The organism is Heyndrickxia sp. FSL W8-0423, assembly GCF_038009395.1.
Classification (GTDB): Bacteria; Bacillota; Bacilli; order Bacillales; family Bacillaceae_C; genus Heyndrickxia; species Heyndrickxia sporothermodurans.
This window is the reverse complement of sequence record NZ_JBBPBE010000001.1, coordinates 1668528-2129900: the sequence shown is the minus strand read 5'-3', so window position 1 is coordinate 2129900 and position 461373 is coordinate 1668528. Positions and strand designations below refer to the sequence as shown.

At 36.8% G+C, this 461373-nt stretch carries 448 protein-coding genes, 17 tRNA genes, 3 rRNA genes, 19 pseudogenes, 5 riboswitches and 7 other annotated features (2 of these 499 running past the window's edge); of the genes and pseudogenes, 153 read left to right on the top strand and 334 right to left on the bottom strand.

What is annotated here, in order from left to right; genetic code table 11:
• The 12 genes and pseudogenes from paaA to hpaI all read right to left on the bottom strand — a co-directional run.
• Positions 1 to 890, bottom strand: partial view of a 1,2-phenylacetyl-CoA epoxidase subunit PaaA gene (paaA, locus tag MKY81_RS10785; protein WP_108071980.1) — the 5' portion only. 58 nt of this gene lie to the left of the window's left edge; only the first 890 of its 948 coding nucleotides appear in the window; it begins with the start codon at positions 888 to 890; its stop codon lies off the left edge, out of view.
• A 247-nt stretch (positions 891 to 1137) separates the two neighbouring features.
• The gene (locus tag MKY81_RS10780) at positions 1138 to 2451 is read right to left on the bottom strand and encodes a phenylacetate--CoA ligase family protein (RefSeq protein WP_341117766.1); all 1314 of its coding nucleotides are present in this window, start codon (positions 2449 to 2451) and stop codon (positions 1138 to 1140) included.
• A gap of 483 nt (positions 2452 to 2934) precedes the next feature.
• Positions 2935 to 4311, bottom strand: a pseudogene (locus MKY81_RS10775) (peptide MFS transporter); the annotation flags it as partial.
• A 261-nt stretch (positions 4312 to 4572) separates the two neighbouring features.
• Complete coding sequence (locus MKY81_RS10770; RefSeq protein WP_341117764.1) at positions 4573 to 5139, bottom strand: hypothetical protein; 567 nt, start codon at positions 5137 to 5139, stop codon at positions 4573 to 4575.
• 112 nt (positions 5140 to 5251) lie between these two features.
• On the bottom strand, positions 5252 to 5713 hold the full coding sequence (locus tag MKY81_RS10765) for a flavin reductase family protein (protein ID WP_107920847.1): 462 nt from the start codon (positions 5711 to 5713) through the stop codon (positions 5252 to 5254).
• Between the two features lie 135 nt (positions 5714 to 5848).
• Entirely contained in the window at positions 5849 to 6253 is a 405-nt protein-coding gene (locus MKY81_RS10760) for a 5-carboxymethyl-2-hydroxymuconate Delta-isomerase (RefSeq protein WP_066235270.1), read from the bottom strand.
• A complete protein-coding gene (locus tag MKY81_RS10755; RefSeq protein WP_341117763.1) occupies positions 6253 to 7005 on the bottom strand; it encodes a fumarylacetoacetate hydrolase family protein in 753 nt (250 codons plus the stop codon). The genes MKY81_RS10760 and MKY81_RS10755 overlap by 1 nt, the downstream gene beginning before the upstream one ends.
• A complete protein-coding gene (locus tag MKY81_RS10750) occupies positions 7002 to 7796 on the bottom strand; it encodes a fumarylacetoacetate hydrolase family protein (protein ID WP_107921336.1) in 795 nt (264 codons plus the stop codon). The genes MKY81_RS10755 and MKY81_RS10750 overlap by 4 nt, the downstream gene beginning before the upstream one ends.
• A 34-nt stretch (positions 7797 to 7830) precedes the next feature.
• On the bottom strand, positions 7831 to 8814 hold the full coding sequence (gene hpaD, locus MKY81_RS10745) for a 3,4-dihydroxyphenylacetate 2,3-dioxygenase (RefSeq protein ID WP_108071951.1): 984 nt from the start codon (positions 8812 to 8814) through the stop codon (positions 7831 to 7833).
• A gap of 17 nt (positions 8815 to 8831) precedes the next feature.
• The gene (hpaB, locus tag MKY81_RS10740) at positions 8832 to 10307 is read right to left on the bottom strand and encodes a 4-hydroxyphenylacetate 3-monooxygenase, oxygenase component (protein WP_108071953.1); all 1476 of its coding nucleotides are present in this window, start codon (positions 10305 to 10307) and stop codon (positions 8832 to 8834) included.
• Between the two features lie 3 nt (positions 10308 to 10310).
• Positions 10311 to 11792 (bottom strand): 5-carboxymethyl-2-hydroxymuconate semialdehyde dehydrogenase, encoded by a 1482-nt coding sequence (hpaE, locus tag MKY81_RS10735; RefSeq protein WP_341117761.1) that lies wholly within the window; start codon positions 11790 to 11792, stop codon positions 10311 to 10313.
• A 10-nt stretch (positions 11793 to 11802) separates the two neighbouring features.
• The gene (hpaI, locus tag MKY81_RS10730) at positions 11803 to 12726 is read right to left on the bottom strand and encodes a 2,4-dihydroxyhept-2-ene-1,7-dioic acid aldolase (RefSeq protein WP_341118768.1); all 924 of its coding nucleotides are present in this window, start codon (positions 12724 to 12726) and stop codon (positions 11803 to 11805) included.
• A gap of 140 nt (positions 12727 to 12866) precedes the next feature.
• On the opposite strand from hpaI, the gene MKY81_RS10725 reads away from it, so the two are divergent.
• Complete coding sequence (locus MKY81_RS10725; RefSeq protein ID WP_341117760.1) at positions 12867 to 13766, top strand: LysR family transcriptional regulator; 900 nt, start codon at positions 12867 to 12869, stop codon at positions 13764 to 13766.
• A 57-nt stretch (positions 13767 to 13823) separates the two neighbouring features.
• On the opposite strand, the gene MKY81_RS10720 is transcribed toward MKY81_RS10725, so the two are convergent.
• From MKY81_RS10720 to MKY81_RS10695, 6 genes and pseudogenes are all read right to left on the bottom strand, one after another.
• Entirely contained in the window at positions 13824 to 14357 is a 534-nt protein-coding gene (locus tag MKY81_RS10720) for a transporter (RefSeq protein WP_341117759.1), read from the bottom strand.
• Positions 14358 to 14442: 85 nt separating this feature from the next.
• The gene (locus tag MKY81_RS10715) at positions 14443 to 14715 is read right to left on the bottom strand and encodes a winged helix-turn-helix domain-containing protein (protein WP_445663928.1); all 273 of its coding nucleotides are present in this window, start codon (positions 14713 to 14715) and stop codon (positions 14443 to 14445) included.
• Positions 14716 to 14878: 163 nt separating this feature from the next.
• Entirely contained in the window at positions 14879 to 16105 is a 1227-nt protein-coding gene (locus MKY81_RS10710) for an IS110 family transposase (protein ID WP_108073350.1), read from the bottom strand.
• 421 nt (positions 16106 to 16526) lie between these two features.
• Positions 16527 to 16937: pseudogene (locus tag MKY81_RS10705) on the bottom strand (response regulator transcription factor); the annotation flags it as partial.
• 90 nt (positions 16938 to 17027) lie between these two features.
• Complete coding sequence (locus MKY81_RS10700; protein ID WP_108071959.1) at positions 17028 to 17921, bottom strand: polysaccharide deacetylase family protein; 894 nt, start codon at positions 17919 to 17921, stop codon at positions 17028 to 17030.
• A 177-nt stretch (positions 17922 to 18098) separates the two neighbouring features.
• A complete protein-coding gene (locus MKY81_RS10695; protein WP_341117758.1) occupies positions 18099 to 18611 on the bottom strand; it encodes an ATP-binding protein in 513 nt (170 codons plus the stop codon).
• Between the two features lie 161 nt (positions 18612 to 18772).
• Here MKY81_RS10695 and MKY81_RS10690 point away from each other — a divergent pair, with 161 nt between their 5' ends.
• Positions 18773 to 20038 (top strand): IS110 family transposase, encoded by a 1266-nt coding sequence (locus MKY81_RS10690; RefSeq protein WP_341117757.1) that lies wholly within the window; start codon positions 18773 to 18775, stop codon positions 20036 to 20038.
• On the opposite strand, the gene MKY81_RS10685 is transcribed toward MKY81_RS10690, so the two are convergent.
• Positions 20002 to 20181, bottom strand: a complete 180-nt coding sequence (locus tag MKY81_RS10685) for a hypothetical protein (protein ID WP_341117756.1) — start codon at positions 20179 to 20181, stop codon at positions 20002 to 20004. The two genes, MKY81_RS10690 and MKY81_RS10685, sit on opposite strands and share 37 nt — an antisense overlap.
• A 275-nt stretch (positions 20182 to 20456) precedes the next feature.
• Here MKY81_RS10685 and MKY81_RS10680 point away from each other — a divergent pair.
• A pseudogene (locus MKY81_RS10680) lies at positions 20457 to 20702 on the top strand (RDD family protein); the annotation flags it as partial.
• A gap of 19 nt (positions 20703 to 20721) precedes the next feature.
• Here the strand turns inward: MKY81_RS10680 and MKY81_RS10675 are convergent.
• Entirely contained in the window at positions 20722 to 21174 is a 453-nt protein-coding gene (locus tag MKY81_RS10675) for a DinB family protein (protein ID WP_341117755.1), read from the bottom strand.
• A 151-nt stretch (positions 21175 to 21325) separates the two neighbouring features.
• On the opposite strand from MKY81_RS10675, the gene MKY81_RS10670 reads away from it, so the two are divergent.
• Positions 21326 to 22291, top strand: a complete 966-nt coding sequence (locus MKY81_RS10670) for an MBL fold metallo-hydrolase (RefSeq protein ID WP_341117754.1) — start codon at positions 21326 to 21328, stop codon at positions 22289 to 22291.
• A 108-nt stretch (positions 22292 to 22399) separates the two neighbouring features.
• Entirely contained in the window at positions 22400 to 22753 is a 354-nt protein-coding gene (locus MKY81_RS10665; protein WP_341117753.1) for a MarR family transcriptional regulator, read from the top strand.
• Between the two features lie 73 nt (positions 22754 to 22826).
• Here MKY81_RS10665 and MKY81_RS10660 read toward each other — a convergent pair whose 3' ends face one another.
• From MKY81_RS10660 to MKY81_RS10650, 3 genes are read right to left on the bottom strand one after another with little or no spacing between them, the layout of a single operon-like run.
• Entirely contained in the window at positions 22827 to 23060 is a 234-nt protein-coding gene (locus tag MKY81_RS10660) for an HPr family phosphocarrier protein (protein WP_341117752.1), read from the bottom strand.
• Positions 23061 to 23070: 10 nt separating this feature from the next.
• Complete coding sequence (locus MKY81_RS10655; RefSeq protein WP_341117750.1) at positions 23071 to 24126, bottom strand: 2-hydroxyacid dehydrogenase; 1056 nt, start codon at positions 24124 to 24126, stop codon at positions 23071 to 23073.
• 22 nt (positions 24127 to 24148) lie between these two features.
• Positions 24149 to 25687, bottom strand: a complete 1539-nt coding sequence (locus MKY81_RS10650) for an FGGY-family carbohydrate kinase (RefSeq protein ID WP_341117748.1) — start codon at positions 25685 to 25687, stop codon at positions 24149 to 24151.
• 345 nt (positions 25688 to 26032) lie between these two features.
• On the opposite strand from MKY81_RS10650, the gene MKY81_RS10645 reads away from it, so the two are divergent.
• The 6 genes from MKY81_RS10645 to MKY81_RS10620 all read left to right on the top strand — a co-directional run bounded on the left by MKY81_RS10645 (position 26033) and on the right by MKY81_RS10620 (position 31797).
• The gene (locus MKY81_RS10645) at positions 26033 to 26599 is read left to right on the top strand and encodes a glycerol-3-phosphate responsive antiterminator (RefSeq protein ID WP_341117747.1); all 567 of its coding nucleotides are present in this window, start codon (positions 26033 to 26035) and stop codon (positions 26597 to 26599) included.
• Between the two features lie 155 nt (positions 26600 to 26754).
• Positions 26755 to 28017 carry a PTS galactitol transporter subunit IIC gene (locus MKY81_RS10640; protein ID WP_341117746.1) on the top strand — a complete coding sequence of 421 codons (1263 nt, stop codon included), beginning with the start codon at positions 26755 to 26757 and terminating at the stop codon, positions 28015 to 28017.
• A gap of 23 nt (positions 28018 to 28040) precedes the next feature.
• Complete coding sequence (locus MKY81_RS10635; protein WP_341117744.1) at positions 28041 to 29108, top strand: 2-hydroxyacid dehydrogenase; 1068 nt, start codon at positions 28041 to 28043, stop codon at positions 29106 to 29108.
• Positions 29109 to 29144: 36 nt separating this feature from the next.
• Positions 29145 to 29912, top strand: a complete 768-nt coding sequence (locus MKY81_RS10630; protein WP_341117742.1) for an SDR family NAD(P)-dependent oxidoreductase — start codon at positions 29145 to 29147, stop codon at positions 29910 to 29912.
• A 21-nt stretch (positions 29913 to 29933) separates the two neighbouring features.
• Positions 29934 to 30815 (top strand): class II fructose-bisphosphate aldolase, encoded by an 882-nt coding sequence (locus MKY81_RS10625; protein ID WP_341117741.1) that lies wholly within the window; start codon positions 29934 to 29936, stop codon positions 30813 to 30815.
• A 121-nt stretch (positions 30816 to 30936) separates the two neighbouring features.
• Positions 30937 to 31797, top strand: a complete 861-nt coding sequence (locus tag MKY81_RS10620; protein WP_341117740.1) for a GNAT family N-acetyltransferase — start codon at positions 30937 to 30939, stop codon at positions 31795 to 31797.
• Between the two features lie 115 nt (positions 31798 to 31912).
• On the opposite strand, the gene MKY81_RS10615 is transcribed toward MKY81_RS10620, so the two are convergent.
• The 16 genes and pseudogenes from MKY81_RS10615 to MKY81_RS10540 all read right to left on the bottom strand — a co-directional run bounded on the left by MKY81_RS10615 (position 31913) and on the right by MKY81_RS10540 (position 49993).
• Entirely contained in the window at positions 31913 to 33139 is a 1227-nt protein-coding gene (locus MKY81_RS10615) for an IS110 family transposase (RefSeq protein ID WP_108073350.1), read from the bottom strand.
• Between the two features lie 421 nt (positions 33140 to 33560).
• A pseudogene (locus MKY81_RS10610) lies at positions 33561 to 33971 on the bottom strand (response regulator transcription factor); the annotation flags it as partial.
• A 90-nt stretch (positions 33972 to 34061) separates the two neighbouring features.
• On the bottom strand, positions 34062 to 34955 hold the full coding sequence (locus MKY81_RS10605) for a polysaccharide deacetylase family protein (RefSeq protein WP_108071959.1): 894 nt from the start codon (positions 34953 to 34955) through the stop codon (positions 34062 to 34064).
• Between the two features lie 144 nt (positions 34956 to 35099).
• A complete protein-coding gene (locus tag MKY81_RS10600; RefSeq protein ID WP_341117739.1) occupies positions 35100 to 36920 on the bottom strand; it encodes a PAS domain S-box protein in 1821 nt (606 codons plus the stop codon).
• Between the two features lie 584 nt (positions 36921 to 37504).
• The gene (locus tag MKY81_RS10595; protein WP_341117737.1) at positions 37505 to 37963 is read right to left on the bottom strand and encodes a hypothetical protein; all 459 of its coding nucleotides are present in this window, start codon (positions 37961 to 37963) and stop codon (positions 37505 to 37507) included.
• A 6-nt stretch (positions 37964 to 37969) separates the two neighbouring features.
• Positions 37970 to 38758 (bottom strand): hypothetical protein, encoded by a 789-nt coding sequence (locus MKY81_RS10590; protein WP_108071965.1) that lies wholly within the window; start codon positions 38756 to 38758, stop codon positions 37970 to 37972.
• Positions 38759 to 38926: 168 nt separating this feature from the next.
• Positions 38927 to 39394: a 6,7-dimethyl-8-ribityllumazine synthase gene (ribH, locus tag MKY81_RS10585; RefSeq protein ID WP_108071967.1), complete on the bottom strand. Its 468-nt coding sequence runs from the start codon at positions 39392 to 39394 to the stop codon at positions 38927 to 38929.
• 34 nt (positions 39395 to 39428) lie between these two features.
• Positions 39429 to 40037: pseudogene (gene ribB / locus MKY81_RS10580) on the bottom strand (3,4-dihydroxy-2-butanone-4-phosphate synthase); the annotation flags it as partial.
• Positions 40038 to 40049: 12 nt separating this feature from the next.
• Positions 40050 to 40709: a riboflavin synthase gene (ribE, locus tag MKY81_RS10575; protein WP_066235248.1), complete on the bottom strand. Its 660-nt coding sequence runs from the start codon at positions 40707 to 40709 to the stop codon at positions 40050 to 40052.
• Between the two features lie 15 nt (positions 40710 to 40724).
• Positions 40725 to 41807 carry a bifunctional diaminohydroxyphosphoribosylaminopyrimidine deaminase/5-amino-6-(5-phosphoribosylamino)uracil reductase RibD gene (ribD, locus tag MKY81_RS10570; RefSeq protein ID WP_066235243.1) on the bottom strand — a complete coding sequence of 361 codons (1083 nt, stop codon included), beginning with the start codon at positions 41805 to 41807 and terminating at the stop codon, positions 40725 to 40727.
• 217 nt (positions 41808 to 42024) lie between these two features.
• Positions 42025 to 42172: riboswitch (FMN riboswitch) on the bottom strand.
• Positions 42173 to 42228: 56 nt separating this feature from the next.
• A complete protein-coding gene (locus MKY81_RS10565; protein ID WP_341117732.1) occupies positions 42229 to 43365 on the bottom strand; it encodes a glycerate kinase in 1137 nt (378 codons plus the stop codon).
• 537 nt (positions 43366 to 43902) lie between these two features.
• A complete protein-coding gene (gene yhbH, locus MKY81_RS10560; RefSeq protein WP_341117731.1) occupies positions 43903 to 45069 on the bottom strand; it encodes a sporulation protein YhbH in 1167 nt (388 codons plus the stop codon).
• A 748-nt stretch (positions 45070 to 45817) separates the two neighbouring features.
• Positions 45818 to 46102, bottom strand: coding sequence for a DUF3221 domain-containing protein (locus tag MKY81_RS10555; RefSeq protein ID WP_181294664.1), 285 nt, complete (start codon positions 46100 to 46102; stop codon positions 45818 to 45820).
• Between the two features lie 230 nt (positions 46103 to 46332).
• Positions 46333 to 48228, bottom strand: coding sequence for a PrkA family serine protein kinase (locus tag MKY81_RS10550; RefSeq protein WP_108072251.1), 1896 nt, complete (start codon positions 48226 to 48228; stop codon positions 46333 to 46335).
• A gap of 358 nt (positions 48229 to 48586) precedes the next feature.
• Complete coding sequence (trmL, locus tag MKY81_RS10545) at positions 48587 to 49060, bottom strand: tRNA (uridine(34)/cytosine(34)/5-carboxymethylaminomethyluridine(34)-2'-O)-methyltransferase TrmL (protein ID WP_108072250.1); 474 nt, start codon at positions 49058 to 49060, stop codon at positions 48587 to 48589.
• A 57-nt stretch (positions 49061 to 49117) separates the two neighbouring features.
• Positions 49118 to 49993, bottom strand: coding sequence for an amidase domain-containing protein (locus tag MKY81_RS10540; protein ID WP_181294662.1), 876 nt, complete (start codon positions 49991 to 49993; stop codon positions 49118 to 49120).
• A gap of 80 nt (positions 49994 to 50073) precedes the next feature.
• On the opposite strand from MKY81_RS10540, the gene mntA reads away from it, so the two are divergent.
• The gene (mntA, locus tag MKY81_RS10535; RefSeq protein ID WP_376065604.1) at positions 50074 to 50577 is read left to right on the top strand and encodes a type VII toxin-antitoxin system MntA family adenylyltransferase antitoxin; all 504 of its coding nucleotides are present in this window, start codon (positions 50074 to 50076) and stop codon (positions 50575 to 50577) included.
• On the top strand, positions 50567 to 50971 hold the full coding sequence (hepT, locus tag MKY81_RS10530) for a type VII toxin-antitoxin system HepT family RNase toxin (protein ID WP_066232696.1): 405 nt from the start codon (positions 50567 to 50569) through the stop codon (positions 50969 to 50971). The genes mntA and hepT overlap by 11 nt, the downstream gene beginning before the upstream one ends.
• Before the next feature lie 249 nt (positions 50972 to 51220).
• Here the strand turns inward: hepT and MKY81_RS21120 are convergent, their stop codons facing one another.
• The 8 genes from MKY81_RS21120 to MKY81_RS10495 all read right to left on the bottom strand — a co-directional run bounded on the left by MKY81_RS21120 (position 51221) and on the right by MKY81_RS10495 (position 57953).
• Positions 51221 to 51301 (bottom strand): putative holin-like toxin, encoded by an 81-nt coding sequence (locus MKY81_RS21120; RefSeq protein ID WP_376065625.1) that lies wholly within the window; start codon positions 51299 to 51301, stop codon positions 51221 to 51223.
• A gap of 201 nt (positions 51302 to 51502) precedes the next feature.
• On the bottom strand, positions 51503 to 52645 hold the full coding sequence (gene queG / locus MKY81_RS10525) for a tRNA epoxyqueuosine(34) reductase QueG (protein ID WP_108072246.1): 1143 nt from the start codon (positions 52643 to 52645) through the stop codon (positions 51503 to 51505).
• Between the two features lie 92 nt (positions 52646 to 52737).
• Positions 52738 to 52811, bottom strand: a tRNA-Gly gene (locus MKY81_RS10520).
• 133 nt (positions 52812 to 52944) lie between these two features.
• A complete protein-coding gene (locus tag MKY81_RS10515) occupies positions 52945 to 53688 on the bottom strand; it encodes a GTP cyclohydrolase II (protein ID WP_108072244.1) in 744 nt (247 codons plus the stop codon).
• 355 nt (positions 53689 to 54043) lie between these two features.
• Complete coding sequence (locus MKY81_RS10510; RefSeq protein ID WP_341117727.1) at positions 54044 to 55237, bottom strand: class I SAM-dependent rRNA methyltransferase; 1194 nt, start codon at positions 55235 to 55237, stop codon at positions 54044 to 54046.
• Between the two features lie 34 nt (positions 55238 to 55271).
• Positions 55272 to 56252 carry an ABC transporter permease subunit gene (locus tag MKY81_RS10505; RefSeq protein WP_066232700.1) on the bottom strand — a complete coding sequence of 327 codons (981 nt, stop codon included), beginning with the start codon at positions 56250 to 56252 and terminating at the stop codon, positions 55272 to 55274.
• Complete coding sequence (locus MKY81_RS10500) at positions 56245 to 57159, bottom strand: ABC transporter ATP-binding protein (RefSeq protein WP_341117726.1); 915 nt, start codon at positions 57157 to 57159, stop codon at positions 56245 to 56247. Before MKY81_RS10500 ends, MKY81_RS10505 begins: the two co-directional genes overlap by 8 nt.
• A complete protein-coding gene (locus tag MKY81_RS10495) occupies positions 57156 to 57953 on the bottom strand; it encodes an SGNH/GDSL hydrolase family protein (RefSeq protein WP_341117725.1) in 798 nt (265 codons plus the stop codon). The genes MKY81_RS10500 and MKY81_RS10495 overlap by 4 nt, the downstream gene beginning before the upstream one ends.
• Before the next feature lie 197 nt (positions 57954 to 58150).
• Between MKY81_RS10495 and MKY81_RS10490 the strand changes: the two genes are divergently transcribed.
• The gene (locus MKY81_RS10490) at positions 58151 to 59062 is read left to right on the top strand and encodes a DUF4349 domain-containing protein (protein WP_084347716.1); all 912 of its coding nucleotides are present in this window, start codon (positions 58151 to 58153) and stop codon (positions 59060 to 59062) included.
• 416 nt (positions 59063 to 59478) lie between these two features.
• On the opposite strand, the gene MKY81_RS10485 is transcribed toward MKY81_RS10490, so the two are convergent.
• The 3 genes from MKY81_RS10485 to MKY81_RS10475 all read right to left on the bottom strand — a co-directional run bounded on the left by MKY81_RS10485 (position 59479) and on the right by MKY81_RS10475 (position 62680).
• Positions 59479 to 60684 (bottom strand): IS256 family transposase, encoded by a 1206-nt coding sequence (locus tag MKY81_RS10485; protein ID WP_341116671.1) that lies wholly within the window; start codon positions 60682 to 60684, stop codon positions 59479 to 59481.
• Between the two features lie 562 nt (positions 60685 to 61246).
• Complete coding sequence (locus tag MKY81_RS10480) at positions 61247 to 61543, bottom strand: hypothetical protein (protein WP_328018977.1); 297 nt, start codon at positions 61541 to 61543, stop codon at positions 61247 to 61249.
• Between the two features lie 159 nt (positions 61544 to 61702).
• A complete protein-coding gene (locus tag MKY81_RS10475) occupies positions 61703 to 62680 on the bottom strand; it encodes a ring-cleaving dioxygenase (RefSeq protein ID WP_107921300.1) in 978 nt (325 codons plus the stop codon).
• Positions 62681 to 62874: 194 nt separating this feature from the next.
• Between MKY81_RS10475 and MKY81_RS10470 the strand changes: the two genes are divergently transcribed.
• The 8 genes from MKY81_RS10470 (at position 62875) to MKY81_RS10435 (ending at position 66490) form a co-directional block, all read left to right on the top strand.
• Positions 62875 to 63360: a spore germination protein gene (locus tag MKY81_RS10470; protein WP_181294609.1), complete on the top strand. Its 486-nt coding sequence runs from the start codon at positions 62875 to 62877 to the stop codon at positions 63358 to 63360.
• A gap of 31 nt (positions 63361 to 63391) precedes the next feature.
• A complete protein-coding gene (locus tag MKY81_RS10465; RefSeq protein WP_107921298.1) occupies positions 63392 to 63637 on the top strand; it encodes a hypothetical protein in 246 nt (81 codons plus the stop codon).
• 142 nt (positions 63638 to 63779) lie between these two features.
• Positions 63780 to 64187, top strand: coding sequence for an Hsp20/alpha crystallin family protein (locus MKY81_RS10460; protein WP_108070780.1), 408 nt, complete (start codon positions 63780 to 63782; stop codon positions 64185 to 64187).
• Positions 64188 to 64201: 14 nt separating this feature from the next.
• The gene (locus MKY81_RS10455; protein WP_341117719.1) at positions 64202 to 64396 is read left to right on the top strand and encodes a hypothetical protein; all 195 of its coding nucleotides are present in this window, start codon (positions 64202 to 64204) and stop codon (positions 64394 to 64396) included.
• 29 nt (positions 64397 to 64425) lie between these two features.
• On the top strand, positions 64426 to 64782 hold the full coding sequence (locus tag MKY81_RS10450; RefSeq protein ID WP_341117718.1) for a hypothetical protein: 357 nt from the start codon (positions 64426 to 64428) through the stop codon (positions 64780 to 64782).
• On the top strand, positions 64775 to 65110 hold the full coding sequence (locus tag MKY81_RS10445; RefSeq protein ID WP_445663927.1) for a hypothetical protein: 336 nt from the start codon (positions 64775 to 64777) through the stop codon (positions 65108 to 65110). Before MKY81_RS10450 ends, MKY81_RS10445 begins: the two co-directional genes overlap by 8 nt.
• A 141-nt stretch (positions 65111 to 65251) precedes the next feature.
• Positions 65252 to 65656, top strand: coding sequence for a GNAT family N-acetyltransferase (locus MKY81_RS10440; RefSeq protein WP_341117716.1), 405 nt, complete (start codon positions 65252 to 65254; stop codon positions 65654 to 65656).
• Positions 65657 to 65944: 288 nt separating this feature from the next.
• Complete coding sequence (locus MKY81_RS10435; RefSeq protein WP_108070786.1) at positions 65945 to 66490, top strand: hypothetical protein; 546 nt, start codon at positions 65945 to 65947, stop codon at positions 66488 to 66490.
• A 282-nt stretch (positions 66491 to 66772) separates the two neighbouring features.
• Here the strand turns inward: MKY81_RS10435 and MKY81_RS10430 are convergent, their stop codons facing one another.
• The 9 genes from MKY81_RS10430 to MKY81_RS10390 all read right to left on the bottom strand — a co-directional run bounded on the left by MKY81_RS10430 (position 66773) and on the right by MKY81_RS10390 (position 73905).
• On the bottom strand, positions 66773 to 67057 hold the full coding sequence (locus MKY81_RS10430; RefSeq protein WP_108070788.1) for a hypothetical protein: 285 nt from the start codon (positions 67055 to 67057) through the stop codon (positions 66773 to 66775).
• A gap of 396 nt (positions 67058 to 67453) precedes the next feature.
• A complete protein-coding gene (locus MKY81_RS10425) occupies positions 67454 to 68470 on the bottom strand; it encodes an oxidoreductase (protein ID WP_341117715.1) in 1017 nt (338 codons plus the stop codon).
• A 158-nt stretch (positions 68471 to 68628) separates the two neighbouring features.
• Positions 68629 to 69540, bottom strand: coding sequence for a PTS system mannose/fructose/sorbose family transporter subunit IID (locus MKY81_RS10420; RefSeq protein ID WP_341117714.1), 912 nt, complete (start codon positions 69538 to 69540; stop codon positions 68629 to 68631).
• Positions 69541 to 69558: 18 nt separating this feature from the next.
• Positions 69559 to 70365 (bottom strand): PTS mannose/fructose/sorbose transporter subunit IIC, encoded by an 807-nt coding sequence (locus MKY81_RS10415; RefSeq protein WP_341117713.1) that lies wholly within the window; start codon positions 70363 to 70365, stop codon positions 69559 to 69561.
• 35 nt (positions 70366 to 70400) lie between these two features.
• Entirely contained in the window at positions 70401 to 71372 is a 972-nt protein-coding gene (locus tag MKY81_RS10410; protein WP_108070795.1) for a mannose/fructose/sorbose PTS transporter subunit IIA, read from the bottom strand.
• A gap of 441 nt (positions 71373 to 71813) precedes the next feature.
• Positions 71814 to 72185: a DUF956 family protein gene (locus MKY81_RS10405; RefSeq protein ID WP_108070797.1), complete on the bottom strand. Its 372-nt coding sequence runs from the start codon at positions 72183 to 72185 to the stop codon at positions 71814 to 71816.
• Between the two features lie 245 nt (positions 72186 to 72430).
• Positions 72431 to 72649 (bottom strand): hypothetical protein, encoded by a 219-nt coding sequence (locus MKY81_RS10400; protein ID WP_108070799.1) that lies wholly within the window; start codon positions 72647 to 72649, stop codon positions 72431 to 72433.
• A 279-nt stretch (positions 72650 to 72928) separates the two neighbouring features.
• Positions 72929 to 73474, bottom strand: a complete 546-nt coding sequence (locus MKY81_RS10395) for an NADPH-dependent FMN reductase (protein WP_066232717.1) — start codon at positions 73472 to 73474, stop codon at positions 72929 to 72931.
• Entirely contained in the window at positions 73471 to 73905 is a 435-nt protein-coding gene (locus MKY81_RS10390) for a MarR family winged helix-turn-helix transcriptional regulator (protein WP_066232724.1), read from the bottom strand. Before MKY81_RS10390 ends, MKY81_RS10395 begins: the two co-directional genes overlap by 4 nt.
• A gap of 341 nt (positions 73906 to 74246) precedes the next feature.
• Between MKY81_RS10390 and fic the strand changes: the two genes are divergently transcribed.
• Complete coding sequence (gene fic, locus MKY81_RS10385; protein WP_425319819.1) at positions 74247 to 74801, top strand: protein adenylyltransferase Fic; 555 nt, start codon at positions 74247 to 74249, stop codon at positions 74799 to 74801.
• Positions 74802 to 75847: 1046 nt separating this feature from the next.
• On the opposite strand, the gene MKY81_RS10380 is transcribed toward fic, so the two are convergent.
• The 3 genes from MKY81_RS10380 to MKY81_RS10370 form a co-directional block, all read right to left on the bottom strand.
• The gene (locus tag MKY81_RS10380; RefSeq protein WP_108070801.1) at positions 75848 to 77047 is read right to left on the bottom strand and encodes an MFS transporter; all 1200 of its coding nucleotides are present in this window, start codon (positions 77045 to 77047) and stop codon (positions 75848 to 75850) included.
• Between the two features lie 133 nt (positions 77048 to 77180).
• Positions 77181 to 77483 (bottom strand): ArsR/SmtB family transcription factor, encoded by a 303-nt coding sequence (locus MKY81_RS10375; protein WP_066232858.1) that lies wholly within the window; start codon positions 77481 to 77483, stop codon positions 77181 to 77183.
• A 337-nt stretch (positions 77484 to 77820) separates the two neighbouring features.
• Positions 77821 to 78195 carry a hypothetical protein gene (locus tag MKY81_RS10370; protein WP_341117707.1) on the bottom strand — a complete coding sequence of 125 codons (375 nt, stop codon included), beginning with the start codon at positions 78193 to 78195 and terminating at the stop codon, positions 77821 to 77823.
• 186 nt (positions 78196 to 78381) lie between these two features.
• Here MKY81_RS10370 and tnpA point away from each other — a divergent pair, with 186 nt between their 5' ends.
• Genes tnpA through tnpC form a run of 3 tightly spaced genes read left to right on the top strand, consistent with a single transcriptional unit; the run spans position 78382 to position 80725 of the window.
• The gene (gene tnpA / locus MKY81_RS10365; RefSeq protein ID WP_107920685.1) at positions 78382 to 78705 is read left to right on the top strand and encodes an IS66 family insertion sequence element accessory protein TnpA; all 324 of its coding nucleotides are present in this window, start codon (positions 78382 to 78384) and stop codon (positions 78703 to 78705) included.
• Positions 78699 to 79055 carry an IS66 family insertion sequence element accessory protein TnpB gene (gene tnpB, locus MKY81_RS10360; RefSeq protein WP_107920684.1) on the top strand — a complete coding sequence of 119 codons (357 nt, stop codon included), beginning with the start codon at positions 78699 to 78701 and terminating at the stop codon, positions 79053 to 79055. Before tnpA ends, tnpB begins: the two co-directional genes overlap by 7 nt.
• 47 nt (positions 79056 to 79102) lie before the next feature.
• Positions 79103 to 80725, top strand: coding sequence for an IS66 family transposase (tnpC, locus tag MKY81_RS10355; RefSeq protein WP_373454639.1), 1623 nt, complete (start codon positions 79103 to 79105; stop codon positions 80723 to 80725).
• Between the two features lie 824 nt (positions 80726 to 81549).
• On the opposite strand, the gene MKY81_RS10350 is transcribed toward tnpC, so the two are convergent.
• Positions 81550 to 81708: a DUF3934 domain-containing protein gene (locus MKY81_RS10350; protein WP_084347720.1), complete on the bottom strand. Its 159-nt coding sequence runs from the start codon at positions 81706 to 81708 to the stop codon at positions 81550 to 81552.
• A gap of 349 nt (positions 81709 to 82057) precedes the next feature.
• Between MKY81_RS10350 and MKY81_RS10345 the strand changes: the two genes are divergently transcribed.
• A complete protein-coding gene (locus MKY81_RS10345; RefSeq protein WP_066232735.1) occupies positions 82058 to 82426 on the top strand; it encodes a hypothetical protein in 369 nt (122 codons plus the stop codon).
• 254 nt (positions 82427 to 82680) lie between these two features.
• Here MKY81_RS10345 and MKY81_RS10340 read toward each other — a convergent pair whose 3' ends face one another.
• The 9 genes from MKY81_RS10340 to MKY81_RS10300 all read right to left on the bottom strand — a co-directional run bounded on the left by MKY81_RS10340 (position 82681) and on the right by MKY81_RS10300 (position 89382).
• On the bottom strand, positions 82681 to 83250 hold the full coding sequence (locus MKY81_RS10340) for a dihydrofolate reductase family protein (RefSeq protein ID WP_066232738.1): 570 nt from the start codon (positions 83248 to 83250) through the stop codon (positions 82681 to 82683).
• Between the two features lie 301 nt (positions 83251 to 83551).
• A complete protein-coding gene (locus MKY81_RS10335) occupies positions 83552 to 83863 on the bottom strand; it encodes a CPCC family cysteine-rich protein (protein ID WP_170112448.1) in 312 nt (103 codons plus the stop codon).
• 188 nt (positions 83864 to 84051) lie between these two features.
• On the bottom strand, positions 84052 to 84396 hold the full coding sequence (locus MKY81_RS10330; RefSeq protein WP_066232741.1) for a hypothetical protein: 345 nt from the start codon (positions 84394 to 84396) through the stop codon (positions 84052 to 84054).
• A gap of 470 nt (positions 84397 to 84866) precedes the next feature.
• Positions 84867 to 85628 carry a hypothetical protein gene (locus tag MKY81_RS10325; protein WP_341117705.1) on the bottom strand — a complete coding sequence of 254 codons (762 nt, stop codon included), beginning with the start codon at positions 85626 to 85628 and terminating at the stop codon, positions 84867 to 84869.
• A gap of 197 nt (positions 85629 to 85825) precedes the next feature.
• Positions 85826 to 86671 (bottom strand): AraC family transcriptional regulator, encoded by an 846-nt coding sequence (locus MKY81_RS10320; RefSeq protein ID WP_066232749.1) that lies wholly within the window; start codon positions 86669 to 86671, stop codon positions 85826 to 85828.
• Positions 86672 to 86729: 58 nt separating this feature from the next.
• A complete protein-coding gene (locus MKY81_RS10315; protein WP_066232752.1) occupies positions 86730 to 86921 on the bottom strand; it encodes a hypothetical protein in 192 nt (63 codons plus the stop codon).
• 180 nt (positions 86922 to 87101) lie between these two features.
• Positions 87102 to 87473, bottom strand: a complete 372-nt coding sequence (locus MKY81_RS10310; RefSeq protein ID WP_066232755.1) for a hypothetical protein — start codon at positions 87471 to 87473, stop codon at positions 87102 to 87104.
• A 173-nt stretch (positions 87474 to 87646) separates the two neighbouring features.
• Complete coding sequence (murI, locus tag MKY81_RS10305) at positions 87647 to 88441, bottom strand: glutamate racemase (protein WP_341117704.1); 795 nt, start codon at positions 88439 to 88441, stop codon at positions 87647 to 87649.
• Between the two features lie 224 nt (positions 88442 to 88665).
• On the bottom strand, positions 88666 to 89382 hold the full coding sequence (locus MKY81_RS10300) for a dihydropteridine reductase (protein WP_066232761.1): 717 nt from the start codon (positions 89380 to 89382) through the stop codon (positions 88666 to 88668).
• A gap of 557 nt (positions 89383 to 89939) precedes the next feature.
• On the opposite strand from MKY81_RS10300, the gene MKY81_RS10295 reads away from it, so the two are divergent.
• Positions 89940 to 90221 carry a hypothetical protein gene (locus MKY81_RS10295; protein WP_108070810.1) on the top strand — a complete coding sequence of 94 codons (282 nt, stop codon included), beginning with the start codon at positions 89940 to 89942 and terminating at the stop codon, positions 90219 to 90221.
• 83 nt (positions 90222 to 90304) lie between these two features.
• Here MKY81_RS10295 and MKY81_RS10290 read toward each other — a convergent pair whose 3' ends face one another.
• From MKY81_RS10290 to MKY81_RS10260, 7 genes are all read right to left on the bottom strand, one after another.
• Complete coding sequence (locus tag MKY81_RS10290; RefSeq protein WP_108070812.1) at positions 90305 to 90601, bottom strand: hypothetical protein; 297 nt, start codon at positions 90599 to 90601, stop codon at positions 90305 to 90307.
• Positions 90602 to 90731: 130 nt separating this feature from the next.
• The gene (locus MKY81_RS10285; RefSeq protein ID WP_107958736.1) at positions 90732 to 91112 is read right to left on the bottom strand and encodes a VOC family protein; all 381 of its coding nucleotides are present in this window, start codon (positions 91110 to 91112) and stop codon (positions 90732 to 90734) included.
• 345 nt (positions 91113 to 91457) lie between these two features.
• On the bottom strand, positions 91458 to 92918 hold the full coding sequence (locus MKY81_RS10280; RefSeq protein ID WP_325949261.1) for a GntP family permease: 1461 nt from the start codon (positions 92916 to 92918) through the stop codon (positions 91458 to 91460).
• A gap of 270 nt (positions 92919 to 93188) precedes the next feature.
• A complete protein-coding gene (locus MKY81_RS10275) occupies positions 93189 to 95177 on the bottom strand; it encodes a YjhG/YagF family D-xylonate dehydratase (RefSeq protein WP_327991932.1) in 1989 nt (662 codons plus the stop codon).
• A gap of 194 nt (positions 95178 to 95371) precedes the next feature.
• Positions 95372 to 96838, bottom strand: a complete 1467-nt coding sequence (gene gucD, locus MKY81_RS10270) for an alpha-ketoglutaric semialdehyde dehydrogenase GucD (protein ID WP_341117702.1) — start codon at positions 96836 to 96838, stop codon at positions 95372 to 95374.
• 96 nt (positions 96839 to 96934) lie between these two features.
• Entirely contained in the window at positions 96935 to 97831 is an 897-nt protein-coding gene (locus tag MKY81_RS10265; protein WP_341117701.1) for a fumarylacetoacetate hydrolase family protein, read from the bottom strand.
• A 75-nt stretch (positions 97832 to 97906) separates the two neighbouring features.
• Positions 97907 to 98671, bottom strand: a complete 765-nt coding sequence (locus tag MKY81_RS10260) for an IclR family transcriptional regulator (protein WP_341117699.1) — start codon at positions 98669 to 98671, stop codon at positions 97907 to 97909.
• 710 nt (positions 98672 to 99381) lie between these two features.
• Here MKY81_RS10260 and MKY81_RS10255 point away from each other — a divergent pair.
• Entirely contained in the window at positions 99382 to 102324 is a 2943-nt protein-coding gene (locus MKY81_RS10255; protein WP_341117698.1) for an endo-1,4-beta-xylanase, read from the top strand.
• A gap of 421 nt (positions 102325 to 102745) precedes the next feature.
• Positions 102746 to 102898, top strand: a complete 153-nt coding sequence (locus tag MKY81_RS10250) for a hypothetical protein (RefSeq protein WP_160331460.1) — start codon at positions 102746 to 102748, stop codon at positions 102896 to 102898.
• Between the two features lie 308 nt (positions 102899 to 103206).
• Here the strand turns inward: MKY81_RS10250 and MKY81_RS10245 are convergent.
• The 4 genes and pseudogenes from MKY81_RS10245 to MKY81_RS10230 form a co-directional block, all read right to left on the bottom strand.
• Positions 103207 to 103374, bottom strand: a pseudogene (locus MKY81_RS10245) (DinB family protein); the annotation flags it as partial.
• Between the two features lie 250 nt (positions 103375 to 103624).
• A complete protein-coding gene (locus MKY81_RS10240) occupies positions 103625 to 104443 on the bottom strand; it encodes an alpha/beta fold hydrolase (RefSeq protein WP_325949248.1) in 819 nt (272 codons plus the stop codon).
• A complete protein-coding gene (locus MKY81_RS10235) occupies positions 104440 to 104949 on the bottom strand; it encodes an SRPBCC family protein (protein WP_066232781.1) in 510 nt (169 codons plus the stop codon). Before MKY81_RS10235 ends, MKY81_RS10240 begins: the two co-directional genes overlap by 4 nt.
• Positions 104950 to 105022: 73 nt before the next feature.
• On the bottom strand, positions 105023 to 105358 hold the full coding sequence (locus tag MKY81_RS10230) for an ArsR/SmtB family transcription factor (protein WP_066232784.1): 336 nt from the start codon (positions 105356 to 105358) through the stop codon (positions 105023 to 105025).
• Between the two features lie 299 nt (positions 105359 to 105657).
• Between MKY81_RS10230 and MKY81_RS10225 the strand changes: the two genes are divergently transcribed.
• Positions 105658 to 105846, top strand: coding sequence for a hypothetical protein (locus MKY81_RS10225; RefSeq protein WP_341117697.1), 189 nt, complete (start codon positions 105658 to 105660; stop codon positions 105844 to 105846).
• Between the two features lie 117 nt (positions 105847 to 105963).
• Here MKY81_RS10225 and MKY81_RS10220 read toward each other — a convergent pair whose 3' ends face one another.
• The 3 genes from MKY81_RS10220 to MKY81_RS10210 all read right to left on the bottom strand — a co-directional run bounded on the left by MKY81_RS10220 (position 105964) and on the right by MKY81_RS10210 (position 110017).
• Entirely contained in the window at positions 105964 to 107325 is a 1362-nt protein-coding gene (locus MKY81_RS10220) for an MFS transporter (RefSeq protein ID WP_341117695.1), read from the bottom strand.
• Between the two features lie 78 nt (positions 107326 to 107403).
• Entirely contained in the window at positions 107404 to 109077 is a 1674-nt protein-coding gene (locus MKY81_RS10215; RefSeq protein ID WP_066232789.1) for a ribonuclease J, read from the bottom strand.
• A gap of 124 nt (positions 109078 to 109201) precedes the next feature.
• A complete protein-coding gene (locus MKY81_RS10210) occupies positions 109202 to 110017 on the bottom strand; it encodes a MurR/RpiR family transcriptional regulator (RefSeq protein ID WP_066232792.1) in 816 nt (271 codons plus the stop codon).
• A gap of 197 nt (positions 110018 to 110214) precedes the next feature.
• Here MKY81_RS10210 and MKY81_RS10205 point away from each other — a divergent pair, with 197 nt between their 5' ends.
• Genes MKY81_RS10205 through MKY81_RS10190 form a run of 4 tightly spaced genes read left to right on the top strand, consistent with a single transcriptional unit; the run spans position 110215 to position 114326 of the window.
• Complete coding sequence (locus tag MKY81_RS10205; RefSeq protein ID WP_066232861.1) at positions 110215 to 111036, top strand: cell division protein FtsQ; 822 nt, start codon at positions 110215 to 110217, stop codon at positions 111034 to 111036.
• Positions 111033 to 112739, top strand: a complete 1707-nt coding sequence (locus MKY81_RS10200; protein WP_341117694.1) for an ABC transporter ATP-binding protein — start codon at positions 111033 to 111035, stop codon at positions 112737 to 112739. Before MKY81_RS10205 ends, MKY81_RS10200 begins: the two co-directional genes overlap by 4 nt.
• Positions 112718 to 113542 (top strand): energy-coupling factor transporter transmembrane component T family protein, encoded by an 825-nt coding sequence (locus MKY81_RS10195; RefSeq protein ID WP_341117692.1) that lies wholly within the window; start codon positions 112718 to 112720, stop codon positions 113540 to 113542. Before MKY81_RS10200 ends, MKY81_RS10195 begins: the two co-directional genes overlap by 22 nt.
• Before the next feature lie 13 nt (positions 113543 to 113555).
• Positions 113556 to 114326: a PHP domain-containing protein gene (locus tag MKY81_RS10190; protein ID WP_341117691.1), complete on the top strand. Its 771-nt coding sequence runs from the start codon at positions 113556 to 113558 to the stop codon at positions 114324 to 114326.
• Between the two features lie 52 nt (positions 114327 to 114378).
• Here the strand turns inward: MKY81_RS10190 and MKY81_RS10185 are convergent, their stop codons facing one another.
• From MKY81_RS10185 to MKY81_RS10110, 16 genes and pseudogenes are all read right to left on the bottom strand, one after another.
• Positions 114379 to 115539: a DUF4317 domain-containing protein gene (locus tag MKY81_RS10185; protein ID WP_108073630.1), complete on the bottom strand. Its 1161-nt coding sequence runs from the start codon at positions 115537 to 115539 to the stop codon at positions 114379 to 114381.
• A 250-nt stretch (positions 115540 to 115789) separates the two neighbouring features.
• Positions 115790 to 116215, bottom strand: a complete 426-nt coding sequence (locus MKY81_RS10180) for a hypothetical protein (RefSeq protein WP_108073628.1) — start codon at positions 116213 to 116215, stop codon at positions 115790 to 115792.
• Positions 116216 to 116517: 302 nt separating this feature from the next.
• Entirely contained in the window at positions 116518 to 117369 is an 852-nt protein-coding gene (locus MKY81_RS10175; protein WP_108073626.1) for a MurR/RpiR family transcriptional regulator, read from the bottom strand.
• Positions 117370 to 117564: 195 nt separating this feature from the next.
• The gene (locus MKY81_RS10170) at positions 117565 to 117840 is read right to left on the bottom strand and encodes a hypothetical protein (protein ID WP_108073625.1); all 276 of its coding nucleotides are present in this window, start codon (positions 117838 to 117840) and stop codon (positions 117565 to 117567) included.
• 14 nt (positions 117841 to 117854) lie between these two features.
• Positions 117855 to 119207 (bottom strand): annotated as a pseudogene (locus MKY81_RS10165) (TRAP transporter large permease subunit).
• A 58-nt stretch (positions 119208 to 119265) separates the two neighbouring features.
• Positions 119266 to 120144, bottom strand: a complete 879-nt coding sequence (locus MKY81_RS10160) for a prephenate dehydrogenase/arogenate dehydrogenase family protein (protein WP_108073621.1) — start codon at positions 120142 to 120144, stop codon at positions 119266 to 119268.
• A 14-nt stretch (positions 120145 to 120158) separates the two neighbouring features.
• Complete coding sequence (locus MKY81_RS10155) at positions 120159 to 120848, bottom strand: RraA family protein (protein ID WP_181294722.1); 690 nt, start codon at positions 120846 to 120848, stop codon at positions 120159 to 120161.
• A 283-nt stretch (positions 120849 to 121131) separates the two neighbouring features.
• Positions 121132 to 122145: a DUF3231 family protein gene (locus MKY81_RS10150; RefSeq protein ID WP_108073620.1), complete on the bottom strand. Its 1014-nt coding sequence runs from the start codon at positions 122143 to 122145 to the stop codon at positions 121132 to 121134.
• 490 nt (positions 122146 to 122635) lie between these two features.
• Entirely contained in the window at positions 122636 to 123739 is a 1104-nt protein-coding gene (locus MKY81_RS10145) for a 5-methyltetrahydropteroyltriglutamate--homocysteine S-methyltransferase (protein WP_066232811.1), read from the bottom strand.
• Positions 123740 to 123775: 36 nt separating this feature from the next.
• The gene (locus tag MKY81_RS10140) at positions 123776 to 124528 is read right to left on the bottom strand and encodes a cyclase family protein (RefSeq protein WP_341117689.1); all 753 of its coding nucleotides are present in this window, start codon (positions 124526 to 124528) and stop codon (positions 123776 to 123778) included.
• A 91-nt stretch (positions 124529 to 124619) separates the two neighbouring features.
• A riboswitch (SAM riboswitch) is annotated at positions 124620 to 124721 on the bottom strand.
• Between the two features lie 554 nt (positions 124722 to 125275).
• Positions 125276 to 125713, bottom strand: a complete 438-nt coding sequence (locus MKY81_RS10135) for a dUTP diphosphatase (protein ID WP_341117688.1) — start codon at positions 125711 to 125713, stop codon at positions 125276 to 125278.
• Between the two features lie 65 nt (positions 125714 to 125778).
• Entirely contained in the window at positions 125779 to 126735 is a 957-nt protein-coding gene (gene nrdF, locus MKY81_RS10130; protein WP_108073612.1) for a class 1b ribonucleoside-diphosphate reductase subunit beta, read from the bottom strand.
• Between the two features lie 17 nt (positions 126736 to 126752).
• Positions 126753 to 128939: a class 1b ribonucleoside-diphosphate reductase subunit alpha gene (nrdE, locus tag MKY81_RS10125; RefSeq protein ID WP_108073610.1), complete on the bottom strand. Its 2187-nt coding sequence runs from the start codon at positions 128937 to 128939 to the stop codon at positions 126753 to 126755.
• Positions 128917 to 129297 carry a class Ib ribonucleoside-diphosphate reductase assembly flavoprotein NrdI gene (gene nrdI / locus MKY81_RS10120; RefSeq protein ID WP_066232821.1) on the bottom strand — a complete coding sequence of 127 codons (381 nt, stop codon included), beginning with the start codon at positions 129295 to 129297 and terminating at the stop codon, positions 128917 to 128919. Before nrdI ends, nrdE begins: the two co-directional genes overlap by 23 nt.
• Entirely contained in the window at positions 129291 to 129530 is a 240-nt protein-coding gene (locus tag MKY81_RS10115; protein ID WP_066232825.1) for a glutaredoxin domain-containing protein, read from the bottom strand. Before MKY81_RS10115 ends, nrdI begins: the two co-directional genes overlap by 7 nt.
• 357 nt (positions 129531 to 129887) lie before the next feature.
• Positions 129888 to 130907: a mechanosensitive ion channel family protein gene (locus tag MKY81_RS10110; RefSeq protein WP_341117687.1), complete on the bottom strand. Its 1020-nt coding sequence runs from the start codon at positions 130905 to 130907 to the stop codon at positions 129888 to 129890.
• 528 nt (positions 130908 to 131435) lie between these two features.
• Here MKY81_RS10110 and MKY81_RS10105 point away from each other — a divergent pair.
• Both MKY81_RS10105 and MKY81_RS10100 read left to right on the top strand, forming a co-directional pair.
• Positions 131436 to 132017: a hypothetical protein gene (locus tag MKY81_RS10105; RefSeq protein ID WP_341117686.1), complete on the top strand. Its 582-nt coding sequence runs from the start codon at positions 131436 to 131438 to the stop codon at positions 132015 to 132017.
• Between the two features lie 242 nt (positions 132018 to 132259).
• The gene (locus MKY81_RS10100; protein ID WP_341117685.1) at positions 132260 to 133672 is read left to right on the top strand and encodes a PQQ-dependent sugar dehydrogenase; all 1413 of its coding nucleotides are present in this window, start codon (positions 132260 to 132262) and stop codon (positions 133670 to 133672) included.
• Positions 133673 to 133806: 134 nt separating this feature from the next.
• On the opposite strand, the pseudogene MKY81_RS10095 reads toward MKY81_RS10100, so the two are convergent.
• A pseudogene (locus MKY81_RS10095) lies at positions 133807 to 133962 on the bottom strand (VOC family protein); the annotation flags it as partial.
• Between the two features lie 212 nt (positions 133963 to 134174).
• On the bottom strand, positions 134175 to 135749 hold the full coding sequence (locus MKY81_RS10090; RefSeq protein WP_328018627.1) for a hypothetical protein: 1575 nt from the start codon (positions 135747 to 135749) through the stop codon (positions 134175 to 134177).
• 367 nt (positions 135750 to 136116) lie between these two features.
• Between MKY81_RS10090 and MKY81_RS10085 the strand changes: the two genes are divergently transcribed.
• Entirely contained in the window at positions 136117 to 136962 is an 846-nt protein-coding gene (locus MKY81_RS10085; protein ID WP_108073371.1) for a PHP domain-containing protein, read from the top strand.
• A gap of 103 nt (positions 136963 to 137065) precedes the next feature.
• Here MKY81_RS10085 and MKY81_RS10080 read toward each other — a convergent pair whose 3' ends face one another.
• From MKY81_RS10080 to MKY81_RS10050, 7 genes are all read right to left on the bottom strand, one after another.
• Positions 137066 to 137227: a hypothetical protein gene (locus MKY81_RS10080; RefSeq protein WP_181294713.1), complete on the bottom strand. Its 162-nt coding sequence runs from the start codon at positions 137225 to 137227 to the stop codon at positions 137066 to 137068.
• Between the two features lie 252 nt (positions 137228 to 137479).
• Complete coding sequence (locus tag MKY81_RS10075) at positions 137480 to 138205, bottom strand: Fic family protein (RefSeq protein WP_341117684.1); 726 nt, start codon at positions 138203 to 138205, stop codon at positions 137480 to 137482.
• Between the two features lie 136 nt (positions 138206 to 138341).
• Positions 138342 to 139241: a hypothetical protein gene (locus MKY81_RS10070; RefSeq protein ID WP_108073375.1), complete on the bottom strand. Its 900-nt coding sequence runs from the start codon at positions 139239 to 139241 to the stop codon at positions 138342 to 138344.
• Positions 139242 to 139676: 435 nt separating this feature from the next.
• Positions 139677 to 140282: an ABC-2 transporter permease gene (locus MKY81_RS10065; protein WP_108073377.1), complete on the bottom strand. Its 606-nt coding sequence runs from the start codon at positions 140280 to 140282 to the stop codon at positions 139677 to 139679.
• Positions 140270 to 141145, bottom strand: a complete 876-nt coding sequence (locus MKY81_RS10060; protein WP_108073379.1) for an ABC transporter ATP-binding protein — start codon at positions 141143 to 141145, stop codon at positions 140270 to 140272. Before MKY81_RS10060 ends, MKY81_RS10065 begins: the two co-directional genes overlap by 13 nt.
• 5 nt (positions 141146 to 141150) lie before the next feature.
• Complete coding sequence (locus tag MKY81_RS10055) at positions 141151 to 141522, bottom strand: GntR family transcriptional regulator (RefSeq protein WP_325949673.1); 372 nt, start codon at positions 141520 to 141522, stop codon at positions 141151 to 141153.
• Positions 141523 to 142045: 523 nt separating this feature from the next.
• Complete coding sequence (locus tag MKY81_RS10050; protein WP_341117683.1) at positions 142046 to 142582, bottom strand: hypothetical protein; 537 nt, start codon at positions 142580 to 142582, stop codon at positions 142046 to 142048.
• Between the two features lie 147 nt (positions 142583 to 142729).
• On the opposite strand from MKY81_RS10050, the gene MKY81_RS10045 reads away from it, so the two are divergent.
• Positions 142730 to 142924 carry a hypothetical protein gene (locus tag MKY81_RS10045; protein ID WP_341117682.1) on the top strand — a complete coding sequence of 65 codons (195 nt, stop codon included), beginning with the start codon at positions 142730 to 142732 and terminating at the stop codon, positions 142922 to 142924.
• A gap of 296 nt (positions 142925 to 143220) precedes the next feature.
• On the opposite strand, the gene MKY81_RS10040 is transcribed toward MKY81_RS10045, so the two are convergent.
• Positions 143221 to 143733, bottom strand: coding sequence for a helix-turn-helix domain-containing protein (locus MKY81_RS10040; RefSeq protein WP_341117681.1), 513 nt, complete (start codon positions 143731 to 143733; stop codon positions 143221 to 143223).
• A gap of 97 nt (positions 143734 to 143830) precedes the next feature.
• Between MKY81_RS10040 and MKY81_RS10035 the strand changes: the two genes are divergently transcribed.
• From MKY81_RS10035 to MKY81_RS10015, 5 genes are read left to right on the top strand one after another with little or no spacing between them, the layout of a single operon-like run.
• Positions 143831 to 144073, top strand: coding sequence for a PLDc N-terminal domain-containing protein (locus tag MKY81_RS10035; RefSeq protein ID WP_341117680.1), 243 nt, complete (start codon positions 143831 to 143833; stop codon positions 144071 to 144073).
• Positions 144057 to 144947 (top strand): ABC transporter ATP-binding protein, encoded by an 891-nt coding sequence (locus tag MKY81_RS10030; protein WP_341117679.1) that lies wholly within the window; start codon positions 144057 to 144059, stop codon positions 144945 to 144947. The genes MKY81_RS10035 and MKY81_RS10030 overlap by 17 nt, the downstream gene beginning before the upstream one ends.
• Positions 144944 to 145711: a hypothetical protein gene (locus MKY81_RS10025; protein ID WP_341117678.1), complete on the top strand. Its 768-nt coding sequence runs from the start codon at positions 144944 to 144946 to the stop codon at positions 145709 to 145711. Before MKY81_RS10030 ends, MKY81_RS10025 begins: the two co-directional genes overlap by 4 nt.
• 12 nt (positions 145712 to 145723) lie before the next feature.
• Complete coding sequence (locus MKY81_RS10020; protein WP_341117677.1) at positions 145724 to 146437, top strand: ABC transporter ATP-binding protein; 714 nt, start codon at positions 145724 to 145726, stop codon at positions 146435 to 146437.
• Positions 146430 to 147974, top strand: a complete 1545-nt coding sequence (locus MKY81_RS10015; RefSeq protein ID WP_341117676.1) for a hypothetical protein — start codon at positions 146430 to 146432, stop codon at positions 147972 to 147974. Before MKY81_RS10020 ends, MKY81_RS10015 begins: the two co-directional genes overlap by 8 nt.
• Positions 147975 to 148183: 209 nt before the next feature.
• On the opposite strand, the gene MKY81_RS10010 is transcribed toward MKY81_RS10015, so the two are convergent.
• The 12 genes from MKY81_RS10010 to MKY81_RS09955 form a co-directional block, all read right to left on the bottom strand.
• Entirely contained in the window at positions 148184 to 150013 is a 1830-nt protein-coding gene (locus MKY81_RS10010; RefSeq protein WP_341117675.1) for an FtsX-like permease family protein, read from the bottom strand.
• Complete coding sequence (locus MKY81_RS10005; RefSeq protein ID WP_341117674.1) at positions 150010 to 150774, bottom strand: ABC transporter ATP-binding protein; 765 nt, start codon at positions 150772 to 150774, stop codon at positions 150010 to 150012. The genes MKY81_RS10010 and MKY81_RS10005 overlap by 4 nt, the downstream gene beginning before the upstream one ends.
• A 21-nt stretch (positions 150775 to 150795) precedes the next feature.
• Positions 150796 to 151161: a YxeA family protein gene (locus MKY81_RS10000; RefSeq protein ID WP_341117673.1), complete on the bottom strand. Its 366-nt coding sequence runs from the start codon at positions 151159 to 151161 to the stop codon at positions 150796 to 150798.
• Between the two features lie 218 nt (positions 151162 to 151379).
• Entirely contained in the window at positions 151380 to 152834 is a 1455-nt protein-coding gene (locus MKY81_RS09995) for a sensor histidine kinase (RefSeq protein ID WP_341118766.1), read from the bottom strand.
• 34 nt (positions 152835 to 152868) lie between these two features.
• Positions 152869 to 153570 (bottom strand): response regulator transcription factor, encoded by a 702-nt coding sequence (locus tag MKY81_RS09990; protein ID WP_341117672.1) that lies wholly within the window; start codon positions 153568 to 153570, stop codon positions 152869 to 152871.
• A gap of 117 nt (positions 153571 to 153687) precedes the next feature.
• Positions 153688 to 154113, bottom strand: coding sequence for a hypothetical protein (locus MKY81_RS09985; RefSeq protein ID WP_341117671.1), 426 nt, complete (start codon positions 154111 to 154113; stop codon positions 153688 to 153690).
• Positions 154114 to 154141: 28 nt separating this feature from the next.
• The gene (locus MKY81_RS09980; RefSeq protein ID WP_341117669.1) at positions 154142 to 155827 is read right to left on the bottom strand and encodes a replicative DNA helicase; all 1686 of its coding nucleotides are present in this window, start codon (positions 155825 to 155827) and stop codon (positions 154142 to 154144) included.
• A 432-nt stretch (positions 155828 to 156259) separates the two neighbouring features.
• Positions 156260 to 158233, bottom strand: coding sequence for a hypothetical protein (locus tag MKY81_RS09975; protein ID WP_108073383.1), 1974 nt, complete (start codon positions 158231 to 158233; stop codon positions 156260 to 156262).
• A gap of 332 nt (positions 158234 to 158565) precedes the next feature.
• On the bottom strand, positions 158566 to 158922 hold the full coding sequence (locus MKY81_RS09970; RefSeq protein ID WP_108073384.1) for a hypothetical protein: 357 nt from the start codon (positions 158920 to 158922) through the stop codon (positions 158566 to 158568).
• A complete protein-coding gene (locus MKY81_RS09965) occupies positions 158919 to 159614 on the bottom strand; it encodes an ABC transporter ATP-binding protein (RefSeq protein WP_108073385.1) in 696 nt (231 codons plus the stop codon). The genes MKY81_RS09970 and MKY81_RS09965 overlap by 4 nt, the downstream gene beginning before the upstream one ends.
• 775 nt (positions 159615 to 160389) lie before the next feature.
• Positions 160390 to 160767: a lactococcin 972 family bacteriocin gene (locus MKY81_RS09960; RefSeq protein WP_341117667.1), complete on the bottom strand. Its 378-nt coding sequence runs from the start codon at positions 160765 to 160767 to the stop codon at positions 160390 to 160392.
• A gap of 367 nt (positions 160768 to 161134) precedes the next feature.
• On the bottom strand, positions 161135 to 162136 hold the full coding sequence (locus MKY81_RS09955; RefSeq protein ID WP_341117666.1) for a tRNA dihydrouridine synthase: 1002 nt from the start codon (positions 162134 to 162136) through the stop codon (positions 161135 to 161137).
• A gap of 268 nt (positions 162137 to 162404) precedes the next feature.
• On the opposite strand from MKY81_RS09955, the gene MKY81_RS09950 reads away from it, so the two are divergent.
• A complete protein-coding gene (locus MKY81_RS09950) occupies positions 162405 to 163592 on the top strand; it encodes a DUF4062 domain-containing protein (RefSeq protein ID WP_107921145.1) in 1188 nt (395 codons plus the stop codon).
• Entirely contained in the window at positions 163579 to 163773 is a 195-nt protein-coding gene (locus MKY81_RS09945; protein WP_066235839.1) for a hypothetical protein, read from the top strand. The genes MKY81_RS09950 and MKY81_RS09945 overlap by 14 nt, the downstream gene beginning before the upstream one ends.
• Positions 163774 to 164280: 507 nt before the next feature.
• Here the strand turns inward: MKY81_RS09945 and MKY81_RS09940 are convergent.
• The 3 genes and pseudogenes from MKY81_RS09940 to MKY81_RS09930 form a co-directional block, all read right to left on the bottom strand.
• Complete coding sequence (locus tag MKY81_RS09940; RefSeq protein ID WP_341117665.1) at positions 164281 to 164841, bottom strand: dihydrofolate reductase family protein; 561 nt, start codon at positions 164839 to 164841, stop codon at positions 164281 to 164283.
• A 249-nt stretch (positions 164842 to 165090) separates the two neighbouring features.
• Entirely contained in the window at positions 165091 to 165471 is a 381-nt protein-coding gene (locus MKY81_RS09935) for a VOC family protein (RefSeq protein ID WP_066235837.1), read from the bottom strand.
• Positions 165472 to 165906: 435 nt separating this feature from the next.
• Positions 165907 to 166158: pseudogene (locus tag MKY81_RS09930) on the bottom strand (type I restriction-modification system subunit M N-terminal domain-containing protein); the annotation flags it as partial.
• Between the two features lie 615 nt (positions 166159 to 166773).
• Here MKY81_RS09930 and MKY81_RS09925 point away from each other — a divergent pair.
• Entirely contained in the window at positions 166774 to 167406 is a 633-nt protein-coding gene (locus MKY81_RS09925; RefSeq protein WP_108073346.1) for an MOSC domain-containing protein, read from the top strand.
• A 681-nt stretch (positions 167407 to 168087) separates the two neighbouring features.
• Here MKY81_RS09925 and MKY81_RS09920 read toward each other — a convergent pair.
• The 19 genes from MKY81_RS09920 to MKY81_RS09830 all read right to left on the bottom strand — a co-directional run bounded on the left by MKY81_RS09920 (position 168088) and on the right by MKY81_RS09830 (position 175476).
• Positions 168088 to 168169, bottom strand: a tRNA-Leu gene (locus tag MKY81_RS09920).
• Positions 168170 to 168175: 6 nt separating this feature from the next.
• Positions 168176 to 168249: transfer RNA gene (locus tag MKY81_RS09915), tRNA-Cys, on the bottom strand.
• A gap of 5 nt (positions 168250 to 168254) precedes the next feature.
• Positions 168255 to 168329, bottom strand: a tRNA-Gly gene (locus MKY81_RS09910).
• Positions 168330 to 168332: 3 nt separating this feature from the next.
• A tRNA-Gln gene (locus MKY81_RS09905) sits at positions 168333 to 168404 on the bottom strand.
• A 38-nt stretch (positions 168405 to 168442) separates the two neighbouring features.
• A tRNA-His gene (locus tag MKY81_RS09900) sits at positions 168443 to 168518 on the bottom strand.
• A gap of 2 nt (positions 168519 to 168520) precedes the next feature.
• Positions 168521 to 168594 (bottom strand) — tRNA-Trp (locus tag MKY81_RS09895).
• Between the two features lie 7 nt (positions 168595 to 168601).
• A tRNA-Tyr gene (locus tag MKY81_RS09890) sits at positions 168602 to 168685 on the bottom strand.
• A gap of 23 nt (positions 168686 to 168708) precedes the next feature.
• Positions 168709 to 168784: transfer RNA gene (locus MKY81_RS09885), tRNA-Thr, on the bottom strand.
• A 21-nt stretch (positions 168785 to 168805) separates the two neighbouring features.
• Positions 168806 to 168881, bottom strand: a tRNA-Phe gene (locus tag MKY81_RS09880).
• 21 nt (positions 168882 to 168902) lie between these two features.
• Positions 168903 to 168979 (bottom strand) — tRNA-Asp (locus MKY81_RS09875).
• 18 nt (positions 168980 to 168997) lie between these two features.
• A tRNA-Met gene (locus MKY81_RS09870) sits at positions 168998 to 169071 on the bottom strand.
• 9 nt (positions 169072 to 169080) lie between these two features.
• Positions 169081 to 169156, bottom strand: a tRNA-Val gene (locus MKY81_RS09865).
• 26 nt (positions 169157 to 169182) lie between these two features.
• Positions 169183 to 169257: transfer RNA gene (locus tag MKY81_RS09860), tRNA-Glu, on the bottom strand.
• Between the two features lie 10 nt (positions 169258 to 169267).
• Positions 169268 to 169359, bottom strand: a tRNA-Ser gene (locus tag MKY81_RS09855).
• A 3-nt stretch (positions 169360 to 169362) separates the two neighbouring features.
• Positions 169363 to 169437 (bottom strand) — tRNA-Asn (locus MKY81_RS09850).
• A 9-nt stretch (positions 169438 to 169446) separates the two neighbouring features.
• Positions 169447 to 169563, bottom strand: a 5S ribosomal RNA gene (gene rrf / locus MKY81_RS09845).
• Positions 169564 to 169674: 111 nt separating this feature from the next.
• Positions 169675 to 172628 (bottom strand): 23S ribosomal RNA (locus MKY81_RS09840).
• Between the two features lie 188 nt (positions 172629 to 172816).
• Positions 172817 to 174372: ribosomal RNA gene (locus MKY81_RS09835) — 16S ribosomal RNA — on the bottom strand.
• Together the 16S, 23S and 5S rRNA genes with 15 tRNA genes alongside form the textbook arrangement of a ribosomal RNA operon.
• Positions 174373 to 174603: 231 nt before the next feature.
• Positions 174604 to 175476: a nucleotidyltransferase-like protein gene (locus tag MKY81_RS09830; RefSeq protein WP_108071285.1), complete on the bottom strand. Its 873-nt coding sequence runs from the start codon at positions 175474 to 175476 to the stop codon at positions 174604 to 174606.
• Positions 175477 to 175645: 169 nt separating this feature from the next.
• Here MKY81_RS09830 and MKY81_RS09825 point away from each other — a divergent pair, with 169 nt between their 5' ends.
• Entirely contained in the window at positions 175646 to 175996 is a 351-nt protein-coding gene (locus MKY81_RS09825; RefSeq protein ID WP_108071283.1) for a YgzB family protein, read from the top strand.
• A gap of 27 nt (positions 175997 to 176023) precedes the next feature.
• Here the strand turns inward: MKY81_RS09825 and perR are convergent, their stop codons facing one another.
• The 5 genes from perR to MKY81_RS09800 all read right to left on the bottom strand — a co-directional run bounded on the left by perR (position 176024) and on the right by MKY81_RS09800 (position 179208).
• The gene (gene perR / locus MKY81_RS09820) at positions 176024 to 176464 is read right to left on the bottom strand and encodes a peroxide-responsive transcriptional repressor PerR (RefSeq protein ID WP_066226474.1); all 441 of its coding nucleotides are present in this window, start codon (positions 176462 to 176464) and stop codon (positions 176024 to 176026) included.
• A gap of 92 nt (positions 176465 to 176556) precedes the next feature.
• On the bottom strand, positions 176557 to 177108 hold the full coding sequence (locus tag MKY81_RS09815; RefSeq protein ID WP_341117664.1) for a cob(I)yrinic acid a,c-diamide adenosyltransferase: 552 nt from the start codon (positions 177106 to 177108) through the stop codon (positions 176557 to 176559).
• Position 177109: 1 nt separating this feature from the next.
• Positions 177110 to 178060 carry a D-2-hydroxyacid dehydrogenase gene (locus tag MKY81_RS09810; protein WP_341117663.1) on the bottom strand — a complete coding sequence of 317 codons (951 nt, stop codon included), beginning with the start codon at positions 178058 to 178060 and terminating at the stop codon, positions 177110 to 177112.
• Positions 178061 to 178251: 191 nt separating this feature from the next.
• On the bottom strand, positions 178252 to 178722 hold the full coding sequence (gene bcp, locus MKY81_RS09805; protein ID WP_341117662.1) for a thioredoxin-dependent thiol peroxidase: 471 nt from the start codon (positions 178720 to 178722) through the stop codon (positions 178252 to 178254).
• 66 nt (positions 178723 to 178788) lie between these two features.
• Complete coding sequence (locus MKY81_RS09800) at positions 178789 to 179208, bottom strand: potassium channel family protein (protein ID WP_341117661.1); 420 nt, start codon at positions 179206 to 179208, stop codon at positions 178789 to 178791.
• A 144-nt stretch (positions 179209 to 179352) separates the two neighbouring features.
• On the opposite strand from MKY81_RS09800, the gene MKY81_RS09795 reads away from it, so the two are divergent.
• On the top strand, positions 179353 to 180639 hold the full coding sequence (locus tag MKY81_RS09795) for a glutamate-1-semialdehyde 2,1-aminomutase (protein WP_341117660.1): 1287 nt from the start codon (positions 179353 to 179355) through the stop codon (positions 180637 to 180639).
• 439 nt (positions 180640 to 181078) lie between these two features.
• On the top strand, positions 181079 to 182158 hold the full coding sequence (locus tag MKY81_RS09790) for an FUSC family protein (RefSeq protein WP_341117659.1): 1080 nt from the start codon (positions 181079 to 181081) through the stop codon (positions 182156 to 182158).
• A gap of 518 nt (positions 182159 to 182676) precedes the next feature.
• Here the strand turns inward: MKY81_RS09790 and MKY81_RS09785 are convergent.
• From MKY81_RS09785 to fabL, 6 genes are all read right to left on the bottom strand, one after another.
• Positions 182677 to 184425 carry an ABC transporter ATP-binding protein gene (locus MKY81_RS09785; RefSeq protein ID WP_341117658.1) on the bottom strand — a complete coding sequence of 583 codons (1749 nt, stop codon included), beginning with the start codon at positions 184423 to 184425 and terminating at the stop codon, positions 182677 to 182679.
• Positions 184426 to 184520: 95 nt separating this feature from the next.
• Positions 184521 to 185051 carry a nucleoside tri-diphosphate phosphatase gene (ntdP, locus tag MKY81_RS09780; RefSeq protein ID WP_066226453.1) on the bottom strand — a complete coding sequence of 177 codons (531 nt, stop codon included), beginning with the start codon at positions 185049 to 185051 and terminating at the stop codon, positions 184521 to 184523.
• Positions 185052 to 185159: 108 nt separating this feature from the next.
• Positions 185160 to 185426 carry a YgaB family protein gene (locus MKY81_RS09775; RefSeq protein ID WP_108071265.1) on the bottom strand — a complete coding sequence of 89 codons (267 nt, stop codon included), beginning with the start codon at positions 185424 to 185426 and terminating at the stop codon, positions 185160 to 185162.
• Positions 185427 to 185970: 544 nt separating this feature from the next.
• Positions 185971 to 186177 (bottom strand): gamma-type small acid-soluble spore protein, encoded by a 207-nt coding sequence (locus tag MKY81_RS09770; RefSeq protein WP_108071263.1) that lies wholly within the window; start codon positions 186175 to 186177, stop codon positions 185971 to 185973.
• A gap of 60 nt (positions 186178 to 186237) precedes the next feature.
• Complete coding sequence (locus MKY81_RS09765; RefSeq protein WP_328018599.1) at positions 186238 to 186375, bottom strand: hypothetical protein; 138 nt, start codon at positions 186373 to 186375, stop codon at positions 186238 to 186240.
• Between the two features lie 4 nt (positions 186376 to 186379).
• Positions 186380 to 187129, bottom strand: coding sequence for an enoyl-[acyl-carrier-protein] reductase FabL (gene fabL / locus MKY81_RS09760; RefSeq protein WP_066226446.1), 750 nt, complete (start codon positions 187127 to 187129; stop codon positions 186380 to 186382).
• Between the two features lie 103 nt (positions 187130 to 187232).
• Between fabL and MKY81_RS09755 the strand changes: the two genes are divergently transcribed.
• Entirely contained in the window at positions 187233 to 187406 is a 174-nt protein-coding gene (locus MKY81_RS09755) for a hypothetical protein (protein WP_181294632.1), read from the top strand.
• Positions 187407 to 187759: 353 nt separating this feature from the next.
• Here MKY81_RS09755 and MKY81_RS09750 read toward each other — a convergent pair whose 3' ends face one another.
• Complete coding sequence (locus tag MKY81_RS09750) at positions 187760 to 188674, bottom strand: LysR family transcriptional regulator (RefSeq protein WP_066226445.1); 915 nt, start codon at positions 188672 to 188674, stop codon at positions 187760 to 187762.
• A 130-nt stretch (positions 188675 to 188804) separates the two neighbouring features.
• Here MKY81_RS09750 and gltB point away from each other — a divergent pair, with 130 nt between their 5' ends.
• Positions 188805 to 193361: a glutamate synthase large subunit gene (gene gltB, locus MKY81_RS09745; RefSeq protein WP_341117657.1), complete on the top strand. Its 4557-nt coding sequence runs from the start codon at positions 188805 to 188807 to the stop codon at positions 193359 to 193361.
• Between the two features lie 15 nt (positions 193362 to 193376).
• Complete coding sequence (locus MKY81_RS09740; protein ID WP_107920660.1) at positions 193377 to 194819, top strand: glutamate synthase subunit beta; 1443 nt, start codon at positions 193377 to 193379, stop codon at positions 194817 to 194819.
• Positions 194820 to 194829: 10 nt separating this feature from the next.
• Here the strand turns inward: MKY81_RS09740 and mutY are convergent, their stop codons facing one another.
• The gene (gene mutY, locus MKY81_RS09735; RefSeq protein WP_341117656.1) at positions 194830 to 195924 is read right to left on the bottom strand and encodes an A/G-specific adenine glycosylase; all 1095 of its coding nucleotides are present in this window, start codon (positions 195922 to 195924) and stop codon (positions 194830 to 194832) included.
• A 259-nt stretch (positions 195925 to 196183) separates the two neighbouring features.
• Between mutY and MKY81_RS09730 the strand changes: the two genes are divergently transcribed.
• Together MKY81_RS09730 and MKY81_RS09725 are read left to right on the top strand one after the other, a co-directional pair.
• Entirely contained in the window at positions 196184 to 197164 is a 981-nt protein-coding gene (locus tag MKY81_RS09730; RefSeq protein ID WP_066226438.1) for a metal-dependent hydrolase, read from the top strand.
• A gap of 294 nt (positions 197165 to 197458) precedes the next feature.
• The gene (locus MKY81_RS09725) at positions 197459 to 197620 is read left to right on the top strand and encodes a small, acid-soluble spore protein K (RefSeq protein ID WP_107920310.1); all 162 of its coding nucleotides are present in this window, start codon (positions 197459 to 197461) and stop codon (positions 197618 to 197620) included.
• Between the two features lie 40 nt (positions 197621 to 197660).
• Here the strand turns inward: MKY81_RS09725 and MKY81_RS09720 are convergent, their stop codons facing one another.
• Positions 197661 to 197984, bottom strand: a complete 324-nt coding sequence (locus MKY81_RS09720) for a YfhH family protein (protein ID WP_258223513.1) — start codon at positions 197982 to 197984, stop codon at positions 197661 to 197663.
• Between the two features lie 32 nt (positions 197985 to 198016).
• Positions 198017 to 198811, bottom strand: a complete 795-nt coding sequence (gene recX / locus MKY81_RS09715; protein WP_341117653.1) for a recombination regulator RecX — start codon at positions 198809 to 198811, stop codon at positions 198017 to 198019.
• A 112-nt stretch (positions 198812 to 198923) separates the two neighbouring features.
• Here recX and MKY81_RS09710 point away from each other — a divergent pair, with 112 nt between their 5' ends.
• Together MKY81_RS09710 and MKY81_RS09705 are read left to right on the top strand one after the other, a co-directional pair.
• Positions 198924 to 199046, top strand: a complete 123-nt coding sequence (locus MKY81_RS09710) for a YfhE family protein (RefSeq protein WP_084347375.1) — start codon at positions 198924 to 198926, stop codon at positions 199044 to 199046.
• Positions 199047 to 199166: 120 nt separating this feature from the next.
• Positions 199167 to 199352 carry a YfhD family protein gene (locus MKY81_RS09705; protein WP_066226432.1) on the top strand — a complete coding sequence of 62 codons (186 nt, stop codon included), beginning with the start codon at positions 199167 to 199169 and terminating at the stop codon, positions 199350 to 199352.
• 19 nt (positions 199353 to 199371) lie between these two features.
• Here the strand turns inward: MKY81_RS09705 and trpA are convergent, their stop codons facing one another.
• From trpA to trpE, 7 genes are read right to left on the bottom strand one after another with little or no spacing between them, the layout of a single operon-like run.
• Entirely contained in the window at positions 199372 to 200166 is a 795-nt protein-coding gene (trpA, locus tag MKY81_RS09700) for a tryptophan synthase subunit alpha (RefSeq protein WP_341117652.1), read from the bottom strand.
• Between the two features lie 2 nt (positions 200167 to 200168).
• Positions 200169 to 201365 (bottom strand): tryptophan synthase subunit beta, encoded by a 1197-nt coding sequence (gene trpB, locus MKY81_RS09695; RefSeq protein WP_108071251.1) that lies wholly within the window; start codon positions 201363 to 201365, stop codon positions 200169 to 200171.
• Entirely contained in the window at positions 201362 to 201988 is a 627-nt protein-coding gene (locus MKY81_RS09690) for a phosphoribosylanthranilate isomerase (protein WP_066226427.1), read from the bottom strand. Before MKY81_RS09690 ends, trpB begins: the two co-directional genes overlap by 4 nt.
• A 5-nt stretch (positions 201989 to 201993) precedes the next feature.
• Positions 201994 to 202785, bottom strand: a complete 792-nt coding sequence (gene trpC, locus MKY81_RS09685; RefSeq protein WP_341117651.1) for an indole-3-glycerol phosphate synthase TrpC — start codon at positions 202783 to 202785, stop codon at positions 201994 to 201996.
• Complete coding sequence (gene trpD, locus MKY81_RS09680) at positions 202786 to 203811, bottom strand: anthranilate phosphoribosyltransferase (protein WP_341117650.1); 1026 nt, start codon at positions 203809 to 203811, stop codon at positions 202786 to 202788.
• Entirely contained in the window at positions 203795 to 204394 is a 600-nt protein-coding gene (locus MKY81_RS09675; RefSeq protein ID WP_341117648.1) for an anthranilate synthase component II, read from the bottom strand. Before MKY81_RS09675 ends, trpD begins: the two co-directional genes overlap by 17 nt.
• Positions 204369 to 205784: an anthranilate synthase component I gene (gene trpE, locus MKY81_RS09670; protein ID WP_108071249.1), complete on the bottom strand. Its 1416-nt coding sequence runs from the start codon at positions 205782 to 205784 to the stop codon at positions 204369 to 204371. Before trpE ends, MKY81_RS09675 begins: the two co-directional genes overlap by 26 nt.
• Before the next feature lie 237 nt (positions 205785 to 206021).
• Positions 206022 to 206266: a binding site (T-box leader), on the bottom strand.
• A gap of 43 nt (positions 206267 to 206309) precedes the next feature.
• Positions 206310 to 206559: a binding site (T-box leader), on the bottom strand.
• Positions 206560 to 206581: 22 nt separating this feature from the next.
• On the opposite strand from trpE, the gene MKY81_RS09665 reads away from it, so the two are divergent.
• The 3 genes from MKY81_RS09665 to serA all read left to right on the top strand — a co-directional run bounded on the left by MKY81_RS09665 (position 206582) and on the right by serA (position 209804).
• Complete coding sequence (locus tag MKY81_RS09665; protein ID WP_341117647.1) at positions 206582 to 206710, top strand: hypothetical protein; 129 nt, start codon at positions 206582 to 206584, stop codon at positions 206708 to 206710.
• A gap of 60 nt (positions 206711 to 206770) precedes the next feature.
• Positions 206771 to 206980 (top strand) — a binding site (T-box leader).
• 60 nt (positions 206981 to 207040) lie between these two features.
• Complete coding sequence (locus tag MKY81_RS09660) at positions 207041 to 208198, top strand: pyridoxal-phosphate-dependent aminotransferase family protein (RefSeq protein WP_445663938.1); 1158 nt, start codon at positions 207041 to 207043, stop codon at positions 208196 to 208198.
• On the top strand, positions 208191 to 209804 hold the full coding sequence (serA, locus tag MKY81_RS09655) for a phosphoglycerate dehydrogenase (RefSeq protein WP_108071247.1): 1614 nt from the start codon (positions 208191 to 208193) through the stop codon (positions 209802 to 209804). The genes MKY81_RS09660 and serA overlap by 8 nt, the downstream gene beginning before the upstream one ends.
• Positions 209805 to 209880: 76 nt before the next feature.
• Here serA and MKY81_RS09650 read toward each other — a convergent pair whose 3' ends face one another.
• The 11 genes from MKY81_RS09650 to ilvE form a co-directional block, all read right to left on the bottom strand.
• Complete coding sequence (locus tag MKY81_RS09650; protein WP_066226411.1) at positions 209881 to 210441, bottom strand: sugar O-acetyltransferase; 561 nt, start codon at positions 210439 to 210441, stop codon at positions 209881 to 209883.
• 264 nt (positions 210442 to 210705) lie between these two features.
• Positions 210706 to 211830, bottom strand: coding sequence for an HAD family hydrolase (locus tag MKY81_RS09645; protein ID WP_066226408.1), 1125 nt, complete (start codon positions 211828 to 211830; stop codon positions 210706 to 210708).
• Positions 211831 to 211907: 77 nt separating this feature from the next.
• Positions 211908 to 212486 carry a 3-isopropylmalate dehydratase small subunit gene (gene leuD, locus MKY81_RS09640; protein ID WP_108071245.1) on the bottom strand — a complete coding sequence of 193 codons (579 nt, stop codon included), beginning with the start codon at positions 212484 to 212486 and terminating at the stop codon, positions 211908 to 211910.
• 13 nt (positions 212487 to 212499) lie between these two features.
• Positions 212500 to 213912, bottom strand: a complete 1413-nt coding sequence (leuC, locus tag MKY81_RS09635) for a 3-isopropylmalate dehydratase large subunit (RefSeq protein WP_066226404.1) — start codon at positions 213910 to 213912, stop codon at positions 212500 to 212502.
• Between the two features lie 10 nt (positions 213913 to 213922).
• On the bottom strand, positions 213923 to 215032 hold the full coding sequence (leuB, locus tag MKY81_RS09630) for a 3-isopropylmalate dehydrogenase (protein WP_107920303.1): 1110 nt from the start codon (positions 215030 to 215032) through the stop codon (positions 213923 to 213925).
• A 22-nt stretch (positions 215033 to 215054) separates the two neighbouring features.
• Entirely contained in the window at positions 215055 to 216596 is a 1542-nt protein-coding gene (locus MKY81_RS09625; RefSeq protein WP_108071241.1) for a 2-isopropylmalate synthase, read from the bottom strand.
• Complete coding sequence (ilvC, locus tag MKY81_RS09620; RefSeq protein WP_066226398.1) at positions 216583 to 217611, bottom strand: ketol-acid reductoisomerase; 1029 nt, start codon at positions 217609 to 217611, stop codon at positions 216583 to 216585. Before ilvC ends, MKY81_RS09625 begins: the two co-directional genes overlap by 14 nt.
• 157 nt (positions 217612 to 217768) lie before the next feature.
• Complete coding sequence (ilvN, locus tag MKY81_RS09615; protein WP_325947224.1) at positions 217769 to 218290, bottom strand: acetolactate synthase small subunit; 522 nt, start codon at positions 218288 to 218290, stop codon at positions 217769 to 217771.
• The gene (ilvB, locus tag MKY81_RS09610; RefSeq protein ID WP_108071303.1) at positions 218287 to 219987 is read right to left on the bottom strand and encodes an acetolactate synthase large subunit; all 1701 of its coding nucleotides are present in this window, start codon (positions 219985 to 219987) and stop codon (positions 218287 to 218289) included. The genes ilvN and ilvB overlap by 4 nt, the downstream gene beginning before the upstream one ends.
• Positions 219988 to 220091: 104 nt before the next feature.
• Positions 220092 to 220365 (bottom strand) — a binding site (T-box leader).
• Complete coding sequence (gene ilvD, locus MKY81_RS09605) at positions 220336 to 222039, bottom strand: dihydroxy-acid dehydratase (RefSeq protein ID WP_108071301.1); 1704 nt, start codon at positions 222037 to 222039, stop codon at positions 220336 to 220338. Its footprint overlaps the feature before it by 30 nt.
• A 24-nt stretch (positions 222040 to 222063) precedes the next feature.
• Entirely contained in the window at positions 222064 to 222966 is a 903-nt protein-coding gene (gene ilvE / locus MKY81_RS09600; RefSeq protein ID WP_341117641.1) for a branched-chain-amino-acid transaminase, read from the bottom strand.
• 352 nt (positions 222967 to 223318) lie between these two features.
• Here ilvE and MKY81_RS09595 point away from each other — a divergent pair, with 352 nt between their 5' ends.
• The 3 genes from MKY81_RS09595 to thrB are packed head-to-tail and all read left to right on the top strand — an operon-like array spanning position 223319 to position 226576.
• The gene (locus MKY81_RS09595; RefSeq protein WP_341117640.1) at positions 223319 to 224611 is read left to right on the top strand and encodes a homoserine dehydrogenase; all 1293 of its coding nucleotides are present in this window, start codon (positions 223319 to 223321) and stop codon (positions 224609 to 224611) included.
• Between the two features lies 1 nt (position 224612).
• Positions 224613 to 225671, top strand: a complete 1059-nt coding sequence (gene thrC, locus MKY81_RS09590; RefSeq protein ID WP_066226390.1) for a threonine synthase — start codon at positions 224613 to 224615, stop codon at positions 225669 to 225671.
• Entirely contained in the window at positions 225668 to 226576 is a 909-nt protein-coding gene (thrB, locus tag MKY81_RS09585) for a homoserine kinase (protein WP_341117638.1), read from the top strand. The genes thrC and thrB overlap by 4 nt, the downstream gene beginning before the upstream one ends.
• Before the next feature lie 245 nt (positions 226577 to 226821).
• Here thrB and MKY81_RS09580 read toward each other — a convergent pair whose 3' ends face one another.
• The 3 genes from MKY81_RS09580 to MKY81_RS09570 all read right to left on the bottom strand — a co-directional run bounded on the left by MKY81_RS09580 (position 226822) and on the right by MKY81_RS09570 (position 228851).
• Complete coding sequence (locus MKY81_RS09580; RefSeq protein ID WP_181294630.1) at positions 226822 to 226992, bottom strand: hypothetical protein; 171 nt, start codon at positions 226990 to 226992, stop codon at positions 226822 to 226824.
• 202 nt (positions 226993 to 227194) lie between these two features.
• A complete protein-coding gene (locus MKY81_RS09575) occupies positions 227195 to 228625 on the bottom strand; it encodes an aldehyde dehydrogenase family protein (protein ID WP_108071232.1) in 1431 nt (476 codons plus the stop codon).
• A 22-nt stretch (positions 228626 to 228647) separates the two neighbouring features.
• Entirely contained in the window at positions 228648 to 228851 is a 204-nt protein-coding gene (locus tag MKY81_RS09570) for a thiamine pyrophosphate-dependent enzyme (RefSeq protein ID WP_084347369.1), read from the bottom strand.
• A 225-nt stretch (positions 228852 to 229076) separates the two neighbouring features.
• Here MKY81_RS09570 and MKY81_RS09565 point away from each other — a divergent pair, with 225 nt between their 5' ends.
• Positions 229077 to 230681, top strand: a complete 1605-nt coding sequence (locus tag MKY81_RS09565) for an FMN-binding glutamate synthase family protein (RefSeq protein ID WP_066226372.1) — start codon at positions 229077 to 229079, stop codon at positions 230679 to 230681.
• Between the two features lie 24 nt (positions 230682 to 230705).
• On the opposite strand, the gene MKY81_RS09560 is transcribed toward MKY81_RS09565, so the two are convergent.
• The 3 genes from MKY81_RS09560 to MKY81_RS09550 all read right to left on the bottom strand — a co-directional run bounded on the left by MKY81_RS09560 (position 230706) and on the right by MKY81_RS09550 (position 232709).
• Positions 230706 to 230915, bottom strand: coding sequence for a hypothetical protein (locus MKY81_RS09560; RefSeq protein WP_328018595.1), 210 nt, complete (start codon positions 230913 to 230915; stop codon positions 230706 to 230708).
• Positions 230916 to 231063: 148 nt separating this feature from the next.
• The gene (locus MKY81_RS09555) at positions 231064 to 231483 is read right to left on the bottom strand and encodes a universal stress protein (protein ID WP_108071229.1); all 420 of its coding nucleotides are present in this window, start codon (positions 231481 to 231483) and stop codon (positions 231064 to 231066) included.
• A 35-nt stretch (positions 231484 to 231518) separates the two neighbouring features.
• Positions 231519 to 232709: an MFS transporter gene (locus MKY81_RS09550; protein WP_341117636.1), complete on the bottom strand. Its 1191-nt coding sequence runs from the start codon at positions 232707 to 232709 to the stop codon at positions 231519 to 231521.
• A 259-nt stretch (positions 232710 to 232968) separates the two neighbouring features.
• Here MKY81_RS09550 and MKY81_RS09545 point away from each other — a divergent pair, with 259 nt between their 5' ends.
• A complete protein-coding gene (locus MKY81_RS09545; RefSeq protein WP_108071227.1) occupies positions 232969 to 233403 on the top strand; it encodes a MerR family transcriptional regulator in 435 nt (144 codons plus the stop codon).
• A gap of 27 nt (positions 233404 to 233430) precedes the next feature.
• On the opposite strand, the gene MKY81_RS09540 is transcribed toward MKY81_RS09545, so the two are convergent.
• The 4 genes from MKY81_RS09540 to gdhA form a co-directional block, all read right to left on the bottom strand.
• Complete coding sequence (locus MKY81_RS09540) at positions 233431 to 233583, bottom strand: FeoB-associated Cys-rich membrane protein (protein ID WP_066226365.1); 153 nt, start codon at positions 233581 to 233583, stop codon at positions 233431 to 233433.
• Between the two features lie 26 nt (positions 233584 to 233609).
• A complete protein-coding gene (gene feoB, locus MKY81_RS09535; RefSeq protein ID WP_341117635.1) occupies positions 233610 to 235610 on the bottom strand; it encodes a ferrous iron transport protein B in 2001 nt (666 codons plus the stop codon).
• Positions 235607 to 235855: a FeoA family protein gene (locus MKY81_RS09530; RefSeq protein WP_235993000.1), complete on the bottom strand. Its 249-nt coding sequence runs from the start codon at positions 235853 to 235855 to the stop codon at positions 235607 to 235609. The genes feoB and MKY81_RS09530 overlap by 4 nt, the downstream gene beginning before the upstream one ends.
• Positions 235856 to 236015: 160 nt before the next feature.
• Positions 236016 to 237401, bottom strand: coding sequence for an NADP-specific glutamate dehydrogenase (gdhA, locus tag MKY81_RS09525; protein WP_181294628.1), 1386 nt, complete (start codon positions 237399 to 237401; stop codon positions 236016 to 236018).
• 458 nt (positions 237402 to 237859) lie between these two features.
• On the opposite strand from gdhA, the gene MKY81_RS09520 reads away from it, so the two are divergent.
• A complete protein-coding gene (locus MKY81_RS09520; protein WP_327991626.1) occupies positions 237860 to 239260 on the top strand; it encodes a protoporphyrinogen oxidase in 1401 nt (466 codons plus the stop codon).
• Between the two features lie 584 nt (positions 239261 to 239844).
• On the opposite strand, the gene MKY81_RS09515 is transcribed toward MKY81_RS09520, so the two are convergent.
• The 6 genes from MKY81_RS09515 to MKY81_RS09490 all read right to left on the bottom strand — a co-directional run bounded on the left by MKY81_RS09515 (position 239845) and on the right by MKY81_RS09490 (position 246657).
• The gene (locus MKY81_RS09515) at positions 239845 to 241188 is read right to left on the bottom strand and encodes a sodium-dependent transporter (RefSeq protein WP_066226358.1); all 1344 of its coding nucleotides are present in this window, start codon (positions 241186 to 241188) and stop codon (positions 239845 to 239847) included.
• Between the two features lie 91 nt (positions 241189 to 241279).
• Positions 241280 to 242356 carry a bifunctional 3-deoxy-7-phosphoheptulonate synthase/chorismate mutase gene (locus tag MKY81_RS09510; protein ID WP_066226357.1) on the bottom strand — a complete coding sequence of 359 codons (1077 nt, stop codon included), beginning with the start codon at positions 242354 to 242356 and terminating at the stop codon, positions 241280 to 241282.
• Positions 242357 to 242416: 60 nt separating this feature from the next.
• Positions 242417 to 242643: a binding site (T-box leader), on the bottom strand.
• Positions 242644 to 242679: 36 nt separating this feature from the next.
• Positions 242680 to 242903 (bottom strand) — a binding site (T-box leader).
• A gap of 257 nt (positions 242904 to 243160) precedes the next feature.
• Positions 243161 to 244111, bottom strand: a complete 951-nt coding sequence (gene lipA, locus MKY81_RS09505; protein WP_066226356.1) for a lipoyl synthase — start codon at positions 244109 to 244111, stop codon at positions 243161 to 243163.
• Positions 244112 to 244122: 11 nt separating this feature from the next.
• Complete coding sequence (locus MKY81_RS09500) at positions 244123 to 244941, bottom strand: lipoate--protein ligase family protein (protein WP_108071221.1); 819 nt, start codon at positions 244939 to 244941, stop codon at positions 244123 to 244125.
• A gap of 226 nt (positions 244942 to 245167) precedes the next feature.
• The gene (locus MKY81_RS09495) at positions 245168 to 245653 is read right to left on the bottom strand and encodes an NUDIX hydrolase (protein ID WP_108071219.1); all 486 of its coding nucleotides are present in this window, start codon (positions 245651 to 245653) and stop codon (positions 245168 to 245170) included.
• Positions 245654 to 245814: 161 nt separating this feature from the next.
• Positions 245815 to 246657: a DegV family protein gene (locus MKY81_RS09490; protein ID WP_341117633.1), complete on the bottom strand. Its 843-nt coding sequence runs from the start codon at positions 246655 to 246657 to the stop codon at positions 245815 to 245817.
• A 276-nt stretch (positions 246658 to 246933) separates the two neighbouring features.
• Here MKY81_RS09490 and cidR point away from each other — a divergent pair, with 276 nt between their 5' ends.
• The 3 genes from cidR to MKY81_RS09475 all read left to right on the top strand — a co-directional run bounded on the left by cidR (position 246934) and on the right by MKY81_RS09475 (position 248998).
• Entirely contained in the window at positions 246934 to 247830 is an 897-nt protein-coding gene (cidR, locus tag MKY81_RS09485) for a cidABC operon transcriptional activator CidR (RefSeq protein ID WP_108071215.1), read from the top strand.
• A gap of 263 nt (positions 247831 to 248093) precedes the next feature.
• Positions 248094 to 248612 carry an acyl-CoA thioesterase gene (locus MKY81_RS09480; protein WP_066230958.1) on the top strand — a complete coding sequence of 173 codons (519 nt, stop codon included), beginning with the start codon at positions 248094 to 248096 and terminating at the stop codon, positions 248610 to 248612.
• 14 nt (positions 248613 to 248626) lie between these two features.
• The gene (locus MKY81_RS09475) at positions 248627 to 248998 is read left to right on the top strand and encodes a hypothetical protein (protein WP_341117632.1); all 372 of its coding nucleotides are present in this window, start codon (positions 248627 to 248629) and stop codon (positions 248996 to 248998) included.
• Between the two features lie 110 nt (positions 248999 to 249108).
• Here MKY81_RS09475 and MKY81_RS09470 read toward each other — a convergent pair whose 3' ends face one another.
• The gene (locus MKY81_RS09470) at positions 249109 to 249360 is read right to left on the bottom strand and encodes a hypothetical protein (protein ID WP_066230952.1); all 252 of its coding nucleotides are present in this window, start codon (positions 249358 to 249360) and stop codon (positions 249109 to 249111) included.
• 192 nt (positions 249361 to 249552) lie between these two features.
• Between MKY81_RS09470 and MKY81_RS09465 the strand changes: the two genes are divergently transcribed.
• On the top strand, positions 249553 to 250029 hold the full coding sequence (locus MKY81_RS09465; protein ID WP_341117631.1) for an Hsp20/alpha crystallin family protein: 477 nt from the start codon (positions 249553 to 249555) through the stop codon (positions 250027 to 250029).
• A 105-nt stretch (positions 250030 to 250134) separates the two neighbouring features.
• Positions 250135 to 250938, top strand: coding sequence for a hypothetical protein (locus MKY81_RS09460; protein ID WP_341117630.1), 804 nt, complete (start codon positions 250135 to 250137; stop codon positions 250936 to 250938).
• Between the two features lie 85 nt (positions 250939 to 251023).
• Here the strand turns inward: MKY81_RS09460 and MKY81_RS09455 are convergent, their stop codons facing one another.
• Positions 251024 to 251752 carry a polysaccharide deacetylase family protein gene (locus MKY81_RS09455; RefSeq protein WP_108071205.1) on the bottom strand — a complete coding sequence of 243 codons (729 nt, stop codon included), beginning with the start codon at positions 251750 to 251752 and terminating at the stop codon, positions 251024 to 251026.
• Between the two features lie 175 nt (positions 251753 to 251927).
• On the opposite strand from MKY81_RS09455, the gene MKY81_RS09450 reads away from it, so the two are divergent.
• The 7 genes from MKY81_RS09450 (at position 251928) to MKY81_RS09420 (ending at position 257284) form a co-directional block, all read left to right on the top strand.
• Entirely contained in the window at positions 251928 to 253448 is a 1521-nt protein-coding gene (locus MKY81_RS09450; RefSeq protein WP_341117628.1) for an ATP-binding protein, read from the top strand.
• Positions 253449 to 253524: 76 nt separating this feature from the next.
• Entirely contained in the window at positions 253525 to 253713 is a 189-nt protein-coding gene (locus MKY81_RS09445; protein ID WP_066231428.1) for a hypothetical protein, read from the top strand.
• Positions 253713 to 253916, top strand: a complete 204-nt coding sequence (locus MKY81_RS09440; RefSeq protein WP_108071197.1) for a YwbE family protein — start codon at positions 253713 to 253715, stop codon at positions 253914 to 253916. Before MKY81_RS09445 ends, MKY81_RS09440 begins: the two co-directional genes overlap by 1 nt.
• A 249-nt stretch (positions 253917 to 254165) precedes the next feature.
• Positions 254166 to 254939 carry an SDR family oxidoreductase gene (locus MKY81_RS09435; RefSeq protein ID WP_107919821.1) on the top strand — a complete coding sequence of 258 codons (774 nt, stop codon included), beginning with the start codon at positions 254166 to 254168 and terminating at the stop codon, positions 254937 to 254939.
• 15 nt (positions 254940 to 254954) lie between these two features.
• Entirely contained in the window at positions 254955 to 255308 is a 354-nt protein-coding gene (locus MKY81_RS09430) for a hypothetical protein (RefSeq protein ID WP_107919822.1), read from the top strand.
• Positions 255301 to 256344: an alpha/beta fold hydrolase gene (locus MKY81_RS09425; protein ID WP_066231419.1), complete on the top strand. Its 1044-nt coding sequence runs from the start codon at positions 255301 to 255303 to the stop codon at positions 256342 to 256344. The genes MKY81_RS09430 and MKY81_RS09425 overlap by 8 nt, the downstream gene beginning before the upstream one ends.
• A 340-nt stretch (positions 256345 to 256684) precedes the next feature.
• Positions 256685 to 257284 (top strand): undecaprenyl-diphosphatase, encoded by a 600-nt coding sequence (locus MKY81_RS09420; protein WP_108071195.1) that lies wholly within the window; start codon positions 256685 to 256687, stop codon positions 257282 to 257284.
• A gap of 50 nt (positions 257285 to 257334) precedes the next feature.
• Here the strand turns inward: MKY81_RS09420 and MKY81_RS09415 are convergent, their stop codons facing one another.
• The 3 genes from MKY81_RS09415 to MKY81_RS09405 form a co-directional block, all read right to left on the bottom strand.
• Positions 257335 to 258855 (bottom strand): ABC transporter permease/substrate-binding protein, encoded by a 1521-nt coding sequence (locus MKY81_RS09415; RefSeq protein ID WP_341117627.1) that lies wholly within the window; start codon positions 258853 to 258855, stop codon positions 257335 to 257337.
• 3 nt (positions 258856 to 258858) lie between these two features.
• The gene (locus MKY81_RS09410; RefSeq protein WP_108071193.1) at positions 258859 to 259818 is read right to left on the bottom strand and encodes an ABC transporter ATP-binding protein; all 960 of its coding nucleotides are present in this window, start codon (positions 259816 to 259818) and stop codon (positions 258859 to 258861) included.
• 83 nt (positions 259819 to 259901) lie between these two features.
• On the bottom strand, positions 259902 to 260630 hold the full coding sequence (locus MKY81_RS09405; RefSeq protein WP_108071191.1) for a metallophosphoesterase family protein: 729 nt from the start codon (positions 260628 to 260630) through the stop codon (positions 259902 to 259904).
• 321 nt (positions 260631 to 260951) lie between these two features.
• Between MKY81_RS09405 and MKY81_RS09400 the strand changes: the two genes are divergently transcribed.
• Positions 260952 to 262487 carry an MDR family MFS transporter gene (locus MKY81_RS09400; protein WP_341117626.1) on the top strand — a complete coding sequence of 512 codons (1536 nt, stop codon included), beginning with the start codon at positions 260952 to 260954 and terminating at the stop codon, positions 262485 to 262487.
• A gap of 5 nt (positions 262488 to 262492) precedes the next feature.
• Here the strand turns inward: MKY81_RS09400 and MKY81_RS09395 are convergent, their stop codons facing one another.
• A complete protein-coding gene (locus MKY81_RS09395) occupies positions 262493 to 263611 on the bottom strand; it encodes a serine hydrolase domain-containing protein (RefSeq protein ID WP_341117625.1) in 1119 nt (372 codons plus the stop codon).
• Between the two features lie 189 nt (positions 263612 to 263800).
• Between MKY81_RS09395 and MKY81_RS09390 the strand changes: the two genes are divergently transcribed.
• A complete protein-coding gene (locus tag MKY81_RS09390; RefSeq protein ID WP_066231399.1) occupies positions 263801 to 264868 on the top strand; it encodes an undecaprenyldiphospho-muramoylpentapeptide beta-N-acetylglucosaminyltransferase in 1068 nt (355 codons plus the stop codon).
• 67 nt (positions 264869 to 264935) lie between these two features.
• Here MKY81_RS09390 and dltD read toward each other — a convergent pair whose 3' ends face one another.
• From dltD to MKY81_RS09355, 7 genes are all read right to left on the bottom strand, one after another.
• On the bottom strand, positions 264936 to 266111 hold the full coding sequence (dltD, locus tag MKY81_RS09385) for a D-alanyl-lipoteichoic acid biosynthesis protein DltD (protein WP_066231397.1): 1176 nt from the start codon (positions 266109 to 266111) through the stop codon (positions 264936 to 264938).
• Entirely contained in the window at positions 266108 to 266341 is a 234-nt protein-coding gene (gene dltC, locus MKY81_RS09380) for a D-alanine--poly(phosphoribitol) ligase subunit 2 (protein WP_066231394.1), read from the bottom strand. The genes dltD and dltC overlap by 4 nt, the downstream gene beginning before the upstream one ends.
• Positions 266342 to 266354: 13 nt before the next feature.
• Positions 266355 to 267527, bottom strand: a complete 1173-nt coding sequence (gene dltB, locus MKY81_RS09375; RefSeq protein ID WP_107919826.1) for a D-alanyl-lipoteichoic acid biosynthesis protein DltB — start codon at positions 267525 to 267527, stop codon at positions 266355 to 266357.
• A complete protein-coding gene (gene dltA / locus MKY81_RS09370; RefSeq protein ID WP_341117624.1) occupies positions 267524 to 269044 on the bottom strand; it encodes a D-alanine--poly(phosphoribitol) ligase subunit DltA in 1521 nt (506 codons plus the stop codon). Before dltA ends, dltB begins: the two co-directional genes overlap by 4 nt.
• An 18-nt stretch (positions 269045 to 269062) precedes the next feature.
• Complete coding sequence (gene dltX / locus MKY81_RS09365) at positions 269063 to 269209, bottom strand: teichoic acid D-Ala incorporation-associated protein DltX (RefSeq protein ID WP_084347628.1); 147 nt, start codon at positions 269207 to 269209, stop codon at positions 269063 to 269065.
• 366 nt (positions 269210 to 269575) lie between these two features.
• Positions 269576 to 270709, bottom strand: a complete 1134-nt coding sequence (gene ald, locus MKY81_RS09360; protein WP_341117623.1) for an alanine dehydrogenase — start codon at positions 270707 to 270709, stop codon at positions 269576 to 269578.
• Positions 270710 to 270825: 116 nt separating this feature from the next.
• Positions 270826 to 272064, bottom strand: a complete 1239-nt coding sequence (locus MKY81_RS09355; RefSeq protein ID WP_108071289.1) for a PucR family transcriptional regulator — start codon at positions 272062 to 272064, stop codon at positions 270826 to 270828.
• Positions 272065 to 272451: 387 nt separating this feature from the next.
• On the opposite strand from MKY81_RS09355, the gene MKY81_RS09350 reads away from it, so the two are divergent.
• Together MKY81_RS09350 and MKY81_RS09345 are read left to right on the top strand one after the other, a co-directional pair.
• Complete coding sequence (locus tag MKY81_RS09350; protein ID WP_107919829.1) at positions 272452 to 273819, top strand: amino acid permease; 1368 nt, start codon at positions 272452 to 272454, stop codon at positions 273817 to 273819.
• 219 nt (positions 273820 to 274038) lie between these two features.
• A complete protein-coding gene (locus tag MKY81_RS09345) occupies positions 274039 to 276477 on the top strand; it encodes an SH3 domain-containing protein (RefSeq protein WP_341117622.1) in 2439 nt (812 codons plus the stop codon).
• 90 nt (positions 276478 to 276567) lie between these two features.
• On the opposite strand, the gene MKY81_RS09340 is transcribed toward MKY81_RS09345, so the two are convergent.
• The gene (locus MKY81_RS09340) at positions 276568 to 276969 is read right to left on the bottom strand and encodes a hypothetical protein (protein WP_244913470.1); all 402 of its coding nucleotides are present in this window, start codon (positions 276967 to 276969) and stop codon (positions 276568 to 276570) included.
• 138 nt (positions 276970 to 277107) lie between these two features.
• Between MKY81_RS09340 and MKY81_RS09335 the strand changes: the two genes are divergently transcribed.
• A complete protein-coding gene (locus tag MKY81_RS09335) occupies positions 277108 to 277575 on the top strand; it encodes a CBS domain-containing protein (protein WP_108071185.1) in 468 nt (155 codons plus the stop codon).
• A gap of 155 nt (positions 277576 to 277730) precedes the next feature.
• On the opposite strand, the gene MKY81_RS09330 is transcribed toward MKY81_RS09335, so the two are convergent.
• Positions 277731 to 278183, bottom strand: a complete 453-nt coding sequence (locus MKY81_RS09330) for a DUF2269 family protein (RefSeq protein WP_407716582.1) — start codon at positions 278181 to 278183, stop codon at positions 277731 to 277733.
• Between the two features lie 299 nt (positions 278184 to 278482).
• Here MKY81_RS09330 and MKY81_RS09325 point away from each other — a divergent pair, with 299 nt between their 5' ends.
• The gene (locus MKY81_RS09325) at positions 278483 to 279886 is read left to right on the top strand and encodes a vWA domain-containing protein (RefSeq protein ID WP_181294624.1); all 1404 of its coding nucleotides are present in this window, start codon (positions 278483 to 278485) and stop codon (positions 279884 to 279886) included.
• A 24-nt stretch (positions 279887 to 279910) separates the two neighbouring features.
• Here the strand turns inward: MKY81_RS09325 and MKY81_RS09320 are convergent, their stop codons facing one another.
• Positions 279911 to 280936 carry a DUF3231 family protein gene (locus MKY81_RS09320; RefSeq protein WP_341117621.1) on the bottom strand — a complete coding sequence of 342 codons (1026 nt, stop codon included), beginning with the start codon at positions 280934 to 280936 and terminating at the stop codon, positions 279911 to 279913.
• 167 nt (positions 280937 to 281103) lie between these two features.
• Here MKY81_RS09320 and MKY81_RS09315 point away from each other — a divergent pair, with 167 nt between their 5' ends.
• Positions 281104 to 281532, top strand: a complete 429-nt coding sequence (locus MKY81_RS09315) for a VOC family protein (RefSeq protein ID WP_107958743.1) — start codon at positions 281104 to 281106, stop codon at positions 281530 to 281532.
• A gap of 63 nt (positions 281533 to 281595) precedes the next feature.
• Here MKY81_RS09315 and MKY81_RS09310 read toward each other — a convergent pair whose 3' ends face one another.
• Positions 281596 to 282909, bottom strand: a complete 1314-nt coding sequence (locus tag MKY81_RS09310; protein WP_341117619.1) for a WD40/YVTN/BNR-like repeat-containing protein — start codon at positions 282907 to 282909, stop codon at positions 281596 to 281598.
• A 189-nt stretch (positions 282910 to 283098) separates the two neighbouring features.
• On the opposite strand from MKY81_RS09310, the gene MKY81_RS09305 reads away from it, so the two are divergent.
• The 3 genes and pseudogenes from MKY81_RS09305 to MKY81_RS09295 form a co-directional block, all read left to right on the top strand.
• Entirely contained in the window at positions 283099 to 283422 is a 324-nt protein-coding gene (locus tag MKY81_RS09305) for a DMT family transporter (RefSeq protein ID WP_341117618.1), read from the top strand.
• A gap of 21 nt (positions 283423 to 283443) precedes the next feature.
• The gene (locus MKY81_RS09300; RefSeq protein WP_341117617.1) at positions 283444 to 283791 is read left to right on the top strand and encodes a DMT family transporter; all 348 of its coding nucleotides are present in this window, start codon (positions 283444 to 283446) and stop codon (positions 283789 to 283791) included.
• A 144-nt stretch (positions 283792 to 283935) separates the two neighbouring features.
• Positions 283936 to 284403, top strand: a pseudogene (locus tag MKY81_RS09295) (methyl-accepting chemotaxis protein); the annotation flags it as partial.
• A gap of 146 nt (positions 284404 to 284549) precedes the next feature.
• On the opposite strand, the gene MKY81_RS09290 reads toward MKY81_RS09295, so the two are convergent.
• Together MKY81_RS09290 and MKY81_RS09285 are read right to left on the bottom strand one after the other, a co-directional pair.
• Positions 284550 to 285137, bottom strand: coding sequence for a GNAT family N-acetyltransferase (locus MKY81_RS09290; RefSeq protein ID WP_066231434.1), 588 nt, complete (start codon positions 285135 to 285137; stop codon positions 284550 to 284552).
• A 203-nt stretch (positions 285138 to 285340) separates the two neighbouring features.
• Positions 285341 to 285859, bottom strand: coding sequence for a YfiT family bacillithiol transferase (locus tag MKY81_RS09285; protein ID WP_107958760.1), 519 nt, complete (start codon positions 285857 to 285859; stop codon positions 285341 to 285343).
• A 324-nt stretch (positions 285860 to 286183) separates the two neighbouring features.
• On the opposite strand from MKY81_RS09285, the gene MKY81_RS09280 reads away from it, so the two are divergent.
• The 3 genes from MKY81_RS09280 (at position 286184) to MKY81_RS09270 (ending at position 289957) form a co-directional block, all read left to right on the top strand.
• Positions 286184 to 287371 (top strand): IS256 family transposase, encoded by a 1188-nt coding sequence (locus MKY81_RS09280; RefSeq protein WP_341116480.1) that lies wholly within the window; start codon positions 286184 to 286186, stop codon positions 287369 to 287371.
• A 353-nt stretch (positions 287372 to 287724) separates the two neighbouring features.
• The gene (locus tag MKY81_RS09275) at positions 287725 to 288042 is read left to right on the top strand and encodes an MFS transporter (protein WP_341117615.1); all 318 of its coding nucleotides are present in this window, start codon (positions 287725 to 287727) and stop codon (positions 288040 to 288042) included.
• Between the two features lie 106 nt (positions 288043 to 288148).
• Positions 288149 to 289957, top strand: coding sequence for a dihydroorotate dehydrogenase (locus tag MKY81_RS09270; RefSeq protein ID WP_341117614.1), 1809 nt, complete (start codon positions 288149 to 288151; stop codon positions 289955 to 289957).
• Between the two features lie 62 nt (positions 289958 to 290019).
• Here MKY81_RS09270 and MKY81_RS09265 read toward each other — a convergent pair whose 3' ends face one another.
• Complete coding sequence (locus tag MKY81_RS09265) at positions 290020 to 290199, bottom strand: hypothetical protein (protein WP_341117613.1); 180 nt, start codon at positions 290197 to 290199, stop codon at positions 290020 to 290022.
• A gap of 579 nt (positions 290200 to 290778) precedes the next feature.
• Between MKY81_RS09265 and MKY81_RS09260 the strand changes: the two genes are divergently transcribed.
• A complete protein-coding gene (locus MKY81_RS09260) occupies positions 290779 to 291099 on the top strand; it encodes a YbjQ family protein (RefSeq protein ID WP_066231340.1) in 321 nt (106 codons plus the stop codon).
• Between the two features lies 1 nt (position 291100).
• Entirely contained in the window at positions 291101 to 291328 is a 228-nt protein-coding gene (locus MKY81_RS09255; protein WP_236001872.1) for a hypothetical protein, read from the top strand.
• 58 nt (positions 291329 to 291386) lie between these two features.
• Here MKY81_RS09255 and proP read toward each other — a convergent pair whose 3' ends face one another.
• The 10 genes from proP to MKY81_RS09205 all read right to left on the bottom strand — a co-directional run bounded on the left by proP (position 291387) and on the right by MKY81_RS09205 (position 301772).
• The gene (proP, locus tag MKY81_RS09250) at positions 291387 to 292856 is read right to left on the bottom strand and encodes a glycine betaine/L-proline transporter ProP (protein ID WP_341117609.1); all 1470 of its coding nucleotides are present in this window, start codon (positions 292854 to 292856) and stop codon (positions 291387 to 291389) included.
• A 490-nt stretch (positions 292857 to 293346) separates the two neighbouring features.
• A complete protein-coding gene (locus MKY81_RS09245; RefSeq protein ID WP_107958692.1) occupies positions 293347 to 294111 on the bottom strand; it encodes a LamB/YcsF family protein in 765 nt (254 codons plus the stop codon).
• A 19-nt stretch (positions 294112 to 294130) separates the two neighbouring features.
• Positions 294131 to 295066, bottom strand: a complete 936-nt coding sequence (locus MKY81_RS09240; protein ID WP_108071165.1) for a 5-oxoprolinase subunit C family protein — start codon at positions 295064 to 295066, stop codon at positions 294131 to 294133.
• 46 nt (positions 295067 to 295112) lie between these two features.
• Positions 295113 to 295829, bottom strand: coding sequence for a 5-oxoprolinase subunit PxpB (gene pxpB / locus MKY81_RS09235; protein WP_108071163.1), 717 nt, complete (start codon positions 295827 to 295829; stop codon positions 295113 to 295115).
• 36 nt (positions 295830 to 295865) lie between these two features.
• Entirely contained in the window at positions 295866 to 297185 is a 1320-nt protein-coding gene (locus tag MKY81_RS09230; RefSeq protein ID WP_066231327.1) for an MFS transporter, read from the bottom strand.
• 35 nt (positions 297186 to 297220) lie between these two features.
• Positions 297221 to 298018: a carbon-nitrogen family hydrolase gene (locus MKY81_RS09225; protein ID WP_341117608.1), complete on the bottom strand. Its 798-nt coding sequence runs from the start codon at positions 298016 to 298018 to the stop codon at positions 297221 to 297223.
• Between the two features lie 3 nt (positions 298019 to 298021).
• Complete coding sequence (locus MKY81_RS09220; protein WP_066226136.1) at positions 298022 to 298708, bottom strand: DUF2848 family protein; 687 nt, start codon at positions 298706 to 298708, stop codon at positions 298022 to 298024.
• A gap of 1 nt (position 298709) precedes the next feature.
• A complete protein-coding gene (locus tag MKY81_RS09215; RefSeq protein ID WP_066226132.1) occupies positions 298710 to 299393 on the bottom strand; it encodes a GntR family transcriptional regulator in 684 nt (227 codons plus the stop codon).
• A gap of 352 nt (positions 299394 to 299745) precedes the next feature.
• Positions 299746 to 300909 carry an MFS transporter gene (locus tag MKY81_RS09210; protein ID WP_066226129.1) on the bottom strand — a complete coding sequence of 388 codons (1164 nt, stop codon included), beginning with the start codon at positions 300907 to 300909 and terminating at the stop codon, positions 299746 to 299748.
• 584 nt (positions 300910 to 301493) lie between these two features.
• Positions 301494 to 301772, bottom strand: coding sequence for a hypothetical protein (locus MKY81_RS09205; RefSeq protein ID WP_066226124.1), 279 nt, complete (start codon positions 301770 to 301772; stop codon positions 301494 to 301496).
• Positions 301773 to 302179: 407 nt separating this feature from the next.
• Between MKY81_RS09205 and MKY81_RS09200 the strand changes: the two genes are divergently transcribed.
• Positions 302180 to 303157, top strand: coding sequence for a YdcF family protein (locus MKY81_RS09200; RefSeq protein ID WP_411815345.1), 978 nt, complete (start codon positions 302180 to 302182; stop codon positions 303155 to 303157).
• Positions 303158 to 303590: 433 nt separating this feature from the next.
• On the opposite strand, the gene MKY81_RS09195 is transcribed toward MKY81_RS09200, so the two are convergent.
• From MKY81_RS09195 to deoD, 7 genes and pseudogenes are all read right to left on the bottom strand, one after another.
• The gene (locus MKY81_RS09195; RefSeq protein ID WP_066226119.1) at positions 303591 to 304661 is read right to left on the bottom strand and encodes an isocitrate/isopropylmalate dehydrogenase family protein; all 1071 of its coding nucleotides are present in this window, start codon (positions 304659 to 304661) and stop codon (positions 303591 to 303593) included.
• A 228-nt stretch (positions 304662 to 304889) separates the two neighbouring features.
• Positions 304890 to 306101 carry a MalY/PatB family protein gene (locus MKY81_RS09190; protein WP_107921436.1) on the bottom strand — a complete coding sequence of 404 codons (1212 nt, stop codon included), beginning with the start codon at positions 306099 to 306101 and terminating at the stop codon, positions 304890 to 304892.
• A gap of 87 nt (positions 306102 to 306188) precedes the next feature.
• On the bottom strand, positions 306189 to 306635 hold the full coding sequence (locus tag MKY81_RS09185; RefSeq protein WP_108071154.1) for a hypothetical protein: 447 nt from the start codon (positions 306633 to 306635) through the stop codon (positions 306189 to 306191).
• A 161-nt stretch (positions 306636 to 306796) separates the two neighbouring features.
• Positions 306797 to 307384, bottom strand: a complete 588-nt coding sequence (locus MKY81_RS09180) for a hypothetical protein (RefSeq protein WP_108071151.1) — start codon at positions 307382 to 307384, stop codon at positions 306797 to 306799.
• Between the two features lie 223 nt (positions 307385 to 307607).
• Positions 307608 to 308729: an SH3 domain-containing protein gene (locus MKY81_RS09175; RefSeq protein WP_244913467.1), complete on the bottom strand. Its 1122-nt coding sequence runs from the start codon at positions 308727 to 308729 to the stop codon at positions 307608 to 307610.
• 485 nt (positions 308730 to 309214) lie between these two features.
• Positions 309215 to 310395 (bottom strand): annotated as a pseudogene (locus MKY81_RS09170) (NupC/NupG family nucleoside CNT transporter).
• Positions 310396 to 310466: 71 nt separating this feature from the next.
• Positions 310467 to 311174, bottom strand: a complete 708-nt coding sequence (deoD, locus tag MKY81_RS09165; RefSeq protein ID WP_108071148.1) for a purine-nucleoside phosphorylase — start codon at positions 311172 to 311174, stop codon at positions 310467 to 310469.
• Between the two features lie 434 nt (positions 311175 to 311608).
• On the opposite strand from deoD, the gene MKY81_RS09160 reads away from it, so the two are divergent.
• Positions 311609 to 312835, top strand: a complete 1227-nt coding sequence (locus MKY81_RS09160; protein ID WP_108073350.1) for an IS110 family transposase — start codon at positions 311609 to 311611, stop codon at positions 312833 to 312835.
• Between the two features lie 337 nt (positions 312836 to 313172).
• Here MKY81_RS09160 and MKY81_RS09155 read toward each other — a convergent pair whose 3' ends face one another.
• Positions 313173 to 314012: a hypothetical protein gene (locus tag MKY81_RS09155; protein ID WP_341117606.1), complete on the bottom strand. Its 840-nt coding sequence runs from the start codon at positions 314010 to 314012 to the stop codon at positions 313173 to 313175.
• Entirely contained in the window at positions 314000 to 314608 is a 609-nt protein-coding gene (locus MKY81_RS09150; protein WP_341117605.1) for a helix-turn-helix domain-containing protein, read from the bottom strand. Before MKY81_RS09150 ends, MKY81_RS09155 begins: the two co-directional genes overlap by 13 nt.
• Positions 314609 to 314875: 267 nt before the next feature.
• Here MKY81_RS09150 and MKY81_RS09145 point away from each other — a divergent pair, with 267 nt between their 5' ends.
• Positions 314876 to 316573, top strand: a complete 1698-nt coding sequence (locus tag MKY81_RS09145; RefSeq protein ID WP_341117604.1) for a M3 family oligoendopeptidase — start codon at positions 314876 to 314878, stop codon at positions 316571 to 316573.
• Between the two features lie 226 nt (positions 316574 to 316799).
• Here MKY81_RS09145 and MKY81_RS09140 read toward each other — a convergent pair whose 3' ends face one another.
• The gene (locus MKY81_RS09140) at positions 316800 to 317378 is read right to left on the bottom strand and encodes a class I SAM-dependent methyltransferase (protein WP_108071143.1); all 579 of its coding nucleotides are present in this window, start codon (positions 317376 to 317378) and stop codon (positions 316800 to 316802) included.
• Positions 317379 to 317454: 76 nt separating this feature from the next.
• Between MKY81_RS09140 and MKY81_RS09135 the strand changes: the two genes are divergently transcribed.
• Both MKY81_RS09135 and MKY81_RS09130 read left to right on the top strand, forming a co-directional pair.
• Positions 317455 to 317856 (top strand): hypothetical protein, encoded by a 402-nt coding sequence (locus MKY81_RS09135; protein WP_341117603.1) that lies wholly within the window; start codon positions 317455 to 317457, stop codon positions 317854 to 317856.
• A complete protein-coding gene (locus MKY81_RS09130; RefSeq protein ID WP_108073062.1) occupies positions 317849 to 318064 on the top strand; it encodes a hypothetical protein in 216 nt (71 codons plus the stop codon). Before MKY81_RS09135 ends, MKY81_RS09130 begins: the two co-directional genes overlap by 8 nt.
• 94 nt (positions 318065 to 318158) lie before the next feature.
• Here the strand turns inward: MKY81_RS09130 and MKY81_RS09125 are convergent, their stop codons facing one another.
• From MKY81_RS09125 to MKY81_RS09090, 8 genes are all read right to left on the bottom strand, one after another.
• Positions 318159 to 319154, bottom strand: coding sequence for an N-acetylmuramoyl-L-alanine amidase (locus tag MKY81_RS09125; protein WP_108073060.1), 996 nt, complete (start codon positions 319152 to 319154; stop codon positions 318159 to 318161).
• Between the two features lie 51 nt (positions 319155 to 319205).
• A complete protein-coding gene (locus MKY81_RS09120; RefSeq protein ID WP_108073058.1) occupies positions 319206 to 319505 on the bottom strand; it encodes a phage holin in 300 nt (99 codons plus the stop codon).
• Positions 319506 to 319508: 3 nt separating this feature from the next.
• The gene (locus tag MKY81_RS09115) at positions 319509 to 319841 is read right to left on the bottom strand and encodes a hypothetical protein (RefSeq protein ID WP_142406535.1); all 333 of its coding nucleotides are present in this window, start codon (positions 319839 to 319841) and stop codon (positions 319509 to 319511) included.
• A 480-nt stretch (positions 319842 to 320321) separates the two neighbouring features.
• Positions 320322 to 321395, bottom strand: a complete 1074-nt coding sequence (locus MKY81_RS09110) for a nitric oxide synthase oxygenase (RefSeq protein ID WP_108073054.1) — start codon at positions 321393 to 321395, stop codon at positions 320322 to 320324.
• 225 nt (positions 321396 to 321620) lie between these two features.
• Positions 321621 to 321782 (bottom strand): hypothetical protein, encoded by a 162-nt coding sequence (locus MKY81_RS09105; protein ID WP_181294699.1) that lies wholly within the window; start codon positions 321780 to 321782, stop codon positions 321621 to 321623.
• Positions 321782 to 323188, bottom strand: coding sequence for a tail fiber domain-containing protein (locus MKY81_RS09100; RefSeq protein ID WP_142406534.1), 1407 nt, complete (start codon positions 323186 to 323188; stop codon positions 321782 to 321784). Before MKY81_RS09100 ends, MKY81_RS09105 begins: the two co-directional genes overlap by 1 nt.
• A 50-nt stretch (positions 323189 to 323238) precedes the next feature.
• On the bottom strand, positions 323239 to 324084 hold the full coding sequence (locus MKY81_RS09095) for a hypothetical protein (protein ID WP_108073051.1): 846 nt from the start codon (positions 324082 to 324084) through the stop codon (positions 323239 to 323241).
• Complete coding sequence (locus MKY81_RS09090; RefSeq protein WP_108073049.1) at positions 324077 to 325348, bottom strand: phage tail spike protein; 1272 nt, start codon at positions 325346 to 325348, stop codon at positions 324077 to 324079. Before MKY81_RS09090 ends, MKY81_RS09095 begins: the two co-directional genes overlap by 8 nt.
• A gap of 334 nt (positions 325349 to 325682) precedes the next feature.
• On the opposite strand from MKY81_RS09090, the gene MKY81_RS09085 reads away from it, so the two are divergent.
• Genes MKY81_RS09085 through MKY81_RS09075 form a run of 3 tightly spaced genes read left to right on the top strand, consistent with a single transcriptional unit; the run spans position 325683 to position 327717 of the window.
• On the top strand, positions 325683 to 326105 hold the full coding sequence (locus MKY81_RS09085) for a helix-turn-helix transcriptional regulator (protein WP_341117602.1): 423 nt from the start codon (positions 325683 to 325685) through the stop codon (positions 326103 to 326105).
• Between the two features lie 23 nt (positions 326106 to 326128).
• Complete coding sequence (locus tag MKY81_RS09080) at positions 326129 to 326575, top strand: ImmA/IrrE family metallo-endopeptidase (RefSeq protein ID WP_341117601.1); 447 nt, start codon at positions 326129 to 326131, stop codon at positions 326573 to 326575.
• Between the two features lie 5 nt (positions 326576 to 326580).
• Positions 326581 to 327717: a site-specific integrase gene (locus MKY81_RS09075; RefSeq protein ID WP_341117600.1), complete on the top strand. Its 1137-nt coding sequence runs from the start codon at positions 326581 to 326583 to the stop codon at positions 327715 to 327717.
• 78 nt (positions 327718 to 327795) lie between these two features.
• Here the strand turns inward: MKY81_RS09075 and rlmD are convergent, their stop codons facing one another.
• Positions 327796 to 329178, bottom strand: a complete 1383-nt coding sequence (gene rlmD / locus MKY81_RS09070; RefSeq protein ID WP_108073046.1) for a 23S rRNA (uracil(1939)-C(5))-methyltransferase RlmD — start codon at positions 329176 to 329178, stop codon at positions 327796 to 327798.
• A gap of 3 nt (positions 329179 to 329181) precedes the next feature.
• A complete protein-coding gene (locus MKY81_RS09065; protein WP_107920532.1) occupies positions 329182 to 330054 on the bottom strand; it encodes a DNA-3-methyladenine glycosylase family protein in 873 nt (290 codons plus the stop codon).
• A gap of 190 nt (positions 330055 to 330244) precedes the next feature.
• Between MKY81_RS09065 and MKY81_RS09060 the strand changes: the two genes are divergently transcribed.
• Both MKY81_RS09060 and MKY81_RS09055 read left to right on the top strand, forming a co-directional pair.
• The gene (locus MKY81_RS09060; protein WP_107920504.1) at positions 330245 to 330826 is read left to right on the top strand and encodes a helix-turn-helix domain-containing protein; all 582 of its coding nucleotides are present in this window, start codon (positions 330245 to 330247) and stop codon (positions 330824 to 330826) included.
• A 22-nt stretch (positions 330827 to 330848) separates the two neighbouring features.
• Complete coding sequence (locus tag MKY81_RS09055) at positions 330849 to 331112, top strand: hypothetical protein (protein WP_066226095.1); 264 nt, start codon at positions 330849 to 330851, stop codon at positions 331110 to 331112.
• Positions 331113 to 331244: 132 nt separating this feature from the next.
• Here MKY81_RS09055 and pdaA read toward each other — a convergent pair whose 3' ends face one another.
• The 8 genes and pseudogenes from pdaA to MKY81_RS09015 all read right to left on the bottom strand — a co-directional run bounded on the left by pdaA (position 331245) and on the right by MKY81_RS09015 (position 336184).
• A complete protein-coding gene (pdaA, locus tag MKY81_RS09050; protein WP_108073045.1) occupies positions 331245 to 332006 on the bottom strand; it encodes a delta-lactam-biosynthetic de-N-acetylase in 762 nt (253 codons plus the stop codon).
• Positions 332007 to 332241: 235 nt separating this feature from the next.
• A pseudogene (locus MKY81_RS09045) lies at positions 332242 to 332708 on the bottom strand (GNAT family N-acetyltransferase).
• Entirely contained in the window at positions 332709 to 333332 is a 624-nt protein-coding gene (locus MKY81_RS09040) for a GNAT family N-acetyltransferase (protein WP_425319842.1), read from the bottom strand. It abuts the pseudogene before it with no gap.
• 18 nt (positions 333333 to 333350) lie between these two features.
• Positions 333351 to 333887 carry a DinB family protein gene (locus MKY81_RS09035; RefSeq protein WP_341117599.1) on the bottom strand — a complete coding sequence of 179 codons (537 nt, stop codon included), beginning with the start codon at positions 333885 to 333887 and terminating at the stop codon, positions 333351 to 333353.
• A 72-nt stretch (positions 333888 to 333959) separates the two neighbouring features.
• Positions 333960 to 334433: a methylated-DNA--[protein]-cysteine S-methyltransferase gene (locus MKY81_RS09030; RefSeq protein ID WP_066226086.1), complete on the bottom strand. Its 474-nt coding sequence runs from the start codon at positions 334431 to 334433 to the stop codon at positions 333960 to 333962.
• Positions 334426 to 335334, bottom strand: a complete 909-nt coding sequence (locus tag MKY81_RS09025) for a DNA-3-methyladenine glycosylase family protein (RefSeq protein ID WP_107920508.1) — start codon at positions 335332 to 335334, stop codon at positions 334426 to 334428. The genes MKY81_RS09030 and MKY81_RS09025 overlap by 8 nt, the downstream gene beginning before the upstream one ends.
• Positions 335318 to 335899, bottom strand: a complete 582-nt coding sequence (locus MKY81_RS09020; RefSeq protein ID WP_107920509.1) for a bifunctional transcriptional activator/DNA repair enzyme AdaA — start codon at positions 335897 to 335899, stop codon at positions 335318 to 335320. The genes MKY81_RS09025 and MKY81_RS09020 overlap by 17 nt, the downstream gene beginning before the upstream one ends.
• 69 nt (positions 335900 to 335968) lie before the next feature.
• On the bottom strand, positions 335969 to 336184 hold the full coding sequence (locus tag MKY81_RS09015; RefSeq protein ID WP_328018882.1) for a hypothetical protein: 216 nt from the start codon (positions 336182 to 336184) through the stop codon (positions 335969 to 335971).
• Between the two features lie 83 nt (positions 336185 to 336267).
• On the opposite strand from MKY81_RS09015, the gene MKY81_RS09010 reads away from it, so the two are divergent.
• Positions 336268 to 337197: a nuclease-related domain-containing protein gene (locus MKY81_RS09010; protein ID WP_341117598.1), complete on the top strand. Its 930-nt coding sequence runs from the start codon at positions 336268 to 336270 to the stop codon at positions 337195 to 337197.
• A 29-nt stretch (positions 337198 to 337226) separates the two neighbouring features.
• Here the strand turns inward: MKY81_RS09010 and MKY81_RS09005 are convergent, their stop codons facing one another.
• The 3 genes from MKY81_RS09005 to MKY81_RS08995 all read right to left on the bottom strand — a co-directional run bounded on the left by MKY81_RS09005 (position 337227) and on the right by MKY81_RS08995 (position 339641).
• Positions 337227 to 337640, bottom strand: a complete 414-nt coding sequence (locus MKY81_RS09005; RefSeq protein WP_341117597.1) for a DUF1259 domain-containing protein — start codon at positions 337638 to 337640, stop codon at positions 337227 to 337229.
• Between the two features lie 97 nt (positions 337641 to 337737).
• Positions 337738 to 339279, bottom strand: a complete 1542-nt coding sequence (locus MKY81_RS09000; RefSeq protein WP_108073037.1) for a fumarate hydratase — start codon at positions 339277 to 339279, stop codon at positions 337738 to 337740.
• Between the two features lie 185 nt (positions 339280 to 339464).
• Positions 339465 to 339641: an SE1561 family protein gene (locus MKY81_RS08995; protein WP_165797778.1), complete on the bottom strand. Its 177-nt coding sequence runs from the start codon at positions 339639 to 339641 to the stop codon at positions 339465 to 339467.
• Positions 339642 to 339807: 166 nt separating this feature from the next.
• Between MKY81_RS08995 and yfkAB the strand changes: the two genes are divergently transcribed.
• The 3 genes from yfkAB to MKY81_RS08980 all read left to right on the top strand — a co-directional run bounded on the left by yfkAB (position 339808) and on the right by MKY81_RS08980 (position 343302).
• Positions 339808 to 340935, top strand: a complete 1128-nt coding sequence (gene yfkAB, locus MKY81_RS08990; protein WP_107920970.1) for a radical SAM/CxCxxxxC motif protein YfkAB — start codon at positions 339808 to 339810, stop codon at positions 340933 to 340935.
• Between the two features lie 191 nt (positions 340936 to 341126).
• A riboswitch (SAM riboswitch) is annotated at positions 341127 to 341228 on the top strand.
• Positions 341229 to 341308: 80 nt separating this feature from the next.
• Positions 341309 to 342448, top strand: coding sequence for a 5-methyltetrahydropteroyltriglutamate--homocysteine S-methyltransferase (locus tag MKY81_RS08985; RefSeq protein ID WP_341117596.1), 1140 nt, complete (start codon positions 341309 to 341311; stop codon positions 342446 to 342448).
• A gap of 392 nt (positions 342449 to 342840) precedes the next feature.
• Positions 342841 to 343302 (top strand): hypothetical protein, encoded by a 462-nt coding sequence (locus MKY81_RS08980; protein WP_066226061.1) that lies wholly within the window; start codon positions 342841 to 342843, stop codon positions 343300 to 343302.
• Between the two features lie 54 nt (positions 343303 to 343356).
• Here the strand turns inward: MKY81_RS08980 and MKY81_RS08975 are convergent, their stop codons facing one another.
• Positions 343357 to 343914 carry a cysteine hydrolase family protein gene (locus MKY81_RS08975; protein WP_108073034.1) on the bottom strand — a complete coding sequence of 186 codons (558 nt, stop codon included), beginning with the start codon at positions 343912 to 343914 and terminating at the stop codon, positions 343357 to 343359.
• A gap of 232 nt (positions 343915 to 344146) precedes the next feature.
• Between MKY81_RS08975 and MKY81_RS08970 the strand changes: the two genes are divergently transcribed.
• A complete protein-coding gene (locus MKY81_RS08970; protein WP_321165958.1) occupies positions 344147 to 344740 on the top strand; it encodes a GNAT family N-acetyltransferase in 594 nt (197 codons plus the stop codon).
• Positions 344741 to 344834: 94 nt separating this feature from the next.
• Here the strand turns inward: MKY81_RS08970 and MKY81_RS08965 are convergent, their stop codons facing one another.
• Positions 344835 to 345347: a hypothetical protein gene (locus MKY81_RS08965; protein WP_066226055.1), complete on the bottom strand. Its 513-nt coding sequence runs from the start codon at positions 345345 to 345347 to the stop codon at positions 344835 to 344837.
• 42 nt (positions 345348 to 345389) lie between these two features.
• Positions 345390 to 346502, bottom strand: coding sequence for a site-2 protease family protein (locus MKY81_RS08960; protein WP_066226053.1), 1113 nt, complete (start codon positions 346500 to 346502; stop codon positions 345390 to 345392).
• Between the two features lie 499 nt (positions 346503 to 347001).
• On the opposite strand from MKY81_RS08960, the gene MKY81_RS08955 reads away from it, so the two are divergent.
• Positions 347002 to 348009, top strand: a complete 1008-nt coding sequence (locus tag MKY81_RS08955; RefSeq protein WP_108073169.1) for a ketoacyl-ACP synthase III — start codon at positions 347002 to 347004, stop codon at positions 348007 to 348009.
• A gap of 493 nt (positions 348010 to 348502) precedes the next feature.
• Here MKY81_RS08955 and MKY81_RS08950 read toward each other — a convergent pair whose 3' ends face one another.
• The 5 genes from MKY81_RS08950 to MKY81_RS08930 form a co-directional block, all read right to left on the bottom strand.
• A complete protein-coding gene (locus MKY81_RS08950) occupies positions 348503 to 349279 on the bottom strand; it encodes an alpha/beta fold hydrolase (RefSeq protein WP_341117594.1) in 777 nt (258 codons plus the stop codon).
• Entirely contained in the window at positions 349276 to 349785 is a 510-nt protein-coding gene (locus tag MKY81_RS08945; RefSeq protein WP_341117593.1) for an SRPBCC family protein, read from the bottom strand. The genes MKY81_RS08950 and MKY81_RS08945 overlap by 4 nt, the downstream gene beginning before the upstream one ends.
• Positions 349786 to 349848: 63 nt before the next feature.
• A complete protein-coding gene (locus tag MKY81_RS08940; protein WP_084347343.1) occupies positions 349849 to 350190 on the bottom strand; it encodes an ArsR/SmtB family transcription factor in 342 nt (113 codons plus the stop codon).
• Between the two features lie 176 nt (positions 350191 to 350366).
• Positions 350367 to 350618: a hypothetical protein gene (locus MKY81_RS08935; protein WP_328019104.1), complete on the bottom strand. Its 252-nt coding sequence runs from the start codon at positions 350616 to 350618 to the stop codon at positions 350367 to 350369.
• Between the two features lie 1278 nt (positions 350619 to 351896).
• Complete coding sequence (locus tag MKY81_RS08930; protein ID WP_327991737.1) at positions 351897 to 352286, bottom strand: DUF5661 family protein; 390 nt, start codon at positions 352284 to 352286, stop codon at positions 351897 to 351899.
• Between the two features lie 117 nt (positions 352287 to 352403).
• Between MKY81_RS08930 and MKY81_RS08925 the strand changes: the two are divergent.
• Positions 352404 to 352703 (top strand): annotated as a pseudogene (locus MKY81_RS08925) (CPBP family intramembrane glutamic endopeptidase); the annotation flags it as partial.
• A 361-nt stretch (positions 352704 to 353064) separates the two neighbouring features.
• Here MKY81_RS08925 and MKY81_RS08920 read toward each other — a convergent pair.
• Both MKY81_RS08920 and MKY81_RS08915 read right to left on the bottom strand, forming a co-directional pair.
• Positions 353065 to 354009: a DNA/RNA non-specific endonuclease gene (locus tag MKY81_RS08920; protein WP_108073165.1), complete on the bottom strand. Its 945-nt coding sequence runs from the start codon at positions 354007 to 354009 to the stop codon at positions 353065 to 353067.
• 526 nt (positions 354010 to 354535) lie between these two features.
• On the bottom strand, positions 354536 to 355375 hold the full coding sequence (locus tag MKY81_RS08915; protein ID WP_341117591.1) for a hypothetical protein: 840 nt from the start codon (positions 355373 to 355375) through the stop codon (positions 354536 to 354538).
• Positions 355376 to 355457: 82 nt separating this feature from the next.
• Here MKY81_RS08915 and MKY81_RS08910 point away from each other — a divergent pair, with 82 nt between their 5' ends.
• A complete protein-coding gene (locus tag MKY81_RS08910; RefSeq protein ID WP_327991739.1) occupies positions 355458 to 356045 on the top strand; it encodes a hypothetical protein in 588 nt (195 codons plus the stop codon).
• 175 nt (positions 356046 to 356220) lie between these two features.
• On the opposite strand, the pseudogene MKY81_RS08905 reads toward MKY81_RS08910, so the two are convergent.
• The 5 genes and pseudogenes from MKY81_RS08905 to MKY81_RS08885 all read right to left on the bottom strand — a co-directional run.
• Positions 356221 to 356443: pseudogene (locus MKY81_RS08905) on the bottom strand (transposase); the annotation flags it as partial.
• Between the two features lie 401 nt (positions 356444 to 356844).
• A pseudogene (locus MKY81_RS08900) lies at positions 356845 to 357281 on the bottom strand (VOC family protein).
• Positions 357268 to 357465 (bottom strand): hypothetical protein, encoded by a 198-nt coding sequence (locus tag MKY81_RS08895; protein WP_108073163.1) that lies wholly within the window; start codon positions 357463 to 357465, stop codon positions 357268 to 357270. Before MKY81_RS08895 ends, MKY81_RS08900 begins: the two are co-directional and overlap by 14 nt.
• 166 nt (positions 357466 to 357631) lie before the next feature.
• Positions 357632 to 358162, bottom strand: a complete 531-nt coding sequence (locus MKY81_RS08890; RefSeq protein WP_328007346.1) for a DinB family protein — start codon at positions 358160 to 358162, stop codon at positions 357632 to 357634.
• 303 nt (positions 358163 to 358465) lie between these two features.
• Positions 358466 to 358960 (bottom strand): S4 domain-containing protein, encoded by a 495-nt coding sequence (locus MKY81_RS08885; protein ID WP_341117590.1) that lies wholly within the window; start codon positions 358958 to 358960, stop codon positions 358466 to 358468.
• A 508-nt stretch (positions 358961 to 359468) separates the two neighbouring features.
• Between MKY81_RS08885 and MKY81_RS08880 the strand changes: the two genes are divergently transcribed.
• Complete coding sequence (locus MKY81_RS08880) at positions 359469 to 359939, top strand: low molecular weight protein-tyrosine-phosphatase (protein WP_341117589.1); 471 nt, start codon at positions 359469 to 359471, stop codon at positions 359937 to 359939.
• A 225-nt stretch (positions 359940 to 360164) separates the two neighbouring features.
• Here MKY81_RS08880 and MKY81_RS08875 read toward each other — a convergent pair whose 3' ends face one another.
• Positions 360165 to 360494, bottom strand: a complete 330-nt coding sequence (locus MKY81_RS08875; RefSeq protein WP_108073155.1) for a hypothetical protein — start codon at positions 360492 to 360494, stop codon at positions 360165 to 360167.
• A gap of 161 nt (positions 360495 to 360655) precedes the next feature.
• Here MKY81_RS08875 and MKY81_RS08870 point away from each other — a divergent pair, with 161 nt between their 5' ends.
• Complete coding sequence (locus tag MKY81_RS08870; protein WP_108073153.1) at positions 360656 to 361081, top strand: hypothetical protein; 426 nt, start codon at positions 360656 to 360658, stop codon at positions 361079 to 361081.
• 81 nt (positions 361082 to 361162) lie between these two features.
• Here the strand turns inward: MKY81_RS08870 and MKY81_RS08865 are convergent, their stop codons facing one another.
• The 8 genes and pseudogenes from MKY81_RS08865 to cax all read right to left on the bottom strand — a co-directional run bounded on the left by MKY81_RS08865 (position 361163) and on the right by cax (position 370009).
• Positions 361163 to 362053, bottom strand: coding sequence for a DMT family transporter (locus MKY81_RS08865; protein WP_327991745.1), 891 nt, complete (start codon positions 362051 to 362053; stop codon positions 361163 to 361165).
• Between the two features lie 209 nt (positions 362054 to 362262).
• Positions 362263 to 362931 carry an O-methyltransferase gene (locus MKY81_RS08860; protein ID WP_066232344.1) on the bottom strand — a complete coding sequence of 223 codons (669 nt, stop codon included), beginning with the start codon at positions 362929 to 362931 and terminating at the stop codon, positions 362263 to 362265.
• A gap of 47 nt (positions 362932 to 362978) precedes the next feature.
• Positions 362979 to 363326, bottom strand: a complete 348-nt coding sequence (locus MKY81_RS08855; RefSeq protein ID WP_108073149.1) for a hypothetical protein — start codon at positions 363324 to 363326, stop codon at positions 362979 to 362981.
• A 105-nt stretch (positions 363327 to 363431) separates the two neighbouring features.
• On the bottom strand, positions 363432 to 365066 hold the full coding sequence (gene metG / locus MKY81_RS08850) for a methionine--tRNA ligase (RefSeq protein ID WP_341117587.1): 1635 nt from the start codon (positions 365064 to 365066) through the stop codon (positions 363432 to 363434).
• A 58-nt stretch (positions 365067 to 365124) separates the two neighbouring features.
• Positions 365125 to 365395 (bottom strand) — a binding site (T-box leader).
• 47 nt (positions 365396 to 365442) lie between these two features.
• A pseudogene (locus MKY81_RS08845) lies at positions 365443 to 365991 on the bottom strand (GNAT family N-acetyltransferase).
• 53 nt (positions 365992 to 366044) lie between these two features.
• Complete coding sequence (locus MKY81_RS08840) at positions 366045 to 366803, bottom strand: GNAT family N-acetyltransferase (RefSeq protein WP_066232354.1); 759 nt, start codon at positions 366801 to 366803, stop codon at positions 366045 to 366047.
• A gap of 1009 nt (positions 366804 to 367812) precedes the next feature.
• Entirely contained in the window at positions 367813 to 368625 is an 813-nt protein-coding gene (locus MKY81_RS08835) for a YfkD famly protein (RefSeq protein ID WP_066232357.1), read from the bottom strand.
• A 328-nt stretch (positions 368626 to 368953) separates the two neighbouring features.
• Complete coding sequence (cax, locus tag MKY81_RS08830; RefSeq protein ID WP_066232360.1) at positions 368954 to 370009, bottom strand: calcium/proton exchanger; 1056 nt, start codon at positions 370007 to 370009, stop codon at positions 368954 to 368956.
• A 392-nt stretch (positions 370010 to 370401) separates the two neighbouring features.
• Between cax and MKY81_RS08825 the strand changes: the two genes are divergently transcribed.
• From MKY81_RS08825 to lepB, 3 genes are all read left to right on the top strand, one after another.
• Complete coding sequence (locus MKY81_RS08825; protein WP_341117585.1) at positions 370402 to 371586, top strand: MFS transporter; 1185 nt, start codon at positions 370402 to 370404, stop codon at positions 371584 to 371586.
• Between the two features lie 150 nt (positions 371587 to 371736).
• Complete coding sequence (locus tag MKY81_RS08820; protein ID WP_108073144.1) at positions 371737 to 373662, top strand: heavy metal translocating P-type ATPase; 1926 nt, start codon at positions 371737 to 371739, stop codon at positions 373660 to 373662.
• Positions 373663 to 373788: 126 nt separating this feature from the next.
• A complete protein-coding gene (lepB, locus tag MKY81_RS08815) occupies positions 373789 to 374328 on the top strand; it encodes a signal peptidase I (RefSeq protein WP_108073143.1) in 540 nt (179 codons plus the stop codon).
• A gap of 36 nt (positions 374329 to 374364) precedes the next feature.
• Here the strand turns inward: lepB and MKY81_RS08810 are convergent, their stop codons facing one another.
• Together MKY81_RS08810 and MKY81_RS08805 are read right to left on the bottom strand one after the other, a co-directional pair.
• Positions 374365 to 374544, bottom strand: coding sequence for a hypothetical protein (locus MKY81_RS08810; RefSeq protein ID WP_066232371.1), 180 nt, complete (start codon positions 374542 to 374544; stop codon positions 374365 to 374367).
• On the bottom strand, positions 374538 to 375374 hold the full coding sequence (locus tag MKY81_RS08805; RefSeq protein WP_341117584.1) for a YihY/virulence factor BrkB family protein: 837 nt from the start codon (positions 375372 to 375374) through the stop codon (positions 374538 to 374540). The genes MKY81_RS08810 and MKY81_RS08805 overlap by 7 nt, the downstream gene beginning before the upstream one ends.
• Positions 375375 to 375528: 154 nt before the next feature.
• On the opposite strand from MKY81_RS08805, the gene MKY81_RS08800 reads away from it, so the two are divergent.
• The gene (locus MKY81_RS08800; protein WP_341117583.1) at positions 375529 to 375750 is read left to right on the top strand and encodes a DUF1128 domain-containing protein; all 222 of its coding nucleotides are present in this window, start codon (positions 375529 to 375531) and stop codon (positions 375748 to 375750) included.
• Positions 375751 to 375960: 210 nt separating this feature from the next.
• Here MKY81_RS08800 and MKY81_RS08795 read toward each other — a convergent pair whose 3' ends face one another.
• The 5 genes from MKY81_RS08795 to MKY81_RS08775 all read right to left on the bottom strand — a co-directional run bounded on the left by MKY81_RS08795 (position 375961) and on the right by MKY81_RS08775 (position 380375).
• The gene (locus MKY81_RS08795) at positions 375961 to 377154 is read right to left on the bottom strand and encodes a PQQ-dependent sugar dehydrogenase (RefSeq protein WP_341117582.1); all 1194 of its coding nucleotides are present in this window, start codon (positions 377152 to 377154) and stop codon (positions 375961 to 375963) included.
• 68 nt (positions 377155 to 377222) lie between these two features.
• Positions 377223 to 377972 carry a type I methionyl aminopeptidase gene (gene map, locus MKY81_RS08790; RefSeq protein ID WP_066232380.1) on the bottom strand — a complete coding sequence of 250 codons (750 nt, stop codon included), beginning with the start codon at positions 377970 to 377972 and terminating at the stop codon, positions 377223 to 377225.
• A gap of 337 nt (positions 377973 to 378309) precedes the next feature.
• Positions 378310 to 379119, bottom strand: a complete 810-nt coding sequence (gene motB, locus MKY81_RS08785; protein WP_066232382.1) for a flagellar motor protein MotB — start codon at positions 379117 to 379119, stop codon at positions 378310 to 378312.
• Positions 379112 to 379903: a flagellar motor stator protein MotA gene (gene motA / locus MKY81_RS08780; protein WP_108073137.1), complete on the bottom strand. Its 792-nt coding sequence runs from the start codon at positions 379901 to 379903 to the stop codon at positions 379112 to 379114. Before motA ends, motB begins: the two co-directional genes overlap by 8 nt.
• Before the next feature lie 97 nt (positions 379904 to 380000).
• Complete coding sequence (locus MKY81_RS08775; protein WP_066232387.1) at positions 380001 to 380375, bottom strand: DnaJ family domain-containing protein; 375 nt, start codon at positions 380373 to 380375, stop codon at positions 380001 to 380003.
• A gap of 203 nt (positions 380376 to 380578) precedes the next feature.
• Here MKY81_RS08775 and MKY81_RS08770 point away from each other — a divergent pair, with 203 nt between their 5' ends.
• Complete coding sequence (locus MKY81_RS08770; RefSeq protein WP_165797714.1) at positions 380579 to 380743, top strand: hypothetical protein; 165 nt, start codon at positions 380579 to 380581, stop codon at positions 380741 to 380743.
• A gap of 608 nt (positions 380744 to 381351) precedes the next feature.
• Here the strand turns inward: MKY81_RS08770 and MKY81_RS08765 are convergent.
• Positions 381352 to 382008 (bottom strand): hypothetical protein, encoded by a 657-nt coding sequence (locus MKY81_RS08765; RefSeq protein ID WP_235598338.1) that lies wholly within the window; start codon positions 382006 to 382008, stop codon positions 381352 to 381354.
• A gap of 177 nt (positions 382009 to 382185) precedes the next feature.
• On the opposite strand from MKY81_RS08765, the gene MKY81_RS08760 reads away from it, so the two are divergent.
• Positions 382186 to 383259, top strand: a complete 1074-nt coding sequence (locus tag MKY81_RS08760) for a branched-chain amino acid aminotransferase (protein WP_341117580.1) — start codon at positions 382186 to 382188, stop codon at positions 383257 to 383259.
• 36 nt (positions 383260 to 383295) lie between these two features.
• On the opposite strand, the gene MKY81_RS08755 is transcribed toward MKY81_RS08760, so the two are convergent.
• Positions 383296 to 384066 (bottom strand): IucA/IucC family C-terminal-domain containing protein, encoded by a 771-nt coding sequence (locus MKY81_RS08755; RefSeq protein ID WP_341117579.1) that lies wholly within the window; start codon positions 384064 to 384066, stop codon positions 383296 to 383298.
• A gap of 223 nt (positions 384067 to 384289) precedes the next feature.
• On the opposite strand from MKY81_RS08755, the gene MKY81_RS08750 reads away from it, so the two are divergent.
• From MKY81_RS08750 to MKY81_RS08740, 3 genes and pseudogenes are all read left to right on the top strand, one after another.
• Positions 384290 to 384760: a hypothetical protein gene (locus MKY81_RS08750; protein WP_108073133.1), complete on the top strand. Its 471-nt coding sequence runs from the start codon at positions 384290 to 384292 to the stop codon at positions 384758 to 384760.
• 270 nt (positions 384761 to 385030) lie between these two features.
• The gene (locus MKY81_RS08745) at positions 385031 to 385420 is read left to right on the top strand and encodes a hypothetical protein (RefSeq protein WP_066232399.1); all 390 of its coding nucleotides are present in this window, start codon (positions 385031 to 385033) and stop codon (positions 385418 to 385420) included.
• 70 nt (positions 385421 to 385490) lie between these two features.
• Positions 385491 to 385616: pseudogene (locus MKY81_RS08740) on the top strand (HepT-like ribonuclease domain-containing protein); the annotation flags it as partial.
• A 649-nt stretch (positions 385617 to 386265) separates the two neighbouring features.
• On the opposite strand, the gene istB reads toward MKY81_RS08740, so the two are convergent.
• Positions 386266 to 386991, bottom strand: a complete 726-nt coding sequence (gene istB, locus MKY81_RS08735) for an IS21-like element helper ATPase IstB (protein WP_107958189.1) — start codon at positions 386989 to 386991, stop codon at positions 386266 to 386268.
• Positions 386988 to 388436, bottom strand: coding sequence for an IS21 family transposase (gene istA / locus MKY81_RS08730; RefSeq protein ID WP_108073412.1), 1449 nt, complete (start codon positions 388434 to 388436; stop codon positions 386988 to 386990). Before istA ends, istB begins: the two co-directional genes overlap by 4 nt.
• Positions 388437 to 388768: 332 nt before the next feature.
• On the opposite strand from istA, the gene MKY81_RS08725 reads away from it, so the two are divergent.
• From MKY81_RS08725 to MKY81_RS08710, 4 genes are all read left to right on the top strand, one after another.
• Positions 388769 to 389704 carry an ABC transporter substrate-binding protein gene (locus tag MKY81_RS08725; protein WP_341117577.1) on the top strand — a complete coding sequence of 312 codons (936 nt, stop codon included), beginning with the start codon at positions 388769 to 388771 and terminating at the stop codon, positions 389702 to 389704.
• A 288-nt stretch (positions 389705 to 389992) separates the two neighbouring features.
• Entirely contained in the window at positions 389993 to 391033 is a 1041-nt protein-coding gene (locus tag MKY81_RS08720) for a FecCD family ABC transporter permease (protein ID WP_341117576.1), read from the top strand.
• A complete protein-coding gene (locus MKY81_RS08715; protein ID WP_341117575.1) occupies positions 391033 to 392028 on the top strand; it encodes a FecCD family ABC transporter permease in 996 nt (331 codons plus the stop codon). The genes MKY81_RS08720 and MKY81_RS08715 overlap by 1 nt, the downstream gene beginning before the upstream one ends.
• 70 nt (positions 392029 to 392098) lie before the next feature.
• Positions 392099 to 392617, top strand: coding sequence for a type 1 glutamine amidotransferase domain-containing protein (locus MKY81_RS08710; protein ID WP_341117573.1), 519 nt, complete (start codon positions 392099 to 392101; stop codon positions 392615 to 392617).
• A gap of 443 nt (positions 392618 to 393060) precedes the next feature.
• Here the strand turns inward: MKY81_RS08710 and dnaB are convergent, their stop codons facing one another.
• From dnaB to MKY81_RS08680, 6 genes are all read right to left on the bottom strand, one after another.
• Entirely contained in the window at positions 393061 to 394398 is a 1338-nt protein-coding gene (gene dnaB, locus MKY81_RS08705; protein ID WP_341117572.1) for a replicative DNA helicase, read from the bottom strand.
• On the bottom strand, positions 394398 to 394739 hold the full coding sequence (locus MKY81_RS08700; RefSeq protein ID WP_108073125.1) for a replicative helicase loader/inhibitor: 342 nt from the start codon (positions 394737 to 394739) through the stop codon (positions 394398 to 394400). Before MKY81_RS08700 ends, dnaB begins: the two co-directional genes overlap by 1 nt.
• A complete protein-coding gene (locus MKY81_RS08695) occupies positions 394732 to 395466 on the bottom strand; it encodes a conserved phage C-terminal domain-containing protein (protein ID WP_341117571.1) in 735 nt (244 codons plus the stop codon). Before MKY81_RS08695 ends, MKY81_RS08700 begins: the two co-directional genes overlap by 8 nt.
• Before the next feature lie 493 nt (positions 395467 to 395959).
• On the bottom strand, positions 395960 to 396568 hold the full coding sequence (locus MKY81_RS08690; protein WP_108073122.1) for a hypothetical protein: 609 nt from the start codon (positions 396566 to 396568) through the stop codon (positions 395960 to 395962).
• A gap of 39 nt (positions 396569 to 396607) precedes the next feature.
• On the bottom strand, positions 396608 to 398119 hold the full coding sequence (locus MKY81_RS08685) for a plasmid pRiA4b ORF-3 family protein (protein ID WP_341117569.1): 1512 nt from the start codon (positions 398117 to 398119) through the stop codon (positions 396608 to 396610).
• A 574-nt stretch (positions 398120 to 398693) separates the two neighbouring features.
• Positions 398694 to 399128, bottom strand: coding sequence for a hypothetical protein (locus tag MKY81_RS08680; RefSeq protein WP_341117567.1), 435 nt, complete (start codon positions 399126 to 399128; stop codon positions 398694 to 398696).
• A gap of 624 nt (positions 399129 to 399752) precedes the next feature.
• On the opposite strand from MKY81_RS08680, the gene MKY81_RS08675 reads away from it, so the two are divergent.
• Positions 399753 to 400946, top strand: a complete 1194-nt coding sequence (locus tag MKY81_RS08675) for a nucleoside transporter C-terminal domain-containing protein (protein ID WP_341118758.1) — start codon at positions 399753 to 399755, stop codon at positions 400944 to 400946.
• Between the two features lie 34 nt (positions 400947 to 400980).
• Here the strand turns inward: MKY81_RS08675 and MKY81_RS08670 are convergent, their stop codons facing one another.
• The 7 genes from MKY81_RS08670 to MKY81_RS08640 all read right to left on the bottom strand — a co-directional run bounded on the left by MKY81_RS08670 (position 400981) and on the right by MKY81_RS08640 (position 406620).
• On the bottom strand, positions 400981 to 401994 hold the full coding sequence (locus tag MKY81_RS08670) for a C40 family peptidase (RefSeq protein ID WP_341117565.1): 1014 nt from the start codon (positions 401992 to 401994) through the stop codon (positions 400981 to 400983).
• A 159-nt stretch (positions 401995 to 402153) separates the two neighbouring features.
• Entirely contained in the window at positions 402154 to 403212 is a 1059-nt protein-coding gene (locus MKY81_RS08665; RefSeq protein WP_341117564.1) for a dipeptide epimerase, read from the bottom strand.
• A 61-nt stretch (positions 403213 to 403273) separates the two neighbouring features.
• On the bottom strand, positions 403274 to 404440 hold the full coding sequence (locus MKY81_RS08660; RefSeq protein ID WP_341117563.1) for a DUF819 family protein: 1167 nt from the start codon (positions 404438 to 404440) through the stop codon (positions 403274 to 403276).
• Between the two features lie 73 nt (positions 404441 to 404513).
• Entirely contained in the window at positions 404514 to 404834 is a 321-nt protein-coding gene (locus MKY81_RS08655) for a DUF3870 domain-containing protein (RefSeq protein ID WP_341117562.1), read from the bottom strand.
• A 183-nt stretch (positions 404835 to 405017) separates the two neighbouring features.
• A complete protein-coding gene (locus MKY81_RS08650) occupies positions 405018 to 405569 on the bottom strand; it encodes a YdhK family protein (RefSeq protein WP_341117561.1) in 552 nt (183 codons plus the stop codon).
• 116 nt (positions 405570 to 405685) lie between these two features.
• Positions 405686 to 406204, bottom strand: a complete 519-nt coding sequence (locus tag MKY81_RS08645) for a GrpB family protein (RefSeq protein ID WP_108073110.1) — start codon at positions 406202 to 406204, stop codon at positions 405686 to 405688.
• A gap of 65 nt (positions 406205 to 406269) precedes the next feature.
• On the bottom strand, positions 406270 to 406620 hold the full coding sequence (locus MKY81_RS08640) for a VOC family protein (RefSeq protein ID WP_341117559.1): 351 nt from the start codon (positions 406618 to 406620) through the stop codon (positions 406270 to 406272).
• A 279-nt stretch (positions 406621 to 406899) separates the two neighbouring features.
• On the opposite strand from MKY81_RS08640, the gene MKY81_RS08635 reads away from it, so the two are divergent.
• Complete coding sequence (locus MKY81_RS08635) at positions 406900 to 407058, top strand: hypothetical protein (protein ID WP_341117558.1); 159 nt, start codon at positions 406900 to 406902, stop codon at positions 407056 to 407058.
• Between the two features lie 96 nt (positions 407059 to 407154).
• Here the strand turns inward: MKY81_RS08635 and MKY81_RS08630 are convergent, their stop codons facing one another.
• The gene (locus MKY81_RS08630) at positions 407155 to 407616 is read right to left on the bottom strand and encodes a GNAT family N-acetyltransferase (RefSeq protein WP_341117557.1); all 462 of its coding nucleotides are present in this window, start codon (positions 407614 to 407616) and stop codon (positions 407155 to 407157) included.
• 261 nt (positions 407617 to 407877) lie between these two features.
• Here MKY81_RS08630 and MKY81_RS08625 point away from each other — a divergent pair, with 261 nt between their 5' ends.
• Entirely contained in the window at positions 407878 to 408417 is a 540-nt protein-coding gene (locus MKY81_RS08625) for a DUF3995 domain-containing protein (protein WP_341117556.1), read from the top strand.
• Positions 408418 to 408771: 354 nt separating this feature from the next.
• On the opposite strand, the gene MKY81_RS08620 is transcribed toward MKY81_RS08625, so the two are convergent.
• Positions 408772 to 409998, bottom strand: a complete 1227-nt coding sequence (locus MKY81_RS08620) for an IS110 family transposase (protein ID WP_108073350.1) — start codon at positions 409996 to 409998, stop codon at positions 408772 to 408774.
• 434 nt (positions 409999 to 410432) lie between these two features.
• Here MKY81_RS08620 and MKY81_RS08615 point away from each other — a divergent pair, with 434 nt between their 5' ends.
• Complete coding sequence (locus MKY81_RS08615; RefSeq protein ID WP_341117555.1) at positions 410433 to 410861, top strand: SRPBCC family protein; 429 nt, start codon at positions 410433 to 410435, stop codon at positions 410859 to 410861.
• A 144-nt stretch (positions 410862 to 411005) separates the two neighbouring features.
• Here the strand turns inward: MKY81_RS08615 and MKY81_RS08610 are convergent, their stop codons facing one another.
• Positions 411006 to 411596 carry a flavin prenyltransferase UbiX gene (locus tag MKY81_RS08610; RefSeq protein WP_341118757.1) on the bottom strand — a complete coding sequence of 197 codons (591 nt, stop codon included), beginning with the start codon at positions 411594 to 411596 and terminating at the stop codon, positions 411006 to 411008.
• A 57-nt stretch (positions 411597 to 411653) separates the two neighbouring features.
• Complete coding sequence (locus MKY81_RS08605; protein ID WP_341117554.1) at positions 411654 to 413123, bottom strand: UbiD family decarboxylase; 1470 nt, start codon at positions 413121 to 413123, stop codon at positions 411654 to 411656.
• Between the two features lie 136 nt (positions 413124 to 413259).
• Between MKY81_RS08605 and MKY81_RS08600 the strand changes: the two genes are divergently transcribed.
• Both MKY81_RS08600 and MKY81_RS08595 read left to right on the top strand, forming a co-directional pair.
• Positions 413260 to 414147: a LysR family transcriptional regulator gene (locus tag MKY81_RS08600; RefSeq protein WP_341117553.1), complete on the top strand. Its 888-nt coding sequence runs from the start codon at positions 413260 to 413262 to the stop codon at positions 414145 to 414147.
• Between the two features lie 71 nt (positions 414148 to 414218).
• Positions 414219 to 414864, top strand: a pseudogene (locus tag MKY81_RS08595) (DsbA family oxidoreductase).
• Between the two features lie 629 nt (positions 414865 to 415493).
• On the opposite strand, the pseudogene MKY81_RS21115 reads toward MKY81_RS08595, so the two are convergent.
• The 7 genes and pseudogenes from MKY81_RS21115 to hmpA form a co-directional block, all read right to left on the bottom strand.
• Positions 415494 to 415738, bottom strand: a pseudogene (locus MKY81_RS21115) (class I SAM-dependent methyltransferase); the annotation flags it as partial.
• Positions 415739 to 415812: 74 nt separating this feature from the next.
• Entirely contained in the window at positions 415813 to 416955 is a 1143-nt protein-coding gene (locus tag MKY81_RS08590) for a mannitol-1-phosphate 5-dehydrogenase (RefSeq protein ID WP_325947722.1), read from the bottom strand.
• Positions 416956 to 416961: 6 nt separating this feature from the next.
• Positions 416962 to 419049 carry a BglG family transcription antiterminator gene (locus tag MKY81_RS08585; RefSeq protein ID WP_341117552.1) on the bottom strand — a complete coding sequence of 696 codons (2088 nt, stop codon included), beginning with the start codon at positions 419047 to 419049 and terminating at the stop codon, positions 416962 to 416964.
• 85 nt (positions 419050 to 419134) lie between these two features.
• Positions 419135 to 421042, bottom strand: a complete 1908-nt coding sequence (locus tag MKY81_RS08580; RefSeq protein ID WP_066226551.1) for a PTS mannitol transporter subunit IICBA — start codon at positions 421040 to 421042, stop codon at positions 419135 to 419137.
• A gap of 176 nt (positions 421043 to 421218) precedes the next feature.
• Positions 421219 to 421446: a hypothetical protein gene (locus tag MKY81_RS08575; RefSeq protein ID WP_341117551.1), complete on the bottom strand. Its 228-nt coding sequence runs from the start codon at positions 421444 to 421446 to the stop codon at positions 421219 to 421221.
• A 179-nt stretch (positions 421447 to 421625) separates the two neighbouring features.
• Positions 421626 to 421802 (bottom strand): hypothetical protein, encoded by a 177-nt coding sequence (locus tag MKY81_RS08570; RefSeq protein WP_341117550.1) that lies wholly within the window; start codon positions 421800 to 421802, stop codon positions 421626 to 421628.
• A gap of 38 nt (positions 421803 to 421840) precedes the next feature.
• The gene (gene hmpA / locus MKY81_RS08565; RefSeq protein WP_341117549.1) at positions 421841 to 423067 is read right to left on the bottom strand and encodes an NO-inducible flavohemoprotein; all 1227 of its coding nucleotides are present in this window, start codon (positions 423065 to 423067) and stop codon (positions 421841 to 421843) included.
• 168 nt (positions 423068 to 423235) lie between these two features.
• Here hmpA and MKY81_RS08560 point away from each other — a divergent pair, with 168 nt between their 5' ends.
• Positions 423236 to 423685: an Rrf2 family transcriptional regulator gene (locus MKY81_RS08560; protein ID WP_066226506.1), complete on the top strand. Its 450-nt coding sequence runs from the start codon at positions 423236 to 423238 to the stop codon at positions 423683 to 423685.
• A gap of 148 nt (positions 423686 to 423833) precedes the next feature.
• On the opposite strand, the gene MKY81_RS08555 is transcribed toward MKY81_RS08560, so the two are convergent.
• On the bottom strand, positions 423834 to 424181 hold the full coding sequence (locus MKY81_RS08555; protein WP_341117547.1) for a DUF488 domain-containing protein: 348 nt from the start codon (positions 424179 to 424181) through the stop codon (positions 423834 to 423836).
• Between the two features lie 127 nt (positions 424182 to 424308).
• Here MKY81_RS08555 and MKY81_RS08550 point away from each other — a divergent pair, with 127 nt between their 5' ends.
• From MKY81_RS08550 to MKY81_RS08540, 3 genes are all read left to right on the top strand, one after another.
• The gene (locus tag MKY81_RS08550; RefSeq protein ID WP_328018826.1) at positions 424309 to 425541 is read left to right on the top strand and encodes an aminopeptidase; all 1233 of its coding nucleotides are present in this window, start codon (positions 424309 to 424311) and stop codon (positions 425539 to 425541) included.
• Between the two features lie 260 nt (positions 425542 to 425801).
• Positions 425802 to 427040 (top strand): MDR family MFS transporter, encoded by a 1239-nt coding sequence (locus MKY81_RS08545; protein ID WP_108072618.1) that lies wholly within the window; start codon positions 425802 to 425804, stop codon positions 427038 to 427040.
• A gap of 78 nt (positions 427041 to 427118) precedes the next feature.
• On the top strand, positions 427119 to 427880 hold the full coding sequence (locus MKY81_RS08540) for a TraR/DksA C4-type zinc finger protein (RefSeq protein WP_108072620.1): 762 nt from the start codon (positions 427119 to 427121) through the stop codon (positions 427878 to 427880).
• A gap of 32 nt (positions 427881 to 427912) precedes the next feature.
• On the opposite strand, the gene hutH is transcribed toward MKY81_RS08540, so the two are convergent.
• Positions 427913 to 429388: a histidine ammonia-lyase gene (hutH, locus tag MKY81_RS08535; protein WP_108072622.1), complete on the bottom strand. Its 1476-nt coding sequence runs from the start codon at positions 429386 to 429388 to the stop codon at positions 427913 to 427915.
• Positions 429389 to 429746: 358 nt separating this feature from the next.
• Between hutH and MKY81_RS08530 the strand changes: the two genes are divergently transcribed.
• Positions 429747 to 430253, top strand: coding sequence for an acyl-CoA thioesterase (locus MKY81_RS08530; RefSeq protein WP_066226497.1), 507 nt, complete (start codon positions 429747 to 429749; stop codon positions 430251 to 430253).
• Between the two features lie 48 nt (positions 430254 to 430301).
• Here MKY81_RS08530 and MKY81_RS08525 read toward each other — a convergent pair whose 3' ends face one another.
• Positions 430302 to 430715 carry a GNAT family N-acetyltransferase gene (locus tag MKY81_RS08525; protein ID WP_244913505.1) on the bottom strand — a complete coding sequence of 138 codons (414 nt, stop codon included), beginning with the start codon at positions 430713 to 430715 and terminating at the stop codon, positions 430302 to 430304.
• A gap of 206 nt (positions 430716 to 430921) precedes the next feature.
• Between MKY81_RS08525 and MKY81_RS08520 the strand changes: the two genes are divergently transcribed.
• From MKY81_RS08520 to MKY81_RS08505, 4 genes are all read left to right on the top strand, one after another.
• Positions 430922 to 431782, top strand: coding sequence for a permease (locus MKY81_RS08520; protein WP_341117545.1), 861 nt, complete (start codon positions 430922 to 430924; stop codon positions 431780 to 431782).
• Positions 431783 to 431798: 16 nt separating this feature from the next.
• On the top strand, positions 431799 to 432635 hold the full coding sequence (locus MKY81_RS08515; protein ID WP_066226492.1) for a TIGR03943 family putative permease subunit: 837 nt from the start codon (positions 431799 to 431801) through the stop codon (positions 432633 to 432635).
• Between the two features lie 535 nt (positions 432636 to 433170).
• Positions 433171 to 434178, top strand: a complete 1008-nt coding sequence (mreBH, locus tag MKY81_RS08510) for a rod-share determining protein MreBH (RefSeq protein ID WP_066226553.1) — start codon at positions 433171 to 433173, stop codon at positions 434176 to 434178.
• A 394-nt stretch (positions 434179 to 434572) separates the two neighbouring features.
• The gene (locus MKY81_RS08505) at positions 434573 to 434824 is read left to right on the top strand and encodes a hypothetical protein (RefSeq protein ID WP_084347380.1); all 252 of its coding nucleotides are present in this window, start codon (positions 434573 to 434575) and stop codon (positions 434822 to 434824) included.
• Positions 434825 to 434847: 23 nt separating this feature from the next.
• On the opposite strand, the gene MKY81_RS08500 is transcribed toward MKY81_RS08505, so the two are convergent.
• From MKY81_RS08500 to MKY81_RS08470, 7 genes are all read right to left on the bottom strand, one after another.
• Positions 434848 to 436392, bottom strand: a complete 1545-nt coding sequence (locus MKY81_RS08500) for a flotillin family protein (protein WP_066226555.1) — start codon at positions 436390 to 436392, stop codon at positions 434848 to 434850.
• A 21-nt stretch (positions 436393 to 436413) separates the two neighbouring features.
• Positions 436414 to 436977 carry a hypothetical protein gene (locus MKY81_RS08495; RefSeq protein ID WP_165797704.1) on the bottom strand — a complete coding sequence of 188 codons (564 nt, stop codon included), beginning with the start codon at positions 436975 to 436977 and terminating at the stop codon, positions 436414 to 436416.
• A 212-nt stretch (positions 436978 to 437189) separates the two neighbouring features.
• Complete coding sequence (locus MKY81_RS08490; protein ID WP_341117542.1) at positions 437190 to 437831, bottom strand: queuosine precursor transporter; 642 nt, start codon at positions 437829 to 437831, stop codon at positions 437190 to 437192.
• Between the two features lie 18 nt (positions 437832 to 437849).
• A complete protein-coding gene (gene queF, locus MKY81_RS08485; RefSeq protein WP_341117540.1) occupies positions 437850 to 438350 on the bottom strand; it encodes a preQ(1) synthase in 501 nt (166 codons plus the stop codon).
• A 120-nt stretch (positions 438351 to 438470) separates the two neighbouring features.
• A riboswitch (PreQ1 riboswitch) is annotated at positions 438471 to 438517 on the bottom strand.
• A 65-nt stretch (positions 438518 to 438582) separates the two neighbouring features.
• Positions 438583 to 439719, bottom strand: coding sequence for a bifunctional cystathionine gamma-lyase/homocysteine desulfhydrase (locus tag MKY81_RS08480; RefSeq protein WP_341117539.1), 1137 nt, complete (start codon positions 439717 to 439719; stop codon positions 438583 to 438585).
• Positions 439720 to 439727: 8 nt separating this feature from the next.
• Positions 439728 to 440654: a PLP-dependent cysteine synthase family protein gene (locus MKY81_RS08475; RefSeq protein WP_341117538.1), complete on the bottom strand. Its 927-nt coding sequence runs from the start codon at positions 440652 to 440654 to the stop codon at positions 439728 to 439730.
• A gap of 29 nt (positions 440655 to 440683) precedes the next feature.
• On the bottom strand, positions 440684 to 441328 hold the full coding sequence (locus MKY81_RS08470; protein ID WP_341117537.1) for a class I SAM-dependent DNA methyltransferase: 645 nt from the start codon (positions 441326 to 441328) through the stop codon (positions 440684 to 440686).
• A 239-nt stretch (positions 441329 to 441567) separates the two neighbouring features.
• Here MKY81_RS08470 and MKY81_RS08465 point away from each other — a divergent pair, with 239 nt between their 5' ends.
• Positions 441568 to 442131, top strand: coding sequence for a beta-class carbonic anhydrase (locus tag MKY81_RS08465; protein WP_066226570.1), 564 nt, complete (start codon positions 441568 to 441570; stop codon positions 442129 to 442131).
• Positions 442132 to 442163: 32 nt separating this feature from the next.
• Here MKY81_RS08465 and MKY81_RS08460 read toward each other — a convergent pair whose 3' ends face one another.
• Positions 442164 to 442475 carry a hypothetical protein gene (locus MKY81_RS08460; protein ID WP_341117536.1) on the bottom strand — a complete coding sequence of 104 codons (312 nt, stop codon included), beginning with the start codon at positions 442473 to 442475 and terminating at the stop codon, positions 442164 to 442166.
• Between the two features lie 100 nt (positions 442476 to 442575).
• A riboswitch (cyclic di-GMP riboswitch) is annotated at positions 442576 to 442662 on the bottom strand.
• 180 nt (positions 442663 to 442842) lie between these two features.
• On the opposite strand from MKY81_RS08460, the gene MKY81_RS08455 reads away from it, so the two are divergent.
• The gene (locus tag MKY81_RS08455; RefSeq protein WP_108072636.1) at positions 442843 to 444102 is read left to right on the top strand and encodes an ATP-binding protein; all 1260 of its coding nucleotides are present in this window, start codon (positions 442843 to 442845) and stop codon (positions 444100 to 444102) included.
• 232 nt (positions 444103 to 444334) lie between these two features.
• Complete coding sequence (locus MKY81_RS08450; RefSeq protein WP_066226574.1) at positions 444335 to 445234, top strand: TetR/AcrR family transcriptional regulator; 900 nt, start codon at positions 444335 to 444337, stop codon at positions 445232 to 445234.
• A 376-nt stretch (positions 445235 to 445610) separates the two neighbouring features.
• Here the strand turns inward: MKY81_RS08450 and dhaM are convergent, their stop codons facing one another.
• From dhaM to MKY81_RS08420, 6 genes are all read right to left on the bottom strand, one after another.
• Positions 445611 to 445985, bottom strand: a complete 375-nt coding sequence (dhaM, locus tag MKY81_RS08445; protein ID WP_341117534.1) for a dihydroxyacetone kinase phosphoryl donor subunit DhaM — start codon at positions 445983 to 445985, stop codon at positions 445611 to 445613.
• Complete coding sequence (gene dhaL, locus MKY81_RS08440; protein ID WP_108072640.1) at positions 445978 to 446607, bottom strand: dihydroxyacetone kinase subunit DhaL; 630 nt, start codon at positions 446605 to 446607, stop codon at positions 445978 to 445980. Before dhaL ends, dhaM begins: the two co-directional genes overlap by 8 nt.
• A gap of 17 nt (positions 446608 to 446624) precedes the next feature.
• Complete coding sequence (gene dhaK / locus MKY81_RS08435) at positions 446625 to 447620, bottom strand: dihydroxyacetone kinase subunit DhaK (RefSeq protein ID WP_108072642.1); 996 nt, start codon at positions 447618 to 447620, stop codon at positions 446625 to 446627.
• Between the two features lie 226 nt (positions 447621 to 447846).
• A complete protein-coding gene (gene glpK, locus MKY81_RS08430) occupies positions 447847 to 449337 on the bottom strand; it encodes a glycerol kinase GlpK (RefSeq protein ID WP_066226582.1) in 1491 nt (496 codons plus the stop codon).
• A gap of 11 nt (positions 449338 to 449348) precedes the next feature.
• Positions 449349 to 450164: an MIP/aquaporin family protein gene (locus MKY81_RS08425; protein ID WP_066226585.1), complete on the bottom strand. Its 816-nt coding sequence runs from the start codon at positions 450162 to 450164 to the stop codon at positions 449349 to 449351.
• Between the two features lie 211 nt (positions 450165 to 450375).
• Positions 450376 to 450921, bottom strand: coding sequence for a glycerol-3-phosphate responsive antiterminator (locus MKY81_RS08420; RefSeq protein WP_108072644.1), 546 nt, complete (start codon positions 450919 to 450921; stop codon positions 450376 to 450378).
• A 178-nt stretch (positions 450922 to 451099) separates the two neighbouring features.
• On the opposite strand from MKY81_RS08420, the gene fdhA reads away from it, so the two are divergent.
• The 9 genes from fdhA (at position 451100) to MKY81_RS08375 (ending at position 459416) form a co-directional block, all read left to right on the top strand.
• Positions 451100 to 452317 (top strand): formaldehyde dehydrogenase, glutathione-independent, encoded by a 1218-nt coding sequence (fdhA, locus tag MKY81_RS08415; protein ID WP_108072646.1) that lies wholly within the window; start codon positions 451100 to 451102, stop codon positions 452315 to 452317.
• A gap of 285 nt (positions 452318 to 452602) precedes the next feature.
• A complete protein-coding gene (locus MKY81_RS08410; RefSeq protein WP_066226588.1) occupies positions 452603 to 453025 on the top strand; it encodes a DUF1641 domain-containing protein in 423 nt (140 codons plus the stop codon).
• A gap of 30 nt (positions 453026 to 453055) precedes the next feature.
• Positions 453056 to 454234: an NAD(P)/FAD-dependent oxidoreductase gene (locus tag MKY81_RS08405; RefSeq protein ID WP_341117532.1), complete on the top strand. Its 1179-nt coding sequence runs from the start codon at positions 453056 to 453058 to the stop codon at positions 454232 to 454234.
• Positions 454235 to 455194: 960 nt separating this feature from the next.
• A tRNA-Arg gene (locus MKY81_RS08400) sits at positions 455195 to 455267 on the top strand.
• 329 nt (positions 455268 to 455596) lie between these two features.
• Positions 455597 to 456175: a restriction endonuclease gene (locus MKY81_RS08395; protein ID WP_108072648.1), complete on the top strand. Its 579-nt coding sequence runs from the start codon at positions 455597 to 455599 to the stop codon at positions 456173 to 456175.
• Positions 456172 to 456579: an endonuclease domain-containing protein gene (locus tag MKY81_RS08390; protein ID WP_108072650.1), complete on the top strand. Its 408-nt coding sequence runs from the start codon at positions 456172 to 456174 to the stop codon at positions 456577 to 456579. Before MKY81_RS08395 ends, MKY81_RS08390 begins: the two co-directional genes overlap by 4 nt.
• A 653-nt stretch (positions 456580 to 457232) precedes the next feature.
• Positions 457233 to 457787, top strand: coding sequence for a GNAT family N-acetyltransferase (locus MKY81_RS08385; RefSeq protein ID WP_341117530.1), 555 nt, complete (start codon positions 457233 to 457235; stop codon positions 457785 to 457787).
• 67 nt (positions 457788 to 457854) lie between these two features.
• Complete coding sequence (locus MKY81_RS08380; RefSeq protein WP_160331511.1) at positions 457855 to 458007, top strand: hypothetical protein; 153 nt, start codon at positions 457855 to 457857, stop codon at positions 458005 to 458007.
• A gap of 92 nt (positions 458008 to 458099) precedes the next feature.
• The gene (locus MKY81_RS08375) at positions 458100 to 459416 is read left to right on the top strand and encodes a bifunctional folylpolyglutamate synthase/dihydrofolate synthase (protein WP_341117529.1); all 1317 of its coding nucleotides are present in this window, start codon (positions 458100 to 458102) and stop codon (positions 459414 to 459416) included.
• Positions 459417 to 459879: 463 nt separating this feature from the next.
• Here the strand turns inward: MKY81_RS08375 and MKY81_RS08370 are convergent, their stop codons facing one another.
• Both MKY81_RS08370 and MKY81_RS08365 read right to left on the bottom strand, forming a co-directional pair.
• Positions 459880 to 460932: a diguanylate cyclase gene (locus tag MKY81_RS08370; protein WP_107958137.1), complete on the bottom strand. Its 1053-nt coding sequence runs from the start codon at positions 460930 to 460932 to the stop codon at positions 459880 to 459882.
• A gap of 76 nt (positions 460933 to 461008) precedes the next feature.
• Positions 461009 to 461373, bottom strand: partial view of an IclR family transcriptional regulator gene (locus MKY81_RS08365; RefSeq protein WP_107958135.1) — the 3' portion only. The gene runs 376 nt beyond the window's last position; the window shows 365 of its 741 coding nt (coding positions 377-741); its start codon lies off the right edge, out of view; its stop codon occupies positions 461009 to 461011.

Below are 461373 nucleotides of genomic sequence, written 5' to 3'. Positions count from 1 at the left end.
AGTCTTGACTTCGATTTAGGACCGTTATTTGAAATAATTTTTTTAAATTCATTCCAATCAGGCTGTCGGTATATCCATTCTCCCGCCTCTTGATCAAAATGCATCGTTTCGTCTGGAAGCTTCAAACCCAATGCAAGTACTCTTGGTACATATTTTGTAAAAAAGTCTTGGCGTAATTGTTCATTTGTTTTCGTTCTTATTTTGTATTTAATCGTTAAGTCTTGTTTTGATGAACCGGTTGTTTGTGCAGTTGCTGGTCCGAAGAACATTAAAAGAGAATCCCACCAGCGATTTAAGGAATCTTGCAGCATTTGTCGCTGCATATCGGTTCCTTCCGCTAGTGCCATAATAATTGATTCACCGTGTTGTGCATGGAAAACTTCTTCTGCACAAATTCTTTGGAGTGCGCGTGCATAAGGGCCGTAAGAAGCTTGTAACATATTCGTTTGTGTCATGATCGCAGCACCGTCGACAAGCCAGGCAATCATTCCAGCATCCGCCCATGTTGGGGCTTCCATATGGAAAACATTGTGAAACTTTAATTTTCCTGTAAATAAATCATCCATGATATCTTCCCGTGTTTTACCAAGTGGCTCAAGTAAGTCTTCAACGACGCGTAGGAGAAGTTGCCCGTGCCCCATTTCATCTTGTACTTTTGCCATAATGCCGAGTTTTTTGCGTAATGATGGTGCTTTAGGGACCCATTCTTTTTCGGGTAAAGCACCCATGATTTCGCTAATTCCATGCATGGAAATTAATTTAATTAGGACCATGCGGTAATCATCTGGCATCCAGTCATTGGCTTCGATTTTCTCGCCGTTATTGATTCTTTCCATAAATTGCTGATGTTTCTCTTCTTCTGTTAATTGATGGGTATCAACGAAGTTCATAATTATCTCCTTTCGTAAGGGTGTTCGTTGTGTTCCGGTATAACATAGACCGTTCCTTTCCGCTGCAGGAGTTTGCTTTCCGCGGGGAGGAAGTCGAGCCTCCTCGACGCTTCGCGTCTGTGGGGTCTCGACTTTTCCTCTATATCCCGCAGGAGTCAAACTCCTTCCGCTCCAATCCACTCTGCGTTCTGGAAAAAAGCTAAATTCTAAAAGATTATTTCCTTGGCTGTTTTGTGCTTAAATCTTGCTATTGTTTAGCTTTGTTGTATCTTTGATCAATAATTCTGACTGCCTTCCCCTCCGATCTTGGAAATGCTTTTGGTGGGTGTATTGTGATTTTCATTGAGATTAAACAGTTTGATTTCATTTTTTCGTAAATTTCTTTTTGCAGTGTTTTTATTTTTGGGTGTTGTAGATTCTGTGATGTTTGTTGAAAAAGTTCTTCGGTTATTTCTACGTGAAGTTCAATTTCGTCTAGTGAGGATTTTCTAAGAAGATGTACTTGATAATGTGGTGCGATATCTTTCATTTGAATGAGATGATGTTCGATATCCGAAGGAAACACATTGATTCCTCGTATTATGATCATGTCATCAATTCGTCCTTTGATGCGGGACATTCTCGCTGTTGTTCGACCACAAATGCATTTTTCAGTGGTGATCGATGCGATGTCTCCTGATCTGTATCGGATAATTGGAAACGCTTCCTTTTTTAAGCTTGTAAAAACCAATTCTCCTTCTTCCCCATTGGAAACAGGCTGCAATGTTTGTGGATCGATTACTTCAACTAAAAAATGATCTTCTGCGATATGTAGTCCGTTCTGTCCTTCATAACATTCTATCGCTACACCCGGTCCAATGACTTCGCTTAGTCCATATATGTCACATGCTTTAATATCAAATAAATCTTCTAGCTTGTTCCGCATTTCATCGGACCATGGTTCAGCTCCGAAAATGCCAATCCTTAATGATGTATCCCGAGGATTAAGGCCAAGCTCTATCATTTTTTCGCCAATATTTAATGCATAAGAAGGTGTAGAACAAAGAATGGTCGGCTTAAAATCTTGAATAATATTAATTTGTCTTTCCGTGTTGCCGCCGGATATCGGTATAACGGTTACACCTAATTTTTCTCCTCCATAATGAAGACCGAGGCCGCCTGTAAATAATCCATAGCCATATGCATTTTGCAAAATATCACCAGTATTTCCGCCTGCAATTGAGATTGCTCTTGCTACTATAGATGACCAATTTTCGATATCTTTTTTTGTGTAACCAACTACCGTCGGTTTGCCACTTGTTCCTGAAGAGGCGTGAATCCTAACTAATTCATTTTGCTTTGATGCAAAAAGACCAAATGGATAATGATCTCGAAGATCTTTTTTCGTTGTAAATGGGAGCTTTCGTATATCATCCAATTGCTGAATATCATGAGGAATAAGTTGTAATTTGAGAAATTGTTGTTGATAAAATGGAACGTTCTGATAGACTCGATGAATCGTATTTTTCAAATCATGAAGCTGCTGATGTTGAATCAATGATCGATCTGCAGATTCAATCATAATTGCCCCCCTTACGATTACATTTCTAATAATTATATGACGTTATTTTTTCGTAGATACATAATTACGTCATATTAATTTCAGAATAACGCGCCTCTATTACATTGTCAATATCTATTTCTGAAAATTCAGCTTTATTGGAGTTAAAAAATAAGGATGCCCTTTATATGATTTACAACTGAAATTCTGATGTTTGATAAGTTGTTTATGATCCACAAATGATTTTGTATGATCCACTAATCATCGTTCATGCGGCACAAATTTTGTTTCATGATGCACAAACTAAATAAGGAAAACCAAATATTTCAAAAACCTAATAGAGCAGAACAGTTACCTATCAATAACAAAATGAGTATGAAACCTTTGTGATTTCATACTCGTTTTGTTTCTTTATTCAACCAATGATTAATTTGTACTTAATACACTGTCATTGATTTCTTCATTTTTCTCATCTTCTACTTTTTCTTTTGTTGAATCATCGCCTAACATTTTCACAAGTTTTCTGGAAATTGATAGTAGGATAAGTCCTAGAACGATGACTACTACTCCGATAACAGAAAAGACTTCAAAATATCCTAATTTTCCAGTGAAGGAACCTAGTTGTCCGGCAATAATATTAGCTACGAAAGAGCTTGCCATCCAAACAGCCATTAATAAAGATGCATACTTAATTGGTGCATACTTACTTACAAATGACAATCCTACTGGTGATAAGAACAATTCACCGACTGTATGGAACAGATACGTAAATACAATGAATAAAATATTTGCTTTTGTCGTAATATGGTGTTCATTACTACCTGTTTGCATAATAGCAAAAAGTAATACGATATATCCAATTCCTAATAGCATCATCCCAAAGGCCATTTTCGTCGGAACAGGAATATCTCCGCGTTTACTATTTGAAAGTTTTACCCATAGCAATGAAACAAGTGGCGCTAATAATACAATAAATAATGGGTTAACTGATTGGAACCAAGAAGTTGGTATTTCCCAACCGAAAATCGTACGATCAACGAACTTATCGGTATAAATACTTAAAGCTCCACCAGCTTGTTCGAATCCCGCCCAGAAAAAGATAACAAGAACTGTTAAAATAAAGATGACTTTCATTCTATTTTTTTCAACTTTAGTTAACTTTTGTTTTTCAACGGCACCACTAGTAGAAACTTGTGGTTTCCCAACCGGTTTTTTACCGATATCACCTAAGAAACGATTACCTAATGTGTTAAATAGGATTTGTCCAATAATCATCCCAATCGCTGAAGCAAGGAAACCATACTTATAACCATATTCAATGGCACCATGTGCATGAACAGCAAACCATTTATCTGTAATTAACCCGATAATTAACGGAGAGAAAAATGCGCCGACGTTGATTCCCATATAGAAAATCGTAAATGCCGCATCACGACGCTTATCTTTCGGGTCATACAGTTCACCAACAATCGTAGAAATATTCGGTTTAAAAAATCCGTTACCGATGATTAATAAGATTAGTCCAGTATAAACAGCTGCATAACTTTGATGTGCAAAAAGAACGATATTACCAATCGCCATGATAATACCACCAATTGTAACAGCAAGTCTTTGTCCCAAAAATCTATCAGACAACCAGCCACCAATTAATGGCGTAAAGTAAACTGCTCCTGTGAAGAAACCATATAACATAAGTGCAGTACTTTCGTTCATTCCTAATCCGCCATTAACCAATGATTTAGTTAAATAGAGTACTAGGATCGCTCTCATACCATAATAACTAAAACGCTCCCACATTTCTGTCATAAATAACAAGTATAATCCAGGCGGGTGCTTTTTTGATTGTTTGGATTCCAGTTGCTTGTTCATTGTTGCATCCATTCTTGTTCCCCCTAGTAGGTTAAATATTATTTCAGTATAATTATCATAATTTAAGAATAATTAAATCGTCAATAAAATATTTAGAAAAAACAAAATTATAAACTTTCTAAATTGGGTTTTTATTTAGAACAATGTTTATAAAACCCTTGAAATTTATAACTTCATATATATTTTCTAGTAGGAACAAACGGAACTTTATCCAACAATTACTATATTAATTTATTTTTAACGTAAGGAAAAGATATCATCTTTTTTATTTGCTTATTCCCTAAATTTATCCAGCAGACTGTCGTCTCTGTATTCGAATCTCCCAATTTTCCCTTTTTCTTTTGTAGAAAAAATAATGACTCCTTTTACATTTGCAACTTTTTCTTCATCTCCATTTTTCCGGTAACCGACATTTGCTATGAAGCTATAGCTATTTTTCTCACTTCGCTCAATCGTGACCCCCTTAAGATTTAACTTATATCCATTTTCGTGAGCATATGTTGGGTATTGAGTACCGAATGCAGCAATAAAGGAGTCAAGCTCAGATTCTGTAAAGTATGGTCCGTATATCTCCGCTACATATTTATCAAATTCCTTGTTTTCCTCTTTGTTATTGACAACAGTTTTATATTTAGGATTCCACATTAGGTCGATAAACTTCTCATCTGGACCAGAAAATTGGTGCTCAAGTACTTTATTAATTACTTCTTTATTTGTATCGGTATCGGCTATTGTGTTTTCTGCTTCAGCCTTAGAGCAAGCAACTATAAAAAACGCTGACATCATAATCATTAGACTTAAAAATAATATGGATTTTATTTTTCTATTATTTTTTGACATTTCACCACTCCCCTTTTAAAGGTAATACGTTTATAAGACATTTAAGATTCAGATTAATACAATTTTTTCTCGTAAAAAAACCCTTGAGAAATCACTCTAAGGGTCTTAAAAATTACGAAGTTATACAATCATATTTTCCTCTATAGAAGGTTAACGGGTCGCCATCTTCAGTATGAATGTCCTTTACCTCACCGATAAATAGAGTATGATCCCCTGCTAAATGAGTTTCATAAACATCACAAACAATATTTGCAATGGAACGAGGAAGAATCGGTACCCCTGCTATCCATTGAAACTGTATTTCTCTTTTTTCATTCAGCTGACCTGCGAAATATTGGGATTCTTCTTGTTGTTCCTTTGACAAAATATTTACGGTGAACTTACCGGATTCTTCGATATATTTTTTCATATTTGCATGATTGCCAATAGAAATTAAAATTAATTTCGGGTTAAGTGAGACTGACATAAATGCATTAGCGGTCATTCCATGGACTTTATCATTCGTTAAAGTTGTAATGACCGTAACGCCTGTAGCAAATTTCCCCATTACCGTTCGAAATAATCGATCATCCATTTAATCCCTCCTAATTAGAAATGCGCGGGGCGCCTTGTTCATCGACTTAGAGGACTTACGGGACCTTGACTTGTTTCTGAAGTCCTCTAGTCGATAGGGCGCTGGAGCTGGACAGAAATGTAATGTTATTTTCTTTTATTTGTTATCGGAGGCATTTGCTTTCTTATATCTGGTATGAATATTATTTAATTTATAAGTTCCTGCCTCGCTAAATTCATTTAATTCAAGTGATAATGCAAGATAACGATGTTGATATAAATGGGCAAAGTGATCCTTCATAACATTGAATATCTCGTTACACGTTGCTTGCTTTACCTTTTCCGACCGTCCGGCACCGATTTTCAAGCTTGCATGGACAAACGCATCATCATGACTGTCATCTGCAATACAGTAGTTATGGAGTTCAATCGCCCTTGAACGAATCCCACCAACAGGGAATATATTTTTTGAAATGAGTACGTCATTTATTTTTTTTAATAATTCTTGTATTCTTGCCTCTTCTTTAATATTATCGGTATATTCTATGATAAAATGCGGCATTATTCTCCCCCCACATCACTTACAATCGTATTAACTAAACGGCCAATTCCTTCAATCTCTGTAATGACTTCGTCTCCTACTTTTGTATCAACCGCGCCTTTAGGGGTTCCCGTTAAAATAATATCTCCTGCGTTTAGCGTCATAAAACTACTTAAATATTCAATTAGAAATGGAATGTCAAAGACCATATCTTTCGTTGATCCCTCTTGTGTTAGTTGGCCGTTTACATAGGTTCGCAATGTGAGATTCATTGGATTGTCGATATCTGCTGCATCAACGACCCACGGTCCGATCGGTGTGCACGTATCACGATTTTTAACCCGTAAATTGGGGCGATAATAGTTTTCTAAATAATCGCGGATCGCATAATCATTAGCAATTGTATATCCTTCAATATATTCATAGGCTTCGTCTTTTTTTACATGTCGTGCCTTTTTCCCAATGACAACTACTAACTCACATTCATAATGCATAAAAGTGGCATCTGCAGGACGCTTCGTCTGGCCTCGATGACCAAGTAGCGTATTCATCCCCTTTAAAAATACTAACGGCTCACTCGGTGCCTTAAAATCTAGTTCTGTTGCATGGTCTGCATAATTTAAGCCGAGGGCAAAAATCGTTTTCGGTGTAACTGGCGGCAGCCATTCAACTTCATGTTCTGAAACGATCTGCCCATCTGGTAGCTTAATTTTCCCCTCGTGTTCAACAACGCAATGAACGGCTCCCTTATAGACAATGCGGGCTCTTTTCAAATTGATACCCCCAATGCTGCATTCTTCTCATGAACTACGGTATTCTCCAAATTTCCGATCTGTTCAATTTCTATTCTAATTCGATCTCCAGCTTTCACTTTAGGTGGATTTTCGGGAATTCCTACTAATACGGTGTCCCCGGGATTTAGCGTCATAAACTCCGTAATATCTTGTAAAAGTTTCGATACAGGGCGAATCAAATTGGCTGTTGTATTTTCTTGACGCAGCACTTCGTTAACAAAAACTTTTATTGTTAGATTGTCGGGATTAATATGTGCACTTTTTTCTACAATCCAAGGACCGATTGGACAAAACCCATCTCGAGCTTTTTCGCTAATTGCCGGTCGATACACACTTTTATGCGGGATACTAATGTCGTTTACAATTGTATAGCCAGCTATATAATTAAATGCTTGATTCTCTTTTACCTTTGTAGCAGGTCGACTTATCACTATTCCTAAGGCTGCCCCTACTTCCAATTCTTGTATGTCTGATGGAATTGGGATAGGAGTGTCACAGCTAATCATCGTATTTACTGGTTTAATATATAAAATCGGAGCTTTCGGTGGTGATTGATAGGGTGCCTGATTCAATTTATCCCCCATTGCCTCAAGTGCACCTTTGTAATTTAATAATGTTCCACAGATCGTTCCGGAAATAGGGACGTCCCATGGTAGTTGATTCATCTTATAATTAGCACCTTGAAAGAGGATTTGATTACCTTTTTTATCGATGCTCGCTTCTTCTAGTATTGATTTCCCTTGAAGTTTAAACTTAATTTTTGTTTCCAACTCCACTCCCTCCTTTCTATCAAAATTAGTCTATCTAAATAATAATCGTCGGCTTTTTCTTTTCTAATTTCGGGTCGCCTGTCTCGACGGCCTGCCCCGTATGGATATCTAAAACGGTTGATGCTTCGTTAAACCAGCAATCTGGTGCTGCATGGCCCCAAAAGGTTTGGCGCATTGGATCGTCTAGATCCCATTTTACCGGTTTAAAGTCTGGATCACTTGTTAAGTAATCTCCGTTATACAACTCGATTCTGTGTCCGTCTGGATCTCGTAAATAAAGGAAGAAGGCGTTTGATAAGCCATGTCGTCCAGGTCCTCGCTCGATGCTTGAGCCATAACCTAATGATGCCAACACATCACAAGTATGAATCACACTCATCGGATCACTTAGCCAGAAACCGACATGGTGAAGTCGCGGTCCTACCCCATTCATAAATGCTACATCATGTACTGTCGGTTTACGATGAAGCCAAGCGGCCCATATTTTTTCATCATCGGCAGTTGTGTACTCGGAACAAGCAAATCCGAGTTCATTAATGTAAAAATTGTATGCTTTCTCGACATCGGTTACAGCACAGTTAAAATGATCGATACGCTGAACTTTTGCCCCTTTATACAAATCATAGCGCTGCAACAAACGATCTACGGGATCCATCGTTGCAAAAAACTCAAGAGGGAGTCCGGAAACATCCTGCACCCTTAACGTCCGCCCCATCGCCTTTTGCGAACCAGATTCCATCCACTTAATCCGATACCCTTTTTCTGTAAAAAACGCGGATAATGTATCCAAATCTGCTTCTGCAAAAACTTTATAGCTTATTGCTTCTACACTAGGTCGGTCACTTTTTTTCAGCACTAGGCTATGGTGGGTATGTTCTTCAAGACCACGCAAGTAAATATGTTTGTCATCACTTTCCGTCTCAATAAATCCAAGTGCATGAACATAGAAACGTCTTGATTCTTCTAGATTTGTCACGTTCAATACCGCTCTAGCCGCTCGAATGATATTAAAATTCACCATACTTCCCCCCGCTATTACACATTTAAAAAGCTGGATTTATCTGATTTAACTTGACCGAGAAAATCGCGAATGATTTCCTTATATGGCTCCTTTTCATATCCTTCAAAATAGGTCATTCCCATTCTAATCGGATCCCCGAAAAAGTAATATTCGTAATGCATTTGTCTACTTCCAAACGCACTCATTGTCATATCCCATGCCAATCGAAATAATTGCACGCGTTCATATCCTTCAAGATTTTTCCCCTGTAAACCCCGATCAATTAATGCACCAATATCTTCATTTTGGAAATCTGCTTGCGTAGGAATGCCCATCAATCCAGATGCCCCTAAGATTCTTAAAATTTCTACTAATCTTGGATAAACTCTTGGATACCAATTACGCGCAGCATCAAGTGCAGCATAATCAGGTGTCATCGTTCCCCATTTATCAAGCTTCGCATTATGCTCCGCCCTATACAAATGACTTCTCATTGTCTCAAGTGCTAACATAATTTCTGTTCCTTTGTCTTGAACATGCTGGAATTGATCAATTCCAATTGCATCCATTACGGAAAGAGCTAATCCGAGAAGAAATTCCGTTTTTACAATATTTTTGGCAACTACCTGATGGGCCATATGAACGACCGCATTCGTTTCACGGAAGGTACGATTACATATCGATGAATTTCCGCATACAAATACTCGGTTCCAAGGGACAAAAACATTTTCAAAGGAGACAATCGCATCCCCTTCTTCAAAACGAGAAGAAAGTGGATGATCCCATTGATTTTTTCCATAATCAAATGATTCTCGGCTAATAAATTTCAATCCGGGAGTATTATTCGGTATTGCAAATGCAAGTGAGTATGGATCATCTAACTCGCCGGCCTTTTTAACTGTTGAAGGAAAAACGAGAATTTCGTCTGTGATTCCACCTTGTGTGGCAAGAAGTCTAATTCCATCAACGATAATTCCATCTTTATTTTTCTCGACGAGATGAAGGGCCACATTAGCATCTTTTTGCTCATGCTGTGCTTTCGCGCGATTCACTTGAGGATGGATTAATGTATGGGTTAAACTAATATCGTTTTCTCGCGCATATTCATAATAGTTTTTCGCATTTTCAGCTAGGGACGGGTCCCCTTCGGAAAAGAAATCATAAGCAACTCCCATCGCCATAACTTCCGCATTCAGATAGTCAGGAGAACGTCCCATCATCCCGCCTGAAACTTTCGCCCATTCTGTCATCGCCATTCGTCTTGCTATTAAGTCATCGATCGTTTTCGGCTGTAAAAATGTCATTCCAACCTTCTCACCTGTAGTTGGTGATTTGTATAATAATTTGTCTTCCTTTTCGTATTGAAGATCATATAATTTCGCCATTGATTGAATGACATTTTTAAACGCCGCATGTTCTGTTACGTCATTTACTCTTTCTCCGTGTATATAAATATTGTTATTTGCTTTTTTTAATCTCTCAATATACTCTTTTCCTGTTTTTGCCGGCATCTATCATTTCTCCTTTTTTCCAAATTGCGGAATATGATGGGCACTTAAGGCAACATGGACCACTTGTGTTTCTGTATAAAAGTCAAATGCGTAATGTCCTCCTTCACGGCCCATTCCGCTATATTTACTGCCACCGAATGGAATACGAAGATCCCTCACATTTTGTGAATTAATCCAAACCATGCCTGAATCAACACCTTGAGCTACCCGATGCCCGCGTTTTATATCATTTGTCCATACGTAACCTGCTAGACCGTATTTCGTGTCATTTGCCAGGCGAATCACTTCTTTTTCATCCGTAAATTTCATTACTGCCATAACAGGACCAAATATTTCTTCTTGTGCCACTCGCATTTCATTCGTCACATTTAACAGCAATGTTGGTGGAACAAAATTTCCTTTTCCGAATTCTTTTGGAACTTCTCCACTATAGATTTCAGCCCCTTCATCTTTCGCTAGTTGGATATATTTTTTCACATTGTTAAAATGTTCGATATGAATAAGCGGTCCGACCTCTGTTTCATTATTAAGCGGATCACCGACAATAATCTTTGGTATTCGTTCTTTTAATGCATCAACAAATTGTTCATAAATTGATTCTTGAACAAATAATCTTGAATTTGCTGTGCAACGTTCACCGTTAAAAGAAAAGATCCCCCATGTACATGCATCAAGAGCTCGATCAAAATCAGCATCGTCAAAAACAATGATTGGTGATTTTCCCCCTAGTTCAGCGGATACTCTTTTTAGTGTATCTGCGCCATTTTTGATAATTTCCGAACCCGTTGTCGTTTCACCTGTAAAAGAAATTAATTGCACATTTGGGTGGGCGACAAGTGAGGCACCTGCTGTTTCTCCAAAACCGTGTACCACATTAAATACACCTTTTGGAAGTTCGGCTTTGTCAATAATTTCCGCTAATCGATTGGCTGTCACCGGAGACCATTCACCAGGCTTTAATACGACTGTATTTCCTGTCGCTAGAGCGGGAGCAATCTTCCATGTTTCAAGCATAAAAGGAGCATTCCATGGGGTAATTAATCCCGCTACACCAATCGGCTTGTGAATCGTATAGTTAATAAACTCATCATCGACCTGATATGCTTCACCGACTAAACGATTGGAAACCATTTCGGCATAGAAGCGAAAATTTTGTGCAGATCGAGCCACCATATTTTTCGTTTGGCTGATAGGCAGCCCTGTATCCATTGATTCCAAAGGAGCAATCTCTTCAATATGTTCATCAATTAAATCAGCAATTTTATAAATATATTTTAATCGTTCACTTACTTTCAATTGCCCCCATTCACCGTGGAATGCACGATGTGCCGCTTCTACGGCCACATGAATATCTGCGGCATCACCTTCAGCAATATAGTTGATTACTTCATTTGTAAATGGATTTATATTTTCAAATGTTTTGCCTGAAGCAGCATCAACAAATTCACCATTGATATAAAGCTGAATATCTTTTAAATTACTCATTTCTTCCCTCCTATCCTTTCGCTGCGATTTCATCCGTTAATGCTACATGATGCTGTAATACGTCACGAATTTCGCTTTGCAATTCGGCAGTTGGCAGATCCATCGGTAAACGTAAGACCGGTTTAATTTTCCCCATCATTCCTAATGCAGCCTTTAACGGTGCAGGATTTGTATCTTTAAATAGGACATCATTTAACTCCATTAATTCAAAATGCAGATCTAACGCTTTTTGCGCATCACCGGCCACCCATGTATTATAGAGATCGGCTATTTTTCCAGGGACAACATTGGCTGTGGCACTAATATGTCCGGCTCCACCGATAGCAAGCATTGGATAACATAATAATTCAATTCCTGAGTAAAGCAGAAAATCTCTCCCACATTTAAGAAGGACACGATTCACATGTTCAAAATCTTTGTTGGATTCTTTCACTCCGATGATATTAGGGCAGTCCTCATGTAATCTTGCGAGCGTATCGACATGAAGATTGGTTGCTGTTCTTCCGGGGATGTTATAGACGATGATGGGGATATCAACTGAATCGGCGACAATTTTATAATGCTTATATAAAGCATGCTGTGAAGGCTTATTATAATAAGGGACAATGACAAGTGCAGCATCGGCACCCATTTCTTGTGCTTTTTTTGTCAAATAAAGTGTTTCCTGATGATTAGTTGATCCAGTTCCTGGTACGAAAGGAACTCTTCCATTGATTTTCTTAACGGCTGTTTCCATTACGCGAATCCGTTCCTCCACAGTAAGGGAACTTGGTTCACCGGTTGTACCTGTTACAGAAATGGCGTGTGTTCCACTACTAATATGCCAATCAATTAGATTTTCAAATGTTGCATAATCAATGGAATAATCTTCGTGGAATGGTGTGACGATTGGTGCAATTGACCCTCTCAGCTTTTGCTTTGCTTCCTCAAACATTTTCAAGTCTTTCACACTCCTTAAAAGTATGTATTTTTTGAAAACCCTTACATTTCGAATGTAGCATATGGTAAAGTATATTTAAAATATTTAAAATATTTGTTTTATATACTTTAAAAGTATGCATTAGGTGGGATGAAATGGATATACGGCAGTTGCAATATTTTTCAACGATCGTTGAGGAAGGCCAAATTACTCGTGCAGCAAAAAAACTCCATATGGCCCAGCCTCCATTAAGTCATCAATTAAAACTTTTAGAAGAGGAACTCGGGGTTAAATTAATCGAGAGAAGCGGGAAGAAATTAGAATTGACGAATGCTGGAAAGGTTTTATATAGAAAGGCGCAGAAATTAATTCATCAACTTGAAGAAACGATTATAGAAGTGAAAGAAACAGACGAGGGTTGTAGGGGAACTCTTTCATTAGGTGCATCCAAATCTTGCTTTTCATTCTTTTCAGAAAGACTTCCGGATTTTGTGAAAAAATATCCCCTTGTCTCCATCCAATTAAGGGAAGGCGATTCATTTGTCATAGGTGAACAGATAAAAAATAAGGAGATTGATATTGGTGTTACCCGTCTGCCAATGGATTTATCGGAGTTTTCCTATTTGCATTTATCAAAAGATCCCTACGTAGCCGTCCTTCATCATAAGTGGGTACGAGAGATGAACCTCTGTTCTTCAACAATAAGAATGGAGCAATTAAAGGGGATTCCGCTTTTGCTCCTTCATCGCATTAAAGGTTCCGGACAATATGAACTGGTAGTCGATGAATGCCGAAGACATGGATTTGAACCGAATACCATCTGTGAATGCCCGGATGTGACGATGATTTTATCCCTCGTTTCGAAAGGAATGGGAGCCACGATTATTCCAAAATACTCATTGCTTTCTTTCCAGACGTCGAATGTTCAAGTTCTTCAAATAGAAAATACAAATATCGTAGCGGAATCCGCACTTATATGGAGTAAAGACCGTTACTTGCCGAAAAGTGCGAAAAATTTCATTGAAATGTTTGAAGAAAGGGTTCAGTTAGATTAACAAAAAAAGACCATATTAGAATAGTAATATGATCTTAGTATAATTGTTTATAAACTTTTAGGAACAGTTAAACGAAACAATCCGATTGGTGTCCATCCCTTCATATCTCCATCGATTGTTAATCCATCTGTATCCGGCAACTGATGTTCTTCCGATAAAGGTTGGATAAAACCAAAATCTTTGGCCATTACGTAAACGCACTCTTGTGTATCGATGTAAACATCCTTTAAATGCACCCGGGTCTACCGCATAAACGGATGGACTAGACGAATGACTGCCGGATTGCGTCCCTTGTCCGGCTCCTGGTGGTGGGCCCGGTGGAAATCCTTGTCCTTGCCCCTGTCCCGGTGGTGGGCCCGGTGGAAATCCTTGTCCTTGTCCCTGCCCTGGCGGTGGACCCGAAGGAAATCCTTGCCCTTGTCCCGGCGGCGGACCAGTCGGATGCCATTGCCCTTGTCCCGTTGTGTTTCCAAACGGAAACCCTTGGTTATTGCCACTCCCTTGAAAAGGCTTTAACAATCCGCCTAAATGATTCATATTACCTAGATTTGGGAGAAGTTGTTGTCTATAATAGTCATTATCCCAATACATACCTAATTCTCCTTCCCATCTTTTTCCCTAGATAAAATATGTATCAAAGTAAAAATAGGTGCATGCCCTTATCTAAAATAGATAATCACCTTTTCCAAATATATCCGATTCCCCAATACGTCTTTAAAAATTGGGGATCTGATGGACAATCCTCAATTTTCTTTCTAATCCTGCGAATATTTACATCTACAATTTTCAAATCACCGACAAAAGATTGTCCCCAAACATGATCTAGTAATTGATCTCTGGAAATAGGCTGGTTCTCATTTTCCATTAAAAATTTTATTAATTCAAATTCGGTAGGGGTTAAATTAATGAGTTGATTATTTTTAGAAATCGTATTATTACTTTTGTCCAACGAAAAAGACTTGTGGTAATAAGTCAAGAGAAAATCCATAAAAAATAAAGTTGATTTTGGACTTTCAAAGGAAAAAAAGGCGCACTGAACTAAACCCGCACCATCACAAGAACGCTTGTTCGGGTTTGCTGAAAGGATTCAAAAGCAGCTATTTGCTTTTGAGTTACACGCTCCTTTTTGGCGTGTAGAGTTGGTGATTGCGTAGTAGCACATCCACCAAACGCACTAATTTTCTTGCAGTCATGACAAGGGCTCTTTTGTGTTGAAATTTCGGAACTTCTTTATACTTCTTTAAGTAAAATTCACGATAGGCGGGTTCATTTCGTTGGACCGAGTTGGCAGCTTCAACTAAGTAATAACGAAGATACTGATTTCCCGACATGACTCGTGGTGTTCGTTCCGATTCATAGTCGCCTGATTGCGATTTTTTCCAGAAGAGACCGGCATATTTAGCTATTTGCGCTTGTGTTTCAAATCGATCAATTTGACCGATTTCGGCGATAATCCCTGCCGCATAAACCGGACCAATACCCGGCACGCTTTTCAAGCACTGTCCTTCTGGAATAATGTGAAATAGGGACTCAATCCCTTTTTCTAACTCTTTGACCTGGTTTTTAAGTGTTTGAATGAGTTTGGCATAGGTGGCCAATACGACATCAACGGAGTCCTGTACGACCTTGCCTAAACGGTAGGAGTCACGAATCGCCTTTTGGATGGATTTCGCAACTTTTTCTGGCTGACGAAAGCGACCTTTTCCTCTCTCTTGAAGGAACTCAGCCAGCTCTTCCAGCTCCATCTGAGCGATCTCATCCAGCGAAAAGGATTCAGCGAACAACTCCATCATGGTCGAACCAAAAACAGAAGTATCTACTTCATTGGTCAATGTATTGCACTTGTAATAGAGATTTTCAAGGAAATGCTGCTTACACTCGGTCAATTGATGAATGACCTGATAACGAGAACGCGTTAAACGCTGAAGGGCAACATACTTTTCTTCCTTGATGATGGTTTTATTATAGCGCCCAAACCGAAGAAAGTCGGCAATCCGAAATGCATCAATTTTATCGGTTTTATCTTCTTCAAATAAGCCTTTAAACCGATGGATCGCCTTTGGATTTTGAACCACCACTTCCACCCCAATCCGTTTTAAGTCGGCATCGTTATCTAAAAGATGCGCAGGGTGAAAGCTATACACAGAGGTGGATTCCATGCCGACAATGATTTTTTCGTAATGGGATTGTCCATGATAAGCTAAGATATTTTCTTTAATCTGGTTCGCTCCATGAATATCGTTTGGAAAAGTCGTTTCTTTTAAACGTGTGTCTTCGCTGTCCAGAAAACACACATCAAGTTTTTTAGAGCTTACATCAATACCTACAAATAAATTCACGGAAAGGACCTCCTTTCATTTGATTATGGAATAAGCTTGGATACTGCGGGATATCCCTAGAAACAATGGTCTGGCAACAGCCTCGCGTATGAGTATTCAAAAGGTGCGTCTCTAAAAGCTGCCCCAATGTCCACTAACATTGGTATAGAAATACACCGATACAGCTTGTGTGTTTGCAGTACAACCATTGTCTGGGTCACAGTCTTTAATCGTAGTCGAACTACAGGAGGAAACAGCATATTCCCAGTTGGATCCATTCCAATGTCTATTATCCAGGGATATCCCCCAGTATCCAAGCAATTCGGGTTGTGCTATTTATGAATATAAAGAGAGAGCAGCATTGCCTCCATCATAGATAGCAATATCTTAATTATTTAGTTATCAAAGAACAATAAAAGCAATTTCTAAAACTTATTATACGAGGAGGAATGGAGATGACATTTTGTTTAGGTACAGTTTCTATTGCTTTTATTCTTCTAAGTAAAGAACTGATTCTCGCCTCTAATTCTTTCATACTGAATGGCTTCGTTATATAATCATCTGCACCGGTATCAAGACCTATTACTTTATCATCTTCCTGTGCTTTCGCTGTTAGCATAATGATTCCAATTCGTTGATTCTTTTTTCGAATTTCTTTGCACACCTCAAACCCATCGATCCCGGGAAGCATGACATCTAGAAGTGCGATATCGATATCGGGATGTGCATGAAATATTTCTAACGCTTCTTCTCCAGTTTCTGCTTCATATACGGTTAAATTTGCCTTTTTTAAATTTAAACTAATAAAACTTCTAATCGACATTTCATCTTCTAACAAAAGAATCGAGGACATCCAATAAACCTCCTTTTCAATTCATTCTATTGTTATTATAAAATAATAAGAAAACCCCCACAAACATGGAGGCATTGTACAATGATTGTTTTAAAACTGAATTGGTATAATGTTTTGCTTAATTTTTTTAAATGTATATCCATTCTTTTTAAAATAATTTAATAGTTTTGGAAGACTGTTAATCGTTTCTGCCCGATCATGGAGTAAAATGACTGGGGTTATGTTTTTGCTTTCTAAATTTTCGACTTGTTGAATAACCTCGTTTATATAACGACCATTCTTAAATTTCCAGTCCATACTATCCACATTCCAGTCCCACAATATAAATCCTGCGTTATCTACCGCCGCTTTATATTTTGGCGTCATATATGGATAGCTCCCATATGGAGTTCTTATTAGTCTAGTAGACTTACCAGTTATTTCTTTGAGTGTATGATTGGCTGTATCCATTTCATTTACAACTGAATGACTTGATGCATAAATTTTCTTCGCATCATGGGTGACTCCATGAAGTCCAATGGAAAATCCCCGTTTTACCGCATCCTTTGCCTCTTTTGAAAATCTTTTTATATTAGGCTCTAACCAAAAGAATGTAGCATCTGCCTTATATTTTTCCAATGTATTCATTAAATCTTCTATTCTATTAGAAGGACCGTCATCAAATGTTAAGTAAATTACTTTTTCCTCGGAAGGTTTTACAATTGGAATAGAAGGCTTTTTATATATTTTGGACGATGTTTTTTCTTTTTTTTCAGAAGTTTGATGTTTTTCTACGCTTTTTTTATCCTTTGATGTTCCAGTATTTTTTTCTTCATGGCTTTTTTTCGTTTTATTGACGTTTTCTTTCGCCATCGCTGCAACAACAGCCGTTTGTTCTGTAAGTTGTTTTTTATGAAATTGAAACCCTACCGTAATAGAGGCAATGATTACAATTAAACTAAATAATGTAATTTTTCCTCTTCTATTAAGCCTCCGCATTTTCATTTGTCCGCCCTACCACCTAAAATGATTAATATAATTTAAGTATAAGACATATTTCCTACAAAGGGTGACAAAGAAGTTACAATTTGATAATTTACTTTTTAACCGAGATATGATCTGTATTAATCAGGTTGAGAAATTTATACCATTATTATTCGAAATTAATAACAATTAAGGCTCTTATTGTTTATTATCTATAGGTAATATTACTTCAATCATTGTGCCCTTCTTATCACTCCAAAAATGAACGGTTCCATTATGGTTTTCAATGATTTGCTTTGAAATCATTATCCCCAATCCTGTTCCATTTTCTTTAGTTGTAAAAAATGGTTCACCTATTCGTTTTAAAATAGACTGTGGAATACCTATACCTGTATCTTTAAAGAAAATCTTCAACTTATTTGTACCTAGTTTTTTTATTTCAATTGTAACAATTCCGCCTTCTGGCATAGCTTCAATTGCGTTTTTCAAGAAATTAATGAACACTTGTTTTAACTGATTTCTATCACATTTCACTACTAGATCTTGATATTCATTAAGAATATAGATTTGGACATTATTCATTATTGCCTGTGTGTCAATTAACGTTTTGACCTCCTCAATTAAGGAACTCAAATTTTCTCGTTCAAATTTTAAATCTTGAGGTTTGGCAAGTATCAACAGTTCGCTAAGAATAAGTTCGATTCTGTCCATTTCTGACTGTATGATGCTGAAATAAGTCTTGTTATTTAATTGTGCTTCCATTAGCATTCCTGTAGATCGTTAAATATCAGGTTTGAAAAAAATAGAGCCCCTCAGTAAGATTATGAGTATAGACACTACTCTAACTCAGAACTTTAAGGAGGAAGCTCTAAATGAATTTTAAAATGCAAGACAAACAAAATCAACTCATAGAAAGAATTTCCGATACACATCTTATTGTAGGTGTGGATATCGCTCAACAAATACACATTGCAAGAGCAGTTAACTTCCGTGGAATTGTAGTTGGGGATCCTCTTACTTTTGAAAATAATGAAGAAGGATTTATTAAACTATTGAACTGGATCCAAGAGTTAAAAAGACTAAAGAACTTAGATGCAGTAATAGTAGGTATGGAGCCTACAGGACATTACTGGCTTAACCTATCAAAATGGTTATATAACCAAAACATTGAGGTAGTTACAGTCAATCCACACCTAGTAAAAAGAAATAAAGAGAATCGTGATAATACCCAATCCAAAAGTGATAAAAAAGATGCACTCGTTATCGCAGATATGGTTAAAAATGGATACTATTCCTTTATCCGACCAACGTCAGAGTCGTTTGAGAAACTTAGAGTTCTAATGTCTAATCGAGATGTGATTGTAAAACGTCTCGTAATGTCTATTAATCAAATAAATAGATGGGTTGATGTTGTCTTTCCAGAACTGCGACAAGTGTTTAAAGATGTTTCGTGCAAAGGGGCCATCGCAACCCTCCGTTTGTTTCCGACGCCAGATGAAATATCTTCAATGGAGTCACTAGATGTCATGACGGGATGGAAATCATTAATGAAAAGGCAACCAGGACTTAAAAAAGCTCAATTATTGATCAGTCTAGCAAAATCTTCAATTGGAACTGGACAAGCATTTGATGCTTATAAATTTCACTTAGAACAATTATTAGAAGAATATGACCTAGCAGTAAAACAACTCGAAAGGGTTGAACAACAAGTAAAAGAAGTCCTCAATCAAATATCATTCGCAAAGAAACTGCTTATGATAAAAGGTATAAGCGAAATCTCATTAGCAGGGATTTTAGGCGAAGCAGGTGATCTATCTGGATTTTCTCATGGAAATTCTCTGTTACGTCATGCAGGACTACACCTAGCTGAAGCAAGTTCAGGTAAATGGAAAGGGCAGATTGTCATTTCGAAACGTGGTAGGTCAAGACTTCGACGCTTCCTCTACTTAGCAACTATGAGCCTTGTGGTGAATAACCCTGAGTTTAAAGCTATCCATTCCCATAATGTGAGGGTTAAGAAGATAAAGAAAATGAAATCAATAATGAAACTGATAGGCAAACTAGCAAGGATTATTGTAGGAATAGCACGACGAAACGAATCTTACTGTCCAAATAAAGTCCAAGTATTAGCAGCATAAAAATAAACAATCGTTATATAAAATGTATCATTTAAAATACTTAACATAGATTTTGAATATTGTCTTATTCGTAGGATTTCAAATATGTACGGAGTACCAGGTTTCTCCAACAAAAGGGCAATGTGACCCATTCGATTTAGCATAACTGGCCTCCACCCCTTGGATAGGCATGACGAAGGAATGAGAGGGCGAATGACCCGTTGAGACATGGGAGGGAAAGCCTCCAGGGGCGGCGTGGAGATGTACATTATATGGTAAAATGTGGAGTAGTAGCTAACTCCTTTATTTAACTATGCCTTCACGGAGCCAAAATAAACTGAACTCATTTCATTTATCAACTAATTTAATTCAAGGGTTATGAAATCCTGCGAATAAGTGAGCATTTAAGAGATAAACGTATCAAACTGAGGGAGTTCCTGTTATATGGAAGGGATATATTATTGGCAAGCGTATCTGTCATATTCAAATTAAATCAATCAATCATAGTCAAGTAGATTTGTACCATATGTTTTTAAGAGAAGTGATTGGAAAGTTTCTATTATCTTATATTACATTTGGAGTTGCGACGATTGTTAGTATGGTTATTTTCCGCAAGGATAAGCGCGCGATTCATGATTTTATAGGTGGGACCTATGTGGCACATGTAGATTCTACAAACTTATAAAAAAATAGCCATATGGCTATTATCGGAAAAATGGTAGTTCTTTCACACCGACCATACGAGCATACATGAAAAGCTGTCCTTTATGATGGATTTCATGTTCATACATAATTGTAAGGTAATTCATCTTTGGTCCCTTTAGCTTCGGATGTGACGATTGATTTTCTGTTTGTAATTCATCGTCAGAAATGGATTCATAGGCTGTTTTCGTTTTTTCTGTGAACTGCTGTACTGCTTGGCGCACATCATCCATTGTTTGACATTCAGGTATGTCTGGTGCCGCAAAGGTTTCCGTTTTTACCATATTAACGAACACATCATTCCACCCAGCAATGTGTAAGGCGAGCTCACCTAGTCCCATCGCACCTTCCCACGGTTTAAAGTTAATATGCTCGTCATCAATTTGTGTGAGCATTTCCTCTAGCACATTTCGATGCTGTAACCATGCGTTCATCATTTGCTTGGCTTGTTTCATTTACATTCCCTCCTTTTATGTAAAAGATATTTCGGTATAAAGCAGATAAAATCCTTTAAATTTAATTCAATTAAATAATAGAAAAATGTATATAGTTCATTTTCATTTCCATGATACGATAAAGGTGGGATTTCAGGAGGGAGAACAACACATGGAAAATCGAAGCGCAACATTTAAAGGATCAAAGCATTTCCGACTAAATCAAGTTGCTGAGGGTGTATTTGCAGTAATCTCTGTTCCTGGTACCGGTTCTTTAGGGAATGCAGCAATCATAGATTTAGGTGATTCAACGCTTGTGGTGGATACTTTCACGACAATACAAGCTGCAGAAGATTTGCAGGCTGCTGCAATGTACCTCACGGGAAATCCAGTTTCCTATGTAGTCAACACGCATTGGCACAGTGATCATACGAGTGGGAATCAAGTGTTTATCACGAAAGCACAAATAATTTCTACCTCTATTACACGTGAAATTATGGCTACATTTGGAGAAAAACGGTTAGCCCAGCAACTATCAAACCCTCAACCAATCTATCAGGCTATTGACGAGGCTGAGAAGAAAGCACAGCAGGAGATGGATGAAAGGTTAAAAAAGGATATGGAATGGGAAAATGCTAGTGACAGAGAGTACATGAAAATGCTCCCCCATTTGGTGTATACATTACCGACGATGACCTTTGATCAACAGATGCGTATTTATGGTAGTGAGCGGACTGTACAGCTCATCACATATGGCGGCGGTCACACGCAAAGTGATGCATTCGTGTACCTACCTGAAGAAAAAATTGCTGTAATGGGGGATCTAGTGCTCTCTAAGCATCATCCAGTAATGAATCATGCAAATCCACAAGAATGGCTAAACATTTTGGGGCAAGTTGAATTACTTAGTATCGAAACAATAGTACCTGGGCATGGTGAAATTTGTTCAATGAAAGAGCTTCATGAGGTGAAAGGTTACATAAACGATATCGTAGCATTGGTGGAGGAACATGTTCAAAGTAAGAAAAGTATCGATGATATTTTAGTACCAAAAGCTTATCAAGATTGGTACTTTTCCACATATTTTAAGTCAAACTTGAAAAAAGTATATGATTTGATCACTAAATCAAACGACTAAAAAGGCGAATATAGCCACTCTTGAAGGGAAGTTGTTTAGTTAAATGAAACGCTATTTTACTAAATGCCTGTTTGGCTAAAATTTAAATGAAAAAGGAGCGATAAAAATATGGGAACTTGGGGTACAGGAATATTTGATGACGATACTACTTGTGAAGTGAAAGAAAATTTTATTGACTACTTGAATGAAGGAAAAACGGTTGAAGAAGCAGCTCAAATAATTTTAGAGGAATATTTTGATGAATTTAATATGGATGAAGACTTAGAGGTAATGTCCTTAGTATTCATTGGTCTTTCAGCGATACAAATGGAGAAAAACTGTCTTCAAGAACAAGTCCGTAGCAATACAATTAACTTAATTGAACGAGGTGCCGACCTTGAACTTTGGGAAGATGGCGATAATGGTTATGAAGAACGGAAAAAAGTGTTAAGTGAATTGAAGCAAAAACTAATGAACTTTTGACTTAAGTGACAGTACCGTCAGCTTCCTTCCGCAATCAAGTAAGAAGGGCCGTCCTAACAGCCCCTTGTTACGTTCATTCACTTATGATAAACGGAGAGATTTTTTCTAGTAAATCATCGCATGCATCTGAATGAATGCGAAGCAGTACGGGTTGAGTTAAATCGAGACTAAAGATTCCTAAAATTGATTTTGCATTCATTATGTAGCGTCCTTTGATAATATCAACCTCGAAATCATAGTCAGAAAGAATTTCTACTAATGTTTTTACATCATTGACCGCATCTAGTCTAATCGTTTTATTGATCATCATTGTCACCTCAATTGTTTATTTTTGGATTGACGATATTTTTCATTGGTAAGCCTTGCAGGTAATTTTTTAAATCCTCTAAACCAATTTCTACGGAGTTTCTCATTGTATCTGCGGAGGTTCCTGCGATATGTGATGTTAAGGTCACATTATTTAGCTTTAAAAACGGATGATCATTTGGTAAAGGCTCAATGTCATACACATCAATTGCCGCACCGCCGATATCTTTATTTTGTAGCGCATTTACTAATGCATTTGTATCTACTAATCCAGATCGTGCAGTGTTAATGAAGTAGGCTGTTTTCTTCATCTTTGAAAATTCCTTTTCGCTGAAGAAATGCTTTGTTTTTTCCGATAAACGTAAATGAACAGAAACAAAATCCGATTGCTTAAGTAGCTCTTCGAAAGTAACAGAAATGCATCCTGCTTCTTCAATTATTTTCGGATCAATATATGGATCATAAACAATGACTCTTGAACCGAAGCCTACTAATCTTTCATTTACCCGCTGGCCAATATGTCCAAATCCAACTAAGCCGACTGTACGAGTTCTCATGTCATGGATATACTCTTGGTTTATATAGTTTTTACACCATTGACCATCAAAAATCATTTTATGGCTTCTCGCAATATTTTTATTTTCTGCAATCATCATACCTACCGAAAAATCGGCGACCGCATGAGCGCTTCTCCAAGGTGCATTGATTAATGTAATTCCTTTTTCGGTAAGGGCAGTAAGATCAGCATTTTCTATTCCCCCACGGAGAACAGCTACCACTTTCAGTTTCTTTGCCGCATGAATAACCTCTTTATTAATTGAAGCAACATGGACAACAATAATATGCTTGTCTGCACAAGCCTCCAATAACGGTTGACAGGTAGGTGCGGCATCAATCCCGTTTAATTCAATTTGTAGCATCCGATCTGTAATGGGACCCATTGCATACATTTCTTTATCCTCAACTAATGTAATCTCCGCGCCATATTCTTCTAGTTCGTAAAATTGCTCCATTAATTCGTTAGTTATTCCACCATCGGATACTAGTAATATTTTTACTTTTTCCATTTCAGTCATCTCCAAAATTTGATTAATGCTGATGCTCTGCGACTCTTTGATTCTTCTGATTCCAATAGATATTCATTACTTCGATGAGCTGATGCCATTCTTGATATCTTTCATCATATAACTCAAAGGTGCTCGGATTTGGATGAATGGCTGGCAGGATTTTAACGGCTTTATTTACAGCATCATCATAATCTTTGTATAGACCTGTTGCGATTCCTGCTGCAATAGCAACACCTAAAGCACCAACCTCTTCACAATCGACTACTTCAATTGGAAGTTTGAGTACATCCGCAAAAATGCGTCCCCATACTCTGCTTCTTGCAATTCCTCCACTTAAACGGATTTTATTTGCTGGACAACCAGCGGATTTTAAGAAATCAATATGATGTCTATGCATAAAGGCAACACCTTCGGCAACCGCATAGGCAAACTCAGCATATGTCGTGTTTTGGTCAATGTTAAAAAAGTTTGCTTTTGCTTCCACATGGACACTTGGCTGAGCAACAAATGGATGGAAAAAGACCTTCGCTTTTTCGATCGGAACTAAATCGATTAGCTCATTTAACACCTCGTAATAGGAAACGCCTCTATTTTGTGCTTCCATTTTTGCACTGCCTCCTAAAACTCTAGTAAACCATTCATAGTTGGCACCTGAAGCACCTGTATAGGAGCAGTTTAAGTATTTTCCTTTTGTTAAATAGGGCATGTTCGCGGAAGCATTCGGAATAATCCTGTCTGAATGAGTTTCATTAATACACCAAGTACCGGCAATTGCTGTGATGACGCCTTCATTCGTTGCACCGCCACCAACTAAACAGGCCAAAATATCCATCATTCCTGCAACAACAGGTGTACCGCTTGATAATCCAGTAGAATTTTCAGCTTCAGGTGTAACCATTCCGATAATCTCTGTTGGTTCAATCGCTAATTTTGGTAGTTTATCAAACATCTCAGGAATTCCATATAAATCTAAGAGCTCTTTTGAGTACTCGAGAGTTTCGATATTTATCATATTGGATCCACCGAATACATTTGCATCGGTTGCAAAAACGCCTGTTAATTTGTACATAATATAATCTTTAAACATTAAGATTGAACCGATTTTGTTATAAATATGGGGCTCGTGTTCTTTATACCAGCGTAAAATAGGGCCAGGTTCTCCAGCAAATAGAGCTCCCTTTGTAATTTCATTAATTTTGTCCAAGGAGCCTTCTTTTTTGTATAGTTCTATGATGTCAGTCGCTCTGTAGTCATGTGAAAAAGCTCCAGGAGCAATAGAATTTCCATCCTTATCAAGAATGACAAGTCCATTTCCAAAGGAAGTAACTCCGATACCGACAATATCCTTTGAATGGATATTAGCCTTTTGTATCGTTTCTTTAATACATTTACTTGTTGATACCCATAGATCATCAACACCAAATTCTTCAAACCCTTTTCCTCTTACCTTAAATCTCATGCTTTCAGAACTTGCTGAGGCAATCACATTTCCGGCTTCATCGAATAAAACCGATTTAATGGAAGTAGAGCCAGCATCAATGCCCATTAAATACTTTGTCATCTTTCTCCCCCCAATTTCTTTTAAGAAAACCCTTACATTTTTAGAAAAAAAACAGCTAAAGACACCGTTCAATCAAACGGGGCTTTAGCTGAATTCTTATCACTATTCAACTTATCTATTTTGTTTTGATGGATAAGTGGTAAAATTCAATGTTATTAAAATTATTATACGATAAATGAAATTGAAGTCAATATTAAAAAAATAATCTATTAAATTGGAATAAATTGTATGAATCATCTATTTGAATGAAAAAATTTAATAACGAATAGGCGGTTGACAGGAAATATTTAACGAGATACCATAATGAATAAAGAAAGCGTTTTAATTTCTTAGGAAGTGAAATTGATGAATAATTGGCGTGACTCATTTCATATCATACCTTCTATTAGAAGAGTAAGAGATTTATCGTATGCGTTAACGTTAAATACAGATTATATTTTGTTGAGTGAGACACATATAGGTAATTTGAAAACGATGGTGGGAATGTGTCATAAAGCCAATAAAAAAGTCATTGTGAATATGGAATTAGTTGGTGGCTTAAACACGGATAAGGTCGGTATTAAGCTGCTCAATCAGCTTTTCAATGTTGATATTGTCATAGGATCAGGGTCTTCAAAGGTGAATATGGCGAAATCACTAGGTTTAACTACTATTCATAGAGTCACCTTGATGGATTCAAAATCATTGGATACGGCAATAAAATCGATCGGTGAATCGAAAACAGATCTTATTGAGCTAAGACCTGGTATATACGGTATTAAATATATAAATACAATAAAGCAAATACTTGATGTCCCCATGATATTAGGTGGGTTTGTAGACAATGAGGAAATATTAAACACCGCAAGAGAAGCAGGATTTAGTGGTGTTGCTACAAGCAGTAAGGATTTATGGAAATTAACAACAAAATAATAAGTTGAATGGTGAAATGAATTCGACTAGAGCCTAATGCAAGTTTGATTAGGCTTTAGTCGTTTTTTGTTTTTTTAAGGGGGTGAGCAGTCTATTCGTTACTTGTGATTTTCAGTATTATGTTCGAATTCATTATGTCAAATAGGGGGAAAAATATGTCGATATTTAATGAAATTATCAGTTTAGGTCCATCCGTTATGATGCCGATTATCTTTTTCATATTAGCTTTAGTTTTTCGCGTAAAAATTGGGAATGCATTTAAATCTGCCATGCTTGTTGGGGTGGGATTTGTTGGTATTGATTTAATTGTAACAACCTTGCTAAATAGTTTAGGACCTGCAACACAGGACATGGTTCAAAGATTTGGTTTGAAATTTACAGTAGTTGATGCTGGCTGGCCAACAGGTGCTTCGATTGGCTGGGCATCGCCATTAGTGCCGCTTGTTGTTGCAGGGGCCATTATTGTCAATATACTGATGCTTTTATTAAAACAAACGAAAACAGTTAATATCGATATCTTTAATTATTGGCTTTTATTATTACCTGGTGGAATGATCTATTATGTAACGAATAATATTGTGATTGCCTTTATTGCTTGCATGATTATGTATATCATCGCATTTATCATCGCTGATAAAACAGCTCCTAAAATACATGAAATGTATAAGATGAAGGGAGTATCCTTTGTACATGCGACATGCGGAGTTTTTGTCCCTGTAGGTATTCTAGTGAATGCCATCATTGAACGAATTCCAGGACTAAATAAAATTAATCTTAATCCAGATAGTATTACAAAAAAACTAGGTGTTCTTGGCGAACCTTTAGCATTGGCTACCTTTTTAGGTGCGGGGTTGGGAATCTTAGCGGGCTGGGATGCTGGCCATGTAATGAAGTTAGCCGTTACAGTCGCTGCGGTTATGCTTTTGCTTCCAAAAATGGTTGGTGTTGTAGTAGAAGGGGTAACGATTGTCCGAGAGGCAGCGGAAACGACCCTACAAAAGAAATTCCCAGGACGTGAATTTTATATAGGGATGGATACAGCATTATTAATTGCAGAACCTAGTATTCTAGCCACTGGATTTCTTTTAATTCCAGCAGCATTAATATTGGCTGTTATTTTACCAGGAAATAGAATGCTGCCTTTTGCGGATTTAGCATCTATCGTTTTCATTATTTCGATGGTAGCTCCTTTCTGTAAGAAAAATATGTTTAGAATCTTTTGTACAGGGCTTGTTATCCTGACCATTACCTTGTATGGAGGAACAGCCTTATCTGAGATTTACACAGCTGTAGCTGGAGAAGCGAATATTAGTCTTCCTGAAAATGTGAAATCACAGGAATTGGGAAATCTTGTTTCAAGCTATAATACTCCATTAGGTTGGGGATTAATTGAATTAGCCAAACTATTTGGAAAATAAGATACAATTATTAGGAGGTATTTATGATGAAAATTATTGGGATTGGAGATTTATTAATTCCAGAAAATTACATTTATGAAGGGTTTAAAATATTTGAAGAAGACAATTGTGAAGTGAAAACGATTCAGTGGAAAAATGAAAGCCATGAGGATCTTCAAAATATTAATCTACTAGTGGAAACGAAAGGAAGCGAAGCCTACGAAGTTCCTGACTATATTCTAGATTTTATTAAAGACGCGGACATTCTTATTACGCAATTTTGTCCAATAAACAAAAAAGTGATTGATTGCTGTGAGAATCTTAAAGCAATTGGAGTTTTAAGAGCTGGCTATGAAAATATTAATGTAGATTACGCGAAAGAAAAAGAAGTTGTTGCCTTTAACACACCTGGTAGAAATGCCAATGCGGTTGCCGATTTTGCTGTCGGTCTGTTATTAAGCGAGTGCAGAAACATTGCGAAAAGCCATCTAAATATGAAAAAAGGTCACTGGATTAGAGACTATGCCAATTATGAATCGGTCCCTGATCTATCAGGAAAAACAGTTGGGATAGTAGGATACGGGGAGATTGGTAGAAAAGTAGCCCAACGATTAAAAGGGTTTGAGATGAATATTATTGCGTATGATCCGTATTTTTCGGGTCAAGATGAAATTGCTCAGCTAGTGTCCTTAGAAGAATTGATGCAGCAATCCGATTTTGTGTCCCTGCATACACGTCTAACAAAAGAAACAGAAAAAATGATCAATCGTGATTTAATCAGCTTGATGAAACCAACAGCTTATTTAATTAATACGGCACGATCTGGATTAATTGATGAGGATGCACTATATCAAGCGTTAAAGGATAAGAAAATTATTGGTGCTGCCTTAGATGTTTTTGACAAGGAGCCAACTGGCGAGGATTATCCATTAGTAACTCTTGATAATGTAACAGTTACACCACATCTATCAGGTGGAACTATTGATGCATTTACGAATTCACCAAAGCTATTAGCAAAAGAAATGCGAAAGCTTTTCACTGGTGAACTTTCAAGAAATGTCGTAACCAAGGAATTGTTTCTCAAGAAATTTGCAAATAAGAATGAAGGATAGAGACCATATCTTATTGATGAAGAGGAGTTTGCAGCTATGGATTTTGGTTTAAAAGGAAAAACAGCGTTAGTAACTGGTGGAGGATCTGGTCTAGGGAAAGCGATTTGTGAAATTCTTGCTCAAGAAGGAACGAACGTCGTTGTACATTATCGTTCGAACGAAGAAAGCGTGCTCCGTTTCGTAGAGCATTTAAATGAAACATATGAAGGGAAATCAATGGCTGTTAAAGGGGATATGTCTGAAGAAAGTGATTTGGACAATCTTTTTGATACAGCTTGTAAACATTATCAAAAGATTGATATTTTAGTGAACAATGCCGGCATTTGGCCAAAAGCATATGTGAAAGATATGTCTGTAAGTGAATTTGAGAACACTATGAAAATTAATTTACAATCCCCTTTCATTTTGTGCAAAAAAATGATCAATCATTTAATTGATCAAGAACGAAAAGGAAAAATTATTAATATCGTGTCACAGGCAGCTTTTCATGGTTCAACCTCTGGTCATGCCCACTATGCTGCTTCAAAGGGAGGACTCGTTACATTTACGGTTTCTTTAGCTCGGGAGGTAGCTAAGCATGGCATCAATGTGAATGCTGTAGCACCGGGAATTATGGAAACACCGATGATTACTGCCAATATGAGTGAAGAAATGATTAAGAAATCGTATCACGAGCGAATACCATTGCAGCGTATTTCCACACCAGAGGAAGTTGCCTATACGGTAGCTTTCCTTGCCTCTAATAAAACAGATTATATTACTGGAGCTACGATAGATGTAACCGGTGGAATGTTAATGAGATAAAATGGAATGGAGATGGACTCAATGTTAGTAACACTTAAAGAATTATTAGCAGATGCAAAAGAAAAAAAATATGCGGTTGGTTCATTTAATACTCCTAATCTAGAAACGGCACGTGCCGTTATTGCAGCAGCAGAAGAATTAAATGTACCTGTCATTATTGCCCATGCAGAAGTACATAATGATTTAATTTCTCTAGACGTTATGGGACCGATTATGGTTCAATTAGCGAAACAGGCAAAGGTTCCTGTTTGTGTTCATTTGGATCATGGCTCTTCCTTCGATGCCTGTGTGAAAGCCATGCATCTCGGCTTTACTTCAGTCATGTATGATGCTTCTGCTAAAAGCTTCGAGGAAAATGTGAATGAAACGAAGGAAATTGTGAAAATTGCTCATTCATTAGGAGTTTCTGTTGAAGCTGAATTAGGTCATATTTTCACATCGTCCATTGGTGGTGGAGAAGGTCGGGGACCACTAGGTGCAGAAGACTTTAATAGTTTAGATGATGCATATACGAACCCGGATTTGGCTAAGGAGTTTGTCGAAAGAACACAAGTAGATGCTTTAGCGATCGCGTTTGGAACGACACATGGTGTCTATTTAACAAAGCCTGAGCTAGATTTAAATAGAATTACAGAAGTAAAAAATAAGATTGATATTCCTTTTGTCATGCATGGTGGATCAGGATTATCTGAGGCAGAATTTAAAGAGGCCATCAATAATGGAATAACCAAAATTAATTATTTCACATATATGACGATGGCTGGTGGAAAAAGTGTCGTAGACTTTGTGCAAGATATGAAAGAAAAAAATGAAACTGTCTTTTTCCATGATATCGCACTGGTAGCTGAAGCTGGAATTAAGGAAAATGTAAAAGAAGCGTTAAGAGTGTTTACGAATAGATAATAAAAAGGAAGACTCTGATTATCTCCATCAGGGTCTTTTTCATATCAAGAAGGATTTTTTACAAGAAAAAAGAATGATAAAGAGAGGATAACGCTTTTTCTAATGAAAAGGAGAGAGACAATTGACTTATCCAAATGTAAAAGTGACTTACCGCGTTCAAAGAATAATAGAAAACACGGAGAGAGAAGCTGCTGATAAGGTAGTATCTCCTGAACATATATGGATCGCTTGCTTACAAGAAAGGTCAGGTATACTTGGAGAAATTCGATTGAGATGTAACCTTCACATCTCGCATATTGAAGTGTCTCCATCTAAACCGAAAAAAAGTCCGTATTTTAACAAGCCTGTATCAGCGGAAGTTATGCAAGTGATGGAAATAGCAGAAGCGTATATGCGAAGATATAAGCAAATCTATTTAAATGTCGGCCATTTATTAAAAGCGTTGGTTGCAACGAAAGTATTGGATCACTATTTAACTAAGGAAGACAAACAAACCATTTTACAGCTTGGAACAACAGCAAGAGATATGATTACTCATCTTGGGACATACACATTTCCTACTTTACCAACTTATTCGATTCGAAAAGTAATTCAGAGTGATGAGCAATCATTAGTCGCTTTTGTTAAACAGCATTTTTCAGAGGAATGGTCTCATACGGTAAAAACGGGATTTGAAGCTGAAAATCCATCTATTTATCTAGCATTTAATAAGGAAAATGAAATAATTGGCTTTGCTTGCTTTGACACGTATCAGAAGAAAAAAGGATATTTTGGACCAATGGGAGTTTCTACTGCGAATCGAATCAGTGGTGTCGGACATGCACTTTTACATCATTGCTTAAGAGATATGAAGGACATTGGTTATGAGTATGCCATTATTGGTGGCGCGGGACCGATTGAGTTTTATGAAAAGGCATGTCAGGCGGTTATTATTCCATCAAGACTTGTGGTAATAAGTCAAGAGAAAATCCATAAAAAATAAAGTTGATTTTGGACTTTCAAAGGAAAAAAAGGCGCACTGAACTAAACCCGCACCATCACAAGAACGCTTGTTCGGGTTTGCTGAAAGGATTCAAAAGCAGCTATTTGCTTTTGAGTTACACGCTCCTTTTTGGCGTGTAGAGTTGGTGATTGCGTAGTAGCACATCCACCAAACGCACTAATTTTCTTGCAGTCATGACAAGGGCTCTTTTGTGTTGAAATTTCGGAACTTCTTTATACTTCTTTAAGTAAAATTCACGATAGGCGGGTTCATTTCGTTGGACCGAGTTGGCAGCTTCAACTAAGTAATAACGAAGATACTGATTTCCCGACATGACTCGTGGTGTTCGTTCCGATTCATAGTCGCCTGATTGCGATTTTTTCCAGAAGAGACCGGCATATTTAGCTATTTGCGCTTGTGTTTCAAATCGATCAATTTGACCGATTTCGGCGATAATCCCTGCCGCATAAACCGGACCAATACCCGGCACGCTTTTCAAGCACTGTCCTTCTGGAATAATGTGAAATAGGGACTCAATCCCTTTTTCTAACTCTTTGACCTGGTTTTTAAGTGTTTGAATGAGTTTGGCATAGGTGGCCAATACGACATCAACGGAGTCCTGTACGACCTTGCCTAAACGGTAGGAGTCACGAATCGCCTTTTGGATGGATTTCGCAACTTTTTCTGGCTGACGAAAGCGACCTTTTCCTCTCTCTTGAAGGAACTCAGCCAGCTCTTCCAGCTCCATCTGAGCGATCTCATCCAGCGAAAAGGATTCAGCGAACAACTCCATCATGGTCGAACCAAAAACAGAAGTATCTACTTCATTGGTCAATGTATTGCACTTGTAATAGAGATTTTCAAGGAAATGCTGCTTACACTCGGTCAATTGATGAATGACCTGATAACGAGAACGCGTTAAACGCTGAAGGGCAACATACTTTTCTTCCTTGATGATGGTTTTATTATAGCGCCCAAACCGAAGAAAGTCGGCAATCCGAAATGCATCAATTTTATCGGTTTTATCTTCTTCAAATAAGCCTTTAAACCGATGGATCGCCTTTGGATTTTGAACCACCACTTCCACCCCAATCCGTTTTAAGTCGGCATCGTTATCTAAAAGATGCGCAGGGTGAAAGCTATACACAGAGGTGGATTCCATGCCGACAATGATTTTTTCGTAATGGGATTGTCCATGATAAGCTAAGATATTTTCTTTAATCTGGTTCGCTCCATGAATATCGTTTGGAAAAGTCGTTTCTTTTAAACGTGTGTCTTCGCTGTCCAGAAAACACACATCAAGTTTTTTAGAGCTTACATCAATACCTACAAATAAATTCACGGAAAGGACCTCCTTTCATTTGATTATGGAATAAGCTTGGATACTGCGGGATATCCCTAGAAACAATGGTCTGGCAACAGCCTCGCGTATGAGTATTCAAAAGGTGCGTCTCTAAAAGCTGCCCCAATGTCCACTAACATTGGTATAGAAATACACCGATACAGCTTGTGTGTTTGCAGTACAACCATTGTCTGGGTCACAGTCTTTAATCGTAGTCGAACTACAGGAGGAAACAGCATATTCCCAGTTGGATCCATTCCAATGTCTATTATCCAGGGATATCCCCCAGTATCCAAGCAATTCGGGTTGTGCTATTTATGAATATAAAGAGAGAGCAGCATTGCCTCCATCATAGATAGCAATATCTTAATTATTTAGTTATCAAAGAACAATAAAAGCAATTTCTAAAACTTATTATACGAGGAGGAATGGAGATGACATTTTGTTTAGGTACAGTTTCTATTGCTTTTATTCTTCTAAGTAAAGAACTGATTCTCGCCTCTAATTCTTTCATACTGAATGGCTTCGTTATATAATCATCTGCACCGGTATCAAGACCTATTACTTTATCATCTTCCTGTGCTTTCGCTGTTAGCATAATGATTCCAATTCGTTGATTCTTTTTTCGAATTTCTTTGCACACCTCAAACCCATCGATCCCGGGAAGCATGACATCTAGAAGTGCGATATCGATATCGGGATGTGCATGAAATATTTCTAACGCTTCTTCTCCAGTTTCTGCTTCATATACGGTTAAATTTGCCTTTTTTAAATTTAAACTAATAAAACTTCTAATCGACATTTCATCTTCTAACAAAAGAATCGAGGACATCCAATAAACCTCCTTTTCAATTCATTCTATTGTTATTATAAAATAATAAGAAAACCCCCACAAACATGGAGGCATTGTACAATGATTGTTTTAAAACTGAATTGGTATAATGTTTTGCTTAATTTTTTTAAATGTATATCCATTCTTTTTAAAATAATTTAATAGTTTTGGAAGACTGTTAATCGTTTCTGCCCGATCATGGAGTAAAATGACTGGGGTTATGTTTTTGCTTTCTAAATTTTCGACTTGTTGAATAACCTCGTTTATATAACGACCATTCTTAAATTTCCAGTCCATACTATCCACATTCCAGTCCCACAATATAAATCCTGCGTTATCTACCGCCGCTTTATATTTTGGCGTCATATATGGATAGCTCCCATATGGAGTTCTTATTAGTCTAGTAGACTTACCAGTTATTTCTTTGAGTGTATGATTGGCTGTATCCATTTCATTTACAACTGAATGACTTGATGCATAAATTTTCTTCGCATCATGGGTGACTCCATGAAGTCCAATGGAAAATCCCCGTTTTACCGCATCCTTTGCCTCTTTTGAAAATCTTTTTATATTAGGCTCTAACCAAAAGAATGTAGCATCTGCCTTATATTTTTCCAATGTATTCATTAAATCTTCTATTCTATTAGAAGGACCGTCATCAAATGTTAAGTAAATTACTTTTTCCTCGGAAGGTTTTACAATTGGAATAGAAGGCTTTTTATATATTTTGGACGATGTTTTTTCTTTTTTTTCAGAAGTTTGATGTTTTTCTACGCTTTTTTTATCCTTTGATGTTCCAGTATTTTTTTCTTCATGGCTTTTTTTCGTTTTATTGACGTTTTCTTTCGCCATCGCTGCAACAACAGCCGTTTGTTCTGTAAGTTGTTTTTTATGAAATTGAAACCCTACCGTAATAGAGGCAATGATTACAATTAAACTAAATAATGTAATTTTTCCTCTTCTATTAAGCCTCCGCATTTTCATTTGTCCGCCCTACCACCTAAAATGATTAATATAATTTAAGTATAAGACATATTTCCTACAAAGGGTGACAAAGAAGTTACAATTTTATGCGGATAAAAAAACTTCCGTAGGTGAGCTCTCCGTTCTAACAAGGCTCTTATTCTCTTATTGTTTATTATCTATAGGTAATATCACTTCAATCATCGTTCCCTTCTTATCACTCCAAAAATGAACGGTACCATTATGGTTTTCAATGATTTGCTTTGAAATCATGATCCCCAATCCTGTTCCATTTTCTTTAGTTGTAAAGAATGGTTCACCTATTCGTTTAAAAATAGACTGTGGAATACCAATACCTGTATCTTTAAAGAATATCTTCAACTTATTCTCACCTAGTTTTTTCATTTCAATCGTAACAAGTCCGCCTTCTGGCATAGCTTCAATTGCGTTTTTCAAGAAATTAATGAACACTTGTTTTAGCTGATTTCTATCACATCTCACTACTAGATCTTGATATTCATTAACAATATAGATTTGGACATTATTAATTATTGCCTGTGTGTCAATTAACGTTTTGACCTCCTCAATTAAAGAATTTAAATTTTCTCGTTCAAATTTTAAATCTTGAGGTTTTGCAAGAATCAACAGTTCACTAAGAATAAGTTCGATTCTGTCCATTTCTGACTGTATGATGCTGAAATAAGTTTTGTTATTTATTTGTGCTTCCATTAGTTGGAGAAATCCTTTTATAGCCGTCAATGGGTTACGAACTTCGTGTGCAATCCCAGCAGCAAGCTGTCCGGCAATCGTTAGCTTTTCCGAGTTGTGTAAAAGTTCTTGAGTTTTTTTACGTTCGGTAATATCTCGAATGATCACATGGATTGCCGGTTCATTTTGAAAGAATGTCGGAATACTTTTTATTTCGGCTGTAAAAGTCGATCCATCCATTCGGATAATTTCGTACTCCGAAAAATTCGTTGTTTCCCCTTTAGAAATCAACATCATTCTTTCTTTTGCTTTCGTATGATAGCCTGTAGGAATAAAATCCAGTATTGATTTTTGAATTACATCCTTTGCATGGTTAGCTTTTAATAAATTTATTCCCATTTCGTTAATAAAAAGAATTTTATCATTTTTCGCCATTACTATTGCATCCGGGGATTTTTCGACTATATCCCGATATGCCTTTCTCCAAGTGCATAGCTCTTCTTCAGCCTTCACATGCTCAGTAATATCCCGAATGACACTCACTACTTCCGAAATGTTTTGTGTATCACGGTCCATGACTGGTTTACAAATTGACTCTACCCAGGCATAACTGCCATCCTTTCTTAGAAAACGATAAGTTCCCCTATTGCACTCAAGGTTTGTTATTAATTTTTCGCGATCGCAAAAAGCTTTTTCCTTATCATCCTTATGTATCAAAATCGAAAGATGTTTTCCCACTAATTCATCAGATTGATATCCGAGTATAGTTTGACAAGAAGGGGATATGTAAAAAATGTTTCCCATTATATTGGTCGTTAACATGATATCCATCACATTTTCTGACATTACTCTATGGAAATCTTCAATCTTTCTGATCTCTTCCTTTTTTTTATTTAAATGTGTGATGTCTTTTGCAATCATTTGTATTCCAACAATTTGTCCTTCAACGGCTATGGGGATATTCATAACATTTAAATCTGTAATCTCACCGAATTTATTTTTTATTTTACAATCAAAATGATGATATTGCCCAAGTACTGATTTATAGAAGTAATTCAAATAATTATCCAAATCTTCCATTTGAATAAGAGATTGAAAGGTTATTTTTTTTAACTCTTCATTTGTATAACCTGTTAATCGTTCGAAAGATGAATTCATTTCCACAGAAAGACCGCTTAAATCTAATATTAAAATAGCGTCAACGTTTGATGTAAATAATTTTTCCTTTCTGAAATCATTTACATATTTCTCTAATACATTCCTCTTTTTACTTTTCATTACTTCTACGGGACTGTTCATCTCTCTACCAGTTCCTTTCCTTTTTTATGTATAAATAAAAGCCAAGATAGGAACTGCCCCACCTTGGCTTACATGCTTTGAGGATTCTTATCTTAAATAATCTTTTTTAAAAGAAAAGTATAAATTTTCATGTCAACAGTCTTACAAAGTATCGTGCAATTTCCAGATCGAGGGGGGGCTGATCAAGGCGTTTCCGCTTTTCTTACTTGTAACCAATATTATCATAAAATAGTACCTGCTCTTTATTTCTTTTTGCATTGCTGAACTTTTCTCCTATATTGAAATAATATCATGAATTCCTAGATATCTCCTTGGTTTAACGTTTCATATATTATGGGTACTCTTCACAATACGACTTAGGTAAGGGGGGCATAAAGATGTGTTGAACAATTATCGGTATTTTACTTGCTAAAAAAACCAACTGTTCTATTCTAATTAGTACAGTTGGTTTCGTTGATCTTATTTAATAGCCTAATTATTTTTATTTGCTAATTTAGCATGATCTTTCGACTAATGGTACTTCACAATCTTTTGTTTTATATAAGTTCAACCAAATTGATTCATCATTTTATTTTTGCTACACCAATTGCAAAATGACTCCAAAGTACATCCTCAATAAATTCCGCTTGTGTTTCTTCACAATCAACAATTAAAATTATTTCAGAATGTTTGCCTTTTAAAACTCTTTTATTTTTCTTTACAACCAATTCGATAAAAAGCCGAATAGCAAAGCCGATTACAAACCCAACAAATGCACCTATCAGGCCCCAATATATTGGACCCCATGCTAATTTAAATCCTATACTTGCTCCAATAACTGATAAAGCTGTGGCAAGCCCCATCCCTATATCGATAAGTGATGTTCCATCTGAGCGATGCAACGTATCAAAAATTTTACGATCTTCTGCCCGATTATCCAGTGAAACAGCAAATATGTTTTCTTTTTGGATCCCTTTCTTTTCTAAGGTTGAAATGGCCATTTCTAAAAATCCAGTTGTTTCAAATGTGGAAAATACCTGCAAAATGATTCACTTCACTTTTTGTCCTTTTAGTATTTGGAAACCCTTCGATTGATAATTCTCGGTTAAATGATTTCTTAAGTCTTTATCAAAAAGTTTATTATTCTCAACTGTATTCATATAAGAATCATAAATAGCAAACCCATAGTGTGAAGGAATAAAAAGGAGCCATTCAGGATTTAACACCGCGGTTGCTTCTTTTACTTTACCTAAAAACAAAAACACAACAGCTTCTTGAATATGCGAACAATAATAAAAAATAACTAACCATATAATGACAAAGAAAGCAGTTAAAATTCTATGAATATAGAGCTGTCCTAAACCAGGGATAAACAAAGACCACATCACAGCAACAACTGGATTTCGCTTATCCAGATAGTTAATCTCTAATGCACCTATCGAATAAGAATTATAACGATGTTCCTCTCGCTCGGCTAACACATAAACTCTGTTCATATCTACTGTTATCCGATAACTGTCCCAAATAGCAAAAAGATAAACGGGAATATACATAAGAAGCCACCTTGTGTCTAATACCTCTTTTGCCATACTGATATTCCCCTGAAAGGAATAAATCATTGAAGCATTAACATGCGCGTTAATATTGACGATAACTTCCCAAATAAATAATGCATACCCTCTAAGATATTTAGATAAAAGCAAATGCCCGAATCCAGGGAATGCTGCTGACCACCAAGCAATAATATAAGGATTTCTTAAATGCAGTTGAGTTGTCCCTAAAATACTAACATGGGCTTTATATCTTCTGGCGGTGTTGTCATTCGTATAGTTGTTCACTAAATCCACCTTTATAAAAAATATTTATTTCATCATAGTTTTCCACATATTAGTTTGTTTATTACCTGTGTAAAATTTACCGCCACCCTAACTTTTTTAACTCTAGAACTATAGCAGATGAAAAAACTCCCCAAGTTATACTTAGGAAGTTTTCATCATTACAATCACCTATTCTACAATTTTAACTAAATTCGCCATTTCAATCGCGGATACTGCAGCATCCCAGCCTTTATTTCCTGCTTTTGTACCTGCTCTTTCAATTGCTTGCTCAATGGAATCAGTTGTTAATATCCCGAAAATGACTGGAATTCCTGTATTTAATGAAATAGCTGCTACTCCTTTTGCCGCTTCATTACATACATAATCAAAATGTGGTGTAGATCCCCTAATAACCGTTCCTAATGTGATTACCGCGTCATACTTGTCCGTTTTCGCTAATTTCTGTGCAACTAATGGGATTTCAAATGCACCCGGAACCCACGCAACATCCACATCGTCTTCATTTACACCATGTCGTTTAAGTGCGTCAATTGAACCGCTTAGCAGCTTATTCGTAATAAATTCATTAAATCTACCTACGACAATTCCAATTTTCAATCCTGATCCTACTAAATTTCCTTCAAAAATTGTTCCCATTTTAAAAGCCTCCCTATAATTAGATAATACTTCCTACTCTTTCGATTTCTTTCCGATAATTGATTAAGTCTTGAATCGTAATCATTTTCAGCTGAAATTGATCCGCTATCATACGCAAATCATTGACTCTTGCCATCGTTCCATCTTCTTTAATCACTTCACAGATGACTCCTGCAGGCGACGCCCCGGCTAGTTTCGCTAAGTCTACTGCGGCTTCAGTATGTCCTGCTCTTTTTAATACACCGCCGTCTTTTGCGATTAGTGGGAATACGTGACCTGGTCGTTTGAAATCAGATGGCATCGCTTTTCCATTCACTAACGACTGAATCGTCATTGAGCGTTCCATTGCTGATATACCTGTCGTGGTTGAAATATGGTCAATACTAATCGTAAAAGCTGTTCCAAATGGATCGGTATTTTCTTCAGTCATTGGATTTAATCGTAGACTTTTTGCAATTTTTTCTTCTAACGGAACACAGACGAGACCTTTTCCGTATGTAATCATGAAATTAATGACAGCAGGTGTGGCTTTGTCAGCTAAAGCGATAAAATCACCTTCGTTTTCTCGATTTTCATCATCACAAACGATGATTACATTTCCTGCCTTTAATTCATGTATTGCTTCTTCTATTGAATCAAACATATCCATCACTCCTTATGCAAAGCCATTTTTTTGTAACATGTCATAGGTTATTGCTGTTTTATTTTCTTCTTGCGTATCCGAAAATCGAGAATGAACGAAATGCTCAATATATTTTCCAAGCATATCGCATTCGATATTTACTAGGTCTCCTACTCCTTTCTCACTTAGAATCGTTTCAGATAGCGTATGAGGGATTAATGAAATTGTAAAAGTAGAATCGCTCACTTCAAAAACCGTCAAACTAGTTCCGTCAATTGCAACGGATCCTTTTAAAATCGTGTATTTGATGATCTCGGCATCTGCTTTGATTTCATAATATCGGGCATTGGAAACGTTTTTTATGTTCTTTATCGTTCCAACTCCTTCCACATGCCCTGAAACGAAATGGCCGCCAAATCTACCTTGCGAAGACATTGCTCGTTCAAGATTTACTTTTGATCCATTTTTTAGTTCTATTAAACTAGTAGATTTTATTGTTTCAGGCATGACATCTAAATGAAACTCATCGTTGGAAAATGAGGTAACCGTCAAACATACTCCATTAACGGAAATACTGTCTCCATTGTGCATATCCTTCATTATTTTGTTAGCATGAATTGTTAATTCGATTGATTGAGCCGATTGTTTGATATTTTTCACACGACCAATTTCTTCGATAATTCCGGTAAACATCTTCATTCACCACCTTTACATGGGAGTTGCTGTAATTCGAATATCTTTTCCAATCATTTTAACGTCGGTAATATCAACATTCATGGCATCCTCTATTTCTTTGATTCCTTCTCCACCAAACGAAGTAGGGGCAGTTTTTCCTCCAATTAGTTTTGGTGCAATATAAGTTATCATTTGTTGAAATGCCCTTTCCTTTAAAAAGCTGCCATGTACTTCTGCTCCACCCTCGACAAAAATAGAGCATATCCCTTTTTCTGCTAAAAGTTTTAGCATAGGCTTTATTTCTATCGTTGGTGTTTGCATGTTAATGATTTGAACACCTTTGTTTTGATAAGTAACTTTTCTTTTCTCGTCCACATGCATGCTTGTAACAATCCATGTTTCCTCATCCTGTTGCTCCATTACTTTTGCATCGATAGGGGTTCGAAGATGGGTATCAAGGATAATTCTTACAGGATTTTTCCCGCCACCGTTTAATCTTGTTGTTAAACTTGGATTATCTTTAATAATCGTATTGACCCCTACTAGAATCGCATCATGAATATGCCGGAAATAATGGACATCCTCTCTTGCCTCCTGACTTGTAATCCATTTACTCCTCCCAGTTTTTGTTGCTGTTTTCCCATCTAGACTTGTTGCCGATTTCAAAGTGACAAAAGGCAAACCCGTTCGGATGAAATGAAAGAATACTTGATTCAGTTGGGTGGCTTCTTTTTCGAGTAAACCGACCTCTACATTTATTCCAGCTGCTTTCATCGTCTCGATTCCTTCTCCGGCCACTTTCGGATTTGGATCTTTTGTTGCAATCACTACTCTTTTTATCCCCGATTCAATCAATAGCTTTGAACATGGAGGGGTTTTTCCAAAATGGCTGCAAGGTTCAAGGGTGACATACATCGTTGCGTCTTTCGTTCTCCCTTTGGCCATTTGAATGGCATGTACTTCAGCATGTGAATCCCCTGCTTTGACATGTGCACCGATCCCAACTACTTGGTTGTTTTTTACAATCACTGCCCCGACGGCTGGATTAGGAGTGGTTTGACCTTTCGTACTTTTTGCAATATCGATGGCTAGTTGCATGTAGTATTGGTCATTCATTTTATAAGCTCCTTACTTAAAATAGAAAATAAAAAACCCCTAAAGAATGAACTTCTTCAGGGGTTACGTGTTTTTGGGTATAGGAAATAAAGGTGAAGAATAGACTTTTCCTTTCCAAATTTATGTATAGTTAAAAAAGGTATGATATTTCATCAAACCATTTTTTTACACAATAAGAAAGAAAGGTAGAGATAGCCATCTTACCAATACTTTTTATTTTTTCCTTCTCCCATCCAGACTTTAACTGTCGGCTCCGGAGTTTCACCAGATCCACCGTTTAACAATTGTTAACCGGGTCACGGACTAAGAAGCATTGCAGCTTCATCACCGCCGGTAGGGAATTTCACCCTGCCCCGAAGGATAGTATTTATTTTAGTGACAATTATACAGAAAAAAAATAAATAAGCAAATAGAAGAATTTTTATTTTTTGAACATGTCGATGACTCTAGCGATATTTTCAGAACAATTTTTCAGATATTCATAAGCATTTGTCATGGCATCTTCGAGTGATGTAGCACCTGGGACAATTGAAAATAAGGCGTCGATTCCTTCTTCTCTTACTCTCCCATTTTTGTCTTCAATATATCCCGCGATTCCGATTACTGGAATTCCCTTCTTTTTTGCTAGTTTTGCAACCCCGATTGGTGTCTTGCCAAAGATGGTTTGTCCATCTATTTTCCCTTCGCCAGTAATGACGAGTTCCGCCCCTTCGAGATGGGTTTCTAGTTTCAATGTTTGAGTGATAATATCGATTCCCCGTTTTAATTCGGCATTGAAAAAGGCTAACATGCCAGCTCCCATTCCACCCGCCGCACCTGCACCCGGAACTCTATCAACGTTTTTATGGAGCTCTTTTTTTATGATATTTGCAAAATGCAGTAAGCTTTTGTCTAAACGATTGACCATCTCTTGTGTTGCACCTTTTTGTGGTCCAAAAATAGCAGATGCACCGTTTTCTCCTGTTAACGGGTTATCCACATCACACGCTACAATAAATTGGACATTTGATAATCTTGAATCCACTTGCGAAATATCAATTGTTTTTAAATCTGAGAGGGCGGCGCCGCCAAAGCTAATTTGTTCCTTTTGATTATTGAGAAGTTTTGCTCCAAGTGCTTGAGCCATCCCTGCGCCTCCATCATTTGTTGCACTCCCGCCAAGACCCATGATAATTTCTTTGGCACCGAAATTAAGTGCTTCTACAATAAGTTCACCCGTTCCATAGGTTGTTGTTAGTAGTGGATTGCGTTTGTCTAAAGGAACGTGGTGAATACCTGAAGCTGCTGACATTTCGATTACGGCGGTTTTTCCATTGCCTAGAAGACCGAAAAATCCTTGAACAGGTAACCCAAGCGGACCAGTAACAACCTTCTCTATGATTTTTCCATTTGTCGCATCAACGAGCGATTGAACCGTTCCTTCTCCCCCATCTGCCATTGGAAGTTTAATATATTCAGCATCCGGTATAACAGCAGAAAATCCTTCTTCAATCGCATTTGCCGCTTCTAAAGCGGATAAACTCTCTTTAAATGAATCAGGTGCAATGATAATTTTCAATTTGGTCACTCCGATTTTATTTTTTATTATATTCTTCCCTACAATGATTTGGTGTGAATAAATTTAGTTTACAGCAATTTGAATATAGGGGTGATTTTTTCTATGTAACAACATATAAATGGTTCCTCTTTTATCTATGAGGTACATCATTCCGTTTATTCTGTTAATTATGTTCTTCTTGAATGCTCCTTGAGGCACTTCTTCTTTTAATTTTGTTGATCATGTACCTCATAAATGCTTTATGAAGTACTTCTTCTTTTTATTTTGTTAATCATGTGCCTCATATTCGCTTCATGAGGTACTTCTTCTTTTAACTTTGTTATTCATGTGCCTCATATTCGCTTCATGAGGTACTTCTTCCTTTTATTTTGTTAATCATGTACCTCATATTCGCTTTATGAAGCACTTCTTCCTTTTATTTTGTTAATCATTTACCTTATGAACATTGCATGAGGTACATTTTTCATAAAATATTGTTAATGTTATGATTCCTACAATAAAAATAAGCCCTCTCACTGAGAAGGGCTTTACATTTTTTTAACTAAACACCTTTTCTTCTTCCTGTTTAAAAAAGCTCTTCATCGCATGAAAGACGTCTGCTTTTTGCTTTAAAATAAAATACCTGAATTTTTCGTTTTTGATATTTTTATAAGCAGACATAAGCGTAGAATGGCGATTGTATTGGTTGACTTCCCCGTATCCAAACATATTTGATACTTTCATTAGCTCTTCGACTAGTTTGACACAGCGCGGATTGTCGGAGGTAAGATTATCTCCGTCTGAGAAGTGGAATGGATAAATATTGTAGCGAGATGGTTCGTATTTTTCATCGATTAAACTGATTGCTTTTCGGTAAGCTGAGGAGCAGATCGTTCCACCACTTTCACCTTTGGAAAAGAAGTCTTCTTCTGAAACAACTTTTGCTTCCGTATGGTGGGCGATGAATTCGATATCGACTGTTTCATATTTTGTCCGTAAGAAGCGGGTCATCCAGAAAAAGAAGCTGCGGGTCATATATTTTTCCCAGACGCCCATGGAACCACTCGTGTCCATCATTGCGAGAACGACAGCCTTAGATTCGGGCTTTTGAATTTCATTCCACGTTCTAAATTTTAAATCTTCTTGGACGATTGGATGAAAACTTGGTTTTCCACTGATCGCATTTCGTTTGAATGCTGTCATCATCGTTCTTTTTTTATCAATATTGCCCATTAATCCGGTTTTGCGGATATCATTAAATTCGATATCTTCAACCGTATTTAAATCTTGCTCTTTTCGTTGTAAATTCGGTAATTCTAATTGTTTAAATAATGCCTCTTCAAGCTCCATTAACGATACTTCTGCTTCATAATAATCTTCTCCCGGCTGATCGCCCGCTCCATCACCTTTTCCTGGTCCTTTTTGTGGAGCGCCATCGCGTGCGACAACATCACCCACCTGACTTTCGCCGTCCCCCTGACCGACATGCTTATTCTTATCATAATTATAGCGTATTTTGTATTCATCCAATGATCGAATCGGAATTTTGACCACATCACGGCCATCTGACATGATGATGCTTTCTTCTGTTATAAGGTCAGGCAAATTATTACGAATCGCTTCCTGTACCTTTTCTTGATGTCGTTTTTGATCATCATGTCCTTTACGGTGGAGGGACCAATCTTCACTTGAGATAACAAACTGCTTGTGCTCTGAATCAGTCATAATATTCCCCTCCTACATTTTTTAGAAAACTTTCACCATATTTCCCTTATTTGCATACAATATTTTGGCTGTGTATTTAAGGAATGCATAAAAAAATTATGGATTACTTTATCCTATGCAAAAAGTTAAGATTATTTACAAAAAATTATTATAATAAGGTAATTGTCTATTTAGGTTGGACGAGCTATGATTAATTATTTTTACTAAAAAAAGAAGCTATTGAATCTAGCCCCTCATAAACGATGATTATATTATAGTAACTTTTCAGAAAATCAAATAACTTTCACCAAATTTCATGTTAAAATTATGTTATGTAACTAGCCGGGTGGGAGGTTGCCCTAACCCTTTCTCTTTTATCTTCAAGAGAAGGGAGGTGACCGATATGGATATTCTAATTGCCGTACTAGTGGAAGCAGTTAAGACACTTGTCACTCAGACAATTGTTATAATATTCAGCATAATATCCACTAATGAACGCAAAAAGAAAACCACCCGCACTTCGTCCAAAAGAATCGGGAGGTCTTCTAAAAAGAAATATTAAAATTTAGGAGCAACCGACCACTTTGGATTGGTTACTAGGCGAGATGTTCTCACAGCATCTCGTCTTTATTATATATTCCTCATTATAACATAATTATTCCAAGTTAATAACAACAAAAAATGAATTTGGGGAATTTCCTTTAATATTGCTGACAAAAAAATGAATCTTTATTTCCAAGTTCATTTCATGAGTAAGGAAAGCTTACATTTATTTGTTTATTAACTTATCATATTTTAAAACATTAGTTTTAGGAGGATAAGACTCACGTATATAGTCGTACCATACTTTTACTTTATCTCCTGAATTGATTTCATCCTTATTTATTATATTTAGCTTTATTACGTTTAAATATTCCTCTCTTAGTTGCTTAAGATTAAAACCATCTATGTTAATATTTGATTCCCCTTCAATTAACCATATTCCCTCCTCTCCTTTATAAATAATTCCTTTTAAAGTTCTTTGTTCACTAGGCTTTTGAAACTCTGATAACAATGGTGAGTCATCTACTGAATTTTGATTATCTCATCCAATTAGTGGAAAAATAACTAGTGCGATAATAAGAAAATATTTCAGTTTTTCTCCCCCCTGTTTCTATACATAATGTTTTAGATGGCAAAAAAGCTTATTTTTCTTCCATATAAAAATATTATATATAATAAAATAAGGAGGATTGTAGATATTTGATATATAAAAAAAGAACCAGCCCATAAGCTGATCCCTAATTATCGATTTAACAAGCTTCCTACATATCTTAACAGCTCATTTGCGGAAGTTGAGTTGTAGCCATGCTCATCAATTAAACGCGCGACTACTTCGTTAATCTTTTTCAGTTGCTGTTCATCCGGTGTTTTCGATGAGGTTGTGATTTTTACAACATCTTTTAAATCGGCGAAAAGTTTCTTTTGAATCGCTTCACGGAGGCGATCATGGGAATTATAATCAAATCGTTTTCCTTTTCTTGCATAGGCGGAAATACGGATAAGAATTTCTTCTCTGAATGCTTTTTTGGCATTTTCGGAAATACCTATTTGTTCTTCAATTGATCTCATTAGCTTTTCGTCCGGATTGATTTCTTCTCCGGTTAATGGATCATACAGCTTTGCCTTATTACAATACGCTTCGACATTATCAAGATAGTTATCCATTAATGTTTTTGCAGATTCTTCATAGGAATAGACGAATGCTTTTTGAACTTCTTTTTTGGCAATTTCGTCGTATTCTTTTCGTGCTAAAGAAATAAAGTTTAAATATTTTTCTTTTAATTCGGTCGTGATGGACGGATGCTGATCTAAGCCTTCCTTTAAAGAACGAAGTACATCTAGCGCATTAATTGAAGAAACTTCTTTACGGATAATGGTGGATGAAATTCGGTTAATGACATATCTCGGATCGATTCCACTCATTCCTTCTTCCTGATATTCCTTTTTTAATTCATCGATATCTGCAGAATTAAATCCTTCCACACTTTCACCATCATATAATCGCATTTTTTTAATGAGGTCGATATCTCCGCGCTTTGGTTCCTTTAGTCTTGTCAGAATCGAAAACATCGCCGCAATTTTTAATGTATGCGGGGCAATATGGACATTGGCCACATCACTTTCATTAATCATCTTTTCATAAATCTTTTCTTCTTGTGTAACTTTTAAATTGTATGGAACAGGCATGACGATGATTCGTGAATGAAGGGCTTCATTTTTCTTGTTTGAAATAAATGAACGATATTCCGTTTCATTTGTATGGGCAACAATAAGTTCATCAGCCGAAATTAAGGCAAACCTGCCCGCTTTAAAATTCCCTTCCTGTGTTAATGAAAGTAAATGCCAAAGAAACTTTTCATCACATTTTAGCATCTCTTGGAACTCCATTAACCCACGGTTCGCTTTATTTAATTCCCCATCAAAGCGATAAGCCCTTGGATCGGATTCGGATCCATATTCGGCAATGGTGGAAAAATCAATGCTTCCTGTTAAATCAGCGATGTCTTGGGACTTTGGATCAGATGGGCTAAATGTACCAATACCAACCCTTCGATCTTCAGAAAATAAAATTCGTTGAATCATGACATCTTCGATTCGACCGCCATATTCCTCTTCCAGGCGCAGCATGTTTAATGGCGAAAGATTTCCTTCGATTCGTATTCCATATTCCTCGTAGAATTCTTCCCGTAAATGATTAGGGATGAGGTGGAGAGGATCTTCATGCATTGGACACCCTTTAATTGCGTAAACTGCACCATTCTCTGTTCGTGTATATGCCTCCAGACCCCTTTTTAGCATCGTTACTAATGTGGATTTTCCCCCGCTTACAGGACCCATTAATAATAAAACACGCTTACGGACATCTAAGCGTTTTGCTGAAGGATGGAAATATTCCTCGACTAATTTTTCTAATGCTTCCTCTAAGCCAAATAATTGATTGCTGAAAAATCGATACTTCTTCCTACCATTTTCTTCTTCAACACCAGCATCTTTAATCATATTGTAAACACGAGAATGTGCAGACTGTGCTACCCATGGCTTTTCTTTCAGTAATTCTAAATATTCTCCAAATGTACCTTCCCACTGCAATTTTTCCTCTTCTTCTCGATAATGTTCTAGTCTTTTTAAAATATCCATAAGTACCTCCCCTTGTCACTTGTTGAGAGACGATTAATATACTTTATGCTCGTTATCAAAAGAACATGAGTAGAAAAGACAAGAAGTTAGCACCATATTATGGAATAATTTTTAAGTTATCATCGGATTGTCTAGAAAAACTTAGAGGAATCATTCACTTTATATTTGAAATAGGCTATAATAACAAAAGAATTGTATTAATTTTGAAGGAGGCTTACATAACTATGGGAACATGGGTGATTATAGCTGTTGCTATTGCATTTTTAGCCGCTATCTTTACAGCGGGATATGATGATAAGCCAGGTACAAGCAAATAATAAAAAAATCTTCCACTTGGAAGATTTTTTTATTTGCAAAACTATTTAAGATTCGGAAATCCCTGCTGTCTCAACGCTTCATATACTAAAATAGCTGCTGTATTTGAAAGGTTTAATGATCGCACATTATCATTCATTGGGATTCGTAAGAAGTGATCCTTATTATTAATTAATAAATCTTTCGGCAATCCCGTTGTTTCTTTTCCGAACATAAAGTAATAATCTTTATTTACATCACTATAATCAAACGCAGAATGAGGTTTTTCACCAAATGTTTCAATATAATAAAACTCTCCATTTTCATTTTTTGCAAAAAATTCATCAATGGAATCGTAATAGGTTATATTCACATGATGCCAGTAATCGAGTCCTGCTCTTTTTAACATTTTATCATCTGTAGAAAAACCAAGAGGTTTAATTAAATGTAATTTCGTGTCTGTTGCTGCACATGTTCGTGCAATATTTCCAGTGTTGGCCGGAATTTCTGGTTGATATAAAACAACATGTATTGCCACTTTTGTCACCTCATTATTAAACTTTAGCCTTACCATTATATCATAAGGTGAAAATGATTAAGCATTGTCAATAATCGTAAAAAATTTATATTTAATATTTGGTGTGTATGCAGAGGAATCTTCATACGCCCAATAACGCATCCGACTGTTATACGTATGGGCGTTAACGAGAGGCATTCCATAAGCATCTTTTCCGGTCACAATCGTGTTATGATCAAATCGTCCGTCCCCTTGGAAATCATAACAGATGACATCACCTAATTGTAGTTCATCTGGTGAACTTACTTCACGGGCCTGCAAGCCCGATTTTGATGTAGACAAATATAACCTCAACGAGTTGGCGATACTCCAACTATAGCTCCAGCTATTTCCCCTCATCCACCAGCCCTTACTTTTGTTTGGATAACCACGCATTGGTGCCCCGCCAGTGTGTAAGCATTGAGAAATAAAATTTGTGCAATCGACATCAAATTTTTTATAAGCTGGGTTATAACTATTCCACCAACGTTCCGCATATTGAACGGCCTTTAACCGATCATAGCTGTAGGAAATGCGTACGTCTTCCCGTACAGTTGAAAAATCAGCATCCGTTTTTTCCAGATTTAAAATAATATCCTCATACTCAATTTCTCTTGTATCGTATAGTTTATTTTTATAAAACGATGCAATATGGTGCTCGAGTTGTTCCTCGACATACATTTTTTCTTTTTGCTTAATTAAATATTGCATATGGACGTCATAATTAATATAAGTATGGTTGTCATCTTGCTGTTTATCTGTAATGTTAGTAATCGCCTTCACCTTAACAATTTCAGCATTTCTTTTCGCAGCCGAAGCGATTTTTTTGGTCACTTTTTCATTTCCGCGGACATCGTTCTCCTTTACATATGCTTCTACAAGTGATTCGATATAGGCTTTTATCTGATCTTTCACCGTCATCCCTCCTCGTATTCATACATATGTAGAAAGATATTTTTCAATACAAATCTGAGGGGGATTTTTAAACTACAGGATTGTTTATTCTAACAAAAAAATCATCAGGTTTTTACCATGTAAATAATCAATCAAATTTTTGTTATAATGAAACCAATAAACAATTGGAGGTTTTCATTTTGAATGTAAATATGGAAAAGACAATTGTAAGCTTTTTAAAGGAAAAACTTTCATCCTCTCTCATTTATTTATTTGGATCAACAGTCAAAGGAACAGTTCATAACGGAAGTGACATCGACATAGCCTTTTTAAGTGAAAAAAAATTGGATACATATGATTTGTTTATGATGGCGCAGGAACTAGCTGAAAAATTAGAACGTGAAGTAGATTTAATTGACTTAAGCCAGGCAAGTACCGTATTTCAAGCTCAAATTATTCAAACAGGAAAAGTCATTTATTGTAATAATGAGACTGAAAAAGCTCAATTTGAGATGAAAACGTTAAAAATGTATGCGAAGTTGAATGAAGAGCGTTCAGAAATATTACTTAATATCGAAGGGAGTGGATCCATTTATGAAAAATGATGTGATATTAAATAAAGTAAGTATTATTGAGCGTTGTTTGAAACGAATTCATGAAGAGTATCAAAACAACCCGGAAAATCTAGAGAATTTTACAAAACAAGATTCCATCATTTTAAACCTTCAGAGAGCGTGCGAAGCCAGCATCGATTTAGCCATGCATATCGTAGCCGAGAAAAAGCTTGGATTGCCACAAAACAGTCGAGATGCTTTTACTTTTTTAGAAACTGAAGGTGTCATCCCTTCCTCTTTATCCCAGAAAATGAAGGCAATGATTGGATTTAGAAATATCGCTGTCCATGACTATCAGGAGATCAGTTTAGTGATTCTTCAAAAAATTATAGACAATCACTTAGTTGATTTCATGCAATTCACTAAGACAATTCTTTTATACTAAATTTTAGTTTCAATATCATATACACGCACAAATAATATGCTTTAGTGCATTTTTAAACAATATAAATGACTGCTCCGTGTTTTCAATTTCTGAGAAAAAGGGTATAATGGAGTTGAAAATGTAGAAATTAAAAAGACCAAAGGTGCGCCAACACCTCTGGTCTTAGCAATAGCCCTTCAAGGGCAACTCACACTATTAGGTCAGAAAAAAGTAACCAACCCATGTGCTTGCTAGGCGTTCTATGGGCGGTTACTTTTTTTGTTGTGACAGTATGGCTACAATTAAAGTTGCAAAAGAAACCATCAAGACTAACGTCTCATAAACTGTCATGCTATCACCCCCTTTCAAAGAAGGGAGTGAGTTACCACCCATGAAAGCCCTATTGCTTATTCTATTATAACATTTTTGTGCCTATCATTTTCGAAAATGGGCTAAAAGAAAAGCGGAAGCTCTCTTAGCTGACAAGCAAATGTTTATTAGGAACATTAAACCTAAAAAACTTCTTACTTAAAAAAAATAGACAAAGTGTCTTCACTTTGCCTTCATACTACATAGGGATATTCCCTTTTCTATTTCCTTTAATACTTCTGGATCTCTCTCGGTCTTTTCGGCTTTGTGCAGTGATTCTTTCGCATCTGTTCCGCCAATTTTCCCAAGTGCCCAAGCTGCGGTACCACGTAAAACGGGTCTTGGATCATCTGTCAGCACTTTAATTAAATCCGGAACTGCTGATTCTTCTTTAAAATGTGCTAGAGCAATAATTGCATTTCGTTGAATTGGCTTCTTCCCTCTCCATGATCCTGATACTGGACCAAAATCTTCCTTAAATTCGCGGTTACTAATAGTCAATAATGGAGTGAGTTTCGGCTTTGCAATTTCGGGATTGGGCTCCATTTCCTCATGAAAATGAAAATTCATTCCTTTATTTTTCGGGCAACTTGTTTGGCAAGTATCACAGCCATAAAGACGATTTCCTAATTCCACGCGAAACTCATCTTCTAGGAACCCTTTCGTTTGCGTTAAAAAGGCAATGCAGCGTTGGGCATTTAATTGTCCTCCCTGTACTAAAGCTCCCGTCGGGCATGCATCAAGACATTTAGTACATGAACCACATTGATCCTCAATTGGTTCATCAGGTTCAAACGGAAGATTTGTGATCATTTCTCCTAAATACACATATGATCCGAATTCTGGTGTAATAATAGAACAATTTTTTCCGCTCCACCCAATACCAGCTCGTTCAGCCACAGCCCGATCGACTAATTCGCCTGTATCGACCATTGATTTGAATCTAGCTTCCGGGACTTTTTCTGCAATAAATTGTTCTAGTTGTCTTAATTTATCTCTCAAGATCGTATGATAATCGACACCCCAGGAAGCACGACAAAATATCCCCCGCCGTTCGCCTTTCTTCCCTTTAGGTGCATCGTTCATTCTTGAAGGATAAGCGAGTGCGATCGCAATAATTGATTTTGGTTGTTCGAAAATGAGGGAGGGATCTACACGTTTTTCAATATCTTTTTCCTCAAACCCTGATTGATACCCAAGTTCTTGCTGACGGATTAAGCGATTTTTCATTTCGGTAAATGGATCCGCCGTTGTAAAACCAATTTTGTCTATTCCAATTTCTTTACTGTAAGAAATAATTTCATCTTTTAATTGTTTTACATTCATCTTGATCCCTCCTTTCTTTATATGTACATAAAAAAACGCAATACCCCGTTCTTCATGGAAACGAAACACTGCGTTATTGATAAAGTTATGTATGGAGCGGGTGATGGGAATCGAACCCACGACAACAGCTTGGAAGGCTGTAGTTTTACCACTAAACTACACCCGCATATTTATTATTTCAAAATATCTTTTGTCCTTAACTCGACTTTTTTATTATACAAAGTTCTACAACATTTTGCAAGTATTATTTTTAACTTTTTTGATTGGATATTGGCGAATACCAATATCCAATCTTCTTGTTAGTTGTTTACTGATACAATTGATTCAGCAATATGGCCTGATTTATTCACTTTTGTTTCTAAATAAAATTGATTATAGTCAGATTTTCCTCCCCATAACGGGATATGATGATCCGCTAGTAAGCCCGATTTCTTTAATGCAGCCAGTTTTTTCGGATTGTTTGTAATGAGTGTGACAGGCTTTGAACGTAATGTTTGTAGCACTCGAATGGCTTCTTCATAGGATCGGCTGTCATCACTAAACCCTAGAGCAAGATTGGCTTCGACTGTATCAAATCCTTCTTGCTGTAGAAGATAGGCTAATGATTTTGAAAATAATCCAATTCCTCGTCCTTCATGATTGGCAAGGTAAAAAAGAGCCCCGCTTTTATTTTCAACGATCATTTTCATTGATTGTCTTAATTGATAGCCGCAATCGCAACGCTGACTGCCAAAAATGTCGCCGGTATGGCAAATGCTGTGCATTCTTACGAAAGGATTGTCCGCTTCTTTCATATTTCCATATACAAGTACAGATGATTGCTGTAAGGAAGCAAAATCATATGTTGTTAATGAATCTAGAATTTCTTCTTTCGTCTCATTATTATTCAATGTTATCCATGTATACCAATGAAAGTGAAAAATTTGATCATCTAGTTTCACTGGCAAATTAATAGGGCCTACTAGGCAAATATCTTTTTTGTCTGGTTCTGAGATCATCGTCATTTTATCTATAAGAAGATGCTTTACATCTGTTGAAATCATTGTGTTCTCCTCTTTTACATTAGAATCTTTATAATGTAAAGCAAGTTTATTATAAGATGATGGGCGGGTCAAGGAAAGAAGATTGCCAATGAATGTAGCGGACATCATTTCCACTATTTTGTAAAAATGCGTTAGAAATAAACAAATGGCCGTTCCTTTCCGCTTCAGGCACTTGCTTTCCGCGGGGCTGGCGATGAGCCTCCTCATCGCTCCGCTCTTGCGGGGTCTCATCTGTCCAGCATATCCCGCAGGAGTCAAGTGCCTTCCGCTCCAATCCACTCTGTGCGTCTAATAATTCTAATAGAAATGACATTTTAAAAAACAGACCTATTATAAATAAGGATCCACTGTCTACTTAACATTTTTTTATAAAAACAACTTTCAAATAATTCCCCTCTGGAAATTCTTTAATCGTGCGAAAATCGTCTGGTAGTGAGAATTCTTCTAAAATTTTATAGTTTTCTCCTGTTTCCTTAAAGGCGGATTCAATAAAGCCTTTGAATTTTCCCATTCCGAAGGAGCTGGAGTTCGTTGAAGCGACGATTACGCCATCGTCTTCGGTTATTGCGATTGCTTCTTTTAATAGATTTTTGTAATCTTTTTCCGCACTGAATACATATTTTTTCGAACGTGCAAAGCTTGGTGGGTCAAGGATGACCATGTCGAACTTCAGCTGTTTCCTCACGGCATATTTAAAGTAATTGAAAACATCCTCCACAATAATTTGTTGGGCTTCATCATCAATTTTATTAATACGAAATTGTTCAATTGTCTTACTCTTGCTACGATTTGCTAAGTCCACACTAGTCGTTTTGGTTGCTCCCCCAAGTGCGGCAGCTACGGAAAAGGCGCCCGTATAGGAGAATGTGTTTAATACGGTTTTACCTTTTGCATATTTATCTCTGATTGTTCTTCTTACGTCCCGTTGATCTAAAAAGACGCCTACCATCGCACTTTCATTTAAGTAAACGGCGAAGTTCATTCCATTTTCTTTGACGATGATCGGAAATTGTCCCCTTTCCCCTGAAACAAAATCATCTTCTTCAATATACATTCCTTTTGTATCAAATCGCTTTTTTTGATAAATCGCTTTAAACTTTGTGATATTTTTTAATGAGGAAATGATTTGTTCACGAAAATGGTAAATCCCTTTACTATACCAGTGTATTAAATAATAACCATCAAAATATTCAATCGTTATCCCGCCAATTCCATCCCCTTCGCCATTAAACACGCGAAAGGCTGTTGTTTCGGGATTATTATAGTAATGCTCTCTTTTAGCGAAGGCTTTTTTTAGTTTGTTTTCGAAAAAGAGCTGATTTATTTGCTCGTTTTCTTTTTGACTAAGGACCCAGCCTAGCCCTTTATTTTGCTTGCCATAATAGCCTTTAGCGATAAATCGGTTCTGTTCATCGACAAGGCGAATGAACATCCCTTCATCAGTTAGAACATTCGGATTCACAATCGTATCTTTAGATATAAGTGGATAGCCACTTTTGAATTTATTTACAAATTTTGCTTTTACTTTTACATGTACTTCGTTTTTCATTTTTTCATCCAATCTATTTTTAGACTTCTATCTATTAATATACATCCCTTTTTGTAAAAACAACAAATGAGATTACTAAAGAAACGAGTAACCATACGAATAAAACGAGTAAGGAAAAGGTTAGTGTCATTCCTTCAATTGGAGGACTTGATCCATTAATATAATTTGTCAGTTGTAAATTCACCATAAACAAGTATTTCGCGCTTTCCCATGAAGACACCATATTTACTAAAATCGCACCTGCAATCAATGCTGAAAGCATAATTCCCATCACGGCGGCCGTACTTCGTAACAGCACCGAAAGCATGAACGTCAAGCTGCCGACAACGACACACACAAACCAGGCAAGTCCAAATTCCATTAATATGTAAGTCCATTGAGGGATAAGGTGGACATTGGCAGTCAACAATTCCTCATTATTCGTTTGAAACCCCGTTAACATCGGCATATTCCAACCACTATAACCGAATACAACACCTGATATGAGATAAGCAAGAATTGCTACGCACAAAACAATAAAAGAAATTGAGTACAACAAAGCGATATATTTGCTTAATAAAATTTTCCACCTTTTCACAGGTCTTGTTAATAATAACTTAATCGTTCCGCCGCTTGCCTCAGAAGAAACGAGGTCGGCTGCGATAACCATCACTAACAGTGGCATGAGAAGGCCGATGGCATTTTCAATAAATACACGCATGAATGTCGGTGCCCCGGGTGCATTCGGATTTATATTGTGATCAAGATAGTATTGTTGTTGTCCTAATCTAATTTTAAAATATTTTTCATAATCCTCAGGAAGCCGACTTGATGATAACCGATTTTGAATATCAACAATCTCTTGTTGAAGCTGAATACGCCAATCCTTTGTTCCCATCTTTTCCTGGGTATTTTTCACTTCCTTGTATTGGGCATATGTAAAAATAGGGACGAGAAAAGCAACGATTAAAATAATGACAAAAAGGCGTTTCTTCCGAAAAAGTTTTAGTTGCTCATTATAAATTAAATTAATCAATGGCTTTTCCTCCCGTTATTTCTAAAAATAACTCTTCGAGCGTCGGGAAAACGGTTTTCATTTCCTTTACTTCTATATCCGCTTCAACTAATCTTTTATTCCAACCGGCAATTTTATCTGATAAGAAAGGAGTGATTAAGCTTGCATCTTCCCCTTCTTTAACAGTCGTTACTTCTTCCAAAAGTTGTTTTGCCTTTTTGACAGGAGTTACCTTCCAAATTACTCGTTCCTTGTCAGTAAATAGAGCGGAAACCGTATCTGTTCGGATTATTTCACCATTTGTAATGATGGCCACCCGGTCACATAATAATTGTATTTCACTAAGTAAATGGGAGGAAACGAGAACGCTTAATCCTTCTTCAGTTGCTAAGTATCGGATAAATTCCCTCATTTCCCTGATACCTGCTGGGTCAAGACCGTTTGTCGGTTCGTCTAGAATGAGGAGATGGGGATTACCGAGCAAAGCTTGGGCAATTCCAAGACGCTGCCGCATTCCGAGTGAATACGTTTTGACACGGTCATGGATCCGATTTGTTAATCCGACTAATTCAGTTACATGATACAGACGTTCATTCGAGATTGATGGATCCATTCTAGCAAAATACTCTAGGTTTTCCCACCCTGATAAATAGGGATACAACTCGGGATTCTCAACGATACAACCGAGATTTTTCATCGCTTCCTTAAACTCTGTTTCAACGTTTTTTCCGGCAATGTAGATTGCACCAGAGGTTGGTTTTATTAAGCCGACCAACATTCTGATCGTTGTTGTTTTCCCCGCGCCATTTGGACCAAGAAAACCGAATACTTCCCCCTGGAATACGTCAAAATTCAAGCCTTTTATAATCTCTTTCTTTCCAATTGTTTTTCTTAAATCTTTTACTTGTAAAGCAGGAACATGACTCATTTTGATTTCTCCTCGCTAAACGTAATCAGGGACGCAACCCTTTCGGCTATTAACTGATACCCGGCTGCATTTGGATGAAATTTGTCGTTAAATAAATAATCATTTGTATTTAGTTCAAACAGATCGAATGTTGGTACATAGACAATTTCTTTGTAATCGGCTGCAAGTTCTGCTGAATCGTAATTCCATTGTCTTACAATCTCTGAGGTGAGCTTGGATTGTTCCATTTTCATAAATGGATTATATAAACCAATATGGAAGATTGTTGCTTTTTTATTGATTGAGCGTAAAGTTGAGTAAATGTTTTTTAAGTTTTTTAAATATGATTGTTCCGCCCTTTTCTCCTTTTTCAAGTCAAGGTTCATTAATGCCTCCCCGCCTTGGAAAAGGTCGTTTCCGCCAATCGTCAAAAGGATAAAATCAGCCTGTTTAATTTGACGCTGGATTTCTGTTTGTTTTATTTGTGAAAGGAGCTGTTTGGATGTTTGTCCTTTTATTGCGCTATTGGTGAGCAGAAATTTCTTGTTTGCCTTCTTTTCCAGTCCGTCGATTAAATAACCTACATAGCCTTTTCCTTCTGGATCACCTGTTCCGCGCGTAAGTGAATCTCCTAGTGCTGCGATTTGTAATTGATGATTCGTTGTCATTTCGGGAGCTTCTGTAGCCTGTTTTGGTGGGCTGATTGTTTTTGCTTCTGTCCATTGATCCTTAAGTACCCACCCAAGACCAACAAGACACATAAGAGCCGAAATAACTGAAAAAAATGAAATGATCTTAATGAATGCTTTATTCATTTGAACAATCCTTTCTATATAAAATTTCCGATTTGTTGCTAGTAATTACAGAATAGCAAATGATGGGATTTATTCATAATCATTCATTTTACTTAATCTTAAAAATGGATATAAATGAATCATATGAATACATATTACGTAACTATTTTGCCATTTTTTCGTCCAATAGATTAAGAAGAACATAAGGATGTGATTATTTGAGTAGGTTGGTGAAATTAATTATTGTGCTTTGCATGACCATTACTTTTCTAATAGCGTGCAGCAGCGGGGATAGCAGCAGTAAATCTGCGGAGAACGGGAAGATAACGCAGGAGTCGAAAACGGATTATGCCAATGAGACTTCTACAGAAGAGAACCATGTTGAAGCGAATCAAGATAAAAAAGAGGAGCAAAGCAAACAATCTCAATCCCGCATGGTCATTTATAATGCGAGCCTCGACATGGAAGTAAAGAAAATTGCGCAAGTGCAAGATCAGATTAATAAAATGGTTGTTGAAATGGGAGGCTATACAATTCAACAAAATATGAATCAAAATAGTGAAGAACGCCAAGAAAGTTCATTAACGGTGAGAATTCCGCAAGATCACTTTCAAGCTTTCTTGGATAAGGTGAAAAAATTAGGGGTCCGCACGGAAAATCAACATATTTCCGGCCAAGATGTCACGGAAGAATATGTCGATTTAAAATCGAGATTAAAATCCAAGCAGGTGGTCGAAAAAAGACTAACTCAATTTATGAATGAAGCAAAGGATACAAAGACATTATTAGAAATTTCAAATGAACTCGCAAAGGTTCAAGAAGAAATCGAAACCATCCAAGGTCAAATGAAATATATAGAAAATCAAACAAGCTTGTCTACAGTTACAATAACACTTTTTGAAAATAAGGTGGTCGTTCCCGGATTAGAAAAAGATCAATTAAACACATGGGAAAAAACAAAAAAACAATTTATGAACAGCATTAATTTCATCGTTTCCTTCATTTCCGGGTTATTTGTATTTATTGTTGGTTATTTACCAGTGATTGTTATTCTTGGCTTAATTGGGGTCGTTATAACATTAATTTGGAGAAAGGCGAAAAAGAAATCGGGTAATACGGTTGATAAATAAAAACTTTATATTATTAATGTGGAATGGATGTTTATCGGTGGGATGATGCGGGAGGTGGGGGGAAAATTGCTATTATGTGCATGAATCTGTTTGATTTGATTCGAGTAGATAATGCTGGGTTTCTTTTGCTCTCCTGCATGTATCCTTTTTTCATGCATCTTGGCTTCATTCCTCTTCTTTGACGGTTATGTAAATTATTTTGTGTAAATGATTTTGTTACCATATTTTTGACTATACTAAAATATATGTTCTTACCTGCTAGGGGGATAGGGCAATGCTGGGGAGCAACCCGAGCACCTAGTAGGGTTCTGCACAAAAGGAGATGGGGTTTCCCCATCTTTTTCTCCTTTTGGGAGAACAATAGCGATAAACCCTTAGGGCAGAGCCCTAACACGTCCCAATACAAATTGAAACGATTATTTTCCAAGCCGACCATTAAACATAATATCGAACTGTTGTCTACATTCTAACCATCCTGGAACGGGAATAGTCCATTTTTCTGTTACTCCTACTGTAGCGAGATAGACAATCTTTCTTAAAGCATTATCGCTAGGATAAGCATTCTTTGTTTTAGTCACCTTTCTAAGCTGTCTATGAAAGGCCTCAATCGTATTTGTTGTATATATTAACTTTCTAATTTCTACTGGGTAAGAGAAATAAGCAGTTAGCTCAAGCCAATTGTTTTCCCATGATTTGATAATTGATGGATATTTCGTTTCCCACTTATTTTTAAACTCTTCGAAAGCCACTTCAGCCTGTTCGAGCGTATAAGCTTTGTATACTTTCTTTAAATCATCCATTACCACTTTACGATTTTTAGTTGGGACATACTTCATATTATTTCGTAATTGGTGGATAACACATGACTGAATAGTAGTATCTGGAAATGTTGCATTAATAGCTTCGGAGAAGCCAGAAAGCCCGTCTTTACAAGCGATTAGGATGTCTTCGACACCACGGCTTTTGAGCTCCTGACAAACATTTAGCCAAAAACTAGCACTCTCATTTTCACCTATCCAAATACCAAGGATGTCTTTGACTCCATCAGTATTAATACCTAAAACTGTATATGCAGCTTTACTAACAATTCTATTTTCATGTTTCACTTTAAAGTGAATCGCATCCAAAAACACAATTGGATAAACAGGGTCTAGTAGACGAGACTGCCATTCATAAACAAGAGGTAATATCTTATCCGTAACTTTACTTACCAAACTTGGAGAAACATTCACACCGTAAATATCCTTCATGTGACTTTCAATATCTCTAGTCGACATTCCTTTTGAATACAGGGTTATAATCTGGTCTTCCAGCCCATTGATGGATGTTTCGTATTTTTTAATGATTTGAGGTTCAAAATCTCCTTTACGATCTCTTGGTATGCTTAATTCGGTCTCACCAAACTTACTTTTAATCGTCTTTTTACTATACCCATTTCGGCTATTTCCCGAGTTATTGCCCCTTGAATCGTGTTTTGAGTAACCTAGATGATTCTCGATTTCTGCTTCAAATACCTGTTGAAGAGTCTCCTTAAAAAGATCCTTAATCATGGCATGTATATCGTCAACAGTTTCACATTGACCAGCCAATTCCCTGATTGTCATGTCCTTAAAATTTTGCATTAATGATCATCTCCTAGTTATAATTATTAGAAAATTATGGCCATTTACACAAAATTTTATACATTCTCTCTTTGACGACCAAGATTCACTTTCTTCGGGCATCTTGGGTTTCATTCCTTCGCTTTGGCGACCAAGATTTACTTTCTTCATACATCTTGGGCTTCATTCCTTCGTTTTGACGACCAAGATTCACTTTCTTTATGCATCTTGGGCTTCATTCCTCCTCTTTGACGACCAAGATTTACTTTCTTCATGCATCTTGGGCTTCATTCTTTCTCTTTGACGACCAAGATTCTCTTTTTTCATGCATCTTGGGCTTCATTCCTCCTCTTTGACGACCAAGATTTACTTTCTTCATGCATCTTGGGCTTCATTCCTCCTCTTTGACGACCAAGATTTACTTTCTTCATGCATCTTGGGCTTCATTCCTCCTTTTTGACGACCAAGATTCTCTTTTTCTTCTGCTTTCCTGCATGAATCCGATCTATTCGGGAAGATCTATAAAAAAACTCGTCATTCAATTTGACGAGTTTTTCCCCACTAATAACAATTTCAAAAAATACTAAGCTATTTCAAGTTTTTCTAAAATCCAATCTTGAACATCATTAATAATATCAATTCCAATTTGAATTTCCGCCAATACAATTCCTTTGCCAATAATCTTTAGTGCAGGGGATAATGTTGGTTTTGCCGGATTAATCGCCCATACTACTGTTTCTATCGCTTTAAGAGGTACGCGGACATTATTAATTAAACCACTGCTCATTAAATAGCCGTTTTCAATTGTAATTTTATTTTTCTTCCATAAATATTCCATATTTGATTCAGTTAATACGTTACTGCCATCAAGATATGCCATAATAAATTCCACCTTTATTTCATTGATTAATGAAATTCATTCAACATGCATACCATAACACCTTTGAAATCAACTTGTAAATACCTAATTTTTGGATTAAGAAAAACGGTTCTTTGTCAACACATTTTGTTCGACAAAAACCGCTTCCCTTTCCCACTATTATTCCTTTTTAAATTCCTTTGTACTTCTTACCGTATCAATTGGACGAACTAATTTTTCTATTTCTTCTCGTTTCGGTTCTAAGAATGGTGGCAGCGATAGTTTTTCACCAAGCGTTTCGTACGGCTCGTCCCCCATAAATCCAGGACCATCTGTCGCAAATTCAAACAATATTTGTGGAGCCACATTCGCGTATAATGATTCGAAAAAGTGGCGATTCACATAGCCCGAAATTGGGAATCTAAAGGATTCCATGCGCTTAATCCATTCATCCAGTACTGAACGGTCTTCAACACGGAAGGCAGCATGGTGAACCGTCCCATAGCCTTGTTGACCGCGAGGCAAAATCACATTATGCTCCACAATCACTTGGGCACCGTTTCCACCTTCTCCTACTTCAAAAAGATGGAACGAACCTTCTTTAGCAATTTCTTTGAACAGAAGAACTTTTTCCATCACTTCTTTAAAATAGTCAAATTCTGCAATCCGGACGAAAATTGGGCCTAAACCAGTAATTGCATATTCTAATGGGATTGGTCCTTTTTGCCAAGGTGTTCCGGATTTGACTCCTTTATTATTTTCATCAGAAATCAGTTGATAATGTTGATCATCAAAATCGACAAATGACAATGTCTTTTTGCCAAATTGTTCTTCAATACCGGTATGCTTCACTTCTAAACGATCAAAACGTTTAACCCAATAATCCAATGCTGCATCACTTGGAACACGAAAAGAGGTTTTTGCAATCTCATTTGTACCGTGAACACCTTTTGGAATGCCTGGAAAATCAAAGAATGTCATATCGGTCCCTGCACTGCCGATATCATCGGCAAAAAATAAATGATACGTTTGAATATCATCTTGATTGACTGTTTTCTTTACTAAACGCATCCCTAATACATAAGTGAAAAACTCATAATTCTTTTCAGCACTGCTTGTTATTGCCGTAACATGGTGTATACCTTTTAGCTGGTTCATTTTTCTTCCTCCATTAGTACATATTGTATTTGAAATGTTATTTTTTATTAATTATCTCGAATTCGAGATAAATATATCATAGATTGTTTTTATCTGTCAAAGAATGAAAATACAACTGATGATAACGTTTGGAACTCTTTTTCGATAATATTCATATCCTTTAGTGATGAACGTTTTCCTAAGGAATGATATATATGGTTCGTAAAAGAATGAAAATGCGGGTAATGGTCAATCAAATATGCGTCAATTCAGTCGATACGGCTTTCGGAATTTTTGTCGGGACAAATTATGCGAATAATTGGTCTTCCCATCGTAAAAATAACTATGGTTTTGGATCTTTAAGCCATTCTCAAGTTTCCAATAACTTTAGTCAAATCATTGATAATGATTTAGTGGATACCCCTATTAATAGCCAATCTTATCACTTAATGGATCAACAGATGGAAAGGAATAATAATCAGTTCGATATCGGAGAGATTAATATAAATGTGTTAGAATCCAATTCAGCATTAACGATTGGCGATAATTCCTTAAATGGCTGGAGTTCACATAGCAAACGAAATGTTGGGCAAGGGAAATTAATTGGCGCGATTAATAATACCAACAATAGAAACTCCATTGCTGACAGTGATATGATCGACTCCACAATCACGAATTCCAATATTGGCATTCCAACCTAGCCAGATTCAAATATTAAAGGAGGGGAGCTTTTTGGCAATACCCTTTGCGATAGGTTCAATCAATGTAAATTCACAAAACACGAATGCAACTATTTCTATTGGTCAAAATCAATTACCCGGCTGGGCTGCGCATAGAAAGACAAATAACGGACAAGGTATTCAAGCCGGACTCTTTTTGAATACGGCGAATGGCACGGTTATTATCGATACTGATCTACTGGATGGTCAAATGAATAACGCAAATATAACACCTAGTGCCCAAGGTCAAACGGTGTAAGAAAAGTTAAAAGCGCCTTGTTTAACCCCGACAAGCAAATGATAAGTATTGATTACAACGTAATCGATACTTTTTTTATTTGAGCATGACCGCCAATACCAATACATATATATAGAAAGATAACGAATTAAAGGAGTTCAAAATGGGGCGCAAAAAACGCTATCATTCCGATGTAAAGCAAAAGTTAGGATCGAATTTTTCTGAACTTTTATCAGAAATTGCTCCTTTTATCGGCCCGCGTCTAGACATATATGAAACGAATGATACCTTTTTTATAACTGCAGATGTTGCCGGCATCAAGAAAGAAGACCTCTCCGTAAAATTACAGGATAAAACGTTAATAATAGCTGGAGCCATTCCAGATCACTTTCATAGTGAAACAGTACGGGTTTTTTCGCAGGAACGGTACTATGGACCTTTCCAAAAAAAAATTTCTCTTCCAAAGGACTGTCTCCTGCATCAATTACAAGCAAACCTCGAGAATGGGATCTTATTTATCCAAATTCCATTAGTTGATCATTCAGGACCGGAAGAAGAAATTGTTTTTTAACGAGGAGGTATATTATGACCTTACTTAAATACAGTTCTTTAAAAATAAATAAAATAGCAGCTTCTTCAGGATTTTTTATCGGAACGAATATTCAAAAAGGCAGAGTGAATAGCACGATTCAAAATGAGGGTTTTGGTCACATAAACGGCAAGAATGCTAAGGTGAGAGGTAATGTTGGAATCGTTGAAAACAAATCAACCAACGATTAAAATGTTTTTTCTTAAAAGGATTTGAACGTATGGATAAAACTAATATTATTAAACAAATTGAGGAATTGTCCAAAAAAATAAATGCATTTGAAAAAATATTACAAGAAAAAAATACGGCATCCATTCATGTTCAAATAGATATTCAAGACTTACATTTAAAGGAAGTGAATCTTGAGGAGCTTGCCTTTCATCTTGATAAACTTGATATTCAAGACTTAAGTGGCATGTTAAATCTCGGAAACACGTTTTCACCTACTGTTCATGCGAAAATGAAAACAAAAAAATCCACTTCCAAGCAACAAAAAGAAAAAGACATTGAGATTAAAATAAATGGAAAACCTACTCCTTATTCGATTAAAAACGGAAAGGAAGATGATAGTGAATAGATTTTCTCCTTCTTTTTTCATCGGTACCATTTCCATAGGAACGGTCGAAGGTGCATCATGCGTCAACCTCGGAAATAATCTTCCGAGCGGATTTGTGAATTATAAGAAGCAAAACCAAGGGTTTGGATCGATTTCCGGGGATCATACAGACATTCATGATATTCTAGCTACTTTAGAGGAGAAAGACATTAAAGATGTCTTTCACTATGATCCGGAGGAAGATCAAGCTGTTCCACAACATATTGCTCAACTAGCTGAGGCAATGGTGGACAGTGATTTAGAGATTGAGGAAGAGATGGAGTCGGATGAGATTCAAGTGGATGTTTAATTTTTAAATAAGGTAATGAAGGAATTTTAGTTTTTATGTAGAAATTATTTTGTAGTACTTAAATACTTGGAGGTTATCCTTTGTTACTTTACTTTTGATCTGTATCAACTCTTAGAAAAATAAATTAGGAGCTGATATAGGATGATATACACAAACTCACTAGACAGTATAACTACTGATATGTTAAACGGTTTTTTCGTTGATTGGCCAGATCCACCAAATACACAAACTCACTTAAAGTTGTTAAAGAATAGCAGCAATGTAATTATTGCGCTTGATGATACGACTAATGATGTCGTCGGATTTATTACCGCTATAAGCGATGGGGTGCTCTCTGCCTACATTCCCTTTCTTGAGGTTTTACCAGAATACAAAAACCAAGGAATAGGCAAAGAATTGGTGAATCGGATGATGAAAGAACTATCTGACATCTACATGATTGATTTATGCTGTGATGATGACTTAGTCTCTTATTATGAAGGGTTTAGCATGATGAAAACGAATGGGATGATTGTCAGGAATTATCATAGGCAAGCTGGAAGATAAGTACCTTTTTATATATTGAAAAGCTAAAACAAGGGAACTCCAAATGGCTAAGGAGTTCCCTTGTTTATAATGTAGTTGGTTTACTCAGATCCGTGTAAAATCTTTTTTTAACTAAACATCATCAATTCTGGGTAGTTCTCGTCATTCGTTTTTTCCTAAACTTTAAAAAAGAGATCTCCGTACTGTATCTTTGTTAATTAGACGATCTTTAGTTCATAGTATTGAAAATATAAGGTTTTTATCTTAAAATTTTCCCATTGGCATAATTTTATAAAAAGGGGGAACATTATGAATTTAGTTGAGTTTAATGAGTTTGCAAAAGAAAGGATTTTACAGGCTGTAATAACAGTAGAAGGTAAAAAGTTCCCAATTGCTCCAATAAAATATCCGCCTCTATGCTACCTTTATTTAGATGATCTTTCAATAAAAATCAAAGAACAGTCATCATTTTTGTTGCTAACAAAGAAAAAGTTAGTAGGAGAAATAAAATATAAAGATATTCAAAGCGTAAAAGTTTCTGCAGTTCATAAATTAAGCAATTTTGTTAGCTTTGCTGTAGGTAAAGTACTTTTCCCAGAATTTGTGTTTATTTTAAAGGACGGTAATATATTTCACTTTGATTGTGAAAGTTTAAATGTAATCCCAGGTGTAATTAGACAATTAACAAAGAAGAAAGTCAAAATTTATGACCCACTAGAAATAGTTGACAAGTTCAAAAAAGGATCTACGGATGAAGAATTTCTTCAAGATCTAGGTGTATATATTGAAGAAGTAGTCAAAAAGAAGGGAATTGATTTACTTCGTAAAAGTAGTAAACCAAATATGCAAAAATGAAATTTCCCCTAAAAAAACAAAAAACACTCATAAACTATTTTTATTTTTTGCATATGCTGTTTTATAGTACAAAATATAAAATTGTTAGTGAAATCACGGTCATATCAGCAATTGAATTAACAAGCTAATTGGCATAATAATTGACAAATAAAATGCTCAGAGCGTATAAACTCAGAGCATTTTTCAATATATTTGGTTATTCAACTTAATGCCTTCGTTTGTTATACATAATGACTTACCCACAACCATTGCATATTATATAAATGATGTGACAATAAGTAATTATTTTTTATATTTTAGTTCTAAAAGTATAGGTGTTATATTTAGTAAGATAGAAATAATTGTCAAAAACCATAATGCCTTTTCCATAGTAGGCACAACATCCAATAAAGCTGACCAATCTTCGCCTTTTACCCAGTTAGATACAAGGCTATGTTCTGTACAGAGTGTCAATGCTGTAAATGATAATCCCATTGCCATCGCAAGTTTATAATTTTTCCCTGTATTATACATATAAATATTTATAAAAGTTGCTACTATGGCAATAAGTCCTAATATTAACCACATAATTATGCCTCCATTACCTAATATATTAAAAGGTCCAGCTATCCTATTTTGAAATCCTGTCTCGTTAGTTGAATAACATTTCTCTTTATTTTAACAGAACTATCTAAAAAATCTATTTTTATAAATAAGAAAATCGGTTAAAGGCTTTGCACAGTTTTAACTTATGAATTAGCAAAGGTACATAAACTTCTGTCACCTTGTTAAAAGAGGTGGATTTAGGGTCCTAAATTACTCATACTTACCTTAATTATCCCATTAAGACAATAAAAAGAAGCAGTCAAATTCATATGCGAATTCGACTGCTAATAATGTGTTATTTAACTTTTTGTACTCGAAAACAAAACCCGTTAATTTTATTTGAATAGTTTTTTTGGATAACAAGCTTTTTTTACACATTTACTTTAAGTTTTTAACGCCAGTTTCTAATATTTCCATTTGCAGCACTGTCTGTTCGTCTGTAATGGTTTTATCTTTTCCATTTATGATGGCTTCATATAAATCATCATAAACCCGTCCATAGTCGCCGTTAACGGATTTCACTTTTTCTTCGTGGATTGTACCTTCTTCATCAATATATGTTAGTACACCATAATGATTTATTGTATCTATTCCAAAATCTTTGTTGTCTGGCATGTAAAATACTTTTAGATGTTCTTCCTGACGATCTTTCGTTTCTTTTACAAAGCATCCCTTTTTGCCATAAACGACGAAGCTTGGTCTTTCTTTAAGTCTAAAATAGCTGGATTTTACAGAAACCTTTAACTTACCATAATATAAATCTAAATCAAAATAATCATTCATTCTTCCTTGTCCTAATAATTGCCTTACATCATAATGGATATCGTCCGGCTTGCCAAAATAGCTGATTACCTGATCCAGTGTATGACAGCCATGTCCATATAAAAATGACGATACAGGATCAAAAGAATGAACAGATTCTGGTACTTCGGGACGGTAATAGTCATAATGCATTTCCACTTCAAGCAAGTCCCCTAATTTCCCCTCTTCAATGACCTTTTGAACGGTTAAAAAATCACTATCAAAGCGTCTATTTTGATACGCCTGAACAATTAATCCTTTCTCTTTTGCCATTGCAAATATTTCTTTTGCCTGATCTGAGGTTTCCATAAAAGGCTTTTCAACCAAACAGTTTTTATTATGTTCTAATACTAATTTTGCGTATTCATAATGACTGTCCGTTTTTGTGCAAATCACAATGAGTTGAATGTCCTTATCATTTAATAATTCATCTAAATCAGAAGTATATTTTACTCCTGCAATCCTATCCCAGCTTTCATGCTTAGGATTTCTTTGATAAATTGTTTTCACCTTTATATTGTCCCTCTGAAGTACGAAGGGTAGATGATATCTGTTCGTGCTTTTCCCATTTCCAATATAACCGATAGTAAGCATAGCAACCCCCTAAAATATATATTATATTTCAATAATACATTCAACCCGTGTTTTTTGCGATTAATCGGACTTCAAAACAAGCTACAATTTTGTTATGTTGTATGAAAAGCACCTCCTTGCATCATCATACTAGGAGGTGCTGCTTTATTTATATTTTATTACATTAAGTGGATTAAGTGGAAGACAATACCTAACACGAACAAACCAAGAATCATTACGATTGGAGAAACTTTCTTTTTAAGCAACCACATACAAAGAAGTGTTATCGCAAGTCCTGCTAAACCAGGAATTAAGCTATCCAAGTTGTTTTGTAAAGTAGTTACTTTAACAGGGTCTAATGCAAGACCACCTGCTTGCTGTTCCAACGCAGTTTTAATCCCTTGCGCTCCAGAAGGTAATTTATCCCAGTCAATATAAGCACCTTCGCTAAGTTTAACTTTAGATACAACTGGTGTGAATTTTACAGTTACCCAACGGTTAACTAATGCACCAAGGATGAACATCCCCAGAATTGATGCACCTTTCGTAATATCTTGAAGTAATCCTCCAGATAAATCGTCCGTAATTTTTGAACCAGCTTTGTAACCAAATTCTTGCGTATACCAAGTGAATCCCATACGAATAAGATTCCATAAAACGAAGAAAATAATTGGCCCAAGTATGTTACCGGTTAAAGCAAGAGAAGCCCCTAACGCACCTAGGATTGGTCTAACCGTGAACCAGAAAACTGGATCCCCGATACCAGCTAAAGGTCCCATCATACCAACTTTAACCCCTTGAATGGCTGTGTCGTCAACCGGCGCACCGTTTGCACGTTCTTCTTCAAGCGCTAAGGTTACACCAATAATTGGTGAAGCTACATATGGGTGAGTATTAAAGAACTCTAAGTGACGCTTTAGTGCTGCAGCACGTTCTTCTTTTGATTTATATAATTTCTTGATTGCGGGAATCATTGAAAATGCCCAGCCACCGTTTTGCATACGTTCATAGTTCCAAGAACCTTGAAGGAAAGTGGAACGCCACCAAACAGAAATACGATCTTTTTTGGATAATCTTAATTCTTTTTCCATTTCTATTTCCCCTCCCTCTTAGTAATTATCAATAATATCGCCTAGTGGATCACCAGTGTTTTCGTTTCCGCCATTACCTGAACCGCCTCGTTTGGAAAGGCTTATATAGATAAGTGCAAGAGCCACACCGATAGCACCAAGTCCGATAAGTGTAATTTGTGAAACAGTCGCTAATACGAAACCGATTGCGAAGAATGGCCATACTTCTTTTGTAGCCATCATGTTAATAACCATTGCATAACCAACGGCTACGACCATTCCCCCACCGATTGCTAAACCGTCAGTCAACCAAGCTGGCATCGATGTGAGCAGGTCTCTAACTGGTGCTGCACCAATTGCTATGATTAATATTGCTGGGATGGCAATACGTAACCCTTGTAAACAGATAGCCACGATGTGCCAAAATTGAACTTTGCCGATGTTTCCTTCTTTCGCTGCAGCATCCATCAAATGGACTAATGCTGTTGCAATCGTACGAACGATGATTGTTAATAATAAACCCGCAACGGCAAGCGGAACAGCGATTGCAATTGCCGAAGAAACACCTTCTTTACCTTGTCCACTTAAAACTAAAATAATTGCAGATGCAACTGATGCTAGCGCAGCATCCGGTGCTACGGCAGCTCCGATGTTTGCCCAACCTAAAGCGATTAGTTGAAGCGTACCACCTAAGATAAGACATGGTACCAAGTTTCCTGTTACTAAGCCGATTAACGTACAAGCAATGAGTGGTTGGTGGAATTGGAACTCATCCAAGATTCCTTCCATACCAGCTAAAAATGCTACGATAACGACTAAGATTATTTGAATCATATTCAAATCCATGATTATTAATCCTCCGTCCTCTTTGATATTTAGGATTATTTTTGTCTATTTAACTCATCTTGAGCCTTTTTGATAATTTCGCCCATGTCGCCTTTTGTATCGTTCGGAACTTTACGTACATCGAAATTCACACCAAGTTCTTTTAACTTAGCAAAAGTATCAATATCATCTTGGTTAAAAGCCAACACTTTATTCGGTTGAACTTTACCAGGTGAGTGGGCCATAGAACCAACGTTGATTGTTTTCAATGGAACGCCACCTTCAACCGCTCTAAGTGCATCTTGCGGGTTTTCAAAAAGAAGTAACGCGCGCTGACCACCGAAGTGTTGATCATCTTTTGCAAGTTCGATCATTTTATTGATAGGAACGACGTGTGCCTTTACACCTGGAGGAGCAGCTTGTTGGATCAATTTCTTACGAAGATCATCCTTCGCAACTGCATCAGAAACAACGATGATACGTGTAGGCTGTGTCGTTTTTGTCCAAGCAGTCGCTACTTGTCCATGAAGAAGACGTGAATCGATACGTGCTAACACGTATTCAAATTTACCAGGTGCACCTGCATTTGATGGTTTAGCAGCAGTAGCAACAGGTGCCGTCGCTGGTTCTAATTGTTCAGGTCTTACTTTAACCCCTTCTTTAGCCGGAGCCAAAATATTTGCGGCAATTTCATGGGCTGTGTTCATTGAGAAGCGCGATGCAAAAGCTTCTATCAACATTGGTAAGTTCATACCGGCAACGATTGCCCATTTGTCTTTGTGTTCTTCAAACAAGCTGTTGGCTTGGTTGAAAGGAGTTCCACCCCAAAGATCGACTAAGAATAATACTTCGTCTTGGTTGTCGAAAGAGGCGATTGCTTCTTTCATTTTTGCCTTTACATCGTCAGGTCCTTCGCTCGGCATCAATGTAACTGCTTTTACATTTTCTTGTTTTCCAAAGATCATCTCTCCAGATTGCAAGATACCATTAGCGAATTCACCGTGACTAGCAATGATAATTCCTACCATCTTTTTACCTCCTCTATTATTATTGTTACAGCTATATAAATATGGTAAGCTTAGCTGTATTTTTTCAGCTCATCTAAAGCGGTTACAGTTTCAACAAGAAAATAATAAAAAAGGCATGAGCAAAAAGTCGATTAAATGAAGATATGGGTATAGAATGCCCCTGATTCTTCATTCCAATCAATACTTTTCACTCATGCCTGATCGAATCAGTAACACGTAAAAATAATGACGATGGCTATTAAATTTATTTTGTAAACGCTCTATTGTTGAATAAACAGCTTCTTCATCACTTTAATGAGCTTCCATAGAATATTATAGCATACGGAATATTCATCTTTCAAGAGGGAAGATCGGAAATTTTTTTATAATTAGTGACCGTTTATCCGTTGCCATATCCATCCATAAAAAGACAAGTTCTAATCTGTCTTGAATGTAAAACGATTACTTTTTTAATTTCCTCTTCAAGCCGCGTTTGACAACATCAAAGAAGCTTAAAGATTGAACCATATGATCCGGATCAATGTATTCACGAATTGCTCGCAAAACTTTTTTTGGATCTTTAGAAGAAAATGTATACATCCCATTTCGCTTCGTTTGAAAGGCATAACGTGGGATCCATTTCCCTTTGAACATGACTGAAGCGATTACGTAATCAACTTCTTCCCAAGGAATTTGAATAAACTTACGAGCATCACGATTATTGAAGAATTCAAATCCTTTGTCTCCGATCATAATTTTACCATAATCTGCAATTCCCATATGTGAGGTTGCATTAATAACTAAATCGACTTTTGTATTGATTGATTGGACCATTCGATTTCCTCACTTCTTTCTTTTAATAAAAATTATTATACCTTTTTTTTCACTTTAAGCAAAAAGCATTTGGGAAAAGTTCAAGTATTTTTTTAAATTATAATAGACCGATTAATTGCTAGAATTCTGTCTTCATCCTACATAGGCGTTTTTAATTTATTACTCTCTATTCACATTTCCTTTATTTGTGATACATGTTCAACCATAAAAAATCCTTTTTAATCGATGATCATTGATACTCATAATTATGCGCCCCGTCTATGATGTCTTATAGGAGCAATCGATAAAACGTTACTTATTTTAAACGTTCGAGACTGCCTACGAGTGAAGCAATATGCCTTAAACGATTCTTCACCTATTCTTTCCGCACGAATAATACGTTGTGTAATCTCACCTTTTGCAGATAAATAAATCATTTCTAAATGCTCCCCAGTTGTTGCAGACTTTAAAAGTAATCCCTTCATTGATTGACCCTCCTAAAACACAAACTTATGTTCTTATTATATCCGAACATTAGTTCTTTATTCAATCAAAAAAATTAGCCATTGAAGGCTAATTGTGGGACATTTTCTTTTCTTTAGTAATTGGCGAAACAACTAGTGATTTTCGTATGCTTTTCCTTTGGAATTACCATATAATTTTCTAATTTTAAATTTCCAACATATGATGGGTGTAACTCAATCATTGTTGTGTCATGCCTTAACTGTCTAACAAAAATATATCCCCTAAAAGTTTCTATATTCTTAATTAGAAGCTTTTATATGATCAACAAATTTATCCACAACACCATCCAAAAATCCAAGTGTCATGTCGTCAACTAGCTGACCTGATTGTTCATCGAATTTTTGAGAGGCAAAGTTAATTAGTACTTCGTTGCCGCTAGGTGGAAGTAATTTAGCTTGGAGACCTGTAAGGATTTCGCGCAAGTGTAGTTGTGCGCGAAGTGTTCCTGCCATTCCAATACTAACGCCAGCAGCCATCACTGGTTTACCGATGAATACTTTCTCGACTCTTGAAGCCCAATCGATTGCATTCTTTAATACACCTGGGATTGACCAATTGTATTCTGGAGTGATGATAATAACCCCATCCGCATTTGCAATTGACTCTTTGAATTCCTTTACAGACTTTGGTGGGTTATTTTCTTCATCTTGGTCATAATGAGGCAATGAACGGATATCAGCAATTTCAATGTTCATTTTTTCTTTGTAACGTTCTTGCATCGTTTTCGCAAGTTGCATGTTATAAGATTCTTTTCGGATACTTCCCACAATTGTAACGATATTCATGAATGATAATCTCCTTTAATATTATTAATAATTTTCGTGATGAGCTTTTGCAGTTCGTTGACCTCTTCTTCCGTCATCCCTTTAGTTAAAGTGTCGCGCATTTTTTGTTGAACGGGTTCAACTAAATGTGCAAGCCGTTTGCCTTCTTCCGTTAGATGAACTTTAAAGGTCCGTTTATCTGAAGGGTCATCGACTTTTTTGATAAAGCCCTTTCCTTCCAAGCTCGCGATCATGCGTGCAATGTTCGCTTTATCCTTGTTAAGATGGGACACAAGTTCAGTCGACGAAATTCCATCTTCGTTCCAAAGCATCCTCATGATTAGATTTTGCTCCGGAGCAAGATTGTAAGGCTCCAAATGTTTTCTAACATAACTTGTAATCGTCAAATCAGCATTACGAATTAAAACCCCAACGTTATCATCTAAGTTCAAAAGGTTAGGAACCTCCTTTATTTTGTTGACTAAACAACATTGACATATCAACTATATCTATTAGTAAAATCTTTGTCAAATCAATTGTTTCTTTTTGCTGGATGTGGACAATTTTTTCTATCAAATGTAAATTTTATGGTTAGACATTTACACTGTTTCCAAATCCTCATTCGCGCTTAAATTCCAATAACCATATGGTATACTATAGATACCTACAGATAATTTTTAGCGTGGAAAAAATTTATGTTTCAAAATATATTGGTTTTATAAAGAGAGGAAGGAGTGGTAACGTGGCCCTAGACAATAAACTTGGAATTAGCAATCAGGTTGAACTCAACCGAATGGAAGAAAAAATATCGAAGCAAAAAGCGAAACAACTCTTTGACTCAGGTGATATTCATTCTATTGAAGTAGGAACTTATAAAGGCTTAAGCGATATTCATACCTATCTCTTTGAAGATATCTATGATTTTGCCGGAAAATTGCGTGATATAAATATAGCTAAGGGAAATTTCCGATTTGCTCCAGTTATGTATCTAAAACATTCTATGGATTATATAGACAAGATGCCTCAAAACTCCTTCGACGAGATTATTGAAAAATACGTTGAAATGAATATCGCTCACCCATTTCGTGAGGGTAACGGCAGAAGCGCCAGAATTTGGCTTGATCTGATGCTAAAGTTTGAGATTCAAAAAGTTATTGACTGGAATTTAGTCGATAAAGAGGACTATCTAATGGCTATGGAACGCAGTCCGGTGAAAGATATTGAAATTAAACATATCTTAAAAAAAGCCTTGTCAGATAAAATTAATGATAGAGAAATATTCATGAAGGGAATAGACGTAAGTTACTATTACGAGGGATATTCCGAATACGATATAGAAGAATTATGAGCACTCCCCACTTAATTTCTGCGAAATTTGATATGGGGTTTCTGTGGTATCGAATTCAAGCGATGATAAACCAACAGTGGAGTTAACACATCGGTGTGCTAAAACACCCAGCCCTAAACGATTATGTGATATTACTACTTTAATAAGCAAGTAAAATCGCAACCTAAAAAACATTTTGACTATTGTTGTTGTCAACGTGCTAACTACTATGTTAATTCATATGCTAATTGGTATGTTGACTTTTTTACTTCAGTAGTTAATTAATGTCCTCTTTGAGCAACCATTAAAAATAAGCGAATATTTTCCGGTTATACAGCAGAATAGAGCTTGGTTCGAAGAACATAAGCGGAGGTTTTCCGATTAAGCAAAGAAAAATTACCCATTTTCACGTTTTTTGAGTTAATAGTCGGAATTCTTCCGTCTATTTTAGCAATTTTCAGCGTTATTTTCTAATTAAGAGAACTTTCTCCGCTTATTTATCAAACTCGATTTCGCGTCTAATGAGCTTGTACAACTTCTCCTTTAAAAACATATTAAGACAAAAGCTTGGAAAATCCCAAGATTTTTGTGTGCTAATTATATTGTTATTTAATCTAAGAAGCTCATATTATTTGTGCTGCTATTTTAGCTTTTTTCACGTTATCGGAACTACTTAAACGGCGACCTCATCTTCTTTGCCTCTTGCAACCGTTAATTGAATAAAGAAATCCCTTATTGTTTTAAAATTTCAATCTGTTGGAGTTCCCAAGAATTATGTTTTTCCTTACTATAATCTGCAACGGTAATAATCTCTTCCATACTTTTGGTAAAGGTACACCCATAATTTCTCGATATATATCAATAGGAGTTACTGCTCTCCTCATTCTAATTCTATAAAATTAACCGAAAACCCTTCTTCAATTGACTGCCCCGATAGTAAAAGGCTGCTACGTATAAGTAGCAACCTTTTAAAATACTTTTTATTTAGTTCTCCTCTTAATTGATCACTTAATAGGCATATGCCCTTGCTGGTTCATAAATAATATTTTACCTTTTCTATAACTTTATTATTTTAAATCTATTTTTCTACTAACTGAGGTTTTATACGCTACTGACATCTTGAATGACTGTGCCCGGGAAATTAGCAAAGTTGCTACAATAGCTATTGTAACTCCTAGTGCACCTATCCAGGTAACTGAAGATAGTGATACTTTCTCAACAAAAATACCTCCAATTCCTGCACCAGCTGCCATTCCCAGTTGCATTACTGACTGATTTAAACCTAATAATATACCTGTTGACTCTGGTTCGATGGTAGCCAAGTTATATTGCTGTGTTGGTCCCGATGACCAAGCAGCAAATGACCATAGTATTAATATAATTAGAACACTAATATAAGAATTTGTTACAAGAGATAATAATACTAACATAATGATATGTAACGACATTCCACCTAGAAGTGTTTTTTGAACTCCCCAGCGATCTGTACTATATCCACCAAATTTCGAACCGATCAAACTTGCGACACCAAAGATTAACAATACACCACTTAAAAGTTTTTCCTCTATTCCTGATACATTTAACAAGTAAGGTGAGAGGTAAGTATAGGCTATTGAATACCCGCCAAGCCAGAAAAAAGTGATTGCTAACCCAATTGTAACCTTTCTTTTTTTAAGGAGAGCTAACTGTTTAAATAGTGGTACCGACTTATCACCTTTAATAGGTGGAATAGATGCTCTAATTATTATTATTGCAAGAATTCCTAGCAATGCTATACCACCCAAAACAGCTTTCCAACCGAACGCACTAGAAATAATTCTTCCAAGAGGTACTCCTATGATTAATGAAGCCGTAAAGCCCATAACCACCGTAGCAATTGAGCTACCTTGTTTACCTTCTGGTGCTATCTTTGCGGCAATAGTTAATGCCGTAACAACAACCATCCCTGCTCCAAGTGCCATAATTACTCGAGCTACCACAAATAATCCGAAACCTGGTAGGATGAATGCTAAGATATTACCGATTACGAACAAACCTAGCGAAAAAACCATTAATTTTCGTCTATCAACACTAGACGTTATTCCCATAAAAATAGGTGTAAATATTGCATAAACAAGTGAAAATATTGTAATTAATTGACCTGCCGCAGCCAAAGTTATTCCAAGAGAATCCGCAATCGTATCTAAAATTCCCGAAATAATATATTCGGAAGTTCCTACTAAAAAACTAACGATAGCCAAAACATAAATCTTTAATGTATTAGACAAAATAATGTCACTCCTTATAATTTTATTTTCATATTGATATATCGAACATTTTCGATATGTTTGATTAAAAAAATATCGCCCAGTAATAGCGGAAATGAAACTGAATTCTCCTAAAGAATGCAGTTTCATTCAGTTATTTCTTTTGCTTCAAGAACTCAGCGATTCCATTGATGGCATCTTCATTTCTTTTGTAATAAGTAAATTTACCGATACGTTCGGCCTTTATAAGTCCAGCCTGTAAGAGCATCGAGAGATAATGTGATGCCGTCGATTGCGTCATTTTCAATTTTTCTGTAATTTGACTAACGCAAACCCCGGTTTTGTTCATATCAATCCCTTCGTGGGGAGTAAAATGGAGATCCGGTTCCTTAAGCCATTCTAAAATTTGGAGCCTTGCTTCATTAGATAATGCTTTAAAAATATCAACTTGTTTCATACAAATCATTATATCGAGAATTATCAATACGTCAAGTGCAAATTTTCTAAAAGGACAAAACTTCTTTCTATATAAAAACACAAAACGTGTATTTTAATTGAAAAAACAACCATTACTTTGACTGATTCAACTAAGAAGAATCGAAGAAGATATGAAAAAAGATTGATTAAAAAATTCCTTTTTTCCAATGTATTTAAAAACCGTTATTTTGAAAAATAGATTGATCAAAATGACGGTTTTCGGTTTGATTATACAATTTTTTATAATTAATTTTAAACATATTTTATTAAACTAAGGCCCACGTTACTTTAAGTACATTTCTTTACAAATTCAAAGCTTATTCATTGATGATTCTAACACCATTAGGATCCACAATTGGTGAAGAAATCAGATTATTAATTATAGCTTGTTTAATTGTTACTACATCTCCAATTTCCGAATACACTCTATTTTTAGATGTACCAAATAAAGTTAAAAGGTCGCTTTCTAATCCTGCTTTTTTGGTTTCCAACTTTAATTCTTGTAAATTTATCTTACTATTTAGGGAATCTACTACGTCCGTATTGGTCTGAAGCTCTATTCTAAAATGATATGGTGTTGATATGAAGGTTCTGCGTTCTCTTTTATCAACTTTCCAACTGAGTTTAACGGCATTTTCACATATTTTCTCTCGTTCTTTATCAGATACTAAAAAGCCAATATGGTCGAACATAATTCTTTTACCATATCCAAAGGTAATATTTATAGTTCCTTTTCTTGCCTCAATAATACGAAATAGGATATTTTTCTCCCGAAAATCCTCCCATTTTAAGGGTAAGAGTCAAATAGAATACACCTATTAACATATATAGTACCTGTGAGATAATCTCTTCAAATCAAAGTTTGAGGAGGTTTTTTTATGTCCCAAAGAAATAATCCAGAATTGCGTAAGGAATGGGAGCGTAGGATCGCTCTTTTCAGAGCGAGTGGCCTCACCCAATCCAAATGGTGTGAAATCAATGAAATAAGTATTCATCAGTTAAAGTATTGGCTTTATAAAGCCGATAATTTCTATTCAACCCAAGATTCTAACAGCAAGTGGATTCCGGTTACATTAGAAGAATCTGAGCAACAGAATGAAACATTACATATAAATGTTGGTTCAGCATCCATCGTGGTTAAACCTGGCTTTAATCCAACACTACTGGCGGAAGTAGTTAAGGCATTGAAATCAGTATGCTAAAAGAAGTTACGGTTGATCGTGTCTACCTCGCACAAGGTGTCACAGATTTACGGAAATCTATCGATGGATTGGCTGCTCTTGTAAAAGAAGAATTCGAGTTAGATCTTTTTTCTTCGAGTTTATTTGTTTTTTGTAACCGGCAGCGAGACAAGTTGAAAATTCTTCAATGGGATCATAACGGTTTTTGGCTTTATTATCGCCGGCTGGAGAGAGGAAATTTTCATTGGCCATCAGATAATAATTCGGGTCCTCTGAAAATAAGTCCACGCCAATTAAGGTGGTTATTAGATGGATTATCATTGGAACAAAAACAGGCACACCCTGTTGTAACAGCAAGAACAGTAATTTAAATAATGAAAAATCAGGGAATTTACCTATTTTATCGTATAATATATTTATGAAAAAGACAGCGAATTCAACTACCCCAACCCCTACAATTGAAGAACTCCTGCAACGCTTGGAAATGCTGGAGAAACAAAATGCGGAATTAGAGGCGAAGCTAAAAAAGCAGAGCGCGTTAGAGGCCAAATTAAAATGGACTGAAGAACAGCTTCGCCTTCTGCAGAAAAATAGATTCGGCTTTTCCAGTGAAAAAACCAACCCCGATCAATTGGAACTTTTTAATGAAGTAGAAAATGAAGCTAATCCAGATTTGCCGGAACCTACTTTGGAATCTATTACTTATCAACGGCGCCGCAAAGTTCGCGGCCAACGTGAACTGATGTTAGAAAACTTGCCTGTGGAGACGATTGAATATCGTTTATCCCCTGAAGAGCAGGTTTGTTCGTGTTGCGGTGGAAATCTGCATGAAATGAGTACGCAAGTACGCCAGGAACTAAAATACATTCCTGCGGAATTGAAAGTTGTTAAACATGTTCAGTCCATTTACTCTTGCCGCCATTGTGAACGTGAAGAAATTGAAACTCCGGTTGTAACAGCACCAATGCCTAAACCGGTTCATTCAGGTAGTTTAGCATCTCCTTCTTTAATGGCACATATTATGAATCAAAAATATGTGGATGGGCTGCCATTATACCGGCAAGAAAAGCAATTTTCCAGATTGGGGGTACCGTTATCACGCCAAACCCTTGCCAATTGGATGATTCACGGGGCCAACCGGTGGTTGAGCCCACTTTATGATCGCATGCATCAACTTCTTTTGGAAAAGGATATTTTACATGCGGACGAATCGACCCTGCAGGTACTTCACGAACCCGGTCGGCCAGCCACCTCAAAATCATATCTCTGGCTCTACCGTACTGGAAAAGAAGGACCTTCAATCATCCTTTACGATTATCAGGAAACTAGGTCAGGCAAAAATGCCGAGAAATTCCTGTCAGGGTTTAAAGGATATTTACAGGTTGATGGATACGCCGGGTACCATAAGGTACCTAATGTAAAACTGGTCGGTTGCATGGCTCATGCTCGACGTAAATTTGATGAGGCTTTAAAAGTATTGCCTTCTTCAAAGCGTCTGACATCAGGAGTAGCAGCAATGGAAGGTCTCCAATACTGTAACCAACTATATCGCATTGAGCGCGACCTAAAGGAGTTATCCTCTATGGAACGATACGAAAAACGATTAGAACGCAGCAAGCCAGTCTTGGATGCTTTTTTGTCATGGCTAAAAATACAGAAGCAAAAAGTGTTACCAAAAAGCGCTTTAGGTCAGGCGATTACCTACTGTCTCAATCAATGGAAGAAATTAGTGGCATTCCTAGAGGATGGACGATTAGAAATTGATAATAATAGAAGCGAGCGCTCAATAAAGCCCTTTGTTATTGGGAGAAAAAACTTCCTTTTTTCAAATACACCGAAAGGTGCAAGGGCTAGCGCAATCATTTATAGCATTGTGGAAACAGCAAAGGAAAATGGCCTAAACCCATATTATTACCTTCGCTATTTATTTGAGAAGTTACCTAACATTGATCTGACAGATAAAAATGCCCTGGATAAAGTACTGCCTTGGTCAACAACACTTCCAATCGTTTGCATAGATTTTAAAAACTTACCTAAATAATAACTCGATCCCCATCTGGTTGACAGGTGGGGATTATTTTACGCTTACTTTTAAGGGAGGGTTAAACTCTTGAAATTCTCCCTGGTATCTACCTATACGTTGAGATATACGAAAACCATTATCTTCATAAAATTTTTCCGTTTCTTCAACATATGGAGTCCAAAAATGATAATGAAATAACATAAAATCCCCCTCTTTATGTAATTTACCATTCACAAAACCCAGTTATTAACAGTATAAATATTTAGTAATCTTTGTTCAACTAACCTGCTCATTAGTAAAAAGGTTGCTATTTATATTTGCACAGCCTCTTAGAAATACTTTTTGATGGTCCCATCAACATGAAAGTTTTGTGGATTTGTCGCAAGCTTTGAACGATCCAACTTTCTTTGAGTTAGCGTAATTTCACGGGATATTTCTTTTACTTTTCTCGGCTAAATTTACAATGAAACTTTTGTTAAAACTGAAACAGCGACGGTGGAGATACCAATATCTAAACCTACTTTTCCTTTACCAAGTTTTCTGTTTTTTGATGGTGGATAACCTCATCCCACCCCTAAAGGAGTGGGCTTTCTCGTTCGGGAAATTCTGTAAACCAAAATAACCTCACTTTCATTCTAACTACCGAAAGTTAAATGAAAGTGGGGTCATATTTAAGTTCTGTTTAATTTTTTTGGAACTTGGTCAGTAATTAACATTGCAAAAGAAATTTACATCATATTGGTTTTAGAAAATGCTGAATTTAAAGCGGCCGGATAATTTACTCAAAGGTAGCTTATATGCTGTATTTGTACCATAATCATCTAAATATTGGATATGTTACTTTAACTATTGCTCGTGGGATCATTTTTAACAACTTTTTTTGTACCTTTACTTATATATGGTTTTGCACTCTTTTTTTTGTTTGTACTAGCTTGCCAACGATTCCACCCCTTCTTGTCTGTTCCTCTCCCTGTACCGCCTTTTCCTTTAGCTTTACTCATAAAATCACTCCATTATTATTCTAAGTTGATTTACCTATCGAGTTCGTTTTTAGTCATTTTACTCGGTTATTAATCAAAGCACTTGCAATAAACTTTATCCTTTCACACTTACCATACTAATATGAACAAGAATTAACCAAAAGTCTATTTGATTTATTGAAATGGTTAGTGGAATAAAGTTTTTCTAGTCGATAGTTGCTGGAGTTAGACGTGGACTTAACGCCGTAGAAAGGTTATTTACATAATTAAACTTTGATGCTTACCAGATAAAAAATCTAGGATTGTCGAATTGAGTCGTTTTATGTATTATGGTACCAGTAGTTATTTTTCACGCTTTGGGGGAGAAACAATGGGAAAGCTATATTGCTTTGAATTGGATGAAGAGAAAGGCATTTTCTTTGTAAAAGTAGGCGGCTTTTTCAAAGAAGAAGATGCAAAAATATATTTAAGCGAGTTTCAAACCATCGTAAATACTATTAATCCTTCAAGGTATAAATTAATTATAGATGGACGCGGACAAGAAGAAGTGGCTAGCCAGGTGGTGGATGATATCACATTCGTTTTAAAATTATATTCGATGGCTAATTTTAAAAAGATAATAATTATTAATCCTTCCTCTTCTACTTCAAGAATGCAAGTTGAAAATTGTGTAAGGAACATTATCTTTCCTGGAATATTTGTGGATTCCATTGAAGAAGCTTACAGCTCTGCCGGGTAACGGACATAAGGTTTGTAATTTAATAGGCAACTTTGTTTTCATTAACAAGTATTTCGGGGTCATTAAGACTCCTTTTTCCTGTCATTAAATTTTTAGATTGTTATTTTCTCCTCTCAGTTGATAACCAATATGGTGACAACGATTATAGAGCCTTTCGATTTTGGCATTAACAGTAATTTTTTATTCTTACAACCAGTAGGATCGACACAAATGGCTCTCTATCTTACGCTGTATCATCGGAATAAATGATACGATTAATGACCATTCCAATGATAAATTATTTGCACAACACCAGAAGAGAATGTTTTTGTACGAACCATTTTTAAATTTAGCCTCTGTTTAATATCAACAAACAGCGGTTTACCCTCACCCAAAACAACAGGGTGTATGGATAATCTAAATACATCCACCAGTCCTAAATTTATAAAAGTTGTAATGAGACTTGCTCCGCCATACAGCCAGATGTCTTTACCAGACCTTTCTTTCAATTTATTTACTTCTTCAACAATGTTATCGTTGATAAATATTGCTTGATTATCAGTCATTTTTTGTGTTCTAGAAAACACATATTTCTCTTTACTATGAACCAATTTCCAAATTTCCTTTTCAGTATCGGAGTCATTATTTTTTGGAGTAAATTGGCCCCATAAATCGTAGCTTTTTCTACCATAGAAAATAGTATCTATTTGATCCAAGAAATCAGTGAACCCCATATCAGAGTCCATAATGCACCAATCGACTTCCCCATTTTTTCCTTCAATAAAACCATCTAAAGTAACAGCCAAATCTAAAATGACTCTTCTCTTATTAACGTAATTTGACATAACTCTTCCTCCCTTTATCTTTCTGATTTTGCTACTTTTGCCCAATGCATAAGGATTACACAACGATTTTAGATAATTCTATGCTACTATAAATATCTTTCTTCTCAAATACAAAAGTCGTTAGCAGTATCTTTTATGAATATAAAAAGAGCCTAATATGCAAGTAGTAGTGCATATTTTAGGCACTTTAATTTTATTCCTTATTGTGTTAATTAGCTATAATATAAGTACATTTTCACAAAAATACCTTCAAAAATATCAATCCGAGTCTAGAAGAGACAATGTATGTTCTAACGATTCTTCATTTTGTTGGATATTCACCTTTTTTTGGTTGCCTACAGGATTCCTTAAACCTAGGTAATACTGCTCCTAACTGTTGATAATTATTTCTTGCTTCAGTCAATGTTAAGCCGTGATTTAGATCACTTGCCACGTCATTACTTTGAATAAACAAGTCTATCTCCCAAAAACATACCGGGCAAATATAGGCAATAACATTTCCATTATTCGGAATTGTAATAAATCCACAGCAAGGGCATGATGAATCTCCAACTACATCAGATTCAATTTCAAGTTGGGCGTTAGTTGTTCCTTCATAGTTTACTATTGGCACATATTTATTATATGTCCTATTTTTTTTATTTTTGATATACATATCCCCCTTTTTTATCTAACTAATTCATTAAAAGCAATAATAAATCCTTCTTTTCTTTTTTTCTAACCCGCCCCTTTAGCTGAAGAAAAAAAGATGGAATCTCAGTGGAATCCCATTTTAAAATAAAGAACTCATTAGTTGAAAAATCAAAAATCTAATCCAGCATACATTCTTGCTGATGAAGAAGGAGAAAAACTTACTTTGTATTTAGCACCAAGTTCCTTCTTAACTTGGTCAGTAAGGAGGTGACCGAGTTTATTATGTTCATTTTCCAATTCAATACCATTTGAACGTAACGTATCTTTGCTCCAATCAATCCATTTACCGTACTGCATTGCCCACTTCATCAGTTCATCTTTTAAGTCCTCTGAAATAGGAACTTCTTCAATATCAAAGTTACAGCCACATTGATTACACCAAATAGGGTCCGTATCAACATCACCTTCTACCTTTAAATCGAATGTTTCTTTATTCTCACAAAAACAACGCATAAGACACGCTCCCTGTTGATACTAATGATTATTTTTTACATTTTTCTTCAATTATCCCGCCCCATTAGCTTAGTAACTTCTTGAACTAATCACTAAAATCTTTAAATAAAGTATCTATTTCTAGAACAACATAAAATCCCCATCGCTGATGAATTTTTCAATTTCTACTGTACCAACCTTTATAAATTCAACTTCCCAATGTTGACCTGGTACAACAATTTCAATCATAATAGCTTCAATTAGCTATAACTGTTAGTTGAATATTCAGAAAATAATCAAATTCTTTTATTTTTGACTACTTGAATCCCAATTCTGAAATTCTTCTACAACAATTTTAAATAGATTTGGGCTTGTAATAAAATCCTCAAAATTAATTACCCTACATATGGCAAGTTTTATTACTTAGATACATTGTTGTCGTTAAATAATTGGTGGTTATACCGAGTTTAATAACTTATGATAACTTTGAACTATTTCCATGTTACTTTAAAGCTACCTTTTACATCGTCACCTGTTACGACTATTCTGTATACACCAGCAACTTGAACCTTTAATTTCATCACTCCCTCACTAACTTCTGTAATTCCGACTAACTTATTTTTCTCGTTTAGAACATGAAATCCATGTCCGCCCCCGTTAGTGTTATTAAATTCATGATACAATGTAATGGTTTGACCTGCCTTGGCTTGAACGGGAATTTCGTGTTTTCCATTGAAATAGTCAAAGGTCGCATTATATGTATGATCACTTTTAACCTCGACCCACTGTTCCTTTTCAGTAAAATCAACATTCATTAAAATGATCAGTGTTAATGGTATAACGAATGAAAACACATATTTAAAAGACTTGAAACGAGAAGATAAATAAGTACCAAAGTAAAAAATCAAAGAACATAACGCTCCGACCGTACCAGCAAACAACGTGTAAACATTTATTGCACTAATAATGAAAAAAGCATAACCCGCAACAATATATAATATAATTTTTATTATATAACCTGTTTTCGGAATCCTAAATACGTACAAATCAATAAATAAAGAACATAAAATACCATATCCGAAAACTATTCCCCAAAGAAACCAATTAGCAATTCCTTCAACAAATTCATACATATCTATTCCTGATACAAGTAACACATAATTAGAAATCACAAACATCAAAAAACCTGCACCTGCAAATTTTGTTAACAAATAAGGAATACCTTCTATTAGTCTTTTTCTAAGAACAACCACAAAAAATCCTCCTCAATAAATCAAGGGAAACTACACAATGTAGCTTAAACATGTTTGTTTAAGTACTTTGCTTCAAGGTTCACAATCTTACTTGCTTATTTAAATTTGTAAATATTAATGTAGAAATGGAACAAAAGGAACCTCCAAGTTTATTGGAAGTTTCCTTCTTTTGATTACCCTAGTTTATTAATATGTCTTTATTTCGGAATTATAGGAACCCAAAGTTCGTTTCTAGGTTTATGCTTTGGTGGATAATAACATTCGATACAAGGTATATCTGCAAGTTCATATCCAGAAGTTGGAACCCACTCTGTGTACAATCGCTTCCAAGCATTCACTATACCCGGAAAAACAACCCAGGTACTATGGGTAATAGAGAGCGTTTCCATATCACTTGGGACATCTCCATCATATCGGACACCCATAAAGTATGTAAATTCTTCATCCATTATGGCTGCCTCTTTTCCACAAACGCCTAAAAGACTTTCAAGTGTGCATTTTGGTTCTTCCCATGACATATCAATCAATTGTTGCATAAATCCATCCTTTTTTGCACTACTCCAAAGCGTGGGAATTGTTTTAAAGGCTCTACTTGTTTTGACTACCTTACCTTTTCCAATAACTTTTAAATCAAAATCGAGATTCTCAATCCGATACTCCATTTCAGTATCCCCTTTTATTGAAATTTGGAAGGAAATCCTTGGAAAGGCTTTTAATTGTATCCCTTGATTACGAGCTTCTGAAGGTTTAATTCCATGTGTTTTCTGAAAAGCACGGGAAAAAGAGTCAGCAGACTCGTAGCCATATTTAATGGCTACGTCTATAATTCGGATGTCACTTTTTTGAATATCAAATGCAGCAAGTGTTAAGCGTCTCCGTCTGATATATTCAGATAGAGATATTCCCGAGATAGATGAAAACATTCTTGGAAAGTGATATTCGGAACTATATGCTACCTGTGCAATTTTTTTGTAATCTATACCGTACTCTAGATTGTTTTCAATGTAATCCAATGCACTATTCATTCTATCTATCCAATCCATTTTTCCTCTCCTTCCACTTATCTAATCTATAGAAAATGGTATTTATCGGTCCGACATTTCACGCACAAATATGTCGGATTGCTTTCCACTGACTTAATTCTATTACCTTCGGAAATTTCCTTATTATGCTAACCTGCCCTTTAGTCGACTTTAACTCTTGCCCCCGTTGAATAACTATCGCTTGATCGAGTACATCAACTAATTTAGAGGAATTTTTGATTTTTGGAGGTGAATAGATGTACTTCTTCATTTAAAGATCCCTTCATTAATTTCTTTGTTAGTATTTTTAATTTAAGGTACGAAATTTTTAATAGAATAGTTTCATAAAAATTCAATTTGATTGATATCGTACTCCGCAATCTGGCATGATCATTAAAAAAACTAATGACGATTGTTCAACTACTGCTATTATTTGGAATGAATATGTTAATCACACAAAAAGAACCCAATTAGGTTCTATTAAATTGTTTAATTGCTCAATTTGCAAAATTTCCGATAGGCCGTTGTCATTCGTGTATTTAAATCCCTCAATTTTTCCTTCTTCCGTTTTAGAAAAAAGGACAATCCCTTCTACACTTGTAGTTTTTTCTTTATCTCCATCTTTCTGACAAGCTACCTTTGCTATAAAAGTATAAAGATAGGGATTTTTCTCGCTTTGTTTAATCGCGATATTTTTAAGACTTAACTTATAGCCATTATTGTAAGCAAAAGTTGGGTATTGAGTACCAAATGCAGCTATGAAGGAATCGAGCCCAGAATCTATAAAGTAAGATCCGTATACCTTTTCGTAATACTTATCCAACCCTTGGTTATCTTCTTTTTTATTGAGCGCTATAAACTCCTCACTAGGACCAGTGAACTGATGCTCATTAGCTTAACAACTTCAACGAGAAAAAATAGTATTTAAAAACCCCTTCGACTGAAGGGGTTTAAACTTATTTTCGATAAGATATAGAAACAGATTTTCATTAAAATTTATACTCCAATTTTTAAATTTATCCTGTCTAACATTTCCAACAGCTTTTTGTAATTAGATAATGTTTCTTTATCTTCTACCTTATATCCGGATTTATAAAATAATATATCTCCTGTCCCATCGTTCATTTGATTTCTTGCTTCGAGAATGCGTTTTAGGTTTTTTGCAGTACCAACGCTTCCAGAAATTATATCAACCTCTTTAGGATATATTCCCCTTATGATTTTTTCAAAGTATGGGAAATGGGTGCATCCAAGAACGACTGTCCCGTACTGCTTTAAATCAAACGTAGATAGATTTTCCATTAAATATGGTACGACTTTCTCATCTCTAAATTCGAAATCCTCAGCAAATTGGACAAGACCAGGAAGAGGCAGACTATTAACAATATCGTGATGGTCTATGCTTTTCACAAGGTTATGGAACTTTTCTTCCCTAAGAGTCAAATTAGTAGCAAATACTAATACCTTTTTTCTTTTTTTCTCACAGCTTTGAACGGCGGGTTTCACAGCGGGTTCAATACCCAATATAGGGAAGTCATACTTTTGGCGAAGGTCATCCACTGCGATGCTTGTTGCAGTATTACAAGCAATGACTAATGCTTTGATTCCTTGATTAGCCATAAAGTCAACTGCATCAAAAATATATTTCCTTACCTCTTCTTTCGTTTTTTCACCATATGGAACGTGTAAGGTATCTGCATAAAATATATAATCATCATTCGGTAAAAGTTGCAATGCCTGATGAAGAACAGTCATCCCACCAATTCCCGAATCAAAAAAACCAATTCTCACTACTTTCACTCTTTTCCTTATAAATCCTATTAAACACTTTATAAGAATATCATTTTTTATATGTTTTGTTTACTAGTTCTTATTGAACTGCCTCGTTAATTAAACAAGAAAAAGGAGCCACAACTCCCTATTTCACTTGAGCTGCTCTTTCCAATGAGCTCTAAGAATTTTATAGAGGTTATCGCTCCTTTATGGAACATCATTTAGTAAATCGTTTGTCTCGCTTACATTGACAAATCAAATGAGAAAAACTTAGGCAGTTCATTTTCGCGCTTATCGAGCATAATCTGTTCTGGCTGAATGCCCTGCTCACGCAGTACTTCAATGTTCTGTACTAGGAAGTCGTCGCTGCCAACAACATAGAAGAGTCCATCCTTGTCGGCAGCAAGATTTTTCACTGCTTCATAGTAGTCTTTACGATTATCGACGAACTGTGCAGTGAATTTCTTATCAGTTGCGGATTTAAAAATATTAGTGAATAAAAAATCGTTTGATGAATCGATGTTCAGGGAGTGAATTCGATTGACGTTGTCAGCACGTTCGAAATATTCAAGTACAAGCGGTCTGAAAGTTGCTAGGCCGACACCTGATGACAGCAGGTAAACATTTTTGTCTTCTCTTTTTAGCGGTACATTCGAATGAGTTTTAAATATTGCCACTTCATCTCCGACTTTAAGATTTTTTAAAATCGTTTTAAACTCAGAGCACTGCTCTCTAATGCGTGTTGTGATGCCGATTGCATTTTCATGCGGTAATGTAGAGATTGACATATGGCGAATCCTGCTGCGGTTCGGTTTATCTCCAGCATTGAAACCTTCCAGTGCGAAGTGGGTGTGGGATCCTTCTTCCCATGTAAAGCCTTCCGGACAATCGAGCAAGTACGTTTTAACCTCAGGCGTTTCCTCAATAATCTTATTTATTTTAGTCCAGTATATTTGCATTGTATATTCTCCTTAATCAATTATCTATATCGTTACTATCTAATATACAGTAAGTGATAACAATTCTCAATTAAAAAAGATTGATTATTTCAGATAATTTATAAAGTGTTATTCTAGATAATGGACCGTTGGTTGAATAACCGAACGAACATTAATCAAACTTATTTTTTAATTATCGAACTAAACCTCCTACACAAGCTGTATCGTTAAACAAACCTACAAGTAAATCGAGTTTGATAAATAAGCGGAGAAACTTCTGTTAATTAAGAAATAGCACCGAAAATTCCTTAAATAGCCGGAAAAATTCCGACTATTAACTCGAAAAACATGAAAATGAGTAATTTTGCTTTGCTTAACCGGAAATCCTCCGCTTAAATCCCCCGAATCGAGCTCTATTTTGCTGTTTAACCGGAAATATCCGCTTATTTTGATTATCTTTCGTTAGGTGCGCAATATATCCCCCTCATTTCTCCAAAATTCATCCAGCAAATTGAAAGGGTATGATATGATTATTTGTAACAAGTGAGATAAAATTTACATATTTGGGGTCTAAATGAATGTGTAAAAAAAAGAAGAGAAAATCAAAAAGTGGAGAAAAAGAGGATTTCGGAAGTGTAGTGTTTTATTGCAAAAAATGTGATTATGCATTTGAAGTCGATTGGGAGACAATTTGGGACATACAGGAGTGCGCGCACGGGTACGTGGGATTTCATTTAAATGATACATTTATCAGCTGTGATAAATGTGGAGAAATAATCGATAATGAAGAGAAAACGGAATCAGCAGTAAAGAGTCCGAAGAAGCCCATTGACATTGATGATTACGATCTTCCTTTTTAAGAAATCGAGCAAAATAGTGCCTACTTCTCCTACTTTGAATATAAACAATAAAAGGGACGGGATAGGATCCCGTCCCACTTGTCTTATTTGTTTGCAAGTTTTTTTATATTTTCATATCGTTGTATTACTAACTTTTGAATCATTTGTTTCCTTACAGGCCACAGATAGTCTGAATACTTTTCAATTATCTCAAAAAATTCATCTTCCGTTATATCTAAATTAATATTATTATAAACATCCTTATCAACCAGCCCAATTTCTATGGAATGTTCATTGGCAAAGGCTTTTGATGTAGTCTCGGCATACACGATTGTTTCTTCAAATAAGTCTTCGTTTTCCATTAAGTCGAGTAAATCCTCATCTTCTTCCCAATCTGACAATAAGGATGACCCATTATCATACAACGGGGATAGTGAAATAGTGATCTGCCTGGTCCTGGTAGGTTAAGTGTAATTATTTCACAACCTCTTTTTTGTGAAAATTTTATTATATGTATGATTATTGTTTTGTTTATACAGTCAACTCAATAAGATTTCCTTCCGGATCCTCAATAACACTTTCATAATATCCATCTCCAGTGACTCGCGGACCATTAATAAGTCGATACCCATCATTCTTTAATCTGTCTGTCATATGATTAACGGACTCCCTGCTTCCTAAAGAAATGGCAATATGAGCCCAGCCTATCATATCATCCTGTTTTTTCTTATCAATACCCAATTTACGCATAATCTCTAATCGTGTTCCAGAATTAAATGTGAGAAAATATGATTCGAATTTCTTTTCTGCATTATGATACTTATTGTTCGACTTACAATTAAAATACGTTTCATAAAACGTTCTCATGGCTTCCAAATCATTGACCCAAATAGCTACATGTTCAATTTTCATTTCTGTTTCACCCCATTAAGTACTAAAAAATCAAGACTAGCTTCTTTATTAGTAGTATATCACTTTCGAATTTACCTCTAGATTACTACAACTCTTATTCCTTTTGAAAATTCCTTATTCCCGGAAAATACTTTGATAAGTGGTTGATAGTATCTATAAAATTCTATATTATCAGCAGCTAGCTCAAAAGCCTTATTTCATTAAATGGCCCGATTGTTCAACTAACCCCGAAAGTACAATAAAAAGAAACTGCCATTCGTCGGGGTTCTGAAGGACAGTTTTCCGGCAGAGAGTGTGAGAAAAGTCCTGCAAACTCTCCCATTGTTTTTAAAAGAATTTATGCCTTTATATATCCAAAACGTTATTTTTATTCTTAGATCTATTAAAGCCACTGAAATATATTGCTACTATACTAATAAAAATTATTAATACCCCCGCTATAATTAAGGATGCATCTAATAATAAAATAAACCCTAGTCCTGCTACAGAAGTAATAGTGGAAAGTATTGTCCATGTTGAAAATGTTTCCTTCATGCTTAATCCAAAATATTCTTTAATCATCCAAAATCCTGCATCATTAACATGTGAGCAAATTGAACTACCTGCCCCAGTTGCAAGAGTTACTAAAGCTAAATTAACATCGTATTGGGCCAGCATCGGAATAATTAATCCTGCAGTGGATATAGCTGCAACTGTGGCTGATCCTAAAGATATACGTAATATTGCAGCAACTAACCAAGCAAGTATGATAGGTGACATTGAAGTTCCTGTAAATAATTTTGATACATAATCCCCTACACCACCATCAATTAGAACTTGCTTGAAAGCACCCCCACCTCCAATAATTAATAGCATCATACCAATTGCTGTAATTGATGATGTACAAGAGTTCATTACTTCTTTTATTGGAATATTTCTTTGTATTCCCATTGTAAAGAATGCAAGAACTAAAGATATTAACATTGCGGTAGAAGGGTTTCCTATTAGACGAACAATTTCAATTAATGTATTATCTTTAAATCCTACTGATTTTTGAATCATATCAATAATTGTAGATATAGACATTAATAAAACGGGAAACATTGCAGTTAATACACTTATACCGAAACCTGGCGTTTCTTTAAGTTGCAATGTTTTTTGCTCACCTAAAGAAGCTATATTACCCGTTTTATTAAATGCAACTGGTACAATTTTTTTAGCAATCTTAGTATATAAAGGGCCAGCTATAATGACGGTTGGTATTGCAACAATAATACCGTAAAGTAAAACTAATCCAATATCTGCACCATATTCACCAGCTATGACTGTTGGCCCTGGGTGTGGGGGGAGGAAACTATGAGTAGCTAATAAGGCTGCAGCCATAGGAATACCTAGGTGCAAAATAGATGCTCTTAATTCTTTCGCGATTGAAAATACAATTGGAATTAATAAAACTAATCCTACTTCAAAAAATAGTGCTATACCAACAATAAACGAAGCAACTACAACAGCCCACTGGATTCTTTTTTTTCCGAATTTGTTAATTAGGGTCATTGCAATACGCTGTGCTCCCCCTGCATCAGCAATTAATCTACCAAGCATTGCACCAAGTCCAAATATTAAAGCTATATGACCAAGTGTACCTCCTAATCCACCTTCAATTGATGTAACGATCTTTCCTAGAGGCATTCCTAGTGCTAAAGATACAATAAAAGATACAATAATTAATGAAACAAATGTATTTACTTTGAAACCAGTAATCAAAATTAACAACAGGATAATCCCAATCGCTACTATAAGTAATGGCATAATAAACCTCCTAAAAATAATTAAAATATTTTCACTTGTTCAACTTACTAAATTGCTGACCTTAAATTTTTAATTAGTAAGTAACTCTAGGATGCTATGCTATTTTGTATACTAGCCACAAGGAGTAGTTGTTTGAAAAATCAGATTTCGGTAAACGTTTTCACTCTATGCCTTAATAAAATTCCAACACACACAAATATAACCTATTCACCCAACTATTAAATTGGGCCAATACTATGGAGTTAAAAAACAAGCTCTTAAAAATGTTTTAAAGTATGAATTAATAGATTAATTTTGAACTAGTGTTTTTTCTTCGTCTAATGCTTTTACTCCAGCTTTTATAACTTCAATAATTCGATCTGTGTCATAGATATTTCCACGCCACGTTCCTCCACTTACTGATTGAAGCGCGGCCCATAAACGAGTATCATCTGGAAGATCAGGGTCCGGCTTGAGGTCTGGATGAAGGTCACGTTCTTTCAAGACTTTAGTTGCTTTTTCTAAAGAAAGCCTTTCATTCTCAGTTCCAACAAAATTAACGGAACCCACTAACTGGTTGCGGTCAACAATAATTTCAATTACATCTCCATCACGCAATTTTCCAATTGGTCCCTCGGCTAATGCCTCAGGTCCAATATGTCCAATACATGCGCCAGTAGAAACACCCGAAAAACGTGCATCTGTAATCAAGGAGACATGTTTTCCAAAAGACAAATGTTTTAATGCCGATGTTAGTTGATATGTTTCCTCCATCCCGGTTCCTGAAGGACCTCCGCCCATAACAACCATTATATCTCCTGCTTTAATGTCTCCTGTTTTTATAGCTTTTATGGCTGCCTTTTCTGAAGTAAAGACTTTAGCTTTTCCTATATGTCGATACACTCCGTCTTCCCCTACCACAGATGGATCAATGGAAGTTGATTTAATTACTGATCCTTCAGGAGCAATATTTCCTGTCGGGAATGTAACAGTTGAAGTTAGACCTTTTTCTTTTGCCTTGACTGGATCCATGATTATATCATCAGGATTAATTCCATCAGTTTCTAACAATTGTTTTTTCAACATTGCACGTCTTTCTGATTTTTCCCACCAGTCGAGGTTTGAACCAAGGGTTTCTCCTGTAACTGTTAGTACATCTTCATGCAAGACACCTAATTTTCTTAAATGAAGCATCACCTCCGGCACCCCACCTGCTAGGAATACCTTAACGGTTGTGTAACCAACAGGACCATTTGGTAGTACATCAACTAAGCGAGGAACTTTCTTATTGATTCTAGTCCAATCTTCAACAGTAGGTATCTTACAATTAGCTGCATGAGCAATTGCTGGGATATGAAGTAATAAATTTGTTGAACCCCCGAAAGCTGCATGAATCACCATAGCATTTTCTATCGCTTTATCTGTAATAATATCTTCGGTAAATATCTTTTTCTTCTCCAGTTCTAAAACTGCACGTGCTGATTGATTAGCCATCTCCATCCATATTGGCTGACCTGAAGGTGCTAACGCTGAGTGAGGTAATGCCATTCCCATGGCTTCTGCAACGACTTGGGCGGTGCCAGCTGTACCTAGAAATTGACATCCTCCTCCGGGTGTAGCGCAAGCACGACATCCGAGATCAGCAGCTTCTTGTAAAGTAATTTCGTTGTTTGCGTATCTTGCCCCAATTGTTTGAATCTTTCCGGCGTCTTCTCCATTTGTAGGTGGAAGAGTGACACCCCCAGGGATAATGATAGTTGGCAAATTATGCATTGATGCTAGCGCTACCATCATTGCAGGAAGACCTTTATCACATGTAGCAACCCCAATAACTGCATGACGTGTAGGCAACGATCGAATTAATCTTCGATAAACTATAGCCGCATCGTTTCGATAAGGAAGGGAATCAAACATACCGGTAGTTCCTTGAGAACGGCCGTCACATGGATCACTTACGAAGCCTGCGAACGGAACCCCTCCTTGTCTATTAATTTCTTGAGCTGACGCCTTCATTAATAAACCTATTTCCCAGTGACCAGTATGATAGCCTAATGCAATTGGAGTACCGTCATGATTCCTTATTCCACCTTGAGTACCGAGGATTAGAACTTGTTTTCCAAGGAGGTTTGAAGGTGCCCATCCCATTCCAACATTTTGAGATAATCCAAAAAGGTCACCACTTGGTGAATCTAGCAACATTTCTGATGTAAGTGGGAGTGAACCATCTGGACCTTTTGAATGGGTTTGAACTTTGTAAAGAGATACATCTTCTTCACCAAATATCGATTGCAATGACATAAGTATTCCTCCATTAATTATATTTTTTATTGCAAAAGAAATATTTTTGTTGGTTACATCATTTTTGGTCTTTGAAGTTGATTTTGAACGATAATTATAGAAGTTAAAGGGGTAACGTATTCTAGTTTCGTTTATAGAAACTAAAAGGTATACCCCACTACTATTCAATTTCTTAGAATGATTAAAAAGTGAAGTTACGGTTTCACAAAGACAGTTTTAATAGAAGTGAAAAATTCAATTGCAGCTTGTCCCTGCTCACGAGAATGAGAGCTAGATTGTTTCATTCCTCCGAATGGGGCTTGTAATTCTACTCCGGCAGATTCTGCATTAATGCGTACGAGACCGGCATCCATCTCATTTACGAATGACAGCATACGACCAATTGATTTCGTAAAAATGGAAGCACTCAGCCCAAACTTTACATCATTTGCAATATTCAATGCTTCTTCTAACGTTTCAACTTTTATAAGGGCAAGTACAGGACCGAAAATTTCCTCCTGAGCGATCGTCATTCCACTAGTCACGTTTTCAAATATAGTAGGTTCCATATAGAAACCATTAGCTAAGTTCCCTTCATCTATGCGTTTACCACCATAAACTAATGAAGCGCCTTCTTCTATACCTTTTTCCACGTAAGAAAGTACCTTGTTAAGCTGGTCTTCACTTGCACACGGCCCCATCCAGACATCCTTTTCGAGACCATTTCCAACTTTTATTTCTTTCACCTTTTCAATCAGCTTGTCTTTAAACTCTTCGTAAATTTCCCTTTGTATAATTACACGACTTGTAGCTGTACATTTTTGACCGGTGGAACGCAAACCACCACTAATAGTTGCCTCTACTGCTTGTTCAATATCAGCATCGTTAGCCACGATAACTGGGTTTTTCCCCCCCATCTCTAATTGATATTTTGCACCACGCTTTAGTGCTCCTAAGCCGACTTGTTTACCGACTGCATCAGACCCTGTAAATGTAATTCCATTAATATCCGGATGATCAATAATACCTTGTCCGATAACAGATCCAGATCCTGTTACCATATTAACAACACCATTTGGTATCCCTGCTTCTTCAAAACATTCTATAACTTTTGCAGCAGTTACCGCTGCTTCTCTCGCTGGCTTTAAGATAATAGCATTTCCATAGATAAGGGCGGGAGCAATCTTCCAAATTGGAATAGCTACTGGAAAATTCCACGGTGTAATAACACCAACCACCCCAAGGGGGGCACGGGTCGTGTACATAAAGGCTTCAGAGTCTGATGAAGGAATGACATCCCCAATTTTTCTTAGCCCTTCTCCTGCATAGTAGCGGAGAATTGCAACGCCTCTTGCTGTTTCCCCTTTTGCTTCCGGAAATGTTTTTCCCATCTCGCGGGTCATTGTCTCTGCAATTTCATCCAGGCGTCGCTCAAGCGCATTTGCTACTTTATATAAATATTCACCACGAGCAGCCCCGGATAGTTTATTCCAAGAAACTTGGGCTTTTTTAGCAGAGATAACAGCGCGATCTAAATCTTCTATTCCAGAATGCTGTACATAACCGACTACTTCATGTCGATTGGCAGGATTAATGCTGCTATCAACTTTCTCGATAGAACTAGATACCCAATCACCATCAATATAATTTAAATATTTTTTTTCTTCCGTTTTTGTACTCATCTTTTTTCCCTCCATAGTCTTCAAGGTAAAAGTTATTTAATTCATAAATTTCAGACATTTGAACCTAGAGAAGTAGTCTATTAATTGAGTATGGACTCATTTGACTGAAATTTTATTTGGTAACTTTACATTGTTTTTTAATACACCAATACTAGGAATTTCAATTTCAATCTGGTCGCCTTCTAATAAAGTAAACTTATTTGGTGGTACAATGCATGTACCGGTTAATAATATTGTGCCATCGAAAATTTCATTATCACGAATTAAGAATGAAACCAATTCTTCAAATTTTCTTTTTAATTGTCCAGTACTAGCTGTCCCCTCTACTACAAGGTTACCATGGCGATAAATACGGCATATGATAGTAAAATCATATGGATCTTTTACAGCTTCAGCGAGAAGAATTGCCGGTCCGATAGAACAAGAGTGCTTCCACATTTTTGCTTGTGGTAGATAAAGCGGGTTTTCTCCCTCTATATCACGGCAGCTCATGTCATTTCCAATTGTATAACCAAGGATTTCGCCTTCTCGACTTATAATCAAACCTAATTCTGGTTCAGGAATTTGCCACTTAGAGTCACTACGAATATACACTTCCTGATTTGGACCAACTGTACGAGCAGCCGTAGATTTAAAGAAAATTTCTGGACGTTCTGCGTCATATACCTTGTCATAAAATGTTGTGGTGTCTAATTTTCCATCTGTAGCTTCATAATTTCGGGCATCTCGGCTCTGTTCATACGTAACTCCAGAAGCCCATACTTCTTGAGCAACAATAGGTACCAGTAATGAAAGTTCTTCAATAGATTGTGAAATAGGCTTTGACTTAGAAATCATATTTTTAACAAAAGAAAGTGGAGAGATGTTTTGTTCGTTTGCTTGTTGGATTAGTTCCATAAACCCTTCCTGATCAAGGGGATAAACTTTTTCATCAGATGTAAGTGCTGCTAAAACAGGTCTTGAATCTTTACTTAAATATCGAATTATACGCATATAAAAAACCCCATTTCGTTTTATAATATAAAACCGAGTTTCATATTATAGATAACAAAGAAGGGAACCTCTCTATTAAATCGGTATCCCATATCCCATCTTCTCTGATAATTCAGAAGCTGCTTGTTTCAGTTGTTCAACAAAAATTCCCAACTGAGTGTCGTCTACTCTAGCTATAAGTGTAGAAAGACTTATAGCAGCAATAACTTTATTTTCGTGATTTCGAATAGGTGCTGCAATACAACGGACACCAGGTTCATTTTCCTGATTATCAACTGCATATCCTTGACTTCGAACTTTTTCAAGTTCCCGCAAAAATTCAGTTTCATTTCTAATAGTGAATTCAGTTCGCTTTGTATATGCATACCCATCTAGAATTTTTTCAATTTCCTCTTTTTCTTTAAAGGCTATCAAAGCTTTTCCCACTGCGGAGCAATGAAGTGGAATTCTTTTTCCGATTCGAGAATAAAGAATAACAGCCATAGGACCTTCAACTTTATCAATATATGTTCCTTCTTTACCATCTAAGATGACTAAATGTGTAGTTTGGCCAGTTGTTGCTGATAAATCCATTAGATATTTCTTGGCTAATTGTCTAACATCAAAAGACTGAATAAAATAGTTTCCTCTTTCAAAGAGTTTCATCCCTAACCCATACTTTCCATTCTCGAGATTTTGATTAATATAACCATGTTGTTGAAGCGTCTTCAATAATGAATGAACAGTACTTTTATGAAGACCCATCCGATTACTTATATCTGTTATTTTTAATTCTGTTGTATGTTCATCAAATAGGTCAAGAATACGAAGGGCGCGATCTACTGATTGAATAATAGGCATGGTGTTCATCCTTTTACTTTAAATAATAAAACTTGGTTTTGTTATTACAAACAATTTTATGATCTAACTATAATATTAACTATTAGGAAAAGTCAATCAATTTTTCTCCATTTTTATTTAGTCAAATTTCTAAAAATCAATAGATTGCTTCTAACCATTGTGTTTGATGCAACAGGATACAAAAACTCAATGAACCAAGCGTTTAACTGGGTAGCCCACGGTTGAAAATTAATTTATGTTGGCCTTGTAAAAGATTCGATTATATTCTTTGACCCGGAATTCCACGCAAGAGAACTTATTTTATTGATCAATTCCATCGTTTCGCAAACATATTTTCCCTGTAGGATTGACCACGGACTGTGCGATGATGCAGCTGATTGTAACTTAGGTCAGAAAACCCTTCTATCAAATAAGCCTAAACAGAATATATAATTATAGAATTAAAGTTAATAGAATAACTAAAAAATTCAGAAAATAACATTGACACAAGTTGGGCACCGAGCTATTATTGAAAACAGATAATTTATTAATAAAAAACACAGTTTTATATTATAAAACTTAAAAATTACCCGTAAATTGAGAGAACGCAATTTTATAATATAAAACAATGAGTTTCGGCCAAATGATAGCAGTTACAAAATTTAATAGGAGGATGCCGCTTTAAATTTTCACTTTAATTAAAACGTTATTTGTAAGAAGGGATTAAAGTTATGAAAGGAATGATTTTTTTGAAGAAAAAAGCTAGAAACCTACTGACATATTTTTTAGCGTTGGTTTTTACCCTGAGTTCTTTTCCCGCTACCACATTGCCTGTCACCAATGCTTCAGCGGCAGAGGTTGTCAATGGGAAGGCTCCTGGCACTACAACTCCGAGAACTTCAGCGAAAGAGGTTGTGTCGCTGAAAGAAGTCTACAAGGACTATTTTCTTATCGGCAATACTGTTAGCCCGGCCGACTTAACCAATAAAGATAAGTATGACTTTATGAAGTACCACTATAATGCGCTGACACCTGAAAACGTTACGAAGCCGGACTCCATATGGCCCGACCCAACTCGCGATCCTTCATTCACATCAGCCGACAACATGTTAACTCAAGTCAAAGGCGACGGTTTCTATACGATTGGACACACGCTGGCTTGGCATAATCAGTCAGCTGGCTGGCCGCCGAGTGGTCAAAAATATACCGAGGCAAGGGCCAGCTTGAAAAGGTATATTTCTACAATCGCCGGGCACTATAGTCAACGTCCTTATAAGCTCGACGCCTGGGACGTTGTTAACGAGGCAATGAGGGATAATCCGGATAATCCGACCGACTGGCGGAACGCGCTTCGCTCCGGAAATAATCCTACAGAACGGCCATCCAAATGGTTTGAAGCTTATGCTAACGGAGGAAACGGGTGGGATTATATCTATGATGCCTTCTTGTTTGCGCGTGAGGCTGCTCCGGACGCAACTCTGTATTACAATGACTTTAATGACGAGGAACTCCCCAACAAAGCAATCGCGATTTCCTCAATGATCAAGGAGCTCAACGAAAGATACGCGAATGAACACCCTAAAGCAAACGGCAGGAAACTGATTGAGGGCATCGGGATACAGGGGCATTATAACCTCCGACTCAAAGTAGATAATTTAGAGAAAGTTTTAAAGATATATAGTGAAACTGGGTGTGAGATTAGCATAACCGAACTCGACGTGCAATTCAACGGCACTTCAGCCGATCTTCCCCCTACCGAGGCGCAATTGAAAGAACAGGCGGAATTGTACGCCAAGCTGTTCATGCTATATAAGAAGTACTCCGATAATATTGAACGCGTTACATTCTGGGGCGTGGCTGATAACAACAGCTGGCGCGGGACGGGTTACCCGCTGCTATTCGACTCCAATCGTGCACCAAAAGAAGCATATTGGGCCATAATAAATCCAGAGGCCTATCTCGGGCTCAATGATTTGCCGCCAAAGCTCACGTCGTTTAACTTCGGCAGTGATGTTTTCAATGTCGCGGGCAAAGCCGAATTTGATGTTAACGTGCCAAAGGACGTATCAAACATTGACTTCTCTGCAGCGAACGTCACACACCAATACCCCGACGATGATGTTGACGTCAGCGTTAAGCTCAACCCGGCTAGCGGCACGGTGAGCGCAGGGAAGCGAGCCGTGGCGACGGTAAAAATCGCCTGGAAGGAGTCCCCGAATATATCGACGACGTATAAGATAAACTTCGGGCATATGACCGCCGAATGGGAGAAAGACCAAAACTATAAGGATACGGGCTACCGCTCATCCCTCAATATCCGTTTCAGCGACGGTAAAGCCCAATTCAAACTGTTTCAGGAGTTCTATAATAAGACTGACGGTAAACTGGAAATGCTCAACAGTAAGGAATTCAAGCCCTTACCTAAACATACAAGTGGCACGCTCACTATTAATACAGATAGTAGTATAGACGATGGTCATTTGAAAATTTTGAAGTTAAAGAAATCTGCGTGGAATCAGAACTGGACTCCGATTAATCCGGCGCGTGTTACAGACTTCACTGCTCAGGAAAATTTTTGGAGATTGGCCAAAAAAATTGAATCCGGTAAGACTTATATTGTTGTCTCTGCCAGCTCTGGCTTGGCTCTGACCAATAGGAACGTGGCATCCGTCCCGGAGACCGGCGGTGTAACAAACGCCAAACGAGGGCTTGCGGGTACGCCTGTAACCATAGCTGACAAAATTATTGTAGCCCCGCAGCTGATTCAGGACAATATGAGATTTATCTTTAATGAGAGCACCAGCCCCGATCCAGGACCATACACAAGCGCAAACGGTTACACTGGATACACAATGTTAAGTCTTGTTCACGGCGGCCTTGTTGCTCCCTCTATTATGTGGCGGGATTTGAGCAGCGACAAGACGGCCCCATTACGCACAGACAAAACTATTGGAGATAGTGCATTAGATCGAGCAGTATGGTTTAACACGAGTATAGACCCCGATACCGGCGAGACGACGCTATTTTCTCATACAGGTTCAAGCAATTACACTTATGCGCTGCACGGAAGCGAAAATGGTTTCGTCGGCCAAGGAGGCACGGGTCCCCTGAAGGAATATGCAGCCGCTAGCCGTGTTAAGCTGTTTGAGTACGTGTCCGACTATAAATACGAAGACATAACGAGTCTGGGTGCGGAAATAAGACTCGACCCGATGAAGCGTATCGTGAGTAAGCGTGACACCAGTATCCCCTTAACGGCGGATGTCCCTAACGGTTCCAAAGCGGTGTTGAAAAAGGACGGCGTTTCAGTGGCTTCAGCGACATTCACAAACGGCAAAACGATGATCAGCATTAAAGGCAGCGATGTTGACACCGGCGCGAATTATGCAGTCGTAGTGTATGACGGTTCCGATATACTTGGCGTGAGAATTCTCCCGGTAATCACTGTCGCCAGCGCGACGCCGACGGCAAAGGTAGAGAGACTCAATGGTAATCAAAACAGACTGATAATTACCGTTAAGGAAGTATACTCCGATGATTCGACGGAGGATTTCACTGAAGAGGTATTAATCAGGAACAACTCGGCAGACGTTTATCAGGTGGGACCATATAAGGTTTATGTGGACACTAAGGGCAACAACAAGATTCGTAAATGCTATATTGTGAACGAGTAGCAGCAAGAAGCTGAACAGAGAGAGGCAGCACTGAAAACTAATGCGCAGCAGCCAATTGAAAGTCCACATTAAAATTGACTTTCTTTTATTGGCGAACTTTCTTTCAAAGGATTTTAAAAAAACATTGGTGTTATTCAATCAACGCCAAAAGTTTATTGTTAGCAAAAAATAAAAGTAGTCTTATGGGCTACTTTTATTTTTCTTGCGTACATCCCGGTCTCGACAATCTTTGCAACGAGGCATACGCAACAACTGCTCATGTATTATTGCATAAACATTTTTCCGAATAACATATACCATCTTGAAGATGAAGATATCATCATTTTCTACAATATTAAAAACGATGACATCCATCTATATGATGTGTTCAGTAAAGAAAAAGTTCGCTTTGAAAAAATTATAGATTATCTCGCAACAAATAATGCACAAAAAGTTGTTTTTCATTACACTCGATTACAAAGGATTTGAATTTGAAATAGAACTTTTTCACGATGAGACTGTATTATATATTAAGAAAAAGAATGATGCGGTCATGCCTACTCAATTTAAACACCAAATTACTGCTCATGCATAAAAACAAAGATGTTTATAAGGATTGTGGTATTGTTCAACGAGTAGGCAAACAATGATTGGATTAATATGTTTAATTGATCATTCAAACACCCAAATTTTATTGTTTGAATCATTAATTTCTAAGCTTAACGAACTCGCCCACTACTTTTCACTTCAAAAAATTGGTTTATTTTCACAATGTAAATCTCCATTTTTCTCCCATTTGTGTTCAAATACCCTAAAACCTTCCTACTATTCAATTTATGCCTAATTCTTCTTCAATCTCTCGTTTCAATGCGTCTTTAGCACTTTCACCAAGTTTCACTCTATAAGGAGATGCAGCACTATCTCAGCAATGCTGTTACTATTTTCATTAGGTTTCCATAGTACTTCTTCTTCTGACAAATTTTCTACTGAATCTGAAAATGGGAGATACCAGCAAGGGGCATTAGCATTTGCAAACAACTGATCGGATAAAAGAAATTTAGCATGAATCATACTTTTCCCCCTTCGTATCATTCATTTGGATTTAATTGCAATAATTCAAAAGGCAATCAAAATCATTACTAGCCTCCTTATTAGGAGTATGTTCTATCGAATTTACCTCTAGATTATCACTACTCTAATTCTTTATGGATATTCCTTTTTCCCGGAAAATACTTTGAAAAGTGGTTGTAGCTCAAAATTAAGCTCCATTCATGAAAGAAAAGGCACATGTCTTTTTTAAGAAATGTGCCTAAATGGATACTTAATTTAGATTTTGATGAAGATTTAGATAGAAATTCGCCATTTCATTGGCTAACACATCTGGAGCCATCATAACGGCCGAATGATCTTGACCTGAAAGCAATTGGTATTTTGCTTGATGCAACAGACCGACCAGTGACTTTGCAGCTTCATGAAAATAAGGTTCACTATTTTCTCCAACCATAACGCATGTTGGGACAGTCACTTCCCATCGATCAACTGGTAATGACTTACCAGACTGAGTTTCACCCATAATCATTCCATCATAAACAAGAGTATGTGCCATCTCTTCCATTGACTTCCATGAAGGATCAGCTTTCATATACTCTAAATATTCAGCTGGAATGCCGAGCGCTTCTCTCATATAGTACTCAACAGCTTCATTTCGTTTTCCTTCACTAATCAAATTGTTCAATTGCTGAACATAATTTGCTGGTACTCGCGGACGGCTTTCATCAATAATAAAAGGAGGCTCATACATAAATAGCTTCGTGACTTTATCTTTAAGTAGATTTGCTGCTTCAAGTGCTAACACGGCACCAGAAGAACTTCCAAACAAAAAGCTGTTGCCACCAGCCTCATTTATAAGGGCCTCGATGTCTTCCACTTCACGTTCAACTGCATAATTTGAAGAATCGGTGCTTTGACCTCTCCCGCGACGATCATAATTATAAACAGTAAAATGATTTGCAAGCTGTTCTGCTAATTGCTCAGCATCTTTATGATCAGCTGCGGCAGATGCTACTAGAATTAGCGATGGTCCAGTTCCTTGTTTTTTGTAAGCAATTTTTGTTCCATCTTTCGAAATTAATGAGTTCATGATTTCCCTCCAATTTTTGAAATAAAATACTCTTCTAATCGATTAAAGGCATCTGTAAATCCTTGCACCATTCCCATTTCGTCAGCTTTATTTAGCTCTTCGATGCTATTGAAACGCGTAATTATCCTGAGTTTAGAACCATCCATTACCTCTTCAAAGGTTACGGTGGTGTACATTTCACTGTTTTCTACAAGGGTCCAATTCTTATCAGTAAAATTGTCTATGTAGACAAGTCTTAATGTTTCTACAACTTCTTGATAAACAGCTTTACAGTAGGCTTCTTGTACATCACCATTAACCGGACGTAAACTGTAGCGCCAAATGCCACCAGGTCTAACATCCATCTCGTATACAGTTGCGGTCCAATATTTTGGACCCCACCAACGGGTAATATGTTCTGGTTTCGTCCATCCCTCCCATGCATAGATAAGGGGGATGGCGACTGTGCGTTCAATTGTAAGCTCTCGACGCACATGATCTTTGAAAATTTCCACTTTTCTACTCATTTTAATTCATCCTTGTCAGTGTGTTAGCCTTAGCCCACATTTTTCTACTATTTCGGCAAGTTAGATGTTAATACTATTTATCCTCCTTTCGCATAATTTCAAGCATATAGTCCTCAAAGTTATCTAAGCGTTCCTCCCATAAAATACTAAAAGAATCGAACCATGCATCTAAATCCTGAAACGGTTGAGCTTCGAGGCTATATATTCGCATCTGTCCCTTAGAATGAGACCGTACCAATCCAGTCTCGCTTAAGATACGTAAATGCCGAGATACTTGTGGTTGACCAATGTTGAGGGCCCTAACTATTTCACTTACAGAAAGAGGGCCTTTTTTCAAAAGTTCCACAATATTAAAACGATTGGGCTCTGAGATTGTCTGTAATGTTAATTGCAAGGTAGCTGTATTCATACTTCAAATATACACCTAAACATATATACGTGTAAACGTATATATTGTATTTTTTATTTTCACTTAAATATTCGTTTTACATCCACTTGACCCTTTACTTTAGGTGCAACAATTCACGATCTCCGTTCTAACATACAAATCCAATTTCCTTTAAAGTTTTTATTCCATTAAATGGCCCGATTCAGTTTATTAGAATCTATTACTTATCATAAAAGGAGATTCCAGATAACTAACGAATATTAGAAAGGGGACCCTAGAAAAAGTAAAAACATCATAATAAGAAAGGAAAAACACCCTCAATGAGTTCATATAAGTTAATCAAGAATTATAAAGATAATTGTGAATTACGAAAGAGCTTTAATGAACTTGCCTATAACACATTTGGAATTAGCTTTGAAACGTGGTATTTAAACAATTTTTGGAAAGAAAGATATCAACCTTATTCATTCGTAGAGAGTAACAGTGTGATTGCCAATGTTTCAGTGTAGCTAAAGAGAAATATAAACGATAAAGGGGCAGTACTGTTTTCTAAGGGACTGTCCCTTTACTTGTCAAAATTTCATTCAATAAAAAACAAAAACACAAAACTAAACAAGCCGTTTTCCTTATTGAGACGGCTTGTTTAATCGCAGTTTTCCCGGAAGCCGAAGGGCCAAGACAAGGACTAAAGCACAGAAAATCAGGCAGACGATGGCAACCTTATGAAGATGTTGAACATCTAAATGGGCAGTGAATACAATTCCTAATAAACTGGAAGAAAGAATCGAGCCGATATAGCGACTTGTTTGAAAAAGTCCTGAAGCCGTGCCTGTTTCATTTGGTTTAATATGTTCAAACAGTGCCGTTTGCATGGATATATTGTTAAAGCCGTTGCTGATTCCAAGGACGCCCATGATAACAAGCAGCCATAATAATGATGAATTTTCATGCAAACTTAACGATAAGGCTGTCCCTACTAATAGAAATACTGCACCGATGACAAGTGGAAGTTTTGATTTATATTTGTCAATTAAACGTCCGGTAAGCGGTGCAATAATGACCCCGAATCCTGCTAAAGCAAGCATAATTAATCCAGATTGCTTCTCGCTATAATGATGGACTTGCTGTAAAAAGATTGGAAAACCAAAGAAGTAACAATAATAAACAAGATTGATGCTAATAAATTGTAAGTAAATAAGCGATACTGTCCTATTTCTTTTCAATGAATCAAAATCAATAAATGGCTCACTCCTGTTATTCTCGTACTTATAAAATAGGAATGACGCGATAATAAAGATGAGCAAAGCCCACCAATGAATCGATTTTTCCAGAGACAATAGGAATAAGATTAATCCAACCATCGTAATGATAAAAAGTATGATTCCCCCGAAATCAATACGTCCTAGTTCTACCTTCCCTTGACTCGTATTAGGCAAAATAAAAATTGCCATAATAAATGAAAGAACAATAAATGGAAAGTTCACAAAAAAGATCGATGGCCAATCCCACGCTTCAATTAAAAATCCACCAATAGAAGGTCCAAATGCTGCGGAAGTGGAGGAAAAAATGGACAATGTCGCCAATGCTTTTGCTTGTCCTTTCGTAATACTTGTACGAACGATACTCATTCCACTCGGAAATAAGGTTGAAGTACCAATCGCTTGAAGCGCACGACAGCCTAATAAAAAAGGATAGTTCGGTGAAAATGGTGCTAGAATTGAAACTATAGCTACAACAATTAAACCAGATAAAAATAACCTTTTCGGACCGAACATATCACTTAGTTTCCCCATAACTGGCTGTGCAGCAGCACTTGCTAAATAGAACACAGAAATAAGCCACGAGGCATCTGCAAACGTTAAACCAAATTCATGTTGCATTCGTGTTAATGCGATCGATATCATCGAAGAATTTAACGGATTTAATAATATTCCTAAACCTATCGTTAGAACGAGCAACCATGAATTTTTGCGTATTGTATGTGTCATGAATAATCACCTAAACTTAAGATATCCAATCGCTTCCCCCGTTTCAACTATATTTACAAACCAGCGCAGCTTCCTTTTTTAAATTTCAATAATGATAGGCACGACCATTGGCTTTTTCTTCATTTTGTTAAACACATGTTGCTGAATGGATTTTTTTATTTCTCTTTTCAATACTTTCCGTTCGCTTCGATTTTCTTCTTGCAACTCATTAACTATTCTAGTAGTTAGTTGCTTTACCTTTTTTCTGAGTTCTGAAAAATCACTGTCCGTAAATCCACGGGACATCGTTTCTGGTTCAGAAAGCATTTTTCCTTCTGTTTTACTTATCGTTAAAACAACGATGAGCATTCCATCTTCTGAAAACTGTTTACGGTCCCGTAACACAAAATCCCCTACGTTCCCAACATCACCACCGTCTACGTAAGTATTCCCAACAGGTATATGGCGGGTCTGGCGTGCAATTCCATGTTCAATATCAATAATATCACCATTATTGATAATAAACGTGTTTCCTTGTTCAACTCCAACAGACTCAGCTAATAAACGGTGATGGTGCAGCATTCTAAGTTCTCCGTGAATGGGGACAAAATATTTAGGTTTCATTAAGGTAAGCATTAGTTTTAAATCTTCCTGATACCCGTGACCGGAAACATGCATGCCGGATGAACTTCCTGATCCATAAATCACCTTAGCTCCAATAGCATAAAAATTGTCCACAATACTTGTTACACTTTTTTCATTTCCAGGTATTGGACCCGCTGCAAGAATAACCGTATCTTTTGGTAAAACTTCGACTCCGCGAAAGTTTCCAGTCGACAGCCGGGCAAGTGCAGCCAATGGTTCTCCTTGGCTCCCCGTACATAATATAGCGACCTTTTCAGGAGGCAGTTCATTGATGTCATTTTGATCGATTAGCATTCCATCTGGAACGGTTAAGTAACCTCGTTCGATCGCGACCTCAACCACATTCACCATACTTCTCCCAAGCAGCGCTAGTTTTCGATTTGTTTTGTATGCTGCATTTACAACCTGTTGAACACGACTAACATTTGAAGCAAACGTAGAGAGAATAATCTTTCGTTCTGCATTCATGAAGGCTACCTCCAAATGATCCGCGACCATTTGTTCAGATGGAGTCAAGCCAGGGCGTTCGGCATTTGTACTCTCAGACAATAAAAGAAGCACCCCTTCATTACCGATATCAGCCATTTTATGAATATCCGGGCGCTCCTCCCTTTGCTCAGGCGTTAAATCAAACTTAAAGTCCCCGGTATGTACAACATTCCCCTCTGGTGTACGAAAGACGATTCCCAAGCAATCAGGAATACTATGTGTCACTCTGAAAAATTCTACGCGTATTTTTCCGAATGCCAATTTTGAGCTTGCGTTGATTTCAACGAGTTCGCTTTCTCTTAAAAGTTTATGCTCTTTTAATTTGATTTCAATTAATCCTAATGTGAACCGTGTTGCATAAACGGGGACGTTTAATTTTTTCAAAAAGAACGGAATTCCTCCGATATGATCTTCATGACCATGGGTGACAAGTAAAGCCTTTACCCTGTCTTTATTCTCTATTAAGTAAGTGATATCAGGAATAATCAAATCAATTCCTAATAAACTTTCGTCTGGAAATTTGTTTCCACAATCGATAATAATGATATCGTCTGCATATTCAATTGCATACATATTTTTCCCGATTTCATTCAAGCCGCCTAATGCGAAGATAGATAAGATATTCTCGTTTGTACTCACCTTAATATCCTCCTACTATAAAGATAAGCTTAGTATGTCCTTTGTTTTTTCCTTTATCAGTGACTGAATGAAAGACTTTAAGCAAATTTAAAACTTTGTAAATATATAAAGCTTACAAGTTTACTTAACGTGGTAAATCCTCTTTATACGTTTTGCGAATATCATGAAGCTTTTCCATATAAGATAATGACTTTTGATCTTTTCCGATTTCAATAATTAAGTTTTCCATTAAAAATAATGGAGCGATCATTGAATGAAACTCTTCTTTCGCTCCTCGATCAGCATATAAAATGAGATCATATGGTAAAGGTATGTCCATTACAAGCTGATCACTAACGATAATCGTCTTGCATCTATTTGCTTTGGCATGTTTTAAGAGGACTTCTCCTTCCTTTAATACCCTTCCAAAACAAAATAGTAACACGAGGCACTCTTTATCCATTTGAATCAGTTCTTCGAGCATTTCACTTCCCATCCATCTAATCAAACGGACATTGATTCCAAAACGGCTTAGTCGATAGCTTAATAGCTCTCCCAGACTAAGTGAAGGTCCTGGAGCATAAATAAAAAGACATCGAGCTTGGCGAATTGCTGCTATTGCTTGTTCAAACTGCTCACGCTGAAAATGGTTTAAAGTTGTTTGCAGATGATGAATGCTGCGATTAAGATGATGACTTTGAACATCCGTATACTCTAACTCAACCAATGTATTTACCATTTTCTTGGCTGGTGTAATTTCTCGTTTTTCTTTTATGTATTGCTTATAAGCTTTTAAGCTCTTAAACCCTACCTTGCTCCAAAAGCGTGAAACAGAAGCAATACTTACTCCAACCGTTTCCGCAATTTCTTTTTCCGTAGCAATCATGACGGTTGATTCATTATGTAAGATCCATTGTGCAATTCTCATCTGACTTTGCGATAGATTTTGTACATCGAACATATAGGAGTCACCCTTTTTTTCATTATACTAACATACTCTGATAAAAAAATTTCAAAATGAAAGAAAATGATAAAAAATTTACCTAACATTAACATGAAACGTATGTCTAATTAATATTCACTGACTAGAATGAGGGAGAACTTACAAAAGGAGGGATTCACTTGAAAAAACAAGATGCACTTACTCAATCGCAAAAAATGATGGTCTTTATTTTAGCAATGTCTCTTTATGGTTTGTCGAACATGATTACTGAACTTGTCCCGTCTATTTACTTAGGACCCGTGGAATTTTCCATTGAGTATTTTGCCTTTATTCCGCTGACTATTTGTATTTTGTTTCATCCGTTCTATGCCGCTGTAGGAGCTTCCCTTGGAGAAGTGATCTTTGGAGAATTAATGCTTGGACAGTTTGGTGGTTTCGGGGAATTAGAAAAATTTATCTCGTTCTCATTAGCTATGTATATTGCAGGGGTTATGGTTACAAATCCTAAAAACAAACTCCAAGTTGGAATTGCAGCCATGTCCGGTGTTGTGATTCACCAGCTAATCAGCATGATGGTTGATATTGGTAAAGTGTGGATTGGTGTGGATGATTTTGAAGCAATTGCTGGTCTTCCAGAAAGTGTTGTAATCGTTGAAGGGTTTTCCTTCTTGAATGATGTCTTATTTTCCGGCATTCTATTCGCCTTGCTTCCTACTCTGTATCTGGTACCGCGTCTTTATGGGAAAATTGAGCCTCTGCTTGGGATGAAACCGCGCACGCAGCAAAATGCCCATTCTATTCGTGGAATCTTACATCCGAAGCTTGTCATCGCATCAGTCATATTAGCATTTTCCGCATTTGGATTTGAGTTTATTTCTGAAACCGATTTGAACATTTTTGAATGGGAAGCCCCCTTCGCTGAAGACTCTGAATCAATGTTAACTTGGATTAGTCTTGGTATCGCAGGCATCATTTCTGCCATCGTTATTTATACAATTGTTTCACGTTCTAAAAAAGAAAGGAAAAAGACAGCATGAACACAGTGATTGATATTCAAAATGTGACCTTTACTTACCCTAGTGAAACAAAACCAGTTCTGCAAAACATAGACGTAAAAGTTGAACAAGGTGAATTCCTTGCAATCATTGGTGGGAATGGAAGCGGAAAATCAACATTATGTAAATTAATGAATGGTCTCATTCCACATTATTATACAGGTGATTTTGCAGGATCTGCTGCAGTTCATGGATTGAATGTGGTGACAAGCTCTGTCGCAGAACTTTCAGGACATGTTGGCTATGTATATCAAGATTTCGAGAATCAGCTTGTCCAAGCTAGAGTATTGGAAGACGCCGCTTTTGCACCACTTCATTATGGTTTTGAAGACTATAAAGAACGCGCACGTGAAGCACTTCAGCTTGTTGAACTTGATCATTTGGAGAATGAATTTGTCTGGCAGCTTAGTGGCGGCCAAAAGCATTTGCTAGCACTAGCAGGCTGCTTAGCACTTAATCCAGATATTATCGTCTTAGACGAACCGATTGCCCAACTCGATCCATTTCATGCAAAGAAAATGTATACCATTCTCAAAAAACTACATGAACAGCATCAGAAAACCATTATTGTTATAGAACATCATACCGAGTTTATTGCCGATTATTGTACCTCTGTTTTGTTGCTGGACAAAGGACAATCGGTATGGAAAAAACCTGTTAAAGAGGCTCTTACATCTGTTGATGAATTAACAAAGCGTCATATCTATCCGCCCCAGGTGACTCAGGCAACTTATACACTTGGTGATACCGCTTCTCTTCCTATTACACTAGATGAAGCAGAACTTCATTTTGCAAGTAAAGTACAGCGTAAAAGGCCACAGTTTATTCAAAGAAAGATTGACAATCAAGGTGAGCCTGTAGCTTCGTTTCAAAATGTCGCATTTTCATACAAAACAGTTGATCGTTCATATAATCATATTTTACAAAATATCAACTTATCTTTCTATAAAGGTGAGAAAGTGGCCATTGTAGGCAATAACGGAGCAGGAAAATCGACATTAATGCGTCTTATGACAGGATTTCGTAAGCCCGCATCAGGAGTTGTGAAGGTGATGGGAAACGAAACGACCCGACAATCACCAGAACAACTAGCAGATCAAGTAACTTATATTTATCAAAATCCTGAACAAATGTTTATTGAAGACTCTGTTCGCAAAGATGTGGAATTCTTTTTAAAGGCACGTAAAAGAAAGGGATATAAGGAAAAAGTAGATCACATATTGGAACTCTTTAATCTTACGGATTTGCAACATAAAGACAGTCGTCTCATGAGTGGTGGTCAGCAACGCCGCGCTTCACTCGCAATTGGTGCAGCGATGGATCCATCAATTATTCTCTTAGATGAACCAACAGCGAATCTCGATATCGCAACACGGAAGCACCTGACCCAATTTATCAATCAGTTGGAGCACCATACTGAATTGGTCATGATTGCGACTCATGACATGCAATTAGTGAGTGAATGGTCGACACGCGTGATTGTAATGAATAATGGTGAAGTGATTTATGACGGCAATAAAGAAGGCTTATTTTCAAATTTACCTTTAATGAGAATAGCAGGTATCATTCCGCCCCAGATTGTTGAACTCAGCCATATGCTTCACCTTTCACCGGCTGCGTATTCAATCGACTCATTTGTTGAAATTTTTCAGGAGGAACGCACATGGACTTTGCAAAAAGCATGATTGATAAGTTAAATGTTGAACAAATCAAAATCGAACTAATGAATACAGCTTATGCAAATGATCAAACGTTTATTTCCAGAATCAATCCTCGTATTCTATTTATTTGGTATGCACTATTTGGAATCGCACCATGGTTTATCCATAATGAAGTGATATTATTTGGACTGCTGGCAGCAACGATACTAACGACAATCATGACAAAGGTAAGTCGGTTGATTTTACTAATCTTAATTCTTGGTTTGCTTGGTCAAGGTGGCTATTTATTAGTGGCTTCCCTTTTCTTCGGGGGCGATTGGAGCATTTTGCAACCATTGTTAATGCTGACAGTTAAGCTTTCAGTAGTCTCATTAGCAAGCATAACGGTTTTTTGTTCAATGACACCGGAGAAACTTAGTGTCGGATTACTAAGTATTGGTGTACCAGGACAAGTAGCGTTTTCAATTTCATATGGTTACCGAATGCTCCCATTGCTACTTGAAGAATATAATCATGTTTTCATGTCTTATCGATTACGAGGTAAAGCTCCTTCTAAAAAAGGGATATTATATTGGCGATCGATTAGTTATTTCATTAAATTAGCTGTTATATCGTTCTATCCGCTGCTTTTAAGCACGGCTAAACGAGCACGTACTACCGTAGAAGCACTTGAAACAAAAGGAAGTAAAAATGCATTTAAAAATCCGAAAGTAAAAAAACTGAAGCTTGCCTCTCTACAAATGGGTAGAAATGATTTTGCGTTTCTTTTTATGAGTATTTTATACTTCACTGTCCTGTTTGTAACAGGAAACCACTACTATCAGTAAAGGAGTTGTTCAAATGAATATTGATTTTCACACTCATATTAAAATTTCAAAGAAATCCAGCTTTTCGCCAAAATACTGTCAGGAAATGGTGACAGAAGCAAAAGCTGTTGGACTAGATGCCTTTGCCTTAACCGAGCATTTTAATACTTCAAATTTTTTAGAGGTCTACGATTATTTAGATTCACAATTTCCCTATCAAGAGGATTATTATTCAGTGGAGGGGCTAAAAATCTTCCCTGGTATGGAAGTAGATGTGAAAGAAATTGGACATATATTATTGATCAGCAAGCGTGAATCAATTATCGAGATGTTTCATCATTTAAAGCCGCATCTAGAGGAAAACAAATTCATCCCTTTTAGTGATTTGATGAACCTGACAGAATCCTTTGAAGTGATTAAAATTGGAGGTCATCCATTTCGTCCCGACACTCCTTTGACCCAGCATGAACCGGATCAGTTGAAGAGACTGGATGCATTAGATTTAAACGGGAAGGATCTTCATTCGTTAGGAATTGAGGTCAACCAGGAAAATGTGTTCCGATTCGCAGAGGAACTAGGTCTCCCTGTTGTGGGAGGAAGTGATACACATCAGTATTTGCAATACGGTTCAGTCGTAAATACATTTGACGTTCCCTGTTCAACCATTTCCGAACTAAAGAACGCAATCGAAAATAAACAATACGCTATCGCCATCTCACCTGATTTACACTTACGCGTAAAATCTGCCTCATTGACTAAAAAATTGATGAAGGAATTGCTAGCAACCCAGAACATTGTTTGTTAGAGGAAAAACAATTTCCCCCTTTTTTGATGGGGGAAATTGTTATTAAAATCTACTACAGCTCTCCTGTTTCCAATCGAAACCCTTCAACTACTACCTCTTCATCAACCTCTAATAATAGGCATCTCTTTCCATTATAAGTAATATACTTAACATTTTTGAGGTCTTTTGGGTTAATCGTTACATTGGCAATCTTCGTTTCGATTTTAATTGATTTCGGAATGACACTGCTAGCTTTCATTTCGTATTTTTCGTCGTATACAACACTTTTGAAGGCATGTTCGACTTTGTCTGAGTTTACATTTTCTACTCCACTTGCCTCTAAAATTCGTTCGATGTCCTTGGAGTCCAGTTTAGGAGGTTCACTTTCTTCATTTTCTTGATTCTCCTGTACCATTTTATCAACTTCCTCATAAACATTCGAAATAACCTTGGAATCCACTTCGTCTCCTACTACTATTTTTAAAATTTGATCGAATGTATCCTTTTCTTCTATTGCTGTAATGATCTCTTCACATTGCAGGACATCCACGATAAACATTTCATTTGGTTGATTCACTTTTCCACCATTATAAAGAATATGATTCACATCAGCTGCATTGTCATTAAAGGCAGGAAACAGAAAACCGGCTAACGGAGCCGCTAAATTTATAATCGGATCGACGGCATTATTCGATTTAAATTCTTTCTCGATATAATCAAAAAGCAATGCTTTTTTCGGCTGATCGGTTTTATTCAGACTGCAAAGGACAAACTCACTGGAGTATACCTCATCATCCCCTCCTTCTTCCGATTCCATATCGCGCTTCCTCGTTGCCTTTTGATATTCTCCTCTGATAAAAGTTACGACTGTATCAAACTCATACTTTGCATGTGCAAACATTTTCTCAACGATCCGGAGCATATTTTCATTCCAAGCTTCCGTAGAATCCGCATGTAATCCGTTGAAAAGAACCATTTGTGTGCTCTCTTCCACATCCCGTCGAAATTTAAGTTCAAACAGCTTGGAATCAAGCCCCCCTGTCAACACCTTTTTAAAGTTGGTTAAAAACAATTCTTGCGCTTCCTGCTCTAACATTTCGAACGGCTGGCTAACTTGATGATAAATCTCTCCTGACTCTTTCTTTACATATACGTTGAAAATTTCTCGAATTTTCATATATCTACTATTTAATTTAAATTGATTTCGAATACTTGCGATGTCTTTTTTATTCATTTATCTCATCTCCCATCCCCGATTATACTGTTAAGATAAAAAAATAGTAATACTTGATATTTTTTCAGTTTTTATACCACAAAAAATAGAGTTACAAATTCACTAAGAAAATGGAACTCTATTTTTATGCCATCCTTAATTTCATTTTTATATTATAGTTATCTATAATTTTAAAAGTTAAAAGTTCATGTTTCAATTAATAAAGGCTTTCGATTTCTATTACTGTCCTAATTAGGAAAGATATCATTCTTTAATTTAATAACTCTAAAACCACATCTGAAATCCTATGTCTTAATACTAATTGTACTTTTCTAGCTTTTATATTCAATTCTCTAATATCTTCTGTTTGCTCTTCCCAAGATAATTTTGTTTCATTTTCTAAGTTAACCACTTCATTTTCTATCCAGTTTTTATAATCTTCGTAAATTTTTTCGACTTTTAATTCACTTTTGAATGGTTCAGGTACTTGATAATGCAAATTGACAAGCCATTTTTTGAAACCTCTTTCTCCTTGGTCAACAATTATTTTGTTAAATTCCACAAGTATTTCTTCAACAAGTCCTTCGGGGAATTTTTCATATCTCATTTTTTGTTCTAAGTTATATAAAGTAATTTCATCTAAATTTTTATTCTCCATCCCTAAAAAATCATAATAAAATTTATTTAGTTTGCTCATAAAAACACCTCCACAAATAACTACTCTTTTAAGCTCGTCTAGGTTCTTATATCGATAACAAAATTATCGAAACCTGTATGATAAACAATGGTATTCCCCTTTGATTTAAACAACTCTTTTGTAGCTAATTTTGAATCTGTAATATTGATCCGGATATAATTTACGTACCTCTTCCCACTTCATTTGTTTATCACTCATTGTTATTGTATATGTTAATACTATAGGTATCATTGGATAATCAAAAACAAAACAGACTAGCAAAATATATAACTAGTCTGTCCTACCTTTTCTTCAAGATTAAGTTAACTTAATGAGTGGTAATTCATATCTGTTAAGATTGCATTAACCTTATCAAGACGTTTTTTTGTTTGTTCAGGATAATTAATTGCAAGAGCACTGATTATATAATCTGCAACAAACATTGCTGATACAGCTGAATTATGAAAAGCGATACTGCTTGAGTTACAAGGCAATACTAAGTCTGAATGCGAGGCAAGTGGCGATGAATAACTGTCAGTAATGGCAATGACTTTTACCCCGCTCACTTTCGCTGTCCGAGCAAGGTCAATAATTCTTCGTGCATAACGCGGGAAGCTGATAGCAATCACTAAATCATTTTCATCCATATTGACTACACTATCTACCCAATCACTTACATCAGCTACAACAAGGCTCGTATTACCAAAAAGTCGGTTTAGTCCATGAGTTAAGTATTGTGCAACTGGCAGCCCACTCCTGACACTCGTACAAATAATCCGGTTAGCCGACAAAATCATTTTTTGCGTATGTTCAAGCGTTTCATGTGAAATCATTTCAATCGTGTTTTGAATATTTCCAATCTGTTTTTCGGCGTATCGACCCCAAAGATCGTTCTCTTCAATTCCTTTTATATTTGCTTCAAGTCTTGTATGAGGAGCAGCCTGGTTCCGCAAATTTTCTTGGAGTCCTTTTTGAAATTCAGTATAACCTGAATAGCCAAGGTTAAATGTTAGTCGCATGATCGTTGTCGTGCTTGTTTTTACTATTCCTGCAAGTTGATCTACCGTCAAAAAGGCTACATCAAGTGGATGTTTAATAATGTAGTCCGCTACTCTTCGTTGCGTTTCTGTTAATTCGCCAATCTTTTGCTGTAATTTCACAATTGGATTTTCCATATCATCTCTCCAGACAGGTGGGTATTGTAGGAAATTTTCCACCTTGATTCATTCGAGAAAATATTATCACGATTTTGCTTTCTTGTAAAAAAACTATCTGGACTGAAAGAACCCATCGAATTAATAACACCGTCATCCCCAACTGCAAAAAAAAGAAAAGCAGACGGACCCGGTCGGATTCCAGCCTGCTTTATATTAGCGAGCTTGTTCTAATTCTTCACTGAATTCATCTGAAGAATATACATTTTCTTCGGCCACTTTTTCTTTAGGGAAATAACCGAGAATGTAACCAAAAATACCGGCAATAGCACTAATCATGAATGTCGGATTAGCAAACACGTCCCACGTTTTCACGATTAAATGACCTTTTTGGAACAGGACACCAGCCAGTTGACCAAAGACAAGACACGTCCCGCTGATTAAAAACAACAAAAGACACATTTTAAATAAAAAGGCGATAATCTTTCTCATTATTTCACTCTCCTTTAGGTTAGGACTGGTAAGATACCCATTGCAATCAAGTATCCAATCAATAAAATAGGAAGTACATAATATAAAACTAACGGAACGAATGTTTTTTCTGGACTTGCACCTGCTAGCGAGGCCGCAATAAAGATTGATCCGGAAGCCGGAGGCGATGCACCTTCTGTAGATGCAAAAACGAGAATTGCGACTACTGCAAGCAAGGGATCAACACCCGCTGATACCATTGCCGCAAAAGCGACTATTCCGATGGCGGTTAATGTAGCTGTTGATGACAATGGACCAGCAACGAGTGCAACAAGGATCGATATAAGCAGTACCATTAACCATTTAGAAATTGAGATAGACCCCATTACAGTTGTTAAATCTTCGGCAAGACCGAGATCTGTCAGTACCTGACTAGACGCATAAGCGAAGACAAGTAATGCGCCGATCGTTGAAAAGCGAGGAATTGCTTTATTTAAAAAATCAGACCAACCCGATGCTGTTTTCGGTAACTTAGTCCATCCGACCATCATGCTGATTAAAATAATTAAAATTGGGATCCACGTGATAAGAGAGATACTATTCATTGCATCTTCACCAATACTTGGATTCTTCATAAACTTTTCTGCAAGGGGGCCGATCGTGACGACAATCGGAATTAATGCCCCAAAGAAAATCAATGTTGACTTCCAGCCTGTCCTCAACGCTTCTTTCAACGGCTAAATAAACTCAGGTGAAATTGCTTTAATATTATCACGCTTAACAAAATATAAAATTAGGAACACACGATAAATAACTTGATAAATTCCTGAAATAAACAGTGCTACATACAAGTCCCCCTCTGATACAAGAGCTGCAATGGGAGCGAACCCAAGCATGATGAACATCGATGCACTAGGTGGTAATGCTGCACCGAGACCGCCATTTCCGGCTACAATCGTAGCTGCTCGTTCCCTCGTGAAATTGGACTGCACCATCCAGGGCGCTGTTATGGAACCTGTCGTAGCCGTATTTCCCGAGTTTGATCCTGCAAGCGTTCCCATTATTCCAGATGCAATTGTATCAACGTATGCAGCTCCACCAGGGAGACGACCAAGCACAGAGTTCAATATTTTTACCAGACTAGCGATGATTGCCGTATGATCAATGACATACGCCATAAACACAAATGCGATAGACGCGTACAAAACTTCATTAGTAGCAGCAAAGAGGAGACCACTCCATATTAAATCAAAGAATTTTGTACCCCCAAACATAGAAGTTGCAATAAAACCTGCAAGCATTGCTTCTGCAATATTACGTTTTAGCACCAGATTCCAAAAAATAATGATGCCAATGAATACCAGTAATGCCCATATTCCAATCCCCATTCCTGCACCTTCTTTCTAAATTTTCAAAATTATTTCTCCTCAATTAGTCACTGAATTTTTATGTTGTAACCTTAAATGCCTCAATTACCTGCCGCCAGTGATCAGGCTTTTCGCCATGATACTTCTCTTTTAAATTTAATAAAGCAAGTTTTTCAATTTTTGCTTTGGCTGCTACGGACATCGATGAATCAATCTTGGCTGATTCTAGCATATCAATTGTGCCGCCAAGCTCAATGGAACGTCGAGTTGCATGAAGTGCTGTTCCCGTCACGAGCCGATTCATTGTTTCTTCAAATGTTCTGCCGTTAATCGTTTCGCTCAGTGAATCAATGACAAGATTTTCGACATTAAAATGGTGAGCAGCTTCTAATAATTCAATATACAGCCCCACGACTCCTTTCATATAAATGCTTCGTATTAATTTTGCAGCAGTTGCTTCACCGGGTATTTCGCTAACCTTCTCGATATTCATACCATAAACAGACATCATTTCAATAAAAACATCCGTTCCATTACCACTGGCAAGAATAGGCACTTTATGTTTATAAACTGGCAAAGGTCCCATCATCGCAGCATCTACAAATTTTCCGCCGGAATTGCTTATATTTGACGATATTTGCTTTTTGACTTTCGGGTTTGCAGCCGTAACATCAATATAAATGCTTTTATTGTTAACATGTGACATTAGTTGTTCACTTACTTCAAGCGCCTTATGTGCAGGTACTGCAACAATGACAGCTTCTACTTCTTTCATTAACTCATATAATGATTCTACCATTGTCACATTTGACACTTTAGCCCTGTTTCGAATAAGTTCGCTATATTCCGGCACAATCCAAAGTGGATCATATGCCTTCATCTTTCCTATTCCTTGCTCGTACAGGCCAGACGCTAATTCAAAGGCTGCCTCCCCAAATCCAATGAACCCTAAATTCATTTCTTTTCTCTCCTTTAAAATCCAAACTCTCTCATTTTTTCTGCTAGCCATTCTGGGGCAATATTGATATTATCTGTATTTCCTTGTTTTCTTCTCTCCTCATAGCTAGCAATTATCTGCAGACGTTTTTCCTCATATTTAAGTTTTGCTTCCGCTTTTATGAGTACGTTTTCAATTTTATCTTTTGGGACAACAACGACTCCGTCATCATCTCCAACAATTAAATCACCTGGATTAACGGTAACTCCCGCACAGGAAATTGGTATATTAATAGCACCAGGTCCATCCTTAAATGGCCCATTAGGAATAAAACCTTTTGAAAAAATTGGCAGCCCAATTTCACTAAGCATTTCTTTATCACGGACAAGCCCATCAATGACAATTCCTTCAAGACCAAGTGCTTTTGCTGCTCCGGCCATTAACTCACCCAGATAAGCATTTTCTGTATGCCCTTTTCCATCTGCGACAAGCACATATCCCTCTCCCCCGCAGTAAATTCCCTGATGTAAAAAAAGATTATCTCCTGCTCTCATATCGACTGTTAAAGCAGTTCCAACTACTTTCATCCCCGACGAGACTGGCTTAACTTTGTAATCCATTGAACCAGTACAACCTAGAGCATCTGAAATAAGTGTTGTATTTAGTTTTTTGGCCCTTGCAATAATTTCTTGAGACAAAAGCGTTGCTGAATGACTCAATTGCATACACTCCCCTATTTAAGATAAATGTTTAACTTCTCAAACCTATTTTTCTACTTAATAGAATGATAACGGTTTCAAAAGAAGCGAAAAAATTTATCGATTATCATTGTAGTAAAAATAACACTTTTATTATTTTGTGTAATATTTATTATTACATTAATGAAATAGTATCATCGTTATTTAACGATGTAAATAGTTTTTTAGCGTTCAAACTGTAAAAATAAAAAAAGTCTTCACGAATGAAGACCCATAATACAAAGTTGTTTCAATTTTTCCCCGATACGCTTTATGACTTTGGCTTATTGGCAAGTGCTTTATGGTCGGCCGCTTTCGGTGGTTCTTCCAGAAAAGCATGTTTAATCATAAGGTTGGCACCATCTTCCGCATATAAGGCAATTTCCGCTGAAAGGCGTGTATACAAGGCACTTAAATCCATTCGTGCACATGACCCAGCAGCGGTACCGTAATTTGCGATTCCTGCGGCAATCAAAGTAATTGTATGAAACATCATCAATTTATCAGAAAATGGTGCAACCGTACTGTCTGAAACGTAAGAATTCCAAGGCATAGAGGTGGGAAGATCACCGTTAGCTAAGATTGAACTAAACTTTTTAATATGCTTGTTGGAAATTCCCTTTCCTTCTAAAAAAAATTGTTTGACGTCCTTATTGTGACACACTTGGGCAAACCCGGCCATCAATGCTTTTCCCATTGCGTTTGTTTGAATGTTGATGTAAAGATGTGTAATTTCAATCGCTGTTAATGGTCGTTTATGAGAACCTAAAAAATCAAATAGAAAACCTTGTTTATTTACATAATCAACCTTATCCGGACTTGGTATATGCGGCGGTCGGACATATACACCTTTTGATAACATAACTTTTCTCGCCTTATCATGTAATTCGGAAACGGAAACAAGTAAATTTCTAAAAAAATCACTTACGTCCGAACGTGCAGAAACACCTATTGCTATACCAATAGTCGCCATTGCAACAATCTCTAATTTTTGTATATACATAAGAATAAATACGTCGGAAAACAATCTCGGAGCATTTACATTTACATCTTCATCAGTAAAACCGACTGGTATTGTGCAATTTTCTTTTTTAAAAATCTCCGTAATAATGTTGATGTCGTTTTCTGCTATACTTAGGGAATTCTCGATAAGAGGATGGATTTCTTTATCCTCACAAATATTTTTAAAATATTTCATGACACAAATAGCTAAACTATCATTCATATATTGAGTCCATAGAAAACCCATTTCCGAAGCAGTAAGCGGAATATTATGTTCGGTCATTACTTTTTCACGTCCTTCTAAATATCGCTATTGCTATATTTATGATGGTATTAAAACCGAAACATTATTCATTACGGATGAGTGAAAAGCATGTCATCCTAGATGGATTGTATATCGAGTTTGATAAATAAGCGGAAAAATTTCTCTTAATTCAGAAATAGCACTGAAAATACCTTAAATAGACAGAAAAATTCCGACTATTCACTCAAAAAACGTGAAATTAAGTCATTTTTCTTTGCTTAATCGGAAAAATTCCGCTTATATACCACGATTTGAGCTCCATTCTGCTGGCTATCCGGAAAATATCCGCTTATTTTGATGATGTTTGGTTGCTCAAAAGGACATCAATAAGTAAAAAAAATCAACAAGTTGACTACAATTTTCTAATTACAGTAGTAATATCCCATAATCGTTGATATATTAGTGGAAAATAAGAGACCAAATCATATTCGATTTGATCTGCTAATTGCTTTATTTAAGTAAGTATTTCCTAACCCCATATTTCTTTAGAAAGATCCACAATATATTTCAACTTCGCCCATTGCTCTTCTTCCGTTAAAATATTCCCATGATGCGTAGAGGCAAAACCGCATTGCGGGCTGATACATAATTGCTCTAATGGTACGTATTTTGTTGCTTCTTTCACGCGTGCTTTGATCGTCTCCTTCTCTTCTAATGTGCCATGCTTCGATGTGAAGACTCCCAGAACGACTTGGGGACCGCCATTTGGAATGTATTCCAAAGGTTCGAAATCTCCCGAACGATCGTCATCATATTCTAAGAAAAATCCGTTGACTTTTTCCTTTGCAAATAAAGTTGGCGCGATTTTTGCATAACTGCCTTCAAAAGCCCATTTCGATCGGTAGTTACCACGGCAAAGATGAGTCGTTACAATTAAATCTTCCGGTTTATCCTCCAGTACGCCATTTGCAACCCGTAAGGCCAATTCGATTAATTCTTCACGGGAATAACCGCTATCATTAAATGGAATTTCCGGTGCATTAAGACCGGCAATGTAGACATCATCTAGCTGAAGATAACGGCATCCGGCATCATAAAAGGCGTTGATTGACTCACGGTATGCTTGAATAATATCATTTGCATATTCTTCAATATCTGCATAAACTTCCAAGTTACGAATACCGGCATTAAATAATTGATTAGGACTCGGGATCGTTTGCTTTGCAATGGCACGGTCACCAACTATTTCTTTAAATTCAATAAAGTCCTTTATATGTGGGTGATGAGGATTAAATGAGATTTTTCCAACTACTCGAACATCGTATCGTTCGGTTTCCTCCCCTTTAAACTTAAAGCCATGCTCTGGGATATAGCCTTCTACACCATTTAAATGCTCTAGAAAATCTGTATGCCAAAATCTTCGGCGGAATTCTCCATCTGTGACAGCTTTCAGTCCGACTTCGATTTGTTTATCAACAACTTTTTTAATCTCGTCTGTTTCAATTTCATGTAGTTCCTGTGCTGTAATATGCCCTTCTTGGAAATCCTTCCTGGCCTTATGAATTCTCGCTGGTCGTAATAAACTTCCCACATGGTCTGCTCTAAATGGAGCTTTAATTAATGTTTTTGTCATTTTATTCTCTCTCCCTTAAGTATTTTTTATCTATCATTATGGCAAAATAGCAAATGAACGGACTGGAAAACCTGTTGCTTTCTCAGGCTTTGGACTAATATTGAAAATAACAGCTCCTTTGGCTGGCAGCTTATCTAGGTTAGTCAACAATTCTACTTGAAATGTATCTTGCTCAAGCACATAGTATTCACCAACGAGGGAAGCATTTTTGCGAAAATCAACAGCAGCATCTGTATCAAATGTTTCATGTCCGACAGCTTTAATTTGTCTTTCTTCAAATAAGAATTTTAAGGCTTCTAGTCCCCAACCCGGTGTGTGACTATTTCCCTCTTCATCTTTATTTTCAAATGCCTCCTTATCAGGCCAACGTTTTCCCCAGTCAGTGCGTAAAGCCACAAATGAACCTGCTTCAATTTTTCCATATTCTTCTTCAAACTTGAGGACATCATCAACGGATAAGATAAAGTCATTATTTTCTTCCGCTTCCTTCGATTTATCAATCACGATAAGAGGCAAAACGAGTTCTTTTAACTCTAGCTCCTCTAGATAACGTTTGTTGCGAACGAAATGTATCGGGGCATCGATATGTGTTCCATACTGACCTGGGAACTGGAAACTTTGTGCAAAAAAGCCGTCATCATGGGTGAAAAGTGTTGTGAACTCCGCATCGTCAAAAGCTGAGAAATGTGGGGAATTCGGGCCAAAAGTATGTGTGAGATCAACCCATTCCTTCTTTTGCAGTACCTCAAATGCCTTCAAAAGCTCATTGTCTGTTTTTACTGTTGACATTAAATCACCTCATATATAAATTTTTAAAATACTAAAAACCCCTCTTCTAGAAAACAGAAGAGGGGTGAATAAACGAATACATTACCTGCTCCTCTTATCTTCTAGCCTTACGCTACTGGAATTGGCACAGTACTTAAAAAAGTCCGCTGCCGAGGCTTCAAAGGGCCAGTCCCTCCACCTCTCTGGATAAGAAAATTCGAAATATTAAGTTATGGGTTTACTATACAGTTTAGAGAGGAATTTGTCAACATGAATGGATAAAATATTTGAGATTGCATACTTAGAAAGATTAACATTTAAATAGAATAAGCTAGCTGGAAACGAGGAAAAACAGCCTTGAACCCCGTATGATTACTGGTTCTATGGCTGTTTTGTTTTGTCGTAGAGTTTTGAATAATGTTTAAGAGGAACTTGATCAACAAAATTAAAGTAAGAAGTACTTCATACAGCGTTTATGAGGTACATGGTTTTCAAAATTAAAACAAGAAGTGCTTCATACAGCGTTTATGAGGTACATGGTTTTCAAAATTAAAAAAGAAGTACTTCATACAGCGTTTTTTGAGGTACATGGTTTTCAAAATTAAAACAAGAAGTGCTTCATACAGCATTTATGAGGTACATGGTTTTCAAAATTAAAACAAGAAGTGCTTCATACAGCATTTATGAGGTACATGGTTTTCAAAATTAAAAGAAAAAAAGGACATTACATATTAGTCATTAAAATATGTAATATCCTCGATAAATGTATTACTTTGTTCCAGTAGAACCATGTCCGCCACGGTTGGCATTTCCAAGCGATTCAACCTCAACTAATTCTACCGTCGGCATTTTTTTCATGATTCGGAACTGACAAATACGGTCGTTCATTTCAATTACGGTATCTCTTAGTGCATATGCGGGGAAAAACCATTGATCTTGATCACCTTTATATGATTCGTCAATGACTCCCATGGAATTCGTTTGGATGATTCCAAAATTCTTGAACGTACTTGAACGAGGGACGACATGTGCTTCGTATCCTTCGGGAAGTTCCATTGCAACGCCAAGCGGAATTAGTTTGAATTCATCTTTTTTTAATTCGATAGTTTTGGCTGCACGTAAATCTAACCAGTCACCTTGGACAATTTTATCGATTCTTATTAATTTTTCATCAAAATATTTAATCTTAATTTGTTGTGTTGACATGTTTTTCTCCTCTACTTCTAAAGAATAGCGATGGGTTGCCCAAAAAGCCCCCATCGCTAAGCTGTTTAATAGTCATAATCTGATTCTTTCATATCCTCAACAACTGACAGTAAATAGCCATTTCCCACTGTTGAGAAGAAATCGTGATTCGTTGTTCCGGTAGATAATCCATTAATAACAATCGGATTCACATCATCTGCTGTATCAGGGAATAGTGGTGCTAAACCAAGATTCATTAATGCTTTATTGGCATTATAACGAAGGAAAACTTTGACATCTTCCGTCCAGCCCACTTCGTCATATAAGGACTCTGTGTACTTCACTTCATTTTCATACAATTTATAAAGCAAAGAGTATGTCCATGATTTCATCGCTTCTTTTTCCGAATCTGTCAATTGCTCGAAACCAATTTTAAACTTATATCCAATATACGCTCCATGTGCCGATTCATCTCTGATAATTAGCTTGATGACTTCTGCTACGTTGATTAATTTTGCTCTACCTAAATAATATAATGGTGTGTAAAATCCGGAATAAAATAAAAATGATTCTAAAAAGACACTGGCTACTTTCTTCTCTAACGGAGTACCGCTCTGATATATTTCATCAATGATACGCGCTTTCGTTTGAAGAAAATCATCTTCTCTCGCCCATCTAAAAATATCTTCAATTTCCTTTTTTGTATTGAGTGTGCTGAAAATCGATGAATAGCTTCGCGCATGCTCGGATTCCATAAATTGAATATTATTAAGTACCGCGATTTCATGCTGTGTTTTTGCATCTTTCCGCAATGCATCAATGCCATTCTCCGATTGGAGTGTATCGAGCATCGTTAGCCCGCCAAATACCTTTTCTACTAAACGTTTCTCAGGATCAGGAAGCTTCGTCCAATCAGATTTATCTTTAGACACAGGCATACGTGTCGAAAGCCAGAATTGTTCTGTTAATTTCTCATACGTCATTTTATCCATAATATCTTCAATATTATTCCAATTTATTGCATCATAATAATTCCATTCCATCTAAAGTCTTTCCCCCCTTAAATACTGCAAGATTCACAATAGTTCGCACCTACTTCAGTTCCATCATCCGTATACGTCCTGATGTAATAAACTGATTTAATGCCTTTTTTCCACGCATAATTTCTCAAGATATTCAAATCTCTTGTTGTTTTCTTCGTAGGATATTCACTGTTATTTTTCCATTCATACATCCCAGCTGGTAATTCAGATCTCATAAACAGCGTCATACTTAAACCTTGATCGACATGTTTTTGTGCTGTTGCATACGTATCAATTATTTTTCGTTGATCGATATCATAGGCAGATTCATAGTAAGGAAGTGTTTCAGTCGTTAAATATGGTGCTGGATAATACACTTTTCCACGCTTTCCTTCGGTACGTTCCTCAATTCGTTGAGTAATTGGATGAATGGAGGCAGTTGCCTCGTTCACATATGAAATCGATCCTGTCGGCGCTGTTGCAAGCCGATAGGCATTATATATTCCATATTCCATAACTGATTCTTTTAATTGTTGCCAGTCCTTATGATGTGGAATAAAAATATCTTTAAATAATTCTTTCACTTTTTCATGTTTAAATTCAAAATCCGGTTCGTTTAAATATTTGTCAAAATATTCACCTGTTGCATATTTCGATTTTTCAAACTCATAGAACGTTTTTCCCGTTTCGATTGAAATTGCATTACTTTCAACGAGCGTCCAATAGTTTAATAGCATAAAATAAATATCCGTAAATTCCAATGCTTCAGGAGATCCATAATAAATTTTATTTTTGGCTAAAAATCCGTGCAAGTTCATAGCTCCCAAGCCAACTGAATGATACATATCATTCCCATTTTTTACAGACGGCACGACATCAATACTCGAATGATCGGTTACGTATGTTAAAGCACGCAGCATCGTGCGTACGGATTTTCCAAAGTCAGGTGAACTCATGAGATTGGTGACATTCGTTGAGCCTAAATTACAGCTGACATCATTCCCTAATTGAGCAAAAGTTTGATCATTATTTATCATGGAATCCTTCTGCACTTGAAAAATTTCCGTACACAGATTAGACATGATGATCGTTCCGTCAATAGGATTGGCGCGATTCACATTATCGATATTAATGATGTATGGATAGCCGCTTTCATTTTGAAGATTGCTTATTTCTGTTTCTAAATCTCTCGCTTTGATTTTTGATTTACGAATATTAGGATTTTCAACCATTTTGTCATATTCTTTCGTAATGTCTATATATGCAAATGGTTTTCCGTAAACTTTTTCAACATCGTGCGGTGAAAATAAATACATATAATCATTGTTTTTAATTAATTCATAGAATTTATCCGGTACGATGAGGCCAAGTGATAAAGTTTTGATCCGCACTTTCTCATCAGCGTTTTCTTTTCGAACAGATAAGAAGTCAACGATGTCAGGGTGGAAGATATTTAAATACACAACACCTGCACCATCTCTCGCTCCGCCTTGATTGGCATAGGAAAAGGCATCTTCAAACATTTTCATCACTGGAACTACTCCATCAGCAAGTCCATATACACCTCTGATTGGATCATTATTCGCACGAAGATTCGATAAACTAATTCCAACGCCTCCGCCTAATTTGGATAATTGCAAAGCAGAGTTGATGCTTCTACCAATCGAATTCATATCATCGGAAACCGTTAAGAGGAAACACGAAACCATTTCCCCCGCTCTTTTTTTACCAATATTTAAAAACGTAGGGGTTGCAGGTTGATAGCGCTGGTTGATTAATTCGTCTGCTAAGTCAAGTGCCAATTGTTCATTCCCATCGGCTAAAGCAAGTGCATTAAAGGCCAAGCGATCTTCATATCTTTCTAAAAATCGATTCCCGTCATCGGTTTTCATTGCATATTGGGAATAAAACTTATAAGCACCCATGAATGAACGGAAACGAAATTTTTTATTATAAATACTTTTAAATACTTTTTTGACAAACTTCCGATCGTATTTATCTAGAAAATCGGATTTAATATAATCATTTTCAATTAAATAATCCAACTTTTCGTCCAATGAATGGAAGAATACTGTATTCGGATTAACATATTCTAAAAAGTATGCTTTAACAGCTGCCTTATCTTTATCTAATTGGATTTTTCCATCTTTAGGCAAATTTAATAGATTGTTAAGCGTAAAATACGTATCCTCTTTGACCTTTTTACTTAATTCCGGTGCTAGCAAGTCGCTTCACTTCCTTCTTAAAATAAATAACATCTTCATCTGTTCCGCTAAATTCAAATGTAAAGAGTAATGGTTTATCATATTTTTGGGCTAAATCCCGTGCGTTAAAGCAATAATTATGATCAAAATTCAAATTACCGCTGCCAACAAAGCCAACTAAATAGTCGAGGTTATTTTTATAGTTAAGAAATGAACTAACGATATCTGTAATTTCATCATCATAGGATGGGGCAATTAAAACAAATGATTCATGAACCTCAAAAAGAGGATCCGAGTAGTTGATTTCAACAGATTCCAGCCCGGTCCTCTTTACAAAGCTCCTAACATTCCCAGTTAAGGAAAGATAAGCAATTAACATTTAACAGCTATTGCTTTCAATTTATCCGGCTGAAAACCGGTAAATGGTTCTTGCCCCTCTACTATCACTACTGGCATCTGACGTAAATTTAATGTATTTACAACGTAATCAAAAGCATTTTCATCTTCTTCTACATTGAATGTTTCAAACTCAATTCCTTCCCCATTTAAGACAACCTTTGTCATATCACATTGAGGACAACCATTTTTCGTATACACTGTTACTTTCGACATTTTATTACCGCCTATCTACATTTTTTTCGTCTATTAATATCTGATTATAGCAAGTTATGACGAGAATTTCATCCCATGAAGCTGCTAATTATTTTTTTGCAGAAATAGAAAGAAATACACTTGACAAGGGATTTTTAAGAGGAAATAAAACAAAAGTGGAATACTGCTAGTGCTAGAGGGGGATGGGGGAAATCTTTAATAACTTTTTTGTCACTCTCAACTCCAAAACTTTCGTTAAGAAAAAAATATTTTGAGAAAATTATTTTTTGTGACAAGCGATTACAGGAAAAAAACTTTTCAAAGGACCTGTAATCGTCTTGTCTATTAAACCACGTGATAGTTCTTTACCTCTTAAGATTATTTGCTCACCATTTCCAATTTATTTTCATAAAATTGCTTATTTATTCTAAAGTTTATGTTACTTTTTATAATTGCAAGCTGATTAGGATCAGATATCATGATTGATAGTTCAAATTGAAGATTGTTAGCCCCAAAGCCAACAAAATTCACAAATGGTTCCGGATCCAATAAAACGGCCGGTGAGACTAAGCTTTCCTCTCTCGCAATCTCCATAAGTGATTCTCTTACTTTTTCTGCATCTGTTCCAATATCAACAGTAAAGGGTATCGATATTCGCAGTCTAGGATCACTAAACGAACGGTTAACAACCTTTTCTCCTAAAAAGTAGGAATTCGGAACAATAATATGTTCATTGTTAACTGTTTTAATGATCGTCGCCCGCATATTAATTTTTTCCACGTCGCCAATAATGTCATCAATAAGAACGCGATCCCCGACTTTTATTGGACGTTCAAACAGAATAATCACACCAGAAATAAAGTTGGATGCAATGTTTTGCAGTCCAAACCCAATTCCGACACTGATGATGCCAGCAAACATCGTTAATGCACTAAGATTGATCCCCACTGTCGTTAAGCTGATAATAATCGCAATAATCATAATGGAATAATGTACAACTCGGTCAAATGTATATCTCGTGCCTTTATCTAAGTGGTATCGATTGTATATCCCAGGCAATAAAACATTCGTTGAAATTTTTGAAAGTCGACTGGCTAAAGAAATAATTAAAACAGCCACAATAATTAGAAATAGCGTTATATCCACCTTGCCGAATTTAAATATCTTGGCAAACATCCATTTTGCTTTTGAAAAATATAGAAGCAAAAAGAGAAGAGTTCCATAAAAAGTAAACCAATTTACGATGCTTCTCAACGCAGCATGATGTTTGGGAAGCTTTTTGAGAATCGTAAGAAGAATCCATCGTATGATCAACATTCCCATTACAACAGCTGCAATAATGATTAAGCTCATATAATTAAACGAATGAATCCAATTTTTTAATGTTTGAATATCCATGTTTTCACCTTCATTATTTTATGCAATTTTCTCTTTAGCTGAATAAAGAGCAAACTCCTTATATATTCTAGCAAATACTTGAAAAAGAAGTATGGGTATAAAGTCCGTAAATGAAACTTAAAATCGTTAGCATTACAATTTAATTAGCAAGCTTGGGATTTTTCCAAAGAATTAAAGGAGAAGATGTACAAGTTCATTAGAACGCTAATTTTTGGGTTTGATAGATAAGCGGAGAAATTTCCTTTATTTAAGAAAAAGCATTAAAAATACCTTAAATAGGCGGAAAAATTCCGACTATTAACTCAAAAAACGTGAAAATGAGTAATTTTTCTTTACTTAATCGGAAAAATTCCGCTTATTTCCCTCGAACCGAGCTCTATTCTGCTGTATAGCCGGAAAATTTCCGCTTATTTTGATGATCTTTGGTTGTTAAAAAAGGACTTAAGTAAAAAAATAGTATACCATAAAACCTTTTTGCAATTGTTACGTATATTTACTATCTAGTTTTTCAAAGAAAGGGTGAAAGCGATGAAATCAAAGTCTATCAATCGATTGTTCACCTTAAATAATGTAAAGACCTTAGGGGAACGGATTGGCATGTTCTTTATGATCCTGTGCATAATACTTTTTATTTTGACGCTTATCATTTTTGGTATTTCATTTTTCTTCAAAAATGATTGGATTGTTCATGAGATTATTCAGCTGATTAGTGGTGTTTGTTTCACATTTGTTTTCTGCTCGATCTTTATCACAATAATTTTTATGACCCGCAATTGGATTTGGAAACTATTAGGTATTTTTATAACGATTGCTTTTTTCTATGCTGCCACTCAACTCATGGTAAATGTGAAAATGATCTATAAAGATAAGATCGCTTATGAAAACAAGCAATTTGAAAAGATCATTGGCATCCCGAAAGAGGTGGAGTATGATAACCCAGAGTCTGGACCGCGAGTGGTGTATGAAATTATGTTTGAAGATGTAACCATTCAAGCTACCCATCTATGGATACGCCAAGATTATTTTGAAAAAAATATGAAAGGGAAAAGACTGGAAGTTTTCTATTTACCGAATAGTCGTTATGCGATGGATGTCCGTGTGGCTGAGTAATGAAGAGTGACGGGTGTTTTGTGCCATTCTCCGTATAGATCTTGTTCATGATTACTCTTTGAACTCATCTCTCACTGCAAAATGGAAGAAAAGACTACTAAACAGAAACTGATGAGTGGCCTGTTTTTTAGGATCCAACATACAATAATCCATCCACACTCATCTTAAACAGCTTCTAATTTTCATTGACTAGTTGAACCGTTCTCATCATATTCTTATAAAAAAGAAGGGATGGGAATGAGTTGATCAAAGTAAAGGTTCGTTTACGGCCCATTGTTAGTAAGATTAATTTGCCCACTGTTATGAAAACGACTATACTTCCAGGTGATTCAATTGAACGATTATTTATTGCGACCCAGGTAGGAGAGATTTTTTACATAGGGAACGGCGATGTTAGGACTTTTTTAGATATTCGCCATCGAGTCATTAAACTAGGATCCTCTGAACCTGGTGTTTCCGGTCGGGGATATGATGAACGGGGATTGCTGGGGCTTGCGTTTCATCCACATTTTTATTATAACGGGTTGTTTTATCTTCATTATTCAGTAGCTGGAACACAAGGTCCGGGTGCTCTTCCTAAACCCTTTAAGCCTGACCCGTGTGATCCAAGTACGTTAAACCTAAAGTGGAAAAATAGAGAGACATTATATGATCATATTGATACGGTTGAAGAATGGATTTTACAATCAAATGGTCAACCTCAAAAACGAAGGACATTATTGAACTTAAGAAGACCATTTTTTAACCATAATGGTGTTAACAGCTTAAACTTTTCACCTGAAACAGGAAAACTTGTTTTTACAACCGGGGATGGTGGAGCAGGCTATGATCCATTTAATTTAAGTCAGGATGATATGGAGATATTCGGCAAAATCATCGAAATCGATGTAGACAAGAATACGTCTATCCTTAATCCCCCCGTCGTCACACGTTTTAATAAGCTGCCAGTACCCATTCAAGAAACACTCACGGTAATCGCCAAAGGGGTTCGCAATATACCAGGCATAGCATTTCAAAGATTTGGTCGTCAGTATATCAAGTATGTGGGAAATGTCGGACAGGATTTAGTAGAATCAATTTATTCATTCGTCCATTATAAACCTATACCAGTTCCTCACCTCATTGAAGCTTCTTTAATGAAAGCGAACCTTGTCGATGAGGGGTTGATAAACCTTGGGTGGCGGGGATGGGAAGGTTCTTTACCTACTTCGACGATAAGTGATTGCTCAGCAGATCCGACTTTGAAAGAGAAAACCATCGCCTATTATAATGAAGCAATAAAAACCTCAGTGAGTCGTCTTCACCCTTTAACTAGTTATTTTCATAAAAATCCTCGCCCCGATAAGTTTGGCGGAACCGCCCTAACAGGAGTCCAGCCGTATATGGGAGATGGAATCCCCCATTTAACGGGAAGCGTAGTGTTTACCGATCTTGCCCGAGTTGAAGAATCGCGGCCACCTGTCCGAGGGGTATTAGCCTATACAAGAGGAAATGATTTTAGCATTATTGAAACCGATGATCACTTTGGTTCGCAATCAGCCTATTATGTTAGTTTGGGAACAAATATGGATCAAACGAGACTCTATTTAGGTGTATATGGATCTATGAAAGTGACGGATTTGAACCAAGGTAGGGTTATGGAGGTTGTTTTGTGATTTACTATAATGGTTGACTTAATTTCGAATAAACCTCTTTAATGGCTTTAACTGAATTAAATGAAAAAACACCCGCAAAGGTTGATTATTCAACATTTGCGGGTGACTTTCATGATTTTTGTAATATTTGAATTCTACTTTGCATTCTCATCCGGTTGATGGATGCCAAAGATATTTCCTTCCGTATCAATATAATAGCCCTGCCATGCCATTCCGGGTAGTGCATACTTTGGCATGGCCACTTTGCCACCAGAACTCATAATTTTTGCTTCAGTAGAATCCTGATACTCCCACAGCTAAAGCAGTGGGGTTCTGAATCTATTGCTTTCATCTGACCGGCAGCCACAGATCATACAAAATGTATGCTTGACATCTAGGGTTGCAGATACTGAGACAATTTTCTCCAGAACATTCGCTGTCAAAGAAACATTCGTTTCCATTAACGACAACATCTTTCGGCTCTCACGAGTTCGGTTGTATCAAACCGCAAATTTAAATTCACTTAATTATTTAGGATGATGCCTGAATTAAAGATCATCTTTTTTTGACTTATAATCTCTTTTATTGCAAAATCGTGTAGATTTTGAAATATAGGAAACGTTTCGTGACAACGTTTTCGATTGGCTTTCGTTCCAGATGCGTTTGAGTTCATTAACAAAAATGCCGAATATAAATCCCTTTGAATTTTCGTGTTTTCATCTATCTGATGCCAACGTTGTGACAAAGCTTTTTTAATATAATTATCTCGTACGTGACAATACTGACTGGCCTTAAATTTATGAGTATTAACTTTAATAAATGAACCTCCAAGACGTTTTACCTTTTCTTCTAATATAGAAACAAACATTGCCGGTGCTCGATGTCCTAGTGATTTTCCAAACCTCTTTTTACGTTTATATTTACCAGTCTTTACAGAAACTTCAGTTTCCTTTTTCCGCTTTTGCAGTGCTTTAAAATTCATTGTTTCAATATAGAAAGTATCGCCTAATTCTAACAGTCTGTTCGCTAATGTTCGATGAGATACTGTTCGAATAACCACTTGTTTCCGATGGAACTCTTTTAACTTCGCGCGAAGCTTTTTATAACGGGGTGAAAACACCCAGTATTTCTTACCCTTTTTGATGGTCCCATCAAAATGAAAGTTTTGTGGATTTGTGGCACGCATTGAACGGTTCATCTTTCTTTGGGTTAGCGTAATTTCACGGGATATCTCTTTTACTTGCTCGGCTAAATTTACCAATGAAACTTTCGTTAAAGCTGAAACAGCGACGGTGGAGATACCAATATCTAAGCCTACTTTTCCTTTACCAAGTTTTCTGTTTTTTGTCGGTGGATAACCAGCAATGACTAGATCAGCAAATAAACGCACCTTTCCCCGAATTTCTTTCTTGACGATACGAACATATTTGACATGATAAAAATCCTGAACAGTTTTTGTATCACCTTCAGAGGTTACTTTATAAGAAAACTCTGTTTTCATTTTTAAATGACGAATGATTTCTAAAGCGTACTGGTCTTTCTTTCTCACGATTAATGGCGATTGTAAATCTTTATATACGATATTTCCATCGATGTATCTCCACCCTGTTTTGTTGGTTTTGCCCTCAAAACTATCCATTTCATGCTTTTGAATGAAACGAACTTTTTTAGCTTTCCCGAACAATTTTCTGCTAAAAGTATGCCAGGCTCTCGTCGCTATTTTTTGAGCAACAGCTGAATTAACTTTGCTTCCGAAGTGTTCACGAACCGGCTTCACCCATACGTGAGAGGAATATTCCGTTAGGTGGTATTTCTCTCTTAATGTTTTTAATTCATCTTGAATATGTTTTTTATCTTTTATCAAAGCTTTATTTTGTTCATTTTTCTCTAATTTTTTCGAAACAGCTTTTAATTGACGAATAAGTTTTTTATAACGTTTTTCCCGTTTCATTTGTTTTTCTAATTTTAAATACTTGCCCAATACCGTATTGTATATTACTCTACAAATTTCTAATTCATCAAAAGCTACGGAAAATAAAAGAGGGTTTTTCTTTAACTCTAACGATAATACGAAACTCGGTGAAGATGTTTTTGCCATTTGTGAACACCTCCAATTCGAACATATGTTTCTATAATTATATTATTTTGAATATAAAAAAACAAGGGACATGCCCATGTTTTTACGATTTTTTTAGATACTTGAAGGACCAAAAAACTTCTGTTTTCGTGGCACTTCGAATCTGACCTCTCTCTCATCCCACCCCTAAAGGAGTGGGCTTTCTCGTTCGGGTAATTCTGTAAAATCGTGCCTGTTTACTGTGACCGACACAAACACCAAACTTCGGCTTTCTGCTCATCCTTGTTAAGATAACGGTCAGGATGCCTTCCTTGCTTTTGTTACATAGGAAGGGAATATTATCCTCAATGGCGAATGTTGATTTATATAAATTTGTTACGGAGCTGATATGAAAATGAATCATAAAATTGCTGATTTACATATTCACTCTATATTTTCCGATGGAACGATGTCTCCCGAAGAAATTATAGCTAAAGCAGTAGAGAAAGGGTTAGGTTTAATAGCGATTACTGACCACAATGTGCTAGAAGGTTCAAGAGAAATACAAAAGCTAAATAATAAAAAAGAACTATTGTTAATATCTGGTGTAGAACTGGACGCATTAGATAGAGGGAAAAATCTGCATATATTGGGTTATGGAATGGATTTAAATAATGAAAGGTTTAGAGAATTTACTAAAAAAAACAGATTGCTTTTTGAGTCTTTAGATGAGCGACTCATAGAAAGGATGCAAAGGGAATACAATAACATATCTCTAGAGGAATACTTAAATTATAATTATGACCGAAAAAACGGTGGTTGGAAGGCATTGCATTATTTTGTGGAAAAGGGGATTACCAGCAGCTTGACAGCAGGTTTTGCATTCTATTCAAAGTATGAACTATCATTTGACTGCATTGAATTTCCCTCTGTTAGCATGGTATGTAATCATATTCACAGTGCAGGCGGGAAGGCAATTCTTGCTCATCCTGGAAGAGTAATAAATGTTACTGAAAGGAACGATTTTAAGAGAGAAATAACTAGATTAATTAATTTAGGGATTGATGGCATTGAGTGCTATTATCCAACGCATTCTCATGAAGTCACAGAAGATTGCCTGTCCATTTGCAAAGAACTCGGCTTGTTAATTACAGCAGGTTCTGATTGCCACGGTAATTTTGGAAAAATCGAAATTGGAGAGATGGAAATACCGATTTCCTGGTTAAATCTTGGAGATATTTTAAGTCACAATTAAGTATGCAAATTCACCACATGATTAAACGGGAAAACGACTATAACGACAGGTCTTCTCTTTCCATTTAACTCTACTGTCCATCCCTCTCCACGCCTGCTGTGTTTTACTCATCTTCTTTACCCCAAAATATTTCCTCTTTTTCTTTTATTATTTGTTCATTAGGAGGTCTGCTATCAAAATAATTATCAAATAACATATTGAGTAATTTAATCCGTTCCCTATTATCCATTTCTTCAATTGCTTTCATGATTTCATCAGCAGTCATTTATAACCACCTCATTAATTTTTAGAGGATTGAGGGCGATATTACATCATGCCTGTATTGAATTTCCCGCCATATAAACAAAAACTTTTGTAAGGTATATTTGCTAACGAGATGATTAAAGTCGAACACCCCCTAATTTCTACTACTTCACAAAATACCCCACAACAGCAGGAAAACAATTAAATTCTTTCCTCATATCGCGAAACGAAATCACATCATTTCCTCTAGTAATATATTTATTAAATCTATTTTTTATATTGCACTTAAATATAAATCTAACGAATCTTCCGCCTCTTTTGCGACCAACTGAATAAAATCATCATAATCCTTTTGGGTATGTGCTTTATCTAATGCTTCGTAATATTTTAAGCGATTTTCTACCTTGATAACGACAGGTGGGTAGCCCTCTTTCATGAGTTCCAAATTTAACAATAAACGGGAAGTACGACCATTCCCATCGATAAAAGGATGTATTCCGACAAAAATAGCGTGTAACATTGCACCACGAGTAACCGGATGCATTTGTTTCGCTTCTTGTTCATACCAATTTATAAGCTGCTCCATTTGATCCTTTATAAGGAATGGAGCTGGCGGTCTATGTTTTGCACCTGAAATAAATACTTGCTGATCTCGATATACACCCGCATATTCATCATCGATGCCTTTTAATACAAGCCGATGCAAATTTTTAATCTGCCATTCTGAAAAGGGTTCTTTATTTTGGACAATTTCTTCTACATAAAAAATCGCATTACGATGATTAATTACTTCTAAGTGTTCACGCATCGTTTTCCCACCAACTGTAATCCCTTCAAGAACTATTTTCGTTTCATTTATAGTTAAGGTGTTCCCTTCGATTGCATTTGTGTTATATGTCCATTCAAGCAATAACTTTTCGCGTAAACTACTTAATGTATACTTTGGTAAAGGTCGACTTGCATCAAGAAGAGCCTTTTTCTGATCAATTTGTTCAAACATTCTATCTCACCTCATAGGGTTTTGTCCTTTACTTTCCTACCATTCTCTTTCTACAAAAAAGGAGAATTTCCTCCATAATGAGTTTACTCATTATCCATTTCACGTTCAACTAAGGCAATAAAAATATAACGGCCGGTCAAACTGAAACGTCAAGCTTTGTCGCAGCAATTTGCATCTGTTTAATCAGTTGCCGACGCAACTTCTCCTCAATTGGAGCGTTTTTCGTTTTCAGAAAACGTACCATAATGAAGCCGTCCGGGGCAAGCATGCTCAAGATCAATTCATGCTGCAATCCGGAACTGCCCTCCGTTTTTATTTCAATGATGGAGTAATCCTCTTCTTCCTCTAGAATATCACTATACTCTAGTGTGTTTCCCTCAATGAAGCTTTTTGTATGCTCTTTAATCGAGGCAGCTTCCATCTCTAGAAAGTAATCGAAAGTAAGCTTTTCTGATGTCCGATATGAATAACGCTCCTTTTCGGGATAATAGCCGATGAACTCACTATCGCCGTATAAAAGATAAGTAGCCGGCTTTAAATGCTCCAACTGAATGACATCAATAAAACGCTTCATATTGTCAAAGTATTCGGCCCCTGGAGGTACAACCGCCTTTTCTCCCGGCAGAATTTTTCCATCTAGGTCCAAAAACAGTTCACTATATCTTGCATATTTCATGATCCAAATCGTTTTACCTTCTACCTTAATTTGTACATAATAACTTGAAATATTGTTCGGGTTTGTTCCGTTTTCATCCTCTTCCTTCACACATGTATACATATGCTTCCGCGTATATGTAAAAGTTGCCTCCTCCTCATTCATATCCAGTATTTCGAGGTGGAGAATTTCGGACGTACTATTGTAGATTTGAAAATTCATCATGAGGGAAAAGTGATTTAAAAAGGAGATTTCGCGATGGTCCGGATGAAACATTTCCTGCAATTGTTCGAAATCCTTATTCATATACGTTGTTTCCAGTTTCTGCACGAGTTCTTTAATTGTTTGCTCATTTATTTTCGGCTTTCTTTTGAATAACATTTATTATACCTCCAGTGCTCCTGACCACTCATCTGTTTAAATTTTCATATAAGTTTAATCCAAACAAGTCAATAACGAAACTCGCTCCACTGTAACTGAACGGGCTATCATTTCTTCTTTCGGGGCATCCACGTTCTAAACTATTAACTTACATGCTAGTATAAAAAAATGACCCACATTGGTCCGCATTGTTAAGAGGCGTTGTGGGTTTTGTTAACTTTAAACTAACAATCGGCTTTCTGATTGTCAAGCGCCTTTTAGGATAAAACACAAGGATTCTTTCATGTTTCGACAGATTTCCTTCAAACATTGAAAAATAAGCGTTTAAAGCTCATATGCAGTAGTTTAAAAGATATCACTTTAAGATGTTGCCGCATTTACTCTTACAATCTTTGAGATACGTTTTTAAAAGTTAGTTCCAATTATGCAAGTCAGTTAAAATGCTTTGCGCTGGTAAATGATATTGGTTACTACCCAAGAAACAGCATAGAGGGTCATGATGACAACTGCCGCTCCCGTATATAAAGACGATATGGATAAATTGAGAATAAAATCAGTAATTGCTGTAAAATGTTTCCCTAAAAACCTCACAATAGGCGGTCCTATACCTGCTAAAAGAAGAAAGCTAATGATTACAACCGTTGTAATATAGCCTGGTTTAAATATATAAAATAATGGAAAGGTAAACGCAGCAAATACTAAGAATAAGCCTCCGCCAATTGCAATATCAGTCATCGTAAAAGGTTTATTGAAAACAAATAATGCTAGACTCGTTACCCCAATGGATAACACCATATAAACGATAGCACCAACATAGCGGGATGCGATAATTTCCGTACGTGTATAAGGCAAGGAATTTAATAATATGTTTGTCTCAACTTTTTCATCGTAAGCATATGTGTTAAAGGGAATAAAAATACTGGCAACGAGAAAAGTCAAAGCTGGATGAGCGTCCATAATGATAAAGAATAGGATAAAAGGAATAAAGATTAATAGCTGCCTTTTCTGTAATATGACATCACGTCTGATTAAATTGAACATGCTGTATGCCTCCTTTGATTGGAGTAATACATGATATCTTCCAGTGATGCTTGTTCAATGACAACCGAGTCCCCGAAAATATTTTTCACTGCTTTTATATTATCCGTTAATGCTTCGAATCCAGTTGAGGCACGATGAACATGAACAAACGCCTTTTCCGTGTCTCTATCTAGAAGTTCTATTCCTCCTTTAACGAGCGCATAGTCTTCAGCTACATCATGAATGGACTTATTAAATACTAATTTCCCTCTCTGTATAAAAGCAATATAATCTGCAATACGATCTAAATCAGTTGTAATGTGTGTAGAGAAGAAAATGGTACGATGATCATCAACCATTAATTCTTGTAAAAGATTCAGCAACTCTCGTCTAAATACAGGGTCTAAGCCTGCTGTTGGCTCATCCATAATGATTAGCTCTGCATGATGAGATAGAGCTATCGCCAATGATGCCTTCATTTGCATCCCTTTTGAGAAAGTTTTCATCGTTTTATTAAGTGGTAATTCGAATTGCTCAATATATTGATAAAATAATGTATTATCCCAGTGTTTGTAAGCTGGTGAAATAATGCGCTTTATATCTTTTAAGTTCAGCCCTTCAAAAAATACATTGCCATCGTATACAAACCCAATGCGCTCCTTAATCTCCTTTTCATGTTTCTTGTAATCCAATCCGAAAAGCCTAACCTCCCCGGCATCCGGCTTTAATAGATTCATCATCATTTTTATCGTTGTCGACTTACCAGCTCCATTCGCTCCAATGAAGCCCGTTACAAAGCCTTGCTTCACCTGTAGATTAATATTTTTAACGGAAAAATCTTTGAATGTTTTCGTTACATTCTTTAATTCCACCACATTTTCCATTCATTTCACTCCTCGTATAAAATCTTCAATAATTGCTGGAGCTCATCAAGTGACAGACCGATTTCCCTGCTATTCGTTATGACTGCATTCAACTGCTCTTCAATGACCTTCAGCTTCTTCTCTTTTATAACCTCTAAATTTTGCTCTGCGACAAATGAACCTTTTCCGACAATGGAATAGATAAAGCCCGCCTTCTCCAATTCTTCATAGGCACGTTTCGTCGTGATTACACTAATTTGTAAATCCTTTGCGAGATTACGCATAGAAGGTAAAGACGTGCCCTCCTGAAGTTCACCTGCTAAAATTAACGATTTAATTTGATTCGTAATTTGTTCATAAATCGGCTCCTTTGAACTGTTAGAAATAATTATTTGCATGCCTATCCTTCTTTCTTATTTTTTGGAAGCGTACTTGAAATAATTAAAAATATACTAATGGTATTTGCTAGATTCATGTTATGAGTTCTAACTGAATTCAAATCCTCATTCTTCATATAATGTATATATACTATATAAACATTATATACACACTTAAAGCATTGTGCAACGTTTATTTGATGTGAAAAGAAGTTTTTGAAAACTATAAAATTTATATAAAGGCAAAAAAATAAGCATATTCCTTGATTAGGGATTACGCTTTCTTCATTGATCCGGAATTCACCGCTGGAATAATTGCAATTTCCTTAACTCAATATTCTAGACTAACATTTATTTCATTTAATACGACTCATCATCCCTGTATTTTTAAATATCTGCAATGAATACTAAATTCCTTTGCCAAAGATGTATGAAGAAAGCGAAAAAACGGGAAGCCACCATGGAGAAAAAATTTTAATAAAAGAATCTAATCAATCATAGTACAAGGCCATCACATCTAAAAAGTTATGGTTTCGGGCGCTTATTACATCATGCCGCCCCTAACACACTCAATTCTATATTTTCGTAGATATATAAACGAATTATCCAATTCTACAATATTGTCACCCGTGAGATATAGTAAATCGAAATATTTATCATATTGCTCATTGTAACCAGGTGTTTCGATATTTATAGGACTATACAAGTTTGATGGCTGTTGTGTAGTTTTTTTGATTACTCTCGTACTGATGTTGTATTGATGAGTATAAATAATCTCATTAGACATATCTACTGCTAATTCTTCCCCCTCAGATAAGGAGAAATTTTCATTGCCAGAACCTTGTAAATCATGATGGTTGTTTAAACCAATTGAACCTTTTAGAAAAGATAAGCTTAATATGAGAAAAATAGTTGCAGCGGAGGCTAAAACTGTCCAATATAACGGATTAAACTTTCTTAATTTGTGATAACCTTGTTGAATTTTCAGATGAATTCTATCGCTTTCTTCAGTCGAAAATTTAACATTTTCATCCAAATAACTTTTCACTTTATCAGATATCTTTTTATCAAAGTTATTCAAGTTTACTTTGAAGAGCTTCTCTTCCGCGCAACAGTCTTGATTAAAGAAAAATGTCAGTTCTGATGGATGTATGTACAAGATCGGCAACCCAAACGCCCAACCATTCGAAAATGCTTGGGTAAATTATGTTGTATTAAATTTGAGGAGATGAGGTGTGCAACGAATGGGACATATCCAGTTATCGCTGTTTGGGAAAACGTCATGGGAGCTTTTTCATCAAACAACAGGTTGGATTTTAAAGCCGTGCTGGAGTCGTTCACAAATACCGAAATTCCAATGCCTGCTTCTGGAGACTGGGAAAAAGCTGGAATGGTCCGAGGGAATAATGTTGATATATTCTAGCGCGTCCTGGATGCCCGATATTGGGGAAAGCCCACGCTTCCTCAAAGAAGAAGACGTATCTTCCTCGTGGCAGATTTCGGAGGAACACGTGCCAGTGAAATATTAAAATTAATTAAAAGTCAGACTTCTTAAGATAGCTCTTATTTTACTTTGCAGAATTACAAGAAAGACTAGTTAAAGTCTCCTATAGTTTGAAGGCAGACGTTGTTTATCAATAGTGATAATGATAAAGTGTTTTTTCTTGGAAATCAAGTACTCCCATTTTTCGTCCTATTTTTTTCAATCACAACCTATTTTCACGGTATAATAACTAACGAGACTGTTCGCTCTTTACTACTATCATTTTGCGATTCATCATAATATTTATTAAATAAAGCATTAAGTTCTGACTGGAAATCTTTAAATTTAGACTCATCTAAATGTAACTTCGCAATGGAGAAAGTAGATTGATCCTTTTTTCCCTTCATGACTTCGTGGTAACTTTTGTAGGATTGTAGAATGTACATGAAATAGAAAGTTACAAAATTCACCTTTTCATCATAGCTTGCTTGATTCCATTCTTCCTCATCAATTTTATACGTTTCTGTGTTTATTGCGTAAAATTTTTCTTCTCCTGAACGTGTTTTTCTTGTGTTTACAACCTTCACCAATCCATCTTCATACATCGAATTCATATGTCTATACAATGTAGCTTGTGGCACATCTTCTAATAATTCGTTTAATTGCATGATGGATAATCCTTCTTCTTTATCAATCAGTTCTAATGCTATTTTAAAACGTATTTGATTTTTAAATAATTTAAAATCCATAGCTTTCACTCCTTACTACTAATAATAATTGATTTTTGATGAAATGTACATTATAATTATCGTTATCAATAATGATAATTATAAGGAGGTTACCTTTATGAACACTGATATTAGTGTCTTATTTGATTTGGATTGGGGCGCAATTTTACCATTAGTCATTCCAATTTTGGCTTTACACGTCATACTTTTAGCTGTCGCATTATTTGATTTGTATCATCGTAGAAACATTGTAAATTACCCAATCGTTTGGGCGATTGTCATCGTACTGCTCAACACGCTTGGGCCCATACTGTATCTGATTATTGGAAGGAGAATGTTAAAGAATGATCGCCATTCATAAGGTGAATAAATCTTTTAGAGGTAAAAAAATATTAAAGGATATTAGTTTTGATATCGCAGAAGGAGAGTGTATTGGTCTATTAGGGCCAAACGGAGCGGGGAAAACCACGTTGCTTAAATGTATGACTGGCATCATCCGTTATGAGAGCGGAAAAATTACCTTTCTTGGCAAAGACATTTTAAATTTCAAGAACGATATTGGTTACTTGTCACAGCACACAGATTTTAAACAGTGGATGACTTGTGAAGAATCCTTACGATTTTTTGGCAGCTTATCTGGTTTAAGTAAAGATTATCTGAATGACAATATCAATGAGATTTTGACAGATGTAGGTCTGAAAGACAAAAACAAATACAGAGTGGAAGAATTATCGGGAGGAATGAAACAGCGGTTAGGCATTGCTCAAGCGATTCTTCATCGTCCCAAGCTTTTAATCTTAGATGAGCCTGTTTCTGCACTTGACCCAGTTGGCAGAAATGAAATCAAGAACTTAATCAAAAAACTGAAATCATATACGACTGTTCTCATATCTACACATATTTTAGATGATGCCAGTGAGTTCTGTGACCGCTACATTATTATAAAAAGCGGAAAAATTATTGGAAACATAACCAATCAAGATGAAACGGTAAATAGGAAACAAGTATACTTTCAGGTTAATACAGACGAAACCATTACATCAACCATGAAATTAAGTAAAACCTACGAATGGGAAGAGATAAAAACTGGCCAATTTTCAGTCACGAGTAATGAACCGATCATTTTTTCTCAGCTTATCAAAGAATTGGAACAACAAAATATCCAGATCAATTCTCTAGCATATGAGAAAAAGGATTTAGAAAAAATATTTTTAGAGTTGGTGTCCGAAGTATGAGAAATATATCTATCCTATTAAAAGTAGAGTTGTTAGAAGCTGTAAGGAATATTAAATTTATCTGGTTGACTTTATTCTTTACCATCCTTGGTGTAACACAGCCGTTAATTGATAAATATATGGAGTTTATTCTTAAAAACGTTGGCGGTATTGACGGGATTATGATTGATCCAAATGCCCCCGACCCACTAGCCAATGAAGTGTTATTGGCAACTTTTTCTGGTCAATTTAATCAAATCGGCTTAATTGTACTCATTATCAGTTTTATGGGGATGATAGCCAATGAAAAAAACAGTGGTGTTCAAGGCTTTATCTTTACCAGGCCTGTATCCAGTTTAGAATATATCAGCTCCAAACTATTTGGAAACTGGTTAATCAGCATGGCCTGTATTGCAATAGGTTCCATAGTTTCCTATTTTTATACGATTTATCTTTTTGACTATTATTCTATCACGGATTTCTTATTGTTCCTTGTATTTTACAGTGTATGGATTCTTTTCGTCATCAGTTTAGCGGTGTTGTTCAGTACGATGATAAAAAGTTCGTTGTTTATTGGTGTCGCAACGATTTTATTATCGATGGTTTTCCTGTTACTAGGAAATATCAATGAAACATTTTCTTTATTCCTGCCAAGCGGTGTACTGAACTTAGCAGAAAGCCTGCTTCTTCAAACAGGCAGCGCCAACTTCCTGTTACTCATTGCACCAATCATCTATATTATAATCAATATTTTTACAGCCAAGTTGTTCATTAATCAGGTTTAGGAGGATTAGAGCATGTTAGCTATTAAAAACTTAAGTAAAACATATAAAGGTTCAGATAAAGGAGTAAAAAATTTATCCTTAGCATTGCATGAAGGAGACATCTGTGGATTTATTGGAGCAAATGGTGCTGGAAAAACGACAACGATTAAAGCGATTGTTGGCATACACGCCTTTGATGAAGGGGAAGTAAAACTGTTTGATACAAAGCTAAAAGATGATCCCGAACAGTTTAAAGCAATGATTGGCTATTCTCCTGATACCCCTACGCTATACAATAACATGACTGGAAAAGACTATATTGAACTTATTGCGTCTCTTTATCAATTGGATGATAAAGAACGAGATAAAAACTTAGCTTATTTACTAAAAGAATTAGAATTTGAAAGTGCGATTCATGAGCTGGTATCTAGTTATTCCCACGGAATGAAACAAAGACTCGTTCTCATTTCGTTATTCATGCATAATCCAAAACTCATTATTTTAGATGAACCATTTGTCGGTTTAGATCCCAACGCCACTTATTTTTTGATTAATGAAATGAAAAAGAGAGCAAAAGAAGGAGCAATCATTTTATATTCTACCCATGTGCTTGAGGTCGCCGAAAAAGTTTGTAATAAAGTGGTGATTTTAAATAAAGGAGAAGTAGTTGTAAATGATACCATGGAAAACATTATCAAAGACACATCGTTAAATGAACTATTTAGGGATGTGACATCCAATGCATAAACTTAAGTTATTATTTTTATTTCGCCTGGAAAATCAAATGAAGCTTTCTAATTTGAATAGCTCAAATAAAGAAGTACGTAAATACGCTATTTACACCATATCGGGTTACATTGCCGCTTTTTTAATGTTTTTAGGTTATATACTGTTTATTGCCATCGATTTAAATGCAAATAATACCATGGCAGCTTTTTTTGTTTTACTCTCATCTTTATTGTTTTGGATTTTTGGCATATGGAACAATCTTAGCGGATTTGATGATGTGATAGATGGCAAAGATAGTGATTTTATTTTTAGCTTACCTATAAAAAGCTGGGAAGCTAAACTGCTTCCATTATTGAGTAAGTATACAATTCATATCATTTTAACCTTTATCGTGTTGATGTTTGGGTATATTTTAACGCTCTCTTTTTTAAACATTTACTTTATCGTCATCTTTTTGGTTTTAATAATCTTAAGTTTCGTCATTCCATTACTAGCAACCAATCTGACTTTTTTAATTTCATTGTTGGTACGAAACTTCTTATCGCTGATTAAGTTCCGTAACAATGTAACAGAATCCATCCTTTCCTTAGGTATTTTTATAGCACCGCTGATTTATTTTATATTTAACTCAGAATCCGTCGATTATAAAGAATGGTTTATCAACGCTTCTATTTTTCGATATTCGATGTATGAAATAACAGAATTTCACTTTATATTGAATCTTGTTTTGTTATTTATTATTACGATCGTTACAACAACGCTAACAATCTCTGTATTACATTATTTTCATCATTTCCTTAAAGATCAAAAAATCAAAAAGCTAAAAAGAAGAAATATGAATGCAGCTTGGACTGTAAATACACCCATTATTGCGTTATTGAGGAAGGAATTTAAATTGTATTTTTCTTCCCTCACGTATGTAAGTAATACACTATTAACTCCTGTTGGGATGATCGCATTAAATATATGTATTCTAATTGGAGTCATACCAAATCTTCATTCCTTTTCTTATGATGTAATCGGATTTACGATCACAGCTCAACATATATTTACCATGATAACTTTTATATTTCTCATGCTTACAACCACAACTTCTTGTAGCCTTTCATTCGAAGGAAAAAGTATTTGGGTTATGTTGGTAGCTCCTATCCGTATTACTAAAATTGCAGTAGCAAAAGTACTAGTAAATAAACTTTTATTTCTACCTGGTATGGCATTAACTGTCATTGTGCTTTATACCGTATTTCATGTGAGCATACCTTACTTAATAACGATGCTTGCATTGATGTTCTCCACGTTACTTCTAATTAGTGTGGTTGGTTTTTTAGTCAACTTGTACTTTCCATCCTATACATGGAGTAATGATATGGAAGTAGTTAAACAGAGTAAAGCAACCATCATTACTGCTATTATAAGTATGCTGACGATCCCAGTAATTATTTTAGTTGTATATGTAGATAATATTTTTTTAATACTACTGACAATCCTCTTAGAGGTAGTGGTAATTCTTAGAATGATGACGATAATATCAAATAGGAGCTTGATGTTAAACTAAAAAATTCAAATAAAATATATCGAATTTCATGCTCAACTGATTCCTATTTAGTTGAGCTTTTTTTGTACCTTGCAAAACTTTTTTACAAAAACCATTACTATAGGAGATGACATTTTCTGATCTCACACTATAAAGCAGGTGATTAACATGTTCTCTTCAGGTTCCAATGCCTTGCACCTGCTTCAATAGCGCGTCAAAACGGGCTATACTTATTTCGGTAAAATAATCCTTTTATATAAATGAACTGTTACAAGATAATAACCTGTGTAAACGAAAAGAAAAATAATAATCGGTAGCCAAATATGGTAATACGGGTCAATTAAAATAAAGTCAAAAATGTTCATACCAATTAATACATGGGCCAAACCTACAATAGCTGGGGCTGAAAATACGATGGATAGCTCTTTATAAATTGATTTAGTTAATAATTTACGACGAACACCCATTTTTCGAAGCATTTCATAACGCGAAATATCCGTTGTTGCACCGGCTAGAATTTTAAACATTAAACAGCTTGCCATCATCGCCAAGAAGGCTATTCCTAAGAAGAACCCCATAAATACCATACCACTAGCAACCGTATAAAACTCATTATAAATTTCATATTTACTTAACGAAGGATCCGCACTAATTTCTTTATATTTAGCTAACTGTAATTCATTAAGCTTTTTCCATTCTTTTATATGTGCAACGAAATTATCTGTTTTACCAATAAAAATGATGCCTTTTTTACCTTCTAACTGATCGTACATTTTTACATTGATAATTTTTATGGGCTTATCTATATAGATTGGCTGCATACTGATAAAAGCCGTTTGCCATTCTTCAGGGACCATCTCTGTATTTTGGTTCGATTCTTGCCTATACCCTGACACAGCACCTACGGGCAGGTCTTCGGAAACACGCTTTCGTTTGTCTGTATCTTCCTCACTGTCTCCAATAGGGATTAATGGAGGATTTTTTACTAAATCTTCTTTTACAAAATAAAAGTAGTGATTGTCCATTTTATATCGATATTCACTTTTTTCCTCAAAAGGAATACCATTTAAGATTTCCCTCTCTTTTGTTGTTGGATTCATAATTACAGAATCATATATTTCATAACTGTCTGTAGATTTAATGACATTATTTTTAAAGGCCATTCCTCCTGAAATGGCTCCTGCCCCGAGAGCAATCAGCATGGCTACTGTAGCTAACATTTTTGTTAAACCATTAATACGGAAAGTTAGTTGGGCAAATGTAAAAGCATTCAAACCTTTTGCACTGCTCTTCTTAAATTTCTTTACAATAAACGGAAAAGCCGAAGCGAAGAATAAATATGTTCCGGCTGTTGTTAAAAGCGCCGCAATCAGGAGTCCGGATCCCTTCAATTTATTTAAGTAAAACATGGATAGATAGCCTATCCCTAACAAGATTACTGAGAATAAAGCAATTACGGCTGCCCTTTTCCCTTTTATTATCACAGCATCAGCGTACGTATTTCCTTGAACAAGTTGCAGAACCGTGTTCCGCGATAATTTTACACCGTTCATGATAGCAGATAATATAAATAACATAATAAAGAAAATAAAAGTAACGGTCATTGATGGTATATAGATCGCATGATATCCAGCTGCGGTAAATTCAAGCTGTTTCATCAGTAGCTTGCTAATTCCCAGTGTAAGGCCAGCCCCTACTATAATTCCAATTACTAGGGATGCTAAACCGGTAACCATTGTTTCGATAAACATAAGCAATATAACTTTATGCTTTTTTGCCCCTAATGTCATATACATTCCAAACTCTTTCCGACGAAGAGACAGCAAGAAAGAATTTGCATAAAAAATATAGAAAAAAGTAATGATTGCAAGTAAAGCGGAACCTGTTTGAAAAACATAGCCAATTGATTTAATAGTAGCATTTGCTTCAAGAAAGGCCTTATTAAGAGCTAATGTTTGAAACATATAAAAAATAGCTATGGACATTACTAGCCCGGCAAGTAACACTATGTAGTCCCTTAGCTTGCTTTTTAATCCTGAAATGGAGAGTTTAAATATCATTGTAAACCTCCACCATCCAAACCTGCTAGCACGTCTAATATTTCTTTGTAAAACATTTCACGTGTTCCACTGCGATAAATTTCTTTATACAATTCTCCGTCACGAATGAATAAAATACGTTGACAATAGCTTGCACTATACACATCGTGCGTAACCATTAAGATTGATACATCCTGTTTTTCGTTCAGATCGACGAGCGCATGTAATAGACTTGTTGCGTTTTTCGAATCGAGTGCCCCGGTCGGTTCATCTGCTAAGATCATGGCTGGGTTATGAACAATCGCGCGCGCAGCCGCGGTTCGTTGTTTTTGTCCACCCGAAATCTCTGATGGATACTTAGCAAGAATAGCGGAAATTCCTAGGATAGTCGCTACTTTTTCCACTTTTGAGCCGATCTCTCCTGATGAGACACTTTGAAGTGAGAGGGGTAACGCTATATTCTCATACACCGTCAAGTTTTCAAGTAAATTAAAGTCTTGGAATATAAACCCTAATTTTTGCAACCGAAAATCAGATAGCTCATTTTGCTTCATTTTTGTAATATCTCGTCCGACAATTTCAATCGTGCCATTTGTCGCTTTATCTAATGTTGAAATGACATTTAGTAATGTCGTTTTCCCTGAGCCAGATGGTCCCATAATTCCAACAAATTCTCCCTCTTGAATGGAAAAGGATAATTTTCTTAATGCATGTGATTGGTTTTCTCCTTTTTTTCCATATACCTTTTGGACGTTTTTAACATCAACAACAAGTTTTTTCATCATCGTACCTCCTCTGCCTAATTACTTTTCTAGAATTTCCTTTACTTTTTCAGGAACGTTCGCTTCTGTTACTTGCTCGTATTCATAAACATATTTACCTTTTACATGGACTTTCAAATAACTATTTTTGGGAAAACTTTTAACAGAGGACGTTATTTTAATTTCTTCTACTTTTCCAGATTCCTCTACTCCATCTAACTTGAACATATAACGATACTTAAAATTAGGATCGGTTTGCCCTTCTTTATCTACAAGAACATACACATCTTTTTCTTTAATAAATGGATTAAATCTATCACGATTTTCCTCACCAATTAGAGATAGTGCACCAATTCCAATAATGACCATCCCACTTGTCCAAAGTAATAACTTTTTCAGTTTTTTCATCTTCTAGCTCCACCCTTCTTTTTCTTTTGAATCCTGCTGGATATCCAGGAAAATGTTCCTTGAATAATCCTAAGTATAAAATTGGTTTCTTAATAAAAATCGGGGGAATTTCTTAAGGTATTCTTAAACATATAAATTTAGCAAAAAAAAGAACCCTTACAAAGGGTCCTTTGGGGATGAACATGAGATATTCAGATAAAAAACCATTGCTGAGATTTTTATTCCTCCTCTTCACCTATGGGCAATAAAACAATAAATTGAACGAGGCCATTTTGATATTCTGCGTAAATTTCTCCTTCTTGCAGTTCTGCAATTCCTTTGGCAATGGCGAGTCCTAATCCAGAACCTTCCGCTGCTTTATTTCTTGAATGATCCTTTTTATAAAAGCGTTCAAATAAATTTCCCAATTCCTCTTTTGTAAAGGCTTCACTTGGATTGGCGATAGTAACCTGTAAATATTGCTCTTGCCTTACAAGCGAAACCTGAATATGTCCATTATCCTTGCTATATTTAATGGCATTCATCAGTAAATTGTCGAACAATCGGACTGTTTGTTCCGAATCGACAGCCGCATATAATGATTCTTGAGGAAAACTTTTAACAATGGAGAGCCCTCGCTCATCTGCTTGAGGTGTTACTTCGTCAATTAATTGATCAAGTAACTTACTTATGCACACATTCTGTCGATCTAGGACCATGTTTCCATCTGTAAGCTTTGTATACTCAAACAAATCCTCTACTAAATTCTGCAATTGCTCCGACTTCGAATAGACAATGTTAATATAATCCCTATACTGTTCCTTTTTTTTAATGTTTCCATCACGTAGTAATCGCAAATATCCTAAGATGGATGTTAATGGGGTTCGAAGGTCATGAGAAACGTTTGTAATCAATTGGTTTTTCCGCTTTTCGACCTGTCTTTCTTTTTCCAGTTGAATCATCAGATCCTCGGCCATATGGTTTATGCTATCTGTTAATAGGGCAATTTCATCCTGCCCTTTTTGTTTAATACGATAAGTTAAATTTCCTTTTGCCATCTCTCTTACACCTTGCGCCATTGCTTCTATCTGTTTCATCTTTCGCTTAGTTATATAATAAAAAGAGAAAATGAAAACAAAGATTCCTATTAATAACGGAAACGGACCTTCTTTTGAATGATACGTTACATCTCCCTCTGGGATTCCGCTAACAAACATATATAAGTTCTTGCCTTTAACTGTAAGTGGGTAAAACGTAATGAACTCTCTACGTATACCCTGCGAATCCCCGTTTATATAGGCGGGATGGTTTATTGAAAATGACATTACATTACCAATCGTATCGTGCAGATTTATTTGAACCTCCTGTGCTTGCTCTGTTTTATACAAAACTTTTCCTGTCTCATCTGTAACAAGCACTTTTAAAGCATTTTGCTTTCTCTTTAAAATGTCATTTTGATCATTAATAAATGTTTTTATGGCTTCTATTGTATTTTCTTCCGCTGTTGTGTCTGCTATGAATTTTGCTTGCCAATTAATGCTTTCCATACTACTGCTATAATCAATCGTTGCCTCTTTATTTATACTTTCAAATACTGGTGCCACCATTCTCGATACTAAAAATCCTAATAATGTACACGCAACAAACGCTGTAATTAACTGAATTCTAATACTTCGACGTAAACGGGTTATCATTTTTCCAATGGGCCGCTTTAAAAACGCAATGGATTTAATGTTCCTTTTCAATTTTATATCCTACTCCCCAAACCGTTTTGATATAACGTGGTTTTCTCGAGTTTTCTTCTATTTTTTCACGGATTTTCCGAATATGTACCATAACCGTATTATCTGATTGAAAAGACCGCTCTTTCCATACACTTTCATATATTTGGTCAGCACTAAATACGAGGCCACGATTTCTGGCAAGAAGTTCTAAAATGGAGAACTCTCTTGGCGTTAGTTTTATTTCCTGATTCTCTAAAATAACTTGATGGGTTGAGACATTTATTAGCATTTCGCCAATTTGAATTTCATTTTCCTTTTGCATCATTCCACCTGTCATTTTCATATACCTGCGAAGTTGTGATTTAACTCTAGCTACCAATTCTAGCGGGTTAAATGGTTTAATTACGTAGTCATCTGCACCGGTTGTTAACCCAAGGATCTTATCCATATCTTGAGTCTTCGCAGATAGCATAATAATCGGCATTTCTGCTATTTCTCTTACCTTCATACACATTTGAATCCCATTTATGTTAGGCATCATAATATCAAGTACAATTAAATGTACTTCTTGATTTTTTAAAATGTCGAGGCCTTCTTCACCATCGCTTGCCTGTATCACTTTGTAGCCTTCATTATTTAAATAGATAGCAATGAGATCCCTTATTTCCTTCTCATCGTCCACTACAAGGATTGTTTCTTTACTCATTGAAAATCCTCCAATTATACGACTATTATTCCTATTACTTAGTTTACTTGGAAATTCTTAAAAATTTGGCTAATGAGTTCTTAAGTTTTCCTTAAGATTGGAGTCGCCCCCCCTCTATCACTCCCCCTTCACATAATACCCCGCCACCGCAGGAAAACGCTCGAACTCCTTCCTCATCTCCCGAAACGAAATAACATCATTCCCTCTAGTAAGCTCAAAGTCTAGCAAATATTCATGACAATTCAGTGGATTTTTGTGAAATGATTTACGATAGAACTGTATAGCTTCTTCCTCGCTGTGGGCATAAATAAAGACAAAGTTCTTCTTATCCATCTTCAAGGAGTAAATGCCAATTTTACGAATCCCCAATACGTTCTTTTTCACTAATTCCGCTACTTTCTCATGATTTGCTTGCTCCATGTCTATTTCCGACATATCATCATCTAATGAAATTTTCCTCTCTGCTAATAAATGATATAGGGAATGAGCCAGTGTAGAATCCTCATAAAGCAAACTATACTCGTACATCTCTCTCACCAACATGTAATAACACCCCATTTTTAGAATTTTATCAGACACTGGAAGTCGTACTCTGTTCATGTATGTCCGCAATCGCACCTGTATGCTCGTTGTAATTCATCTTGATTGTTCCAACTGGACCATTCCTGTTTTTCGAGACAATGATTTCAAGATAATGATCCTCAGAATCCTTGTCATAATAAGCTTCACGATATAGAAATAAAATGACATCGGCATCCTGTTCGACACTGCCAGATTCACGAATATCAGACATCATCGGTCGTTTATTGGCTTTCGTTTCGACTGATCGATTGAGCTGTGCCAAACAGATGACCGGGCAATCAAAACCTTTCGCCATCGTTTTGAGCGATTTTGAAATTTCCGTTACCTGTAAATGGGGATTTCCCCCGTAAAATTCACTTGGTTGAATCAATGTTAAGTAATCGATAAAAACGATTGGTTTCTTATAAGGGAATTCATGCATGAGCTTTCTTGTTTTCGCTCTCATTTCGGCAACGGTTTGCCCTGCACCGTCAAAAATTTGTATATTGGTTTCATCAAGATTACCAATAACATCCGACCATTTCTGCTTTTGGCTTTGACTAAGCATTCGTTTCGGATCCCGCATTTTGACACGGTTAAATCCTCCGGTCGAGGCCATTAATCGCGAGGTGATGAGCTTTTCAGGCATTTCCAAGGAAAAGACGAGTGGCAGATATCCTGCCCAACCGGCTATTTTTGCAAAATGAAGCATCACATCGGTTTTCCCCATCGAAGGCCTACCCGCTACGATCGTCACTTCTCCGTTCTGAAAGCCTCCGGTCACGAGATCAAGCTTTTCGATCCCCGTCGTCACACCTTTTGAATGATATTGATCTTCCCAAGGTGCTTCAAAGATTCTCACCAAAGCTTGGTGTAAAGAGGTATGATCCTCCATTTTCGTTTGGTTTATTTTATCCAATTCGGCAATGACTTTCGCAATCTCCCAATCATTCATCGCTGCCAATGTTAAGATGTTTCTCTTTTCTCGTTCCTTCCACAAGTCAAGAATAAGCTTCTCCGTTTCATTAAATTTCTCAAGATCTGCATACGATAAAAGCTCTGAAAGATAAGACATTCCACCAAAATTTTCGAGATCCGGTAAGGTCGTAAACGTAAGCAAATCAATATTTTTACCTGTCCGCTTTAACGCCATCATCCTTCTCATCAATTCCTTATGCCGTAAACTTTCCAAATGATCTGGCTGGATGATGGTATCGTGAAGTAAGTATTCTGCCTTCATCAAGCTTCCTAAAAATAAGTTGCGGATCTCTTCTTTATGTATGTATTCCGAAACATATTGTATAAGCGAGTGATCCTCAACCTCTTTCAATTCGAAAACAATACAATCCATCACCGGTTTTCCGCCTTTTTGCAGATTCTCTTTTCCCCAGTTCTTAATCGCCAGTTCTCTTGTTTCAGGATTGTAACGAATCAACTGATGATGCTCCTCGAAACGCTCCATTAACGAATCCACACTCTCAATCGAATAGCCCAAATCAAACGCCATTTCTTTCTTCGTAATTCGATAGATTCCAATTTGCGTCGTATGCGGATTCGTCAGCAGATAAAGGTAAAAATATTTATCCTCCGGAGTCATCTCTTCTAAAACAATCGGATTCTTCCAAAATTCCGTACGTACCATTCTATATTTCGCCATTTTCATCCCTGCCCTTTCTTCACTTAAAATTGCCTTCATATATGAAATATAAATTTATGAAGAAAAAGGGCACCCTAGTTCCTAGAAAATTATGAACAAATTGTGATACATTCACTTTGTAGCACCTAACCTCCAGAAGAACGTTCCGAAAATTGCACTAAATAATTTTATTAAAAAGAAATAAATTGATATTATCATAAGAAAAATGGACCATCCATATAAAAAGGATAGTCCATTTCTCTTTGTAATCATGACTGTTCAAATAAAAAAGTAATCATCTTAAATTGTAACCGACTAGTTGTGCGAATATTTTTCACTTCATAAATACTCTTTACTTAGATTTTTTTAGAATTAGAAATCATCGTAACATTTCCTAATACTATTGTTGAGGAAAGTACCTCAGGATATTACCAATTCCTATCGTTAAAAGGCCTACCACCAATTGATACTAAAAACACCCTAAAGCTTCAATCAAATTCGACGTCTACTGACGCCATTGAAACACCAACGTGTAGCAAACAGATGGCTCAGCGGCACAACAAGCAACCCGTACGCTGCGGCCACGAGTACGGCCCACAACTCATCCGGCTTTTGGAGCAAGACAACAACGCACACGAGACCGACCCCAACAAGCAATTCCTTGGCCACACGGATCTGGACGATATGGATCCATGACCGGCCTGCCACCCGTAGTGGGAAATCACGCTTCGCCTGCAACAGTGCAGTGATCAACGCACTAATCGCAGCGGCGACAGTGAAAGCAACAACTAATGCAACTAGCGCAAGATTCAGCAACCACACAATGTACGCTGCGTACTGAGCGAGGAGAATCCCATCTTCGGCTATGTAGACAACTTTCAGTTCACCATTGATGCCACGATCGCGTAGTGCCTGCACGTTAAGGCCGTGTCGCTTTAGCAATTGCTGAGTGGCAGTCACACCGTTGAACACGACATTGCTAGTCGAGGCCATAGATGTTAATGCAGAATCATTATAAATTTCATAGAGCGAAGGAACGACGACGAGCAAGACATCGTCTGCAAAGTGAAGCCTATTGCCCCCTCCTCCTTGGGCCACTGGCAGCCGGAAGCCGTCTACTGGCTTCATAAATTGTAACTGTTCGAACAACTTCTCTGAAAACCCTTTCCTCCATAAAATCTCTGCGTCTTCTCGAACCATTTTGACAATCCCTTTTGGAATACTGTCGTAAGGCACGGATTCAACAGCTGGCTTCGGCGCACCCTTTGTTACAAGATCGAGCCAACTCTGGTTCACGTAAGAGATAGCCGAGTACTTTCCAAAATCAACCGGCATTTGCATTTCTTGAGTGTAAGTGTAGGAAAGTGCGACCTCATCATGTGATTCCGCATCCTTCACCAGTTCACCAATTTGCGGTTCAATTTTTTCCATCTCGCCGACTTCTGTTGCAAACACAATTGCGACCTGGTCTGCGAGTTGTTTCCACTGCGCCATTTCAGCAGCCATAGCGGATGAGTGTTTGTACGCGGACCAAGCAGGTCCAGCCGCTGCCACCACCAGGAGGAATGTTAACGCCTGGATCACGATCGCCGCCAAACGTAGACTCTTTACCGCTGGTTGTCGAGTGGCGAGCATGGTTGCGCTCGGCCAAGCAGAAGCTGACATGACAAGCGCAGCAAGCAAAGATACGAAGATGACAGCGACCTGCAGACTGATCAGCACCTTGAGGAAGGTACCGACGTACATCCATCCATGAAACACACCAACATAGCCCGCTGAAACAATCGCTACGACTCCCGCCGAAACAAGCAGTGCTCCCCCGAACCCTGCTAGGTCCTGCGCCTGGATTCGTAAGGTCGGACACCCGCCGAGAACTCGAAGGGCACGGCTCCGGGCCCTTAGTGACAACCAGAATAACGCCAAAGTCACAATCAACGCAAACGAAGCGAGTACCGCAGCAGCAAACCCTTTTTCCTGCACTACGAATTTAAGGCTGTCAAAAATTGAAGCATCACCGCGACCAACATCCACACCTACACTTTTCAGCTTGTCTACAAACTCATCTAAATGAGCTTTTTTGCCAGTCACGAGATAGAACCCATCAGGATAGGAGTTGGCAAGTCGGTCCTTGCTGACGATCTTACCAACATCATCCCCACCGAACCAATTAAATTTGGAGGGTAAATCTCCATCATTAAGTTTTACAAAAATCTTACCATCCCCATCACGGGCAAGATCCGGTGCAATCTTGACCAGACCAAGATCCCAGCGCTTATCGAGTTCCTCCAGCTTCGCAAACGCTTCAGTGACGGAAAAACTAGAATCACTGAAGTCGAGACTAAGTCTGCTCTCTGCACCAATAGCCCGTGGAAAGTCTCGATCATATAGGTCAGTGATAATTACCGCCAGCAGCGCAAGCAGAAAAAATAATGCGCACGCGACAGCCACTATGATACGCTTATACACAAGATGACCTCCAAGAACTATCTAGTACTTGCCATGCTAAGCCCCGTCGACTGCAACTGGTATCGGCGGAATCCAGTGTAATCGCTCGGATTAGCAGGTAATGTATTATCATTTATTTCATTCCTCCTTATTTCATACAATTTTTTTGTCAATATTCTTATGTTTCAACTAATATGTCACTGCTCACCAACCATCCGTAAAGACACTTTGATGAACAGTTGTACTTGATGTAGCTAGTCGGCACTAGGTGCGGCTTGACTTAGTCGGAGAGCCAGCCTTGCCCATGACCGGCAGACAACGTTCTTGCTAATACGACTGTAAGTAAATTCATGTTAGCGCTTCACCAAATGCACGGGAGCCCCAAATCCATTTCGTCGGCTAAGCAAGTCAGAGATGGCATCACGCTCGGATTTAGAGCTATAGCTCACTATAATTAGTCCTCGGTCCAGGTCATCAGCACACGGCTTTCCGACTTCCACCGCAATGTCATCACCCACGGATTCAATCTCCTTTACGAGGTCTTGGTGACTTGCTAGAGCCTTATTGGCTTCAGCTACAGTTGGCAGCTGTTCGCACGGCGGGTGCGTATCTCTTGATACTGAAAACCAGCCGTTTAAAAGTGCAAATGCTCCCACTACTAGCAGTAAGCAAACTGCAACAACAATAATGATCTTAGTAGTTGACTTCATGAGGAACCTCCTGTTATAACGGAATCACTTGTTGAAGAGTGGTTAGACGAGCTGCTAGAACCCATCTTATGCTGGGCGCCACATGCATTAATCATCTCGGAATCGTGCGTAGACACAATGACCGTACGACCTCGTGCCGCAAATTCTGCAAATAGATTGATGACCTTCCTCCGGTTGGTTGCGTCGAGCGAGGCAGTGGGCTCATCGACGAACAGAATCGCAGCATCCTTGTAAATGGCACGAGCAAGCGCAAGTCTCTGCTTCTCGCCCCCACTCAAGTGGCTAGCCAACTCATCTTCCCGACCCTGGAGACCTGTCTGCTCGAGCACCTGTGCTAGCCGTTCTCGATTTCCCTTGACACTTCGGCCTAGGATGCTCGCTTGCATGGTTACATTGAAGGCAATCGACTCCTCATCCATAATGCCGTAATCTTGAAGTACAAAAGCCGCATGATCACGCCAAAATCGACGCCGTGCCGCAGTGCTATACTTTGTGACATCGTCTCCATTGATCAAGATTCGCCCATTATCTACTGGGAGCAGTAGCCCGAGGCAGTGTAAAAGTGTGGTCTTTCCACATCCGCTCGGACCAACTAAAGCTGTCATGGTTCCAGGCGTGCAACGAACAGTCTCTCCGGCAAGCACCGGCCTCCCACCAATTGCTACTGAAATGCCCTGCGCTTCTATCAACATCTGCACCACCTAACAAATTCAACATACATAGAGGACATCGCCAATGCAGTGAACGTTGCTTTGATAGTTAGAATCGAGGGTTTCCTCTGTTGCCTGCATAAAAGTTTTATCATTTATTTCATTCCTCCTAATCTATTTATCTGTTTTTGCCCATATTATTACTCTTCAAGCTTACAACTTGTCCGGATTTTTATCTCTTGCTCCTCCTTTATTTACTTTTCCATTATTTTTATAACTGAATTAGGAAAAATTTATAAATTCTCGGTTTTGTGAAATTAAAAATGTTTTTATCTTATCTTCCCACTTGATTTACAAGATATGCTCAGTTTATTTGGTACGGTGCATTGGCAGTGCATCAAAAGATCTCACTTCCAATTCACTAACACATCCCTAAACAGCATCATCTGAAAACTCTATAATGAAAACCTCGGATATTTAAATTCTGTGCCCTCAAAAACTGGGTACAAACCTATGCACCCTCATAGCTTTTGAAGTATTACAAGCATCGCGATTTAAATTTCTAACTGGCAAATATCTTACTTCTAAAAAAACATCCCACACCGACATGGTAGGTAGCGGTAAGACAAGCTAATTTGACATGTACCAACCTAATGACCTATTATGATTATGTGGAAATTAAAGTAGAGAAAAAAGATTTAACTTTCTCGAACTAATATCCTCTGGAAAAGATTGATCATAAAGGTCGGCGATATTGTAGCCAGCGACGCAAGCCTAGTAAACAGTGCGTCAGCGAACGTAACTTGTATCGCCTGGATTAGTTGGTACGGTAGTAGTAACGCCCTTTCAGACCTGATGAGTTTATAGTTCCGACATAGGCGTAAGAGAATTTCCCTTTAGCCGTGTCTAGGCTCCTGTTAGTACTTACCACTTTGCCGTCAATGAGCTTTTGCACTGTCGAGCCATGGACTTTGGTCGGGTGGTTATACTGGGAACGGAGACCTGCGTCTACGAACCCGTACCTCCATTCTCCACCTTCCGCTGGATACTGGTAGTGCCACCCCGGATTCACCCAAGCTTTAGTAGGCACTGCGGCGGTGCCTACCAAAGTGGCGGACAACGCCAATGCGGACAACGTCACTTTGATCGCTTTACTCAAGGGGGTCCTCTTTTTCTTATTCAAATGTTTTTTCATTATTCACTCATTCCTCCCCATTTAATATACTATTTTAAGCAGTTTTTTTCTCTTTAAGGTAATTTCTTACCGCTCACCTACCATGTCGATGCGGGAGGGATTTTTTCTTACTTTAATGTCCACTTACATAATTAATTATAATTGTATAATCCAACAAAAACTTGAGGATTTCTACTTATTTGACATCATTAGGAAAACAGTAATAATTAACCAATTACTAACACCAAAAATTATTAGTGTAGTACTTTTGAATGATATAAAAAAATTGCAAGTATACGTTCAGACTATATGAAACAAACTAATAAAACAAAAATTGGCCGGTACGAGTCCAGTTAAATACCGAACTCATACCAGCCAATTATAAACACTAACTTTTTTGGGTCACATCATTCTCCAGTTCCCCGGTCCTATCAAACTCAATATTATCAAGCATTGCACGCACTTCATCTGTTGACTTTGTACTCATCAATTGATTTCTTAATTCACTCGCCCCGCGAAACCCTTTGACATATATCTTAAAAAAGCGAAGAAGATGTTTGAAGGGACGCGGCTCAAATTCCTCTGAATATTTATCATGAAGATCAAGCTGCAATCGTAAGAGATCCAGCAATTCCTCACTGCTATGTTCCTTCGGTTCTTTTTCAAAGGCAAATGGATTTGTAAAAATTCCACGCCCGATCATAACCCCATCCACACCATATTGTTCAACAAGCTTCAAGCCCGTTTGACGGTCAGGAATATCTCCATTGATCGTCAAAAGTGTATCAGGTGCGACCTCATCACGAAGTTTCTTAATTTCCGGAATTAGCTCCCAATGAGCATCTACTTTGCTCATTTCCTTTCTTGTCCGCAGATGAATAGAAAGATTAGCGATGTCTTGTTTCAATATATGTGTTAGCCAATCCCGCCATTCGTCTACATACGTATATCCAAGCCTTGTCTTCACACTTACAGGCAATCCCCCTGCTTTTGCTGCTTGTATGATATCCGCAGCGACTTCCGGACGAAGGATAAGGCCGCTTCCCTTACCCTTAGCTGCCACATTATGCACAGGACAGCCCATATTGATGTCCACACCCTTAAAGCCAAGTTTCGCGACACCAATACTCGTTTGCCGAAAATACTCAGGCTGATCTCCCCAAATATGTGCAACCATTGGTTGTTCATCTTCTGTAAACGTCAAACGCCCACGCACACTCTGCTGCCCATCTGGATGACAATAACTCACCGTGTTTGTAAACTCCGTAAAAAACACATCAGGTCTAGCAGCTTTACTCACGACATGGCGAAAAACAACATCCGTCACATCTTCCATTGGTGCAAGTATAAAAAATGGCCGTGGCAATTCACGCCAAAAATTGTCTGTCATAATAAATCAATCCTTCCAAAATGGGATATCCGTTCAAACTCTCATCCCAAAATTAAAAAGCAATAATGTTCCTGATTCTTTTACACTTATACCATGTGTATGCGCTGTTTATCAAACGATAGTAAATTTTGAACATTATAAACTTTACTATTTTCAAATAAAAAGTGCAATTGGGGGTCACAAGGATCCAAACACTATCTTTATTTTGTGAAAATTCCTCTCATATTTACTATTTATGTGCTATATTTTTTTGTGAGGAGGGAATATTATGCCAAATCCAGCTCGAATATTTATCAGTTCTGCCTACGATAGAAAGCTAGTCCCATTTCGATCTGATTTAAAACGGGAACTAGAAGAAGCTGGGCATAGCCCATTATTATTCGAAGACAATTTTTACCCATGGCAAACAGATTTCATGAAAACATGCCTGCAAAAGGTGATGGAATCTGATATCTTTATTTTGCTTTTGAATGACAATGTAGGGACTTATTGGGCAGAGGATAAATGTACTCCTACATATCAAGAGTTTCGAACAGCAATAAAAGAAGGTAAATATGTTATAGCTTTTCTTGATTCGGATATAAAGCAAATTTATGAGGAACATATTCGTAAGGATCTTGATAGGAGATACAAAAAGTATATAGAAGAAAAACACCGTAATCCAGATTATACAATTGACATAGTATATCAGGTGATTAATGAAGACTTAGGAAGATCCCAACGTGAAAAGATTGAATCAATTCATCCATTTATATGGGCCTTTATATATGATGTACAAGCTGCACGGATATGGACCGAAGAACTCGTATTAGCTCAGGCTCCCAAAGCTTATAAGAAAATAAAAGGGTACTTAAGCGATCGGTTAGGTGAAGGAATAAAACTTGTACCAATGAAGGAAGATATTCATGATAATGCTATTGCCGCCCAAGATTTTACTGTATATCAAGATTACACGTTAAACCTACTTTCATATCTTCATATGGGTACGATAACGGATTGGGAAAATTTCTTAGAAACTGCCATGGAACCATTAATGGGGGATTACATTTACCAACGTCCTGCAACAATGTTAGCTGAAGAGATTGGCAAATTCGAAAAATGTAATGCATTGACAGTATATAAAAAGGCTGAAGATAAAATTAGACTTTGTGGTTATGCCGGTGCTACATCTCCAAGCTTCGAATATGATTTAACAAATGATGATTCATATGTAGTTTCAGCTCTTACTCGAGATACCAATGTTATTGGATATTCTGAGGATAAGAATGTATTGTATTATGCAATTACAACAAAAGATTATGTACTATGCTTCCACTATCCTATGGATCAAACATGGAGTAACACTAAGGTAGAAGCCTTTAAAGAGGAAATCGAATATGCTATAATTAATACAACAACACTATACACAGACTTCTTAGCCGATTTAATAGGAGGGATACAATATGACTGGGAGTAACAAGATGCGTTATAATGACGAAAACGTAATTCTCGTGGCCTCTGAACCATCAGGGCTAAGACGTAAACGTACACGTGACAGAATGAAAGATGTAAAAAATTCTAGCCAAGCTGTGTTAAAAACCTTAAATGAAATTAATGAAACATATACAAGAAAACCAGCAGGTTTTAGCAGAACATAAAGTGAAGAGCTCCGATGAATTATAAGTAGTTCCGTTTCAGTGGAGAAACATACCAAATAGTATGCTAATTAGCAGACCAAATCGCATATGATTTGGTCTCTTATATATCAACGATTATGAGACATTACTACTTTATTTAGAAAGTAAAATCGCAGCCTAAAAAACATCTTGACAATTGTTGTTGTCTACATGCTATTTGGTATGTCTTTTTACTTAAGTAGGTAATTGATGTCCTTTTTGAGCAACCAAAGAAAATCAAAATAGACGGATATTTTCCGGTTATACTGCAGAATAGAGCTCAAATCGTAGGATATAAGTGGAGTTTTTCCGCTTAAGCAAAGCAAATTTACTCATTTTCACGTTTTTCGAGTTAATAGTCGGAATCTTTCCGGCTATTTAAGGTATTTTCAGTGCTATTTTTTAAATTAAGGGGAATTTCTCCGCTTATTATCAAACTCGATTTAGCGTCTAATGAAATTGTACAAAACTGAATTACTCTTCTCTCATTTACTTGTATATTATCCTGTATTTTGTCAATATAACCCCATTGTTATATTTTTTTAGGTCCATAAGTTCTAATTGAATCCGTTTTTTACTCGAACCAAAAAGTGAAATACCTTCTCCAATCATGACAGGATTAACTTTTAGTATAAGAGTGTCGATCAATTCATGGTCAAGGAGTGAACCAGCCAGTTGACCACCACCACAAAGCCAAATTTTTTGATTCACTGTTTGTTTTAAAGCGTTGACAAACTCAATTGCGTTTTCTTTTACAAACCCCACTTCCTCATTCGACTCAATATTCAATTTACTCGAGAAAACATAGTGCTTAAGATCGGGATTTGCAAACTTTGCAAGTGGCCAAGGCTCTCCTGGTTTCATTCCATCCTTTAATCCGAGCTTGTATGATTTTCCTCCCATTAAAGCAATTCCATATTCTCTAATATCAGATAAAAAGTCAGGTCCGTGGTCACCTTCATAAAGAAAAATCGAATCATCCGCAATGTAATTTGGATCTGCGATATATCCATCGGCCGTAGTTGCCACATGATAAATCAATTCTGACATAATTTAGTCCCACCTTTAAAATAAATTTTCTAAATTATTTCTATTAAACTCTATTAATTTTCTCTAATTGTTATTCTTCTTCAACTTCTATTTGAAACTAAAATTTTGAATAAAGAATATCTTTCTTTTTTCATTACGTAAATTAAATTATTGAGAAATTAGTACAAAATTTTTTTAAGGAAATTTTAATAAAATTAAATTGTAGAAAGGCAACAACCGTTGACCTTTTCTGGTGATTTACCTATTCTTTTAACAATTACAAATCATAACTACATTTCCATCCGGGTCTTTTATGTTAAACCAAGCTGTATCGCCAACCGTCTCTATTTCTCTCACAATTTCAATGCCTTTGTCTTTAATATATTGATAGGCGTCATCAATATTTGGTGCGTAAAAATTAAAAATGGGACTTGAACTAATAGTATGGTTAAATTCAGGATCAAACGTATGGTCATCCAAAGTCAATGAAGTAGTTCCTTCCACGGGTATATTATAAACAGGCGAAACGACTCTATCTAAATCAACGTCCAGTCCTAACAAATCAGCGTACCATTTTGCTGAAACCTTTAAATTTGTAACATGAACAAATACACCATTCATTTGGTTTTTTATAGGCAATGTTTTTTCCATTCGGAAACCTCCTTTTTTATCTCTTGTATATTTCTAGATTGTTGTCGGTTGTTCCTTCTAATTACTTTAAAAAGGAGTGTGTATTTTGCAGATACTAGTATAGACCTAGAGAATACTGCCTCCCACTTCGGCAGCACATACACACAGCAAAAAAAGCAAATTTAATTATATAACAATCGTTGAATCTCCGATAAAGACCGAACTATAGCAACATTTTAATTAGTTAACGTGTTAGTTTGTGGAGAAAATGCTGTGTTTTTTATTTACAAAACCACGGTTCTTTGGTCTTGGCTCTATAGTTATTCATTGATGATTTTCGTAGAGATATGAGAATTCATAGGCGGATAATTTCCGGCTAATGTATATAGAGGAAGCTTAAGTAGCGGAGATAAGCGGAGAAATTCCGGTTAGCTGCTCTGAATAAGCAAAAATTCAATATTTACTTGTGTTGTGGAAGTTTTGCTTTGACACACGATTTAAAATCGGTTCACGAGCATCTTCTTTCATTGAAGCAAACTGCTCTGCCTTTGCTAATACTTCCTCTTTTGTGCTCTCTAATACACAGTCAAAACGACGTAATACTGCTAATGGTAAAACGATTTTACCGTAGTCTTCTGGTTTATATGGTCCACGTAAAATCTCTGCGATTGACCAAATGAAGCTTACTTTGTCTTGGAAGTTAATCATCTTATGTACCTCATTTAATAAATTTTTTCGAATCTACTTTTCATGTAGCTAGATTGAGATAATTTGAGTAATTTTTAAAATGCTTATCGCTTTGTAATAGCTAATCTCATTTTATCGCTAAAATCACTTAGTGACACCCTATTTACTATTCGTCAAAATAGCTCATAATACCTACTATTATAAATGTTCGAACATCAAAAAGTAATAGTATATACAAACAATTACTCCAATTGTACAGGCCATGTCTTGACTTAATATTAGTAATTGTTTACGTACATTTTAATTTAGAAATAGATGATTATAAGCATATAAATAGGGCGGGTTTTAATAGATATAGAGCAATGAATTTGTTTTATTTAGGTCATGGTCTATACTTACATTTTCTAATCCATTTGGCCTTTTAACCAACAAAAAAAAACCGTATGCTCTAGAAAAGTTGTTTATTTAATTAAAGTACCCTATAGTTTAAGATCATTCCTGCACATTCTTTAAAGTATATTAATCTTTTCCTAACCCCAATGTTTTTTTAATAATTGTACCTTTTCAAGTGACACTAGTATAATACAATTTATATTAGCGGATTTTGGAGTTCTGTTGAAGTGAGGTAAATTCAAATTGAATCGAAAAATTATTAATTTAGCTGTTGGAAAACCGAAGGAATACAATTGGAATAATAAAATAGGGTTTTCTGGAATAGGGAAATCGGCTGTAAAATCCTTTAAAGTAGAAAAATCTATCATTGTTGGTGATGATGTTGCAAATCACAAATTTCACGGGGGATCAGACCGTGTAGTATGTTTCTATCCATTCGAGCATTACTCTTATTGGGAAGAAGTATTTCAAAAAAAGCTTATTCTACCTGCTTTTGGGGAAAATATTACTGCAACAGGTATGACGGAAGAACAGGTTTGTATTGGTGACATATATAAAATAGGGGATACTATTCTTCAAATAACACAAGGGAGGGTACCTTGTGTAACTATCTCCAATTATAACGAGGAAAAACAACTTTTAAAGAAAGTGATTGAAACGACTCTAACTGGTTACTTTTTTCGGGTATTGGAAGAGGGAACTATTAAGTTCGATTCGGAAATAACTCTTTTGGAAAAACACTCAAAAGAAATATCCGTTTCTTTTGCTACTCAAATTCTTTTTCACCAAAAACAGGATAAAGCATCAATTGAAAAGATATTGGCAGTTGATGCCCTTGCAGAGGACTGGAGGAATAGATTTTTAAAATTGTTATGATTCTCTGCTGTGTAGAAAACTGTGGATGACGCTAAACCTAGACCAAAAAGCTAGTTTTTTTATGTATATCTTATTGAACTAAAATAGGACTGCCGAAACAGTCAATGTTATTTTACATTTTTATCCATTTTTTACGGTCTTTAAGCAGTTTAATGTCAATTAACTAAATTTCTTTAAGATGCCGTTCACGATGCAGGAAATTTAAAAATGCTCTAATTGCTCTTAAACGTGTGTCCATTGTTACTGTTTGCAATCCCTTCTCATTCATATAGAGAATGACATTTCGCTTTATCGCTTTATATGCTCTTTAGAAATAGTGTCTAGTGAGGGGGTAATTTCCTGTTCTCTTAGGATTTTAAAGAAAACAGATAATTCATTTCTATAATATTGGATTGTTTGAGGCTTAGATTTCTGATTTGACAATCATCAACAAATAAAGAAAGAGCAGTTTTGAAATCAATTTCCTTTACGCTTTTTGGACTGTTAATGATTGATACTCCTCAATAGATAATTCTTTTGTATGCCTTGCCATTTTTAAATTCCTCCTTGTTTAATGACAGGTACGCTCACGATTTTATGTACACAATAATTTTCAAAGAATCGTATTTGAGATAAATAAAAAACGTTCCTTACATAGAGTAAGAAACGTTGATTTCACTACATTGGCAAGCAGTGCTATGATACCGGTGGTCGGGGTCGAACCGACACTCCAGAAGGAACACGATTTTGAGTCGTGCGCGTCTGCCAATTCCGCCACACCGGCATAATATGGAGGCGGCAACCGGATTCGAACCGGTGGTAAAGGTTTTGCAGACCTCTGCCTTACCACTTGGCTATGCCGCCATTGTTGGAGCGGAAGACGGGATTCGAACCCGCGACCCCCACCTTGGCAAGGTGGTGTTCTACCACTGAACTACTTCCGCAAACTGGGCTAGCTGGATTCGAACCAACGAATGACGGAGTCAAAGTCCGTTGCCTTACCACTTGGCTATAGCCCAATAATAATATATGATGTAAATATTTATTTGTTCATAAATGGGGCGGATGATGGGAATCGAACCCACGAATGTCGGAACCACAATCCGATGCGTTAACCACTTCGCCACATCCGCCATGGCAGGGGCAGTAGGAATCGAACCCACACTGAAGGTTTTGGAGACCTTAGTTCTACCTTTAAACTATGCCCCTTTAATAATGGTGGAGGGGGACGGATTCGAACCGCCGAACCCGAAGGAGCGGATTTACAGTCCGCCGCGTTTAGCCACTTCGCTACCCCTCCATATCATTACTAAAAGTAATGACTGGTGCCGGCCAGAGGACTTGAACCCCCAACCTACTGATTACAAGTCAGTTGCTCTACCAATTGAGCTAGGCCGGCTTAGTCTATATAATTAATAAATGGTGGCTCGGGACGGAATCGAACCGCCGACACATGGATTTTCAGTCCATTGCTCTACCGACTGAGCTACCGAGCCACTTTATATATTTGAAGAAAATGGCGGTCCGGACGGGACTCGAACCCGCGACCTCCTGCGTGACAGGCAGGCATTCTAACCAGCTGAACTACCGGACCATTTTAATTTCAAATCAATTGCGGAGGCAGGATTTGAACCTGCGACCTTCGGGTTATGAGCCCGACGAGCTACCAGACTGCTCCACCCCGCGACAATAATATGGTGGAGGATGACGGGATCGAACCGCCGACCCCCTGCTTGTAAGGCAGGTGCTCTCCCAGCTGAGCTAATCCTCCAATATGTATAGTTAAAATTTATTAAATGGTGACCCGTACGGGATTCGAACCCGTGTTACCGCCGTGAAAGGGCGGTGTCTTAACCGCTTGACCAACGGGCCACAGTTTAAATGGCGGAGAGCAAGGGATTTGAACCCTTGAGACAGCGTTAACCGTCTACACGATTTCCAATCGTGCTCCTTCGGCCACTCGGACAGCTCTCCTAATGGCTCCGCAGGTAGGATTCGAACCTACGACCGATCGGTTAACAGCCGATAGCTCTACCACTGAGCTACTGCGGAATATTACAAGCTTGGCGACGTCCTACTCTTGCAGGAGGAGATCCCCCAACTACCATCGGCGCTGAGAAGCTTAACTTCCGTGTTCGGGATGGGAACGGGTGTGACCTTCTCGCTATAGCCACCAAACCTTATGGACATATATTATTATATATGATTTTTGAAATTTTTCAAGGATTAATTTAAAATTATTCCTTCAAAACTAGATAGATGAGAAACAGTAATAACGTTGAATCAAATTAGGATAAGTCTTCGACCGATTAGTATCCGTCAGCTCCATGTGTCGCCACACTTCCACCTCGAACCTATCAACCTGATCATCTTTCAGGGGTCTTATTTAGATAAACTAAGGGAAATCTCATCTTGAGGGGGGCTTCATGCTTAGATGCTTTCAGCACTTATCCCTTCCGCACATAGCTACCCAGCGATGCCTTTGGCAAGACAACTGGTACACCAGCGGTGCGTCCATCCCGGTCCTCTCGTACTAAGGACAGCTCCTCTCAAATTTCCTACGCCCACGACGGATAGGGACCGAACTGTCTCACGACGTTCTGAACCCAGCTCGCGTACCGCTTTAATGGGCGAACAGCCCAACCCTTGGGACCGACTACAGCCCCAGGATGCGATGAGCCGACATCGAGGTGCCAAACCTCCCCGTCGATGTGGACTCTTGGGGGAGATAAGCCTGTTATCCCCGGGGTAGCTTTTATCCGTTGAGCGATGGCCCTTCCATGCGGAACCACCGGATCACTAAGCCCGACTTTCGTCCCTGCTCGACTTGTAGGTCTCGCAGTCAAGCTCCCTTGTGCCTTTACACTCTGCGAATGATTTCCAACCATTCTGAGGGAACCTTTGGGCGCCTCCGTTACCTTTTAGGAGGCGACCGCCCCAGTCAAACTGCCTGCCTGACACTGTCTCCCACCCCGATTCAGGGGTGCGGGTTAGAATTTCAATACAGCCAGGGTAGTATCCCACCGACGCCTCCACCGAAGCTGGCGCTCCGGCTTCAAAGGCTCCTACCTATCCTGTACAAGCTGTACCAAAATTCAATATCAGGCTGCAGTAAAGCTCCACGGGGTCTTTCCGTCCTGTCGCGGGTAACCTGCATCTTCACAGGTACTATAATTTCACCGAGTCTCTCGTTGAGACAGTGCCCAGATCGTTGCGCCTTTCGTGCGGGTCAGAACTTACCTGACAAGGAATTTCGCTACCTTAGGACCGTTATAGTTACGGCCGCCGTTTACTGGGGCTTCAATTCAAAGCTTCGCTTGCGCTAACCTCTCCTCTTAACCTTCCAGCACCGGGCAGGCGTCAGCCCCTATACTTCGCCTTACGGCTTCGCAGAGACCTGTGTTTTTGCTAAACAGTCGCCTGGGCCTATTCACTGCGGCTCTCTCGGGCTTGCACCCTAACAGAGCACCCCTTCTCCCGAAGTTACGGGGTCATTTTGCCGAGTTCCTTAACGAGAGTTCTCTCGCTCACCTTAGGATTCTCTCCTCGCCTACCTGTGTCGGTTTGCGGTACGGGCACCTTTCACCTCACTAGAGGATTTTCTAGGCAGTGTGGAATCAGGAACTTCGGTACTATATTTCCCTCGCCATCACAGCTCAAGGTACATGGTGACGGGATTTGCCTCGTCACCCCTCTAACTGCTTGGACGCGCTATTCCAGCAGCGCGCTTACCCTATCCTCCTGCGTCCCCCCATCGTTCAAACGGTGAAGAGGTGGTACAGGAATATCAACCTGTTGTCCATCGCCTACGCCTTTCGGCCTCGGCTTAGGTCCCGACTAACCCTGAGCGGACGAGCCTTCCTCAGGAAACCTTAGGCATTCGGTGGAAGGGATTCTCACCCTTCTTTCGCTACTCATACCGGCATTCTCACTTCTAAGCGCTCCACCAGTCCTTACGGTCTAGCTTCTCAGCCCTTAGAACGCTCTCCTACCACGGACACCAACGGTGTCCATCCACAGCTTCGGTGATACGTTTAGCCCCGGTACATTTTCGGCGCAGAGTCACTCGACCAGTGAGCTATTACGCACTCTTTAAATGGTGGCTGCTTCTAAGCCAACATCCTGGTTGTCTAAGCAACTCCACATCCTTTTCCACTTAACGTATACTTTGGGACCTTAGCTGGTGGTCTGGGCTGTTTCCCTTTTGACTACGGATCTTATCACTCGCAGTCTGACTCCTAAGGATAAGTCATTGGCATTCGGAGTTTGTCTGAATTCGGTAACCCGATGAGGGCCCCTAGTCCAAACAGTGCTCTACCTCCAAGACTCTTACCTTAAGGCTAGCCCTAAAGCTATTTCGGAGAGAACCAGCTATCTCCAAGTTCGATTGGAATTTCTCCGCTACCCACACCTCATCCCCGCACTTTTCAACGTGCGTGGGTTCGGGCCTCCAGTAAGTGTTACCTTACCTTCACCCTGGACATGGGTAGATCACCTGGTTTCGGGTCTACGACCTCAAACTCATTCGCCCTATTAAGACTCGCTTTCGCTGCGGCTCCGCCTCTTCAGCTTAACCTTGCTTGAAATCGTAACTCGCCGGTTCATTCTACAAAAGGCACGCTATCACTCGGCGTCTTTCCGAAGGAAATACGCACAGAGCTCTAACTACTTGTAGGCACACGGTTTCAGGTTCTCTTTCACTCCCCTCCCGGGGTGCTTTTCACCTTTCCCTCACGGTACTGGTTCACTATCGGTCACTAGGGAGTATTTAGCCTTGGGAGATGGTCCTCCCTGCTTCCGACGGGATTTCACGTGTCCCGCCGTACTCAGGATCCACTCTGGAGGGAACGAAGTTTCAACTACAGGGTTGTTACCTTCTTTGACGGGCCTTTCCAGACCTCTTCATTTACTTCGTTCCTTTGTAACTCCGTGTAGAGTGTCCTACAACCCCAAGAGGCAAGCCTCTTGGTTTGGGCTTCTTCCGTTTCGCTCGCCGCTACTCAGGAAATCGCGTTTGCTTTCTCTTCCTCCGGGTACTTAGATGTTTCAGTTCCCCGGGTCTGCCTTCCTTACTCTATGTATTCAAGTAAGGATACTACTCCATTACGAGCAGTGGGTTCCCCCATTCGGAAATCTCCGGATCAAAGCTTGCTTACAGCTCCCCGAAGCATATCGGTGTTAGTCCCGTCCTTCATCGGCTCCTAGTGCCAAGGCATTCACCGTGCGCCCTTACTAACTTAACCTAAAAAGGTTGTTTATTACTTACTTAATGGATTCATCCATAAAGTGGCGATTCTCGGTTATTACTTGGTTATTTCTCATATTATCTAGTTTTCAAAGAACAAGTTTGAAAGGAATTAACCTCTCAAAACTGAACAAAACGAGAACGTCTTCGTTGTAACCACGATAGTGGTTTTCCTTATATCCTTAGAAAGGAGGTGATCCAGCCGCACCTTCCGATACGGCTACCTTGTTACGACTTCACCCCAATCATCTGTCCCACCTTCGGCGGCTGGCTCCAAAAGGTTACCTCACCGACTTCGGGTGTTACAAACTCTCGTGGTGTGACGGGCGGTGTGTACAAGGCCCGGGAACGTATTCACCGCGGCATGCTGATCCGCGATTACTAGCGATTCCGGCTTCATGTAGGCGAGTTGCAGCCTACAATCCGAACTGAGAATGGTTTTATGGGATTGGCGTAACCTCGCGGTCTAGCAACCCTTTGTACCATCCATTGTAGCACGTGTGTAGCCCAGGTCATAAGGGGCATGATGATTTGACGTCATCCCCACCTTCCTCCGGTTTGTCACCGGCAGTCACCTTAGAGTGCCCAACTGAATGCTGGCAACTAAGGTCAAGGGTTGCGCTCGTTGCGGGACTTAACCCAACATCTCACGACACGAGCTGACGACAACCATGCACCACCTGTCACTCTTGTCCCCGAAGGGAAATCCCTATCTCTAGGGAGGGCAAGAGGATGTCAAGACCTGGTAAGGTTCTTCGCGTTGCTTCGAATTAAACCACATGCTCCACCGCTTGTGCGGGCCCCCGTCAATTCCTTTGAGTTTCAGCCTTGCGGCCGTACTCCCCAGGCGGAGTGCTTAATGCGTTAGCTGCAGCACTAAAGGGCGGAAACCCTCTAACACTTAGCACTCATCGTTTACGGCGTGGACTACCAGGGTATCTAATCCTGTTCGCTCCCCACGCTTTCGCGCCTCAGCGTCAGTTACAGACCAAAGAGCCGCCTTCGCCACTGGTGTTCCTCCACATCTCTACGCATTTCACCGCTACACGTGGAATTCCGCTCTTCTCTTCTGCACTCAAGTCTCCCAGTTTCCAATGACCCTCCACGGTTGAGCCGTGGGCTTTCACATCAGACTTAAGAAACCGCCTGCGCGCGCTTTACGCCCAATAATTCCGGACAACGCTTGCCACCTACGTATTACCGCGGCTGCTGGCACGTAGTTAGCCGTGGCTTTCTGGTTAGGTACCGTCAAGGTACCGCCCTATTCGAACGATACTTGTTCTTCCCTAACAACAGAGTTTTACGATCCGAAAACCTTCATCACTCACGCGGCGTTGCTCCGTCAGACTTTCGTCCATTGCGGAAGATTCCCTACTGCTGCCTCCCGTAGGAGTCTGGGCCGTGTCTCAGTCCCAGTGTGGCCGATCACCCTCTCAAGTCGGCTACGCATCGTCGCCTTGGTGAGCCGTTACCTCACCAACTAGCTAATGCGCCGCGGGTCCATCTGTAAGTGGTAGCTTAAAGCCACCTTTCAATTCTCCTTCATGCGAAGGAAAAAGTTATCCGGTATTAGCCCCGGTTTCCCGGAGTTATCCCAGTCTTACAGGCAGGTTACCCACGTGTTACTCACCCGTCCGCCGCTAATCTTCGCAGGAGCAAGCTCCCACGAAGATTCGCTCGACTTGCATGTATTAGGCACGCCGCCAGCGTTCGTCCTGAGCCAGGATCAAACTCTCCAAAAAGATGTTTGAAATAGCTCTAAAAGTTAATTTATTGACGTTTCGTTTTGTTCAGTTTTCAAAGATCAATTATCAACCATCTTGCGACAGCGACTTTATTATCGTACCAAGTTATTTACTTTTTGTCAATAACTTTTTTTATTTTTCATCACTGCTGAAAACCGTTGTTCAGCAGCGACGTTTATTAATATACCAAGTAATATTCGTTTCGTCAATACTTAAATTAATATTTCACTATAATTCTTTTTTCACTCGATAATGACGGTGATATAAATCTTGGCCTTTCGTTTCTACATTCACTTCTTCGATAAACGATTTCTCTATTAGGAATTCAATTAAGATCCCTAAATCAACACTATAATGAGTCAAATTTTGATTGGATAACAATTCATTTATCGTCCACACATCTTTCTCTTCCATAATCTCTAATAAATGTGACGCCGAAAAGCGAGTTCGTGAATGGATTAAAAACTCACTCGCTAAGAAAAGGAGTTCCAATCTTTTTTCAATTGTTTCGTCACTTGTGATTAATTCTTCGTAGAGCTTGAAAATTTCTGGTTCAATTTGTTTCACTTGATTCCAGACTGTAATTTCAGGGTGAAATCCGTTTTCGATTACGGCAAGTCGTGCTAGATGATGCAAGGCATGTACAACATGATTATATGCATCAAGATATTGTTTATTATCGAAAAAGACTTTTCCGTCCAAATATCGGCGAATAAGTTTAGCAAATTCGAGTCCAATTTTTAATTTCCGCTCATAGAAAGGGAAATCTCTTAACTCATTTTTTAAATTTGTCATATACTCATTACGATCAAATAGAACTTTCCCATGAATGATCCATTCTACAATTTTTCGATTCGAACCAAGTAATAACCATTCTTTCAATTGATCTTCTCTAACTATATGTAATGCTGCTTTTTTATTGTCATAGGTATAGTGTTTTATATAAACCGGAGTTTCTAATTCTTTTACAATGATTAATAGCACTGTATCGAACGTATCCGTTACAGTTCCTTCATTATGTTTTTTTTCTATAGATAACACAGTTAATGTATTTGCTTGGCTCGCCCTTTCTTGGTAAATGGGACGAAGGATGTCCTCCATATTAAATTCCTCCAAAATATCTAGTAAGGATATTACTTCGACAATGATAATAAATTTCCTGCTATTTGAAAAGTTGTTTTTGTTTATTCTTAAAAATCTTTGTTTCGTCACATCCGGTAATCTCCCATTGTTATTCATTTATGGTATATTACTTTTAGGAGGGACGAACATGGCTAAATATTCGAATAAAATTAATAAAATACGCACATTTGCGTTAAGTTTGATATTCGTAGGATTTATCATTATGTACTTCGGAATCTTTTTCCGGACTCATCCAATTGTAATGACCATCTTTATGGTTTTAGGTTTATTAAGTATCATTGCCAGTACAGTTGTTTATTTCTGGATTGGGATGCTTTCAACAAAAGCGGTTCAAGTTGTTTGTCCAAATTGCAAAAAGCCGACGAAGCTTCTCGGCCGGGTTGATATGTGTATGCATTGCCGTGAACCATTAACATTAGATCCGAATTTAGAAGGCAAGGATTTTGATGAAAACTATAACCGTAAAAAACAGCAATAAAAAAAGAATGGCTCTGGCCATTCTTTTTTAATGTACTTCTTTATTACAATCCGGGCATGTACCGTAGATTTCCATGCGATGATGGCTCACTTTAAATCCTGTAACATGTGATGCTAGTTGTTCAACCTCATCTAACCCTGGATAATGGAAGTCGACAATTTTACCGCAGTTTTCACAAATAACATGGTAATGACTTGTTGTAACAAAGTCAAAACGACTTGAAGCATCTCCGTAAGTTAGTTCTTTCACGAGACCAACTTCACGAAATACACGTAAATTATTATATACGGTAGCCACACTCATATTAGGGAATTTCCCTTCAAGTGCTTTATAAATTTCATCGGCTGTTGGGTGTGACATTGATTGAATTAAATACTCCAGTATCGCATGACGTTGTGGTGTGATACGAACTCCGGTTTCTTTCAAAGTTTCAATTGCTTCTTTGATTTGATGTTCAGACACCGTCATGCACCTCTTTTCTAAATAGAATTTATTATTATTTTAAAATCGTTATAATTAGTTTACTAATGAACAGGCATATTTGTCAATAAAATCAACTGTTAAGAACCTTGATGCAATGTCTTTTCTTGCTCGCCCAATCCACTATTAATATATCTTGCAGCGACAAATAAGAAATCGGAAAGTCGATTCAAATAAGCAAGAACTAATGGATTCACATGTTCAATGGCTACAGCACAGCGTTCAGCTCTTCTGATGACTGTACGAGCACAATGTAACGTCGCACCAGCCGGATGTCCCCCTGGGAGGATAAAGTTTTTGAGAGGCTCTAATGAGGCATCCCATTTATCAATAGTATGTTCTAAATCCTTAATATCTTCATCAGTTAATTTCCACTTTACTTCTTTTCCTTCAGGAGTTGCAAGCTCTGCTCCTACATGAAAAAGGGTTGTTTGAATTTTATGGAATGCCTCGTTTACCTCTTCGTTGTTCGAAAAAGAAGACGTTTGCAAATGGCTCATCGCAAGCCCGATCATTGAATTGGCTTCATCACAGGTTCCATAGGCCTCAACACGTAAATCATTTTTTGGAATTCGTTGACCATAAACAAGGGATGTCGTTCCTTTATCGCCAGATTTCGTGTAGATTCTCATCTTAATATCCCCTTTCGGAATCAATTACATTAATAAATTGACCCTTATTATTTATATATGTATGTAAATTCTTTTGGAATATATCTAATGCTCTAGGTAAATAATTTTTTGTTGTACTAGAAATATGTGGGGTAATCGTTACATTCTCCATTCCCCATAGTGGATGATTTTTTGGTAATGGTTCAGTTTGAAAAACATCTAAATAAGCATGGGCGATTTCTTTTTTATTCAACGCCTCTATCAGGATTTCCTCTTTTACGACATCCCCTCTGCCAAGATTAATAAATACTGCAGAGTTTTTCATTTTTTCGAAGTGATTCATTTGGTAAAAATCAATCGTTTGCTCCGTACTAGGTAAAATCGATACAACATAATCGGCTTTTTCGAGTGGAGTAGAAATATTTTCTAATGAATACATTTCATCAAAATTTTCTTTTATTGTTCCGCTGCTGTTAATTCCGAAAACATTCATTCGAAATGCTTTAGCAAGACGAGCGATTTCTTGACCGATTGCGCCCGCACCTACTATTGCAATGGATTGATTATGTAACTCAGCTTGAGAAATGGTTTTATCCCATATTTGTTGTTGCTCGTTTTTCCATAGCAATTGAAAATTTCTTGCATGATCGAGAAGTAAACCGATTGTAAATTCGGCCATAGGGGATTTGTGGATGCCCCGAGCATTCGTAACTAATATGTTTTTTTCTTTTATCGCTTTTAGCGGCATTCTTTCAATACCTGCAGAAGTCACCATGATCCACTTTAATTCAGCCGCTCTTTCAATATGCTCATCAGTCAAATCTTCTCCATATGTCACAATCACTTCCGGGCTTTCCATTTCCGTTTCAGCGTGATTCACATTTTGAAAAAAGTGAAATTCGACGGTTGGAAAAGAAGATCGTATTTCTTTTCTCATTTCAGCAGGTGGTTCAAAGGTAAATACTACTTTCATAACGCAACCATCCTCCTTTTTTATCTCCATCTTATCACAAATATTCCCTCTTTTTCGCAATAAAAAAATGGACCGATATCAATCGGTCCGAAGTTTTTTTCTGAGGAGGTATGCCCTACTATACAGTATGTATTTTCAACTGTTTGGAATGGACAAAAGCCACTATTAGCTAAAAATAGGCAATGAATTAACTAAAGATTTTCCTTAATATATGCCAAAGCCTCTTCTACATGTCCATCAACTTTCACTTTTCGCCATTCTTTCACAAGCTTCCCATCTTTATTGATAATAAAGGTGGAACGTTCAATTCCCATATATTCTTTTCCAAAGTTCTTCTTTAACTTCCAAACATCATATTCCTCAGCAACCTTGTGATCACTGTCGACTAGTAATTGAAATGGAAGACTATATTTATCGATGAACTTTTGATGCTTTTCAATTGGATCCGGACTCACACCAAAGATAACTGCATCGAGCTCCTCGAAGCTTTTATGTTGATCACGAAAGTCACACGCTTCCGTTGTACATCCAGGTGTCATGTCTTTCGGATAAAAATATAATACGACATGTTTTTTTCCTATATAATCAGCTAATTTTACAATTTCTCCATTGCTATTTTCTAATGCAAATGCTGGTGCAGTTTCGCCAATTTGTATTGTCATTATTTTTCCTCCTTCAACTACGTTTACTATGAGCCTACATGAAAGCGGGGTCTCATCGCAAATCATTTACTTTTTCATTTCATTATTTTGCTCATAATCGATGACAGATTTAACGACAAAGGCAGCTGGAATTGTATATCCGATTAATGCCTCTAAAACGACTAATATCCTCCCGATTCCAATCGGTACTATATCCCCATATCCTACTGAAAATAAAGTAATTGCACTTAAATACATCGAGGAATTTAATTTTTCAATATAGTTCCCTGAAAAATGCGAACCTTGTTCAGCAATTACATTAAATCCTTTTATTTCTAACAACATAAATAAAAGTCCAAAACCGATCATAATGACACTATATGTAGAACCTAAGAAGAGGAAATTATCAAAGGAAACGAGTTTGTGCTTGAGTTTAGAGGGAAAAAACAATGTCCTTAAACTCATGAATATACAAATGATTACAGCAATCATAAGAACATAGATCATCTTTTCTCCCCCATTTTTCCAAATAGCTTGTCATTCTATTGTACTCACGGTTAATCGAATGTATGAGAATAACATTTCGCTAATTGGACACATATACGTTTAGGTACTACAATATTAAGGAGCTTTAAACTAGGAGGAAATCAAATGAATTTTTCTAATTCCAACCATTTACATACTGAAGCATTAGAGCATATTGTTGGAGGCGTTAATAGTCCTTCCCGCTCGTATAAAGCCGTTGGCGGGGGTGCACCTGTTGCCATGAAGCGAGCAAAAGGTGCTTATTTCTGGGATGTCGATGACAATCGTTATATCGATTATCTCGCAGCATACGGTCCGATCATAACAGGACATGCTCATCCACATATTACAGAAGCAATCAGAACAGCTGCTGAAAATGGAGTATTATATGGCACACCAACACCATTTGAAGTAGACTTTGCAAAAATGCTCAAAGATGCCATGCCATCTCTTGATAAAGTTCGTTTTGTGAACTCAGGAACGGAAGCGGTTATGACAACAATCCGTGTCGCTCGTGCGTATACGGGCCGCGATAAAATAATTAAATTTGAAGGCTGTTATCATGGGCATTCAGATCTAGTATTAGTTGCAGCAGGTTCTGGACCTTCACAATTAGGGATGCCAGACTCAGCCGGCGTTCCGAAAAGTATCGCAAAAGAAGTCATCACCGTTCCATTTAATGATATTGAACCGTTTAAAGAAGCAATGAACAAATGGGGAAACGAGATTGCTGCTGTTTTAGTAGAACCAATCGTTGGTAATTTCGGTATCGTTGAACCACATCCAGGATTTTTAGAACAGGTCAACGAAGTTACCCATCAAGCTGGGGCACTTGTTATTTATGATGAAGTTATTACTGCCTTCCGTTTTATGTATGGCGGCGCGCAAAATTTATTAGGGGTCACTCCTGATTTAACAGCAATGGGAAAAATTATTGGCGGCGGCCTGCCAATCGGTGCCTATGGCGGTAAAAAAGAAATCATGGAAAAAGTCGCTCCATTAGGACCAGCCTATCAAGCAGGAACGATGGCTGGTAATCCCGCTTCAATTTTATCTGGAATTGCCTGTTTAGAAGTGTTAAAAGAAGACGGAGTGTACGATCGTCTAGATCAACTAGGCGCTCTATTAGAAAAAGGAATTCTCGATGCGGCCGAAAAATACAATACACCGATTACCATCAACCGTCTAAAAGGTGCACTCACCGTGTACTTCACGAAAGAAAAGGTAATAAATTACAAACAAGCTGAAGCAACAGACGGAGAAATGTTCGCGAAATTCTTCAAGCTTATGCTCGAACAAGGAATTAATCTTGCACCTTCTAAATATGAAGCATGGTTTATTACAACTGCACACACTGAAGAAGACATTAAAGAAACCATCCAAGCAGTGGAAAATGCTTTTTCAAAACTATAATTCATTAAGTCAAAGGCCAACCACACCAGTTGGCCTTTTGTTTATTATTGCATTTTTGTGATAAATAAATAAAAGCTCTTTTCTAATAAATTATTGATAGAAATACTAAATAACATTGCAAACGCTGAGTGGATTGGAGCGGAAGGCACGAGACTCCTGCGGGATTAGCTGGACAGATGAGACCCCGCAAGAGCGCAGCGATGAGGAGGCTCATCGCCAGCCCCGCGGAAAGCGAGTACCTGCAGCGGAAAGGAACGGCCCATTCCTAAAACACCCTAACTAAAAAATCTCTAAACTCAAAATTATGTCGAATAAAGCCATAATTTTTTTCTTGATATTCTAACGCTGACACTGTATATTACTAATTTGATGCTTATATGGTATATATAAAGAAAGAAAAATATAAGGCGTTTTTTACGAGAAAGGAATCAAAAGACTCATGAAGCTTGGTGCCCGCATTTTTAAAACGGGAATTGCAATTATTTTAGCATTATATATCGCAAAGTTCATTGGAATGCCATCACCAGTATTTGCTGGAATTGCTGCCATTTTTGCGATAAAACCAACGATTTACCGTTCCTATTTATCCATCCTCGAACAAGTTCAAGGGAATATTATAGGAGCAATCGTCGCTGTTGCTTTCGGATTAGTTTTTGAAAATAATTATATTATTGTTGGATTAGCTGCACTTATCACGATAATCATTATGCTTAAATTGAAACTCGAAAACAGCATTAGTTTAGGATTAGTAACAATGATTGTTATTCTTGAATCGCCCGGAGAGCATTTCCTGCAATTCGCATGGATCCGGTTCTCAACGATTCTAATCGGTATTTTATCAGCATTCGTTGTTAATTTAATTTTCTTACCGCCAAAATATGAAACGAAACTTTATCATCGAATGTCACATTTAACGGAAGATATTTTTAAACTAATTCGTCTGATTTCAATGCACGCTTCAGAACATCATTTAATGAAAAAAGAAATTGAAAAAATACGTGAACGTTTAGTCAAGGTCAATTTATTTTATACTTTATTTAACGAGGAACGAAGCTATTTTAAAAAGAGCACGATTGAAAAGAAACGGAAAACTGTCATCTATCGACAAATGGTTTCCGCTCTGCAGGATAGTTTCGATATTTTAAAATTACTTCATCGTTATGAACATGAACTTAAGTTATTACCTGAAACGATACAAATACAAATTCAAGAGCGACTTGATTTTTTGATGAATGAACATCAAAAATTGCTTTTTCAATTTTTAGGGAAAGTGAGTCATAACGATTTAGAAGAAAAAAAATTCGAAGAGCAACAAGAGGAATTACTGGAACTCTTTTTAGACGAATTGAAGGATAAAGCATTTCGAAGCGATCAACAGTCCTATCATTTAATGAGATTTTTATCCGCGATGGTTGATTATCACAAGCAATTAACGCATTTAAGTATCCTAATTGAGAGCTTTCAAAATTACCATAAGGATGCGAATGAAGTATCGATAGAGGAAGAAAGTGAAGAATGAAAATAGAAGCCCAAGATCCTAGTTGAATTTGGATCTTGGGCTTTATTCTTTCATTTTAACGACCAAGTTTCTTTTAGGCATCAGATCTTTGGCTGCATTCACTTGTTTTGACGACCAAGTCCCCTTGTGAATCCCAATCTTGGGCTTCATTCCCTCACTTTGACGACCAAGTCCCCTTTTGGATTTCAATCTTGGGCGGCATTCTCTCACTTTGACGACCAAATCCCCTTGTGAATTCCAATCTTGGGCTGCATTCTCTCACTTTGACGACAAAGTTCTCTTTTGAATTCCAATCTTGGGCTGCATTCTCTCGCTTTGACGACCAAGTCCCCTTTGGAATTCCAATCTTGGGCTGCATTCTCTCGCTTTGACGACCAAGTCCCCTTTGGAATTCCGATCTTGGGATTCATTCTCTCACTTTGACGACAAAGTTCCCTTTGGAATCCCGATCTTGGGCTGCATTCTCTCGCTTTGACGACCAAGTCCCCTTTGGTCACCGAATCTTGGGCTTCATTCCACTACGAATCCAACTGCTGCACCTGGAACAAGTTATAATAATGTCCTTGCCTAGCCATTAATTCATTATGAGATCCCATTTCAACAATGTTTCCATGCTCAATTAATACAATCCGGTCGGCATGTGTAATCGTCGAAAGCCGATGGGCAACAATGAAGGTAGTACGATCTTTTGCTAACTTATCCAATGCCTCTTGAATGAAATGCTCGCTTTCCAAATCAAGGGCCGATGTCGCTTCGTCTAATATTAAAATAGGTGGGTTTTTCAAAAACACACGGGCAATCGCAATTCTTTGTTTTTGTCCTCCGGAAAGCTTTACGCCTCGTTCCCCAACCTTCGTGTCATATCCATCAACAAGATTTGTAATAAATTCATGGGCATTCGCGGCTTTGGCCGCTTCGATTACCTCTTCATCCGTTGCATCGGGTTTTCCCAGCAAAATATTTAATTTCACCGATTCACTGAATAAAATATTGTCTTGTAAAACCATCCCAATCTTATCCCGTAAACTTCTCACTTTAAAATTGCGAATATCGGTCCCATCAAGAAGAATTTCTCCTCCCGTCACATCATAAAATCGAGGGATTAAGCTGACTAAGGAAGACTTTCCTCCCCCACTCATGCCGACCAAGGCGATTGTTTCGCCAGCACGAACATCTAAATTAATATCATTTAACACCGATAACTCTTTGTCATTATATGAAAAATTGACATGGTTAAACGAAATGTCCCCTTTTACATTTTTACATTCAATTGCATTCGGTGCGTCATCAATATCATACTTTTCATCAATGAGTTCAAACACACGGTCCATTGAAGCAATTGATTGTGTTAACGTTGTACCAGAGTTCACTAAACGACGTAACGGACTATACAATCGATCGATATAAGCAATAAAAGCAGCCATCGTTCCAATGGATAGATGTCCATGGATGGCTTGATAACCAGCAAAGCCAATGACGATAAGCGGTGCGATATCTGTTAATGTATTTACAACGGAAAACGCTTTAGCCGTCCACCTAGTATGCTGTAATGCTTTATCAAGAAAATTCTTATTATGAACGCGAAAACGCTCTTGCTCATGATCTTCGATTGCAAAGCTTTTAATAACCGGCATTCCCTGCACTCGTTCATGCAAATAACCTTGTACTTCTGCAAGCGCCTGTGAACGCACACGGGTAAACTTACGTAAGTTACCAAAAAAGTATTTCACAGAAATCGCGTATAATGGAAAAACAATCAATGAAACAATTGTTAACGGAATATCCATCGTAAACATAATGGAAACCGCGATTAAGATTGTTGCCGCATCGAGCCATACATTCATAAGACCCGTTATGACAAAATCCTTCGTTTGTTCCACATCATTAATCACCCGCGAAATAACTTCCCCTGCACGCGTATTCGAATAATATTTAAAGCTCAGCTTTTGTAAATGTGTAAACAAACGATCGCGTATATCATATAAAATTTTACTCGATGTCCATTGCGCAAAATATTGACGGTAAAATTCAATTGGCGGTCTTAAAATAATAAAGACTCCAAGCATAATTAACATCGTAAATATAAACTTAGACGTTTTTTCATCTACTGATAAACCTTGCTTTGTCACGATTCCATCGATCACATATTTAATAATGACCGGTATTAGTAATGGAATAGCAAATTTAATTAATCCGATAATTAATGTACCAATAATTTGAAGTGTGTACGGTTTAACAAACTTCATATATCTTTTTGTACTACTCAAAATGTTACCTCCTATTTCCCTCTCTTGCTGCACGATTATTTTTTGCATAAGTTCATGAAAAAAACCTGTGGCTTTATCACCAACAGGTAATCATCTCATCTTCTATAGGTTAAATAACGTTCATACCATATATCGATAAAATCCGGGGAAAACGGTCCTTTTCGTTGCCGAATCCACCTAACAAGGTTGTCCACATTTCTTTTTAAAATATGGTCAATGACATCTGGATATCCCATTTGTTTCCGGTGATATTCATATTCGTCCTCATCAAGCAGCGTATAGGTCATATCTGGAAATACTTTGATATCTAGATCGTAATCAATATATTTAAGTGCTTCCTTATCATACACGAAAGGAGATCCTAAGTTACAGTAATAATATATTCCGTCTTCCCTAATCATCCCAATAATATTAAACCAATGGTCGGCATGAAAATAGCATATCGCCGGCTCACGTGTAACCCATGTACGTCCGTCCGATTCCGTTACAATGGTCCGATCATTCCCACCTATGACGAGCGATTTCGTACCTTTTAGTACTGTCGTTTCTTCCCATATTCGATGGATGTAACCATTATGTTTATAGCTATGTATTTGTATCGTATCACCTTCAATGGGAATACCCATGCCACTTTCCCTACTTTCGTTGTAAAATTTTCATCAACCGTGCTTTCATTGAATTTTTTATTATTATAACGTTTTTTATGAAAATTTAAAACAAAAAGAGCCCTACTTCTAAGTAAGAGCTCCTTCTGCAAGTATTTTCAACTTCTGATATTGGCGAATGACGTTGTCTGTTTGTTCTTCAAACGTTTTATGGATTGTCTCCAATTCCTTTTTCATTAATTTGATTTCGTTTTTTAAACTATCTAATTTCGCTTCTTCCTGTAGCTTGATAAGTTCCTGCTCTAAATCTTGACAGCGTTCAATTTCAGATTGCAAATCCAGTAATTGATCCATCGTTTTCATCTGATCCATTATCAATTCATTAAATGCTTTCACTTTTAGCACCTTCCATTCTCAGGTAGTTCCTATGTATATAATTTCTTGCTAATGTTAAAAATTCCTTTGGCTAGTTATGTAGCATTTCATATTGTTTTGTCGAATGAAAAAAGTTGTTTGGCTCTTGATCAATGAACTAACCATGCTAGCAGGTTCGGTTGTCCTACCGGGGTGAAAGGTTAGTCAGCTTGCGTGGTTATACGATTCGAAAGACAAAAGAGAAAAATAAATAATTATAAAATCCGAGCTAAAATGTCCGGTTATTTTTTGGGAAAGTTCTTGAAAATGCATAGACACTTGTGCTTCGCCTATTCATTTTTGAATAGATGCTTGTAAAATGTATAGGTTTCCTGGCTTTGCTTTTACATTTTTGAATAGATGCTTGTAAAATGTATAGGTTTCCGTGCAGAAAATAAGACTTAATAATTTGACCTTACGCACTAAAGATGGATGTAAACACTTTATGTACAAAACTATGCGGATAAATTATATTTTTCAAAATGAAAAAGAGCATCCATCGATTGAGGATGCTCTTTTCGTAAATTTATTGTTGGCCAAATTTACCAGCGTTTTGTGATTTACGTGATTCAGCTTGTTGATTTTGTTTTTTTACTTGTTGCGCATCTGTTTCACTACCGAACTCAGTACCGAATTGTCCTTGTCCAGCAGAACCTTGTGCAGATTGTGCGTTTTGTTGTCTTACTTCATTAACATTTGTACCAGCAGATGTTTTGTTAGTTTGCTTTGCCATTATTATCACCTCCACGCTCCTTAATGTAACCAAACGTGGGGGGAGTTATGCTAAATTTTTTTATAAAATTGACTTTGTTAAAGTTGTTTGTGATTTCCGCTCCATGTTCTCGCCTTCTGCGAGCAGACCGGGAGCCTGTCTAGCTCCGCCGGCTATCGACCAGCGAACTTCCGCTCCAATCACCCTAAAGAAAAACATAAAATTAAACTAACAATGAACGTCCGCCATCAACGATAATCGTTTGTCCTCTAATCATGGATGAATCATCCGAAACTAAAAACATTACTGCGTTCACCATATCTTCGATTTCAACCATTCGTCCGGCTGGTGTGTTCCGACGGGCATCCTCAAGAAGATCTTCCCGATTTGGAAAATGCTTAAGCGCCTCGGTATCAATAGCACCACCAGAAACAGCATTAACAACAATATTCTTCGGTGAAAGCTCAACGGACAAATATCTCGTTAATGCTTCAACAGCTGCTTTTGACACACCGACAGTCGTATAGTTTTCTAAGTAACGAATGGAGCCAAGTGAACTCAAGCTGACAATTTTCCCTCCGCCGTTCTTTTCCATAAGCTTTGCTGCTTCTTGGGCGCAGAATAATAATGCTTTACTATTAATGTTCATCGTCCAATCCCAATGTGTTTCTTCAAGTTCCATTGCAGGACGAAGAACACCTGATGCGGCATTACTGATAAACACATCTAATCTGCCAAAAGTCTCGTTTATTTCTTCAAACATTTTTCTAATTTTTGAAACATCGCCAACATTTGCTTTTACAAGTAAAACTTTTCTACCGAGTTTCTCAATTTCTTCAACTGTTTCGAGAGCTGCAGATTTACTGCGAGCGTAATTTATGACAATATCATATCCTTCTTTTGCTAAACGAATCGCCGTTGCCTTACCAACACCACGGCTGCTGCCTGTAACTAATGCAACTTTATTTGTCATTTTCTACACCTTCCTTTTCGACCTATATTTTACCGATAAAATGTATAACAAACAATCTTTGTTTGTAAGCTAAGGATAGTAAATAGTAAGGAGGTGGCACTTCATGCCCGTCATTCGTGATATGACCGAATTATCGATGATTTCCATGGCCGACTGGAATAACTCCGAAATCGAGCATTTCCATCATTCCTTTCAACAAATTCTCCCTTATTTAAATGCCGAGGGACAAACGATTTATAGAGAAATTATTGAAGAAATGGAGAGGCGCCAACAGTAAACTTTTTAACCAGTGATTCTTAAAATAGGCGGAAAATCTCCGGTTATACTGCAGAATAGAGCTTGGTTTGGGGGATATAAGCGGAAATTTTCCGATTAAGCAAAGCAAAATTACCCATTTTCACGTTTTTCGAGTAAATAGCCGGAAAACTTCCGTCTATTTTAGCTATTTTCAGTGCTATTATGCTAATTAAGGGAAATTTCTCCGCTTATTTTTCAAACTCGTTTTAGCATCTAGTAAGGCTTAGAGAAATTTGCACCTCACAAGCACCCCGTTAGATTTCTACTTGTTTGTTTTTTAACAAAAAAACGAGGAGGCCCTTCGCCAGTCCTGCGAAAAGGAAAAACCAAACCTCAATAATCAAACATCTGAAAACGATATAAACGATCATAAAAGGATTTTAAAAACTGATAGAGGAGCTTTTCCGACGGAGCAAGCTCCCTATTTTTTGGTGTAATCACTCCTACTGTTCGAATAAAGCTTGGATCATCCACTTCAACTGTCCGAATATCCTTTGGGATATTGTACGAAAAGGCAAGTTCAGGGAGTATCGCAATTCCAACTCCGGCAGCAACTAACCCTTTTATCGTATCCACATCCTCCCCCTCGAAGGCTATGATCGGTTCAAACCCGGCTTGCGTACACGCTTTTTCAATCGTTTCCCGAATAAATGATTCCTTCCGAAACGTAACAAACCTTTCCCCTTGGAGCTGATTGATCTTTATCGTCTTTTCAGCACTTAAAGGATGATTTTCAGGTAATAACACGAGCATTTTTTCAGTAAAAAAGATATCTCCTTTTACAATTGAATGATCCGTTAACACCGGGGCAACAAAAGCCATATCAATATCCCCTCTTTCAATTTGTTCCACCAAATAAGAGGGTGTCCCTTGGTTAAAGTGAAAATGCAAATGAGGGTGGCCCTCCCGAAATTGCGAAAACATCATTGCAAAAGTACTAACAGATAAACCTGATGAAAAACCAAGATGGATAATCCCCGTTTCCGGATTCAAATATTCTTCTACTTTTTCCTTCGCTTTATCAATTTCTAAAACAATTCTCTCTGCATATTTCAAAAACACCTTTCCAATATGCGTTAATTTCACATTACGGCCTTCTCGAATAAAAAGGGGTGTTTTTAACTCCGCTTCCAATAAAGATATTTGTCTGCTTATAGCCGATTGCGCAACATGGAGGCTTTCTGCTGCTTTCGTTACATGCTCACGTTTTGCCACCTCGATAAAATAAAAAATTTGACGTAATTCCACTCAAATTTCCCACCAATCTATTTTTGAGATTAATTCATTCTTAATAATATATTGTAAAGATGAATTGAAATAAAGTAAAATTTTTTATTATCGAACTATTCGGATATATAAATGAAAGGAATGATAACGAATGACTTTAGCGAACAATCAATCGTATAGCGAAGGTCTTTACCGCCGGGAGTTTGAGCATGATGCATGTGGTATTGGCTTTTACGCAGATATTAAAGGTCGTCCTTCCCACGATATCATTGCATCCGCTCTAATCATGCTGCAAAGATTAGATCACCGAGCAGGAAAAAGCAGTGATAATCAAACGAGTGATGGAGCCGGAATTTTAATGCAAATACCACATGAATTTTTCAAGGAAGTTTGTTCATTTCAATTACCTGAAAAAGGTGAATATGCCGTTTCAATGACATTTCTCCCGCAGGATCAAGTGCTTCAAAACCAAATCATTGCTGATTTCCAATCGGAAGCCTCTCGATTACATCTTTCTTTTATAGGAGAACGTAGAGTTCCAGTTTCCCCTGAAGTTTTAGGAGAAATTGCAGCATCTACTCAACCTCACATCACTCAATTTTTTTTAAAAAAGGCAAAGGGTATGAATGAAGAACAATTTTTAACTGCACTTTATGTATTAAGAAGACAGCTAGAAAAAAAATACGATAACCAATTATATATTTCTAGTTTATCAAATCAAACGATTGTCTATAAAGGATTGCTTTCTGCCGAACAATTATCTTCATTTTATACTGATTTATCAAATCAGAAGTTTGCTTCGGCACTTGCCCTTGTCCATTCACGATTTAGTACAAACACCTTTCCGAGCTGGGAAAGAGCACATCCAAACCGAATGATTGCTCATAATGGAGAAATCAATACGATTAAGGGCAATATGAATTCTTTTAACGCAAAAATCTCATCATTTTCAAATGAATTAGATCAAATGGACCTAGAGTCACTTTTACCGATTATTCAACCGGACGGCAGTGATTCTGCCATGTTTGATAATGTATTAGAATTTTTAACTTTGAATCAAGTCTCTCTTCCTCAAGCAATCATGATGATGATTCCTGAACCGTGGGAAAGCAATGAGGAAATGTCTCCTTATTTAAAAAGCTTTTATGAATATCACAGTCTTTCCATGGAACCCTGGGATGGACCGATGGCATTAGGGTTCTCAAACGGCAAACAAATCGGGGCAATTTTAGATCGAAACGGCTTACGTCCCGGTCGCTACTATCTTACGCATGACGATCGAGTTATCTTTTCTTCCGAGGTCGGTGTGATTGATATTAGTGATGATCAAATTAAAGAAAAAAGGCATTTAAAGCCCGGAGAGTTATTATTCATCGATACAGAGCTCGGTCGATCAATTCCAAACGATGAGTTAAAAGCAATGATTAGTAATGAACAACCTTATCAGCACTATATAAAAGAAAACATCATTACAGTGAAAGATCAGACGATGCCTTTATCATTATCTTTAGATTATGATCACAAGCGGTTGATTTTTCTGCAAAAAACATTCGGCTATACGTATGAAGAAGTAATGAAAATGATTCAGCCAATGGCAATTGATATGAAAGAGCCGACCGGTTCAATGGGGATGGATACCCCGCTTGCCGTTCTTTCGGAGAGACCACAGCTTCTTTTTCATTATTTTAAGCAAAGTTTTTCACAGGTTACAAATCCACCAATTGACGCCCTTAGGGAAGAATGTGTGATTTCAACCGTCACTTGGTTAGGTCCGCAAATTAAATTGCTTGGAGAAAAATCAACAGATCAACAGCATGTAAAGCTTTCACATCCATTTATAGAGACGTCAACTTTACATGCGATTAAAAATACACCATTACAAACTCAAGAATTAGATATGCTTTTTTCCCTTGATGAGGGAATCGAAACAGCCTTACAACATCTTTGTGATCAAGCATTGACAGCTATAAACGAAGGAATTGTGATATTAATTTTATCCGATAAACGGGCGGATCATGAACAACTCCCTATTCCTTCACTATTAGCAACCTCTTGCCTTCATAATTTTCTAATTCGGAATGGCTTGAGAACAAAAGCAAGTATGATCATTGATTCCGGTGAGCCGAGAGATCCACATCATATGGCAATGCTCTTAGGTTATGGCGCAGATGCATTACATCCTTATTTAGCCTATGAAACCATTAAACAATTAATTATTGAAAAACATATACAACTTCCTTTTAAACAAGCATTGCAAAATTATATACATGCCTTGACCAATGGGGTTGTGAAAATCATGTCAAAGGTCGGCATCTCCTCCATTCAAAGCTATCGAGGAGCACAAACCTTTGAAGCACTTGGAATTTCTGAAGAGGCAATCAATAAATACTTCCCGGGCACAGTTTCACAATTAGATGGAATTGGACTAACTGAAATGACGAGAGAAATCGTGATGAGACATGAGAAAGCAATCACGGAAATGTCTTCTCATGACCAAACACTTGATTCAGGTAGCGAATTACAGTGGCGAAGTGAAGGGGAGCATCATCAGTTTAACCCTCTTTCGATTCATACACTGCAACGTGCGGCGAGAACGAATGATAAAGCTGTTTATAAAAAATTCGTAGATATGCATCATAATGGGCCTTTTACTACAATCCGTAGCCTATTAAATGTAAAAAGCAATCGTCCTCCAATCTCGATTGACGAGGTGGAGCCAATTGAGTCAATCTTTAAACGGTTTAAAACGGGTGCAATGTCGTATGGCTCACTAAGCAAGGAAGCACATGAGGCACTCGCCATCGCGATGAATCGAATTGGCGGTAAAAGCAATAGCGGCGAGGGTGGCGAGGAAATTGAGCGCTCACAAGAAGGTAATTTAAGAAGAAGTGCGATAAAACAAGTAGCATCAGGACGATTCGGGGTCACTAGCTTCTATTTATCTGAAGCAGAAGAAATTCAAATCAAAATGGCCCAAGGCGCAAAACCAGGTGAAGGTGGACAATTACCCGGCAGCAAAGTGTACCCTTGGATTGCCGAAGTTAGAGGATCCACACCGGGAGTTGGACTTATCTCCCCTCCTCCACATCATGATATTTATTCAATCGAAGATCTCGCACAATTGATTTTCGATTTAAAAAGTGCGAATCCGAATGCGCGAATTAGTGTCAAATTAGTCGCCAAAGCTGGTGTAGGCACAATTGCTGCCGGAGTTGCGAAAGGTCTGGCAGATACGATTTTAATTAGTGGACATGATGGCGGCACAGGGGCATCCCCGAAAACGAGTATTAAGCATACGGGAATTCCATGGGAAATCGGACTTGCTGAAACCCATCAAACCCTTTTATTAAACGGGCTACGCAATCGTGTGAAACTAGAAGCCGACGGAAAGCTAATGACTGGGAAAGACGTTATTATTGCTGCCTGTTTAGGTGCCGAAGAATTTGGATTTGCGACCGCACCTTTAGTCGTTCTCGGCTGTTTAATGATGCGTGCCTGCCATTTGGACACCTGCCCTGTTGGCATTGCGACACAAAACCCGAAGCTTCGTGAAAAATTTATGGGAAGTCCCGATCATATCGTTAACTATATGACTTTTATCGCCGAAGAAGTTCGTGAAATTTTAGCTGAAAATGGCTATCGAACTTTAGATGAAATAGTCGGTCAAACACAATTACTCCAACCAAGATCGGACATAAACAATCATTGGAAAGCGAAAACGTTAAATTTATCGAAGCTTTTATTCAAATTTTCAGACACACACGTATGCTCGGAAAAACAAAATCATCAATTAGAAAAAAGATTGGATCAGCATACATTGATCCCACTATTAAAGCAATATGTGGATCATGCACAATCTGTGAAACGCAGCTTCGAAATTAAAAATACGGATCGGGCTGTCGGCACGTTGCTCGGGCATTATGTAACGAAAAAATACGGTCCAAATGGATTGCCACACGATTTAATCAAACTTACATTTACCGGTTCTGCTGGACAAAGTTTTGGCGCCTTTCTTCCAAAAGGCTTAACCTTCACATTAGTCGGCGATGCCAATGATTACGTCGGGAAAGGCTTATCCGGCGGAACATTAATTATTAAACCAAATGATCTCTGGAATTATGACGGTGATCAAGCCATCATTGGAAATACGACCTTTTTCGGCGCTACTTCTGGAGAAGCCTTTATTAACGGGACAGCTGGACAACGATTTTGTGTGCGTAACAGTGGCGTTAGTGCTGTAGTTGAAGGTGTCGGCGACCACGGCTGTGAGTATATGACTGGCGGGAAGGCGATCATTTTAGGCTCAATCGGAAAAAACTTTGGAGCAGGAATGTCAGGTGGAGTTGCCTATATCTATTCCATGCCGGTCAACCACGAAGAGATTATGAAGAATATTAACTTTGAAATGATTAATATTGAAAATACGTTATCAAATGACGAAAAAATTGACATCTATCAAATGATACACAAGCATTATTTATTTACAGGCAGTAAAAAAGCGAAAGGAATATTAAAGAACTGGAATAAAGTAAATAATTATTTCCTTAAAATCATTCCAAATGAGTATAAAAATATGATTGATTTAATCGATCAGCTAGAAAAACAAGGTATGCGTAATAAAGACGCATCATTAACAGCCTTCCAGCTCAAAAAAGAAGGCAAAACGATTGAATCAGTTACTAGCCCTACAATGGGAATATCACTTTAGAAAAGGAGTGAGAGAATGGCTACTTCTACAGAATTTATCGATATTAAGAGGGCGAAACCATTAGAAGTCGATCCCGCAAAACGCGTGAAGGATTGGAACGAATATCAAAAACCTTTTTCCGAAAAAAAGATTAAACAACAGGCATCCCGTTGTATGGATTGCGGCACACCTTTTTGCCAAATTGGCCTGAACATCAATTCAAGTACGAGCGGATGCCCTTTATATAATCTAATTCCTGAATGGAACGCATTAGTCCAGCAAGGAAAATGGTACGAAGCATACTTGCGCTTAGCGAAAACAAACAATTTCCCTGAGTTTACCGCTAGAGCATGTCCTGCACCTTGTGAAGGTTCATGCACGGCGGGAATTCCGAGTGACCCTGTTACAATTAAAAGTATCGAAAAAGCCATTATCGACCGCGCCTTTTCAGAAGGTTGGGTCAAACCGCGAATCCCGCGCAAAAAAACCGGGCTAAAAATAGCGATTATCGGTTCCGGTCCTGCAGGATTAACTGCGGCAGATGATCTTAATCAATTAGGACATTCCGTTACCGTTTTTGAGCGTGAGGACCGTTTTGGCGGTCTGCTCATGTATGGGATTCCTAATATGAAAATTGATAAATCACATGTTCAAAGAAGAATTGATTTATTAAAAGAGGAAGGTATTGAGTTTCGAGCGAATGTCAATGTTGGCGTCGATCTTTCATTAGAAGAACTGCAATCATCTTTCGATTCAGTTTTACTATGCATCGGTGCTGAAAAGCCGCGGGAGCTTACGATTGAAGGTCGGCAATTAAAAGGAATATATCCTGCTATGGAGTATTTAACTGCGAGCACGAAGCATTATTTGCAATCATCAAGTGAACCGGACATTACAGCAAAAGATAAACGTGTCATTGTCATCGGCGGAGGTGATACTGGTGCCGATTGTGTCGCTACTGCCCTTCGTCAAGGATGCAAAAGTGTCATTCAGTTCGGAAAACATGGGAAGTTACCTTTGCGAAGACAAAAGGATAATCCATGGCCAGAAAACCCTCATGTATTTTCACTCGATTATGCCTATGAAGAAGCTGTTCATCTTTTTGGTGAAGATCCAAGACAATACTATATTCAAACCCAATCCTTTATTGGGAATGAAAACGGAGAAGTAAAAGGCTTAAATACGACTTATTTTAATCAGGATGATCAAGAAACACGCTATTGGGAAGCCGATCTTGTTCTCATTGCCATTGGTTTTGAAGGGGTAAAAGATGAATATTTCCAAACAATCAATCGTTCGAACAACCGAATCTCCACTACAACTAATAGTTATCAAACAAATCTTGAAGGAGTGTACGTTGCAGGTGATGCCCGAAGAGGCCAAAGTTTGATTGTTTGGGCTATTCAAGAAGGTAAGAAAGCGGCATTAGAGATTGATCATTTTTTAAAAGCAAAAAAAATAACTAGCGAACAGTGTTGATAACTGTTTGCTAGTTGTCTTTAACAGACTCTAAATAAGCTTTCCACATTTTTTGATAAGAAACCGGAAAAGCATAGTTTGTCAGCTCCTCGGTGGTCACTAATTTCATGTTTCCTTCTTCTTTCACCTCATTCTCTATCGTTCCTGAATAGGCTTCAATATCCCAGGTTAAATGGGAAAAAACATGCGGGATCGTAGTAAAAGATGTCTTATCAAATTTAATGCGAATATCATATTCATGTTTTAAAAAGTCTTGCAGAATATTTTTTGGTTTTATCAACTTACTTTTTTCCACCGTTGGGAATTCCCATAGATTCGCTAGCAGTCCTTGTTCGGGGCGCTTGTGAATTAAGTACCTGCCTTGGTGATCTTTCAACACAGCTGCTACTAACTCCACATGGCGGGTGCTTTTTTTCTTTGTTTTAACAGGAAGCTGATCCTGTACCCCCTCGTGAAACGCCTGGCAATGTTCTCTTACAGGGCAAAGCAGGCAGGATGGTGATGTTGGCGTACAAATTAATGCGCCAAGTTCCATTAATGCTTGATTGAAATACGATGGATTTTCATGGGAAATAATCTCTCTGACCGCTTCTTCAAACACTTTACGTGATGAAGCTTTTGCGATATCGTCCCATATCAATAAAATCCTTGATAAAACCCTCATAACATTTCCATCAACCGCAGGTTCTGGAACACCATATGCAATACTTAAAATCGCACCAGCAGTGTATGGACCTACCCCTTTTAACTTTTTGATTTCCTCAGGTGTATTCGGTACAACTCCGCCATAAGATTCATGTACTTCTCTTACCGCTGCCTGTAAATTTCGAACCCGAGAATAATATCCCAGCCCTTCCCACGCTTTTAAAACATTTTCTTCATCTGCTTCGGCTAGCTTTTCGATTGTCGGGAAGTTTTCGATAAATCGATTGAAATATGGGATAACGGTATCCACTCTCGTTTGCTGAAGCATAATTTCCGATACCCATACTTTATATGGGTCCTGATCTTTTCTCCACGGAAGATCTCTTTGTTCATTCGTAAACCAATGAAGTAAATCATTTTGAAATTGCATTATATTTAAATGTTCAATATTACTTGACATATAATCCTCCAAAATCGCTGAGTGCTTGACCTAATTATATAACTGCAAAGATAAGAGTTATTTCTATTCGAAATGGGGAAAGTAAATAATATAATCTATTCCTATCCATTAGGTACTCATTCATATTAAAATTACATTACAGATCGTCTATTTTACAGAATGTCCATTGCAATTCGATCATTTTTACCATATCATGTTTACAAAAATCCGCAAGTAATTAATATGATTAAGCTAGACAAAATAAGGAGGAAATCCCGTTTTGGATACTGGAACACACCTTGTCATGGGGTTTGCCCTTGGTGGTCTAGCCACCTTGGACCCTGTCGTTGCCGACAATACGTTAAATTCACATAGTGTACTACTTGCAACCATTATCGGTTCGCAAATACCTGATATAGATACATTTTTAAAATTTCGAAACAATGCGGTTTATATAAGAAATCATCGAGGTGCGACACATTCGATTCCCGCTGTTATATTATGGCCGTTATTGATTACCGCCTGTGCCGCTTTATTTTTTCCTGGGACGAACCTTTTACATTTATGGTTATGGACTTTCCTTGCTGTGTTTCTTCATGTGTTCGTCGATATTTTCAATGCATATGGAACCCAGGCAGTACGTCCATTTTCATCTAAATGGGTAGCTTTAGGGATTATTAATACGTTTGATCCATTTATCTTCATCATTCATGTGATTGGCTTGATTATTTGGGCTATTGGAGCTAATCCAGGTATAACGTTTATTTTCATTTATGCCATTGTCATCTGTTATTATTTATGTCGCTTTGCAGAGCAATGGGCCGTTAAAAAGGCTGTTTTAAAAATTGTTCCAAATGCTGAAAAAGTTATTATCGCACCAACTATGAGGTATTTTAAATGGAGAATTGTTGCCATTACCGATAAGCGCCTATTTGTTGCGAAGGCAAACAAACGGGAAATAACGATTCTCGATGAGTACGACCGTGTTCCGATTCCCGAAAATGAAGTCATTAACAGGGCAAAAAAGGACAAAAATATCGCTGCTTTTTTATCCTTTTCCCCTATTTTCCGTTGGGAGTTGGAGGAGCTTGAAAATGGATATGAAGTCCGTTTCATCGATCTGCGCTATCGCAGCAAAGGACATTATCCCTTCGTCGCCATCGTTCAAATGGATGAAGATTTAGTGATTAAAGGTTCATATATCGGATGGATCTATAATAAAGATAAGCTTAGAAAGAAGTTAGATGTGGCTCCGAGGTAGTTATATTGGTATTCGTGTATGAGGATTGCAAAAAGGCGAGAACGGTATTCGGGAAGGTGAACATGCTGTTCGCGGGATGAAGTGCTCGAAAAGTCCGCTTTCGGGTAGATAATCATCCTGTTTGCGGGATGAAGTGCTCGAATATACCGGATTCGGGTAGATAAACTTGCTGAAAACGGAATCAAGTGCTCGAAAAAAGAAAAAAAGGAAAGAACATACATTCATATGCATTCCGCTCCTATCCAATAATAAAAAATGTACGGATATTCTATATCATATTTAGGAGGCAACAGCATGCGAAATAAAGCAAAAGGTTTCCCGTATGGAAATGACAATAAGTTCGAAGGTGAACCTCGGGCAAAAGCAGAATTTGCTTCAAAACGTGCGGATGGATCAACAAATACACATCCACAAGAACGAATGAAAGCATCTAGCCGTAGAGACAGTGACGTTTAATTCATATACAAAAAAGAAATCGGCCAGAAAGCCGATTTCTTTATTTTAGTTTCTTTAACACCGATATTGGCAATGCTTCCTCTTCCTTTTCACCACCTAAGCGATATCCCCAAGCAAATACACCATTAATATAATCTATTTTAAAATAAACACCAGGATCCCCTTCGATTTCATATAGTTCACCTGGTTTAAAATCTTTAGGATTTAGCAAATACGCTTTTGCCATGATTGCTTTTCTCTCTAATACAGCAAATTCATTGACGATCCCGAGCTGTTCAGCTTTACGTGCTTTTTCGGTTATCGTGGCAATTTCTTGCTTCAATTCATATTCAGTCATTTGACTATATCTTTTTTCCTGTTCCACTTGATACACCACCTTATAGACTAAGTATAATACTATAGACTATATTCTTGAAGAAATTTCTCGATTAGTTCTATTGGGAATCCTTTTCGATACAAGGTTTGTTTCATTCTTTGCTCATACTCATATCCACTATATTTTTGCAGTTTTCTATGTGCTTTCTCACCTTGCACAACAATAGCATTCCACTCTTCAGAATCATCTTTTTTAAAATCAATTTCGTCCATCGCTAAATGAATGGTATCTATATCAAAGCCTTTTCTTAATAAAGTTTGGTCCAATTTCTGTTTTAAACTTTTTTCAGAAAGCTTTTTGTTTTGTTTGATTGTTTTTTCAAGTAATGCCTTTGCGTGGTCAATTTGCTGTTCTTTCGAATATTCCTGTAATGCTTGATCAATTTGGTTATCACTTATTCCTTTTTCATGTAATTCCATTTTAATCGTGCCAGGTCCTTTTTTCGTTGTATTCATTTGTGTTCTCACATATGCAACAGCAAATTCAAGATCATTTAAATACTTCAGATTATAAAGCTTATGTATGACCTCTTGGATGACCATTTCATTGATCTCTTTTTGCTTCAAATAATCTCTAACTTCCTTTTCAGATCGCATCCGATAGGAAAGATAGTGTATCGCTGTATTCACACCTTTTCGAATATCGTCTTCGTAGTCAATTTCAGCAATGTCAAAGTCAGATAATTCTTTGCCTTTCGTCAACTGAAAACGCGCGAGCACTTCTTCGTCCACACTAAACGCATATTCGCCATCGAGAAAAATATTATACCGTTCACTATTATTTTTTTGGATAGAAATTTTCGTTATTATCGGCATTTGAAGCATCCCTCTTCATCTTATTTCTTATTTATTTTACCATCGACTATCGTATGTTTGCTATGTTTAAGGCAATAATGAAAATAACTGTTTAATGAAAGGGTGAAGTGATATGTCAAAGGATAAACGTGTGAAAGAGAAAAGCAATTTGCGCAGTATGCAGGCGGTAACTTATGCACATGAATTTAAGATGGCAGATCGTGCTGGAGGGTATGAGCAAAAGCGTAAATCTTGAAGCATTAGATAGGGCCGCCAAAAGGAAAGATAAAGTCGTAATATTTTCAAGGTAATTACACAAGCTATTCTTGCGGAAGATCAATTCCGTAACATGATAACTTGAAAGGGGTTTTCGTTCATGGGTCGTGCACACAAACAAAAAACTCGTGATAAAAACAAAGCTAAACTTCCTCAAGTACCGAAAAATTTAAAATCGGATGGCAAAGATGTTGAATTTTCCCAAGAGTTAGCAGATCAAGCTGACCTTGAAGCGCAAGCAAGATCGAAAGCTGCTGAACAACGTGCAAAAAATAAAAAGAAATAAGCAGGGGGTTTCCCCTGCTTTATAATGTAGCTGTTTCGTATCTTTTCGCTGCATCAATTAACTTTCGGATAGCATCATATTCATTGTTCTGCAAAAGCTCAATAATTTTACTTCCAACAACAACACCATCACAATAGTGACTTAATTCGCATACTTGCTCAGGAGTGGATACCCCAAAACCTGCTAATACCGGCGCTGCGGAAAGCCTTTTTATTTCTTGTAAATAGGACCCGATTCCTTCACGATAACTATTTCTAGCGCCTGTTATACCGGTAACTGTCACCGCATATAAAAATCCTTCGGTTCGCTTTGCGATTTCACGAATCCTTTCTTTTGAACTAGTTAACGCGGCTAAGCGTATAAGTGCAATGTGATGACTAGAAAGCTCACCTATGACAAGCTCCTCTTCTTCAATCGGTAAATCAGGAATAATAATGCCGTCTACCCCTGCTTGTTCACAGTCCGCAGCAAACTCCTTCGTTCCGTATACGAAAATTGGATTCATGTAGGTCATTAATACAATCGGAATTTTTCTTCCATTTTTATTTTTTTTTAATTCATCTAACACCCCTTTTAATGTCGTACCTGCACGAAGGGACCGAATACCAGCCTCCTGTATAGTGGGACCGTCTGCAACAGGATCTGAAAACGGAATGCCTAATTCTAACGCAGTTGCACCCGCATCTTCAAAAAACTGGATCCTTTCATTAAGAATATCTAATCCCCCATCACCAGCCATAATATATGGAACAAATATTTTTTCACCATTTGCCAAAACATTATCTAAAGCTCGACTTAATTTTTCTTTTCCCATTTTTACATCCCTCCTAAAATGCTTTTGACCGTTTCAACATCCTTATCTCCTCTGCCTGACAAACAAATAACCATCGTTTCTTCTTTTGACATTTCCTTTGCTAATTTAGCCGCATATGCGACGGCATGGGAGCTTTCGAGTGCAGGGATAATTCCTTCCGATTTTGTTAAAAGTTTAAATGCTTCAAGGGCTTCCTTATCTGTAATTGATGTATAGGTTACTCTTCCTTTTTCCTTTAAAAAGCTATGTTCTGGACCAACACCAGGATAATCAAGTCCTGCAGAAACGGAATGGGCTTCTTCAATTTGACCGTGCTGATCTTGAAGTAAATACGTCATCGTTCCATGCAGCACCCCAATCTTTCCGTCTGTTAATGTGGCAGCATGTTTGCCAGTGTCAATCCCAGATCCACCTGCCTCTACACCGTATAGCTTGACGTCTTCATCATTGATAAAAGGATAAAACATTCCCATTGAATTGCTGCCGCCCCCGATACAAGCAACAACTGCATCAGGAAGCGATCCAGATTGTTCGAGTATTTGCTTCCTTGTTTCTTTTCCAATCACACTTTGAAAATCACGAACAATTTGCGGAAATGGATGTGGACCGACGACAGAACCTAATATATAGTGAGTATCTTCTACATGACTTACCCAGTAACGAAGTGCTTCGTTTACTGCATCCTTTAATGTACCGCTCCCTTGTTCAACACTTCTCACTTCGGCTCCAAGCAGTTCCATCCGAAATACATTTAGCTTCTGTCTTTGTATATCTTCCTCTCCCATAAATACGATGCATTCCAAACCAAGAAGCGCGCAGGCCGTTGCCGTTGCTACGCCATGCTGTCCCGCACCCGTTTCGGCTACCACTTTCTTTTTCCCCATACGCTGGGTCAATAGTGCTTGCCCAAGAGCGTTGTTAATTTTATGAGCGCCCGTGTGATTTAAATCTTCACGTTTCAAGTAGATTTTCGGACCACCTAATTGGTTAGTCAAATTTTCGGCTAAGTATAATGGGGTTTCCCTGCCAATGTAGTGATGGAAATAGTAATCAATCTGTTGAATAAATTCAGGATCATTCATTGCCTCATTATAGGCTTGTTCTAACTCAAGTACTGCTGGCATTAATGTTTCCGGGACGAATCTTCCTCCGAACATCCCGTAATGTCCTTTTTGATCTGGCTGGGTATAAGTTGTCATTTTTTCACACTCTCCTTTAAAGTTTGAACTGCTTGTTTTGCTGTCTTTATAAATGCATTTATTTTTATCGGATCCTTTTGTCCATTTGTTTCCACACCACTTGACACATCGATTATTGCCGGATGAACGGATTGAATCGCTGCCGCAACGTTTTCTACATTTAGTCCACCGGCAAGAATAAGCTTCTCCTTTTGGATAGGTAGATGATGCAGTAATGTCCAATCAAACGCGATTCCATTGCCACCTCGATACGCCCCTTTTGGGCTATCGATTAAATAATAATCACATGGAAATGTTGTTGGATTAATCTTATCTTGGATCGACCAAGCCTTAATAATTGGACGGTTTAATGATGAAGCAATTTCAGGTGTTTCATCCCCATGTAATTGAATAAAATCAAGACCGACGAACTGACAAATCTCGTTTATCGTTTCGGGTGATTCATTCACAAATACACCCACTTTTTTCACTTCACGAGGAACTTGATCGGCAATCTGTTTGGCATCTATAGGAGAGATTTTTCTTCGACTATCTGCAAATACGAAGCCAAGAAAATCAGCACCCGCATCAACTGCCACCCTCGCTGTCTCCATAGTGGTAATGCCGCAAATTTTCACTTTCATATCGATCACCTTTTTACCATTGATTTAAATGGTGTTTTCAGTTGATTAAAGATGGCGGCTAGATCGGTTGATCGCATCAAGGTTTCTCCAACAAGGATACCCTTCACTCCTGCTTGTTCCATCCGTTCCACATCTTTTTCCTCTTTAATTCCACTTTCACCAATTAATAAAATGTTTTTATCCACGACTAATTTTGCGAGCCTTTCAGTAGTAGTCAAATCAACTTTGAACGTTTTTAAGTTGCGATTATTGATCCCGATAATTTTTGCATTTAGTTCAATAGCTGCTTCTAGCTCAATTTCATCGTGAACCTCTACGAGAACATCTAGTCCTAAAGACGTTGCATAGTTGTATAACTGCTTCATACGATGCTTCGATAATGCCGCAACAATTAACAAAATAATATTCGCCCCAAATGCTTTCGCCCTGTCAATTTGAATTTCATCGATAATAAAATCTTTACATAAGATTGGTAATGAAACCGCCGCCCTTACCTCTTTTAAATCGTCCATTGAACCTTTGAAAAAAGTTTCATCTGTCAAAACCGAAATGACATTGGCACCTAATTCTGCATAGCGTTTTGCTTGCTCAGCTGGATTTACATGTAGATGAATGTCTCCTTTTGACGGGGATGCTCTTTTGATTTCGGCAATGATATTCATCGTTTTTGATTTTTGAAATGAATCGAAAATGGAATCAACTTTTTCCAAACGATCCTGGTTTTCGCTAACATACGTTTCCTTTAAAACTTGGACCTCTTTTACTTTTTCCGCAATGATTTCATCTAAAATCGTCATTTACATAACCCCCTCTGTCGTTCGTTGACTGTATTCGATTAAATAATGCAGCTTTTGAAGCGCAGCTCCGGAATCAATGCTTTCCTTTGCGATGGCGATGCCCTCTTGAACGGTACTCGCTAATCCGTTTGCAAATATTGCTAATCCAGCATTCAATAAAACCGTATCCCGATAAGCTCCTTTTTCGCCTTTCAATACGTGCAATAGAATTTCCGCATTCTCCTTTGAATCACCGCCGCGAATTTCACGATTTTCATAATACGGTAAGCCAACATCCTCTGGCCTAAGTGTAAATGGAATGATATCCCCACGATCTAGAAGTACAAAATGATTTTCTCCCGATAATGACGCCTCATCCATAAAGCCTGCGCCATTTAAGATTAAAGCTCTCTTTCTTCCAAGGCGGTGGAGAACATTCGCCATCATCTCAAGCATGTCACGGCGATAAATACCTAATAGCTGTGTTTCCAGATCAATTGGATTTGTTAATGGGCCGATTAAATTAAAGATGGTCGGGATCTTTAAATCCCTTCGTATTTTCATAATTCTTTTTAAACTTGGATGGAGATTCGGTGCGAATAAAAAGGCAATTCCATTTTCCTCAAGAATTTCATGAATTTGCTCCGCTCGAAAATTCAGCGATACCCCTAAGTTTTCTAATACATCTGCACTTCCTGTTCGACTGGAAACACTTCGATTACCATGTTTTGCGATCTTGATTCCTGTTCCGGCGATGACAAAAGCGGATGTTGTACTAATATTAAAGCTTTGAGAACCGTCTCCACCTGTTCCGCAATTATCCATAACAGGACCGACTGTACTTCCAATCATTACGGACTTTTCGCGAATTACTTTAACAAGTCCGGCAATTTCTTCAGCTGTTTCTCCTTTTACTTTTAACGCCGCTAAAAATGCGCCCATTTCACTTTCTGATACTTCTTCGGTAAATAAATAATCCGCAGCATTCGTCATTTCCTCATAGGTTAAATTTTGTTGATCCATCATTTTTTCAAGATATGCTTTCATACGAATTCTCCTTTCTCATTTCCGTTAAAAAGTTCCGAATAATGTCCTTCCCTGTTTTTGTACCAATGGATTCAGGGTGAAATTGAACACCGTATAGTGGAAAATATTCATGTTTGATTGCCATAATTTCTTGATCATCCATTGAGGTAGCTGCAATGATAAATTCAGATGAAAGACTATTTCTATCAATAACGAGTGAGTGATAGCGCATCACTTCAAGTGGCTGAGACATATATTGAAACATCCCTTCTCCACAATGAAGAATTCTTGATATTTTTCCATGTTTAATTTCCTTTGCTTGAACGATCGTTGCCCCAAATGCAGCAGCAATTGCCTGATGTCCTAAGCAAACCCCAAGAATAGGAATGTTCTGATAACATGCTTTGATAACTTCCATACAAATTCCCGCCTGTTCCGGGGTACCGGGTCCAGGTGAGAGGACGATCGCCTCTGGTTTCATTTCCGTTATTTGCTCAATCGTTATTCCATCATTTCGAAACACCTTTACCTCTTCACCTAGTTCCGATAAATATTGAAACAGGTTATACGTAAAGGAATCATAATTGTCTAGCAAGATGATCATCTTTGTTCACCTCCAGAAGTGACTTCGCTTTATTCAGCGTCTCAATATATTCATTTTCAGGTATGGAATCATGGACAATCCCTGCGCCAGCCTGCAAATAAGCTACACCATCTTTAATGACCAATGTTCGGATAGCAAGTGCGAAATCCATGTTGCCATTCACATTTATATATCCGATTGCTCCTGCATAAACGCCGCGTTTCTGCTTTTCAAGTTCATTAATGATCTGCATCGCACGAATTTTTGGCGCACCCGAAACCGTTCCGGCTGGTAAACAAACCTTTAACGCATCAATGCCTGTAAACTCTGGTTTCATCATACCTTTCACTTCCGAAACGATATGCATTACATGTTGATACTTCTCAATGACCATGTATTTAGGGATTGTAATACTGCCTGGTTCACAAACTCTGCCAATGTCATTCCGGCTTAAATCAACCAACATCCGATGTTCAGCCAATTCCTTCTCATCTTCTAGCAGCTCTTTTTCATAATAAGAATCTTCCAGTTGTGTATTTCCTCTTGGTCTTGTTCCAGCAATTGGGTTCGTTATTACTTGCGAACCAATTGTTTTGATTAAGCTTTCGGGTGAAGCACCGAGCAGAACATATTCGTCAAAATCGATGTAAAACATGTATGGCGAAGGATTGGCATTTCTTAGCTTTCGGTAAAATTGAAAGGGGTCACTGTCCATCCTTCCTTTCATTTTCTGAGATAAAACGATTTGAAAAATGTCACCTTTCCGGATAAACTCCTGTGCAATCTGGACCTTTTCTAAAAAATCTTCTTTTTCCATCAACGGTTTGAAATGGATAGGTACTTTCGATAAATCAAACAATTGAGGTTCTTCTTTTGTGAAAAGCGACTCTTTTATCTCCGCTATTTTTTCAATTAAATCTTTTTCGGTGCGTTTTTCATCAAGATTGAGTGAAACGATAAACAACATTTGGGTTTTGTGATCAAATATGATGACGTCTTGATAAAACATGAAATGGACATCAGGTATTTTCTGTTCATCCTCTAAGTCGGGGCCAATGGTTTCATATTGACGAATGGCATCATAGCCAATGAAGCCGATTCCTCCACCAAAAAAGGGGAAATCCAATGGGAATTGGTCGAGCTTAGGAATGTGATTTTTTAATAGGTCTAGTGGCTTTCCTCTTTCTGTAGTTACTGATTTATTGGGCTTGCTAATGGATACTTGGTCACCTTCTCCAATGAACTCCATGTATGGGTTCATCCCGATAAAGGAGTATCGCCCATTTCCATCATGTTTGAGTGAGCTTTCTAGTAAAAATTTCTTTTTGCCGTTTATCCGATTAAAAACTGCTATCGGTGTTAACATATCTGCGTTCATTTGGATAAATTTATATTCAGTTTCAGAAATCATTCTTAATTCCTCCTTCTTAAATAGGTTGTTCTAAATACTGTTGATTTCCGCTCCAGATGCTCGCTTTCCGCGGGCGGTCCGGGAGCCTCATCGGAGCTAAACGCACCTGCGGGGTCTCCCGTTTACCGTTTTTCCTGTAGGAGTCTCGCATCTTCCGCTCCAATCAACTTAGATATAAATTCAACAATGAGAGAAAATAAAAAAAGTCCCCTATAAACACATACAATGCTTGTGTTTATAGAGGACGATTTTGTTCGCGGTGCCACCTCTTTTTGAAGGGAATTATCCCTTCCTCTTTTCAGGTACGAGAACTGAGTTCTGATACCCTATCCTTGTAACGGTGGAGGCCGTGTTTCCCTACTTTATGTTCAAGAAACCTCTCATAAGTCCATTCCGTTTCACTCCTCGTACCGGATTCCCACCAACACCGGTTCTCTGCGACGATTTTAGTTAAACGTACTCCTCTTATTCAATGATTTATCACTATAAAATTTTCTTTTAAAAAACACAAAAAGGTCCCTCATCCAAAAGGACGAGGAACCCGCGGTACCACCTTTATTAGCTGACGAACAGCCCACTTTGACAATATCAAGTTTGACAACTTAATACCCGTCTCTTGTAACGATGAGACATTCGCCAAAGCCTACTGTTCAAAATTGATTTTCGGTTTGGATGCTCCGAAGTCCATTCATTTATACGTTCACACTGGTTCACACCAACCACCAGCTCTCTTTGAGTGTTCATATAAATTACTACTCTTCATCAACGCAAATTCATTTTTTGAATTATTGTTTATTATGTTAGTACCGATGAATACAAATGTCAAGGGAATAAATAAATTAATCATTCGTAAATTTTCGACATCATTTATGTATAAACCATTTGCTGCAATCTCGTTTTATATTGAAACGATTAAATTTTTATAAATTTAACTCTTTACAAAACTAAAGTGTATTTGGTAGAATATTTGAAACAATTAATAATTAAACAAAGTGATGATGAAGATGGTTTGAAGATAAGAGCTTAAGAAAGTCGGTGGTTGCTGTGAACCGATGCTTTTTCTTCACAAAACCGAGCACTTCTGAACTGGACAGTTGAATGAAATAGTAGGCTGTCACGGCTTAATGTCGTTATTTTTCTCTGAGGTTACGTTTTGTAACAAAAGAGGGTGGCACCACGTATATGACGTCCCTCATAACATGGCATATTTGTCTGTTATGGGGGACTTTTATTTTCGTAAAGAAAGGATGAACGAAATGCTTCTCAATCAACACTATTTATTTACTCCCGGCCCGACACCTATTCCAGAACGGGTGAAACTTGCCATGAATCAACCGATGATTGGGCATCGCAGTCAAGCGTTTGCCCATTTATTAGAAGAGGTTTCGACACGTCTAATGCCGATATTCGGGTCAAAGGAACCAGTACTCCTATTAACTGGAAGCGGGACCTCTGCCTTAGAAACAGCTGCTGCAAATATAATTGAAGAAGGTGATCATGTCGTCGTCATTGTTACAGGTGCCTTTGGAGACCGTTTTGCTAGTATTTGCGAAGCATTCGGGGCGAATGTTCATCGCTTAACAGTTCAATGGGGAAAAATTTGTACGCCTGATCAATTAGAGGATTTTTTAAAAAAGCTAGATGTCAAAATTAAAGCGGTGTTTGCAACGTATTGTGAAACATCGACAGGGGTGCTTAACCCTATTCAACAACTTGGTGAAGTAACAAAACGTTTAACAAATTCCCTTTTTATCGTTGATGGCGTCAGTTGTATTGGCGCTGTGCCAGTTGATATGGAATCTTGGCACATAGATATATTAGTTTCAGGGTCACAGAAAGCTTTAATGCTACCACCGGGATTGGCTTTTATTGCAGTTAGCGAAGTTGCGAAAAAAGTAATTCATGATTGCCAAACGAAACGCTTTTATTTAGATTTAAATCGCTATCTATCATCCTATGAAAAGGAGAAATCCACACCATTTACACCCGCTGTTTCGCTCATAGCCGGTGCTCTCGAGGTTTGCTATATGATTGAAGAGGAAGGATTCAATCAAGTGATTGCTAGACATCAGCTGTTGAAAAAAATGATACGTGAAGGATTAAAAGCGATAGAGCTTCCACTCCTTGTCTCGGATGCTCAAGGTTCACCTACCGTAACAGCGGTCAAACCGGCCTCAGGAACAGCAAATATGATCAAAAAAATTCTCCAAGATAACTATTCTATTACGATTGCCGGAGGCCAAAAACAGCTCAAAGGTGAAATATTCCGAATTGGGCATATGGGATACTGCACCCCATTTGATATTTTAAAAGTATTAAACGGACTTGAAATGGCTTTACATAAGTTGGATGGAAGAAATGTTTTTGGGAAAGCGATAAAAGCAGCTGAGGAGGTATGGAGTCAACATGTATAAAGTATTAGTGACAGATTCAATTAGTGATATAGGCTTAAAAAAATTATATGAGCATCCTGAATTTCTTGTTGATAAAAAAAATAATCTTACAGAACTGGAACTATGTGAAATAATTAAAGACTATGATGCCCTTATAGTCCGCAGCCAAACAATTGTTACGAAAAATCTATTAGAATACGCCACTAGATTAAGAGTAATTGCACGCGCAGGTGTAGGAGTCGATAATATTGACCTAGATTCGGCCACTCGAAAAGGTATCATCGTTATTAATGCACCCGGAGCAAACACGATAGCCGCTACGGAACATACGTTAGCTATGTTGCTCTCTTTAGCCCGAAAAATCCCTCATGCCTACCAATCGACATCAAAAGGTGAATGGAAACGCGGCTCCTTTAAAGGGGTGGAACTCTATGAAAAAACACTTGGAATCGTAGGTATGGGAAAAATCGGAACCGAAGTTGCCAAACGTGCAAAAAGCTTTCAAATGAAGATTTTGGGGTTTGACCCTTATTTATCTGATGAACGTGCAAAAAAGCTTGGAATTACAAAAGCTAGCTTAGATGAAATTGCTAAGCAATCCGACTTTATCACTTTTCATACACCACTAACGCCCGAAACGAAAGGCTTAGTAAATGATGAATATATAAGTAAAATGAAAAAAGGTGTACGACTCGTTAACTGTGCCCGTGGCGGAATTATCGTTGAATCCGCATTGCTCCATGGTCTCCAAAGCGGACAAATTGCCGGTGCAGCACTCGATGTCTTTGAACAGGAACCCCCAACCAACTTAGACCTACTTCAGCATCCTAACATCATCGCAACTCCACATTTAGGAGCATCAACCGAAGAAGCACAAGAAAAAGTCGCGAAGGAAGTAAGCGAAGAAATCATTAGCATTTTTGAAACAAATTCTATTCGCCATGCGATCAATATGCCGCAAATTTCCGGCGAGATTCAGAAAAAAATGAAGCCTTTTTTAGAATTAGGTGAACAAATTGCCCAATTGGCGATTCAACTTTTTAAGCAAGCACCCAATAAAATTGACATCCGCTATTCTGGAGAGTTAATAGAGGAAGATACAAGTCTTTTAACAAGAACGATGATTAAAGGAATTCTTGCATATCATTTAAGTGATTCCGTAAATATTATTAACGCCTTCCATTTATTAAAAGAACACGGCCTTACTTACAACATTGAGAAGAATGCTCCGAATAAAGGCTTCTCTAACTATATGGAATTAAGTTTATCGAAAGGAAACGAGATTGTTGTTATCGGTGGTACGGTATTGAATGGCTACGGTACACGAATTGTTAAAATTAATAACTATAGAATTGATGTGAAGCCTGAACAACACCTTCTTTATATAAAACATGAGGATCGCCCAGGAATGATTGGACTTGTAGGATCCATCCTTGGAGACTACCATATTAATATTGGTACGATGCAGGTGGGTCGTGAAACGATTGGAGGCGAGGCAATTATGGTGCTAACGTTAGATAAAAAAATAGATGATGATGTCATATATTCTCTTAAATTACTAAATGGTCTAGAAGAGGTTGACGTTCTCGAATTATCGAAAGAAGTAGCAGTTGTTGAAAATTATTAAACATGCAACATTATTTTTCCATTAATTAATGGCATACAAAAGAAGTATGCCATTTTTTTGAAAGTCAACTTAATGTTTATACTTCTATCCGTTTAATAACCTTTGCCGGATTGCCGCCAACTACCACGTTATCCGGTACATTTTTAGTAACTACAGACCCCGATGCAATGACAACATTGTTACCTATAACAACACCTGGATTTATTATCGCACTTCCACCAATCCATACATTATCCCCAATCGCAATCGGTTTCGCATACTCTTTTCCGGAATTACGTTCAGTGGGATCAAGTGGATGTGTCGCAGTATAAATCTGCACACTAGGTCCAAGCATACAATTATCTCCAAATCGCACTTCACAAACGTCTAAAATCGTACAATCAAAATTAGCAAAAAAGTTTTCACCTACATATGTGTTATATCCATAATCAAACCTAATATTTGGCTCCATATATACGTGTTCACCCGTTGAACCGAGTAACTCTTTCAATAATTTAGAACGCTTATCGCCTTCTGTTTCTGTCGTTTGATTATACATTCTAACCAGTCGTCTTGTATTTTCTCTATCCTTCATTAATTCAGGATTAGACGGGTTATACATTTCCCCGGCTAACATTTTTTCTTTTTCTGTTTTCATTTTTAAAACTCCTTTTTTATTCAAAAACCCTTTAATGAATGCTCGATAATAAAAAATATATCAAATAAAATCTTTGCTAACAGCATCTTTTAGTATCATGCAGAAAATCGACCATTTAAAATTTATACCTTTGCTCCACAAATTTCTTTCTATGATCCACAAATTCCGATCTATGCGGCACAAATTCAATTCCATGTTCCACAAACCAAATTCGACATAATAAAAACTCGCCTACATAGACGAGTCTTTATTCTCCGAACCTTTCTACCTAATCATCGAAAAAACAATGCTTTTCACATCTAATACAGAATCCAGTATAAAATCAGCCCGATGTTCCTCGAATTCCTTTCTTCCTGTTAGCCCTGTTAACACCGCAGCAAATTGACATCCCATTTTTCTCGCTGCTAAAAGGTCCGCAAAGGAATCTCCAACGATCAGTATTTGATCTCCATGCTCTAGTGGCAATTGTTCCTTTAGACAACTCGCCACAGAGGTTTGATTCCCTTTCAATGCTTGAATATATGTGTACGGATGAGGCTTTGCCAATGGTGCGCAGTCCTGATGTTCCTTTTCCGCAAGAAGCACATTGTCAGCAGTAACAATTCGATTGGGGTCAAAATATTTATGCCATTGTAAGTATTCGAACGGCTTAACCGTTTCAAGCTCAGGCCGTCCTGTACCGATACCAATCGTTAATCCGGCGTCTGTTAAATCTTGAAACAATCCGCTTATTTCTTCGCGTGAAGCTAATGTTTGTTCATCTGTTAGAAATCCTTTTTTCCCCTTCTGAACAGAAGGTCTTCCTGTTGAGGAAAGAACATACTCATCGCCTACATACCATTCTTGAGAGACATGTTCACATATTGACCAAAGAACACTTTTCCCGCTAAAAATTTCCGTCTTTACTCCCAATTTTTTTTCGGCCAGTATATTTAAAAATTGAAATAATTCCGTTTTTGATTGTTGAAATTCAGGGATGAACAGGTCGAATTGAACATTAATATCATACTTGGATAATACTTCGTTTATTTCAAGCAGCGTTTTTCGGTCAATATCATTTTTTAACCACTCAGAAATCTTCGCTTGTTCTTTATCCTTTATCTGTGATAAAAGCTGAATAAGCTGAAAGCTAAATGTGAGATAAATCATATCCCAGTTCGCATTTAAACCTTTTGATTTTAAAAATTTCAGAACCTGGTCGTTAATGAAAACTGTATCTCGAATAGAAGCAATTTCCTCATCATTAAATGTCGTTTTAAATTGATCCGCTCCAAGTCCTAAATACTTTTCACTATGTATTAACTCCCACACCGTTAATGCGGAAGCATCAAAATACCGCTCCTCACTTAACAAAACGCCATCTATATCAAACAAAATTGTTTGAACCATGATCATCCTCCTTTATCTTATTAGTGTATCACAGAAAGATATCCATAGGAAAAACCACTGCCTGAATCGGCAGTGATTCATACTAGTTTTACATTTTCTTCATACTTCGTAATCTTATCTTCAAGCATCATTGTTAATGCGATATCATCTAATCCTTTCAAAAGCGTCTCCTTCTGATATGAATCAATGTCAAAATGGAGTTGCTCATTATCAAGAATAAGTTTCTGATTTTCCAGGTCAACCGTCATGAATAACGTTTCCGTTTCGGATCTTTCGAGTAATGATTGAGTATCTAACGTTATCGGTAATATGCCATTTTTCAAACAATTATTATAAAAAATATCTGCGAAACTTGGGGCGATGATTACTTTAAATCCGTAATCCTGCAGTGCCCACGGAGCGTGCTCACGAGAAGATCCACATCCAAAATTAGCTCCGGCAACGAGTATTTCGGCGCCCTGATATTTTTCTTGATTAAGAGGAAATTCCTCAATAGGTTCTCCTTTTTCATCATATCTCCAATGATAAAAAAGACATTCGCCAAACCCTTGTCTTTCAATTCTTTTTAAAAATTGTTTTGGGATGATTTGATCTGTATCGACATTTGTCCGGTCCAATGGTAAAACTAATCCTTTAAATGTTTCAAATGGTTGCACCAGCAATCACCTCCTATTGATAAACTTTCTCTATTTTTCTTACATCTACAAATCTTCCGTTAATAGCTGCAGCGGCAGCCATTTCAGGACTTACAAGATGGGTTCTTGATCCATTCCCTTGACGCCCTTCAAAGTTACGGTTTGAAGTAGAAGCACATCTTTCACCCGCCGGAACGACATCCGCATTCATCGCCAAGCACATGCTGCATCCGGATTCACGCCATTCAAATCCTGCTTCGATAAAGATTTTATCCAATCCTTCAGCTTCAGCTTGAGCTTTCACTGTTTGTGAACCTGGTACTACTAATGCTCTCACATTTTTATGGACATGATTTCCTTTTACTACATCTGCTGCTTTGCGCAAATCACTTAATCTAGAATTCGTGCAAGAACCAATGAAGACATGTTGGATTTCAATCTCCTTAAGTGAGGTTCCTTCTGTTAATCCCATATAATGAAGTGCTTTTCGAACGGATTCTTTTTCACTATTATTCTCAATCTCTTCAATGACAGGTAATTTATCATTAATTGATAAACACATAGAGGGATTTGTCCCCCATGTTACTTGGGGTTCAACAGTATCAGCATCAATTTCAATGGTTCGATCGTATTTGGCACCATCATCTGTTGCAAGACTTAACCAATATTCAGCACATTTATCAAATTCCTCTCCTTTAGGAGCGTACTTCCTTCCGCGTAGATAGGAAATCGTCGTTTCATCAGGACTGATTAATCCAGCTCTTGCACCTGCCTCAATCGACATATTACAGATTGTCATTCGTTCATCCATCGACATTTTCCGAATCGCTTCCCCGGTATACTCAACAATATGCCCGGTACCAACATCAATCCCAAATTTGCCTATAATCGCCAAAATTAAATCTTTCGCTGTCACACCATAACCCAGATTACCATTCACCTTTATTTGCAATGTTTTCGGACGGCGTTGCCACAATGTTTGAGTGGCAAGTACATGTTCTACCTCACTTGTTCCGATTCCGAAAGCAATTGCACCGAACGCACCATGTGTCGATGTATGACTATCCCCACAAACAATCGTTTTACCTGGTGTCGTTAATCCTAGCTCAGGACCGATGACATGTACAATCCCTTGGTCAGGATGATCAATACCCGCAAGCGGAATGTTAAATTCTTCACAGTTTTTCTCTAGTGTACTCATTTGCTTTTTAGCAATAGGATCATTTGAAATCCGATGCTTTGTTGTGGCTACATTATGATCAACAGTTGCAAAAGTTAAATCCGGTCTTCTCACTGTTCGATTATTCATCCTCAAACCTTCAAAGGCTTGAGGAGATGTTACTTCATGCACTAAATGTAAATCAATATATAGCAGATCTGGCTTTCCTTGTTCTTGATGGATCAAATGCTGATCCCAAATTTTTTCTATAATGTTTTTTGGTTGCATATGAATCCTCCTAAATATAAGCCGTTAAAATTCCTGAAATTGCTTGATTTTCATTAATAGAATCAATAATTTTATTGACCATTTCAGTTGTGCTCACTTGTGTTCCTTGTTGTACGTTTAAGTCTCCGGTATGGAATCCATCAGTCAATACTTTCATTACAGATTCCTCAATAATGTTTGCCTCTTTCTCGAGTCCAAACGAAAATTTGAGCATTAAGGCAACAGACAATATCATCCCTAGTGGATTTGCCAGGTTTTTTCCTGCAATATCGGGTGCGGATCCATGTACAGGCTCATACAAGCCAACCATGTCACTTCGTAAACTTGCTGAAGGAAGCATACCAAGTGAGCCGGTAATCATCGAAGCCTCATCACTTAAAATATCTCCGAAAAGATTTTCCGTTACGATGACATCAAATTGCTCAGGCCGATAGATTAGCTGCATCGATGCTGAATCGACAAGCATATGCTCTACCTGAACATCAGGATAATTAGCGGATACTCGATTAACAACTTCACGCCACATTCGGCTTGATTCAAGGACATTTGCCTTATCTACTGAGGTTAGTTTTTTCCTTCGTTTTCTTGCCAATTGAAATGCTTTGTCTACGACTCTTTCAATTTCTTTGACATTATAAACTAATGTATCAATGGCTAAATCTTTATTGACTCCTCGTCTTTCACTAGGTTTTCCAAAATAAAGACCGCCAGTTAATTCACGAACAATCAATAAATCGACATGTTCGATGACTTCTTTTTTTAATGTTGAGGCATGAATAAGCGGTTGATAGGCATTGACCGGGCGCAGATTAGCAAAAAGGCCAAGTTCCTTTCTAATTCGAAGCAACCCTTGTTCCGGACGAATTGTATGAGTAGTTGAATCCCATTTCGGACCACCAACCGCTCCTAAAAGAATCGCATCGCTCTTGGAACATAAATCTAACGTTGTATCGGGAAGCGGATTACCACATTCATCGATGGCAGCACCACCAATCAAGCCTTGTTCGAAAATAAAATCATGTTGAAAACAATCCGATATCGCTTGAAGGACTCGCACAGCACCTTGCATTACTTCAGGTCCAATCCCATCACCAGGTAAAATTGCGATTCTTTTTTTCATAACCATTGCCTCCTTTGTATTTTTAAACGTGAAGTCGTTCTTTCTTTATTTCTTCCTGTACAATGACGCGATTTACTGCATTTAAATATGCCCTTGCCGAAGCCTCTAGCACGTCTTGCGCTGAACCTCTGCCTCCAGATTCAATTCCATCATATTTTACTTTTACATAAGCATCTGCCAATGCATCCCTTCCTGATCCAATGGATTGAAGCTTATAATCCATTAATTCAATAGGCTCATCGATCATGCGGGATAAGGTGTTATAAATGGCTTCCACACTTCCAGCACCTGTTGCTGCTTCTTCCAAAAATCTTCCGTCTGGTGCTTTAACAACAACTGTGGCCGTAGGCACATTATTCGTTCCATATTGTACTTGTATATTTTGAAGTTCATATGTTTTTACATTTATTTGTTCCGTTTGCTTATCAGCAAGAATTGTAAATAAATCTTCTTCGGTTACTTCCTTTTTCCGATCAGTTAATGCTTTGAACGAATCAAAAGCCTCTTTTAATTTTTCAGGAGTTAGTTCAAAGCCAAGTTCTAATGCTTTTTGTTTAAATGCATGACGTCCGGAGTGTTTTCCTAGCACAAGACTATTTGAAGATACTCCGATTAATTCCGGCGTAATAATTTCATAAGTAGATGCTTCTTTTAACACTCCATCTTGGTGGATACCGGATTCATGGGCGAAAGCATTTGCTCCGACGACTGCTTTGTTCCCCGGTACAACCATACCTGTCAATTTGCTAATCAGCTGACTCGTATGTTTGATTTCATTTAACTTTAAGCCTGTTTTCGCTTTGTAAAAATCATTTCTAATATGCAAAGCGACTGCAATTTCTTCTAATGCAGCATTTCCGGCCCTTTCACCAATTCCATTGATGGTCCCTTCAATTTGTCTTGCTCCGTTTTCTATAGCAGCTAAAGAGTTGGCGGTCGCCATACCAAGGTCATCATGACAATGGGCAGATAATATAACCTGGTCGATATTGGGAACGTTTTGTTGGATAAATGTAAAGAGGTTCCCGTATTCTGCAGGTGTACTATAGCCAACTGTATCGGGCAAATTAATGACTGTAGCGCCTGCTTTGATGACCTCAGTAATGATTTTCACTAAAAACCATTTATCTGAACGACTCGCGTCCTCAGCAGACCATTGTACTTGTGGGAATCTTTGTTTTGCGTATTTTACTGCTTCTACAGCAGATGCCAATACTTCATCTGGTGTTTTCTGCAGCTTATACGTCATATGGATTGGAGAGGTCGCTAGAAAAATATGAAGTCGCGGCTCTACAGAACCTTTTAGCGCGTCCCAAGCAATATCAATATCCTGTTTATGTGCTCTCGCTAATCCTGTAACAGAACTGTTTCGAATCGAATTGGCAATTGTTTGGACCGCTTGGAAATCTCCTTTAGAGGAAGCGGGAAATCCCGCCTCCATAATATCCACTCCAAGCCTCTCCAATTGTTTAGCTATTTCCAATTTCTCTAATTCATTCAAATTGACACCTATTGACTGTTCACCGTCTCTAAGAGTCGTATCGAATATATTAATTTTTTGCATATGCTGCCACTTCCTCTTGTTTTTGTTGTTTTTTAACAAATGGCATTAGTTTGCGTAATTCCTCACCAACTACTTCAATTGGATGCTGATTTTCACTTGAATTAATCGCATTAAATACTGGACGATTTGCTTGGTTTTCTAGAATCCAGCCTTTCGCAAATTGGCCGGATTGGATTTCTTTTAACAATTCACCCATGCGTTTCTTCGTTTCATCATTCACGACTCTAGGACCTGAAACGAAATCACCCCATTGTGCTGTATCGGAAATAGAGTAGCGCATTCCTTTTAAGCCACCTTCATAAATTAAATCAACAATCAATTTCATTTCATGAAGACATTCGAAGTAAGCTACTTCCGGCTGGTATCCTGCTTCTGTTAATGTTTCAAAACCAGCTTTAATCAATGATGTTAATCCCCCACATAATACCGCCTGTTCACCGAATAGATCTGTTTCTGTTTCTTCTTTAAATGTAGTTTCTAATACTCCCGCTCTCGCGCCGCCGATTCCTTTTGAATACGCCAATGCTACTTCCTTCGCTTCTCCGGATACATCTTGGTATACACCAATTAATGCTGGCACTCCCGCACCTTCAACAAATGTGCGACGGACCAAATGTCCAGGACCTTTCGGTGCAACGAGAAATACATCTACATTTTCAGGAGGGACAATTTGGTTAAAATGAACGTTGAACCCATGTGCAAAAGCGATTGCTTTTCCAGGGTAAAGAGCTGGCTCAATTTCTTCTTTATATACTTGTGTTTGTCTTTCATCTGGTAGAAGAACCATGATCAAATCTGCTTCTTCGCTTGCTTCTCTTACTGTTTTTACAGAGAAACCATCCTGTTCTGCCTGCTCCCATGATTTTCCTTTTCGCAAACCAATGACAACATCAAATCCGCTGTCACGTAAGTTTTGTGCGTGTGCATGCCCTTGTGAACCATATCCTACAACCGCGATTTTTTTATTTTTCAATACCTCTACTTGAATATCTGAATCATAATATACTTTTGCCATGTCTAATCTTCTCCTTTTTTTAGGTTGTGCTAAACTTGGATGTTGATTTCCGCTCCGGGCACTTCGCTCCAATCAACAGAGTTTCACAGAAATAACAATCACCTCTAGCACAGCCTTTTTTTAAAAAAATTATTTTGGTTACATTTATAATGAGAGCCTATTTCAATAATGAGAATGATGTCAGCTCGGTCACCTGTTTTTGTGAGCCTCGTAAGAAAGCAGTTAGGCCAGTTCTGGCTATTTCTTTAATTCCATATGGTTTTAGCAAATCGATTAATGCTTCGATTTTATCTGTGTCTCCTGTGACTTGGATCGTGATGCTTTCGCGACTTACATCGATAATCGAAGCTCGGAATGGTTCAACAATCCCACCTATTTCATTGCGCGTTTGTGAATTGCTAAATACTTTTATTAACGCCAACTCTCTAGCCACAATGGCTTGATCGGTAATATCAGCCACCTTCAGAACATCAATGAGTTTGTTCAATTGCTTCGTTAGTTGCTCAACTTGTTGTTCTTCTTCTACATTGACGACAATCGTCATTCGCGAAATTTCATCGTTTTCGGTTCTGCCTACGGTAATGCTGTCAATATTGAATTGTCTTTTCGATAAAACTCCTGTGACCCGATTTAATACCCCGCTTTGGTTTAATACAATTGCTGTTACAACGCGCTTCATGGCTTCACCCCTATCATTTCATGTAGTCCTTTTCCAGGTGCGATCATTGGATAGACATTCTCTTCTTGCTTGACGCGGCAGTCGATAACAATTGGTGAGGAATCAGTTAATACGGATGGTAATACCTCTTTTGCTTCATGCTCGGTTGTAATTCTTACTCCCTTAATTCCATAGCTTTCTGCTAGCTTAACGAAATCTGGTTGAACCGGTATTTTAGAATAGGAATACCGTTCTTCATAAAACGTTTGCTGCCATTGCCTTACCATTCCAAGTGATAAATTGTTGATGATCACCACTTTCACTGGAAGGTTTAACTCTTTTACAACTGAAAGTTCCTGTAATGTCATTTGAAATCCGCCATCACCAACAATTGCGACGACAGTTTGTTCCTGATTGGCTAGTTGTGCGCCAATTGCAGCTGGAAAACCAAATCCCATCGTTCCAAGACCACCCGAAGTTACCCATTGATGTGGTTTAGAAAAATGATAATACTGCGCTGCCCACATTTGGTGCTGACCGACATCCGTTGTGACGATCGCCTCTCCATTCGTGTATTGATGAATAAGCTCGATCACCCTTTGCGGCGACAATTCTTCCCCATTGTTGCTATGCCATAATGGATACGTTTTTTTATTTTCCGTTAATTTCTCGTTCCAATTTTTGAAATTTCCTGTTGCAGATTCCTCATCTAAAAGCTTCATTAGTGCTGCCTTTGCATCTGCAACGATCGGAATATGTGTTAGTACATTTTTACCAATTTCTGCTGCATCAATATCGATATGAGCGACCACAGCATTAGGAGCGAAATGTTTCAAGTTACCTGTTAAACGATCATCAAAGCGTGCCCCAATATTAATAAGCAGATCGGATTCATAAAGAGCCATATTCGCTGCATACGTACCATGCATACCGGCCATACCTAAAAACAGCGGATGTTCAGCTGGAAAACTTCCTAATCCGAGCAATGTATTCGTTACAGGAATTTCGTATTTTAAAGCAAAATCGAATAATAGTTCACTTGCCTTCGCATGTAATACACCTGCACCTGCTAAAATAACCGGTTTTGACGAACGTGATATCGCTTCTAGTAGTTTCTTAGTTTGCAGCACGTTCGGGTTGTAGTTTGGTTGATAACCAGGCAATTGGATATCTGCATTAAGGTTATGCTGCATTTTTTGTCCGCAAATATCTTTAGGTATATCAATCACTACCGGACCGGGACGACCAGTTGTAGCAATATGAAAGGCTTCTTTCACAATTCTTGGTAAATCCTTTACATCACGGACTTGATAATTATGTTTTGTTACCGGTGTGGTAATCCCAATGACATCTGCTTCCTGAAAAGCATCTGTACCAATGACTTGACTTGCTACTTGGCCTGTAATGACAACAAGTGGCAAAGAATCCATCATTGCATCGGTTAAACCCGTTATTAAATTTGTAGCACCTGGTCCAGATGTGGCAATTACAACCCCCGGCTTCCCCGTTACGCGTGCATAACCTTCTGCAGAGTGAATAGATCCTTGTTCATGGCGTGCTAGAACATGCTTGAGTTTCTTCCCATATAAGGCATCATAGATCGGTAATACAGCTCCTCCCGGATAACCAAAAATCACCTCTACACCCTCATTGATGATTAATTGAATGAGCAAGTCAGCTCCATTTAATTCTGCCGTCAACAATTGATCATCCGTCATTGCTTTAGTCTGCACTATTTTCCCTCCTATTTTTTTAAGCTTTGAATTCATATAAAAAAGCCTTCTCATCCTCAAAAATATGGCATCTATTAATCTACCAATTATGAAGGGATGAAAAGACTTCTTTTCACGGTACCACCCAACTTTATGCTATCCTTACGAAATAGCAACTCGTGTAGCAGCTTAAAGTTTTAAACGATAACTTCAAACTGTTACTTTTTTGTAACGAGTGTTTAAGTGAACACTCGGCTAATCCTACTTAATCTTTCAGACTAGCACTCCGAGGTGAGTTAGGATAAGAGGTATTATCGGTTTCCAGCAAGCCCGACTCTCTGTGAATACTTGATCTTATCCATTTGTCCTCGTCAACGTTTTTTGCTGTGATGGAATTTTCAATACTCCTCCAGTATTTGCTGATGTTACAAGTGCGGCATATCTTGCTAAATAGCCGGATGTAATCTTTGGCTCTGGAGGATTCCAGTTTCTTTTTCTATTTTCAAGTTCTGCATCTGTTAACATGACCTCAATTGTTCGGTTCGTTAAATCGATAAATATTTTATCGCCATTCTGGATGAAGGCGATTGGTCCACCTTCAGCAGCTTCTGGTGAAATGTGTCCAACACAGATCCCCCTCGTTGCCCCTGAAAATCTTCCATCGGTAATTAATGCGACACTTGTCGATAAACCCCTTCCGACGATTGATGAGGTTGGTGCCAGCATTTCCGGCATTCCCGGTCCGCCTTTTGGTCCTTCGTAACGGATGACAACGACATGACCTTCACGGACTAAACCACTATCAATGCCTTCTTGGGCATCCTCTTGGGATTCAAACACAATCGCTTCTCCAAGAAAGGTTTTAATCGACGGGTCAACCGCACCTACTTTAATCACCCCTCCATTCGGTGCAAGATTACCATTTAATATGGAAAGTCCACCGACTGGACTGTAGGCATTTTCAATTGGACGAATAACCTCTTTGTTTTTAATCGTATAATCTTTTACATTTTCAAATACGCTATGACCTGTTATTGTTAAGCGATCTCGATGAATTGCACCTTCGACTTTGCAAAGTTCATTAGTGATGGCACTGATTCCACCGGCTAAATGAATATCGTGCATCGAATAATCGGAGGCCGGGCTTATTTTTGCGAGATAAGGAACTCGTTTAGCGATTTCATTAATTTGATCAAGTTCATATTCAATACCAGCCTCATGAGCAATCGCTAGTGTATGTAAAACTGTATTTGTTGAACCCCCCATTGCCATATCAAGTGCAAAAGCATCATCAATTGCTTCTCTCGTTATAATATCGCGCGGTTTAATATCATTCTTGATACAGTTCATTAAATGGCCTACAGCTTCTTTAATAATTCGGTGCCTTTCATCGGATGTGGCAACAATTGTCGCATTTCCCGGTGGCGTTACCCCTAAAATTTCCATCAATGAGTTCATCGAATTGGCTGTGAACATCCCTGAGCATGATCCACATGTAGGGCAGGCGCTTGTTTCAAGTGCTTTTAACTGTTCTGCATCCATCTTTCCTGACTTATATGCTCCAACACCTTCGAAAACAGATGTTAAGGAAAGATTTTTTCCGTCTTCAGATTTACCTGCCTCCATTGGACCGCCCGAAACGAAAACAGATGGAACATTGGTCCTTGCTGCTGCCATTAGCATTCCGGGTGTTATTTTGTCACAGTTTGGAATGTAAAAGACTCCATCGAACCAGTGAGCATTTATTACTGTTTCGGCACTATCAGCAATTATTTCCCTACTAGGAAGGGAATATCTCATACCGATATGCCCCATTGCAATTCCATCATCTACACCAATTGTGTTAAATTCAAATGGAACTCCGCCTGCTTCCCAAATGGCTTCTTTCACGACTTCTGCAAATTTATTTAAATGTTTATGTCCTGGTATAATATCTACATAGGAATTACAAACACCGATAAAAGGCTTATTTAAGTCCTTTGTTTTAACACCAGCTGCATAAAGCAAGCTTCGATGTGGAGCACGGTCAATTCCTTTTTTTATCATGTCACTTCGCATGCCGCTACTTTTCATTCCTTTCACTTAACTTACTTGAATGTGGCTTTCTTCATACACCTTTGTGCCATCTTTCGTAACCGCATTTCGGAAACCGGTCAATAACTGCTTTGTTACCTCCCCTGGCTGGCCATCCCCGATTTTTCTTCCATCCACCTTCACTACGGCGATAACTTCCGCTGCAGTGCCGGTTAAGAAAACCTCATCGGCAGTGTACACATCATGTCTAGTAAACACATCTTCGCGAATATCGAAGCCTTGTTGTTTAGCCAGTTCAATAATTACATTTCTTGTAATACCTTCGAGAGCTCCGATATATCCGGGAGGTGTTTTAATGATGCCATCTTTAACAATGAACACATTGTCTCCGGAACCTTCTGCAATATAGCCTTGGTCATTCATCATCAATGCCTCACTAGCTCCTGCTAAACTCGCTTCAATTTTTACGAGAATATTATTTAAGTAGTTGAGTGATTTTACTTTTGGACTTAACACATCGGATCGATTACGTCTGCTTGGCACGGAGACAACTTCAATGCCGGTTTCATAAAGCTCCTTTGGAAATAATGCCAAAGGTTCAGCAATGATAATGACCCCAGGATTATGACAAGTAAATGGACTGAGTCCTAAATCGCCAACACCCCTTGAGACGACTACCCGAATATATGCATCGTTAAATTCATTTTTTTTCAAAGTTTCAACGATCAATTCACTTAATTCTTCTTTTGTAAAAGGAATTTCTAACATGATTGAGTGTGCTGATTCGTATAACCGTTTTATATGATCATCCAGTCGAAACACATTCCCACTATACATACGAATGCCTTCAAACACACCGTCACCATATAAGAAACCATGATCGTAAACAGAGACAACAGCCTCTTCCTTTTTTACAAAACGGTCATTTAGGAAAATCCATTTGTCTGACAAAACAACTCAATCCTTTCAACTTCGATTATGAATCTTTAGAAAAATTATTTAATTGTTGACAATCATACGCCTATAAAATTGGCAGGTCAACCCCTTTTGAATAAATTTTTTGACTATTTTGATTAAACTGTTAATTAGTAAACGCTTACATTACTTTCGTTATCGTATTTCTTCTAAAAAAATTTTTTATAAAAGTTTTGACTTTTTTACTAATATTCATTTTTTTCATAATAAAAAGGGAAATTTCTATAAATAGGGTTGTTATTTGCTTTCATTTCGGATTATAATGTCCGTTATAGGTAGACAGTTGTATTTCTGAAAAAGATGAATTTACAAGAATGGAGTGAAAGCTTTGAAGAAAATTTCAGTAGGATTATTAGGATTTGGAACTGTAGGAACCGGTGTTGTTCATTTACTAACGAATGACCAACAAAGATTGGTTCAACAAACAGGCTCGCAAATTCAAATTAGTAAAATTCTTGTAAAAGATCGAGAAAAATCGCGAAAGATGGATCAATATGATCATCTTCTAACATTGAATCCTAGTGATGTCATCGATAATCCCGAGATTGATATTATTATTGAAGTGATGGGTGGAATTGATGAAACAAGAAAATATATTCATAGAGCATTAAAAAATAAAAAACATGTCATTACAGCAAATAAAGATTTAATGGCCCTTTACGGTACAGAATTATTGCAGGCTGCAGCAGATGAAGGCTGTGATTTATACTATGAAGCCAGCGTTGGAGGCGGCATACCAATTCTACGAGGCTTAACGGACGGCCTAGCAGCTGATCGGATTAAAAAATTGATTGGAATCGTTAATGGAACGACAAATTATATTTTGAGTAAAATGAGTCACCAATCAGTTAGTTACGAAAAGGTTCTTCAAGAAGCGCAATCACTTGGATTTGCTGAAGCTGACCCTACTTCAGACGTAGAGGGTTTAGATGCCGCGAGAAAGATGGTTATCTTAAGTCATTTAGCCTATTCGATTCCAGTCACATTAGAGGATGTAAAAGTTGAAGGAATCACCCGTGTGGCTGAAGAAGATATTCAATATAGTAAAAAACTTGGCTATGCTATTAAGCTAGTAGGAATAGCAGAGGTGGAGGATGACGAAATTGATATCCGTGTCGGACCAACCCTTCTCCCATTTAACCACCCGCTTGCATCCGTTGATAATGAATTTAACGCGATTTATGTGTATGGCCACTCTGTCGGTGAAACGATGTTCTATGGTCCCGGTGCCGGAGAGCTTCCAACCGCAATTGCTGTCGTATCCGATTTAATAACAGTGGTCAAAAATATGGCCTACGGAATAAACGGTAAACATATATTTCTACCTCTCCAAGAGAAAAAATGCAAATCAAGTGAAACGGTAGAAAGTCAATATTTCCTCCGCCTTCATGTGAAAGATCAGCCTGGCGCATTGTCAAAGGTAACCGGATTATTTAATGATCAAGGCATGAGTTTACAAAAAATCATTCAAGAACCTTTATTATCAGGAAACTTGGCCGAAGTAGCCATCATTACACATACAACAGAGCAACAACGTTTTGAACAAATCTATCAGCTTTTAAAAGACTTAGAGGATGTTATCGATGTTAAAAGCTACTATCGCGTAGAAGGGATGAAATAATATGTATTGGCAAGGATTGATAAAACAATATGAGGAATATTTACCAATAAACGAACATACTCCGGCACTTAGTTTGATGGAAGGAAACACACCTTTAATCCCTTTAACGAAACTATCGGAAAAGTGGCAGTCAGAAATATACGTTAAATACGAGGGAGCAAACCCGACTGGCAGTTTTAAAGATCGAGGCATGGTACTGGCAGTAGCCAAAGCAAAAGAAAACGGCAGTCGCGGGGTAATATGCGCATCAACCGGTAATACAGCCGCTGCAGCTGCTGCCTACAGCACCCGGGCAGGGCTCGATTGTTTAATTGTTATTCCAAAAGGCAAAATTGCATTAGGTAAGCTAGCTCAAGCCATCATGTATGGTGCTAAAATATATGAAATCGAAGGAAATTTTGATCAAGCCCTTGAAATGGTTATACATACGGCTAAACATTCTGAGTACACACTTGTCAATTCTGTTAATCCTTATCGTTTAGAAGGACAAAAAACAGCTGCCTTTGAAATTTGTGAACAATTAGATGGAGCTCCCGATATTTTATCCATACCTGTCGGAAATGCCGGCAATATTTCCGCCTATTGGAAAGGCTTTAAAGAATTCCATCAGAAAAAGGGATATTCACTGCCGAAAATGCACGGGTTTGAGGCTGAGGGTTCTGCTGCAATAGCGAAAAATCAAGTCATTGAATTCCCGGAAACGATTGCCACTGCCATTCGAATTGGGAATCCTGCAAGTTGGAAGCTAGCAGTTGAAGCAGCAGATGAATCAAATGGAAAAATTGATTTTGTCACGGATGAAGAGATTTTGGAAACCTATCGGGAACTTGCTGGTTTGGAAGGCATTTTTGCAGAGCCGGCTTCATGTGCATCTATTGCCGGAATTAAGAAACAAATTCAGACTGGGGAAATTAAAAAAGGAAGCAAGATTGTCGCTGTACTAACTGGTAATGGGTTGAAAGATCCCGCCACAGCGATGGATCAATTAAATTTACAGCCGATCACTTTACAGGCAAATAAAGATGAACTACTACACAATCTTAAGCAGGTGGCACAATGAAACATTTTCAATTTACCTTAAAAGTTCCAGGAAGTACGTCAAATCTTGGACCCGGATTTGATTCAATCGGTTTAGCTATTAATCGCTTTTTAACAATTCATGTTGAATCAGCTGACAGGTGGGATATCCATTTTACGAATAACGAAATTGTGCTGCCTGATGTAAAAGAAAATTTGTTTTATCGTGCAGCATATCGTGTAAGTGAGTTATATAAAAAACAACTGCCCCCTTTAAAGATTGTCATGGATAGTGAAATCCCACTTGCTCGCGGGCTTGGAAGCAGTGCAGCAGCAATTGTTGGGGGTATTGAAACCGCAAATTTAGTTCTTGAGCTTAACTTGCCCCTTAAAGAAAAAGGTTATATCGCAAGCAGTTTTGAAGGACATCCGGATAATGCTACTGCTTCATTATTAGGAGGACTAACGATCTCTACACATACGGATGAATCAACAGAAACGATTGTATGCGCGGCACCAAATATTGATATTGTTGCAATGATTCCATCATTTGAATTACAAACAAAAAAAGCAAGAGCCGTTTTACCAGATCAATTGTCGTATAAACAGGCAGTTGAAGCGAGCAGTATAAGCAATGTATTAGTTGCAGCAATTTTTCAAAATAATTGGGTTTTAGCTGGAAAAATGATGGAGAAGGATTTATTCCATCATCCTTATCGAAAACAATTAGTGCCTGACCTTGTTAAAATTACTGAATTAGGTCATGAATTGGGTGCATATGGAACCATTCTAAGCGGGGCTGGGCCGACCATTATATCCTTTGTACCTAAGAATAAAGGGGAAAGTATCGGTCAGCTGTATACACAACAATTTACAAACTATCAATACGAAGTATTACAGCCTGTTTCACATGGTGTCATAAAAAAATTCTTCACGACAACGAAATGAAGCTTTTACGGCATTAATTATTAGAAAAGCGCAAGCGCCTTGGTCAGCCCCGACAGCAAATGTTCTTCGAAAAAAAAGTCCGCTCTTTGACTTTTATTGCCGAAGGTTATTTGACCTCGAGGGGCTAGGCGCTGGAGCTGGACATTGCAGGATACTTTGTAAGACTGATGACATAAAAAGTTTATAATTTCTTTTCTTTCGGAAAAAAAAACTCCCAAACTATAGGGAGGTTTCATATGTAATGACTAAGAAATCGACTTTTCTATCGCACTATCCCAATCAGGAAAGTAATACAGTGCATTTCTCATCAATTCGGGATGAGACTTTTTAATACTTTTTTTATTTAACTTCATACCACCCGTATGCAACTGGCGGATTTCATCCAAAACCTGCTCAACACTCATATCCACTTCCATCCCACACACCTCCCTCCCGCACATACTATCTACATAATTACCCAAATAAACAAAAAACATACAAAACGGTGTCAGGCACCGAAAATGGACATCTGTACGCACATAAAAGACAATTGTTCGTGAATTGCATGGTGCTTGGGTTTTCGGGAATAAAAAAAGGGCAACGGCAGTTAGTCTGACACGTCACCCATTTTATTTATTCTTAATCACCAATTTTAAAGCTAATAAATTTTTGTTCCATCATTTCTTCCATGGCATATCTTATTCCTTCTCGACCGACGCCGCTATCTTTCCAACCGCCATATGGCATATTATCGATTCGATAGGTCGGAATATCATTGACGATTACCCCACCAGTTTCAAGACGTTCTGCCGCATAAAATGCTCGTTCAAGACTTGGTGTCATAATGCCTGAATTTAGTCCGTAACGGGAATCATTTGCATCATTAATTGCATCATCTAACGTATCGAATGGGAAAATACAAACAACCGGGCCAAATATTTCATAACGAAATACTTTTGAATCTCGATTTACATTCGTTAATACAGTTGGCAATAATGCGTTTCCTTCTGTTTTCCCGCCACATTCAATTGTGGCTCCCTCTTGTACAGCTTCCGCTATCCAGCTTTGAATACGATCCAATGATTTTTTCGAAATAACTGCTGTGATGTTTGTATCTTCATCAAGGGGAGAGCCGACCACAAGCTGTTTTGTCCGACTAACAAATTTCTCGACAAACTTCTGATAAAGCGATTGATGAACATAAATCCGTTGAATGGAAATGCACACTTGCCCATTAAACGAAAATGACCCCATCACACTTCTTTCGATTACCTGATCGATGTCCACACCTTCATCAATAATAAAAGGTGAGTTCGATCCTAGTTCGAGGGTAAGCTTGCGAAAACCGGCTTGCTGCTGAATAATATGTCCAACTTCCACACTTCCTGTAAAAGTAACTTTTTTCACATGCGGATGGGTAGTGAGCACCTCACTAAGAACATCCCCTTTTCCAGGAATAATATTTAAAACACCATCAGGTAATCCAGCTTCTTTAAAAATTTCCGCCAACACAAGTGCGCTTAACGGAGTTTGTTCAGCAGGCTTTAACACGATCGAGTTTCCTGCGGCTATTGCGGGTCCTACCTTATGTGCAACTAAATTAAATGGAAAATTAAAAGGCGTAATCGCCGTTACTACACCAATCGGAGTTTTTATCGTAAAACCAAATCGTTTTTCTCCACCTTCTGCTGCATCCATCGGAATCTGTTCACCATAATTACTTTTTGCCGCTTCTGCTGCAAAACGATACGTTTGGACCGTACGACTTATTTCCTCTCTCGCATTTCTTATTGATTTTGCCGCTTCTAATGCAATAATTTTAGCTAATTCCTCACTTCGTTCTTCCATAATTGTTGCCACTTTAGCTAAAATTTTTGCTCTTGCATGAGCAGGATACCCCCTAAACTTTTGAAACGCGGCATGTGCTTCAACAACTGCCTCCACAGCATCAGCAGGTTCCGCTTGTCCTATTTGAGCGATTTCTTCATTTGTATGTGGATTATACAACGCTTCATACTCTTTTGGTTCGCGCCATTTCCCACCGATCCATAACTGCCATTTTTTCTTCATCTTTATTCCCTCCAAGCATTACTTATAATTTACAAATATAATCACCCAATGATTTCGATAGCTTTACATTTTCCGAATAGTCCACATCGACATCGATTAAAACAATATCTTCCTCTTTCATTGCTTCTTCAAGAGCAGGTAATAATTCGTCTGAATGAGTGATCTTTATTCCCTTTACCCCAAAACTTCTCGCAAATTCCAAAAAGTCAGGATTCGTAAATGGAATGCCATTATTCCAATGCTAGTTCAACAAAGTCATACCCTAACTATAATGATAACTCTGCCAAGTCGAATTCACAAAAAATATAGCCTACTGCCTGCATTCCCTATGCTTTTTGGATAGCTTTCCAATTTCCATAGGAGTTTATGTGAAGGAAATATTAAGTATAAATAAATTTAGGTTCGATTAAATTATACTCATATAATATTTCTTTTATCAGGAGGATTATGGATGAAGCTTGCAGATATATTAATTATTATCGGATTTTTTGTAGTTGCCGTTATTGTCATTGCGATTGTCATATTTCTTATCTATTTATTAATTTTTGATCGCAATCAGAAGAGTCATTCTATTTTACGAAATTATCCTGCACTCGGTCGTATTCGCTATTTCTTTGAAAAAATTGGCCCTGAAATGCGGCAATATTGGTTTAACAGCGATACTGAAGGTAAGCCGTTTTCAAGAGATGATTATGAGCATATCGTCAAAGGTGCGAAGTATAAACGTGATGTTGTCGGATTTGGTTCAAGACGTGATTTCGATGAGGAAGGTTTTTACGTACGCAACGATATGTTTCCGAAATTAACCGAAGAAATCAAAATGGATGACGAAGCAAAAGTTTTTACAAAAAGATATTTATTGTTGAAGGATCCACTTTTTTCACAAAGAGAGGAAAAATGGGAAGATGATGAGTCACCAGCCTATTTACTCCATGATGATGATGCAGTTGTCATTGGTCCCAATACAAAATATCCTTTTGTATTAAAAGGTTTGATCGGGATGTCTGCCATGAGTTACGGTGCCTTGGGGAAAAATGCAATCACCGCATTATCAAAAGGATTAGGAATGGCAAAAGGAACGTGGATGAATACCGGCGAAGGTGGTTTATCTCCATATCATCTTGAAGGTGATGTCGATATCATCATGCAAATCGGTCCCGGTTTATTTGGTATCAGAGATAAAAATGGCGATGTCGACTGGGAAGAGTTAAAAAGGAAAAGTGAAATACCCCAAATAAAAGCATTTGAATTAAAACTAGCCCAAGGTGCCAAAACTCGTGGTGGGCATATAGATGGTGAAAAGGTGAATCCGGAAATTGCGGAAATCCGGAAAGTTGAACCGTATAAATCGGTCGATAGTCCAAACCGATTTCATCAATTCAGTGATGTACCGTCAATGTGTGATTTTATCGAAAAAATTCGAAATGAAACGGGAAAACCCGTTGGGATGAAGATTGTTGTCGGTGGAAATGATAGTGTCGAAGAATTAGCAAAATATATGAAAGAAACGGGAAAAGGTCCCGATTTCATTACCGTTGATGGTGGTGAAGGTGGAACGGGTGCTTCCTATCAAGAGTTAATTGATAGTGTAGGCCTACCAATCAAATCGGCACTTCCCATACTTGTTTCAACGCTACAAAAATACGGAGTACGTGATCGTGTAAAAATTATTGCATCCGGGAAATTATTTACCCCGGATCGAATCGCAATTGCACTAGCAATGGGAGCGGACTTAGTTAATATTGCGCGGGGGTTTATGATTACCGTCGGATGTATCCAAACGTTGAAATGTCACTCCAATGCCTGTCCAGTTGGCGTCGCAACAACCGATCCCGATCTTCAAAAAGCACTTGTTATTGACGAAAAGAAATACCGAGTTGTCAATTTCCTTGTGACATTAAGAAAAGGGTTATTCCGAATATCAGCTGCTGCAGGTATTGACTCACCCGTTCATTTTGCACCAAAACATGTGATGTATAAAGATGATAAAGGTGTTGTCTATTCTTTAGAAAGTATCCTTCAAGATATCCAGAAACAAATCGGTGACGTGAGCTAATCCTTTTTGATAATAACAATCATCTTATTTTCGTCCAATTCGAGAAGGAAAGTCGGTTAAATTCGTACTTACGTGCACGTATCCGTCAGATGCATGCAGGAAACTCGGTTTTTTCTTTGCTCTCGTGCTCGTATCCATCGGATGCGTGAAGGTAAGGCATCTTTTTCCGAGCTCTCGTGCATGAATCCATCGGATACGTGCAGGTAAGGTATCTCTTTCCGTGTTCTCGTGCATGAATCCGCAAGATACATGAAGGTATGGCGGTTAAATCCTTGCTTATGTGCACGAAACCGTCCAGTTATTGGATACTTTTGAAAGCTCAAAGTTACAAAAAAAGCCAATGAAGGAATTCTCAAGTTTTCCTCATTGGCTTTTATCTTTTTTATTTTACAATAATTACAGGACAATGTGCAGAGTGTGCAACTTGATGGCTGACACTGCCTAGTAAAGCTTCTTTAATGACGCCTTTACCGGTGTTTCCGATAACGATAACATCATAATTATGCTTTTCTGCATACTTGGTAATGTTAGATGCTGGATCTCCATGTATGATGTGTGTTTCATAAGAGATACCTGATTCAGAAAGAAATTGAACAGCTGGTGCTAATACCTCCTGATCTTCCTCTTTCATTAATTCATCTAAATCGAGATTAAGTATCGGTTCTTGAAGTGGAAGATCTTTATTTATGTGCAGAATGGTTACTTTTTCCGAATTCAGTGATTTGGCAAGTTCTGCAGCATGCTGTAGTGCATGTGCAGAAGGAGCCGATCCGTCGAGTCCAACTAAAATTTTACTATACATTTACATCGTCCTTTCACGAAATATTTGCGAAATCATTAATGTGCTACTCTATCGACATGCGCAAGATGTTTACGGCCAAAGGCAACGACCAACATCGCAATTAAAACAAATATTGCTCCACTATAGAAAGGTATGTGTGGATTAAACGTTTCGGCAAGCTTATTGGCTAACCAAGGTCCAATTGCCCCACCAATAAAACGAACAAAACTGTACGCCGCTGAAGCTGTAGCCCGTTCAACCGGTGCAACTTCCATAACTGCAGTAGTAATTAACGTATTATTTGTTCCAAGGAATAGTCCCGCAATGATGACACAAACGATAACAACTGTACTAGAGTCGGTCCAAATTCCCATTGCTGTTAATGTTAATGCAAATAAAGTTAACATCGCACACATGGATTTAATTGTTCCAAATTTTGCTTGAATTTTTGGTGCAACAAATACAGAAGTAAAAGCAAGACAAAGTCCCCAGCCTAAAAATACAAAACCAAGGCCATGCTCATGTAACCCCATTACAAATGGCGCAAATGCCATAAGTGTAAAGAAACCGATATTATAAAGGAAAGCTGTTAATCCAAGTCTAAATAATCCCGGAAATTTCAATGCTTTCAATGGATCTAGAACAGAACTTTTTGTCTTAGGTTTAGCCACTTTCGGCATTTTCAATAATAATGCTAAAAAGGCGATAATCATTAAAACACTAACACCATAAAATGGTCCGCGCCAAGAGATAGATCCTAATTCTCCGCCAAGTAATGGGCCTACAGAAATCCCAAGCCCAATTGCGGCTTCATATAAAATAATCGCCTTCGCTGTCCCACCAACAGACAATCCAACGATCGCGGATAATGCAGTGGCAATAAATAACGAGTTACCAAGTCCCCAGCCACCACGGAAGCTGACAACTCCCCAAATTCCATTAGATGAACCAGCTAAAGCAGAAAAGATAACAATTAGAAAAATACCAGATAATAGTGTCCACTTAACACCAATGCGGCTAGAAACAACACCGGTAATTAACATTGCGACACCCGTAATCAAATTATAACTAGAAAATAATAATGAAACTTGACTCGGAGTGGCATGCAATTTTTCAGCAATTGCCGGTAAGATTGGATCGACGAGACCCAAGCCCATGAAAGAAATAATTGTTGCAATGAAGATTACCCAAACTACAATCGGTTGTTTTGCCGACTGATTATGGGCTTTCAGTGCTTCTTCTGTCATACCTTAAAACCCCTTTTTAATTTTTTGAAATAAAAAATGAAAACAGAAATGGTAAACAATATTGCTCGCAACCATTCCTTATTTTCACTCAAGAAAGTAAAATATTTGTTCTGATTTACTTAAAAAAGTATACTATATTCTAACGTTGACGTCAACGTTAATTTTCATTCGTACAAAATTAAAACTTATGTTATCTTAGTAATATAGATATACACTACAATATAGTAACTCCATTATCATTAATACGAGGAGAGTTAGTATGGATGGATTAAAAATAGACGAAGTAGCTAAACAAAGCGGCTTAACAAAACGAACAATCCGTTATTATGAACAAATCGGCATTCTCCCATCTCCCCCGCGCAGTGAGGGAGGATTTAGACTATACTCTCAAGAACATGTCGATTTCTTAAAGAAAATCACGAATGCCAAAGAAGTATTAGGATTCACATTACAGGAATTACAAGAATTTATTACCTTAAGCGACATGTTAGAGTTACAAAGAATGGACTATCGCAAAGTAAAAGGAACAAGCCTCCAAAAGGAAAAATTAGAAAAAGTTTATCATACAGTAAATGAACAATTGGAACTTATTGAACAAAAGAAGAAAAATATTTTAAAATTAGAAACAGATTTGGTTTCACTAAGGGATAGAGCGAAGGAAGCATTAATTCGATTTGAAAAAGAAGAAACCTGAACCACTTTTAAGTCCAGGTTTCTTCTTTTATTTTTTTATTGCAGAACTGCAACTTGTTTGGCAGCTATCTTTTATAGAACAATGCGCACAGGCACCTTGTTTACTTTTTTTGAAAAATTTAAAGAGGGTTAATGCGGCATAACCAAATATCAAAGCACCGATAATAATACTAGCAATCATTGAAAGTCACTCCTCTTTCCTTCATTTTACAATCCGAAAATCAGCCTTCCACCTTGATAAATAACAAAGGATAAAGCATACGCTATAACAAGTGAGTACCCAATCCCAAATAATGTCCATTTCCATGACCCTGCTTCATTACGGATAGCAGCTACTGTCGCTACACATGGAATGTATAAAAGGACAAATACGAGAAAGCTATAGGCCGATAATGGTGTAAAGGAATCTGTTAATAACCCCTGCAGTGAAGCCGTATTTGGCGTATGATAAATAATATTCATTGATGAAACGACCACTTCTTTAGCTAAAAATCCCGGGATTAAGGCAGCTCCTGCTTGCCACACACCAAAACCAAGTGGGGCAATTAAGGGGGCTATAGCTTTCCCAATCATGGCTAGGAAACTATTATCCATGTCTACTCCTATCCCGCCAGGACCCATATAGGATAACAACCAAATAACGACAGATCCCCCAAATATAAACGTTCCTGCCTTCCTCACGAACCCCTTACCTTTATCCCATGTACTGCGCCATAAAGTAAGAATTTGCGGTACTCGATATGGCGGAAGCTCAATAACAAAAACCGACGACTCATTCTTCATCAATGTTTTCGAAAATAACTTTGCCAAAAGTAACGCAACGACAACTCCTAATAAATATAATGAAAAAACGACAATTGCTTGATATTTCTCAAAAAAAGCACCAACGAATAAAGCATAAATGGATAAACGTGCCGAACATGACATTAATGGTGTTAGCAAAATCGTTAACAATCTTTCCTTCGGCTGTTCAATTGTTCTTGCAGCCATGACACCTGGTACATTACAACCGAAGCCTATAATCATTGGTATAAATGCCTTACCATTCAAACCTGCTCTCTCCATCATACGATCCATTACGAGGGCGGCACGTGCCATATAGCCTGAATCCTCTAAAAAGGAGATAAATAAGAACAAAATGAAAATTTGTGGGACAAACACTAACACACCGCCGACACCTGCAATAATTCCTTGCAATACCAATGCTTGTATAAACGAACTAGCGTGAACAGCTTGTAATCCAGATTGAATCCAGTCCGTTAATGGCCCCGTAAAAAAGGCATCCAATCCATCTGATAACGGTGTCCCTAACCAATCAAAAGTTATTTTGAACATCAAAAACATAAATGCTAGAAAGATCGGAATTCCCAACCATCGATGGGTAACAATTTTATCAATTTTTTCCGTCCAATTGTTTTTCGATTGCTCTGTTTCCCGACTGCTTTCTTTAATCACTTGGTCAATCCATTGTTTTCTAGAATCAAAGATTAAGCGAGTAATCGTCGTAGATGAAGTGGTTGCTTTTAGTTTTTGCTCAACTTCTTCAATCACTTGTGATATTTGATCATTTTTTATTAAAGACGTTACGTCAGGATTCCCCTCTAATAATTGCAATGCCAACCAACGCTTCGGAAGATCTATTTTTTCATCTTCTAATATTTGAATGATTTTCATTATCCCATTTTCAACAATTTTTCCGTAATATACATAAGGGATTTTCGATGAAGTATTGTCTAAAGCATTTAACTGTACTGCTAGGTCATTACACCCCTTTCCATTTCGTGCCGTAATTGGAACGACAGGTGTACCTAGTTTTTTTGCTAATAATTGACCATCTATTTCTAATCCCCGTCTTTTTGCGACGTCTACCATATTCAAACCGATAACAACTGGTTTTCCAAACTCCAAAATTTGGATTGTTAATTGTAAGTTTCTTTCTAATTGTGATGCATCGACAATATTTATAATGTTTGTAAAAGATTCATTTAAGAAAAACCGGGTTACAACGGACTCATCCTTTGATAAAGGATAAAGCGAGTATACTCCAGGCAGGTCAATTAGTTCCCCTTGAACGTCTTTTAACCTGCCTATCTTCTTTTCAACAGTAACTCCGCTCCAGTTGCCAACGTATTCGTATGAGCCTGTTAAATAATTAAATAATGATGTTTTTCCCGTATTTGGATTTCCTACTAAGGCCGTCTGCATCATTTCTTTTCAACCTTTATTTGTTTGGCATCACAGCGGCGAATTCCTATTAATTGTCCATTACATTCCAACATGCATGGTCCACCAAAAGGCATCCGATGTTTCACTTTAATTGGGCATCCCTCTATGACTCCAATATGTAAGAGACGGTGCTTAACCGTTTTATCTAAATTTGAAACATCTACGATATATCCAGTTTTCCCTTCAACTAAATCTAATAGCATCATGATGTTGTTTACTCCGTTCATAAGAAATGTAATTGATAATGATAAACTTTCTCATTTATAAAATTATTTTATCACGATGTTTTGTGTATGTCTTTAGAAATTTTTTGTCAAAAGTCGTAAAAAAAGAAGAATGGATTCCTTTTCTCCACTCTTCTTCATCTATCTAATTTATTTTCGTCTTCTAAATCACCCCATGTGCGATCATGGAATCGGCTACGGTTATAAATCCTGCAATATTTGCTCCGACTACGAGGTTACCGGATTGACCATATTCTTCGGCATATGTTACTGATTTTTGATAAATATTTTTCATAATCCCTTTTAATTTTTCATCGACTTCTTCAAATGTCCATGACATCCTCATGCTATTTTGCGACATTTCTAACGCAGAAACAGCGACCCCTCCTGCATTTACCGCTTTTGCAGGTCCAAATAGAATATCATTTTTTAAAAAGAGTTCTATCGCTTCTAATGTTGATGGCATATTGGCCCCTTCCCCAATCGCCTTTACTCCATTTTCAATTAATATTTTTGCCGCATTCTCGTCTATTTCATTCTGCGTCGCACAAGGAAGTGCGATATCACACGGGATTGACCATATATTCGTACATCCCTCGACATATTGGGCATGTGGGAGAATGTTCACGTATTCTTTAATTCTTGTTCTCTCAACTTCTTTCAATCTCTTAACAGTTGCTAAATTAATTCCAAGCGGGTCGTAAATATAGCCATCCGAATCACTGCATGCAACAACCGTCGCACCAAGCTGGGCTGCTTTTTCCATCGCATAAATGGAAACATTACCAGAACCGGATACGACTACCGTACTTCCGTTAAATGATAAATGATGATCCTTTAACATTTCCTCTACAAAATAAACCGTTCCATAACCCGTTGCTTCCGTTCTCGTCATGCTTCCTCCATACCCTAAGCCTTTACCTGTCAGAACGCCTGATTGGAAGCCTCCCCGAATTCGTTTATATTGGCCAAACAAGTAGCCAATTTCTCTTGCGCCAACCCCAATATCTCCAGCCGGAACATCCACATCTGGTCCGATATATTTACTTAGTTCTGTCATGAAACTTTGGCAAAACCTCATAATTTCCCCGTCAGATTTTCCTTTTGGATCAAAATCTGATCCGCCCTTTCCACCGCCAATCGGCAAACCAGTTAATGCATTTTTAAAAATTTGTTCGAATCCGAGAAATTTGATGATGCTCGTATTCACTGTCGGATGGAATCTAAGCCCACCTTTATAAGGGCCGATGCTGCTATTAAATTGAACACGAAAGCCGCGGTTAACCTTTACTTTTCCATTGTCGTCTACCCAAGGAACACGGAAGGTGATGAGCCTTTCGGGTTCTGTAATTCTTTCTAAAATCCCATGTTCCATATATTTCGGATGTTTACTAATAACCGGTAAGAGCGAATCCAAAATCTCTTTAACTGCTTGAATGAATTCATTTTCATGTGGATTTCTACGTTTAATTTCTTCATATACTTCATTCACATAATTTTCCGCAATCATTTGTTGCCTAGATTTCTTTTCTTGTTCGCTTATAATCATCCCATTAACTCCTTCTGTTTTATCATTATTATAAATTTTCCATCATTTTCAAAGTGAATTCCAATAGTAAAAATAGATAAGAATCATGCCGAAATGAGAACGATTCATTCTTTCACAAGGAAGACAAATTCACATTTTTTTTCAAAGGAAGATTGAATTATAATTATATTAAACATTTGTTTGTTTTCTAAAATGTTTTTGGCACAATGGAAAATATTTTAGTATTTCAGAGCAACCTAAATACATGTAGACGTATCCTTTTCAAAACGCAGAGTGGATTGGAGCGGAAGGCACTTGACTCCTGCGGGATCAGCTGGACAGATGAGACCCCGCAGGAGCGGAGCGACGAGGAGGCTCATCGCCAGCCCCGCGGAAAGCAAGTGCCTGGAGCGGAAAGGAACGGAACTATACGAAAACAGCCATAAGTAAAGAGCCGATAATTTATAGGAGTGAGTAACTTGAAAACAGTCGTTGTCATTGGCGGAGGCATTACAGGACTTTCCACTTTGTACTACCTTCAACAATTAAAAGAAACAGCAAACATCGAATTAAATTTAAAATTAATAGAAGGAAATGATGAATTAGGAGGAAAAATCCATTCCGTCCAAACAGATGAATTTATTATGGAAACAGGTGCCGACTCCATCGTTGCCCGGAAACAAGGAGTCGCTGAACTATTAGAAAATCTCCACTTACATAACGAAATGGTCAATAATGCAACAGGAAAATCATTTATCTACCACCATGGACAATTGAAGCCAATTCCTGATGATACCGTTTTTGGTATTCCTATGAGCAAAGAAGCATTATTGAGCAGTGAATTAATCTCTGAAGCGGGAAAAAATGAAGCATTAAAAGATTTTACAACTACAAATGAATCGTTTACAAAAGATAGCTCAATTGGCCAATTCCTCGAACACTTTCTCGGTAAAGAAATCGTTGAAAACCAAATTGCACCAGTACTTTCAGGAGTATATTCCGGGAAATTAAACGAACTAACATTAGCAACTACCCTTCCCTATTTATTAGATTACAAAAATCAATATGGTAGCATTATGAAAGGACTATCCGAAAACAAAGAACGATTCCAATCTGCCGATAATAAAAAATTTGTCTCATTTAAAAACGGGCTTTCTACTTTAATTGATCGACTTGAAATAGAATTAACGAATGTTGAAATTTTAAAAGGAATAAAGGCAACATCGATTATTCATACTCAAGACGGTTATACCGTTACATTGGAAAATGGAACGACGATTCATGCGGACTATATTGTGCTTAGCACTCCACATCAAGTGGCACAATCCCTTTTACAAAATGAAGTACTTGATGAAGATTTTAATCAACTAGTTAGCTCATCGCTTATAAGTGTATATCTAGGATTCGATGTCCCTGACGAGAAACTTCCGGCTGATGGAACAGGTTTTATCGTTCCTGATAATAGTGATCTCGTCTGTAATGCATGTACGTGGACAAGCAGGAAATGGACACATACATCGAAAAACAATCACTTATTATTACGACTCTTTTATAAGAACACAAACCCCACTACTTTTGAACATTTAAACAGTTTAAATGAAAGGGAATTAATTCAAGTTGCCTTAAAGGATATCGAAAAAAGTTTAGGAATAACTGGGGAGCCAAAACATTCCGAAGTGACAAAATGGACTGATTTAATGCCTAAATATTCCTTATCCCATCGAAAAACCATTGAATCCTTAAATAAAAAAATAGATGACCTTTATCCAAACATCACTCTTGCAGGTTGTTCCTATTACGGTGTTGGCATTGCAGATTGTATCATGAATGGGAAAGAGACAGCAAACCAATTAATCGAACAAATTTCAAATAATAATTAAACGAAAAGGCATGTATCTATTAACATTAAAAGGTTCTCTTTAAAGGTGTAAAACAGTAAATAACAATACAAATAGGGTGCGAAATCGAAGTGTTACGACTGAATGGTGATTTCCCTGAGTTAGAAAAATAACCGGAAAAATTCCGTTTAATTTGGGAAATACCCATATTTCCTTAAAAATAGAGGAAGTTTTTCCGGTTAAATGATCTAAATCATTGGATTTTGTCTTATTTAGAGAAGTTAACCGGAATACCTCCGCTTATTTCTGTTACTTAAGCCCATCTAATATACAATAGCCGGAAATTCTCCGCCTATGAATTCTTATATTTATTCCATCTGTCCTCCAAATATCGTAGGTATATTCAAGTTACATCCATAACTTAATTCCTTTTAAGAACATAGTGGTTTCACGTCTCCGTTGTAAATAAATTAGTTTCTGGTTTTACATGGGTTTTAAGAAATATAAAAAGCATGGAGAATTCCTTTACGAATTACCATGCTTTTTCGGAAGTTATTTAACTTGTTTTTTCACTCTTTGCACTTCAAAAGAGAACCGGTTACTATCAACGTAGATACATGCTTTTTTTACCAAACCCCTAACACATCTAGCATGACCGCAATAATTAGTAACGGAGCAACATAACGAAGAAGGAAAAACCATGTTTCAAATAATCCCTTTTTCAGATTGCTGCCTTTTTGAAGTTCTTCATACAAAGCGGTTTTTTTCATTTTTAACGGTACAAAAATAGCGATAAGCAACGATCCAAGCGGCATTAATATATTACTAACTGTGTAATCCATTAAATCGAAAAATGTTTTTCCAAAGAGTTTGATATCTCCTAGCACACCATAGGAAAGTGCAGATGGGATGCCGAAAGCAAAGATGGCCAGTCCGATAATCCACGACCACTTCTTACGCCCGTTCGGATTTCCTTTAGATATGACCGAAACGATGATTTCTAACATCGAAAAAGCAGACGTTAAAGCGGCAAATAAGAATAGAATTAAAAATGCGATAAAGAACAACATACCGAATGGTAAATGGCTAAACACGGTAGGTAGAACATTAAATAATAGCACCGGTCCTGCCCCAGGCTCTAATCCCATCGCAAATACTGCAGGGAAAATCGCAAGTCCTGCCAAAAGGACAATCACTAGATTCATTCCAACAATTGAAATGGCTGAACGCGGCAAGCTTTGACTTTTCGGTAAATACGAACTGTAGGTGACCATTACTGAAACACCGACACTTAAAGTGAAGAACGACTGCCCCATCGCCTCTAAAATTGTTTTGGACGTTACTTTTGAAAAATCAGGCTGTAATAAAAAGGTAACTCCCTCCATCGCCCCATCCAATGTAACGGCACGAATAACAAGTAAGATAAAAAGAATAAATAATGCGGGCATCATAATTTTGCTTGCTTGCTCAATTCCTTTTTGCACTCCTTTGGCAACAACTAAGATGGTAATTAGCATAAAGAGGAATTGAACAATTAGACTAATCGTTGGATTCGAGATTGTTGCTCCAAAGACATCCGCATATTGTGCAGAGCTAAGGCCATTCAAGTCACCTTTGATCGTCTTAAATAAATAAATGATAATCCATCCACCGATCACACTGTAAAACGAAAGCAAGATAAAACAAGTTACCATTCCGAGAATACCAATCCAGTGCCATTTCGTTCCAGGTGCGATTTTCCGATATGAAGCAATCGCATGATCCTGTGTAGAGCGACCAATTGTAAATTCAGCTAGTAATAACGGCAATCCGAGTAATAATGTAAAAACGATAAAAATGAGAAAAAATGCTCCGCCGCCATTTTGGCCAGCTATATAGGGGAATTTCCAAATTGCCCCTAAACCAATAGCTGACCCAGCAGCTGCTAAAATAAATCCTAGTTTTGATGACCATTGTTCTCGTTGACTCACGTGTATTCTCCTCTCAGATGTTCTACATGATGCCTTTGTTGCTCAATTGTGATCTGAGCGGAAATTGTAGGAACCATGACGCTTTGAATGTCTATTGTAATTTATTTTTGAATGATTTTAGTTCTTCCATAAATTCATGAAATTGCGGGATATCCATTTGCTGCGCGGAATCAGATAATGCAACAGCTGGATCCGGATGGACTTCAGCCATTACCGCGTCAGCTCCTATTGCTAATGCCGCTTTTGCAGTAGGCAGGAGTAAATCCTTTCTTCCTGTTGAATGGGTTACGTCGACGACAACTGGCAAATGTGTTTCTTTTTTTAATATCGGTACTGCAGAAATATCTAACGTATTTCGTGTTGCCTTTTCATACGTTCGAATTCCCCGCTCACATAAGATAATTTGGTCATTCCCTTGCGCAATAATGTATTCAGCCGCATGGATAAATTCATCAATTGTTGCAGCTAAGCCACGTTTTAATAAAACCGGTTTTTTCACCCTTCCTACAGCTTTTAACAAATCAAAGTTTTGCATGTTTCTTGCACCTATTTGAATGACGTCGACATAATCAAGGGCAAGTTCAACATCAATTGGATTTAGTATTTCACTAATGACAGCTAAATCATATTCATCGGCTACTTGGCGTAAAATTTGTAATCCTTCCACACCTAAACCTTGGAAATCATATGGAGAAGTTCTTGGCTTAAATGCTCCGCCGCGCATTAATTTTATCCCTTGTTCTTTCATTGCTTCTGCAACTAGTCTAACTTGTTCCAAGCTTTCTACAGCACACGGTCCCATAATAAAGGATTGTGTTCCATTACCTATTAATTCGCCTTTTACATCAACAATTGTATTTTCTTTTTTCTTTTTCCTGGAAACTAATAGTGCTTTACGATTATCGTCTTCTTGCAATTCTAAGCTTGCTTTAAAAATACCTTTGAAAATATGTTGTAGTGTAGAGGTTTCAAACGGACCTTCATTTTGCTCGGCAACCATATCTAATACTTCTCGTTCACGAATTGGATCAAAACGTTTCGTGCCTTGCAGTTTTTTTATTTGACCAATTTCTTGAACGACTCTTCCTCGTTCATTTAGTAAATGTAATAATTGTGAATTAATTTCATCCACCTTTTGTCTTAATTGTTGTAAATCATTATTCCCCATTAAAAACCCTCCTAATTTGTTGTGTAATTTAATAATAAAAAAGCCCCTACTGAATAATTCAGTAGGGACGATGTTTATCGCGGTACCACCCTAGTTGCAGAAAATATCTTCTTCTGCCACTCTTTTTTTGTTAACGATCGAAATTCGACCGTCCTTCCTCATCTTTGTGAAGGGAAGGATGCTCCAGAACCCGAAATTCATGTTTATCTTTGTGCTGATTTGCACCAACCATCAGCTCTCTTTAACAGGGAGATAAACATTACTGTTGATTCTATCATTGCGTGTTCATATTTAAATGCAAAAAGTCCCTACTGATATTAATCAGTAGGGACGATAATTATCGCGGTACCACCCTAATTGTAGATGATAAAATTCATCTACCACTCATCATTGTTAACGATCATTTCGACCGGCTTTTCCTTCGCAAAAACTCGGAAAAGAAGCTCCAGGATTGAAATTCAAGTTTATCTTTATACTGATTTACACCGGCCATCAGCTCTCTAAAATAGTGAGATAAACAATACTTAGTTCCCTTCAAAACTTTATATTATTTAAGTATGATTTGTATTATAAAGCTTCGATTAAAATATTGTCAACACTTTTTTAAATTTTTCTACATTTTAATTATTTTTAACTATGTTATGATTTCCGCTGCAGGTACTCGCTTTCCGCGGGGCTGGCGATGAGCCTCCTCATCGCTTCGCTCCCCGCGGGGTCTCATCTGTCCAGCTGATCCCGCTGGAGTCTCGCACCTTCCGCTCCAATCAACCTAATGACAAAACAACAATAAACTTTTACAAATCTTTAATTAAGAAACTGCGCTTTATACTGGTTAATAATTAAATCAGGGTCTTTATTTTCGCCTTCTAATTGGCGTTGACGGGCTGCTTTATTTACTTGCTCGTCTGCATGGTAACTTGAGCGAACCATCGGGCCGGCTTCACAATGCTTGAATCCTTTTTGAAGGGCGATTTCTTTTAACTCTGCAAATTCATCTGGATGGACATAGCGTTCTACTTTTAAATGTTTCTTTGTAGGTTGTAAGTATTGACCAATTGTCATAATATCCACACCATGTGCAAGCAAATCATCCATCGCTTCGATGATTTCTTCCTTCGTTTCTCCAAGTCCAACCATTATACTTGATTTTGTTGGTGTTTGAGGACTGATTTCTTTTACCCTTTTCAAAAGTTCTAATGAACGATCATAGGTGGCTTTTGCACGAACACGTTTCGTTAAACGACGAACGGTTTCAATATTATGATTAAAAATATCCGGACCTGCATCCATTAACGTATGGAGACTTTCATAGTCACCCTTCATATCAGATGGGAGTACTTCGACTGTACATGAAGGAACACGACGACGAATCGCACGGACGGTTTCAGCAAAGATCGCCGCACCGCCATCTGCCAAATCATCACGTGCAACAGCAGTAACCACGCAATGACGTAAGCCCATTACTTCCACCGATCTTGCGACACGTTCTGGTTCTTCCCAATCTAATTCCGTTGGCAAGCCCGTTTTTACTGCGCAAAAACGACAGGCACGGGTACAAGTATCACCAAGTATCATAAATGTCGCTGTTTTGCGAACAGCCCAGCATTCATGGATATTCGGACATTTTGCTTCCTCACAGACGGTATGCAATCTTTCTTCCCGCATCATTTTTTTCAAGCCTGTGTAACTTTTATTCGTATTTAACTTGATTTTTAACCATTCAGGTTTTCTTAAGTATTCTTCATTTTTAGCCACTATGTACACTCCTACCTTTGAAAAGTATAATCCTCATTTGCATATTTACTTTGCATAAGTTCTTCTACTTCTTTTAACATCTGGTTGTTCGGTTCATATGTAGTTAAATCAATATTAAGTCCCTTTTTAATACCTTCCATGAATGCGTTCTTTATTTCATCTATTGTTGTTTTTCTACCTAAAATTTGATTAATCGTCACTGCTTTTTTTGTAAATGCAGTTTTTGCCTTATTTTTTACTTTTTCATTTGGAAATACAAATAGATCATAAAGTGTATCAATATCGATTTCCATCGGGATGGAGCCATGTTGTAATACGACCCCTTTTTGCCGTGTTTGTGCACTTCCCGCCGCTTTTTTTCCATCAATCTCGAGTTCATACCACGAAGATTCTTCAAAGCAGACAGCCGTACCTGACTTTCCGATCGGTGTATTCGGGACAGCTAACTCTGCAGATATACCTAATTTTCGATATCCTTCTAATATTCCTTGAGATAATACGCGATAGGTTTCAATTATCGAAGGCGACATCTTTTCATGTTTTTCACTAATTATCATGCTGTAAGTCAATTCTTGATCATGTAAAACAGCTAGTCCGCCAGTTGGTCTGCGAACAATGTCAATCCCTTTTTCCTTAGCTGCTTGGACATTAATTCTTCCCGTTGTTTTTTGAAAATGACCTAACGAAAGCGCCGCAGGTTCCCATGTGTAAAAACGGAGAACCGGTGGAATTAAGTCTCGTGAATGCCAATCAAGAAGAACCTCGTCCATTGCCATATTGAATACAGGAGATTGAACTCCGGAATCAATAAAATACCAAGTTTCACTCATGTTGCTACACCACCTAAAACTCTCAATAATAAATATAGTCGGAATTAATCAAGAAAACTATATTGGAATAATTTTCATCTTATTCAATCAATTTTTATGATAGCATTGTAGCGAGGTTTGTCAATAACAGGATCGTAATGAAAATAGAATTATGAAATAATGAGTACAAAGAAATAGAATGAAAGACTTTCGGATTACTCATATTTTATTTTTAAATTCAGATATTTTATAAAGAAACCCTAGAATTTATCCCCACTGACTTAAAATCCACCACTTCTCCATCTTCATAGATAAAGTGATGTTCATACATTGCGGAATCATACAAAACTTTTTCTAAGTAGTACTTCACATTCGCCATTCCTAAGTTTTCAGGATGGAGAACCCAGCTTATGTCCTTCCAGTCTAATATTCCTTCATCGGTTTTTACTGGTGTGTAGTAATCAAATGTTTCAGGCAACTCTGCTACAAAAACATACATTCCACCCGCATCGTGTCCGTCTACTGTCCAAGTAACTGTACCTTTATATTCTATCTGCTCGATCTGCAAGCCTGTTTCTTCTTCTATTTCACGTAACATACCTTCTAAAGGTGTTTCGCCCTTTTCTATTTTTCCACCTACGCCGTTCCAAATCCCCATCCATACTGGTTTATGTCGATTCAACATGAGAAGTTCTTGGCCTTTTTTAATAAAGCATATGGTGTATTTATACATGGATACTTATCTCCCTCTTGACGAAATAACCGTTAATATCAGCAATCTTTCATATTATACAATACTTAGAAAGTTTCAATAGTTAAAAGATTCACAAGGTGTCAGGCACCGTCTGTGGACAAATGTCCACAAGCGGTGCCTGACACCTTGTGAAAATTGTATTATTCTGTATAGTACATAAAGCCGATTGCACCCGCACCTGTGTGTGTGCTGATGATTGGGGTGGTAATTTCTATTTCGATGTTTTCGAAGCCAGTTGCGGTGAAAATAGCATTCTTTAGTTTCGAAACAAGGTCATAGCTTTCTGCATGGGCGATTCCAATTTTTTTTATCGTTTTTCCCATCGCATCTTCGACTAAGCTTTTTACTAAATGCTTGATAACTTGTGTATGGCTTCTCACATTGGCAATCGGATTATAGACGCCATCTTCTAATGAGGCAATTGGTTTAATATGCAATAATGATCCAATTAATGCTTTTCCTTTCCCAATTCTGCCACCCTTGACAAGGTTATCAAGCTTTTCGACAACGACATATAGTCGCGTTTGTGAACGTATTTTTTCCAATCTAATAAGAATTTCGTCCACGGTCTTCCCCTCTTCCGCCATCACAGCCGCTTCAACAACTTGAAAAGATAACGCTTTCGAAATAAAGACAGAATCAACCACTTTTACATTCGCCTTTGACATTGTGGCAGCATTTTCGGCAGCATTCACTGTTCCACTCAAACCGCCAGACATATGAATGGAGAGCACATCATAGCCTTCTTCGCCCAATCGATCATATAGCTCCAAAAACACGCCTACTGGCGGCTGAGAGCTTTTTGGAAGCTCCTTCGCTTCACTCATTTTATGAATAAATTCAATAGGAGTTATGTCTACCCGGTCCAGATAAGATTCCCCATCAATAAACAATGATAAAGGAACTACTTCAATTCCATACCTTTCAATCAATTCATTAGACATATCAACTGTCGAATCAGTAACTATTTTAATTTTCCGCATTCCATAACTCCTTCTAAATAACTCATATTATATAGGTACTTTTCATAAACGTGTATTGTTCAGCAATGCAAAAATAGTACCTTATTTAATTATCTAAATTTAATTATATATCAGGCAATACCAATAACTAAATAGGATATTACATACAGTTATGACAAAAACCAAAAAAATTTTGGAAGTCGTATTCATTATTATATGAAATGGGCATGATACGAGTCAGAGAATACGGTTATATGGGTAAAATATGATATAGTAATGAAATGAGTGGTGATTTAATTGGATATTAAACATTTACAATATTTTTTAGAAGTGGCAAAATATAATAGTTTTTCACTTGCTGCGGAACATTTATATATTACACAGCCAACGATTAGTAAAATGATCAAAAATTTAGAAGAAGAGTTGGGTGTTTCATTATTTGATAGATCGCGAAAAAAACTTACATTGACTGATGCCGGGGAAATTATTTTAGAACAGGCAAAGCTAATAGATAATGCCTTTCATAATTTGGAAACGGAATTAAATAATCTTTTAGGTCTTAAAAAAGGACATATTCGAATTGGAATTCCACCAATATTTGATGCGCAATTTCTTCTTCAGTTAATCGGACTTTTTCATGAAAAATATCCTGGTATAACGTTTCAGCTCAGTGAAGATGGATCAAAGAAAATCGAAGAAGATGTAAATAATAATCTTTTAGATGTAGGGGTAGTCGTACTTCCAACGAATAGCGAGTTATTCCATCAGTTCCCGTTTATGGAAGAAGATTTAAAACTTATTCTTCATCCGTCCCATCCATTGGCAGAAAAATCGAAGGTAGAATTAAAGGAACTGGCGGGAGAATCATTTATCCTCTTCAATAAAGACTTCGCCTTGCATGATCGTATAATTTTTGCTTGCAATAGTGTAGGTTTTAACCCTCATATTATTTCAAAAAGTTCCCAATGGGCATTTATTGAAGAAATGGTTTCTTGGAAATTAGGAGTATCCCTTTTGCCCGAAAGTCTTTGCCGCCATCTTAGTAAAAATGTAAAGGCCGTAACTGTCGTTAATCCCTCTATCCGTTGGGAACTCGCGATTATTTGGAACAAAAACCAATATTTATCCTTCGCTGCAAGGGAATGGCTCCAATTCACAAAAGAAAGTCTTTCTATTGATCTCTCCAAAAAATAACTTAATATTTCATTCTAATTCCTAGCCGTTTGGTTAGGAATTTTTTTGATTTTGAATTCGCAATTTCAACTAATGTGATGTTCAGTTGTCTATATTCGTATCAGATGATTCATGGACGTAAGCAGTTTCATTGATAAAAGCTATACAGCGAATAAAATTTAACCATTTTACTTAAGGAAATCGGAGTCTTACAATAGGAAGGTAGAAAAAACCCTTTTGAGAAATTCGGTTTGTAGAATTTCCAATTGAAAGGAAGTAATATTATGAACGCAAAAAAAATTAAAGAGAGCCGTATTGTTAATACTGCACAAGTATTATCATGCGATTTAAATAATTATAATACGTTATTCGGTGGAATTTTAATGAAAAAACTAGATGATGCGGCAACATTGTCTGCTCGTCGTCATTCAAGAGTAAAAGAATGTGTCACAGCATCAACAGATTCTATCGATTTCTTATGTCCGATCCATCAAACTGATTCGGTCTGTGTTGAATCATTTGTAACCTATACTGGCAGAACATCTATGGAGATATTTTGTAAAGTTATTGCTGAAGACATTATGACAGGTGAGCGTCGTATTGCAGCAACTGCCTTTTTAACCTTTGTTGCTTTAGATGAAAATAAACGTCCAGTAGAAATTCCAGGTGTTATTCCTGAAACTGAGGAAGAAAAATTTCTTTATAACACAGGGAAAGAAAGAGCGGAAATGCGTAAATTAAGAAGACAAAAAAGTAAAGAATTAGCCGGATACATTAACCTAGAAAAACCTTGGGATTTATAAGGGGAGGAGAAAATATGCTTACACTTTCAAGTTTGGAAGAGATTCAAGCTGCAAAAGAAAGTCTTGAAAAATTGCAAACCACTTATCCAAACCTTTTTGAAAAATTATTGCATGTTGTTAATTTAACAAGAGCATTGCAATTTAAATATCACTTTATGGGTTGCATAGTTATGGATGAGGATCCAAGCCACTATTCCCCTAATTTTGTACAAGGATCCGTTATCCGCTTGTACAAAAAAGAAGTTCAACTATTAAAAGACGACGAGAATTTTCATGTAGCTAAACAAGTATTTGTCGACTATAAACGAATCGGCTATGCCAAAATCAGCCTCCTCATTCAAGGCTCAACACCCGAATCATTAATGGGTGCCCCAGTAATTCAATAAAATAATAACAATTACCAAAATAGAAGCCGATGCCCATAAGTGGAATCGGCTTCTATTTTGGTGTCAGGCACCTTCTGTGGACATTTGTCCACGAACGGTGCCTGACACCGTTAGACTTTCTTGATGGGGATTGGACTTGAGTTGAAGGATGCCGGGGAATCGATTTGGTCTCGGTCATCGACAAAGCTTTGAGGGTTGATGAATGTTGAATCGTCCCCATTGTTCACCCCATAGCCTTGCGTTTTCTTATCGGAGTTATTCCAATCCGCTAATAAATTTTGTCCCACATTAACGGCGGATGCATTTTCAAAAGAATTAATTTTTAACATAAAAATATTTATATTAATGGAAGCTCCCTTCATTTTTTGTAACCTCCTTTTTTACAGAAAATATTAACTTGATCGACCTTTTATGTAATAAAACAGAATCTTCGTCAGTCGTTTCCTCATTTATCGGTAATGAAAAAAATATTTTACTAATAAGATATATAAATGTCAGGTTTGTCATTTACTATAATGTTCCTGCTTATGATCATGCATGTTAGGGGGAGAAAAGTGGATCTGGAAAAGCTGAAACAATGGATGGAAATCTCACAAAAATACCAAAACTGGAACTTTTGGGATATGATATTTAATCAAACTCCTTTTGAACCTCTAATGAAAGAACAATCACATCTGTCACATGGGCCTCAAGAAAAAAAATCAAATGCAAGAAATTCTACTTTTCCCATCGTGGATATTTATCAAACGGATACACAAATAATCGTTTTGCTTGAATTACCAGGATATCGAAAAGAAGATGTTTCACTTTCCCTCTCCGGTAATAAATTAGTTGTAAAAGGGTCATGCCATTTACCAATTGCGAACGCAATTACGATCCGAAATGAGCGGAGATATGGAGATTTTGAAAGGTTAATAGAACTTCCGGAGCCAACTAAAAGTAAAGATATCCATGCAAGATTTGAAAATGGACTTTTAATCGTTACATACATGAGAAAGTACACGAATGAGGAAGATATCCCAATTACGTAAATTATTCGGGTCCGCTCCCTTCTCTATTGTCTTAATCTGAAGTTAAAAAGTTATTATAGTGTATTAGTTGTTCGTCATCATTCTTAAAAAAGTGTGGGGAAAATTATGTCTATTAAAGGATTTTTCAATCAAAAAGAAAATAATGATGACATTCAAAAGCTTAAAATAAAAATCAATGTAATCGAACAACAGGTTGAGAAAGTCAAAACAATTGAAACACAGTTGAAAAGAATGGTAAAACTTGAGCCCACTTTATTGAAATTAGCCGAAGGAAATAAAAGAGAATCGTCCACTTCCCGAACGAAGGAACAAAATCAATTAAATAAGCAAACACTGAAACAGCTGGAGATTGATATTTATTCAAAAGTTGCCAAGTTTATCTCCAATAAATTAAGTCCCCTTCAACAAAATTTAATCGATATGGAAAATCGATTAGAATTGCTAGAAAAGGAAAACAGCCTCCTGAGAGACATAATAAAAAATCAATATGAACAAATGAATGAATTCGAAAATAGAATCGCCCGGATGGAAGCAAGTATGCAACCGATTGGACCTGAACCATCGCAAACAAGACCCGATCAACAACCAATCATTATTCAAAAAGTAAACGTTGAAAAAATCCTTTTGGACAAATATGAACAAACCAACAATTTTGGACAACTAGGGATTAAAGAACTAAGTGGACAATTGAACATCGGCGCCACTTACGGAAAAGGCATCATCCCTGCAGAACTCATCGAAAATCTTAAAGAAGATTTAGATGAAATTAAAAAGAAGTCATCCGAAGACCCCTTAACAGACGAATCAAGCAGCGAAAACGAAGAAGAAGAACAAAGCAACAACCACACAAAAAAAACACAACACCCAACCGACCACGACCAAAACTACGATGACATACCAATCGAATAAAGTGTCAGGCACCATTTATACATAATTTATAATTTTTATGCGTTTTTTTGCATAAATGGTGCCTGACACTTTTTATTGGCGCTTTTTATTCTAATAGCTTTGCAAAGTCTGTAAGTGTTGTTGAATTTTTTACATAGATTCGCGGCAAGAGATAGTTTTCGTTTGCTACTCCTTTTTCTATAAATACTTCCGGTGTTGTTGTCAGCCCGAATGAATAATATTTTTTCGTATCTTCTATTACTCGTTTATTATATTTTCCATATGGATAGGCAAGTGCTATGACTGGTTTCCCGGTAATTTGTTCAATTTTTTCTTTAGAATCTTTTAATTCATATTCCAGATTTTTTGCTTTCGTTAAATCCGGATGGGTTAATGTATGTGACTGGATCGAGAACATTCCCGAATTCGCCATCTTAATTAAATCCATTTTAGATAAACGATTGGAACGACCGATAAAATCAGAAATTACAAAAAGTGTCCCTGCCGGTTTAAATTGTTCATTTTTTAATTTTTGGAAGATCATATATGCATTTGTATTATTTTTATACCCGTCATCAAACGTAATGAACACTGGCTTTTTTACATGTTTAATATCTTTCCACCTTTCAAAAGTTAACAATGTATAGCCATGATTTTTTAAATAGCTCATTTGCTTTTCAAAGTTATCCGGCGTTACATAAAGTTCCTTGGAACCATGTCCCGAATAAACATCAATGGAATGGTAAACCAAAATAGGAACCTTCTTTTGACCTAGTACCTCAGTTGGAAACACAAAAACACAAAGGATGATGGCTACTAGCATCTCCTTACGCATAAAATTGCACCCCTTTTATTGGAAAAAATAATTATCCTTCACTAGTATCCCTAACAATCTCCTTTTTATGATAACGATTCATTTTATTAGAAAATCCCTTTAAAAAGAGGAATTTTGATTGTTTTTGTCAAAATTTATAGTAAGAATAGACTACTTTATTAGAGGTGGTATACCAGTGAATACAGAAAACCACTTTTTACTTTTTGGCCAAAAATTAAAAGATAATAGTGAACTGTTAACAGAAAAACTCTTCCAAAAGGATATTCCTGACCCTTCTTATCAATATAGTGATATTCATTCTACTTTTTTCAGCTGTCTAGGAAATTCTCTCAATGACGATGAACATGCTGCATTTGAAAGAATTGTTCAATGGTCGCAGTTGTTCTTCAAAAGGGTCGATCAATTTGATATACAAATCCACGCTCCCTTCTTTCTAGGTAATCAGTACAGATCGGTCATTTTAGATTATATCGAAGAGTATTTATTACAAACGAACATCCACTCGATTATACTTGTACAAATAATAAAAAAAATAGATTCCTTCATTAATTATGGGGCTTCCTTATTTTCCAATAATCGTAAACAAATGTTTGAGCAAGATATGAATAAATTTAATCAAGCAATGATGGATAAAAAAATAACGATCGCTGAATTAAAAGCTTTAAAGAAAGCACTAAAAGAAGCAACTATCCTCACCGTTACAGATAAAGATGATATTATTACATACGCTAATACAAAATTTTGTAACATAACGAAATATTCACTTGATGAACTGATTGGGAAAAATCATAATCATTTGCTAAACTCCGGATACCATGATGATAATTTTTTCAAAAATATCGTTGACCATATAAAGAGTGGAAAAGTGTGGAAAGGTGAAATACGAAATAAAGCAAAAGACGGAAGCTTTTATTGGGTGGACTCAACGATTGTCCCTATTGTCGATCGGATGGGTAAAACCTATCAACATATTGCCATTCAACATGATATTACTGATCAAAAAGAAACAGAAGAAATGCTTCTTAAAACAGAAAAGCTTTCAATGGTAGGAGAATTAGCAGCTGGGATTGCTCATGAGATACGCAATCCCCTTACAACGATCAGAGGGTTTGTCCAAATATTAGACCATTTTTCAGAGGATAAAAAATATCTATATTCAAAAACGATATTATCTGAAATTGATCGAATCAATTTAATTGTTAGTGAGTTTATGGTATTCGCCAAACCACATGCCGTTTATTTTAATGAATGCAATGTAATTGATATATTAAATAATGCTCTTCACCTTCTAGGTGCCGAAGCATCTTTAAAAAATATAGAAATATCTATGAACTTTCATCCTACAAATATCTATATTTACGGAGAGAAAAATCAATTAACACAAGTGTTTTTAAACATTATAAAAAATTCGATTGAAGCTATACCTTATGGCGGATTGATTACTATTTCGGTAACAATCAAAAACAACCAAGTCCTTACATCTATAAAGGACAATGGCATTGGTATGACAGAAGAACAAGTGAATAAAATTGGTCAACCATTTTATACAACGAAAGATGACGGAAATGGACTTGGATTAATGGTAAGTTATAAAATTATCGAAAAACATAAAGGCCGAATAACGATCGACAGTGAGCCAAACAAAGGAACCGAATTTCTAATCAGCTTCCCTCTTTTTATAAAAAATCGTACTTGATTCCGAAACTAAATTCACTTTAACCAATAGGAAATATAGATTATACTTAGAACAATAATAATTTAGGAGGTATACGATGGAAAACGAACATACAGAACAAAAAAAGAAAATCAGCCTACAAGAAGCAATGAAACAACAGCTTCAAAATAAAAAAAATCAATCAATCCCTGGGAAAGCAAATACGAATACTCTTCCAACAACGAAAAAAATGAAAAGTCAGCAAACGAAAAAAACAAATAATCAAAGAAGAAGAACAGGAGTATAATGAACGGACAAAATCGATGTGATATCTTACCTGGTACCCACGTTCGTATTGTTTTAAAAAAAGATCAACGGACCGGAAATTTAACCCCGGGAATTGTTAAAGATATTCTCACAAAATCAAGTTTTCATCCACACGGAATAAAAGTGAGACTTGTAGATGGACAAGTTGGTAGAGTAAAGGAAATAAAGGCAGGTCCCTATTAATTCAAAATAGTAGACTTGCCTTTTTTGTTTATGTTCCGCCCTTGTGATTTTGCATTTAAAATTTCTACAAAACGATCCACGAAACATCGCTGCAGTTGTTAGCCTTCCCATAAATAGTACTTTATAATTCCCCTGATTTGTACGAAATAAGGCGAAGGCGAAAATATCATTTTTCACACCTTTCCCTATCAAATATCTATAATAAATAGAAATCAATTTCTTTATGTTTCCTAGAAAGGATGGGTGTATTTGAATATTACCGAAATTTTTGATCTTACGAATAAAACAGCCATTATCACAGGTGGCAGCAGTGGACTAGGCTCACAAATGGCACTTGCTCTTGCAGAAGCCGGTGCGAATATTGTCATTTGTTCGCGTAATATCCAGGCATGCCAAGAAATGAGCGATTTATTAAATCAACAAGGATATCAATCAATCGCTTTACAATGTGATATAACCAACCAAAAGGATATTGAAAATGTCATCACACAAACGATGGGGAAATTTGGAACAATCGATATTTTAATTAATAATAGCGGAACATCCTGGATCGCACCTGTACTTGATTTACCAGCTGATAAATGGGACAAAGTCATGAATGTAAATCTAAAGGGAATGTTCTTTTTTTCGCAAGCAGTTGCAAAGGTCATGAAAGATCAAGGTGGCGGAAAAATTATTAATATATCTTCTGTTACCGGTCTCTATGGAACCGATCCAGCTTTTCTTGATTCCGTAGCTTACAATACGAGCAAAGGTGCTGTCGTTTCCTTAACGAAAGACTTAGCCGTTAAACTAGCTCAATATAATATTCAAGTAAACGCGATTGCTCCCGGTTTTTTCCCTACTAAAATAACAAAAGTATTAGACAAAGCTACCAACATACTATTAAGTAAAATTCCGGCTAAACGTTTTGGCAATGAAAATGATTTAAAAGGAGCCGCCGTTTTTCTTTCGTCCAAAGCTTCCGATTATATTACCGGTCAATTATTGCTAGTGGATGGTGGACTAACAACAAATTTATAGAAAGGAGTTACACTCATGGCAAACAAACAATCGTTAGATATTTATCGTCTTTTAAAAAGGAACGGATTTCTGCTCGAGGCAAAAATTAATCAAGCCATCCAATCACAGCTTAATAACGAAGCGATCATAAGACAATTCGGTGCACATAGTAAAGTATCCGCTGCAGTTATACGTAAACTACAAAATTCAATAGAAGCAATCTCAATTCCCTTCAATTTTCCTACTAAAACTGACGTAGCCAATGCGACAAAAATTACTATCCAAACCGAAGAAAAAGTAGACCTAATCGATGAAAAAGTAAATACAATTTTACAATCATTAGAGGAACTTAAACAATTAGCCTCTGAAGGTGTAGAACAACATGAATAAATACATCGAAAAAGCTAAAAAAGAAGTTCAAAGATGGTCGGGCTTCAGCAAAACACTAACTAATCCTACCACTTACTCAGGTGTACCGCGCGAAGCCATTTGGAAAAAAAATAAAGCAACTTTGTGGTACTATGAACCACCTATCAAAAATTATTCGATTCCTATACTTCTTGTTTATTCCATAATCAACCAACCAGATATATTAGATTTAGACCCAGAAAACAGTTTAATTCAAGCATTTCTAGATGATGGCTATGAGGTATATTTACTAGACTTTGGAATCCCTGGTTATGAAGATAGAGAATTAACCCTTAATGATTATGTAACGAAGTACATTGAAAAAGGGGTTGGAAGAGTTTTAACTCACTCTGGGGCGGATGAAATTTCAGTGATGGGCTTCTGTCTTGGTGGAACATTGGCTGCGATGCATGCAAGTGTTACTGATCAACCGATTAAAAACTTAATTCTTTCCTTAACGCCAATCGATTTTCACGTTTTTCCTAATTTTAATCGGTGGAAAAAACCGTTGACAGAAAAAAATACGAATTTTGACCCAATTTTCGATTCAATCAGTCTTATCCCCTCACCATTTATAGAAGGTGGCATACGGCTTATCACCACCCCAATCTATTTCTCCCCATACCTATCACTATTAAATCGGGCATATGATGACCAATATACGGTGAAATGGAGCAGAATGAATGATTGGACCAAAAGCCATATCCCTATTTCAGGTGCGGCGCTTAAACAGTTGTTTAACGATTTTGTACGAGACAATAAATTAATCAACGGAGGTCTCGTCATCGATGAAAAAGACGCTAATTTATCCAATATAAAGGCCAACCTATTAGTCGTAGGATCACAGTTTGACAAACTAGTTCCTCCAGAACAAATACGGCCGGTTATGGATTTAGTATCAAGTAAAGACAAAACTTTTCACATGTTAAAGATGGGCCATGCAAGCTTATCAATCGATGGGAAACTCCCTCCATACCTAAGCGAATGGCTATCTCTTCGTTCGCATTCAACCGAATAGATAATTTAAAGGAGGTATTTGCATGATTTACAACCTTGAAGATTTTCAGCCTCTTAAAAACCATTGCGAGCTGATTGGCTACTTAGGCTTCGCCGGGCTTATCTTCAATATATTTTGTTAAGAAGGAAGGATGTTAGGTAAACCTAGCATCCTCTTTTATTTGACTTTGTTAATGCTAAGTGATGATTGGAGCGAAAAATCAACTTTCTATTTAACAGAGATATTAAAAAGACCATTAAATTCTTGTAGATAGGAAGCGAAAAGTAAGTTAAAATAGATACGATTATATGTTTTTGAATTAAGGAAAATTAAAAGTTTTATGATAGGAGAATTCTAGCTTATGTCTTTTTCGGATATTAACATTGATGTTTTTCGATCAATAAATAATGTAGGTAAAGAAGTACCTGCTACCGAACCGGTTGCGGTTTTTGTAGCTGAATACATGTTATATTTTTTAATTTTGGCCCTTCTTGTTCATTGGTTTACGAGAAGACAGAGGAATCGAATGATGGTGATCCAAGCGGTTATTGCCACTGTGATAGCCGAGGTTCTTGGAAAAATTGCCGGTAAACTTTATTCTCACCATCAACCGTTTGCTGAACTGCCACACGTGAATAAATTAGTCGAACATGCTATTGATAATTCATTCCCGAGTGATCACTCAATTATCTTCTTTTCTATCTGCTTCTCCTTTTTTCTCGTACGGAAAAAGGAATGGTGGCTTTGGATTATTCTTGCCATTCTTGTAGCTATTTCACGTGTGATGGTCGGTGTTCACTATCCTGTTGACGTTGCTACCGGAGCACTTTTGGGCATTATTTCTGCATTGATCGCCTACTGGATCGTTCCAAAACTCGGTTTCATTAAGCAGTTGCTTGGGATGTATGAAAAAATAGAAAATCGAGTTCTTCCTACGAAAAATAAAACAGAGAATTTTTGATTATACTTATAAAGAAAAAAGATGACGAAACGTTTCGCCATCTTTTTTCTTTATTTATTCAAAATTCCATGCTTTTGTAAATATTGCTTCGCAACTATTTTTGCTGACTGTCCATCGACATTTACTAAATAATTCATTTCCTGCATCTCATCCTCGGTAATCTTCCCTGCTAGCTTATTTAAAATCTCTTTCAACTCCGGATATTTTTTCAATGTTTCCTTCCTTAATAATGGGGCTCCTTGATAAGGTGGAAAAAGATGTTGATCGTCCTGTAAAATTTTCATATTATATTGTTTTAATTCGCTATCTGTCGAATAAGCATCCAATAATTGAATATCCCCTTGCTTTAGCGCGTTATAGCGTAATTTAGGCTCCATCGTTTGCATATGAGGAAATTCTATTCCGTATTTCTTAATGATTCCTTTGTATCCATCTTCCCGATCGGAGAATTCCAGGGTGAAACCTACTTTTACACGGTCTTGGACCTTTTTTAAGTCTGAGATTGTTTGTAAGTTATTGTTTTTTGCGTAGTCATTTGGAACTGCAAGTGCATACGTATTACTATACTTCATTGGCTTTAACATGATCATTTTATATTTTGCAAGCATCCCTTTTTCAGCTTGCTTATAGACAGCTGCGGCATCCGTACTTACAGCCTCTTCTTTTAAGAATGTAGAAATGGCTGTTCCCGTAAATTCAGGATAAATATCGATATTACCTGATTTTAATGCGTTAAAAACCATCGATGTTTTTCCCAATCCTGGTTTTAATTCCACGGTTAGATCGGTATCTTTCTCAATCAACAGTTTATACATATTGATTAGTATCTCAGGCTCCGCTCCTAGTTTTCCGGCAATGACAAGCTTCTCCCCTTTATTTCCTCCTAATTGCGGGATAATGATAATGAGAAGCACAGCTACTATAGCAATGCTGCCTATTTGCAACGTTCGCTTGAATGGATAGTGTTCAATCATACGTAATACGACATCAAAAATAATCGCGAGTAACGCAGCAGGAATAGCACCTAAAATAATGAGATAATGGTCATTACGGTCAATACCTAGAAGGATAATATCTCCTAATCCACCTGCGCCAATCAATGCTGCAAGTGTAGCAGTTCCGACGATCATAACCGTAGCCGTACGAATCCCCGCCATTATAACAGGAAATGCTAGGGGTAGCTCTACCTTTATTAATCGTTTTCTGTTATTCATTCCCATCGCATGTGCTGCCTCAATTAATGAGGCATCTACTTCTTTAATTCCTGTATACGTATTTCGCAATATCGGTAATAACGCATATACGACAAGGGCAATAATTGCTGGTATTGTCCCAATACCAACTAACGGTATTAATAAGCCTAATAATGCCAAGGAAGGGATCGTTTGAAAGATCGCCGCAATTCCCATGACCGCTTCCGCAATTTTTCTATGCTTCGTAATGTAAATCCCTACGGGTATTCCAATCAAGATCGCAATCAGGAGTGCAATAAACGAAATTTGCAGATGTTCCAAAAAGGCCTGGAATAGTTGTCCTTTTCGCTGCTCAAATACTTGTATAAACTGCTCCATTCATTATGCCCTCCCTTCTTCTAGGCTGGCTAAATATTGGATAACAGTATGGCTTGTGACGGTGCCGATTATTTTATTATCGTGTTCAACAGCGATTTCACCATCACGCGCTAAAATGGATAAAAGTGCCGAAAGTTTTTCCTGTGTCGAAATGGTTTTCAACGAATAAGACGGAGTTGGGTTAGGAATGATCCACTGAAGCAACCTTTCAACGAGCTCATCTTCCCATTCAGATGTATCATTTTCCGTTTTTAAAAAATGTTGAACAAATTCATTTGCCGGATGATTGATGATTTGTTCAGGTGTATCAATTTGAACAACCGTGCCGTCTTTCATGAGGCATATTCTATCTCCAAGTTTTAATGCTTCATGGATGTCATGGGTAACGAAAATGATTGTTTTATGTATTTGTTTTTTCATCGTTAATAAATCATCTTGCAGTTGTTGCCGGCTGATCGGATCCAATGCACTGAAAGGTTCATCCATTAAAATAATATCCGGATCGGCTGCAAGTGCTCGAATGACACCGACCCGTTGTTGTTGCCCGCCTGAAAGCTCGTCCGGTTTACGTTCCCGGAATTTCTCCGGATCTAAGCCGACCATCGTTAATAATTCATCAATCCGTTTGTTAATATCGGATTTTTTCCATTTTTTCAGCTCCGGCACTGTTGCGATATTTTCTGCAATCGTCATATGTGGAAAGAGGGCAATTTGTTGGAGAACATAGCCAATATTCCAACGTAAGGAATGGATGTCATACTCACTTACATTTTTCTCTTGGATATAAATATTTCCTTGTGACAACTCAATTAAACGATTAATCATTTTCAATGTCGTCGTTTTTCCACAACCACTTGGACCAATTAGGACAAAAAACTCACCCTTATTGATCGTGAAATGCAAATCGTCGACAGCTTTCGTTCCATCAGGGTACTCCTTTGATACGTGTTCAAATCGAATCATTTTTATCTCCTTTATAATGCTATTAAGTTCAATTGTAAGAAAAAGCTGTTTACTTATTCTGTAAACAGCTTTTTTAATTCATGCTAGCAGGATGCTACGTTTGCCTTAACAAAATACTGCTCAAACATACCGTCTTTTATTTCTAAACAATTTAATTGATGTCCATATGCACAGGCCCCATCAATTCCTATTTTCTTATTACCGTAATATACATCTGCCTTTTCATGCAAGTAAATTGCTGGTGTATGACCATGAATAATTGTCCGGGAAAATGAATGATTTACTTGAAGAAACGGATCTCGTATCCATATGAATTCGTGATTACTCGTTTTTTTCCAATCATCATGTTCCGGATTGATTCCCGCATGAACAAAAATGAAATCATCTGTTTCATAAAAATACGGGAGATTCTCGATGAAGGAAACAACTTCTTTATGCGTTTCTCCGATTTGCCGCGCCCATTCCTGATAGGTTGAGTCCTCTTCCTGATCACTGCAGCTCTCCCCCAAGAAAGATTGAATGGTTGCTAAAGCTCCATTTCGAAAATATCTTTCCTTCTCACCAATTGGATCCGCTAACCAATTACAAAACATTTGATCATGATTACCCTTTATTGCTACAGCCCTATGCTTCTCTACTAATTCCTTCACGAAATAAATGACTTCTTTGCTATTTTTCCCACGATCCATGTAATCGCCTAAAAGTATCAATTGATCTACACTAGAATCGTATTTTACTAGCGATAATAATTCTTTAAACTCACGAAAGCAACCATGGATGTCACTAATAACAAGCATTCTATTTTTATTCATACCATACCCCTTTTCTTCTCTAAATAGTACAACTTTTCACATTTATTTTCTATTATCTTGTTCTTTGTAAACCGCTTTTTTTAAGAAGTGTTGCTTTCATCCATAATAAAGCACAGAGTGGATTGGAGCGGAAGGAACCTGACTCCTGCGGGATATAGAGGAAAGGTCGAGACCCCACAGGCGCAAGCCGAGGAGACTCGACTTCCTCCCCGCGAAAAAGCAGGTTCCTGGAGCGGAAAGGAACGGTTCATTGTTTAAAAGTTCATATTCAGTTCATAAAGATTTTATATACTGCAAATACTCAACAAGGAAAGGAAAGATATGATGGAAAACATTTTAAAGAATGAAAACCAACTTTTAACAAATAAAAGCAATAAAATTCTCGTTATGGTTGGATTAGTTATCGGGTTAATTTTTTCCGAATTAGATGAGACCGTAGTGAATACGGCGATGCCTACGATTATTCGTGATCTTGGTGGATTGTCGATGTATGGGTGGGTTGCCGGGGTTTATATGCTGGCATTATCAGCATTTATGCCGATTTTAGGAAAGCTGGCCGATTTAGTCGGGAGAAAGAAGATTTATTTAGCTTCTATGGCTTTTTTTATCGGGGGATCGATTGTTTGCGGACTTTCCCAATCGATGACCATGCTATTGATTGGACGCGGAATTCAAGGATTAGGAGCTGGCGGGTTGATGCCACTTGCGATGACCATCTCTAGTGACCTTTTTCCGGTCGAACAACGGGCAAAGGTTCAAGGGTTTATGGGACCTATAATGTTCATTCCGATGTTATTAGGACCTTTAATGGGTGGATTTTTCGTCGACCAAATAAGCTGGCATTGGATTTTCTTTGTGAATATTCCAGTCGGAGTACTTGCTGCAGTTCTTTTAGCATGTGGATTAAAGGAAGGAAATGAAAAGAAAAAAGTCATTATTGATTGGGCAGGTGCAACTTTGTTAGTATCTGCAATTATCTCATTATTGATCACTCCTGTACTAATAGAAAATGAAGGGTATACATGGAGTTCACCATTTATTATTAGTTTGCTTTGTCTAGGTGTAATGCTGCTTGGCGTTTTCATTTGGGTGGAATCGAAAGTCAAGGAACCAATTGTGCCGCTCCACTTATTTAAAAATCGAAATATTTTAGTGTTGTCTATCATTGTTTTTGCAGTGGGAATTGGGCTTATGGGATCGTTCTCTTCCTTCCCGTATTTCGCACAAAATGTGTTAGGACTCACACCGACAGAAGCTGGATATTTAACGCTTCCGATGATGGTAGGAGCAATCCTCTCAGCAATGGTTTCAGGATATTTAATTACTAAAGTACGTTATCGTGAATTATTCGGGATTGCCTTTATTATGCCAATCATTGGCTTCTATTTATTTTCACATATGTCGATTCACACGACGATTATCCAAATTATTATTTTCTTTGTCATTACAGGGCTTGGCTTAGGGGTCATGTTTGGTGGAGATAATTTAATCGTTCAAGAGTCAGTTGAAAAAGAGCATAAAGGAATCGCCTTGGCGACAGTACCATTATTTCAATCAATTGGGGCGACAATCGGTGTGAGTATATTTGGGACAATGCTATCGTCAACCCTTACATCAAAAGTAGGAGAGTTAGGAGCAAAACTACCTAAAAGTATGGCTGAAAATATGAATGGTTTAGTTGCTGGAGGTATTCCGAAAGGTCTCTCCCCTGAACTGTTCACAAAAATAAAAACACTTTTTGTTGAATCGTTCCAACATATTTATATGTATTCATTCATAATTGCTATCATTGCATTTGTATTATGCTGGTTTTTGAAAAAAGAAGTTCTTACTTCTAAGTCAGAAGAAGAGGTGTAAGTGTCTTAAATGGCACTTACACCCTTTTCTATTTCTACATACATTTTTTTCAGTTCTGATAAACTTTGTAAATTGGACAGAAGGATGATAAAATCCTCCCCATCTTTTGAAATGCTGTTAATGCCAGACCATCCAGGTATATGTCCATGTATAGTGTAATTTCTTTGATGAATATACCAACCATATCCATAACTATTTTTATAAGGCGTAAATAATTTTTTCAGACTGTATGGTGAAACTAGTTTTCCCGTTGTCAAAGCTTGATCAAATTTGTACAGATCATAGGCGGTCGAATAACTATCCCCACTGCCTAATAGTTGAGAGAAGTGCGTCTTAGATGGGGAATAGATAAAATTGAACCTCCTTTGATAGCCGGCGGATATGTATGAATCATTTTTGTCGGCGTCACCAAATCCGGATTGTTCCATGCCTGAAGGGTTAAAAATGAACTTCGTGATGTACTCATGAAGTGACATCCTCGACACCTTTTCAATAATAACCCCTAGAATAGAATAGTTCGAATCCGTATATTCCCACGTTTCACCGGGCTTCGAATGAAGGGTTTTGGCATGGCGGGAAATATCTTTCATTAATTCGTGCTTCGTCAGTTCCTCTCCATTCTCATTTCGGCGCGGAATACCAGATGTTTGCGAAAGCAAATGTTTAATTTTTATCTCGTTCGCATGTGGGAATTCCGGAAAGTATTTTGATAAACGATCCTCGCTCGTTAACTTTCCCTGCTCTTCTAACTGAATAATTGCTGTAGAAACAAAGGCTTTTGTCAGTGAAGCAATATAATACTGTGTATTTGGTCCATTATTACTTTTTTTAGCACGATTGCTTAACCCGTAACCTTTGTGTAAAACTATTTTTCCATCTTTCACAATCAAAGCTGTCCCACTGAAATGATTGTTTTTTAAATAGAGATCAATGTGATGGCTAGTCGGGGTTTGTGGAGATGCAACAGGTATATTAAGAATTTCCCCTTTAGAATGATGAATCCCATGATCCATAAAACTATTCGTATGATATAATAATCCAATTATAAGCAGAACCATAATGAAAATAGATAAATTTCGTTTTTTCATCTTTCTTTTATCGTGTTTTCTACATGATGTTTGCATTTTTATCTCCTAATGATGAGTTGTACCGTTATTTTAACCAATTTCTAGGAGGTAATACGGTAAATTCTTCTGGATAAAAGAGATATATTTGCATTCCTTTCAGAAAAAAAGCTGGATTAGTATCATGAAACGAGATAAATAAGATATAATTTATAAAGTCATTATCTTTAACGTATTGTAGGAGGAATTATGTTTAAAAAGAAAATTGTATTTACAGGTGGGGGAACAGCAGGTCACGTGACACCTAATATTGCCATCATTAAGGAAATGGACCGTTCTAAATGGGATATTCATTATATAGGATCAAAAAAAGGAATTGAGAAAGATTTAATCACTCAAATTAACATACCTTATTACGGGATTTCTAGCGGTAAGCTAAGAAGATATATTGATTTCGAAAATGTAAAAGATATTTTTAGAGTTCTTAAAGGTTGTCTGCAAGCAAGGAGAATTTTAAAAAAGCTAAAGCCAAATCTTATTTTTTCAAAAGGCGGATTCGTATCTGTACCCGTCATTATCGCGGCAAAGTCATTAAAAATTCCGATCTTCATTCATGAAAGTGATATGACGCCTGGTTTGGCTAATAAAATTTCGCAACGTTTTGCAACGAAGATTTTTACCTCGTTTGCAGAAACGAAAAAATACTTTCCGGAACAAAAAACAATGGTCATTGGATCTCCTATTCGAAAGGAAATCTTAAATGGCTCTTGGGAAAAAGGTAGAGACTTTCTCGATTTCAATACGTATCAGCCCATTTTAACGATTATGGGTGGTAGCTTAGGTTCGAAAAAAGTGAATGAGGCGGTAAGATCATCTTTAAATCAACTCATCGGAAAATATCAAATTGTTCATTTATGCGGGAAGGGAAATATCGATAATAAGCTTTTGAATATTCCCGGGTATAAGCAATTTGAATATATCAATGATGAATTACCAGATATCTTAGCAGCAACCGATATTGTCATTACGAGGGGCGGCTCGAATGCGATATTTGAATTTTTAGCATTGAAAATCCCGATGATCATCATCCCGTTAACGAAACAACAAAGCCGAGGCGATCAAATTTTAAATGCAAAAGCATTCGAAGACAAAGGCTATTCATTGACATTAGAGGAAGAAAATTTAACAAATGATTCATTAGTAAGCAGCTTAGATTTCGTCATGAGCAAAAAAGAAAAATACCAAACCGCCATGTCCACATCAGAACAAGGCAACGCGCTACAAGTACTAGTCGACGAAATAAATAAATATCTTTAATTCAAAATAAGGTGTCAGGCACCGTCTGTGGACATTTGTCCACAAGAGGTGCCTGACACCTATTTGGTTATTGTTTCCAGTGGTTTTCCATTGCTTTGTCCATGTATACCCAGCCTTTCCACGCGATGTGGATGGTGTCTTTGAGGAAATATGGGTCATATTCATGTCCGGAGTAGTCAGCAATTGGAAAACCTGCTGCTTCTACTTGCTTTTTAATCTTTTTGTAAAAGGCAGTCCTTCCTTCCTTCGGGAAACCAGTATAGTCATACCATTTCCCGTTTACTGGAAGTGTTACAAAAAGCGGCTTTGCACCTTTTTCTTTTAAAAGATCTAACACCATTTGAAAATCTTTATATTCTTTGGATTCAGCAAATGATGTGCCCTTTTTGTAGTTTTTAAGCTCATTTATTTTTGGTGCAATCTTCTTTTTATAATAACTATCTGATATATTAAATGGATTGCTTTTCGCTCGTTTGCGGCCGTATTTTTCAGCTGAGATCACCAATTCATCCCATGACTTATTTTTTACAAGTTTAGGATTTTGATGTCTTTTCCTTTGATAGCCTCCAAACAATGAATAATACAAATCCTTTTTCTGTAGAAGTCGCCAATTCAAATAGGCAATAGGTCTTGCACAGTCTGCTTTGAATCGTAAAGATTTAGTATTACTTAGTTCAGCTTTATATAATGTCGATAAGATTTGGTCACGATTCACCGTATTAAATGTCAACAATCGAGCCATCGCCAGTTTTTTCAGTTTCGAATCAATATTTTGATTGAAAACTAAATCATACGCTTGTAGTCTCGAGTAATTAGGGGAAAAATGGGCATCATCGATCCCTTCCTCATGAAACCATTGCGGTGAAATAATAAATACCAGCTTTTTCCCTTTTAATTGATCCGCTTGGGAAGCAAAATTCATGAAATGAATGAGCGATTGCATCCCACCTCTTCCATATAAAAAGGGGGTAAACCCCTTTTTATTTGCCGCAAAATAATTTGACGGATGAAAAGGGTCAAATCGGGCCAATTCCGAAGAACCGTAAATAGGAAAGGAATTTTTTTCTTTAAGAATTTTCTTTTGTACGTAATCGCCTTGAAACATTAATGGATTTAGTTCCGTGGCAGCACGTTGTACTTTTTTATCCGAAATAAATGACTTAAGCCAATTATTTGGAAAAAAGATAAACACTAAAAAAAGTACTACTGCAATAATGATCGGAACAAATGCATATTTTTTCATTCCATCTCAGCCAATTTCGCAGCAATATTATTCGGAGTATTCCACTCCTCACGTGTAAATTCTGTTATTGGAACAGTAATCCCAAGTCGACCTTCAATTTCAACTAATAAATTAATGGTTCCGAAAGAGTCTAATAGTCCTTCTTCAAAAAGATCAATATCCGGATTTTCCTTCACAACATCTTCTTGGCAAACCTCTGCTAAAATGTTAAATAATTCTTGTTTATCCATTGTTCATTCTCCTTTAGTGAAATAAATATCCTGAAAAAATATAAAATCCAAAACATATAAAATGGAATGTAATAACTACTGATACGACATGCGTAACTTTATTTTTTGGCCAGAATTTTGTTTTCCGATTCCAACGATCAAAAAAATCGAAGCTGACCATTAAAAATGCCTGGTACAATCCGTATACTATATATTGAGGAGCAATCCCATGCCATAGCCCCATGATGAGGAATAATAAAAGATACCCTAAATTAGAAACAGTATAACGGTTTTTAATCCACTTCTTCTTCGTCATCCAAAGAACAAAGCGCATGTACACATAATCCCTGAACCAAAATGATAACGTCATGTGCCAACGATTCCAAAAGTCTTTTATGTTTCGACTAATGAACGGGAGATTAAAGTTTTCAGGTGTCTTAATTCCCATCAAATAACTTACTCCTATAGCAAAGGCACTATATCCGGCAAAATCAAAGAACAAGTACATACTATACGAATACATGTACAAAATGTTCCCTAAATATGGGTGTAATTCAATAAATGGTCCTGCCCCAGGATACAAATGAGTGATTACATCGCGATGAATTAAATACGCGATAATAAATTTGTACAAAAATCCTTTAAAAATTTTATTAATACCTAAATACAACAACTCACGGTATTGCTCCTTAGTAGGAACAGTCAAGCGATCTTTTTCAAATCTCCGATAACGGTCAATTGGACCGGAAGAGATGGTTGGGAAAAATAATAAAAAATACAAAAAATCAAGTAAAGGAATATCATTCTTAATTATTCCATCCCTAATTTCAATCACCATTTGAACTGCTTTAAAGGTCAAATAGGAAATACCTAGAAATCCAAATAGATGATTTAGCCCTAAAAGAGGGAAAACTTTCACTAAAACTAACGGCAAAATGGATGCAATAAAAGCTAAACAAAATACAAGTGTACGATTATTTCGTTTTCGATAAGCAGCATATCCTTTAACAAGAATGACCTGCCAAATCGTAAACAATACAAGCGAGACCGCGCCCAACGAATTATTTGAGAAAATGATGGCTAATAAAAGAACTGTAACCACCATATTATAAGCTTTGGACACTTTTCCGTTTAAGCCTAAAATAATCGTTGGTAATAGAAGAAATGCCACAATAAAGAAAAAGAGAAAAGATTCATAAGGAATCATGCTAAAACCTCTGCGGTTAATTTTTTGCGATCAACCTTGCCATTAGCTGTCATTGGCAACTGCTGACAATAAATAAATTTCCTTGGAATCATATAGGCTGGCAACAGTTGTGCAAGCTCCTTTTTAATCGCACTCGTTAATTGGTACTCTTTTTCAAAAGAATGATCGCTTGGGACAACATACGCTGTTAAGAAATCGATTTTATCCTCTCGATAAACCGGAGTAACAACACATGCTTTAATAAATTGCGATTTTACTAGGTTACACTCAATTTCTTCTAATTCCATACGGTATCCATGTACCTTTACTTGAAAATCTATACGACCTTGATAGTAATACAATCCATTTTTCTTAAGTCCTACATCACCTGTTCGATAGGCACGCATTCCATTTTTCATAAAAAACACGCGATCGGTTAGCTCTTTTTCTCCAAGATATCCTTTACTTACACTTGGACCCGCAATAATCATCTCACCTTTTTCACCATCTGGAAGCTCATTTCCCTCTTCATCGACTACATAAAGTTGAGAATCTCCTTTGCATTTTCCAATCGGTAATACACTATGGTTTTCTAATAACTCGCTAGTAACTTCAACCATTGTAATGGCTACTGTCGCTTCAGTAGGTCCATACAAATTATAAACCTTTGCACGCGGAAAACGTTCTTTTAACTGGCGTGCTGTCTCAGCTGTCAGCACTTCCCCACAGAATAGAAATACTTCAAGCTTAGGAAGCATTTCTTGAGTGAAGGTTGATTCCATTAAGCACATTTGCGCAAATGACGGTGTTGAAGTCCAAACCTCAATATTAGATTGCTGAAATTCGGTAAAAAGCACTTTTGGATTCGCAATCATTTCTTTTGTCACCGCGAATAATGTTCCGCCAGTACTAAGTGACGGATAAAGGTCCATCACCGACAAATCAAATGAGAAAGGTGCTTGATTCATAAAGACTCCCCTATTTTCAATGGAAAAGTCAGACAACATCCAATCAACATAGCTCTGCAAATTATTTGCTGTAATCTGAACACCTTTTGGATTACCTGTACTACCAGATGTATAAATAATATAAAAGCTATCCTCTTCCTTAACCCAGCAGTCTTCCGTACATGCATCTTGATCATTAATTAATACATCACTCAACTCTGATTGACTAACATATTTTATAGGATACTCAGCAAGTGATTCTTTATCAAATTCCTCTGTTGCAATAAAGAATTCAGCTTTTGAGCTTTCAATAATCTTTTTAATTCTTTCATTCGGTATCGACTGATCAACCGGAATATAAGGATGACCTGCCTTTACACTGCCTATAAATGAAATAATCATTTCAGGGGCCATATGTCCAAAAACAATGACTGGCGATTGGACTTGTTCTGACTTCTCCTGAATATAGGCGGCTAAATTACCTGATTGACGCCATAAATCTCTATAAGTCACAGACTTGCTTTGATTAGTAAAAGCATATCGATCCGGGTAATCGATTGAAACTTGTTGAATTGATTCCAGTAATTTCATATATCCCCCATCCATTCATTAAAACTCTGCATATATAAATGGTCCTGCACTCATATCGTGGAAACCATATAATAACACGAGAACGATCAAAATAAACAAATAATAAAGTGTACGAACACTTAGATTATCTATAAATCTCTCAAAAAGATTTTTTATTTTCTCCACAAAAAAAGCAACCTTTCTTATTATCTTCTTTTTACAACAGAAATCATCTTACCATATTCCTTAAACAATTTTGTAAATTTTTTGTAGATATTTTTCATTATATAACATTAATAAGACTTAATAAACACCAAAAAAGTTTCAATAAAATTCGGAAAAAATAAATAAGAAAAGCGAAAAGCGCTTGATCAGCCCCGACAAGCAAATGTTCCTCGAGGGCTAGGCGCTGGAGCTAGACAAAGCAGATATTTATTAGAAACATTATACATACAAAAATTTCTTACCTTTTAACAAAAACAAAGGTGTCAGGCACCTGCAATGGACAAATGTCCACAAGTGGTGCCTGACACCTTTGTTCATTTCAATTAATTATGCATTGATTGCTTCTTTAGAAATTGCTTCTTCTACTGTTACATATTTGTAGCCAAGATCGTTTGCTACTGCTTCAAATGTTACATGGCCATTCGCTACGTTCACACCAGCTTTAATTGCAGGATTATCATTCACTGCTTTAACTACACCTTTTGATGCAATTTGTACAGCGTAAGGAATCGTTACATTTGTTAAGGCAATTGTAGCTGTACGTGGAACTGCACCAGGCATGTTAGCTACTGCATAATGAACGACACCGTGTTTAACATAAGTTGGGTCATCATGAGTTGTAATATGATCAACTGTTTCGAAGTTTCCACCTTGGTCGATTGCAACGTCTACAATAACAGATCCAGGTTGCATCGATTTAACCATTTCTTCTGTCACTAATTTCGGAGCTTTTGCACCAGGAATGAGTACTGATCCAATAACTAAATCGGATTCTTTAACAGCTTCAGCAATATTGTATGGATTTGACATTAATGTTTGAACACTTGTACCAAAAATGTCTTCTAATTGACGTAAACGATCTGGATTTAAATCGATGATTGTTACATCCGCTCCTAGACCGACTGCGATTTTTGCAGCGTTTGTTCCAACCATTCCGCCACCAATAATCGTTACTTTGCCACGTTTTACTCCAGGTACACCACTTAGTAGAATTCCTTTACCACCTTGTGTCTTTTCAAGGAATTGAGCTCCGACTTGTGCTGCCATTCTGCCTGCTACTTCACTCATTGGTGAAAGAAGTGGTAATGTACGATTTACAGTAACTGTTTCATATGCAATGGCAATCACTTCACTATCTACCAACGCTTTTGTTAATTCAGGTTCTGCAGCTAAGTGAAGATATGTGAATAAGATTAATCCTTTACGGAAATAACCGTACTCAGATGCAAGCGGTTCTTTAACCTTCATAATCATATCAGCTTTTGTCCATACATCTGAAGCGCTTTCAATAATTTCAGCACCAGCTTGTTTATATTCTTCGTTCGTAAAACCACTGCCTAATCCAGCGTTTGTTTCAATAATAACTTTATGTCCAGCATTTAATAAATGAACGACACCAGCAGGAGTCATTGCCACACGATTTTCATTATTTTTAATTTCCTTAGGAACACCGATAATCATCTATAACATCTCCTTAATGATAAGTCAGTAATGCGCTTACAATGCTATTATATTCCTTTTTTCTGCATATTGCTTTATGAATAATATAAAAAATAAGAGTGGGCATTTGTGAAAAATCACAAATCCTCACTCTTCATATTCTCCATAATTAAATCTAGATATAACGTAAGCTTTTGATTTGGATCTTTTAGATTGATTTCTGCAATTTCTACAATTCGCTTTAGTCGATAATTTAATGTATTTGTATGAACATGCAACACCTTCGCCGCATCATGAACATTATTATCACACTCTAAATACGTTTTAAGTGTTAGTAAAAGATTCGTTTGATGTTTACGATCATATGCTCTTAATCGTTCAATCGTATAATTTTGATATTGTTCCCGAGCTCTAATTTGAAATAGCTCCTCGATAAACTGATAGATCCCTAATTCATGATAACAAATGACTTTTTCTAATTCTTTTGGAAAATGTGCCTTCAGTTCCAAAACTTTTAAAGCTTCAGTATAACTTTTATTTATTTGTAATGGGGATTCATAAAATAATCCCGAGGAACCTTTTACCTGTTCGATTTGCAGTCGTTCTTTTATTTTATCAATAAACTGCTGGATAAATTGTTTCGTACTATTAATAGAAGTTTTTTCAGTTTCGCAACGAAGTAATAGAATAAGTTGATTTTGATCAAATACCCGACATATCACCTCGACATGTTGTAATGTTTCTATTAAATAATAGGAATGCTTCTCTATTTGCTGATTGACTTCCTGATCAAAATCAATAATGGCAATCACTAACCCGCCATCTAACTTCACCCTAAATCTTTCGGCATGCTTTTTTATTTCATTTAGCTTTTCGAAGTGCCCTGTTAGTAGTTTCCAAAAGAATTCATTATAATCCTCTTCCACTTTCCTTTTCTTTATTTGGTGCTGGAGAAGTTGATTTTTCACGAACTTGGCTGCTTCCTTAAGAAGTTGGAGCTTTTCCTCTCCGAAATTTTCATGATCTGTTTGAGCCCAAATAAAGCCGAGAACTTCTTTATTCTTTCTTACGGAAACAGCGATACGGTTTCCGAGTCCAACTTTTTCTATTGCAGGTATGATAATCGGCTCGTCACTTTCGAATAGTTTAGGCATTACACCATTTTTCCACAGCGTATGGATTACATTATCCGGTACTTTTCTTCTTATAATAGTAGCGATTCTTGCGGGATCGACATTTTCTTCGTGGGTACTGTACGCGATGATTCGATGATTTGAGTCTTCTATTGTAATCGGACATTGCAATATTTCACCAATACGGTCGGCCAACCCTTCGAGAGAATCAAAGGAATCTTTAAAATTTTGAGAATGGTTCACTTCAAACTTCCCTTTCACAATATAAATATAATTAATTTTACCATATTTAGTTCACCTTTTGTGAAATTACACAAATCCAAATATTCATTTTTTGATTTTCGCACAACTTTAGACTCTTTTATTTTATGATATACTAAAAAAACTTCCAAATTATTTGATGAAAACGTTTACAAATCGGTAGTCAAAATAAAACTATTGTAGTAAACTAATTTCATAGTAATATTCAGTGAAATTGGCTACTCTTATTTGTAAAATGATTTTTCAGAATAAATGGAACTATTAATCTCTTGAAAACGCAAAATTAAAAATAATATTGTGGAATATTTTTAATTGCTAAAAGAGCAACACAAAAAATGAGCAATTTCACTATTTTAAGGGGTGGAACAAATGAACAACCAAGAACTTCAGCGTGGCCTTGAAGAAAGACATATTACATTAATGTCATTAGGTGCCTGTATCGGTGTAGGATTATTTCTTGGCTCAGCAAAAACAATTGAACTAGCAGGACCGGCTATATTGATTGCCTATGTTGTCGCTGGTGCGATTATGTTTGTTATTATGCGAGCACTTGGCGAAATGGCCATTCAAAACCCGGTTGCAGGATCTTTTAGCCGCTATGCAAAGGATTATCTAGGACCACTTGCTGGTTACATCACTGGATGGAATTATTGGTTTTTATGGGTTGTTACATGTATGGCTGAAATTACAGCTGTAGGCGTATATATGCACTTATGGTTCCCAAATGTACCTAAATGGATTTGGGCATTAGCTGCACTTGTAATTATGACACTTGTTAATTTAATCACTGTTAAAGCGTATGGAGAATTTGAATTTTGGTTTGCTTTAATTAAAATTGTAGCGATTATTGCGATGATCATTATTGGTCTATTAATTATTATATTCGGGTTTGGAAATGGTGGCGTTGCCACCGGAATTAGCAATCTATGGAGTCATGGTGGTTTTGCTCCGAATGGAATGAAAGGCATTTTATTATCGATGCAAATGGTTATGTTTGCTTACCTCGGCATTGAAATGCTTGGAGTAACAGCCGGTGAAGCGAAGAATCCGGAAAAAACGATTTCAAGAGCTGTAAATACTGTTTTCTGGCGTATCCTTATTTTCTATGTTGGTGCATTATTTGTCATCATGTCCATTTATCCGTGGAATGAAATTGGCACAGCCGGTAGTCCATTTGTTATGACATTTGAAAAAATCGGGATTCGTCAAGCAGCAGGAATCATCAACTTTGTAGTGCTTACAGCCGCACTTTCTAGTTGTAATAGCGGGATTTTTAGTACAGGCCGTATGTTATTTAATTTAGCCGAACAAAATCAAGCACCGGCATCGTTGAAAAAAGTAAATAAAGGCGGCGTACCGTCCTTAGCGATTATCCTTTCAGCCGCAGCTTTATTAATCGGGGTCATTCTTAATTATTTAGTACCAGAAAAAGTATTTGCCTGGGTTACAAGTATTTCTACATTCGGTGCTGTGTGGACATGGGCAATGATTTTACTTTCTCAACTTAAATTCAGAAAAAATATGTCTCCGGAAGAACGTGCGAATATCAAATTTAAAGCACCATTTTGGCCATACGGCAACTACATTGCACTCGCATTTCTAGTACTCGTAATCGTATTAATGGCCTTCTCAGAAGACACATGGATCGCCTTGGTCGTTGGACCAATATGGCTAATCCTATTAGTAGCCGTATACTACAGCAAAGGCATCAACAAACAAACAAAGAAAAACCCATAATAGCCAGCAACCTGTTAAAAACTGAATCTTGTTAAATACTGAACAAAGTGTCAGGTACCGTTTTGGTACTTGGCATTTTTTTTGCATTACTCCAATTCAATAATATTAGATAAACTATTGAAAAACGGCAAGGTTCAACCGATAATAAGACTAATAAAGACAATTTAATATATTATTAGACAAATGAATATATTAATAGATATTGGGGGGCACGATTGGATGAAAAAAATGGGGAAAGCGATTATACTTTCCACAAGTATATTGCTGGCTACACCTGTATTACCACTTACTCCGTTTACTGCCATTAAGGCGGAAGCAAGCAGTACGATTAAAATGAAAAAAACATCATTTCAAACGAAAGATCGCTTAAATCTTCGAAGTGGTGCAAGCACGAAGAATAAAGTAATTCTCACAATACCAAAAGGAAAAATCATTCAAGCCACAGAAAAAAAAGGCAGCTGGTATAAGGTTACTTATACATATAAGTCTAAAAACAAAAACATAACGAAAACAGGTTGGGTGAGCAGCGGATATTTAAAAGAATACTATCAATATAAAAAAATAAGCAAAACCTACTATTTTACGAAAAAAACAACAAAATTCTACACGAAGCCTGATACGAAGAAAAAAGCTGCTTTTACGGTAACTGCACATAACGGATTTCCCTCTACCCAAAAAGTGGTAAATAGTATTGGTGAGACATGGTACCGCATTTCTTATAAAGGAAAAACACTTTATGTTAAGAGTAATGATGTATCAAAACAATCCTTTACATCATTTTCACAAACGAAGTATATAGCAAATAAAACTACGTACTTATATCAATCCTATGGAAATGTCCAAAAGAAGTTAGTAACGATTCCAAAAGGAACGATTGTGCAAGCGAAAAAAAGAATTGGTGATTGGTACAGTATATCCTATAAAGGAAAAACTGGTTATTTCTATATCGGAGACTTCTCTAAGTATGATAAAATTACCTATCAAACTTCTAACACTAGTGTAACCTACTATATTACGAAACAAACATCTAAACTTTATTCAAAACCTGATACGAAGAGTAAATTAGTTTACTCTGTTTCCGCGAATAACGGATTTTCTTCCACCCAAAAAGTAATCAATAGCTTAAAAGAAACGATGTATCGAATTACGTATAAAGGAAAAACACTTTATATAAACAGCAATGAAGTAAATAAAGCTACAACAACGTCGATTAATAAAACGGATTACAAAGCAAATAAAGACACCTATCTTTACCAATCCTTTGGTTTAAATCAAAAGAAGCTAATCACAATCCCAAAGGGTACGGTTATTTCCTCATCAATAAAATCTGGAGATTGGTATCGAACTAGTTACAAAGGATCAACAGGCTATGTTTTTATTAAAGATTTTTCAATAAATAATATAATCACTGTCAAAAAAATTGATGAGACCACATATGTTACGAACGATGCGCTGAATCTAAGAAAATCTTATGATGCTACATCTTCTATTTTAACAACCATTCCGAAATCAAAAATTGTTATTGCAAGCTATAAAGCATCAAACGGTTGGTATAAAGTAAAATACGAAAAAACGACTGGCTATGTTAGTGGAAAATATTTAACACAAGTTCGTACAGGGGACCCACTTACAAGTCATACAGGTTATCAATTTATCGACTTGAGAACAAAATCATCGGTAACAGCTGCGCAAATTAATAATTATATTTCTAAATACGTGAAATTAACCGGAAAGAAGAGTATATTATCAGGAAAAGGACAAGCCTTTATCGATGCGGGAAATAAATATGGAGTGAACTCACTTTATCTTGCAGCCCATGCAATTCACGAAAGTGCATATGGTACATCGCTTCTTTCAGTAGGAAAAAATAATCTATTTGGCTTTGGTGCCTATGATGCAACACCATTTATTGCCGCCTTTAAGTTTAAAAATGTAAATGATTGTATCAACTATATTGCACAAGAAATGAAAGCAACATATTTGAATAAAAATAACTGGAAGTATAATGGAGCTTATCTTGGATATAGCACGAAAGACATGAACAATAAGCGAATCGATGAGAATAGCGGCGGAATGAACTTTTGGTATGCCAGTGATCCATATTGGGGACAAACGATTGCTAAACATATGCAGAATATATTACCTTATAAATCTAGTTACAGTAAGGCACCAATCAATACAAAAGTATATTCACAACCGAGTATACCAGCAGGTAGCGACGTCTTTCCGGCTGGAATTCAAGCAATTATGAAAAAGGATTTAGTTTTCCACAGTAAAAAAGGCGCAACAGACAAAGGGAAATCATGGCCAAAAGGAACAAAATTTACTTTACTCGAAAAAACAAATGACTTTTGGGTAAAAGTTAAAGTAGGTAAAACAACATATTGGACCAACTCTATTAAATTTGATGATTATAAAAAATATTTAGCTGTTCAAAATTTAGGAAGAGTCACCGTAGAAGACTTAAACGTACGCAGCTCTGCATCCACAAGCAGCAGTAAGATCCAAACATTAAAACAAAATTCATTTGTTCAAATCGTTCTAACAAAAGACGGAAAACCGACAATGGATAAAAATAAAACATGGTACCAAATAAAACTATCCAACGGCAAAACCGGATGGGTAAGCGCCTACTACATCAAACAAGAATTACAATAGGTGTCAGGCACCATTTATTCACTTTTTGAATATTTATTCGATTTTTGCATAAAAGGTGTCAGGCACCAGGTGCCTGACACCTCTTTTACTCTATTCATTTGTAGAAATTTGTTTCACATAAATAGCTTGTGAAGAGATCTGTTTAATACATCCTTCTAAGTCCGTTTCTTTTAGCAGTCCTAAATTTAATGCTGACTTGATCTTTCCTTCATCTGGCTTTCTCTGAATCAGATCCATCATATTTAGTTCTTCCAACCTTTTTACCGTTTCATCCTGTTCAAATTTTTCCGATCTTCTAATTTGTCTTTGTAATTTATACCCACTGATGTTTAGCTCACCCTTCACATTTTTCCCTACAGCCACATCAAAATATTGATTAAATGCCTTCTTTAAATTCTCCAATTCTTTTTCAATCTCTTTTTTCTTCCGATTCAGGTCATCATACTGCACTACCATCTCTTTAGTAATAAAATAATCAACATTATTATTCAAATTAATCCCTCCACCCTCAATACTTCATCATATTGTGAAAGGCGCACATATATTCCTATTATTCATTTAGTTTTTTACGAATTTATGTTAAAATAATGATGTGAAATAAAATCACTTATAAGAAAGAAGGCACTTATTATGAAGGTAAAAGACTTCATGATCCGAGATGTAATTACAGTTAATGAAAACGATACAATTAAGCATTTACTGAATACGCTAGTTGATAACAAAATTGGTGGTGCGCCTATAGTGGATTCCGAAGGTAAACTAGTCGGAATGATAAGTGATGGAGATGTATTAAGAAGCATTCAATTAAAAGATACAGTGATATATGATTATTTTAGCTTAATGGCTTATACGTTTGAAAAAGGAAATCTTGAAAATGTGTTGACGGCTATTAAAGATCAACCATTAAAGAAAATAGCAAAGAAACGTGGGATTGTAACTGTAAAAGAAAATGATGAAATCGAAACAGCGTTAAAACTTTTGGGGAAACATCATTTTAAGAAAATTCCGGTTATTGATGATAATCATAAAGTTGTCGGTGTCATCAGCCGCGGTGACATTATTCGAACTATCCAGAAAAATATTATTGAAATATTATAAGAAAAGCGCCTTGATTATCGACGTAAAAGTCTTACGTGACTTTATCTGAAATTAAGGAAAGGCGAATCGATGTTAACTTATCTTAAGGACAGCAATAAAATGTTATACCATTCTACTAAAATAACAGCATGGGGAGCTCCCCATGCTGTTTTGTCTTAAAATGGCTTCAAAATCATCAATGCAATGATAATAAGAAAAATAAGGTTTTCGAGGTTTTCATATCGAAACAATTCCTTTGACAATCGTGTATATTGCTCAGGTATTTCTTCCCCTTCATATGAAGCTAATAATTCCTTAATCGGTTTCGATCTCGGAGATAAGACAAATGGCCCCATTGCTAGACCAATTAGAAAGAGAATCAAACTTGCTATATACCATCCCATTCGGAATAAATTTGGATTAAGCATGCCCATTAACAATCCCGTCACAAGTAAAAGTGTACCACCAATCATCACGATTATATGTAAATCTCTTCTAATTGCGAACGAATGCCGCACTTTCGTCATAGTATCCGCAGACTTCCCAATCCTCGTCAAAATAAAACCAGGTCCCATGCCTAAAATAGCAGAGAAAATATGTATAAACACAAGTATCTTATAAATTAACACGATCAATCCTCTCCATCATTCAACATTCATTTTAATTATACACGATTCCATCTACCATCTTAGTGACAATTTGGTTGAAATTAGAAGAGAACTATGGAAATGAAAGGAGAATTTCCTATCTCCCTTCACTCATCATCAGATGAATTAACCTATCCATGATATTCGGCCAATCTGACTCTGACATCTTTCCTGCCTACCTATTACCTAGGTACAAAGACCTCTTTTCACTCCATAAAACATTTCCTATACTATTTTTAGAGAAAAATGAAAGTTCACAAAACAAGATAGGAGATGGGGTTTTGTATAAAAAGTCACTTTTTTTCTTCTTCCTACTTTTCTGTATAATCGTTACGGGTTGCCAACAGAACGAGAAAACGAGTACGAAGAAGGAACCAACAAAAAAAGTTGAAGAAGCTAAAGAAAAGGAAAAGCTACCGGAAACACCAATTAGTATGATAGGGGAAGAAATTGAAAAAGAACCGGCAGGCGAATTGTTTCAGAAATATTCTCGCGCAAAAGAGTTAGCTACTAATGAAGAATACTCTCCTACCGTAGACGAAGCAATCAAAGAATACATACAAACCATGAAAAAAGTGGAGACAAAAGAATGGGACGCTCAGAAATGGGCGCAATCACTCATTACAAATTTTCGTTCGCAATACAGCGACACAATCCAACCGATGAAAGATTTTGAAGTGAAATATGATAAATTAACGCTACCGGATGGTCGTTTATTACAAGATGTAGATGAAGAAGAATTAAGTAAAAGTCCTGACAAGGTAAATGTCGCGATACTCCTTGATGCAAGTGGAAGTATGAACGCAAATGTTCCAGGTGGAAATAAAATGAAGCTAGCCAAGACGAGCTTGAAAAGCTTTTCGGAAAGCCTTCCGAAAAACACCAATGTCTCACTATCCGTATTTGGACATAAAGGAACCGGTGCTGACAAAGATAAAAAATTATCATGTAGCAGTGTTGAAACGGTTTATCCTTTAAAAAACTATTCAAAGGAAAAGTTTTCAAAAGCATTAAACCAATTTAAAGCAAGTGGCTGGACTCCGCTTGCCTCCGCTATCCAGAAAGCAACAAAACAATTGCTGCAGGCAAGTGATGAACATACGAAAAACTTTATCTATGTTGTTAGTGATGGAATCGAAACATGCGGCGGTAATCCCGTGAATGCTGCGAAAGACGCTAAGAAAGCGAAGATGGACGTACAAATTAACATTATCGGATTTGACGTCGATAATAAGGCCGATCGTCAACTAAAAGAGGTAGCTAAAGCCGGCGGTGGCGAATATACATCGGTAAAAAATAAACAACAACTAGACGATGAAATAACAAAGTCTTGGAAAGAAAGCATGGGAAAAACGACGTGGAGATTTTGGGTTGCTGGCAATCATAATAATATAAATTGGGATTCAGTCGGTATGTCCAATCAACTAAGAAAGCTTTTTAATAATCATATTACCTCCCGCAACCGTGAACTTGAGCGAATGAATGAAGCATTAAACCAATTACTAGAAGATAAAATAATTGATCTAGACACAAAATCTGCCACCTCAGATTTCCTATTTAAACGTCATGAAGCAATAAAAAATTACGCAGACACGATTCAAAATGAAAAACATACCGAAATTTTTGATACGGCTGAGCGATTGAAAAAAATAATTGATCGTATAACAAAAGATTTAGATTTATAAAAAAAAGAAACCAAGGATCAAAATTTAAAACGATCCTTGGTTTCTTTTTCCCGTTTCCGAAACTAATTTTCGGTCATCTGCAAATGGAGGCTGTTCTAACCATTTTTTCTTAATGAGTAATTTCCCAAATACCCCATAAAGTAACAAGTCATCAAATATGGCTTTCTCACAATGATATGTGATATCAGCTCGAATACTTGTTACTATAGCACTGCCGTAATAGGAAATGGCAGCTGCAATTAAAAAGCCGGAATGAAACAACATTAATTTATCCGAAAAAGGAGAAATAGTTGATTTTACCACTTCTGGTTCAAGTGCACGAGGTGAATGCAAATCTTCTTTAAGCAATAAATTCGAGAAAACTCCAATATGTTTGTTTTTTCTATTTATACACTTGTTAATAAAATGATTGATTTCTTTATCTTTACATACTTGATTAAAAGCAAAAAAACACGCTTTTGCGATTAAGCTTTTTTGCAAATTAAAAAAGATATTTCCGCTCTCAATCGAATTCATCTTTCTACGCTCACCTAATACATCTGTCACGTAGTTAAGACTATTTATAAATGAAACATTGCTTGGCGTTTCATAAAATGGAGGTTTATCATAAAGTTGTTTTGATTGCATAACATCAAATGATTTATTATAAAGGTCCATTGTATCTAGATTACACTGATAATAAAAATCTCTTATATCTTTTCGAATAGAAACACTAAAAGCAAGGTTATATGCCTGTGATCCATGCATGGTCATCGTGTGAATATAAAATATACTAAAAGCATCTGTAAATAATGGAGGCGCATGTAAATTAACATCTTCCTTAGTAAATCCTTTAGGAATTGGGAAATTTTCTTTATGAAATATATCTCTTATCTTTATTACATGATTCTCTGACATTTCCAGAGCTAATGTATAAATCTTATGTATTTCAGGGTCTTTAATAATTGGCAAAAAATATTTCGTCACACAAATTTGCATTGTCTCTCGAATATAATGTGTCCATAAATTAGATATTTCTGATGAGGTTAATCTTTCATTATTATCCGGCAACGGGGGACACCACCTAAATAATTTTGTCCTATTTTTATATTCACCAGGACTGCAGGATTTATGTAATTTTTATTTTCTTGTTAAAATTTTTTGAAATTTCTTTTATCTCATCTATCTTTTGGTTACAATAAAAAGGGATTAAATTTTATATTCTAGGAGTGGTGCAAATGTCAGTAGATGTTTATCTTAATTTTAATGGGAACTGTCGTGAGGCGGTAGAGTTTTATGCAAAGGTTTTTAATACAGAAGAACCGCGAATTATGACCTTTGGTGAAGCACCTCCTAATCCGGAATTTCCGCTGCCGGAAGAAGCCAAAAATCTTGTCATGCACGCACGACTATCGATTAGCGGAAGCAATGTGATGTTTTCCGATACGTTTCCCGGCACGCCTTTTGTCGTTGGAAACAATATAAGTCTTGCGATCGTAAGTCAAAACCAAGATGAAATTACATCGTATTATAATCAGTTAAAAGAAGGCGGAAAAGTCAACATGGAGCTCCAAGAAACTTTTTGGAGTAAATGCTATGGACAAGTTGTTGATAAATTTGGCGTTGAATGGCAATTAAGCTATGATAATGGGGAATCGGGTTGGTGAATTTATAAAAAGAACAGGAAATGAATGTCAATAGACATTCATTTCCTTATTTTTCTTATCCGCTCATTTACCTAGAACCCCATCCGGATCTACTAAACCGGCGAAATTCCAAGTTTTCCCCATGTCTTTAGTTGTAAATTTTGCGAGTACATTTCCTCCTAAATAATCCCCGTTTGGTCCTTGATTAACGAGGAGTGTTCCTTTATTCCCGTTAAAAATCGGGGTTTCAGCTACAGTAAATATCCCTTTATATTCTTTTGGAATCGGAACTTTTACTTCCTTCCACGTTTTTCCCCCATCAGCCGTACGATAGAGACAAGGTCTTGGTGGCTCGTTTTCGAAGTTGATTGATCCGAATGATACAAAACCAAGTTCATCATTGATTAACCCTCCATCTGTAACAAGTGATGTTACGCCAGCAACTGAACCAGCTTCTTTCCAAGAATGACCACCATCATTCGTTTTAAACAGATAATTCCCTTCACTGGCCATCGTGCGATATCCGGTGGCAATTAAATATCCATGTTGATCTGAAGTAAAACCTAACAAACGCATCCGAGCTCCCTGTATTTTATCTGTTATGTTTACTTCGTCCCAAGAGTTCCCTTGATCTTCTGATATCAAAAGTTGCAGACCCCCGCGCCCGCCTATCACAAAAGCAGTTCTTTTTGAATGAATAACATAACTTCCTTCGATAAGTTCATTTTTTGGTCCATTATAATCGCCTTCGAATAACCGATCTACTTCAATTGGTACATCAATCCAATCCTTTCCGTTGTTATACGTAACTTTTAATGTATCATCAACAATTTCATATCGACTATTTTCATCAGTTTTTATACCAGCTTCTTTTTTATAGCTATCCATATCTTGCATTGGAGGTAAACCAATTAGTTTATCCGATGATTTTTCAAAACTTTCTAATGTATATGTTTGATCGGATTGTTTCTTAATCTTCAACTTCCAAACTAATCCATCAATTAACCCATTGTTTTGCGATTTCCAGCTTGTCGTTTGAACTCCCTCACCTAGCTGAAGTTGAAAAACAACATCAACGATAAACTCTCTATCTTTTTCTTCTAATAAATGAAATCTAGTAAAATAAGCGCCCGCAAGCTGTCTACTTGTTTTAAACTTCTCCATTAAATCGAACCATAGGCGATAGGCAATTGTTTCTTTTTTTGTATCACCCTCAATGATTTTCTTAGTCATTGGCAATTGATTTTTAAAATCTTGTTCATTCAAAGTCACTACCTTTTTTTCGATGGACGGTTTTTCGTTTTTTTCTCCACCTTTCCACATATAAATGGATATTATAACCGCTCCTATTAGTAAAATAGTGGCCAATAACACTATTTTGTTTGTGAACAATTTCATATAAAACAACATCCTTTTTGCTTTTAACATTTAATTTTGTAAATATTATAACATTCATACGGGACAATGAATCGAATCTACCGTCACAACTTTCACCTTATATATAAAGATGACATTTTTCACATTATGATAGATTAATATTAATACATATAAACAAGTATTTACTTGATAAGAAAGGAGAAAAAAGCGATGAATGCTTATGTACTTTTGATTGTAGCCATTATAAGTGAAGTGTTTGGAAGTTCGATGCTTAAAGCCACAAATGGATTTAAGAAGATTTTCCCGTCATTAGGAGTTGTTGCGGGATACGGGGTGGCATTCTTAAGTTTATCAATTTCGCTCAAAACACTTTCGCTCGGAATGGCTTATGCAATATGGGCGGGTTTAGGAACCGCACTTACAGCATTAGTAGGTGTGATGATCTATAAAGAAAAGTTTAATGGTAAAAAATTATTCGGTCTAACGTTAATTATAGGTGGAGTCATATTTTTAAACTATGGGGGAGCTCATTGAATATAAGAAAGGAGAATACATATGAAGGCATATATTTTTTTAGCCATTTCTATTATTGGAGAGGTTTTTGCTACTGCCATGCTTAAGATGTCTGAAGGGTTTACAAACTTTCTTTCCTCTCTGGCAGTAATTGTTGGTTATGGACTTTCATTTTATTTCATATCTCTGGCCCTCAAAACGATACCGCTAAGTTTAGCTTATGCTATTTGGTCTGGAGTAGGAACTGCCTTAACAGCTCTAATTGGGATACTTATATGGGATGAGCTATTTAGCACACTTAAGTTGGCTGGAATACTATTAATTATTGGCGGCGTTGTATTACTAAATTTTTCAGATATGAAAGGACAGGAAAAGGAAGCTGCGAACTAAGGACAATGGACAAAGGTCCACTGTCCTTCTTATGATGTTTTTTTATTCATTAATTATGATTCATTCAGTTACAAGTGTTCTCTTTGAAAAAAATGTAATCCATTACACCCTACTAACATGAACGAATAGTCTGCTCGTGCGGGTGAACATGGGAAAGGGTTTGCAGTTGTAGCAAATGAAGTGAGAAAACTAGCTGAACAATCAAAGGATTCGGCGGATCAGATAGCTGAATTAATTAATAATATCCAACTAGAAACAACACATGCTGTTGACGTAATGGATAAAGGGACTATTGAGGTTAAAGAAGGATTAGTAGTTGTACACGAAGCGGAAGAAGGTTTTAAAAAGATTCTAACGTCAATTGAACAAGTAACCGCTCAAATTCAAGAAGCAACAGCAGTTTCCGAAGAAATGTCTGCTAGTGTAGAACAAGTCAATTCCTCTATTGAGGAAATTGCTAGGATTGCACAAGTATCTGCAACCAATACACAATCCGTGGCATCCGCTTCAGAGGAGCAGTTAGCATCCATGGAGGAAGTCGCCGCTTCTACATTGGCCTTATCCAAAATGGCGGAGGAGCTGCAGCTTCATGTGAAGGAATTCAAAGTTTAATAGGAGTAAGAAATTTTTTTTAAAAACATCCTGTTTCACACTTAAAAGTGGAACAGGATGTTTTTTCATTATCTAACACTGTCACACATCCCTTTGATCCAGCTACCAAGGCTTGTTATATCCTATCGTTCTTACACTAGCGATTCTTACTCAAACTCCTTCTCAAAACAATTGCATTCATGAACCCTTTTAAATCGTTTCTTTATCTTTTCTTTATCTTTACCAACATAGTGAGCGAAGGTTTGAACAGGGTACAAATCTGATAGCTCTGATTTTATTACACCATTCAGCTCTGCCTCACCATCAATATACACGTGCAAATATGAATCCACTTTTGAAAATTGGTTGTTCCTATACCAATTATTTACCCATTCATCATCTCTCGTCCATGCCTCTAGACGGTTTAACCCCTTCTCTTTCGCTATTTTCTCAGCTTCAGATAATAGTTGACTCCCAACCCCTCTTCTTCGATGATCAGGGTGAACCGCAATGTGCCAAATCATTCCTCCTAGTCCTTGTCCCCTTGAACAGACTGTTCTTTCTTCCACTTCATATTCAATATCTATTAATCCAATCACTTGATGATCCTCTACAGCTACTAGTTCAATTGCAGGATTTACGTATTTTTCCTTTTCCCTTAAAACATTGTCATAATATGCAGTATCCAAAAAGGATAATACCCTACAATGAACCCACTCCATTTCATCTTCCTGATTGTAAGCTCTAATATCCATATTTCCCTCCCATTCATTTATGCCGTTTCTGCCTTTTTCGGTACCATAGGCGCGGAGGACGCCTGGCTTTCGGGCCGCTTCTACCTTTTCCAGTACCATAGACGCGGTAACGGATTGGCTTTCGGGCCGCTTCCGAATATTCCGATACTATTAACGTAGAGGCGGATTGGCTATCAGATCACTTCAAGCTCATCATAGGACATTCACCAGCCCTTATGCTTACATAAAGAAGTTATGTGTGCAAGATGATGTTGACCATGCCACGCATAAATGCCTATATTTTCACGAACCGATACTTCGCCAGATTCTGGGTGTATAAATGTCTTTTTCATATCATCATGGCTTAAGCTATGTAAAAGTTTGACCCAACGTTTGTGTAAGGATTCAAGAAGAGATGAAGAAATATCAATTGGTGAATTGTAATCCGGAAGCTCTGCCCATTTTGTTTCTTCATACGGCTTGATAACTGGGTTTTCTTCTGTTATCGCTAATTTAAAACGAACATATGCATTCATATGGCTATCTGCAAGATGATGAACAACTTGGCGAATGGTCCATCCCCCTGAACGATAAGGCGTATTAAGTTGTTCATTATCCAAGTTTTTTACAGCCCCTCGTAATAAAATTGGTAAACCTTCAATTTCATTTATCCAACCGGCAATCATTTGGTCAGTAATCTCACCATCATATTGAAATGTTCCAATGGGATACTTTTCATTCATCATTTATTCCTCCTTAAGTTAAAAGTAATAACAGGTACTATAAAAGACGCCCTTATAAGAGCGTCTCATCATTAGAACATATGTTCTTTTTCCTGTGTTCTTCAAAATAAAAAGTCCGTCCCTTTAATTTTCATACTATTAGTATAAATCAAATAAATTTATAAGTCTATATTTATATAAAAAGTTCTTTTATATTTTAATAACCAGAGAGTGTAAAATATTTTGTGTAAATAGAAATGCACTAAATAATGTTCATAGAAAAAGGAAGACCCTTTCTGTAGAATAAAGTTAGCCGACAAAATTCACAGAAAAGAGGTCTTCCCTATGATTCATCTTACTACAGATTTAATCGAAGCACTAGCACAAAAACAAGATATTGAAGAAGTTTTTCGTCATCATTTGGAAACAGCCATCAATCAGCTGTTAAAACATGAATTAACTGTCTTTTTAGACTATGAGCCTTATGATCGAGAAGGTTTTCATTCCGGCAATTCCCGTAATGGCTACTACGATCGTACCTTTAAAACCGAATACGGAGAACTACACCTTCGTATCCCTAGAGACCGTAATGGCCAGTTCCAACAACAAACAATAGCTCCCTATAAGCGTTCCAATGATACGCTGGAACAGTTTGTCATTCACCTTTATGAAAAAGGGATTACGACAAATGAAATCGCTCATCTCATTGAGCGAATGTATGGACATCACTATTCCAAACAAACGGTTTCGAACCTAACGCAACTTGTTTCTGAAGACGTGAAGGCTTTCCATGAACGAAAGCTGGAAGAACGCTATGTGTGCATTTACTTGGATGCCACTCATATTCCGATTCGACGTCAAACGGTTGAAAAAGAAGCTGTCTACATCGCTATTGGTATTACGGAAGAAGGAAACAAAGAAGTTTTAGACTTTACCATTGCACCAACTGAGTCTTCGCACGTATGGGAAGAACTCCTCCAATGCCTACATGAGCGAGGAGTAGAAAACGTTCTTCTCTTCATTTCCGATGGATTGCCAGGGATGACAGATAGCATTCACCGTGTCTATCCAAAGGCGAAACATCAAGTGTGCTGTGTACATGTCGCTCGAAACATTTCCAGCAAAGTACGTGTAAAGGATCGCGCAGCCATTCTCGATGATTTTAAGGCCGTCTATCAAGCGAAAGACCGTGAAGAAGCTTTAGAAGCCTTAGAACAGATGCAAAGCAAGTGGGAAAAGCCTTATCCACGTGTCATTGAATCAGTGATGAACAACAAACGGATCTTAACGTTTTTTGATTTTCCAGCTTCCATACGTCGCAGTATCTACTCGACAAACTTAATTGAAGCTTTTAACAAAGAAATCAAACGATATGTCAAACGCAAAGAACAATTCCCGAATGAAGAATCCTTAGAACGCTTTCTCGTGACACGGTTTCTAGACTATAATCACAAGTTTGGCATGCGTTGTCATCGAGGCTTTGAAAAGGCCAAATCAGAATTGATACACATGTTTGAAGCACTGGAAGATTAAGCTCTAGCACTGATCCGCCATCCTTGACCTTGTTTGCGGTCGTGGTGGTGTGTAGGTTGTCGGATGGGAAAAATAAAGCCCTATGTGGGGACTTTATCCGCACACCTAGCGTACCACGACCGATCTTTTCTAAGTTCTCGCTGGCCGGGTCCCTGAACCCAACCAGCAAGAACTAAGAAAAGGCACAAGGTCAAGGACAAGCAGCTACCGCTGTGGCTCTGTGTTTAACCTAGAGATAGAAGTTTTATCAACTAAAATAAGCAGGCTAACTTTTCTACCGGAAATAGGGTTATTTACACAAAATTATTGACACACCCAATAACCAGCTGGGAAATCGTGTTAATCACATTGGTATGATTAAGAGAGAGGGTATGATGAGTTCCGTTAGAGTCAAACAAAGGGAACATGGGTTAACATTTTTTCAACTTTTTAAAAAGTCACCTCATTTTACATCCTTGTTACTTGGGCAAATTTTTTCATATCTAGGTAGCTCGATTACAAATGTAATCATGCCTATTGTGGTTTTGCAAGAGACAAAATCGGCAGCCACGATGGGAACGGTTATGGCAGTTTATATGGTACCGTTTATTTTGCTCCTGCCATTTTCCGGCGTACTCGTTGATAAAATGAATAAAGTAAAACCATGTTATTGGAATAGCTTCAAAGAATAGAAGTTATAATTTACTGAACCAAGTCCTCATTCATATAGTAAAATAACAGATAGTAATCATCTTTTTCATAATCAATATTTAAAGTAACAGAGAGGGGAGATCACCCTTGCCGGATTGGTCATATCAAACGATATTTAAACCGATTCTTCAAAAGCTTCCACCTTCCTTTAGTCGGGAATTTATTCACCATGGGATGAGCATAGTATCATCGACAACCATTGGTGAAAGATTTATAGAATTTCTTGGCCACATGGCACCTTCTAAAAAACTAGAGAAGCAGATATGTGGGGTTCAGTTTCCTTCTCCTGTTGGACTAAGTGGCAAAATTGATCCGAAATTATCCGGAATAAAAGCTTTACAAAATCTCGGTTTTGGTTTTATGGAAATTGGCCCAGTTTCAATTCTTGGTTCATCAGAGAAAGAAGAACTTCGAATTGACCACAAGCAGGAACAAATTTTGGGATATAGCGAAAGGATACCGCTATCAAAAGTCAAAGAGAAACTCGCCTCTTTGAAAAAAAAGAAAGTACCATTTTTTATAAAAGTAGAGGGAACGCTTCAAGAATCAAAGCAGATTTGTGAAGAGCTCGATCCTTTTAGTGATGGATTCATTATAAACAGTCATACTTTTCATTCGGTTAATGAATACATTTTTTTTCGTGAGCAAATAAATAAACCTATTTTATTAGCTTATTCAGCCGAGAGTTTTACTGACAGTAATAACCTAGAAAACTATCATGCAGATGGAATATTAATTGAAGAAAGCCATTCACTTGATAGGCTTCAGCATGCACTTATTGCTATAAGGAAAGTACATAAGGATATACCCATTATCACTTCGGGTGGAGTAAGAGAGCCAGCAGATGCTATTAGATTATTCGATAGTGGAGCTTCCCTTATTTTGTTAGGATTTGAATACGTGTTTACCGGACCTGGTCTCCCAAAGAGGATTAATGAGGATTTTGAGAATAGATTCTCGAAGGAACCAGTAAAAGTTGAAGGATGGATTTGGTATTGGTTGTTCGGTTTGGCGATCACAGTAGCTGGTTTTATTGCTCTGCTTTTTAGTATGACAAGGATTATTCTTCCATATGATGAATCTTTTTTAGAAATCTTTAGAAATGATATTCTACGTTTCAATCCTGCCATTTTATACTTTATGGCACATGACCGGATGACACTTTCAGGAACGATGATTTCAGGTGGATTTATTTACATGCAGCTTTCAAGGCATGGAATCAGATATGGTATTCATTGGGCAAGAAAAGCAGTAAATATAGCAGGGCTGGTTGGTTTTCTTGGTATTTTCTTATTTATCGGTTACGGTTACTTCGATTGGCTTCATGGATTGTTTTGGCTTATATTATTACCTTTATTTATTATTGGATATGTGAAATCAAGAAATGCAACAGGAGCACCAAAAAGTACTAACCTTTTCAATCATCGATACTGGAAGTTGAGTTTAATCGGTCAACTAGCCTTTGTCCTATTAGGCGCTTCATTAACTCTTGGCGGTGTTGTCATTTCTTTCATTGGTGCATCAAGTGTCTTTGTACCAACGGATCTTACCTACCTATGTCTATCTCCAGAGGCACTTAGTGAATTTAATGAACGCTTAATCCCTGTTATTGCGCATGACCGTGCCGGATTTGGAAGTGCCCTATTAAGTGTAGGTTTACTCGTATTGATGCTTGCCTTATGGGGAATTCGCGAAGGAGAAAGATGGGTTTGGTGGACCTTCACAATTGGTGCCATTCCTGCTTTTTTAGCGGGAATTGTCACTCATTTTATTATCGCATATACTGATTTTGTTCACTTATTACCTGCCTATTTTGCAGTATTTCTATACTTAGTAGGTGTCATTTGTACAGCACCATTTTTATTACTTACAGCTATTGTACTAAAAAAGTTTTGAAAGTAAATGAATTTGTACTCGAGTTAGGAAAGTTACTATCATTCATAATAAAGAAATCAATTTCATCTTCGGCGACGAGGAGCTGCATTTTTAGATTGCGAAAATCGTTTAAATAGAATTTCTGCTAAAGACACCTCAGCCTTTTCTTCAAAAACATTCTCTTGCCATCTTTGATATAAATATATGATGGGTACAGTGATAGCAATCATAATGAAGAGTCCAAAATTAGACATATTGTTCATCGTATAAAGCCCTACTTTCTGAAAGATAAAGGACTTATAATAAGAGCTTGAATTAAATCGATAACCCAATTTACAATAAGGAAAATCCAAAAATTCGGATAGGTAAAATAAAACATATAAACGGTCGTAACAATCAGAAATCCATATACAAAAGATGAAATATTGGTGAGAAAGAATATATTGCTTGTTTCGTGAACATCCCACCAATTCCATACTTCAGCCATTTGAAAAAGAATTGTATATAAGACAGCCATGAATAGAGATACTGGCATAAAACGCTTTACACGTTTCGAATCTAAGGGGAGCAATAAAAAAACCAAGGAGCTAAAAATAAAATCCATGAGACAATCTGACCCATTCGATATACCTCCAATTAAAAATACCTAATTGATACTGTACCCTCTTTTTCGGTAGATAATCGTTCGTCCGCGAAGTAGGATAACTGAGATATAATTAATCCGATGATCTGCTTAGAAACCAACACAATTGCCTCTTTATTTGAAAAAACAATGGTATCTTTCACTCAAAACAAAGTAAAATGAACATGTAGTGAATCAATTTTGAAAAGGGGCGTTCCATATGATTATCGTAACAACAGAGAAAATTGCTAATCACAAAGTTACCGAAGTGAAAGGTCCAGTATTTGGGTTAACTGTTAGAGCAAGGGGGATTGGCAAAGATATCGTTGCTTCGTTGAAAGGTCTTGTAGGCGGAGAAATAAATCAGTATACGGAAATGCTGGAGGATGCCAGAAAGCAAGCGATCGATCGCATGGTAGAAAACGCTAGAGCAATGGGCGCGAACGCAATCATTATGATGCGCTTTGACTCTGGTGAAATCGGCCAAAACATGAGTGAAATCGTTGCTTATGGAACAGCCGTTATTGTAGAAGAAGAATAAGATGATGGAATGGATTTTCGGCTTTTACGGTATTCAACTCATTGTTCTCCTTATTTTAATCTTAGGATCTTGGTTTATATGGGATCGTCGCTTCAAGACAAAACACGGTCAACAAGTACCTAAAGGATTCGTCCGAACAAATGAAGTTTCTATCGACCCAACCACAAAGAAAAGATTAGTTGTTTATTTTAATCCGGAAACTGGAGAACGATTTTATAAAGAAGAATAAAAATCAAGAAGGCTGCCAGAAATTATTGGCAGCCTAAGTAAATAATTACTTGTGAACCTTATTTTTCATTATCTGAATCAGCGATTTTTTCATCAATAGTTATCTTTTCTTCTTTCCACCAAATGGCCTCTTGTGGATTCTCCAATATATCTGCAATTTCGTGTTTTTCTTCTACTGCTGGAGCTGAACCACGCAGCGCTTTCCCTGTTGTATCTTTTACAAAAATCATTGTCACAATACCAATTAAACAAGCAGCCATAATATAGTAAGCTGGAACCATTGGGTTACCAGTCACTTTTATAAGCCACGCCATAACCAATGGTGTTGTTCCGCCAAATAAGGAAACCGAAATATTAAAAGTAACGGCTAGCGCAACATATCTTACTTCTGTAAAAAATAAGGAAGGCAGCATGGACGGCATGGTTCCTTCAAATGTAGCTAAAAGAATTGCTAATATCATTAGTCCAAAAAACACCGTCGTGTAACTTCCATTTCCAATCATCTTGAATGCTGGGATGGACAGAATAACTATGCCTATTAATCCACTTAAAATAATACGTTTATTCCCAACCCGGTCACTAATATAGCCCATGAATAAAACGATTGGAATCATGATAAACATAATAATCAAAATGAACAAAAGACCAACTGTTTCACCATAACCTAGCACAACATTTAAATAAGATGGCATATATGATAGCAACATGTAATCGACAACATTAAAAAATAAAACTAAAACTACCCCTTTAAGCAGTTGCGGCCAATGATATACAAAAACTTTTTTTATTAAGCCTTTTTCTTTTTCTTTGTCTTTCCCTTCATTCATTGCTTCAAAGACAGGTGATTCCTCTAAATTATTTCTCAAATAAAGACCAATTAGTCCCATCGGAGCAGCAATAAAAAACGGAATGCGCCATCCCCAATCAAGCATTTTATCCGGTCCGAGTGTATAACTCAGAATCGTCACAATTGCGGATCCACCGATATATCCAGCTAATGTTCCCACTTCTAAACCACTTGAAAAAAAACCTCTTTTTTTATCTGGAGAAGATTCGGCGATAAATGTCATGGCACCTGAATATTCACCACCCGCGGAAAATCCCTGAACCAGTCTGGCCAAAAGCAAAAGTATTGGAGCCCAATTTCCAATCTTTGCATAGCTCGGTATCAAACCCATACATAGAGTAGAAAAAGACATTAACACTAAAGTGATCGTTAATATCTTTTTTCTTCCTAACTTATCACCCAACATACCAAAAAACATCCCGCCAATAGGACGAACGAGAAATGCTACAGCAAAAGTAGCAAACGAAAACACTAATTGTAGCGACCCGGCTGTGCCCGAAAAAAATACCTTTCCTATCGTTACGGCTAAATAAGAGTAAATTCCAAAATCAAACCACTCCATCGCATTTCCAAGGGCAGTAGCCACCACCGCTTTTTTAGCCGCTTTTGTATCAACAACCGTAATATCATCTTTTTTTAGTTTTCTTTTAGGACTTTTTTTACCCCCAAAAATTTTGTCCAATTGCTTCACCTATATTCTTATTAAAAATTATCATTTAATGTTATTTTGAACTGACTTCTTTATTTCTATTCCGATTGGTTTTCTGCTACACTCATACCGTACATTAACAATATTTTCGGGTTCGCCCATATCAAAGCCGCTAAAGGTAATTGGTGGAATTATCTTAAAAAATTAGAAGAAGGTCAAAAAAGGGTAAAATCGAAGCATTAACATTCTCTGCAGATAAGAATGTTGATTTTGCTTTAAGAATTAGTGTTACATTAATTATAAATATTACCAACTTTATGGTCAAATTTGGTGCTTTGCTTTATTCCATTCACTTCTTTTGTTTAATTTCTTTTTGTTAAAATATTTTCCTAGTAGTTTTATATGGAAAAAGTGTGTAGTGGCTTCTTATTGGTCAAATAAAGTAAAGAAAAAAAGAGGCTTCCAAAAAGTTTAGCAACTTAATGAAATACCTTCTTAAAAAGCTTAATATTTAGTTAAAAGACTACACGGAAAACGGAGCAATCTCAATATCCATACTTTCAAGCTTTTGTTTTATCGTTCTAATCATGTCTAAAGCAGTCGGAGTATCACCATGGACGCAAATCGTTTCTCCTTGCACTTCCATTTCCTCACCATCAAAGGTTGTCACTTTTCCTTCTGTCACCATTTTTAATACTCTCTCTGCAACAATGTCTGGATCAGTAATGACAGCACCTTTTTGTTTTCTTGATACTAACGAAAAATCGCTATTGTATTCTCGATCAGCAAACAATTCTAAAATAAAAGGTAATCCTTTTTCTTTTGCTACCAAATGTAATTGAGAGTTAGGCTTAACCATGATAGGTAGATCTGGTTTAACGGCAAGTACTGCATCCACTATATTTGTAGCCATTTCTTTATCTGAATCTGCCATATTATTCATATTTCCGTGCGGTTTTACATGCCGAAGTGGTGTTTCATGTTTTTGACAAAATATATCGAGTGCACCAATTTGATAAATAATCAAATTCATTAAGTCTTTTCTTGACATGTCGATATTTCGTCGCCCAAACCCAGCTAAATCTTGAAATCCCGGATGTGCCCCGACACCAACACCATATTTTTTGGCCATCGCTACTGTATGATCCATCGTGTTAGGATCTCCGCCATGGAACCCGCAGGCAACATTTACAGAAGAGATTAATTTTATCACTTCATCATCGAAACCAAGTTTATAAACCCCAAAACTTTCTCCCATATCACAATTCAAATCAATGGTTTTTCTCATTTTACACTCTCCTAAAAAATCAATTATAAGAATACGACTTTAATATTAAAAAATCATGTTCCATTTCTTTTAATAAATCATGTGCATCTTCAATTGTAATTTTTTCGAATGTTATACTGTCTCCCGGCTTCACTTGAGCTAATTTCGGTAGATCTACCGTGATTACTCCCCCTATTTTCGTATACCCGCCTACACTTTGCCTTCCGACTAAAAATATAATTGGCTGTCCATTTTTAGGAACTTGAATGGCTCCGAAAAATATCCCCTCAGACGTGATATCCGCCCCTCCTATATGCTCTATTACAGGTCCCTCTAGTCTGCAGCCCATTCGGTTCACATCTTTGGTTGCCTTATACGTAAAGGAAAAGAATGTATCTATCGCTTTTTTTGAAAAAGCTTCCTCTTGAGGACCAAGTATGACTCTCAGGTGAAATGAATTAGTGTAAGTAGGGATTAAATATTCAGGAAGACGACGCCTAATCCCTTGAAACTGGCTAAGTGGCTGCTCGTTAAAAGGAATAATATCACCTTTTTTAAGTGCTCTTCCTTCTATTCCGCCAATTTTTCCAATTGTATCGGTGGATCTACTGCCTAATATCTCTGGAACAGTAATTCCACCTAGTACACTGATATATGCTCTACAACCGGACTTGCATCCGGCAAAATGAATAATATCTCCAATATTTACTTTCACGGAGCACCACATGGGGGAAGGAACTCCGTTAATTGTAAAAGTAAGGTCCCCTCCTGTCACCGCTATAACGGTCTGCTTTAATGATTTCATTTTTAATCCCATGAGAGTTACCTCTAATACTGCCGAAGATTCCGGGTTTCCCACTAAAATATTGGCTATCCTATGAGAGTAATGATCGGCGGATCCAGATACAGCCAGCCCATATTTTTGGTATCCTGATCTCCCTAAATCTTGAACGGTTGTAAATACGCCTGGGTGAATGACTTCAAAAATAACAAATTCCTCCTTTCCCTGAACTGGTGTCTATTCAATTTTTAATTACAGGAATATATTTTCCATCTTCAACTTGTTCTTTTATTTCATTAAATTCGTCGATCTGTATTTCTTTAAAAGTCACTTTATCGCCCGCATGTAGTAAAAATGGCTGGTTTGCCTGCCAATCATATAAGCGTATCGGAGTTTGTCCAATTAATCTCCATCCTCCCGGACTTTCAACAGGATAAATACCCGTTTGATTATTTGCAATCCCTACACTCCCAGAAGGAATTGAAATCCGGGGATTTTCTAAACGAGGAGTAGCGATTCTTTTTGACATACCTCCCATAAAAGGAAAGCCAGGTGTAAACCCTATAAAATAAACTAAATAGCTGGCTGCACTATGAATAGAAATAACTTCTTTTGGTGATAGATTGTTATAAGTAGCCACACTTTCCAGATCAGGTCCATGTTCCCCACCATATAGAACAGGAATTTCAATATGTCTTCTTTTTTCATATTTATTACTGTCATTATTGGTTTCTAAATATTTGAGCAGCTCGACAGCTTGTTGGTAAGACAGTCGTAAAGGATTGTATTGAACGAGTATTGAACGGTAGCCGATAATAACTTCGCCAAAACCCTCTTCCGCCTTGTCTTCAATAAGTTTTGATAAATGGATGATCCGTTTATTTGTTTTTTCATCGATACCTGCATCGAGTTCCATCAAGATCGCTGAATCTCCAGCAGCTTTATATCTAAAATCCAATTTCATCAATCCCTTAAAAGGTACTCTTAAAGATTATTAATCTTCTTTATGATATTTAACATCCACAAATTTTAATGCAATTAACGCTATTACTGCTGCAATTATAATATATCCACTAATGGCGTATCCGGTATCAAATTTATTAAGAAGATAGGTAGAAATCAATGGAGCTACTCCTCCACCAATCAAACCTCTAAACATAAAAGTAATAGCTGATCCACTAAATCTAAGATGTGCCGGGAAACTAGCGGCAATAACCGGAGCCAACGGTGCCCACATAATAGAGTGAATGATAAATGCTATAATAATGGCCAAGAAAATTAATCCTGTACTTTTAGTATTTAGTAAATAAAAATACGGCAAAGCCCATAAAATAAGTAGTATATTACCAAATCCAAGTATTTTTTTTGGACTTATTTTATCGCTTAAATATCCAAATAAAGAGATTGCGAATACGGCTATAACTGCACCTACAAGTGTTGCATTAACAAAAATTGATTTATCTAAGCCTAAAAATTTTATTCCGTAGGTCGTCGTATAGAAAGCAAACACTCCAAATGCAATATCACTACTAACATTTGAAAATACTCCGGATATTACCTGTTTAGGATAATGCTTAAACACGGAAACAAAAGGTAATTTAGGTAACTCCTTTTCTTCGAGCGCTTTTTTAAACGAAGGAGTTTCTAGCAAATTGAATCTAATCACTAATCCAATAATTACCAAAAATATACTTAAAATAAATGGTACTCGCCAACCCCATGTTTGAAAACTATCGCCGGAAACTGTAATAAAAAGAGAAGTTACTGCTGTTCCTAGTATCAATCCCAGAGGAACTCCAATCTGAGGCAAAGCGGCCATAAAGCCTCTATTTTTCTTAGTTCCCCATTCCATTGAAATCAAAACTGAACCCGGCCATTCTCCTCCAATAGCAATTCCTTGTAAAAATCTAAGTACTGTAACGATAATAGGTGCCCATAATCCAATTTGATTATAACCAGGTAGTAAACCTACAAGAAGCGTCATGACCCCCATTAAAATTAAAGTGGCTACTAAAGAAACTTTTCTACCGATTTTATCGCCCAAATGTCCAAATAGAATTCCACCGATTGGTCTTGCAACATAACCAACCGCATAAGTTGAAAAAGTTAGTAGCGTTGCTACATATGGATCTTGTTCCGGAAAAAATAATTGCGGAAATATAATTGCAGCCATTGTTCCGTAAAGAAAGAAATCATACCATTCTATCGTTGATCCTAATACACTTGAAATCCCAGCAATTTTTTGCTGCTTGCTGCGATCAATTTGTGTATCATTCGCAGTGTTATGAACTGTATTCTCCCTAATTTTATTCATTAACTTTCCCCCTCGAATTAACAAAATTTTAAATGTTATAAACCTTGCTTATACAAATTAGGTACGCGACTAGAGAATACGGGTACTTTTTGGCGAACTTCCAATGTTTCTTCAATATTAATTGAAATATATAGCGTTTCTTCAACTGTTGTTGATCCTTCTATCAATGTATCTCCCGATGGATTAACGACCATGGAGTTGCCAGCAAAAGTAGTGGATTGATACGAGCCAACGTTGTTGCAGGAAACAACAAATAATTGATTTTCGATCGCGCGTGTAATTTGAATGTTTCTCCAATGGTTAAGTCGTTCTATAGGCCATTCTGCGACGATAAACAATACTTCGGCTCCTTCTAATGCAAGTGGACGGATAACTTCCGGAAAACGTAAGTCATAGCAAATGATAAGTCCCATCTTAATTCCATCAAGTTCGAAAACTTCTGGAACGTTTTGTCCCCCCTCTAAATACTTCGGCTCGTTTAGCATCGGGACCAAATGGACTTTATCATATTGATAAATCGCTTCTCCTTGTCGGTTTATTACAACCGCTGTGTTAAAGATCTTTCCATTGACCTTATTTGCAAAAGAGCCGCCAATAATATTGATGTTAAAAGTTTGGGCCATCGTTTGAAGGAAAGGTATAATCGTTTGGCCGTTATCGTCTGCATAATGATGAATGTCCTCCAAAGTGTAGGAGGTAGTCCACATTTCAGGTAATACAATGACGTCCGGACCGGAGTTTTTCACTTCCTTTTCAATCCATGCACGTACTTTTTTCATATTTTCCATTGGATTACCAGGGATGATTTCCATTTGGTAAATTGAAATTTTCATCTCTTACGCCTCCAAATCTAAGCGGGTAATAGCATATTCCGCATGTATTTCATCATTTCTTACATTGTCAATGAATGCCATTTTAAATCCGCTACCATATTTAAATCCTTCTAATAGTGGTACAGTTCCCGAGAAGATGACGCAATTTCTCATAGAAATGTTCTTCTTATTGAGAAAAGCTTTTATATCATCCAAAGGAATAATTGCGTCAATCTTCGCCATTTGGTAATCCTGCCAATGACCGTCTATATAAACTTGTGAAGTTAATATAAGGTCATCCCAGTGATCAATTACGTCGTTAAGCTTCCATGCCTTATGAGCAAGCGGTTTATCGCAAATTTGTTTTGATTGGTTAATATCAATGGTTTCCAGTGATCGGTCTGTATGATCGCTGCCTACAGTAATGTATACATCATCATCTGAATCTCCGAATATTAGAACAATTTCCGCTTCACCACTTGATTCTCCACCAAGTACTTCAATTTCCTCAGTTTGATTAAGACTATTTCTGCGAACTGGATAGAGTGTCGGGATTTCTGCCGGACGTGGTACGCCGATTTTTTCTAGTTCATCAATATGCTCCATTGTTTTTTCTATATTGCGACCGGCATACCCTATACAATAAACAGAGTTTATAGTAATCTCTTTATCTTCGTTATTAATAGTTAACGGTAATGTTATCGTTTTCAATTTACTCCCCCTCTTCGGAAACGCTTTCATTAGTTGCATTTAGACTTGATAAAATAGCTGTTCGAGTATGCTCGATATGCTCTAATGCAGCCTTTTTTGCTTTTTCTACTTCTTTATTTTTTAGACAATCAATGATTCGCGCATGCTCTTTTAATGTTTGTTCCTTTCGATTAGGTAAATTCACCGCACTAACACCAAACCACCTTATTTGTTCACTTATCGTATTCATTAAATATACAAGACGGCGATTTCCACTCAATTCAGAAAGGTAAATATGAAAATCTTTATCTACTGATATGAATTGTCCATTATCTTCCACCTGACCAAGCTGTTTTACGTAAATTTCATTTAGCTGTTCAATGTCCCTCTCTTTAATGATCGGGATAATCAGTTCGATAATTAGACTTTCAAGTGCTTTTCTAATTTGAATCACTTCTTCAACATCCGAAATTGTAATTTGACTAACGAATGTCCCTTTTCTCGGTATAGACTTCACCCAACCTTCCATCTCCAATAGTAGAATAGCTTCTCTTACAGGGGTTCGACTAATTTCTAAGCTTTCGCCTAAGTCCCTTTCAAATAAAGCGCTTCCCGGAGGAATCTTTTGTAAAATGATTGCATTTTTAATTCCTTCATATGCTTGTTGCTTCAGAGAAGGAGCCTGCTGTACTTTAAATAGGCTCATCCTATATCTCCCTCCCATTCTGGCATGTGGCATGCCAGTTATATTTACAGTTTATTTAGAGTAGTTATTTTTGTCAATATATTTAAAGAATATAAACCACCTTGAATAATAAAAAAGCTGAAGAAAAATTTAATCTTCAGCTTTTATCCCAACTTAAAGTTTTTAATTTTTTCTCTGTAAAATGAAAAGAATGACAAGGATTCAAATCTTTTTCACGTCCATTTCTATCGCTATCAATTTGTATCAGCTTTTTATAGAGGAAGCCCTTAAATCAAATACAGATCAAGAAGAAACCATAAAAAACTAACTTATATTCTTGCCACCTTATGCATTCGCTCGAAAATACCTATCTTTACGTTTTAAGATAATCTCTTTTTTTCCATGCAAACGAAATTCCAATTCCAACTGCTAATAAGACCGTTGCAAAATAAAAAGGGTAGTTTAAATTAATATCGAATAACATCCCGCCCATAATTGGTCCAATAACATTACCGATACTAGTGAACATAGAGTTCATACCGCCGACAAAACCTTGTTCATCACCGGCAATTTTTGATAAATACGTTGTTACAGCCGGACGCATCAAGTCAAACCCAACAAATACGGTTACAGTAACAATTAAAATGGTAAAATAGGTGTTCACGATTGTTACTAAAAATACGAGTATCGCTGAGAAAATTAGGCAATAGCGAATTAAGCGAATTTCCCCAAGCCAGTTCGTTAGGCGATCAAATAAACCAATTTGAAAAACTGCCCCAAATATCCCGCCACCTGATACCACTATGGCAATATCCTTCGGGGAAAAGCCGAATTTATGATCGACAAATAAAGAAAACAACGATTCAAAGGACGATAGACCGAACGAAAAAATAAAAATAATAATAAAAGATATAAAATAGATCGGTACAAAAATACGTTTCCATCCTGTTTTTTGTCCTGTTCCTTCTCCATTTTCAAGTTGTCGTTCCGGTTCATGAAGTACAGCGACCGATATAATTGCCGTGACTACTGCAAAGGCGGCTGCAACGAAGAACGGCAAGCGAGTATTCAACTCTCCTAAAAAGCCGCCAAATCCGGGTCCAATAATAAAACCCGTCGAAATAGCAGCCGACATATATCCCATCGCTTTTGACCTTCCCTTAACCGTCGTAATATCTGCAATAAACGCGGTAACAGCTGGCATAATGAATGCTGCACTGACACCGCCAAGCATACGAGAAATAAAAAGCACCTCTACAGTTTTACCGATTCCAAATAAAAACTCCGAAATTCCAAAAATGATTAAACCAATAATAATCATTTTTTTACGTCCAAATCGGTCTACCCAACGGCCGGCAATGGGCGACAATATTAACTGCGTAAGTGCGAAAAACGCTACCATATAGCCGACAACAGATCCAGCAATATGTAATTCATCCATAATCGTAGGAGTAACTGGAATAACAAGGCCAATTCCCACAAAAACAATAAAAAGATTAATCAATAATATAGCTAACATCATGTTTCGATTTTGCATAGACTTTACTCCCTTTATGTAAGCTAAAATTCCTCTTTCAAGTTATATCCAAATTCGTTCAAATAATAAGGCAATTATAAACAACCTTACAACGCATAATTTAATCCCTACTCTATCGGTAGAGTCAAGTTTTTTGCTTTTAGCAAATGCTGAAATTCATGAATTGCTGCTACAAATCAATTAATGGTTCATTTTCCTGTTACTGGATTTTATGATCAAGCAATGTTATAATCTCTATTCCTTCTTTTTTCCTCGAAACCACCCAGCTCATTAGCTGCTAAAGTGAGTTTGATAATTAAGCGGAGAAATTCCTCTTAATTTGGAAATAGCATTAAATATTGCTAAAATAGCCGGAAAGATTCCGGCTATTGACTCGAAAAACGTAAAAATGGGTACTTTTGCTTTGCTTAATCGGAAATTCTCCGCTTAAATTCCCCGCACCGAGCTCTATACAGCAGACTAACCGGAAAACTTCCGCTTATTTAAATATCACTGGTTACTGATTTAAGGATAAGATTTCTAATGTTTCAAAAAACCAAGTAAACCTCATTTAGATGCTTTGAATCTCTGTAATTCTTTATCGATCACTTTTTAATTTTTCCTAATTCATCTAAAAAGGCCGGCCTTTTTCTATATAAGGCTATTAGTTCATTTATCAATTCCAATTGTTTTGGCTTACCTACAATCTTTTTATATCTTCTGATTTTGTGACATACTCCTTGGTAATCTCTTCGATTGGATGAAGTACGTGCCGTATCTTTTATATACTCTTTATAAATTTCAATGACTTCTTCTTTATAATGCTTGACTAGCTTTTCAGCATATTCTTCTATATATCTCGTATTATCTTTAACATATTCCAAGAGTTCCTCAAGATCATTTTCTTCCTCTATCGTATGCTTCTACAACATTTCCTTCGAGGTAATAGGTATACCCTCTGTCTAAAATGGTTTTGTTTATATAGCTTTCAAAATTATTAATGTTCATATTCAGACCCTCGCCTTATCTATCGAATAATTTCGTATACGTTTTCCAATAGGTTAATCAACAAATAATCCCTTCTCATTAATCGGGGGAATATTTTATATATGATATCAAAAATTTAATCCTCAATCGGATCCAACTTTCATAAATGTTCAAAAGAACAGTACAACTAAATTTTTTTGAATTGTAAACTAATAAAAATAGGCAAAAATAAAAAAGGGTTATAAACTGATACAGCTATCGTTTATAATGAACTGGATAATCTTATAAAAAGTCGAGGTATAAAATGGTTATTATTGGAATTATCACTGTTATTTTATTTATTATTTTCCTAGCATTTTATTTAACAGATCCTAGACGAATGATAAACGGTTTTCTATTTAACCTGTTTATTTGTTCATTTCTTCTTTTTTGTGGTTATGTAGGATTCAGTTCAGATATTTTTATTTTTAAGTTAATCGCTCTTATCCCGACTGTTTTATTTATACTTTTTATCTCAGCATTCGGATTATTTGCACTAGGGGTAGGGTTATTTTTAAATGGCCGATTCCTGATGAAAAAAGAAAGCAGGCGATTCTCTAACAGTTTAACCCTCATTTTAGGGATCTTTCTTTTAGTATTGTTCTTATTTAAAATCATGAATACTGAGCGTTTTTTTTCTACTGAATTTCACCCTTTATACACTGGGGCTACTTTAATAATCGTTTATTTCTTTTTACACTTAACCAATTTTTTAACTGCTTATTTTTTATATCAATTTAACAAGCCAAAATTGAACCAAGACTTTATCATCGTACTTGGCAGTGGTTTAATTAACGATAAAGTGCCGCCGCTCTTGGCCAGTCGAATTAATAAGGCCATTGATTTTTATTGGAAACAAGCGGCTGCCGCTTTTCCGCCAATCATTCTTTTCTCAGGCGGACAAGGGCCGGATGAAAACCTTTCTGAAGCGGAAGCCATGCAAACGTATGCTGTTGAGAAAGGAATTCCTTCTGAGCATACATTGACAGAAACTCGTTCAGTTAATACATTCCAGAATATGCTTTATTCAAAACAAATAATGGATTCAATAAAGGGAGGCGAATATAACAGCATCTTTACTACAAACAATTTCCATCTATTCAGGGCCAGCTTATATGCAAAAATGGCAGGCCTAAAGAGCCAAGGAATTGGTTCAAAAACTGCATTTTACTACTGGCCAAATGCAATGATTCGAGAATATATCGCAATCATTGTGATGCAACGTAACGTCATACCGTTGTAGTGGGGATCATTTTAGGAGTTTCCATCCTTTTAACCCTTTTATCCCTTCTTCTAGTTCTATTAAATTAACCAATATAAAAGCCATTCATCTATTGTGAATGGTTTTTTGTATTGGTTAGTTAAGTTTAAAGACGCACCATCTATCAAATTTGAATGTTAATCGTGTTCCATAATGATTCTTCCGTCATGGACTTTCGATGGATGATTTAAATTAACAACAGGATTTTGTGCCAGATAGTGATTGAGCTATTGAATAATCCGAAATACGCTGACAGCAATAGCCAGTTTCATGTAAACCAAGAGACCATCGTGCTAGAAATAGATGAAATTCCTTTTCTCAGATAAGCTAACGGAAAGTCCAGCACAATAATCAGTAGCCTTTAAATAACTGAAAGCTTCCTTTACATTAAACCGCTTTTTCAAGAAATTCCTGCTTATCGTTTAAGTCTTTCAATAATCCCTTCGGTAAATTCTGTAGTCGAAGCCGTACCACCTAGGTCCTTTGTTTTCACACCTTCAGAAATAGCCAAGAATAACCCGTTTTCTATATTACGGGCAATTTCCGAAACCTTTGGATCATTGTGCTGGCTAGCCAACCACTCTAAAAACATGACAGCAGATAGTATAATTCCTGTAGGATTCGCAATGTTTTTTCCTGCAATATCAGGTGCTGAGCCATGTGCCGCTTGAGCCATTGCTTGATTGTCACTGCTATTAATCGATGGTGCTAAACCAAGACTTCCCACTAACTCTCCTGTTAAATCGGATAAAATATCACCAAACATATTCTCTGTGACAATCACATCAAAGTCATTAGCACGTCTAACAAGATGTGCCGCCATAGCATCAATATGATAATCATCCACTTCCACATCCGGATATTGCTGACCCACTTCACGGCATACATCAAGAAATAACCCAGACCCCAGTTGAATCACATTTGCTTTATGTACGATCGTAACCTTCTTGCGGCGTTGCAGAGCCGCCTTAAATGCAGCATGGGCAATTCTTTCAATTGCTTTTCTAGTAAATACACCAGCGGAAATGACGATGTCGGGTGTAACTTTCCACTCTCCAACACCAACATACATATTTCGATCACAATAATAACCTTCCGTGTTTTCTCGGTAAATCACTAAGTCCGCATCGCCTACTACGCTTCGAATACCTTCCATCGTTTTGGCAGGCCTAACATTTGCATATAAGTCAAAATAAGTGCGTAGCTCCCCACTTGGATTTCTTTTTTCTTTAAGTTCTTTTGGATACGATGCTGAGTCATGTGGACCCATAATCCATCCATGAGTCTCTTTTAACGCATCTTTTGTTGATTGCGGCATTGGATCATTGTATTTTTCTATTCCATCCCATCCCATAGGAAGCTCTACAAATTCAAATTTCGTTGTTCCTGCTAATTTCGATGCTGCAGTTAATACATCTACTGTTGCCTTTGTTATTTCAGGGCCAATTCCATCCCCATAAAGTACACCAATTTTATAGGTTGCCATGATAATTCCATTCCTTTCCAAAAGCCGTTTTGTCTTTTAGATTAAATATAATAATAAAATAGTTAAAAGTATAATATATAAATCTAATAAATAATCATATGTTTTACTTATGATTGTTTAATCCTGGAATGCTATCTAATCCGAAGGAAAAAGATCGAATACAAGACTGCATCAAAATAAAAGGAGCCCCATCTATCAGGATTAGGACTCCTTGATTAATTTTTGTACTTAGGATTTTAATAAACTTTTAGATTCAACATCCTTAAATTCCGCGGCAATTCTTTCAAGAGCTTTTTTAATGAGAGGTCTAGGTGATGGGATACAAATTCTTTGAAAACCTTCTCCTTCCTCTCCAAACATTTCGCCATCTTCAAGCAGGACATTTGCTTTGTTATAGATGCGATCATGAACTTCTTTAGCTGAAAGACCATATCCCCTAAAGTCCAACCACATCACGTAGGTTCCTTCAGGTATTCTGACTTTAACGGTCGGCAAGTTCTTCGCAAGGAAATTTTTCACATACTCCATTGTACCATCAAGATATTCGTTTAACTGTTCAAGCCATTCTTCTCCCTCATTGTAAACGGCGATTAGTGCAGCAATTGTAAATGGTGATGGTAGCTGCATGCCCAATGTTTCACTGAATTTTTGTCTTTTTTCTGGTTCGGAAATGATCACATTCGTACAATGAAGGCCTGCTGTATTAAATGTTTTGTTAATGGCTGTAAAAGTGATGATATGACAATCATTGTCAACTGTTTTTGCAATTGGAATAAACGTTTGATTACGTCTGATCAGGTCTCCGTGAATTTCATCTGCAATGATAAGGACATTATTTTTTATGCAAATATCCGCTAACCTTTGAAGCTCTTCTCTTGTAAAAATTCTTCCGGTTGGATTGTGCGGATTACAAAGAATGAACATCTTAGTGTTTTCATCCCTTGCTTTCTCTTCAAAGTCCTCAAAATCTATCGAATAATAGCCATTATCATCACATTTAAGGACATTATTTCTTACCTTTCTTCCGTTTCCTTCAATTGCTGCAGTAAATGGAGGATATACAGGGCGCTGAATGATGATACCATCACCGATTTCTGTAAATGCTTTAACAGCAATATTTAAAGCATGAACGGTTCCTGGACAGTATACAATATCCTCCTTTGCGATCTCCCAATCATGTCTCTTTTTAAACCAATGTTGTATGGCATCATAATAGGCATCTGGAATAATAGAATAACCGAATATCCGATGATCAACAGTTTTATGCAAAGCATCTAATAAAGCCTGTGAAACTGGTAAATCCATGTCGGCAGTAAATAGTGGTATCGTCTCTTCATCATATCTTTCTGTGAAACCCATCTTTTTAAGAAAATCACCACCATCCCATTTCATCGAGTAGGTATTCCTGCGATTGACGATTTCATCAAAATTGTATTTCATATTGATTCTCCCCCTTATGAATTTTTTAAAGCGCCTTCATTAATTCTTAAAGAAAGTTTAGCACTAAAATATCATCAAATGAATGATTTAGATGACCTTTTGAATTTTCAAACCAGAAATTTGACCGAGTAAATTTCTATAGTATTCAGAACGAATAGAAAAACCGCCAAATTCCTCGTGAGTTGTACATGAAAACCAAACAAAGTTATTTTTCAAAAAGGTTAAGTCTTCTGGTAATTTTGGAGCTACCCAATCGTATAGTGTGCTTGCAAATTTTTGCAGTAGTTCACATGTGGCCTGATTTGCTTCGATTATATATATCGTTGCTGCCGGTCCCTTTGTTATTGTATTTGCCCACTTTTTTGTTTTATAAGTTTCGACGGTGTACGGTTTAAATTGTACAAGAATTTCCGGATCGTATTTCAATTCTTTTCTAGTTACAAAATAGAATTGGTCCGAATGATCACAGAGCACTTTTATTAACTGCCGATACGTTTCTCCAGAAGGATTCTCAACTAAATCCCAATATTCCATTTCATCACCTATGTTTATAATGATAATAATTATCTAATACGTAATATTCGTAGGAAAGTTTCATATAGTCCCGTTAATAAAAAACACCATTCTTAATCGTAAATTTCTTACAATAAGAATGGTGTTTTTCACTTTTGAAACTATTATTAATCTTCTCGAGCCTAATTATCTTCTATCTTCTTAATGACCTCACCGTTTTTCTCGTAAAAAATGAACGTTTTCCCTGAAGGACCTTGGCAATCCAAGGCATCAGGTTGTATATTCAGAAACCACATTTTCAAGTTTTTAGCCTCCTTAAAATAAGGAGTCAATGGCAGTAAATCTGCTTCAGTTTTACCTATTTTAACTTTGGTAATATTAGGGTTTTCGGTAATCGCTGTTGCAACACAATTGAAGTGTAAATCGTATTCGATATCCTTTTCCTTCATATTCTTTAAGTCGTCATTATCAATTCGATAAACGGACGGACCCCTCCAAAGAAAAAATTCTTTCCAGAAACGAAGCTGATAGATTTTGTTTTCACCTGCTAAAATGAGCAATTGTTTATCAGTTGGTTCAATTTTTTTTGCATTCTTTAGAAATTCCGTGGACAGTTCTGTTCGCCTGTTTTCATTCACCCATGCCTGATACGCTCTCTCTTTTGTAAAATAGCTATCTTTTAAAAACAAATCTCCAGTTTTTAAAAAATATATGAACCAAACTAGTAAAAATACTATCAAAATAAAAATAAAAACTCGTACTAATTTCATTGATTTCCCCCTTTGTTTACCTCTTATGTTTGCATTAGTCTATCGATAAAACAATATTACTCCCACTTACCCATTTTCCGAATTATACCATAAATCTCCAAGGATTTAGAAAGCAATTAATCTATTTTCTAAAATGATAAGCAATATTCATAAAGAACTAAATAAAAATGTATATAAAAAAAACCTACAAACGAGATATTATCTCATGTAGGCTTTGCTTGGATTAATATTTGTTTAATTCCTTAATAGGTGTTTGAATGATGACTGGTTTCTTTTTAGGATCCAACCATTTTAAAATCTTCACAACATTGGTTTGCGATGTATCTGTGCAACCAAGCGTGTAGCTACTTCCTATATGGAAGAAGATTGCACTTCCTTTGTATGGTATACGTTTTGTATTGTAATTAATTACAAAACCGTAGTTATATGCTGAAATATTCATATTTTCAGCACTTTTCCACTGACCTTTGGTTTTCTTGCGAGATTGCCAAGTGTTGTAAAGTTTAGATTTTGAATCATCCACCCAAACATCATCGGATGTGATTTTTCGGTAAGGTAATTTAGTTCCTGGATTACTGTAACGTCCAAATGCCGTCCCGATAGTATACTTTCCAATTGGAGACTTTTTACCGCCTTCACTCATCTTGGATGCCGGAGTGAATCCATATTTACCAATATGACCTGTTGTAGTTAAAACAGGAATCCATTTTCCTTTAGAATTTTTCTCAAATGTTCGTATTTCAGCGGAGGAAGTATTGTAACCGTTAGAAGTGACAAGAATTAATTGCTTATTACTTCCCACTGTCTTTAACCCTGCTGCTAAATTTTTAGGAGCAGCTGGTTTCTTCGTAGTAAGGTATTTGTTAGACACCCAACCCGTTTTACTTCCAATCGTCACCTTACTCCAAGAACCTTTTGTTTGCGTTACTTTTACCGATTGATTCTTTTTAACAGTCGTAACTACTTTATATTTTGTACTTGCACCGCTTCTGACATTTAATACACTAGCTGTGACATACATTGTTTTAGAAGTCGTTTTCGTTGCTGCACTTTTCTTAGCTGTAGTAGCTGGTTTCTTCGTAGTTAGATATGTATTAGATGCCCAACCGATTTTACTCCCCACGGTTACCTTATCCCAAGAACCTTTAGTTTGGGTTACTTTAACCGATTGATTCTTCTTAATCGTTGTCACCACTTTGTATTTCGTACTTGCACCAGTTCGGACATTTAATGTACTAGCTGTAACATATTTGGTTTTGCTAGTCGCAGCATGAGCCGGTTCAGCCATATGGAATCCTGCAAATACAACGAAAAGTGCAATAAAGATTGCGAATATCTTTTTCATCAATTTCCCCTCCCTTATAGTATTGAAATTAACCTTTTTATAGTTTTAAACCGGAAGTGCCCAGCAAGGGAAGTTAACACAAAAGTAATTTTACCATTATTCATTTATAAAATCATTTCACTATCTTTACAGTTTGATAGTTTATGATTAAATAATCATTACTCTGCTAATGAATCGGATGTATCAGACAAAGTTATTTGATTTTGGTTGTTATAACTGAATGATGTCCCTGTGTTGGAAGAAAAATAAACGGAAAAATTCCGTTTAAATTGGGAAATATCCATATTTCCCTTAAAATAAAGGAAGTTTTTCCGGTTATATTATCCAAATCCTTGGATTATGTCTTATTTAGAGAAGTTAATCGGAATAACTCCGCTTATTTCTGCTTTTTTAACCTTCTCTATATACAATAGCCGGAAATTTTCCGCCTATTCGCCAGGGCAGTTCTTTTTTGTTGAATCGACAGAACCTTCCCGGGGGTTAAATTAAAATATGAGACTGACGATTATTGAGGAGAGAACGCTTACAAGAGTAGCACCATATAACAATTTTAACCCGAAACGAGCAACGACATTCCCTTGTTTTTCATTTAACCCTTTCACCGCTCAACGATTGTACCAATAGATCCAAAGTTTGCAAATGAGATTAAAAATACTGAAACAATGGCCGTTGTACGTTCACTCATACTGTTTTGTATCTTAACAAAATCAAGCATTGCAACGAACTCATTCGAAACAAGTTTGGTTGCCATGATACCACCTGCTTTAACAGCTTCATGCCATGGAACACCCATTAAAAAGGCAATTGGCGCAAACACATATCCTAAAACTCCTTGGAATGAGATGCCAAATATACCATTAAAGATTCCGTTAATTAAAGCAATTAATCCAACAAAACCAACTAACATTACTCCAACTACTATGGCCACTTTAAAGCCGTCCATAATATATTCGCCAAGCATTTCAAAAAATGTTTGTTTTTCTTGTTCCTTAACTTCAACTATATCTTCTTCCGGTTTCACTTCATATGGATTAATTATAGATGCAATGATAAAACCGCCAAATAAGTTTAATACTAATGCAGCCACTACATACCTAGGTTCTAACATGGTCATATAGGAGCCAACAATTGACATTGATACGGTCGACATCGCAGACGCACATAATGTGTACAAGCGATTTTTAGACAAAAGTCCGAGTTGGTTTTTAACAGAAATAAATACTTCATTTTGTCCTACAATTGCTGCTGCAACCGCGTTATAAGATTCTAATTTACCCATACCATTTACTTTACTTAGCACTAAACCAATATACTTAATAATAAACGGCAGTATTTTGAAATGTTGTAAAATTCCTATAATCGCAGACATAAATACAATTGGCATCAAAACATAGAGAAAAAATGTATGAGCACCTTTATTTGCCATTCCACCAAAAACAAAATCGGTACCTTCATTGGCATAACCGAGCAATTTGGCAAAACCATTGGCAAAGCCTTTAACTAAAAATTCACCTACACCCGTTTTTAATAGAATCAACCCTAAAACAATTTGAATAACAATCATTACTATGATTGGACGATATTTAACCTTTTCCTTATTACTACTCGCAAGCCATGCCAGTAACAGAACAATAATCAAACCAATAACAGAAATTAAATAATGCATTCTTTTATTCCTCCAAATATCGGTTAAAAAGCTTGTACCATTTTTCGATATCTTTCTATTAAAATCATAAATTAGTTATCAATGATTGTATTAAGGGCTATTTCTACCATTTCGTTAAAAGATTGTTCACTATCTTTATGAGATGAGCGTTCATTTGTTAATAATTGGCTGCCTACTGTCAAAATAGATAATGCTTTCACACCATATTTAGCAGCTAATGTATAAAGTGCTGTGCTTTCCATTTCGACCGCTAATACACCGAAATCCATAAACTTGTGAAGTCGATCTAATGTTTCACGGTAAAATTCATCTGAATTATAAATGTTCCCAACAAAGACGTTCACGTTTTTATTTTGTGCTTGCTGATATGCTTTCATTAACAACGAATAATCCGAAGTCGGTGCATAATTACACCCGTGGAAAATTTTCTCCGTCATATTGCTATCTGAAGAAACTGCTTGGGCTAATACAATATCACGGATATTAAGTTCTTTTTGCATAGCACCACATGTACCAATTCGAATCAATTTTTTAACACCATAATCGTTTATCAATTCAGTTGCATATATACTCATCGATGGGTTTCCCATCCCTGTCCCTTGAACCGAAATCGGAACACCTTTGTATAATCCGGTGTAACCATACATCCCTCTTACTTCGTTATAACAATGGGCATTATCTAAAAACTTTTCTGCCACAAATTTTGCGCGCATTGGATCTCCCGGGAGTAAAACGCGTTCAGCTATTTCTCCTTCTTTTGCTTCCAAATGTACACTCATGTTTTTTCCTCCTCGTATAATAAGTTTTAGAAATTGCTTTTATTGTTCTTTGATAACTAAATAATTAAGATATTGCTATCTATGATGGAGGCAATGCTGCTCTCTCTTTATATTCATAAATAGCACAACCCGAATTGCTTGGATACTGGGGGATATCCCTGGATAATAGACATTGGAATGGATCCAACTGGGAATATGCTGTTTCCTCCTGTAGTTCGACTACGATTAAAGACTGTGACCCAGACAATGGTTGTACTGCAAACACACAAGCTGTATCGGTGTATTTCTATACCAATGTTAGTGGACATTGGGGCAGCTTTTAGAGACGCACCTTTTGAATACTCATACGCGAGGCTGTTGCCAGACCATTGTTTCTAGGGATATCCCGCAGTATCCAAGCTTATTCCATAATCAAATGAAAGGAGGTCCTTTCCGTGAATTTATTTGTAGGTATTGATGTAAGCTCTAAAAAACTTGATGTGTGTTTTCTGGACAGCGAAGACACACGTTTAAAAGAAACGACTTTTCCAAACGATATTCATGGAGCGAACCAGATTAAAGAAAATATCTTAGCTTATCATGGACAATCCCATTACGAAAAAATCATTGTCGGCATGGAATCCACCTCTGTGTATAGCTTTCACCCTGCGCATCTTTTAGATAACGATGCCGACTTAAAACGGATTGGGGTGGAAGTGGTGGTTCAAAATCCAAAGGCGATCCATCGGTTTAAAGGCTTATTTGAAGAAGATAAAACCGATAAAATTGATGCATTTCGGATTGCCGACTTTCTTCGGTTTGGGCGCTATAATAAAACCATCATCAAGGAAGAAAAGTATGTTGCCCTTCAGCGTTTAACGCGTTCTCGTTATCAGGTCATTCATCAATTGACCGAGTGTAAGCAGCATTTCCTTGAAAATCTCTATTACAAGTGCAATACATTGACCAATGAAGTAGATACTTCTGTTTTTGGTTCGACCATGATGGAGTTGTTCGCTGAATCCTTTTCGCTGGATGAGATCGCTCAGATGGAGCTGGAAGAGCTGGCTGAGTTCCTTCAAGAGAGAGGAAAAGGTCGCTTTCGTCAGCCAGAAAAAGTTGCGAAATCCATCCAAAAGGCGATTCGTGACTCCTACCGTTTAGGCAAGGTCGTACAGGACTCCGTTGATGTCGTATTGGCCACCTATGCCAAACTCATTCAAACACTTAAAAACCAGGTCAAAGAGTTAGAAAAAGGGATTGAGTCCCTATTTCACATTATTCCAGAAGGACAGTGCTTGAAAAGCGTGCCGGGTATTGGTCCGGTTTATGCGGCAGGGATTATCGCCGAAATCGGTCAAATTGATCGATTTGAAACACAAGCGCAAATAGCTAAATATGCCGGTCTCTTCTGGAAAAAATCGCAATCAGGCGACTATGAATCGGAACGAACACCACGAGTCATGTCGGGAAATCAGTATCTTCGTTATTACTTAGTTGAAGCTGCCAACTCGGTCCAACGAAATGAACCCGCCTATCGTGAATTTTACTTAAAGAAGTATAAAGAAGTTCCGAAATTTCAACACAAAAGAGCCCTTGTCATGACTGCAAGAAAATTAGTGCGTTTGGTGGATGTGCTACTACGCAATCACCAACTCTACACGCCAAAAAGGAGCGTGTAACTCAAAAGCAAATAGCTGCTTTTGAATCCTTTCAGCAAACCCGAACAAGCGTTCTTGTGATGGTGCGGGTTTAGTTCAGTGCGCCTTTTTTTCCTTTGAAAGTCCAAAATCAACTTTATTTTTTATGGATTTTCTCTTGACTTATTACCACAAGTCTTTTAGCTTTCTTTTAACAGTGATACCCACATGGAAATCGCTTACATTTCCCACCTTGAACTAATTTTCCTAGAAAATTGATGAGGTAAAATAAATTTAAAATCTACTAAAAGCATAAGTTTTTTTAAAATAACAAACTAGACCAAAAACTTACGGAAGGAACAGAAAATAATTGACCAAATTATAAAAGCAATTCTTTACGAATATTATCGAAATCTCTTTTAGTTGGTATGGTAGAAATAATAACAACGGGCACTGTCTTTAACGTTACAGGGATATTACTAATAACGAAATCAATTTTATGCTGCTGTACAATTTCATCGGTCAGTCCTTTCATTATTGAAGTATTAATGATCAATTCATCCCCAATTTCTTTTTTAATCAGTTTCGCTACGTAATGTTGAATTGAAAATTCTTCTCCAATAACCAGAAAAGCCTTTTTACTTTTATAATGTAAGCTTGAACTAACTAACAGCGTTAATTTTGTTAAATGAAAGTCATTATACGTTACAGCAGGGTATGCAGTATTCCACTCTTGCAAGCAAATTTGCACTTCTTGATAATTTTGCTGACATTCTTTTTGAACATACGTAATTAAATTATTATTTGAATTCAACATCAATTCTGGAATTGCATTATCAATTAAAAGCTTGTCAAAAAACTCATCTATTTCCCAAAGAAAACGTTCATTCATATTAAGATTGGGATACACCTCTAATAATAACGATAAAAACCGATCAACCATTTGATATTCTACTTTATTTTTGCCTCGCTCAGCTTCCTTCACTTTCACCATTATCGAATGATCGTAATAATTATATTGGCTAGTACTAAATAGTGATTGCATAAAGAATATTTCACTTTGCGACAATTCAATTGCGAACATTTGCTGAAGCTTTTTTGCTAAATTTGTCACCGGTAAATAAAACATTCCTTGTTTCCAAGGATAATTTCTTTCGGAAATTGTTACAGATTCACCTTTATTTACTCTTTCTAAAACAATAGCAACTAAAAAAGACAATCTTCTTTTGGAGTTGATAAAATAAACAATATTTTTTCTTCCTCAATATTTGATATTAATTGATTTATAACATCAAAATTAATCTTGGAAAATGGCCATCCTGCAAACTCATAGGCATCACAATACAATTTCCAATAAAAATATCGAATATTAATTTCATTTCCTTTCATTGAAGGTGAAGAATAAGTGATGCGCAGATTATAAGGTTTAAGTACATGATTATTTAATTGGATAATACGCTTTTTTAAAGAGGAGGAACTCATGAACATTACTTCGGCTAGTTCCTCGAGTGTGAATCGACCACCATCAGTAAATAACAAATCCATTAATCGAAAAAAAGTGGTTTGTTTAAACATATTAGAAATCACTTCACTAACAGTTTTGCTTCTCCTATCACGTTGGAGAAAGATCCCCTTTCCCCTGGAAACTTCAATTTTTATACCAGAAGGTAGTTGCTTGCTTATCCCTTCAGATATCTTGCTTATTGTTTTATCAGAAACACCTAATTTTTTCTCGATTTCGGCTAAAGTAAACCATCTTTGCTCAGTATCGAGCAATGTTAAAAATTCGCTCGCTATTAAAAAATCCTTATCCATTTTTTCACCTTTTTTCTAGCTAATTTATATCCGTAAAAAATCTCATTATATAAGTATAAAGGATAATGAATACAGAATCATAATTTCAAAGGGCATGAACAACCACCATTACCCATTTAATATTTTGTGTCTTTGTCTATGAACGATATTTTATCCACTAAAGAATTAATTGTTGATCCTTTTGAAAAAGCTAGTTCTGATAACTAGAAAACTATATTATAATTATTAAGATAATTAAAATAATTCAAAGGGGATGGAGAGTTATCCATGACACAAGAGATAAGTCATAATTATTATAAAGAATTAATTGATTTACAGGATGTAGAAGGGGTGGAAGCTCAAATTCGAAGTTTACTTGAGGTTCCGATTGAATCCATTTCTGACCTAGAACAGTGGTTAAAAGATGAAAAGGATTTAATGAATAAAATCACTGAGGCGATGACAGGTCACCAAGTAGACTTCTACCGGAATACAGAGGATGTTCAAGTCAAGTCGACTTATCTTCACGATCAACAAGTCATTCAACCACTTTTAATGAAATATGAAGCAAAACTGAATGAGAAATTTTGTGGGTCTCCTTATATACAACAATTAGATGAAAAACAGTACGGCTTAATGCGACGTGTTCGCGAATCCAAAGTTAAACTGTTCAGAGAAGAAAACATTCCATTAATGGTAAAGGAGCAAGAGCTCTGTACGAAATATAGTGAAATTATGGGTGGGTTAACAGTTGAATGGGACGGGGAGGAAAAACCTTTTCCGTTTATCCAATCCCAACTTGATCATTTAGACAGAGCAGTTAGAGAAAAAGCTTATAACAAGATAGGTTCTGCCTTTCTTCAAATTAAGCCTGATATGGACGCCATCATGGACGAACTCATTCAACTACGCCATCAAATTGCTGTAAATGCAGGCTTTGAAAATTATCGCGATTATATATTTGTGGCCAAAAATCGTGAGTATAGTGTCCAAGATTGTTATGACTTTCATGAAAATGTAGAGAAACATATTATTCCTGCTTGGAATCGACTTGCAGAAGTTTTTAAATCCAAGCTTGGTGTCGATACTTATCGCCCTTGGGATAACACCGCTAAATTAATGAAAAACCCACCATATGCAGAGGTGTCTACTCTAATGGATGGTGTTTCTGAGATGTTAGGAAAAACTGACCCATATTTTGCAGAACGTTTCGATTACATGAGAGAGCATGGGTTATTAGATCTTGGGGATCGGAAAGGAAAAAGCCCAGGTGGTTTCTGTACCCCCTTACCTGTTTCAGGAGATACCTTTGTTTTTGCGAACTTTAGTCCATCCTTTTTCTCTTTAATCGCATTAATTCATGAAACGGGCCATGCTGTGAATGGATACCTCGAGTATGCAGAACATGGTCCTATTGAAGAGTATCAGCATCGAATGGAAATTGCTGAACTGTATTCGCACGGGATGGAATTGCTCTTATTGGATAAGCTGGATCAATTTTATCCTGAAGAAGAAGATTTTAAGAGCGCACAGCGTGAAGAACTGAGACGGGCATTTACAATGTTATTCGGCCCATTGTCAGGGGACCTCTTCCAGCATTGGATGTATACGAATCCTACACACACTGCCAAAGAGCGTGATGAAAAATTCTTTGAAATCTCAAAACGTTATGGCTTAAACCCGGTCGATACTTCTGGGATGGAGGAAGAAATTGGGATGAGTTGGGTAGGCACCCTTCATTATTTCGAAGTTCCTTTCTATAATATTGAATACTCCATTTCGATGCTTGGTGCTCTACAATTACTTGAGACCTATCGAGAAAACCCAGAGCAGGCTATCGAATCCTTTAAAAAAGGCGCAAGTGCGGACTACAATCAATCCATCGCAGCTATTTATAAGCAAACTGGGGTCAGTTTTGATTTTTCAGAGCCGGCTGTTAAGCGAATGGGTGAATTCCTAGAAAAGGTTATTCAAGACATTCATTAACAAAGTGAGCAAGGGTACGGTTCTTAGTAAAGGACAATAGGAAATTGCGTGCAAAAAGGTACAACTAGTTAGTTTTCTAGTTGTACCTTTTGCTATACAGTAAAAAGATCTGTCCACAACATTTTGGATTGTTCGAGAAGTATGAAGCCGCGGTCCCAGCTAACTCTTTGTGTAAATTTTGCTAGTATTTTTTCTGTTCAGTAAAAATTTAGTCCACCCTTCTTTTTTATCCTTGTTTTTGAGCAATAATAATATATAATGCTTCATTTGCTACTTTGTTAGTAGGAAATATTTTTTCTTTGATATCGAATCCTGCATTTAGTAATTCTTGTTCCATTACAGATGAATGTACTCTCGGACTAACAGATGCCTCTTTTGGTTCAAATTCTACACATAACAAGTATCCTTTCTCTATTAGTACTCTGTTTATTTGTTTCAAAGTATTGGATAAAGGATTAACTTCATGTAATGCTATGGACGCTAAGGCAATATCAATTGTGTTGTCTTCCAGTGGAATATTCTCAAAACTGCCCTTTATAGTTTTAATATTATCTAGTTTTTCTTTTTTTGCTTTAGATTCTAAATAGGTAAGTATACCTACATCTAAATCTAATGCATAAACAATACCGTCAATTTGTTTAGCTGCAGGAAGTGCCAAATACCCTGTTCCTGCACCTAAGTCCAAGATATTGTCAGATCTCTTTATCGGGAGCAATTTTAACAAGTCTTCTGCTGGAAAATTATTTTTTCTATCAGCATTTTCTAGTATATTGATCTTTCTTGTTAATTTGTCACTTTCATACATTTAAAATGAGTTGCGATACACACTCCACATGCGCAGTATGATGATTTATTTAAACTAGGTTAAATGAGACACAACTATGAGTATTATGTGGCGCTGTAAGTGCGATTGTGGTAATGAAAATATCGATGTGGTTGGCATATATTTGACAACAGGGCAAACTCAATCTTGTGGATGTATGAAAAAAGAATTAGAGATAAAAAATCTCCGTGAGGAATATGAAAATAAACGTGTGGATGGGGTAGTGAAACCTTTGTTTAAAGACAAAGAGCCACGAAAGGACAGCTCTACCGGATTCAGAGGAGTATCAAAATATCGTACACGCAAATCAAAAGAATTGCGGTATCGTGCATGGATAACTGTTAAAGGCAAGCAATATTACAAGTCAGGCTTCAAAACTGCCGAGGAAGCTTATTATAATGGACGTTTAAAGCTAGAAGAATTGCATTTACCTAAGAAGGAGGATCACACCGATGAATAAAAATGAACAAATCAAAAAATGGATTGAAGAAAATTTAATCATGCAGGATGAAGCTAGATCAATTACGGACCAGTCCGTTCCGGGGTTTAATCAGTCGGTTGCGGCAGGAAAAATAAAAGCATTTGTCGAATTCGGGGATGTAAGAAAGACTCGTTTATATTTACGTTCAGAAGTTGAAGAATACGCTAAAAATAAAAGAAATCGATAAAATATGCCCCTCCTATAAGGAAGGGCTTTTAATGTGGAATCGTGATGGAATATTAATTTTAGCAATTGACATTCAAAATATACATCCGCACAATTTATTTTATTTTTGCTCCAGTAGATGGTGCTGCGTAAATATTCACAGTGCCAAAGTCATCGGTCTTAATTGTATAGACGTCTTTCTGTGGACTGCCAAGAATCTCGTAAGATAGCCCACCAAACTTTTTAGGATTCAAATATCCTTTTTCATTACCCTTCACAGGAGCTTTATTAGTTGGGTAAACTCTCCATGATGGATCACTTGCTGGGAGATAAACTTTTTTTGTTTTAGGTTTAGATGCTGGTTTTGTCTCTTTCTTTGGTTCTGATGGTTTACCAGCTTTTAATTTAGCAAGCAAGGAAGTATTTTGTTCAGCTTTTCCTGAATAATTTTTAATACCATATTGCTTGGCCAACTTCTTTCGATTGGTCATACTTGAATCCATACCTTTCGACTTCATCCAATCGACTAGACCAAGATTATCAGTTTTAGTAGGTGCAGCTGAATTATTTGGCTTTGATTCAGTCTTCGAAGGTTTTGGACCTTCCACAGGCTTAGATGATGATTCCCCACCCTTAACTTTGTTTAAGAAATCATTCCAAGTGATACCCTTATCACCACTTCTTAAATAACGAGGACAATTCTTTCCACTCCAATTGTTGTGCTGAACCACTTTTGATGCAGGGATATTGTGTTGATCCATTAGATACTGAACCAACCACACTGCGTTTTCTACCGCCTTCTTAAAATCGCCATCACTATTTACACAGATTTCAATACCAATCGATTTCATATTACCTGGTCCTCTGCCATCACCTGCATGCCATCCTACCTCATTTGTGGGTAAAGACTGATAAATGGAGTCTTCATCAACTTGGAAATGCCATGATGCTTGTCGGCTATTACCGTTGTATTGTAATCTTGCATGAGCTTCATCATTTGCCCCTTTTGCAGTATTATCCGTTTCATGGATTGTGATATATTCAGGATTCATTTTAATGCCTGGGCGAGTGAATGTATTTGAAGCAGGGATAAATTTTTGGTTGATATTCATAAACTATCAATCTCCTTTTAATTTAAATAGAAAAAGAGCAACGATTATTCGTTACTCTACAAACTTGCTATCGTCCCTTGGTCTGTCATATCTTAAGGCTAGCTTACTATCCCCTACTCCTTTAACTGTGGGATCAGTAACCGTATTAAAAACGCTGATAATGATTAATGCTAATAAATAAGGGTTGCTGTAAGCTTGTACAACTAAGTCCCACAACGTGCGCCATGTGGTTAAATCAGCAAAGGATAGACCCACATAAGCTAGTAGTGGAGTCAGAGCTGCCAGTATGATTTGCGCAATAAAAATTGGGTTTTTAAATCGTACTTTCCAGTTAATTTTCAATATAAACATCTCCTATTTAAAAATTAAAGATAAAACGCCAAAAATTAAGCCTCCGCCACCAAATATGGCAAGAGCTAAATCCCATCGTTTGTTGCTACTATTTTGTTTAATGTTTAACGTATGCTCAATTAGACGATTGAGTAGGGCTTCTTGCTCCTCTCTTTGCTTATTGATAAGTGACTTTTGCTCATTGATTAGATTTTTCTGTTCCTTACCTTCTTCTAGGAGCGTTTTTTCAATCCTTAATTGCCCTGTCTCCACTGCCTGCATTTTGTTCGTCAAATCCGCATAATTTTTTTCTAACGCTAAAATACGTTTTTCGTGGTCTTGCACGATGCTCTCCATTGCACTTCCCTCCAATTTGACCACACCCCCATCCCTTTTTATCTATCTCTAGGTATAAAAAAATAGCCCAATTAATGGACTAATTAAGTAGATTTCTATAATTTTCTTTAGTAACATAATCTTCCTAATACCGGATATATCTATAAATATTGATATATCAGTATTTATTGACGTTTATAAAGATAAATATTTAATATTGCGTCATAAAATTAGTATTAATTTCATGAGCAAAGCAAATATTAAAAATAAAAAGTGGTGATACAATGTTTAAAACACAAACATATAAACTTCTCCTGGCAAGCACTATATTATCCAGCATATTTAGTATAGTTATTACGATATTAACTGTATACCATCAGTTCCATATAACAATATGCTTAGAGGATTTAAATAAGAGAAGCACTCATTAAGATGGGCGCTTCTTTCGCATTTCTTCAATCATTCTTCGTCTTAAAGTAATGAGTAATAGAATTCAACGATTTAGTATGGTTTATCTTGATAAAAATAGTTTGGCTTAACCGTATCATTTTTATATGGCTTGTGAAATATATGAGTTGTCGCTGGTGCTAACGGAGGAATAAGCCATGCCCAATTTCCAGTAACAGACCTTCCTTTCTCCTTTTCTTTCTCCTCAAATTTCTTGAATTGCAATGCAGCCGTATGATGGTCCACAATACTTACTCCTTCCTCTTTAAATGAATATAAAACTGCTGTATTCATCTCTACAAGAGCTCTGTCTTTCCATAAAGTAGCGTTACTCCTAGTATCCAGTCCCATTAAGTCGCCTATCTTAGGAAGCATATTATATCTAGTTTCATCTGCTAAGTTCCGAGCGCCAATCTCCGTCCCCATATACCAGCCATTAAAAGGAGCTGCTGTATAAGTAAGCCCACCTATTTCAAGACACATATCAGATATGATAGGTACTCCATACCATTTCAAATGTAAATCTTTAAACCACTCTAATTCCGGATGGCGAATGTCTACTTCGATAGGGAGATCAACGGGCAACTCAAATAATTTAGGACGATTTTCATTTATCTGAATAACTAAAGGAAGTATATCAAATGATCCATACCTTGGTTCCCATCCTAGTTCAATGCATTTCTTTGTAAAACTAACAGAAGAAGAATCTCCTATTACACCTTGATCAGTTTCATATCCTGCATATCGTATTAATTGGTGATTCCAAATACGTATTTTTTTATTTGTAGATGTATCAGAAAAAATGGTGATGGTTGGTCGGATACGACCTTTATTTGTCGCATACTTGATGTGCTCTATTAATGCTTCGAAAATTTCCTCTTCGGTATTAGAGTATCTTTTGTCATTTACACTTAATTGATTCCAAAATAATCTTCCTATACAACGATTACTGTTACGCCATGCAACTCTAGCCCCATATTCTAGTTCCTCGAAGTTGTGTGAATAAGTCCCTTCTATAAGGATTTGGTTCCTAACTTCATTTATTCTATATTCTAATTCTTTTTCAGATTTGTTTAATTCGCCGTAGCAAGTGTGAATAAACTCAACTGCATGTTTTAATAAATCCACTTTCTAAAGTGCCTCCTATAGCTAAGAATGCTTCTATCATACCATGAAAAGTCTATTCAATTTTTTTCGGTATTGTGAAAAATAATAAAGTGTACTCCTAGTTTATCCATAGCTTTCTTTATAATAAAAGGATGTTCCAATGACATATTCATTTTGCCTTTATTGTTAGTAAAAAATTCGTTATCAATGAACAGAATGTTCCTACAAAGACAAAATAAAAAAGCCTTATTCGGCTTCGGTTTCTTCTTCCTGTGGTTCGTATTTCTTTAATTCCTGTTGTAGCTTTTGAATCGTCATCTGGCAGAGCAAGTTTTCATGTTGCAGATTACTAATCATTTCTCTCTGTTTATTTATGATTTCTTGGGCAGATATCACTATATCTTCCATTACGCAGCTCCTCCTAGTTTTTGTTCTAACATTTCTATTCTTTCATGTAATTCCTGAAGAGATTTCCAAGACATACTTACCATCGCACCTAGATCAGCCCCATCACCTCCTAATTCGATAGCCCAAACAGGTGCCTCTTGGACTATAATCCCAACGTGAGGAAATTCTTCGTCCAATTCATTCTTGTATTGGAACTGACGAATAGGAGTAGAAAGAATCATTTCTGTAGCATTATAGTTCCAAACATCAATATTTTTCTTGTATTCCGCATTTGATAATTGGGTGATCGTATTAGCTTTAACTGTGTTTTGTGAAATTGATAAACTACCTGCGGGAGCTGTTAAAGATCCAGACTCATATTTTAAAATGTTATTACCAAAGTTATATGTGTTAGCAGTAATCGTATTTTCCTGTATCTTGGTACTCCCACTCGGCGCATATAAGCTTCCTGCATCATACTTTAACACCCCATATTTACCAAAAAAGAATGTGTCAGCTGTAATCGTATTTTGGGCAATTGACACGGAACCACTTGGAGCCTCGATAAAGCCGTTACTGTACCGAAAAGCACTACCGAATTTAATTAAACCATTTAGCTCGATATTGCTCGCATTAACGATGACATTATCATCTGATTCAAGATATAACGTAATAATGTCTGACGCTAAGTTACTTGTCGCCTTTATCCCAAACTTGGTATCTGTTCGAGATGATAAAGTTTCGTAAACATCAAAGCGCATAGAGGCATCAGTATTAACATCTGTAGTGATATTTATCCCAGTGTTCCCGTTTATTTTGACTGTTTGATACGAGTTGGCGAAGGCGCTTAGCGTTCTGATCTCAAGAGTACCATTAGTAATTTTTACGTACTCGTTTCCACTGGTACCATATTTTGTGGAGATAAAATTACTTCCCTCAATTTTAATTTGTCCGCTGGTAGAGTTGTCTGTTGTCGTAAAGCTCGAACCTGTTATAGTAGAGCCGTCAATTTTCCCTTTTACAGTGACATTACCATCTGAATCTACGACAAATTTACCACCAGCTAGATTCATAGTAACACCGGTGATATTACCGGCAGTTACTTTACCCAAATCAGCTGAAAGTGCGCTTAATTCTCCAACACTTAAAGTATCAGCATCCATTTTTGAAGTAGTCCATGCACTACCTGTCCATTTTTTTATCGCAATTACCTTTCCGGTGGAATCAGTCTGAAACCACGTAGAATTGGTTGCTGGGTTATTAGGAGCAGTAGTACCCATATAGGCGATGCCGTCTTTTCCGGCAGGTCCAGTTTCTCCTTTATCACCTTTGTCTCCTTTGTCACCTTTCATCGTTACCCATTGATTTTGATTAGCATTGAATGTTCTAAGGACATATTGATTGGGATCCGACGTGTCTAACCACAACGGGGTATCTTCTACTTCCTCTTCCCATGTTGGCATTTTCAATCACCTCCTTAGGAACTTGGTGTGTCGCCTTTAAAAAAAATATTAAACTTTGTTCCTGCCCCGATTGTCACATTTTCGTTCAATGGATTGATAAAAGGCTGTACAACATCACCCTTATTAAACTGATACATAAAGCTGACTCCAACAAATGGTGTAGCGTAGGAGCTTGATAATGCCTCGTCCATCATATCGATATCGGTTTCGACTCCGCCGGTGGTTTTAAAAAAACCAAAACGTAAATACGAGTTAGCAACCGTTAAATCGGCGGTCACTTTGGCGATTATATTAATTTCATAAACTCCCGTTCTCGGGATGGTATATTTATTTGCCGCAAAATTACCTATTGGAAAGGCAGTAATAATGTTTCCTAAAATAGACAGTTTATTTTTAGAGCCTTTAGTAAGCGTCTGCGTGCCATTACTCTGTACGATAGCATGATTGCAAAAATTACCGACATCATATAATTCACGAGCAGGCACTTTAGCTGTACCATCCTCATTCCACTCTCTTACGATTTCTAGTTTTTTCGTCCGAAAGGAAGCGTAATCCCTTGCCGCAATCCACAATCTTGGAATATTGAAGTCTCCTAATTTCGCAATATCGTTTTGTTCCATAGTTGCTAGGTTTGCATACTCACCATCTGACATATAAGCAAAAAGATTATGGTCATTGCCTAGATACAGGCTGGAGAGAAACGCTGCCGCATTGCCTTTTTTGGTATATGGTAAATCTTGCTCTGTAACCATCGCCTCTTCTAGTTTTTCAACATTAGCATTGAGTTCTTGAAACGTTCGAAGCTTTTCGTCCTTCGCTTCCCACAAGTATAAATTTAGCTTTTTAGAATAATTAGCCATAAACTTCCGCCTCCCACGATTGCGTTAAATCATCGTCCTCCCATGTGCTCCTATGGATTGGAGGAGGTAAAGGACCCTTAAAAATACTTTCTCCAACTTCATCCCACAAGGCTTCTTTTTTTAATAATTTTGATTGCAAATCTCGCATTTCTTTGGTGATATTGCTTTTAGCAATCTTATAATTTCCTAGCGTACATCGATCCTGTGTAGGGTCGCTAAAACAGGTTTCTAGCCTTCTGATTCGCGCCTCCAAATAAAGTGCAGGAGAAAAGGTTTCATCGATGACATAAACTTTGTCTCCTAATCTTACTTTTTCATGTTCAAGGTTGGTGAGTCTTTCTAATAATGCCACGTCCAATTCATACGTAATTAAAGGGGTTTTCCTGTTTTGCAGCTCTTGCCAAGTAAGGACTAATAACTCCTCTGCGTTATTGGTGTCATATTGAAAAACACCAAATAGGTGTTTACCTTTAACTCCATATCGTTGCAAGGCCTCTGGATCACCAACCCAATCTTGATTAAGGGGTTTATCAAAACTATGTCCTTTACTTTTGTAATAACCTATACTTTTGAAAGTCGTATCAATGCCGTCAGAATCAGCTTTTCCCACTCCTATCAATGCGGTTACTACGTTAGTCATATCAATTTTTCGTTTAATAGATGAAATGTCTTTGTTATAGACAAATCGCTTTTTGGTGTCTGTGCCGCGTTGTTTTAATAAATCCACATAACGATGGGTGATTTCACCGTTTTCCATTTTCACTCGATATTGTTTTTCTCCGGAAAGTGTTTTAGCTACATTTTGCAATTCAGTTTCAGCGTTATTATAATTCTCAAAAACAAAATTTCCGACACCAAAATAATCTACTTCTCCACGTTCCCATCGAGTTCCGAATAAAATAATGTCCAATATTTGTTCAGCGCTTTTTGACATGTGGCTGGATGGTCTTACAATGTCATTTAATAGCTCCATTCCTGCATTTTCTGCATAAATATATTTTTCTCCCGAGTTGGCGTGGGTTTCATCAATTTCCATAACAGTAAACATAATTAATTCACCATCAAGGTTTTTCCGCACAATAAAACCACCCTCTTCGACTAAAATAGCATTTGGGTGGTTAGATGGGATAAAAAATTCATATGATGAATTCCCTGTGTCAAGGTCCTCAATTAATTTGTCGTTATAATACGGGCATGAGTCTGGACTACCGTTATTGGTAAAGATAGCTTGGACTTTTTCGTGACGATCTAAATAGAAAATCAAAGGATTTCACCTCCCTTTTACAAATATCTTTCTGTAAACGATGCACTATATGTTGCAGCAGGATAATGAGAAAATTTTCGCTAAAACATTGACTGAAAATTAGCATGTATGCTAATATAAATTTATGGGAAAGCACAGCAAATAAACATTAATACTATAGCCCCCCAGCTAATAGTTAGATGCTTTTTGACGGCATTTTTATGTCCTTTTTTGCTATGCAATCCGCTAATAAAATAGCTTATATTTGAATAATAATAGCTTACAGCCTAAATGTCAAACATTTTATTAGCCTGTAGACTAATTTTTTATTCGAATTGCTTGAAGGGTGAGAATTATGTCATTGGTTCAAAGAGTAAAGTATCTTTGTAGGCACAGGAAAATAACAGTTGCAGCATTGGAAAGAACTCTCGAATTCGGCAATGGAACAATTAGAAAATGGGACAATGCGTATCCATCAGCTGACAAATTAAAAAAGGTTGCAGATTATTTTGGTGTCACTGTGGATTATTTACTAAATGAAAACGATGACACTGAATCCATAAAATCTACATTAACTCCTAAAGATCAAAATGATATTGAGAAAAGAATGAAGCAGATTAAAAACGATTTAGAAAGCTCTGACGGGTTAATGTTTTCTGGTGAACCTATGAGCGAGGAAGCAGTTGAATCACTATTATCTGCAATGGACTACATAGTAACTCAAACAAAAATAATTAATAAAAAGTATATTCCAAAAAAACATCGTGAAAAAGAATAATAGTTGAATCGGAGTGTTTACATTTGACTTATTACATCAAGCAAAGAGTAAAAAAGTTAATAAAAAAATTTAAGACTAACAATCCTTATGACCTTGCAAACTACCTAAATATCAATCTATTAGAGCTTAACCTTCATAAAGACATATTGGGTTTCTATAAATATGAGAAAAAAACAAAATGGATTGTACTTAATAGTAATTCAAATGAAGATGAAAAATACTTCACTTGCTGTCATGAACTAGGACATGGTGTTTTACATGCAAGATTCAACACTCCACATCTAAGAAGAGATACTATGTTTTCAATAAGCAAGTTTGAAAGGGAAGCTAATTTGTTCGCTGTAGAATTGATGTTACCGGATGAAATTTGGAATGAATATATAAATCATTATAGCTGCATAAGTGATCTTGAAAGAGTTACTGGAATACCACAAGAATTACTAACAGCTAAATATAATTATATGGAGTGATATTAATGCAAGGCGGAGTTAGAAAACGTGGTGAAAATTGGTATTACTATTTCGAAGCAGGAAAAGTAAATGGGAAAAGAAAAAAGATTGAGCGTAAAGGTGGTAGTTCAAAAAAAGAGGCGCAAGCTGCCCTTAGAAAAGCTATTGCTGAATTTGAACAAAAAGGGAATTCAATTGTTGAATCAAATATAAGTGTTTCTGATTATCTAGATTACTGGTTTAAAAATTATGTGCTAATTAATTGTAAATATAATACACAACAATATTATAGAGGGATCCTAGATAATCATATTAAACCTTATTTTGGTTCATATAAGCTAAAACAAATCACTTCAAAATCTCTACAAGAGTTCTTAAATAAAAAATTCATTGATGGATTTTCAAAAAGTTCTATTGCGAACTTCAATGGAGTATTGCAAAAAGCATTTAGAATGGGAGTGGATCCTTATAATTTCATAAAACATAATCCGGCATCAACTATTAAACTTCCGAAATTTGATGAATCTTTAAAAGATGATAAATTAAAAATCATTAGTAGAGATGATTTTGAAAAAATAATTGAAAGGTTTCCAGAAGGAAGTTCATTTTATATTCCTTTACAAATAGCTTTTCATACTGGTATGAGAGCATCGGAGGTTTGTGGTTTAACCTGGGATTATGTTGATCTCAAAAAGGGAATTATTAAAGTCCGTCAAATACTTATATTAAAAGGGAGTAAAGTTGAATTCGGTACACCTAAAACCACATCGTCAAATAGAGATATATTAATTGGGGAGACATTATTGAATATTCTTAAGAGACACAAAGAAAATCAAGAAAAAAACAAGGAAGTTTATAAGGAATATTACACAAATTCAAATTTTGTTTGTACTAAAGAAAATGGACAAGTTATTACCATGAACACTTTAAAATACCTAAGTAGAGTAGTAAATTATGAACTATGCATTAACTTTAATTTTCATTCATTACGTCACACACACGCTACAATGTTGTTAGAATCCGGTGCTATCCCAAAAGATGTTCAAAAAAGACTCGGCCATAATAGGATGTCTACGACTCTCGATACGTATTCCCACGTTACTGAAACAATGAAAGAATCAACAATTAATCTTTTTGAACAGTTCTTAAAAAATAAGAAATAATGCCACCGCATGCAGAAAAACGGTGGCAAATGGGTGGAAATTAGATTAATTCACATTATTTTTCTCTTAAAAACCTTGTCACTTCAATATCAACTGTGCTACACTTTCCACATGCGCAGTCTGCGGAAACATATCCACCGGCTGCAAATACTCCACCTGATATTTTTTACTTAACACCTGCAAATCCTTTGCCAAAGTAGACGGATTACACGATACATAAATAAATTTCTTCGGTTTCACTTTTAAAATAGTTTCGAGAAATTTCGGGTCACAGCCTGTTCTTGGAGGATCGACAACAACGACATCGGGACGCCAGCCTTCTTTGACCCATTTTGGCATGAGTTCTTCGGCTTTGCCGGTGAAATAGGTTGCATTTTCAAAGCCGTGCTTTTTGGCGTTTTTCTTTGCGTCTTCAATTCCTTCGGGGATGATGTCCATGCCGCGGATTTCTGCAGCTCCGTCAGCAAGCCATAGACCGATTGTACCGACTCCGCAATAGGCGTCGACGATTTTTTCTTTTCCAGTTAACTCGGCTGCTTTTTTTACTTCATTATATAGTTTGACCGTCTGCTCGGGATTGAGTTGGAAGAAGGCACGAGCAGATAGTTCGTAAGTGAATTCTTCTAGTCGTTCCTCAACGATCTCTTTTCCTGATAGATGAACCGTTTCATCTCCCAAAACGATGGATGTCCGTTTTGGGTTAACGTTTTGCATGACTGAAACGACTTCCGGCAAGCGAGTTTTGATTTCTGAAATAATCGCTTCTTTCCGTGGCAGTTCTTTTTTTGCTGTGACAAGCATGACTTGGACTTGTCCTGTTTGGATTCCGACACGTGTAACAATCGTGCGGACGATGCCTTTTCTTGTTTTTTCATTATATATAGGCACTTTGAAGTCAGCGAGAATTTGTTTGACGACGTTTGTTACTTTATTTGTTACTGGCTGTTGGACGATGCATTCCGGGATGTTAATTAAACGATGGGAATCGATGCTATACATGCCTGCAATGACTTTTCCGTGATCGAAGCCAACTTGAAATTGGCTTTTGTTGCGGTAATGCCATGGGTTGTCCATTCCGATTGTTGGGCGAATATCTAGCTCTTCAATCGCAAAGCGTGTGTGCCGTTCGATCGCTTGGATGAGAATGTCGCGCTTTTCTTTCAGCTGTTGACTGTATTCTAAATGCTGGAGCTGGCATCCACCGCATTGTTCATAGACGATGCACGGTGCTTTGACGCGATGTTCTGAGCGTTTACGTACTTTTTTGACAATGGCTTCTGCGTATTTCAGGTGGGCTTTCGTTACTTCTACAACAACCTCTTCGCCAGGTAATGCACCAGGTACGAAGACTACTTGTTTTTTAAAATAGCCGACTCCCTCTCCGTTGATTCCAAGACGCTTAATTGTTAATGGGAATTGTTGTTTTTCTTTTATTAAAAGGGTTTTCTCGTTTTTCAACATTGATCACTCCGCTGTCTCGATGCTTCTCCATAAGTAAAGGGAGGCATAGCTTAAATATGGATGCCAGTCCTGACTGAAATTCTCCATTTCTTCATAGGTTGGCTTTTTTTCTAGTTTAAATAACTTTTTAATTGCATTTTGTATGCCGATATCTGCTAATGGGAATAAATTCGGTCTGCCCAAACCGAACATTAGAAAGTTTTGTGCGGTCCATGGGCCGATGCCGCGTATTTTTACTAGTGTTTTTGTGACTTCCTCATCTGATTTAATAGCAAGTTCTTGTAAATTGAGTTCGCCACTTACAATTAATTTGGATAAGCCGATCAAGTACTCCGCTTTTCTTTGGCTAAATTTCATTGATCGTAATTCTTCGATTTCAATTTCAGCTACTCTGGCAGGTGAGGGATAAAACCATACACCATCTTGCTCGAACCCATATGTATGGACGAAGTTTTCCGTCAATGCCATCGCAAATTTCATATTTAATTGTTGATGAATAATGCATTTAACTAAACAATTATATGGTGAAAAATCTAATATGATCGGTGTTCCACGATGTTTCATAAAGATTTCATTCAATGTTGTTTGCTGAAAATGATTGTTAATCTCGTCTAAAGTCACATTCCATTGAAAAATCTTGTACACCTGTTCAATTACATGAGCCTTCGTTTGTTCATTTTTTCCTTTTATTAAAAAACAAGGCTTATCCGTTGTCCCAATCGCTTGAATGCTGACTACTTCAGCCTCCGACTCATACACTGGGATATTGATCGTTCTCGATTCAATATGAACATCATTTAATGGATCAATTGACTGTCTTTGCAAAGCTAAATCAAAATCATAAGGTCCACTTATATTAACCGTTTCTTCCCACATTCTCCCCACCCATTTCTATCTCAGAGCTTTTTTGTATTATATCATAAAGGAATCATGAATGCGGTTAATCCAAAACAACGGGAACTTCCGCAAATTACCTGTTTACTAATTTCGACAATACCTCTATGGTCTTAAAAAATATGTTATAATATATACAGATAAATAATATAGCATACAAACAAGGAGTTATATGGATAAAAATTTTTTATCAAGTCAAATTGGACAACAATTGCGCTTCTATCGACAGCAGCGTCAATTGTCATTAGATGAGCTTTCTGAAATTACCGGCGTGAGTAAGCCGATGCTTGGACAGATTGAACGAGGGGCATCGAATCCGACTGTGGCTGTCCTATGGAAAATTGCTTCGGGGTTACAAGTTCCACTTGCTTCCTTTCTCATGAAAAATCCTTCCATAAAGTTGATTCGAGAAGATGAACAGCCTTTTTTCAAAGAAGATCATGATTTATTTGAGGCATATACCAATTTTGCTTTGCCTGGTATTCCTTTAGAAAATTATCGCATCCGTATGCATCCGGGCTGTCTTCATCAATCAGAAGCTACAAGTATTGGTGTTACAAAAATGATTACGGTTTATTCCGGTGTTCTTTGTATTGAAATAGGTGGAGAAAAACATACGTTGCAAAAAGGGGACGCAATTTCTTTTTCAACCGATGTGCAACAAACATATCAAAACTCATATGAAGATATATGTGAATTTCACATGACCATCCATTATTCAAGTCCTTATATGAACGCACAAACGAGCTGCTAACTTTATGAAAGAGGTGCTTTTTTTGGCAAAAGTAAAAGAAACGATGTATTATTTGAATAATCCAGAGAGACATATCGTTATGTTGGCTTCAGAAACACAACTGAAATATGAAGGGATTATTAAAGAAATATTCGGCGTTGCGTGTGAAAGTGATTTGCAAATGATGATTAAATTTAATAAAGGATTTAAAGAAAGCATTTGCCATGAGTTCGGAGTAGATGAGAACAAAATTACACTTAGTATGGTTTTTCGTCAAGCGACACAAGCGGATTTAGTGGAAAATTAACATATTAAAGAACTGTTCATTTAGAAGCCAGTCTACTCCGACTGGCTTTTTATTTGCTCCATTTCCTATTGAGTGAAGGAAATTTCAATTTTTTTTAATTGTGGTGCCTGACACTCTCCAAGTGAGAGAGAATTATTTAAACTTATCTATCCGTTTAAATGTATATCCTCGTGCTTTCAAGTCTTTGATTACTTTTTCAAGTGCATCCGCGTTATCTTTGGAGACGGTGTGAAGAAGTAAGACGGCACCTGGATGAACTTGAGCCATAATATTATCATAGGAATATTTCCAGCCTTTTTGTTGATCTACCAACCAATCTTTAAATGCTAGTGACCAGAGGACATGGGTATATCCTTCTTCATTGGCAAGCTGCATTGTTCTTTCACTTAAAATACCTCTTGGCGGACGTAAATAATGCATTTCTTTTTGCTTTGTTATTCTGGCAGTTTCATCTTTTACTTTTTTTAATTCTTCTTTTAATTTTTCATCTGAAACTTGGGTTAAATCCGGATGGCTCCAGGAATGATTGCCGATAAGATGGCCCTCATTAACCATGCGTTTAACAAGCTCTGGTTCCGATGTTAAATAATGACCAGTCACGAAGAAAATTGCCGGTACTTTTTCTTTTTTTAATACATCTAATACTTTTGGGGTGTACCCGTTCTCATACCCGTTATCGAATGTTAAGTACAGAACTTTTTTATTTGGATCTCCTTTATAAAAAGCATGGTGTTTACGTAAAAGCTCATCATAGGCTTTCCCCGCCTCAGCTTGCTGTTCATTTTCCCCTTTGGAAAAACCCCAATGAACTGGAGCATTCGAAATTGCTGATACTGGATTTGTATGAATTATCATTAACAGAACTATGGTCGTCATTAGAAACCATTTTTTCATGAATTCACCTTCTTTTTATTAAGTATTTTTTTCGAAGGTGAAATAGATATGCTGATTAAAAATTACCAATCATTTTCATTGTGGATAAGCTATATTTATTTTCAGTAAAATCATTTCTATTGTGGATATTGCGAATATTGTGGATGAATCTGTTGATGAGTGGTTATTTTTGTGGATAATAGTTTGAATTAATTGAATTTTACCGTAATATGTGAATAAGTTTAAGAGCGAATACTTACCGCAAACGCTCTTTCTTCATAATTTCTTCGTCACCAACTGACATATCTATTGAAATGAATCCTAGATGTTCATACAATCTTCGCGCAACAATATTATTTTTATGAACCGTCAAACGAATTTCCTGACATTGGGGGAAGCGATTTTCAATCCAAGTCATCATTTCGATCATTGCTCGCTTGCCATATCCTTTTTGTTGAAAAGCTTGATCGATGAAAAATCCCCGTTTATCCAATACATATTTTTTGTTGTTTCTTCATAGGCGTGCATGATAAATCCTACCATTTGGTCTTTATCGTAAATAGCAAATGGGAGATATTCTACATTTTCGCCATCCGGTTTAATGAAAACTTTGGCTAATGAGACAGCGACTGTTGGAACAAAATCACGTTGGTGGTCGGAGATTTTTAAAGCTAATGCCTCTTCCCAATTATCTCTTGTTACTAGTTTAAAATGGATGTTCAATTAATCCCTCTTCTCAATGGGTTTGAAAGCTGAATATGAGCTTCTTTTATCTTTTAATCCTTTTTTCACTTTTGGCCATTCCTGATTGGTGATTGAATACACAACAGCATTTCGTATATATCCATCAGAAAGGATGCGTTCATTTCTTAATATTCCTTCTTTCACGGCACCTAGGCGTTCAATTGCTTTTTGTGACCGCTGATTCCTCTCATCTGTTTTTAACTGAACTCTAATCATTTGTAACTCTTCAAAACAATAGGTTAAAAGAAGCAGTTTACAATCTGTATTCACAAACGTTCGCTGAAAATCGATCCCATACCATGTCGAACCAATTTCACATGATTTTTGTTTAAAATCGATATAGCTCATTTTTGTCGTTCCAACTACTTGATTGGTCTCCTTCAATAATACGACAAATGGCAATGCTGTTTTCTGCTCACGTTGTTTGATTGCAGCCGAAACAATCTCCTGCATTTCTTGTTCCGATTCCACAACGCTCAACATATATTTCCAGTGGCTTGGATCATTGATTTCAAAAAGGGATTGGGCATGTTCCATTTGCATAGGGATTAATTTGATTCTTTCATTTTCTAATGTTGGCAGGTTTTTGAAAAGTTCGAACAAAGGAATATCTCTCCTTAATTATAAAGTTTGAAATGCTTCAGCCTCTAAATACCGCTCTTTTAAAATCCGGCGATGGTGGATTTCATGCCCTGTGATAATGTAGGCCAATGCACGAACGGATACTACTGAGTGGTTTGCATTCCCTTTTTGCAGCCATGTTTCTTCCTCTAAACCTTTTAATAAGTGAATCGTGGATTGACGAACACTATGTAAATTTTCGAGTAGTTCTTTGATTGATTGACGGTTGAAATTTGCACTTTGTACATATTCATTTTCTTCGAAACCTGGCAATGAGACAGAATCACCACGTGCAATCGTGAGAAGTCGGTACGCCATAATCCGTTCAGCATCAGCCAAATGACCAAGTACTTCTTTGATACTCCATTTTTCAGGTGCATATTTGAAATGTGCTTGCTGTTCTGAAATGCTATTTAACAAATGAAGTGTTTCTTCTATTTGTTCTTGTAAAATGGTTTCGATGTCTCCTTCTGGAACCAAACTGATATACGTTGAAAAAGAAGGATTGTATTCATCTGGATTTGGGCGCTTTGTCACGTTCATCACACCTTTGTTTGAATTTTTTTCACTTTATTTTAACATAAAATTCAGATTTGTTCGGATAATATTTTAATTATTGGCCATAGATTGTTCATGATTCAGCAGCCATTCTTTTCTCCATAATCCACCCGCATAACCAGTTAAGGTTCCATTTGCCCCAATTATTCGATGACACGGGATTATGATGCTTAATTTATTTTTTCCATTTGCTGTACCTACGGCTCGTACAGCTTTTTCGTTCCCAATGGACAAGGCGATGTCCTTATATGAGCATGTATTTCCATAGGATATTTTCGTTAATGCATTCCATACTGATTTTTGAAAGTCTGTGCCTTCATATTCATATGGGATGGTGAAGTCTCGGCGTTTTCCTGCAAAATATTCATCAAGCTGATGATAGCAATCCTTTAAAACAGTTGGCGTGTCGTTCGGTAAGGAATTTACTTCTGTTTCCTCCTCACAAAATAAAATTGATCGAATTGCTTTGTCTGTTCCAGTGATTTCTAGTACGCCAATGGGTGATTGATAATATGTCTTATTCATATAAAGACCTCCATAAATAGAAAGTGGCATATGCTTGCCAACCTTCCCAATTAGCCGCAAATTCATTTATTTCTTCGATTGTTGGTTTGCGTTCAAGCTGTAACTGTACTTTTAATGCGTTATGAAGTCCAACATCAGCGATAGGAAACGCAGATGGATGATTTAGGCATTTCATCATGACATAATCTGCTGTCCATGCACCAACACCTCTAATGGACATTAGCTTTTTATGTATTTGTTCAAAATCCTTTAATTGATGGAAGTTTTCCTTTGTTATCTCTCCATTTGTCATTGCTTTTGCGATGTCGATAATATATTCAGCTTTGCGTGTCGTGAATTGAAGCTGTTTTAAATCGTTTACATGCAAACTTGAAATTGCTTTCTCGGTAGGATGTAGCCAGTAAGTCGCTTTGTTCCACTCTAGTTTATCTCCAAATTGCTTTACTAGCCTACTTTTTAACGTGTAAGCAAATGTCAGATTGATTTGCTGACCGATAATTGCCCAGGTTAGTGCTTCAAATAAGTCAGGAATCCCGATAATTCGTAGTCCTGCATATTTTTCCACTAGCGGGGATAATATTTTATCTTTTTTCGCGATTTTGTAATAGCTTTTTAGATCCTTGTCTAAATCGAACCAATTCCAAATATAGAATGCAATTTTTTCACGTTTTGATGGCGTTCCTACTGGAAACTCAACATGTATGGTAGTTGAATCCTTGCTTGTTATTTTTAGTAAAATTAATTCTTCATTTATTTTTATCAGTTTGTATAGTTCTTTATCTTTTATTTGATGGAGCACTTCTTGTTCAGATCGGCCTAGGAAAACGAGCAACTCGTCAAAATTGAATTCGGGTGGTGTACAAATGTCAATGGATGTTTCGAGATCAATCCACTTTACCATTATGGCTCCTTTCCCGTTCCCGTCGATATTCATTAGGCGAACACTGCTTCAGACGGCGAAATGTTTTGTAAAAATTAGAAGGAGTACGGAATCCTACCTCATAGCAAATGTCTAGGTTTGTGAGAACCGTATGATTAAGGAGAAATTCCGCTTTATCGATCCTAATTTTCTCCAAGTAAGCCCTTGGCGTTTCGGAGGTTTCCTGCTTAAACACTCGTTCTAGATAAAATGGGCTGACCCCAACATGATCTGCAATCGTTTGTAGTGTGATCCTCTGTTTGTAGTGATTCACTAAATAGGAAATCACGCTTTTTACTAATGCTGTATTCGGAGAATGCTCGACCTCCGGCTGACATCTTTTACATGCTCGGTAGCCGGCGTTTTCTACCATTTGAATATCGTGATAAAACTCTACGTTTATTTTTTTGTGCTTTCGTGATCGGCAAGATGGACGACAATAGATTTTTGTCGTTTTCACAGCCGTATAAAATAACCCATCATATGTGCGATCACAAGCGAGAATAATTTCCCACATTTCATCAAAAGTTAAGTTTAGGTCAGCCATTACTCGAGATTCCTCCTTTATATCCTCTATTATAAAAGAATGTTCTATCATTTTAACAATTCGGCAGTATTATTTCGTCCTTTTTCTTGCTTTTATGGTCGGATTTATTTGTGGATTCATTGTCCACATTTCGTTCGGGGCTATTTCTATTTGTGGATAATAGAAACAAATTTGTGACTCATAGATCTTCGTTTGTGCATCATACCCATTCATTTGTGGATCATCCGCTTTTTCCAAACTGCTATTTTCCGTGATCCTCAACCGGTAATCAAATTTTTTCTTCATTGAATCAAAAAAATTTTAAAAATTAAAAGGGTTTTTCAAAAGTATTGTTGAAGAATTTACTATTCTAGAAAGGAGGAAGTCGATTGATTGATAAAGATTTAACTGTACCAATTAAATTGCAGGCGGATTATGCACTTGATGAGCGCTTGGCAGAGGATTATCCTAGGAAAGGAGCGATTTTAGAGGATATCGCAAAAAGAGAAGCGGGCTATAATGGCGAGAAAAACCTGTGTTACCACTTGAATTTTCTACCGAAAGAGGATTTCAGAATCCTTTTTGATCTACAATTAAAAATTAATGACAAGGAATTCCAAATTGATGTTCTATTGATTTCGCTTTACTTTGCATTAATCATCGAAGCGAAAAACTTTGCCGGAACGTTAGTATTTGATTCAAAATTTAATCAATTTATTCGTACCATCAATAATAAAGAAGAGGGATACCCAAATCCGTTAACCCAAGCGAAGAAACACCAACTACTCTTCGACTCTTGGCTAAAAAAGAACAAGTTCCCACTCCCTGTTGATTATTTAGTTGCGATCAGTTACCCTTCCACGATTTTACGATCAACCGAAGCAAAAAAGATACCGATCCATGATAAAATTCTCCATGCTGAAAATATTCCTTTAAAAATTCATGACCTTCAAAAACGATATAAAGAGCCACTTTTAACTCCTAGATCATTAAAAAAATTATCCGAAACAATCATCCGATCACATACTCCATTAAGACCAGAAATTCTTCAAACATTTTCTATTCCTTCAGAGGATATTCAAAAAGGAGTTTGCTGCCCTCAATGCAAAGGGTTCGCCATATTGCGAAAATATAGAAGATGGCATTGTCCGCATTGTTCATTCATTTCGAAAGATGCACATGTACAAGCATTAAAAGACTTCTATCTATTGATTTCCCCTACTATTACCAACCTACAATGCCGAGAGTTCCTTCATTTATCTGACAGAAAAACAGCACAATTTTTATTAACATCCCTTACCTGTCTTATTCTTATATAGGAAGAAAAAGGGTATACCATTTTCATGATTTATTTCTCCGTTGAAACGGGATAACTTTGTAGAAATCGAAAGGAATAAGCCACCTTTTTTGCAAAATTAAGTGGAGGCTCAACTGATTGAATGTGTAGGTACAAAAGGGAAGGCTCCATAAATATCCAATGATTATGGAGAGCACTGATCATGATTCCTTGCTGGACGAGTGTCTGGACAAAAGCGGGGACCTCCTCTTGAAGGATGGCGATTTCTCCAAAATTCAAAGCATTTCCGTGCTGATCTAACGATTCGAATGCGAATCCTGCGGGTCCAACTGATTTACTTCGTTTGCCTTGGACGGTTGCATGAAATTGACGATGTAAATCGACAGAACAGACACCTTGACTAATTTTGCTTTTTCCATTAAGAATCTTAGCAAACTCCTGACAAATATTTTCAAATTGACTCATCATTACTCCCCCTTAATAGAACGTTATGTAGGTGGAGGCAGCTTTATGAAAATAATGGAGCTAGATCTATTATTAGACCTAGCTCTATTCCGACTTATTAAAAAACTCGCTCTTTAAATTGAGCTAATTTTTCTAATGAAGATTTGTCTACATCTGCGTGTAAACTGTTTCCGTGTGAATCCATTGTCACTACTGCTGTGAAGCCTTCGACATTTAAGTGCCACATTGCTTCAGGAATACCGAACTCTGTAAGGTCAACACCATCAACTTTTTTAATACAATCAGCATAGTATTGTGCTGCACCACCGATTGCATTTAAGTATACTCCGCCATGTTCTTGAAGGGCTGCAAGGGTTTTTGGTCCCATTCCGCCTTTACCGATAACGGCACGAATACCGAATTTCTTCATAATGTCCCCTTGATACGGCTCTTCGCGAATAGAAGTTGTTGGGCCAGCTGCTTTGACTGTCCAATTGCCTTCTTCATCCTTCGCCATTACTGGTCCACAGTGGTAGATCACTTGGCCATTTAAATCTACCGGTGCGTCATGATCAGTTAAGTATTTGTGAATCGCATCACGACCTGTATACATTCTGCCATCAATACGGACAACATCGCCAACTTTTAATTCGCGGATTTGTTCTTCGGTAATTGGTGCAGTTAACGTTACAACATTGCTTTCTTCTTTTGAAACTGCCACTTCGTTTTCTGCTTCATTGGCGAATTCAATTTTTTCACCATCTTGGTATAACCATTCTTGGATATCCCCTGTTTTTGGGTCTACTTTTACGCCGAGACGACGGAAAGCCCAACAGTTGTAGGCAACTGATACAAAGAAGCTGGCAGGAATACGGTTCATTACTCCGATTTTACAACCTAATAGAGTTGTTTCGCCGCCGAATCCCATTGTTCCAATTCCTAATTTATTGGCATTTTCCATAATGTACTCTTCAAGTTTGCGTAAATCTTCATGTGGGTTTACATCTTCAACTGAACGGAATAATTGTTCTTTCGCTAAATCGTACCCAGATGAACGATCTCCGCCGATTCCAACTCCGATGAATCCTGCACTGCAGCCTTGCCCTTGTGCTTGATAAACAGAATGAAGGATACATTTACGAATCCCGTCAAGATCACGTCCTGCACGTCCTAATCCATCTAATTCACATGGAAGACTGTACTGGATGTTTTTATTTTCACAGCCGCCGCCTTTTAAAATTAAACGAACATCGATGTAATCGTTTTCCCATTGGTCAAACTTAATAACAGGTGTTCCGCCGCCGAGATTGTCTCCACTGTTTTTCCCGGTTAAGGAATCCACTGAATTTGGACGAAGCTTTGTATCTTTTGTCGCTTGCGCAATCGCGTTGTAGATTGCTTCTTTTATTTTGATTTGGTTTACGCCAACAGGTGTTTTAATTTTAAAGGTAGGAAGACCTGTGTCTTGACAAATTGGTGAAATATTCTCATCTGCCATTTGGATGTTGTTTGTAATCGTCCCTAAGCTCATTGCTGCACGAGTCCCGGCACTTTCACTTTGCTTTGCTTTTTTCACTGCTCTACGAACATCTTTTGGTAGATTAGTAGAAGTTTCAACAATTAGTTGGTACATGCTCTCTTGGAACTTTTCCAAATTCATCTTATTCCTCTCCCTTATTCCTTCTAGATATATGTATAAATTCCATAATCATTATACTCCTTATAACAATTGATTTAAAGGGAAGATTTTGGTGCGATCCTTTCATTTACTTGGCTCTCGCTTAGTCCGATTTATCTGGTTAAAACGATAAAAAAAGCCAAACCTAATTTGGTTTGACCTTCCTCTTACTTTTTAAATTGCTCACATTTCATTTCCAAATCGTCAATCATTTCGATTAAGCGGTCAATGTCTTCCAATTCTGTATCTTCAGGATCAATGGAATCCAATACTTCTAAAAACATATTTAATCGTTGTTTTAAATAAAGCACTTGTGAATCTTTATCATGAACTGCGTTTCCCAAAGGTGCGTCTCTCCTTTCGTCATTTTACTATCATACCAAACATATACTTAAGTGAAAACATCTTGTTCTTTCAAAAATGATTACCCTGGGTTAATATGATATCTGGGTGTCTTTTAAAAGAAATACCCAATAATAGGTTTATAAATAATTAGAGGAGTCTTGTATTATGCAAAACGTTTCACAACTTCCATTGATTACCCCGTCAAATGATCCGTGGGAAGCGTACTTGGATGTAAAAGATCATGGAAGCCTTGTTCTATCGAATATTGAATTTACAACTACCACCCTTTGTAATATGCGCTGTGAGCATTGTGCGGTAGGATATACGCTGCAGCCAAAGGATCCAAATGCATTGCCGTTAGAGCTGTTACTTCAACGTTTGGAAGAAATTCCACAATTGCGCGCATTGAGTATTACGGGTGGAGAGCCGATGCTTTCAAAAAAATCGGTAGAAAATTATGTTCTTCCATTACTTAAGTATGCCCATCAAAACGGCATCCGAACACAAATTAATTCAAACTTAACCCTTGACCCCGATCGCTACTTATTAATTGCTCCATATTTAGATGTCTTACATATTTCTCATAACTGGGGAACGGTAGATGATTTCATTGATGGTGGGTTTGCTAACATGGCTAGAAAGCCTACGCGCGAACAACGAAAAAAGTTATTTGACCGAATGATTGAAAACAGTCGGCTTCTTTCTGAAAAAGGTGTCATGGTTTCTGCAGAAACAATGTTAAATAAGCGCACACTTCCACATTTAGAACATATTCACCGACAAATTGTCGAGGAAATGAAATGTGCTCGTCACGAGGTTCATCCAATGTATCCAAGTGATTTTGCTGCGAATTTAGAAGTGCTGTCACTTGAACAAACACGCGAAGCAATTCATCATTTGCTTGACATTCGCGATGAAAATACTTGGATGTTATTTGGAACTTTGCCTTTCTATCCATGCAGTCCGAATGAAGAAGATTTAACCTTACTGAAGAGGCTGTATTCGAGTAAAAATGTGACTGTGCGAAATGATCCTGATGGACGTTCACGATTAAATGTAAATATTTTCACTGGGGATGTTATTGTTACTGATTTTGGTGATACACCGCCACTTGGAAATATTCAACATGATGCTCTTCCAGCTTTATATGAAAAATGGATGGCAACACCTTTGGCGAAATCATTGAATTGCCATTGTCCAGCGGTTCAATGTGTGGGTCCAAATGTGCTTGTGAAAGATGCCTATTATCGTGAGGTTGATTTTCAAAAGAGGAAAGCTAATATTAGTTTATAAAATATTTAAACGCTCGGAACACTCTGGGCGTTTAATTTTTACTTACCTTGATAATTAAAGTTCGTTAAAAAAGGGCAAATTCCTTTTACTAGACTTTTCTCTTATATTATTTCAATATATTTTGTAAAACAAATTATTGACAGAACAGCAAAACAAGTGTAATTTAACTTGTAGTTAAATAGTTTTGAATATTCTTATCTAGAGAGGTGGAGGGACTGGCCCTTTGAAGCCTCGGCAGCAGACTTTTCGAAGTACTGTGCCAATTCCAGAAGCGAAAAGCTTGAAGATAAGAAGAGATCCGATTATGGAAATTACCCCTCTTCTTATTTATGTGAAGAGGGTTTTTTATTTTGAGTGAGAGGGGATATATTTTATGACAAAGACATTGACGAAAGCTCCATTTAAAGCTGATCATGTGGGCAGTTTTCTTAGAACGGAGCCGATTAAAGAAGCGAGGAAAGCTTTTGCAAATGGAGAAATCGATAAAGCTGCATTAAAGGCTGTAGAAGATAAAGAAATCGAGAAACTTGTGCAAACGGAAATTGAGGTTGGACTTAAATCAATTACTGATGGGGAATTTCGACGTTCCTATTGGCATTTAGATTTTTTAGCGGGTTTAAAGGGTGTTGAACTGTTTGAAGCGGAATATATTAATAACTTTAAAGGATCGCAGCCGAAAAATAATGCGATTAAAATAGTCGATAAAATAGAATTCCACAATCATTATATGCTCGAACACTTTAAGTTTTTAAAAGATGCCGTAGAAAAGTATGGGGATGGCAGCCAAGTCGCCAAGTTTTCTATACCAAGTCCAAATATGTTATTCACTAGAATTCAAGGGGATGAATATTATAATGGCGATACAGAGCAGTTCTATCGTGATACTGTTGTTGCCTATCAAAAAGCCATTCAAGCATTCTATGATGCCGGCTGCCGATATTTGCAATTAGATGATACTTCGTGGATTGATTTTGTTTCGGAAGAGCGAATCAAAGCAGTTGTTGAAAAACTTGGAATGGATGTACAAGACATCATTGATACGAGAGTACGTTGTTTAAATGATGCGATTTCACAGAAGCCTGATGATATGTTGATTACGATGCATATTTGCAGAGGAAACTTCCGCTCTACCTTTATTACAAGCGGCGGATATCATACGATTTCTGATGCCATTTTTGCAAACTTAAACGTCGATGGACTTTTCCTTGAATATGATGATAATCGTTCAGGCGATTTTGAACCATTAAAAAGTTTTACACGGGGTGACCTGACCGTTGTACTTGGATTAATTACGTCAAAATTCCCGGACCTAGAAGATTCTAATAGAATTAAAGATAGAATAAAAGATAGAATAAAAGAAGCTAGTCAATATATTCCTTTGGAAAACCTAGCCTTAAGTCCTCAATGCGGATTTGCAAGTACGGAAGAAGGGAATGTATTAACCGAAGAGGATCAGTGGAATAAAATTAAACATGTAAATGAAATTGCTAAGGATATTTGGAATACACTCTAAAATGTATGCCTCCTTCCATGATGGAAGGAGGTCATTTCATTTATTTTGGCTATTTTATAAATAAAATTGATTACTCCTAATAGTAAACTGATTTTTAATACAAATGATGTTCTAATTTACCTGTGGCTAACCGGGGAAATTTGGTTTGTGCATCATAAAATTTTGTTTATGACGCATGAAGTTTGGTTTGTGCATCATACTTTGTCATTTGTGGATCATAGACTCTTTTTCAAACGACTAATTTCCAGTCTATAGATTTTTAAAATTTTATTTGTGGCACATCATGCCCGTCTATGTAGTAGATATTTGTTTCATTTAAATTCTCAATTATCTTTGTATAATATTCCAAAATCTCCAAACTCTATTTATATACAGACGAAGGAGAATATCAAATGGCTCAAATCATCTTATGGGGTATACTTATTATTTCATGGCTTTCATTGTTTTTTCTAAAAAAAGATTCTATCCGCCGGTTTATGCCTGTAGCAATTTTTGCTGCCTTATTAGTCACCATAATTGAAGAAATCGGTTATGTTTACAATTGGTGGACGATTCTGGGGAAAATTTTTCCGTGGGAACATTTCATTACATATCCTTTAACCTATGGTCCTTTTTTAGTGGGAACGATATGGATTTTCCATTTTACGTATGATAAGTCCTTTTGGGTTTATATTTTGACTAATGCAATCATTGACGCTTTCCATGCATTTGTTATGCTTAATCTTTTTACATATTTCGGAATATATAGGTTAAATAACATCAATAATTTCGGGTTATTTATTCTAATATTCTGTCTTTCGTTTGTGATATATCCTTATCAGATATGGCAAGACAAAATTATGAAAAAAAGTTAATGAAGATAAAAAAGGCCGCCATTTCGGCAACCGTATTTTTAAAGAAATTTATTATTATCGATACGAGTCATGTGTCGGATGAAACAAGTCTTCCTCCGCATTTCTAACCATTGAAAAATGTTCGACATTGTAGTGCCCATGAAGGGTACGATTATGATGCTTGATGATTTGTTCCGCACTTAAACTATCATTATCTGTTGTCGAATGTCCATCACCGACTAATGTCACATCAAAACCAGTAATAGTGGCAGTTCTAACTGCACTATCTATACAATGTTGTGTCGCACATCCCATAATAACAATATGCTCAATCGCTTGTGATCGCAAATGAGAAAGAAGTCCCGTCCCATGGAAGCAATTTGTTGCAGCTTTATCAAAAATTTTTGAATCAGAAGGAACATTAATCGCGTTGTGAACCTGAAACCCTTCCCCTTTGCCTTCAGCTACGTCAATATCCCTTATAAACACAACTGGAACATTAGATTCTCTTGCCTTTTCAATGACTAAATTAATATTGCTAATCAGTTGCTCTTTATTGAAAACAGCACTTTCGTTTTCATTCCCATCAATTAATTGTTGTTGGGCATCAATAATTAATAAAGTTTGATTCAAATGATTTTCCCCTTTCAATTCTCGGGAAAACGCTATAAATAATTAGTTAGCTGTTCTCCCCTTACTATCTTTCACGCTAACATATTTTTTGTTTGTCATACGATCAACCCCCTTAAAAAATTGTCCGCTGAATAAAAATTTATAATTTTCATTCAATTAAACCTTAGCATAATAACCTTTAAAAAGGTACGTTTAATTAAAAAAAACTTCCTCAGCTTTCTTGTTGAGGGTAATGAAAGATAAATATATTATGTTAAAATATAGTAAAAAGGAACTAGCCAAACTGAATAGTGAGGAATACACAATGACGCTACAATTTATGAAATTAATCAAACCGACAGAAACCATTGTAAAGGCATTAAATAAGTGGGAAAACGATCCAGCATTAATCCCATTGATTCGACCAAACAAAAACAAATTAGAATTGGAATGTAGAGAAAATTTGACCATTGATGACTTAACTAGACGCTTGGAAAACCATCACATTTACTTAATTTACTTGGATGAGCAACTGATCGGTGAAATAAATTATATGGTTGATCCAAATCATCTTTACAAAAAAGTACCTGGAACTGCTTGGATAGGTATTACAATTGGCGAGTCTGTCGGGAGAGGTAAAGGGATTGGTTATAAGGCCATTCAATTTTTGGAAGAGCAAATTAAAACGCAAGGGTTAAAACGAATTGAATTAGGTGTTTTTGAATTTAATAATCAAGCCCATAGCCTTTATCAGAGGATGGGATACAAAGAGATTGGCCGTATTGAAAATTTTACATATTGGAAAGATAAATTATGGGGAGATATTCGTATGGAGAAGTATGTGTGATATCAAGAAAATTGAGGTTGTTTTTGCTGGAGATTCATAGAACCTCTTAAATATTTAAGAGGTTCTTTAACGAACTCTTTTAAATGGAAAATTATTATGGAAGCATAAAAATAATGATAAAAAGAATTAAACTTGTCCATAAATAGGAGGCCTTGATTTTTGCTTCCTTCGAAATACTTTCCCCCTTAATTTTATGGATGACAGATAAAACAAAAAGATTCATCATAAAGATAAAATAACAAATGAATACATACAAAGTCCAACGTTGTTCCTGCATAAATTCTTGAAAATTTATACTTGCAAGTGCAGCGGTTATGAAAAATGTAATAGATAAAATTAATAGTAATGGTGTTAAAATATACATTTTCATCCATATTCGATGAGTTAAAAATAATGTGCTTTTTTTCGTTTGAAAAATCATTAGTAAACTCGAACATCCAACAACAATAATAATAAATAGAAATGTCAATAGTAACGGAATAATTGTGGATGTTCCGTTCAGTGATAAAGAAACCGAGAAATAACTTTTAAACATTTCAACTATAAACAATAAAATCACTAAAAACAGAACTACTATACATTGATAAATTGTCCATCTTGATGGCATGCGTATGAGTACCTCCTCTAAACCCTAAACAGTACACCCCTGTTATTTATTCAACAATTTTTGTATTTCTGGATTATTGCTGAGGATCTCATTTCCATAATGATAACTTAGGTAAAGAACGATAACTAAACCAATATAGATTAAGAATAATTTTATTTTCGTTTTCTTATCTGTTTTATAATACGTTTCCGTTGTTTGTACTTCTTGTTTGATCCCTACTACCTTTTCTTCTAGTTGCTTGATAATACCTTCAATAATAGCTTGATTGTCATTTTCTATATGTTCACCAATTGTAAGGGTGCCGGATAATTGCTGAAGATAAATATCCTTTTTCATTTTTTCAATTTGGGAATTCAGTGTATTTAATATCTTAATAATATCCTGGTTTAAAATCTTCAACTTAGCCATTTTTACGATTTCTTCAAGCGAATCTATATGATGGGACTCTTGCTTTAATTTAGCTATCAAGAGTTCAAGCTGCTTCACTTCAAGTTTATCCTTATCTAAGCTTTTTTGTTTTTTATATAATTTGTACCATTCCATAGAACCAATGATAACGATCACGAACCCTAAGAAACTTATATGCATTACAGAATAGATTAGTAGAATGATAATGCCTAATCCCCATAATTTCGTACTAATTCCTGCTGCAATTCTTCCGCCATCCAAAGGGGTGATTGGGATTAAATTGAATAAATTGATAATTGCACCTAATATAATCAGCAGTGCCCAAAATGGCTCATGTGTATATAAATACAACGGAATGGCAGGCAAAAAGGCTATAAATCCAAATAACGGACCCATATAGGCTAAAAATCCCTCATCCTTTGCACTTTGGGGCATTTCCTTTAAGCCGATTACCGCTCCCATAAAAGGAATAAATATTGCTGGACTAACGGAAAGTTTAATTTTTTTAGCAGCATAAGCATGACCCATTTCATGGATAAACAACAAATAGACAAGAGCAACCGCAAACTTCCATCCAAAGACAAGCGCATAAGCTCCCAAAGAAATAAACATACTTACAAGTGTATGTAATTTAAGAAACTTAAACACAACTAATATAAATTTAAATTTACCTAATAATAAAACTACTATTGTACTTAAAATCCCTAAAAAGGTTTTTTTGCCGTCCTGTAGATTCTTATTTTTCAAATAAACATCCCCTCTAAAAAAGTAAATGCTATGGTTAATTATAAAAGATATAATTTGAAATTTCAGGGGAAATTTACTATTCAAAAAAACTCATATAAAAATCGGCCATGCCTTCGAAATTTGGTGCATTTAAGAGTGTAGGTGTGAAAAATTAATATTTTATTGTTCCTATAATGTGAGTTTTGTGCTCAATGAACCATACGTAAAATATTTTCGAATTTTTGAGAGGTTCAGTAAGCATGGAGTAATCATTAGTATATTTATTAAAGTAGTTACCATCAGTTCGTCTGCCAATACTCAATACTTACTTATTCACTTTCGCTATTTGAATTTCCTTTTTTAAAATGAATCAAGTGATAATTTTACGAGATACTTTAAAGAGGAGAACCCTTATTTGTTTTGAAAAAAAGAATTAAAATTGATTTTTAATAATATAAATTGTTATAATTAGCACTAGATATTAGTACCAGGTTACAACAATAAATATGGGGTGGTTACAATGGTAGGAACGAGAATAACTGCTATCGGTACATATGTACCCGAAAAAAAATTAACAAATTTTGAACTTGAGCAAATGGTTGAAACAAATAATGATTGGATTATTCAAAGAACAGGTATTCATGAACGCAGAATTAGCCGTCCTGATGAATTTACGAGTGATTTATGCGAGGCTGCTGTAAAAGACTTAATGCATAGGTATGATAAAAATGTTGAAGATGTAGATATGATTATCGTTGCAACAAGTACTCCTGATTTTCCATTTCCATCAGTTTCAAGTATCATACAAGACCGTTTAAATATTGCTCAAACAGGTGCCATCGATATAAGTGCAGCTTGTGCAGGATTTGTATATGCATTGCATACAGCTCATACCTTTATTGCTTCTGGACTCCACAGAAAGGTACTTGTTATTGGGGCGGATACACTCTCCAAAATTACGGATTATACCGATAGAAGTACATGTATTTTATTTGGTGATGGTGCTGGTGCGGTATTGGTTGAAAGGGATGAACAATCGCAAAGTTTTATCGGATTCCACTTGGGAAGCGACGGAAGTGGGGCGCAGCATGTATACCGCCCTGGCCTATCTAAAAAAGTCAATGGCATTGAGTTAGTCGACACTCAATATTTGGTTCAAAACGGCAGGGAAGTTTTTCGATGGGTTGTAAGAAATGTTCCTGATAGCGTAAAGCAAATTTTAGAAAAAACACAAACGAGTTTAGAACAAGTTGATTGGTTTATTCCTCATAGTGCAAACTTACGGTTAATCGAACCGATTTGTGAAAAACTAGGGTTCCCAATGGAAAAAACGCTTTACAGCTTGGTGAACTTTGGAAATACTTCTGCTGCAACAATTCCTTTAGCACTTGACCTTGGAATTCGTGAAGGAAAAGTTAAAAATGGAGACCGCGTTCTTTTGTACGGTTTTGGATCTGGTTTGGTTCATGCTGGTCAATTGCTAGAATTAAACTTAGACGAACAAATTCATGCGCCAAAACCATTGTAGTGTAAAAGTAAAACATTGTAAAACGAATCAGCAAAGAAGTGATTTCTTTTCTAAATTCCAAAATGGCTTAAAAGTTAGTAGCTTGAAATTGATTTGATTTTAGTGTATCTGTTAGGTTTTGTACCACTTCATCAGTGTTTATCATATTTGCAATACACATTTACTTTACCTAAGTATAGAGCAACCTATTAGTTGAAAGTAAGATGTATTCTAGATCTAAAGGAATGTCTCAATTTTGGAGCCATTCCTTTTTGTCTAAACGATAATATTTAATTCCTTCTAAAACAAAAGCCCCCGTTAGTTTAAGTAAAATTACTCACAGATTAGTTCTGGTTTTCTGTTTATAATTTTAATACCATAAATTAAGCTAAATTCATTAGAGGAAAGGCACACCTCTTTTTTCAGAAATGTGCCTACTGTAAATGGTTATTTTACTATAAAAGGATTAAATAGATATTTCATTCGGATTTTGGTAAAGATAAAAATTCACCATCTATTTGGCTAATACTTCTGGAGCCATCATAACTGCCGAATGGTCTTGCCCTGAAAGTGTTTGGTATTTAGCTAGAGGTAACAGTTCAACAAGTGACTTAGCAGCATCATGGAAATATGATTCACTATTTTCTCCAACCACGATGGACGTTGGAACATTCACTTCCCATCGGTCTACCGGTAATGGCCTACCAGATTGAGTTTCTCCCATAATCATTCCATCATAAGCAAGAGTATGTGCCATCCCTTCTATTGACTCCCATGAAGGCTCAGCTTTCATATACTCTAAATATTCAGAAGGAATGCCAAGTGCTTCACTCATATAGTACTCAACAGCTTTATTACGTTTTCCTTCCCCAATCAAATTGTTCAAATGCTGAACATAATTTGCTGGTACAGGCGGACGGCTATCATCAATAATAAAAGGAGGCTCATACATAAATAGCTTCCTAACTTTATCTTCAAGTTTATTTGCTGCTTCAAGTGCTAACACGGCACCAGAAGAACTTCCAAACAAAAAGCTGTTGCCACCAGCCTCATTTATAAGGGCCTCGATGTCTTCCACTTCACGTTCAACTGCATACTTTGAAGAATCGGTGCTTTGACCTCTCCCACGACGATCATAATTATAAACAGTAAAATGCTTTGCAAGCTGTACTGCTAATTGCTCAGCATCTTTGTGGTCAGCTGCGGCAGATGCTACTAGAATTAATGATGGTCCAGTTCCTTGTTTTTTGTAAGCAATTTTAGTGCCATCTTTTGAAATTAATGTGTTCATAATTTTCCTCCACTTATTGAGATTAAATATTCTTCTAATCGATTAAAGGCATCTGTAAAGCCTTTGACCATTCCCATTTCTTCGGCTATATTTAGCTCTGCGATGCTATTGAAACGAGTAATAATCCTAAGTTTAGAGCCTTCCATTACCTCTTCAAAGGTTACTACAGTGTGCATTTCACTGTTTTCTACAATGTTCCAATTCTTATCAGTAAATGAGTCTATATAGACAAGTCTTAATGGTTCAATAACTTCTTGATAGACAGCTCTGCAGTATGCATCCTCTCCATCACCATTATCCGGACATAAACGATATCGCCAAACACCACCCGGTCTAACATCCATCTCATATACAGTGGAATTCCAATATTTTGGCCCCCACCAACGGGCAATATGTTCTGGTTTCGTCCATCCCTCCCATGCATACTTGAGGGGGATAGCTACTGTGCGTTCAATTGTAAGCTCTCGACGCACCTGATCTTTGAAAATTTTTGTTTTTCTACTCATTTTAATTTCACCCTTTTTAGCGTGTTAACCTACTTTTTTCCTTCCTGTTTTGCAAGTAGCATCTCAACGCTTTTTATCCTCCTTCCGCATAATGTCGAGCATATAGTCCTCAAAGTTATCTAGGCGTTCTTCCCATAGAATACTAAAGGAATCGAACCAAGTATCTAAATCCCGAAATGGTTGAGCTTCAAGGCTATATATTCGCATCTGTCCCTTAGTATGAGACCGTACCAATCCTGTCTCGCTCAAGATACGTAAATGACGAGACACCTGCGGTTGACCAATGTTGAGAGCCCTAACAATTTCACCTACAGAGTGAGGGCCTTTTTTCAAAAGCTCCACAATGTTAAAACGATTAGGCTCAGCGATTGTCTGTAATGTTAATTGCATCGTAGTTGTATTCATATTATGAATATACACTTAAACATATATACGCGTCAACATATATATTATTTTTTATCTAAACTTTATCATTTACTCTAAAATTCTTTTTAACTAACCTGCCCCTTTACTTGAATAAGAAAAAGGCTCTACTCCTTATTCTAGTTAAATCACCTTTGTTGAATTAGGAGTATTAGTTATTAAAATTCATTTGCGAAAGCTCCTTTTTCGCTATGGATATACTTCTCATTTCTGACTACATTATTGTAATCAATTTCAAAAAAATAGATTGCTTTACTTAAAGCATCATAAAAGAGAGGAACAAACTCCAAATCTTTAAATAAATAAACTTCAATTAGTTCTTCGTTATTTTGATAGGCTTCAAATATTCGATGGTTTCCATTGATACAATATGGATTGCTATCAGTTAAATACTGACTTTGAAGTACCATAACAGGGTTTTTATGATTGGGTTTTATTCGACTAGGATCTATATTTATATTACCTTGGTCAACCGAAGCAATAATGTTTGACGGAGAAATTGTTATTGGTTGAATGGCTTTTTCTTTTATTAGTGAAGTAGCACCGTCTATGTCAAAGGCATACTCAAATACCCCTGTTGGGTACTCAACATATAATGAGAATGTCTCCTGACCAATTGGGTGAACAACTGGGTATTGTTTACTAATTAGAGATTTATTTAATATTTCAGCCCATTTCGAGGCAACTTGTGCCCCATATCTCGATTTATTCTACATTTCTAAAATACGCGAATTAAAGTGTTCAATGAGTTGAAAAGTAAATAATTCGAAAGTGACTCATGGTTATACGTACTATCAGCTTCTTTTTTAACCTCATCGAGAATTGTAAACAGTTCTATCTTTATTCCTAATTTCAAAAATTTAATCTTTTTAATAAATATCGAAGAATCTTCCCCGTAAGAAAGGGGGTCTTCGGAAGTTGGATACTATTGAACTTATCAAAGAATTTCCAGATATAGTTGTTATTAACATGTATAGAAGTATTCTTAGATATGCAGCATCAAATAATAATAGAATTAACCAAGAGACAATAACTCTATTAACAGTGCTAATGTCTGAAGTTAACATTCGTAAATTGATCTAGCAATAACATAGATGTAATAGCACACTAGATTGGCATAAAGGGGAAGGTTCTTCATTTATTATCTTCCCTGAGTAACGTTCACTAAATGACCACTTAAATATATTAGAAATATACAAATATACTAGATTAATAGCGATATCTATTTAACAAATGCCCCCGATAGTTGAAGAGCGAATTTCACCTAATTAAAAGGCTAAATACCTTTCAACTAAACTTTTAGCAAGAATTTTTGATGAATCGAAGAACCTTAAAGAGGTATAAGATCCACAAAAATATAGATCAGTACATACACAAATCACATCTGTTACACCATATGTCGTTCGCATTCATCTAAAACCGACTCAATAAATGGAGCAATCGAACGTGGTCCCAGCCTCGCCAAAATACCGATTCTACAAAATTTATTGCCTAACATTGTGATTCCCCCATTATTTTGTGTCCATTGTATATCATAGCATAGATTTTTTTATTAACCTGCCTCGTTAGTATAATAACAAAAAACGCTAATCCTTTTTTAGATTAACGTACATATTAGCTTGAGTACAATTTTTCACAAAATCGCTTACAAATATAAGCTATTCTTATCATTTAGGTATCCAATTAAATCATTTGTTCCAATAGGCTTTTGCTTCCTCCTCAAGTACCTTTAACCTTTTGTAGTAATCAGGAAACTCGTTAAGATGAGCCAGTGCAATTTTCCCGGTAATAATAGGATCATCGCCTGTAACATTAGTTTGGATGGATATTTTTCCATGTTCAAGCTCTGTATTTACTCCCATCCAAAACTCATCTAAATCAAACTTACTTTTGTTAAAATCAATTCCTAAAAGTAAAGCGATTGCTGCTGCTTCCTCTTTAGAAAAAGATCGAACCTTAGTTGCAGAACGATTATTTCTATACCAGTTCGGACTTCCGGTGGTTGGATATAGATATTGCGTACCATAGTCATAACCGTTAATGAACTGGTTCAAATACGGATTATTATAGTAGTACAAAACTCATCTCTCCCAATAAGGTAGTAGTTATCAATACTATACGTTAGTTACCTTTTTATGAGCATGTCTTCTAAAAGTTAAACAAATAGTGAACTCAATAAAAAATACAACATTTAATGGCATATCCCTCTCTTCTTCATTCCGGGGACGAATCACGGAGAAGGACTCATTAACTTTTGGATGTTTGCAGTTCAACTCATTGAGTTTCGGTTTTTCAACGGGGCAATCTACAAAATATCAGGAAAAGGCAGGGTGTTTATGTGCGTATTATTCCACACCATGTTCAATGCAGCATCCCCCATCTTCGGCACCATGACTATGACTTGGGCGGGAACCATTGTCGCAAATGCTGTGATTGTTCTTGTTTCAATTGTAACCGTTGTGATATACGACAAATATCAAAGCACCGGCTACTAATCAGAAAATTAGGTAGGGTATGAATATAATCCTACGAAGAAAGGCAGCATTCGACTCCCTTATTTTTAGCACCTCTCTAAAAGAGGCAAAGCTACTACTGTAAATTGGGTACCTAACAAACTTATATAGTAAATTTAACAAGTAATGAATGGAGGATTTGTATGCCTGCTTCAAATTCTGAGGATATAAAGAAAAACTACCCCTTTCAATAAGAAAGCCGCCGAAATGGCAGCTGGATCTTAAACTATTGTATCCGTAAATTTAATAAGAACAGCGACGCCTCTTCAACAATCGCACCCGATTGTTTCAGTAAAGTCATCCGTTTATTTCATTCATTTACTTTGCCTTGAGTTCTAGGTGCTTATTCCCCTACCATACCGTCGTGATCATTATCTTTCATATATGGGTATAACCAGTGATCACTCGTTATTGGCATGCTGTAACCTGCTGCTTTTGCTTCTTTAATCGTTACTTGGCCATTTCCATCTGTATCAACGCTAGAAATATCTTCAGTGCCATTCGAAGCCTTGGACTTATTAGAACTTGTTGGCTTATTTGAGTTAGTTGATTTACTTTCAGTTAATCCTAGAGATTTATTTATTTCGTCAGGGTTGCCGTTATCAAATTCATCTACAATTTTATTTCCTTTTAAAGTGTAAGTATACTTGTAATGAGAAGGAATCTGCGTTTTCGTATTAGGATATGTGATAATTGCTTCAAAATTAGTAGCTCCACCAGCTTTACGAATAGCGTCTTCCATATATGCTTGATCACCATGTCGGTTAAGCGTACTATCCTGTGGCGTAATATTATAAGCGTTTGATACCCCACCAAGAGAATCTGCAATAATATGTCCTTCATCTAAATCTGCTCTTTCGACACCAGGAACTTTTGCTTCATCAGGGTAGTATCTGCCAGACGATGTTACAGGTTCGGTACGTTCATCTTGTAGAACGATTTCGTTAGCAATGACACGGACTAATTGCCCATGTTCATTCGTAAAGGACCAATACTCTCGGTCCCCAAAGCCAATATCAACGACGACGTTTGGTTCGCGATGTCCAGACAAATCACCACCATCAACTTCAATTAGTTTGTAACCTTTGAACAGTTGATCTTTTGATTGAGTTGATGTTTTCCCTACTACATGTTTTTCAGTCGTGGTTTTTTCTTTTTCATTATTTTTTGTAGTTACTTCTTGTGAATTAGCTTTCCCATCAGTATTCGATACATCTTCTACGTTAGTACAACCAACTATAAAGATAGCAGTTAGAAGTAAGATTAAATAGCTTATTTTCTTTTTCATTTTAGGACTCCTTATAATCTTTTTACTGAACATTCTAAAAATCTTTGAAAAACATAAATTAACATTGTTAACCTATTTAAAATAGTATATTACAATATTAATTTTATTACAGTAGATACTTAGTACGAATTATGTAGTGTTAAATTCCAATAAAGATTAGTAGAGTCCATTGCATTATATTTTTCAAATATAAAATTCAGCTATACTTGCTTATGGCGGTATAACTGCTTTCAAAATCTTACCAATACTATTTTATCAATATTTATTTAAAAAAAAGATGTTATTTAGTAATAATGGTTCTAGTACTGAAAAAGGCATAATTCACGAATTGCGATTTTTTTATAAAGAACTCAGGAACAGAAAATCCTTCTTTAACAAACCAGCCCGTTAGTAAAAAAGTTGCCACGTGTACGTAGCAACCCTTTAAAAATACTTTTTATACTACTCCCGTCTTAATTGGCCACTTAAATAGGCATATACCCTAGCTAGCCAACCAATTTATTCTTCTTAGCCTCTAATGAAGATATTATTTTTTAAATTTATAAGAAAGTTGTACAGAAAGGTGAGGATTTTGTCCTTGGATATATATATCAGCGATAATATATTTTTCTGGAACTTCAAATTCAGCTGTATTGTAAAAATGGAGACCAACTACATCTTGTAAGAAAGATGATTGCTTCCAATTGACCTGATAATCGTTATAGTTACCTTTAGCTTGATTATTATTGAAAAAGTTCGAATAGGGTTCTTCATTAATTGGAATTGAATTTGGTTTTGGATATGACTTGGTTCCATATTGTATATTTTTTGAGTTTAAAAGGGAAGTAGTCAACCAGATTTGTTTAGCAAATTGGTTAGTTACAATATAGTCGTCTCGGTATTGGACTTCAATCATCATCGGCTTTAAGTCGGAAGGTGTGTAATCAAAATGGTGTTCCTCAATCATAAAGAATTTTCTTTTTCCTTCATAAACAAGTTTTAAATCAACACGTTCTAAGCTTGGTTTGTAAAGAAATTTAGACTTGGAATATTGTTTTAATAGTTCATTATATTTTGTTTTAGAAATATACTTTACACCAAAACCGGTATTTTTAACTTGAACAAAAATGGTCTGGTTGTAAACGATTTTTCCATTAACTTTATCATATCTCTGTATTTCTTCCGGTGTCATACTGTTGATCGCCACATCTGAGAAACCTAATTGTGATAAATGATGTTTGTCAGTGACTGAAAGTGACGATTTTTTTAGTTTGTTCCAATCGGTTAAGGTGGATGCTTGAGTCGTTTGTTGAAAATAAATAAAGCCAGTATAAATTAATAACAGACTAGTTATAATCCAAAAGCCTGCAAGTATTTTGTTCTTCACATGATCCCCTTCCTCCCAATAATAAGTTATAATAATAATACCAATATTATGTAAATAAAACCATTTTTTCAAGGGGTGTATTATGGGATTTCGAACGATACTAATTGGCTTTATTTTTGTGTTTTTTAATATTAATTTTGGCGAAGTGAATCTACTTCCCGATTTGCTAGGGTATATCATTATTCTAATTGGCGCCTACACATTAATCGGCAATTTCAAAAATGGTTCCTTTTTAAAAGTTCTGCATTCAAGTATAATCTTAATTGTTTTATCAGGTTTAGATTTGTTTATTAAACATTCCACAGTACTAAATGGAGTAATTAATAATTCACATACATTACAAGGAAAAGTTTTTCTAATTCTCTTTTATTTGATTAATGCTTTATTAATAACCTATTGTTTGTATCAACTATGTAGAGGAATAGAACAAGAAGCTATGAATAAGGAGAATAATGAACTACAGAATAGGTCGAAAAAGACATTTATTGTTTTTGTTCTTTATGAGGCATGTTTCTTCTTGTTTATGCTTGTTGGTATCCTTTCAGGGGGTCAGACGACAACCTTTAATGGTGGATGGCTTAGCATATTATTTTGGATTGGACTTATTATTGTGATTTTTGTATTTTCCAGACTGTTTTTGTTATTAAACAAGGCAGAAAGGACATTTTAAATGAGTATAAAGATTGTATAAAAAAAATAAGAGTGCTAAAAAGCACTCTTATTTTTTCACTGTTGGAAAAATTGATTAACTGACTCTTCAGACTTCAGATGTTCCTGTATCAGTTTCTTTAGGTCTTGTTCATTTTTAAATTCATCCAATTTATCGTTGTACCATCCTTGTAACTTCTCATTATCAAGATATTTGGTGGCGACACCTTTAAAACGATCATGCCATTTCTTCATCCGAGAATGAAAGCTGTTGACATTTTGTATGTGATATAAGCCTTTAATAACGTGCTTTCCATCATCTGATTTGATTCGGTAATGCTCTATCCTTTTTCTTTCGCATAAGGTTTTGTAAGCTCTCCAAGCATCAGTTACAAGCACATTGTCGGAGGATAGTTGATTGAACTGAAGAGTTTAGCAATGCACAACGCCTATCATATTGGCCAAATTGTATTCCTTAGTAAAATGCAAGCCGTAAAACAGCAATGTGGAATTGGGTGTCCGCTAGAACATTTCGAGCATGTTTAGCATTCGACTGTTTACCTAAATAAGACTCTATTACGACTTTGTCGTTATGGATAATAAATAGAGCTGCACCACTGGAACCCAACTTTTCAGCACTTTCTTTTACATGAGTATGTACATCTATTTCTATTATTCTTCTTACCTACTAACTCTTCCTTCTTTTACTAATGCCTTTACTTGATTTAAAAAAGAGCATCCCTTATTAAAGAATGCCCTTGATAGTTTATAAAGAAATCTTTATAGTTGGGGTATAAATCATTTAAACTCCCATTCAATATTTATCCGATTTTCTCCGCTAACTCTAAAATAATTCCCTCTGGACCACGAACGTAGCATAATTTATAACTTTCTTCATATTGCTGTATCTCACTAAAGATTTCCGTGCCCTTACTTTTCATTTTGCAACTATAGCTTCAATATCTTCAACATTAAAACAAATATGTCGGATACCCAGCGTATTTGCAAAAGGTTGCTGAATATCTCTTTCATCTGACGGAGTATAAAATTTGACTAGCTCAATCCATACCTCCCCATCTGGCATCCCCAATCCTACACATGCTGTTTTAACATCATTCAGCCCAACTATTCTGTCCAACTGTTCTCCTTCCAATTCCCATTCCGCTTGCACTTCAAGTCCTAAATCAAGAAAAAAAGCTTTAGCCTTTGAAAGATCATTTACGTTTATACTTACATGATCTATTCTATTGATCTTCATATCTCATACCTCCTATGTTCCTATTATTTTCAATACCTGTAATCGTAAAAGGTTTGTTTGAGATTGTAATTCGCTTAAAACAGAAAATATCCTTCTTAATTTGCCGTTCTGTAAAAGCAGGTGTATTTGGTGCCTTGGCAATCAATTGCTTCCACCCCATCCCATAGATAAATAATCTTTTCAATAAAATTATCTAGTAACTGGCACACTCCTTCTTTAACTAACGGGGCGTTAGTGAAAAAAGAAAAAGCTGCCACAATGACAGCCTCATACTAAGCTTTTGCACCCAATAATTTAAGTAAAATTCAGTAGGATCGTAGTAGTATTTAACCTTAACTTGTCATATTTTATTATTGTTGCATATCCATCATTTTCTTAATTACCCGAATTTGACCACGGTGATTCAATTCGTCTTCCATCACATGGAACCACTTGAAGTAGTTATTTGCAGGATTTCCTCCCCAAAACGCAGTTTGCTCAAACAACCATGAATCAGGCAATTTCCTGAATGTATCAATTGTCTTTTTTCTCGTTTGTGCTAATTGTTCCAAGTAGAATTCAATCGTGTTTCCTTTAATTTGTTCCCTCGCTGCATTGCCAAGTTCCAGACCTGGATTCAACTTTTGAAAATCTTCTTCTGTAAACTCACGTTTCTCAAAAGTGTCGATTTGATATGCTTTTTCAACAGATACCAAATGAGCGAGTAGCATTCCGATAGAATTTGCTTTTTTATTTATTAGATAATCTAATTGCTCAACTGATAAATCTTTCACTTCCGCCAACGTCGTCACTCTCGTATAATCCATCATGGATAATAGCTTGCTAAATTCTAAACTTAAACCCTCTTTTTGGTCAATTAAAAATAAACTTTGATTTCCCATCATTCTTCCCCCTTTTCTTTTATCTTTCTACAGAGATAGAGGTAATACCTTCCAAATGGAGCATTTAATTGTAAGTGAAATACAATTAATCCAACTAAGCATAGGTGGGGATAAAAAGGTATAATCCTTCATAATTTCCTCCTTTCCGTTAGTACAAATGTTACCATATTCTTCAACTTGTCTTCCCCGATACTTTCAATAGGAAAAGGGCACCCCTTATTAAGGAATGCCCAGTTCGTTAAATAATTTAAAATATTCTATTCACTATTTTTAAAGTTTTGTTCAATAGCTAAATATTTTTCATTAAATGAAAATAGAAATACGATCTCCCTTTGACAATCTTGAACTCGGTTTAATGACTTGTTCATTTAATTGAATTGTTCCTTTTTCAATCTTTTTTATGATCTGTGAACGACTGCAATCCTCAATTTGGTTTGCAAGCACTTTATCAATTCGATGATTTCCTATCACATCATCCAGTACGATGTGTATCACCTTTACTCCTTGTTCCGCTAAGCTGGTTATTGGGATAGCTGACATAATTGAAGATTCTTCTTTCTGCTCTTCCATTTCAGCGACATGCTCTGAGAACGATTTATAAACAGCTAACTTTTTGTTCCACGTATGATTTTTTTCACATTTGTAAATCGCATATTTGTATATGCTTTTTCCGTTTGCGTTATGCCGTTGCACATTGGTATCCGTAAAAACCGATAATTTGCCACACATTTTGCAGTGCTTCTTTACAGCACGTTCTGATATTTGAGAAAGTTTCCAGTGGAAAGTTATATTTAACATTTATCCTTCACCTCTTAATAGGATAAAGGAACGCAAGCATCTATTTGGATAACTTGCAGCGTGCATTACAAATTAAATGGAAAAATTAAAAAGGAGATCCTACACAAGGACCTCCTCTCGCATTGAGACTACAGGATTGCTTGGTTCCTTTGTAATGAGAAAAATGGGCATACTACCCCCTGAGAAAAAACATTGTGTTTTTTGAGGGTGATGCTATCCAATTTATTGATCATTACAAAGTAAATATTGGCATACGAGTTCTCCTGTATCCTTTCTTCCAAATAGAGTTATTTTAATTTTACTGCATATTTATGTTTAAATGCAAGCGTTTACTTCACTTTATCTCAGTTAACTTTTCAAAATTCAGTTAATCTTATTTCTTCATAACAATGGCTGAATACGTTCGCCGTTCCAAATTTCTATCTAATACATATTTTGTAATTATGAATTGGGTGTTCTGTGCCTGAGATAGTATTTATAAAAATAAGGGATAAAAGGGGTAAAGTACATGATTAATGTTTTATTTGTATGCCTGGGGAATATTTGCCGTTCACCAATGGCTGAAGCTCTGTTTCGTGACTTAGTCACGAAAGAAAATTTGAACGACATCATCTTAGTTGATTCCGCTGCAACTAGTTCATGGCAAATCGGCTTACCTCCTCACCAAGGAACTCTTGATATTCTAAAGAAATACAATATTTCTTCTAATGGGCTTGTCGGGCGCCCGCTAACAAAAGAAGACTTTAGGAAGTTCGACTATATTATTGGTATGGACAAGAGTAACATAAAAGATATTTATAATATAACCGGCAAACCTAATCATCCAAAGATTATTAGATTACTAGACCTGACTAAAGACAGGAAAGATATACCCGATCCATTTTTCACAGGTGACTTTGAAGAAACATATAGTCTTGTTTCAACTGGCTGTCGGGCATTACTCAAGAAAATATGTAGGGAACAAAACTTATACAATTGAATGAATCTGCCCCGTTAGTAAAAAAGTTGCTATATGTATGCTAGAAAAGGACTACAATCACATTGATCATAGCTCTTACACGAGTTATGGAAAAAACTTATTTTTTTCTTTTACAAACTATTTGTATTGGGTTTCCATCGGGGTCCTGTACCTGAGCAAGAGTTATAAAGGTTGCCCATAATTAGGAAAGTGTCAATATGTGCAAGAAATTCCACTAGGATAATATTACTTTTTATCATTGGATACAAGTTTTATATATTTATTTTTACCTACTTTTACTGCGATAGCTTGTCTAGTATCGATGCCATCTATAGAATATATCTCAGTACCCTCTCTATATTCATTTGAGGATAAATTAGGTATATCTCCTTCTACATCTATATATTGTTTTACTTCAGCTAGTTTGTATCCAACTCTCTCAATTTTCTCATCCGAAACATGATAAATAACATCATTATACTTCACAAAGTTTGCTACCCAAGATTTTGAGGAACATCCTGATAAGATAATTATAAAAAACAATATTGTCAATCTTAAATACATAGCAAATTTCATTTACTTCACACACCTTTTTATCAATTTTCACAATTATATATATATTAGCACACAGAGAAATTTAATTGCTATAATTTTTTAGAATTTTCAACAAAATTAAGAAGAATTCCCATTTTTATGTTGAATATACTACTAGAATACAAAAATAGGAGGTTGAGTAAATGAAAAAGTTTAAGATTATTTCCGTTTTACTAGTTTCATTTTTAGTTTTTGGAATAGGTAATGAAGTTTTTGCTTATTCATTGTTGGGAGGAAAACACAAGACAACTAAACTTTATTTAAAGACTAACTCAGGTTTTTTAAATTCAGACCCCCTAATTGGTGGAGCTATGCAAGCCGCTAGAGGCGATTGGAATGTAGCCGGAACTCCAATATCAATTAATATGACAACGAGTTGGGACGCACAAATAGTAGTTAATGGATCTTATTTTGGTAATGTTGAATGGTCTGGAAGATGTACCAATTACAAGGATTGGGTCGTGGCTGGTAATTATAGCTCATCCGTAATTGATGCGAATTATACTTACCTTAAGTCAAAAAGCTATAATACCACTAAAAACAAAGGAGTTTTTGCCCATGAAATGTGAACAAGCGATAGACTTCACCAATTAACCCTTTCATTTGATGAACCCCTAAATCTGTATTTGTCATATTGACTAGTCCTTTTCTTAATTTTTCCAATTTATCCCCCTATCCAAATTTCTTTGTTTATACTTCATTTTAGTCGTTGACAGTACCACCCCAAGGAACACTAGGATCGCGCCGATCATACCTTTAAACGACATAACTTCATGTACAAACAAATATCCAAACAAAGCTGCAAACACAGGCTCTAATGAGAAAATGAGACCTGTTCGATCTGGCGAGGTATATTTTTGGGCGATTACCTGTAAGATGAAACCGAAGGCGCTGCAAACAATACTAAGTACAAGTATCGCAATCCAACCTTGGGATGTGTTTGGTAATCTCGGAGTTTCAAAGAGCAAGGAAAATATGAGACCAAAAAAACCAGCAAACCCTAACTGTATTATGCCGAGTTGTAAGGCGTCTACTTTCTTGGTAGCATATCCTACGATAATAATATGTAGTGCATATAATAGGGCTGCCACAATGCATAAAAGATCTCCAATACGCATCGAAAATGGCGCTCGTAAAGTAAGAAGCGCAATTCCGGTTATCGCCATTGCTGTGCTGAAAATGAACTTCCATTCTATTTTATTTTTTAAAATTATTGTGTTAATCAGTGGGACAAACACAACCGTTAAGCTGATCAAAAATCCGGCATTCGATGTAGTTGTTGTATTTAAGCCAAAAGTTACTGCCGTAAATATCACAAATAATATAAAGCCGAGTAAAATGGAATAACTGAGTAGTTCTTTACTCATGCGTAGAAATTTACGGTGAAAAATGGCTCCTGCAAAAAGGAAGGCTAATCCAAACCGAAGCGCAATTAAATTAAACTCTCCTAGTGAATCCAGTCCTAATTTCATAAAAAGATAAGATGAACCCCAAAAGATCGTTACAATAAGAATCATTAATTCTGCCTGCAGTGGTTTCATTCACAGTAGCCTCCCTGCTTATTACAAATGATTATCTATATTTACTCTTTAACTGAGTGTACATAAACTATAAACACGTTGATATTTCCATCTTCTAAAATGAGTCAGGTTCCGAATAATGCATAAGTAGAAAAAAGTTTACATAAAATTGTATAATATAATGAACAAAAATAAAACAAGAGCTGTTAATATGCAGCTCTCATGCATTGCTATTTTACAATCCCCAAAACAAATCCATCATACCCTTTACTACCTACCGTTTGGATCGCTGTTGAATCAATTCGGGGTTCTTTTGATAAAAGATCAATGAATTGACGTATTCCTTGGATACTTGGATCTTCAATATTGTCCTCAATGACACGACCTTTTCGAACGACATTATCCCCAATGATTACTGTTCCTGATTTGGAATATTCCAATGCCCATTTTAAATAATGGGGGTTGTTTGGCTTATCGGCATCAATAAAAATTAAATCGAAGTTTGCAAATCCTCTATCTTTTAGTGTTGGTAATGATTCTAATGCAGGACCTACAATTACTTCAATTTTATTTTCTAACCCTGCTGTTCTTATGTTCTTTTCAGCCACTTTGGCATGTTTTTGTTCATATTCAAGTGTGATGAGACGCCCATCTTCTGGTAATGCACGACCTAGCCAAACACTGCTATAACCACCGAGTGTACCAATTTCTAAAATGTACTTTGCGGCTTTTAACTTTGCAAGTAAGTGAAGCAGCTTGCCTTGATTGGGAGAAACATCAATCGCTGGCAAATTGGCCTCTGCATTTGCTTGAAGTATCGAATCCATTACTGGATCTGACGCGTGAAGTTTAGATGTAAAATAAAGATCTACTTCTTTCCATTTTTCAGATTTAGTCATATTTGTTCTCCTTTTTATCGTTTTCAAAAATAGATTTAATCATTGCTTTAATGTTCATTATTTAGAGATTCCTCAGATAAAGAAGTTTTTCCTGCTACCTGTTTATTTTCTGCTTCCATTTCTTCAAATTCGTGAAGTTCAAATAATTGAACAAACTCGTTGATTACCGTTTCAACCGCTTTTAATTCACCGACTAAAATGGGGTTGATCGTTTGTAGCTCTGGAGTTTCTAATTGTTGCTTTAATGTCGCTCGTTTGAGATTCAACGTTTCTAAAAATGCAATCGCTCTTCCACGGCGGAATGTTTTTGCCCCACCTCGCCCGTGCATGTGATGGTCTCTTCGTTTATGAACATCCCCACGATGGTGCCTTTCTTTAAATTCTTCGTTTTTCACATAAAGACCTCCTTTCGTATACGATTGTATACGTTGTTTATAATCGCATTGTATACGATTGTATACGGGTAATCAAGAGAAATATTAAATATTTTGGCAATTTATTTAACTTGATTGCTTGTTTAATCGTTCAAGTTCTTCTTCAATTCTTGCCAGATCAATTCGCTCAAACAACGGTTCTACACTTAACAATTGCTGCGATCGAACCTGGAATGGCCTCCATTTTACTTCCGCTATATTCAACATTTCCTTTACCTTTCCGCTTGAAAAAGGAAGAAACGGAGTTAAAATATGTGCTAAATTGGCAATCAGATACACACAATTTGCAATAGTTTGTTTACATGTATCGGGCGTATCGTAAATTTGTTTCCACGGCTGTTGCTCATCAAAATATTTATTCGAAAACCTGATCACTTCGAACACTTTTTCCAAACCCTGCTTAAAAGAGAACTTCTCAATACAATATCCTACTTCATCATATAGTTGCTCCACTTTATTTTGAATAGATGTGGAAATCTCCTTATCAGGTATCATCCCATCGAAAGATTTTTGTATAAATTTCAATGTCCGATTAACGAGGTTCCCATACGCTCCCAATAATTCACTATTATGACTGTATATGAATTCCTTCCAAGAGAAATCAGCGTCACGACTTTCCGGTGCATTGATCGTTAAAAAATAACGGATAGAATCGGGATTGTATCTTTCTAAAATATCCGGAATCCAAACTGCCCAATTTTTACTTGTGGACAATTTTTTCCTTTCTAATGTCATGTATTCATTTGAAACAATATGCGTTGGCAGCGCTTTTTCTCCGATGCCGGACAAAATCCCTGGCCAAATAATCGAATGGAATGGAATATTATCTTTCCCATGAACGTAGTAAGAAGTCGCATCAGAATTCCAAAATGTTGAGTCATCATTATTCGTTTCTTTTGCCCACAGCTTACTTGCTGTGTAATATCCCGCCACTGCCTCAATCCAAACATAGATTTTCTTATCTTCATAGCCTTCAACCGGAACACTTACTCCGACAGGTAAATCCCTTGAAACTGCTCGGTCCTGCAAACCTTCTTTTAAGTATCTTTTAGTCAATGAAATAGCATTTTCCCGCCAAAGTTTATTTTTTTCAGCTTCATGTGTATAGCTTTCTAATCTTTTTTGAAAAGAACTTAAAGCAAAATAAAAATGCTCCGTTTCTCTTGTTGTGGGTGGATTCCCACAAATTTTACATTTTCTATCCAGTAATTCAAGCGGTTCTAAAACACTTGAACAAACATCACATTGGTCACCGCGTGCCTTTGCACCACAATGGGGACAAATCCCCTCAACATACCGATCAGGTAAAAATTGCTGATCATGTTCACAATATGTTTGTTCAATTGTTTTTTTATAAATAAGTCCCTTTTTAAGTAATTTCAAAAATATTTCTTGAACGATTTGATGGTGATGCGCTGTATCAGTTCTTGTGTAAACATCATATGTGAATCCTAGTTTTGTAAAACAATCTTTGAATTCTTCATGATATTGATCAGCAATCTGTGTTGGTGACACACCCTCTTGTTTTGCTTTTATTGTGATCGGTGTCCCATTGCAGTCACTCCCCGAAACATACAAGACCTTTTCACCTTTTAAACGGTAATATCTAGCCAAAATATCCCCAGATAACAAACTAGATAGATGTCCAAGATGTAATGAGCCATTCGCATAAACCCAAGCACCGCCAATAAAAATACTCATAAATAAATCCTCCTTTATGTTTTTGGTAAAACAAAAAAACCCCGCCTTAACTGTAATCGTTAAGGACGAGGTTTATATTCCACGTGATACCACCTTATTTCGCAAATGGCTCACACCATTTGCCTCAGCAAGTACGGAGTAAACAAAGTTACTCTTATACTGTGACATTGATAACGAGTGCCAAAACTCGTCGTATCCTACTAATACAAAGTACGTTCAGTACGAAGCTCAGAGACCATTGTTCAAATGAGTGTTTTTACTTCTTTTCAGCTACCGAAGCTCTCTGTCAAAAAACAAAGCATTTTACTTTTTCTCTTCATTGCCTTTGATTGTTAATAGTTTATTCAAAAAATTTTTGGATGTCAATCTGAAACTATTATCTCATCAGATTAATAATTCCATACAAAACAACATCTTCGAACGAGTCGTTTTTATAAATATGGTCTTTTAGGGTGCCCTCGTATATCATTCCACACTTTTTCATGATCTTTCCGGATGCGGGATTTGATTTAAAATGACGTGCATAAACCCGATGGTAATCCTTCTCTTTAAAAACAAATTCGATTACTGCTTTAGCCGCTTCGGTTCCATATCCATTTCCCCAAAATTCTTCTCCAATCCAGTACCCCATTTCGCCATTTTTGTCTTGCTTATGGTTTGAAATACCGATCGCTCCAAATAGTTGTCCGCTATTTTTGTCTGTTATTGCAAATTCATACTTTCAATCCAATTCAAAGTTTTGCTCATGACTTGCTATCCATGTAAGCGCACATTCCAAAGTATAAGGATACGGTAAATTCGATGTGCTTTTGTATAGATTATAATTATTACACATGATGGAAACATTATTTGCATCAGATTCTTTAAATGGACGTAGAAGTAATTTATCTGTTTCTATCGTTTTTTCTGTTTTACTATAAATCATTATTTTTCCCCCTCAAATAACTTTCTTCTTTCCCTATTTCATCATACGTCAAATTAGATTAATTCTTTCAGACGTTTCATTGCTGAGTGAACGGTCAATCGATGGAAGGAAATGAATTTACTTTTATAGATAACTCCATAGATGCCATAAGGTGTAGGCGAAAGTCTCAGCAGTTCTTCCCTGCTTTGTATGTCAATAATTTCTGCACGAATCCCGAGTTGGTTTGCTCCTTTAATCATATTTTCAGTCGCTATATCAACAAACGGACATTGTTGTGTACGAAGGATTGTTAAATTTTCAAAAGGTTGTAATCGTTCCTCCCAATCGTTTGGAAAATACGGATCAGGTGAATGCCCAAATTTATAAACAAGTAGTTCAAAACCATAAGGCGCAGTATCAACTTCAACGAAGTTATTTTTTATAAAAATATCCTTACTTGGTGTCCAGGAAGTATCGGGATTCGTTACGACAATGACACCATCTTTCTTTTGTTCTTTTGCATCTTGGATGCATGTTTGGATTAATTTTGATGCATACCCTTTTCCTGTTATATTTACCCATAAGCAATGGATTACTAAATAATTTTCTCCATAGACAACGCGTGAAGAATATTCAATCGGTGTGTATTCGATAAATCCTGCTGGTTTGTTATTTTCCATTAGTTTTATGTACTTTAACCCTTCATTAAGTCTTCCTGTTAGCCATTTGTTTTTATTTATGTAGCCCGTGGAATTTGGTTTGCTACGTAGGCAATAACATCCTTGATCATCTAAATTTTCTTTATTTACCTGAATTAATTCAATCGTATCCACTTTTTGTCCCCCCCTCCAAATGCTAATTGTTTTGTTCAAATAAATTCCCTATTCGAAACCAAAATTCCTCCTACTAAATGAAAAAACAGACAATGTGGCATTGACTGTTTTTTTCAATCTATTTATTTTTCTTTTGTAAAATCTAAAATTCTTAAGTTCCAATGTTTAAAAAACACTAACCTCAGTTCCGTTCTGTGGATATTAAATGATCAAATCAATTAGATGTGGTTTTTTCATTATTTAATCGTTAAAAATATTTCTGTGATCCATAAATCAAATTGTATGATCCACTAATCAAGTTTTATGCGACACAAACTTGATTCTATGATCCACAAACCGAAAATCCACCGTTCGAAAAGGTGTTTATGATCCATAAATAACTTTCTATGATCCACTAATCAAGTTCCATGCGGCTCAAACTTGATTCTATGATCCACAAACTGAAAATTCTCCGTTCGAAAAGGTGTTTATGGTCCACAAATAACTTTCTATGATCCACTAATCAGGTTCCATACGGCTCAAACTTCATTCTATGATCCACAAACTGAAAATTCTCCGTTCGAAAAGGTGCCTTTGATCCACAAATAACTTTTTATGCTCCACTAATCAAGTTCCATGCGGCTCAAACTTCATTCTATGATCCATAAACTGAAAATTCTCCGTTCGAAAAGGTGCCTTTGATCCACAAATCACTTTTTATGATCCACTAATCAAATCCCATGCGGATCAAACTAAATTCTATGATCCACAAACCGAAAATCCGCCGTTCGAAAAGGTATTTATGGTCCACAAATGACTTTCTATGATCCACTAATCAAGTTCCATGCGGATCAAACTAAATTCTATGATCCACAAACCGAAAATCCGCCGTTCGAAAATGTATTTATGGTCCACATATAACTTTCTATGATCCACTAATCAAGTTCCATGCGCCTCAAACCAGATTCTATGATCCACAAACACCAAAGACCAAATCAATTAAGATTTGGCCTTCTGATTATTGACCTATTTATGGATGTTCCGTTGCTCGGAAACCAAAGGATATATGATCTTGAACTGGAATCCACGCACCGATTCCTTGTGATGTAACGTTTTTAACGATGATTTTCTTTTTTGTTCCTTTTAGTACGAGGTATACTTCCCCATACGTAACTTTTCCTTTTTCATTAATAGCGGGTGCATAGCCATACAAATACCCGAGTCGCTTAGCTGGTACATTGTAATAGTGATCTTTTTTCGTACCAGCACCGATAATCGTGTCAAAAGAAAGAGGTAATTGTGTTTTTTCCATTGCCTTCAGGAGCATCATCTTTCGAACATCTTCTGATTTCGCTACTTTTGCTGTGAGCCCGCCCCTTACTGCTTTTTGAGATTCTTGTACGTAATGAATTTTGTAATTTGTTTTCCCTCCGCGATTATCAAAATAATTCGTATTAATTTTTTGATATTGCCAGTTTGGTGCGGTTTCAATTGAATCGTAATTAAGCGGCCATTCTCCTAAATAGATCGTTGCTCGAAGACCTAAGGAGAATGGTGAATTATTTACAGATGTTTCGTTGAGCATTCGAATTAGGTTCGGGTTTTCAATTTTCACCTTTGATGTTTTGATAATTTTTTGCGTAAATTCACTTGGTTGTAAATAGGGCAAATCCTGTGTCGGATTCGGATACGTATTTTCTTTCGCTATGTCTAACACATGAGAAGGAATTTTCACTTGTTCCATTTTCTTAACAGATTGGTCAACCTTGTTATTTGCCATTGCAGATGGTGAAGCTGATAATAGGATTAATAAAAACACAAGAAGAATTCGTTGCCATTTCATATTTGGAGTGCTCCTTTCTTACCCTTCAATGTTTTGTTCTTATTTTTTTCCGTTCCATTAATTATTATCCACTGTAAAAAAATATTTATTTTTTAAAAGAAATTGAATCTGAATATTTACAAATTTCAATTAGCGATATATACTATATTTAACTTATTTAAAAGGAGGGTCGTTAGCAGCACTTAGGCTCATAAAGGGGGAATGAATATAGAGGTAGTTCTCTGTAATCTTACTTTTTTTAAAAACCGTGCTGTAATTTTATATGAAAATTGAATGGTAAAAGCCTCTAAGCAAATGATTGATTGTGCTTAGAGGCTTTTTGTATTGCTTATAACAGATAAAATCCGATCCCCATTATTATATAAGCGGCAAGTAAAGTCGCACCTTCAAACCAGTTTGTTTCTCCGTCATTTGCAAGCACGATTGTTAGTAAGACCGAGGTTGCCATTGCGACTAATTCGGGAAGCGTAAAGACTAATGGCATGCTTGGATTGAAAAATAACGAAAGAATAACGAGGACTGGGGCAACGAACATCGAAATTTGCAGCGTGGAGCCAAATGCGATTTCAACGGCGATATCCATTTTATTTTTGTACGCCATTAATATAGCAGAAGCATGTTCAGCTGCATTTCCGACAATGGCGACAATAACAATCCCAATAAAGAGTTCGCTCCACCCAAAACTTTTTGCCACAGCCTCAAAGGTATGAACAAGGTTTTCGGATACATAGGCAACAGCTAATGTAGCAATTGCTAACACTAATATCGCTTTCCCTTTCCCCCATTCCGGTTCCTCTTCATGTTCTTCTTGCTTCGAATCTGGATCTTGATAAATCCCACGATGTGTAACAAGTTTAAAAAATAATGCTGCTAGATAAAGAATAATCAAGGTGATGGAAATCCCAACACTTAAATTCATCGTTTTCGCTTCAGTTAAATTCATTGAAAAGACAACGGGAATCACAAAGGCGACAATCACAGCAAAAATTAACAGCCCTGAATTGTGCCTTGCATCATACACATTAAATTTCTGCCTTTTGTATTTGACCCCGCCAATGAAAAAGGCCATCCCTGCTACGAGTAATAAATTTCCTAAAACGGACCCCGTTAACGAAGCCAATACAACTCCCGTTAAACCAGCTTGAAGGGAAAAGATAGATATGATGAGCTCAACCGCATTTCCAAATGTTGCATTTAACAACCCACCAATCCTAGGACCGGCCACAATTGCCAAACTTTCAGTCGCTCGTCCCATAAAACTAGCCAATGCAATAATCGTCAAACAATAAATGATAAACATAAGCACACTCGGCCAATGCAATAAAGAACCAATAACCGAAATCGGAACCCCGATAAAAACCATAAACGCAAAAACTCTATTCATCTTTATCCTCCCGGTGTCAGGCACCATTTATTCATTTTTTGAATAATTATTCATTTTCCATTCACTCATTTTTCAGTTTAGTTATTTTCCTTTTTTTGTTTTGTTGAAGCATGAATGAATAAATTATTCGGGTTGGCCTGTAAAGTTTTTTAATAAAAAATTTATAGCATAAAATTCCATTTTTTTAAAGATAAAATTTTGGATATAGGTTGGTTTTTTCTTATTTCTATTTATATTTCCCTAATCTTTCTACTCAAATCTTTTATTTTGGCTATATTTTATGTACATTTTATTCCAATCAGTATGTTCAAAATAATTAATATCTTGCCAATTGTTCGGTATACAGTTAACATCACTGATAGAAAGTCTTTTTTATAAGGAGTTTTGCTTCAATGTTTAAAACAGATAAGTATCGATTTTGGATATTAGTTAGTATTGTCGCGATATCAGGGTTTTCTCAAGGAATGTTATTGCCATTAATTGCGGTTATCTTTGAAAATGATGGGATGGCATCTTCATTAAATGGGTTAAATGCTACCGCACTTTATATCGGCGTACTTATTGCCTCTCCCATAATGGAGGCGCCCTTACGTAAAGTCGGTTACAAACCATTAATATTAATTGGGGGCTTCACTGTAGCACTCACACTATTTTTATTTCCCGTTTGGAAATCCTTTTGGTTTTGGTTTATTTTGCGATTATTAATCGGGATTGGCGACCATACGCTGCATTTCGCAACCCAAACATGGATCACTTCTTTTTCATCTAAAGAAAAACTTGGAAGAAATATTTCACTGTACGGTTTATTTTTCAGTTTAGGGTTCGCATTTGGTCCGTCTTTAACAAACTTAGTGAAAATAAGTGAGTCTTTGCCGTTTATGATTACATCTGCACTAAGCTTAATTTTAACGTTTACCGTTATTACGTTAAAAAACGACTTTCCCGAAAAAGATACAGAATCTGTTTCCTTTCTCGGAACATTTAAACGATTCGGGAAGGTGTGGAAATATGCGTGGGTGGCCCTACTCCCGCCTTTCGGATTTGGGTTTATGGAAGCATCTTTAAATAGCAGCTTCCCTGTCTTTGCTTTAAGAAATGGGTTTAATGTGGAATCAGTTTCAATCATTGTTCCAGCTTTTGCAATCGGCACGCTTATTACCCAATTGCCACTCGGAATGATTAGCGATCGCTTCGGTCGTAAAAACACACTAATTACCGTAATTTTTATCGGATTCCTTTGTTTTATCGCTGCAGGATTTGTGAGTCATTCAGTCCTTGGGTTACTTCTTTGCTTTCTTTTTGCAGGGATGGCAGTCGGTTCCACGTTTTCATTAGGAATTAGTTATGCGGCCGATTTACTGCCAAAAACGTTATTACCTGCTGGAAATATTATGTGCGGAATCTTATTTAGCTTAGGAAGCATGCTCGGTCCTTTTTTGGCGGGACTTATAATAGAGCACATAAAAGGGGCAAGTTTCTTCTATTTGATTAGCGCTATGTTGTTGATTATTCTTTTATCATTATGTACATTCCGTACTTCGAAAAAGAAGGAAATATTTTCGGGTATTTCACAATAGAAAAAACTTTTCGCATGCTTCTGAATATGATACGATATAGAAAATAATGATAAAGCAAGTACAGCTGTCATCTTTCCCTGAGATGACAGCTTTCGTCATTTTATAGGGGTATTGAATTTGATTCTTTTTCTCAATTAAGGAGGGATACTCATGGCACAAGGGCAAATCGCATCAACGAGTAGGGAAATTTCATTAACTGAATCATCTCGTTTTGATAGACTCTTTGAACATATCGAACTGATTGCTGCACTTCTAAGTGGTCTTTTCATTTTCATTGGATGGCTATCTTCCCAATGGAATCATGAAACGTTCTCGATAGCGTTTTACCTATTAGCATTTATCATTGGGGGCTATGCAAAAGCGAAAGAAGGAATCGTAGATACAGTAAAAAATAAAGAATTAAATGTCGAAATGTTGATGATTCTTGCCGCTATCGGCTCAGCGGTGATCGGTTACTGGACTGAGGGCGCGATTCTAATTTTTATCTTTTCATTAAGTGGAGCGCTTGAAACTTATACGATGAATAAAAGCCAAAAGGAAATTTCCTCCTTATTAGATATTCAACCGGAAACCGCAACAAGAATTATCCAAGGTCAGGAAAAAGTCATACACGTTTCTCTTTTAGAAGTGGGCGATCACATTATTGTGAAGCCGGGAGAAAGAATTCCGGCAGACGGACAAATTATCGAAGGAACGACAACGATTGATGAGTCAACTATTTCAGGTGAATCTGTTCCGGTCACGAAAGGAATACGTGCAGAAGTATTTGCCGGTACTATCAATATAAATGGATCAGTAATTGTTGAAGTGATGAAGCAAGCAAATGAAACTGTGTTTCAAAAAATTATTGATCTCGTTCAGTCTGCACAAAGTGAAAAATCACCGTCCCAGCTTTTTATTGAACGATTTGAAAGTTTATATGTAAAAATTGTATTGCTTGTCGTTTTGATCATGATGATTGTCCCACATTTTCTATTTGATTGGAGTTGGAAAACAACTTTTTATCGGGCGATGATCCTATTAGTTGTCGCTTCTCCCTGTGCCCTGGTTGCATCGATTATGCCGGTAACCTTATCTGCTATTTCGAATGGTGCCAGGAATGGAATTTTGTTCAAAGGCGGTGTTCATCTGGAAGCTTTAAGTCATGTTAAAGCCATTGCTTTTGATAAAACTGGGACACTTACAAAAGGAAAACCGGAAGTTACGGATATTATTGTTCGTGCGGATAAGGATGATACGAATCTTTTGCACATCATTGCGTCAATTGAAAATCGCTCCAATCATCCGTTAGCACGAGCAATCGTGGATTTTTGGAAAAAAGAACATAATCATCCACTACTTCAACCAGAGAAAATTAAAGATATCCCAGGGTGGGGATTAAAAGGCTGGCTCCATCATCGAGAATGGTGGATTGGTAAAAAAGATTTCGTTGGAAAAGAAAATGCATTGGCATTTGAAAATGGCGTAGCAATAAAACTTGAAAATGATGGTAAAACGGTCGTTTATGTCAAAGATTCGCTTGGAATTGTTGCTGCAATTGGTCTTCAAGATATCGTTCGAAAGGAATCAAAACATGCGTTAATATTGTTGAAGAATGAAGGTATTCGAACAATTATGCTAACAGGCGATAGTAAAAATACAGCAAGAAACATCGCTCAGCAATCCAACATTGATGAATATATTGCTGAATGTTTACCTGAAACAAAGGTTTCTTCATTGAAAATGCTTAAAGATAAATATGGAGTCGTTGCAATGGTTGGTGATGGTGTAAATGATGCTCCCGCCCTTGCAACTGCCAATATCGGAATCGCCATGGGAGAAGGTAGCGATGTTGCAATGGAAACGGCAGATGTCGTTTTAATGAAAAATGATCTATCTCGAATTGCAGAAGCGATCCGTTTATCGAAAAAAATGAATCGAATCATTAAACAAAATATTATCTTTTCATTAACGGTTATCCTGCTCTTAATCGCCTCTAATTTTTTACAGTTTTTAAACCTCCCATTAGGGGTTGTCGGACACGAAGGCAGCACCATTTTGGTGATTTTGAATGGTCTGAGATGTCTTCGGGGATAAAAGAATTAGTAGGAAGCACCTCATCGATACTGATTGAGGGCTTCTTTGTTTTTATTAAACAAAAAGGATTTTAACAGAACATGTAGAATAGATTATTTTATAAGAAAGACGAAAGGAGTTGATTTAATGGAACGTAAAACAAAAAAGGAATTGAAAAGTTGGGGAAAAGCATTAATTATTGCTTTGGGAATTGCCTTTGTAACAAGAACATTCTTTTTTGCTCCTTATACAGTAAAAGGTGAATCGATGGAACCTACATTACATGATCAAGAAAAAGTTTTTGTAAATAAATTCAATGTTAACGACCGTTATCATAGGGGAGATATCGTCATCATTAAGGGGAAAGAAAAGAATTATGTTAAACGGATAATTGGTCTTCCAGGAGAAAAAATTGTCATGGAAAATGATAAATTATTTATAGATGAAGTTTTATGTAAAGAGCCTTACCTTTCACAAAACCTAAAATTAGCCGTGAAAGAGGGAAGTAATTTGACTGGTGATTTTGGTCCAATTACAGTACCGCATAATAAATATTTTGTCATGGGAGATAACCGTTTAAAAAGCGAAGATAGCAGAAATGGTTTAGGCTTTATACGAAAACAGAGTATTATAGGAAAAAGTGAGTTCGTTTTTTTCCCTTTCTCTCATTTTAGAAATGTAGAGTAAATTAAGCGACCTCTCTACAGAAGAGGTCGCTTTACATTAATGATAGCCATTTTGTCCGTTTGCAGATCCTGAAGTTTTGCCTTTAGGTTTTTGCTTACTGTTTTGTTTTGTTTTTTTACCCATGTCCATCTCTCCCTTCAACTGTATTTCTTTTTCATTAATAGTTTGTTTCGTTTTCCATGAAGCTTCCCCGTTATTTATTGACAGCCTTAGCAAGTTTTCTTTTTCGCCGCAATCAATGCATTGATTTCTCCCCCGACGATTAAAATGATTCCACTGAAATAGAACCACAACATAAGAACAATAATCCCACCTAAACTTCCGTACGTCGTTGAGAAGTGGCCAAAATTACTTACATAAAAGGAAAACGCTAATGAGACAATTGCCCATCCAACTGTAGCGATAACAGCACCTGGAAAAACAGCTAGACACTTAATTTTTTTATTCGGAGCAAAATAGTAAATACCAACAAAAACTACAAATAATATGAGAGGACTGATAACCCATCTTAAGGCTGTCCAAATATGTGTAAATTGTTCGGAAAGCCCAAACAGTTTAAAAATATAAAAACCGATATATTCACCAAAAACCGGTAATAACAATGCAAGTAAAAAAACAAATATCATCGCAAGTGTTAAAAGAACCGACATGGCTCGTGCAACAATCGCCGAACGGGTTTCTTTTACTTCATACGCTCGATTCAACGCTTTTGTAATTGCATTCATTCCTTTAGACGCCGACCATAATGTCGCGATAATTCCAAACGAAAGTAAGCTTGTTCTTCGATTGTTCAGTATGTCCGCTAAGTTTGATTCAATCATAGTTAATGTTTGTTTTGGAGCAAAGTTACGTAATACGTTTAAAATATCATCCAAATTAATCGGCAAATAAGGTAGCAGACTTACTACAAAGAGAAGTAATGGGAATAAAGATAACAGAAAAAAATAAGCTAATTGTGCGGCCAAACCAGTGATATCATTGTACGTTGAATGTTTAATGAGCGAAATGATGAAATTCTTGTCCCGAATTATTTTTGAGTTCCCCATTTTTTCACCTCATAAAAAAATGCTATATCTTTCAGTTATTTGTAATTTATCTTCCCCCTAGCTCTTCCAATAAAACATAATATGTATTTGACACCTATTTTAATTCGTGGAAAGATAGTATTATCTTTTATGAAAAAATGAGAGGATGACACTTGTGGATCTTACAATTAAATCAACTGAAAATATTCAATACATGATTTCCCAAATCACAACAAAATTACGAATGGTTAATGCGGATGCAATTAACTCTTCACAATACAATGAAGATATTTATGAAGATTTACATGATATTTACGAAATGGTTATGAAAAAAAACACATTCAGTCCAAATGAAATGCAAGCCATCGTAGAGGAACTGGGGAATTTGCGTAAGTAGTCTTGTTGATGCAGGACAAGAAAACCTAATGTGGACATAGAATCCGTTATTCTTTTAAAATGACCCTAATTTAGGGGCTAAGCGGACACTGGGTACGCTATTTGCAAAAAAACATTTAAAATTACTGCTTTTTTGCAGAATAGCGGATTCTGTGTTTGCAAAAATAGGTAAATGACCCATTTTTGCACGAATAGCGGAACTAGTGTCCGCCTATCTAATCTCTTTTATATCTACCTTCCATAATTGATCATCATCAGCAGATGGTGTACCTCGGCCATCTAAATTATTGGAAATAAAATACAAATTATCCCGTTCGATATAAACATCCCGTATTCTTCCAAAATCGCCTCTTACATAAGTAGAACTTTTTTCTTTTAGATCAAATATCCTTAGTTTTTCCCCCCGAAGTGTAGCAATGTATAATTTTCCATCCTTATATTGAATTCCTGAAGGTGCCCATGTCGTGTCGCCTGTTTGAAATATAGGTGTCTCCATCCCTTGTTGGCGTGTATTTCCTTCAATGATTGGCCACCCATAATTGGCTCCAGGCTTAATCAGATTAATTTCGTCATGTGCACTTTGTCCATGCTCGGTACTATACATCGTTCCATGCTCATCCCATGCAAGTCCTTGTGGATTTCTATGTCCATAGGAATAGATGTAACTATTTTTAAATGGATTATCGCTTGGAATTCTTCCATCCAATTCCATTCGTGAAATTTTCCCCGATAGAGAATTTAGGTTTTGTGCATTTTCCGGTACAGCTGCATCTCCAATAGTTACATAAAGTTTTTGATCAGGGCCAATTTTTATGCGACCACCATTATGGATGTTTGAACCAGGGATATCTTCTAGTAAAGATGCAACCTCAACCCATGTTTCTCCGTTTTTTTGAATACGAATCCCACGGTTAAACGTATTTCCATTTTCCTGGTATGTGTGATAGGCATATGCTTGATGGGACTCTTCAAAATTTGGAGTTAATTCAATCCCAAGAAAGCCTCCCTCCCCTTCGTGATGGATCGGTTTAGTAGTTTTTACTTGGGATCGATGTAATTGATTAGTTGTTTCATTCCATGACACTATTGTTCCATCTCTTTCACTAATGTAAAAGGTATCTTTATGTTTCGCCATCGCCCATGGAACATTTAATTTTTGTAAAATCGGTTGTGGCTGTTGATTTGTGATCGTTTTTTCTGCTTCGAAAGAATTTTCTTTCTCCTGTTGATTTGAGCATGCTGTTAAAAGTATAAAGACGAAAATGAGTATTCCTCTAATCAATTTTAATCCCCTCCATTTTGAAATATTCCTATCTACTATTTCATCAATGGAAAGGCGAATCCCTTTATTAATCTTGCGGATTCGTGCACTTGAGCTCGGATTTCTACCCTTTCCTTCTCGCATCCAATCTTTTCGAGAACTGGTTTCATTCTTTTTAAATTCCTAGAAAAAAAAGCCTCACATCTGAGGCTTTAATCTTGATCAGTTATAATAATAATTCCATCTTTTGTTACGGCAATTGTATGCTCGTATTGGGCAGATAATGTGCCGTCCATTGTTCGGGCCGTCCACCCGTTGTTGTCCATTTTCGTTTCGAATCCACCGATATTTACCATCGGTTCAATCGTAAATACCATACCTTCTTTAATGCGAGGTCCTTTGCCAGGTAATCCAAAATGAGGTACTTCAGGTTTTTCGTGAATTGTTGGTCCAATTCCGTGACCGATGAAATTTCGAACAACGGAAAAACCATGTGGTTCTACAAAAGATTGAATGGCATGACCGATATCGCCGATGCGATTTCCGACTTTTACTTGTTCGATTCCTTTATATAATGCTTCCTTTGTTACATCTAATAATTTTTGTGCTTGTTCACTTACTTTTCCGACTGGATAACTCCACGCTGAATCTGCTAGTGCACCGTTTAAATTTACGACCATATCAATCGTAACAATATCCCCCTCTTGAAGTGGCTGTTTTCGCGGATAGCCATGGCAGATTTCATCATTTATACTAGCACAAGTGGCAAATTCATAGCCTTTATAGCCTTTTTGTTCAGGAGTAGCACCATGCTTTTTCAAATAATCATTGACGAATTCTTCAATTTCCCATGTTGTTATACCAGGTTTAATCATTTTGGCAATTTCCTTATGGGTACTTGCAAGTAATTCACCCGCTTTTTTCATCATATCGATTTCACGTTGTGATTTATATGTGATCAACTTACATCTTCCTTTCAAAATAACACTTATCTATATTTATATCGAATAATTATATTATGAACACTATCATCATATCGTTATTTCTACGTTATAGCAAAAATATTTCCTTACATTCACCATACATTATTCAACATATTTCATTGGAATGGATGTTGAATAATGACAGCTAATTGTTGAAAAGTCTGTAAACAAACAGCTTTAAGTTTTAATATTTCCTAAGAAATAAAGGCTTTTCTCGATCAGTACCTCTATTAGGTTTCGAAAATACTGTCGAAAATATTTCTACATGTTTCTTCTAAAAAACAAAAGCTTTCTGTACCGATGTACAAAAAGCTCGTTAATTTGATTTGACTCTTGGAAGGATAAGCACTTCAACGCGACGATTTTTGGCTCTGCCCTCTTCAGTCGCATTTGATGCGATTGGCTGGTATTCACCATACCCTTTAACACTAAAGTTTTTTGCCTCTAAATGTTTATTATGCAAAATAACTTTCATGAAGTTATAGGCCCTCATCATACTTAATTCCCAATTAGATTCAAAATTAGAATTATGGATCGGCACATTATCTGTATGGCCACTGATAAGAATGTTTCTAGGTGGATCCATTACAAGTAATTTAGACACTTCTTTTGCAATTTTTATATTTTCTCCTGTAATGTCCGCATTTCCCGAACCGAAAAGGACATTATCCCGTATCGTTAGCAGCAATCCTTCCGTTGTTAACGATGTAGCAAACTTTCCTGATAAATTGTTTTCTTTTATATATTTGTTTATCTTAGCTTGTACTTCTGCTAATTCTTCATGATCTTTTAACTTTAGCTGGTTGAACTTCTCTTTTTCTTCATCTGCAGCTTTTTGATCTGCGTTTGTCTTTTCTTTATTAGCTTCAGTTTTTTTCTGCGGAACTGTTGATTGAAAATTGTTCTCTTGCTGTGGATTAGAATAATCCATCACACCGACACCAGAAGAAAAAATGCCGTTGAATACTTTAGAAAGCTGCTGAAATTTTTGCGCATCGACTGTACTTGAAGCAAATAATACGATAAATAAAGCTAATAGTAATGTCATTAAATCGGAATAAGGAAGTAACCAAGATTCATCAGGATGCCCTTCATCGTGATTTTTTCTTTTCTTTTTCTTACTCATTCGCTTCACTACTTTCTTCTAACAGCTTTTTCCGTTCTCCAACAGGAAGATAGGAGGCTAATTTTTGCTCAATGACTTTCGGAGCTTCACCAGCAAGAATGGATAGTACTCCTTCGAGCATAATTTCCTTCCTTTTTGCTTCTTCTTTGGATTTTCGTTTCAGTTTATTGGCGAATGGATGCCATAATACGTACCCGGTAAATATCCCAAGCAATGTGGCAATGAAGGCAGCAGAAATTGCATGTCCCAATTTTTCCGTATCCCCCATATTTCCTAGTGCAGCAATAAGTCCAAGTACCGCACCGAGTACGCCAAGTGTAGGAGCATATGTCCCCGCTTGTGAAAAAATGGCAATTCCCGCTTGATGCCGACCTTCCATCGCATCAATTTCCTCACTTAACACATCCCGAATATATTCAGCACTTTGTCCATCAACCGCCAGACTAAGTCCATTTTTTAAAAATGGGTCCTCCACCTCTTCTAATTTCGCTTCAAGCGCAAGTAATCCTTCCTTTCGCGCTACTTGTGCCCAGTCAGAAAAAAGATTGATGATTTCTTTTTCACTCATATTTTTCTTTTCTTTAAAGATGACGCCAAATAATTTTGGCACTCTTTTTATTTCACTCGTAGGAAAAGCGATCGTTACCGCAGCAATGGTTCCTAAAATAATAATTAAAAATGCAGCGGGATTTACTAATGCATTTAGGGGGACGCCTTTCATAACCATTCCTACGCCGATTGCCACTACTCCTAAAATAACCCCAATTACCGATGTTTTGTCCATTTACTTCACCCTAATTTTCCAAAATCTTATTTCTATCCTTTATATCGACAAAGAAATGGATTTTTTTAGAGTAAAACAGCAAAACTTCGACATCTTTCTATTTCAAAAATTTCTTTTCTATTTTTTGCTCATAGTTTTTAAATACGGAGGAATTCGTTTTCCCTCCTTTTTTCGATACAAGTTCATTGTACTTTAACATTTTTTCATTTAGCTTGTGGGTGAGTTCTTCTTTATTTAGTTCATTTTTGCTTTGTTTAATGAGGTCTTCGATCGTCATTAGTTCTTTTTTCACCGATGCTTCTTCAGGGGAAAATCCTGCATTACGCATAATCCTATAGGCCATGCGTAAATCTTCCGGAATGTTAGCTAGCTCATCGTCCGGAAGTGGTTTTCCATATCCTGGTAAATTTTTAAATTCCCCATTTTTATATGCTTCACGAATCCGATCTTCCGTTAATCTAAAAAAGTCCATAACAGTCACCCTTTCGTTTAATTTCTTACTTTTATTATATCGAATTTGCTTTATATAGATGTAGGATTCGGTTGTTATTTTTGACAAAATTCAAACTATTTTCTCTTGATTTTGCCTTGATGGAAATTTAACGTGATAATGTAACGATTTTTGGAGAATCTAATCAGGAATGATATCACTTAAGAAGGCAGGTGTGTGGAAAAATGGCTAGAGGGACTGGTTTTAATCATAAGAAAAAAGGACATCCGGGTAATTTCCCACAAAACAGCTTAACTGAGAAACATTCAAAAGAGGCTATCGGTGATGAAGAATTCATCGTGACAAGAGAAGCGTTTAAAAATCGTGTTGAAGAGGAAGAAGTTGAATAAGAATTCATCGATAAAGAGTTGAACCTGTTGCTAGGGTCAGCTCTTTTTTCTTAATTTAATGACTGATAAAAGTCTTGTAATAGATGTATTACCACGGAGGATACAAAATTAGTGAACCATCCTTTCATACTACAAAAGCTTTTAAATATCCTAAGGGCTTTAGAACTGTTTTTCCATTTTTCACAGGCTGCATCTGCTCCCAGATCTAGTATTTGCTTTGCTAATCAACTCAATCTAAAGCTATTAGAGCATTAACAATTCAAAAAGAAGGATTGAAGACCAAGATACGTTAAGAAATTGAATCTTGGGAGGCAAAAAGATGGAATAGAGACCAAGATGCTTTGCGAGGAGGAATCTTGGTCAACAAAAAGGCGGAATGAAGCCCAAGATGTGTTACGAAAGGCAATCTTGGTCGACAAAAAGGCGGAATGAAGCCCAAGATGTGTTGCGAAAAGGAATCTTGGTCGACAAAAAGGTGGAATGAAGCCCAAGATGTGTTACGAAAGGCAATCTTGGGGGTCAAAAAAGTAGGAATAGAGACCAAGATACATTGAAAGGTACTTTAGCCAGCTCCAATCATATGGTCGTATATAAACACGATCAGCATATCATTCAACCTGTTTCCTTAACATTTTTACAGCTAACAACATCGTCCAAATAAAGGGTGGTCCAGATGTAAGGGGAATGACAATATAACCGATTGGAAATGATATGCATGTGATGATAATTCCAATCAAACCGATCAGCCCGGAATACAATGCACTATTATTAAACAATGAAGAGAAATGCTCCGTTTTTACACTACGCATTCCCCATCCATATAAAAAAACACCAATCCACCCACAGGCAACCGCAAAATAACCTGCTAACAATAAAAAGGAAAAAACCGATTCCCACACTTTGAATAATGTCGATCCATCGTTTTGAATGACTTCTTCTCCAATAATGGGCAGAATCGTTAGCTCCGCTGAAAGGATGATAATCCAAATACTTATAGAAACAATGAATGAATATGATCCTAATTTAGAAGACAGTTTCCCAGCCGAATAATAGAATCTACTTCCCGCTAAACCAAGTAACCACAGAAAAGTGGCGAGAAGCATTAAAATATGGTCCCACATCCATAAACGGGAATGGCTGTAGCCGTGAAAAGCCGTCTGTCCATCATAAGGATTCACTAATGGTGGATGCAGCACAGTAGCAATTAGCATCAATATTCCTCCAACAAAAATTGAAGCTCCTAATAACCGATATCCCTTTTCCATGTGTTCCCTCCGCTATAATAGTCTTTATCCAGCATCTTTCCCAGTACGCTAACCGGTTAAACTTGGAAATATTTAATTGTATGAAATACCCAATTTACTAATGACAAATCGCTTGAATAGTGAAATAATGATAAGAAATCAAATATTTTAATACTTCACAGTAAAAGAGGGAAAGCAATGGAACATAGTCAGATTGAAATTATCCGAAGTGAATCAAAAAAGGAAAAGCCTCAGACGAATCAGCTTGAATTTGGAAGAATCTTTACGGATCATATGTTTATCATGGATTATTCTGTTGACAAAGGATGGTATCATCCGCGCATCACGCCCTATCAGCCAGTTAGTTTAGATCCGGCCGCAATGATTTTTCATTATGGACAAACCGTTTTTGAAGGTCTAAAAGCCTATAGAACGAAGGAAGATAAGATCCTCCTCTTCAGACCTGAAAAAAATATGGAACGATTAAATTTATCCAATGAGCGAATTTGTATACCACAAATTGATGAAGAATTCGTTTTAGAAGCTTTAAAACAATTAATCAGCTTAGAAAAAGATTGGGTGCCATCTGCAGAAGGAACGTCGCTTTATATTCGTCCATTTATTATTTCAACCGAACCATATCTTGGTGTAGCTGCATCGAAAACATACCGCTTAATGATCATTCTCTCCCCTGTTGGTTCTTACTATAAAGAGGGAATAAATCCAGTGAGAATTTATGTTGAACGCAACTATGTCCGTGCAGTAGCAGGCGGAACAGGAAAGGCAAAAACCGCCGGAAACTATGCAGCAAGCTTAAAAGCCCAAGAGGAATCGGAAAAAATCGGCTATTCTCAAGTTCTTTGGTTAGATGGGGTTGAAAAACGCTATATTGAAGAAGTTGGTAGTATGAACATTTTCTTTAAAATCAACGGAGAAATCGTGACTCCTGTTTTAAACGGAAGTATTTTACCGGGTGTGACGAGAGATTCTGTCATCCAGCTTTTAAAACATTGGGGGGTTCCAGTGAGTGAACGAAGAATCTCGATTGATGAAATTTATGAAAGCTATCAAAAGGGATGGGTTGAAGAAATTTTTGGCACAGGAACAGCTGCCGTTATCTCTCCAGTCGGTGAATTAAATTACGAAGGGGAAAAACTAGTTATTAATAACGGAGAAACTGGACCAATCGCAAAAAAATTATACGAAACCATCACAAATATTCAAAACGGAACGGAACCGGATCCATTTGATTGGACAATTGAAGTGAACTAATTGACTTAGCGGGACAGTGGACTTGGTCCACTGTTCCTATCCAAATATATGTGTTGGTTTACATGCTGTATCGTACTTGTTTACCGGATTTAGTCGACAGTCACCGCAAAATACGGGTGAACCCGGTAATTTATATGTTAAGCAACAGGTTTTACGAATTCTAACGATAGTTTTATCTTCTTTTTCAATAAATTTAAAGCAATTTTTGATTGGATTATAATCCTTTCCAAATACCGATCCAGGTGCGTCCATGACAATATAGCGAAAATCTTCACTGATAAATGGACTTACGGTATCTTCTTGTCGAAGGCGGAACTCATATAACCAATAAATATAGGATGCCACGTTTTCCCAAAGAATCGATTCCGGAATTTTTGTTAATGTTGAAAGTGATTTGTGGAGAAGAGACAGATTATCTTTAAACAATTTTTGTAGAATGTTATCCCGCCATACATTTCTTTCACCAGGTTCAAAACTTTCAAACGACATTTCCTTTATATGAAGCGAGTAAACGCCCTCTTTAGATAATTCGACAAAACTATTAGAACCGCTTGCGTCAATACCCTTTTGAAAAACTGTCATTGAATACAATATGGGAACAAGTAATGCAAAGCTATAATTCTTGGATAATTGAGCTGCAGTAATCACTCTTTGGGGAGACTGCAACCGTTCTGTTAAATCATCTATCACTATTGATAGGTTCTCCCGATTAATCAGCCACGAATCCTCTGTCGCTGCCTCACTCGTTAACGCGGAATTATTAATCAAAAATTGCAATTCCACATCATTTAACATCTGTAATGCCATACAACTTTCCAACTTTCTATTTTCCTTCTGTTAGTCTTATTATATCTATGGTGAAAATCATTATCAATTGTAAAAACTTCCTAGTCTGTTCTTGATATTTATAAATATTTGTTATGTAAGCACAAATTATTGAAATAGGAAGAGTAAGTTTTGATAAACTCAAAGGATTTTACTGTTTATTTGTTGAACTATATATAAAAGTCAGCACTGGAGGTCAGAATTGTTGAAGAGTAAATATACTTTTATAGGTTTATTAATTATTTTGTCTATACTTCTGTGTGCTTGTTCTGGAAATAAAGAAGAAATAAAAATAGATAAGAAAAATTCTTTAAGTACAATATTTATTCAAAAAGTGGTAGATAATTCTTCATCCGAAGAAATGACGAAAATTGTTAAAGACAAAAAAATGGTTAAAAAAATATTGTCGATGGTTGAAGGGCTTAAAGTTAAAAAGTCAGATAGTCAATACATCTTTGATGAAATGAAAACTCAAAACACTTATTCATTTAACTTTTTTGAAAGTGAAAAGATACAATCCGGAAAAAAAGTTCCTTATGCTTTTTACGTTTTGAATGACGGTACTTTTGTCTTCACACACAATGATGTCGGATCAATAAAGAAAACTCGCATAACAATTGATAAACATAAAGATTTATTTAGTAAAATGAAACAACTTTTAGAAATTAATTTCTAGGAGAATTGTTCAGCATGCAGTTATTTTATCGATTATTATAAAAGAGGGAGTAAAATCGGTGTGAAAGACAGTCAAACCAAGAACAAAAAACAAAATAAAATTCAAGGCTTGTATAGGAAGATAAAACGGCAGAATAGCGAAAATAAAACGGACTTCAAAATGGGAAGAGTTATTGTAAGCTTTTTAATTTTTTTATGGTTTTTACTTTTAGTTTTGAATGCAATTTTTGATTTGTAGATTTGTTTTACCGAAATGTTAGGAGGTAAGCGCTTGAGAAGAAAAGTATCAGTTTATTTACTGTTGATAATATTGCTCGTTCTAATTTTTCTTGCACTAGGTGGAAAGAACTATTTTTCAAAAAAGGCCGATAAGGAGTACTATAAAGGTACAGATTCTCAAATAATAGTGGATGAAAAGAAGCATAGTGAAGATTGGAAAAAAACTTGGATTATTGCACATGATCCTAATAATAGCCCTTCGGAAAAGTTTGAAATTATTATTGAAGATAAAAATACATGGAATCTAATTAATATAAATAACAAATATTTTGCTTCGTACGAAAAAAAGGGATCTATTGAAAAAGTAAACGATAAAAAAACTCCCTATCAATTAATACAAATTGTCTATCCGGATAATCCGGACAATGTACCACTTAATTAATGTTTGAAGAAGGTTGGAAGATATTACGAAATATTGAAGAGAGTGGATCCATATATGAAAAATGACGTGATCGATGGTTGGTTTTAGAAATATCGCTCTCCATGATTATCAGGAGATCCGTATAGTGATTCTGCAAAAAATCATAGACAATCACTTAGTTGATTTTATGCAGTTCACTAAGACTATACTGTTATAATAGATTTTTAATTTTGAACATGTTAAGTATAAACTATAGTAAAATTGGAATTTTGAAAAAAGTGATCATTCCCTCGGTCATCTATTTTTAGTTGACCTTTTTCAAAAACTTAGCTAAATCCTCTAAATTATTTGTTTCAAAAATAGGTCCCTTTGAGTCAAATAATATATATACAACAGCTGAGGATTTTATCCGCTAATTAAACATTTTAAATATTAATGCAATTATATAAAGCGGTACTCCGACAATTAACATTCCGGATAAAATGTAGCATATGCATCTGAAAACAAATTTAAAAGAATCATAGATTGCTCCCGCCAAGTCATCAATAAACTTCTTCATTACCATCCCCCTAATAAAATTTGATAATATTTCACAAAACTTCTATAAATACAGAATCATAGTATCTCCATTAATTTTCCTAATACTTTTTTGGTTACAATAATTCTTTAACCCACTTCTCAATTTTTTTATCTTATACGGGAAACTTAGGATAACGGAAAAAAGATATTCCTATTTTCAAAATTACCAATATTCATCGTATGGTTCAATCTATACTTTTACTAAATTGGATATTTGTGTTTTGCAAGTAAAAAGTACATAAAAGTGCAATAAAAAATACATAAGCTTGCCAGCCTAATTTTAGTAATTATTTTTGTCGTGAAAGTGCGTGTGTAACTCTGTAACTATCTCCTGTAAAACTTAAAATATGTGCGTGATGAATAACTCGATCGACTAATGCTGCCGTTAGCCTGGAATCGACAAAAATACGATTCCATTGGCTAAATTCAAGGTTCGATGTGATGATTAAACTTTTTTGTTCATACCAGTCGGATATTAATTGAAATAATAACTCAGCCCCATCTTTGCTGAACGGGATATATCCCATTTCATCGAGTATTATGAGATCTACTTTTTTGAACTTATTTCGAAATTGCTGTAGCTTTCCTTCTTTCCATACTCTTTCTAGTGTATCGACTAAATCAGACACACGATAGAAACGAACTTCGTAGCCATTTTGACAGGCCTTACGCCCTAACCCTGTAGCTAATAAGGTTTTCCCAGTGCCAGGAGAACCAGTTAAAATGACATTCTCATGTTGATTTATAAAATGTAGTTCACATAGCTCTTTCGCATCTATGTGGGGAGGGAAACGAACCTGTTCACTCCATTGAAATGCCTCTAAAGTTTTCTTGCTAAGAAACCGTGCTTTTTTAATTAAACGTTCAGCCTTTGCTTCCTCACGTAGTTGTAGCTCTCTATGTAATAGACTTTCTAGATACTGCTCGGGGTTCTCAAATGGGATAGTATCAACTATGTCTGCTACATAGGCGAGGCGAAGAGTTTTACAAATCCTTTTTAGTTCAGAATTCAAACCTTATCACTCCCTTCGCGAGAAGGGGATTGAAGTTCGTCATACATTGCCCAATTGACATCATAGGGATGAGAATCGGGTTCATACATTTCTTCCGTTTGATCATTCAATAACTCGTAAAATCGATCATTGATTTCTCCCATTTCATGATTAGCTAGTAGGCTAATTAACCATTTCAGTCTTTTTTTTCTTATCGACAAATTACTGATATTAATATATTCATAGATTCGACCTGGTAGATAAGGTGAATAACGTGAATAGGTTACAACCCGCGGCTTATGTAACCAAGATTTAAGAATAGACGACCAAGGAATTTTGCGACTTTTATTCATGTAAGGTCGATATTCTGCATGCAGGATTTCTCCATAAGGTGAAATAACTTTAAATTTGTCCCAATACTTTATAACGTGCAATTGACCATAGTTATATCCCTTGGGGATATGTACTTTAGTTTTATCAATTACTATTTCCCCATACTTATTTGCTTGCATCAGTTCCTCTTTAAATACAGGATAATCTTCATCGGGTAAGGCTAAAAGATATTGATGTTCCTCCTCTAGTAATTTTCGAATGGGGACATGCTTTTCATAATGAACACGCTCACGGTCCTTGGTTAAATGTTCTTCTAGGATTTGAGACAAATGCTCAAGGTTATTTATTACAGGTGATGGTGTTACAAAGTTGTACCGAATATAACCTACTTTATTTTCCACATTTCCTTTCTCATGCCCACTTCTTGGATTACAAACCTGCGGTTCAAAACCGTAGTGACTTGCAAATTGGAGGAATTCGTCTGTGAACGTTGCCTCTTGATTTCTTCCCCTCGGCTGAATAACTGCTGCCTTTAAATTATCAATCCGAACTTTCTTAGGTACTCCACCAAGTTGATTAAACATCGCTTTGAGCCCATGTAAAAAGCATTCTTGATTTTCGCCTGGCAATGGTATACAGTAAGCTGCATTACTATAAGGAAGTGTCATCAGAAGACAATGAACATCAATATACTTCCCATCCTTCACGGCCTCAGTTATTCCAAAATCAACTTGTGCCTCAGCTGGCGGATGATCCAAACGTTCCGAATTCTTATCCCTTTCTTCTATGCGATCTTTACCTTCACGCCAGTCAGCGATGAAATAACAGAGGGTTCGATAGGACCCCGTGAACCCCATTTTTACAAGATCATTAAAAATCTTTTTATTAGTCCTTCTTAATTTTTTCTTTAACTTTTCATCTTCTCCTAGCCAGTCGGAAACTATCTCCCCCCAATTTTCCTCATACATCATTCCACTTTTCTTTTTAACCATTTCTTTGGGGACTTGATCGTCATCTGCATATTTCTTTGCAGTTCTCCAATTAATCCCCAACGTTTTTGAAATTTCATTTATAGATAGTGATTTTCGATTTCGTAATAATTTGATACAATTAACTTCAGACATTGCTAGCATTCCTTTCAACCTCCACTGTATTGCTTCGACACAATTACAGTAGAGAAATATTGGATGGCTGGCAAGTCTTTTTTTGTATAAAAAATAAAGTGCAACGTTATGTACTTTTACTTTTCATAACTCTGCACTTTTATTTTGCCATACACAATATTGTAAGCCATCCAATCTTTAATCGTAATTAATGGGGCAATATAGCACGGGATATTCATTCAGCTTAGTTTTTTCTTATTTATTTTCCCCTTTTGGAAATAGTAAAAAATATATTGATTTTTTATGCTTTAAATGATAATCTTTCTCAATGGAGTGAACTATTTTACATACAGGAGGCTATCATGAAAAAATATTTAACTTTTATATCCATTTTATTCATTATCTCAAGTGTATTAATCGCTTGTGGAAATCATAAAGATACATCGAATGATAAGAAAAAATCAGCCACAGTAACGGTAACAGATGCACGTGGAGAAAAGGTAGATATCCCTGCCAATCCGAAGCGTATCGCTGATATTTCAGGGTCAAGTGAAGAATTAATTATCTTAGGTCACAAATTGGTCGCAACAGCCAATTCTGATTCCTATGACTATACAAAACCTGCGCCATATATTAAAGACGAACTGAAGGATGCAAAAATTGTCGGCTACTATATGGTCGATAAAGTCGATGTCGAGGCGATTCTTCAAACTCATCCCGACTTAATTATCGTTAGCAAACGACATCTTAAAAGCGTTGATCAACTGAAAAAAATTGCTCCTGTCATCGTCCTTGATGAAGGATTAACAAAGTGGAAACAACGATTTAAACAAATCGGAACAATATTTGGTCAAGAAAAAGAAGTAAATGATTGGCTTGCTAAGTATGATGCGAAAGCAAAAGAAATTGGAAATGACATTAAGAAGAAAACAGGTAAAGGTACCGTATTAACTTTACTTGCGGATGAAAAAAATACGTACACATTCGGAAATGAAGGTTTAGGCCAAATCGTTAATGATGATATGCAGTTACCAAGACCTGAAGGTGCATCCAAGGATACTGGTACTTCCCAAATCAATTTAGAAAACATCTCGAAGTTAAATCCTGATGTACTAATCGTCGTCAGTTCCAAAGGTGCACAAGCTGAATTAGAGAAAAGCTCAATCTGGAACGGCTTAAAGGCTGTTAAAAACAAAAATGTTTATTACTTCCCTAACCAACCATACTTCGGACAATCATTTTTACCAATCGGAAAAGATAAATTACTCGATGATTTAAAGGAAAAAATGGCTAAATAAAGTACAAAGGCGAAAGCGCCTTGCTCATCGACGTAAAAACTGGAGGGACTTTGACTTATCGTAGGGAAAAGTCCTGAAGTTTTCTAGTCGATAGGCGCTGGAGCTAGACGTAGACAGTTTATGTAAAAAAGCGATGCGTATAATTTATTATTCCCACGAAAAATCTGAAGAAAGATGTTTGCCAATCATGGTGAGCATCTTTTTTCATTAGAGTTAATGCCTTAGAGAAAAAATTTTTATATGATAAAATAGATTAGGATTTAGTAACTAATAAAGGATGTAGGAAATATGGGGCATAAAGCACCCTCAAATAAAAAGAATAAACCATTCATAACAAAAAACGGAAAAGCATGGATCATACTAGTCGGAGGTTTTCTTTTATTATTGCTTTCAATTATTGCGTCCATCTCCATGGGAGAAGGAAAAACAAGCGTGGCAACGATTGTTAATTCTTTCTTCCATTATAATGAGGATAATATCGTTCACCAATACATAAAAGAAATTCGTTTACCACGTGCCTTAGCTGGTGTATTTGTTGGAATCTTTTTAGCAATTTCAGGAGCGATCATGCAAGGGATGACGCGAAACCCGTTGGCCGACCCTTCCATTATGGGGGTCATGGGCGGCTCTGAATTAGCGATTGCGGTAGTATTCGCTTTTTTTCATGGAAGCTCGTATATCTTTCTGCTTTTTGCCTCCTTTATTGGGGCAGGAATTAGTGCAATGATTGTCTTTTCAATCGGTTCCTGGACAAAAGGCGGATTAACACCTGTGAAGTTAGCCCTTGCAGGTACAGCGATCGGAACGATGTTTAGTGCATTATCAACGACCATTGCGATTCGATTTAATGTTGCTAGGGATTTAAGCTTTTGGTATGCAGGCGGAGTCGTTGGTACAAAATGGTCAAGCATTCCGTTTATTCTCGTAGTGGCCATCATCGGAATCCTGATTGCCCTCTTTATTTCAAAAAAAATCAATGTATTGAGTATGGGGGAAGACGTTGCACTAGGACTAGGAATCAATGTGTTTTGGACAAAGCTGCTAGGATCATTAGCCGTTGTCCTTTTAACAGGTGCCAGTGTTTCCATCGCTGGAATGATTGGCTTTATCGGTTTAATTATTCCGCACATTACCCGATTTATTGTCGGTTCGAATTATCGATTGATCATCCCTTGTTCAGGTATACTCGGAGGTCTTCTTTTAATTTTATCAGACATGCTTTCACGAGTGATTAATCCGCCATATGAAACACCGGTCGGAGCCATTACTTCTTTAATTGGTGTACCTTTTTTCCTTTACCTTGCTAGAAGAGAAGGGAGAGGATTGTGATGAAACGAAAAGGAACGATCGTGTTTGGCATTCTTCTTCTTTTATTGATTGCCGTTTTTTTTATTAATTTATCATTAGGGACAATTAGTATCTCACCACTATCTGTCGTGGCTACTTTGGCAGGTTATGGGACTAGTCAGGATGGCATTGTATTGTTTGATTTCCGCCTTCCGAGAATTATTATCGCACTGTTAATAGGAATCGGCTTAGCGATTTCAGGCGTTATCTTACAAGGCATTACAAACAATGATTTAGCAGACCCGGGTATTTTAGGGATAAATACAGGTGCAGGACTTTTTGTAGTTATCTTTATTTTTTTCACAGAGAATACTGTTATTAAGTCATTCAGTAGTTATCTTATGCCATTGGCTGCTTTCGCCGGAGCCATTATTGCGATGTTTCTTATTTATGTTTTGGCTTGGAAAAATGGGATTACCCCTAAGCGGTTGATTCTTGTCGGAATCGGAATCAATTCCGCATTCAGTGCTCTCTTAATTATTTTTCAGCTCAAAATGACCAATCAAAGCTTCTCTGAGGTGATTACTTGGTTATCGGGAGACCTATGGGGAACAAATTGGGGATTTGTTGCAGCCATCTTACCGTGGATTATTGTGCTCGGTTCGTTTGTATTGATAAAATCGCGGACACTTAATGTGTTACGACTCGGTGATGAGCTATCAGTAGGGATGGGGATAAAATTGGAACGGGAACGCCGTATTCTTCTTTTTGTAGCTGCCGCTTTAGCCGGTGCATGTGTTGCCTTCGGCGGTGGTTTAGCCTTTATCGGATTGATTGCACCTCATTTAGCGAAACGAATTGTTGGTCCCCTCCACCAAATCATGATACCTGTTGCTGCATTAATTGGCGCTTTGATTTTATTGATTGGTGACACGATTGCAAGAAACTTTTTCGGACCATCGGAAATTCCGGTTGGCCTGATCGTATCCATTATTGGAGCTCCGTATTTTGTGTACTTATTGGTGAAAACAGCATAAGGAATTCATTCTTTTACGTTTATATTTGTCCAAACCGGGAACATATAAACTATAAAGGAGATGATTTTTCTTGAGTAAAAAAATTGCAACAGTAATCACGAACATGTTTGAGGATTCCGAATATAGTGAGCCTGCAAAAGCCTTTCAGGAAGCAGGACATACTGTCGTAACGATTGAGAAGGAAAAAGGAAAGAAGATAACAGGAAAAAATAAGGAAGTAGAAGTCACAATCGATGAAAGTATTGACTCGGTAGATCCAAGTGACTATGATGCCTTATTTATTCCTGGTGGATTTTCACCCGATCAACTTCGTGCAGATGACCGCTTTGTTCAATTCGTCAAAGCCTTTATGGATGAAAAAAAACCCGTTTTTGCTATTTGCCATGGTCCACAATTGCTCATTACGGCAAAATCACTTGATGGCAGAGATGCAACAGGTTATACATCAATCAAAGTGGATTTAGAAAATGCTGGAGTTAATTTTCATGATGAAGAAGTCGTTGTGTGCGGTGAACAGCTTGTCACGAGCCGAACACCTAAAGATATCCCCGCATTTAATCGTGAAGCGTTGAAGCTTTTGAATAAATGATGATTGCTACCTTATCCCGGCTATTGCCGGGATATTTGTGTTTAGGGATCATCGATTTGAATGTATACAACATCAGATCTGGTTGATGATTATGTACCTTCTTACAAATTCCCTGAGATACCTGTTTACGATTTTTCATTAACGATATACCTCGTCACCCACTTATGGGGTACTTCTCTTTCTTTTTTCATCATTGATATACCCCATCAACCACTTATGAGGTACTTCTTTTCCTTTTTTCTTCAATGATGTATCTCATCACCTACTTATGAGGTACTTTTCTTTCTTTTTTTCATTACAGATATACCTCATCATCCACTTATAAGATACTTCTCTTTCTTTTTTCATCAATGATATACCTCATAAACCACTTATGAGGTACTTCTTTCGTATTATAAACCTAGGATGTACCTCATATACCTCCTTTGAGTACGGAGCACATTTTATTTACCTTCTACGTTAGAGCTTATCCCTCTCGATGATGTTTCTCGCAGATCAAAAAATCTGCCTACTTCACTCCGAAATCCCAATTTGACAGTCCCAATCGGTCCATTCCGGTGTTTCGCCAATATCACTTCCATAATATTCTTTTCCGCAGAACGCTGATGATAATAATCGTCCCTGTATAAAAAGGCAATTAGATCCGCGTCCTGTTCGATTTGTCCGCTTTCACGCAAGTCTGAAAGAATCGGTCTCTTATCCTCCCGCATTTCGACCGCACGACTTAGTTGAGAAAGTGCTAACACTACGACATTTAATTCCCTTGCCATATGTTTCAAGCCTCGGCTGATCTCGCTTATTTGTGCTTGTCTATTGTGTGCTAACTTTGGGTTGCCAACAATGAGTTGCAAATAATCGATAATGACGATCATTTTTTCTTCCTGATTGTTTCTTCTTACTTTGCGAACTTTGGACCAAATATAGTTAAGGTCCATAAATGACCGATCAAAGATATGGAGATTCGCTTCGGCAATCTTTCCCACCGCACGTGAATAGTTGGACCAATCCTCTTTTTCAAAAAATAGCTTTGGACTCTTTATCTTTTGAGAATCGATTCCCCCTAAGAAGCAAGCCATCCTGGTTAGGAGCTGTTTCGTCCCCATTTCCAATGAAAAAATCAATGTACGATGTTTTTTTGCTGCATCGAAACCAATGTTCAAAGCAAGAGCTGTTTTTCCAACACTTGGACGAGCACCGATTACGATAAAATCTGAATCCTGAAAGCCACCAGTTAATCGGTCAAGGTCGCTAAAGCTAGATTCAATTCCAGTTATTTCGCCTCGATCATTTTCACAATCAGAATACATTTCCACTAAGTAATCTTTGATTTCTCCTGTATCTGCATCATCCATGTTGTCTCCAATTTCCATTAGATGCTGGATCCCTTCTTGAACGGTTTCGGAAAGGTCATCATCATAAACTTTATCAATCAACCGTTCTGAAATTTCAATGGTCTTTCGTTTTTGATAGTACTTTTTGACAAGATTTTGATAAAAGGCAAAGTTGGCAGTCGTAGGTACACTGTTCTTTAGACCAACTATAAAGCTCATTCCACCTACCATTTCCAAATTATCCGGACCAAGCTGTTCATGGATTGTGATAAAATCTATTGGAATTCCTTTTTCATGTAACTGCTTCATTGCATTAAAAATAATCCGCATGTCACTTGAAAAAATCATGTGAGGCTCTAATGTGCAATCATTCATTAAATCGTTCTCCAGTAAAATCGCCCCAACAACAGATGCCTCCGCTTCATAATAATATAATCTATTATCTTGCATCATGAATCCCTCCCTTGAATTCCTAGTACTTTTCTCAATTTCGCTAATTCATCCGTAATCACGTCTTCGCTTGCCCTTTTGTTTTGAAAATGCAGTTTTGGAACGGTGTGTTCATAACTTGGAACAACTCGTGACATCGACGCAGATTTTCCAATGATATCTGCAATTTTCGGTGGATAGGTTGAGCTTTTAACATATTGAATAAGATTCTCTTTTAATTCCTCAAAAGGGAAAATAATTAATATTTCATACCAGCTATCGACTTTTTCTTGGCTTATTTCAAATGAATCGTAATACTCAGCAATTAACTTTAGTAACTGAAAGGTTTCTCGTTTAGTCATGTAAATCAAAATCCTCCTCACGCCATTTTTGTTTTCCGCCTTTTTGGTTTAAATAGGACTCGAATTTTGGACCAAACAATGTTTCAGGTCGCAAGTATTTGCACCAATGTGGGTCAAATAGCCATTCATCGGATTTTTGATCAATCACCTTTTTAAAATCATTTATGCGGAATCCTTCCTTCCATCTTGCTTCGATGTACTCCTTTGTTTTTTTCGTAGTAGATTTATAGGACGCATTTATTTTTTGATTCAGATAATCAATGATGTCGGCATAAGGTATTATTTTATCTGAAGAAGTCTCTGTAGTAATCTCTGGTATTGCTTTAGTCAACTCGCCCTCATCGATGGAGCAAGTTGATTCACTCAATGGTTCATTTTGGTCCGTAGATGGGTCAATTTGATTCTCTGTTTCTCCAAGTATTTCGTAATTAATTGTGTACCATTTTGTTTTGTCCATTTTTGACTGGTTAAAATTAGCGGATTGAAGATATCCCTGCTTTTCTAATGAATTGATGACCCGTTTAATCGTACTTTCAGACCAGAAAGGGAATTGTGCCTGCCACTCTTTGTATGAATTGTAAACCCACTTTTTCCCTTCCTTTTCATGTGAGCTTAACTGCAGCCAATAATGGATTTGCTGTAATACTACTGCTTCATTCATGCCGATTCTCACCGCCAAAGATGGAATGACCATCAATGGGTTATCGTTAATTAACAACTTGCTCATTTCCTCTCCTCCATTCGTATTGACCCTTCCATCGGGTCAATCGTTTCACCTTTTATATATAAATAAAGGAGAAAATTTGGTACCCTTCTTTTGAAAAATTTTTATATCGTTTTTTTAGAGCATAGAATCCAGTTCTTTCGGGGTTTTCTTGTTTGTGGATCATAGAATCTTATTTGTGACTCATAGAATTCAGTTTGTGCATCATACTTTGGAGTTTGTGGATCATGGCCGCCGCTTCTTTTCGAGGTTTTCCTGTTTGTGGATCATAAAATCTTGTTTGTGACTCATAGATTTTGATTTGTGCATCATACTTTAAGATTTGTGGAGCATAGCCCCCGGTTCTTTTCGCGGTTTTCCTGTTTGTGGATCATAAAATTTTATTTGTGACTCATAGAATTCAGTTTGTGCATCATACTTTGGAGTTTGTGCATCATAGCATCTAAAAAAATAAATGGGACACTAGATAAAATCTACTGTCCCAAAATTACCCTTATTAATCCATATCTATAATTATTTCAGAAAGGATTGGAGTCTCCTTATATGTATATGGCTCCTTATATGCTTTAAATACAAATTGCAATCCAGAAAGATCATCAGGTAGTGGCGGTGACACAACAAAATTGTAGCTGAAGTGTCCACCCGAACCCCCTCCGTTAGTCATTCGACAGTCATATTCTTCTATGAACAATTCCCAAAAATGGTGACGACGAATATGATCATCATGAGAATCTTTTGTATCATCCCAATCAATCGTAAAGTTTACTACAGTTGCATTATCATATTGGCGCATGAAGGCCACCGAATAAAAATATTCATCCTTCGCAACGGATTTCATTAGCGAGACATACTTTTGAAATTTATTCGGTTCAACTTGAGGTCGAAATGCTTCGTCATTTCTTAATGTGCCAAACACATCGTGCAACAAATCTTCGTAAAGATTATACTTATCGGCCCACTCAGAAATATATTTTTTTGGTGGGAAGCCAGGATTAGCATTTGATACGTCTTTCCTCTGTTGGATTAATGCACAAATCTGCTCATCAATTTGACGGATATTTTCATCATAATGTTTGGTAGGTCGTTCAAATGGTAAGCGTTTCATCTTTTTCCTCCTTTGAGTATCTCATGAGGTCCACTGTCCCTATCTTAATAAATCGTTCATCTCTTTTCTAGCTTCATCCAGCAATGGCAGCCGTGTCGAGGGAATCAAATCGATATTTAATGTGGATGCAATCGGCTGAAGAATCGGATACATTTCTTCCTTTATAAAAATCTCTTTAGGTATCGCACCTAAATTTTTTATTAAATGAATAAACGATCTCTGTATCTGTTCATCAGCGTCCGTAGGTCCTGTAGTATCATGATGAATAATTAAACCGTGCATCTTTTCAGCACAAAAAATAAATATTGGGTAATATGGACGCATTCGAGGCTGATCTTGAACTGGAATCGGACCAGGTGAAGCATCAAATTCCAACGGAACCGGATATTTCTCCTTTAATTTGCTAACACTTTTTAGTTCTAATTCGCTGATTAATAAAGGGACATCCTTTGTTTCTTTGTTATAAACTTCAGGAATATAACAGCTTTCCCAATCTCCGGTATCCAAATCGATACTTCGTGCAAAAAAATAACCTGGTTCCGCATCAAGGATACTCGGATCATGAAGCACACTTTTGCAAATAACAAGGGCTTGTTCGAGCACGCCGGAAAGAATTCGAACTTCCTCTTGGTCAAGCTGCCATGGATAATACCCTGGCGTAAAGCTGCGGAACAGCGGCCACTGTTTTTTCCCACGATAAGAACGTCCATGGTCTTTCAACAATTGATAATCTGCTGTGTCCAATTCATTTCTATCTGATAGGCTAAAAAAGATGGATCTCTGTTCAAGATATGTTTGTTCATCAATATCATCCGCATATAGCTTATTAATAAATTCCAACCCTTCCATACCGATATAGACTGCAAGTCCATATTCCATCCCACCTGCTCCCATAACGGAACAGTACATATTATCGTTTTCTATCGGATCTATTACAGCAAAGAGCTGATTATCATCCATCCATCGCCACGGTTGGAGTTGTTTGAACTCTTCAGCAAGAGATAATAGCTTGGACCAACTAGCGCCGTCGTCATTTTCTTCCTCTTCACTTGACAAGTGACGAAATTCCTCATTTATATATTCCAATTCCTCTTCATTATTAATAGGTTCAATTTCTTCATCAGAACCTCTGCTATCCTCATTCGGTGTACCGCGCATCACTTTTAAACATCGAGGATAGTGAACACTTGGCTCAACAGGAAGGATTTTTTCTAATACGATTTCATGCTGCCAATTGTCTCCAAAGTCGTATGTATAAATACATCGATCTTTTTCAGCAACAAACCAATCTTGTAGCTTTTCTATTCTTTCATCATAATCATTTTCCGCAAAAAGCCCTTCTTCATCATTGATACCAATTGTTAACGGAAGTTCAATTTGTACCGAATTGGTTTTCCTCAAATCAAAATCATGAAGATGTGTATCGGTCCAATCAAAAGCAATTTGAAGTATTTGATGAAGATCGTGAAAAGTACTGTTACTATGAACCTGAATCCGCCGCCAAATTGGGGGCTTCATTCCTTTTAATGTCACTTTAAATTGAAGAATCATTTAACGACCTCCTTTATTTAAATATTAATAACGGTTAAATACCATTTGAATTTCAGAAAATATAGTTCTTGTTAGTTTCATTCTAGATGGGTATAAGAAAGTATACAAATAAAGGCACTGGCTGGAACCAGTACCTTTAGAAACAGCATACTGCAAGAAGTGCACTGGCATCAAGTAAAAATGCAAGCAAAAAAATAACTCACTTTTTCACTCTGCCGGGCGAGGGTGGGTTACTTTTTTTGTGTAACCGCGATTACTACGACGATTAAAGAAGCAACTATTAACATCAGCTCTAATGCGTCTTATAAAGTATTCAGCAGTAGCACCCTCTTTCAATAAGGGATTACCACTGCCCACCCTGCCGTAATACTGTTCTTTTTATTATATCAGATCCAATAAACGGCTTGAATAATAACACAAAATTCTAATTAGCATTTTATAAAAGGTTTTATCAAAGATTGTCAGCAGATTCTACCTACTCTTTGTTAAACTTTAATATTGATTTATAAGTATATTTAAGGGAAACCGTGATTTATAGGGGTTTCCCAATCTCTTATAAAATAATAGCTAAATATTATTTCATACGCTTTTCTAAATGCTTCAATTCCTCTAATTCTTTGTTTGTTGAGTAACTTTTTTGAGAGATATTATCCTTACTTTCTACCCAATAATGATAAGTAACTTCTGGTTCATTTCTGAAAACAACACCAATATAGTATGGATTTAGATGTTTAAATCCGTCTTTGCGGTGAGGAACTGTGGAAATTGTCCATTCTTCATTTGGATAATGCTCTTCCAGGTATGGTCTTAGTAAATTCACTTTCTTGTCAATTTGTGCGTCTATCCAAAAAGGGCGAGCAACAAAAAATATACAATAAGCTACAAATAGAACTAATGCTAATAACCAACCAGTTTTTCGCCATCTACCTTTTAAAAAGATTACAATAATTATGGTTGATACAATTACAACTCCAACAATCCTTAACTCTATTATTTCTTTTGATTGCATTATTCCTATCCTCCTTTAAATAACCATCCTGAATTAAACATTGCCTTTCGAAAGACGTAAACTGTCATATGTGTCAGTCATTTCAGATACAAATGATGTTAATAGAAATTCCTTAATATGTTGTTTGGGAAGCATCCATTAATGAATATCTTCTGCTTAGTAATGTTTCGTGAATATCTATTAATTTCCGTGGAAATATCGGATTTTTCCTGTTAAAAATCCTTAATACGACATATTTTGCTGAAATTTAATAGTTATAGTCGTCAAAAACTTCAAAAAAATCACTTTCAAACTCTTCTTGATCCGGATCACTAAGCCTCTAAATAGTGGTCCAATGCTTCAATCGTTCGTTTTAAAATCGCTTCATGTTGTGATTTACGATTAATGAAAAAGTATCCATATATGGATTATTATCAGCGATTTCAATAAGATATTCGAGGCTATTCAGAGTTATTTCACCCCCAAAGCAAATCCCATATTGTCTTAGTCAATACTTTCATTTTAACTCATCATATCAGAGTCAATATTTTTAGAAAAAGATAACATTCGTGATCTATCTTTTGGTTGAAGACATAAATGAATAATGGTTTTTGTTTAGGGAAAAATTTAACAAGAGGTGATGACTTGTTCTTTTTATTAAACATACTTGGTGTATTGATCGTTGCCGGACTTGTTTTTCTTTGTTCACCAGCTAAGCACAAAATAAAGTGGCGCTCTCTTCTTAGCCTGTTTATCGTTGAACTCCTAATTACTTGGTTCATGTTAACAACTTCAATTGGGACTTGGATTATTAATAAAATTGCCGCTTTCTTTTCTTGGCTAGTATCATGTGCCAATGATGGAATTGCCTTTGCTTTTCCTTCGGTGATGGCAAATGACACGATTGATTTCTTTTTTAGCGCTTTGATGCCGATTATTTTTATTGTTACTTTTTTCGATATTTTATCTTATTTTGGAATTATGACTTGGATCATTGACAAAGTAGGGTGGGTCATTTCGAAAATTTCCGGTTTACCAAAGATGGAAAGTTTCTTCTCGATTCAAATGATGTTTCTTGGAAATACGGAGGCTTTAGCAGTTATTCGGGAACAGTTGATTGTATTAAAAAGTCAACGCCTGCTCACTTTCGGCATTATGAGCATGAGCAGTGTCAGTGGTTCCATTCTCGGAGCTTATTTGTCCATGGTTCCCGCTGAATATGTGTTTGCCGCTATTCCGTTAAATTGTTTAAATGCGTTATTATTAGCAAGCATTTTAAACCCAGTTGAGGTTAGTAAAGAAGAGGATATTGTTTACGTTCCGCCGAAAGAAGAGAAAAAGGATTTCTTCTCTACGATTTCAAACAGTATGCTAGTTGGCATAAATATGGTCATTGTCATTTTAGCAATGGTTATCGGCTATGTTGCAATAACATCATGCCTTAACGGAATACTCGGATTCTTTGTACATGGATTAACGATCCAAAAGATTTTCGGCATCATTTTCAGCCCTTTTGCCTTCCTCTTAGGATTAGGGACACACGATGCGATGTATGTTGCATCCTTAATGGGAATCAAAATTTCAACCAATGAATTTGTCGCTATGATGGACTTAAAAAACCATTTAAAGGACATGTCTCCACATACGATTGCTGTAACTGTTACGTTTTTAACCTCATTTGCCAACTTTAGTACAGTCGGCATGATTTACGGTACATATAATTCAATTTTCGGTGAAAATAGTTCAAGTATTATTGGGAAAAATGTGTGGAAGCTTTTAGTTAGTGGAATGGCAGTCTCTTTACTCAGTGCGATGATTGTCGGATTATTTGTGTGGTAGAGACAAGGGGTCAGGGTCGGACCCCTTGTTCCGTTTAAGGTAAATATCTTCTTGCTCCTGCTAATTCTTCGAAATATCCTTTCGTGTTGACTGGAATGATTTCGACATTTTTCTTTGAGTTCGGTGAGTGGATCATCATTCCATCTCCCGCATACATCGCTACGTGATGGACGCTTCCTTTTCCGTTATCGTGTGCAAAGAAAAGCAAATCTCCTGGTTGTAATTCATTAAGATTAACTGGTGTGCCATTTTTGGCTTGGACACTTGAGTCTCTTGGAATAGTGATTCCATGGGATTGATACATAGTAAATGTAAATCCTGAACAATCAAATCCAAAACCGCTCATTCCTGCCCATAAATAATGCAACCCAAGAAATTTTTTGCCTGTTTCAACTAATTCTTTACCTGTTGGCGTTGGAATATCAGCTTGTGAGTGATACATTTGAGCATGTTCTTTTTTTATAAAAGCGAGTTTGCCATTTGGTTTACGTACTTTATAAGCGTTTTTTGTTTCTCCTTCATATGGAAGGCGAGTATTATAGCTAATTTCGATTTCTTTCTTTTTAAAAGACGGTGACTGATAAAGAAAAGTTGTTGGTTCAGAGATCATTACAAACGATTGATCGTCTTCCTTTGCGAACTTTTTGTTAAAAGTAAGTTGGGAAGCTGGCATCCAACCTGGATATCCTGTCTCATTTCTTGGTGTTGGTTGGCCTTCAATCGCTACTTTCACCCAATCGCCTTTTCTTTCAAGTATGGTAACCTTATTCCCGTACAAGGCCTGAGTTTCCAGCATTCCATCATCAGATAACTGTAATTGTTGTTCAAGTGTCATGGCGTTAGTCCATTTTCTCATATCGACCGGGTTTGTAGCTGAAGGAGAATCAACTGGGCGTAAAATATTGGGTGCGGTCCAAAGTGTCGCTACAGAGACGTCAATATAAGCTGTCTCTCCCGACTTTTTCCCTTTTGCTTCTGTATTTGTAGGATTAATCAAAACAAACCCTACTAGAAAAAACGCTGCTATCGATAATACGAATCGTTTCATTCCTAATTCCTCCCTTTTTTTAAAATTATCAATGAAACTATTAAACTGTTTTCGCTATGTAATTAGCGATATTTCGATTTGTGACGCATAGAATCTTTTTTGTGGATCATAGATTCCGATTTGTGCATCATTCTTTCAAGTGAGTGGGTCATTCGTCACCTAAAGTACCGAGCCAATCCCAGGCAGATCAGATAGTTGAATGTTTTCCCCTTTATAAGTCATTACGTCCGGTTCTTCGGAAAGCCACAGGGGTGCATCTAGATCAAAGTATTTTACATTTGGATGTGCAGCGGCAAAATGTGCGGCGGCTGCTACTGAAAGAGTTGGCTCCATCATGCTGCCGATCATGCAGGCAACTCCATTTGCTTCGGCGATGCTCGCAATACTCCAGGCTTGAGAGATACCACCACATTTCATAAGTTTGATATTTAATAGATCAATATAACGACCTGAGACGAGTTTGAGTGTATCTTTTGCAGAAAACAGACTTTCATCCGCCATGATTGGCGTTGCTACTCTTTCCGTGACGAATTTCAGACCATCAAGGTCATAGCTGGCAACAGGCTGTTCGATGAATTCAATATGAAACTGTTTTTCTTCCATTTCTTTAATTAGTTGTACCGCTTGTTTTGGCTTCCATCCTTGATTAGCATCAAGACGAAGCATTATCGTATTAGGAATAACCGAACGGATGGATTCAATGCGTTCAATATCAAGCTGAGGATTTGCCCCAACTTTTACCTTTAACGTTTGAAATCCATCATCAACACACTTTTTAGCATCTAATGCCATTTTCTCAGGTGTATCTACCCCTACTGTCATACATGTGGTCAAAGTGCGTTTGTCACCAAGAAATGCATATAGTGGGATGTTTAGCAGTTTGCAATAGGCATCATGCAATGCAATATCTGCTGCTGCTTTTGCACTTGTATTTCCAACACAGCAGGTTTGGATTCGCTGAAGGGCTGTTTGAAAATGGGTAATATCTGTACCAACCAAAGAAGTTTTTATTGGACCTGTTAATGCTGCCTCAATGCCTTCCGATGAGTCACCCGTGATAACAAAGGTTGGTGCAGCAGCACCTCGTCCGATAATGCCATTCTCTAGTGTTAACGAAACTTCAATGTTCTCAATTTCAGTTGCAGTTCTTAATGCTGTCTTGAAGGGTACACGCAACGGAATATTACGACGCTTGACTTGTAAATCTTGAATAATCATACAAAGACGCTCCCTTTCATTCATTTAATTTGAGGGGATACCAGGCAGACCCGTTATCCCATTAAAAAATACTTAAAATTTTTGCAACAACCATTCCAAAATAAGTTCCTAGGAATGAGCCAATTAATGCCATGATTACGCCGATTGGGATTAGGGCGCGGCTGTAGGCTGCTGCTAGCATTGGTGCGGATGCCATTCCACCGATATTGGCCAGACTTGCTACGCCAAGTGTAAATAGATCATATTTAAAGAGTTTTCCTAATAACAGCATGATGATTAAATGAATCAACATAATTAAAAATCCTGAGATGAGGTAAATTGGTGCTTGTGCGATATTTGAAAAATCGGATTGTGAAGCGATTAAAGCAACAATGATATAAAGCATCACATTAGAAACATCGAGTGCACCCGCAATTTTTGCAACAGGTGTTTGCCCTAAAATTAACCCGATAACTGAAGCAATCATAATCGTCCAGCTTGTCCCATTAATAACGGCCCCTACTTCAGGAAGGTGTTGCCCTGCGAAGGTAGATAGTGATGAGATTAATAAACCAATTCCAAGCAAATACAAAATATGTTGGAACTGAATCCCAGACTTTTCTTCTGAACTTGCCGCTGCTGCTTCTTCAAACCCTTGCTGTATAAAACCTGTATCTGCTTTTGTCCAGCGATTAAACTTACCTGCAAATGGAACGAGCCAAAACATGAACATAACCCAAACAGCATAATTGATTGTATCCATCATTAATGCATAACCGAAAATATTCTCCGGTACTTTCAAAATTCCTTGCAGGGCAACCATATTGGCGGACCCGCCTGTCCAACTGCCAGCGAGAGCTCCGAAAGCTTTCCACGTATCCTTTATATAAAAATGTTGGAAAGCAATATAGACAACGACAAAGCCAATTAAAATACTGACAACTGCTACTAAAAAACCACCTAACATTCTAGGTCCTAGCTTAAATATGCTTCGGATGTCACATTTTAATAGCATGATTGCCAACATCGCCGGAAGCAGTGCCCCTTTTACATTTGTATAAACGGATGCTGTGGAATCATTATGTGCAAATAATCCACAGGTTTGCATGATGGCTGAACCGATATAAATAAGAACGATGCCCGGTATAAATTTAAAAAATCGATTGGTTGAAAACTTTTTCTCAAATGCAACCATTAAAGCTGCAAATGCCACCAAAACACTTAAATACATAAAACCATCTGTAATCATAAATTTATATCCTCCTTTAAAAGACAAAAAATCCAGCCTAACACTGAAAAGTTAGACTGGATTTTGTCTAGGTTTATTTAGACAAAGCAGTAATAGCATGATATTTTTTTAAGGCATCCTGAAAAGCGACAATCATCGCCTTTTGGGAAGAACCAAAATAACGATTTGAGATATCTTCTAAGAGTGACGGATCATCGATATGACGGCCAATGAAGAGTGATTGGACAAATCTTCGAGTTAAGTCTACCGTCGCCGAACAATCTACATCAATAATTTTTCCTGTAGTCCGATTGACAACTAATGCGAGAAAATACTGACTGAATTTCTTAGTGATCGGATTATTTTGCGAAGATTTCGCGTCTCCCGTAATAAAAATTGCTTCTTTCTCGTACATACAAATGGTTTCCTTTCAATTTTAATAACAGGCGATACAAGGGGCAAACAAGGGATACTTGTTCAAAGCTTATATCGTGTAATCGTTTTCAAAGGAATATTATTAATATATCATTGTTTTCGCTATCAGACAATAGGAAATATTTTGTCTCAAAAAGGAAAATGGACTTGGTCCACTGCCCCGTTAAGATAATTCACTTTCTGTCACCCATTTATGGTTCTTGACTTCTTTACCTCCATTGGTTGGCTTATAGTTGACCATATAGACAGTTGTTTTTTCCGCAGAAACAATTTCAGCTTTTGCACCTTTCATCCCCTTCATATGATCGGCTTCAATGGTAACTTCATCTCCGGGTTTGAACGTTTTACCATCTGCATTTTTTATTTCTTCTTGAATCACCCATTTGTGATTTTCCACTTTCGGTCCGCCAGTTGTCGGCGTGTAGGAAATGATATATGCTGTCGTATCATATGCGCCGACAATTGTTGCTTCTGCGCCTTTCATGCCCTTCATGTGGTCTGCTTGAATGGTTGCTTTACTTCCCACTTGAAATTTCGGATTCGCAGCAACTTTCAACCCTTTAGGGACTTCACTTGAACTGGAATGATTCATATCCATATGTTCTTCGGACTCGGAATTTGATTTCACATGTTTGTCTGGCTCTTTAGTAGAAGAACAAGCTGCAATCGAAATTGTTAAGATAATCGCAACAATACTTAATATGTATTTTTTCATAATATCCTCCTCAAGTTTGCTATTTAGGAAAAAGTTTTCCTTACTATATTTACCTTAAATAAAATCGGTAAACATACAGCCTTGTTGAGATGGAATTCTCTATTCGTCGATCCGGTTCAATTCCTTTGTTTTTGTTCAAACCAGCGAAGTGCCTTTTTCTCCATTTCTTGTACAAAAGGTTTTTTCGCTTGGCTGTATTCTCTAGTGAATTCGAACTGCTGGGCTAACTCATCTTTAAAGCGACTATATTTAGAAACTTCCTCTGGATGAGCACGCAAATAATCTCGAAAGATTAAATGTCGATCGATTTGAGGGTTGTCATACTGATAAAAGTGGATATGATGTGTACGATTTTCCCCACCTTTTCTAAATAATCTTCTCCCGGGAATTCCCCATTCACCTGCTACATCGTAACCTAATGAGTCCATTTGTTGATTAAAAGAATCGATCCTTTCAATGTCCTTTACGATACACATCATGTCGATAACAGGTTTAGCCTTTAGCCCTTTAACAGATGTACTGCCAAAATGCTCACATTTGATGAGTTCATCACCAAAAATAGCATATAGAAATTGTTCTTCCATTTGAAACATTTTAGCCCAATTTTCATCAAAGTTAGATAGGCGAACTTTTATGAGATAACCCCCTTTCTCTAGTTGTCAAAAAGGTTGGGGGATACCCAACCTTTAAATGCTGTGTTTCATTTATTTTGAATTAGACCAAAACCAAGTCCAACAGGGTCTACTAAGTAAGCAAGATAAAATTGATCAAACTCCATTTTTTCACGAACAATCATTGCACCATTTTCTTTCGCGTTCGCAATAGCATCATCGATGGATTCAACTTCGATTTGAATACGTGTTCCGTACGGAAAATCATTTGGGCCTTTTCCGATACCTCCGTTTATACCTGGCTCTTCTTCTCCCCCTGTGGTGACTTCACGATAGTCCCAATTAGGTGCTGAAATTTCCCAGCCGAAAACACTCGAATAAAACTTGGCAGCTTTCTCAGGATCTTGACTATTTAACTCAAATCCAATCACTCTTCCCACTCCAACCATCCCTTCAAAACTATATTTATTAGAATCCTTAGTTAACAGTTCTATATTTGGAGGAAAATTCCTTCCTTATAATTAAGGAAATTCAACCAATTGCCTAAGTATGTTCAAAGATAAGCCTGCGCTTCACAAGAAGTTCGGATTCGAATTTGTTGGAAACTAAGTAGGGTTTATGGCAAGATATACATTTTTATCAACGAATGATTGGGACATATCTAGTGTTTTTCTTGTAAATAATATGATTGTTAAAATAATCAATGGAGGTGGGCCAGTATGCATCAGGATCAACAAGCTAAAAATAATTCAGGCTCAATTATGAAAACGGAATTTTCCGGAACGGATGCACAAAAAGTAAAACAACAAATTCATAAAGATGTAAGCAAAGGACAAGGTGCAATGACCTCTCGTGAGGCTGGAGCCATGCGTGATTAAAAAACTACTTTTGTAGTGAATACCTTAAGTTGGATTAATAATCCAACTTAAGGTATTCATTTTTCAATTTGATATAAGACATTTTCAATCTCCCGTTCATGAAGGAAAATATTCCATTGGTTCTGTGCAATGAACGTAACCATTTTTCTTGTAATAATTAATCGCATCATCACTTGGCCATACAATAACAAATTCATAATTGTTTTCTTTAATCCACTTATTTATTGAAGTTAGTAATTTACTTCCAATCCCCTTATTTCTATAATCCGGCATTGTATATACGTTTGTCATATAAGCAAATGGATAAGTGACCCTACCAGGACGAGGCACCTTTTGTATTAATTCTATGTATATATGTGATACAATTTTCCCACTGTCCTCCGCAACCCAAACAAACCATTGACCATTATTAAGAGCATTCTCTAAAAAAGCGTGACATTCCTTTTCAAAATCGGCGAATGATTCATTTTTTTTACTTTTGTCGTGTTCAATTGTAAAATCCCATCTCATCCTTGTTAATTGCTTAATGTCTTTTGCTTCGGCAAGCCTTATGTTCATCTACTATATCTCCTTTTTTTAACTACTCACTTTTAAATTCTATTGGAATCTAAATATTACCTTCTCAACTAAACTATCTTTTTTGTAACAAAAAAAAGCTTTACACCTTATCGAAGTAAAGCACTCGTTAATTTATTAAATTTGATATAATAAATTGCCTTTTTAGTATTATATTTTCTTTAAGGTTTAAATCCGCATTTTCCCGATGCTACCCTGTAATGCAATTCACTAAATGTAAATAAGAATAAAAAGACACTAATCGTGAATAAGAATAACAAGTACGGAACTTTTATAAGGATTTTTGAGCCTTTGCAAATTATAAAGGGGCGTTTTCCAATGCAGAGGAATTATTGGTTTATAGTTTTGGGTATTATTTGGACGATAATTTTTTCAGGTATGAGTTTTTATTGGGCAATGGGTGGCTTACTTGGTATTAGATCTCTAGGAGGAGCTATTTATGAGATGTCCCAAAACCCTTCTCCCTCGTTCATCATTATTGTTTGGCTGACCGGTTTTATTAAATTACTTGGGCTACTATTATTGTTGATGCTTATTGTTCAATGGAAAAATCCTTTAATAACCAGGATTCTTTATTACGTTACGAAAATTGTTGGGACATTATTGTTCTTATATGGATTTCTTAATTTCGTCACAATTACATTAAGTACTTTAAATATTTTAGATTTTGATTTAGATTCATATGCAACGTTTTGGAGATTAATTTTTTGGGAACCTTTTTGGATGATCGGTGGATTATTTTACTTTTTTTCCATTAAAAACAATCTTAATAAGCTATTCTGAAACAGTCTTTCGGAACATGAAGAAATGAAAAAGTTCATAGAAATTTCCTAATCGTTGTAAGTCCCCATTTCCCGACGGTACTTCTAATTGAACTAACCGTACTAATCTATATTTTAATAGTGTAACTTAACAAAAACACTTATAATATAGCCAGACATCTATTGTAGAGATACTTCCAAAAATATCCGTGTTTAAAAAGACTTGTGGTAATAAGTCAAGAGAAAATCCATAAAAAATAAAGTTGATTTTGGACTTTCAAAGGAAAAAAAGGCGCACTGAACTAAACCCGCACCATCACAAGAACGCTTGTTCGGGTTTGCTGAAAGGATTCAAAAGCAGCTATTTGCTTTTGAGTTACACGCTCCTTTTTGGCGTGTAGAGTTGGTGATTGCGTAGTAGCACATCCACCAAACGCACTAATTTTCTTGCAGTCATGACAAGGGCTCTTTTGTGTTGAAATTTCGGAACTTCTTTATACTTCTTTAAGTAAAATTCACGATAGGCGGGTTCATTTCGTTGGACCGAGTTGGCAGCTTCAACTAAGTAATAACGAAGATACTGATTTCCCGACATGACTCGTGGTGTTCGTTCCGATTCATAGTCGCCTGATTGCGATTTTTTCCAGAAGAGACCGGCATATTTAGCTATTTGCGCTTGTGTTTCAAATCGATCAATTTGACCGATTTCGGCGATAATCCCTGCCGCATAAACCGGACCAATACCCGGCACGCTTTTCAAGCACTGTCCTTCTGGAATAATGTGAAATAGGGACTCAATCCCTTTTTCTAACTCTTTGACCTGGTTTTTAAGTGTTTGAATGAGTTTGGCATAGGTGGCCAATACGACATCAACGGAGTCCTGTACGACCTTGCCTAAACGGTAGGAGTCACGAATCGCCTTTTGGATGGATTTCGCAACTTTTTCTGGCTGACGAAAGCGACCTTTTCCTCTCTCTTGAAGGAACTCAGCCAGCTCTTCCAGCTCCATCTGAGCGATCTCATCCAGCGAAAAGGATTCAGCGAACAACTCCATCATGGTCGAACCAAAAACAGAAGTATCTACTTCATTGGTCAATGTATTGCACTTGTAATAGAGATTTTCAAGGAAATGCTGCTTACACTCGGTCAATTGATGAATGACCTGATAACGAGAACGCGTTAAACGCTGAAGGGCAACATACTTTTCTTCCTTGATGATGGTTTTATTATAGCGCCCAAACCGAAGAAAGTCGGCAATCCGAAATGCATCAATTTTATCGGTTTTATCTTCTTCAAATAAGCCTTTAAACCGATGGATCGCCTTTGGATTTTGAACCACCACTTCCACCCCAATCCGTTTTAAGTCGGCATCGTTATCTAAAAGATGCGCAGGGTGAAAGCTATACACAGAGGTGGATTCCATGCCGACAATGATTTTTTCGTAATGGGATTGTCCATGATAAGCTAAGATATTTTCTTTAATCTGGTTCGCTCCATGAATATCGTTTGGAAAAGTCGTTTCTTTTAAACGTGTGTCTTCGCTGTCCAGAAAACACACATCAAGTTTTTTAGAGCTTACATCAATACCTACAAATAAATTCACGGAAAGGACCTCCTTTCATTTGATTATGGAATAAGCTTGGATACTGCGGGATATCCCTAGAAACAATGGTCTGGCAACAGCCTCGCGTATGAGTATTCAAAAGGTGCGTCTCTAAAAGCTGCCCCAATGTCCACTAACATTGGTATAGAAATACACCGATACAGCTTGTGTGTTTGCAGTACAACCATTGTCTGGGTCACAGTCTTTAATCGTAGTCGAACTACAGGAGGAAACAGCATATTCCCAGTTGGATCCATTCCAATGTCTATTATCCAGGGATATCCCCCAGTATCCAAGCAATTCGGGTTGTGCTATTTATGAATATAAAGAGAGAGCAGCATTGCCTCCATCATAGATAGCAATATCTTAATTATTTAGTTATCAAAGAACAATAAAAGCAATTTCTAAAACTTATTATACGAGGAGGAAATAAAATGCAAGAATCTAAAAAGATTACGGTTGAAACAGTAATTCAAGCACCATTAGAAAAGGTATGGAAGTATTGGACGGAACCAAGCCATATAACAAAATGGAACAATGCTTCGGATGATTGGTATACTCCATATGCTGAAAATGATCTAAGGGCAGGTGGAAAATTCGTTTCAAGAATGGAAGCCAGAGATGGCAGTGCCGGTTTCGACTTTGGTGGAATTTATGATGAGGTAAAATTCCATGAGCTCATTGCCTATACGATGGGTGATGGCAGAAAAGTAAAAATCACTTTTAATGGTAGAGAAAACGAAACCAAGGTAGTTGAAACTTTTGATGCGGAATCGTCACATCCAATTGAGTTTCAACAACAAGGTTGGCAGGCGATTTTAAATAATTTTAAAAAGTATGTTGAGCAAACAAACAATTTATAAAGATCTCTGGTAATTGTTTCTATAAGCTATCAAAATCAATTAGTGGCGGTATCTTTGGTTATGTAATAACCACAAATACCGCCATTTTTTCCTCTTAATCCATAATTCCAGTATTCGCTCGATAATATGGGGTGGTGCCCCCTTTTATTTAACACTGCTATTCTTATTTTTTATAAAGCCATTCCAGCGTTTTTCTTCCGCTTCAGGCAGATGTATGTTGAACTGATCTAGTGTTCGAAATGCAATATGGTTAAATATGTCATCCAAGGATTCGGGATGATTATAAAACGCTGGCATCGGAGGGAGTATAACGGTTCCCATACGAGATAAAGTCAACATATTCTCAAGATGTATATCGTTGAACGGTGTTTCCCGTGGCACTAATACTAACTTTTTGCGTTCTTTTAAAATAACATCCGCCGCGCGAGTAATTAAATTGTCCCCAAGACCTACACGAATGGAGGCTAATGTTTTCATTGTGCAGGGAGCAACAATCATTCCATCTACTTGAAACGAACCACTGGAAATTTTGGCCGACAAATCTTTATTTGAATACGAGTAATCTGCCAGCTCTGAAACCTCTTTCGCTGTATAAGGAGTTTCATCTTGAATGGTTACAGCTGCCCATGAAGACATAACGAGATGCGTCTCAATGCCCGCACTTTTAAGAAACTGTAATAGACGAACACCAAACATGGCTCCCGTTGCTCCAGTCATTGCTAAAATTAATTTCATCTCATTTATCCCTTCTAACACTTAATATAAAGAATAACTCTTTACTATAAAACGGAATCAAAACCCGTATTCTTTCCAGTTTTTAATAATATGATTACGTAATTCTTCAGGATAACTCCTAAACGATGCTTCAATGGGTTTCTTATCTTCAGACCATTTGTTTAAAGGCAATAAACAGTTATAAACGATCTTTGTAGTAATTCCTCCTCTTTTTTCTTTTTCATCTAGGTACGCTACAAGAGGTAAAACATTTTGGTCAATCATCGCATTTCTTTTATCCGGATGATGACGAGTAGCCATAGCCCACACGACTTGATTAATGTCACTTGGATCAATATCATCATCTACAACAATTACTTTAGGGACGTAAGAACCGCCTCTAGTAGCAAAAACGGTTTCTCCAATATCATGTGCCAACTTTTCATTATCATCTCTTTGTTGACGACTATCTACAGTGACAACAAGCCAATGTACAGCTGACTCTAATGGAATAAAACATTCCTTAATAGGTAATCCTTTTTTTCGCAACGCATTTTGAATGCTTGCTGCAATAGCCACGCCCCAATTGGTGTGATTTTCTTCCGGTGGAGTACCGGCTACACATACTGGCATGATCGGATTATTTCGATGTGTCATGGCCGTCACGTGAAAGCGTGGTACTGGTTTTTCATTACCAACCCATGTATAACCAGCATATTCACCCATTGGACCTTCTGGAATCATTTCTTCTAGGGAGGCGGTTCCTTCAATCACAATCTCACTTGAAGCAGGTACCTCTAAATCACTTGTCTCGCATTTGACAACATCGATTGGTTCACCATACCAACCTCCAATCATTTCACCTTCATTCACATTATCTGGAAGCGGATAACCTGCTATCATGGCAATACCAGGATCAACACCTAGACATAAGGCAAACGGCATCTCTTTTCCTATCGCTTTCCATTCTTCGTATATTTTCCCGAGATGCTGAGATGCGATAACAACACCAGCCATTGTACGAGGTCCCTCGAGCATAACACGGGAAATAGACCAATTCACCCAAGATCCATCAGGTGTACGGACGATTAGAATACCGTAAGTATTAATGTAACGACCTCCATCTCCAACATGTAGAAATGGAACAGGTAATTTAGTAAGGTCAATCTCATCATTAAACAATTTGTTTTCTTTGCACTCACCATCTGTAACTAAGCGAGGGGAAATGGGATTAACGTCGGGAAGATGAGACCACGCCTCGATTAGCCCCGGAGCTGGGGTATCTATTGGTAACCCGAGCGAGAGAGCTACTCGTATAAATGGATGTTCCTTATTGGGGCTCAGTCCTACTGGTGCTCCTAACACCTCAAATCCAGGGGTACTATTCTTTATTGATTTAAAAAGTGGTGCTGGGGAAGGTAGTTCATAAGCTCGGCGAATGATCGCACCCATTTCTAAATTCCAATCTACCTCTCGACTAATAGCGACTACTTCGTTGTTATCCTTCAAAGTTTGCACATACTCTCGAAAACTCTTTATTGGTTTCATATAATTGTCCTCCTTAATAACATTCGGCCATTTATCTTTACCTATTTATTTTAAAGTTAGGTGTGAATGTATGTAAAATATATATAATAATAGGTGTACATATAAAAAATATATAACTTAAAAAGGATGCTAAATCATGGATTTAAAAAAGCTTGTCTATTTTGTAACAATTGCTGAAGAAGGACAAATCACACGTGCTGCAAAGCGTTTACATATTGCTCAACCTCCTCTAAGTATGCAATTGAAGTCTCTAGAGGAAGAACTAGGTGTAAAGCTAATTATACGTGATAAAGGGGAATTTGAATTAACACCTGAAGGGTTGACGTTTTATAAAAGAGCCAAAGAGGTATTAAATTCTATTAACGAAATGGTAACGGAGGTAAAAGAGCAACGAGAGGGCATTAGAGGAAAATTATCCATTGGTACAGTCATGTCTTGTGTACCTTATCTTCCTCCAGCGTTAAATTTTTTCCGAGAAATGTATCCTAACGTTTCTTTTCAACTTTTTGAGGAGGATTCCCGAAGAGTAGAGGATCTCCTCCGAAGTAAAGAAATCGAACTTGGTATCATAAGATTACCTTTGCAGTCTCAAAATATAAATAACATTTCCATTTATCCGTTGCAGTCAGACCCACTTGTAGCTGTTCAACCGGCTAATTGGAATATTTCTAAGGGTAAAACCATTTCAATAGAAAAATTGGAAAACCTCCCTCTTTTGATACTCCGGGGTCGGGGAGATTATAGCGTTTTTCATAAATTTGTTGAGATGTGCAACATCTACGGGTTCAATCCAAAGATTATTTGCGAAAGTCCAGATGTTACGACATTAATGAAATTAGCGGAATCGGGAATCGGGATTGCAATCGTTCCTAAAATAGCTGTGCAATTAAGGTCAAATGAGTCGTTATATTGTGCGGAGATTATCCCCGAAATAAATTCAGATACTGCACTGATTTGGTTAGAAAATCAATATATGTCTAAAGCTGCAAAAAATTTCAAGGACGTTTTACTTGATTTATTTTGATTATCGGTTCATTGTTTTTATAACAGCCATTCTTACAATATAACCCGAATCATAAATGGGAGGTAATAACCATGTCAATAAAGATAAAAGTGTATTCAGATTATGTATGTCCTTTTTGTTTTTTAGCAGAACAACCTCTTGAGGAAGCTATAAAAGGGAAAGATGTAGAAGTGGAATGGATGCCTTATGAATTGCGCCCGTATCCCAATGAAACATTAAAGCCTGAAGGCGATTATTTGCAACGAACATGGAAACAATCGGTTTACCCAATGGCCGATCGAATGGGAATGAAAATTGTTCTTCCAAAAGTGTCCCCGCAGCCATATACCCATTTAGCCTTTGAAGGGTATCAGTATGCAAAGGAAAAAGGCAAGGGCAATGAATACAATAATCGCATGCTTCGTGCCTTTTCAGGAAGAACAAGATATTGGTAAAATAGATGTACTAGTAAAACTAGCCGGTGAGGTAGGATTGGATGAAGAGGATTATCGGGATGCCTTAACAACAAGAAAATACAAAGAAGCACATAAAAAGGCATTGAAACATGCTTATGAGGAGGCAAATGTTACCGCCGTCCCGACATTTGTTATTGGAGATACAACAATCGCGGGGATACATTCAAAGGAAACCTTGGAACAAATCATTAACGATGAATTGAATAGACAAAAGGGTGTTATTTTAACGGAAGGCATGGCCTGCGATATAGATGGTTGTTAATTCATTTAATTAAGTCGATAACAAGTATAGTCAAGGTTATTTGAATCAGCCAGGTATTGTTTATAAGGCACAAATAAAGGCTTGGACCCCTTACGTAAATGTAGGGGTTCTTTTTTTGGAGACTTTTATATATAATGCGGCACAAATGAAATTCTATGATCCACTAACTGATAATCTGCCGCCCGAAGAGGAGTCTATGATCCACAAATGTCTTTGTATGATCCACAAATCTAGTTTGATGCGGCACAAATCCAGTTCCATGATCCACTAATTGAAAATCAGCCGATCGAAAAAGAGACTATGATCCACAAATGATTTTTTATGATGCACAAATCCAGTTTAACGCGGCACAAATGAAATTCCATGATCCACAAACTGAAAATCAGCCGATCGACAAGGAGTCTATGATCCACAAATGACTTTGTATGATGCACAAATCCAGCTCCATGCGTCACAAATGAAATTCTATGATCCACAAACTGAAAATCCACCGCGAGAAAAAGAGGCTATGGTACACAAATGATTTTTTATGATGCACAAATCCAGTTCCATGCGTCACAAATGAAATTCTATGATCCACGAACTGAAAATCCACCGCGAGAAAAAGAGGCTATGATCCACAAATGACTTGGATGTTCTACTGAAAAAACAAAACAATTGTAGACATATTGACAGATTATCCAAAAAAATAAATAATGTAAAGCTAATGAACTGATAACTACATCAAATTGGGAGACTAAAAAATATATGTCTTCAATCGGCATATTATTAAGGTCCATTGGTTTTTTCTCTTGACTTTTGAAGTATTTTTTTAAGAAATATCAACACCGATCGCAGAATCTGCTTGTTGCTCACGAGCATATCGGCAGTGCCAAAAGTACAAAAGGGATAGATAAAACAAGTACTCTCACCTGTTCACCTATCCCTATACATCTGATCTTCTAAAAATTACTTTTTCAATAAATCGTATTGTCGTAACACTTCCTGAGCAACCTCACTATCCTCAGCTAATCCACTTACTTCTTGAAGAACATAGGCTACGCCATGCTCACGAATCATTTCCTGAACCTTCACCGCTTCTTCGTCTTCTTTGTAATCAAAAAGCAAGGCAGCAGCGATTGCTTTTGCGAGGTTTGTAAATGATAGACCTGCTTTTTGCGCTTCTGTTGCTGGACGGACAAGACGGTCATTCGGACCAAGTTTACGAATTGGCGAGCGTCCCACTCTTGTAACTGCATCATTTAAATAGGCATTGCGAAAACGATTGATAATTTTATTAATATATTTTTCATGCTCTTCAGGATTTAGACCATATTGCTTGATTAAATACGCCCCTGTTTCCCCAAGTGTTGCTTTTACTTGTTTGACAATAGCTTCGTCTGCCAATGTTTGATCAATTGTCGCTTTGTTTTCAAGGTAGCCAAAATAGGCAATGGTCGCATGCCCTGTATTTACGGTAAAAAGTTTTCTTTCAATAAATGGGGCAAGGTCTGCAACGATTGTCATTCCTTCAACAGGAGGAATCGTTTCGGTTGTTTCAACAACCCATTCAAAATAAGGTTCGACTAGCACATCGAGGGAGCCTTGATTATTTTGAATAGGGACAATACGGTCGACAGCAGAATTAAAGAAATAGATTCTACCAGATAATTTACTCTTCGTTTCATCATCCAGATTTTCTTCTATGTAGCCTTTTAGCAAGTCTGTTGCCGAAATTTGATTTTCACATGCTATGACATATAATTTTTCATCTGTAGCTTGTACTCTTTCTGTTAATGCTTTCGCAATTAACGGCGCAATTCTTGGTAAAATATTAGGACCAATTGCAGTCGTTAAGTATGTTGCATTTTTAATCGCTTCGATTACTTCTTTTTCTTGTTTCATATTATTTAGTCCGGAAACATTCGTAATCGTCATTGTTTCTTGTTGATCCGTCGCCAACTTCACATCGTATTGCTTATCACTATTAAGACCATCAATGATTTGGTCTGCAAGGTCTACGAATGTGACATGGTAACCTGATTGTGAAAATAGCGCGCCAATAAACCCTCTACCAATATTTCCTGCACCAAAATGTACAACTTGTTTCATGTAAACTCATTCCTTTATCACGTTAGTATATAAATAATCTAAAAAAATTGTTTCCATCTTCGAACGAATGATCTTTTCATCCGAGGAGGAAAAAATCATAATTGCTTCATTATTTTCAATCAAACTCGTACTTAACAAACTTATCATTTCCTGCTCTCTAGAACTTAATTCTTCAGGGGCTAACATCAATAATAAACTTTTCATGTACATATCATTTCCGTCCATACCTTTAATAACACAAGGTTCTTCCAAATGGGCGATTTGAAAAATAAGTTTATCCACATGTGGATTTCGACAATGAAAAAGGCCCATGCCGGTTCCCGGAATCCCCAGACCGCCTTTTCTTTCACGATCGATTAGCGCTTCAAAAACGCTTTCCACATTAGAAATAAGATTGTCCTTCTCAGCTGTTATTAACATATTCTTCATAACTTGTTGATAATCGGTTTTATTCGTTATTTGAACTACATGAAAATGTTGAATAATTGCTTCGATGCTTGTATGTGTATCTTTTAATTCCTGTAATACATCCATTAATGGCTGTTGCCTTGTGGATGATGAGTCTTCATTTGTGGATAACCCGGTATAAAGTTTATTTCTCGTAAGCTGTTCAATATTTTTCTGTAAAAAGCTCCTGATTGTCTTAATATCTTCTTTACTTAACAACGGATTGACTAATATATATTCATTATTCATAAACGGAAGCCGAACCGTAGAAAGTATGACATCAAATTGATTTAAGCTTTTTTGCTTCTGAACGTCTTTAATTGATTTGATTTCAACAGAATCGATTTCCGTAATTTCTTTTTTTATACGGCTTGCCAGCATTTTGGACGTTCCAATCCCTGTCGGACAGATGACGAGTGCCTTAATAGGCAATTGCTCCTCTTTCAACACTAAGGCAGAACCGAAATGGAGAACGATGTAAGCAATTTCCTCATCGGGAAATGTCACAAATTCCTTAAACTCTTTTTCCACACTATTCTTCACTGCAAGAAAAAGGACGGGATATTTCTTTTTAATTTCCTCTGTTAACGGGTTATATAGACTCATATTTTGTTTCATTCGGAATAGGGATGGCAGCATGTGGGCAAGCAGCCCTTGAAACAAAGAGAAATCATTCGTCAAGTCGATATGTAGCTGTGTCGAAACGGATTGAATGATATTTTTAATCAATTGTCCTAAAATGACACTATCATAAGGGACGAACCCAGCTTCATGCAGCTTTGAACCTTTTAATACTGTGGATAAATAGTGGATATCTCCACGATTAAATTGAACCGGAAACCCTTCCTCTAAACAGTTGCATATGTTTTCTATTTGACGATATTCATCTGAATCTTCAACAAGATTTTCATCCTCTTCGATCCGAAAGCCATTCATTGCCCTTTGCATCGTAATACAAATTTCAATGACGAGACCGATATAATCACTATCAGCAAGACGTGTTTGCCTTTTATTCACAATGTCATTAACCAATCGCTCAATTGTTAGTAAATAATCGGATCGGAAAAAGTGGAGAATTTGATTGTTCTCGGCCTGTCCTTGCTCCAACAAAAACAAACTCTCAATCAATTCCTCGTTAAAATACAGCAAAAAATAGTTAGCAAGTGCTTTTCGTTTATTCACTTCTTCCCCAGTTAGCTCTACACCGACACCTCTTTTTCTACTAAGCACTAACTGAAAGTTTGTTAACCATTCTGCTAACTCATCGAGATAAGCAGATAATGTCGTAATACTGACACCAAGCTCATGAGCTAACACTTGAATTTTAAAAGATTCAGCTGTTTGAAATAAGCTTAGTAACAATTGAAGCTTTTTCTCTTGAGGTGGTTGGTCAATCGGCTGGCTGCTTGCTAAATGTTGTACTAAGCGGAAAACTTGTTCATTTTTCCCTTCAATACTTAAACCCTTATTCGGATTTCTTACCAATTGCAATTGAAATTGCTCGAGGATTTTTTCGATTGCTTTCAAATCCCGTTGAATCGTTCGTACACTTACATTTAAAAATGTAGCAATGGAAAAAGCCGTATGCTTCCCAGATGTCTTAATAATCAGTTCAATAATTGCTTTTTCCCTTGAAGTAATAAACATGCAACCATCCCTTTTCCATAATTACTATTACAAGAGAAAATACAGAAATAGAAAAGCGCATCATAACGCTTTTCTATTTCGATTGTTATTCTTTATCATTTAAGATAGCGATAATTTCTTTCGCTGATTTTGCTGCAACCATCTTTTCAATATTATCCATTTCCGAACATGTGACAGCTATTCCTGATAATATTTCAAGATGTGTTCCATCTTTTCCTGCAATTCCAAAGATTAAACGAACATTATTGCCATCAAAATCAACACCATTCGGTACTTGGATAACGGTAAATCCGGATTTAAGAACATCCTTCTTCGCTTCCTCTGTTCCATGTGGAATCGCTACATCATTTCCCATAAAGGTTGATGTTATTTGATCACGTGCAATCATCGCATCAATATAGCTTTCTTTCACATATCCCGCTTTATATAATGCATTTCCTGCAAAACGAATCGCTTCCTCTTTATTTGCAAATGATTGATTTAAAAATACGTTTTCTTCTAATAATAAATCATTTTCATGATCATCTGCACCCGGAACTGCATCTTCAGCATCCTCAACAATTTCTTGAAGATCATCTTTACCATTTCCTTTTAATCGATCGATTAAGCGATCATATTCCGGACTTGATAAGAAGTTATCCACAGAAATATGGAACGCATTTGGCAGTTTATTCTGTGCTCTCGGTGTAAGCTCTTCCTGTGTCACAACAATTTGTGCATCAGCTGGTAAATTACTAATCGCTGTATTGGTAACCGATAGATTTAAGCCAGCTTCTTTCACCTTTTTACGAAGTAAAGAAGCACCCATCGCACTTGATCCCATTCCTGCATCACAAGCGAAAACAATTTTCTGTACGTTTTCCGGAAATTCTCCTGGCTGTGAAGCAAAAACATCTGCTACTGAGCTTTTCTTTCCTTTCATTTCTTGCATTTTACGTGCTGCATCTTCAATATTTTCTTCTGTTTGTTTTCCAGTTTTTAATATCAACGCTGATACAATAAAGGAAACGACACCTGCTACGATTACCCCTGCAAAGTTAGCAATATATGCTCCCGCACTATGTGGTGTAACGGCAGCAATGGCTAAAATACTACCAGGTGATGCTGGTGCAAATAGTCCGCCACCTAAAAGAACTAATGTGAAAACTCCGCTTATTCCCCCAAGGATAACTGCGAAGAATAACATTGGCTTCATCAAAATGTACGGGAAGTATATTTCATGAATACCACCAAAGAATTGAATGATCGCTGCACCTGGTGCCGATCTCTTTGCTGTACCTTTTCCAAAAAAACAATAAGCAAGTAATACACCAATACCAGGGCCCGGATTCGCTTCAAGAAGGAATAACACCGATTTCCCTGCTTCTTTTGCTTGCTCTATCCCAATTGGCGAAAGAACACCATGGTTAATTGCATTATTTAAAAATAGTATTTTTGCAGGCTCAATAATGATACTTGTTAATGGTAATAGTCCTGCTCCTACCAACCAATCAACACCACTTACAAGCCAAGCAGTTAAAACTTTTACAGCCGGACCAATTCCTAAAAACGCTAATATTGCCAAAATCCCGCCTAAAATACCTGCTGAAAAATTGTTAACAAGCATTTCAAAACCGGCTTTAACTTTACCTTCAATCCATTGATCGAATTTCTTTATGACATAACCGCCAAGTGGCCCCATAATCATGGCACCTAAAAACATAGGTACATTTGGTTCTCCAACGATGACCCCCATCGTTGCAATGGCACCAACAACCGCTCCACGCTGGTCATGTACCAACTTACCACCGGTATATCCGATGAGTAATGGAAGTAGGTAGTGAACCATTGGGTCAACCATTTTGGCAAGGCTTTCATTCGGGAGGAAACCAGTAGGAATAAATAGTGCAGTAATTAAACCCCATGCAATGAAAGCTGAAATATTCGGCATTACCATGGAACTTAAGAAGTTACCGAACTTCTGAACAGCTACTTTAACATTTGATTTCGCCATTCGCTCTCTTCCTTTCATTAATATATTTCACCTATAATGATAAAACTCCGAAAACCTTCATTCAATAAAGAAGAAAACTAACTTTGTCGCTAACGTCTTGACAGAACTATTGTTTCACTAAAAAAAGGAATTATCCAACTTTAGAAGTGCGGGGAAAATCCATACCAATAAAAAAATCAGCACATGAATACCGTTAAAAAGTATTCATATGCCGATATTACTGAGGGATTTGCGTTATCATCGTACCGTTTCTTCCTTTTCCGGTAACATTGCTGCGGGATTCGCGTTACCATCGTACAGCTTCTCTCTACTCCGTACCATTGCTGCGGGATTCGTGTTGCCATCGTACCGCTTTTCTCTTTTCCGGTACCATGGCTACGAGATTCGCGTTGCCATCGTACCACTTCTCTCTACTCCAGTACCATTGCTGCGGGATTCGCGTTACTATCGTACAGCTTCACCCTTTTCCGGTACCATGGCTACAAGATTCGTGTTGCCATCGTACCGCTTTTCTCTTTTCCGGTACCATGGCTACAAGATTCGTGTTACCATCGTACAGCTTCTCTCTTTTCCGGTACCATGGCTACGAGATTTGCGTTGCCATCGTACCGCTTCTCTCTTTTCCGGTACCATGGCTACGAGATTCGCGTTGCCATCGTACCGCTTCACCCTTTTCCGGTACCATGGATGCGACATTCGCGTTGCCATCGTACCGCTTCTCTCTACTCCGGTACCATAGCTGCCGAATTCGCATTATCATCGTACCGCTTCTTCCTTATCCGATATGTTAACAAATGATTATGCTTTCACTGTTTCTTTTTCTTCAGCTTTTAAATCCATTGCAGGACCGAAGAATTCGTAACGAATATTTTCGTCTTTTACACCAAGTTCAGTTAAAATACGCACAGCATTTTTTAAGAATGGAACTGGTCCACAAATATAAGTAATTGTTTCTTCATTAATAATATTTTCAAGGAATGATTTTGATAAATATCCTTCGAAATGGTGGTCTCCGTTTGCATTTAATGGTTTTTCATAACCATAGTATGCATGGCCATTTTCAAGTCTTGCAGTAATTTCTTCTACGTCATCTTTAAATGCATGGAATTCTTCATTTCTAGCTGCATGGATAAAGTAAATTTCACGTTTAGAACCAGTATCAGCTAATGTTTCCAACATACTCATCATCGGTGTTAAACCAACACCACCGGAAATAAGTGCGATTGGTGCAGTTTCTTCCATATTTAATGTAAAGATACCTGATGGAGCACTAACTTCAACTGTATCCCCTTCATTTACATGATCATGTAAATAGTTTGATACTTTTCCGTTCGGATCGAAATCTTTTTCTTTTTTAACAGAAATACGGTAATAATCGTGACCTGGTGCACATGATAAGCTGTATTGACGATTTAATGTGTATTCCTCACCAGGAATTTTCACACGGATTGTTAAGTATTGTCCTGGTTCGTATGTTGTAACACCTGATCCATCTTTTGGTTGTAAATAGAATGAAGTGATTACATTGCTTTCTTGTTCTTTTTTAACAACTGTGAAGTCTTTAAAATCAACCCAGCCATTCTCTTGATTTGCTGCTGCATCATACATGCCTTTTTCTACATCAATAAACGCTTGCGCAATGACGCCATAAGCTTCAGCCCATGCATTAATAATTTCGTCAGTTGCCGCATCTCCAAGAACTTCTTTAATCGCTTTAAGTAAAAATTCTCCAACGATTGGATAATGTTCTGGCTTAATTCCTAGTCCACGGTGTTTATGAGAAATTTGTGTGACTACAGGGACAATCACTTCAAGTTGGTCAATATATTTCGCTGCAGCATAAACAGTGTTTGCTAAAGCTGTTTGTTGACGACCTTGTTTTTGATTAACATGGTTAAAAATATTTAATAATTCCGGATGTGCCTCGAACATCATTTTATAAAAACAAGTAGTAATTTTTGTTCCTTCAGTTTCTAAAATTGGTGCTGTTGATTTAACAATATCTATTGTTTTTTGTGATAACATTTAGAATCTCTCCTCTTTTTTAAAGAAGTATTTTGAATACATCTTTAAGATACTCCTCGAAATTGTTAAAAGCAATATTTCAAATACATCTTTAAAAAAGCTGTCACATTTTAGACAGTGAATGTTCGTAAACGGTATAATGTAAATAGAATGTAAGAAGGTGATTAGATGAGGTTAACAAACTATACCGATTATTCGCTGAGGGTTCTGATTTATTTAGCTTCACTCGAGCCCGGGAAGCTATCCAATATAAAGGAAATCGCAGAAGTATATGGGATTTCAAAAAATCATTTAATGAAGGTGACCCATGAATTAGGGAAGATGGGAGTGATAGAAACAATCCGGGGGAGAAACGGAGGAATCCGTTTAGCTTTGCCCCCGAAGGAAATTAATATTGGCAAGATCGTTCGTAAAACTGAGGAAGACTTCCAATTGGTCGAATGCTTTGATGGCAAGCCAGGTTCATGTATCATCTCTCCAGTGTGCGGACTGAAACACCTACTAAATAAAGCACTAGTCGCTTATTTAACCGTGCTTGATCAATATACATTAGCAGACATCGTCCAAAATCCGCTGAACTATCGGATGTTATTTCAATCACAAGAAGAAGGTTCTTAAGAGAGCCTTTTTTTGTCGCCACAGGAATGAACTTGCCATTTGCGGCAGTTCCTCCATCACTTGCAAATTCATAAATATCTTTAACAATGGAAAAAGGTGCTTAAAGCATGCTGCGATGCGCAATTTCGTGTCTTTAACTTTCCCCGGACTATTCTTCTAAATAATGTTTTAAAACGACGGCTTGATTATGTTCCTCATCTTTTGCCGAATAGACAAGTGTCACAGTGTTTCCATCACTCATTTCGATTAATTTATCCAATTCCTTTTTCTTTTCTGGTTCCTTCAGTTCCTCCTTGTATTTCTGGCTAAATTCTTCAAATTTCTCTGGATCATGATTAAACCATTTCCTAAGTTCATTGCTCGGAGCGATATCTTTCATCCATTCATCAATTTTTGCCTTTTCCTTTGAAATTCCCCGCGGCCATAAACGATCAACTAATACTCTTTTTCCATCGGCTTCATTAACAGGTTTATACACACGTTTAATTGTAATCATTTTTTCCTCCATCGATTTATACTTTTCCTCCATTCTATCCTTTTTGATAAAAAATATTGTGTTTCCTTTATGTTGTTCGATTGTTAAAATAGAGAAGAAGATTCTGAAAAAAGGGGAGAATACATACATGACAACATTTCAAGAGAAGCTTGAGAAATATGCAGAACTGGTAGTTGTAGTCGGCGTAAATGTACAAAAAGGCCAAACACTTGCAATAAATGCTACAACCGATGCTGTAGAATTTGTGCGACTTGTCACAAAAAAGGCATATGAAGTTGGAGCCAAAAATGTAGTTGTAAACTGGAATGATGATGTTGTTTCAAGGCTAAAATATGACTTAGCACCCGATGAAGCATTTACAGAATATCCAAAGCATCGTGCGGCAGAGACGACAGAACTGGCGGAAAATGGTGCTGCCTTCATTTCAATCGTTTCATCCAGCCCGGATTTATTAAAGGGTGTGAATCCTAAACGTATTTCTAATTTCCAAAAGGCCGCTGGTCAAGCATTAGAAACATATCGTCAATACATTCAATCGGATAAAGTAAGCTGGACGGTTATTGGTGTTCCATCTGAAGCATGGGCCAAAAAAGTATTTCCAGATGTGTCTTCGGAAGAAGCCGTTGAAAAGCTTTGGGATGCGATTTTCAAATCAACACGTGTAGACCATGCCGATCCTATCCAAGCTTGGAAAGAACATGATGCATCCTTACATGAGAAAGTCGATTATTTAAATGAAAAACGCTACAAAAAATTGCACTATACTGCCCCTGGAACAGATTTAACAGTTGAACTTCCAAATGGTCATCTCTGGGTAGGTGCCGGAAGCCTGAATGAACAAAATATTGAATTTATGGCGAATATGCCTACTGAGGAAGTATTTACCGTTCCACATAAAAACGGCGTTGACGGCCATGTCTCAAGTACAAAACCATTAAGCTATGGCGGAAACATTATCGATGAGTTTACCGTGTATTTTGAAAAAGGGCGCATTGTCGACGTGAAAGCAAAAGAAGGCGAAGAAATTTTAAAACAACTAATCGAAACAGATGAAGGATCCCATTATCTTGGAGAAGTCGCTCTCGTTCCTCATAATTCGCCGATTTCTCAATCAAATATTCTTTTCTTAAATACATTATATGATGAAAACGCATCAAACCATTTTGCGATTGGCAGTGCGTATGCATTCTGTATTGAAGGCGGCAAAAAAATGTCACGTGAAGAACTGCTGAAAAACGGCTTAAACCAAAGCATCACACATGTTGATTTCATGGTAGGCTCAGCCGAAATGAATATCGACGGAATCAAGGAAGATGGAACAGCAGAACCAATTTTCCGTAATGGGGATTGGGCGATTTAGATAGGAATGAACTCACTTTATAGTGGGTTTTTTTCTTTTTATAAAGTAAAGTGCGATTTAAAATTCAGTTCTTTTTGGGAACTATGATCCACAAATGGCTTTTTGTGATCCTCAAACCATATTCCATGCCGCACAAATTATATTCTATGATCCACAAACTGAATATCCATCTTTTCGAAAAGAAACCAATCTCCCTATTGTCCACCCTTCCTTTTCCAAGTAAGATAATAAAGTCAAATACAAAAGTGGGGTATCATCACATGAGACTTAGGGATTGGGATAAAAATTTAAAAATTCGACTTATTGGGGAAGCATTGATGAATGTTACATTTTGGATGTTTTTTCCCTTTTTAACAATTTACTTTACAGAATCTTTCGGTAAAGGGACTGCCGGGGTATTACTAATTGGCTCACAAATTTTTTCGGTAATTGCCAATTTATTAGGCGGATATTATGCGGATCGTTACGGCCGCAAAAGAATGATGGTCATATCCGCTTGTGGGCAAGGAATCGCCTTTTTGATCTTCGCCATTACAAATATGCCGTTAATTGGATTTATTTGTTTTTCAATAGCAAGCATTTTCGGCTCATTTTATTATCCAGCCAGCCAAGCGATGGTTGCGGATGTCGTGAATGAAAAAGACCGAAGTGATGTGTTTGCAGTCTTTTATACATCCACAAATATTGCTGTCGTTATTGGTCCGTTAGTAGGAGGAATCTTTTTCGCTTATTATCGTTTTGAACTGTTGCTCGCATCAGCTTTCGTATGTATCGTTTTAGCCTTTTTACTTTGGAAATTCACGAGGGAAACTTCTCCGATTCAAAAGCAGAGAGAAGAACAATCAGATAAATGGCAACAAGTATTAAAAAAACAGTTCTCATCTTATGGGATCATTTTTAAAGATAGAATATTTTTACTTTTTATCGTTGCGGGAGTACTAATTGGTCAAACCTTTATGCAATTGGATTTATTAATACCAGTTTATACAAAAGAAGCCATCAATAAATTTTCCCTTTTTCAACATTTTTCACTAAACGGTGAGCAAATATACGGATTTATTCTTTCTGAAAATGGCTTTTTAGTTGCACTTTTCACCGTGTCTATTACGAGATGGATGGCAAAATTTAAGGAGAAAAAAGTATTTATTCTTTCATGTATTTGTTATGCAATTTCGATGTATTTTTTCGCGATTTTCCCAAATTTATGGGGTTTCGTCTTAGCAATGGCGATCTTTTCTTTAGGAGAATTAATGGTAGCAGGCATTCAACAAACGTTTATCTCGAAGCTTGCTCCTGAACATATGCGTGGACAATATTTTGCAGCGGCGAGTTTGCGGTATACAATTGCTCGGACGATTGCACCTATTTCCATTCCGTTAGCTTCATTCATCGGCTATTTTCAAACATTTAATATTTTGGCCATTATTGCTGTTTTAAGCGCTGGTATTTATATCATCATGTTTAATAAACTGCAAATGAAACAGGGAAGTACTATGTAACTTTTTTACAGTTATTTTTTGATGTAATTGGATAAATAATAAGTACAGATTAATTTCTTTATGAAAGAAGTGGTTTATATGCTTACGAATAAGCAGCTTTCAGAACTTCGATCCCAATTACTTCAAGAAAAACAAGAATTAGAAGAGCGCTTCAAACTAAATGATCATTATGATTTGAGCAAAGGACATGCCCATGAATCTGTTGGAGAGTTATCCAGTTATGACAATCATCCGGGGGATGAGGGAACTGAGCTATATGAACGTGAAAAAGATATTGCCCTTAATGAGCATAGTGAATATGAATTACACAATATTGATAAAGCTTTAGAAGCGATGGCAAATGGGACTTACGGAAAATGTGCGGAATGTGGAAAGGAAATTCCCGAAGAACGACTGGAAGCCATTCCAACCACATTATACTGTAAAGAACATAGTCCAGACCAAACGGTATCGGAGGATCGACCTGTTGAAGAACGAGTCATTCTCTCTTCTTCCTTAGGAAATTTTAATTTTGACGATGAGAAAGATGAACATGTCGGTTTTGATGATGAGGATTCATGGCAAGCAGTAGCTGAATGGGGTACGTCGGAATCGCCTTCTGATTTAACCAATCCACCTGACCATTATAATGATATGTATATTAATTCCGATGAAAATGTTGGTTATGTAGAGGATTACGAAAACTTTGTCGGGAATGATATGTATGGAAAAAACACAAAATTTTATCCAAATCCCGGATATGATAAATATACCGAGGAATTAGACGAAGAAGGAATTATGACAACCTTTGGTGACTTACCCGCCTATGAGCATGATCCATATGTTGAAGAGGATGAATAAAGCGGAGCTCTTTCTGTAGAGCTCCGCTTTTTTTATACTGTTAACCATTCAGCCAACGCTTCAATATCCTTTGAAAAAATCCGATCTTTCACGATGCTTGGTACAATTTCTCGTCCTTTATCATAGAACTTTTTCGTTGCGGTTGCCATCTTTTCAGTTCCGCGATATTCGGCCCCTTGCATCGCACAAATCATCTCAATGGCGAGCACCCTTCTTGAGTTTTGAATGATTTGGTATGCATGTCTTGCAGCAATCGTTCCCATGCTCACGTGATCCTCTTGATTTGCGGATGATGGTATTGAGTCAACACTTGCAGGATGTGCCAACGTTTTATTTTCAGATACTAAAGATGCCGCAGCATATTGCATAATCATGGCACCCGATTGAAGTCCCGGTTCTGGACTTAAGAAACCTGGCAAATCGTTTAAACTTGGATTTACGAGTCTTTCGATTCTTCTTTCAGAAATATTGGCAAGTTCCGCTACAGCAATTTTCATAAAATCCATCGCAATCGCAATTGGTTGTCCATGAAAATTACCACCCGAAATGACTTTTTCTCCGTCATCAAAAATTAATGGATTATCAGTAGCGGCATTGATTTCAATTTCTAATTTTTCTTTTACATAATCTAGTGCTTGCCATGAGGCACCATGTACTTGTGGGATACATCTTAATGAATACGCATCCTGTACTCGCAGCTCGCCTTGCCGGGTAATAAGTTTACTGTCAGATAGATATTCACGCATTCTTCTTGCAACATCCACTTGTTGTTGATACCCGCGGGCAACATGAACATCCTCATCAAAGGCATCAATAATCCCTTGTAATGCTTCTATTGTAATAGAAGAGATTAACTCACTTTGTTTTGCTAGTTGCTCCGCCTCAATATAGGCCACGACACCCATAGCAGTCATTGCCTGTGTCCCGTTAATAAGGGCCAACCCTTCCTTCGCCTGCAAAGTAACAGGTTCGATTCCTGTATCGTTTAGGGCTACTTCCGTAGGAACTCTTTCACCTTTATAAAAAACTTCCCCTTCTCCCATAATCGCAAGTGCAAGATGTGATAATGGCGCTAAATCACCACTTGCTCCTAATGAGCCTTGTTGTGGCACGACCGGATGGATGCCGGCATTGATAAATTGCACAAGCGTTTCAATGATTAATGGACGCACACCGGAAAATCCTTTTGTCAAAGCATTTGCACGTAATAATAGCATCGCCCTTGAAACGATTTCAGGAAATGGTTCACCAACCCCACATGCATGAGAATGGATCAAATTTAATTGCAGTTCTTCGACATTTTCTGAATCAATGTAAACATCACTAAATTTTCCAAAACCAGTTGTAATTCCATAAACAACTTTCTTCTCTTTTACAATTCGTTGTACTGCTTCATGACTCTGATTTACTTTCTCCATACTCGCTTTAGCGATTTCGACTCGTTCATTGTCGAATAACACTTTTTTTACTTCATTGATTGTTAATGTATTTCCTGTTAATTGAATCATTTGTTCTTCCCCCTTGATTAAAATAGTACGGTAGTGAACTAAAGAAAAAAGGCTTCATCCCCTTTGGCGGGAACGAAGCCTAAAAAAATTATGTGGATGTCGAAAATTCCTAGCAATTTGCATGAACATGTCGGATCCTCCACGAAAGTAATAACCTTATTTATAGATTATGTGTAATCCCTCTTCTTTGTCAATTGATTTCATCCATATTTTAACAAGTCATCAAAGTAATAAGCTACTTCATTACTAAGGTAAAGGCTATTTTAATATAATTTCTCGGTAAAATTATGGTATTATTAACTAGTCAAATAATCATGATGCTCATTGGATATAGTAAAATTAAATTGAGGTGAATAAAATGAGTAACCGTCCGACGAAATTTATGAGAGAAACGTTAACAATAAAAACGAGTCATGTTCTCCCGCCTGATACAAATCATCACGGAACATTATTTGGTGGCAAATTAATGGCTTACATAGATGACACTGCATCGATTGCAGCTACCAAATTCGCAAGAAATCCCATTGTTACTGCATCAACTGACTCAGTTGATTTTATCAAACCGATTCGGGTCGGCGATGCCGTTACATTGGAGGCGATGGTCACTTATACAGGACGAAGCTCAATGGAGGTCTTTGTAAAAATTACTTCCGAACGTCTTTTAACAGGAGAAAAAGCGATTGCCGCTTTATCTTTTCTAACCTTCGTTGCCATAGACGAAAACGGTCGTCCGGTTGAGGTTCCGATTGTCGTTCCTGAAACTGATCAAGAAAAATGGTTAAATGAAACAGCAAAAAGAAGAGCCGAGCATCGTAAAATGCGCAAAAGAGAAAGTGAAGAACTTGCGCAGTTCTTTTCGGAGTAAATAACAACTAACGCTTGGAATTAAATTTCCAAGCGTTTTTGTCTAATGCTATTCTAAATATTCATGTGCTAGATTCGGATTCAAGTACCTGGCCATTCCCGTTTTTAATTTTTTCAAACCAAGCCTCTTATAGAAGCCCTCATTTCCCGTTGTAGAGATTAAATGAACGCAGGAAACATCACTTAGCTCATCAAGCAAATACTGCATAATTTGTTTTGCGATCCCTTGTTTTTGGAAATCCGGGTGTACAACAACATCATAAATTGCCGCATTAAACACGCCATCGCTCATTGCCCTTCCAAATCCAACAATCCGACCATTTACGGTGACAAAAGCAAGTACATTACTCGCTTCGAATACTTGCTTAATAATTTCCTCGGAATGCTTTGTCCAACCGACAGATGAATATATTTCTTTCATTTCTTCAAGATTTACTTTCGAAAAATCATTATGTATTTCCATATGGCCCCTCCTCGTAGATAATTTCTACATGATTATCGAATGTTCCTCCCTCAATCTGTTTGTAGCATGAATTCATTTCCATTAAAGGAGTTTTTCTACTCATACGTAATTTTAATAGTGTGCTATAATAGACAAGTTAATTTTAGTCGAAGAACTTCCATATCTATTCGGAGGTGGATTAATTGTTTTCTCAATCATTTTTACAAATGAATACAATTTTTATTAGTATATTAATTGAATCATTGCCATTTGTTCTATTAGGTGTCATTATTTCAGGCGTAATTCAAATGTTTATTACTGAAGAGATGATTGCCAGGGTAATTCCAAAAAATCGCTTTTTAGCGGTGCTGTCAGCTACAATTATCGGTGCATTATTTCCAGCGTGTGAATGTGGAATTGTTCCGATTACAAGACGATTAATGGCCAAAGGTGTCCCACTTCATGCAGCGATTGGTTTCATGTTGACCGGACCGATTATTAATCCGATTGTTTTATTTTCGACTTATATTGCTTTTGGAAACAGTTGGAGAATGGTGCTTTATCGAGGCGGGCTTTCTTTTGTTGTCGCCCTTATCATCGGATTCATTTTGTCCTATCAATTTAAAGATTCCCAACTAAGAAATGAAGCACATGATCATCACCATCACGATCATGGACGTGGTTTTATTGGAAAAATGAAAGGGACGCTCCAACACTCAATTGATGAATTCTTTTCAGTTGGTAAGTTTTTAATTCTCGGTGCATTTATTGCCGCAGCGATGCAAACATTTTTAAAAACATCTACTTTAACTGCGATTGGACATGGTGATTACTCATCGAATATCGTGATGATGGCATTGTCGTATATCCTCTCTTTATGTTCAGAGGCAGACGCATTTGTCGCAGCATCATTCCAAAGTACGTTTTCATTGAATTCATTAGTTGCCTTTCTTGTGTTCGGTGCAATGTTTGATATTAAAAATACGTTAATGATGTTAAGTGCATTCAAATCTAAGTTTGTTCTATATTTATTTATCTATGTAAGTATCTTCGTCTTTTTAGGTTCAGTAGTTATAGGATTTTTATAAGTTAGGAGGGAAAAAGATGCTTAGATTTCTTATTTTACTTGGATTTTCGTTTCTTTTCATGCATCTGCATGTAACAGGCAACATCTCTAAATATATTAATATGAAGTATTCTTATATCTCCTACATTACAATTTATGTTATGTTTTTCCTTACGTTTGTTCAACTTATTATTTATGTAAAGGGAGATAAAGCTTCTGAAGACGATTGTGGACCTGGGTGTGATCATCACCATGTTAGAAAAGGGTGGAAAGAGTATATTTTCTATCCTGTTCTGATTTTCCCGATAATTTCTGTCTTCTTTATTCCGATTGCAACACTTGATTCTAATATTGTTAAGGCAAAAGGCTTTCACTTTGATGTGTATAATGATAAAGATTCATCTGCCATCCACCAATTTTTACAGCCTGATTCAAGTATTTACTACGGGAAGGAAGGCTATGACGAGTACATGGATAAGGCGAAGAAAAAATTTGTTAACAATGAGCAAAAAGTTGTCTTGAATGATAAAGACTTTCTCATTGGGATGGAAACCATTTATAAGTTCCCGGGTTATTTTGATGACAAAACCATTCAGGTTCAAGGCTTTACGTACAATGAAAAGGAACTTGAATCGAATCAAATTTTCTTATTCCGTTTTGGAATTATTCACTGTATTGCCGATTCTGGCGTTTTCGGGATGCTCGTGCAGTTTCCGAAAGATATTCATTTCAAAAATGATGAATGGATCAATGTTGAAGGAAAATTAAGTAATCAATATTATCAACCATTTAAGAAAACGATCCCTGTTTTAGAAGTAACAAAATGGAAGACAATCCCTAAACCAGAGGATCCGTATGTGTATCGTACGTATTAATAAAAAAGGTTCAAATCGCATCTGATTTGGACCTTTTTTATTAAACAGGGACTCGTATCTACGAACCAAAAATCGCCGTTTGAAAAGTGACTATGATCCACAAATGAATTTGTATGATCCTCAAACTAAAAATTTCTCATTCAAAATAGAGCCTATGATCCACAAACGTTTTTCTATGATCCTCAAATCAAGTTGCATGCGGCACAAACAAAATTCTATGATCCACAATCTGATAATCCGACGCTCGTTAAGGTAACGATGATCCGCATAACGATATACACGTAAAACCGATCCACCTGATTATTTTGTTACATTACAATTTTTAAATTTAGTTAACACACTCTTTTTTTAAATAAAAACCAATCGCCCCTACCCCAGTCTTATCATGGCTTGTCTAAAATATTCCTATTTTAAAAAATGTAATATTACGTAATGGAATAAACTGTATTCATAATTACCCTCATAAATACCTTATACTTTATTGAAGTAGTATATGTAAGAAGAAAGTCATATGAAAAGGGTTAGGTGAACATATATGTTTTCAGGTACAGAAATAGGGATCGATTTAGGTACTGCAAATATATTAGTCTATAGTAAAAATAAAGGTGTTATTTTAAACGAGCCATCCGTTGTTGCAATTAATACTGAAACGAAACGTGTACTGGCCTTTGGTACAGATGCAAAAAACATGATAGGAAAAACTCCTGGAAAAATCGTGGCGATTCGTCCATTACGAGATGGAGTTATTGCCGATTATGATATTACAACTGAAATGTTGAAATTAATCATGAAAAGAATCGGCAAGCAGTTAGGTTTTGCTGTTCGCAAACCAAGTGTTGTAGTATGTACTCCTTCTGGTGCAACTTCTGTTGAGCGTCGCGCCATCCAGGATGCGGTTAAATTTGCGGGTGCAAAAACGGTTCATTTAATTGAGGAGCCGGTTGCTGCTGCGATTGGTGCCGATTTACCGGTGGACGAGCCAGTTGCGAATGTGATTGTCGATATCGGCGGTGGAACAACAGAAGTAGCTATCATCTCCTATGGCGGGGTAGTAACTTGCAACACTCTTCGCATCGGCGGGGACAAAATGGATGAAGATATCATTCAATACGTTCGAAAAAACTACAATCTTCTCATTGGAGAACGTACCGCTGAACAATTAAAAATGGAAATTGGCTATGCACTTGTCGATCATGAGGGGATTTCAATGGATGTCCGAGGCCGTGATTTAGTATCAGGACTCCCAAAAACAGTTAGCATCCACTCAAAGGAAATCCAAGGTGCAATCCGCGAATCCCTCCTAAGTATATTAGAAAGTATTCGCGCAACCCTTGAAAACTGTCCTGCTGAGCTTAGTGGCGACATCGTTGACAGAGGAGTGATTTTAACAGGTGGCGGATCTATGCTTAATGGCATTCAAGAATGGCTGAGCAAAGAAATCATCGTTCCTGTTCATTTGGCTCCAAGTCCATTAGAATCCGTTGCTATCGGTACAGGACGCTCATTGCAGTTTATTAATAGACTGCAAACAGTGGCAAAATAAGTCTATTATTCTAGTAACCCATCGCTAACTTGGCGATGGGTATTATTTTTGAATATTGATTACCGAGATTGATTGGACTGGCTATAATGGATTAGATGGCTCAATCTGTATCATATGCATTTTTTTGATATACATAATTCTTAGTTTTGACCTTTTATCTATGTCATTTGAGCGCTTTGACATACATAATTCGTAGTTTCAGCCTTTTATCTATATGATTCTAGCTCTTTCATATACATAACTCCCCTTTTCAAACTCCAACCAATATAAAACTGATATGGATATACTATTATCTTCATTTACTATCCTATAATCTGTCCGATTCCTTTAACAAAATAAATGCACTAACCGCTAGTTAATTGGTAATACTAAATCATAAACAAACAAAAAGTGAGTGATTATTATTTTAGAACACCAAATCGAGGATATGTTTATTTACTCAGGGTATGGGCATCTGTATAATCATTTAAAAACTCCCATTGAAATCTCGGGCATATTATCAAATACAGATCCCGATGTATTAGAAGACTTCTTTGATGACTTTGATTTTATAGAGTATGACCGTCTTCTTTTTGATGAATTCCGATATTTCTTCTCCATTTACAAAAACATCCGTCAACAAGAAAAGGAACAACTAATCGAGTAGTTGTTCCTTTTCGTTCTTATCCTTTATTCTTCTTTATCAGCTGCGAGCTGACCTTTTGTTTCTTTCATTTCATACGTTAATTGATCGATACTGCCGCGAATATTGTGTTTTCCTGATAAGTTTTCAAGTAATTCTTTTACATCAATACCTGAAGATGCTTTTAATGATTCTTGTAAAGTAGACATTAAGTTTGTTGCATAGCCTGTAATTTTATTCGCGCCACCTTCACTGCCATTTCCGCCTGTATCAACGACTGTAATCTTGTCGATGTTAGCTAATGGACTAGCCACTTGTTTCGCGTATTCAGGAAGCATTTTCATCACCATGTCGAGAACAGCCGCTTGACCGAACATTTCGAACGCTTCGGCGATTTTTCTCTTCGCTTCTGCTTCCGCGAGACCTTTTAAACGGATAATTTCAGCTTCAGATTCCCCTTGCGCCCTTTGTGCATCTGCTTTTGCAAGACCGTCTACACGGACTCGTTCCGCTTCTGCTTTTGCCATTGATTCAATTCGATATTTATTCGCATCTGCTTCGGCGATTTGTTTCGCTTTATTTGCAACCGCTGCCTGTTCGACTGCATAACGGTCGGCATCGGCTTTTTTCTTAACCTCTGAATCGTATTGACGTTCACGACGAAGTATTTCTTTTTCTTCCAATTCAATTTGTTTTTGACGCTCGATGATTTTGATTTGCATTTCTTGTTCGGTTACGTCTTGTTTCGCACGAGCCGTTTCTAAATCATATGCTTGGTCGGCTTTCGCTCTCGCAATATCTTGTTCACGGCGGAATTCAGCAATTTTTAACTGATTGACTTTTTCTGCTTCCGCAATTTCAGTTGCACGTTCGAGTTCTGCTTTTTGAGCATCCTTTGCAGCTTCTGCCCGCTTAATTCTTGTTTCTTTATCTGCTTCCGCCGTTGCGATATCGGCATCACGTTTCACCTGAGCAATTCTTGGTTTCCCTAAAGAATCTAAGTATCCATTTTTGTCGCGAACTTCTTTAATCGTGAACGAGACAATAATCAATCCCATTTTGGCTAAATCTTGTGATGCGACACGTTGAACTTCTTGAGAAAATTTATCACGATTTTTATAAATTTCTTCAACTGTCATCGAACCAAGAATTGAACGAAGATGACCTTCCAATACTTCTTTCGCTTCGTTCTCACGGTCTTGTTTTGTTTTTCCTAAAAATTGTTCAGCTGCTGTAGCTATTTCACCAATGGATCCGCCAATTTTGATAATTGCCGTACCATCAGCCATGACTGGCACACCTTGCTCGGTATACACTTCAGGCGTTGTTACTTCGAGTTTACTAGATAGTAAGCTTAATGGTTGTGCTTGTTGGAATACAGGAAGTACAAATGTACCTCCACCTCGAATGATTTTTATTTTGTTACCTGATTCATCTGTATGAACATTGCGTCCACCTAAATAGCTACCTGTTACGATTAATGCTTCATCAGGGCCCGCTGTTCGATATTTTGTAATGAATACACCAATTAATGCAATAATCAAAAATGCAACGATCCCAATGATAACCCATAGTCCTACGCCTTCAAGCATAGCTTCTCCCCCTAACAAAAATTATATCGTTTCTATTTTTTCGAGGTCTTCATTATATAGTCGATTATTTTCATATGGAACGACATAAAGAACCCCATCTTTTACTTCGATGATTAACACCTGTTTGCCTTCTTCAATTGCATGATTTTCGTAGCTGGCAGCGGGTTTAGAAATCATTCCGCTTTTGCTGTCAATGACTATTTCACCATATCCGTCTTGTGGAATCGAAATGATTAATTTCCCTACCCGTCCCTTTAAAGATTCTTCAGTGTAGCTAAGTGATTCTTCCGCAGAAGATAGTGGAATAAGGACAAATACATTTAATAGTGTGACGAGTATAATTGCAATAATTGCCGAAATGGCCATAATAAGAATGCTAGATAATGAGGTTACGCGCTCAAAAATATAGCCGGATGCGGAAAAAAAGGTGATAAAAGATAACACTAATGTTGGATGTAAAAAACTGAGTGCCTCCCCGATTCCGTGGAAAATATCCCCAAACAGGATATAAAGAATCGTAAGACTCCCCGCAACAATTAGGAGAACTAAATAAATCGTTTCAATTGATGTTCCGAAAATGGTCATTCGCACCAAATCCTTTACGTGTAATTGTGAAAACGATGAATGATGATCACACCCTTCAAATTTTCTTTATGATTTATTTACGGATAAAAGATTAAGAAGGTTTCAAAAATATTTCAAAAAGTTTACGAGTGAAGAAAGTGTATGTAGACAAAACTCTTCGATGCAGAGAATGTCCTCTGCATCGACATACATCTATTGTACCATAATTTAGACTAGGACAAATATTCTATTTCTTTCGAAATGGAGTTTATTTTATTTTTCCGAATAATTTTTACCAATAAATAAACAAATGGTGTGGCAACTATGGAAGCAAGAAATTTAAATACGTATTGTGTAAAGACAAGTGTTGCTAATGCAGCAACAGGCATTGTGCCAAAAAAGGCGATTGAAATGAAAATCGTTGTATCCACTAATTGACTAAGCATAGTCGAGGCATTGTTTCGAAGCCAGAGCTTTTTCACTCCATGTTTTTGCTTCAGTTTATTAAAAACAAATACATCCAGATTCTGACTAACGGCGTAAGAAACAAGACTTGCGATAATGACCCGAAAGCTGCCGCTTAAAATTGTTCGATATTCTGTTTGATGCTCAAAAAATGGTGCAGACGGCAAATAAATCGTAATCGTAATAAAAATAATGGCGAGCATTTGTGTCATTAAGCCTGCCTTTACCGTTTTACGTCCCGCATCCTTTCCATACACTTCAACAATCGTATCCACAATCGGATACGTAAAAATGTAAATGATGACAGCAGCAGGCAACACTGCCCAATCACCAATGCTAAATAATTTTACCGCGACAATATTAGATAAAATTAATAAACCTACAAATATTCCATTTAAATATAACAGCATAGTCGCTTGATTCCTTCCTTATCGATTATCTACTGTTTCAGGATACATATCATGGTTCATCAGACGATATGCTGCCATATCCTCAAATTTAGTTCCCTTTTTTCCATAATTACAATACGGATCAATCGATATCCCGCCGCGTGGCGTAAATTTCCCCCAAACTTCAATATAACGCGGGTCTAGTAACTTGATAAGATCATTCATGATAATGTTTACACAATCCTCATGAAAATCCCCATGATTTCTGAAACTAAATAAATACAACTTTAAAGACTTACTTTCTACGATTTTTTTATCAGGGATGTAGCTGATATACATGGTTGCATAGTCGGGTTGGTGTGTGATTGGGCATAGTGAAGAGAACTCCGGACAATTAAATTTCACAAAATAATCACGATCCACATGCAAGTTATCAACCGATTCCAAGATTTGTGGAGCATATTCGAATGCATATTTCGTTCCTTGATTCCCTAGTAATGTTAAATCATTTAGTCCTTCTTCTTTTTTTCTTCCGGACATAAAAAAACCTCCTTTAAATGTTTCGTACATTTAAGAGAGGTTCACGTTTTTCATAGCTACTATAATAAATGGTCAAAAAGAAAAGCCATATCCTGATATGGACATGGCTTTAAATGACATGAATCCATAGTTTTTTATAGAGGGTTTCAGCTATGAACCTCTCCCGTATGTACGGGTATGAATTTGTACAATTTTTAGCATATAAAAAATGGTCATATCCGTCAATAGGCAATTATTTAGAATCTAGTGCCTGCCCTAAGTCTTCGATGAGATCCTCGATATCTTCAATCCCTACTGATATTCTTATTAATCCATCCTCAATTCCAAGCTCTAAACGACGCTCCCGAGGAATCGACGCATGTGTCATTAATGATGGGATCGAAATAAGACTTTCAACCGCACCAAGGCTTTCTGCTAATGTAAAATATTTTACATTTTTCAATACAGATAATGCTTTTTCTTGGCTTTCTACCGTAAAGGAAATCATTCCCCCAAACCCATCTGCTTGTGCGCGATGGATTTCATGACCAGGATGATCAGGTAAACCCGGGAAGAAGACTTTTTCCACTTTCGGATGCTCTTTAAGAAATTTCACGACATCCAACGTATTTTTTTCAATTTCCTCCATGCGAATTCCTAATGTTTTAATCCCACGAATTAATAACCAACTATCTTGCGGACCAAGAACACCGCCTGTTGAGTTTTGAATAAAATGAACATCCTCACCCAATTTTTCATCATTAACAACAACTAAACCAGCAACGACATCACTATGTCCGCCAAGATATTTCGTTGCACTATGAAGGACGATATCTGCACCTAAATCCAATGGATTTTGCCAGTAAGGAGTGCTAAAGGTATTGTCGACAATCAGTTTTAGTCCTTTCTCCTTTGCAATCTCATTCACCGCACGAATATCAGTAATTTTCAACAACGGATTTGTTGGCGTTTCAACGTAAATTGCCTTCGTATTTGGTTGGACGGCATTTTTCACTGCCTCTAAGTCACTTGTATCGACAAAAGTGACTTCAAGATTGAAACGATTTAATACCTTTGTCATCACACGGAACGTCCCGCCGTACACATCATCTGTTGCAATAATATGATCGCCTGATGAGAATAAATTCATCACAGCAGTAATCGCAGCCATCCCAGATCCGAAGGCAAAGCCGCGCGTTCCATTTTCAATATCTGCAATCAGTTTTTCCAATGATTCACGAGTTGGATTTCCCGTTCTTGAATATTCATATTTAAAATTCCCGACTCCCTCTTGTTTGTACGTACTTACTTGATAGATAGGAGTTGAAACAGCTCCTGTATATGGATCACGACTAATGCCGCCATGAATAAACTTTGTTTTTTTCTTCATCTTTTTTCTCACCTTTCATTGAATTGATAAATCCCGCTGCTTATATATCGTTCACTGCTATCTGGAAAAATGGTCACAATATTCGTGCCAGGTTTTGCTTGCCTTGCTTCTCTTAAGCATGCTTCTAAAGCAGCCCCCGAAGAACTCCCCACTAGAAGCCCCTCTTTTCGCGCAATCTCTGCTAGGCGAAAAAACGCATCCTCATCCGGGATCGTATGAATCTCATCGAAATACTCCCGATCAATAAATGGCGGCAAAAATTCCATTCCTATCCCTTCTGTCCGATGTGATCCAGACTCACCACCATTTAAAATGGAACCTTCTGGCTCAACAACAACTGTTTTAATATTAGGGAGTTTTTCTTTTAAAAAGCGGGAAGTTCCCATGAACGTACCACCGGAACCTGCACCCGCCACGAACACATCAATCTTCCCATCAAGAGCATCGTAAATCTCCGGTCCTAAACTTTCATAATACGTATCCGGATTCGCGAAATTTTGAAATTGTCCAGGGTAATAGGAATTAGGAATTTCTTTTAAAAGTTCCTTAGCCTTCTCAATTGCACCTTGCATTCCCAATTCTGTAGGCGTATTTACTACCGTTGCACCAAGTGCCCGCATGAGTGTTTGCTTTTCAATGCTAAACTTTTCTGGTGTAACGAAAATCGCCTTTACCCCAAACTTAATAGCAGCCAATGCTAGGCCGACCCCCGTATTACCAGCTGTCGGCTCAATAATGGTTCCACCCTCCTGCAGCTTCCCTTCTTCTAATGCTCGTTTCACTAAATATTGACCTAAACGATCTTTGACACTGCCTCCTGGATTAAAATATTCCAGTTTCGCAAATAAACGAACACCCTTTGGAAGTGAATAAGATGTAATTTCAACTAACGGTGTATTTCCAATCAATTCACTAACATGCTTTGCATATTCCATTGCCTATCCCTCTTTTTAGCTAATCGTATCTATGAATCTACTTTTTCAGCATCAATCAACCAAACAAATGGATTCAATTTCGTGAATGAAACGGAAAAGCCATTTTGATTAAAAATATCTTGTAAAACTGAGATGGTTGTATAATACTCTCGTTCCAAATCCTCCGCTAAGCGGTTGAAATTTTTTCGCTTCGCATCCCGAATCATTTCATCTTTGGCATCCAAAGTTGCAAATACGGTATCGGCAAAAACAATTCGTCCACCCTTATTTAATAACGTACTATATTTTTTAATCGCTTTCGCTTTCTCCTCATCTGTTAAGTGATGGAAAGCATACGTACTCACAAAAGTATCGATCGGCTCCGGAATCTTTGGAAACTCTAGAAAGTCTCCATCCATAATCTTTACAAACGGTATTTTTTTTCGAGCAATTTTTCGCATGCCTTCAGAAGGCTCCATACCATAAACATTTAATCCTCTATTTAATAACTTCGCCGTTAAATTTCCGGTTCCCACACCAAACTCAACAACGGTTCCGGAAGAATGTTCAGCGACTTTCGTTAATATTTCATCATAATGAATAAACACATCTTCATATTCCGGATCATTTCCGGAAACTGTATTGTCATAAGAAAGGGACCATTCATCAAAAAGCTCATTAAATTCTCTGCCCAAACTTAATCCCCTCATTTCCTATAAATTAACTATGAATTAACTTTAGCACGGAATAGGTGAAAGTGCAATTACTTGAATAAAAAATGGGCAATATCCATCATAGTGGTCGTTTTCACTTGAACGGGACTTTTGCTATTTCAAAAAAATTTTTCAAAAGAAAGGATTTGCATTAAAATAAAAAGTGGAGATTGTTTAATAAATAAAACTTGAACATTCACATTCTAATTAGAGGTGATATCATGACATTATTGTCTGAAATTCTAAGCTATAACGAGGACTTTGTTTCTCAAAAAAAATATGAAGATTTTTCAACGACGAAATTTCCTGATAAACGATTGGTCATTTTAACTTGTATGGATACTAGACTAGTTGAACTTTTACATAAAGCGACCAATACGAAAAACGGGGATGTAAAAATCGTAAAAAATGCTGGGGCGATCGTCTCTCACCCTTTTGGAAGTATTATGAAAAGTCTATTGATTGCTGTTTATGAACTCCAGGCTGACGAAATATTAGTTATTGGACATCATGATTGTGGAATGAGCGCAATCGAGAGTGCCTCCATGTTAGAAAAAATTAAACAAAGAGGCATTGACGAAAAAACACTGGAAACGATTAAGTATTCTGGGATTAATTTAGATGAATGGTTCCAAGGATTTGATCATGTAGAAGAAAGTGTAGAACATAGTGTTAAAATGATTAAACAACATCCTTTATTATCAAATGACATTCCCGTACACGGTTTAGTTATTGATCCGGAAACAGGAAAATTAGATCTTGTTGTTGATGGATATAAAAACTAACTCTTTCCCTGCCTTGTTCAGGGAACTTCTTTTTAACGTTGCTTATCTTTATAAGCAATTCCTTGCAAAATATATTCAAAATAATGTTTAATATTTGATTTCCGCTTTTTGATGATTTGAAACATATGCAAGAGCTCTAGTAATTGTGTACGGCTGAGATGAGTGACCAAAACATTTATAATTGTTTCGGTATTTACCTCGCGTAATTCCCCCTCTTTTGTTCTAATTTTTAGTCCTGATAATGGGGAAATATACATTTTTAACAACCCTATTAATTGATTTAAACTAATTCGTACATTTGAGTAATCCGTATGTGTGTCAATGTTAATTGACGGTTTTTGCATTATAATCCCCCCATTCCTAGTGAAATTAATAAGAATAGAAATAAAAAAACTATTCCTAAATGAAGAAATAGTCAAATAAGACATTCAATAAGTATGACTATTCGGTGGCCCGGCGATCATCATTCCTTGGAACCTTAGACCCGTAGCTTTGCGTCCCTCACTTTCGCAAGGTTTGCCATTATCGTAAAATCAGTGTTTTAAAATTTTGCTAATATACATTTTATATCTGTCCTTATCTTTTATCAACAATTATTGCTATTTTTCGACATCTTTTCACGCATTTTTCAAAATTATTTTTCGAATATTTATAAAATTACAACCAGTAGTGGTATTATAGTCTTATATAAACAATAGGAGAGGGACTCGAATGAAAAAAACTGCACAAATTGTTTTAATTTCTATTTCAATCCTATTTTCCGTTGGCCAAGCTGTCATTAAACAAACCTTTCATTTTAGTGACATCATTGACGCTACCATTGCGACAGTTATTGCCTGGTTTGTTGGCTGGCAATATGATAAGCTTCAATACTTTGCAAAGAAAAAAAAAGAAAATGAAGATGGTTATAGAAAATTAATTGATTGGTTACCAAATCCGATTATCATTCATGACAATAAAATTATTATTTACGTAAATGAAGCGGCGATTTCAATGGTAAATGCTAGATCAAAACATCAAATCATCTCAAAATCAATAATCGACTTTATTAGTAAGGAATATACTGATAGGGTTAATGAAAGATTGCATCAAATAAAAAAAGAAAGACAACCACTTCCTAACATTGAATACAAATTGACTCGATTTGATGGGCAATCGATATTTTTTGATGCAACGTCAGTATTATCGCGATATGAAGGAAAAGATGTCATTTTAACGATTGGTAAGGATGTAACAGATCAAAAAAAACAAACCGATTCTCTCCTTCAAAAATCGGAAAAGCTGGCACTTGTTGGACAAATGGCGGCCGGAATTGCACACGAAATTCGTAATCCACTTACTTCTATTAAAGGTTTCATTCAATTATTCCGATCAAATACAAAACAAAAGGAATATTATGATCTCGTACTAAATGAACTAGAAAGAATAAATATTATTTTAGGTGAATTCCTTGTTTTAGCTAAGCCTTCTGTTGTTGTTTTTAAAGAAATTGACGTAAAAAAGTTAATCAAAGATGTCGTTACCCTAATCAATTCACAATTAATGTTAAATAATGTCCAAATAAAAGTTGAAATGGATGAGCATATACCTTCAATATCCTGCGAGGAAACCCAAATGAAGCAAGTATTTATCAATATATTAAAAAATTCAATCGAAGCGATGCCGAATGGTGGGATTATTGAAATTAAAGTACAAGAAAAGAAAAAAGGGAAGCTCTCCATTTGTATTATCGACCAAGGGACTGGTATTCCTTCAGATCGCATTTCTACATTAGGAGAGCCTTTTTATACAACGAAGGAAAAAGGGACAGGACTGGGACTAATGACATGCATAAGAATCATCGAAAGCCACAACGGAACCTTTCATATTTCCAGCGAACTTAATAAAGGGACAACCGTTGAAATAACAATACCAACCATAACACAACCTTACATACCTATTATGATTCAATTAGGAGATACAAGTAAGTAGGGGTTATCTATAATAGTGACAACCCCTCTTTATAAAATGAATTTGTTTCGTGTTTAGTTTTTAACATCCTCCTCAATATCCTCCTTTTGGAAATAATCTTACTAACTTTTTATACTTTCATTCCATGCCTTGTTACTCAAAAATGTTTAATATATATAAGTTTGTACAATAAGGTAATTTAAGTTAGTATACATTTAGACATTGAGTATAACTTTAAATTTAGGTGATAAAAATGAAAAATCGAAAACAGCATGTGATGAATGTAGCCCATCAATTATTTATCCATAAAGGGTTTCAAGCAACCTCTATTCAAGATATTTTAGAAGGTAGTAATATTTCAAAAGGAACATTCTATAATTATTTTTCTTCGAAAAATGAACTGTTACTCGAGATCTTCACGGATTCATATAATGAACTTGAAAAAAAAAGAGAAAAATTACTAATTGGTCAAAATCGGTCGGATATTGAAATTTTTATTAAACAAATTGAATTACAAATGGAAACGAATAAACGTGATAAACTGATTTCTCTTTTTGAAGAAGTTACCGTTTCAAAGGACGAAGATTTAAAGCAATTCTTTAAACGTACACAATATGTCAATCTTGTTTGGATGAATGAACGGTTAATTGATATTTTCGGTGAGGACAAAAAGCCTTATTTGTTGGATTGTGCCGTTATGTTTACCGGAATTCTCCATCATAATTTTCATTATAATTATTTGGCGAAGTTTTACTCTAATGCATCTACCTTACAGGTTATCCGCTATAGTGTAGAACGGTTGAAGAAAATCGTGGAAGATGTATCGAATTCAAATGCACAATTGCTGGACCCCGAAATCATTGAACAGTGGCTTCCAGGGTTTTCAGAGAAAAAAAGAGGATATAAAGAGCGTGTCCGTCAGCAGATCAAATATTTAAAGGAACTGTTGGAAGTGATTGAGGACGACGAAATGAGAGGGAAATATAGGGATTCGTTAGACTTCGTTCAAGAAGAGTTATTTATATCAAGAAAGCCGAAAATATTTTTAATTGAAAGCATACTCTTTACGATGAAAGATTATCCTTCAAAACGATGGAAAGAACAGATTGAAGTATTAAACCAAATTGTTCAAGAGTACGTAAAAGAATTATAATACTTTGTGACAATTTTGTTTCTCATTAATTTTTCATCTTCCTTTCATTCAGATGTAGGAAAATTATTTTATGATGTATTTACCAAGGACAAGCAATGCTTAATCCTTAAACCTAGACTCTTCCCCCCTAAGAAAGTCTAGTGAACCTCCTTTTTTATATACCCGGTCTTTTTTAAGACCGGGATTTTGTTTTATAAAAGCTGTTTTCGTATTAAACCGTTCCTTTCCGCTGCAGGCACTTGCTTTCCGCGGGGAGGAAGTCGAGCCTCCTCAGCGCTACCGCGCCTGCGGGGTCTCGACCTTTCCTCTACATCCCGCAGGAGTCAAGTGCCTTCCGCTCCAATCCACTCTGTGCTTTGTTTAGAAACTCAATCCTTTAAAAGGACTCGCGTAAACTTCGGATGATTTTTTCGATGTCATTTCCCATACTGGATTCGACGGCAGCTATATAGGCTCCTTCTACCAATGGAATATTTTCCGCTATTTTTATATTTTTATAGCCTGTCAGCTCAAAAGCTAGTTCTGCATTCATCATGGCACTTCCTAGATCGTATAGAAGAATGACCCCATTTTCATTATGAACTTGATTGATTGCTGCTACTATTTTTTCAATACTCGTACCTATTTCATTTTCAACTGTTCCCCCGGCCACTCCTATTGGAACATTATTCACTACTTGTGTAAGAATATCTTTAATGCCCTCAACAATTTTTGGACTGTGGGAGATGAGGACAATGCCAACATTATTCATTTTTATCTCCTTCTGTCATGACTTCCGCGAGCGATTGAAATAGATAGTAAGAGGATGCTGATCCCGGATCAATATGTCCGATAGAGCGCTCTTTTAGATACGCCGCCCGTCCCTTTTTCGCCATTCTTTCCTTCGTTTCTTCCATTGCATGCTTAGCCGTATTTTCTACATCATTCCAATCAACATTACCGTTTTCTATGAGAAGTCTTAAAATGGGCATCCACACATCGAGAAGTGTTTTATCGCCTTCACTCGCTTTTCCTCGTTGAATGATCCCATTTATCGCATCGTCGATGGCTCTAGTAAACTCTTCTTGATTAATTGATTCCTTTCCTTTTACGGACATCGACATTTTCAAAAATGCCGTACCAAAAATTGGGCCTGAGGCACCGCCAACTTTTGACATTAACGTCATCGCCACATCTTTGAAACAATCAGAAACTGTTTCATAGTGGCTACTGGAAAGCTTTTTTACAACTTCTTGAAACCCTCTGGACATATTAATTCCATGATCACCGTCACCAATTGCTTGATCGAGAGAAGTTAAATACGCTTTATTGGCCTGAATTTTTTCATTTACCCTTGTCATCCATTTTAACGTTTTATCAACAGTTAGATTCATCGGGACACATCCTTTATTTATTTGCGGAATGCAGGTGCCAGTGATTCAGCAGCTAATAATTGTTTAAGCTCCTCATCGAGTTTTAAAAGTGTAACTGAGCAACCAGCCATCTCTAAAGAAGTCATATATTCACCTACAAACGTTTCGTATACTTTGATCCCTTTACCGGATAATATTTGATGGACTTTGCCATTTACGATAAACAGCTCCATTTCCGGTGTTGAACCTAAACCATTGATCATTACTGCCACTTCATCCCCACTATTTAACTGCATATCGTCCAGTATTTTATTCGTCAACTCTTCTGCAATTTCGTTTGCACTTGCTATTTCCTTTTTCTCCGTTCCTGGTTCCCCGTGAATCCCCATACCTATTTCCATTTCATTTTCTTCGAGTTCGAAACTTGGCAATCCGGCGGCTGGAACAGTGCAAGGACTTAACGCCATCCCCATCGATCGAACATTATTTACCACTTTTTCGGCAATTGCTTGTACTTCCTGTAATGTCGCTCCTGATTCTGCTTTCGCACCAGCAATTTTATGAACGAATACAGTTCCGGCAATCCCCCGGCGTCCGGTTGTAAATGAGCTATCCTCTACGGCGACATCATCATTAACAATTACCTGCGCTACCTGGATTCCGTCAGCTTCCGCAAGCTCCGCTGCCATTTCAAAATTCAACACATCACCCGTGTAGTTTTTTATGACCATGAACACCCCCGCACCACCGTCGACCGCTTTAATCGCCTCATATACTTGATCAGGTGTTGGCGAGGTAAACACTTCACCAGCAATTGCAGCGTCAAGCATCCCCTTCCCAATATATCCTGCATGGGCTGGCTCATGCCCGCTGCCACCCCCACTAATAACCCCCACTTTATTCAGTATCGGTGCATTTTTCCTCGCTATTACCGTCGTTCCCTCCACCAGCTTCAACTGATTTGGAAACGCCGCAATCAACCCATCCAACATATCCTGCACAACCTCATTCGCATCATTAATAATCTTCTTCATATCCATGTCTCCTTTGGTGTCAGGCACCATTTATACATTTTTTGAATATTTATTCAAATATTCCGAATAGAAAATCCGTTTATTTATTTATTTATTAAGACGACCGCATAGCATCGTGGATTTGTGTAGAATCTTTGATGTGTGCGGTCGTCTTTTTCTAGAGATGATATAAGGTAAGATATGGCAAGGACTGTGCCGTTATTAAGCTTGTGTTGTGCATGTTTTCTTATTTGAATGCTCTTGTTGCTGCCACTGCTTTTTGCCAGCCTTCATACAACTGAGCACTTGTTTCTTCATCTAATTGGTTTGTAAATGTACGGTCAATTTTCCATTGCTTAGCAATTTCCTCTTTGTCTTTCCAGTACCCGACTGCAAGGCCTGCGAGATAGGCGGCTCCGAGAGCAGTTGTTTCACTGACAACCGGACGGTCAACAGGTACACCGAGAATATCGCTTTGAAATTGCATAAGGAAATTGTTCCTTACCGCACCCCCATCTACTCGTAATGTTTTCAAATCAATTCCTGAGTCTGAAATCATCGCATCCAAAACATCCTTTGTTTGATAAGCTAATGATTCTAAAGTGGCACGGATAAAGTGTTCCTTCGTTGTTCCGCGTGTAAGCCCAAACACTGCACCTCGGGCATCACTATCCCAATACGGTGTTCCCAATCCAACAAAAGCTGGTACCATATATACACCATCAGTTGATTCCACCTTAGTCGCATACGCTTCACTGTCAGGTGCGTTTTCGAACATTTTTAGTCCATCTCGCAGCCATTGAATGGCCGATCCTGCAACAAAAATACTTCCCTCAAGTGCATATTCAACTTTTCCATCCACACCCCAGGCAAGTGTCGTTAATAATCCATTTTCAGATTTAACACCTTTTTCACCTGTGTTCATAAGCATGAAACAGCCGGTTCCGTACGTGTTCTTCGCCATTCCCGTTTCAAAACACGCCTGCCCGAATAAGGCCGCTTGCTGATCGCCGGCAATTCCCGCAATTGGTATTTCATGACCAAAGAAATGATAAGAAGCTGTTTTCCCGTAAATTTCTGAGGAAGGTCTTACTTCCGGAAGCATGCTTTTCGGGACATTAAGAATTTCTAATAATTCATCATCCCATTTTAAATCGTAAATATTGTACATCAATGTTCGCGATGCATTGGAATAGTCTGTTACATGTTTCTTTCCACCTGAAAGCTTATACACAAGCCACGTATCAATCGTTCCAAACAACAACTCACCCTTTTCAGCTCTCTCCCTTGCCCCTTCAACATGATCAAGTATCCATTTTACTTTTGTACCTGAGAAGTAGGCGTCAATAAGCAATCCGGTTTTGTCCCTAAATAAATCATTGTAGCCCTTTTCGCGAAGCTCCTTACAAATATCATCCGTTTGTCTTGATTGCCAGACAATCGCTTTATACACTGGCTTACCAGTATGTTTATCCCAAACAACCGCTGTTTCCCGCTGATTCGTAATCCCAATTCCCGCAACCTGATCAGGTTCAATATCGGATTTTCTTATCACCTCTGCAATACAAGCAAGTACAGATGTCCAAATTTCATTCGCATCATGCTCAACCCACCCCGGCTTCGGAAAAAACTGTTCAAACTCTCTCTGTGCAGTCTCAACAATTTCCCCTTCATGGTTAAAAAGAATCGCTCTTGAACTCGTTGTTCCTTGATCTAATGCTAAAATATATTGACTCATCGCTATTCCCCCTATACGGCTTCTTCAGAAGCATGTCTTTTTTTCAATTCACTATTAAGAGCAGCAATTAAAACGACAACAACGACGATACTGACAATCCAGAATGTTACTGAATAATCACCTTTAAAAATCGCTTTATAAAATAATGCCCCATATGTTCCGCCTAATAACGGACCGACAATCGGAATCCATGAATATCCCCAATCAGAGCTCCCCTTGCCGATGATCGGCAGCAATGCATGGGCAATTCTTGGACCCAGGTCACGTGCAGGATTAATCGCATAACCTGTTGTTGCCCCTAATGATAAACCAATCGCTGTAATTAATAAACCGACAATGGCAGGATTTAATCCTTCTGTAAATTCATTTGCTCCGATAAACAATAACCCCATAATAAGGACAAATGTACCAATCATTTCACTCACAAGGTTCGAAAGTGTACTGCGAATTGCAGGACCGGTTGAGAAAACGGCTAACTTATCGCTAGGATCCTTCGTTGCTCTCCAATGTGGCAAGTATTGAAAAAAGACAATTACACCACCAAGAAATCCTCCAATCACTTGGGCCGTCATATAAAGAGGAACCTTTTCCCACGGAAATTCACCGATCGATGCGAAACCAAGCGTAACGGCCGGATTGAGATGTGCTCCTGAAATGCTGCCAACTGCATAGACCCCCATCGTTACCGCTAATCCCCATCCAATCGTTATGACAATCCAACCGGCACCCTCTGCTTTTGTCTTTTTAAGGACTACTCCGCCTACCACACCACCACCAAAAATAATTAGAATCATTGTTCCAATCATTTCAGCAAGAAATTCGGACATACTCCTTCCCCCCTAAAAATTTATTTAGAAACGCTTACAAAACAAGTTAAAATGACGACAAAAAGACCCACATCAACAAAAATCATATTTATCATTTGATAAATATCATTTCGTAAACGTGGATCTCCAGTTTCTCCATCACATTTTAACTTGTAGTTACAGAATAGTCTGAATTCACAACGATGTCAATCCGTTTTTTTATAAATATTTTTTACAATTCCCACAAATGGACGAAAGAAGTAGTAATCGCTTTTGCACCCTTATTCAATGCATTTTCAACATCCTGTTTTGTTCGGATCAAACCGCCAGCAATGATAGGAATCCCTGTTTTTTCATAAACCTCTTCTAAAATTTCCGGAACAACACCAGGTAATATTTCAATATAATCTGGTTTTAATGTGTTAATGATTTTAATATTATGTTCAAGTGCTTGACTGTCTAAAGCAAATAATCGTTGGATTGAAGTCACTTTATTTTTTTTTGCATGAGAAATGACATTGGACCTTGTAGATATTAACCCATCAACTTTAATATCCCTTAAAAGAAATTCAATGCCAAACTCATCTGATTTTAGTCCTTGAATTAAATCTGCGTGTACCAACACCTGCTTATCCATTTTTTGCGCGTATTTAACCGCATGACGAAGAAGTGAAAGTCGAGTTTCTAAGAGAATAATATATTTTTGTTTACTGTTAAGAATTCGATCAAAATCCTTCATGTTTCTTACCGCTGGAATAACTCCTTGTAATTTGATCATACGTATTCACCTCTCTTCTACTATCTTTAAATAACTATGCGTAAACGAGAAAAATAGACGATCATTGGTAAAAGTATTTTTCTCTTGCCCTACCTGTTCTATTTTTTTCGTACAGGCATATACATTGGACTGTATGACAAAAAGAAAACGTTTTCTATTAGGGGGGGAGGATTTAGATATGTCAGGTAATAAGGCAGTTGTGTACAATGGGGTCGGAAAAGTGGCAGTAAAGGATATTGGATATCCTGATTTAGTTTTGCGGGATGGACCTGGTGTGAATCCGCTAAATGTCGGACGTAAATGTGAGCATGGCGTTATTTTAAAAGTGGTTACGACAAATATTTGTGGCAGTGACCAGCATATGGTTCGTGGACGAACTACTGCACCGGAAGGATTGGTTCTCGGACACGAAATTACTGGTGAAGTCATTGAGGTAGGACGGGATGTCGAATATATTAAAAAAGGAGATCTTGTTTCCGTCCCATTTAATATTGCTTGTGGCCGCTGCCAAATGTGTAAGGAACAAAAAACCCATGTATGTTTAAATGTAAACCCTGATCGACCTGGCTCCGCTTATGGTTATGTCGATATGGGCGGATGGGTTGGTGGTCAATCAGAATATGTTATGGTTCCCTATGCTGATTTCCAATTACTGAAGTTTCCTGATAAAGAACAAGCAATGGAAAAGATACTTGATTTAACGATGCTATCAGATATTTTCCCAACAGGATTTCATGGGGCTTATTCTGCCGGTGTCAAATCGGGCTCTACCGTATATGTTGCCGGTGCAGGACCCGTCGGTTTAGCAGCCGCACATTCTGCCCAGCTGCTTGGTGCCTCCGCGGTCATTGTTGGTGATTTAAATCCAGAACGTCTAGCTCAAGCAAGAAGCTTTGGCTGTGAAACGATTGATTTAAGCCAACATGATAATTTAGGTGAACAAATCGAACAAATTCTTGGTGAGCCTGTCGTTGATGCAGCAGTTGATTGTGTAGGCTTCGAAGCACACGGACACGGGCATGGTCACTCAGAAGCACCAGCTACAGTCTTAAATGCGATAATGGATGTGACACAAGTTGGCGGTCGTCTCGGTATACCTGGTCTTTACGTAACAGGTGATCCAGGTGGTGTTGATGAAGATGCGAAAATTGGTTCTCTAAAAATTCGCTTTGGATTAGGCTGGGCAAAGGCACATACATTCGTTACTGGTCAAACACCAGTTATGCAATACCATCGTGGATTAATGAAGATGATTTTACATGGAAAAGCACAAATTGCGAAAGCAGTAAATGCGACATTAATTTCTATCGATGAAGCTCCTAATGGCTATGCTGACTTTGATAAAGGGGCAGCAAAGAAATTTGTCATTGATCCGCATGGGTCTGTAAGAAGATAGCTTGTAAGGCATGGCACATTTCGGTGCTCATGCCTTTTTATTTTTCATTAAATAAAATTTTCCTAAAGGAATCCGATTTTTTTATGCACTTTGATAAATACTATAAATAGATTTCCCTCTACATATTTTCAGTTCCCAAGATAATCCAATTTCTTTCCTAATCATCTCTAAAAATATGTTTATTGCCAAATTTTCTATAAAAATTTTTCATTCACCAATGGACAAGAGTAAAGAAGTGGAGTAGCCTAATAGTGATGCCTAAAGAAAAGTAAAGGAGAATTGAAAATGTCAGAAACTAACAATCAACTAAATGCTGAGCTACGCCAGCAACAACTTGATGTTCTTGATCAGTTATTAAAGCCAGAAGTTCAAGAATCATTAAATGTTCTTGTTGAACAACTTCCTAAATTGGCCGAACTTGTTACTATTTTAACAAAGTCTTATGACTTCGCTAAATCCGTAGCAACTGATGAAGTATTAAAAAATGATACTGTTGGTGCGATTACAGAAATCGTTGATCCTATTAAAACAGGTGTTAAAAACATTGCACAAAAAGCAATCGAAGCTAAAGATATTGCTGATGAAAGTACTGAAGTAATCGGTTTATTCGGCCTGCTTAAATTGTTGAAAGATCCACAAGCACAAAAACTTTTCCGTTTCTTAAACGCATTTCTTCAAGTTTCTGAACAACGTGAAAATCAAAGATAATATTTTTTATATAAGGATGGAGGATATACTATGTCAAAACATATCGTCATTTTAGGTGCTGGGTATGGTGGCCTTCTATCAGCCTTAACATTACGTAAATATGTAGATAAATCAGAAGCAAAAATTACTGTTGTTAACCAGTATCCAACACACCAAATTATCACAGAATTACATCGCCTTGCAGCAGGTAATATTTCTGAACAAGCAATTGCAATGCCTTTAGAAAAGCTTTTCAAAGGAAAAGATATCGATCTTAAAATTTCTAAAGTCACTTCTTTTTCAGTAGATAAAAAAGAAATAATACTTGCTGATAGTTCGATGCTAAAGTATGACAGACTTGTTGTTGCCCTTGGAAGTGTTACTTCTTATTTCGGTATTCCGGGACTTGAAGAAAACAGTATGGTATTAAAATCAACAAGTGATGCCAATAAAATTCATAAACATATTGAAGGTCGCCTTCAAGAATATGCTAAAACGCAAAATGAAGCAGACGCTACAATCCTTATTGGCGGCGGCGGCTTAACTGGTGTTGAACTAGTTGGTGAAATTGTTGATACAATTCCAGGCCTAGCTAAAAAATATGGCATCGATCCAAAAGAACTTAAAATCATGCTTGTTGAAGCAGGTCCAAAAATTCTACCAGTATTGCCGGATCATTTAATTGAACGTGCAACTACTAGCTTAGAAAAACGCGGCGTTAAATTCCTTACAGGTCTGCCTGTAACAAATGTAGAAGGTAACACCGTTGATCTTAAAGATGGACAAAAAATTGTAACGAATACTTTCGTTTGGACAGGCGGAGTTCAAGGAAATCCACTAGTTGGCGAATCAGGTCTTGAAGTAAACCGCGGCCGTGCAACTGTGAATGAACATCTTCAATCCGTTTCCCACCCTGACGTATTTGTTGTCGGCGACAGTGCCGTATTAATGGCACCAAATGGTCGTCCATACGCACCAACTGCACAAAACGCATGGCAAATGGGCGAACTTGTTGGCTACAACGTATTCGCTTCATTAGAAGGGAAAAAACTAGAAGAATTCTCTCCAGTTGACTCTGGTACACTTGCAAGCCTAGGACGCAAAGATGCTGTTGCTATTATCGGAGGAAACCAAACTCCACTTAAAGGATTCCCAGCAACAATGATGAAAGAAGCAAGCAACATCCGCTATTTATCACATATTAAAGGACTATTTAGTTTAGCTTATTAATCAACATGGTCATATATTTTTAATTATAAAATCCGGGCTAAAATGCCCGGTTTATTTTTTGGGAAAGTGCTTGAAAAATGCATAGGTATCTGTTCTTTACCTATACATTTTTGGATGAATGATTGAAAAATGTATAGGTACCTTTGCTTCGCTTATACATTTTTGGATGGGTGCTTGTAAAATGTATAGGTTTCTGCGCTTCGCTTATACATTTTTGGATGCATGCTTGTAAAATGTATAGGTTTCTGTGCTTTGCTTATACATTTTTGGATGGGTGCTTGTAAAATGTATAAGTTTCTATGCTTTGCTTATACATTTTTGGATGCATGCTTGTAAAATGTATAGGTTTCTGCGCTTCGCTTATACATTTTTGGATGGGTGCTTGTAAAATGTATAAGTATCTGTGCTTTGCTTATACATTTTTGGATGGGTGCTTGTAAAATGTATAAGTATCTGTGCTTTGCTTATACATTTTTGGATGGGTGCTTGTAGAATGTATAGGTTTCTGTGCTTTGCTTATACATTTTTGGATGGGTGCTTGTAAAATGTATAAGTATCTGTGCTTTGCTTATACATTTTTGGATGGGTGCTTGTAGAATGTATAGGTTTCTGTGCTTTGCTTATACATTTTTGGATGGGTGCTTGTAGAATGTATAGGTTTCTGTGCTTCGCTTATACATTTTAGATGGGAATATCGTAAAATATATAAGTATCTATTCTTTGCTTATACATTTTGGATAGGGATATTGTAAAATGCATAAGTATCTGTGCTTCGCTTATGCATTTTTAAATAGATACTTGTAAAATGAATATGCAGCTAAAACTCGATTTGGTATCTTATCAGATCCCTATTGTTCCAATTCAATGAATATTAATAAAGTATTACAATATAATTTTCTTTTCAAACACTATTAATTCCTTTATAATATATAATGCACATTAAAAAAGCCTTCATATCATGGCTCCGTAGCTCAGCGGATAGAGCGTTGGTTTCCTAAACCATGCGTCGGAGGTTCGAGTCCTCTCGGGGCCGTTATACCAAGTTATAACAACGTTTATAGGACATTGAGGTAATCGTTATGCTAGTTAATAGCCCCGTTTTACGGGTGTAAAAGTATACCTCTTTTAAAGAACCGTATTCAGTGGATTATTCCTTTGATACGGTTTATTTTTTTGCCTATGAATTTTACACTATTAAAAGGGATTATAATCCAAAGAAAATTAAAGTATTCGTTCTTGTCTATTAAAATTATTTATGGATTAGCCCGAATTTTTTTAAATATTACGTAATCAAACCGGATAGTTTATAGTGAATCCTCCTAGGTTAAACTTATTAAAAACATCGAAAGGTTTGTTTGCATAATGTCAAGAGCAAAGACTAGAAAAAAGAACCTGTGGAACCAACGTACTACATATGTGGCATTAGGGTTAATTATTTTTATCGGGTTGACTGAATCGGAAGAGGGTAGACGATTGCTTTCATGGATATTTATTATATTATTGATTACCGGTCTTGCTTACGGATATTATTATTTTTTCATACGAAAGAAGAATTTTACACATATTGTCGATCTATACGAAGTTGACAAAATGGACGGCTATGATTTCGAGAGGTATCTTGTTCCTCTATTCACGTGCATCGGATATAATGTGGTGGTTACTAAAGGATCCGGCGATTACGGAGCAGATTTAATACTTAAGAAGAAACGTAAAAAATATGTGGTACAAGCTAAACGTTATAGTAGCAGTATTGGGGTCGCAGCGATTCAGCAAGTCGTTGGAGCAATCAGATATTATAAAGCGGACGGTGCGATGGTCGTAACTAATCAATACTTTACGCCAGCAGCTGAGGAATTAGCGAAGCATAACCGCGTAAAGTTAATTGATCGTGACGAATTGACTTATATGATTAAAACTTATAAAAGTAGGTACGATAAATGACGGCAGAATACCTCGTATTTTTCGGGCTGCTTCTGTTAGGAATTATGTTTGCCATTAACTTTAAAACCGTGCAGCCAGTTCGATCTGACGCACAAATCCAGCGTTCGAAATGTGAAAGTTATATTGAGGCGCGCTTATATGATGCGTTGGTATATAGAGGCTACAACGTCCACACGCAAGTTAATTGCGGTCCCTATCGCATTGATTTAACGGTTCCTAGCCTTCGGTTAGCGATTGAGTGCGACGGAAAGGATTACCATAGCTCACCGGAACAAAAAAAACATGACCGCAGAAAAAACGCTTATTTACGAAAGCATGGATGGAAAGTAATGCGGTTTAGTGGACGTCAAATAAACCGAGAATTACCGAGAGTGCTGGCAAAAATCGAATCTGCCATAAGTTAACCCCGCCTTTATAGACGGGGATTTCCTTTTATACGTTAAGCTCATTAATGTGAAGAATACTTCCTCAGAACTACCAAAGCCAGCCTAGATCCAATGGTACAATAAAGAAAGCTTTAACAAAATTTTTTATTCAGAAATACGGATTTAATAAAACAATAGCTAAATATATTGCAAAAGCATTTGTCTTAATAGTTTTTAAAAAAATTTATTAGAAGTGGGTTGTTATGAGTAAAAAATATCAAATTTATCTGGGAATTCTATTGTTTTTAACTGTTGCTGGGTTTTTTGTTAATATGATAATAGATTCGCAGCATCTATGGATTAGAGGTTATAATTTATTAGTTGTTATTCTTTGGGGAATATTTATATTTAGCGGACGGAAAAACAATGATTACAAAAATTTTTAGCCCTCTCAAATGAGAAGGGCTGTTTTTGTGTAATCATGTTGGAATATTAATCTGATGGAAACATCCTTTTTATTTATATAAAATTCCCTTTTTGTAATCTCCTAAAATATGCATAATAATCCTCTAAATCCAACTTGCTCCCGCTAATTAATCTGCGGAACAACTCATTACCCATTATGGTAATAAGCAGGAAATCTTCCCCCTCCAATCGAATACCCATAGAAGAATACAAACGGAGGTAAAACTATGAACCTATTAACTGGCGAAACAATAAAATTAACAGCTTTAACTGAGGACGATTTAACTTCAATCACTACTTGGTTTGAAAATACAACTTTTACCCAACTTTTCGACGCATTGCCGGCTGTACCTAAAACGAAGTCAGAACTAACTAGTTGGTATGAGGAGTTTACGGATACGAATACACAATTTCTGTTTGCCATTCGAACCCGGAACAAGAACAATTTCATAGGTTATATTGAGATTGACGGGATTTTATGGAATCACGGGGTTGGTTGGATTTCCATCGCGATTGGAGATAACAACAATCGCGGAAAAGGATATGGCTATGAAAGCATGGAACTTGCATTAGACTTTGCCTTTTACGAACTAAATTTGAACCGTGTTCAGCTAACTGTCTTTGATTACAATCAATCATCTATCTCCTTATATAAAAAACTAGGTTTCCAACAAGAGGGAAGTTATCGTGAGTTCATTCACCGATATGGAAAAAGGCATGATATGCTCCTATTTGGTCTATTAAAAAGAGAATGGGAAAGTAGAACAGAAAAACTTGAATAATTAGTGAAAAAAGATGAAATTTCAATCATGCGTCCGCATACCTTTTATAATAAAGGGGATGAAGATGATGTTTGAATGGATAACGACGATTGGTGTTCTTGTGACAGTTGTAGGATTTGGGTGTTGGCTGTTTATTTATTCTTTTAAACTAGCAGTAGACCCGGAAGATGCGTACAGGATTGATCCCATACCAAAAGAAAATGAGGAATGGCACCAATAGGATGTTGGTGTCTTTTTTTTTGATCAACAATTCTTGTGAAACACATGACTTATGGTAAAATTTTATTATTAAAATATAGGAGTTTTTACATAGTGAGGAATACAAACTACCTTCGCGCGTTGAACTATCTCTCACAATTTAATACTCGTACGATGAATCGAACAAATGGCTTACACCATCAAATCATGCAGGATTTACTGAATTTGTTTTCAATTCGTCCACATGATTTCAAACTTGTTCAGATTACTGGGTCTTGCGGTAAGGGAAGTACCGCTCACTTTATTTCCTCCATCCTGTCTTATCATTCCTACCGCCATGGGTTATTTACGGGACCACATCTTAATCGGTATGAAGAACGATTTATGTGCAATGGTGAAATGATTGAACAAGATGAATTTTCGGCAATTGTTTTGGAAGTAGAAAAGAAACTAAGCGGTTATCATTATGAGCAAGAAGTTGGACATATGCATGTTATGATCGTCATCGCTCTGCTATTTTTTCAAAGAAAAGGAATTGATCTAATTATCTTTGAAAATGGTGTCGGTGGAAAAGCAGATCCGTCTAATATTTTTGACCCGATCATTGCGGTACTAACCGAAATTACACTGGACCACTCCCATTTGCTCGGATCGACGATTGAAGAAATTATTATTGATAAATCATGTATTATTAAGGATTCTACAAAATATGTTATCTGTGGCATGAATAATGTACAAGCACGGAATTACTTATTAAAAATTGAAGCACATGACCCGGCAGCATTCCTCTTTTTTAATCGTGATTACGTAAATTTAATTAAACAAGCGGATGAAACAGGAAGTACCTTTCATTTCAAAAGTGAACATCTTTTATTAGAGAATATTGATTTATCACTTATAGGAACGCATCAAGTACAAAATGCGAGCAATGCTTTAGCCGTAATTGAAGCCTTCATCCGGCTCGGCTATGAATTTAACGAATACATGATTCATAGTGCACTTAAATCTGTTCACATCCCTTGTCGAATGGAGATTCTTGAAAAAAACGGTGTGAAGTTTCTATTCGATGGCGCCCATAACATATTGGAAATGAAAACTTTAAAGAAAAATATCGATTCACTTGGTTTACCGATTTCAACCGTTATTTTATCGATTTCATCTAATAAAGATATAGCAAGAATGCTTCAAGCGATTGAAATTGCCAATGCAACATACATCGTTACACCACATCCATTTCTTGAGCGGAATATTAGTCGAAGAGAAATAGAAGAAGCATTCCAGACATTTGAAACTAACAACTATATGTATAATCTGAATCTAGAAGACACAATCAAATCTATTTATGAAAATACAAAAGGGAATACATTTATATTAGTAACCGGATCACTATACTTAGTTGGGTATGTAAAAAGTATCCTCTTTCCGGATTAAAAAACTTTTGTGGACAGGGAATCCGTTATTTTTATAAAATGACGAGAATTTAAGGGCTATGCGGGCATAGCGGGCCCCATGGTTAGGGTGATAAATCTGTTATGGTACCGGTAAGTGGCGAAGCGGGCCCTTTGCTTGAGTGATTGACCTGTTATGGTACCGGAAAGAAGCAAAGCGGGCCCTTTGCTTGAGTGACTGACCTGTTATGGTACCGGTAAATGGCGAAGCGGGCCCTTTGCTTGAGTGACTGACCTGTTATGGTACCGGTAAGTGGCGAAGCGGGCCCTTTGCTTGAGTGACTGACCTGTTATGGTACCGGTAAGTGGCAAAGTGGGCCCTTTGCTTGAGTGACTGACCTGTTATGGTACCGGAAAGCAAATAAAGGAACTGGTGTCCTCCAAGATCATAAAAGACCAAATCGCAATACCGATTTGGTCTTGATTTATTGTGTTAGGCTCCTTCTTTAAAAAACAACCCGATTCCGTCCATTCTCTTTCGCTTTATACAAATGCCCACCAGCGATTTTGACAGCTTGTTCAAGTTTTGAATCCGGAAATAATGGAGCAATTCCGATAGATATTGTAATTTTACTTAACGGATCACCTGATTCCGTATAAAACTGCTGGGCTTCAACATATTTTCTTAGCTCATCAAGTGAAGATGCAGCATCTTCAATGGTCGGAGCTAATTTGTATGCGATAAACTCCTCTCCGCCATATCTTGCAATAATCGATCCTTTTCTATGAAACTTTAATAACGTTTGGGCAAAATCAATTAAAACTTGGTCTCCTGCTTGGTGGCCAAATGTATCGTTAATTCGTTTGAAATGGTCAATATCAAGCATCGCAATGAAAGCTTTGTTATTTTCCGTTTGTTTAGTTTTCATAATCTCTTCATTGAATCGTTTCATATTATAGAGCTTCGTTAACGGATCATGATCGGCAAAAAATTTAAAACGAGATAACAACTGATTATGCTGAAATGATAGTTTGGTGAATGAAAACAGAATTAGCATGCTGATTTGAAATGTAATATAGCGTAACAAATAAAACTCAGCATCTAAATGAACATAAAAAAGAAAAGGCAGATCACAAGCCGCCCATATAATCGTAGAATACAATAATCCTTTACCATAGTTTATTTTTTTCCAATTTACACAATATCTAATAATTAAACTGATTACTGCCGGAACAGTAATGCCAAAGATTACTCCAGGCAAAGCGCCGAGTCCCCCTAAAGATAATCTTCCAATCGCAGAAATAATGACCACCGGGATAACATATAAAGGTCCATGAAGGATTCCAATAAAGGAGATAGGTATCGCTCTTAGATCAAAGCGAAAACGATTCTCTATTAGTATCGGGAAATAAAATAATGCGATGACGGTTAATGAGACAATGATAACATGTAATATCGCTGTCCTTTTTTTCTTTTGTCCATAAGTAAGGTAAAGATGTTGGACACAACGATGCATAAATAAGATAATTGCCATATTGGCTAACATTGTTTTTATCAAAAACGGTAACCTTCTTCCGCTATTTCCACTATTAACCAATATAGCAATTCTGATAAAAAAATAAAAAAATTTTCAACTACCGATATCCCATTTCAGAAGAAATATCTTTAGCACTTTTCTTTGTCTTTTCCTTAATCATTTCAAGATGTGCACCTTCAAAACGATAGGATGGTCCACTTACAGCTAATGCGGCAATCACCTTTCGATGATAGTCATAAATAGGAAAGGAGATTCCTGTCGTTCCTTCATCTTGCTCTCCATAACTAATGGCAAATTCATTTCTTTTAATTTCTTCTATTTCATTTATAATCTGGTTTTTATTTAAAGGACGAATAGCTGCTGCATCTAATATTTCTTTTCTTTTTTTATCAGGCAAGAAGGCTAGTAGTAATTTTGGTCCTGACCCTAAGTAGAGTGGGGATCTTTTTCCTATCCTAGTGT

Bases quoted from the DNA above. Each gene is read 5' to 3' on its own strand.
- MKY81_RS09725 (WP_107920310.1), top strand. From the start codon at position 197,459: ATGCGAAATAAAGCAAAAGGTTTCCCGTATGGAAATGACAATAAGTTC.
- MKY81_RS08460 (WP_341117536.1), bottom strand. From the start codon at position 442,475: ATGCAAAAACCGTCAATTAACATTGACACACATACGGATTACTCAAAT.
- MKY81_RS10055 (WP_325949673.1), bottom strand. From the start codon at position 141,522: ATGCAAATAATTATTTCTAACAGTTCAAAGGAGCCGATTTATGAACAA.
- MKY81_RS08550 (WP_328018826.1), top strand. From the start codon at position 424,309: ATGACAACATTTCAAGAGAAGCTTGAGAAATATGCAGAACTGGTAGTT.
- ribE (WP_066235248.1), bottom strand. From the start codon at position 40,709: ATGTTTACCGGAATTATCGAAGAAATTGGTCGTGTGAAAAATATCAAA.
- MKY81_RS10235 (WP_066232781.1), bottom strand. From the start codon at position 104,949: ATGAGTAGAAAAGTGGAAATTTTCAAAGATCATGTGCGTCGAGAGCTT.
- gltB (WP_341117657.1), top strand. From the start codon at position 188,805: ATGACTTTAGCGAACAATCAATCGTATAGCGAAGGTCTTTACCGCCGG.
- MKY81_RS10025 (WP_341117678.1), top strand. From the start codon at position 144,944: ATGAGAAATATATCTATCCTATTAAAAGTAGAGTTGTTAGAAGCTGTA.
- MKY81_RS09510 (WP_066226357.1), bottom strand. From the start codon at position 242,356: ATGGGGAATAATGATTTACAACAATTAAGACAAAAGGTGGATGAAATT.
- trpE (WP_108071249.1), bottom strand. From the start codon at position 205,784: ATGATTTCTGAAACTGAATATAAATTTATCCAAATGAACGCAGATATG.
- MKY81_RS09940 (WP_341117665.1), bottom strand. From the start codon at position 164,841: ATGTCAGAATTGATTTATCATGTGGCAACTACGGCCGATGGATATATC.
- MKY81_RS08910 (WP_327991739.1), top strand. From the start codon at position 355,458: ATGGGATTTCGAACGATACTAATTGGCTTTATTTTTGTGTTTTTTAAT.
- MKY81_RS10410 (WP_108070795.1), bottom strand. From the start codon at position 71,372: ATGGTAGGAATTATCATTGCTAGTCACGGTGAATTCGCTAATGGTATC.
- MKY81_RS09275 (WP_341117615.1), top strand. From the start codon at position 287,725: ATGATTAAGAGAGAGGGTATGATGAGTTCCGTTAGAGTCAAACAAAGG.
- MKY81_RS10420 (WP_341117714.1), bottom strand. From the start codon at position 69,540: ATGGAAAAAGAATTAAGATTATCCAAAAAAGATCGTATTTCTGTTTGG.
- MKY81_RS09290 (WP_066231434.1), bottom strand. From the start codon at position 285,137: ATGGATATTAGAGCTTACAATCAGGAAGATGAAATGGAGTGGGTTCAT.
- MKY81_RS09795 (WP_341117660.1), top strand. From the start codon at position 179,353: ATGAATTTTTCTAATTCCAACCATTTACATACTGAAGCATTAGAGCAT.
- MKY81_RS09180 (WP_108071151.1), bottom strand. From the start codon at position 307,384: ATGAAATTAGTACGAGTTTTTATTTTTATTTTGATAGTATTTTTACTA.
- thrB (WP_341117638.1), top strand. From the start codon at position 225,668: ATGAAACATTTTCAATTTACCTTAAAAGTTCCAGGAAGTACGTCAAAT.
- MKY81_RS10285 (WP_107958736.1), bottom strand. From the start codon at position 91,112: ATGAAAATTGAACATGTAGCTATTTGGGTCAATGATTTGGAAGCCATG.
- MKY81_RS08720 (WP_341117576.1), top strand. From the start codon at position 389,993: ATGGGGCATAAAGCACCCTCAAATAAAAAGAATAAACCATTCATAACA.
- MKY81_RS10105 (WP_341117686.1), top strand. From the start codon at position 131,436: ATGAAATCAAAGTCTATCAATCGATTGTTCACCTTAAATAATGTAAAG.
- MKY81_RS08770 (WP_165797714.1), top strand. From the start codon at position 380,579: ATGGCTAGAGGGACTGGTTTTAATCATAAGAAAAAAGGACATCCGGGT.
- MKY81_RS08500 (WP_066226555.1), bottom strand. From the start codon at position 436,392: ATGCTTGAAGGCGTAGGACTATGGGTTATCATTGGGATCGTTGCATTT.
- MKY81_RS10550 (WP_108072251.1), bottom strand. From the start codon at position 48,228: ATGGATATTTTAAAAAGACTAGAACATTATCGAGAAGAAGAGGAAAAA.
- pdaA (WP_108073045.1), bottom strand. From the start codon at position 332,006: ATGAAAAAATGGTTTCTAATGACGACCATAGTTCTGTTAATGATAATT.
- MKY81_RS09985 (WP_341117671.1), bottom strand. From the start codon at position 154,113: ATGTTGGTGAGAGAGATGTACGAGTATAGTTTGCTTTATGAGGATTCT.
- MKY81_RS10600 (WP_341117739.1), bottom strand. From the start codon at position 36,920: ATGAAAAGTAAAAAGAGGAATGTATTAGAGAAATATGTAAATGATTTC.
- MKY81_RS09245 (WP_107958692.1), bottom strand. From the start codon at position 294,111: ATGAGAAAAACCATTGATTTGAATTGTGATATGGGAGAAAGTTTTGGG.
- MKY81_RS09310 (WP_341117619.1), bottom strand. From the start codon at position 282,909: ATGAAATTGTTCACAAACAAAATAGTGTTATTGGCCACTATTTTACTA.
- mutY (WP_341117656.1), bottom strand. From the start codon at position 195,924: ATGTCAAGTAATATTGAACATTTAAATATAATGCAATTTCAAAATGAT.
- MKY81_RS08760 (WP_341117580.1), top strand. From the start codon at position 382,186: ATGGAACATAGTCAGATTGAAATTATCCGAAGTGAATCAAAAAAGGAA.
- MKY81_RS09215 (WP_066226132.1), bottom strand. From the start codon at position 299,393: ATGAGCCTATTTAAAGTACAGCAGGCTCCTTCTCTGAAGCAACAAGCA.
- MKY81_RS08580 (WP_066226551.1), bottom strand. From the start codon at position 421,042: ATGGCGAAATCAAATGTTAAAGTAGCTGTTCAGAAGTTCGGTAACTTC.
- dhaL (WP_108072640.1), bottom strand. From the start codon at position 446,607: ATGAATCTAACTGTTGATAAAACGTTAAAATGGATGACAAGGGTAAAT.
- MKY81_RS10480 (WP_328018977.1), bottom strand. From the start codon at position 61,543: ATGGCATATCTTGATGGCAGTAACGTATTAACTGAATCAAATATGGAA.
- MKY81_RS10685 (WP_341117756.1), bottom strand. From the start codon at position 20,181: ATGCTAAATCGAATGGGTCACATTGCCCTTTTGTTGGAGAAACCTGGT.
- MKY81_RS09935 (WP_066235837.1), bottom strand. From the start codon at position 165,471: ATGGAAAAAACATTGCCTATAAAAAACCAAATGAATGGTGTATTTGTT.
- MKY81_RS10395 (WP_066232717.1), bottom strand. From the start codon at position 73,474: ATGAATATCGTTACAATTGTGGGAAGTATCCGAAAAGAATCTTATAAC.
- MKY81_RS08600 (WP_341117553.1), top strand. From the start codon at position 413,260: ATGGATTTAAAAAAGCTTGTCTATTTTGTAACAATTGCTGAAGAAGGA.
- MKY81_RS09410 (WP_108071193.1), bottom strand. From the start codon at position 259,818: ATGATTCGATTTGAACACGTATCAAAGGAGTACCCTGATGGAACGAAA.
- MKY81_RS10175 (WP_108073626.1), bottom strand. From the start codon at position 117,369: ATGGAAAATCCAATTGTGAAATTACAGCAAAAGATTGGCGAATTAACA.
- MKY81_RS10645 (WP_341117747.1), top strand. From the start codon at position 26,033: ATGAATAATTGGCGTGACTCATTTCATATCATACCTTCTATTAGAAGA.
- MKY81_RS08390 (WP_108072650.1), top strand. From the start codon at position 456,172: ATGACGGCAGAATACCTCGTATTTTTCGGGCTGCTTCTGTTAGGAATT.
- MKY81_RS10075 (WP_341117684.1), bottom strand. From the start codon at position 138,205: ATGTTTGAACAAATTGATCAGAAAAAGGCTCTTCTTGATGCAAGTCGA.
- MKY81_RS09145 (WP_341117604.1), top strand. From the start codon at position 314,876: ATGACACAAGAGATAAGTCATAATTATTATAAAGAATTAATTGATTTA.
- MKY81_RS09305 (WP_341117618.1), top strand. From the start codon at position 283,099: ATGAATGCTTATGTACTTTTGATTGTAGCCATTATAAGTGAAGTGTTT.
- MKY81_RS10460 (WP_108070780.1), top strand. From the start codon at position 63,780: ATGGGGCGCAAAAAACGCTATCATTCCGATGTAAAGCAAAAGTTAGGA.
- MKY81_RS08480 (WP_341117539.1), bottom strand. From the start codon at position 439,719: ATGAAGAAAAAAACAAAGTTTATTCATGGCGGCATTAGTCGTGATCCA.
- MKY81_RS08515 (WP_066226492.1), top strand. From the start codon at position 431,799: ATGCTTAGATTTCTTATTTTACTTGGATTTTCGTTTCTTTTCATGCAT.
- MKY81_RS08805 (WP_341117584.1), bottom strand. From the start codon at position 375,374: ATGGGGAACTCAAAAATAATTCGGGACAAGAATTTCATCATTTCGCTC.
- MKY81_RS08380 (WP_160331511.1), top strand. From the start codon at position 457,855: ATGTTTGAATGGATAACGACGATTGGTGTTCTTGTGACAGTTGTAGGA.
- MKY81_RS09665 (WP_341117647.1), top strand. From the start codon at position 206,582: ATGTTAGTACCGATGAATACAAATGTCAAGGGAATAAATAAATTAATC.
- MKY81_RS09150 (WP_341117605.1), bottom strand. From the start codon at position 314,608: ATGGATAAGGATTTTTTAATAGCGAGCGAATTTTTAACATTGCTCGAT.
- MKY81_RS10330 (WP_066232741.1), bottom strand. From the start codon at position 84,396: ATGCGTTGTTTTTGTGAGAATAAAGAAACATTCGATTTAAAGGTAGAA.
- MKY81_RS08570 (WP_341117550.1), bottom strand. From the start codon at position 421,802: ATGATAATGCGAATTCGGCAGCTATGGTACCGGAGTAGAGAGAAGCGG.
- MKY81_RS10415 (WP_341117713.1), bottom strand. From the start codon at position 70,365: ATGGATTTGAATATGATTCAAATAATCTTAGTCGTTATCGTAGCATTT.
- MKY81_RS08650 (WP_341117561.1), bottom strand. From the start codon at position 405,569: ATGAAAAAATACATATTAAGTATTGTTGCGATTATCTTAACAATTTCG.
- MKY81_RS10625 (WP_341117741.1), top strand. From the start codon at position 29,934: ATGTTAGTAACACTTAAAGAATTATTAGCAGATGCAAAAGAAAAAAAA.
- MKY81_RS08920 (WP_108073165.1), bottom strand. From the start codon at position 354,009: ATGAAAAAGAAAATAAGCTATTTAATCTTACTTCTAACTGCTATCTTT.
- MKY81_RS08980 (WP_066226061.1), top strand. From the start codon at position 342,841: ATGGCTCAAATCATCTTATGGGGTATACTTATTATTTCATGGCTTTCA.
- MKY81_RS10170 (WP_108073625.1), bottom strand. From the start codon at position 117,840: ATGAGAAAGATTATCGCCTTTTTATTTAAAATGTGTCTTTTGTTGTTT.
- MKY81_RS08555 (WP_341117547.1), bottom strand. From the start codon at position 424,181: ATGATTACAATTAAACGTGTGTATAAACCTGTTAATGAAGCCGATGGA.
- yfkAB (WP_107920970.1), top strand. From the start codon at position 339,808: ATGCAAAACGTTTCACAACTTCCATTGATTACCCCGTCAAATGATCCG.
- MKY81_RS10005 (WP_341117674.1), bottom strand. From the start codon at position 150,774: ATGAAAAAACTTGTTGTTGATGTTAAAAACGTCCAAAAGGTATATGGA.
- MKY81_RS09580 (WP_181294630.1), bottom strand. From the start codon at position 226,992: ATGGAAGTGGATATGAGTGTTGAGCAGGTTTTGGATGAAATCCGCCAG.
- MKY81_RS10190 (WP_341117691.1), top strand. From the start codon at position 113,556: ATGAATATTGATTTTCACACTCATATTAAAATTTCAAAGAAATCCAGC.
- MKY81_RS08475 (WP_341117538.1), bottom strand. From the start codon at position 440,654: ATGGAATATGCAAAGCATGTTAGTGAATTGATTGGAAATACACCGTTA.
- MKY81_RS10225 (WP_341117697.1), top strand. From the start codon at position 105,658: ATGAGTTCATATAAGTTAATCAAGAATTATAAAGATAATTGTGAATTA.
- MKY81_RS10300 (WP_066232761.1), bottom strand. From the start codon at position 89,382: ATGCAAATATACTGGACTAAAATAAATAAGATTATTGAGGAAACGCCT.
- queG (WP_108072246.1), bottom strand. From the start codon at position 52,645: ATGAATGTAAAACAATTAAAAGATGAAATTATTTCTTACAGTAAAGAA.
- MKY81_RS09200 (WP_411815345.1), top strand. From the start codon at position 302,180: ATGGTTATTATTGGAATTATCACTGTTATTTTATTTATTATTTTCCTA.
- nrdI (WP_066232821.1), bottom strand. From the start codon at position 129,297: ATGTTAATTGCTTATCTTTCCTTAACTGGGAATGTTAGGAGCTTTGTA.
- MKY81_RS09225 (WP_341117608.1), bottom strand. From the start codon at position 298,018: ATGAAAATTTCAATTTACCAAATGGAAATCATCCCTGGTAATCCAATG.
- MKY81_RS08765 (WP_235598338.1), bottom strand. From the start codon at position 382,008: ATGGAAAAGGGATATCGGTTATTAGGAGCTTCAATTTTTGTTGGAGGA.
- MKY81_RS10340 (WP_066232738.1), bottom strand. From the start codon at position 83,250: ATGTCAAATTACGTTAATAAGAGAAGAGTCATTTTAGATTTGGCTGTT.
- glpK (WP_066226582.1), bottom strand. From the start codon at position 449,337: ATGAGTCAATATATTTTAGCATTAGATCAAGGAACAACGAGTTCAAGA.
- MKY81_RS09015 (WP_328018882.1), bottom strand. From the start codon at position 336,184: ATGAAGAAAAAATTTGATTACCGGTTGAGGATCACGGAAAATAGCAGT.
- MKY81_RS09705 (WP_066226432.1), top strand. From the start codon at position 199,167: ATGGGTCGTGCACACAAACAAAAAACTCGTGATAAAAACAAAGCTAAA.
- MKY81_RS10040 (WP_341117681.1), bottom strand. From the start codon at position 143,733: ATGGATTTTAAATTATTTAAAAATCAAATACGTTTTAAAATAGCATTA.
- MKY81_RS08385 (WP_341117530.1), top strand. From the start codon at position 457,233: ATGAACCTATTAACTGGCGAAACAATAAAATTAACAGCTTTAACTGAG.
- MKY81_RS09800 (WP_341117661.1), bottom strand. From the start codon at position 179,208: ATGATCTATGTTCTTATGATTGCTGTAATCATTTGTATATTCATGAGT.
- fabL (WP_066226446.1), bottom strand. From the start codon at position 187,129: ATGACAAATAAAGTTGCATTAGTTACAGGCAGCAGCCGTGGTGTTGGT.
- MKY81_RS08985 (WP_341117596.1), top strand. From the start codon at position 341,309: ATGACAAAGACATTGACGAAAGCTCCATTTAAAGCTGATCATGTGGGC.
- MKY81_RS09000 (WP_108073037.1), bottom strand. From the start codon at position 339,279: ATGAATTTGGAAAAGTTCCAAGAGAGCATGTACCAACTAATTGTTGAA.
- MKY81_RS10695 (WP_341117758.1), bottom strand. From the start codon at position 18,611: ATGGACAGAATCGAACTTATTCTTAGCGAACTGTTGATACTTGCCAAA.
- dltC (WP_066231394.1), bottom strand. From the start codon at position 266,341: ATGGATAAACAAGAATTATTTAACATTTTAGCAGAGGTTTGCCAAGAA.
- queF (WP_341117540.1), bottom strand. From the start codon at position 438,350: ATGTCCGGAAGAAAAAAAGAAGAAGGACTAAATGATTTAACATTACTA.
- MKY81_RS10495 (WP_341117725.1), bottom strand. From the start codon at position 57,953: ATGAATAAAGCATTCATTAAGATCATTTCATTTTTTTCAGTTATTTCG.
- MKY81_RS10510 (WP_341117727.1), bottom strand. From the start codon at position 55,237: ATGAAAAACGAAGTACATGTAAAAGTAAAAGCAAAATTTGTAAATAAA.
- MKY81_RS09470 (WP_066230952.1), bottom strand. From the start codon at position 249,360: ATGAAGGGAGCTTCCATTAATATAAATATTTTTATGTTAAAAATTAAT.
- MKY81_RS09230 (WP_066231327.1), bottom strand. From the start codon at position 297,185: ATGAATAAAATTAGGGAGAATACAGTTCATAACACTGCGAATGATACA.
- MKY81_RS10345 (WP_066232735.1), top strand. From the start codon at position 82,058: ATGGGAAAGCTATATTGCTTTGAATTGGATGAAGAGAAAGGCATTTTC.
- MKY81_RS10765 (WP_107920847.1), bottom strand. From the start codon at position 5,713: ATGGATGATCGATTATTTCGAACGGTAATGGGGAAATTTGCTACAGGC.
- MKY81_RS09285 (WP_107958760.1), bottom strand. From the start codon at position 285,859: ATGAATGAAAAGTATCCCATTGGAACATTTCAATATGATGGTGAGATT.
- MKY81_RS09690 (WP_066226427.1), bottom strand. From the start codon at position 201,988: ATGAAAGTGAAAATTTGCGGCATTACCACTATGGAGACAGCGAGGGTG.
- MKY81_RS09420 (WP_108071195.1), top strand. From the start codon at position 256,685: ATGTCTTTTTCGGATATTAACATTGATGTTTTTCGATCAATAAATAAT.
- MKY81_RS09660 (WP_445663938.1), top strand. From the start codon at position 207,041: ATGCTTCTCAATCAACACTATTTATTTACTCCCGGCCCGACACCTATT.
- MKY81_RS09565 (WP_066226372.1), top strand. From the start codon at position 229,077: ATGAAGCTTGCAGATATATTAATTATTATCGGATTTTTTGTAGTTGCC.
- MKY81_RS10275 (WP_327991932.1), bottom strand. From the start codon at position 95,177: ATGTCATTGCAATCGATATTTGGTGAAGAAGATGTATCTCTTTACAAA.
- MKY81_RS10515 (WP_108072244.1), bottom strand. From the start codon at position 53,688: ATGATTTCAACAGATGTAAAGCATCTTCTTATAGATAAAATGACGATG.
- MKY81_RS08615 (WP_341117555.1), top strand. From the start codon at position 410,433: ATGCAAGAATCTAAAAAGATTACGGTTGAAACAGTAATTCAAGCACCA.
- tnpC (WP_373454639.1), top strand. From the start codon at position 79,103: ATGAAAAAGACAGCGAATTCAACTACCCCAACCCCTACAATTGAAGAA.
- MKY81_RS09395 (WP_341117625.1), bottom strand. From the start codon at position 263,611: ATGCAAACATCATGTAGAAAACACGATAAAAGAAAGATGAAAAAACGA.
- fic (WP_425319819.1), top strand. From the start codon at position 74,247: ATGGAAGAAAAAATATCGAAGCAAAAAGCGAAACAACTCTTTGACTCA.
- MKY81_RS08835 (WP_066232357.1), bottom strand. From the start codon at position 368,625: ATGAAATGGCAACGAATTCTTCTTGTGTTTTTATTAATCCTATTATCA.
- MKY81_RS10375 (WP_066232858.1), bottom strand. From the start codon at position 77,483: ATGAAACAAGTTGATATTTTTAAAGCATTATCTAATGAAGCAAGGCTC.
- gdhA (WP_181294628.1), bottom strand. From the start codon at position 237,401: ATGATTATAAGCGAACAAGAAAAGAAATCTAGGCAACAAATGATTGCG.
- MKY81_RS09390 (WP_066231399.1), top strand. From the start codon at position 263,801: ATGTTTAAAAAGAAAATTGTATTTACAGGTGGGGGAACAGCAGGTCAC.
- metG (WP_341117587.1), bottom strand. From the start codon at position 365,066: ATGAGTATTTTTATTGGCGGTGCTTGGGTTTATGCGAATGGCTCATTA.
- MKY81_RS10135 (WP_341117688.1), bottom strand. From the start codon at position 125,713: ATGTCAACACAACAAATTAAGATTAAATATTTTGATGAAAAATTAATA.
- MKY81_RS09490 (WP_341117633.1), bottom strand. From the start codon at position 246,657: ATGCGGAAAATTAAAATAGTTACTGATTCGACAGTTGATATGTCTAAT.
- MKY81_RS10045 (WP_341117682.1), top strand. From the start codon at position 142,730: ATGAGGTGTGCAACGAATGGGACATATCCAGTTATCGCTGTTTGGGAA.
- MKY81_RS09830 (WP_108071285.1), bottom strand. From the start codon at position 175,476: ATGGAGGACATCCTTCGTCCCATTTACCAAGAAAGGGCGAGCCAAGCA.
- MKY81_RS09810 (WP_341117663.1), bottom strand. From the start codon at position 178,060: ATGAAAGTAGTATTTACCTTTGAACCACCTGCTGAAATGAGAAAAGAA.
- MKY81_RS08860 (WP_066232344.1), bottom strand. From the start codon at position 362,931: ATGACTAAATCTGAAAAATGGAAAGAAGTAGATCTTTATTTTACATCT.
- MKY81_RS10655 (WP_341117750.1), bottom strand. From the start codon at position 24,126: ATGGAAAAAGTAAAAATATTACTAGTATCCGATGGTGGAATAACTAAC.
- MKY81_RS08965 (WP_066226055.1), bottom strand. From the start codon at position 345,347: ATGCCATCAAGATGGACAATTTATCAATGTATAGTAGTTCTGTTTTTA.
- MKY81_RS09195 (WP_066226119.1), bottom strand. From the start codon at position 304,661: ATGGCAACCTATAAAATTGGTGTACTTTATGGGGATGGAATTGGCCCT.
- MKY81_RS08560 (WP_066226506.1), top strand. From the start codon at position 423,236: ATGAGGTTAACAAACTATACCGATTATTCGCTGAGGGTTCTGATTTAT.
- MKY81_RS10500 (WP_341117726.1), bottom strand. From the start codon at position 57,159: ATGAGTCATGTTCCTGCTTTACAAGTAAAAGATTTAAGAAAAACAATT.
- MKY81_RS09990 (WP_341117672.1), bottom strand. From the start codon at position 153,570: ATGAGTAAAGAAACAATCCTTGTAGTGGACGATGAGAAGGAAATAAGG.
- MKY81_RS08695 (WP_341117571.1), bottom strand. From the start codon at position 395,466: ATGAGCAAGTTGTTAATTAACGATAACCCATTGATGGTCATTCCATCT.
- recX (WP_341117653.1), bottom strand. From the start codon at position 198,811: ATGCCGATAATAACGAAAATTTCTATCCAAAAAAATAATAGTGAACGG.
- MKY81_RS09440 (WP_108071197.1), top strand. From the start codon at position 253,713: ATGAACGGACAAAATCGATGTGATATCTTACCTGGTACCCACGTTCGT.
- MKY81_RS08520 (WP_341117545.1), top strand. From the start codon at position 430,922: ATGAATACAATTTTTATTAGTATATTAATTGAATCATTGCCATTTGTT.
- fdhA (WP_108072646.1), top strand. From the start codon at position 451,100: ATGTCAGGTAATAAGGCAGTTGTGTACAATGGGGTCGGAAAAGTGGCA.
- MKY81_RS09210 (WP_066226129.1), bottom strand. From the start codon at position 300,909: ATGCAAAATCGAAACATGATGTTAGCTATATTATTGATTAATCTTTTT.
- MKY81_RS09425 (WP_066231419.1), top strand. From the start codon at position 255,301: ATGAATAAATACATCGAAAAAGCTAAAAAAGAAGTTCAAAGATGGTCG.
- MKY81_RS21120 (WP_376065625.1), bottom strand. From the start codon at position 51,301: ATGACAGTTTATGAGACGTTAGTCTTGATGGTTTCTTTTGCAACTTTA.
- feoB (WP_341117635.1), bottom strand. From the start codon at position 235,610: ATGATGCAGACGGCCTTAGTAGGAAATCCAAATACGGGAAAAACATCA.
- dltB (WP_107919826.1), bottom strand. From the start codon at position 267,527: ATGATTCCTTATGAATCTTTTCTCTTTTTCTTTATTGTGGCATTTCTT.
- MKY81_RS10690 (WP_341117757.1), top strand. From the start codon at position 18,773: ATGAATTTTAAAATGCAAGACAAACAAAATCAACTCATAGAAAGAATT.
- MKY81_RS10320 (WP_066232749.1), bottom strand. From the start codon at position 86,671: ATGGATTGGATAGATAGAATGAATAGTGCATTGGATTACATTGAAAAC.
- MKY81_RS10630 (WP_341117742.1), top strand. From the start codon at position 29,145: ATGGATTTTGGTTTAAAAGGAAAAACAGCGTTAGTAACTGGTGGAGGA.
- MKY81_RS08700 (WP_108073125.1), bottom strand. From the start codon at position 394,739: ATGACTAAACGAGAAACCTTTCAGTTACTAAAGTTAATTGCTGAGTAT.
- tnpB (WP_107920684.1), top strand. From the start codon at position 78,699: ATGCTAAAAGAAGTTACGGTTGATCGTGTCTACCTCGCACAAGGTGTC.
- MKY81_RS10000 (WP_341117673.1), bottom strand. From the start codon at position 151,161: ATGAAAAAACTGAAAAAGTTATTACTTTGGACAAGTGGGATGGTCATT.
- MKY81_RS08685 (WP_341117569.1), bottom strand. From the start codon at position 398,119: ATGATTCTTCAATTTAAAGTGACATTAAAAGGAATGAAGCCCCCAATT.
- MKY81_RS09825 (WP_108071283.1), top strand. From the start codon at position 175,646: ATGGCTAAATATTCGAATAAAATTAATAAAATACGCACATTTGCGTTA.
- yhbH (WP_341117731.1), bottom strand. From the start codon at position 45,069: ATGACTGATTCAGAGCACAAGCAGTTTGTTATCTCAAGTGAAGATTGG.
- MKY81_RS09260 (WP_066231340.1), top strand. From the start codon at position 290,779: ATGATTATCGTAACAACAGAGAAAATTGCTAATCACAAAGTTACCGAA.
- MKY81_RS09650 (WP_066226411.1), bottom strand. From the start codon at position 210,441: ATGAAAACAGAAAAAGAAAAAATGTTAGCCGGGGAAATGTATAACCCG.
- MKY81_RS10185 (WP_108073630.1), bottom strand. From the start codon at position 115,539: ATGAATAAAAAAGACATCGCAAGTATTCGAAATCAATTTAAATTAAAT.
- MKY81_RS09765 (WP_328018599.1), bottom strand. From the start codon at position 186,375: ATGTTTTTCTTTAGGGTGATTGGAGCGGAAGTTCGCTGGTCGATAGCC.
- MKY81_RS08455 (WP_108072636.1), top strand. From the start codon at position 442,843: ATGAAAAAAACTGCACAAATTGTTTTAATTTCTATTTCAATCCTATTT.
- MKY81_RS09400 (WP_341117626.1), top strand. From the start codon at position 260,952: ATGATGGAAAACATTTTAAAGAATGAAAACCAACTTTTAACAAATAAA.
- MKY81_RS08425 (WP_066226585.1), bottom strand. From the start codon at position 450,164: ATGTCCGAATTTCTTGCTGAAATGATTGGAACAATGATTCTAATTATT.
- MKY81_RS09125 (WP_108073060.1), bottom strand. From the start codon at position 319,154: ATGAATATCAACCAAAAATTTATCCCTGCTTCAAATACATTCACTCGC.
- dnaB (WP_341117572.1), bottom strand. From the start codon at position 394,398: ATGCAAGATAATAGATTATATTATTATGAAGCGGAGGCATCTGTTGTT.
- MKY81_RS10015 (WP_341117676.1), top strand. From the start codon at position 146,430: ATGCATAAACTTAAGTTATTATTTTTATTTCGCCTGGAAAATCAAATG.
- MKY81_RS09300 (WP_341117617.1), top strand. From the start codon at position 283,444: ATGAAGGCATATATTTTTTTAGCCATTTCTATTATTGGAGAGGTTTTT.
- MKY81_RS09575 (WP_108071232.1), bottom strand. From the start codon at position 228,625: ATGAAGAAAAAATGGCAGTTATGGATCGGTGGGAAATGGCGCGAACCA.
- rlmD (WP_108073046.1), bottom strand. From the start codon at position 329,178: ATGTTGAAAAACGAGAAAACCCTTTTAATAAAAGAAAAACAACAATTC.
- MKY81_RS10295 (WP_108070810.1), top strand. From the start codon at position 89,940: ATGTGTAAAAAAAAGAAGAGAAAATCAAAAAGTGGAGAAAAAGAGGAT.
- MKY81_RS09530 (WP_235993000.1), bottom strand. From the start codon at position 235,855: ATGAACGGAGTAAACAACATCATGATGCTATTAGATTTAGTTGAAGGG.
- MKY81_RS09115 (WP_142406535.1), bottom strand. From the start codon at position 319,841: ATGGAGAGCATCGTGCAAGACCACGAAAAACGTATTTTAGCGTTAGAA.
- MKY81_RS10060 (WP_108073379.1), bottom strand. From the start codon at position 141,145: ATGGAAAATGTGGTGGAATTAAAGAATGTAACGAAAACATTCAAAGAT.
- MKY81_RS09710 (WP_084347375.1), top strand. From the start codon at position 198,924: ATGTCAAAGGATAAACGTGTGAAAGAGAAAAGCAATTTGCGCAGTATG.
- MKY81_RS09280 (WP_341116480.1), top strand. From the start codon at position 286,184: ATGATTCATCTTACTACAGATTTAATCGAAGCACTAGCACAAAAACAA.
- MKY81_RS09255 (WP_236001872.1), top strand. From the start codon at position 291,101: ATGATGGAATGGATTTTCGGCTTTTACGGTATTCAACTCATTGTTCTC.
- MKY81_RS09135 (WP_341117603.1), top strand. From the start codon at position 317,455: ATGAGTATTATGTGGCGCTGTAAGTGCGATTGTGGTAATGAAAATATC.
- MKY81_RS08945 (WP_341117593.1), bottom strand. From the start codon at position 349,785: ATGAGTAGAAAAACAAAAATTTTCAAAGATCAGGTGCGTCGAGAGCTT.
- mreBH (WP_066226553.1), top strand. From the start codon at position 433,171: ATGTTTTCAGGTACAGAAATAGGGATCGATTTAGGTACTGCAAATATA.
- MKY81_RS09980 (WP_341117669.1), bottom strand. From the start codon at position 155,827: ATGAAGGCAATTTTAAGTGAAGAAAGGGCAGGGATGAAAATGGCGAAA.
- MKY81_RS09345 (WP_341117622.1), top strand. From the start codon at position 274,039: ATGAAAAAAATGGGGAAAGCGATTATACTTTCCACAAGTATATTGCTG.
- serA (WP_108071247.1), top strand. From the start codon at position 208,191: ATGTATAAAGTATTAGTGACAGATTCAATTAGTGATATAGGCTTAAAA.
- MKY81_RS10485 (WP_341116671.1), bottom strand. From the start codon at position 60,684: ATGCAAAATTTTAAGGACATGACAATCAGGGAATTGGCTGGTCAATGT.
- istA (WP_108073412.1), bottom strand. From the start codon at position 388,436: ATGCTAGCAATGTCTGAAGTTAATTGTATCAAATTATTACGAAATCGA.
- ribD (WP_066235243.1), bottom strand. From the start codon at position 41,807: ATGAATGACCAATACTACATGCAACTAGCCATCGATATTGCAAAAAGT.
- hpaE (WP_341117761.1), bottom strand. From the start codon at position 11,792: ATGAGTAATTTAAAAGATATTCAGCTTTATATCAATGGTGAATTTGTT.
- MKY81_RS10160 (WP_108073621.1), bottom strand. From the start codon at position 120,144: ATGAATTTAGGGTTCATTGGATTTGGGGAGGCAGCCTTTGAATTAGCG.
- MKY81_RS10350 (WP_084347720.1), bottom strand. From the start codon at position 81,708: ATGAGTAAAGCTAAAGGAAAAGGCGGTACAGGGAGAGGAACAGACAAG.
- MKY81_RS10405 (WP_108070797.1), bottom strand. From the start codon at position 72,185: ATGGTCCAATCAATCAATACAAAAGTCGATTTAGTTATTAATGCAACC.
- MKY81_RS09540 (WP_066226365.1), bottom strand. From the start codon at position 233,583: ATGATTGCTAGTATTATTATCGGTGCTTTGATATTTGGTTATGCCGCA.
- MKY81_RS09500 (WP_108071221.1), bottom strand. From the start codon at position 244,941: ATGAGTGAAACTTGGTATTTTATTGATTCCGGAGTTCAATCTCCTGTA.
- MKY81_RS08670 (WP_341117565.1), bottom strand. From the start codon at position 401,994: ATGAAACGATTCGTATTATCGATAGCAGCGTTTTTTCTAGTAGGGTTT.
- MKY81_RS10665 (WP_341117753.1), top strand. From the start codon at position 22,400: ATGGGAACTTGGGGTACAGGAATATTTGATGACGATACTACTTGTGAA.
- MKY81_RS09020 (WP_107920509.1), bottom strand. From the start codon at position 335,899: ATGGCTGACCTAAACTTAACTTTTGATGAAATGTGGGAAATTATTCTC.
- MKY81_RS10435 (WP_108070786.1), top strand. From the start codon at position 65,945: ATGAATTTAGTTGAGTTTAATGAGTTTGCAAAAGAAAGGATTTTACAG.
- MKY81_RS08495 (WP_165797704.1), bottom strand. From the start codon at position 436,977: ATGACCATTTTCGGAACATCAATTGAAACGATTTATTTAGTTCTCCTA.
- ilvC (WP_066226398.1), bottom strand. From the start codon at position 217,611: ATGGCAAAAGTATATTATGATTCAGATATTCAAGTAGAGGTATTGAAA.
- trpA (WP_341117652.1), bottom strand. From the start codon at position 200,166: ATGGGAAAAGAAAAATTAAGTCGAGCTTTAGATAATGTTTTGGCAAAT.
- MKY81_RS09740 (WP_107920660.1), top strand. From the start codon at position 193,377: ATGGCTACTTCTACAGAATTTATCGATATTAAGAGGGCGAAACCATTA.
- MKY81_RS08935 (WP_328019104.1), bottom strand. From the start codon at position 350,618: ATGGTACTTCAAAGTCAGTATTTAACTGATAGCAATCCATATTGTATC.
- deoD (WP_108071148.1), bottom strand. From the start codon at position 311,174: ATGAGTGTACATTTGGAAGCAAAAGAAGGAGAAATAGCTGAACGCGTT.
- MKY81_RS09315 (WP_107958743.1), top strand. From the start codon at position 281,104: ATGTCAGTAGATGTTTATCTTAATTTTAATGGGAACTGTCGTGAGGCG.
- MKY81_RS09030 (WP_066226086.1), bottom strand. From the start codon at position 334,433: ATGAATAAGACATATTATCAATCACCCATTGGCGTACTAGAAATCACT.
- MKY81_RS09555 (WP_108071229.1), bottom strand. From the start codon at position 231,483: ATGTATAGTAAAATTTTAGTTGGACTCGACGGATCGGCTCCTTCTGCA.
- MKY81_RS09945 (WP_066235839.1), top strand. From the start codon at position 163,579: ATGACTGGGAGTAACAAGATGCGTTATAATGACGAAAACGTAATTCTC.
- MKY81_RS08630 (WP_341117557.1), bottom strand. From the start codon at position 407,616: ATGAACATAAGGCTTGCCGAAGCAAAAGACATTAAGCAATTAACAAGG.
- MKY81_RS08775 (WP_066232387.1), bottom strand. From the start codon at position 380,375: ATGGACTTTTTTAGATTAACGGAAGATCGGATTCGTGAAGCATATAAA.
- MKY81_RS10430 (WP_108070788.1), bottom strand. From the start codon at position 67,057: ATGTGGTTAATATTAGGACTTATTGCCATAGTAGCAACTTTTATAAAT.
- MKY81_RS09085 (WP_341117602.1), top strand. From the start codon at position 325,683: ATGTCATTGGTTCAAAGAGTAAAGTATCTTTGTAGGCACAGGAAAATA.
- MKY81_RS10010 (WP_341117675.1), bottom strand. From the start codon at position 150,013: ATGATATTTAAACTCTCCATTTCAGGATTAAAAAGCAAGCTAAGGGAC.
- MKY81_RS08940 (WP_084347343.1), bottom strand. From the start codon at position 350,190: ATGAATACAACTACGATGCAATTAACATTACAGACAATCGCTGAGCCT.
- MKY81_RS10230 (WP_066232784.1), bottom strand. From the start codon at position 105,358: ATGAATACAGCTACCTTGCAATTAACATTACAGACAATCTCAGAGCCC.
- MKY81_RS10070 (WP_108073375.1), bottom strand. From the start codon at position 139,241: ATGTTATTCAAAAGAAAGCCGAAAATAAATGAGCAAACAATTAAAGAA.
- MKY81_RS08605 (WP_341117554.1), bottom strand. From the start codon at position 413,123: ATGAAACCAATAAAGAGTTTTCGAGAGTATGTGCAAACTTTGAAGGAT.
- MKY81_RS09445 (WP_066231428.1), top strand. From the start codon at position 253,525: ATGGAAAACGAACATACAGAACAAAAAAAGAAAATCAGCCTACAAGAA.
- MKY81_RS08610 (WP_341118757.1), bottom strand. From the start codon at position 411,596: ATGAAATTAATTTTAGCAATGACTGGAGCAACGGGAGCCATGTTTGGT.
- MKY81_RS09645 (WP_066226408.1), bottom strand. From the start codon at position 211,830: ATGGTTCAAACAATTTTGTTTGATATAGATGGCGTTTTGTTAAGTGAG.
- trpB (WP_108071251.1), bottom strand. From the start codon at position 201,365: ATGACAACTTATACCCAGCCAGATCAAAAAGGACATTACGGGATGTTC.
- MKY81_RS09405 (WP_108071191.1), bottom strand. From the start codon at position 260,630: ATGAATAAAAATAGAATGCTTGTTATTAGTGACATCCATGGTTGCTTT.
- MKY81_RS08465 (WP_066226570.1), top strand. From the start codon at position 441,568: ATGACATTATTGTCTGAAATTCTAAGCTATAACGAGGACTTTGTTTCT.
- MKY81_RS09995 (WP_341118766.1), bottom strand. From the start codon at position 152,834: ATGATAACCCGTTTACGTCGAAGTATTAGAATTCAGTTAATTACAGCG.
- MKY81_RS10115 (WP_066232825.1), bottom strand. From the start codon at position 129,530: ATGTCGAAAGTAACAGTGTATACGAAAAATGGTTGTCCTCAATGTGAT.
- MKY81_RS10180 (WP_108073628.1), bottom strand. From the start codon at position 116,215: ATGAGCAAACTAAATAAATTTTATTATGATTTTTTAGGGATGGAGAAT.
- MKY81_RS08655 (WP_341117562.1), bottom strand. From the start codon at position 404,834: ATGTACGAGAAAGAAGCAATTTTTATTACGGGAGACGCGAAATCTTCG.
- MKY81_RS09075 (WP_341117600.1), top strand. From the start codon at position 326,581: ATGCAAGGCGGAGTTAGAAAACGTGGTGAAAATTGGTATTACTATTTC.
- MKY81_RS08690 (WP_108073122.1), bottom strand. From the start codon at position 396,568: ATGAAACGCTTACCATTTGAACGACCTACCAAACATTATGATGAAAAT.
- MKY81_RS09175 (WP_244913467.1), bottom strand. From the start codon at position 308,729: ATGAAAAAGATATTCGCAATCTTTATTGCACTTTTCGTTGTATTTGCA.
- MKY81_RS09495 (WP_108071219.1), bottom strand. From the start codon at position 245,653: ATGTATAAATACACCATATGCTTTATTAAAAAAGGCCAAGAACTTCTC.
- hmpA (WP_341117549.1), bottom strand. From the start codon at position 423,067: ATGTTATCACAAAAAACAATAGATATTGTTAAATCAACAGCACCAATT.
- MKY81_RS09005 (WP_341117597.1), bottom strand. From the start codon at position 337,640: ATGAGTCAATTTGAAAATATTTGTCAGGAGTTTGCTAAGATTCTTAAT.
- MKY81_RS09960 (WP_341117667.1), bottom strand. From the start codon at position 160,767: ATGAAAAAACATTTGAATAAGAAAAAGAGGACCCCCTTGAGTAAAGCG.
- MKY81_RS09190 (WP_107921436.1), bottom strand. From the start codon at position 306,101: ATGAAATACAATTTTGATGAAATCGTCAATCGCAGGAATACCTACTCG.
- MKY81_RS08890 (WP_328007346.1), bottom strand. From the start codon at position 358,162: ATGGGAAATCAAAGTTTATTTTTAATTGACCAAAAAGAGGGTTTAAGT.
- MKY81_RS10110 (WP_341117687.1), bottom strand. From the start codon at position 130,907: ATGGATATTCAAACATTAAAAAATTGGATTCATTCGTTTAATTATATG.
- MKY81_RS09545 (WP_108071227.1), top strand. From the start codon at position 232,969: ATGGATGGATTAAAAATAGACGAAGTAGCTAAACAAAGCGGCTTAACA.
- MKY81_RS10650 (WP_341117748.1), bottom strand. From the start codon at position 25,687: ATGACAAAGTATTTAATGGGCATTGATGCTGGCTCTACTTCCATTAAA.
- MKY81_RS09025 (WP_107920508.1), bottom strand. From the start codon at position 335,334: ATGGTAAAGTGGATTGATCTCGAAACATCCATTGACATTTGTACACCA.
- MKY81_RS09480 (WP_066230958.1), top strand. From the start codon at position 248,094: ATGAACGCAAAAAAAATTAAAGAGAGCCGTATTGTTAATACTGCACAA.
- MKY81_RS09970 (WP_108073384.1), bottom strand. From the start codon at position 158,922: ATGAAGTCAACTACTAAGATCATTATTGTTGTTGCAGTTTGCTTACTG.
- ribH (WP_108071967.1), bottom strand. From the start codon at position 39,394: ATGGGAACAATTTTTGAAGGAAATTTAGTAGGATCAGGATTGAAAATT.
- MKY81_RS09475 (WP_341117632.1), top strand. From the start codon at position 248,627: ATGCTTACACTTTCAAGTTTGGAAGAGATTCAAGCTGCAAAAGAAAGT.
- MKY81_RS10035 (WP_341117680.1), top strand. From the start codon at position 143,831: ATGAACACTGATATTAGTGTCTTATTTGATTTGGATTGGGGCGCAATT.
- MKY81_RS08970 (WP_321165958.1), top strand. From the start codon at position 344,147: ATGAAAGATAAATATATTATGTTAAAATATAGTAAAAAGGAACTAGCC.
- MKY81_RS08490 (WP_341117542.1), bottom strand. From the start codon at position 437,831: ATGCTGTTATATTTAAATGGAATATTTGTAGGTTTATTAATTTTATCT.
- tnpA (WP_107920685.1), top strand. From the start codon at position 78,382: ATGTCCCAAAGAAATAATCCAGAATTGCGTAAGGAATGGGAGCGTAGG.
- MKY81_RS10145 (WP_066232811.1), bottom strand. From the start codon at position 123,739: ATGACAAAAACATTAATTAAAGCTCCATTTAGAGCAGACCATGTGGGA.
- MKY81_RS08885 (WP_341117590.1), bottom strand. From the start codon at position 358,960: ATGTTAAATATAACTTTCCACTGGAAACTTTCTCAAATATCAGAACGT.
- ntdP (WP_066226453.1), bottom strand. From the start codon at position 185,051: ATGGGTATTCCCATTGAAGGTGATACGATACAAATACATAGCTATAAA.
- MKY81_RS10250 (WP_160331460.1), top strand. From the start codon at position 102,746: ATGCACAAAAAGTTGTTTTTCATTACACTCGATTACAAAGGATTTGAA.
- MKY81_RS08545 (WP_108072618.1), top strand. From the start codon at position 425,802: ATGAGACTTAGGGATTGGGATAAAAATTTAAAAATTCGACTTATTGGG.
- MKY81_RS10470 (WP_181294609.1), top strand. From the start codon at position 62,875: ATGGTTCGTAAAAGAATGAAAATGCGGGTAATGGTCAATCAAATATGC.
- motA (WP_108073137.1), bottom strand. From the start codon at position 379,903: ATGGACAAAACATCGGTAATTGGGGTTATTTTAGGAGTAGTGGCAATC.
- MKY81_RS10085 (WP_108073371.1), top strand. From the start codon at position 136,117: ATGAAAATGAATCATAAAATTGCTGATTTACATATTCACTCTATATTT.
- MKY81_RS10240 (WP_325949248.1), bottom strand. From the start codon at position 104,443: ATGAACTCATTAATTTCGAAAGATGGAACAAAAATTGCTTACAAAAAA.
- hutH (WP_108072622.1), bottom strand. From the start codon at position 429,388: ATGATTCAATTAACAGGAAATACATTAACAATCAATGAAGTAAAAAAA.
- MKY81_RS09815 (WP_341117664.1), bottom strand. From the start codon at position 177,108: ATGAGAATCTACACGAAATCTGGCGATAAAGGAACGACATCCCTTGTT.
- MKY81_RS08755 (WP_341117579.1), bottom strand. From the start codon at position 384,066: ATGGCATTACAGATGTTAAATGATGTGGAATTGCAATTTTTGATTAAT.
- MKY81_RS09955 (WP_341117666.1), bottom strand. From the start codon at position 162,136: ATGACAGACAATTTTTGGCGTGAATTGCCACGGCCATTTTTTATACTT.
- MKY81_RS10475 (WP_107921300.1), bottom strand. From the start codon at position 62,680: ATGAACCAGCTAAAAGGTATACACCATGTTACGGCAATAACAAGCAGT.
- dltA (WP_341117624.1), bottom strand. From the start codon at position 269,044: ATGAAATTACTGGAATCAATTCAACAAGTTTCAATCGATTACCCGGAT.
- hpaI (WP_341118768.1), bottom strand. From the start codon at position 12,726: ATGTTTGAGGAAGCAAAGCAAAAGCTGAGAGGGTCAATTGCACCAATC.
- MKY81_RS10315 (WP_066232752.1), bottom strand. From the start codon at position 86,921: ATGAAGAAGTACATCTATTCACCTCCAAAAATCAAAAATTCCTCTAAA.
- leuC (WP_066226404.1), bottom strand. From the start codon at position 213,912: ATGCAACCAAAAAACATTATAGAAAAAATTTGGGATCAGCATTTGATC.
- MKY81_RS10720 (WP_341117759.1), bottom strand. From the start codon at position 14,357: ATGTATTGGGATAATGACTATTATAGACAACAACTTCTCCCAAATCTA.
- MKY81_RS08880 (WP_341117589.1), top strand. From the start codon at position 359,469: ATGATTAATGTTTTATTTGTATGCCTGGGGAATATTTGCCGTTCACCA.
- hepT (WP_066232696.1), top strand. From the start codon at position 50,567: ATGAAAAATGATGTGATATTAAATAAAGTAAGTATTATTGAGCGTTGT.
- MKY81_RS08410 (WP_066226588.1), top strand. From the start codon at position 452,603: ATGTCAGAAACTAACAATCAACTAAATGCTGAGCTACGCCAGCAACAA.
- MKY81_RS09790 (WP_341117659.1), top strand. From the start codon at position 181,079: ATGAAGCTTGGTGCCCGCATTTTTAAAACGGGAATTGCAATTATTTTA.
- MKY81_RS10670 (WP_341117754.1), top strand. From the start codon at position 21,326: ATGGAAAATCGAAGCGCAACATTTAAAGGATCAAAGCATTTCCGACTA.
- MKY81_RS10255 (WP_341117698.1), top strand. From the start codon at position 99,382: ATGAAAGGAATGATTTTTTTGAAGAAAAAAGCTAGAAACCTACTGACA.
- MKY81_RS08955 (WP_108073169.1), top strand. From the start codon at position 347,002: ATGGTAGGAACGAGAATAACTGCTATCGGTACATATGTACCCGAAAAA.
- MKY81_RS10205 (WP_066232861.1), top strand. From the start codon at position 110,215: ATGATGGTCTTTATTTTAGCAATGTCTCTTTATGGTTTGTCGAACATG.
- MKY81_RS08660 (WP_341117563.1), bottom strand. From the start codon at position 404,440: ATGATTACAGATGGTTTTATGTATTTAAGTGTTTTGGTGGCATTTGCA.
- MKY81_RS10220 (WP_341117695.1), bottom strand. From the start codon at position 107,325: ATGACACATACAATACGCAAAAATTCATGGTTGCTCGTTCTAACGATA.
- ilvN (WP_325947224.1), bottom strand. From the start codon at position 218,290: ATGAAGCGCGTTGTAACAGCAATTGTATTAAACCAAAGCGGGGTATTA.
- trpD (WP_341117650.1), bottom strand. From the start codon at position 203,811: ATGAAAGCATATCTTGAAAAAATGATGGATCAACAAAATTTAACCTAT.
- MKY81_RS08820 (WP_108073144.1), top strand. From the start codon at position 371,737: ATGGCACAAGGGCAAATCGCATCAACGAGTAGGGAAATTTCATTAACT.
- MKY81_RS10065 (WP_108073377.1), bottom strand. From the start codon at position 140,282: ATGTTCAATTTAATCAGACGTGATGTCATATTACAGAAAAGGCAGCTA.
- MKY81_RS10370 (WP_341117707.1), bottom strand. From the start codon at position 78,195: ATGTTCGACCATATTGGCTTTTTAGTATCTGATAAAGAACGAGAGAAA.
- trpC (WP_341117651.1), bottom strand. From the start codon at position 202,785: ATGACGATTTTAGATGAAATCATTGCGGAAAAAGTAAAAGAGGTCCAA.
- MKY81_RS09460 (WP_341117630.1), top strand. From the start codon at position 250,135: ATGTCTATTAAAGGATTTTTCAATCAAAAAGAAAATAATGATGACATT.
- MKY81_RS09350 (WP_107919829.1), top strand. From the start codon at position 272,452: ATGAACAACCAAGAACTTCAGCGTGGCCTTGAAGAAAGACATATTACA.
- MKY81_RS09675 (WP_341117648.1), bottom strand. From the start codon at position 204,394: ATGATCATCTTGCTAGACAATTATGATTCCTTTACGTATAACCTGTTT.
- lepB (WP_108073143.1), top strand. From the start codon at position 373,789: ATGGAACGTAAAACAAAAAAGGAATTGAAAAGTTGGGGAAAAGCATTA.
- MKY81_RS10265 (WP_341117701.1), bottom strand. From the start codon at position 97,831: ATGCGTATAATTCGATATTTAAGTAAAGATTCAAGACCTGTTTTAGCA.
- MKY81_RS08585 (WP_341117552.1), bottom strand. From the start codon at position 419,049: ATGTTTATTACTTCAAGGGAAAAAGCAATTATTGAACTGATTATTAAG.
- MKY81_RS08395 (WP_108072648.1), top strand. From the start codon at position 455,597: ATGTCAAGAGCAAAGACTAGAAAAAAGAACCTGTGGAACCAACGTACT.
- MKY81_RS10200 (WP_341117694.1), top strand. From the start codon at position 111,033: ATGAACACAGTGATTGATATTCAAAATGTGACCTTTACTTACCCTAGT.
- gucD (WP_341117702.1), bottom strand. From the start codon at position 96,838: ATGAGTACAAAAACGGAAGAAAAAAAATATTTAAATTATATTGATGGT.
- MKY81_RS10635 (WP_341117744.1), top strand. From the start codon at position 28,041: ATGATGAAAATTATTGGGATTGGAGATTTATTAATTCCAGAAAATTAC.
- MKY81_RS08680 (WP_341117567.1), bottom strand. From the start codon at position 399,128: ATGCAATCAAAAGAAATAATAGAGTTAAGGATTGTTGGAGTTGTAATT.
- leuB (WP_107920303.1), bottom strand. From the start codon at position 215,032: ATGAAAAAAAGAATCGCAATTTTACCTGGTGATGGGATTGGACCTGAA.
- MKY81_RS09120 (WP_108073058.1), bottom strand. From the start codon at position 319,505: ATGTTTATATTGAAAATTAACTGGAAAGTACGATTTAAAAACCCAATT.
- MKY81_RS09130 (WP_108073062.1), top strand. From the start codon at position 317,849: ATGAATAAAAATGAACAAATCAAAAAATGGATTGAAGAAAATTTAATC.
- dhaK (WP_108072642.1), bottom strand. From the start codon at position 447,620: ATGAAGAAGATTATTAATGATGCGAATGAGGTTGTGCAGGATATGTTG.
- MKY81_RS10450 (WP_341117718.1), top strand. From the start codon at position 64,426: ATGGATAAAACTAATATTATTAAACAAATTGAGGAATTGTCCAAAAAA.
- MKY81_RS10400 (WP_108070799.1), bottom strand. From the start codon at position 72,649: ATGAAGGGATTACTTTTAAAGTCTGCAACAACTGGGGAGCATTTAGAA.
- ilvD (WP_108071301.1), bottom strand. From the start codon at position 222,039: ATGCGAAGTGACATGATAAAAAAAGGAATTGACCGTGCTCCACATCGA.
- MKY81_RS09105 (WP_181294699.1), bottom strand. From the start codon at position 321,782: ATGGAAGATATAGTGATATCTGCCCAAGAAATCATAAATAAACAGAGA.
- cax (WP_066232360.1), bottom strand. From the start codon at position 370,009: ATGAATAGAGTTTTTGCGTTTATGGTTTTTATCGGGGTTCCGATTTCG.
- perR (WP_066226474.1), bottom strand. From the start codon at position 176,464: ATGACGGTGTCTGAACATCAAATCAAAGAAGCAATTGAAACTTTGAAA.
- MKY81_RS09265 (WP_341117613.1), bottom strand. From the start codon at position 290,199: ATGAACAATATGTCTAATTTTGGACTCTTCATTATGATTGCTATCACT.
- ald (WP_341117623.1), bottom strand. From the start codon at position 270,709: ATGATTATCGGTGTTCCTAAGGAAATTAAAAATAATGAAAATCGTGTG.
- MKY81_RS10675 (WP_341117755.1), bottom strand. From the start codon at position 21,174: ATGAAACAAGCCAAGCAAATGATGAACGCATGGTTACAGCATCGAAAT.
- nrdF (WP_108073612.1), bottom strand. From the start codon at position 126,735: ATGGAATGGAATTATTATGATGCAATAAATTGGAATAATATTGAAGAT.
- MKY81_RS10760 (WP_066235270.1), bottom strand. From the start codon at position 6,253: ATGCCGCATTTTATCATAGAATATACCGATAATATTAAAGAAGAGGCA.
- MKY81_RS09770 (WP_108071263.1), bottom strand. From the start codon at position 186,177: ATGGCAAAGCAAACTAACAAAACATCTGCTGGTACAAATGTTAATGAA.
- MKY81_RS08715 (WP_341117575.1), top strand. From the start codon at position 391,033: ATGAAACGAAAAGGAACGATCGTGTTTGGCATTCTTCTTCTTTTATTG.
- MKY81_RS09415 (WP_341117627.1), bottom strand. From the start codon at position 258,855: ATGGAGCAGTTTATACAAGTATTTGAGCAGCGAAAAGGACAACTATTC.
- MKY81_RS08870 (WP_108073153.1), top strand. From the start codon at position 360,656: ATGAAAAAGTTTAAGATTATTTCCGTTTTACTAGTTTCATTTTTAGTT.
- bcp (WP_341117662.1), bottom strand. From the start codon at position 178,722: ATGACAATACAAATTGGCGAAACTGCACCAGCATTTGCATTAGAAAAT.
- MKY81_RS10660 (WP_341117752.1), bottom strand. From the start codon at position 23,060: ATGATCAATAAAACGATTAGACTAGATGCGGTCAATGATGTAAAAACA.
- dhaM (WP_341117534.1), bottom strand. From the start codon at position 445,985: ATGAATAATGTTGGCATTGTCCTCATCTCCCACAGTCCAAAAATTGTT.
- MKY81_RS08825 (WP_341117585.1), top strand. From the start codon at position 370,402: ATGTTTAAAACAGATAAGTATCGATTTTGGATATTAGTTAGTATTGTC.
- MKY81_RS09095 (WP_108073051.1), bottom strand. From the start codon at position 324,084: ATGGCTAATTATTCTAAAAAGCTAAATTTATACTTGTGGGAAGCGAAG.
- MKY81_RS10640 (WP_341117746.1), top strand. From the start codon at position 26,755: ATGTCGATATTTAATGAAATTATCAGTTTAGGTCCATCCGTTATGATG.
- MKY81_RS08795 (WP_341117582.1), bottom strand. From the start codon at position 377,154: ATGCGAGAAGGAAAGGGTAGAAATCCGAGCTCAAGTGCACGAATCCGC.
- MKY81_RS08540 (WP_108072620.1), top strand. From the start codon at position 427,119: ATGCTTACGAATAAGCAGCTTTCAGAACTTCGATCCCAATTACTTCAA.
- MKY81_RS09625 (WP_108071241.1), bottom strand. From the start codon at position 216,596: ATGCAAAAAATTAATATATTCGATACGACTCTTAGAGACGGTGAACAG.
- MKY81_RS09965 (WP_108073385.1), bottom strand. From the start codon at position 159,614: ATGTTGATAGAAGCGCAGGGCATTTCAGTAGCAATTGGTGGGAGGCCG.
- MKY81_RS10605 (WP_108071959.1), bottom strand. From the start codon at position 34,955: ATGAAAATGCGGAGGCTTAATAGAAGAGGAAAAATTACATTATTTAGT.
- thrC (WP_066226390.1), top strand. From the start codon at position 224,613: ATGTATTGGCAAGGATTGATAAAACAATATGAGGAATATTTACCAATA.
- MKY81_RS10260 (WP_341117699.1), bottom strand. From the start codon at position 98,671: ATGCCTATTATTCAATCAGTAGATCGCGCCCTTCGTATTCTTGACCTA.
- MKY81_RS10725 (WP_341117760.1), top strand. From the start codon at position 12,867: ATGGATATACGGCAGTTGCAATATTTTTCAACGATCGTTGAGGAAGGC.
- MKY81_RS08525 (WP_244913505.1), bottom strand. From the start codon at position 430,715: ATGGAAATACATAATGATTTTTCGAAAGTAAATCTTGAAGAAATGAAA.
- MKY81_RS08635 (WP_341117558.1), top strand. From the start codon at position 406,900: ATGCATCAGGATCAACAAGCTAAAAATAATTCAGGCTCAATTATGAAA.
- MKY81_RS08865 (WP_327991745.1), bottom strand. From the start codon at position 362,053: ATGAAACCACTGCAGGCAGAATTAATGATTCTTATTGTAACGATCTTT.
- MKY81_RS08725 (WP_341117577.1), top strand. From the start codon at position 388,769: ATGAAAAAATATTTAACTTTTATATCCATTTTATTCATTATCTCAAGT.
- MKY81_RS09560 (WP_328018595.1), bottom strand. From the start codon at position 230,915: ATGCACGAGAACACGGAAAGAGATACCTTACCTGCACGTATCCGATGG.
- MKY81_RS10155 (WP_181294722.1), bottom strand. From the start codon at position 120,848: ATGCAATTGAGTCATTCAGCAACGCTTTTGTCTCAAGAAATTATTGCA.
- MKY81_RS09550 (WP_341117636.1), bottom strand. From the start codon at position 232,709: ATGACAGAAGAAGCACTGAAAGCCCATAATCAGTCGGCAAAACAACCG.
- motB (WP_066232382.1), bottom strand. From the start codon at position 379,119: ATGAGTAAGAAAAAGAAAAGAAAAAATCACGATGAAGGGCATCCTGAT.
- MKY81_RS08590 (WP_325947722.1), bottom strand. From the start codon at position 416,955: ATGAAACAAGTTGTACATTTTGGTGCAGGAAATATTGGTAGAGGGTTT.
- MKY81_RS08665 (WP_341117564.1), bottom strand. From the start codon at position 403,212: ATGATTATTCAAGATTTACAAGTCAAGCGTCGTAATATTCCGTTGCGT.
- MKY81_RS08875 (WP_108073155.1), bottom strand. From the start codon at position 360,494: ATGAAATTTGCTATGTATTTAAGATTGACAATATTGTTTTTTATAATT.
- MKY81_RS10140 (WP_341117689.1), bottom strand. From the start codon at position 124,528: ATGTCAACAGTAAAAACAGACAATGAGCTTTTGAAGGCATTTGAGGTA.
- MKY81_RS10770 (WP_341117764.1), bottom strand. From the start codon at position 5,139: ATGTCAAAAAATAATAGAAAAATAAAATCCATATTATTTTTAAGTCTA.
- MKY81_RS09755 (WP_181294632.1), top strand. From the start codon at position 187,233: ATGCCCGTCATTCGTGATATGACCGAATTATCGATGATTTCCATGGCC.
- MKY81_RS10080 (WP_181294713.1), bottom strand. From the start codon at position 137,227: ATGACTGCTGATGAAATCATGAAAGCAATTGAAGAAATGGATAATAGG.
- MKY81_RS10150 (WP_108073620.1), bottom strand. From the start codon at position 122,145: ATGACCGAACATAATATTCCGCTTACTGCTTCGGAAATGGGTTTTCTA.
- MKY81_RS10440 (WP_341117716.1), top strand. From the start codon at position 65,252: ATGATATACACAAACTCACTAGACAGTATAACTACTGATATGTTAAAC.
- MKY81_RS09065 (WP_107920532.1), bottom strand. From the start codon at position 330,054: ATGTGGGAAGAAACGGTTAATATAAGTGGACCTTATGATTTTGATTTA.
- MKY81_RS10195 (WP_341117692.1), top strand. From the start codon at position 112,718: ATGGACTTTGCAAAAAGCATGATTGATAAGTTAAATGTTGAACAAATC.
- MKY81_RS09140 (WP_108071143.1), bottom strand. From the start codon at position 317,378: ATGTATGAAAGTGACAAATTAACAAGAAAGATCAATATACTAGAAAAT.
- MKY81_RS10425 (WP_341117715.1), bottom strand. From the start codon at position 68,470: ATGCTTACTATCGGTTATATTGGAAATGGGAAAAGCACGAACAGATAT.
- MKY81_RS09430 (WP_107919822.1), top strand. From the start codon at position 254,955: ATGGCAAACAAACAATCGTTAGATATTTATCGTCTTTTAAAAAGGAAC.
- MKY81_RS10030 (WP_341117679.1), top strand. From the start codon at position 144,057: ATGATCGCCATTCATAAGGTGAATAAATCTTTTAGAGGTAAAAAAATA.
- MKY81_RS10020 (WP_341117677.1), top strand. From the start codon at position 145,724: ATGTTAGCTATTAAAAACTTAAGTAAAACATATAAAGGTTCAGATAAA.
- MKY81_RS08530 (WP_066226497.1), top strand. From the start codon at position 429,747: ATGAGTAACCGTCCGACGAAATTTATGAGAGAAACGTTAACAATAAAA.
- MKY81_RS09950 (WP_107921145.1), top strand. From the start codon at position 162,405: ATGCCAAATCCAGCTCGAATATTTATCAGTTCTGCCTACGATAGAAAG.
- MKY81_RS10090 (WP_328018627.1), bottom strand. From the start codon at position 135,749: ATGGCAAAAACATCTTCACCGAGTTTCGTATTATCGTTAGAGTTAAAG.
- MKY81_RS08405 (WP_341117532.1), top strand. From the start codon at position 453,056: ATGTCAAAACATATCGTCATTTTAGGTGCTGGGTATGGTGGCCTTCTA.
- hpaB (WP_108071953.1), bottom strand. From the start codon at position 10,307: ATGCCGGCAAAAACAGGAAAAGAGTATATTGAGAGATTAAAAAAAGCA.
- MKY81_RS08950 (WP_341117594.1), bottom strand. From the start codon at position 349,279: ATGAACACATTAATTTCAAAAGATGGCACTAAAATTGCTTACAAAAAA.
- MKY81_RS10455 (WP_341117719.1), top strand. From the start codon at position 64,202: ATGACCTTACTTAAATACAGTTCTTTAAAAATAAATAAAATAGCAGCT.
- MKY81_RS08450 (WP_066226574.1), top strand. From the start codon at position 444,335: ATGAAAAATCGAAAACAGCATGTGATGAATGTAGCCCATCAATTATTT.
- MKY81_RS09060 (WP_107920504.1), top strand. From the start codon at position 330,245: ATGGATAAAAATTTTTTATCAAGTCAAATTGGACAACAATTGCGCTTC.
- dltD (WP_066231397.1), bottom strand. From the start codon at position 266,111: ATGAAAAAATATGCATTTGTTCCGATCATTATTGCAGTAGTACTTTTT.
- MKY81_RS10210 (WP_066232792.1), bottom strand. From the start codon at position 110,017: ATGTTCGATGTACAAAATCTATCGCAAAGTCAGATGAGAATTGCACAA.
- MKY81_RS09335 (WP_108071185.1), top strand. From the start codon at position 277,108: ATGAAGGTAAAAGACTTCATGATCCGAGATGTAATTACAGTTAATGAA.
- MKY81_RS08420 (WP_108072644.1), bottom strand. From the start codon at position 450,921: ATGATCAAATTACAAGGAGTTATTCCAGCGGTAAGAAACATGAAGGAT.
- MKY81_RS09185 (WP_108071154.1), bottom strand. From the start codon at position 306,635: ATGGAATATTGGGATTTAGTTGAGAATCCTTCTGGAGAAACGTATCGG.
- MKY81_RS10700 (WP_108071959.1), bottom strand. From the start codon at position 17,921: ATGAAAATGCGGAGGCTTAATAGAAGAGGAAAAATTACATTATTTAGT.
- MKY81_RS09455 (WP_108071205.1), bottom strand. From the start codon at position 251,752: ATGCGTAAGGAGATGCTAGTAGCCATCATCCTTTGTGTTTTTGTGTTT.
- ilvB (WP_108071303.1), bottom strand. From the start codon at position 219,987: ATGACGGATGATCAATTGTTGACGGCAGAATTAAATGGAGCTGACTTG.
- MKY81_RS10780 (WP_341117766.1), bottom strand. From the start codon at position 2,451: ATGATTGAATCTGCAGATCGATCATTGATTCAACATCAGCAGCTTCAT.